Source organism: Methylocystis parvus, assembly GCF_049675845.1.
In the GTDB taxonomy this organism is placed as follows: domain Bacteria; phylum Pseudomonadota; class Alphaproteobacteria; order Rhizobiales; family Beijerinckiaceae; genus Methylocystis; species Methylocystis parvus_A.
This window is the reverse complement of the sequence record NZ_CP187161.1, coordinates 1-438,638: the sequence shown is the minus strand read 5'-3', so window position 1 is coordinate 438,638 and position 438,638 is coordinate 1. Positions and strand designations below refer to the sequence as shown.

432 protein-coding genes, 4 tRNA genes, 1 other RNA gene, 45 pseudogenes and 1 riboswitch (1 of these 483 running past the window's edge) are annotated in these 438,638 nt (G+C 64.3%); of the genes and pseudogenes, 250 read left to right on the top strand and 232 right to left on the bottom strand.

Translation table 11 applies throughout. The features are described from left to right. On the top strand, positions 1–294 hold the 3' portion of the coding sequence (locus ACPFMJ_RS02410; protein ID WP_424362284.1) for an SH3 domain-containing protein. The gene continues 192 nt to the left of window position 1, outside the view; 294 of the gene's 486 nt are visible here — the last part of the coding sequence; its start codon lies beyond the left edge, outside the window; the stop codon is at positions 292–294. A 1-nt stretch (position 295) separates the two neighbouring features. Here the strand turns inward: ACPFMJ_RS02410 and ACPFMJ_RS02405 are convergent, their stop codons facing one another. Beyond that, positions 296–787 (bottom strand): DUF1648 domain-containing protein, encoded by a 492-nt coding sequence (locus tag ACPFMJ_RS02405; RefSeq protein WP_424362283.1) that lies wholly within the window; start codon positions 785–787, stop codon positions 296–298. Positions 788–878: 91 nt separating this feature from the next. Between ACPFMJ_RS02405 and ACPFMJ_RS02400 the strand changes: the two genes are divergently transcribed. Further along, the gene (locus ACPFMJ_RS02400; protein ID WP_424362282.1) at positions 879–1,760 is read left to right on the top strand and encodes an MBL fold metallo-hydrolase; all 882 of its coding nucleotides are present in this window, start codon (positions 879–881) and stop codon (positions 1,758–1,760) included. A gap of 2 nt (positions 1,761–1,762) precedes the next feature. Here ACPFMJ_RS02400 and ACPFMJ_RS02395 read toward each other — a convergent pair whose 3' ends face one another. From ACPFMJ_RS02395 to ACPFMJ_RS02375, 5 genes are all read right to left on the bottom strand, one after another. Then, positions 1,763–2,095, bottom strand: coding sequence for an FtsB family cell division protein (locus ACPFMJ_RS02395; protein WP_424362281.1), 333 nt, complete (start codon positions 2,093–2,095; stop codon positions 1,763–1,765). Positions 2,096–2,218: 123 nt separating this feature from the next. Further along, positions 2,219–2,872 carry a PopZ family protein gene (locus tag ACPFMJ_RS02390; RefSeq protein WP_424362280.1) on the bottom strand — a complete coding sequence of 218 codons (654 nt, stop codon included), beginning with the start codon at positions 2,870–2,872 and terminating at the stop codon, positions 2,219–2,221. Positions 2,873–3,012: 140 nt separating this feature from the next. After that, complete coding sequence (locus tag ACPFMJ_RS02385; protein ID WP_424362279.1) at positions 3,013–4,464, bottom strand: TolC family outer membrane protein; 1,452 nt, start codon at positions 4,462–4,464, stop codon at positions 3,013–3,015. Positions 4,465–4,592: 128 nt separating this feature from the next. Next, entirely contained in the window at positions 4,593–5,303 is a 711-nt protein-coding gene (locus ACPFMJ_RS02380; protein WP_424362278.1) for a protein-L-isoaspartate O-methyltransferase family protein, read from the bottom strand. 79 nt (positions 5,304–5,382) lie between these two features. Continuing rightward, positions 5,383–5,874 carry an RrF2 family transcriptional regulator gene (locus ACPFMJ_RS02375; protein WP_424362277.1) on the bottom strand — a complete coding sequence of 164 codons (492 nt, stop codon included), beginning with the start codon at positions 5,872–5,874 and terminating at the stop codon, positions 5,383–5,385. A gap of 269 nt (positions 5,875–6,143) precedes the next feature. Here ACPFMJ_RS02375 and ACPFMJ_RS02370 point away from each other — a divergent pair, with 269 nt between their 5' ends. Together ACPFMJ_RS02370 and cysK are read left to right on the top strand one after the other, a co-directional pair. Next, positions 6,144–6,947 carry a sulfite exporter TauE/SafE family protein gene (locus tag ACPFMJ_RS02370; RefSeq protein ID WP_424362276.1) on the top strand — a complete coding sequence of 268 codons (804 nt, stop codon included), beginning with the start codon at positions 6,144–6,146 and terminating at the stop codon, positions 6,945–6,947. A gap of 19 nt (positions 6,948–6,966) precedes the next feature. Further along, positions 6,967–7,944 carry a cysteine synthase A gene (gene cysK / locus ACPFMJ_RS02365; protein ID WP_424362275.1) on the top strand — a complete coding sequence of 326 codons (978 nt, stop codon included), beginning with the start codon at positions 6,967–6,969 and terminating at the stop codon, positions 7,942–7,944. A 60-nt stretch (positions 7,945–8,004) separates the two neighbouring features. On the opposite strand, the gene ACPFMJ_RS02360 is transcribed toward cysK, so the two are convergent. The 3 genes from ACPFMJ_RS02360 to ACPFMJ_RS02350 are packed head-to-tail and all read right to left on the bottom strand — an operon-like array spanning position 8,005 to position 11,322. Continuing rightward, on the bottom strand, positions 8,005–8,349 hold the full coding sequence (locus ACPFMJ_RS02360; RefSeq protein WP_424362274.1) for a hypothetical protein: 345 nt from the start codon (positions 8,347–8,349) through the stop codon (positions 8,005–8,007). A gap of 46 nt (positions 8,350–8,395) precedes the next feature. Continuing rightward, positions 8,396–9,343: an aspartate carbamoyltransferase catalytic subunit gene (locus tag ACPFMJ_RS02355; protein WP_424362273.1), complete on the bottom strand. Its 948-nt coding sequence runs from the start codon at positions 9,341–9,343 to the stop codon at positions 8,396–8,398. Positions 9,344–9,390: 47 nt separating this feature from the next. Then, on the bottom strand, positions 9,391–11,322 hold the full coding sequence (locus ACPFMJ_RS02350) for a putative bifunctional diguanylate cyclase/phosphodiesterase (RefSeq protein WP_424362272.1): 1,932 nt from the start codon (positions 11,320–11,322) through the stop codon (positions 9,391–9,393). 460 nt (positions 11,323–11,782) lie between these two features. Here ACPFMJ_RS02350 and nadA point away from each other — a divergent pair, with 460 nt between their 5' ends. The 4 genes from nadA to nadC all read left to right on the top strand — a co-directional run bounded on the left by nadA (position 11,783) and on the right by nadC (position 16,021). Beyond that, positions 11,783–12,868 (top strand): quinolinate synthase NadA, encoded by a 1,086-nt coding sequence (nadA, locus tag ACPFMJ_RS02345; RefSeq protein ID WP_424362271.1) that lies wholly within the window; start codon positions 11,783–11,785, stop codon positions 12,866–12,868. Positions 12,869–13,004: 136 nt separating this feature from the next. Then, positions 13,005–13,625, top strand: coding sequence for a DUF4202 domain-containing protein (locus tag ACPFMJ_RS02340; RefSeq protein WP_424362270.1), 621 nt, complete (start codon positions 13,005–13,007; stop codon positions 13,623–13,625). 3 nt (positions 13,626–13,628) lie between these two features. After that, a complete protein-coding gene (locus tag ACPFMJ_RS02335) occupies positions 13,629–15,173 on the top strand; it encodes an L-aspartate oxidase (RefSeq protein WP_424362269.1) in 1,545 nt (514 codons plus the stop codon). Then, positions 15,170–16,021, top strand: a complete 852-nt coding sequence (gene nadC, locus ACPFMJ_RS02330; protein ID WP_424362268.1) for a carboxylating nicotinate-nucleotide diphosphorylase — start codon at positions 15,170–15,172, stop codon at positions 16,019–16,021. Before ACPFMJ_RS02335 ends, nadC begins: the two co-directional genes overlap by 4 nt. 2 nt (positions 16,022–16,023) lie before the next feature. On the opposite strand, the gene ACPFMJ_RS02325 is transcribed toward nadC, so the two are convergent. Both ACPFMJ_RS02325 and ACPFMJ_RS02320 read right to left on the bottom strand, forming a co-directional pair. After that, positions 16,024–16,356: a hypothetical protein gene (locus tag ACPFMJ_RS02325; RefSeq protein ID WP_424362267.1), complete on the bottom strand. Its 333-nt coding sequence runs from the start codon at positions 16,354–16,356 to the stop codon at positions 16,024–16,026. Continuing rightward, the gene (locus tag ACPFMJ_RS02320; protein ID WP_424362266.1) at positions 16,353–17,219 is read right to left on the bottom strand and encodes a ChbG/HpnK family deacetylase; all 867 of its coding nucleotides are present in this window, start codon (positions 17,217–17,219) and stop codon (positions 16,353–16,355) included. The genes ACPFMJ_RS02325 and ACPFMJ_RS02320 overlap by 4 nt, the downstream gene beginning before the upstream one ends. A gap of 57 nt (positions 17,220–17,276) precedes the next feature. Between ACPFMJ_RS02320 and ACPFMJ_RS02315 the strand changes: the two genes are divergently transcribed. After that, positions 17,277–18,239 carry a glycosyltransferase family 2 protein gene (locus ACPFMJ_RS02315; RefSeq protein WP_424362265.1) on the top strand — a complete coding sequence of 321 codons (963 nt, stop codon included), beginning with the start codon at positions 17,277–17,279 and terminating at the stop codon, positions 18,237–18,239. Between the two features lie 48 nt (positions 18,240–18,287). On the opposite strand, the gene ACPFMJ_RS02310 is transcribed toward ACPFMJ_RS02315, so the two are convergent. Next, complete coding sequence (locus tag ACPFMJ_RS02310; protein ID WP_424362264.1) at positions 18,288–19,190, bottom strand: hypothetical protein; 903 nt, start codon at positions 19,188–19,190, stop codon at positions 18,288–18,290. Positions 19,191–19,480: 290 nt separating this feature from the next. Beyond that, on the bottom strand, positions 19,481–19,834 hold the full coding sequence (locus ACPFMJ_RS02305) for a DUF2845 domain-containing protein (RefSeq protein WP_424362263.1): 354 nt from the start codon (positions 19,832–19,834) through the stop codon (positions 19,481–19,483). Positions 19,835–19,966: 132 nt separating this feature from the next. On the opposite strand from ACPFMJ_RS02305, the gene murJ reads away from it, so the two are divergent. Further along, positions 19,967–21,502: a murein biosynthesis integral membrane protein MurJ gene (gene murJ, locus ACPFMJ_RS02300; protein WP_424362262.1), complete on the top strand. Its 1,536-nt coding sequence runs from the start codon at positions 19,967–19,969 to the stop codon at positions 21,500–21,502. 136 nt (positions 21,503–21,638) lie between these two features. Here murJ and ACPFMJ_RS02295 read toward each other — a convergent pair whose 3' ends face one another. After that, complete coding sequence (locus tag ACPFMJ_RS02295) at positions 21,639–22,022, bottom strand: DUF2267 domain-containing protein (protein WP_424362261.1); 384 nt, start codon at positions 22,020–22,022, stop codon at positions 21,639–21,641. Positions 22,023–22,223: 201 nt separating this feature from the next. Between ACPFMJ_RS02295 and ACPFMJ_RS02290 the strand changes: the two genes are divergently transcribed. Further along, on the top strand, positions 22,224–23,192 hold the full coding sequence (locus ACPFMJ_RS02290) for a DUF4424 family protein (RefSeq protein ID WP_424362260.1): 969 nt from the start codon (positions 22,224–22,226) through the stop codon (positions 23,190–23,192). A 57-nt stretch (positions 23,193–23,249) separates the two neighbouring features. Here ACPFMJ_RS02290 and ACPFMJ_RS02285 read toward each other — a convergent pair whose 3' ends face one another. Both ACPFMJ_RS02285 and ACPFMJ_RS02280 read right to left on the bottom strand, forming a co-directional pair. Next, positions 23,250–23,699: a hypothetical protein gene (locus ACPFMJ_RS02285; RefSeq protein WP_424362259.1), complete on the bottom strand. Its 450-nt coding sequence runs from the start codon at positions 23,697–23,699 to the stop codon at positions 23,250–23,252. An 85-nt stretch (positions 23,700–23,784) separates the two neighbouring features. Then, complete coding sequence (locus ACPFMJ_RS02280) at positions 23,785–25,023, bottom strand: aspartate kinase (protein WP_424362258.1); 1,239 nt, start codon at positions 25,021–25,023, stop codon at positions 23,785–23,787. 149 nt (positions 25,024–25,172) lie between these two features. Here ACPFMJ_RS02280 and ubiG point away from each other — a divergent pair, with 149 nt between their 5' ends. The 11 genes from ubiG to ACPFMJ_RS02225 all read left to right on the top strand — a co-directional run bounded on the left by ubiG (position 25,173) and on the right by ACPFMJ_RS02225 (position 33,897). Beyond that, entirely contained in the window at positions 25,173–25,946 is a 774-nt protein-coding gene (gene ubiG / locus ACPFMJ_RS02275) for a bifunctional 2-polyprenyl-6-hydroxyphenol methylase/3-demethylubiquinol 3-O-methyltransferase UbiG (protein WP_424362257.1), read from the top strand. A 179-nt stretch (positions 25,947–26,125) separates the two neighbouring features. Continuing rightward, positions 26,126–26,815 carry an invasion associated locus B family protein gene (locus ACPFMJ_RS02270; protein WP_424362256.1) on the top strand — a complete coding sequence of 230 codons (690 nt, stop codon included), beginning with the start codon at positions 26,126–26,128 and terminating at the stop codon, positions 26,813–26,815. A 974-nt stretch (positions 26,816–27,789) separates the two neighbouring features. After that, positions 27,790–27,957, top strand: a complete 168-nt coding sequence (locus ACPFMJ_RS02265; protein WP_424362255.1) for a hypothetical protein — start codon at positions 27,790–27,792, stop codon at positions 27,955–27,957. Between the two features lie 167 nt (positions 27,958–28,124). Continuing rightward, positions 28,125–28,199, top strand: a tRNA-Gly gene (locus ACPFMJ_RS02260). A gap of 42 nt (positions 28,200–28,241) precedes the next feature. Then, a complete protein-coding gene (locus ACPFMJ_RS02255; protein ID WP_424362254.1) occupies positions 28,242–29,108 on the top strand; it encodes a 4-(cytidine 5'-diphospho)-2-C-methyl-D-erythritol kinase in 867 nt (288 codons plus the stop codon). After that, on the top strand, positions 29,105–29,962 hold the full coding sequence (rlmB, locus tag ACPFMJ_RS02250) for a 23S rRNA (guanosine(2251)-2'-O)-methyltransferase RlmB (RefSeq protein ID WP_424362253.1): 858 nt from the start codon (positions 29,105–29,107) through the stop codon (positions 29,960–29,962). Before ACPFMJ_RS02255 ends, rlmB begins: the two co-directional genes overlap by 4 nt. Before the next feature lie 41 nt (positions 29,963–30,003). Then, positions 30,004–30,079, top strand: a tRNA-Thr gene (locus tag ACPFMJ_RS02245). Positions 30,080–30,194: 115 nt separating this feature from the next. After that, the gene (locus ACPFMJ_RS02240; RefSeq protein ID WP_424362252.1) at positions 30,195–30,440 is read left to right on the top strand and encodes a FeoA family protein; all 246 of its coding nucleotides are present in this window, start codon (positions 30,195–30,197) and stop codon (positions 30,438–30,440) included. Then, entirely contained in the window at positions 30,437–32,431 is a 1,995-nt protein-coding gene (feoB, locus tag ACPFMJ_RS02235; RefSeq protein WP_424362251.1) for a ferrous iron transport protein B, read from the top strand. The genes ACPFMJ_RS02240 and feoB overlap by 4 nt, the downstream gene beginning before the upstream one ends. Positions 32,432–32,439: 8 nt before the next feature. Then, positions 32,440–32,697, top strand: a complete 258-nt coding sequence (locus tag ACPFMJ_RS02230) for a hypothetical protein (RefSeq protein ID WP_424362250.1) — start codon at positions 32,440–32,442, stop codon at positions 32,695–32,697. A gap of 204 nt (positions 32,698–32,901) precedes the next feature. Beyond that, positions 32,902–33,897: a guanylate cyclase gene (locus ACPFMJ_RS02225; RefSeq protein WP_424362249.1), complete on the top strand. Its 996-nt coding sequence runs from the start codon at positions 32,902–32,904 to the stop codon at positions 33,895–33,897. A gap of 36 nt (positions 33,898–33,933) precedes the next feature. Here the strand turns inward: ACPFMJ_RS02225 and ACPFMJ_RS02220 are convergent, their stop codons facing one another. From ACPFMJ_RS02220 to ACPFMJ_RS02210, 3 genes are all read right to left on the bottom strand, one after another. Then, complete coding sequence (locus tag ACPFMJ_RS02220; RefSeq protein ID WP_424362248.1) at positions 33,934–34,182, bottom strand: hypothetical protein; 249 nt, start codon at positions 34,180–34,182, stop codon at positions 33,934–33,936. Between the two features lie 209 nt (positions 34,183–34,391). Then, positions 34,392–34,763 carry a hypothetical protein gene (locus ACPFMJ_RS02215; RefSeq protein WP_424362247.1) on the bottom strand — a complete coding sequence of 124 codons (372 nt, stop codon included), beginning with the start codon at positions 34,761–34,763 and terminating at the stop codon, positions 34,392–34,394. A gap of 81 nt (positions 34,764–34,844) precedes the next feature. Further along, positions 34,845–35,018: a hypothetical protein gene (locus tag ACPFMJ_RS02210; protein WP_424362246.1), complete on the bottom strand. Its 174-nt coding sequence runs from the start codon at positions 35,016–35,018 to the stop codon at positions 34,845–34,847. A 285-nt stretch (positions 35,019–35,303) separates the two neighbouring features. On the opposite strand from ACPFMJ_RS02210, the gene ACPFMJ_RS02205 reads away from it, so the two are divergent. Further along, on the top strand, positions 35,304–35,546 hold the full coding sequence (locus tag ACPFMJ_RS02205) for a hypothetical protein (protein ID WP_424362245.1): 243 nt from the start codon (positions 35,304–35,306) through the stop codon (positions 35,544–35,546). Positions 35,547–35,550: 4 nt separating this feature from the next. Beyond that, entirely contained in the window at positions 35,551–35,853 is a 303-nt protein-coding gene (locus ACPFMJ_RS02200) for a hypothetical protein (RefSeq protein WP_424362244.1), read from the top strand. On the opposite strand, the gene ACPFMJ_RS02195 is transcribed toward ACPFMJ_RS02200, so the two are convergent. Next, on the bottom strand, positions 35,841–36,011 hold the full coding sequence (locus tag ACPFMJ_RS02195; RefSeq protein ID WP_424362243.1) for a hypothetical protein: 171 nt from the start codon (positions 36,009–36,011) through the stop codon (positions 35,841–35,843). The two genes, ACPFMJ_RS02200 and ACPFMJ_RS02195, sit on opposite strands and share 13 nt — an antisense overlap. 195 nt (positions 36,012–36,206) lie before the next feature. Between ACPFMJ_RS02195 and ACPFMJ_RS02190 the strand changes: the two genes are divergently transcribed. Then, positions 36,207–36,872 carry a hypothetical protein gene (locus ACPFMJ_RS02190; protein ID WP_424362242.1) on the top strand — a complete coding sequence of 222 codons (666 nt, stop codon included), beginning with the start codon at positions 36,207–36,209 and terminating at the stop codon, positions 36,870–36,872. 80 nt (positions 36,873–36,952) lie between these two features. Here ACPFMJ_RS02190 and ACPFMJ_RS02185 read toward each other — a convergent pair whose 3' ends face one another. The 6 genes and pseudogenes from ACPFMJ_RS02185 to ACPFMJ_RS02160 all read right to left on the bottom strand — a co-directional run. Beyond that, positions 36,953–37,447, bottom strand: coding sequence for a DUF1269 domain-containing protein (locus ACPFMJ_RS02185; RefSeq protein ID WP_424362241.1), 495 nt, complete (start codon positions 37,445–37,447; stop codon positions 36,953–36,955). A gap of 417 nt (positions 37,448–37,864) precedes the next feature. After that, on the bottom strand, positions 37,865–38,635 hold the full coding sequence (gene amoC / locus ACPFMJ_RS02180; RefSeq protein WP_424362240.1) for a bacterial ammonia monooxygenase, subunit AmoC: 771 nt from the start codon (positions 38,633–38,635) through the stop codon (positions 37,865–37,867). A 398-nt stretch (positions 38,636–39,033) separates the two neighbouring features. Then, entirely contained in the window at positions 39,034–39,936 is a 903-nt protein-coding gene (locus tag ACPFMJ_RS02175) for a hypothetical protein (RefSeq protein ID WP_424363775.1), read from the bottom strand. Next, positions 39,933–40,082: pseudogene (locus ACPFMJ_RS02170) on the bottom strand (AAA family ATPase); the annotation flags it as partial. The pseudogene ACPFMJ_RS02170 and the gene ACPFMJ_RS02175, both read right to left, overlap by 4 nt. 49 nt (positions 40,083–40,131) lie before the next feature. Beyond that, on the bottom strand, positions 40,132–40,233 hold the full coding sequence (locus ACPFMJ_RS02165; RefSeq protein ID WP_424363774.1) for an AAA family ATPase: 102 nt from the start codon (positions 40,231–40,233) through the stop codon (positions 40,132–40,134). A 92-nt stretch (positions 40,234–40,325) separates the two neighbouring features. Continuing rightward, a pseudogene (locus tag ACPFMJ_RS02160) lies at positions 40,326–40,886 on the bottom strand (ATP-dependent metallopeptidase FtsH/Yme1/Tma family protein); the annotation flags it as partial. Positions 40,887–41,138: 252 nt separating this feature from the next. On the opposite strand from ACPFMJ_RS02160, the gene ACPFMJ_RS02155 reads away from it, so the two are divergent. Further along, positions 41,139–42,602, top strand: a complete 1,464-nt coding sequence (locus tag ACPFMJ_RS02155) for a helix-turn-helix domain-containing protein (protein WP_424362239.1) — start codon at positions 41,139–41,141, stop codon at positions 42,600–42,602. A gap of 525 nt (positions 42,603–43,127) precedes the next feature. Then, a complete protein-coding gene (locus ACPFMJ_RS02150; RefSeq protein WP_424362238.1) occupies positions 43,128–43,319 on the top strand; it encodes a hypothetical protein in 192 nt (63 codons plus the stop codon). Between the two features lie 68 nt (positions 43,320–43,387). On the opposite strand, the gene ACPFMJ_RS02145 is transcribed toward ACPFMJ_RS02150, so the two are convergent. From ACPFMJ_RS02145 to ACPFMJ_RS02125, 5 genes are all read right to left on the bottom strand, one after another. Next, a complete protein-coding gene (locus tag ACPFMJ_RS02145) occupies positions 43,388–44,032 on the bottom strand; it encodes an acyl-homoserine-lactone synthase (protein WP_424362237.1) in 645 nt (214 codons plus the stop codon). 83 nt (positions 44,033–44,115) lie between these two features. Further along, positions 44,116–44,880, bottom strand: coding sequence for a helix-turn-helix transcriptional regulator (locus tag ACPFMJ_RS02140; protein WP_424362236.1), 765 nt, complete (start codon positions 44,878–44,880; stop codon positions 44,116–44,118). A gap of 142 nt (positions 44,881–45,022) precedes the next feature. Continuing rightward, positions 45,023–45,985 carry an outer membrane protein gene (locus ACPFMJ_RS02135; protein ID WP_424362235.1) on the bottom strand — a complete coding sequence of 321 codons (963 nt, stop codon included), beginning with the start codon at positions 45,983–45,985 and terminating at the stop codon, positions 45,023–45,025. A gap of 243 nt (positions 45,986–46,228) precedes the next feature. Beyond that, the gene (locus tag ACPFMJ_RS02130; protein ID WP_424362234.1) at positions 46,229–47,161 is read right to left on the bottom strand and encodes an outer membrane protein; all 933 of its coding nucleotides are present in this window, start codon (positions 47,159–47,161) and stop codon (positions 46,229–46,231) included. Between the two features lie 232 nt (positions 47,162–47,393). After that, complete coding sequence (locus ACPFMJ_RS02125; RefSeq protein WP_424362233.1) at positions 47,394–48,332, bottom strand: outer membrane protein; 939 nt, start codon at positions 48,330–48,332, stop codon at positions 47,394–47,396. A gap of 331 nt (positions 48,333–48,663) precedes the next feature. Between ACPFMJ_RS02125 and ACPFMJ_RS02120 the strand changes: the two genes are divergently transcribed. Continuing rightward, positions 48,664–48,753 (top strand) — tRNA-Ser (locus ACPFMJ_RS02120). 120 nt (positions 48,754–48,873) lie between these two features. Here the strand turns inward: ACPFMJ_RS02120 and ACPFMJ_RS02115 are convergent. Next, on the bottom strand, positions 48,874–49,257 hold the full coding sequence (locus tag ACPFMJ_RS02115; protein WP_424362232.1) for a YidH family protein: 384 nt from the start codon (positions 49,255–49,257) through the stop codon (positions 48,874–48,876). A 127-nt stretch (positions 49,258–49,384) separates the two neighbouring features. On the opposite strand from ACPFMJ_RS02115, the gene hflK reads away from it, so the two are divergent. From hflK to ACPFMJ_RS02095, 4 genes are all read left to right on the top strand, one after another. Beyond that, positions 49,385–50,527, top strand: coding sequence for an FtsH protease activity modulator HflK (gene hflK / locus ACPFMJ_RS02110; RefSeq protein ID WP_424362231.1), 1,143 nt, complete (start codon positions 49,385–49,387; stop codon positions 50,525–50,527). Then, positions 50,524–51,456 carry a protease modulator HflC gene (hflC, locus tag ACPFMJ_RS02105; RefSeq protein ID WP_424362230.1) on the top strand — a complete coding sequence of 311 codons (933 nt, stop codon included), beginning with the start codon at positions 50,524–50,526 and terminating at the stop codon, positions 51,454–51,456. Before hflK ends, hflC begins: the two co-directional genes overlap by 4 nt. 134 nt (positions 51,457–51,590) lie before the next feature. Beyond that, positions 51,591–53,081, top strand: a complete 1,491-nt coding sequence (locus ACPFMJ_RS02100; RefSeq protein WP_424362229.1) for a DegQ family serine endoprotease — start codon at positions 51,591–51,593, stop codon at positions 53,079–53,081. Positions 53,082–53,114: 33 nt separating this feature from the next. Beyond that, the gene (locus ACPFMJ_RS02095) at positions 53,115–53,594 is read left to right on the top strand and encodes a VOC family protein (protein ID WP_424362228.1); all 480 of its coding nucleotides are present in this window, start codon (positions 53,115–53,117) and stop codon (positions 53,592–53,594) included. Positions 53,595–53,598: 4 nt separating this feature from the next. On the opposite strand, the gene serB is transcribed toward ACPFMJ_RS02095, so the two are convergent. Beyond that, positions 53,599–54,483: a phosphoserine phosphatase SerB gene (serB, locus tag ACPFMJ_RS02090; protein WP_424362227.1), complete on the bottom strand. Its 885-nt coding sequence runs from the start codon at positions 54,481–54,483 to the stop codon at positions 53,599–53,601. A gap of 206 nt (positions 54,484–54,689) precedes the next feature. On the opposite strand from serB, the gene miaA reads away from it, so the two are divergent. Then, entirely contained in the window at positions 54,690–55,610 is a 921-nt protein-coding gene (miaA, locus tag ACPFMJ_RS02085; RefSeq protein WP_424362226.1) for a tRNA (adenosine(37)-N6)-dimethylallyltransferase MiaA, read from the top strand. Here the strand turns inward: miaA and ACPFMJ_RS02080 are convergent. Next, positions 55,538–56,416, bottom strand: coding sequence for an RMD1 family protein (locus ACPFMJ_RS02080; protein ID WP_424362225.1), 879 nt, complete (start codon positions 56,414–56,416; stop codon positions 55,538–55,540). The genes miaA and ACPFMJ_RS02080 overlap by 73 nt on opposite strands. 133 nt (positions 56,417–56,549) lie before the next feature. Between ACPFMJ_RS02080 and fdxA the strand changes: the two genes are divergently transcribed. Beyond that, positions 56,550–56,888, top strand: coding sequence for a ferredoxin FdxA (gene fdxA / locus ACPFMJ_RS02075; protein ID WP_424362224.1), 339 nt, complete (start codon positions 56,550–56,552; stop codon positions 56,886–56,888). Between the two features lie 321 nt (positions 56,889–57,209). Here fdxA and ACPFMJ_RS02070 read toward each other — a convergent pair whose 3' ends face one another. Beyond that, on the bottom strand, positions 57,210–57,872 hold the full coding sequence (locus ACPFMJ_RS02070; protein WP_424362223.1) for a hypothetical protein: 663 nt from the start codon (positions 57,870–57,872) through the stop codon (positions 57,210–57,212). Between ACPFMJ_RS02070 and ACPFMJ_RS02065 the strand changes: the two genes are divergently transcribed. Beyond that, complete coding sequence (locus ACPFMJ_RS02065) at positions 57,853–58,935, top strand: CarD family transcriptional regulator (RefSeq protein WP_424362222.1); 1,083 nt, start codon at positions 57,853–57,855, stop codon at positions 58,933–58,935. The two genes, ACPFMJ_RS02070 and ACPFMJ_RS02065, sit on opposite strands and share 20 nt — an antisense overlap. An 80-nt stretch (positions 58,936–59,015) precedes the next feature. On the opposite strand, the gene ACPFMJ_RS02060 is transcribed toward ACPFMJ_RS02065, so the two are convergent. The 3 genes from ACPFMJ_RS02060 to ACPFMJ_RS02050 all read right to left on the bottom strand — a co-directional run bounded on the left by ACPFMJ_RS02060 (position 59,016) and on the right by ACPFMJ_RS02050 (position 62,359). Then, positions 59,016–59,903 (bottom strand): RNA polymerase factor sigma-32, encoded by an 888-nt coding sequence (locus ACPFMJ_RS02060; RefSeq protein ID WP_424362221.1) that lies wholly within the window; start codon positions 59,901–59,903, stop codon positions 59,016–59,018. A 118-nt stretch (positions 59,904–60,021) separates the two neighbouring features. Next, entirely contained in the window at positions 60,022–61,503 is a 1,482-nt protein-coding gene (locus ACPFMJ_RS02055) for a M48 family metalloprotease (RefSeq protein WP_424362220.1), read from the bottom strand. Further along, positions 61,487–62,359, bottom strand: a complete 873-nt coding sequence (locus tag ACPFMJ_RS02050; protein ID WP_424362219.1) for a thermonuclease family protein — start codon at positions 62,357–62,359, stop codon at positions 61,487–61,489. The genes ACPFMJ_RS02055 and ACPFMJ_RS02050 overlap by 17 nt, the downstream gene beginning before the upstream one ends. Positions 62,360–62,508: 149 nt before the next feature. Between ACPFMJ_RS02050 and ybgF the strand changes: the two genes are divergently transcribed. The 3 genes from ybgF (at position 62,509) to ftsH (ending at position 66,578) form a co-directional block, all read left to right on the top strand. Beyond that, the gene (gene ybgF / locus ACPFMJ_RS02045) at positions 62,509–63,528 is read left to right on the top strand and encodes a tol-pal system protein YbgF (protein ID WP_424362218.1); all 1,020 of its coding nucleotides are present in this window, start codon (positions 62,509–62,511) and stop codon (positions 63,526–63,528) included. Between the two features lie 22 nt (positions 63,529–63,550). Then, positions 63,551–64,555, top strand: a complete 1,005-nt coding sequence (gene tilS / locus ACPFMJ_RS02040) for a tRNA lysidine(34) synthetase TilS (protein ID WP_424362217.1) — start codon at positions 63,551–63,553, stop codon at positions 64,553–64,555. Positions 64,556–64,658: 103 nt separating this feature from the next. Continuing rightward, positions 64,659–66,578, top strand: coding sequence for an ATP-dependent zinc metalloprotease FtsH (gene ftsH, locus ACPFMJ_RS02035; RefSeq protein ID WP_424362216.1), 1,920 nt, complete (start codon positions 64,659–64,661; stop codon positions 66,576–66,578). Positions 66,579–66,626: 48 nt separating this feature from the next. Here ftsH and ACPFMJ_RS02030 read toward each other — a convergent pair whose 3' ends face one another. Continuing rightward, positions 66,627–66,926 carry a PilZ domain-containing protein gene (locus tag ACPFMJ_RS02030; protein WP_424362215.1) on the bottom strand — a complete coding sequence of 100 codons (300 nt, stop codon included), beginning with the start codon at positions 66,924–66,926 and terminating at the stop codon, positions 66,627–66,629. A 71-nt stretch (positions 66,927–66,997) separates the two neighbouring features. Continuing rightward, on the bottom strand, positions 66,998–67,363 hold the full coding sequence (arsC, locus tag ACPFMJ_RS02025; RefSeq protein WP_424362214.1) for an arsenate reductase (glutaredoxin): 366 nt from the start codon (positions 67,361–67,363) through the stop codon (positions 66,998–67,000). A gap of 153 nt (positions 67,364–67,516) precedes the next feature. Between arsC and glmM the strand changes: the two genes are divergently transcribed. The 4 genes from glmM (at position 67,517) to xseA (ending at position 72,612) form a co-directional block, all read left to right on the top strand. Then, positions 67,517–68,863: a phosphoglucosamine mutase gene (glmM, locus tag ACPFMJ_RS02020; RefSeq protein WP_424362213.1), complete on the top strand. Its 1,347-nt coding sequence runs from the start codon at positions 67,517–67,519 to the stop codon at positions 68,861–68,863. 217 nt (positions 68,864–69,080) lie between these two features. Beyond that, positions 69,081–69,944, top strand: a complete 864-nt coding sequence (locus ACPFMJ_RS02015) for an outer membrane protein (RefSeq protein ID WP_424362212.1) — start codon at positions 69,081–69,083, stop codon at positions 69,942–69,944. 309 nt (positions 69,945–70,253) lie between these two features. Next, on the top strand, positions 70,254–70,871 hold the full coding sequence (locus ACPFMJ_RS02010; protein ID WP_424362211.1) for a hypothetical protein: 618 nt from the start codon (positions 70,254–70,256) through the stop codon (positions 70,869–70,871). A gap of 202 nt (positions 70,872–71,073) precedes the next feature. Then, positions 71,074–72,612, top strand: a complete 1,539-nt coding sequence (gene xseA, locus ACPFMJ_RS02005) for an exodeoxyribonuclease VII large subunit (protein WP_424362210.1) — start codon at positions 71,074–71,076, stop codon at positions 72,610–72,612. Here xseA and ACPFMJ_RS02000 read toward each other — a convergent pair whose 3' ends face one another. Then, positions 72,613–73,062 (bottom strand): hypothetical protein, encoded by a 450-nt coding sequence (locus tag ACPFMJ_RS02000; protein WP_424362209.1) that lies wholly within the window; start codon positions 73,060–73,062, stop codon positions 72,613–72,615. It abuts the gene before it with no gap. A 146-nt stretch (positions 73,063–73,208) separates the two neighbouring features. Here ACPFMJ_RS02000 and ACPFMJ_RS01995 point away from each other — a divergent pair, with 146 nt between their 5' ends. The 4 genes from ACPFMJ_RS01995 to ACPFMJ_RS01980 all read left to right on the top strand — a co-directional run bounded on the left by ACPFMJ_RS01995 (position 73,209) and on the right by ACPFMJ_RS01980 (position 75,004). Further along, positions 73,209–73,676 (top strand): hypothetical protein, encoded by a 468-nt coding sequence (locus tag ACPFMJ_RS01995; protein ID WP_424362208.1) that lies wholly within the window; start codon positions 73,209–73,211, stop codon positions 73,674–73,676. 168 nt (positions 73,677–73,844) lie between these two features. Beyond that, positions 73,845–74,387, top strand: a complete 543-nt coding sequence (gene pal, locus ACPFMJ_RS01990) for a peptidoglycan-associated lipoprotein Pal (RefSeq protein WP_424362207.1) — start codon at positions 73,845–73,847, stop codon at positions 74,385–74,387. 6 nt (positions 74,388–74,393) lie between these two features. Further along, the gene (locus ACPFMJ_RS01985; RefSeq protein WP_424362206.1) at positions 74,394–74,834 is read left to right on the top strand and encodes a hypothetical protein; all 441 of its coding nucleotides are present in this window, start codon (positions 74,394–74,396) and stop codon (positions 74,832–74,834) included. A gap of 94 nt (positions 74,835–74,928) precedes the next feature. Further along, positions 74,929–75,004, top strand: a tRNA-Trp gene (locus tag ACPFMJ_RS01980). 448 nt (positions 75,005–75,452) lie between these two features. Here ACPFMJ_RS01980 and ACPFMJ_RS01975 read toward each other — a convergent pair. The 9 genes from ACPFMJ_RS01975 to ACPFMJ_RS01935 all read right to left on the bottom strand — a co-directional run bounded on the left by ACPFMJ_RS01975 (position 75,453) and on the right by ACPFMJ_RS01935 (position 83,894). After that, positions 75,453–75,974, bottom strand: coding sequence for a tetratricopeptide repeat protein (locus tag ACPFMJ_RS01975; RefSeq protein WP_424362205.1), 522 nt, complete (start codon positions 75,972–75,974; stop codon positions 75,453–75,455). 2 nt (positions 75,975–75,976) lie between these two features. Next, positions 75,977–76,918, bottom strand: a complete 942-nt coding sequence (locus ACPFMJ_RS01970) for a type II secretion system F family protein (protein WP_424362204.1) — start codon at positions 76,916–76,918, stop codon at positions 75,977–75,979. Between the two features lie 10 nt (positions 76,919–76,928). After that, a complete protein-coding gene (locus ACPFMJ_RS01965; protein ID WP_424362203.1) occupies positions 76,929–77,879 on the bottom strand; it encodes a type II secretion system F family protein in 951 nt (316 codons plus the stop codon). 15 nt (positions 77,880–77,894) lie between these two features. Next, positions 77,895–79,283, bottom strand: a complete 1,389-nt coding sequence (locus ACPFMJ_RS01960) for a CpaF family protein (protein WP_424362202.1) — start codon at positions 79,281–79,283, stop codon at positions 77,895–77,897. A 15-nt stretch (positions 79,284–79,298) separates the two neighbouring features. Then, positions 79,299–80,468, bottom strand: coding sequence for an AAA family ATPase (locus ACPFMJ_RS01955; RefSeq protein WP_424362201.1), 1,170 nt, complete (start codon positions 80,466–80,468; stop codon positions 79,299–79,301). A gap of 158 nt (positions 80,469–80,626) precedes the next feature. Further along, a complete protein-coding gene (locus ACPFMJ_RS01950; RefSeq protein WP_424362200.1) occupies positions 80,627–80,950 on the bottom strand; it encodes a hypothetical protein in 324 nt (107 codons plus the stop codon). After that, the gene (locus ACPFMJ_RS01945) at positions 80,947–82,470 is read right to left on the bottom strand and encodes a type II and III secretion system protein family protein (RefSeq protein WP_424362199.1); all 1,524 of its coding nucleotides are present in this window, start codon (positions 82,468–82,470) and stop codon (positions 80,947–80,949) included. Before ACPFMJ_RS01945 ends, ACPFMJ_RS01950 begins: the two co-directional genes overlap by 4 nt. Positions 82,471–82,775: 305 nt before the next feature. Next, positions 82,776–83,618, bottom strand: a complete 843-nt coding sequence (gene cpaB / locus ACPFMJ_RS01940; protein ID WP_424362198.1) for a Flp pilus assembly protein CpaB — start codon at positions 83,616–83,618, stop codon at positions 82,776–82,778. A gap of 90 nt (positions 83,619–83,708) precedes the next feature. Further along, positions 83,709–83,894, bottom strand: coding sequence for a Flp family type IVb pilin (locus tag ACPFMJ_RS01935; protein WP_424362197.1), 186 nt, complete (start codon positions 83,892–83,894; stop codon positions 83,709–83,711). Between the two features lie 598 nt (positions 83,895–84,492). Here ACPFMJ_RS01935 and ACPFMJ_RS01930 point away from each other — a divergent pair. Further along, a complete protein-coding gene (locus ACPFMJ_RS01930) occupies positions 84,493–84,951 on the top strand; it encodes an A24 family peptidase (RefSeq protein ID WP_424362196.1) in 459 nt (152 codons plus the stop codon). A 4-nt stretch (positions 84,952–84,955) separates the two neighbouring features. Here ACPFMJ_RS01930 and ACPFMJ_RS01925 read toward each other — a convergent pair whose 3' ends face one another. From ACPFMJ_RS01925 to ACPFMJ_RS01910, 4 genes are all read right to left on the bottom strand, one after another. After that, positions 84,956–85,501 (bottom strand): J domain-containing protein, encoded by a 546-nt coding sequence (locus tag ACPFMJ_RS01925; protein WP_424362195.1) that lies wholly within the window; start codon positions 85,499–85,501, stop codon positions 84,956–84,958. Between the two features lie 133 nt (positions 85,502–85,634). After that, the gene (locus ACPFMJ_RS01920) at positions 85,635–86,246 is read right to left on the bottom strand and encodes a methyltransferase family protein (RefSeq protein WP_424362194.1); all 612 of its coding nucleotides are present in this window, start codon (positions 86,244–86,246) and stop codon (positions 85,635–85,637) included. A gap of 55 nt (positions 86,247–86,301) precedes the next feature. Next, positions 86,302–86,544, bottom strand: coding sequence for a hypothetical protein (locus tag ACPFMJ_RS01915; protein ID WP_424362193.1), 243 nt, complete (start codon positions 86,542–86,544; stop codon positions 86,302–86,304). Between the two features lie 85 nt (positions 86,545–86,629). Beyond that, positions 86,630–87,778: a hypothetical protein gene (locus tag ACPFMJ_RS01910; protein WP_424362192.1), complete on the bottom strand. Its 1,149-nt coding sequence runs from the start codon at positions 87,776–87,778 to the stop codon at positions 86,630–86,632. A 146-nt stretch (positions 87,779–87,924) separates the two neighbouring features. On the opposite strand from ACPFMJ_RS01910, the gene ACPFMJ_RS01905 reads away from it, so the two are divergent. The 3 genes from ACPFMJ_RS01905 to ACPFMJ_RS01895 are packed head-to-tail and all read left to right on the top strand — an operon-like array spanning position 87,925 to position 90,180. Then, entirely contained in the window at positions 87,925–89,205 is a 1,281-nt protein-coding gene (locus ACPFMJ_RS01905; protein WP_424362191.1) for a TadE/TadG family type IV pilus assembly protein, read from the top strand. Between the two features lie 20 nt (positions 89,206–89,225). Then, positions 89,226–89,771, top strand: coding sequence for a TadE/TadG family type IV pilus assembly protein (locus ACPFMJ_RS01900; protein WP_424362190.1), 546 nt, complete (start codon positions 89,226–89,228; stop codon positions 89,769–89,771). 1 nt (position 89,772) lies between these two features. Next, the gene (locus ACPFMJ_RS01895; RefSeq protein WP_424362189.1) at positions 89,773–90,180 is read left to right on the top strand and encodes a TadE/TadG family type IV pilus assembly protein; all 408 of its coding nucleotides are present in this window, start codon (positions 89,773–89,775) and stop codon (positions 90,178–90,180) included. 13 nt (positions 90,181–90,193) lie between these two features. Here ACPFMJ_RS01895 and ACPFMJ_RS01890 read toward each other — a convergent pair whose 3' ends face one another. Together ACPFMJ_RS01890 and ACPFMJ_RS01885 are read right to left on the bottom strand one after the other, a co-directional pair. Next, positions 90,194–91,780 carry an ATP-binding protein gene (locus ACPFMJ_RS01890; protein WP_424362188.1) on the bottom strand — a complete coding sequence of 529 codons (1,587 nt, stop codon included), beginning with the start codon at positions 91,778–91,780 and terminating at the stop codon, positions 90,194–90,196. 256 nt (positions 91,781–92,036) lie between these two features. After that, positions 92,037–92,918 (bottom strand): phytanoyl-CoA dioxygenase family protein, encoded by an 882-nt coding sequence (locus ACPFMJ_RS01885; RefSeq protein ID WP_424362187.1) that lies wholly within the window; start codon positions 92,916–92,918, stop codon positions 92,037–92,039. A 99-nt stretch (positions 92,919–93,017) separates the two neighbouring features. On the opposite strand from ACPFMJ_RS01885, the gene ACPFMJ_RS01880 reads away from it, so the two are divergent. Beyond that, positions 93,018–93,341, top strand: coding sequence for a hypothetical protein (locus ACPFMJ_RS01880; RefSeq protein WP_424362186.1), 324 nt, complete (start codon positions 93,018–93,020; stop codon positions 93,339–93,341). Between the two features lie 57 nt (positions 93,342–93,398). Here the strand turns inward: ACPFMJ_RS01880 and ACPFMJ_RS01875 are convergent, their stop codons facing one another. Continuing rightward, complete coding sequence (locus tag ACPFMJ_RS01875) at positions 93,399–93,779, bottom strand: DUF2147 domain-containing protein (RefSeq protein ID WP_424362185.1); 381 nt, start codon at positions 93,777–93,779, stop codon at positions 93,399–93,401. Positions 93,780–93,890: 111 nt separating this feature from the next. Between ACPFMJ_RS01875 and ACPFMJ_RS01870 the strand changes: the two genes are divergently transcribed. The 6 genes from ACPFMJ_RS01870 (at position 93,891) to ACPFMJ_RS01845 (ending at position 100,674) form a co-directional block, all read left to right on the top strand. Then, on the top strand, positions 93,891–94,457 hold the full coding sequence (locus tag ACPFMJ_RS01870; protein ID WP_424362184.1) for a DUF2585 family protein: 567 nt from the start codon (positions 93,891–93,893) through the stop codon (positions 94,455–94,457). 75 nt (positions 94,458–94,532) lie between these two features. Further along, positions 94,533–95,663, top strand: a complete 1,131-nt coding sequence (gene proB / locus ACPFMJ_RS01865; protein WP_424362183.1) for a glutamate 5-kinase — start codon at positions 94,533–94,535, stop codon at positions 95,661–95,663. A gap of 64 nt (positions 95,664–95,727) precedes the next feature. After that, a complete protein-coding gene (locus ACPFMJ_RS01860) occupies positions 95,728–96,159 on the top strand; it encodes an Rrf2 family transcriptional regulator (protein ID WP_424362182.1) in 432 nt (143 codons plus the stop codon). A gap of 108 nt (positions 96,160–96,267) precedes the next feature. Beyond that, positions 96,268–97,932 (top strand): hydroxylamine reductase, encoded by a 1,665-nt coding sequence (hcp, locus tag ACPFMJ_RS01855; RefSeq protein ID WP_424362181.1) that lies wholly within the window; start codon positions 96,268–96,270, stop codon positions 97,930–97,932. Between the two features lie 237 nt (positions 97,933–98,169). Next, positions 98,170–99,195 carry a 2Fe-2S iron-sulfur cluster-binding protein gene (locus ACPFMJ_RS01850; RefSeq protein WP_424362180.1) on the top strand — a complete coding sequence of 342 codons (1,026 nt, stop codon included), beginning with the start codon at positions 98,170–98,172 and terminating at the stop codon, positions 99,193–99,195. A gap of 741 nt (positions 99,196–99,936) precedes the next feature. Next, the gene (locus tag ACPFMJ_RS01845) at positions 99,937–100,674 is read left to right on the top strand and encodes a DUF2076 domain-containing protein (protein WP_424362179.1); all 738 of its coding nucleotides are present in this window, start codon (positions 99,937–99,939) and stop codon (positions 100,672–100,674) included. A 71-nt stretch (positions 100,675–100,745) separates the two neighbouring features. Here ACPFMJ_RS01845 and ACPFMJ_RS01840 read toward each other — a convergent pair whose 3' ends face one another. Next, entirely contained in the window at positions 100,746–101,666 is a 921-nt protein-coding gene (locus tag ACPFMJ_RS01840; RefSeq protein WP_424362178.1) for an outer membrane protein, read from the bottom strand. Between the two features lie 362 nt (positions 101,667–102,028). Between ACPFMJ_RS01840 and ACPFMJ_RS01835 the strand changes: the two genes are divergently transcribed. Beyond that, complete coding sequence (locus tag ACPFMJ_RS01835; protein ID WP_424362177.1) at positions 102,029–102,388, top strand: hypothetical protein; 360 nt, start codon at positions 102,029–102,031, stop codon at positions 102,386–102,388. Positions 102,389–102,407: 19 nt separating this feature from the next. Here the strand turns inward: ACPFMJ_RS01835 and ACPFMJ_RS01830 are convergent, their stop codons facing one another. After that, positions 102,408–103,856, bottom strand: coding sequence for an NAD-dependent succinate-semialdehyde dehydrogenase (locus tag ACPFMJ_RS01830; RefSeq protein ID WP_424362176.1), 1,449 nt, complete (start codon positions 103,854–103,856; stop codon positions 102,408–102,410). Between the two features lie 204 nt (positions 103,857–104,060). Between ACPFMJ_RS01830 and ACPFMJ_RS01825 the strand changes: the two genes are divergently transcribed. Together ACPFMJ_RS01825 and ACPFMJ_RS01820 are read left to right on the top strand one after the other, a co-directional pair. Beyond that, a complete protein-coding gene (locus tag ACPFMJ_RS01825) occupies positions 104,061–105,176 on the top strand; it encodes a glycosyltransferase family 4 protein (protein ID WP_424362175.1) in 1,116 nt (371 codons plus the stop codon). Next, positions 105,173–106,696, top strand: a complete 1,524-nt coding sequence (locus ACPFMJ_RS01820; protein WP_424362174.1) for a glucosamine inositolphosphorylceramide transferase family protein — start codon at positions 105,173–105,175, stop codon at positions 106,694–106,696. Before ACPFMJ_RS01825 ends, ACPFMJ_RS01820 begins: the two co-directional genes overlap by 4 nt. Positions 106,697–106,705: 9 nt before the next feature. On the opposite strand, the gene ACPFMJ_RS01815 is transcribed toward ACPFMJ_RS01820, so the two are convergent. Then, complete coding sequence (locus ACPFMJ_RS01815) at positions 106,706–108,169, bottom strand: lipopolysaccharide biosynthesis protein (protein WP_424362173.1); 1,464 nt, start codon at positions 108,167–108,169, stop codon at positions 106,706–106,708. After that, positions 108,166–109,137, bottom strand: coding sequence for a glycosyltransferase family 2 protein (locus tag ACPFMJ_RS01810; protein WP_424362172.1), 972 nt, complete (start codon positions 109,135–109,137; stop codon positions 108,166–108,168). The genes ACPFMJ_RS01815 and ACPFMJ_RS01810 overlap by 4 nt, the downstream gene beginning before the upstream one ends. A gap of 252 nt (positions 109,138–109,389) precedes the next feature. Between ACPFMJ_RS01810 and ACPFMJ_RS01805 the strand changes: the two genes are divergently transcribed. From ACPFMJ_RS01805 to ACPFMJ_RS01770, 8 genes and pseudogenes are all read left to right on the top strand, one after another. Next, a complete protein-coding gene (locus ACPFMJ_RS01805) occupies positions 109,390–110,748 on the top strand; it encodes an O-antigen ligase family protein (RefSeq protein WP_424362171.1) in 1,359 nt (452 codons plus the stop codon). Then, the gene (locus tag ACPFMJ_RS01800) at positions 110,745–111,749 is read left to right on the top strand and encodes a glycoside hydrolase family 5 protein (protein ID WP_424362170.1); all 1,005 of its coding nucleotides are present in this window, start codon (positions 110,745–110,747) and stop codon (positions 111,747–111,749) included. The genes ACPFMJ_RS01805 and ACPFMJ_RS01800 overlap by 4 nt, the downstream gene beginning before the upstream one ends. 94 nt (positions 111,750–111,843) lie before the next feature. Further along, positions 111,844–113,949 carry a GumC family protein gene (locus ACPFMJ_RS01795; RefSeq protein ID WP_424362169.1) on the top strand — a complete coding sequence of 702 codons (2,106 nt, stop codon included), beginning with the start codon at positions 111,844–111,846 and terminating at the stop codon, positions 113,947–113,949. 160 nt (positions 113,950–114,109) lie between these two features. Then, on the top strand, positions 114,110–116,011 hold the full coding sequence (locus ACPFMJ_RS01790; protein WP_424362168.1) for an extracellular solute-binding protein: 1,902 nt from the start codon (positions 114,110–114,112) through the stop codon (positions 116,009–116,011). A gap of 3 nt (positions 116,012–116,014) precedes the next feature. Then, positions 116,015–117,130: pseudogene (locus tag ACPFMJ_RS01785) on the top strand (microcin C ABC transporter permease YejB). 2 nt (positions 117,131–117,132) lie between these two features. After that, positions 117,133–118,349: pseudogene (locus tag ACPFMJ_RS01780) on the top strand (ABC transporter permease). A gap of 6 nt (positions 118,350–118,355) precedes the next feature. Continuing rightward, positions 118,356–119,796, top strand: a pseudogene (locus tag ACPFMJ_RS01775) (ABC transporter ATP-binding protein); the annotation flags it as partial. A gap of 56 nt (positions 119,797–119,852) precedes the next feature. Continuing rightward, entirely contained in the window at positions 119,853–120,215 is a 363-nt protein-coding gene (locus tag ACPFMJ_RS01770; RefSeq protein ID WP_424362167.1) for a hypothetical protein, read from the top strand. Here the strand turns inward: ACPFMJ_RS01770 and ACPFMJ_RS01765 are convergent, their stop codons facing one another. Genes ACPFMJ_RS01765 through ACPFMJ_RS01755 form a run of 3 tightly spaced genes read right to left on the bottom strand, consistent with a single transcriptional unit; the run spans position 120,216 to position 122,924 of the window. Continuing rightward, positions 120,216–120,677 carry a MaoC family dehydratase gene (locus ACPFMJ_RS01765; protein WP_424362166.1) on the bottom strand — a complete coding sequence of 154 codons (462 nt, stop codon included), beginning with the start codon at positions 120,675–120,677 and terminating at the stop codon, positions 120,216–120,218. It lies immediately after the preceding gene. 8 nt (positions 120,678–120,685) lie between these two features. After that, positions 120,686–121,537: a C40 family peptidase gene (locus tag ACPFMJ_RS01760; RefSeq protein ID WP_424362165.1), complete on the bottom strand. Its 852-nt coding sequence runs from the start codon at positions 121,535–121,537 to the stop codon at positions 120,686–120,688. 4 nt (positions 121,538–121,541) lie between these two features. Next, the gene (locus ACPFMJ_RS01755) at positions 121,542–122,924 is read right to left on the bottom strand and encodes a leucyl aminopeptidase family protein (protein WP_424363773.1); all 1,383 of its coding nucleotides are present in this window, start codon (positions 122,922–122,924) and stop codon (positions 121,542–121,544) included. 97 nt (positions 122,925–123,021) lie between these two features. Here ACPFMJ_RS01755 and ACPFMJ_RS01750 point away from each other — a divergent pair, with 97 nt between their 5' ends. Further along, positions 123,022–123,834, top strand: a complete 813-nt coding sequence (locus ACPFMJ_RS01750) for a tetratricopeptide repeat protein (protein ID WP_424362164.1) — start codon at positions 123,022–123,024, stop codon at positions 123,832–123,834. Between the two features lie 47 nt (positions 123,835–123,881). Here ACPFMJ_RS01750 and ACPFMJ_RS01745 read toward each other — a convergent pair whose 3' ends face one another. Beyond that, positions 123,882–126,824: a caspase family protein gene (locus ACPFMJ_RS01745; protein WP_424362163.1), complete on the bottom strand. Its 2,943-nt coding sequence runs from the start codon at positions 126,822–126,824 to the stop codon at positions 123,882–123,884. A gap of 286 nt (positions 126,825–127,110) precedes the next feature. On the opposite strand from ACPFMJ_RS01745, the gene ACPFMJ_RS01740 reads away from it, so the two are divergent. Further along, entirely contained in the window at positions 127,111–127,449 is a 339-nt protein-coding gene (locus ACPFMJ_RS01740) for a P-II family nitrogen regulator (protein WP_424362162.1), read from the top strand. Between the two features lie 141 nt (positions 127,450–127,590). Next, positions 127,591–128,892, top strand: a complete 1,302-nt coding sequence (locus tag ACPFMJ_RS01735; RefSeq protein WP_424362161.1) for an ammonium transporter — start codon at positions 127,591–127,593, stop codon at positions 128,890–128,892. Between the two features lie 51 nt (positions 128,893–128,943). Here the strand turns inward: ACPFMJ_RS01735 and ACPFMJ_RS01730 are convergent, their stop codons facing one another. Continuing rightward, entirely contained in the window at positions 128,944–129,246 is a 303-nt protein-coding gene (locus ACPFMJ_RS01730; protein WP_424363772.1) for a type II toxin-antitoxin system VapC family toxin, read from the bottom strand. Positions 129,247–129,344: 98 nt separating this feature from the next. Between ACPFMJ_RS01730 and rplM the strand changes: the two genes are divergently transcribed. The 3 genes and pseudogenes from rplM (at position 129,345) to ACPFMJ_RS01715 (ending at position 130,454) form a co-directional block, all read left to right on the top strand. Further along, positions 129,345–129,755, top strand: coding sequence for a 50S ribosomal protein L13 (gene rplM, locus ACPFMJ_RS01725; RefSeq protein WP_424362160.1), 411 nt, complete (start codon positions 129,345–129,347; stop codon positions 129,753–129,755). A 29-nt stretch (positions 129,756–129,784) separates the two neighbouring features. Further along, positions 129,785–130,242 (top strand): annotated as a pseudogene (rpsI, locus tag ACPFMJ_RS01720) (30S ribosomal protein S9). An 83-nt stretch (positions 130,243–130,325) separates the two neighbouring features. Next, the gene (locus ACPFMJ_RS01715) at positions 130,326–130,454 is read left to right on the top strand and encodes a hypothetical protein (RefSeq protein WP_424362159.1); all 129 of its coding nucleotides are present in this window, start codon (positions 130,326–130,328) and stop codon (positions 130,452–130,454) included. 79 nt (positions 130,455–130,533) lie between these two features. Here the strand turns inward: ACPFMJ_RS01715 and ACPFMJ_RS01710 are convergent, their stop codons facing one another. Further along, positions 130,534–130,791, bottom strand: coding sequence for a hypothetical protein (locus ACPFMJ_RS01710; protein ID WP_424362158.1), 258 nt, complete (start codon positions 130,789–130,791; stop codon positions 130,534–130,536). A gap of 154 nt (positions 130,792–130,945) precedes the next feature. Here ACPFMJ_RS01710 and ACPFMJ_RS01705 point away from each other — a divergent pair, with 154 nt between their 5' ends. Continuing rightward, on the top strand, positions 130,946–131,419 hold the full coding sequence (locus ACPFMJ_RS01705; protein ID WP_424362157.1) for a cupin domain-containing protein: 474 nt from the start codon (positions 130,946–130,948) through the stop codon (positions 131,417–131,419). A gap of 5 nt (positions 131,420–131,424) precedes the next feature. Here ACPFMJ_RS01705 and ACPFMJ_RS01700 read toward each other — a convergent pair whose 3' ends face one another. Continuing rightward, positions 131,425–132,759 (bottom strand): peptide MFS transporter, encoded by a 1,335-nt coding sequence (locus ACPFMJ_RS01700; protein ID WP_424363771.1) that lies wholly within the window; start codon positions 132,757–132,759, stop codon positions 131,425–131,427. Positions 132,760–133,096: 337 nt separating this feature from the next. Between ACPFMJ_RS01700 and ACPFMJ_RS01695 the strand changes: the two genes are divergently transcribed. After that, entirely contained in the window at positions 133,097–133,894 is a 798-nt protein-coding gene (locus tag ACPFMJ_RS01695; RefSeq protein ID WP_424362156.1) for an outer membrane protein, read from the top strand. A 95-nt stretch (positions 133,895–133,989) separates the two neighbouring features. Here the strand turns inward: ACPFMJ_RS01695 and ACPFMJ_RS01690 are convergent, their stop codons facing one another. Beyond that, complete coding sequence (locus ACPFMJ_RS01690; protein ID WP_424362155.1) at positions 133,990–134,457, bottom strand: flavodoxin family protein; 468 nt, start codon at positions 134,455–134,457, stop codon at positions 133,990–133,992. Then, the gene (locus ACPFMJ_RS01685; RefSeq protein WP_424362154.1) at positions 134,454–134,633 is read right to left on the bottom strand and encodes a hypothetical protein; all 180 of its coding nucleotides are present in this window, start codon (positions 134,631–134,633) and stop codon (positions 134,454–134,456) included. The genes ACPFMJ_RS01690 and ACPFMJ_RS01685 overlap by 4 nt, the downstream gene beginning before the upstream one ends. A 163-nt stretch (positions 134,634–134,796) precedes the next feature. On the opposite strand from ACPFMJ_RS01685, the gene ACPFMJ_RS01680 reads away from it, so the two are divergent. Further along, a complete protein-coding gene (locus tag ACPFMJ_RS01680) occupies positions 134,797–136,572 on the top strand; it encodes a glycosyltransferase family 61 protein (RefSeq protein WP_424362153.1) in 1,776 nt (591 codons plus the stop codon). Positions 136,573–136,651: 79 nt separating this feature from the next. After that, positions 136,652–137,566 (top strand): N-acetyl-gamma-glutamyl-phosphate reductase, encoded by a 915-nt coding sequence (argC, locus tag ACPFMJ_RS01675; RefSeq protein ID WP_424362152.1) that lies wholly within the window; start codon positions 136,652–136,654, stop codon positions 137,564–137,566. 98 nt (positions 137,567–137,664) lie between these two features. Here argC and ACPFMJ_RS01670 read toward each other — a convergent pair whose 3' ends face one another. Together ACPFMJ_RS01670 and ACPFMJ_RS01665 are read right to left on the bottom strand one after the other, a co-directional pair. Further along, complete coding sequence (locus ACPFMJ_RS01670) at positions 137,665–138,708, bottom strand: transglycosylase SLT domain-containing protein (RefSeq protein WP_424362151.1); 1,044 nt, start codon at positions 138,706–138,708, stop codon at positions 137,665–137,667. 217 nt (positions 138,709–138,925) lie between these two features. Further along, complete coding sequence (locus ACPFMJ_RS01665) at positions 138,926–139,342, bottom strand: outer membrane protein assembly factor BamE (RefSeq protein ID WP_424362150.1); 417 nt, start codon at positions 139,340–139,342, stop codon at positions 138,926–138,928. A gap of 266 nt (positions 139,343–139,608) precedes the next feature. Here ACPFMJ_RS01665 and ACPFMJ_RS01660 point away from each other — a divergent pair, with 266 nt between their 5' ends. The 6 genes from ACPFMJ_RS01660 (at position 139,609) to ACPFMJ_RS01635 (ending at position 145,471) form a co-directional block, all read left to right on the top strand. Then, positions 139,609–140,193, top strand: a complete 585-nt coding sequence (locus tag ACPFMJ_RS01660) for a YceD family protein (RefSeq protein ID WP_424362149.1) — start codon at positions 139,609–139,611, stop codon at positions 140,191–140,193. 203 nt (positions 140,194–140,396) lie between these two features. After that, complete coding sequence (plsX, locus tag ACPFMJ_RS01655) at positions 140,397–141,470, top strand: phosphate acyltransferase PlsX (protein WP_424362148.1); 1,074 nt, start codon at positions 140,397–140,399, stop codon at positions 141,468–141,470. Then, positions 141,467–142,456 carry a beta-ketoacyl-ACP synthase III gene (locus ACPFMJ_RS01650; protein WP_424362147.1) on the top strand — a complete coding sequence of 330 codons (990 nt, stop codon included), beginning with the start codon at positions 141,467–141,469 and terminating at the stop codon, positions 142,454–142,456. The genes plsX and ACPFMJ_RS01650 overlap by 4 nt, the downstream gene beginning before the upstream one ends. 330 nt (positions 142,457–142,786) lie before the next feature. Continuing rightward, the gene (locus tag ACPFMJ_RS01645; protein WP_424362146.1) at positions 142,787–143,212 is read left to right on the top strand and encodes an integration host factor subunit alpha; all 426 of its coding nucleotides are present in this window, start codon (positions 142,787–142,789) and stop codon (positions 143,210–143,212) included. 57 nt (positions 143,213–143,269) lie between these two features. Further along, entirely contained in the window at positions 143,270–144,658 is a 1,389-nt protein-coding gene (radA, locus tag ACPFMJ_RS01640; protein WP_424362145.1) for a DNA repair protein RadA, read from the top strand. Between the two features lie 216 nt (positions 144,659–144,874). Continuing rightward, on the top strand, positions 144,875–145,471 hold the full coding sequence (locus ACPFMJ_RS01635; protein WP_424362144.1) for a CvpA family protein: 597 nt from the start codon (positions 144,875–144,877) through the stop codon (positions 145,469–145,471). A gap of 66 nt (positions 145,472–145,537) precedes the next feature. Here ACPFMJ_RS01635 and ACPFMJ_RS01630 read toward each other — a convergent pair whose 3' ends face one another. Further along, the gene (locus ACPFMJ_RS01630; RefSeq protein WP_424363946.1) at positions 145,538–145,828 is read right to left on the bottom strand and encodes a hypothetical protein; all 291 of its coding nucleotides are present in this window, start codon (positions 145,826–145,828) and stop codon (positions 145,538–145,540) included. Between ACPFMJ_RS01630 and purF the strand changes: the two are divergent. Then, a pseudogene (purF, locus tag ACPFMJ_RS01625) lies at positions 145,712–147,072 on the top strand (amidophosphoribosyltransferase). The gene ACPFMJ_RS01630 and the pseudogene purF sit on opposite strands and share 117 nt — an antisense overlap. Before the next feature lie 2 nt (positions 147,073–147,074). Here purF and ACPFMJ_RS01620 read toward each other — a convergent pair. Next, the gene (locus tag ACPFMJ_RS01620) at positions 147,075–147,359 is read right to left on the bottom strand and encodes a hypothetical protein (RefSeq protein ID WP_424362143.1); all 285 of its coding nucleotides are present in this window, start codon (positions 147,357–147,359) and stop codon (positions 147,075–147,077) included. Between the two features lie 115 nt (positions 147,360–147,474). Here ACPFMJ_RS01620 and ACPFMJ_RS01615 point away from each other — a divergent pair, with 115 nt between their 5' ends. Then, on the top strand, positions 147,475–148,209 hold the full coding sequence (locus tag ACPFMJ_RS01615) for an SDR family NAD(P)-dependent oxidoreductase (RefSeq protein WP_424362142.1): 735 nt from the start codon (positions 147,475–147,477) through the stop codon (positions 148,207–148,209). A gap of 30 nt (positions 148,210–148,239) precedes the next feature. Here ACPFMJ_RS01615 and ACPFMJ_RS01610 read toward each other — a convergent pair whose 3' ends face one another. After that, entirely contained in the window at positions 148,240–148,782 is a 543-nt protein-coding gene (locus ACPFMJ_RS01610) for a DUF992 domain-containing protein (RefSeq protein WP_424362141.1), read from the bottom strand. Between the two features lie 297 nt (positions 148,783–149,079). Between ACPFMJ_RS01610 and ACPFMJ_RS01605 the strand changes: the two genes are divergently transcribed. Then, positions 149,080–149,922 carry an EcsC family protein gene (locus tag ACPFMJ_RS01605; RefSeq protein WP_424362140.1) on the top strand — a complete coding sequence of 281 codons (843 nt, stop codon included), beginning with the start codon at positions 149,080–149,082 and terminating at the stop codon, positions 149,920–149,922. Here the strand turns inward: ACPFMJ_RS01605 and ACPFMJ_RS01600 are convergent, their stop codons facing one another. After that, on the bottom strand, positions 149,923–151,131 hold the full coding sequence (locus ACPFMJ_RS01600; RefSeq protein WP_424362139.1) for an alginate O-acetyltransferase AlgX-related protein: 1,209 nt from the start codon (positions 151,129–151,131) through the stop codon (positions 149,923–149,925). A gap of 109 nt (positions 151,132–151,240) precedes the next feature. After that, positions 151,241–152,737, bottom strand: coding sequence for an MBOAT family O-acyltransferase (locus ACPFMJ_RS01595; protein ID WP_424362138.1), 1,497 nt, complete (start codon positions 152,735–152,737; stop codon positions 151,241–151,243). Between the two features lie 147 nt (positions 152,738–152,884). Here ACPFMJ_RS01595 and tyrS point away from each other — a divergent pair. After that, positions 152,885–154,148, top strand: a pseudogene (gene tyrS / locus ACPFMJ_RS01590) (tyrosine--tRNA ligase). Between the two features lie 28 nt (positions 154,149–154,176). On the opposite strand, the gene ACPFMJ_RS01585 reads toward tyrS, so the two are convergent. Together ACPFMJ_RS01585 and ACPFMJ_RS01580 are read right to left on the bottom strand one after the other, a co-directional pair. After that, positions 154,177–155,814, bottom strand: a complete 1,638-nt coding sequence (locus ACPFMJ_RS01585; RefSeq protein ID WP_424362137.1) for a pyridoxamine 5'-phosphate oxidase family protein — start codon at positions 155,812–155,814, stop codon at positions 154,177–154,179. Positions 155,815–155,899: 85 nt separating this feature from the next. Then, the gene (locus ACPFMJ_RS01580) at positions 155,900–159,406 is read right to left on the bottom strand and encodes an AsmA-like C-terminal region-containing protein (RefSeq protein ID WP_424362136.1); all 3,507 of its coding nucleotides are present in this window, start codon (positions 159,404–159,406) and stop codon (positions 155,900–155,902) included. Between the two features lie 267 nt (positions 159,407–159,673). Here ACPFMJ_RS01580 and ACPFMJ_RS01575 point away from each other — a divergent pair, with 267 nt between their 5' ends. Beyond that, positions 159,674–160,132 (top strand): peroxiredoxin, encoded by a 459-nt coding sequence (locus tag ACPFMJ_RS01575; protein WP_424363770.1) that lies wholly within the window; start codon positions 159,674–159,676, stop codon positions 160,130–160,132. A gap of 52 nt (positions 160,133–160,184) precedes the next feature. Here ACPFMJ_RS01575 and ACPFMJ_RS01570 read toward each other — a convergent pair whose 3' ends face one another. Continuing rightward, positions 160,185–161,108, bottom strand: a complete 924-nt coding sequence (locus tag ACPFMJ_RS01570; RefSeq protein ID WP_424362135.1) for a tetratricopeptide repeat protein — start codon at positions 161,106–161,108, stop codon at positions 160,185–160,187. Between the two features lie 152 nt (positions 161,109–161,260). Here ACPFMJ_RS01570 and ACPFMJ_RS01565 point away from each other — a divergent pair, with 152 nt between their 5' ends. From ACPFMJ_RS01565 to ACPFMJ_RS01545, 5 genes are all read left to right on the top strand, one after another. Continuing rightward, positions 161,261–161,581 (top strand): YbjQ family protein, encoded by a 321-nt coding sequence (locus ACPFMJ_RS01565; RefSeq protein ID WP_424362134.1) that lies wholly within the window; start codon positions 161,261–161,263, stop codon positions 161,579–161,581. Between the two features lie 48 nt (positions 161,582–161,629). Then, positions 161,630–162,856, top strand: a complete 1,227-nt coding sequence (gene rnd, locus ACPFMJ_RS01560) for a ribonuclease D (protein ID WP_424362133.1) — start codon at positions 161,630–161,632, stop codon at positions 162,854–162,856. Positions 162,857–163,329: 473 nt separating this feature from the next. Next, positions 163,330–163,695: a hypothetical protein gene (locus ACPFMJ_RS01555; RefSeq protein WP_424362132.1), complete on the top strand. Its 366-nt coding sequence runs from the start codon at positions 163,330–163,332 to the stop codon at positions 163,693–163,695. A gap of 374 nt (positions 163,696–164,069) precedes the next feature. After that, positions 164,070–164,435, top strand: coding sequence for a group I truncated hemoglobin (locus ACPFMJ_RS01550; RefSeq protein WP_424362131.1), 366 nt, complete (start codon positions 164,070–164,072; stop codon positions 164,433–164,435). After that, a complete protein-coding gene (locus tag ACPFMJ_RS01545; RefSeq protein ID WP_424362130.1) occupies positions 164,432–165,379 on the top strand; it encodes a 2Fe-2S iron-sulfur cluster-binding protein in 948 nt (315 codons plus the stop codon). Before ACPFMJ_RS01550 ends, ACPFMJ_RS01545 begins: the two co-directional genes overlap by 4 nt. Positions 165,380–167,093: 1,714 nt before the next feature. On the opposite strand, the pseudogene ACPFMJ_RS01540 reads toward ACPFMJ_RS01545, so the two are convergent. After that, positions 167,094–169,100 (bottom strand): annotated as a pseudogene (locus ACPFMJ_RS01540) (ABCB family ABC transporter ATP-binding protein/permease). 104 nt (positions 169,101–169,204) lie between these two features. Here ACPFMJ_RS01540 and ACPFMJ_RS01535 point away from each other — a divergent pair. Continuing rightward, positions 169,205–169,822, top strand: coding sequence for a TIGR00730 family Rossman fold protein (locus ACPFMJ_RS01535; protein WP_424362129.1), 618 nt, complete (start codon positions 169,205–169,207; stop codon positions 169,820–169,822). A gap of 57 nt (positions 169,823–169,879) precedes the next feature. On the opposite strand, the gene ACPFMJ_RS01530 is transcribed toward ACPFMJ_RS01535, so the two are convergent. Next, positions 169,880–170,164: an alpha-isopropylmalate synthase regulatory domain-containing protein gene (locus tag ACPFMJ_RS01530; protein ID WP_424363769.1), complete on the bottom strand. Its 285-nt coding sequence runs from the start codon at positions 170,162–170,164 to the stop codon at positions 169,880–169,882. Between the two features lie 13 nt (positions 170,165–170,177). On the opposite strand from ACPFMJ_RS01530, the gene ACPFMJ_RS01525 reads away from it, so the two are divergent. Further along, positions 170,178–170,558: a hypothetical protein gene (locus ACPFMJ_RS01525; RefSeq protein WP_424363945.1), complete on the top strand. Its 381-nt coding sequence runs from the start codon at positions 170,178–170,180 to the stop codon at positions 170,556–170,558. Here the strand turns inward: ACPFMJ_RS01525 and ACPFMJ_RS01520 are convergent. The 9 genes and pseudogenes from ACPFMJ_RS01520 to ACPFMJ_RS01480 form a co-directional block, all read right to left on the bottom strand. Continuing rightward, entirely contained in the window at positions 170,529–170,858 is a 330-nt protein-coding gene (locus ACPFMJ_RS01520) for a hypothetical protein (RefSeq protein WP_424362128.1), read from the bottom strand. The genes ACPFMJ_RS01525 and ACPFMJ_RS01520 overlap by 30 nt on opposite strands. 22 nt (positions 170,859–170,880) lie before the next feature. Beyond that, positions 170,881–171,375, bottom strand: a pseudogene (locus tag ACPFMJ_RS01515) (citramalate synthase); the annotation flags it as partial. Positions 171,376–171,471: 96 nt separating this feature from the next. Next, positions 171,472–172,002 (bottom strand): N-acetyltransferase family protein, encoded by a 531-nt coding sequence (locus tag ACPFMJ_RS01510; RefSeq protein ID WP_424363768.1) that lies wholly within the window; start codon positions 172,000–172,002, stop codon positions 171,472–171,474. Positions 172,003–172,290: 288 nt separating this feature from the next. Next, positions 172,291–172,362 (bottom strand): annotated as a pseudogene (locus ACPFMJ_RS01505) (hypothetical protein); the annotation flags it as partial. A gap of 357 nt (positions 172,363–172,719) precedes the next feature. Then, positions 172,720–172,836 (bottom strand): annotated as a pseudogene (locus tag ACPFMJ_RS01500) (CysS/YqeB C-terminal domain-containing protein); the annotation flags it as partial. A gap of 118 nt (positions 172,837–172,954) precedes the next feature. Next, positions 172,955–173,017: pseudogene (locus ACPFMJ_RS01495) on the bottom strand (hypothetical protein); the annotation flags it as partial. Between the two features lie 190 nt (positions 173,018–173,207). After that, positions 173,208–173,384: a hypothetical protein gene (locus ACPFMJ_RS01490; protein ID WP_424362127.1), complete on the bottom strand. Its 177-nt coding sequence runs from the start codon at positions 173,382–173,384 to the stop codon at positions 173,208–173,210. Positions 173,385–173,398: 14 nt separating this feature from the next. After that, positions 173,399–173,955 (bottom strand): annotated as a pseudogene (locus ACPFMJ_RS01485) (hypothetical protein). Further along, positions 173,880–174,077, bottom strand: coding sequence for a hypothetical protein (locus ACPFMJ_RS01480; protein WP_424362126.1), 198 nt, complete (start codon positions 174,075–174,077; stop codon positions 173,880–173,882). Before ACPFMJ_RS01480 ends, ACPFMJ_RS01485 begins: the two are co-directional and overlap by 76 nt. Here ACPFMJ_RS01480 and ACPFMJ_RS01475 point away from each other — a divergent pair. Then, positions 173,982–174,410 carry a hypothetical protein gene (locus tag ACPFMJ_RS01475; protein WP_424362125.1) on the top strand — a complete coding sequence of 143 codons (429 nt, stop codon included), beginning with the start codon at positions 173,982–173,984 and terminating at the stop codon, positions 174,408–174,410. The two genes, ACPFMJ_RS01480 and ACPFMJ_RS01475, sit on opposite strands and share 96 nt — an antisense overlap. Positions 174,411–174,414: 4 nt before the next feature. On the opposite strand, the gene ACPFMJ_RS01470 is transcribed toward ACPFMJ_RS01475, so the two are convergent. After that, positions 174,415–174,942, bottom strand: a complete 528-nt coding sequence (locus tag ACPFMJ_RS01470) for a CreA family protein (protein WP_424362124.1) — start codon at positions 174,940–174,942, stop codon at positions 174,415–174,417. A gap of 292 nt (positions 174,943–175,234) precedes the next feature. Between ACPFMJ_RS01470 and ACPFMJ_RS01465 the strand changes: the two genes are divergently transcribed. Next, entirely contained in the window at positions 175,235–176,368 is a 1,134-nt protein-coding gene (locus tag ACPFMJ_RS01465; RefSeq protein ID WP_424362123.1) for a DUF2865 domain-containing protein, read from the top strand. 98 nt (positions 176,369–176,466) lie between these two features. Next, entirely contained in the window at positions 176,467–177,372 is a 906-nt protein-coding gene (gene cysD / locus ACPFMJ_RS01460; RefSeq protein WP_424362122.1) for a sulfate adenylyltransferase subunit CysD, read from the top strand. Here the strand turns inward: cysD and cckA are convergent. Continuing rightward, complete coding sequence (gene cckA, locus ACPFMJ_RS01455) at positions 177,369–179,891, bottom strand: cell cycle histidine kinase CckA (RefSeq protein WP_424362121.1); 2,523 nt, start codon at positions 179,889–179,891, stop codon at positions 177,369–177,371. The genes cysD and cckA overlap by 4 nt on opposite strands. Before the next feature lie 305 nt (positions 179,892–180,196). Here cckA and ACPFMJ_RS01450 point away from each other — a divergent pair, with 305 nt between their 5' ends. After that, entirely contained in the window at positions 180,197–181,150 is a 954-nt protein-coding gene (locus ACPFMJ_RS01450) for a hypothetical protein (protein ID WP_424362120.1), read from the top strand. A 61-nt stretch (positions 181,151–181,211) separates the two neighbouring features. On the opposite strand, the gene dksA is transcribed toward ACPFMJ_RS01450, so the two are convergent. Further along, positions 181,212–181,628 carry an RNA polymerase-binding protein DksA gene (gene dksA / locus ACPFMJ_RS01445; protein WP_424362119.1) on the bottom strand — a complete coding sequence of 139 codons (417 nt, stop codon included), beginning with the start codon at positions 181,626–181,628 and terminating at the stop codon, positions 181,212–181,214. A 287-nt stretch (positions 181,629–181,915) separates the two neighbouring features. Beyond that, positions 181,916–183,127 carry an NADP-dependent isocitrate dehydrogenase gene (locus ACPFMJ_RS01440; RefSeq protein WP_424362118.1) on the bottom strand — a complete coding sequence of 404 codons (1,212 nt, stop codon included), beginning with the start codon at positions 183,125–183,127 and terminating at the stop codon, positions 181,916–181,918. Positions 183,128–183,396: 269 nt separating this feature from the next. Here ACPFMJ_RS01440 and ACPFMJ_RS01435 point away from each other — a divergent pair, with 269 nt between their 5' ends. Then, the gene (locus tag ACPFMJ_RS01435; protein WP_424362117.1) at positions 183,397–184,725 is read left to right on the top strand and encodes a TadE/TadG family type IV pilus assembly protein; all 1,329 of its coding nucleotides are present in this window, start codon (positions 183,397–183,399) and stop codon (positions 184,723–184,725) included. A gap of 27 nt (positions 184,726–184,752) precedes the next feature. Here ACPFMJ_RS01435 and ACPFMJ_RS01430 read toward each other — a convergent pair whose 3' ends face one another. Beyond that, the gene (locus ACPFMJ_RS01430) at positions 184,753–185,289 is read right to left on the bottom strand and encodes a TetR/AcrR family transcriptional regulator (RefSeq protein ID WP_424362116.1); all 537 of its coding nucleotides are present in this window, start codon (positions 185,287–185,289) and stop codon (positions 184,753–184,755) included. A 130-nt stretch (positions 185,290–185,419) separates the two neighbouring features. Between ACPFMJ_RS01430 and ACPFMJ_RS01425 the strand changes: the two genes are divergently transcribed. The 5 genes from ACPFMJ_RS01425 to ACPFMJ_RS01405 all read left to right on the top strand — a co-directional run bounded on the left by ACPFMJ_RS01425 (position 185,420) and on the right by ACPFMJ_RS01405 (position 191,322). Beyond that, positions 185,420–185,884, top strand: a complete 465-nt coding sequence (locus ACPFMJ_RS01425) for a copper uptake system-associated protein (protein ID WP_424362115.1) — start codon at positions 185,420–185,422, stop codon at positions 185,882–185,884. A 15-nt stretch (positions 185,885–185,899) separates the two neighbouring features. Then, positions 185,900–186,463: a hypothetical protein gene (locus tag ACPFMJ_RS01420; RefSeq protein ID WP_424362114.1), complete on the top strand. Its 564-nt coding sequence runs from the start codon at positions 185,900–185,902 to the stop codon at positions 186,461–186,463. Positions 186,464–186,545: 82 nt separating this feature from the next. Continuing rightward, positions 186,546–188,924 carry a TonB-dependent receptor family protein gene (locus ACPFMJ_RS01415; RefSeq protein ID WP_424362113.1) on the top strand — a complete coding sequence of 793 codons (2,379 nt, stop codon included), beginning with the start codon at positions 186,546–186,548 and terminating at the stop codon, positions 188,922–188,924. Between the two features lie 111 nt (positions 188,925–189,035). Beyond that, positions 189,036–190,427, top strand: a complete 1,392-nt coding sequence (locus ACPFMJ_RS01410; protein WP_424362112.1) for a hypothetical protein — start codon at positions 189,036–189,038, stop codon at positions 190,425–190,427. A gap of 61 nt (positions 190,428–190,488) precedes the next feature. After that, positions 190,489–191,322 (top strand): RNA methyltransferase, encoded by an 834-nt coding sequence (locus tag ACPFMJ_RS01405; protein WP_424362111.1) that lies wholly within the window; start codon positions 190,489–190,491, stop codon positions 191,320–191,322. Between the two features lie 65 nt (positions 191,323–191,387). Here the strand turns inward: ACPFMJ_RS01405 and ACPFMJ_RS01400 are convergent, their stop codons facing one another. The 3 genes from ACPFMJ_RS01400 to ACPFMJ_RS01390 form a co-directional block, all read right to left on the bottom strand. Further along, positions 191,388–192,317: a hypothetical protein gene (locus tag ACPFMJ_RS01400; protein ID WP_424362110.1), complete on the bottom strand. Its 930-nt coding sequence runs from the start codon at positions 192,315–192,317 to the stop codon at positions 191,388–191,390. A 47-nt stretch (positions 192,318–192,364) separates the two neighbouring features. Continuing rightward, on the bottom strand, positions 192,365–193,294 hold the full coding sequence (locus tag ACPFMJ_RS01395; RefSeq protein ID WP_424362109.1) for a hypothetical protein: 930 nt from the start codon (positions 193,292–193,294) through the stop codon (positions 192,365–192,367). Between the two features lie 168 nt (positions 193,295–193,462). Next, positions 193,463–193,873: a nuclear transport factor 2 family protein gene (locus tag ACPFMJ_RS01390; RefSeq protein ID WP_424362108.1), complete on the bottom strand. Its 411-nt coding sequence runs from the start codon at positions 193,871–193,873 to the stop codon at positions 193,463–193,465. A gap of 67 nt (positions 193,874–193,940) precedes the next feature. Between ACPFMJ_RS01390 and ACPFMJ_RS01385 the strand changes: the two genes are divergently transcribed. After that, positions 193,941–194,186, top strand: a complete 246-nt coding sequence (locus tag ACPFMJ_RS01385; protein ID WP_424362107.1) for a hypothetical protein — start codon at positions 193,941–193,943, stop codon at positions 194,184–194,186. A gap of 85 nt (positions 194,187–194,271) precedes the next feature. Then, complete coding sequence (locus ACPFMJ_RS01380; RefSeq protein ID WP_424363767.1) at positions 194,272–194,832, top strand: NifU family protein; 561 nt, start codon at positions 194,272–194,274, stop codon at positions 194,830–194,832. A gap of 39 nt (positions 194,833–194,871) precedes the next feature. Here the strand turns inward: ACPFMJ_RS01380 and ACPFMJ_RS01375 are convergent, their stop codons facing one another. Then, positions 194,872–195,303 carry a hypothetical protein gene (locus tag ACPFMJ_RS01375; protein ID WP_424362106.1) on the bottom strand — a complete coding sequence of 144 codons (432 nt, stop codon included), beginning with the start codon at positions 195,301–195,303 and terminating at the stop codon, positions 194,872–194,874. 160 nt (positions 195,304–195,463) lie between these two features. Between ACPFMJ_RS01375 and tsaB the strand changes: the two genes are divergently transcribed. From tsaB to ACPFMJ_RS01260, 23 genes and pseudogenes are all read left to right on the top strand, one after another. Beyond that, positions 195,464–196,261, top strand: coding sequence for a tRNA (adenosine(37)-N6)-threonylcarbamoyltransferase complex dimerization subunit type 1 TsaB (gene tsaB, locus ACPFMJ_RS01370; protein WP_424362105.1), 798 nt, complete (start codon positions 195,464–195,466; stop codon positions 196,259–196,261). Between the two features lie 9 nt (positions 196,262–196,270). Continuing rightward, on the top strand, positions 196,271–196,759 hold the full coding sequence (locus ACPFMJ_RS01365; RefSeq protein ID WP_424362104.1) for a GNAT family N-acetyltransferase: 489 nt from the start codon (positions 196,271–196,273) through the stop codon (positions 196,757–196,759). 100 nt (positions 196,760–196,859) lie between these two features. After that, entirely contained in the window at positions 196,860–197,000 is a 141-nt protein-coding gene (locus ACPFMJ_RS01360; RefSeq protein WP_424362103.1) for a hypothetical protein, read from the top strand. A 165-nt stretch (positions 197,001–197,165) separates the two neighbouring features. Beyond that, a pseudogene (gene miaB, locus ACPFMJ_RS01355) lies at positions 197,166–198,412 on the top strand (tRNA (N6-isopentenyl adenosine(37)-C2)-methylthiotransferase MiaB). Positions 198,413–198,820: 408 nt separating this feature from the next. Continuing rightward, positions 198,821–199,336, top strand: a pseudogene (locus ACPFMJ_RS01350) (PhoH family protein); the annotation flags it as partial. A gap of 273 nt (positions 199,337–199,609) precedes the next feature. Beyond that, on the top strand, positions 199,610–199,954 hold the full coding sequence (ybeY, locus tag ACPFMJ_RS01345) for an rRNA maturation RNase YbeY (RefSeq protein ID WP_424363766.1): 345 nt from the start codon (positions 199,610–199,612) through the stop codon (positions 199,952–199,954). After that, positions 199,938–200,162: a hypothetical protein gene (locus ACPFMJ_RS01340; RefSeq protein ID WP_424362102.1), complete on the top strand. Its 225-nt coding sequence runs from the start codon at positions 199,938–199,940 to the stop codon at positions 200,160–200,162. The genes ybeY and ACPFMJ_RS01340 overlap by 17 nt, the downstream gene beginning before the upstream one ends. Further along, the gene (locus tag ACPFMJ_RS01335; RefSeq protein ID WP_424362101.1) at positions 200,123–200,419 is read left to right on the top strand and encodes a CBS domain-containing protein; all 297 of its coding nucleotides are present in this window, start codon (positions 200,123–200,125) and stop codon (positions 200,417–200,419) included. The genes ACPFMJ_RS01340 and ACPFMJ_RS01335 overlap by 40 nt, the downstream gene beginning before the upstream one ends. Further along, entirely contained in the window at positions 200,335–200,877 is a 543-nt protein-coding gene (locus tag ACPFMJ_RS01330; RefSeq protein ID WP_424362100.1) for a transporter associated domain-containing protein, read from the top strand. The genes ACPFMJ_RS01335 and ACPFMJ_RS01330 overlap by 85 nt, the downstream gene beginning before the upstream one ends. Before the next feature lie 62 nt (positions 200,878–200,939). After that, positions 200,940–202,574, top strand: a complete 1,635-nt coding sequence (lnt, locus tag ACPFMJ_RS01325) for an apolipoprotein N-acyltransferase (RefSeq protein ID WP_424362099.1) — start codon at positions 200,940–200,942, stop codon at positions 202,572–202,574. 229 nt (positions 202,575–202,803) lie between these two features. Continuing rightward, positions 202,804–203,211: a helix-turn-helix domain-containing protein gene (locus ACPFMJ_RS01320; protein ID WP_424362098.1), complete on the top strand. Its 408-nt coding sequence runs from the start codon at positions 202,804–202,806 to the stop codon at positions 203,209–203,211. Between the two features lie 134 nt (positions 203,212–203,345). After that, positions 203,346–204,536: a methionine adenosyltransferase gene (gene metK, locus ACPFMJ_RS01315; protein WP_424362097.1), complete on the top strand. Its 1,191-nt coding sequence runs from the start codon at positions 203,346–203,348 to the stop codon at positions 204,534–204,536. A 75-nt stretch (positions 204,537–204,611) separates the two neighbouring features. Then, the gene (gene trmB / locus ACPFMJ_RS01310) at positions 204,612–205,289 is read left to right on the top strand and encodes a tRNA (guanosine(46)-N7)-methyltransferase TrmB (protein ID WP_424362096.1); all 678 of its coding nucleotides are present in this window, start codon (positions 204,612–204,614) and stop codon (positions 205,287–205,289) included. A 32-nt stretch (positions 205,290–205,321) separates the two neighbouring features. Then, complete coding sequence (gene trxA, locus ACPFMJ_RS01305) at positions 205,322–206,209, top strand: thioredoxin (protein WP_424363765.1); 888 nt, start codon at positions 205,322–205,324, stop codon at positions 206,207–206,209. 26 nt (positions 206,210–206,235) lie between these two features. Further along, positions 206,236–206,901 carry an LON peptidase substrate-binding domain-containing protein gene (locus ACPFMJ_RS01300; RefSeq protein WP_424362095.1) on the top strand — a complete coding sequence of 222 codons (666 nt, stop codon included), beginning with the start codon at positions 206,236–206,238 and terminating at the stop codon, positions 206,899–206,901. A gap of 28 nt (positions 206,902–206,929) precedes the next feature. Beyond that, the gene (locus ACPFMJ_RS01295) at positions 206,930–207,157 is read left to right on the top strand and encodes a Trm112 family protein (protein ID WP_424362094.1); all 228 of its coding nucleotides are present in this window, start codon (positions 206,930–206,932) and stop codon (positions 207,155–207,157) included. Between the two features lie 15 nt (positions 207,158–207,172). Beyond that, entirely contained in the window at positions 207,173–207,904 is a 732-nt protein-coding gene (locus ACPFMJ_RS01290; RefSeq protein WP_424362093.1) for an acyl-CoA thioesterase, read from the top strand. Then, positions 207,901–208,240 (top strand): annotated as a pseudogene (locus tag ACPFMJ_RS01285) (P-II family nitrogen regulator). The gene ACPFMJ_RS01290 and the pseudogene ACPFMJ_RS01285 overlap by 4 nt, the downstream one beginning before the upstream one ends. Positions 208,241–208,274: 34 nt before the next feature. Next, positions 208,275–208,775 carry a hypothetical protein gene (locus ACPFMJ_RS01280; RefSeq protein ID WP_424362092.1) on the top strand — a complete coding sequence of 167 codons (501 nt, stop codon included), beginning with the start codon at positions 208,275–208,277 and terminating at the stop codon, positions 208,773–208,775. Between the two features lie 13 nt (positions 208,776–208,788). Next, positions 208,789–208,998, top strand: a pseudogene (locus ACPFMJ_RS01275) (ammonium transporter); the annotation flags it as partial. Then, a pseudogene (locus tag ACPFMJ_RS01270) lies at positions 208,946–209,350 on the top strand (hypothetical protein); the annotation flags it as partial. The pseudogenes ACPFMJ_RS01275 and ACPFMJ_RS01270, both read left to right, overlap by 53 nt. A gap of 86 nt (positions 209,351–209,436) precedes the next feature. Continuing rightward, entirely contained in the window at positions 209,437–209,610 is a 174-nt protein-coding gene (locus ACPFMJ_RS01265; protein WP_424363764.1) for a hypothetical protein, read from the top strand. Further along, positions 209,595–210,047 carry a hypothetical protein gene (locus tag ACPFMJ_RS01260; RefSeq protein WP_424362091.1) on the top strand — a complete coding sequence of 151 codons (453 nt, stop codon included), beginning with the start codon at positions 209,595–209,597 and terminating at the stop codon, positions 210,045–210,047. Before ACPFMJ_RS01265 ends, ACPFMJ_RS01260 begins: the two co-directional genes overlap by 16 nt. Before the next feature lie 166 nt (positions 210,048–210,213). Here ACPFMJ_RS01260 and ACPFMJ_RS01255 read toward each other — a convergent pair whose 3' ends face one another. From ACPFMJ_RS01255 to ACPFMJ_RS01240, 4 genes are all read right to left on the bottom strand, one after another. Further along, positions 210,214–210,894: a hypothetical protein gene (locus tag ACPFMJ_RS01255; RefSeq protein WP_424362090.1), complete on the bottom strand. Its 681-nt coding sequence runs from the start codon at positions 210,892–210,894 to the stop codon at positions 210,214–210,216. 60 nt (positions 210,895–210,954) lie between these two features. Next, positions 210,955–213,171: a CHASE2 domain-containing protein gene (locus ACPFMJ_RS01250; protein WP_424362089.1), complete on the bottom strand. Its 2,217-nt coding sequence runs from the start codon at positions 213,169–213,171 to the stop codon at positions 210,955–210,957. A gap of 65 nt (positions 213,172–213,236) precedes the next feature. Beyond that, positions 213,237–214,076 (bottom strand): FecR family protein, encoded by an 840-nt coding sequence (locus ACPFMJ_RS01245; protein WP_424362088.1) that lies wholly within the window; start codon positions 214,074–214,076, stop codon positions 213,237–213,239. Positions 214,077–214,091: 15 nt separating this feature from the next. After that, positions 214,092–215,417, bottom strand: a complete 1,326-nt coding sequence (locus tag ACPFMJ_RS01240; RefSeq protein WP_424362087.1) for a hypothetical protein — start codon at positions 215,415–215,417, stop codon at positions 214,092–214,094. 419 nt (positions 215,418–215,836) lie between these two features. On the opposite strand from ACPFMJ_RS01240, the gene ACPFMJ_RS01235 reads away from it, so the two are divergent. Continuing rightward, complete coding sequence (locus ACPFMJ_RS01235; protein ID WP_424362086.1) at positions 215,837–216,097, top strand: hypothetical protein; 261 nt, start codon at positions 215,837–215,839, stop codon at positions 216,095–216,097. Between the two features lie 64 nt (positions 216,098–216,161). On the opposite strand, the gene ACPFMJ_RS01230 is transcribed toward ACPFMJ_RS01235, so the two are convergent. Beyond that, positions 216,162–216,851: a Crp/Fnr family transcriptional regulator gene (locus ACPFMJ_RS01230; protein ID WP_424362085.1), complete on the bottom strand. Its 690-nt coding sequence runs from the start codon at positions 216,849–216,851 to the stop codon at positions 216,162–216,164. A gap of 170 nt (positions 216,852–217,021) precedes the next feature. Between ACPFMJ_RS01230 and ACPFMJ_RS01225 the strand changes: the two genes are divergently transcribed. Beyond that, entirely contained in the window at positions 217,022–217,972 is a 951-nt protein-coding gene (locus ACPFMJ_RS01225; RefSeq protein ID WP_424362084.1) for an endonuclease/exonuclease/phosphatase family protein, read from the top strand. A 4-nt stretch (positions 217,973–217,976) separates the two neighbouring features. Here ACPFMJ_RS01225 and ACPFMJ_RS01220 read toward each other — a convergent pair whose 3' ends face one another. Both ACPFMJ_RS01220 and ACPFMJ_RS01215 read right to left on the bottom strand, forming a co-directional pair. After that, entirely contained in the window at positions 217,977–219,008 is a 1,032-nt protein-coding gene (locus ACPFMJ_RS01220; protein WP_424362083.1) for a M14 family metallopeptidase, read from the bottom strand. Between the two features lie 2 nt (positions 219,009–219,010). Beyond that, positions 219,011–220,414 (bottom strand): hypothetical protein, encoded by a 1,404-nt coding sequence (locus ACPFMJ_RS01215; protein ID WP_424362082.1) that lies wholly within the window; start codon positions 220,412–220,414, stop codon positions 219,011–219,013. A 304-nt stretch (positions 220,415–220,718) separates the two neighbouring features. On the opposite strand from ACPFMJ_RS01215, the gene ACPFMJ_RS01210 reads away from it, so the two are divergent. Together ACPFMJ_RS01210 and ACPFMJ_RS01205 are read left to right on the top strand one after the other, a co-directional pair. Beyond that, a complete protein-coding gene (locus ACPFMJ_RS01210) occupies positions 220,719–221,576 on the top strand; it encodes a D-amino-acid transaminase (protein WP_424362081.1) in 858 nt (285 codons plus the stop codon). Between the two features lie 112 nt (positions 221,577–221,688). Further along, the gene (locus ACPFMJ_RS01205) at positions 221,689–221,862 is read left to right on the top strand and encodes a DUF1328 domain-containing protein (RefSeq protein WP_424362080.1); all 174 of its coding nucleotides are present in this window, start codon (positions 221,689–221,691) and stop codon (positions 221,860–221,862) included. Positions 221,863–221,937: 75 nt separating this feature from the next. Here the strand turns inward: ACPFMJ_RS01205 and ACPFMJ_RS01200 are convergent, their stop codons facing one another. Next, positions 221,938–223,971: an NAD(+) synthase gene (locus ACPFMJ_RS01200; protein WP_424362079.1), complete on the bottom strand. Its 2,034-nt coding sequence runs from the start codon at positions 223,969–223,971 to the stop codon at positions 221,938–221,940. Positions 223,972–224,073: 102 nt separating this feature from the next. After that, on the bottom strand, positions 224,074–224,367 hold the full coding sequence (locus tag ACPFMJ_RS01195) for a hypothetical protein (protein ID WP_424362078.1): 294 nt from the start codon (positions 224,365–224,367) through the stop codon (positions 224,074–224,076). A 262-nt stretch (positions 224,368–224,629) separates the two neighbouring features. Between ACPFMJ_RS01195 and fdhF the strand changes: the two are divergent. Both fdhF and ACPFMJ_RS01185 read left to right on the top strand, forming a co-directional pair. Next, positions 224,630–227,489: pseudogene (gene fdhF, locus ACPFMJ_RS01190) on the top strand (formate dehydrogenase subunit alpha). Next, positions 227,486–227,779: a formate dehydrogenase subunit delta gene (locus ACPFMJ_RS01185; RefSeq protein WP_424362077.1), complete on the top strand. Its 294-nt coding sequence runs from the start codon at positions 227,486–227,488 to the stop codon at positions 227,777–227,779. Before fdhF ends, ACPFMJ_RS01185 begins: the two are co-directional and overlap by 4 nt. Here ACPFMJ_RS01185 and ACPFMJ_RS01180 read toward each other — a convergent pair. From ACPFMJ_RS01180 to ACPFMJ_RS01135, 10 genes and pseudogenes are all read right to left on the bottom strand, one after another. Further along, a pseudogene (locus ACPFMJ_RS01180) lies at positions 227,758–229,818 on the bottom strand (sodium-translocating pyrophosphatase). The gene ACPFMJ_RS01185 and the pseudogene ACPFMJ_RS01180 sit on opposite strands and share 22 nt — an antisense overlap. A gap of 263 nt (positions 229,819–230,081) precedes the next feature. After that, positions 230,082–231,032, bottom strand: a complete 951-nt coding sequence (gene thiL, locus ACPFMJ_RS01175) for a thiamine-phosphate kinase (protein WP_424362076.1) — start codon at positions 231,030–231,032, stop codon at positions 230,082–230,084. A gap of 116 nt (positions 231,033–231,148) precedes the next feature. Then, positions 231,149–231,601, bottom strand: a complete 453-nt coding sequence (gene nusB, locus ACPFMJ_RS01170) for a transcription antitermination factor NusB (protein WP_424362075.1) — start codon at positions 231,599–231,601, stop codon at positions 231,149–231,151. Continuing rightward, positions 231,598–232,080, bottom strand: a complete 483-nt coding sequence (gene ribH, locus ACPFMJ_RS01165; protein WP_424362074.1) for a 6,7-dimethyl-8-ribityllumazine synthase — start codon at positions 232,078–232,080, stop codon at positions 231,598–231,600. The genes nusB and ribH overlap by 4 nt, the downstream gene beginning before the upstream one ends. 212 nt (positions 232,081–232,292) lie before the next feature. After that, positions 232,293–232,892, bottom strand: a complete 600-nt coding sequence (locus tag ACPFMJ_RS01160; protein ID WP_424362073.1) for a riboflavin synthase — start codon at positions 232,890–232,892, stop codon at positions 232,293–232,295. A gap of 184 nt (positions 232,893–233,076) precedes the next feature. Next, a complete protein-coding gene (gene ribD / locus ACPFMJ_RS01155; protein ID WP_424362072.1) occupies positions 233,077–234,207 on the bottom strand; it encodes a bifunctional diaminohydroxyphosphoribosylaminopyrimidine deaminase/5-amino-6-(5-phosphoribosylamino)uracil reductase RibD in 1,131 nt (376 codons plus the stop codon). After that, a pseudogene (locus ACPFMJ_RS01150) lies at positions 234,208–234,339 on the bottom strand (transcriptional regulator NrdR); the annotation flags it as partial. Further along, a pseudogene (locus ACPFMJ_RS01145) lies at positions 234,321–234,853 on the bottom strand (hypothetical protein). The pseudogenes ACPFMJ_RS01150 and ACPFMJ_RS01145, both read right to left, overlap by 19 nt. Beyond that, a pseudogene (locus ACPFMJ_RS01140) lies at positions 234,789–235,593 on the bottom strand (hypothetical protein). Before ACPFMJ_RS01140 ends, ACPFMJ_RS01145 begins: the two co-directional pseudogenes overlap by 65 nt. Beyond that, positions 235,590–235,955, bottom strand: a complete 366-nt coding sequence (locus ACPFMJ_RS01135) for a DJ-1/PfpI family protein (RefSeq protein ID WP_424362071.1) — start codon at positions 235,953–235,955, stop codon at positions 235,590–235,592. The pseudogene ACPFMJ_RS01140 and the gene ACPFMJ_RS01135 overlap by 4 nt, the downstream one beginning before the upstream one ends. A gap of 220 nt (positions 235,956–236,175) precedes the next feature. Here ACPFMJ_RS01135 and ACPFMJ_RS01130 point away from each other — a divergent pair, with 220 nt between their 5' ends. Continuing rightward, entirely contained in the window at positions 236,176–236,457 is a 282-nt protein-coding gene (locus ACPFMJ_RS01130) for a hypothetical protein (protein ID WP_424362070.1), read from the top strand. A 28-nt stretch (positions 236,458–236,485) separates the two neighbouring features. Here the strand turns inward: ACPFMJ_RS01130 and ACPFMJ_RS01125 are convergent, their stop codons facing one another. The 6 genes from ACPFMJ_RS01125 to ACPFMJ_RS01100 form a co-directional block, all read right to left on the bottom strand. Further along, positions 236,486–238,069, bottom strand: a complete 1,584-nt coding sequence (locus ACPFMJ_RS01125) for a peptide chain release factor 3 (RefSeq protein ID WP_424362069.1) — start codon at positions 238,067–238,069, stop codon at positions 236,486–236,488. Positions 238,070–238,518: 449 nt separating this feature from the next. Further along, positions 238,519–239,646: a GNAT family N-acetyltransferase gene (locus tag ACPFMJ_RS01120; protein ID WP_424362068.1), complete on the bottom strand. Its 1,128-nt coding sequence runs from the start codon at positions 239,644–239,646 to the stop codon at positions 238,519–238,521. Between the two features lie 41 nt (positions 239,647–239,687). After that, a complete protein-coding gene (locus ACPFMJ_RS01115; RefSeq protein ID WP_424363763.1) occupies positions 239,688–240,662 on the bottom strand; it encodes a sterol desaturase family protein in 975 nt (324 codons plus the stop codon). Positions 240,663–240,856: 194 nt separating this feature from the next. Beyond that, positions 240,857–241,447 carry a DUF3501 family protein gene (locus ACPFMJ_RS01110; RefSeq protein WP_424362067.1) on the bottom strand — a complete coding sequence of 197 codons (591 nt, stop codon included), beginning with the start codon at positions 241,445–241,447 and terminating at the stop codon, positions 240,857–240,859. Positions 241,448–241,608: 161 nt separating this feature from the next. Beyond that, a complete protein-coding gene (locus ACPFMJ_RS01105) occupies positions 241,609–242,952 on the bottom strand; it encodes a heterodisulfide reductase-related iron-sulfur binding cluster (RefSeq protein WP_424362066.1) in 1,344 nt (447 codons plus the stop codon). 207 nt (positions 242,953–243,159) lie between these two features. Further along, positions 243,160–243,579: a rubrerythrin family protein gene (locus tag ACPFMJ_RS01100; protein ID WP_424362065.1), complete on the bottom strand. Its 420-nt coding sequence runs from the start codon at positions 243,577–243,579 to the stop codon at positions 243,160–243,162. 506 nt (positions 243,580–244,085) lie between these two features. Here ACPFMJ_RS01100 and ACPFMJ_RS01095 point away from each other — a divergent pair. Beyond that, positions 244,086–245,342, top strand: a complete 1,257-nt coding sequence (locus tag ACPFMJ_RS01095) for a hypothetical protein (RefSeq protein WP_424362064.1) — start codon at positions 244,086–244,088, stop codon at positions 245,340–245,342. Positions 245,343–245,372: 30 nt separating this feature from the next. On the opposite strand, the gene ACPFMJ_RS01090 is transcribed toward ACPFMJ_RS01095, so the two are convergent. The 3 genes from ACPFMJ_RS01090 to ACPFMJ_RS01080 form a co-directional block, all read right to left on the bottom strand. Then, positions 245,373–246,836, bottom strand: coding sequence for a glycosyl transferase family protein (locus ACPFMJ_RS01090; protein ID WP_424362063.1), 1,464 nt, complete (start codon positions 246,834–246,836; stop codon positions 245,373–245,375). Between the two features lie 90 nt (positions 246,837–246,926). Next, the gene (gene wecB, locus ACPFMJ_RS01085) at positions 246,927–248,003 is read right to left on the bottom strand and encodes a non-hydrolyzing UDP-N-acetylglucosamine 2-epimerase (RefSeq protein WP_424362062.1); all 1,077 of its coding nucleotides are present in this window, start codon (positions 248,001–248,003) and stop codon (positions 246,927–246,929) included. 160 nt (positions 248,004–248,163) lie between these two features. Continuing rightward, positions 248,164–248,319: a hypothetical protein gene (locus ACPFMJ_RS01080; RefSeq protein WP_424362061.1), complete on the bottom strand. Its 156-nt coding sequence runs from the start codon at positions 248,317–248,319 to the stop codon at positions 248,164–248,166. Positions 248,320–248,530: 211 nt separating this feature from the next. On the opposite strand from ACPFMJ_RS01080, the gene ACPFMJ_RS01075 reads away from it, so the two are divergent. From ACPFMJ_RS01075 to ACPFMJ_RS01065, 3 genes are all read left to right on the top strand, one after another. Beyond that, the gene (locus ACPFMJ_RS01075; RefSeq protein WP_424362060.1) at positions 248,531–251,521 is read left to right on the top strand and encodes a bacteriophage N4 adsorption protein A; all 2,991 of its coding nucleotides are present in this window, start codon (positions 248,531–248,533) and stop codon (positions 251,519–251,521) included. Between the two features lie 45 nt (positions 251,522–251,566). After that, positions 251,567–252,358, top strand: a complete 792-nt coding sequence (locus ACPFMJ_RS01070; RefSeq protein WP_424362059.1) for a hypothetical protein — start codon at positions 251,567–251,569, stop codon at positions 252,356–252,358. A gap of 69 nt (positions 252,359–252,427) precedes the next feature. Beyond that, positions 252,428–252,685 carry a hypothetical protein gene (locus ACPFMJ_RS01065; protein ID WP_424362058.1) on the top strand — a complete coding sequence of 86 codons (258 nt, stop codon included), beginning with the start codon at positions 252,428–252,430 and terminating at the stop codon, positions 252,683–252,685. A gap of 48 nt (positions 252,686–252,733) precedes the next feature. Here the strand turns inward: ACPFMJ_RS01065 and ACPFMJ_RS01060 are convergent, their stop codons facing one another. Beyond that, positions 252,734–253,744 carry a methyltransferase gene (locus tag ACPFMJ_RS01060; RefSeq protein ID WP_424362057.1) on the bottom strand — a complete coding sequence of 337 codons (1,011 nt, stop codon included), beginning with the start codon at positions 253,742–253,744 and terminating at the stop codon, positions 252,734–252,736. A 53-nt stretch (positions 253,745–253,797) separates the two neighbouring features. On the opposite strand from ACPFMJ_RS01060, the gene ACPFMJ_RS01055 reads away from it, so the two are divergent. Continuing rightward, positions 253,798–254,391: a poly-gamma-glutamate hydrolase family protein gene (locus ACPFMJ_RS01055; protein WP_424362056.1), complete on the top strand. Its 594-nt coding sequence runs from the start codon at positions 253,798–253,800 to the stop codon at positions 254,389–254,391. A gap of 93 nt (positions 254,392–254,484) precedes the next feature. Here ACPFMJ_RS01055 and ACPFMJ_RS01050 read toward each other — a convergent pair whose 3' ends face one another. From ACPFMJ_RS01050 to ACPFMJ_RS01040, 3 genes are all read right to left on the bottom strand, one after another. After that, positions 254,485–254,775, bottom strand: a complete 291-nt coding sequence (locus tag ACPFMJ_RS01050) for a PepSY domain-containing protein (RefSeq protein WP_424362055.1) — start codon at positions 254,773–254,775, stop codon at positions 254,485–254,487. 17 nt (positions 254,776–254,792) lie between these two features. Continuing rightward, the gene (gene der, locus ACPFMJ_RS01045; RefSeq protein ID WP_424362054.1) at positions 254,793–256,193 is read right to left on the bottom strand and encodes a ribosome biogenesis GTPase Der; all 1,401 of its coding nucleotides are present in this window, start codon (positions 256,191–256,193) and stop codon (positions 254,793–254,795) included. 116 nt (positions 256,194–256,309) lie between these two features. Beyond that, entirely contained in the window at positions 256,310–257,092 is a 783-nt protein-coding gene (locus tag ACPFMJ_RS01040) for a tetratricopeptide repeat protein (RefSeq protein ID WP_424362053.1), read from the bottom strand. 146 nt (positions 257,093–257,238) lie between these two features. Here ACPFMJ_RS01040 and ACPFMJ_RS01035 point away from each other — a divergent pair, with 146 nt between their 5' ends. Then, entirely contained in the window at positions 257,239–257,589 is a 351-nt protein-coding gene (locus ACPFMJ_RS01035; RefSeq protein ID WP_424362052.1) for a DUF3147 family protein, read from the top strand. Here the strand turns inward: ACPFMJ_RS01035 and ACPFMJ_RS01030 are convergent. Both ACPFMJ_RS01030 and ACPFMJ_RS01025 read right to left on the bottom strand, forming a co-directional pair. Next, positions 257,579–258,637 carry a hypothetical protein gene (locus ACPFMJ_RS01030; RefSeq protein ID WP_424362051.1) on the bottom strand — a complete coding sequence of 353 codons (1,059 nt, stop codon included), beginning with the start codon at positions 258,635–258,637 and terminating at the stop codon, positions 257,579–257,581. The genes ACPFMJ_RS01035 and ACPFMJ_RS01030 overlap by 11 nt on opposite strands. Before the next feature lie 67 nt (positions 258,638–258,704). After that, complete coding sequence (locus ACPFMJ_RS01025; RefSeq protein ID WP_424362050.1) at positions 258,705–259,163, bottom strand: YbhB/YbcL family Raf kinase inhibitor-like protein; 459 nt, start codon at positions 259,161–259,163, stop codon at positions 258,705–258,707. Between the two features lie 144 nt (positions 259,164–259,307). Between ACPFMJ_RS01025 and ACPFMJ_RS01020 the strand changes: the two genes are divergently transcribed. Beyond that, on the top strand, positions 259,308–260,009 hold the full coding sequence (locus ACPFMJ_RS01020) for a hypothetical protein (RefSeq protein ID WP_424362049.1): 702 nt from the start codon (positions 259,308–259,310) through the stop codon (positions 260,007–260,009). A 5-nt stretch (positions 260,010–260,014) separates the two neighbouring features. Here ACPFMJ_RS01020 and ACPFMJ_RS01015 read toward each other — a convergent pair whose 3' ends face one another. The 4 genes from ACPFMJ_RS01015 to ACPFMJ_RS01000 all read right to left on the bottom strand — a co-directional run bounded on the left by ACPFMJ_RS01015 (position 260,015) and on the right by ACPFMJ_RS01000 (position 263,433). Further along, positions 260,015–261,172 carry a glutathionylspermidine synthase family protein gene (locus tag ACPFMJ_RS01015; RefSeq protein ID WP_424362048.1) on the bottom strand — a complete coding sequence of 386 codons (1,158 nt, stop codon included), beginning with the start codon at positions 261,170–261,172 and terminating at the stop codon, positions 260,015–260,017. Then, positions 261,172–261,543, bottom strand: a complete 372-nt coding sequence (locus ACPFMJ_RS01010; RefSeq protein ID WP_424362047.1) for a hypothetical protein — start codon at positions 261,541–261,543, stop codon at positions 261,172–261,174. The genes ACPFMJ_RS01015 and ACPFMJ_RS01010 overlap by 1 nt, the downstream gene beginning before the upstream one ends. Positions 261,544–261,547: 4 nt before the next feature. Next, positions 261,548–261,952: a DUF350 domain-containing protein gene (locus tag ACPFMJ_RS01005; protein WP_424362046.1), complete on the bottom strand. Its 405-nt coding sequence runs from the start codon at positions 261,950–261,952 to the stop codon at positions 261,548–261,550. Between the two features lie 107 nt (positions 261,953–262,059). Further along, positions 262,060–263,433 carry a PQQ-dependent sugar dehydrogenase gene (locus ACPFMJ_RS01000; protein WP_424362045.1) on the bottom strand — a complete coding sequence of 458 codons (1,374 nt, stop codon included), beginning with the start codon at positions 263,431–263,433 and terminating at the stop codon, positions 262,060–262,062. Between the two features lie 142 nt (positions 263,434–263,575). Between ACPFMJ_RS01000 and ACPFMJ_RS00995 the strand changes: the two genes are divergently transcribed. Continuing rightward, on the top strand, positions 263,576–264,376 hold the full coding sequence (locus ACPFMJ_RS00995) for a DUF72 domain-containing protein (RefSeq protein ID WP_424362044.1): 801 nt from the start codon (positions 263,576–263,578) through the stop codon (positions 264,374–264,376). Here the strand turns inward: ACPFMJ_RS00995 and ACPFMJ_RS00990 are convergent. Continuing rightward, positions 264,367–264,966: a J domain-containing protein gene (locus ACPFMJ_RS00990; protein WP_424362043.1), complete on the bottom strand. Its 600-nt coding sequence runs from the start codon at positions 264,964–264,966 to the stop codon at positions 264,367–264,369. The genes ACPFMJ_RS00995 and ACPFMJ_RS00990 overlap by 10 nt on opposite strands. A 283-nt stretch (positions 264,967–265,249) precedes the next feature. Between ACPFMJ_RS00990 and ACPFMJ_RS00985 the strand changes: the two genes are divergently transcribed. From ACPFMJ_RS00985 to ACPFMJ_RS00975, 3 genes are all read left to right on the top strand, one after another. Further along, positions 265,250–265,795 carry a hypothetical protein gene (locus ACPFMJ_RS00985; RefSeq protein ID WP_424362042.1) on the top strand — a complete coding sequence of 182 codons (546 nt, stop codon included), beginning with the start codon at positions 265,250–265,252 and terminating at the stop codon, positions 265,793–265,795. A 131-nt stretch (positions 265,796–265,926) separates the two neighbouring features. Further along, entirely contained in the window at positions 265,927–267,135 is a 1,209-nt protein-coding gene (locus ACPFMJ_RS00980; RefSeq protein ID WP_424362041.1) for an NnrS family protein, read from the top strand. A 193-nt stretch (positions 267,136–267,328) separates the two neighbouring features. Then, entirely contained in the window at positions 267,329–268,651 is a 1,323-nt protein-coding gene (locus tag ACPFMJ_RS00975) for a ferredoxin reductase family protein (protein ID WP_424362040.1), read from the top strand. Here ACPFMJ_RS00975 and guaA read toward each other — a convergent pair. Continuing rightward, positions 268,620–270,210 (bottom strand): annotated as a pseudogene (gene guaA, locus ACPFMJ_RS00970) (glutamine-hydrolyzing GMP synthase). The gene ACPFMJ_RS00975 and the pseudogene guaA overlap by 32 nt on opposite strands. Positions 270,211–270,361: 151 nt before the next feature. Next, positions 270,362–271,279, bottom strand: a pseudogene (locus ACPFMJ_RS00965) (RsmB/NOP family class I SAM-dependent RNA methyltransferase); the annotation flags it as partial. 145 nt (positions 271,280–271,424) lie between these two features. Between ACPFMJ_RS00965 and ACPFMJ_RS00960 the strand changes: the two are divergent. After that, positions 271,425–271,925, top strand: coding sequence for a hypothetical protein (locus ACPFMJ_RS00960; RefSeq protein WP_424362039.1), 501 nt, complete (start codon positions 271,425–271,427; stop codon positions 271,923–271,925). A gap of 191 nt (positions 271,926–272,116) precedes the next feature. Beyond that, the gene (locus ACPFMJ_RS00955; RefSeq protein WP_424362038.1) at positions 272,117–272,473 is read left to right on the top strand and encodes a hypothetical protein; all 357 of its coding nucleotides are present in this window, start codon (positions 272,117–272,119) and stop codon (positions 272,471–272,473) included. Positions 272,474–272,664: 191 nt separating this feature from the next. Here ACPFMJ_RS00955 and glpX read toward each other — a convergent pair whose 3' ends face one another. Together glpX and ACPFMJ_RS00945 are read right to left on the bottom strand one after the other, a co-directional pair. Continuing rightward, positions 272,665–273,642 (bottom strand): class II fructose-bisphosphatase, encoded by a 978-nt coding sequence (gene glpX, locus ACPFMJ_RS00950; RefSeq protein WP_424362037.1) that lies wholly within the window; start codon positions 273,640–273,642, stop codon positions 272,665–272,667. Positions 273,643–273,658: 16 nt separating this feature from the next. Then, complete coding sequence (locus ACPFMJ_RS00945; protein ID WP_424363762.1) at positions 273,659–274,957, bottom strand: homoserine dehydrogenase; 1,299 nt, start codon at positions 274,955–274,957, stop codon at positions 273,659–273,661. A gap of 472 nt (positions 274,958–275,429) precedes the next feature. On the opposite strand from ACPFMJ_RS00945, the gene smbP reads away from it, so the two are divergent. Then, entirely contained in the window at positions 275,430–275,786 is a 357-nt protein-coding gene (gene smbP, locus ACPFMJ_RS00940; RefSeq protein ID WP_424362036.1) for a small metal-binding protein SmbP, read from the top strand. Positions 275,787–275,851: 65 nt separating this feature from the next. Continuing rightward, complete coding sequence (locus ACPFMJ_RS00935; RefSeq protein WP_424362035.1) at positions 275,852–276,487, top strand: MarC family protein; 636 nt, start codon at positions 275,852–275,854, stop codon at positions 276,485–276,487. 81 nt (positions 276,488–276,568) lie between these two features. Here the strand turns inward: ACPFMJ_RS00935 and ACPFMJ_RS00930 are convergent, their stop codons facing one another. The 3 genes and pseudogenes from ACPFMJ_RS00930 to petA all read right to left on the bottom strand — a co-directional run bounded on the left by ACPFMJ_RS00930 (position 276,569) and on the right by petA (position 279,291). Beyond that, positions 276,569–277,423: a cytochrome c1 gene (locus ACPFMJ_RS00930; protein ID WP_424362034.1), complete on the bottom strand. Its 855-nt coding sequence runs from the start codon at positions 277,421–277,423 to the stop codon at positions 276,569–276,571. A 34-nt stretch (positions 277,424–277,457) separates the two neighbouring features. Further along, positions 277,458–278,695, bottom strand: a pseudogene (locus ACPFMJ_RS00925) (cytochrome b). A gap of 62 nt (positions 278,696–278,757) precedes the next feature. Beyond that, a complete protein-coding gene (petA, locus tag ACPFMJ_RS00920; protein ID WP_424362033.1) occupies positions 278,758–279,291 on the bottom strand; it encodes a ubiquinol-cytochrome c reductase iron-sulfur subunit in 534 nt (177 codons plus the stop codon). Positions 279,292–279,581: 290 nt separating this feature from the next. Here petA and ACPFMJ_RS00915 point away from each other — a divergent pair, with 290 nt between their 5' ends. The 3 genes from ACPFMJ_RS00915 to hemF all read left to right on the top strand — a co-directional run bounded on the left by ACPFMJ_RS00915 (position 279,582) and on the right by hemF (position 281,806). Beyond that, positions 279,582–280,058, top strand: coding sequence for a tRNA (cytidine(34)-2'-O)-methyltransferase (locus tag ACPFMJ_RS00915; RefSeq protein ID WP_424362032.1), 477 nt, complete (start codon positions 279,582–279,584; stop codon positions 280,056–280,058). Positions 280,059–280,167: 109 nt separating this feature from the next. Next, a complete protein-coding gene (locus tag ACPFMJ_RS00910) occupies positions 280,168–280,839 on the top strand; it encodes an rRNA methylase (RefSeq protein WP_424362031.1) in 672 nt (223 codons plus the stop codon). Between the two features lie 55 nt (positions 280,840–280,894). Beyond that, positions 280,895–281,806 carry an oxygen-dependent coproporphyrinogen oxidase gene (gene hemF / locus ACPFMJ_RS00905; protein WP_424362030.1) on the top strand — a complete coding sequence of 304 codons (912 nt, stop codon included), beginning with the start codon at positions 280,895–280,897 and terminating at the stop codon, positions 281,804–281,806. A gap of 7 nt (positions 281,807–281,813) precedes the next feature. On the opposite strand, the gene ACPFMJ_RS00900 is transcribed toward hemF, so the two are convergent. Further along, positions 281,814–282,182 (bottom strand): GtrA family protein, encoded by a 369-nt coding sequence (locus ACPFMJ_RS00900; RefSeq protein ID WP_424362029.1) that lies wholly within the window; start codon positions 282,180–282,182, stop codon positions 281,814–281,816. After that, a complete protein-coding gene (locus tag ACPFMJ_RS00895) occupies positions 282,182–282,490 on the bottom strand; it encodes a c-type cytochrome (RefSeq protein WP_424362028.1) in 309 nt (102 codons plus the stop codon). Before ACPFMJ_RS00895 ends, ACPFMJ_RS00900 begins: the two co-directional genes overlap by 1 nt. Before the next feature lie 148 nt (positions 282,491–282,638). On the opposite strand from ACPFMJ_RS00895, the gene ACPFMJ_RS00890 reads away from it, so the two are divergent. Continuing rightward, on the top strand, positions 282,639–283,481 hold the full coding sequence (locus tag ACPFMJ_RS00890) for a class I SAM-dependent methyltransferase (protein WP_424362027.1): 843 nt from the start codon (positions 282,639–282,641) through the stop codon (positions 283,479–283,481). A 64-nt stretch (positions 283,482–283,545) separates the two neighbouring features. Here the strand turns inward: ACPFMJ_RS00890 and ACPFMJ_RS00885 are convergent, their stop codons facing one another. Then, complete coding sequence (locus ACPFMJ_RS00885) at positions 283,546–283,914, bottom strand: hypothetical protein (protein ID WP_424362026.1); 369 nt, start codon at positions 283,912–283,914, stop codon at positions 283,546–283,548. A 274-nt stretch (positions 283,915–284,188) separates the two neighbouring features. Continuing rightward, on the bottom strand, positions 284,189–284,350 hold the full coding sequence (locus tag ACPFMJ_RS00880) for a hypothetical protein (protein WP_424362025.1): 162 nt from the start codon (positions 284,348–284,350) through the stop codon (positions 284,189–284,191). A 73-nt stretch (positions 284,351–284,423) separates the two neighbouring features. Between ACPFMJ_RS00880 and carB the strand changes: the two are divergent. The 8 genes and pseudogenes from carB to glyS all read left to right on the top strand — a co-directional run bounded on the left by carB (position 284,424) and on the right by glyS (position 294,153). Beyond that, positions 284,424–287,706 (top strand): annotated as a pseudogene (gene carB, locus ACPFMJ_RS00875) (carbamoyl-phosphate synthase large subunit). A gap of 190 nt (positions 287,707–287,896) precedes the next feature. Continuing rightward, positions 287,897–288,370, top strand: a complete 474-nt coding sequence (greA, locus tag ACPFMJ_RS00870; protein WP_424363761.1) for a transcription elongation factor GreA — start codon at positions 287,897–287,899, stop codon at positions 288,368–288,370. 40 nt (positions 288,371–288,410) lie between these two features. After that, positions 288,411–288,797: an endonuclease domain-containing protein gene (locus ACPFMJ_RS00865; RefSeq protein ID WP_424362024.1), complete on the top strand. Its 387-nt coding sequence runs from the start codon at positions 288,411–288,413 to the stop codon at positions 288,795–288,797. 62 nt (positions 288,798–288,859) lie between these two features. Next, entirely contained in the window at positions 288,860–289,855 is a 996-nt protein-coding gene (locus ACPFMJ_RS00860; protein ID WP_424362023.1) for a mitochondrial fission ELM1 family protein, read from the top strand. A gap of 216 nt (positions 289,856–290,071) precedes the next feature. Further along, on the top strand, positions 290,072–291,031 hold the full coding sequence (trxB, locus tag ACPFMJ_RS00855; protein WP_424362022.1) for a thioredoxin-disulfide reductase: 960 nt from the start codon (positions 290,072–290,074) through the stop codon (positions 291,029–291,031). A gap of 9 nt (positions 291,032–291,040) precedes the next feature. After that, complete coding sequence (locus ACPFMJ_RS00850; protein WP_424362021.1) at positions 291,041–291,280, top strand: CDGSH iron-sulfur domain-containing protein; 240 nt, start codon at positions 291,041–291,043, stop codon at positions 291,278–291,280. Positions 291,281–291,476: 196 nt separating this feature from the next. Beyond that, entirely contained in the window at positions 291,477–291,923 is a 447-nt protein-coding gene (locus ACPFMJ_RS00845; RefSeq protein ID WP_424362020.1) for an endonuclease domain-containing protein, read from the top strand. A gap of 49 nt (positions 291,924–291,972) precedes the next feature. Beyond that, positions 291,973–294,153 carry a glycine--tRNA ligase subunit beta gene (gene glyS / locus ACPFMJ_RS00840; protein ID WP_424362019.1) on the top strand — a complete coding sequence of 727 codons (2,181 nt, stop codon included), beginning with the start codon at positions 291,973–291,975 and terminating at the stop codon, positions 294,151–294,153. Positions 294,154–294,497: 344 nt separating this feature from the next. Here glyS and ACPFMJ_RS00835 read toward each other — a convergent pair whose 3' ends face one another. Next, positions 294,498–295,730, bottom strand: coding sequence for a penicillin-binding protein activator (locus ACPFMJ_RS00835; RefSeq protein WP_424362018.1), 1,233 nt, complete (start codon positions 295,728–295,730; stop codon positions 294,498–294,500). Between the two features lie 190 nt (positions 295,731–295,920). Here ACPFMJ_RS00835 and rsmI point away from each other — a divergent pair, with 190 nt between their 5' ends. The 4 genes from rsmI to ACPFMJ_RS00815 all read left to right on the top strand — a co-directional run bounded on the left by rsmI (position 295,921) and on the right by ACPFMJ_RS00815 (position 299,383). Then, complete coding sequence (rsmI, locus tag ACPFMJ_RS00830) at positions 295,921–296,835, top strand: 16S rRNA (cytidine(1402)-2'-O)-methyltransferase (RefSeq protein WP_424362017.1); 915 nt, start codon at positions 295,921–295,923, stop codon at positions 296,833–296,835. Between the two features lie 130 nt (positions 296,836–296,965). Continuing rightward, a complete protein-coding gene (locus tag ACPFMJ_RS00825) occupies positions 296,966–297,346 on the top strand; it encodes a YraN family protein (protein WP_424362016.1) in 381 nt (126 codons plus the stop codon). 257 nt (positions 297,347–297,603) lie between these two features. Further along, the gene (locus ACPFMJ_RS00820) at positions 297,604–298,434 is read left to right on the top strand and encodes a transketolase (protein ID WP_424362015.1); all 831 of its coding nucleotides are present in this window, start codon (positions 297,604–297,606) and stop codon (positions 298,432–298,434) included. Then, entirely contained in the window at positions 298,427–299,383 is a 957-nt protein-coding gene (locus ACPFMJ_RS00815) for a transketolase family protein (RefSeq protein ID WP_424362014.1), read from the top strand. Before ACPFMJ_RS00820 ends, ACPFMJ_RS00815 begins: the two co-directional genes overlap by 8 nt. Positions 299,384–299,541: 158 nt before the next feature. Here ACPFMJ_RS00815 and ACPFMJ_RS00810 read toward each other — a convergent pair whose 3' ends face one another. Next, the gene (locus ACPFMJ_RS00810) at positions 299,542–300,924 is read right to left on the bottom strand and encodes a DEAD/DEAH box helicase (RefSeq protein WP_424362013.1); all 1,383 of its coding nucleotides are present in this window, start codon (positions 300,922–300,924) and stop codon (positions 299,542–299,544) included. A 495-nt stretch (positions 300,925–301,419) separates the two neighbouring features. Between ACPFMJ_RS00810 and ACPFMJ_RS00805 the strand changes: the two genes are divergently transcribed. Continuing rightward, on the top strand, positions 301,420–302,070 hold the full coding sequence (locus tag ACPFMJ_RS00805; protein ID WP_424362012.1) for a Fe2+-dependent dioxygenase: 651 nt from the start codon (positions 301,420–301,422) through the stop codon (positions 302,068–302,070). Between the two features lie 66 nt (positions 302,071–302,136). On the opposite strand, the gene ACPFMJ_RS00800 is transcribed toward ACPFMJ_RS00805, so the two are convergent. The 3 genes from ACPFMJ_RS00800 to ACPFMJ_RS00790 all read right to left on the bottom strand — a co-directional run bounded on the left by ACPFMJ_RS00800 (position 302,137) and on the right by ACPFMJ_RS00790 (position 306,977). Further along, a complete protein-coding gene (locus tag ACPFMJ_RS00800; protein ID WP_424362011.1) occupies positions 302,137–303,909 on the bottom strand; it encodes an OprO/OprP family phosphate-selective porin in 1,773 nt (590 codons plus the stop codon). A gap of 699 nt (positions 303,910–304,608) precedes the next feature. Beyond that, the gene (locus tag ACPFMJ_RS00795; protein ID WP_424362010.1) at positions 304,609–305,316 is read right to left on the bottom strand and encodes a tetratricopeptide repeat protein; all 708 of its coding nucleotides are present in this window, start codon (positions 305,314–305,316) and stop codon (positions 304,609–304,611) included. Positions 305,317–305,390: 74 nt separating this feature from the next. Further along, positions 305,391–306,977, bottom strand: a complete 1,587-nt coding sequence (locus ACPFMJ_RS00790; protein ID WP_424362009.1) for a porin — start codon at positions 306,975–306,977, stop codon at positions 305,391–305,393. Between the two features lie 376 nt (positions 306,978–307,353). On the opposite strand from ACPFMJ_RS00790, the gene ACPFMJ_RS00785 reads away from it, so the two are divergent. Then, positions 307,354–309,141: an OprO/OprP family phosphate-selective porin gene (locus ACPFMJ_RS00785; protein ID WP_424362008.1), complete on the top strand. Its 1,788-nt coding sequence runs from the start codon at positions 307,354–307,356 to the stop codon at positions 309,139–309,141. A 121-nt stretch (positions 309,142–309,262) separates the two neighbouring features. Next, positions 309,263–310,483, top strand: a complete 1,221-nt coding sequence (locus ACPFMJ_RS00780) for a TCR/Tet family MFS transporter (protein ID WP_424362007.1) — start codon at positions 309,263–309,265, stop codon at positions 310,481–310,483. 391 nt (positions 310,484–310,874) lie between these two features. On the opposite strand, the gene ACPFMJ_RS00775 is transcribed toward ACPFMJ_RS00780, so the two are convergent. The 3 genes from ACPFMJ_RS00775 to ACPFMJ_RS00765 form a co-directional block, all read right to left on the bottom strand. Continuing rightward, entirely contained in the window at positions 310,875–314,627 is a 3,753-nt protein-coding gene (locus tag ACPFMJ_RS00775; RefSeq protein WP_424362006.1) for an AAA family ATPase, read from the bottom strand. Continuing rightward, positions 314,628–315,848, bottom strand: a complete 1,221-nt coding sequence (locus tag ACPFMJ_RS00770) for an exonuclease SbcCD subunit D (protein ID WP_424362005.1) — start codon at positions 315,846–315,848, stop codon at positions 314,628–314,630. It abuts the gene before it with no gap. 87 nt (positions 315,849–315,935) lie between these two features. Then, entirely contained in the window at positions 315,936–317,438 is a 1,503-nt protein-coding gene (locus tag ACPFMJ_RS00765) for an undecaprenyl-phosphate glucose phosphotransferase (RefSeq protein ID WP_424362004.1), read from the bottom strand. Between the two features lie 338 nt (positions 317,439–317,776). Here ACPFMJ_RS00765 and ACPFMJ_RS00760 point away from each other — a divergent pair, with 338 nt between their 5' ends. Both ACPFMJ_RS00760 and ACPFMJ_RS00755 read left to right on the top strand, forming a co-directional pair. Beyond that, positions 317,777–318,349 (top strand): HNH endonuclease, encoded by a 573-nt coding sequence (locus ACPFMJ_RS00760; RefSeq protein ID WP_424362003.1) that lies wholly within the window; start codon positions 317,777–317,779, stop codon positions 318,347–318,349. A gap of 21 nt (positions 318,350–318,370) precedes the next feature. After that, entirely contained in the window at positions 318,371–318,880 is a 510-nt protein-coding gene (locus ACPFMJ_RS00755) for a hypothetical protein (RefSeq protein ID WP_424362002.1), read from the top strand. Positions 318,881–318,905: 25 nt separating this feature from the next. On the opposite strand, the gene ACPFMJ_RS00750 is transcribed toward ACPFMJ_RS00755, so the two are convergent. Further along, positions 318,906–319,505, bottom strand: coding sequence for a hypothetical protein (locus ACPFMJ_RS00750; protein WP_424362001.1), 600 nt, complete (start codon positions 319,503–319,505; stop codon positions 318,906–318,908). Between the two features lie 132 nt (positions 319,506–319,637). Between ACPFMJ_RS00750 and ACPFMJ_RS00745 the strand changes: the two genes are divergently transcribed. Then, complete coding sequence (locus ACPFMJ_RS00745) at positions 319,638–320,849, top strand: hypothetical protein (RefSeq protein ID WP_424362000.1); 1,212 nt, start codon at positions 319,638–319,640, stop codon at positions 320,847–320,849. Between the two features lie 3 nt (positions 320,850–320,852). On the opposite strand, the gene ACPFMJ_RS00740 is transcribed toward ACPFMJ_RS00745, so the two are convergent. From ACPFMJ_RS00740 to ACPFMJ_RS00730, 3 genes are all read right to left on the bottom strand, one after another. Continuing rightward, on the bottom strand, positions 320,853–321,140 hold the full coding sequence (locus ACPFMJ_RS00740; RefSeq protein WP_424361999.1) for a hypothetical protein: 288 nt from the start codon (positions 321,138–321,140) through the stop codon (positions 320,853–320,855). Positions 321,141–321,360: 220 nt separating this feature from the next. Further along, positions 321,361–322,461: an ATP-dependent DNA helicase gene (locus tag ACPFMJ_RS00735; RefSeq protein WP_424361998.1), complete on the bottom strand. Its 1,101-nt coding sequence runs from the start codon at positions 322,459–322,461 to the stop codon at positions 321,361–321,363. A 78-nt stretch (positions 322,462–322,539) separates the two neighbouring features. After that, complete coding sequence (locus ACPFMJ_RS00730; protein WP_424361997.1) at positions 322,540–322,668, bottom strand: hypothetical protein; 129 nt, start codon at positions 322,666–322,668, stop codon at positions 322,540–322,542. A 136-nt stretch (positions 322,669–322,804) separates the two neighbouring features. Here ACPFMJ_RS00730 and ACPFMJ_RS00725 point away from each other — a divergent pair, with 136 nt between their 5' ends. Then, on the top strand, positions 322,805–323,818 hold the full coding sequence (locus tag ACPFMJ_RS00725; RefSeq protein WP_424361996.1) for a sterol desaturase family protein: 1,014 nt from the start codon (positions 322,805–322,807) through the stop codon (positions 323,816–323,818). Here the strand turns inward: ACPFMJ_RS00725 and ACPFMJ_RS00720 are convergent. Both ACPFMJ_RS00720 and hemN read right to left on the bottom strand, forming a co-directional pair. Next, on the bottom strand, positions 323,808–324,197 hold the full coding sequence (locus tag ACPFMJ_RS00720; protein ID WP_424361995.1) for a hypothetical protein: 390 nt from the start codon (positions 324,195–324,197) through the stop codon (positions 323,808–323,810). The two genes, ACPFMJ_RS00725 and ACPFMJ_RS00720, sit on opposite strands and share 11 nt — an antisense overlap. A 29-nt stretch (positions 324,198–324,226) precedes the next feature. After that, positions 324,227–325,573 (bottom strand): oxygen-independent coproporphyrinogen III oxidase, encoded by a 1,347-nt coding sequence (gene hemN / locus ACPFMJ_RS00715; protein ID WP_424361994.1) that lies wholly within the window; start codon positions 325,571–325,573, stop codon positions 324,227–324,229. Positions 325,574–325,768: 195 nt separating this feature from the next. Between hemN and ACPFMJ_RS00710 the strand changes: the two genes are divergently transcribed. Beyond that, positions 325,769–326,140, top strand: coding sequence for a hypothetical protein (locus ACPFMJ_RS00710; protein WP_424361993.1), 372 nt, complete (start codon positions 325,769–325,771; stop codon positions 326,138–326,140). Between the two features lie 166 nt (positions 326,141–326,306). On the opposite strand, the gene ACPFMJ_RS00705 is transcribed toward ACPFMJ_RS00710, so the two are convergent. Further along, positions 326,307–326,615, bottom strand: coding sequence for a hypothetical protein (locus ACPFMJ_RS00705; protein ID WP_424361992.1), 309 nt, complete (start codon positions 326,613–326,615; stop codon positions 326,307–326,309). A gap of 169 nt (positions 326,616–326,784) precedes the next feature. On the opposite strand from ACPFMJ_RS00705, the gene ACPFMJ_RS00700 reads away from it, so the two are divergent. Continuing rightward, on the top strand, positions 326,785–327,450 hold the full coding sequence (locus ACPFMJ_RS00700) for a response regulator (RefSeq protein ID WP_424361991.1): 666 nt from the start codon (positions 326,785–326,787) through the stop codon (positions 327,448–327,450). Here the strand turns inward: ACPFMJ_RS00700 and ACPFMJ_RS00695 are convergent, their stop codons facing one another. The 3 genes from ACPFMJ_RS00695 to ACPFMJ_RS00685 are packed head-to-tail and all read right to left on the bottom strand — an operon-like array spanning position 327,451 to position 329,943. Further along, positions 327,451–327,948, bottom strand: coding sequence for a Rab family GTPase (locus tag ACPFMJ_RS00695; protein WP_424361990.1), 498 nt, complete (start codon positions 327,946–327,948; stop codon positions 327,451–327,453). Continuing rightward, positions 327,945–329,630, bottom strand: coding sequence for an OmpA family protein (locus ACPFMJ_RS00690; protein ID WP_424361989.1), 1,686 nt, complete (start codon positions 329,628–329,630; stop codon positions 327,945–327,947). The genes ACPFMJ_RS00695 and ACPFMJ_RS00690 overlap by 4 nt, the downstream gene beginning before the upstream one ends. Beyond that, positions 329,623–329,943, bottom strand: coding sequence for a hypothetical protein (locus tag ACPFMJ_RS00685; RefSeq protein ID WP_424361988.1), 321 nt, complete (start codon positions 329,941–329,943; stop codon positions 329,623–329,625). The genes ACPFMJ_RS00690 and ACPFMJ_RS00685 overlap by 8 nt, the downstream gene beginning before the upstream one ends. Before the next feature lie 240 nt (positions 329,944–330,183). Here ACPFMJ_RS00685 and ACPFMJ_RS00680 point away from each other — a divergent pair. After that, a pseudogene (locus ACPFMJ_RS00680) lies at positions 330,184–330,525 on the top strand (integration host factor subunit alpha); the annotation flags it as partial. Between the two features lie 192 nt (positions 330,526–330,717). Here the strand turns inward: ACPFMJ_RS00680 and ACPFMJ_RS00675 are convergent. Continuing rightward, entirely contained in the window at positions 330,718–332,241 is a 1,524-nt protein-coding gene (locus ACPFMJ_RS00675; RefSeq protein WP_424361987.1) for a class I adenylate-forming enzyme family protein, read from the bottom strand. Between the two features lie 181 nt (positions 332,242–332,422). Between ACPFMJ_RS00675 and ACPFMJ_RS00670 the strand changes: the two genes are divergently transcribed. Next, positions 332,423–333,574 (top strand): acyltransferase family protein, encoded by a 1,152-nt coding sequence (locus ACPFMJ_RS00670; RefSeq protein ID WP_424361986.1) that lies wholly within the window; start codon positions 332,423–332,425, stop codon positions 333,572–333,574. Between the two features lie 50 nt (positions 333,575–333,624). Beyond that, positions 333,625–334,506 carry a hypothetical protein gene (locus ACPFMJ_RS00665; RefSeq protein ID WP_424361985.1) on the top strand — a complete coding sequence of 294 codons (882 nt, stop codon included), beginning with the start codon at positions 333,625–333,627 and terminating at the stop codon, positions 334,504–334,506. A 6-nt stretch (positions 334,507–334,512) separates the two neighbouring features. Here ACPFMJ_RS00665 and ACPFMJ_RS00660 read toward each other — a convergent pair whose 3' ends face one another. Both ACPFMJ_RS00660 and ACPFMJ_RS00655 read right to left on the bottom strand, forming a co-directional pair. Further along, positions 334,513–335,811 (bottom strand): hypothetical protein, encoded by a 1,299-nt coding sequence (locus tag ACPFMJ_RS00660; protein WP_424361984.1) that lies wholly within the window; start codon positions 335,809–335,811, stop codon positions 334,513–334,515. Continuing rightward, positions 335,811–336,743, bottom strand: coding sequence for a ribose-phosphate pyrophosphokinase (locus tag ACPFMJ_RS00655; protein WP_424363760.1), 933 nt, complete (start codon positions 336,741–336,743; stop codon positions 335,811–335,813). The genes ACPFMJ_RS00660 and ACPFMJ_RS00655 overlap by 1 nt, the downstream gene beginning before the upstream one ends. 226 nt (positions 336,744–336,969) lie before the next feature. On the opposite strand from ACPFMJ_RS00655, the gene mnmA reads away from it, so the two are divergent. From mnmA to ACPFMJ_RS00635, 4 genes are all read left to right on the top strand, one after another. Beyond that, entirely contained in the window at positions 336,970–338,211 is a 1,242-nt protein-coding gene (gene mnmA / locus ACPFMJ_RS00650) for a tRNA 2-thiouridine(34) synthase MnmA (RefSeq protein ID WP_424361983.1), read from the top strand. Next, positions 338,208–338,930 (top strand): class I SAM-dependent methyltransferase, encoded by a 723-nt coding sequence (locus ACPFMJ_RS00645; RefSeq protein ID WP_424361982.1) that lies wholly within the window; start codon positions 338,208–338,210, stop codon positions 338,928–338,930. Before mnmA ends, ACPFMJ_RS00645 begins: the two co-directional genes overlap by 4 nt. A 41-nt stretch (positions 338,931–338,971) precedes the next feature. Next, positions 338,972–339,125, top strand: a non-coding RNA gene (gene ssrS, locus ACPFMJ_RS00640) — 6S RNA. A 39-nt stretch (positions 339,126–339,164) separates the two neighbouring features. Further along, entirely contained in the window at positions 339,165–339,752 is a 588-nt protein-coding gene (locus tag ACPFMJ_RS00635; RefSeq protein WP_424361981.1) for a 5-formyltetrahydrofolate cyclo-ligase, read from the top strand. A gap of 4 nt (positions 339,753–339,756) precedes the next feature. On the opposite strand, the gene ACPFMJ_RS00630 is transcribed toward ACPFMJ_RS00635, so the two are convergent. From ACPFMJ_RS00630 to rplS, 3 genes are all read right to left on the bottom strand, one after another. Continuing rightward, on the bottom strand, positions 339,757–340,626 hold the full coding sequence (locus tag ACPFMJ_RS00630; RefSeq protein WP_424361980.1) for a LysM peptidoglycan-binding domain-containing protein: 870 nt from the start codon (positions 340,624–340,626) through the stop codon (positions 339,757–339,759). A gap of 69 nt (positions 340,627–340,695) precedes the next feature. After that, positions 340,696–341,715: a nicotinate-nucleotide--dimethylbenzimidazole phosphoribosyltransferase gene (cobT, locus tag ACPFMJ_RS00625; RefSeq protein ID WP_424361979.1), complete on the bottom strand. Its 1,020-nt coding sequence runs from the start codon at positions 341,713–341,715 to the stop codon at positions 340,696–340,698. An 81-nt stretch (positions 341,716–341,796) separates the two neighbouring features. Beyond that, the gene (gene rplS / locus ACPFMJ_RS00620) at positions 341,797–342,183 is read right to left on the bottom strand and encodes a 50S ribosomal protein L19 (protein ID WP_424361978.1); all 387 of its coding nucleotides are present in this window, start codon (positions 342,181–342,183) and stop codon (positions 341,797–341,799) included. A 234-nt stretch (positions 342,184–342,417) separates the two neighbouring features. On the opposite strand from rplS, the gene ACPFMJ_RS00615 reads away from it, so the two are divergent. Continuing rightward, positions 342,418–342,789: a hypothetical protein gene (locus ACPFMJ_RS00615; protein ID WP_424361977.1), complete on the top strand. Its 372-nt coding sequence runs from the start codon at positions 342,418–342,420 to the stop codon at positions 342,787–342,789. Positions 342,790–342,831: 42 nt separating this feature from the next. On the opposite strand, the gene ACPFMJ_RS00610 is transcribed toward ACPFMJ_RS00615, so the two are convergent. Both ACPFMJ_RS00610 and nifA read right to left on the bottom strand, forming a co-directional pair. After that, positions 342,832–343,050: a dodecin gene (locus ACPFMJ_RS00610; RefSeq protein ID WP_424361976.1), complete on the bottom strand. Its 219-nt coding sequence runs from the start codon at positions 343,048–343,050 to the stop codon at positions 342,832–342,834. A gap of 94 nt (positions 343,051–343,144) precedes the next feature. Then, a complete protein-coding gene (gene nifA / locus ACPFMJ_RS00605; protein WP_424361975.1) occupies positions 343,145–344,869 on the bottom strand; it encodes a nif-specific transcriptional activator NifA in 1,725 nt (574 codons plus the stop codon). A 435-nt stretch (positions 344,870–345,304) separates the two neighbouring features. Between nifA and nifB the strand changes: the two genes are divergently transcribed. From nifB to ACPFMJ_RS00535, 14 genes are all read left to right on the top strand, one after another. Then, positions 345,305–346,873, top strand: a complete 1,569-nt coding sequence (nifB, locus tag ACPFMJ_RS00600; RefSeq protein ID WP_424361974.1) for a nitrogenase cofactor biosynthesis protein NifB — start codon at positions 345,305–345,307, stop codon at positions 346,871–346,873. 109 nt (positions 346,874–346,982) lie between these two features. Continuing rightward, on the top strand, positions 346,983–347,207 hold the full coding sequence (locus tag ACPFMJ_RS00595) for a 4Fe-4S dicluster domain-containing protein (protein WP_424361973.1): 225 nt from the start codon (positions 346,983–346,985) through the stop codon (positions 347,205–347,207). Continuing rightward, entirely contained in the window at positions 347,208–347,552 is a 345-nt protein-coding gene (locus ACPFMJ_RS00590) for a HesB/IscA family protein (RefSeq protein ID WP_424361972.1), read from the top strand. A gap of 9 nt (positions 347,553–347,561) precedes the next feature. Then, entirely contained in the window at positions 347,562–348,101 is a 540-nt protein-coding gene (locus ACPFMJ_RS00585) for a hypothetical protein (RefSeq protein WP_424361971.1), read from the top strand. Then, positions 348,091–348,891, top strand: a complete 801-nt coding sequence (locus tag ACPFMJ_RS00580) for a 4Fe4S-binding leucine-rich repeat protein (protein ID WP_424361970.1) — start codon at positions 348,091–348,093, stop codon at positions 348,889–348,891. Before ACPFMJ_RS00585 ends, ACPFMJ_RS00580 begins: the two co-directional genes overlap by 11 nt. Continuing rightward, positions 348,888–349,181 carry a nitrogen fixation protein NifZ gene (locus ACPFMJ_RS00575; RefSeq protein WP_424361969.1) on the top strand — a complete coding sequence of 98 codons (294 nt, stop codon included), beginning with the start codon at positions 348,888–348,890 and terminating at the stop codon, positions 349,179–349,181. The genes ACPFMJ_RS00580 and ACPFMJ_RS00575 overlap by 4 nt, the downstream gene beginning before the upstream one ends. Further along, positions 349,181–349,414, top strand: coding sequence for a nitrogen fixation protein NifZ (locus ACPFMJ_RS00570; RefSeq protein ID WP_424361968.1), 234 nt, complete (start codon positions 349,181–349,183; stop codon positions 349,412–349,414). The genes ACPFMJ_RS00575 and ACPFMJ_RS00570 overlap by 1 nt, the downstream gene beginning before the upstream one ends. A gap of 48 nt (positions 349,415–349,462) precedes the next feature. Further along, positions 349,463–349,666, top strand: a complete 204-nt coding sequence (nifT, locus tag ACPFMJ_RS00565; RefSeq protein WP_424363936.1) for a putative nitrogen fixation protein NifT — start codon at positions 349,463–349,465, stop codon at positions 349,664–349,666. A 1-nt stretch (position 349,667) separates the two neighbouring features. Further along, positions 349,668–349,940 carry a hypothetical protein gene (locus ACPFMJ_RS00560; protein WP_424361967.1) on the top strand — a complete coding sequence of 91 codons (273 nt, stop codon included), beginning with the start codon at positions 349,668–349,670 and terminating at the stop codon, positions 349,938–349,940. Beyond that, the gene (locus tag ACPFMJ_RS00555) at positions 349,937–351,088 is read left to right on the top strand and encodes a DegT/DnrJ/EryC1/StrS family aminotransferase (RefSeq protein ID WP_424361966.1); all 1,152 of its coding nucleotides are present in this window, start codon (positions 349,937–349,939) and stop codon (positions 351,086–351,088) included. The genes ACPFMJ_RS00560 and ACPFMJ_RS00555 overlap by 4 nt, the downstream gene beginning before the upstream one ends. Before the next feature lie 36 nt (positions 351,089–351,124). After that, positions 351,125–351,430: a 2Fe-2S iron-sulfur cluster-binding protein gene (locus ACPFMJ_RS00550; RefSeq protein ID WP_424361965.1), complete on the top strand. Its 306-nt coding sequence runs from the start codon at positions 351,125–351,127 to the stop codon at positions 351,428–351,430. Between the two features lie 19 nt (positions 351,431–351,449). Then, positions 351,450–351,662 (top strand): hypothetical protein, encoded by a 213-nt coding sequence (locus ACPFMJ_RS00545; RefSeq protein WP_424361964.1) that lies wholly within the window; start codon positions 351,450–351,452, stop codon positions 351,660–351,662. 36 nt (positions 351,663–351,698) lie between these two features. Next, positions 351,699–352,583, top strand: a complete 885-nt coding sequence (locus ACPFMJ_RS00540) for an SIR2 family NAD-dependent protein deacylase (protein WP_424361963.1) — start codon at positions 351,699–351,701, stop codon at positions 352,581–352,583. A gap of 20 nt (positions 352,584–352,603) precedes the next feature. Then, entirely contained in the window at positions 352,604–352,936 is a 333-nt protein-coding gene (locus ACPFMJ_RS00535; protein WP_424361962.1) for a (2Fe-2S) ferredoxin domain-containing protein, read from the top strand. A gap of 67 nt (positions 352,937–353,003) precedes the next feature. Here the strand turns inward: ACPFMJ_RS00535 and ACPFMJ_RS00530 are convergent, their stop codons facing one another. After that, positions 353,004–353,423, bottom strand: coding sequence for a group III truncated hemoglobin (locus tag ACPFMJ_RS00530; protein WP_424361961.1), 420 nt, complete (start codon positions 353,421–353,423; stop codon positions 353,004–353,006). Positions 353,424–353,711: 288 nt separating this feature from the next. Here ACPFMJ_RS00530 and nifH point away from each other — a divergent pair. The 23 genes and pseudogenes from nifH (at position 353,712) to ACPFMJ_RS00415 (ending at position 372,319) form a co-directional block, all read left to right on the top strand. After that, positions 353,712–354,503 (top strand): annotated as a pseudogene (nifH, locus tag ACPFMJ_RS00525) (nitrogenase reductase). Positions 354,504–354,566: 63 nt separating this feature from the next. Then, complete coding sequence (gene nifD, locus ACPFMJ_RS00520; RefSeq protein WP_424361960.1) at positions 354,567–356,033, top strand: nitrogenase molybdenum-iron protein alpha chain; 1,467 nt, start codon at positions 354,567–354,569, stop codon at positions 356,031–356,033. Between the two features lie 68 nt (positions 356,034–356,101). Next, positions 356,102–356,851, top strand: a complete 750-nt coding sequence (locus ACPFMJ_RS00515; protein WP_424361959.1) for a DUF3364 domain-containing protein — start codon at positions 356,102–356,104, stop codon at positions 356,849–356,851. After that, positions 356,779–357,660, top strand: a complete 882-nt coding sequence (nifK, locus tag ACPFMJ_RS00510; protein ID WP_424363935.1) for a nitrogenase molybdenum-iron protein subunit beta — start codon at positions 356,779–356,781, stop codon at positions 357,658–357,660. The genes ACPFMJ_RS00515 and nifK overlap by 73 nt, the downstream gene beginning before the upstream one ends. A 93-nt stretch (positions 357,661–357,753) precedes the next feature. Further along, positions 357,754–359,420: pseudogene (gene nifE, locus ACPFMJ_RS00505) on the top strand (nitrogenase iron-molybdenum cofactor biosynthesis protein NifE). 8 nt (positions 359,421–359,428) lie between these two features. Beyond that, positions 359,429–360,818 (top strand): annotated as a pseudogene (gene nifN / locus ACPFMJ_RS00500) (nitrogenase iron-molybdenum cofactor biosynthesis protein NifN). A gap of 16 nt (positions 360,819–360,834) precedes the next feature. Then, a complete protein-coding gene (gene nifX, locus ACPFMJ_RS00495) occupies positions 360,835–361,245 on the top strand; it encodes a nitrogen fixation protein NifX (protein WP_424361958.1) in 411 nt (136 codons plus the stop codon). Further along, positions 361,238–361,705: a NifX-associated nitrogen fixation protein gene (locus ACPFMJ_RS00490; protein ID WP_424361957.1), complete on the top strand. Its 468-nt coding sequence runs from the start codon at positions 361,238–361,240 to the stop codon at positions 361,703–361,705. Before nifX ends, ACPFMJ_RS00490 begins: the two co-directional genes overlap by 8 nt. Before the next feature lie 13 nt (positions 361,706–361,718). Continuing rightward, positions 361,719–361,919, top strand: coding sequence for a CCE_0567 family metalloprotein (locus ACPFMJ_RS00485; protein ID WP_424361956.1), 201 nt, complete (start codon positions 361,719–361,721; stop codon positions 361,917–361,919). Beyond that, on the top strand, positions 361,920–362,237 hold the full coding sequence (gene fdxB / locus ACPFMJ_RS00480; RefSeq protein WP_424361955.1) for a ferredoxin III, nif-specific: 318 nt from the start codon (positions 361,920–361,922) through the stop codon (positions 362,235–362,237). 6 nt (positions 362,238–362,243) lie between these two features. Beyond that, positions 362,244–362,903, top strand: coding sequence for a nitrogen fixation protein NifQ (locus ACPFMJ_RS00475; RefSeq protein WP_424361954.1), 660 nt, complete (start codon positions 362,244–362,246; stop codon positions 362,901–362,903). Positions 362,904–363,078: 175 nt separating this feature from the next. Then, complete coding sequence (locus ACPFMJ_RS00470; RefSeq protein ID WP_016918483.1) at positions 363,079–363,399, top strand: HesB/IscA family protein; 321 nt, start codon at positions 363,079–363,081, stop codon at positions 363,397–363,399. A 16-nt stretch (positions 363,400–363,415) separates the two neighbouring features. Next, positions 363,416–364,399: a Fe-S cluster assembly protein NifU gene (nifU, locus tag ACPFMJ_RS00465; protein ID WP_424361953.1), complete on the top strand. Its 984-nt coding sequence runs from the start codon at positions 363,416–363,418 to the stop codon at positions 364,397–364,399. Between the two features lie 10 nt (positions 364,400–364,409). Continuing rightward, on the top strand, positions 364,410–365,612 hold the full coding sequence (nifS, locus tag ACPFMJ_RS00460) for a cysteine desulfurase NifS (protein WP_424361952.1): 1,203 nt from the start codon (positions 364,410–364,412) through the stop codon (positions 365,610–365,612). Positions 365,613–365,620: 8 nt separating this feature from the next. After that, positions 365,621–366,760, top strand: a complete 1,140-nt coding sequence (gene nifV / locus ACPFMJ_RS00455) for a homocitrate synthase (RefSeq protein ID WP_424361951.1) — start codon at positions 365,621–365,623, stop codon at positions 366,758–366,760. Next, positions 366,757–367,500, top strand: coding sequence for a serine O-acetyltransferase (cysE, locus tag ACPFMJ_RS00450; protein ID WP_424361950.1), 744 nt, complete (start codon positions 366,757–366,759; stop codon positions 367,498–367,500). Before nifV ends, cysE begins: the two co-directional genes overlap by 4 nt. After that, the gene (gene nifW / locus ACPFMJ_RS00445) at positions 367,497–367,832 is read left to right on the top strand and encodes a nitrogenase stabilizing/protective protein NifW (RefSeq protein ID WP_424361949.1); all 336 of its coding nucleotides are present in this window, start codon (positions 367,497–367,499) and stop codon (positions 367,830–367,832) included. The genes cysE and nifW overlap by 4 nt, the downstream gene beginning before the upstream one ends. Positions 367,833–367,847: 15 nt before the next feature. Next, positions 367,848–368,699, top strand: coding sequence for an electron transfer flavoprotein subunit beta/FixA family protein (locus ACPFMJ_RS00440; RefSeq protein ID WP_424361948.1), 852 nt, complete (start codon positions 367,848–367,850; stop codon positions 368,697–368,699). Positions 368,700–368,711: 12 nt separating this feature from the next. After that, positions 368,712–369,806, top strand: coding sequence for an electron transfer flavoprotein subunit alpha/FixB family protein (locus ACPFMJ_RS00435; protein ID WP_424361947.1), 1,095 nt, complete (start codon positions 368,712–368,714; stop codon positions 369,804–369,806). 55 nt (positions 369,807–369,861) lie between these two features. After that, positions 369,862–371,169 carry an FAD-dependent oxidoreductase gene (locus ACPFMJ_RS00430; RefSeq protein WP_424361946.1) on the top strand — a complete coding sequence of 436 codons (1,308 nt, stop codon included), beginning with the start codon at positions 369,862–369,864 and terminating at the stop codon, positions 371,167–371,169. Positions 371,170–371,223: 54 nt separating this feature from the next. Next, on the top strand, positions 371,224–371,514 hold the full coding sequence (locus ACPFMJ_RS00425; RefSeq protein ID WP_424361945.1) for a ferredoxin family protein: 291 nt from the start codon (positions 371,224–371,226) through the stop codon (positions 371,512–371,514). A gap of 8 nt (positions 371,515–371,522) precedes the next feature. Further along, positions 371,523–371,888, top strand: a complete 366-nt coding sequence (locus ACPFMJ_RS00420) for a 2Fe-2S iron-sulfur cluster-binding protein (protein ID WP_424361944.1) — start codon at positions 371,523–371,525, stop codon at positions 371,886–371,888. A gap of 65 nt (positions 371,889–371,953) precedes the next feature. Next, the gene (locus tag ACPFMJ_RS00415; protein WP_424361943.1) at positions 371,954–372,319 is read left to right on the top strand and encodes a 2Fe-2S iron-sulfur cluster-binding protein; all 366 of its coding nucleotides are present in this window, start codon (positions 371,954–371,956) and stop codon (positions 372,317–372,319) included. A 3-nt stretch (positions 372,320–372,322) separates the two neighbouring features. Here ACPFMJ_RS00415 and ACPFMJ_RS00410 read toward each other — a convergent pair whose 3' ends face one another. The 7 genes and pseudogenes from ACPFMJ_RS00410 to ACPFMJ_RS00380 all read right to left on the bottom strand — a co-directional run bounded on the left by ACPFMJ_RS00410 (position 372,323) and on the right by ACPFMJ_RS00380 (position 379,386). After that, positions 372,323–372,763, bottom strand: coding sequence for a YcjX family protein (locus ACPFMJ_RS00410; protein ID WP_424363934.1), 441 nt, complete (start codon positions 372,761–372,763; stop codon positions 372,323–372,325). Continuing rightward, positions 372,760–373,074, bottom strand: a pseudogene (locus ACPFMJ_RS00405) (citrate/2-methylcitrate synthase). The gene ACPFMJ_RS00410 and the pseudogene ACPFMJ_RS00405 overlap by 4 nt, the downstream one beginning before the upstream one ends. A gap of 85 nt (positions 373,075–373,159) precedes the next feature. Then, entirely contained in the window at positions 373,160–373,378 is a 219-nt protein-coding gene (locus ACPFMJ_RS00400; protein ID WP_424361942.1) for a citrate/2-methylcitrate synthase, read from the bottom strand. A 140-nt stretch (positions 373,379–373,518) separates the two neighbouring features. Next, positions 373,519–373,980, bottom strand: coding sequence for a citrate/2-methylcitrate synthase (locus ACPFMJ_RS00395; RefSeq protein ID WP_424361941.1), 462 nt, complete (start codon positions 373,978–373,980; stop codon positions 373,519–373,521). 251 nt (positions 373,981–374,231) lie between these two features. Continuing rightward, on the bottom strand, positions 374,232–375,647 hold the full coding sequence (gene gltX, locus ACPFMJ_RS00390; protein WP_424363933.1) for a glutamate--tRNA ligase: 1,416 nt from the start codon (positions 375,645–375,647) through the stop codon (positions 374,232–374,234). After that, positions 375,536–378,223 carry a DUF3772 domain-containing protein gene (locus ACPFMJ_RS00385; RefSeq protein ID WP_424361940.1) on the bottom strand — a complete coding sequence of 896 codons (2,688 nt, stop codon included), beginning with the start codon at positions 378,221–378,223 and terminating at the stop codon, positions 375,536–375,538. Before ACPFMJ_RS00385 ends, gltX begins: the two co-directional genes overlap by 112 nt. A gap of 62 nt (positions 378,224–378,285) precedes the next feature. Beyond that, positions 378,286–379,386, bottom strand: coding sequence for a lysine-2,3-aminomutase-like protein (locus ACPFMJ_RS00380; protein WP_424361939.1), 1,101 nt, complete (start codon positions 379,384–379,386; stop codon positions 378,286–378,288). Positions 379,387–379,577: 191 nt separating this feature from the next. Between ACPFMJ_RS00380 and ACPFMJ_RS00375 the strand changes: the two genes are divergently transcribed. Beyond that, the gene (locus ACPFMJ_RS00375) at positions 379,578–379,796 is read left to right on the top strand and encodes a hypothetical protein (RefSeq protein ID WP_424361938.1); all 219 of its coding nucleotides are present in this window, start codon (positions 379,578–379,580) and stop codon (positions 379,794–379,796) included. A gap of 4 nt (positions 379,797–379,800) precedes the next feature. Here the strand turns inward: ACPFMJ_RS00375 and epmA are convergent, their stop codons facing one another. Next, a complete protein-coding gene (gene epmA, locus ACPFMJ_RS00370) occupies positions 379,801–380,841 on the bottom strand; it encodes an EF-P lysine aminoacylase EpmA (RefSeq protein WP_424361937.1) in 1,041 nt (346 codons plus the stop codon). Positions 380,842–380,980: 139 nt separating this feature from the next. Between epmA and efp the strand changes: the two genes are divergently transcribed. Next, positions 380,981–381,592 (top strand): elongation factor P, encoded by a 612-nt coding sequence (gene efp, locus ACPFMJ_RS00365; protein WP_424361936.1) that lies wholly within the window; start codon positions 380,981–380,983, stop codon positions 381,590–381,592. A gap of 36 nt (positions 381,593–381,628) precedes the next feature. Here efp and ACPFMJ_RS00360 read toward each other — a convergent pair whose 3' ends face one another. The 31 genes and pseudogenes from ACPFMJ_RS00360 to ACPFMJ_RS00210 all read right to left on the bottom strand — a co-directional run bounded on the left by ACPFMJ_RS00360 (position 381,629) and on the right by ACPFMJ_RS00210 (position 403,066). Then, positions 381,629–381,973, bottom strand: a complete 345-nt coding sequence (locus tag ACPFMJ_RS00360; RefSeq protein WP_424361935.1) for a hypothetical protein — start codon at positions 381,971–381,973, stop codon at positions 381,629–381,631. A gap of 84 nt (positions 381,974–382,057) precedes the next feature. Next, on the bottom strand, positions 382,058–382,429 hold the full coding sequence (locus ACPFMJ_RS00355) for a very short patch repair endonuclease (RefSeq protein WP_424363932.1): 372 nt from the start codon (positions 382,427–382,429) through the stop codon (positions 382,058–382,060). Between the two features lie 160 nt (positions 382,430–382,589). Continuing rightward, complete coding sequence (locus ACPFMJ_RS00350; RefSeq protein ID WP_424361934.1) at positions 382,590–383,816, bottom strand: DNA cytosine methyltransferase; 1,227 nt, start codon at positions 383,814–383,816, stop codon at positions 382,590–382,592. A 58-nt stretch (positions 383,817–383,874) separates the two neighbouring features. Continuing rightward, positions 383,875–385,551 carry a ribonuclease J gene (locus tag ACPFMJ_RS00345; RefSeq protein ID WP_424361933.1) on the bottom strand — a complete coding sequence of 559 codons (1,677 nt, stop codon included), beginning with the start codon at positions 385,549–385,551 and terminating at the stop codon, positions 383,875–383,877. Beyond that, on the bottom strand, positions 385,548–386,324 hold the full coding sequence (locus tag ACPFMJ_RS00340) for a biotin--[acetyl-CoA-carboxylase] ligase (protein ID WP_424361932.1): 777 nt from the start codon (positions 386,322–386,324) through the stop codon (positions 385,548–385,550). Before ACPFMJ_RS00340 ends, ACPFMJ_RS00345 begins: the two co-directional genes overlap by 4 nt. Before the next feature lie 10 nt (positions 386,325–386,334). Further along, positions 386,335–386,583 carry a hypothetical protein gene (locus ACPFMJ_RS00335; protein ID WP_424361931.1) on the bottom strand — a complete coding sequence of 83 codons (249 nt, stop codon included), beginning with the start codon at positions 386,581–386,583 and terminating at the stop codon, positions 386,335–386,337. Positions 386,584–386,637: 54 nt separating this feature from the next. Beyond that, positions 386,638–387,273: an NADH-quinone oxidoreductase subunit N gene (locus tag ACPFMJ_RS00330; RefSeq protein WP_424361930.1), complete on the bottom strand. Its 636-nt coding sequence runs from the start codon at positions 387,271–387,273 to the stop codon at positions 386,638–386,640. Beyond that, positions 387,246–387,530: a hypothetical protein gene (locus ACPFMJ_RS00325; RefSeq protein ID WP_424361929.1), complete on the bottom strand. Its 285-nt coding sequence runs from the start codon at positions 387,528–387,530 to the stop codon at positions 387,246–387,248. Before ACPFMJ_RS00325 ends, ACPFMJ_RS00330 begins: the two co-directional genes overlap by 28 nt. Before the next feature lie 34 nt (positions 387,531–387,564). Then, positions 387,565–389,250 (bottom strand): annotated as a pseudogene (locus ACPFMJ_RS00320) (NADH-quinone oxidoreductase subunit M). 15 nt (positions 389,251–389,265) lie between these two features. After that, positions 389,266–391,304, bottom strand: a pseudogene (gene nuoL / locus ACPFMJ_RS00315) (NADH-quinone oxidoreductase subunit L). A 6-nt stretch (positions 391,305–391,310) separates the two neighbouring features. Then, positions 391,311–391,618, bottom strand: a pseudogene (gene nuoK / locus ACPFMJ_RS00310) (NADH-quinone oxidoreductase subunit NuoK). Then, positions 391,615–392,121 carry an NADH-quinone oxidoreductase subunit J gene (locus ACPFMJ_RS00305; RefSeq protein ID WP_424361928.1) on the bottom strand — a complete coding sequence of 169 codons (507 nt, stop codon included), beginning with the start codon at positions 392,119–392,121 and terminating at the stop codon, positions 391,615–391,617. The pseudogene nuoK and the gene ACPFMJ_RS00305 overlap by 4 nt, the downstream one beginning before the upstream one ends. A gap of 82 nt (positions 392,122–392,203) precedes the next feature. Next, entirely contained in the window at positions 392,204–392,656 is a 453-nt protein-coding gene (gene nuoI, locus ACPFMJ_RS00300; RefSeq protein WP_424363931.1) for an NADH-quinone oxidoreductase subunit NuoI, read from the bottom strand. A 163-nt stretch (positions 392,657–392,819) separates the two neighbouring features. Then, positions 392,820–393,819, bottom strand: a pseudogene (gene nuoH, locus ACPFMJ_RS00295) (NADH-quinone oxidoreductase subunit NuoH); the annotation flags it as partial. Further along, complete coding sequence (locus ACPFMJ_RS00290; protein WP_424361927.1) at positions 393,816–393,980, bottom strand: hypothetical protein; 165 nt, start codon at positions 393,978–393,980, stop codon at positions 393,816–393,818. The gene ACPFMJ_RS00290 and the pseudogene nuoH, both read right to left, overlap by 4 nt. A 214-nt stretch (positions 393,981–394,194) precedes the next feature. After that, positions 394,195–394,705, bottom strand: a pseudogene (locus tag ACPFMJ_RS00285) (molybdopterin-dependent oxidoreductase); the annotation flags it as partial. A gap of 129 nt (positions 394,706–394,834) precedes the next feature. Next, positions 394,835–395,092, bottom strand: coding sequence for a molybdopterin-dependent oxidoreductase (locus ACPFMJ_RS00280; protein ID WP_424361926.1), 258 nt, complete (start codon positions 395,090–395,092; stop codon positions 394,835–394,837). A gap of 100 nt (positions 395,093–395,192) precedes the next feature. Continuing rightward, positions 395,193–395,480 (bottom strand): annotated as a pseudogene (locus tag ACPFMJ_RS00275) (NADH-quinone oxidoreductase subunit NuoG); the annotation flags it as partial. Then, on the bottom strand, positions 395,368–395,688 hold the full coding sequence (locus tag ACPFMJ_RS00270; RefSeq protein WP_424361925.1) for a hypothetical protein: 321 nt from the start codon (positions 395,686–395,688) through the stop codon (positions 395,368–395,370). The pseudogene ACPFMJ_RS00275 and the gene ACPFMJ_RS00270, both read right to left, overlap by 113 nt. Then, positions 395,682–395,885: a 2Fe-2S iron-sulfur cluster-binding protein gene (locus ACPFMJ_RS00265; protein ID WP_424361924.1), complete on the bottom strand. Its 204-nt coding sequence runs from the start codon at positions 395,883–395,885 to the stop codon at positions 395,682–395,684. The genes ACPFMJ_RS00270 and ACPFMJ_RS00265 overlap by 7 nt, the downstream gene beginning before the upstream one ends. A gap of 85 nt (positions 395,886–395,970) precedes the next feature. After that, positions 395,971–396,308 (bottom strand): annotated as a pseudogene (locus tag ACPFMJ_RS00260) (NADH-ubiquinone oxidoreductase-F iron-sulfur binding region domain-containing protein). Between the two features lie 76 nt (positions 396,309–396,384). Further along, the gene (gene nuoF, locus ACPFMJ_RS00255) at positions 396,385–397,029 is read right to left on the bottom strand and encodes an NADH-quinone oxidoreductase subunit NuoF (RefSeq protein WP_424363930.1); all 645 of its coding nucleotides are present in this window, start codon (positions 397,027–397,029) and stop codon (positions 396,385–396,387) included. 268 nt (positions 397,030–397,297) lie between these two features. Beyond that, positions 397,298–398,728: an NAD(P)H-dependent oxidoreductase subunit E gene (locus tag ACPFMJ_RS00250; protein WP_424361923.1), complete on the bottom strand. Its 1,431-nt coding sequence runs from the start codon at positions 398,726–398,728 to the stop codon at positions 397,298–397,300. Continuing rightward, positions 398,679–398,795: pseudogene (locus ACPFMJ_RS00245) on the bottom strand (hypothetical protein); the annotation flags it as partial. The pseudogene ACPFMJ_RS00245 and the gene ACPFMJ_RS00250, both read right to left, overlap by 50 nt. Positions 398,796–398,932: 137 nt before the next feature. Further along, complete coding sequence (locus ACPFMJ_RS00240; RefSeq protein WP_424361922.1) at positions 398,933–399,196, bottom strand: hypothetical protein; 264 nt, start codon at positions 399,194–399,196, stop codon at positions 398,933–398,935. A gap of 11 nt (positions 399,197–399,207) precedes the next feature. Further along, positions 399,208–399,810 (bottom strand): NADH-quinone oxidoreductase subunit C, encoded by a 603-nt coding sequence (locus ACPFMJ_RS00235; protein ID WP_424361921.1) that lies wholly within the window; start codon positions 399,808–399,810, stop codon positions 399,208–399,210. 88 nt (positions 399,811–399,898) lie between these two features. Then, a pseudogene (locus ACPFMJ_RS00230) lies at positions 399,899–400,469 on the bottom strand (NuoB/complex I 20 kDa subunit family protein). Beyond that, positions 400,460–400,758, bottom strand: a pseudogene (ndhC, locus tag ACPFMJ_RS00225) (NADH-quinone oxidoreductase subunit A); the annotation flags it as partial. The pseudogenes ACPFMJ_RS00230 and ndhC, both read right to left, overlap by 10 nt. A 65-nt stretch (positions 400,759–400,823) precedes the next feature. Then, the gene (locus tag ACPFMJ_RS00220) at positions 400,824–401,297 is read right to left on the bottom strand and encodes an ATP12 family protein (protein ID WP_424361920.1); all 474 of its coding nucleotides are present in this window, start codon (positions 401,295–401,297) and stop codon (positions 400,824–400,826) included. A 138-nt stretch (positions 401,298–401,435) separates the two neighbouring features. Next, positions 401,436–402,494: an RluA family pseudouridine synthase gene (locus tag ACPFMJ_RS00215; RefSeq protein WP_424361919.1), complete on the bottom strand. Its 1,059-nt coding sequence runs from the start codon at positions 402,492–402,494 to the stop codon at positions 401,436–401,438. Between the two features lie 104 nt (positions 402,495–402,598). Next, positions 402,599–403,066: a hypothetical protein gene (locus tag ACPFMJ_RS00210; RefSeq protein WP_424361918.1), complete on the bottom strand. Its 468-nt coding sequence runs from the start codon at positions 403,064–403,066 to the stop codon at positions 402,599–402,601. Positions 403,067–403,477: 411 nt separating this feature from the next. On the opposite strand from ACPFMJ_RS00210, the gene ACPFMJ_RS00205 reads away from it, so the two are divergent. The 3 genes from ACPFMJ_RS00205 (at position 403,478) to ACPFMJ_RS00195 (ending at position 407,724) form a co-directional block, all read left to right on the top strand. Continuing rightward, positions 403,478–404,134: a pyridoxamine 5'-phosphate oxidase family protein gene (locus ACPFMJ_RS00205; RefSeq protein WP_424361917.1), complete on the top strand. Its 657-nt coding sequence runs from the start codon at positions 403,478–403,480 to the stop codon at positions 404,132–404,134. A 79-nt stretch (positions 404,135–404,213) separates the two neighbouring features. Further along, the gene (locus ACPFMJ_RS00200; RefSeq protein WP_424361916.1) at positions 404,214–405,845 is read left to right on the top strand and encodes an adenylate/guanylate cyclase domain-containing protein; all 1,632 of its coding nucleotides are present in this window, start codon (positions 404,214–404,216) and stop codon (positions 405,843–405,845) included. A gap of 106 nt (positions 405,846–405,951) precedes the next feature. After that, complete coding sequence (locus ACPFMJ_RS00195; protein ID WP_424361915.1) at positions 405,952–407,724, top strand: sodium:solute symporter; 1,773 nt, start codon at positions 405,952–405,954, stop codon at positions 407,722–407,724. Here the strand turns inward: ACPFMJ_RS00195 and ACPFMJ_RS00190 are convergent, their stop codons facing one another. Together ACPFMJ_RS00190 and ACPFMJ_RS00185 are read right to left on the bottom strand one after the other, a co-directional pair. Beyond that, positions 407,725–408,291 carry a hypothetical protein gene (locus ACPFMJ_RS00190; protein ID WP_424361914.1) on the bottom strand — a complete coding sequence of 189 codons (567 nt, stop codon included), beginning with the start codon at positions 408,289–408,291 and terminating at the stop codon, positions 407,725–407,727. A 58-nt stretch (positions 408,292–408,349) separates the two neighbouring features. Beyond that, positions 408,350–409,174, bottom strand: coding sequence for a sterol desaturase family protein (locus tag ACPFMJ_RS00185; protein WP_424361913.1), 825 nt, complete (start codon positions 409,172–409,174; stop codon positions 408,350–408,352). 215 nt (positions 409,175–409,389) lie between these two features. Here ACPFMJ_RS00185 and ACPFMJ_RS00180 point away from each other — a divergent pair, with 215 nt between their 5' ends. The 11 genes and pseudogenes from ACPFMJ_RS00180 (at position 409,390) to ACPFMJ_RS00130 (ending at position 415,796) form a co-directional block, all read left to right on the top strand. Continuing rightward, positions 409,390–409,890, top strand: coding sequence for an SRPBCC family protein (locus ACPFMJ_RS00180; protein WP_424361912.1), 501 nt, complete (start codon positions 409,390–409,392; stop codon positions 409,888–409,890). 24 nt (positions 409,891–409,914) lie between these two features. After that, the gene (locus tag ACPFMJ_RS00175; RefSeq protein WP_424361911.1) at positions 409,915–410,367 is read left to right on the top strand and encodes a PAS domain-containing protein; all 453 of its coding nucleotides are present in this window, start codon (positions 409,915–409,917) and stop codon (positions 410,365–410,367) included. A gap of 153 nt (positions 410,368–410,520) precedes the next feature. Beyond that, positions 410,521–410,790 carry a 30S ribosomal protein S15 gene (gene rpsO / locus ACPFMJ_RS00170; protein WP_424361910.1) on the top strand — a complete coding sequence of 90 codons (270 nt, stop codon included), beginning with the start codon at positions 410,521–410,523 and terminating at the stop codon, positions 410,788–410,790. A 453-nt stretch (positions 410,791–411,243) separates the two neighbouring features. Then, positions 411,244–411,414, top strand: a pseudogene (locus ACPFMJ_RS00165) (hypothetical protein); the annotation flags it as partial. Positions 411,415–411,466: 52 nt separating this feature from the next. Continuing rightward, entirely contained in the window at positions 411,467–411,604 is a 138-nt protein-coding gene (locus ACPFMJ_RS00160) for a hypothetical protein (protein WP_424361909.1), read from the top strand. Further along, on the top strand, positions 411,604–411,858 hold the full coding sequence (locus tag ACPFMJ_RS00155; RefSeq protein ID WP_424361908.1) for a hypothetical protein: 255 nt from the start codon (positions 411,604–411,606) through the stop codon (positions 411,856–411,858). The genes ACPFMJ_RS00160 and ACPFMJ_RS00155 overlap by 1 nt, the downstream gene beginning before the upstream one ends. Then, positions 411,783–412,454, top strand: coding sequence for a hypothetical protein (locus ACPFMJ_RS00150; protein WP_424363929.1), 672 nt, complete (start codon positions 411,783–411,785; stop codon positions 412,452–412,454). The genes ACPFMJ_RS00155 and ACPFMJ_RS00150 overlap by 76 nt, the downstream gene beginning before the upstream one ends. A 57-nt stretch (positions 412,455–412,511) precedes the next feature. Continuing rightward, positions 412,512–413,204, top strand: a complete 693-nt coding sequence (locus tag ACPFMJ_RS00145) for a KH domain-containing protein (protein WP_424361907.1) — start codon at positions 412,512–412,514, stop codon at positions 413,202–413,204. Position 413,205: 1 nt separating this feature from the next. Further along, positions 413,206–413,388, top strand: a complete 183-nt coding sequence (locus ACPFMJ_RS00140; RefSeq protein WP_424361906.1) for a hypothetical protein — start codon at positions 413,206–413,208, stop codon at positions 413,386–413,388. An 89-nt stretch (positions 413,389–413,477) separates the two neighbouring features. Continuing rightward, positions 413,478–414,548 (top strand): AI-2E family transporter, encoded by a 1,071-nt coding sequence (locus ACPFMJ_RS00135; RefSeq protein ID WP_424361905.1) that lies wholly within the window; start codon positions 413,478–413,480, stop codon positions 414,546–414,548. Between the two features lie 42 nt (positions 414,549–414,590). Then, entirely contained in the window at positions 414,591–415,796 is a 1,206-nt protein-coding gene (locus tag ACPFMJ_RS00130) for a pyridoxal phosphate-dependent aminotransferase (RefSeq protein WP_424361904.1), read from the top strand. On the opposite strand, the gene ACPFMJ_RS00125 is transcribed toward ACPFMJ_RS00130, so the two are convergent. The 4 genes from ACPFMJ_RS00125 to ACPFMJ_RS00110 all read right to left on the bottom strand — a co-directional run bounded on the left by ACPFMJ_RS00125 (position 415,789) and on the right by ACPFMJ_RS00110 (position 419,699). Then, a complete protein-coding gene (locus ACPFMJ_RS00125; protein ID WP_424361903.1) occupies positions 415,789–416,382 on the bottom strand; it encodes a hypothetical protein in 594 nt (197 codons plus the stop codon). The two genes, ACPFMJ_RS00130 and ACPFMJ_RS00125, sit on opposite strands and share 8 nt — an antisense overlap. A gap of 13 nt (positions 416,383–416,395) precedes the next feature. Further along, complete coding sequence (locus ACPFMJ_RS00120) at positions 416,396–416,869, bottom strand: hypothetical protein (RefSeq protein WP_424361902.1); 474 nt, start codon at positions 416,867–416,869, stop codon at positions 416,396–416,398. A gap of 76 nt (positions 416,870–416,945) precedes the next feature. Further along, positions 416,946–418,067, bottom strand: coding sequence for a 2'-deoxycytidine 5'-triphosphate deaminase (locus ACPFMJ_RS00115; protein WP_424361901.1), 1,122 nt, complete (start codon positions 418,065–418,067; stop codon positions 416,946–416,948). A gap of 54 nt (positions 418,068–418,121) precedes the next feature. Beyond that, a complete protein-coding gene (locus ACPFMJ_RS00110) occupies positions 418,122–419,699 on the bottom strand; it encodes a cryptochrome/photolyase family protein (protein ID WP_424361900.1) in 1,578 nt (525 codons plus the stop codon). A gap of 69 nt (positions 419,700–419,768) precedes the next feature. Then, positions 419,769–419,847, top strand: a riboswitch (SAM riboswitch). A gap of 69 nt (positions 419,848–419,916) precedes the next feature. Here ACPFMJ_RS00110 and ACPFMJ_RS00105 point away from each other — a divergent pair. Then, positions 419,917–421,110 carry an O-succinylhomoserine sulfhydrylase gene (locus ACPFMJ_RS00105; RefSeq protein WP_424361899.1) on the top strand — a complete coding sequence of 398 codons (1,194 nt, stop codon included), beginning with the start codon at positions 419,917–419,919 and terminating at the stop codon, positions 421,108–421,110. A gap of 16 nt (positions 421,111–421,126) precedes the next feature. Here ACPFMJ_RS00105 and ACPFMJ_RS00100 read toward each other — a convergent pair whose 3' ends face one another. The 6 genes from ACPFMJ_RS00100 to ACPFMJ_RS00075 all read right to left on the bottom strand — a co-directional run bounded on the left by ACPFMJ_RS00100 (position 421,127) and on the right by ACPFMJ_RS00075 (position 425,848). Further along, a complete protein-coding gene (locus ACPFMJ_RS00100; protein ID WP_424361898.1) occupies positions 421,127–421,264 on the bottom strand; it encodes a hypothetical protein in 138 nt (45 codons plus the stop codon). A 114-nt stretch (positions 421,265–421,378) separates the two neighbouring features. Continuing rightward, positions 421,379–421,795 carry a hypothetical protein gene (locus ACPFMJ_RS00095; RefSeq protein WP_424361897.1) on the bottom strand — a complete coding sequence of 139 codons (417 nt, stop codon included), beginning with the start codon at positions 421,793–421,795 and terminating at the stop codon, positions 421,379–421,381. Positions 421,796–421,812: 17 nt separating this feature from the next. Then, entirely contained in the window at positions 421,813–422,061 is a 249-nt protein-coding gene (locus ACPFMJ_RS00090; RefSeq protein WP_424361896.1) for a hypothetical protein, read from the bottom strand. A 72-nt stretch (positions 422,062–422,133) separates the two neighbouring features. Next, entirely contained in the window at positions 422,134–422,508 is a 375-nt protein-coding gene (locus ACPFMJ_RS00085) for a DUF2946 family protein (protein ID WP_424361895.1), read from the bottom strand. 152 nt (positions 422,509–422,660) lie between these two features. Continuing rightward, the gene (locus tag ACPFMJ_RS00080; RefSeq protein ID WP_424361894.1) at positions 422,661–425,318 is read right to left on the bottom strand and encodes a TonB-dependent receptor; all 2,658 of its coding nucleotides are present in this window, start codon (positions 425,316–425,318) and stop codon (positions 422,661–422,663) included. Positions 425,319–425,479: 161 nt separating this feature from the next. Continuing rightward, entirely contained in the window at positions 425,480–425,848 is a 369-nt protein-coding gene (locus tag ACPFMJ_RS00075; RefSeq protein ID WP_424361893.1) for a DUF2946 family protein, read from the bottom strand. Between the two features lie 201 nt (positions 425,849–426,049). On the opposite strand from ACPFMJ_RS00075, the gene apaG reads away from it, so the two are divergent. Next, a complete protein-coding gene (gene apaG, locus ACPFMJ_RS00070; RefSeq protein WP_424361892.1) occupies positions 426,050–426,442 on the top strand; it encodes a Co2+/Mg2+ efflux protein ApaG in 393 nt (130 codons plus the stop codon). Then, on the top strand, positions 426,442–427,599 hold the full coding sequence (gene argE / locus ACPFMJ_RS00065) for an acetylornithine deacetylase (RefSeq protein ID WP_424361891.1): 1,158 nt from the start codon (positions 426,442–426,444) through the stop codon (positions 427,597–427,599). The genes apaG and argE overlap by 1 nt, the downstream gene beginning before the upstream one ends. A 20-nt stretch (positions 427,600–427,619) precedes the next feature. On the opposite strand, the gene ACPFMJ_RS00060 is transcribed toward argE, so the two are convergent. Next, positions 427,620–428,096 carry a hypothetical protein gene (locus ACPFMJ_RS00060; RefSeq protein WP_424361890.1) on the bottom strand — a complete coding sequence of 159 codons (477 nt, stop codon included), beginning with the start codon at positions 428,094–428,096 and terminating at the stop codon, positions 427,620–427,622. Positions 428,097–428,233: 137 nt separating this feature from the next. After that, a complete protein-coding gene (locus ACPFMJ_RS00055; RefSeq protein WP_424361889.1) occupies positions 428,234–428,551 on the bottom strand; it encodes a hypothetical protein in 318 nt (105 codons plus the stop codon). 310 nt (positions 428,552–428,861) lie between these two features. Between ACPFMJ_RS00055 and yajC the strand changes: the two genes are divergently transcribed. From yajC to ACPFMJ_RS00020, 7 genes and pseudogenes are all read left to right on the top strand, one after another. Beyond that, on the top strand, positions 428,862–429,395 hold the full coding sequence (yajC, locus tag ACPFMJ_RS00050; RefSeq protein WP_424361888.1) for a preprotein translocase subunit YajC: 534 nt from the start codon (positions 428,862–428,864) through the stop codon (positions 429,393–429,395). Between the two features lie 50 nt (positions 429,396–429,445). Beyond that, a pseudogene (secD, locus tag ACPFMJ_RS00045) lies at positions 429,446–431,033 on the top strand (protein translocase subunit SecD). A 14-nt stretch (positions 431,034–431,047) separates the two neighbouring features. Next, the gene (gene secF, locus ACPFMJ_RS00040) at positions 431,048–432,124 is read left to right on the top strand and encodes a protein translocase subunit SecF (protein ID WP_424361887.1); all 1,077 of its coding nucleotides are present in this window, start codon (positions 431,048–431,050) and stop codon (positions 432,122–432,124) included. Between the two features lie 25 nt (positions 432,125–432,149). After that, the gene (locus tag ACPFMJ_RS00035; protein WP_424361886.1) at positions 432,150–432,524 is read left to right on the top strand and encodes an Mth938-like domain-containing protein; all 375 of its coding nucleotides are present in this window, start codon (positions 432,150–432,152) and stop codon (positions 432,522–432,524) included. Continuing rightward, the gene (locus ACPFMJ_RS00030) at positions 432,524–433,333 is read left to right on the top strand and encodes a phytoene/squalene synthase family protein (protein ID WP_424361885.1); all 810 of its coding nucleotides are present in this window, start codon (positions 432,524–432,526) and stop codon (positions 433,331–433,333) included. Before ACPFMJ_RS00035 ends, ACPFMJ_RS00030 begins: the two co-directional genes overlap by 1 nt. Positions 433,334–433,376: 43 nt before the next feature. Further along, positions 433,377–434,711, top strand: a complete 1,335-nt coding sequence (locus tag ACPFMJ_RS00025; protein WP_424361884.1) for an ActS/PrrB/RegB family redox-sensitive histidine kinase — start codon at positions 433,377–433,379, stop codon at positions 434,709–434,711. A 72-nt stretch (positions 434,712–434,783) separates the two neighbouring features. Then, positions 434,784–435,386, top strand: coding sequence for an ActR/PrrA/RegA family redox response regulator transcription factor (locus ACPFMJ_RS00020; RefSeq protein ID WP_424361883.1), 603 nt, complete (start codon positions 434,784–434,786; stop codon positions 435,384–435,386). Here ACPFMJ_RS00020 and ACPFMJ_RS00015 read toward each other — a convergent pair. Then, positions 435,383–435,856, bottom strand: coding sequence for an MmcB family DNA repair protein (locus ACPFMJ_RS00015; RefSeq protein WP_424361882.1), 474 nt, complete (start codon positions 435,854–435,856; stop codon positions 435,383–435,385). The two genes, ACPFMJ_RS00020 and ACPFMJ_RS00015, sit on opposite strands and share 4 nt — an antisense overlap. 94 nt (positions 435,857–435,950) lie before the next feature. On the opposite strand from ACPFMJ_RS00015, the gene ACPFMJ_RS00010 reads away from it, so the two are divergent. Further along, a complete protein-coding gene (locus tag ACPFMJ_RS00010; RefSeq protein WP_424361881.1) occupies positions 435,951–437,030 on the top strand; it encodes a polyamine ABC transporter substrate-binding protein in 1,080 nt (359 codons plus the stop codon). Between the two features lie 99 nt (positions 437,031–437,129). On the opposite strand, the gene dnaA is transcribed toward ACPFMJ_RS00010, so the two are convergent. Further along, positions 437,130–438,638 carry a chromosomal replication initiator protein DnaA gene (gene dnaA, locus ACPFMJ_RS00005; protein WP_424361880.1) on the bottom strand — a complete coding sequence of 503 codons (1,509 nt, stop codon included), beginning with the start codon at positions 438,636–438,638 and terminating at the stop codon, positions 437,130–437,132.

The window sequence follows — 438,638 nt, the reverse complement described above, 5'->3', positions numbered from 1 at the left end:
TGTCACATCAGGGCCGGCGCTATCGACGGCTACGTGGCTGCCGGTGTGCTCGCAGGGGACGGGAACAATGTCGAAGTCGCCCCGGTCGTGACCAATAACGACGTCAACATGTACAAAGGCCCGGGACCGAGCTATCGCGTGGTGGGCACGATCCCCGAAAACACGATCGTCAATCAGGGCGCCTGCATCTATGGCTGGGGCGAAACCCGCTGGTGCAAGGTCAACCACGCCGGAAAGATCGGCTATGTGCTGGAATCGCAGTTGAGCCGCCAGAACGCGCTCTTCCCGATGTAAGCTACGCTCGAAAACGGCGGATGAGGGCGAGGAGCATCGCCCCATCCGCCACGAGATATGCGCCGAGCAAAACCCACATCTCATTTCCCAGCCGAGGCTCGGGCGCCAGATTGGCCGCCAGCACCCTGCCGATCACGAGCGCGAAAAGCGTCACCGTCAGGACGACGAACCAGCGGATCCAGTCGCGAAGATAGGCCTTCGCCGCTTTTTCCTGAGCCGCATCGAGCTCCCGGCGGCCGCCCGGCAGGTTGATCATGCGCATGGGGACATGATCCAGAAGCCCCGCGCCTAGAAAGATCGCCGCGAAAATCGCTGTCAGCAACGCGATGTCCTGCGAAAGAACGCTCGGGCTCGCCCAACCATTCGGCGCGCCGGATGCGTCGAAATGCGTCGCGATCCGAGCCGGGAGGCGCGGCAGGTAGAAAGCCGCCTCCGCAGCCAGGACAGCGGCGAGAGCGAGAAAAGCGACCATCGGCGCGAGACGCGAAGGCATGGAAGTCTCCTCGCTCCAATCTACCCTTTCGACTCGCGCTTTGAAACGCACGGCCGAAACGCCTATTTTCGGCGAGTCGCGGAGGAGCAGCATGGACGCGCAAAGCGAGCGGATTGTCGAACGCGTCTCGCCGCGTGTGCGGCGCGTCATCGCGCCCAATCCCGGCCCGTTCACCCATACGGGAACCTGCACCTATGTCCTCGGCGCCGGCGACGTCGCAATCGTCGATCCAGGTCCGGACAGGCCCGCACATATCGACGCGCTGCTAAAGGCGATCGACGGCGAGAAGCTCTCCTGCGTCCTCGTCACCCATACGCATCGCGATCACTCGCCCGCCGCGCGGGCGCTGAAGGAAGCGAGCGGCGCGAGGATCATGGGCTGTGCGCCCTACGCGCCGCGCGCCGATATTCGCGTCGAGGGACCGGGTCTCGACGCCGCGCATGATACGGCCCACGCGCCGGACGTCGTGATGAAAGACGGCGACCGCGTCGAACTCGGCGGCGCGACGATCGAAGCGCTGGAGACGCCGGGCCATACGCAGAACCATCTCTGCTTCTCGCTCGTCGAGGAGAAGGCGCTCTTCACTGGCGATCACATTATGGGTTGGTCCACGACGGTCGTGGCGCCGCCGGACGGCTCCATGACCGACTACATGGCGTCGATCGAGCGGCTGCGACGGCGCGACGATGAAATCTACTGGCCCGGCCATGGCGATCCGGTGCGCGATCCGGCCCGCTACCTGCGCGCCCTGGCGCATCATCGCCGCGCGCGAGAGGCGGCGATTCTCCAGCGCCTGGAGGCCGGCGACGATACGATCGCCGCCATGGTGGCGCGCATCTATGAGAGCGTCGACAAAAGGCTGCATGGCGCGGCGGCGCTGAACGTGCTCGCCCATCTCGAAGACCTCGTCGCGCGCGAGCTGGTGGCCAGCGACGGGCCGCTCAGTCTGACGGGCCGCTTTTCATTGAAGTGACTTTAGCGCCCGTCTTCCTTCTTCGGCAGAAGGATCACGACGTCGTTCTTGTGAACGCGGCCAAGGCTCTTGCGCGTCTGCTCGTCGAGAATGTCGGCGTCGACCTTCTCGCCCTTGATCAGCGCGATACGGCTTTCCCACTGCATCCGCTGGAATTTCAGCATGTCGCGCTCCAGACGGAGCTGAGCGAGCTTCTGCTCATATTCCTCGCCGGTCTTCAGGCCGCGCTGGCCGTTGACGCCGTGCCAGACGAAATAGGCGGCGACAGTCCCGGCGACGCAATAGAGCGTGACGGGGAGGATCAGCGAACGAAGGAATACGCCGAGTCTGTGCATGCCCGGACGATAGCGCCGACTTCTATAGGTAGCGTTAACGAGCCGTCAAAGCTCCCTGCATATGACGCAAAAAAGCGCCGGACACAGCCGGCGCTCTCAAACGACGCTTCTGGCGAAATGCACTCAGCGACGCCCGCCGCGCGCCACCCGCTCGATCTCCGCGCGCACGAGGCGCTCCACGATCACCGGGAGATTGTCGTCGAGCCACTGCTTGAGCATCGGCCGCAGCATCTCCTGCGCATATTTCTGCAGAAGGCCGCTGTCATTGATGAACATGCTCGTCGCAAGGGCCTCGAAATGCGAGGCGACGGACGAAGCCGCTTCGGCTGAAACCAGCGGCGCGCTCTCGAACGAATCGTAGGCGTCGAGCGGCTCTTTCGCCGTCGCGACGAGCGCCTCGGAAAGCTCCGGTTCGTCGTCATACTCGTCTTCTTCGACCGCCTCCGGCTCTTCGATGACGGGCTCGGGCGCCGCGCGACTCAAGCGAAGCTGGCGGATGTCGGCGACGGGCGCGGGTTGCGGGCGCTCTTCCGCGACCGGTCCGGGCTGCGGCGCGGGAGCGGGCTCGAGGACCGGCGCAGGATAAGCGTTCTGAACGACAGGCGCGGGCTCGGGAGCGGCCGCCTCTTCCTCGCGCCGGCGGCGCGCGCCCGGCAGCGAATCGTCGTCCGCGATGATGCGTCGGATCGAGGCGAGAATTTCCTCCATAGAGGGCTCGTGCGCGCGCATCTCATCCTGGATGGAAGGCGACGGGGCGGACGCGTTGGCTGCGCTCATGGAGTGCTTTCTTCAAATGGTTAGCGACGTATTGCAGTGCGTTTGGTCAAGTATCTGTGACGGCCCCGCGCACGCGAATCAACACGACGTACCTTGAATTCCACACCTTTCCGAGCCCGCTGTCACCCGCTCCTTGCAGTTCATCTACCGTCGGGCGTCTCCGTCCCGAACCATTTCAGCTTCACCTGCTCATAGTGAATCGACGGGTCGTAGAGGGCGACGTTGAGGTCCAACTCCTCGGCCGACAGGCGGCCAACCGCGCCGAGCGCCGCGTAGGAGGCCACCACGCGATCGCGCTGGGAAACCACCAGATTTACGCGCGCATTGAGCAATGCCTGCTGCGCGTTGAGAACGTCGAGCGTCGTTCGCTGACCGACCTTGGCTTCCTCCCGCACGCCGGCGAGAGCCGTCTCCGCGGCTTTCACGGCCGCCTGGCCCGAAATGATCGACGCCTTCGCGGTCTCCAGCAGGCCGTAACTCGACACGACGCTGGCGCGCACGCTGTCGCGCTGCAGATCGGCGTTGAGGCGCGCCTGCGCCAACTGCTCCTTCGCCTGCCGGATCGAGGCGTATTCCGCGCCGCCCTGATAGAGCGGCACGTTGAGCTGCCCGCTCGCGGCGGCGGAGAACTGGCGCGTGCCCGGAATGCCGAGGAAGGAGTCGTATTGGTTCGACACCTGCGCATTGACGGAGAGCGTCGGCGACAGCGCGCTTTCCGCGACTTTCACGGCCATCTCGGCCGCGTCCACCTGATGCAGCGCCGTCACGACGCCGGGGTGCTCGGCGATTGCGGTCGAAATGGCGTCGTTCAGGGATTTGGGCAAATGCGTTTCGAGCGAGCGCCCGGGCTCCAGATGGCCCGGATCAACCCCGATGATCTGCCGGTAGCTGGCGACGCTGTTCTTGAGGATCGCCTGCGCGGCGTAAAGATCGGACTTGGCCTGAGCGAGCGACGCCTCGGCCTGCGCGACGTCGGTGCGCGTCACCTCGCCGACCTGAAAGCGGTCGCGCGTCTGCTTGAGCTGCTGCTCGAGCACGGAGATGTTGTTCTTGCGCAGATTCATCACCGCCGTGTCGCGCAACACGTTCATGTAGGCGGTGGCGCCGTTCTGCAGAATCGCCTGCTCGGTCAGGCGCATGTTCGCGCGAGCGGCGAACACGTTCGACTCGGCCTGCTTGACCGAATTCTCGGTGCGGCCGCCGTCGAAGATGCTTTGCGACATGTTGAGGGTCGCGCCTCTCGGGTAGCCTGTATATTCTTCCAGCGAATAGTTGCGCTTGCCTGTCACCGGGTCGCGACCGGCCGGAAAGCGCAGATTGGCGTATTGGGGCCCGGCCGACGCCTGAATGTTTGCCTTCGGCCGCATGCCGGCGAGCGCCTTCGGCGTCTCCTCGTCCCGAACGCGCACCGCGGCGCGGCTTTGATTGAGATCCGGGTTGCCCGCATAGGCCCGCGCCAGCGCGGTCATCAGCGATTCGGCCCGCGCCTCTCCGCCCAAAGCGGATAGCAGGCCCGCCGCGGCGATAAAGCTCCGCGCAAAGGTCGACAGACCAGCCGCCGCATGCGGCCGCTCAGACGCCGCCCAATCCATCCACACGATCCTCTCACCGACCGGCCGAGCCGGAAGCACAACATTGAGAGCCACGCCATTCGACGCGCGACTCTCCACGATAAGCTGCACAGGAACGCTAGGAACGCGAATGGGGCGAAACAGAGGCGTCAGAACGTAAACGCCGGCGCCTTCGCAAACCCTTCGAGAACCGGCGCATTGGCGCTGAGAAGCGAGATGCGTCCCGCCGGCTGGCCGCCCTGGCGTTCGTATCGCACGACATGCTGGCCCGCGCCTTGCTCCGGCGTGACGATCGCAAGGAGACGACCATTCGGCGTCAGCTGCGCGAAAAGGTCGTCGAGCCCGGCTTCCACCGCGCCGTGGACATAGATGACGTCGAAAGGCCCAGCGGCGGGACAGCCCTTCTCCATCGGGCCGACTTCGACGCGCACATTGCCGGCGCCGATCGCAGAGAGACCTTCCCTGGCGCGGGCCGCGAGCTCCGGATCGCTATCAAGCGCCACGACTTCGCCGACGAGGCCGGCGAGAACGGCCGCCGAGTAGCCGGCGCCGCCAATATCCAGCGCCCTCTCGCCCGGGCGCGGGGAGCCGCCCTGCAGCAGGCGGGCGAGCACGAGCGGCGGCAGCAGCGTGCGCTTGCCGGCGCCCTTTACGGTCACAGCGAGATCGGAATAGGCGAGCGCCTCCTGACTGGAGGGCAGGAACAATTCGCGCGGCACTTCCAGGAAGCGTTCGAGCAACGGAACGTCCGTCACGTCGAAGGGACGCAGCTGGCGGTCGACCATGGTGCGCCGCAACTCGGCCACCGCCTGCCCCTGCTCCGAATCCCGACGAACCGTCGCCACCGCTGCTTCCGACATTCGTTTCCCGGCGTCTCGCCGCCCTCTATCTCGTAGTCTTGTCCGACCTCGGGTCGGCGGCGCTTTTATAGGTTCCGGCTCACGCCATGTCCATGGCGGCGGAGCCTTTCGACTTGGACTTCACGGCCGCGCCCTCGACCAGCGCCATTCCCGTCTCGCCGAGGGCGCGCATCTGATCGAGCATCGTGTTGTCCAGCACGCGGGCGATCGCGTCGCGCGCCTCCATCATCACCAGACGGACCGCGCAATGCGACTCGTCCACGCAGTCTTCGCATCTGCGATAAAGCCTGCGGCTCGCGCATTGAATCGGGGCGAGCGGGCCATCGAGCGTGCGCACCAGATTGCCCACGCTGATCTCGTTGGGGAGGCGCGCGAGCATGTAGCCGCCACCCTTCCCTTTCTTCGAATGCACATACCCCGCGTTGCGCAATTCGCTGAGAATGGCGTCGAGAAATTTCTTGGGGATTTGATTTGCCGCGGCGATGTCGGCGACCAGGGCGGTCTGCCCCGGTTCGACTCCGGCGAGATGAACCATCGCCTTCAGGCCGTATTTGGCTTTTTTGGTGAGCATTTGAAAATTTTACCACAGGTCCTGCGCGGGCGACGCCGTTCGTCCAACTTATTTCGGCGCAGCGGGCTGATCCCGTGACTAAATCACATATTTGAAAATTTTCATATGACCCATCTCCCCTTGACCTATTCCGTTTATTTAGTCTAGTAATTGACTGGATAAATAGACGTTTGACTGCCTTCCGGATTTGGTTCAGATAAATGCCGCTCTCAGCTTGTGCGTTATGATAAACCACATGGCAGCTGCGTGAATTAAGAAGGGCCATGCCAATGTCTACGGTCGTCGAGGCGCTCCACGCATTCAACCCATTGTATTCGCTGTCGGGATTTATCGTCGGCGCTCTAGTCGGCTTCACCGGCGTGGGCGGCGGATCGCTCATGACGCCGATCCTCGTCCTTCTCTTCGGCGTCGCGCCCGGCACGGCCGTCGGCACCGACCTGCTCTATGCGGCGATCACCAAGAGCAACGGCACGCTCGTCCATTCGCTCAACGGGACGGTGGATTGGCGCATCACGCGCCGTCTCGCCTGCGGCTCGGTCCCGGCGACGATCTTCACCTTGCTGACGCTTTCCTGGCTTGGCAAAACGGCCGGCCACGCCGCCAACGGGCTCATCACCTCGGCGCTCGGCTTCGCCCTGATCCTTACCGCGGTCTCCATCCTGTTTCGCCGCTGGATTCTCGACTACATCGCCCATCATCTCGACGACATGAGCGACCGCCACATCTGCGCCCTCACCGTCACGCTGGGCGTCTTCCTCGGCGTGCTCGTCTCGATTTCGTCGGTCGGCGCCGGCGCGGTGGGCATGACGGTCCTGCTCGCGCTATACCCCCGTACGCAGACCGTGCGACTCGTCGGGTCGGATATCGCGCACGCCGTTCCGCTGACCTTCGTTGCGGGCTTTGGTCATTGGCTCATGGGCGGCGTGGATTGGCTCTTGCTATTCTCTCTCCTGATCGGCTCTCTGCCGGGCATCGCCATCGGCAGCCATCTCGCCGCGCGCGTTCCGGACCACTATTTGAGGCCGGCGCTTGCGACGATGATGGCGGCGGTGGGAGTCAAACTGTCTATTTAAGGACAAGGGGAGGACGGAAATGTCGGATACGAGCTTCACGCCGCCCGCAAAACCGGGACGCGGCCGCATTTATAATTCGATCACGCAGACCATCGGCGACACGCCGATCGTGCGCCTGGACCGTCTGGCGAAGGAAAAGGGCGCCAAGGCGAACCTTCTCGCCAAGCTCGAATTCTTCAACCCTATCGCCAGCGTCAAGGACCGCATCGGCGTCGCCATGATCGAGTCGCTGGAGAAGAGCGGCAAGATCTCGCCCGGCCAGACCGTGCTGATCGAGCCGACCTCCGGCAACACCGGCATCGCCCTCGCCTTCGTCGCCGCCGCGCGCGGCTATCGCCTGATTCTGGTCATGCCGGAATCGATGTCCATCGAGCGCCGCAAGATGCTGGCCCTGCTCGGGGCCGAGCTCGTGCTCACCCCCGCCTCCCAGGGCATGAAGGGCGCGCTGGCCAAGGCCTCGGAGCTCGCCGCCGAAACGCCCGGCGCGATCATCCCGCAGCAGTTCGAGAACCCCGCCAATCCCGAAATCCACCGCGCCACCACGGCGGAGGAGATCTGGAACGACACAGAGGGCAAGGTCGATTATTTCGTCTCCGGCGTCGGCACGGGCGGCACGATCACCGGCGTCGGCCAGGTTCTCAAGAGCCGCAACCCCGCTTTGCGCGTCGTCGCCGTCGAGCCTGAGGATTCGGCCGTTCTCTCCGGCCGTCCGCCGGGGCCGCACAAGATTCAGGGCATCGGCGCAGGCTTCGTGCCCCCGATCCTGCATCGCGGCGTGATCGACGAGATCGTCACCATCGGCAATCAGACCGCCTTCGACACCGCCCGTCTGCTGGCCCGCCTCGAGGGCATTCCGGTCGGCATCTCGTCAGGCGCGGCCGTCGCGGCGGCGCTGGAAATCGCCAGCCGGCCGGAGGCCGAGGGCAAGAATATCGTTCTGATCATCCCCTCCTTCGCCGAGCGCTACCTCTCCACGGCGCTGTTCGAGGGGCTGTAAAAAAAGAAAAGGGCCGGGACGGCTGAAAAGCCCCCGGCCCTCTTGTTTTATTCGCCTTGCTTATTTCTTCAGGGCGATGGGAAGCCCCTTGCTGCGCGCGTAATGGCGGCCATAGGCGCCGACGACATAACCGACTGCGCAGATCACGAAATAGACCACGATCAGGAAGCCGCCGCGCTGATTGGCGTTGTGCGCCTTCTCCAGAATCGAGGCCACGTCGGACTCGTCGATGAACTTATCCGCGACGACGCCGCAGATGACCGCGAGGATCGGCACCAGCCACGACGGCAGGCGCATCCAGCCTATCGCAGCCGCGGCGCCGAAGGCGACCAGGCCGAAGAGATGCACGAACTGAATGAAGATCGACTGCGACACCAATCCGATGAAGCGGATCAATTTGATCATTTCTCACCCCTTGCTGGGTCTCTATGACCCTGTTTTGGGGCCGATCTTACACATTCGGCAGGTGCTGCGCGAGTGCCTCCAGCACCGCCATGCGGACGGCGACGCCCATCTCCACCTGCTCCCGGATCAGGGAGCGTGAACTGTCCGCGACCGCGGAGTCGATCTCGACGCCGCGATTCATGGGGCCCGGATGCATCACGAGCGCGTCCGGCGCCGCAAGAGCCAGCTTTTCCTCATCCAGCCCGAAGAAGTGAAAATATTCCCGCGCGCTCGGGGCCAGGGCGCCGGCCATGCGCTCCTTTTGGAGGCGCAGCATCATGACGATGTCGGCGCCGGCGAGACCGCGCGTCATGTCGTGATGCACCTCGACGCCGAGCCGCGAGAGGCTGTCCGGCGCGAGCGTCGACGGCCCCACCACCCGCACCCGCGCCCCGAGCGCCGACAACAGGATGATGTTGGACCGCGCCACGCGGGAATGGAGAATGTCGCCGCAAATGGCGACGGTCAGTCCCTCGATGCGCCCCTTGTTGCGGCGGATCGTCAGCGCGTCGAGCAGCGCCTGGGTCGGATGCTCATGGGCGCCGTCGCCGGCGTTGACCACGGAACAATCGACCTTGCGCGCAAGGAGATGCGCTGCGCCCGCCTGCGCGTGGCGGACGACGATGATGTCCGGGCGCATGGCGTTGAGCGTCATGGCCGTGTCGAGGAGCGTCTCGCCCTTCGATTCCGAGGAGCGCGCGACGGACATGTTCATCACGTCCGCGCCGAGGCGCTTCCCCGCGATCTCAAACGAAGCCTGCGTGCGGGTCGAGGGTTCGTAGAACAGATTGATCTGGGTGCGCCCGCGCAGAACGGCGCGCTTCTTCTCGACCTGCCGCGACACTTCGACGGCCTGCTCGGCCATGTCGAGCAGCGTCTCGATATGGGGGCGCTTCAGGCCCTCTATGCCGAGGAGGTGGCGGTTCGGAAAGATCGCTTTGACGTCTGCCTGCATGGCCCGTCTATAGCAGTTTTGCCGTGCGCCGCGACCCTCGATTTCCATCAACCGGCGGCGGCGAGAGGCGGCTCCTCGGTCAGGTCGCGCGTCGGCTTGGGGGGCTCGATCATCGGGCACGCGCCGAACAGGCCCGAGATCTGATTCGACGTACGCGGATGGCTGAACAGGTAGCCCTGCACCTCCCGGCAGCCTAGCCGGTGCAGCATCTGGAACTGCCGTTCGGTCTCGACACCCTCGGCGGTGACCTGGAGCGAGAGCGACCGCGCAAGCTCGATCGTCAGCTTCACGACCGAGGCGCACATGGGATTGGTCTCGATATTGGCGACGAAGGAGCGGTCGATCTTCAGCCGGTCCAGCGGCAGGCCCACGAGATTGGCGAGGGAGGAATAGCCGGTTCCCAGATCGTCGAGCGCCGTCTGGATGCCGAGCCGGCGCAGATTGGCGAGCATCTCGAAGGCTCTTTCGCCGTCGAGGATCATCGCCGTCTCGGTCAGCTCGAGTTCGAGGCGATGGGGCTCCAATCCGCTGGTCGCGAGCGCGTCGAGCACCATCTGCTCAAAATTCGGCTTGCGAAGCTGAAGCGCCGAGACGTTGACCGCCACCCTCAAATGGGGCGGCCAGTTCTTTGCCGCGTTCATGGCCTCCTGCAAGGCCCAGGAGCCGACGCGGTCGATCTGTCCCGCACGCTCGAAGAGCGGGACGATCTCGCCGGCGCTCAGCACGCCGCGAACAGGGTGACGCCAGCGCAGCAGCGCTTCGAATCCGGTGGCCTCCTGCGTCTGCGTGTCGACGAACGGCTGATAGACCATGAACAGTTCGCGCTGCGCGAAGGCGCGGTCGAGTTCCGCGTCCAGCGTATTGCGCTCGGCGATGAAGCCGAAACGGTCGCGAAACAGCGTGTAGCCGGCGCGCCCCGACTGTTTCGTCGCATACATGGCGCTGTCGGCGTTGCGCATGAGGCTTTCAGGATCGACGCCGTCGCTCGGCGCGATGACGATGCCGATGGAAACCGACATGGGGATCGAGCGCCCGTCGATTTCGAAGGGCGCCTTGAAATTCGCGAGGATGCGGTGCCCGATCGTCACCGCGTCCTCCACGTTGCGGATGTCGACGGCGACCAGCGCGAACTCGTCTCCGCCGAGGCGCGCCACCAGGTCGTTCTCACGCGTCGACGCCTTTAGGCGCCGGGCGGCCTCGATGAGCACTGCGTCCCCGGTGTCGTGCCCCATCGTGTCGTTGACGCCCTTAAAGCCGTCGAGATCGAAGCACATGAGCGCGAAGCGTTCGTTGCGACGCGCGAGACGGGCGAAGGAACGCGCAAGCTCCTCCCGGAAGGCGACGCGGTTCGGCAGTTGCGTGAGCTCGTCGCGCATCGCGCCCTCCTGCGCAGCGACTTCGGCGGCGCAGCGCCGCGCAGCCGCCCCGGCGCGTTTGAGGGCGCCGCTGACGATCACGACCGTATAGATAGCGGCGGCGCCGGCCACGACATCGACGACACGGTCGTGCTGGGGCAGGACGGCCAGGATGAAGCCCGCGCAGATTGGAACGACGTGAGCCAGCAGGGCGCTCGGAATCATGCTGAGCGAGAAGGCGCCGCCGAACAGCGTCGCGAAAACGAGCCCCACGATCACGAATTGCTGGCGCGTCGTCGCGTCGTCGAAGAAGAAGACGGGCAACGCCCCCCAAAGCGAGCCATGCAGCAACGCATTGGCCGCCGCCCGCCAGACGCCGTTTGGCGACGCGTTTCGGGCCTGGCGCGCCGGGGCGGTGATGCGACGCGCATAGATGACGCCCGCGAGCGTGAAGATCAAAGTCGCCCAGATTTTCGCCTGATCGGCGAAGGTCGTCTCCCACACGGAAATGCAAAATGCCAGCGCGCTGAAGCAGGAAACGAGCATCACCGCCGGCGTGCAACGCTCGAGGTCGCTGAGCTGTTCGGCCCGAAAGCGCGCGCGCACCGCAGGCGACAGAGGCATTTCATCGAACGCGAGAGGGTCCCCTTCCAGAAAATGACGGAGGCGCGCAAGCCGGCCGTCTCCCCCGCCCGGGAAGCCCCCCAACCGCGACAGGACGTCAGAAATAGCAGCGGAAATATGCATGATCCCGTCGAACCTTTTTTCCTCCACCCGCGCCTGCGCGCGGCAAAAGGAATTCGATCCTGCAAGTTTCCACCGAAGCCGTTGCTATTTGTTAAAGTATGGGGGAGAAATCGCGCAGAGGTTAATTGTTTCGAGCCGCCTCCCCGCGTACGACGCCTTGACTTATACTCCAGTCGAGCACATCTCCTTCACAGTCGGGGTTGCGGGTGCAGCGTTGCGCCTTTAAACTTAACCGAATGAGCGCTCCGGGCGGGGTCCGCCTCGGGGTTTTTGTATGGATCCCTTATACTCATTCAGAGTATAAGTGGTCGCTATCGAAAAAGGGGGCAAGCGACAGATGACGTCCCAAACCGCCGAGCTGCTGAGAGAGCGCGCGCCCACGCCGTCGCTCGGGGTTGGCCCCAATGCGCGCTTCCCCATGCTGCCGCGTCCCAATCTGGAATGGACGCCGGAGGTCGAGGCCGCGACCGCCCATCTTTATGAGCGCGTCTCGAAGGTGATTCCGGCGATCGAGTGGCCGTTTCACGCGCCTTACGTAAAGGCGATCAATGACATCAAGAAGACGCGCAACGCGGTGATCCTGGCGCATAATTATCAGACGCCGGAGATCTACCACTGCGTCTCCGACTATATCGGCGACAGCCTCCAGCTCGCCAAGCTCGCGGCCCAGTCCGACGCCGACGTGATCGTCCAGGGCGGCGTCTACTTCATGGCCGAGACGTCGAAGATTCTGAACCCGAACAAGACGGTTCTGATCCCGGACGCCGAGGCCGGCTGCTCGCTCGCGGCATCCATCACCGGCGCCGATATTCGCGCGCTGCGCAAGAAATATCCGGGCGTGCCGGTCGTCGCCTATGTGAACACCTCCGCCGAGGTGAAGGCGGAGGTCGACATCTGCTGCACCTCCTCCAACGCCGTGAAGGTCGTGGAGAGCCTTGGCGTCGATACCGTCATCATGGTCCCCGACCGCTATCTCGCCCAGAACGTCGCCGCGCAGACCAAGGTGAAGATCATCGCCTGGGAAGGCGCCTGCGAAGTGCATGAGCTTTTCACGGCCGAGGAGATTGAAGGCTTCAAGGCCGACCATCCGGGCCTGAAGGTCATCGCCCATCCCGAATGCCCGCGCGAGGTCGTGGAAGTCTCGGACTTCTCCGGCTCGACCGCCGCGATGATCGACTACGTGCGCAACAAAAAGCCCGCCCGCGTCCTGCTCGTGACCGAATGCTCGATGGCCGACAATATCGCGGCGGAGACGACGGGCACCGAGTTCGTGCGCCCCTGCAATTTCTGCCCGCACATGAAGCGCATCACGTTGCCGAAAATCCTCGACAGCCTTCTCCATATCCGCGAGGAAGTGATCGTGGATCCGGCCATCGCCGCCCGCGCCCGCCTGAGCGTTCAGCGGATGATCGATCTGGGGTAAGCCCCTCCCCAACCCTCCCCCGCTGGCGCGGGAGAGGGAGCACATCGTCGCCTTCATCGACAATGCCGCTCGCGAGCGTCCCCTCTCCCGCGAAGCGGGGGAGGGACAGGGAGGGGGCAAGGCGTCTGGAGTTCCAATGCCCTCTCTCGAAGCCGCCCTCGCCGCCATCGACGCCGCCAACGCCGAAGATCCCCGCAAGGTCGACGGCCGCGCCTTCGAGACCGTTTACGCCGAGCGGATGTCCACACGCCTCGCCGCGCTCTATCCCGACGCCTCCGACCTCCTCAAGATCGCCGCCCGCGCCCAGCATCTCAAACGCTGGGAGATCCCGCGCGGCGACTACCCCGAAGGGCGCAAAGGCTACAACGAATGGCGGCGCGCCTGCCGGGTCCACCACGCCAATCTCGCGGGAGAGTTCATGCGCGCCAGCGGCTACGACGAGGCGGCGATCGCGCATGTCGGCGCGCTGGTCCGCAAGGAGCAGCTCAAGAAAGACCCGGAATCGCAGGCGCTGGAGAATGTCGCGGCCGTTGTCTTCCTCGAGCATTATTTCGATGACTTCCTCGCCAAATACGCCGGCTATGAGGACGAAAAGATCATCGACATTCTCGGCAAGACGCTCTGCAAAATGTCGCCCAAGGGTCACGCCGCGGCGCTCGCTCTCCCCCTGCCCGACCGCGCCCGCGCGCTCGTCGCCGCCGCCGTTGAACGCGAGGCCGGCGCGCTCGAACGGCTCGCCGCCGTCTCACTCGATTGATACATGCCCCATAAGCTCCCCCCTATCCTGATCGTCGGCGGCGGCCTAGCCGGGGTCTTCTGCGCGCTCAAGCTCGCTCCTCGGCCCGTCGCCATTCTCGCGCCGACGCCCGTCGGATCGAGCGGCTCCTCCTATTGGGCGCAGGGCGGCATCGCCGCGGCGGTTGAGGAAGGCGACACGCCGGAGCGGCACGCCGACGACACCGTGGCCGCCGGCGCGGGCATCGTCGACCGCGAGGTCGCGCTCGGCATGGCCGAAGAAGCCCGCGCCCGCGTCGAGGACCTCGCCGCCTGGGGCGCGCCCTTCGACCGCAAGAGTGGCGGCGACTTCGCGCCCTCGCAGGAGGCCGCCCATTCGCATCGCCGCATCGTGCGCGTCATGGGCGACACGGCCGGCCGCGCCATCATGGAGACGCTTGAAAAGCGGGTGAAGGAGACGCCCTCCATCACGGTAGTGGACGGCTATTCCGCGCAGCAGATTCTCACCCGCGACCGCCGCGTCGTCGGCGTGCGTGCGCGCCACGCTTCCGGCCGCATCTGCGACATTCCCTGCTCGGCGCTGGTGCTCGCCACAGGCGGCGTCGGTCATCTCTACCGCCTGACGACGAACCCGGTCGAGGCGCGCGGCGTCGGCGTCGCCATGGCGGCGCGGGCGGGGGCCATCGTGGCGGACGCGGAATTCGTGCAGTTCCACCCGACCGCTATAGACATCAATGTCGACCCCGCGCCGCTCGCGACCGAGGCCCTGCGCGGCGAAGGGGCCGTCATCATCGACCGCGCCGGCAAGCGTTTTCTGCTCGACGTAAATCCCGCCGGCGAGCTCGGCCCCCGCGATATCGTCGCGCGCGGGGTCTTTGCGAGCATCAAGGCTGGACGGGGCGCCTTTCTCGACGCGCGCGCCGCCGTCGGCGCGGAATTCCCGCACCGCTTTCCCACCGTTTACGCGAGTTGTAAGGGCGCCGGCATCGATCCGGTGACGCAGCCCATCCCGATCGCTCCGGCCGCGCATTACCATATGGGCGGCGTCTGGACCGACGTGCGCGGGCGCACGAGCCTCTCGGGTCTTTGGGCCATCGGCGAAGTCGCCTCGACAGGAGTCCATGGCGCGAACCGCCTCGCCTCCAATTCGCTGCTGGAGGCGGTCGTCTTTGGCGCGCGCGTCGCGGCCGACGTTTCGTCCGCGCCGCTGGAAGACGTCGACTTACGCATCGCGGCGGAGCGCGCCGAGCCGGTCGCACATGACCGCGACTTCGCCGTCGTCGAAGAATTGCGCGACCTCATGTCCGCCAATGTCGGCGTCATCCGCGACGCCGCCGGTCTTACGGGCGCCCTAAAAGCTGTCCGCCGTCTCTCTGCGCGGACGAGCGACATCGAGGTTTCCAATATGCTCTCCGCGGCGCTGCTCATTACGGCTTCGGCGCTCGGGCGGCGCGAGAGTCGCGGCGCGCATTTCCGCTCGGATTTCCCGCAGGAGAACCCCGCCCTGGCCCAGCGCTCGCAAATCACGCTTGCGGACGCCTTACGTATCGCGGACGAGGCGAGCGCGTGACGTTCGATCTCTCCCCCCTCCTCATCGAAGACGCCGTCCGCGCCGCACTCGCCGAAGACCTCGGCCGCGCCGGCGACGTCACCACGCAGGCCACGATCCCCGCGAGCGCCAACGCCCGCGCCGTCATCGCCGCGCGAGAAGCCGGGGTCGTCGCCGGCCTGCCCCTCGCCCGCGCCGCATTCCTGCAGATGGATGTGCGCGTCGGCTTTGAACCCTGGATCGAAGACGGCGCCAAAGTTGGGCCCGGGGAAATCGTCGCGCGCATCGAAGGCCCGGCCCGCGCCATTCTGTCAGCCGAGCGCGTGGCCTTAAATTACATGGGCCGTTTGTCCGGCGTCGCGTCGCTTGCCGCGACTTACGCGGCGCGTATCGCCCATACGAAGGCGAAAGTCTGCGACACGCGCAAGACCACGCCGCTCCTGCGCGCCTTCGAGAAATACGCCGTGCGCTGCGGCGGCGGCGCCAATCACCGCTTCGGCCTCGACGACGCGGTGCTCATCAAGGACAACCACATCGCCGTCGCCGGCGGGGTCGCCCCTGCCCTCAAGGCGGCCAAAGCCTTCGTCGGCCATCTCACCAAGATCGAGATCGAGGTCGATACGCTCGATCAGCTCGCGGAAGTCCTCGCCGAGGGCGCGGACGCCGTGCTTCTCGACAACATGGCTCCTGACGATCTGCGTAAAGCGGTCGAGATGGTCGCCGGCCGCATGGTCTGCGAAGCCTCGGGCGGCGTCACGCTGGAGACCATCGCGGCGATCGCCGAGACGGGCGTCGACCTCATCTCGGTCGGCGCGCTGACGCATTCGGCGCGCGTGCTGGATCTGGGGCTGGATATCGAAATCGCATGAAGCTATCGCGTCGCGCAGACCTTCGCCTTATCGTTCACCCAGCAGGCGCCCTGCCGCTTCAACACGCCGAGCGGCGAATGGGCGTGGGTGGATTTGGGGTCACGGTTCCATGAACCATCGGCGACGCCCGGGCTCGTGACGACGACATAGGCGAAGTAATCCGATGGAGCCGTGTCCGAGGCGCCGACCGTGAAGCTGCCGTCCTTGTCCAGCGTCTCAACTTCGCAAGGGCCTTTCAGATAATCCTTGCCGCCGACCTGAATGAGACATTTGCCCTGGAAAGCGAGCGCGGGCGCCGAAATGAGGCAAGCGAGAATCGCCAGTATCGCCTTCATGCCGACTTTCCGTTGATCACGGCGCCGAGCCGCCCGAGCTTCAGCCCGCGCTTTTCCAGCATCTCCGGCAGGCGCGGCGACAGCAGGAAGGCGAGTTCCTGCTCGCGCGTGATCGTCACCGGGTCCTGCGCCTTCAGCTCCTCGTCGACATGACCGGGATGGCACATGACGAGATGCGCCTTGCCCGGCGCGCGCAGATAAGACTCGAAGGACTTCGCGTAGTCTTTGCCGGGGTCGAAATCCGAAAAGCCTGCAAAGCCGTCATTGGTCGCGAAGCCCCGCCAGTTCGCCGCGCGATGGAAGCCCGACGAGACCGCGCGCACGGCGAGCGCCTTGCGCGCATGTGCCCCGCGCAGGGCGATGCGATGGAGGCTGTCCGCAGAGTCGCGCAGCCAGGCGCGGCCGGCGAGGCGGCGCGCCAGCATGGCGTCGAGCAAAGCCTCGCGAATGCCCGGCAAGCCATGTACATGCTGATGGCCGTCCACGAAATCGGGCCGCCGCTCAATCACCGCCTCGAAGCGGTCCAATTGCCGGTCGATCTCGGCGCGGATTTCCTCCATGGGGAGCTTTCCGCGCATGGCCATGCGGATGACCTTCGCGATGGGCGGAAAAGTCCCTGTCGGCGCGAATGTCGGCATGTAGCCGAGCGGGCGACCCAGGGTGAGATTGAAATGCAGGCCGACATCGGCGTTCCGGCAATGGCGCAGCAATTCGCGGCCCATGGCGGGCCAGCGCGGGCCGTTGACGAGCGCGGACACCGCCGTCAGCCTCCCGGCGTCGAGGGCTTCGAGAATGCCGACGCTCACGGCGTAAGAGATGCCATAATCGTCGGCGCAGATCGCAATGACGCGGTCCTTCGACATCGCCGCCCGTCTCCTCATATCTTTGCCGCGCGCGCTTTTTCTGGTTGAAGCAGACCCATGAGCGACAGCATCGAGACTCCCGATATATCGGTCGTGATCCCCGTGTTCAACGAGCGCGCCAATCTGCGCCCGCTTAGCGCGCGGCTGACGCCAGCGCTCGAGGGGGCCGGCGTCACTTTCGAGGCGATCTTCATCGATGACGGCTCGCATGACGACAGCTTCGAGGAACTGCGCGCGATCTGCGCCGCTGAGCCGCGCTTTCGCGCCCTCTCCTTCTCCCGCAATTTCGGCAAGGAAGTCGCCATCGCCGCCGGGCTCGACGAGGCGCGCGGCCGCGCCGTCGTCATCATGGACGCAGACCTTCAGCACCCGCCCGAAGTCATCGCGCAATTCGTCGAGAAGTGGCGCGAGGGCTACAAAAACGTCTTCGGCCAGCGCACCGACCGCGCAACCGACCCCAGGATGCGGACTTTCTTCACGGAGCTGTTCTACCGCCTGCTCGAAAAATTCGGCGACGTGTCGTTGCCGCCCGGCGCCGGAGATTTTCGCCTTCTCGACCGGCAGGCGGTCGACGCCCTGCTCTCGATGCGCGAGCGCGCGCGCTTCAACAAGGGCCTTTATGCCTGGATCGGCTTCAAATCCATCGGCGTGCCGTTCGTCGTCGACGAACGCGCGAGCGGCGACTCCAAGTTCAATTTCGCACGCCTCGTGCGCTTTGCGCTGGATGGGCTGATGTCCTTCTCGTCCCTGCCGCTCAAGGTCTGGACCTGGGTGGGCCTTGCGATCTCGTGTTTCGGGCTGGGCATGGCGGCCTATTACTGGGCGCGCACCATGCTCTTTGGCGTCGACACGCCGGGCTTCCCGACGCTCGTCGTCTCGATCGCGTTCTTTTCCGGGGTGCAGCTCATTTCGCTCGGCGTGCTCGGCGAATATATCGCCCGCATCTTCAACGAGGTGAAAGGCCGGCCGCTCTATCTCGTGGCGGAGCGGGTGGAAACGAAGAAGGCGGACAAAAAATAAGAAAAAGGTCCGCCGCACCCTCTCGGATGCGACGGATTTGCGCGTCGATTACTCGACCGGGGACAGGCCGCCGGCGGCCGTCTTGGTGTTGGGATCGATCGGCGGGTTGTTGAGGCACGTCGGATGGCCGAAGCCGCTGGCGCTCAGGCCGTTATTGCCGACGAGCGAGGTGGCGTTGGCCGGAATGTCGAAGATGATGTTGTCCGGATGCCCGTTGTCGCCCGCAAACAGGGCGGCGGGGCCGCTCACGCCGGCGCTCGCCAGATAGTCGAGGCCGGACTTGCGGCGCAGGCGCCACGCGACCATGTGGTCGGTGCAGGACGTGTCGCCGGAAACGCCGATGCCGCCGACCTTGGCGGCGTTGTCAGCAAACGCCGCGAGGCCGCCGCCGAACACATTGATGCCGCCGATCGGACGGCCGATCATCGGATCCGAACCCGTGCCGAAGGTCGTCGGGTCGGGCTGCGATCCATTGGAGTCGAGATAGGCGCTGGCCGGATCGACCGGATTGCTGAACTGCAGGCCGAAGAGGCTGCCGCCGTCGCGCGTCGCGGAATAGAGATTGGCCGATGACAGCGCGAGCTTGCCGGGATTCGGCGAGCCAGTGGTCGCGCCGAGGCTCAGGCTGTTGGCGGTGGCGGCCTTCTGGGCCGAAATGACGCGGCTGGCGAGCCACTGCTGCTTGTAGTTCGCGCCGGTGAAGGCGACCGCGCAGACCGTGCCGTCATTGGCGACGACCGTGGCCCACATGTTGAAGCCGAGACCGCCATTCTGGCCGCCATTCGGCGGATTGACCGCTGCGGTCAAGGCCGTCTTCAGCGCAGTGTTCAGGTTGTTGGCCTGCGGGCTTCCAGGAGAGACATTCGCGCAGCTCGGAGGAATCTGGATCGTCGTGGGATTTCCCGCCAAAGCTCCGGTCGCGGTCAGGCAAAGCACAGAGCTGGCGAACATGAGTCGTTTCAACATTAGACCTTACCTCTCTTCACAATAATATCAGGCGCTTAGTTTATTTTATTCTGCCCAGGCGCCACTGGAGGTTTAAGGCAAAAGCGCGACTTATGCTATACATAATAAAGGCGCGACTTCAGTCGCAGAAACCTTCCAGAAACAATTCTGGCCTTGAAATCTTGAGCGTAGCCGTTTTTTATTTGACCTATGTTTGCTGAAGCGAGCCAAGATTAAACGTTCTCGGCTCGCGAACATGACCCGACCGGTGCCTCTAAGTGCTTGCCACGCATGCGCTATCGCCCGTAGCCCAGCGTCCTGATCTTGAGGAGCCGGCCGTTTTCAAAGACCAGAGACGACATCAATTGCGTCGGCCCAAAATTATATACCCACTCCTCCACCGTCACTTCGCGCACGGCCGGATAGGGAAAACCAGGCTCGAGCGAGTCGAGGGGGCGCGGCTCCAGCGGATTGGACATGCCCGAGCGATATTCGACATGGCTGTCCGTATAGGCGGGCTCGCCACAACGCTGCAGCACGTCGAATTTCGATTGCCCTTCGATGACGAGGCTCGTCCCGCAACGCAGGGCGAAAGCGGGCCCCGCGCTCGCCGCGCAGATCAGCAGGCCCAACAACACCCTGTATTTCATCGCTTTCGCCCGGTTGACGCGCCGCTCGTCCCGCCACGCTTCCTTCCGCTGAAGTTAGGCCAGCCCCTCAAGCCGCGCCAGAGGGACCGCGAATAAGCGGAATTTGGGAATTTAGCTGCTAGAAGCCATGAAATGATTCGCAGTCTTCTCTCGGTCGGCGGCTTCACCCTGCTCTCGCGCATCACGGGCTTTCTGTCGCTCGCGATGCAGTCCGCGATCATGGGAGCCGGGGCGATCTCCGACGCCTTCTTCATCGCGCAGCGCCTGCCCAACAGTTTCCGGTCGATCTTCGGCGAGGGCGCTTTCAACGCCGCCTTCATCCCCTGCTACGCGAAATCGCTGACGCAGGAGGGCGATGAACCGGCGGAAGAATTCGCGGGGGAAGTCTATACGCTCCTGCTCGCCTCGCAGATCGTGCTGCTGTTGCTCGTCTGGCTGCTCACGCCGCAATTCGTGTCGCTGCTGGCGCCGGGGCTCGGCGACCGGCCGGAGAAGTTCGCCCTGGCGGTGAACCTCACGCGCATCACTTTTCCCTACCTCCTGTTCATGACGCTCTTCGCGCTGCATATGGGCGCGCTCAACGCGCATGGCAGATTCGCGCTGCCCGCCTTCGCGCCGAACCTCATGAACCTCACCGTCATGGCGGCGCTGGCCGTGTCGTTCCTCTTCCCCAATGCCGGATATGCGGCGAGTTGGGGCGTGACCATCTCGGGCGCGCTGGAGTTGGGGCTGCTCATGTGGGGCGCGCGCCAGATCGGCGTGTTGCGTGGCTTGCGCAAACCGCACTGGCCGCGCGTGCGCGAGTTCTTCATCATGCTCGGCCCCGCCGTTATCGGCTCGGCGAGCCCGCAGATCGCCGTCTTCGCCGACACGATCCTGTCGTCCATGCTGGCCGATGGCGGGGTGTCCGCGATCTCCTACGCCGAGCGTCTCTATCAGCTTCCCGTCGGCGTCATCGGCATTGCAGCGGGCACCGTGCTGCTGCCCGAGATGAGCCGCCGCGTCTCCGCCGGCGACGTCGCCGGCGCGCATCGGGCGCAGAGCAACACCATGGCGCTCACCATCGCGCTCGCGGCGCCTTTCTTCGTCGCCTTCGACACGATCCCGGAGTTGATAGTCGCGGGCCTCTTCATGCGCGGCAAATTCACCGCCGCCGACGCCATCGCGGCGGGCGACGTGCTCGCGGCCTATGGCGCGGGGCTGATGGCGCTCGTGCTCATCGCCTCTGCGCGCGCGAGCTTCCAGTCGCGCGGCGACACCTCGACGCCAATGAAAATCGCGCTGTCGGCGCTCGCTGTGAACGTGGCGATGAAAGTGATCCTCTTCCGCCCGCTCGGCGCGGTGGGCCTTGCGACGGCGACGTCCATCGGCCTCTGGATCAATCTCGGCGCGCTCGTCGCGATCGCCATTGAGCGGGAGCTGATCGACTTCGACGGCGTCTTCGCGAAAAGCGTCGGCGCCACCCTCCTGGCCTGCATGCTGCTGACGCTTGTCGCCATGTTCGGCCGCGCGCCGGCGCTCGCTCTGGGCCTGCATTTCGGTTCGCAGGCGAATCTTGTCGCACTGATTGCGTTGGGGGCGGCGGGAGCGGTCGTTTATGGCGCGACGCTCGTCGGCGTGCTGCATTTGGCGGGTGTGAGGCTGGGCGGCTTGCGGCGGGGGCGTTGACCCCCTCCCCAACCCTCCCCCGCTCCGCGGGAGAGGGAGCACATCGTCGTCACAGCGAGAATGCTGATCGCAAGCGTCCCCTCTCCCGCGGAGCGGGGGAGGGACAGGGAGGGGGCGTTGAGCGCCGCGCGCTCACTTACATAAACTGCGACAACCCCGGAATAGAATTGGCGATCTGCTTCACCTTCTCCTCGCCGACGATCTCCTTCGCGTAGCCGAAGACCTCGTGGCCGAGTTTCTGGATCTGGCCCATGTCGAGGCCAAGGGCGTTGAGCTTGGTCGCGACGCCCATCAGTCCGGAATTGAGGAGCCCGCCGAGCAGGCTGCCGCCGCCGGCGTCCTCGCCCGCCGAAACTTCGTTCGCGGCGTCGCGCGCGCCGGCGACCTTGTCGAAAAATTCCGCCACCGGGCCGTCGGGCAGCTCTTTCTGCAGGAAGGCGAGCACATGGCCGATCGCTGTCTTGGCGACGCCCGCATCGACGCCGATCGCAGCCGAAACGCGCCCAATCAATTCATCCATCTGCATCCTCCCTAGCTTATATGCGCGACTGTCGCTGCGCTTCGCGGCAATTGCAAGCGACGAGGCGCGCCGATTGAGGCCCCTCGAAAGCCGTAATAGGGTCGGAGCCCGTCATTGCGAGCGGAGCGAAGCGATCCGGAGCCCAACTTCGGCTCTGGACGGCGTCGCAATGACCGCGAGGCAAGATCACAGGAGTAACGCTTGTACAAACAATCCGCCGCGTTCTCGGCTTTGATCGCCGTCGCCCTCGCCTCCTCCGCCCGCGCCAACGACACCGAAGCCGAGACGGCCCTCGGCGGTTTGACGCTCAAGCGCTCCGACGCCATCTCGATGGACAGCGAGGATCTCTACATCTCGCGCGACCTCGTGCGCGTGAAATATCGCTTCACCAATACGAGCGACGCGCCGGTCGAAACGCTCGTCGCCTTTCCCCTGCCCGACATTCCGCCCGATTCAGAGGAAAACAAAAGCTACTGGAGCAACCCCTCGGACCTGAAATTCAAAACGACGATCGACGGCAAGCCGATCGTCTTCGACGTGGTGCAGCAGGCGATTTTCAAGGAAAAGGACGTCACCGCGCGTCTCGAGGCGCTCAAGATTCCCGTAAACTATCGCGACGAGAAATTCGACTCAGCGCTGAAAAAGGCGCCCCAGGCGGAGCGCGACAAGCTCGTCGCGGACGGGCTGCTGCGCGACGACGGAACGGGCGGCGAGCATTATTATTCGGCGCAGTGGTCCGTACGCACCAGCGTCACCCGCAAGCAGACTTTCCCCGCGAAGCAAACCGTCTCGGTCGAGCACCAATACGCCCCGCTGGCGGGCGGCAGCGTCGGCGGCGGACTTTCCAAGTCGCAGCGCAAGACGGACTGGTTCAAGGACGAGCAGCGCAAATATTGCATCGACAGGGACTGGCTCGCGAGTTTCGATAAGAAGGGCACCGAGCTATATGGCGAAATCTGGCTCGGTTACGTGCTCAAGACCGGCGCGAATTGGAAAGGCCCCATCGGCGATTTTCGGCTCGTCGTCGACAAGGGAAAACCGGACGCGCTCGTCAGCTTCTGCGCCGATGGCGTGAAGAAGATTTCGCCGACGCAATTCGAGGTTCGTTACCCGAACTTCACGCCGACGAAGGACCTCGACATATTGATCGTCGAATGGGGGAAGGAGTGACGCGGCCGGCGCTCGCTTTTTCGCGCGCCCCGATCCGCGTCACTCCGGCCAGAGCGCTTACAGGCCCGGCCGCATCTCACCGGTGGATTCCGACTTCGGCGCAACGCCGGAACGCTCCGCGAGAGCCGGCAGCATTGCGCGAATCTTCGCGACGCCCTCTTCGCCGATGAGCGATTCCGCGCGCAGCAGCGTCTCCTCGATGAGGCGTTCGCTCTGCGCCTGCGTGAGGCCGAGATTGGCGAGCTTGCCGACAAGGATGTTCAAATCCGCGCGGCCATGGCCCATGAAGCTCGTAAACCCCTCGATGGCCTGCGTCACCCCGCCATCGCTTGTGGCGCCCGCCGCGGCGACCGCTTCGCGCGCGCCCGGCATCTTGTCGATGAATTCGCCGACATGTCCTTGCGGAACCGCATCGCGCAGGAAGCGCAGCACATGGCCGATCGCGGCCTTGGCGATCGACGGCTCGAGCGACGTCGCCTCGACGACGCGTCTTGACAGTTCTTCCATGTGACATCCCTCCTTCAGGGACTGTGACCTGAAGGCGAAATGTCGCTTGGGCTTTTGGCGTCAAGCCAAGTTTGTGAAATTTAACTTAAGCCGCGTCGAGCCCGTAGAGCGAATGCAGCGTGCGCACCGCAAGCTCGGTATAGGCTTCGTCGATCAGCACCGAGAACTTGATCTCGGAAGTCGTGATCGCGCGGATGTTCACGCCCTTTTCCGAGAGCGCCCGGAAGCCGCGCGCGGCGACGCCGGCGTGGCTGCGCATGCCGATGCCGATGGCCGAGACCTTGGCCACGTCCTTGGCGCCTTCCATGCTGGTGAAGCCGATGTCGCCCTTCACCTTCTCGATGATCGCGGTTGCGCGGTCGTAATCCGCCTTGCCGACCGTGAAGGTCATGTCGGTCATGCCTTCCTGCGAGACGACCTGCACGATCATGTCGACATTGATGCCCGCCTCGGCGAGCGGCATGAAGACGGCGGCGGCGACGCCGGGCTTGTCCGCGACATGGCGCAACGTGATCTGCGCTTCGTCGCGCGAGAAGGCGATGCCTGTGACGACCTGGGCTTCCACAATGTCCTCCTCGTTGCAGATCAGCGTGCCTTCGCCCGGATTGGCGGGATCGTCGAAGGACGAGCGCACATAGGTCGGCACCCCGTGCACCATCGCGACTTCCACCGAACGGACCTGCAAAACCTTGGCGCCGAGCGACGCCATCTCCAGCATTTCCTCGAAGGCGATGCGGTCCATGCGCCGCGCCTTGCCCTCGCTCAGAATGCGCGGGTCGGTCGTGTAGACGCCGTCGACGTCCGTATAGATATCGCAGCGATCCGCCTTGACCGCCGCCGCCAGCGCCACCGCGCTCGTGTCCGAGCCGCCGCGCCCAAGCGTCGTGATGCGGCCCGTCTCGGCGTGAACGCCCTGAAAGCCCGCGACCACGGCGACCTCGCCGCGCTTGAAGCCCTCGACGACGCCGGCGCCGTCGATCGACTCGATGCGGGCCGAGCCATGGGTGTCGTTGGTGCGGATCGGGATCTGCCAGCCTAGCCAGGAGCGCGCCGGAATGCCGATCTGCTGGAGGGCGATGGCCAGAAGGCCCGCCGTCACCTGCTCGCCGGAGGCGACCACCGCGTCATATTCGACCTGGCTGTAGAGCGGAGCGGCCTCCTTGCACCAGGCGACGAGCTCGTTCGTCTTGCCGGCCATGGCGGAAACGACCACCGCGACCTCGCGGCCGGCGTCGACCTCGCGCTTCACATGGCGCGCCACGTTGCGGATGCGCTCGACATTGGCGACGGACGTGCCGCCGAATTTCATGACCAGGCGTGACATGATAACCGGTGTTGGGCGGTAGGCGGCGGTCCGCCCACTCGCGTCTCGCCAAAAGCGCGCGTATATGTGACCGCGCCCTGCCCCCTGTCAACGGCGCAGGTCGCCCTTATGTACTCGGGCGAAGACCCGACGCAAAAAGAGGTTCTTAAGTGTCCCACGAGGCGACTCCCCCCCATTCCGCCAGCGTCAATCCCGAGGACGTCGCGCGTTTCAACCGCCTCGGCGACCTGTGGTGGGACAAGAAGGGCAAGATGGGGATCCTGCACGAGATCAACCCCATCCGCGTCACCTATATTAGGGACCATGTCCGCCGCTTTCTCACGGGCGACATGAGCCCCTTGAACGAATCCCCCGAGCGGCCGCTCCAGGGCGTGCGCATCGCCGATATTGGCTGCGGCGGCGGCATTCTGAGCGAATCTCTCGCGGAGCTCGGCGCGACGGTCACGGGCATCGACCCCGCGCCCAACAATATCGCCGTCGCCAGCCGCCACGCCGAGAAGATGGGCCTTTCCATCGACTACCGGAACATCACCGCCGAGGCGCTGGCCGAGACGGGCGAGCAGTTCGACGCCGTCGCGGCGCTCGAAGTCATCGAGCATGTCGAGGGGCCGAGCGACTTCGTGAAGATGCTCTCGCGCCTCGTGCGCCCCGGCGGCCTGCTCTTCCTGGCCACGATCGACCGCACCATGAAGAGCTACGTCTTCGCGATCGTCGGGGCCGAATATGTGCTGGGCTGGGTGCCCAAGGGCACGCACGACCACAATAAATTCATCCGTCCGGACGAGCTCTCCGGTTGGCTGCGCAAGGCCGGGATGCGCGAGATCGACCGCGCCGGCATGAGCTTCCAGCCCCTGACGCGGACATGGCGCAAGAGCCACGACACCGACGTGAACTACCTCATGGCCGCGAAGAAAGAGGGCTGAGGCGGCCCCGCGTCATTGCGGGGGGCGTTAGCGACGAGCATCCAGAGCCGCATTGTTCCCTGGATTGCTTCGCTGCGCTCGCAATGACCCGCGCTGGAACGGCTCCCCAGAATGGCCGGCGCATACTCAGGCCACCAAGCTCTTGTTCGCGTCATGAGCCCTCATTAGACTTTCGCCCGATGATGAACGAATCGACGCCCCCGTCCGCCCTCGCTCGCGCCTTCGCGCTTCTCGGCCTGTCGCTCGCGCTCGCCCTGCCCGTCGCAACCGCCGGCGCGCCGACGCCCGCCTTCGCCAAGGACAAGCCTGCGGCGAAGGACAAGAAGGACGCCAAGGAAAAGCCCGCCACCGACGAAAGCGCGGCCGACGACGCCGCCGACAAGAAGGGCAAGAAGGGCGGCAAGAACGACAAGAGCGCCGGCGGCGGCAAGCCCGAGCAGCTTGGGACCTACGGGGAATGGGGCGCCTATCTGGCGCAGGGCGGCAAGGACAAGACCTGCTACGCGCTCGGCCAGCCCAAGAGCCGCGAGCCCAAGGCGAAGCTGAAGGACACCTCCGCCTATGTCTTCATCTCGTCGCGCCCCGGCGACGGCGTGCGCAATGAGGTGGCCATCAACCTCGGCTACGGGACCAAGGACGGCTCCGCCGCTTCGGCCGACATCGACGGCGACGGCTGGGAGCTCGTCACCAAGGGCCAGAACGCCTGGGTGAAGGACCAGTCCAAGGAAAAGGAATTCGTCGGCGCCCTGCGCGGCGGCTCGAAGCTCGTGGTGAAGGCGTCCTCGTCCAAGGGCACCTCGACGACCGACACCTATGTGCTGAAGGGTTTGTCCGACGCCCTCGCGCGCGTCGCGCAGGAATGCAAATAGGCGACGCCCGGCGCGCCGACGAATTCGGCGAACCCTGCCCGTTTGACGGGACATCACGACCGGAATCGCAATCAGCCCGCCTGCCTTCTCCCCGAGAGATGCGGTGTGCTGATTCGCGCAGCCTCGTCATTTGACGCATGGTCTAAAGCGTGGGCGCGCATTTGGGCCTGGCATACAACAATGATGCGTCGGCGCACCGGAATAGCGTGACCCGCTTTTCTCTTCGCAGCATAGAGGCGGCGTCGCTTGGAGTTTCGACGCGGCGCCGCCATCAGATGGTTGAACGCGGAGGCCCTCAGCATTCCGCCCTATGTGATCAGCCCCCCCCCTTTTTCGGGCCATTGTTCCCAGTCTGAAATTGTCTCCCAGATAGCCCCGCCTCGTTCCCCGCGAATAAGACTGGGGAACATTTCATCCCCGCGCGCATTTGATTTTCAGCACTGGGCCAAACGGGGCCGGGGCGTCTCAGCTTCCTCGATCAAATCGGCGGCGGGCAAAGCAGCGCGTCTGCAAGGCACTTAGACGGCGCAGTCACCCTCGCCTTGGAGCCAGTCAGTATAAATCTGATAGAACCAAGTAAAAAACCACAATCTCGCGCCTGAGTGGTCCTTTCGAATCGGGCGTTTCGGCGGCAGTTTCTCATCGTCAACTACGGCTTCCCCCTGTTGCCTTGTTGGCGAGCGATGGCCTGAGCCTGAGAGGCCAAAACAGGCTTCCGGCCGTCGCTCTCATCTCTTGTCGACGCAATCAACTCGGCCGCCCCAGGTGGCCGAGCCCTCTCCGTTACGCATAATATAATTATAGCTTATGCTAAGTTATTGTTGGACCACATCGCCATAAAAACCTGTAGCTTCTGGTCCCATTTCATTTTGTACGCGCAAAATCAGCCTGAGTGGCGCTTTTATATTTGCGTTGTCTGGCTCAATAGGCTAATTAAAAGGCCTCGTCTCAACTAAAACAAATGGGAGGGAAACATGGCTGTTAACGTTCATGGCGGCGGCGAGCTTGGCAAAATCCTGCTCTACATTGCGGGCTTCGTCGGCTTCGTGATTATCGCGCTGACCTGGGTTCCGGAATGGATTTCGCCGGACAGCGCCAACATCACCGGCAATACCGGCTCGACCGCGCGCATGATTCAGTAAGGCTTAAAAGCCGCGGCGTTCCGGGTCCCGATCCACCCGGAACGCCGAAATTCACAGGGTTCAAAAATTCTTTGATCGCCTGTTGCAAAGCCAGATCGATTGTTGCATAAGGCTGCAGCGACGGCGGCGCGAGCCAAACGGTGAAAGCCAAGCCGAAGCAAACGGATGCGGGTGTAGCTCAGGGGTAGAGCACAACCTTGCCAAGGTTGGGGTCGAGGGTTCGAATCCCTTCGCCCGCTCCAAATGAAGCTCCGCGATAACCCTAAAGCGGAGGTCGGGGTTCGATGCTGGTTACGCGCGCCCCCGCGAAAATCAATCTCACTCTCCACATCTTAGGCCGCCGGGCAGACGGCTATCACGAACTCGAAAGCCTCGTCGCCTTCAGCGGCGCTGGCGATACGCTGTCGCTGATTCCCGGCCCCGCCCTCTCGCTGCACGTCTCCGGCCCCACGGCCCCGGCGGCCGGACCCGGCGACGACAATCTCGTTCTACGCGCCGCCCGCCATCTGGCGGAGCGAGTCGATGGACTGACGCTCGGCGCGTTCCGCCTCGAGAAGCGATTGCCCGTGGCGGCGGGAATCGGCGGCGGTTCGTCCGACGCCGCCGCCGCCCTGCGTCTCCTTGCCCAGGCCAACGGGATCGACACGGACGACTCGCGCCTCTTCGACGCCGCGCGCGTCACCGGCTCCGACGTTCCCGTCTGCCTCTTGGGCCGCGCCCGCGTGATGCGCGGCGCCGGCGAATCGCTCGGGCCCCTTCTGCGCCTGCCGCTGCTGCCCGCCGTGCTCATCAATCCCGGCGTGCCAGTCGAGACGCGGCCTGTTTTCCAGCGCCTGGGCCTGCAGCCCGGCGAGCGCGTGGAGGCCGAAGAACACCCCGAGATCGGCAGCGGCGCGCCCTCGGTCGAGTTGCTCGCCATGCTGGCCCGGGGCCGCAACGATCTCGAGGACCCGGCCTGCCTTCAGGCCCCCGTCATCGTGGACGTGCTTTCGGTGCTGCGCGCTGCGCGGGGCTGCAAGATCGCGCGCATGTCGGGGTCCGGCGCCACCTGTTTCGCAATCTTCTCGACGACCGGCGCCGCCGCGAAGGCGGCGCGCGCGATTCGCATGCAACACCCCGAATGGTGGGTGAAGACGGCGGCGCTTCGATGAGCCGCCGCCCGCCGCCAAAGGACCAGCCCCACCGCCGCAACGAACGTCCCAACGACAGACCCAGGGGCGCGCGCCCGCATGAGCCGCGCGGGCGAGGCGACGCGCCGAAGGGCCCGTTCCGCGCGCCCTCGCCCGAGGTCGTCACGCTTTATGGCGCGCATGCCGTGCGGGCGGCGCTCAAGGGCGGGCGCCGCAAGCTGCTCGCGCTTTACGCCACCGAAAACGCCCTGCCCCGCATCGCCGACCTCGCCCATGCCGCCGGCGTCGAACCGCGCCTCGTCGACGCCCGCGACCTCGCGCGCCATCTCGGCGAGGAGGCGGTGCATCAAGGCCTGCTGCTCGAAGCGCGGCCGCTGCCCGAGGCCGATATCGGCGACATCGAGTCGAAGAACGGCGTTGTGCTGGCGCTCGATCAGGTCACGGACCCGCACAATGTCGGCGCGATCCTGCGCACGGCCTGCGCCTTCGGCGTCGACGCGCTGATCGTGACGGAGCGCCATAGCCCGGAATTCACCGGCGTTCTGGCGAAAGCAGCCTCCGGCGCGCTGGAGCATGTGACCATCGTCTCGGTCGTCAATCTGGCCCGCGCTTTGGATGAATTGCGCGAGCGCGGCTACAGCGTGCTCGGCCTCGATTCGGAAGGCTCCGAACCAATAGAGACCATCCCGCTGTCGAAGCCGCTGGCGCTCGTGCTCGGCGCGGAGGGCAAGGGCCTGCGCCGCCTCACGCGCGAGCGCTGCGACCTCGTCGCCCGCCTCGACCTCCCCGGCCCGATCAAGAGCCTCAATGTCTCCAACGCCTGCGCCGCCACGCTCAGCGTCGTCCATATGCGCCTGCGCGCGCCAAAGGATTGACCTCGCCCGCGCCTTGGACGATTAGTTGAGTCGCTGGGAACGCCGGTTTAGCTCAGCTGGTAGAGCAACTGATTTGTAATCAGTAGGTCGGGGGTTCGAATCCCTCAACCGGCACCATAACCCACGAAGCCCCCGCGACAGCTTGCCCGCTTGGTTAGGCCCAGCCGGTGGACGATAATTTCGCGAAGGCCACCGCGCGCCGCGCTCAGCTTATCGACGAGCAATAATCAACATGAAACCCGCAACTCCGATCCGTTCGCTCGACCAGATCGGCCCTGGCGAAAACGTCGTCCTGCAATCCCTGCGCGCCGATCGCGAGCTTCAGGGCCGCCTCATGCAACTCGGGCTCTTCGTCGGCGCCGCGGTCGATATCGTGCAGAGCCGCGCGGGAGGGCCCATGCTGCTGCGCGTTCGCAACACGCTCGTCGCCATCGGGCATGAAGAAGCGAAAGCGATCCTCGTGGATATTCCCAAATGACGCGCAACGAAGCGGTTCTGCGTATCGCGCTCGCGGGCCAGCCCAATGTCGGCAAGTCGACAGTGTTCAATAATCTGACGGGCCTCAGTCAGCACGTCGGAAATTGGCCTGGCAAAACCGTCGAGCGGAAGGAAGGATCGGTTTTGTTCGAGGGGCGGCGCATTCAGGTCGTCGACCTTCCGGGAACCTACGGCCTCACCGCGAGCTCGGAAGAAGAGAGGATCGCCCGCGACTACATCATCAGGGAAAAGCCGGACGTCGTCATCCTGATCGCAAACGCCGCCGCGATCGACCGCAATCTTTATCTCCTCGCAGAGCTGCTCGCTTTGTCCGTTCCCGTCGTTCTCGGCCTCAACATGATGGACGTCGCGGCGTCCGAGGGCGTGGAAATCATGCCTGTCGTTCTCGAGGCCAGACTCGGCGTGCCGGTCGTGCCGATCACCGCCGTCAAGAATGCAGGCGTATCGGATCTGGTGTCCGCCGCGCTCGCCCTGGCGGATGGCCGCGCCGAGTTCCGCCCGACACGCCCCGAGTTCGACTCCGCGCTAGGCGGGGTTCTCAAGAAGCTTAAAGGCGCGATTCAGAAGCTTGTCCCTGCCCCGTACGAAGCCGGCTGGGTCGCTCTCAAGCTGCTCGAGGGGGATGCCGAAATCGTCACGCTGGCGAGACAATGGGCTCCCGAGCGCGACTGGCCGCAAATCGAGGCGCTTTTGGCCAAAAGGCAGAGCGCGGGCGTCGAGATCATTTGCGGGCGTTATCTCTGGGCCGACCGCATGGTGAAATCCGCGGTGCTGCGTGCGCCGCGCGCCGGCCAGAGTCTGACGGACAGGATCGATCGCGTCGCATTGCATCCCATCGCCGGAACGGCGATCCTTTTCCTCGTTCTCGGCCTGACCTTCGCCCTGACCTTCGCCATCGCCTGGCCGCTCCAGCGCCTGCTGGAGACGGGCGTCGTCCAGCCGCTGCGAGAAATGGCGGCGAGCGCGCTATCCGAGGCGCCGCCCGCCCTTTCCCACTTCATTGCAGACGGCGTTCTCGGCGGCGCCGGTCTCGTGATGACCTTCCTGCCGCTGCTTCTCGTCTTCTATGCGATCTTCGGCTTTCTGGAAGACACCGGCTATCTCGCGCGCGTCGCCTTTCTGACCGACCGTTTCATGCAGCGTATCGGATTGCACGGCAAAAGCTTCCTGCCGTTCTGCCTCGGCTTCGGCTGCAACGTGCCGGCGATCATGGGCGCGCGTGTGATCGAGTCGCCCGCCGGCCGCCTGCTCACCATTCTTCTGGCGCCGCTCGTGCCGTGCAGCGCGCGCTTCGCAGTGCTGGCCTTTCTCGCGCCGGTCTTTTTCGGGAGCTACGCCCTGTGGGCCTCTCTCGGGCTGGTGATGCTGAACATCGCCGTGCTGGCGGCTCTCGGGGCGGTTCTCAATCACACCCTGTTTCGCGACGAGCGGGTCTCCTTCGTCATGGAGCTCCCGCTTTATCACGCGCCAAATCCACGTACGATCGGTCTGTTCATGTGGGCGCACACATGGTCGTTCCTGCGGCGGGCGAGCACCATGATCCTCGCCGTTTCGACGGCCGTCTGGTTGCTCGCCTATTTCCCGGACGGGTCCATTGGCGCGAGCTATCTCGCCCAGATCGGCCAGGGGCTGGAGCCCATTGGCCGCCTTCTCGGCTTCGACTGGCGCCTCACCGTCGCGCTGTTCACGAGTTTCGTCGCCAAGGAGAACGCGATTGCGACGCTGGGCGTGATTTACGGCGCGGAGGGTGGTTCGCTCGCGGAAGCCCTTTCCCATTCGGTGTCGATCGCCGCGGGGCTATCCTTCCTCGTCACCACGATGCTGTTCATCCCCTGCGCCGCCACCGTCGCCGCCATGCGCCAGGAGACCGGCAGTTGGGCCTGGACCTTCTTTTCCGGAGGATTGTTGCTGGTCATCGCCATCGCCGCGGGCGCAATCTCCTATCAGGCGGCTAACTGGCTCCTCGCCTGAGAGATCGCATGTTCGACGCAATCCTGAAACTCGCAGCCCAAGGGCGCCTCCTGAGCGTCACGGAAGTCGAGCGCGAACTCGCGATCAGCCCGGAGGCGGCGGAAAGCCTGTTCCTGGAGCTGGAGCGCCGAGGTTATCTCAAGCGGATCAATTCGACATGCAGCACCCCCTGCGGCGACTGTCCTGCGAAGGAGGGGTGCCGATTCCTGCGGTCCCCGCGCCTGTGGATTTTTACCGAGAAAGGCCAGCAGGCGGCTCGCTTTTAGAGCGGGAGTCGCGACCAATCGACGGCGGCTTGCCCCCTGCCGCCGATGACGCTCTCAAGGCGGCGTGAATATCATCTTGGTTCGCGTGGAAAGTTCTTCTTCATTGCCTTGCCTTCGCTCGCGATAAAAGCAAAATGCGGATCAGAATTGATCAGGCGACTGTTGATCCGGTCCCTCAACGGCGGCTTCCACTGAAAGCTACTCATGGCGAAAAATCAGGGCGTTCCTCTCCATCTCGGACTCGCGAAACTTGTCCTCTCTTTGCTTCGCTACGCGATTCTCATCGCGATGGCGCTCGTCTTGCTGCCGCTCGCCATCCCTTATCTGAAGTCGGGCGTTTCACATGTCTGGCTGGATAAAGTTCAGGCCCAGGACGCCTTCGTGATCAAATGGCTTCAGGCCGCGTCGCCCGTTACCCTGGGCAGTTTCGAGGTCACGCGGTGGATCCTCATCGGCTTGCTTTACATCCTGCGCTCGATCGTCGTCGGCATGCAGCGAAAGCTCGGTCACGCCATTTACCGGGCGACGGTGCAGCGCGACGTCGCGGCGATGCAGGCGGCGGCGCAGGGCGGCGCCGGCGCCCGGCTCATCGCGCCCATCAAGGAAAAGATCAAGAAGCTGGACGCGGGCAATGACGAAAGCCGCGCCGAGCTGCTTCAGGTCATGGCGGAAGCGAAGCGCAAGCTCGAATCGATGAGCCGAGATCTGGCGTTCCTGTCCATCGACGTCGCGGACTCGACGAAGATGAAGATTGGCGAAGAGAAGACCGACATCGAACACGACTTCCGCGAATATAAGAACCTCGTCGACGGCAAGCTGCGCGCCAACGGCTCTCTCAAGGCCGCGTGGACGCCGGACGGCGTCATGGCCTGCTTCCCGACATCCGACGCCGCCGTGAAAGCCGCCCAGGAAGTGATCGCCGGCCTCGACGCCTTCAACGCCAATGTGAAGCTCATCAGGTCCGATTTCACGGTCCGCTGCGGCATCAATGCGGGACGCGTCTATTACGACGAGGCGACGCCGATGGAGGAGATGAGCGACCGGGTCATCGATATTGCCGGGCATATGCAGAAATATGCTCAGCCCGGCACGATCGCCTGCCCCAAGCAGCTCATCAAGCCAGTGCAACAGCGCGAAGGCTTCAAGGACGCCGGCAGAGTGGTGGACGGCTACGAAACCTATCAGTGGACCCGCGAATAGAAACCGCCGGGCGGCGCGCGGACTCGTGCGCCGCGGTCAGTAGGTTTTATAGATGCGCCGGCCTTCGATCGTCTCGGCGGTGCCGACGAGCTTCCCGTCGGGGCCGTTGAAATAGGTGACGCCGCCGATCTTGGTGACGCTCCCGAGCGAGTGTCCCCTGGCGTCGAAGAATTCCTGCGTGCCGCTGGCGGCGGTCGCCTTCGGCGCCATCGTCTCCTCGGCCGGCTCCGCATTCGAGGCGACGACACTCGCCAAAAGCAGGGCCAAGGTCAGGATCGTCCTCATTGTTTGCAACCTCCCGGCGGAATGTCTGTTTTTGAACAGCAATCCGCGGGCCAGGTTTTTTACGTTCAATTAACCGTTTTTTGGCGGTTTCAGCGTAACCAGGCGCCCGGCTGCGGGGCAGACGCTCAAAGAATAGGCAGCAGCCGGCTGATTTCTTTTGTCGAGGCGCATGACGCATTTGCGCCAGGCGACCGCCCGTGCAGGCCCGCTCAGCGCAGGCATTCCCCGCGCTGCGCCCACTCCGCCATTTGGGCGTCGGCCGCGGCCGCGCTCTCCGTATCGCAGGCCCTGAAGACGTTTCCCCGGCCCATCGAGGCGCCCGCCGGGAACTGTTCCACCGAGAGATAGGAACCGGCGTCCAGCGAGCCGGCGATCTGCGCCTTGGCCGCCTTGACGGCTGGGGCGCTGGTCGAGGCTTGCGGGGACGGCAGGTGATACCAGTGGCTTGCCGTCGTCAGACGGCATTCGCTCTGCGCGAGGCTTTTCGGACAGACGAGAATCCATGTCTGCATGCCGCCCTTGGCTGCGGCGGAGCCAATCCCTGCAACAAGGAAAAACCCGACGATAAAAAGCTTCTTCATGGTCCGAGCGCCTCTCGCTGCGACGATTCGCAAGCGCGATCTTAGTGCGGAAAAACGGGCCGGAAGATGGAATCCCGGAACCTAGAAATGCTGATCCTTCTTGCCCGCGGCCACGCTCGCCCGCGCCCGGTCGACAGCCTCCGGATGGACCTTTTCTAGAGCGGCGACGATCGCCTCGAGCGTTTCGATATGGTCGATCGCTTCTTCCAGCGCGTCGGCGAGCGCCTGCAGGCGCGCGGGTAAATCCTGTTGCAAAACAGCCTCCCTGGGGCCCAGCGCGCGCGGGACGCGTCGCGAGTCGCCGCGACTGATGGCCGCGCGCCCAATTGGCGAATTGAATATGGCCGGGTCGAGCGCCACCCTACCCCGGCATGATCAGAGCGCCAATCGCCAACGCCGTCGTTTACTCCGTGCTTTTCGCGACAATCGCGAGCGCGGCGTTAATGCTAGTACGATAACGGAGCCTTCGCAGGGTTGCAGAAGCTAGGCTTCCGCCCCACTCTCTCGACTGAGATCAGTTTGCAGTTGAGAGGGTGCGCCATGCGTAAAATCATTTTGGCTACCGCGATGTTCTGCTCCGTCCCTGCTTTCGCCCAAGGGACCGCTCAGGAACGCTCCGACTGCATGGGAGACGCGCTACGCTTCTGCAGCTCCGATATTCCCTTCGTTTCCGCGATCGAAAGCTGCCTTGAGCAGAATATGTCTCGCCTCAGCGGCGCCTGCCGTCGCGAATTCGCGCCCGCGCATACGACCAAGCTTCAGGAAGAGCATTTTTACCGCTGATCCGATGGAGCTCCCGCCCATCGACCCTTTCGTCGCCGCGGGCGTGTTCCTGTCCACCGCCGCGACGGACGCAGTCTATGTGTTCTTCAACGCGGCCGTCTCGGCCCGCCGGCGGGTCGCCGCGGCAAGCTGGAGCAGCGCCTGGTACATGCTCTCGGCTTTCGCGGTCATCAGCTACACGTCGAACTGGGCCTATGTGCTCTTCGCCGCGGCCGGCGCATGGATCGGCGGGTTCGTCTCGGTCACGGCGCTCGATCACGTGATGCCGCTCAAACGCGACGAACCCCAAAAGGCTCAGCGCCCCTGAAGCTCCTGCGCCCGCTCGTCACAATGTTTGAGCTCCGCGGCCGTCGCGGACCAGTAAGAAAGTTCGCATAGCGTCTGGTAACGGCTACCCACGAAAAGCGACCAGACGCCAAATCCGGCCATCAGCACGCCGACGGCGAGAATGAGGATTTTCTTCATCGGAACCTGCCAGTAAGAAGCGTCGCAACCTAGCTAAAACAGCGCGCTGAAATCGCCAACGTGCAAAACTGGACAGATTGCGGCGGTTGCCGAGCTTTGGGGCGCGCTCTATCCTCCCGGTGCATTATGCCGCGCCGGACATAGGCGCGGGATTGAGCGCGTTTATCTCCAGCGCTTCTCAAAAAGGATCTTGAAATGTCCAACAATCCGGAAACGCCTGCCGGCGGCGACGCCGAACCGCACAAGGAGGCCGGAACGCCGCATCAGGACGCGTCCGAGGGGTCGTGGGTGTCCGCGATCGAGGAAGGCATAGAGGAGATCAAGACGCAGTCGGCCGAAGTGCTGTTCGTCGACGTGCTCAAGATCGACCTGCCCTACATCATCATGCTCTCCATGGCGGTGGTCGGCATCGGCCTCGTCACCTTCACCGGCGAGCCGATCGGCTTCTATTGGGAACTGCTGACAATCATCTATTGCGGCCTTTGCATCTTCGTCGGCTGGCGTCATGCAGGCACCAAGCCGGAGCGAATCAAGCTCGTCTGGACGCAGGTGCTGCACTGGGCGGCCTTCCTCGCGGCCATGTGGCTGATCTACACGCCGACCATGCGGGCGCTGATCGACGTCAACGCCACGGGCCTCAACCTGATGGTGCTGCTGGCGCTGGGCACCTTCGTCGCGGGCGTCCATGCGGAGGCCTGGCAGATCTGCGTGGTCGGCCTCATCCTGGCGCTTTTCGTCCCGGCGATGGCGATCGTCCAGCGCTCCTCGCTGTTCATCATGGTCGCGCTGCTGGGGCTGATCTTCATCGCCGTCAGCCTGTGGATGACGTTCCACGCAGAGCGGAAAGAGAAGCAGGCCTAACGGCGCAAGCTGGGACTTCCCTCCAAAACGAATAAAGCGGCGCGTGAGCGCCGCTTTTCTTTTGCCGGCTCGAAAACCGCTCAGCTCGCCGAATGCGCCGAGAGCGCCGCGCGAATCGCCTGATCCATCGTCCTGTCGAAGGAAGTGCGCAGCACCGTGCCGCCGGCGCCCTGGAGACCTTCGAGAACCTTATCGGCCGTCATCTTGCGCACGAGCACGAAGAGCGCCGCACCGCCGGGAGGAACCACTTCCGCCACTTCCTTCATGAACTTGTCGTCGATGCCGAAATCGGTGAGCGCGCCCGAGACGGCGCCGGAGGCGGCGCCGAGAGCCGCGCCCGCGAGAGGCATCATGAAGATCATGCCGATGAGCGCACCCCAGAACATGCCAGAGACGCCGCCGATCGCCGTCGTGTTGAAAAGCTGGTTGAGCTTGACGTGGCCTTCCGCATCTTTGACGGCGACGACCGCGTCGCCCATCTCGATCAAATATTCCTTCTGCATCTGAAACAGCTTCTGTCTCACGCCCTCGGCCTTGGCTTCCGAGGGAAAGGCGATGACGAGCAAATCGTTCATGAGGGCTCTCCGATATCGGCGGCGCGCGAAACCGCCGCTCTTTCGATCTAGTCGAGCCGGGTGAAATTACAATTGCGAGCGAGAGATTGCGAGAAATGGCCGGGCGAACGCCGCTGGCGCCCAAGCGCCTCCTCTAAACAAGGGCCTCCTCTAAAAAAGCTTACCCGCGCGGCGCCGCTCGTCTTGCGGCATCGGCGGGTAAAGAACGCCAAGCTGGGAGACATGACGTATCTTAGAAGCTTCTGTTTTTCACCCCGCAGCGGCTCCTCGCGGGCGCCGGGATGCGGCGCGGCGCAGCGAACCAGAAAGCCAGGGGCGAAAGCAGTGACGCCGCGATGAGAAGATTGGCGAGCATTGGCTTTCCCTCCACTTGGTGAGCGCCGCCCGCGCCCGAAGGCGCGAGCGGCTTGTCCGTTATTACTCGGTCAGGAGGGCGACGCCTTCCTTGCCGGACAGCGCATGGATGCGCGCCAGGATCTGCAGGACGACGCCGAACACGCCGAGCGCCATCCAGCCGAAGAACACGAAGCCCCAGTGCAGCGGAGCAACGAACAGCTCTTCCATGAACCAGAAGGTGTGGCCCCACTCATTGAGACCAACGTTCGGGATGATCATGAACGGGCCGATGGCGACGATCAGGAACGCCAGCGAGTAGCCATGAGCAAAATACGGAATGCGGGTCTTCGCATAGAAGAACGCGCCAACCGCGATCACCGAATAGATCGGGTAGCTCATGTAGAACTCGATGATGTGCGACGGCGTGAAGTCCGTGTCACGGATAACCGTCATGTGCCAGGTGCCGTCCTGCTCCGTGAAGAACGAGGCGCCCCAGTAAATGGCGATGCCGTAAACGACGAGCCACTGCACCAGAACGACCAGGCGGCGCATCTCTTCGCGCGGCGAAACCGCGTCGACGTTGCGGTCGCGGGTCTTCCACAGATAGCCGGCGAGGCCCAGGCCCGAAACCAGCTCGAGCGGGATTTCGGTCCAAAGGATCGACATCCAGTACGTCTGGAACTCCGGAGCGAACGAATCAAGGCCAGCGCGCCAGCCATAGATCTGCTCGTAAATGCGGACGATCAGATAAAACGTGTTCAGCAGAACCAGGCCGATCCACATGCCACGCAGATCGACTACGGCTTCCGAGCCGGCGGAAACGCCAGCAGCCGAGCTAGTCGTCGAGCTCATTAGTCAACTCCTCCATATTGAGAGCACTCGAGGGGGTTCCCTCGAAGCTGTTGCATCATGCTTTCTGTACCGGAACGTAACAGTGACTTTGTCGCCAATATAGAGACAAAAACTGCCACCCGGCGAGAACGACAATCTATTGATTTTGCACCGCAACATTGCTCTGCCGAGCAAAGAACAGAACTTTGTTTCGACAAAGAAAAAGCCCGGCCGGCGACGGGCTTTCCCGGGGCCTTTTCAGGGCGCGCGGCAGTGTGGCGAAATTTCGCCGCATCCTCTGCAAAGCGTTCCTCGGATGCGGGACCCTCGGGCCGCCGTCGGCCCCTTTGGCAGCCACCTTTCCCAAGCGAAAAAGGCCCGGCGAAAGCCGGGCCTTTTCGTCTTGATGCAGCCGAAACTCAGATCGGCTGGGGCGCCACGCCGTCATCCACATCCGGCTCGGGCTTTTGCCCGGTGGTGGGGACGGCGGAGCCGCGCGGGGGCTGCGGGGCGGAGGAGCTGGTGTCCTCGCGCACCGGGCGCTTGCCCACAAGCAGCCCCTTCATCTCCTCGCCCGTCAGCGTCTCGAACTCCAGCAGGCCGTTCGCCAGCGTGTCGAGCTGCGCCTTCTTATCGGTGAGGATCTGCTTGGCCTTGTCATAGCCCTCCTGAACAAGACGCCGAACCTCCGCGTCGATCGTCTGCTGCGTCGCCTCCGAGAGGCTCTGCTGCCGGCCGAGCGAATAGCCGAGGAACTGCTCCTGCTGCGGCTCCGCATAGGCGACCGTCCCCAGCTTGTCCGAGAAGCCCAGCTGCGTGATCATCGCCCGCGCCACCCGCGTGCACTGCTGGATGTCCGACGCCGCGCCAGACGTCACCTTGTCATGGCCGAAGATCAGCTCCTCCGCCACGCGGCCGCCCATCGCAATCGCCAGCATCGCCGTCAGCTGCTCATAGGTCTGGGAGTCTGTCGCGCTCCGGCAACTGCACCATGCCCAGCGCGCGGCCGCGCGGAATGATCGTCGCCTTGTGGATCGGCATCGCCCGGACGACGTCAGCTGCACCAGCGCATGCCCGCCTTCGTGATAGGCGGTGAGGCTTTTCTCCTCATCCGTCATCATCAGCGTGCGCCGCTCCGCGCCCATCATGATCTTGTCGCGCGAGTCCTCGAACTCGGCCTGCGTCACGATCCGCTTCGAACGACGCGCCGCGAGCAGCGCCGCCTCGTTGACGAGGTTCATCAGATCGGCGCCCGAAAAGCCCGGCGTGCCGCGCGCGACCACTTTCGGATCGACGTCCGGCGCCAATGGCACCTTCTTCATGTGCACGCGCAGGATCTTCTCGCGGCCGATGAAGTCGGGTTCGGCACGTTGATCTGCCGGTCGAAGCGGCCCGGACGCATCAGCGCCGGATCGAGCACGTCCGGACGGTTCGTGGCGGCGATGAGGATGATGCCTTCGTTGGCCTCGAAGCCGTCCATCTCGACGAGCAGCTGGTTGAGCGTCTGCTCGCGCTCGTCATTGCCGCCGCCAAGACCGGCGCCGCGATGGCGGCCCGACCGCGTCGATTTCGTCGACGAAGATGATGCAGGGCGCGTTCTTCTTGGCCTGCTCGAACATGTCGCGCACGCGGCTCGCGCCGACGCCGACGAACATTTCGACGAAGTCGAGCCCGAGATCGTGAAGAAGGGCACGTTCGCTTCGCCCGCGATGGCGCGCGCGAGCAGCGTCTTGCCCGTGCCGGGAGGACCGACGAGCAGCACGCCGCGCGGAATGCGGCCGCCAAGCCGCTGGAACTTCTGCGGATCGCGCAGGAACTCGACGATCTCCTGCAAATCCTCCTTGGCCTCGTCGACGCCCGCGACGTCCTCGAACGTCACGCGCCCATGCCACTCGGTCAGAAGCTTCGCCTTCGACTTGCCAAAGCCCATGGCGCGGCTGCCGGAGCCGCCCTGCATCTGGCGCGCCATGAAAAAGATCCACACGCCGATGAACAGCAGCAACGGCAGGCCGTTCACGAGGAGAGTCGAAAGCCAGCCGGGATTGTCGCCCGCGGGCTTCGCGCTGATCTGAACCTTCTTGGCTTCCAGCTTCTGCACCAGCGTCGGATCGTTCGGCGCATAGGTCGTGAAGGTGCGGTTGTCGTTGAAGTGTCCAGAGATCTCGCTGCCGGCGATCGTCACGTCGTGCACGCGGCCTTCGTCGATCTGCACGAGCAGTTCGCTGAAGGTAATTTCGCGCGCGGGCGTGCGGGACTGCTGCTGCTGGAACATGGCAAACAGGATTCCCGCGACGGCGACGAAGACGACCCAAGGCAAATATTTCTTCCAATTCGCCTTCATTTGCACCTCCTAGGCGTGACCTCGCAGAAATTCTGGGAACGTCATCGCTCGAATTACATCATTGGGCGGAGGGACGGAGGCCCTCGCCTTTTCCCAAGATGAGGTTGGGGTCATCCTAGGTCAGGATGGCGAAATAGCCAAATCGAGTCCATAATTCGCCAAAAAGAACAAATGGTGGGGGGCATGATCAAGATCGTCATCGCCGGATTGGACGGGTGTCTGGGATCTGCGTTCCTCGGCCTCTCCGATCTTTTCGCGCTCGCCCACAAGGCGATCATCGCCGCCATTCCGCCGTCGGAAGCGGGGAGCGCAGCCGATTTTTGCCTGGTCACGGCGAGCGCCGACGGGCGCCCGATCCGCGACGGCTCCGGAGCGACTCTGGAGGTTGAGACCTCCTTCGAGGAGATAGGCGTCTGCGACGCCGTCATCGTCCCGAGCTTCGCGCCCGGCCCCGACGGCAAGGCCCCGGATATGTCGGCTTTCGCCGCGGCCGCCGCCTGGCTGCGGCGCCATCATTCCCGCGGCGCGCTCATCGGCGGCTGCGGCTCCGGCGTCTTTTTGCTCGGCGAAGCGGGCCTGTTGGAGGGCCGGCGCTGCACCACGAGCTGGTGGCATCATGAAGATCTGAAGAAGCGCTACCCGCGCGCGGACACTGCCTGGGGCGCGCGACTGATCGACGATCGCCGCGTGGTCACGGCGGCCGGCCCCCTCTCCTGGATCGATGTGGGCCTCCACGTCATCCGCACATTATGTGGGCAGGAAGCGGGACGAATCGCCGCCGATTTCACCCTCGGCGAGACGGCTCCGGCGAAGGGAGCGGCCAAGGGCGCCGCCTATACGCCCAACGTCTTGAGCGGCGGCGTCGACGCCTTCCTCGCCGAGGCGGAGCGAATCGTCCGCCAATCGGACGCCGCCTTCAATGCGCAGGACCTCGCCAGGGCGCTCTCGACCTCCGAACGCACCCTGCATCGCAAATTGAAGCAGGCCTGCGACGAGTCGCCCAAGACGTTCATCGACCGCATCCGCGTCGAGACCGCGCGCACCCTCCTCGAAACCAGCGCAAAGCCGGTGAAGGAACTGGCGGCGAGCGCCGGCTTCATTGACGAGGCGAGCTTTCGCCGCGCGTTCCGCCGCTACGCCGGCATGGCGCCTTCCGCCTATCGCGTATGGGCGAAGGCCAAGAGCCAGGACAAGGCTCAGATGTTCTCGGTGCGCAAGGACTCCGAGATCATTCCCGAGATCCTCACGACGATTCTCGACACCTGCGTGAACGGCGTGACGCTCGCGGACCCCGACATCGAAGATGCGCCGATCGTCTACGCCAACAAGCGATTCGAGGACATCACCGGCTATCAGCCGGAGGAGATCATCGGCCGAAACTGCCGATTCCTGCAGGGCGACGACCGCGATCAGGAGAGCCTGCGCCGCCTGCGGGAAGCGATCAAGAATCGCCAACCCATCGAGGTGACGTTGCGCAATTACCGCAAGGACGGCGAGCTCTTTTACAACAAGCTGAACATAACGCCGCTTTTCGACGCCCAGGGGAAGCTCATTTACTTCCTTGGCGTTCAATACGATGTCAGCAATCAGGTGCGGGCGGAAACGGAAATCGGGGACCTGAAGGCGAAGCTTCAGGCGATTGCTTGATTTTGGTCAGCCTCACCGCTGGCTTGTCAAAAGATCGTCACTGCATTGCGGCGGCGCGCCGGTAACCTATTTTTATTGATTTTTGAGTTCGCCGCGGCGCGGACGCGGCCGCTATTCCGGCCACCTATGCGTGCATTGCAATAACTTTTTCTGCTTGCGCCTTTGCGCAACAGGGTGCGTTATTTAGTCGCGCCGTCGGTCAAGAACTCCAAAACGGAGCCCCGCCGGGAAACGCTAAGGCAGAGGGAAGCGCAATGAACTCGTTCACCGCCATCGTCTCGATTCTCGCCGCCGCCGCCGCTGTCACCTTCGCGATCACCGCTTACGTGAACTGACCCGGCCGACGTCCGACTGAATCTCACGACGCGCGTCACGCAGAGCGGCGCGCGTCGTCATGTTGAAACCCTACCCTGCGCGCGCCTTCCGTTGGGCGCTTTTCGCCCCGCGCGGCTTACGCGGGCTTTTCGCGTTTGCCGAGATCGTCCGCGAGTCGCGACCGCGTCTGGGCGGCGCGAGCTCCGCCGCTTGCGCCAGCGCCTCAATATCGACTGCGAGCTGCCTGAGCCAGTCCGTGCGATCGCGGAAGCGCTCTTTGATGTCGCACAGCGCGAGGTCGACCCGCAACGCTCGACGACATCCGCACGTCGGCGCCAGATGCCGACGGCGATAGGCGTCTTCGATCCTGGGATCCAGCAGGTGGAAATTACCGCAGGTTAAAATGTGAATCATTAATCGTCCCCAGCCCTGTGCTGTCTCGTTTGATCACGCCCCGCCCCCGCGGGGCCTCACGCATGTCGGGCGCGCATCGTCTCGACGACCGAGTGCTCGAGCGCGAGGCCCGAAATCCCGGCCAGATGACGCACCCGCGCATCCCAATCCTCCCCGACCTCATAGAGAACGGCGTAAGTTTCGACGCCGCCGATCATTTGCGGAGGTCCCAACGGCTCGCCAGCGCAGCCGCAGCGCGTCAGCATCCGGTGCATGGCGCGATCGTAAACAGTGACGATGTGGGAGAGCGCCGCCGCCTTGCCGATTTCATTCAGCGCAAGTCCCAGCTCCGCAGTGGCCCGGCTGATCGTTGGCGCATCGACTCGGCTGTCTCCCGTCATTCTGACGGTGAAGCGACTCGATTCCCAGATGAGCGGGCTCTGTATGCGCGCTCCATCGGGAAGCAATTGCGGGAAAGTGTCGTTGAGCATGTTGAAGCCGGTGGTCGGCAGGAGCCGCAGCCCGCCGATGACCCGTTCGTCTTCGTCCAACGCCATCACGTAGAGCGGATCAAGCGCGTCGTAGCCGTCGATTTCCCAGCGATTGATGACGGTGACCTGCCATTTCAGCCGCTCGTGAAACACGTTGCGGCGCAGCTTGTGCATCTCGTCAATGAGCCGGGGATAGCGCGCGCGCCATTCGCCCGGAACGATCTTGATCATCCCTCAAGCCCTCTCGTCAGCATGGTTTGACGATGAAAACTTGATGCAGTCACAGTAGGTTATCACCTCCCGAAAATGGGGGGTCAGCTGCGTTTTTTCGGAATGAGGTGACTCGGCTCGTAGGACATGTTGATCAGCCCGAGCGCCAGCGCCTTTGCGACCGTATGGGTCGTGTTGGTGGTGTTGAGCCTGGCGCGCGCGGATTCGAGATGGAACCGGACAGTGTGGGAGCTGATCCCGAGGATTCTTCCGATTTCCTCGTCCGTCTTGCCGAGCGCCTTCCATCGCAGGCAACTCGCCTCCCGCAACGGGATATGCACGGTTGCTTCCTCGATGACGCCACAAGACCGTAGAGCCGCCGCGTGGAAATTGAAGGCGACCACCATCAGGTCGCGCAACAGCTCGCGCTTCATGGCGCGCCATCCGTCGGGCGATTCGTTCGAGGTGATCGTAAAGAGCGCGAATTCGCCCATGCGCCCCCGAATCGGAATGGAGAGGCCATTGGCCCCCACGTCGAGTTCCTGCGCCTCCCCGAAGAACTTTCGGATGATAGGATCGCTTCGGTCGATCTCCACCCAGTCGATGGGGAGAATGCCGCCCAGACCGGAGCGCACGATGGGGTCGAGATCGACATATCCGCTTTGCGCATAATGCTTCTGCCACTCGGGCGAATAGGTCACCGACAGAAGCGGTCGGGACGCGCCCGGCGTCGGCATGTTCAGGGCTGCATAGGCGACGTTATGAAGGCCCCAGGCCTTCATGAACGCTTCAATGATTTCGGAAGCCGATTCGACGCGGTCCGCGGCCGCAAGGCGATCAATCAAATCGAAAAAGTCGTCAGGGTGCACGAAATGAGCCGCCGTTTGAAATGCCTAAGGTCAAGTTAGGGCGTATGGTCGTCCTCGACAACCTGCCGGGAAGGATCTCGCGGCGAGAAATGCAAAAAGCCCGGCCTTGCGGCCGGGCTTTCGTTCGAAGCGGCGGTTTCGATTAGTATTTCGCGACGACGGGAGCCGGAGCGCCCCAGTTGAAGTGATAGTTCACGCCCGCGCGAACGATGTTGCCGCTGAAATGCGTCTGCACGCGAGTCGCGAGCGTATAGAGCGGCGTGCCAGCGGGAATGACGCCGGGGGCCTGCGCGATGGGCGTCGCGCCGCTCGCCGAATAGCTGACATTGCCGAGATCGTAATACAGATACTCAGCCTTGGCCGACCAGTTCGGCATGAACATCCACTCGACGCCGCCGCCGGCCGTCCAACCGGTGAGCGTGTCGGAGAACGCGCCGCCCGAAGCGAAAGCCGGGTTGCCGCAGCACAGGCCGAGATTGACGCCGGCATTCACGCCGAAAATTGACGTGTTGCTGGTCGCGCCGCCATAGGCGAAACCGCCCGTGCCATACACGAGCAGCGTCGGGGTGGCGAGCCAGCCCAGGCGACCGCGAACCGTACCGATATAGTCGAGGTTCTTGCTGACGCTGATCGTGCTCTGCACGAAGTTGCCCGGGAAGCCCACAACGGAGAGAGCGTCAACCGCCGCGACGCTGTTCGCGCGGCTGCTCGAGCCGGCAACCCCCTGGATATCGGCTTCGATGCCCACAACGAAGTTGTTGTAGAATTGATAGTTGTAGCCAATCTGGCCGCCGCCGATGAAGCCGCCCTGGCTGGAGGAGAGGACTCCGCTCGTCGCGGCGCCCGCCGCGACCGAAGCTGGCAGCGGGAAAAGGTTGATCGCGTTCGCAGTCGGGTCCACGAAGCCCACGCTGGCGACGTTGATGGCGTTGCTGTTGGACCAGGCGCCGCCGGCGTTCAAACCGACATAGAAGCCAGTCCAAAGCGGCGGCGGCGGGGGCGGCGGCGGAAGGACCGGCGGTCCCTTTTGGTATGGGAGATCGGCGGCGAGCGCAGCGGTCGCCGATACGGCGAGGGCGGCGATGGACAGAACAAGTTTTTTCATTTCAGGTTTCAACCTCGGAAATCGTGATCGGCGGGGAACTAGCTTGGCGACTTTGCAAATCATTTGATCCGCAGGACCAAACGTCCTGAAGCGGCAATGCACAGTCAAACCGCAAATAATCCTTGAATGGTATAGGCTTAGGTGAAGGCTTGAAGTTGTTGCGCGAACGCAACGGCATCGGCCGCATGGAACGCAAAAAGCCCGGCCTTACGGCCGGGCTTTCGTTCGAAGCGGCGGTTTCGATTAGTATTTCGCGACGACCGGAGCCGGAGCGCCCCAGTTGAAGTGATAGTTCAGGCCAGCGCGGACGAGGTTGCCGTTGAAGCGGGTCGTCGTCTGCGTGCCGACGGCGCCCCAAACGACCGGCGGGGCCGCGACGGCGTTGATCTGCGTCAGCGCGCCGTTGGTCGTGACGTTGCCGAGATCGTAATACAGATACTCGACCTTCGCCGACCAGTTCGGCCAGAACATCCACTCGACGCCGCCGCCGGCCGTCCAGCCAACGCGCGTGTCGGAGAAGTTCGTGCCGCCGAAGACCGCCGGATAGGTCGCCGGGCCAAGCGATTCCTGCGCCATGAACGCGGTGTTCACGTTCACGCCGCCATAGGCGAGACCGCCCGTGCCGTAGATGAGCAGGGTCGGCGTGGCGAGCCAGCCGAGACGGCCGCGAACCGTGCCGAAATAGTCGATGCTCTGACGAGCCGAGGCGACCGAGGCGTAGCTCTCATTCGGGAAGCCCCACGGAGCCAGCGACACGACGCCGGCGGTCGTCGCCGTCGAGCTCGAACCCGCGACGCCCTGGATGTCGGCTTCGATGCCCACAACGAAGTTGTTGTAGAACTGATAGTTGTAGCCGATCTGGCCACCGCCGATGAAGCCGCCGTTGTTGCCGCCGGTCAGGCTGTTGCTGGCCGAGAAGGCGAGCGCATTGGCGACCGCGCCGGCGCCGGCCGGGAACGCGGGGTTGATGAAGAACGGACCGCCAACAGTGTTGATGTTGTTGTTGTTGGCCCAGCCGCCGCCAGCGTTCAGACCGACGTAGAAGCCCGTCCACATGGGCGGCGGCGGGGGCGGCGGGGGAAGGACCGGCGGGCCCTTGCGCGAGGGAAGGTCGGCCGCGAGGGCGGCGCCAGCGGACACCGCAAGCGCGGCAATGGAAAGAGCAATCTTCTTCATATCTGCCTCATCTTCAGCTCAAGGGCGCGACAACCGCGCTTGAGCCTCGTTCAGCTCCGTCTCGCGCCTGGCGCGCCTTGGGCTTGCACCTTTTTGCGGAGAGGCGCGCGCACAGTCAAAGCAAATCCGGCCGGACGGAGCCCTCATGCTTCGCTTTGTCGGACACTGTGGCGCCCAAGACACAAAAAGCCCGGCCTTGCGGCCGGGCTTTCGTTCGAAACGTAATTTTCGATTAGTACTTCGCGACGACCGGAGCCGGAGCGCCCCAGTTGAAGTGGTAGTTCACGCCCGCGCGGACGATGTTGCCGTTGAAGCGGGTCGAAACCTGATGGGCGTTCACGAAATTGAGCGTGTTCGTGCCCGTCAGGACCGTCACCGACGGCGCGGCGTTATAGGTCACCGTGCCGAGGTCGTAATACAGATATTCGACCTTGGCCGACCAGTTCGGCATGAACATCCACTCGAGGCCGCCGCCGGCCGTCCAGCCAACGCGCGTGTCGGAGAAGGCGCCGCCCGTGGCGAAGTCCGTCGAACCGGTGTTCGGAACCTGGCCGCCGACGATCGCGACGTTGCTGCTCACGCCGCCATAGGCGAGACCGCCCGTGCCGTAGAGCAGCAGGGTCGGGGTGAACAGCCAGCCGAGACGGCCGCGAACCGTGCCGATGTAGTCGAGGTTGCGCGAAACCGCCGTCGCGCCGGACACGAAGTTGACGCCGAGAGCGCCGCCCGTGAACAGAGCGCGGTCGACGAGGCCAGCCGAGCGAGCCGTCTGCGAGCTGCTGGCGATGCCCTGGATGTCGGCCTCGATGCCGGCAACGAAGTTGTTATAGAACTGATAGTTGTAGCCGATCTGGCCGCCGCCGATGAAGCCGCCGCCATTGCCGCTGCTGAGAACGCCCGACGTCGCGAGCGCCGCAGCCGGGCCATAGCTCTGGCCGAGCACGGACAGCGCAGGCGCGTTGATGAAGGCCGGGGCCGAAGCGATCGTGGTGGTGTTGCTGTTGGCCCAGGTGCCGCCGGCGTTCAGACCGACGTAGAAGCCGGTCCACATGGGCGGCGGCGGGGGCGGCGGGGGAAGGACCGGCGGGCCCTTGCGAGAGGGGAGGTCCGCCGCGAGGGCGGCGCCAGCGGACACCGCAAGCGCGGCGACCGAAAGAGCGATCTTCTTCATTCCAGCCTCATGAATATTTTGAAAACACGCCCAAGCTTGCGTGTCCAATGCTGTTGCCAAGCCCACCCGGAGACGATTCCCTCTCCTAGAGCCCAGCGAGACTGCAGCAGTTCTGGGCGCGCACAGTCAACGTCTTCCATCCCGTCTGCGCACGCCAGACGGGAGTTTCAGCCAAGCTGTTGCAAAGAAGACACTATTTGGCCGCCCGAGATGCACAAAAACCGGGCTGAGCGGGCAATAATGGGGCAAATCGTCTGGTGGGTTCGCTTGCCAAGTCACGGCGGCTTTGGCATATGTCGCGCATCCGCACGGTCCGACGGGCCGCGCGAACGGAGACGTGGCCGAGAGGCTGAAGGCGACGGTTTGCTAAATCGTTATAGGGGAAACCCTATCGTGGGTTCGAATCCCACCGTCTCCGCCAGCCCCGCGTGGAGCGCTCGCCATGGACGATTTGGGCAATAACAACTTCCTCATGAACGCTTTGATCGGCTTCGCCCTCGCGTTGCTCGTTTCCTTCGCCTATGTCTGGTTCGGCGGCTGATCAGCCGATCGCCAGATAGGCGCTGAAGGCCGCTACGCTCAGCACGATGGATGACAGCAGGATGAGGGTCGCGTGGGTCCTTTGCGGCCGATGCGCAGCCTCGTCTTCCAGAAGCCGGGCCGTATGCAGGAAGCGAATCGTCGCGACGACGATGAGAAAGACCCCCGCGCCGACGAGGGCCATCCCCCCATAGCGCCCGGTCGGGCTCGACAACCGGTGAAACCCAGGAAGAGACGCCGCCACGCCCGCCTCGGTCGCCATGGCGAGCAGAAAAAGATTGAAGCGCTCAATGACGAATCCGAGCGCGATGACTGCGACGCCCGTGCGAATCCAGGCCAAAAACGTGCGTTCGTTGGCGGCGATATTCGTATAATCCCTGATCATCGGCGTAACTCCTCCGCCAATGCATTTAGGCCGCCCGTCATTGCCGCCACGCCGGCGAATGCCTATAACATGGGAGGCGCGGCGAAGCCGCAGCGCCAGAGGCCACAACCAATCTCCGCGAGAAAAAATGCCCTGGAGCGATCAAGGCGGCCCGCGCAATCAGAACAATAATCCGTGGGGCCAGCCGGGAGGCCCGTGGGGCCAGGGACCGGGCGGCGGCGCGCAGCCGCCGGACCTCGAAGAGCTGCTGCGCCGCAGCCAGGAGGGGTTGAAACAGTTCCTGCCATCCGGCTTTGGCGGCGGGGGTCTGGCGATCCTCGTTCTCCTCACCCTGCTCGCCTGGCTGTTGTCGGGCTTCTATACGGTCGGGCCGAACGAGATCGGCCTCAACCTGATCTTCGGCAAATATCGCGGCAAGACGCAGGCCGGCCTCAATTATAACCTCCCCGCCCCTGTCGGCTCGGTCGTCAAGCTCGCTGTGACCGATCGCAACGTCACCGATGTCGGCTTCCGGGAAGAAGCGGCGCCGGTCGAGGGACGCCGCCGCAACGCGCAGGCCGTCCGTCTCGGCCCGGACGCGCCCGAAGAAAGCCTGATGCTGACCGGCGATGAAAATATCGCCGACGTGAAGTTCCGCGTCATCTGGCAGATCGATCCATCGAAGCCGGAGGAATACGCCTTCAACGTCGCCAATCCCCAGACGACCGTGAAGGCGGTCGCCGAAAGCGCCATGCGGGAGATCGTCGGACAGTCGCAGATCCAGAAAATTCTCACCGCCGACCGCAAGGTGATCGAACCCGCCTGTCAGGCGCTGATGCAGAAGGTTCTGGACGAATACAAGAGCGGCGTCCTTGTGCTGCAGGTGCTTCTCTTGTCCGTGGATCCGCCGCAGCAGGTCATCGCGGCCTTCCGCGACGTGACGGCCGCACAGCAGGATTTGCAGCGACTCGGCAATGAGGCCGAGGCCTATGCGAATCGCGTGGTGCCCGAGGCGCGCGGCGCGGCGGCCGAAATTCTCCAGAAGGCCGAGGCCTATCGCGAGCAGATGGTCGCCGAGGCGCGTGGCCAGGCGGGGCGCTTCGACAAGATTTACGAGCAATACAAGAACGCGCCCGCCCTCACCCGCCAGCGTCTCTACATCGAGACGATGGAGCGTGTGCTGGGAGGCGCCGAGAAGGTGATTCTCGACGATCCTTCGAAGGGGGGCGCCTCCGTCGCGCCCTTCGTGCCCCTGCCCTCCTTCGCGCCCTTTCACGGAGGACAGAAGTGAAAAACGGCCTCCTCTTCGCGCTCGCCCTCCTCGCGATGATCGCCGTCGCCGTCGCGGGCGGCGCGCTCTTCACAGTCGAGCAGACCGAGCAGGCGCTCGTTCTGCGATTTGGCGAACCCGTCGCGGGCCGCGGCCTCATCACCGAGCCAGGCCTGCATTTCAAGATTCCGGTGATCGAGAACGTTGTCACTTTCGATAATCGAATCCTCGACGTGGAGAGTCCGAATCTCGAAGTGCTCGCCGCCGACAATCAGCGCCTCGAGGTCGACAGCTTCATCCGATACCGCATCATCGACGCGCTGAAATTCTACCAGTCGGTCAACAGCGTGCAGGGCGCCAACAACCAGCTCGGCTCTGTGCTGAACTCGGCCGTTCGCCGTGTGCTGTCGGAGGCCAATCAGCAGCAGATCGTGCGCGACGAGCGCTCGGCCCTGATGGCGAAGATCAAGAAGCAGGCCGATACGGAAGCGCGCCGCTTTGGCGTCGAGGTCGTCGACGCGCGCATCCGCCGGGTCGACCTGCCCCAGCAGATTTCCGAAAAGGTCTATGGCCGCATGCAGACCGAGCGTCCGCGCGAGGCGGCCGAATATCGAGCCCAGGGCGCGGAGCAGGCGCAGAAGATCACCGCCAAGGCCGACCGCGACGTGATCGTCCTGAAGGCCGAGGCGCAGCAGAAGGCCGATCAGATCAAGGGCGAAGGCGACGCCGAGCGCAACCGCATTTTCGCCGAAGCCTTCGGCAAGGATCCCGACTTCTTCGCCTTTTATCGCTCGATGCAGGCCTATGAGGCGGCGTTCAAGCCGGGAGAAACGCGGTTTCTCGTCAGTCCGCGTTCCGATTTTTTCCGTTTTTTCTCAGCGCCCGAGGGCGTGGCGGCGCAGCAAAGCGCGGCCGGACTCCCGACGACGCCGGCCCAGAAGCGTCAGTAGCCAAAGCGCGACGGCGACGCGGCGCAGACTGCGGGTCGTCGGCCTTGAAATCATAATGGAATCAAAAAACTGGCGCAGGTTCTCCTTTTCTGCGAAGTTGCGCCCCAATACTTGTCCCGCAGGAGACAGCACGCATGATATCCGCATTTCGCCGCGCCGCGCTGGCGCTCGCGACGGCCTCTTCTCTGTGGCTCGCTGGCCCCGCCTGGGCCAAGGGGCCCGACTCTCTCGCCGATCTCGCGGCGCAAGTTTCCGACGCGGTCGTCAATATTTCCGCGACGCAGACGGTCGAGGCGAAGCGCGGCAAGGGCGGCGGCGAGATGCCCGGCATGCCGCCGGGAATGGGCGGCCCCGGCGCGCCCTTCGACGACCTTTTCGAGGAATTCTTCAAGCGCCGTCAGGGCCAGGGCATGCCGGACATGCCCCGCCAGCGCAAATCCTCGTCGCTGGGCTCCGGCTTCGTGATCGACGCCTCGGGCATCGTCATCACCAACAATCACGTCATCGCCGACGCGAATGAAGTGACTGTGATCTTCAACGACGGCCAGAAGCTCAAGGCGGAGGTCCTCGGCAAGGACCAGAAGGTCGACGTCGCGGTGCTTCGCGTGAAGCCCGAGAAGCCGCTCAAGGCGGTGAAGTTCGGCGACAGCGACAAGGCGCGCGTTGGCGACTGGGTGCTCGCGGTCGGCAATCCCTTCGGCCTCGGCGGTTCAGTGACGGCGGGCATCGTCTCGGCGCGCAACCGCAATATCGATAGCGGCCCCTACGACAATTACATCCAGACGGACGCCTCCATCAACAAGGGCAATTCCGGCGGCCCGCTGTTCAACATGGATGGCGACGTCATCGGCATCAACACCGCGATCCTCTCGCCTTCGGGCGGCTCGGTCGGCATCGGCTTCGCGACGCCCGCCAACACCGTCATGCCGGTGATCGAGCAGCTCCAGCAATATGGCGAGACGCGACGCGGCTGGCTTGGCGTGCGCATCCAGAATGTCGACGACGCCATCGCCGAGACGCTCAATCTCGGCTCCGTGCGCGGCGCGCTCGTCGCGGGTGTGGACGACAAGGGCCCGTCGAAGCCGGCCGGCATCAAGGCCGGCGACGTGATCGTGAAGTTCGACGGCAAGCCGATCAAGGAATCGCGCGATCTGCCCAAGCTCGTCGCCGCGACCCCGGTCGGCCGCGACGTCGAGCTCGTGATCATGCGCGGCGGCAAGGAAGAGACCAAGAAGGTGAAGCTCGGCCGCCTCGAAGACGGCGAGAAGGTCGCCTCGAAGGAGTCGGGCGAGAAGGACAAGCCCGAATCGTCCAGCCCGTCGTCGCAGAGCGCGCTGGGCATGGAGCTTTCGCGCCTCACCGACGATCTGCGCGCGCGCTTCCAGATCAAGGACACTGTGAAGAACGGCGTGCTGATCACCTCGGTCGATCCGTCCTCCAGCGCCGCCGAGAAGCGGCTGCAACCGGGCGAGATCCTGCTGGAGGTGAATCAGGAGCCGGTCAGCGATCCCGCCGACGCGGTGAAGAAGATCAAGGCGCTGAAGGAAGCGGGCAAGAAGACCGCCCTACTTATCGTCGCGAACGGCGCCGGCGACGCGCATTTCGTGGCGCTGCCGGTCGAGTAAAAACGCCCGGCGCCGTCGATTGGAGGACAAACGATGGCGCCGCGCTTGATCCCCACCCTTTGGTATTCGGAGAAGGCGGAGGAAGCCGCCGCCTTCTACGTATCGCTGCTTCCGGAATCGCGCGTGGACTGCGTCAGGGCGCTCCCCGCCGACAGCCCGAGCGGGCCCGCCGGCTCGGTCAAGATCGTCGAGTTCACCCTGCTCGGCCGGCCTTTCATGGCCTTCAGCGCCGGACGGTTCGAGGACTTCAATCACGCGATCTCCTTCTCGATCGAGTGCGACGACCAGGCGGAAATCGACCGCCTGTGGGAGGCGCTCGGAGATGGCGGAACTTATGAGCCCTGCGGCTGGCTGAAGGACCGCTACGGCGTTTCCTGGCAGATCGCGCCCAAAGCGCTCGGCGAGTTGATGAAGGACGCGGATCCTGCCCGCGCGCGGCGCGTAGCCGAAGCGATGCTGACGATGACGAAGCTCGATCTCGCAGCGCTGCAACGCGCTTACGACGGCGCGTGAGTCGTCAGGCAATAAAATCCGCCTTCCGGTAGCCCTGCGCGTAAAGCAGCGCGCTCAAATCCGCATGATCCACGCGCGCATGCGCCGCCTCCGCCACCTTCGGCTTGGCGTGATAGGCGACGCCGAGGCCCGCTTCGCGCAGCATGTCGAGATCGTTGGCGCCGTCGCCGATGGCGAGCGTCGCTTCGTGCGGCAGTCCGAGACGCTCGCGCAAACCCGCGAGCGCGGCGCGCTTGCCTGCCCTGCCCTGCACGGGATCCTTCACGACGCCGGTCAACGCGCGATCGACGATCTCCAGCCGATTCGCGAAAGTCTCATGGAAGCCGATGCGCGCCGCGACCGGTTCTGTGAAAGGCGTGAAGCCGCCAGTGACGAGCGCCGTATGCGCCCCATGGGCGCGCATCGTTTGAACCAGGGCGCGGGCGCCGGGCGTCAGCGTGATGCGCGTCACCAGCGTCTCGATCTGATCGAGCGTCACGCCCGCAAGCAGCGCGACGCGCTCGCGCAGCGCCGTCTCGAAATTCAGCTCGCCCGCCATGGCGCGCTCGGTGATGATCGAGATCCGGTCGCGAATGCCGATGAGCCCCGCAAGCTCGTCGATGCATTCCTGCTCGATCATGGTCGAGTCCATGTCCGCGACGAGAAGCTTCTTGCGTCGTCCATCCACAGGCTGAACGATGACGTCGATGGGCGCGGCGGCAAGCGCCAACTGAAGACCAGCCCTCGACGCATCGAGATCATCGCTATCGAAAAAAGCGTCGCAGGCCAGCTCGGGCGCAAGCCAATCCAGCGCGAACGCGGCAATGCTGGCGCCCTGCAAAGCGCGACGGACGGCCGCCTCGCCCAGCGACGCGCCCTGCCCCGCGACAAAAGTCGCGACGCTTTTCATATCGCAACCCTGTCCAGAGCGACCTCATCCTGAGGAGCGGCCGCAGGCCGCGTCTCGAAGGACGAGGGCGCGACACCCCGTGTCGACGCCTTTCCTCGCCCTTCGAGACGCACGCCAGCCGGCGTGCTCCTCAGGGTGAGGAAACGCTTTTGGACCCTTGCAAGGATCGCCTTTGACATCTCGCTCATTTACGCCGCAATAGCGCCATGCCCCGCGCCATTCTCATTGCAGGTCCGACAGCCTCGGGCAAGTCCGCCCTCGCGATGCAGCTCGCCAGGCGCCTGGGCGGCGCGGTCGTGAACGCCGACTCGATGCAGGTCTATCGCGACCTGCGCGTCATCACGGCGCGGCCGACGCCGGAAGAAGAAGCGGAAGTTCCGCACCTCCTCTTCGGCCATGTCGACGCGAGCGTGAATTACTCCGTCGGCCGCTATCTCGCGGATTTGGCGCAGACGCTCAAAGACCTCGATGCGCGCGGCGTCACGCCGGTACTGGCCGGCGGAACGGGTATGTATTTCAAGGCGGCGCTTTATGGACTCTCCGACATCCCCGCCGTGCCGGAAGACGTGCGCCTGCAGATACGCGAAGCGGCGCAAGGAAAGAGCCCCCAACAGCTCCACGAAGAGCTCGCGGCGAGGGACCCCGAAACCGCCGCACGGCTGCGCCCGACCGATCCGCAGCGCATCATGCGCGCGCTGGAAGTCTTCGCCGCAACGGGAAAGCCCCTCGCCTCATTCCAGGGACCGCGCAGCGCGCCTCTGCTCGACGCCGCGCAATGCCCGGCGTTCTTTTTGGCGCCGGAACGCGAGACGCTCTATGCGCGCATCGACGCGCGCTTCGACAGGATGATGGAGATGGGCGCCCTCGGCGAAGTCGCCCGATTACGAGAGCGCCAACTCGATCCCGCGCTCCCCGCCATGCGCGCCCATGGCGTGCCGGGACTGATCGCTTATCTCGACGGACGCGCGACGCTCGACGAAGCGATCGTGAGGGGCAAGCTCGACACGCGCCATTACGCCAAGCGTCAATTCACCTTCGCAAGGCACCAACTGCCTCACTTCGCATGGCTCTCCGGCGCCGAGACATGCGGGGACGTCGAAGCCGCGTGCGTGGCGTGGGGGCGCTGATCGACGAAAATCTGAAACAGCGACAAGCCGAACTCCATCGCGATGAGCACGATGATGATCCATTCGAGCCGTACCGACCGATCGGCGTCGATGAGATCGGTGAGGGCGCGCGCCGTTTCGCCAATAACGTCGATCTTGGCGTTGAGCGTCCGCCCGCGCGCCTCCAGCTCATATTCGTCTTCGAGACGCGCATAGAGACGCTCGAGATCGGGCCGGTCCCAAAGCACGTCGGGCTTGTCCTCGACGGCGACGCGGCCCGAGACGCGATGGCGCACGAGCAGCGTCTGCCCAATGAGCTCCAGCATCGACTTGCGCTTCCACGGCGGGCGGCCCTTGCTCGCGAGTTCCGCCGCGAAGGGCTCGATCGTGTCGAAGACGGCGTTCACGCGACGCTCGTCGCGGGCGAGCGCCACGCTCTTGGCCAGCGCGTCGGCGATCACGAGCAGCCGCGCCTCGGAAAGATCCTTCACGGCGAGGCGGCCATTGAGCAGCGCCTTTTCCTCGCCGTCATGCGCCGTCTCGATGACGAGCGTCTCGTCGTCGCCGCGCGACGCGCCGGCGACCCGCGCGCCGATCTTCGTGACGATCTCGTCCTCTTCCAGCGGCGACAGGCCGAAGAGTACCGCGACCCCGAAGCGGTAGAGAACCGCGAACCCCGCCTGCCCCACGTGAAAGGCGAGCGGCGACGTCGATACGAGGTCGGCGCGCTCCAGACCCACAGTGTCGATCCGCTCGCCGAGCAACAGAGCGCGCGCCGTGGTGGTCTGCGTGACCGCGGATGTCGGTCTGAATTCGGTCTCTGTCATTTCAGCCTACTGTAAACCCCATTGTGGACCGCAAGGCGGCGGCGCCAAAATGGCTTTCATGCATGCCTTGCATGACGGCGGCAAAAACGCTAGCTAGCGCACCAATCCGCGCGAAGCGCTCAAGAGAACCCACATGACTTACGTCGTCACGGAAAACTGCATCAAGTGCAAGTATATGGACTGCGTGGAAGTTTGTCCGGTGGACTGCTTCTACGAAGGCGAGAACATGCTCGTCATCCATCCGGACGAATGTATCGACTGCGGCGTCTGCGAACCGGAATGCCCCGCCGAGGCGATCAAGCCCGACACCGAGGAAGGGCTGGAGAAGTGGTTGCAGCTCAACGCCGAAATGGCCCAGAACTGGCCGAACATCACCATCAAGCGCGAGCCGCCGGCGGACGCCAAGGAGTGGGACGGCAAGCCCGGCAAGTTCGAGGCGCACTTCTCTGCCGAGCCCGGCGAGGGAGATTGACGGCTGCCGGCGCCCGCCTTGCGGGCGCCGAATCGAATCGGCTCGGAAAGCGGCGCCAACCCGGCGGCCGTAAATAGTTTCCACATTATTAATAACGCCGAATACATATTATTTTCCTGAACTTGGCTATCGGCTCGCAATCCTTCGGCTTGATCGCGGCCGAGGGTTATCTTTGATTTTTGCCCCGCGGCATGATATAGAGTCCGACAGAGGATCGCCGCCCCTTGGCGACCGGATGAATCCGATAGTTTGCCTCCAAGCAAGAGAAAGCGCGCGCTTGACCGTTGTGTCCAAAGCCCGACTCCGTCGCCGCCGCTCTAGCTAAGGTGCCAGATCGAAAGACTTGCCGGCCCTGCGGTTGCACCGTGGGACGGTAGGGGATCTGCAATTTCGCCCCGTCTCCACAGCGGGGCGCAGAAGGAGTGTCCCGCGTATGCCGTCCGCCACGAAGAACGAGAAGAAGAAGGGGGCCGGCGTCACAACAGCGTCTTCGCGCTCCCGGGGGTCGGCGACGAAGAACGCGTCGCAATCCGCCCGGTCTCGCGCGACGGCCTCCGCCTCGACCCAGTCAAGCAAATCCAGCGCCAGCAAGGCCGCCAAGGCGGCGACCAAAGGCAAGACTTCGTCGAGCGCCAAGACGGCGTCGAAGGCCGCTGCCGCCCCCGCCAAGGCTCCTGCCAAGGCGGCGGCGAAATCTGCGAAGACCGCGGCGAAGACCAGCAGCGCCAAATCCGTGACGAGCGCGAAGACCGCAACGACCGCGAAGTCTGCCGCGAGCGCAAAGGCGGCCGCACGCGCCACCGCGCCGGTCAAGAATTCCGCTGCTCGCGGGGGCGTGTCCGGCAAGACGAGCGCCAAGTCGGCCTCTTCCAAGTCGGCCGCTTCCACGATCGCGTCAACGTCTGTCGCGCCGGCAGCCAAGACCGCGGCGGCGAAGACGCCCGTCAAGGCGGCGGCCAAGGCGGTGAAGAACGCCGTCGTCACCGCGAAGGCCCCTGTGCCGGAGGCGAAGACGCCCGCAGCGACGGCTCCCACGCCCAAGGTCGTGAAGCCCGCCGCCGCCAAGGCGCCCCAGCTCGCGCAAGCCGTGAAGCCCGCGGAAGTCACAAAGCTTACGGTCGTCCCCAAGCCGGCGGAGCCCGCGAAGGCCCCGGCTCCCGCCAAGGCTCCGGAGCCTGCGAAGGCTGCGGCCTCGACCGTTTCCAAGATCGTCCCGGCGACTGCGCCGGCGGCGACCGTCGCCGCGCCGAAACCGGCGCGCGACATTACTCCTGCTTCCCCCGCTTCGGGAGCCGCGCAGGCGGCCTCCGCGGCGGCTGGTAAGACCTCCTCAACCACGACAGCCGGCGAAGACAAAAAATTGGCAAAACGAAACGAGCCCCCCGTTACGACGGCGACGCCCGTCGCCGCCGAAAAGACTGCGATCGACACCCGGGTTGCTGCGAAGCCCGCCCCCGCGCCGGCGAAGGCGAAGCCGGCAACCCCGAAACACGGCTTCAAGCTCAATGAGTTCATCGTGTATCCGGCGCATGGCGTCGGCCAGATCGTCGGCGTGGAGACTCAGGAGGTCGCGGGATTCAGCCTCGAACTCTTCGTGGTGAGCTTCATCAAGGATAAGATGATTCTCAAGGTCCCGACGAGCAAGGTCGGCAATGTCGGCATGCGCAAGCTCGCCGAGGGCAATGTGGTCGACAAGGCGCTCAACACGCTCAGCGGCCGCGCGCGCATCAAGCGCACCATGTGGTCGCGCCGGGCGCAGGAATACGAGGCGAAGATCAACTCTGGCGACCTCGTAACGATCGCCGAAGTCGTGCGTGACCTCTACCGTTCCGACACGCAGCCCGAGCAGTCCTACTCCGAGCGCCAGCTCTACGAGGCGGCGCTCGACCGTATGGCCCGCGAAGTCGCCGCCGTCCGCAAGCTGATCGATTCGGAGGCGCTCAAGCTCATCGAATCCTTCCTGCAGAAGGGACCACGTCGCGGCCAGAAGACCGACGCCGATGTGGCTGACGAGGCCGACGAAGAGGATGTCGATCGCGCCGCGTAAAGAGACCTGGCTCGCATAGAGTGCACAAAAAAGAGCCCTCCGTTCATTGAGCGGAGGGCTTTTCGATTCCTGGCGTCCTCTCAGGCCATCGGTGACGCGGCCTCGTCGGGCGCATCGTCGTCCTTCAGTTTCGACAGCGCGCGACGCAGCTTCGTCAATGCGCGGCTCTCGATCTGGCGGACGCGTTCCTTGGAAATGCCGAGCTTGTCGCCGAGCGTTTCGAGCGTCACGAGATTTTCCGTCAATCGCCGCTCCTGCACGATGCGCAATTCCCGCTCCGACAGGATGGCCAGCGCGTCCTTTAGCCAGCGCGCGCGGCGGTCGGTATCGAGATTTTGCTCGACCACCTCGTCGGGAAGCGGGGCGTCGTCGACCAGAAAATCCATGCGCTGCGCGGAGCCCGCCGACTCATCGTCGACAAGCTGGGCGTTGAGCGAGACGTCGGAGCCCGAAAGTCGCGAATCCATCATTTCGACATCGGCGCGGGACACGCCGAGCGTCTGCGCGATCCGGTCATAGGCGTCGCCCGTGCTGAAAGCCTCGGGTTCGCGCGCCAGACGGGCCCGAAGGCGACGCAGGTTGAAGAAGAGCGCCTTTTGCGTCGAGCTTGTGCCGCCGCGAACGATCGACCAGTTGCGCAGCACGTAATCCTGTATCGAGGCGCGGATCCACCAGGTGGCGTAGGTCGAGAAGCGAACGTCGCGCTCCGGGGCGAACCGCGCCGCGGCCTCCAGCAGACCAACATGGCCTTCCTGAACGAGGTCGGCGATGGGAAGCCCATAGTGGCGGAACTTGGCGGATATGGCGATGACCAGCCGCATATGGGCGGCCGTCAGCTTATGCAGAGCCCGCCTGTCGCCATTGTCGCGCCACGCGATGGCGAGCTGCTTTTCCTCATCTCTTTCGAGAAAAGGGGCGTCCGCCGCCGCCTTCATCAATTCTCTGCCGAGACCGGGAAGATACGCCATGGCCGAATCTCCATAGCGCGCTATCTCTTTGTTATGACGAAGCGAGATATCCGCGCGATTTGAACAACTCTAAGCGTTCAACCCGCGGGCAGCCGTCATGTTCCCGGATGCGCCTCCCCTACTCCGTTACGATTTTGTAACGCTCGCCCGCCACGACCTGTTCGCTCTCATCCAACCCATTGAGAAGACGGAAGTATTCGAGCGGACGGTTAGGCGTCGTCATATGCGTGGCGAGGCTCTCCGTCGTGTCTCCAGGAGCGGATGAGATTACAGAAATTTTAAGTCCGTGCGCCTCTTTGGCCTCCTCCGGCGTGAGGCGACGGAAAGTCATGATGGATTCCATGAATTCCTTCTCGGCCTGGTCCGTAAGCGCCTTGGCCGCGTAAATCAGTCGATAGAGATAGTCCCCCGACTGGATCACGGCGAGGCGGAAGTTCCATTCTCCAGCGCGCGCCACCGCCGTCACCGCCGGCAGGCCGTTAATGTCGAGCCTCCTCACCGACGACGACAGCAGGCCGTCGACCCAGCCAGAATTGACATACGCCTCCAGGCTCTCGAGTTGCGGATTGCGCACCGTATCGAGCCGGAGCGCCTCATTGTCCGCCTGACGAACGCCGAAAACCGCCTCGCTGGAATTTTCCAGCAGGAAACCTTCCGGCGCGGTGAATGTGAACTTGAGGCGCGGATGGGTGAACTTGCGGTCGCGGACGTAGCCTTCCATCGGGTCGTCGCCAAAAGCGACGCCGTTGATCGCCGCAAGATAGCCGGCGCGGTCGCGTTGGCCGATGCCCGGCGCGCTGATCTGGCGCGCGACCCCGACAGCGCGCGCAACGCGCTCGGGCGTCGACGGGTGCGTCGACATGATGTCGAAGCCCATGGAGTCCTTGCGCTTGCCGTAGAGCGCGGCGCGCAGCTCTGAGGACCGGCCCAGCGCCGTCAGAAAACGCGAGGCGCCATAGGGGTCGTATCCGGCCCGCGCGATGACCTTCACGCCCGTCTCGTCGGCGTCCAGCTCCTGCTGGCGGGAGAAGCTCGCCACAGAGAGGCGCTGCTTGGAGCGCTCCTCTTCGCCCTTCTGGCGGCTCTGAATTACAGTCGCGGCCTGGGAGATCACCGCCGCCTCGCGCTCCTTCTCGGCGCGCAGGGCGCTGTGGCGCAGCGTGACGTGGGCGATTTCATGCGCCATCACCGCGGCGGCCTCGGAGGCGTCGCCGGCCAGCGCCAGAAGGCCGCGCGTGACGTAAAGATTGCCCGAGGGCAGCGCGAAAGCGTTGACCACCGGCGTATTGAGGATCGTGACCTTGTAGGCGGTCTGGCCGGGCGTGTCGCTCGACTGGGCGAGCTTGGCGAGAATGGCGTCGAGATAGCGCTCCGCCGCCGGCGCCTGATATTCGCCGCCGAACTGGTTGAGCAATTCCTTGTGCTGAACGGAGCCGCGGTTTTCGGTCTTCGGCGGCGCAGGCTTGGCGGGCGTCGTCGTGGGAGGGGGCGGCGCGGGGCCAAAAAGCTGGCCCTGACGCTCGAGCTCGGCGCAATCGGCCAGGAAAAAGGCGGAGGCGAGCGCAAGCGCGCGGCCGGCGCTTCTAAGGCCGGCCTTCAAGAATCTCGATCTCGGCTGGCGCGGAAATTTCCATGCGCGGTCCCAAACCTGTCTCAATCAACCCTCGCACGCGCGCCCGCCGCCCGATCAGCGTTCGGGGTTCGATTCCCGACGCCTGAAACATAGCCAAATTGCGACGCGAAATCACGACGGCGAAATCTTCGGCTCGCTTTTGGCCAAAATTCAGGTAGATGGCCCCGCGACTCTCGCCAAGGCTCGAAATCCGGCCTTCCACAACCACGATTCCCTTGCGCTGCAACAAGCCTGCGCCCTTGGCGGCGTCGAGGGGCCGCAAGCCCGTATCGGCCCAAAGCCCTCGCCCGGCTTCCCGCGCTGGCGACTCGGCCGCGAGATAGTCGCGCGCGCAGGGGGCGGCGGGCGCATCCGGCCGAAAACGCGCGAGCCCCTCCTCTAACAGGACGCCGCCCACAGAGACGAGCGACGCGTCCGGCCTCTCCCCCTGCGACGCGAAAACGCGCGCCGGGATGCGGCCCCAACGGTCGGCAGCGGCGGCGAAAGCGCCCAGAAAAACATCCCTCCCCGCGAGCCAGTCCGAGAGCCGCTTGCGGGCCGCAGCCCGGATGTCGCGGGCTCCAGCTGCGGTCGTCTGCGGAAATTCGAGCCCGGAGAGTACGGCGCGCCGGCCGTCGTCGAGAAGCAGGTCGAAATCGTCATCTATCGCCGCGACCGTCGCTGGGATCGCGTTTTCCAGCGAACAGGCGCCGGTTTCCGGCGCGGGAGCGAGGGCGGCGGCGCGGGATGCGAAGCACGAGAGGACGGCGATAACCCCGACCGGCCACGCGAGGGGCGGCTGAGCCCGCGCAAAGATTCGTCTGAAAAGATAACGGCTGCTCAAAATTCCGCTCCAAAACGAAGCCGATGCTAGACTTGACCTTGTCAATTCGCAACGCCCCGCCGCAATTACGCCCAACCCGCGCCTATGATGAGGCGGCAGCCAATTCGGCAAGGCTTACAGCGCGGCCGTTTCATCCCCACATCACGCCCATGATCTCTCGCATCGCTCTCACCGCCGCCCTCCTCCTCAGCGCGGGCGCCGCGCAGGCTTATGATCCTTATGGCCCCTCGCGGCCGGACTCCGACGTCGAACTGACGCAGGGGTACAACCGCCCGCCGGCGGATTTCGACGGCCCGCCCGGCGAGATCGACAACGCCGGCCCGGATACGGCCGCGATGATGACCCGCATCGACAGGCTCGAGCGCGACATCCGGCGCCTGACAGGCCAGAACGAAGAGCTGCAGCACAAGGTGCAGGTGCTGGAAGAGCAGCTTCGCGTCGCCAGGGAAGCCGCGCCGCATCCGGCGGACCCGGCCGCCGCGCCCCGTCCTGCGCCCGCCGCCGCCGTCCCTGGGCCAGCCGCGACGCCGGCATCCGGCATGAAGCGCGGCGACGCCTTCGATCCCGCAAGCGATCCTACCGCCCCCGGCGCGCCCAAGCCGCTCGGTTCGGCGGCTCCCTCCGCGCCCCTCTCCAATCCGCCCAAGACCGCCGCCGGCTCGGTGACCACGGCCCCGCCGCCGGTGCGGGAGGTCGGACAGCCTCTGGACATCGCCCATGGCCGCCTCGTCGGCGATCAGCCGAGCGCGTCGCCGGAAATCGCGCCGGCGCCGGTCGCCGTCCCGCCGGGTCCGAAGGAAGAATATGAAGACGCCGTCGCCACGCTGAAGGCCGGCAAATTCGAAGCCGCCGAGAGAGAGCTTCAGGCATTTCTCGCCAAGAACCCGAAGAGCAAATACGCTCCCGCGGCGACCTTCAATCTCGGCGAGAGCTTCTTCCTGCGCGGGCGCCACCGCGAGGCGGCGGAGAAGTATCTCGAAATCTCCCAGAAATTCGGCCAGTCGGCCCAGGCGCCGGACGCGCTGCTGCGCCTCGGCCAATCGCTCGGCGCCATGGGGGCGAAGGATCAGGCCTGCGCATCGTTCAATGAGATCGGGATGAAATATCCGGGCTCATCTGCGCGCATACGCGACGCGGCGGCGCGCGAGAGCAAGAAACTTTCGTGTTGATGTCGCGCGCCGGGCGCTGATTTTGGACGAGACGAGGGCCCTCGACCTACTGCGCCCGCATCACGGCCTTCTGCTCGCCGTGTCCGGCGGGCCTGATTCTGTCGCCCTGATGCTGCTTTGCGCGCAATGGGCCGAGCGCGCCGCCCATGAAATGGCGGTCGCGACGGTCGACCACGGCCTGCGCGCCGGCGCCCGGGCCGAGGCCGAGCAGGTCGGCGAATGGGCGCGGGCGTTGGGCTTCGCGCATCATCTACTGACCTGGGAGGGCGACAAACCCTCGACGCGGATCCAGGAGCGCGCGCGGGAGGCGCGCTACGGCCTGCTCGAACGATGCGCCAATCAAATCGGCGCAGGCGCGATCGTCACCGCCCATCACGCGGACGATCAGGCGGAAACCATCCTCTTTCGACTGATGCGCGGCTCTGGCGTCTCGGGCCTCGCAGGCATGGCCGCCGAGTCCCGCTGCGGGACGGTGGCGCTTTTGCGGCCCCTGCTCGGCTTTCCGAAAAGCGTGCTTGTCGGCATCTGTGAAAAGACGCGCCATCCTTTCTTTTCCGACCCCTCCAATGCGGACGAGACCTATGCCCGCGCCCGACTGCGCCAGCTCATGCCGACGCTCGCGCAACAGGGCCTCGATCCGCAGGCGCTGCTGAGGCTCGGAGCCCGCGCCGCCCGCGCCGACGCCGCGCTAACGTCGTGCGCGGCGGCGGCCCGAGCCAAGGCGCTTCTCGACAGCGACGAAAGGCGCGCGCGCTTTGACCCAGTGGGCTTGCGCGAACTCCCATTGGAGCTTCTCCAGCGCGTCCTCGCCATCGAGATCGAGCGCCTCGCCCCGGCGGCGCAACTTCGCCTCGACCGGCTGGAACGGGCGGCGCTGCGCCTATCGCAAGCTCTGAAATCCGGCGCGCCGCTGCGCTTGACGCTGGCCGACATCCTCCTTGAATTTCAATCAGACGGCGTCACCCTCCTCCCGGCGCCGCCCCGCCGCGGCCGTGCGCCCAAATCCGGCGATAATCCCTTGACCTGAGCCAAGCCTCTCTTGGCAAGGAACAAGGGCGCGCCTAGATTATTTGCAACTAGTAGCGCTCCGGGGGAATGGTCCCGCGTGGGCCCTCCATTTGGAATAGGCAATGAACGCAAACTTCAGGAACCTCGCCTTGTGGGCCATCATCGGCCTGCTGGTGGTGGCGCTTGTCATGCTGTTCCAGCAGCCCGGCCAGCGTACGCCGATCCGGGACATTTCGTTCAGCGAACTGCTCACGCAGATTGATCAGGGCCGCGTCCACGACGTGACCATCGCCGGGAACGAGGTCGTCGGCCACTTCAACGACAACCGGCCCTTCACGACCTACATTCCGAACGAAGCGAACCTTATCCCGCGCCTTCAGCAGCACAACGTCTCGATCAGCGCCAAACCTCTGAGCGACGGCTCGAGCTGGATCATGACGCTGCTGCTCAACGCGCTGCCGCTCGTCGCCTTCCTCGGCGTGTGGATCTTCCTTTCCCGCCAGATGCAGGGAGGGGCCGGCCGCGCGATGGGATTTGGCAAGTCGAAGGCGAAGTTGCTCACCGAGATGGCGGGCAAGGTGACGTTTGAGGACGTCGCGGGCGTTGACGAGGCGAAGGAGGATTTGCAGGAGATCGTGGAGTTCCTTCGCGATCCGGGCAAGTTCCAGCGCCTTGGCGGCCGCATTCCGCGCGGCGTGCTGCTCGTCGGCCCGCCCGGCACGGGCAAGACGCTGCTGGCGCGCGCCATCGCGGGCGAAGCGGGCGTGCCCTTCTTCTCGATCTCGGGCTCCGACTTCGTCGAAATGTTCGTGGGCGTCGGCGCGAGCCGCGTGCGCGACATGTTCGAGCAGGCCAAGAAGAACGCGCCCTGCATCATCTTCGTCGACGAAATCGATGCGGTGGGCCGTCATCGCGGCGCCGGCCTCGGCGGCGGCAATGACGAGCGCGAGCAGACGCTGAACCAGCTGCTCGTCGAGATGGACGGCTTCGAGGCGAATGAAGGCATCATCCTCATCGCCGCGACGAACCGTCCGGACGTGCTCGACCCGGCCCTGATGCGTCCCGGCCGCTTCGACCGCCAGATCACCGTGCCGAACCCGGACTTCATCGGCCGCGAGAAGATCCTCAAGGTTCACGCCCGCAAGGTGCCGCTGGCGCCGGACGTCGACCTCAAGGTGGTGGCGCGCGGCACGCCGGGCTTCTCGGGCGCCGATCTGATGAACCTCGTCAACGAGGCGGCGCTGCTCGCGGCGCGTCGTTCGAAGCGGATCGTCACGAATCAGGAGTTCGAGGACGCGCGCGACAAGATCATGATGGGCGCGGAGCGTCGCACCCTCTCCATGACGGAGGAGGAGAAGAAGCTCACGGCCTATCATGAGGGCGGCCATGCGCTGGTTCAGCTGACGGTTCCGGGGGCGATGCCGATCCACAAGGCGACGATCATCCCGCGCGGCCGCGCGCTGGGCATGGTGCAGGGCCTGCCGGAGCGGGATCAGGTGTCCCAGACCTATGAGCAGCTGACGGCGATGCTGGCGATTGCGATGGGCGGCCGCGTGGCGGAGGAGATCATCTTCGGCCACGACAAGGTGACGTCCGGCGCGGCGTCGGACATCCAGCAATGCACCCGCGTCGCCCGTGCGATGATCACGCAGCTGGGCTTCTCGGACAAGCTGGGGACGGTCGCCTATGCGGAGCCGCAGCAGGAGCAGTTCCTCGGCTATTCGCTCGGCCGGCAGCAGACCCTCTCGGAGGCGACGCAGCAGACGATCGACGCCGAGGTCCGCCGCCTGGTTCAGGAGGGCTATGACAAGGCCAAGCAGATCCTCACCGATAAGAAGGCGCAGCTCGACACGCTGGCCAATGGCCTGCTGGAGTTCGAGACCTTGACGGGCGAGGAGATGAAGGGCCTGCTTATGGGCAAGCGCCCGGTGCGCGAGGACACCAGCTCCTCCGCCCCGCAGCCCCCGCGCGGCTCCGCCGTCCCCACCACCGGGCAAAAGCCCGAGCCGGATGTCGGCGGCCTCTCGCCGAACCCGGTGTAAAAAAAACAAAAGCCCGGCGAATTCGCCGGGCTTTTTTTTGCGTTGGTTTCAAGCCGACGGTCCGTCGCCTGTTGGGGGACGTCGCGCGTCGAGGCGCAAGACGTTTGGTGCGAATGCGAGCCCAATCTCGCTCTCCTGGCGCCACACCACCTGGGCGCAGCGCCGTTCGCTGGTTTTTTCGATGACGAGATCCAGAATATCCGGCAGCGCGATGTGCTGGTCGCAGCGCAGCCGCGCGCCCGCCTCGCTCAAATCTCGCACGACGCATTCGAAGGTCGAGCGTCCGAAAAATTCGATCTTCCCGCTCAGGAGAGTCCTGCGCCGGTAATGCCTGCGTCTTTCGACCATAATCAACGCTCCGCAATAAATACAGCCACGTTATAGTTAGATCAGAAACACGCAGAAATCTCAACTCATTGTTAAGGTTTACGCGCCTGCTCCATCAAGGCGGCGACCTCTTCCGCTGGCCGGCAAAGCGCCGCCTTCTCCCCCATGACGACGATGGGCCGCTCGATGAGAATCGGGTGCTTCTCGATCGCGTCGAAGATCTGCTCGTCCGTAAGGGCGGGATTGTCGAGGCCAAGCTCCTCATAGGGCGTGCCGCGCTTGCGCAGGATATCTCGCACATTTTTACCCATGCGCGCCAAAATCCCCTGCAAGGTCTTACGATCCGGGGGATTCTTCAAATATTCGACAACTTCGGGCTCATATCCCGCCTCGCCGAGCGCGGCGAGAACCTTACGGGATGTTCCACAGGCGGGGTTATGATAGATGACGGGGCGCATTTTCTCTCCGGTTGCGTTCAAGTTGGGCTCTTCCAGTTAACTCATGATTCAGATTCTGGCATACGCTTGGCTATAAATCCGGCAAATTGTATCCATCTGAGAAGACGTATCACTCCGCGTAAGATTGCGCTTGTCGTGTGAAAAGGAATGGAAATGTCGCGTAACTATTTCGGGACGGACGGCATTCGCGGCCTCGCCAACGTCAAGATCACGCCTGAGCTCGCCCTCAAGGTGGGACAGGCCGCCGGCCTCATCTTCCAACGTGGCGAAGGACGCCACCGCGTTGTGATCGGCAAGGACACGCGTCTGTCCGGCTATATGATCGAATACGCGCTCGTCGCGGGCTTTACCTCGGTCGGCATGGACCCGCTGCTGCTGGGTCCAATGCCGACGCCGGCCGTCGCCATGCTCACGCGCTCGATGCGCGCGGATGTGGGCGTGATGATCTCGGCCTCGCACAACTCCTTCGAGGACAACGGCATCAAGCTCTTCGGGCCTGATGGACACAAGCTCTCGGACGAAATCGAAACAGAGATCGAGCAACTGCTCGACAGCGACCTCAGCCGTCGCCTCGCCTCGGCGAACAGTCTCGGCCGCGCCCGCCGCATCGACGACGTTCGGGCGCGCTACATCGAATTCGCGAAGCACACCCTGCCCCGCAACATGAGCTTCGAGGGCCTGCGCGTGGTCATCGACTGCGCGAACGGCGCCGCCTACAAGGTCGCGCCGGAAGCGCTGTGGGAGCTTGGCGCGGAAGTCATCGCGATCGGCGTGGAGCCCGACGGCTTCAACATCAACCGCGATGTCGGCTCGACCTCGCCGCAGGCGCTGCGCGCCAAGGTGCGTGAGCTGCGCGCCGATGTCGGGATCGCGCTCGACGGCGACGCCGACCGCGTCATCATGGTCGACGAGACCGGCGCCGTCATCGACGGTGATCAGGTGATGGCGGTCGTCGCGCAGAGCTGGCGCGAGCAGGGACTTCTCGCCAAGCCCGGCGTCGTCGCGACGATCATGTCCAATCTCGGCCTGGAGCGGCATCTCAACGATATGGGACTGACGCTGGAGCGCACCGCCGTGGGCGACCGCTACGTCATCGAGCGCATGCGCCAGGAAGGCTACAATGTCGGCGGCGAGCAATCGGGCCATGTGATCCTGTCCGATTATTCGACGACGGGCGACGGTCTCGTCACCGCCATGCAGGTTCTGGCGGAAGCCAAGCGCAAGGGCCGGCGGATCAGCGAGCTCTGCCACTGCTTCGAGCCCCTCCCCCAGGTGCTCCAGAACGTGCGCGTCCACGGGCGCCTGCTGGAAAAGGATTCCGTCGTCGTCGCGATCGATTCCGCCCGCGCCCGGCTGGGGAATTCGGGCCGCATCATCGTTCGGCCTTCGGGAACCGAACCTGTGGTGCGCGTGATGGCGGAGGGCGACGACCGCGACCTCGTCGAGACGCTCGTCGCGCAAGTCTGCAACGCCCTTCGGGAATCCGCCGAAGCGGCGTGACGCTTGCGCTGAAAAAAGGCGCGGCGGGCCGGCAAATCCCCGGCCCGCCGCGCCTTTTTCGATGCCAGAAGTCTTAACGAATATAGTTAGTTGCAGGAACTTCTGGTTAAGCGGTAAGGTTAACTTCGCTTTAAGTCTTCTCGGTCATGTTTACCCCCGATGGCAAAGCGCCACGGGACCGCTCCGCGGCCCACTTTACGCAAAAGGGGAAGTAAACATGGGCCGTTCATTCGCCCTCCTTTTAGCGGCCGCAATCGTCGCCGGAGCCGGCGGCGCAAAGGCGGCCGATCTTCTGCCGCCGCCTCCGCCGATGGAGCCGCCCCCGCCTGTCGAGTTCGGCGGCTGGTATCTGCGCGGCGACGTGGGCGTCGGCGCCTACGAGCTGAGCGGCCTGCGCTCGACTTTCAACGATCCGACTGTCGTCGTCCCCGCCCCGCTGTTCAACGGCTACTCGATCGGCGACGCCGCCTTCGCGGGCGCCGGCGTCGGCTATCAGTTCAACAACTGGTTCCGCTTCGACGTCACCGGCGAGTATCGCACCGCCGCGCAATACAGCGCCATTCAGAGCTACACCGACATCTGGAGCGCGCCGGGCTTCTCCCCCTGCGGCATCGCCGCCCGCTGCCACGACGTCTATCACGGCCAGCACAGCGCCGCGGTCTTCCTGGCGAACGCCTATTTCGACCTCGGCACCTGGTACGGCATCACGCCCTTCGTCGGCGGCGGCATCGGCTTCGCCACCAACTTCCTGAACAACTGGTACGACATTTCGGCCCAGCCGGCCGGCGGCTTCGGCTATGCGTCGGACAGAACGCAGACGAACTTCGCGTGGCAGGTCGGCGCCGGTCTCGCGTACAACGTCACGCCGAACCTGAAGCTCGAAGTGGCCTACCGCTATCTCGACATGGGCAAGATGTCGACGGGCCAGATCGTCTGCCAGGGCGTCGTCGTCTGCGCTCGCGAGGTCCAGAGCTTCAATCTCGCCTCGAACGACATTCGCCTGGGCTTCCGCTACGTGATCCCGTCGCTGGTCCCGCTTCCCCCGCCGCCGCCTCCGGGCCCACTGGTGCGGAAGTATTGATCGGAAGACGTCGGTCTGAATTCGAACGGCGCGGGCCGATCCCGCGCCGTTTTTTTTGGAAAGGCGCGAAGAGCCGCTTGGACGTTGTCCTGGACGTACGACGCCACCGACAATCGGGCTTCCGAAACGCGCAACGGCGTCACTTCCGCCTATGCCTACGCCGCGACACGGCCCCTTCGGCGACGTGGCGGGCGTGTGGGCCGACCCCGGCGTAACGCAGTACATGCGCTTTCCGGGGCAGTGGTTCCAGACGGAAAGCGGGCTGGCTTATAACTGCATCGCCATTACGACGCGACGCTTGGGCGGTATGTGCAGCCGGATCCGATCGGGTATGCAGGTGGGAGGAGTTATTTTTCCTATGCGGGGGCGAGTTCCCTTGCGAAGGTCGATCCCCGAGGGCTTAATCCGGCGCTAGGATGTGTAGTAGGTGCTTGGGCTGGTCCCCTTGGCTGTGGCGTTGGTGCGGGAATCGGCGCTGCCATTTTGGGTGGGACTGCACTCGCTGCGACTTCCGTATTAGCCATGAAATCAAAAGAAATCCTCGATGTGATAAGCGCAGTGACGGCGTCGGCAGACGACATCGAATCATTCGTGCGGCGTCTGGATATGAATATCGAGAGATCCGCAATTCGGAAGGATAAATTATTCTACGGAACTGCTGATATAATTGGCGTTCGCTTGCATTTCGTAAGCTCAAAGAGCAACGGGTTTATCAACCTTGATTTTATACCAATCGATACTTTGGTGCTGTCAAACCACGAAATGGAATTATTATCAGAAAAAGATTTTAAGGTTGAGAGGTCAAATCGTACCAACGGATCCTGGTATTCAAAGGACATCGGGAATTTTCGTGTCGGCCTGAGTTTTTCGAACGGGACAAACTCAGTTGTCGGCTTTTTTTGTCGCCAAAAACAAATAGACGCATAGCGCCCGCACGGGGCGCGCTGCGATTAGCTACAGCGCAGATACGACCGCCCGCAACTCACGGGCCAGATGATTATGCATGGCTTCGCGCGCTGGCGCGGTGACGAGTGAGAATTGGAAGGCCGGCCTTCCAGGGCTTCCAGACCAATGCCCCCGCTTCGATCCTCCCTCGTCCGAATAGCCCCTCCCCCGCTATACTCCCCCGATGTCCGACCTCGACCCGCCCGATTCCGGCTCTCTCACCAACGCCCCCGAGATCAGCGTCACCGAACTCGCCAATGCGCTGAAGCGCACGGTGGAGGATCGTTTCGGGCGCGTGCGGGTGCGCGGGGAGATTTCGAATTATCGCGGGCCGCACGCCTCGGGGCACGCCTATTTCTGCTTGAAGGATCAGGGCGCGCGACTCGACGCCGTGATCTGGAAAGGGACGTTCCTTCGCATCCGCACGCGGCCGCAGGAGGGGCTGGAGGTCGTCGCCACGGGGCGCATCACCACATTCCCCGGCAAGTCGTCCTATCAGATCGTCATCGAGGCGATGGAGCCCGCGGGCGTCGGCGCGCTGATGGCGCTGCTCGACGAGCGGCGCAAGAAGCTCGCAGCCGAGGGGCTTTTCGACGAAGGACGCAAGCGCCCCCTGCCCTTCCTCCCGCAAGTCGTCGGCGTCGTGACCTCGCCCACCGGAGCGGTCATTCGCGACATTCTGCATCGCCTCAACGACCGCTTCCCGCGCCGCGTCATCGTCTGGCCCGTGCGCGTGCAGGGCGAGACGTCGGCGGCGGAAGTCGCCGCGGCGATCGAGGGCTTCAACGCGCTACCTGCCGGCGGCCCCATCCCCCGCCCGGACGTGCTGATCGTCGCGCGCGGCGGCGGCTCGCTCGAGGATTTGTGGAGCTTCAACGAAGAGATCGTCGTGCGCGCGGCGGCGGCGAGCGACATTCCGCTCATCTCCGCCATCGGCCACGAGACGGACACGACGCTGATCGACTTCGTCGCGGATCTACGCGCGCCGACGCCCACTGGCGCGGCCGAGAAGGCTGTCCCCGTGCGGGCGGAACTGGCCGAGCATCTCGCGGCCCGCGCGCGCCGCCTCGCCGTCGCCAAGTCGCGGGCGATGGAGCAACGCCGCACGGCGCTTGCGACCTATGCGCGCCTGCTGCCGACGCCCGAGCAACTCCTGCAAATGCCCCGGCAGCGTCTGGACCGCGCCTCCGAGCGCCTGCGTGCGACGCTGCGCGCCGGGCAGGACGGCCGCCGCCTGCGGCTGGCCGATCTCGCGCGCCTCCTGTCGCGCCACTCGCCGCAAGCGGAGCTGGCGGGACAGCGCGAGAAGCTGAAAGGCCTGGGCGCGCGGCTCAAGGCCGGCTTCGACGCCAATATCGCCCTCGCCCGCCATCAGAACGCCGGCGCGCGGCAGCGGGTCGAGGGGCTCTCGGCGCGCATCAGCCTGGCGCTGACGACGCAACTGGCGCAGAAGAACGATCGGGTCCAACGGCTCGGCCGTCTTCTCGACTCCTTGAGCCACAAAGCGGTGCTGGCGCGCGGCTTCGCGCTGGTGCGCGACGAGAATGACGGATTGGTGCGCAGCGTCGCGCAGGCGCCGGCGGGCGCGGCTCTTACGATCGAATTCGCGGACGGCCGCATCTCCGCGCGCACTGGCCTTTCGGAACCTCCAGACCCGCAACCCGCCGCCGCCAGGCGCAAACCGCGCAAGGCGCCGGGCGAGGATCAGGGCTCGCTGTTCTGATTATTCGAACCGCATCTGCCAGGCGACGATGCTCCGCTGCATGGGCGCACGGGGCATGTAGCAGAAGACATTGGTGGAGAGCCGCGCCTCCTGGCAATGCTCGTGCTCCTCGGACCAGTCGTAACCGAGCGTGTCCATGCAGGTCCTGATCTTCTGCTCGATCAGCTTCGGATTGTCCTTGCGCTCCATCGGGAAGTCGCGCTCGACCTGAAATTCGCAATCCGTCACGTCGATCTTCTGGCCCTCGAAATAGCGGCCGCTGGCGCCGCTCGTGACGAACATGGCCTCGGTCGCGAGGATCAGCGCGAGGCCCGCTATCAGCGCGAACTTCTCCTGCGTCTTCGATTTAAGGAAGTGGAGATCGAACAGGGAGAGAAGGCCGATGACGAGGAGGCCGCCGCCAAGAATCAACGTAAGCGGCGACAAAAACGGCGCGATCCCCTCATTCATTTCATCTCTCCCGGTCCGACGCCGCAGGCTAATGATAGTCTGACCCGCGCGCCCGGCAAGCGGGTTGCGGCGATTTGCGGACTTGACTACGATTTTTTGACAAAAGTCACAGCGACTTTGTCGCAGTCATTTTCGAGGACGCAATCATGGCCGCCACCAACGCCATTACGCTCGCCGCCCTGTTTACGCTCGCCGCCACGGCGGCTTCCGCCTGCTTTATCGCCTGTCGCCCGACCGACGAACACGCACGCGCGGTTGTGGACAATCTGCTCGCCCGCAAGTTCCGCGCGCCCTTCACCGTGGTCTCCTACGAAACCACCCGCACGGCCGATTTCGACATGATTGTCGGCGAGGTGCGCGGCTATGAGATTTTCTACAAGGCGACCGTGCTTTTCCCCGACGGGGCGAATCTGGACTGCGCCCCCGCCTCGGCGCAGCGGCCCGCCGACTGCACGGATGACGACTATTTCTCGCTGATCCGCCCCACCCGACCGATCCCGGACCAGCGTCAATTCGTCGAGCCCGGCGGCGCGCGGAAGTTCGACGAGGACCTGCGCTTTGCGGAGCTGAAGGGGGGCTGGAAAGGCCCCGACGGCGTGCTCTACAAGCCCTGAGCCACGCCGTTCATACTTTATTAACCAATTAACCTTTTATTAATGAAGGAAATAAATCGCTCAAATGTGATCGGTTCCACACACGTCCCATCAAGGTTGATGGAACCTTCGCTTAACCCTGCGAGACTAGGACTGTCCGCAGTCGGTCCCCGTAACAGGAGTTCTTCCATGCTGGTTTCCGCTGCCGCCCGCTGCGCCAAGTTCGCCGTCGCCCTTTCGGCGGCGATGGCCATGGCGGCCTGTGCGAAGAATGCGGCGGAAGAAGCCGGGGCGGATCTCGCGGGCGGCGCAGGCGGCCCCGGGGGGCGCGGCGGCATCGCCCGCAACGGCCTGCCCGCGACCCCCGGCAGCGCTCAGGACTTCGCGCAGAATGTCGGAGACCGGATCTTCTTCGAAACGGATTCGACGGAACTGACTGCGACGGCCCAGCAGACGCTCGACCGCCAGGCGCAATGGCTGAACCGCTACGGCCGTTACAGCTTCACGATCGAGGGCCATGCCGACGAACGCGGCACGCGCGAATATAACTTCGCGCTCGGCGCGCAGCGCGCCGAAGCGGCCAAGAACTACCTCGCCTCCCACGGCGTCTCCGCCTCGCGCATTCGCACGGTGAGCTACGGCAAGGAGCGGCCCGTCGCCACCTGCGACGACATCTCCTGCTGGTCCCAGAACCGCCGCGCCGTCACGCTGCTCGCCGGCGGCAATTCCTAAAATTTCATGCGGGCCTTCGACCCGCTGCGCGACATTGTCGGCGCCGGCCTGATCGCCGACGCCGGCCTCTGGCCGGGCTTCCACGACGCTCGCGTCAACGCCCTGCGCTTCTGGCGCGGCGATATCAGGCCCGACGACGATGTCTGGATCGGCCCCACCATCGAAGCGGAGATCGAGACCTCCGCGCTCGAGGTCAATTTTCTTTGCCGCATGAAATTCCACGACTGCGACGCGGTGAAGCTCGAAGGCTTCGCGCATGGCAACGACGTGCTCGACCTGACCTTCAATTACGAGGCGCGCGGATTCTATCTCGACGGCGTGACGCCCCTGCCGCCCTTCATCCGCGTCGAATTCATCGGCTGCGGAGGCCCGGAGCCGATGTTCACACTGGCCTTTCGCTGTTTCAAGGTCGAAATCCTCGACCGCCTGCCCCTCACCGACGGCTGACGGCGGGCCACTGCAAAACTTTTCCGCTGCTTGCGTCAGAACCCCTTGCGTCTGCGACGCCGTTGCGGCAATAAGGCGCGCGCTTCGGCGCTGCAGGAGTGTAGCTCAACTGGTAGAGCACCGGTCTCCAAAACCGGGGGTTGGGGGTTCGAGCCCCTCCACTCCTGCCATTCATGCAAGCCGCTCACGTCTGCTTATTTCGGCTCGCCGTTGCATGGCTGGCGCTTTATTCGCCCGTGCGGTCGAGCTCCCTCCTGAAATGATCAACGCCGCCGGACGGCCCTCCTCTGGTTTGAAATGGGCTCGGCAGCGTCCGATTGCGGCGGCGGCGTAGCGGCAACGCCCAACGGCTCAGAAAGCGCCGCTACGTCTTGCGCATTTTGATGCGCCCTCAAACAAGCCGCCTCGTCGACAATTTATAGATTTCATAAACGGCATAAGCGTCTGGCGTCGGCGGCAAGATCAGAGCCTTAGCCCAATATCCTGGTGGCGTAAGCGCCGAACTGTGACTCGGCGCCCCAATCCATCTGCGCGACCGCGAGGCCTTAGCAGCGCGACCTTTTCACATCGCCGCGCGCCTCAGCGCTCTGGCGAGCCACCCGGACGGGTCTGCACTCACTATGGCCAGAAGAGAATGTGCGGATTGCCGACGAAGTAATACTGGCCGCTATCGAGAATCAGCAGATTGTTTTCGATCGTCGGATTGCCGGGCGCCATCGCCGCGGCTTGCTGCAAAAGCCTTCTCGCCTCTCCATAACGGCCTCGCAGCATGTAGGAATAGCCGTGGTTATTGAGCAGCACGTAGTTTCTACCTACTAACCTGGCGGCTTTCCTATAAGCCTCTTCGGCGAGGTCGAAGCGACCCAAGCGGTCATAGGACGCCGCCAATCCAATCCAGGCCTGCCCATTTTGCGGCGTGACGTCTGTGCTACGGCGGAAGTAGTTTTCCGCAAGACCATAGTCGCCGTGGACGAAATGCGCGCGGCCAAGACGAAGATCCTCGTCTCCCAAATAAATGTTTGGCCCAAACTCCGGATCCACGAAAGGCCAGGACTCAGCCAACCCTGAATTTGTCGTAGCAAGCAACAACAAAGCGGAACAACAGTTCAGCAAGGTCCATTTTTTGATGTGCAGAGACATGATCATTTCCTCACTAAACTAGAGAAAATAGCACTAAGCGACATCATAGCAGGCGTCAACACAACAATGAGCAGTGCTGGGAAGATAAATAGGCCCAGCGGAAGCAACATTTTGATCGGCAACGCATTCGCCATCAGTTCAGCGCGTAATAGTCGCTTGACGCGCATCTCATCCGCATAGACTCGAAGCGCCGAGCTAACGTCGGACCCAAGTTCCAGTGACTGTTTTACGAGCGTCACGAAAGATTTAGCTTCATCGATGCCTAACCTGACGCTCAAATTCTCGAGTGCATCGGGAAAAGCGCGACCGGATCTGACTTCACTGAGCATCAGCGAAAGATTGGTGGCGAAAGGCTTACAGCTGAATTCGAACTCTCTTGCGACGCGATCGACCGCAGCATTCATACTGAGACCTGCATCGATGCAGACGAGAAGAAGGTCCAGAAAATCGGGGAACACCGAGCGGTAAGTCGCACCAAGGCTCTCCTTTCTGCGACTGACAAACGCCTCCGGTCCTTTGTAGCCTGCGAACGCCATGCAAGCGACGACTGCGATCATGCCGCTGGAATCGATATTGCGGTTGAAGGCCCTGAGTCCAAGATAAGACGCGATGACGACCAGGAGCGGAATGAAGATTTGAGCGGCTGCGTATACGATCGGCGCGTCAGGAGAAAAGAAACCCGCCTGAATGAGATCCATCCGAACTGTCGCATTCGCAGCGGCGCCCTTACGGTAAGGGAACGCGGCCTCGAGACGATCCGTCAAAGTCGATGTCAGCGAACTAACGGCATTATCGAAAGGCTGCGCCGGCGCTTTAGCGTCCTCCTGCAGGCGCATCACAATCTGGCGTCGTCTATCCAGCGCCAAACCGAGAGCGACGACGGCGAGAGATACGGAGACGAATGTCGCCGCAACAACAAACCACGCATACACGTCGCTCTGCATTTGATGTGCCTCAATACTTAAACTTAACCATTCGCCGCAGGATGATGTTCCCGACGACGAGCAACCCTAGGGTGAGATACATCATCGTTTTGAAGCCGGACTCATTCCAGACGGCAGTGTAGTATTTAGGATTGAGGAGGTAGATCATGACGCCGACCGCAGGCGGCATAAAGGTCAGCATAACGGCGGTCAGCCTACCTTCCTTCGTCATCGCTGCAACCTTCAGCCGAAGCTTCGTTCGTTCGCGCATCGTGTTCGACAATCGGCCTAAGAGTTCCGCGAGATTACCGCCTGACTGCGTTTGCACAACGACAGCGGTAACAAGAAAGACAAGGTCGCTCGAACCGACCCGCCGCGACAAATTCTTCATAGCGCTTTCAACGTCCAGGCCGAACGCAATTTCATGCACGACGGTCTTGAACTCCATCCCAACCGGGTCGCCCATTTCCCGTGCGACAAGGGAAATAGCTGTCTGTAACGGATATCCCGCCTTCAGACCTCGCCCCACAATGTCGATCGAGTCCGGTAATTGTTCTTCGAACTTCGAGATTCGGCGCTGACGCGCCATGCTCAGAAGCGCGAAGATGAGCGCGAGCCAGACGACTAGTCCAACAACATACGCTATGGGCGCAAATCCCAGTAAGAAAAGCGAAAGAAGCTCGGTCGCGACAAGACCTGCGATTGCGCCACTGATGTATCCCCAGTCCCTCAGGGGCGCCCCTGTTTGAAGCAACCAGTCCTGAAGCGTCTCGAAATTCTCGCCAAGCGCACCAGGCAAAGCGGCCCGTCCTCGCCGCAGAAGCATCATGGCTTCCGTCCGCTCTGTCGGCTCCCATGCCGTCGCTCGTCGATCAATCCTTTGCTTGATCTCGCGTTCGCGCGTGAAATAGCTGTATGCCCCGAAAGTCAACAGGGCGGCGGAAAGGAATGTAAGGAGGTAGACAATCGAGCCTGGAGACATGCGCTTTGCTCCCGACTAAAGGGGCGTATTGGGATCAAACGCGGAAGCGGGAAAATCCACCCCCATATATTTCAGCGATTCAAGGAAGAGAGGCCTGATGCCCGTCGCGCGAAAGGAGCCAACAACAGCGCCGTTCGCGTCAATTCCCTCTCGCACGAAGCGATAAATTTCCTGAAGCTGGATGATGTCGCTTTCCATTCCCGTCACTTCGGAAATGCTCACAACACGGCGCGAGCCATCGCTCAGGCGTTGGAGTTGCACGATCACCTGGATGGCTGATGCAATCTGCTGTCGAATGCTCTGTTGCGCCATCGCGACGCTGGCCATTCCAACCATCTGTTCCAGACGCCTCAAAGCATCACGCGGCGTATTGGCGTGGATCGTCGTCATCGAGCCTTCGTGACCCGTATTCATCGCCTGCAGCATGTCGAAAGCTTCCTCGCCGCGACATTCCCCAATGATGATCCGGTCGGGCCTCATGCGCAACGCGTTCTTCACCAATTCGCGCTGGCGGATTTCGCCCTTCCCTTCAGCGTTCGCTGGCCGGCATTCCAATCTTGCGACATGGGGTTGCTGCAACTGCAGCTCCGCCGCGTCCTCGATCGTCAGAATGCGTTCCGTCGGAGGGATAGAGGCGGACAGAGCGTTCAGCATCGTTGTCTTGCCAGACCCCGTGCCGCCGGAGATGACCATTGAAATGCGTCCACGCACGGCGCCCTGGAGCAGCAGGCTCATAGGATGCTTCAGTGCGCCGACGCCCTCCAGGCGGTCGATCGAATAAGGGCGCTTGGAAAACTTTCTGATGGAAACAAGCGGTCCGTCGACGGCAATTGGCTTGACTGCAACGTTTACGCGCGAGCCGTCTAGCAAACGAGCGTCCACCATAGGAGACGACTCGTCGACACGCCGCCCCACTCTGGAGACGATTTTGTTGATAACACGCAGCAAGTGCGCTTCGTCCTTGAAACGCACTTCTGTCTTCTGGAGAAGGCCCTGCCGCTCCACAAAAACACAGTTTTCCGTGTTTATGAGAATATCATTGATCGTCGGATCGTCGAGCAAAGACTGCAATGGCCCCAAACCGACCATCTCGTCTATAATTTCCTCTAGAAACGCTTCCGTCTCACTCTGATTTAGAAGGATCTGTTTGCTTTTGATGTAATCAAAAACGAATTCGGAAATCGACCTCCGCAGATCGTCTCGCGACATCTGGTCCAGGAAAGCGAGATTGAACTCATCAATGATTTTTCCATGCAAGATCACCTTCTCTTCGAGAAGGCGACGCTTCCGCGGATCGCCGAAGAGCTCACCCGCCATCTCCGCTGGCACGGGAAGGTTCGTTGGCGTCTCCTCAGCGGGAAGCGGCTTCGGAGCCGAAGTGAAGAACTTGAAGCGTTCCGACATCGTAGCACCGCCCCTTTAGGCTTTGACCATTGCGGCCGCGACGGGAGCGACCGTGAGGACGCGCTCCGCAATCTTGGCGATATCCGTACAAATGCCACGCTTCGGCTGGCTCGCGACCATCGATAGACCAGCGTTCGCACACTCAATTGCAAACGCACGATCGCGACGCACAAACAATGGCGGGGTGGGACCAATCAGTTTCGAAATATCGAAAGTCTCCGCCACTCGGCCGAACAGGTTTACCTCTGCATCCGTTATTACGGTTGCAACACGGTTGGGGGGAATTTGCATCTGTGCAAATTTCTTCAGCATCACGCCGACGTTTTTTGCAGCGGGTATTGAATAGAGCCCCGTCACCACAACGAGGTCCGAGTTTCTCAGGATCTCGTCGACATCGCGCCTCTTTGACGAGGGCACGTCCAATATGACCACGTCGTAGAGCTCGATCAGGCGGTTGAGCATCGTTAACACGGCTATGCCGCCGATATCGATTTCCGTTTGCGGCGGAGCGATCGACGCAAAGACATCAAGACCCGATTCATGTCTCGACGCCAGAATCCCAAGCATATGGCCGTCAATTCGCTCGGGATTATGCGAAAGTTCGTCCCAATCCAGATGGGGCTTAATATCGAGATAGGAGCAGACGACGCTATCCGCGAGTTCAAGATCAAACAGCGCGACATTGCCGGCAGCGCCTCCCTTCATCGAGGCCAGGGATACGGCTGTCTCCATCGCGATGGTGGTGTTGCCGCCGCCCGCGCCCGTTCCGACGAAAGTGATCAGGCGATGCCCGAAGCTATCGGACTTGACGCCCGCGTCCTTCTGCAAGCTTGGGATAAGTTGCGCGATCTCCTTTATCGCAGCATCCCAATCGGTGCTTTCCGCTGACCCCAGACGCGTTAGCGTCTTGTAATCTTCCGGGCTCAGCGTGCTGGCGACATACATGATGAAAGCGCGCCGGGTCATGCTCGCAGCCGCATGCGCGATGCGCGCGACGTCGGCCTTGCTGTCGCCAGATTCCGGAACAACGATCAGCGCATTGGAACGGCCTGCGATCCTGCCGTCATTAATGGCGGCCTCGATCGAATCTACATGGTGAACCTCACAACCTTGCCGCACGAGCGCCTGCCCGATGACGGCGAGTCGAGCTTCATATAGAGTCGAACGTACCAGGTAAGCGAGCATGTGAAAGCTTTGTTTTGATCCTTCTGAAACCGCCGCGCTTCATCAGGAAAACCCAGTTTCAATGTGCGGCTCGAACGCGACGACGCGTTGACGATCGTTTCTGCCGAAAGACTCCGACATATCGTCATTCGCGAACAGCATTCGGACGCAGCGTTAGATCAGTGGCCGGCGTTGATCGACGACTGGAACGGGCTGCCGTTCGAACCGTTGTCCGGGACCAACGGGATCGCCAGCCCCCCGCCCTGCTTCTGATCGCCGTTCCGATACTTCTCGATGGCTTTCTGCGCCTTCACGCCGTCCATCGGGATGTTCGTGTCATTCGAGCGCGGCGGGTTCGGATGGGGGATTTGCACCGCCATGTTCGTCGCGACGGCGTCTCCCGCTTCGAAGCGGATTCTATCGCCCCGGACATAGTATTCGTTGCTGCAGGCGCCGGCGCCTATTCCGACCGACGCTATCAGGATCATTTTAATCGGGCTCATTGGGGAATACCCTGCGGCGCGCTCGGCTGAGGATCGGGAACATAGCTCTGCTGGGGCGTCAGCGCCCCGAAGAACCGCGTCAGCGGGTCGGGCGACGCCACGGGCGTCGGCGCGGACTCGGGCGCGCCGGGCGCGATGCCGCCAGCCAAAGGCTGCTCGACTCCGGTTTCCGTCAGATAGGTCGACGGCGTCTTGGAAAGTTCCGCCTTGCCGCGCAGGAACGTGTCGAAGTCGTTGCCGGCCATGGTCGTCTCGAGCGGCGTCTTGAGACGCGGATCCTTGTTGCCGGCCGGCACGGGCTTCACGAGGTAAGGCGTGACCAGTGCGACAAGCTCCGTCTCACGCTTCTGGAATTCCGTGCTGCGGAATAGAGCGCCGAGCACAGGCACCGAACCGAGCCAGGGAACCTGCTCGATATCGCGCTGGCTCTTTTCCTGAATGAGGCCCGCAATCGCGAAGCTTTGTCCGTCGCGCAATTCGACAGTGGTCCTTGCGCGCCGCAGCGTGATCGCAGGGACTGCGATGCCGTTAATCACCGTCGCATTGGTGTAGTCGAGATCGCTGACCTCGGGCTCGAGCTTCAGGCTGATGACTTTGTCCGCAAGGACGGTCGGCGTGAAATTCAGCCTGACGCCGAACTCCTTCCACTGGATGGTCACGAAAGCGGCGGTTCCGAAGCTTCCGGCTTGCGGAACCGGAACAGGAATTTGTCCGCCAGCGACGAAGTCCGCTGTTTCACCCGAAAGCGCGACAAGGTTCGGTTCCGCCAAGGAGCGGATGACATTCTGCTCCTCGAGCGCGCTGATCACGGCATCGAGACTGCCCGCGCCGGTATTGACGAGTTGCGCGATGATGGTCGCGGTCGGGCTCGTTCGCGTCAGCGCGTTGGAAACAACGTCAAAGACAACCGGCCCAGCCGCGGCGCCGGGCACCAGCGCCCCTCCAGATTGACCGGCCCCCGTGAGTCCCGGCTGGAGACCGTTGACAAACATGGTTGAGCGCGGGACAGCCCGGCCCACGACGCCCGCGACGCGGTTGTTAATGATTCCCTGCCAGCGCACACCCAAAGCGCGAATGCCAGCGCGATTTGCCTCCACGAAGCGAACTTTCAGCAGGACCTGCTGCGAACCTGTCACCTTCGTCGCATTGACGACGGGGCCCTTCCCTAGACCCTGCGAGGCGTTCACGGCGTTGGCGATGCTCGGCGCATCTCTGCCGCGGCCGCGCAACACGAGATTCTCATCGACATCCTGAATTTGGACCCCCGGCGCGCCTGTCGCCGCCTGGAGATCGTTGCTCATGGCGCGATCATCGAGTTTCACGTCGACATCGACCGACCCAATCAGCCTCTTCTCATTGTCGAAGAGCAAGATATTGGTTCGGCCGACATCCTTGCCGACGACGTAAAGCTGCCTGTCGCTGATCGGATAGATGTCCGCGATGTTCGGCGCGCCGACGGTCGCGTCGGCAAAAGGAAAATTGAGCCGTATATTTTTTGCCTTGTTCTTGAACAAGGTCATTTTGACAGTTGAATGCCCAGCCTCGGACCGCACATCGATCGCATAAGCAGGCAGGCTGCTGATAGGAGCGAAGACGCAGGAACTGATAGCCAGACGAGCGAATATGTCTCTTACGCGACGCATGACAGAGTACTTAGTAAGCATCGTTCTACCCAAATGCTGTCGCAAAGCCGCCCCCAACTAAGCTTCAGGCGTTTTGCACGCCTCAGTCAAACCCCAAGTCGTTAATTGAATCGGTTTTCAGGGAGATTCATCAGATTCAAGTTGAGCGTGTGTTCGCGAAGACACACTCTTATAGCAAGGCCTCAGTTTGCCTCGCCGGCGACGCGGTCGTGATAGACCTCGACCTCTTCGTCCTTCGCCCCACGAAGGATGCGTACTTTCGATCTTGCAGGCTCTGAGTTCTCAGCGGGCGCGTTAGGTGTCTCGGAAGCCTTCGGAGCATCAAATCCAAGGTCGCTCATTGTCACGCGACGAGCAGCGTCGGCGCCCTTGCCTCCACCGGCCTCACGCAGGACCAGTGATAACGTGCCGGCGCCACTTGCGAGAATGAGCTTTTGCCCCTGCTCCGCCGTCACTTCCAGGGTGACAGCTTTCACGACCTGCGCCTTCTCTTGCCGCTCGGCCGCCTGCTGGTCGATCGCCAGAACCTTGACGTTATGCAGGAGGACGTCGCTGTAGCTCTCGTCCTTGTCGAATTTGGCGCTGTGTTCGACGCGCGTGAGCACGACATCCACGCGATCGCCCGGTTGAATGAAGCCGGCGACGCCGCGCACGTCGTCGACGCGAACCGCTACGGCGCGCATCCCTGGTTCGATCAAAGCCGAAAGAGACGCTTTTTCGCCAGGCCCTGAGACACGCGAAGACAGCACCGGCTCGTTCTTCGCAATTGGTGCCATCGACACACGCTGCCCATCCTTCAACAATTCGTCTATGGATTTGAACGCGCCTTCTGGGATCGACGACGAGGGCCAAGCCACTTCGGATAAGGCGTCGCGAGCGACTTGAGCTCCGAAAGGAAGCGGCTTTGTCGCAACGACAATTTTCGTCGACTCCGCCGGACGATTGACGATGCTTCTCGCCATCTGAGCGGCAACAGCGCCAATCAATATCGCAATGACCAGGATAATAGAGGTGCTTGTTTTCATTTCCTGGCCTCAAACCCTACAATCGAGGTGAACCGACCTGGCGTGTCGGTCGCAAGACATGCGACCGACAGCAGGATTAGGCAGGCGCGATCAAGCGGGAATGTTGTTCGTGAGAATATCGGCGACGGCCTGGACCACATTGCTAATAGAAGTACCAAGATTCTGAAGCGCGAGGATGGAAACGCCGATCACGACAGCCAGCGCAACAGCATATTCGGCCAGAGCCGCGCCGTCCTGATCCTTGATGAACTTCTTGAGAGCGACAAACTTCGACATTTGATTCTCCTACTCAAACTGCCCTTCTTGCTAGCCGGACCCCCCGACCGCCTTTGGGTAGGTTGACGATATGTTAAGGGGGTCTTGAGAGCAAGTGTAGAAAGTAACGCTTTGTTAGCAATTGAAATTTCGGTTAATTTTAGTGAATTTATCCAGCCTAAATGACTGATATGCATCAATTTATTTATTGATCTTTGCAATATCCACCAATAGTCACGCTACAGCTTATCCTGTGGATATTTGCGGATGGGGAATAAATCGGCCGATTTGTTGCAGATCCATCCGCTCGCGATAGGGTTCAGATAGACATGAAGCAGCCAACCAACTGAATCGCATGATTGATTTTCCCAGACAGAGACTTATGCTCTCGCTTCGAAGCGATATAGGCTTCGCATTGAGCAAACCTCGATTCGTAAAGCATCGAGTTTCGCAAACCGCGCCCGATTAAAACTTAATGTATTGAAATAGCTTATGTTTTTATAGACGTAAGAACTGCTACGTTAACGCTTTACTCGATTGAAGCGCTTCCATAGACAATAATTCGGTTTGCAAGACGCGAGGCGAGGCGGCCGCAGGCCTACGAGTTTCGGAGCCCAAATTGACCCAGATAGTGATTCTCATCGCGCTGGTTGCGACACTCGTTTTCACGATCGTGGACGACTGGCGCAATTACACGATCCGCAACGAGGCGATTCTCATCCTGCTCGCGCTGTTCGCGGCGAGAATGATCGCGCTCGGCGATTATGCGCATATCGGCGGGCAGCTCATGCTCGCCGCCTTCATGTTCGTCACGCTTCTCATTATTTATTCGCGGGGATGGATGGGCGGCGGCGACGTCAAGCTGCTGGCCGTTGCGTTTCTCTGGATCGGCGTCGCGGAGCTATCGACCTTCACGCTGCTGATGTGCGCTCTGGTGATCGTCTATTACGTCGCCGCCAAGCTGAAGTTCGCGCCTTCCCGCGGCCAAGCGAGAGTCTATATCCCCTTCGCTCCCTGCATTTCGGGGGCATGGCTGCTGACGCTCGCCCTGAATTTCGCGAAGAACGTACCTCCCTGACGCCTCACTTGGCGCGCAATTGCTTGCGCGCTTTCGCGTAAGCCATGTTGATCTCGCGCGCCTTCCAGGCGGCGATCTCGCGCAAGGTCTCGCTCTTATTGGAGGTGAGATCGGGATGATAGATGCGCATCTGCTTGATGTAGGCGCTGTGGATTTCCTCGAACGTCGCGTCGGGCCGCACGCCGAGGACGCCACTCCACATCTCGACGTCCTCTGGGTCGGGCTCTTTTTGGTGATTGCCCTTGCGGCCGAGACGAAAGCGCTCCTGAACCGCGGTCTTTGCGATAAGCTGAAGTTCGGGAGTCGGTTGGAAAAAGCGCGTGACCCTGCAGATGAAATAAACTTCGTCATGGTCGTCGATGACGACGTCGACGCCGCAGGATTGATCCTTGCCAATCGTCGCCTCGATGAAATGCGCGCCCGCAGAGAGAGATGTCACTGCGCGGTCGCCGCTCCCGAGCTTGAGGCGGAACTCCCCATCGATCCGAATGACGACATCTCGCGTCATGCCGGCATAACCGAATTTTCGATGAAAAATCAGGCGCGCCATCAGTTCCGATTCTATCCAGTAATAAGATCTCGAAAACTAGCATCGGGGAATGGAAAAGCCACTCCCGATTTCTTCACAATGACGAGCTCGACAGTTAGGCTCCAGAGGAGACTCGGCGGTAATTCGCCGCCGTCTAATACACTCCGGGCAACAAACGATACCGCGTTCGGGTCATGAAATCCCTGTATCCGGGATCTTCACTCAGAATTCGCTCCTCCGCATTAATCCGAAGGATAAACAGACCCCACGTAGCGGCGATGATGGCGAGATTAACGAGATTTGGACCTGAAAGCAGGAGACCGCTTTGGACGATCATGTAGCCGAGATACATCGGGTGGCGCACAAGGCTGTAAATACCCTTATGCACGACGCCGCGGTTGGCCGCGACAATGCCAAAGCTCCGGAAAAGTCTGACTTTCGCCATGAGATGTAGAGTGGTTCCGGCAACCATCAGAACAAGGATCGGGATAGGAGACAGGATGGCAGACGCACGGTCCGGCGGCGCAACTATCAAGGGAAGAAAGGTTGCGCCAAATCCGGACAGCCAATCCATCGGCCGCAGGGAAATGTTTTCGGTTGAGCGTCTGATCAGCAAAAAAAACAGCAATATCGAGCCGTCAATCACATAGAAGAGGACTGCGGGATTACCGTCGTTCCGATAGGCCGCTACCATACGAAAAGCAAGAAGCGCAAAGGCCGTCGCATAGGCAACCTTTTCGACTCGATCCAATAATTTGGGATCCATAATCACTCACACACGCTGTGGAGCCGCCAGTCTGCCGGATTTGGAGACCCCTTGGCTATGCCGCTTTCGGCTCCGGTGCAACAAGCATGATCATCGCCGCCGTAAGCGCGGCGGCGAGAGAAGCGGGAAGCAGAAGAAATTCGAACGCTATGAAGAGCCCGACCGTCGCGAAGCCCCCGCACACGGACATGCCGACAAGGACGTAGTTCATCGACTCCATGCCGTCGCGGATATTCCGCCACGCAAAGAGCAGGCCCCACATAGAGATCGGGAAAAAATAGCGCCAGATCGGAAGCATGAGCGGCCCTCGGGATACAACTCGCTTTACGGTGAGCGTGATATTCGACGAGAGTCGTGAAAGAAGACTTACCGATTTCCACCGTTCAAGGCGTATCTCGCAAGGTAATTTCCGCATCGCGGCCTGGCGGAACAAAGCAATAGGCTTGACTGTCTACTGCTTCTCCCAATCGGTAGTCGAGCGTCATATAATAGGCCGAGCGCTCCCTGAAACTTCTAATCGCGCCGGCGTTCACCTCGGGAACGGGACCTCCTTTGACGGCCCCCATGCCTGCGAGCATCTTCTGCAGCTTCTTGCGGCAAAGCTCCATGGCGACGCTCTCGTCGACGGGTTCGGGGGTGGCGAAATCTTTCGCGGATGACGCCGCCGAGAGCCAATAATGGTAGGGCTGCCCACCGTCCGAGGGGTAGCAGGTGAGATAAAAACGCTGGCTCTCGCCCATCATTCCGCCGTCCCCGATCAACCGGCATCGCTTGTCCTGGCTGAGGATCCGCAGGGCGGTTTCCCGGATCTTGTCCTGAAGCGCGGGCGTAACGCCGCGCCAGCCTGCCGGATCGACAAAGAGACAGGCTTTCTCGTCGTCGGTCATGGTCTCCGCGCTTCGGTGGGCGGGACGCACCACGCCTTCCGGGGCCCATCCCTCCCATCCCGTCTGCCCCGGGGGCCACCGGGACGGCGAGCGCCGCAACCGCACCCATCCAGGCTGGGCTTCCAACACCTCGAGGTCGGACCCCGGATCAAAAATTCGGTCCGCTCCCCCATTGTCGCGGACGATTCTCGATGTGACCGACGGCGCGACGCGCGCGATGACTTCCTCGCTGACGGTCGCCAGGCGGCGGGCGGGGTCAGCAAAGGGACAACGCGAGGTCTCAAAAGACGGCGGCCTGATCACAGCGCTCCCCGGCACCATCGGGCGCGGCGGCACGATCGTGGCGCTGCTCTGCCACGTGGTCGACAATTCGCCGGCCGCGCTGCTCCGCGGCGTCGTGGGAGAGATGGTTTCGCGCGGCTCCTTTTCCTTGTTTTCCTTCGCAGCCGCGGCTTCGGGGAGAGGCCTTGCATCGCTCGTCTCCGCCGACCGCCCGGGAGACGGCGCCGCGCCTCTTCTGGAGCCAGCGTCTCGATTGCTCAAGGTCACAGTCAAAATAATAACTGAAGACAATAAGATAAACAGGATCGATCCCTGTCCGAAAAGGCCAAGCTGCCGCCAAGTTTTAGTGAGGAAATTGCGCATGAGCGACCTCAATACCCGATCAGTTCTTATAAATTTTGTTCTAAACTTCTCAAGCCCATGCTAACGTGTTCTTAAATTCCGCTTTCATGCGGTTTGCTTATCCGCGAAGCGATTTGCGCTAGAAGACTTAAGGCGGGAGTAAGGTGATGTTTGCTCGTTTGGCGAGTCACTTTCACAAGTTCAGACGGGCGGAGGACGGCGTAGCTCTCGCCTACTTTGCCGCTATGCTTTTCGCGTTGCTGGGAATGGCGGCGCTCGCCATTGATGTCAGTCATGCCTACGCCAACCGACAGCGCATGCAGTCGGCGGCGGACGCCGCCGCGATGAGCGGCGCAATCGCTGTCGCCTATGCCCAGAACGAGGTCACGGACGGCCGGGCCGCCTCGGCATCTTCGGGCTGGGCTGACGGGGCCAACAGCATTTCCGTCGCGATCAACCGACCGCCGACTTCCGGTACGTTCGCAGGGGACAATCAGGCTGTGGAAGCCATCGTACAGCAGCCGATGTCCACGTCGTTTTCGAACCTGTTTGGTCTAGCCCAAATGAATGTGGGCGCTCGCGGAGTCGGGCGCATTCCAACCACCAGCTACTGCATGATTGCCTTGTCGACAACCGGAACCAAAGCGTTCGATATCGCTGGCAATACAACGATTGGCACGCCCAGTTGCGGTATGGCTTCAAATTCCACGCAGACCGGTCATACCAATGGCGGGTTCAATGTACAAGGCAACTCAACTGTCAACGCGCCCATACGCTCGTCCGGCTCCATCAGCGAGCCCGGCAATCCTGTCGTTTATAGCGCGCCGCCGTTCCCCATGGAGAACGCGCCGGCGGTGACCGACCCCTACATCGCCAATGGGCAGAAGGCGTGGCTGGCCGGATTGTCAACTAGCGCCCCGTCGCCCTGCAACCTTGCAAATCGCTGCGTCAATTCCGCCACGGACGGTACGATCTATGACGCGACGAATATGGCCCTACCCATCCACTTTAAACAGAACACGTCACTGAATGGCGGCACGACAATCTTCCAAAACGGGATCTTCTACTTTTATGGCAAGCTGACCGTCGCTGGAACCGCGACACTGCGGACTCAAAACGCAACGCTTGTGCTCTTCAACCAGCTCGACGCCAGGGGAATCTTGCAACTCTCCGCGCCGACAAGCGGCTCCAGCAGCGGCTGGGCCATTGCAAGCCCCAGCAACACCAATCCGAATGTGGTTGATATTTCCGGCGGTAATACTCACTCGCTCGTTGGCGCGATCTACGTGCCAAACGGTACGGTGAAGATAAGAGGCAATATCAGTTCAGCCTGTGCGCAGGTCATCGCCAACACGGTGGATGTCGGCGGGACGGTAGCGCTTGCCTACAACGGCACATGTGGCGGACAGAACGCGACCAGCACCGGCGTCGTCTCCCTCGTCGAATAAGTTATCTGGGGTATGTGTCTATGCGGTCTGTTTCCCGTTGTGTCAGGGTCTTCATTTACGGCCGGCGCGGTCAATCCGGCGGCGTCCTCGCAGAATTCGCCATTGTCACGCCAGTCCTCGCAATGCTTCTCGTCGGCATTGCAGGCTTGAGCAGCTACCTCATCCAGGTGGAGTTGCTGAACAGCGCCGTGGAAGCTGGCTTACTGCATGTGACGAAGAATGGTTGGAGCTGGTCGAACCCCAACAATCAGTCGGTTGTCGTTGCGGCTGTGAACTCAGCCGGCGACAACGCCGTGAGCTCCGCCTCGGCTACTTGCTACTACGGATGCCCCACGGACAGCGGCGTCGTCTCCACCGGAACGAGCTGCAACTATTCGAACACCGCTCCATCGCCGCCCGCGACGTGCAGCGGCGTAACGCCAGGCTTGACTGCGGCGCCCGGGCAGTATGTGCAGGTCACTGCTTCCGCGCCGATCTCAAATCCAGTCGCCGGCGCTTTAGCCGCGCTCTTCAACGTCACCCTGCCCACGACGATCACGCTGACCGCGACGACTCGGGCGAAATAGCATGGCGGAGAAGATATTGTTCAAATTCATCAGCGACACTCGCGGCGCGGTTCTCGCAGAGTTTGCCGTGGCGGTCCTCACCTTGATCATCGCGACCTTCGGCGTGATCGATATGGGTCTGTTCCTTTGGACCGACGTAACGCTCAACCGCGCGACGCACGCCGCTGCGCGCTGCCGCACGCTCGACCAGACCAATTGTGGATCTGACGGCGCGGCGCAGACCTACGCCGTGACGCAGTCCTGGGGCGCCGGCATGCTCACGGCGGCTAATTTCACTGTGGGGACCTGCACCTCCGGCGGGCTGCCTGGCGTGCAGGTGGTTGGAAGCTACAGCTACTCCTTCATTACCCCTGGCGTCGGACCGACTGCCAATTTGAGCCACACTGCCTGCTATCCGCGCCAATACTGAGGGGCGCTCGCTCTCACGTCGACGCGGGGCTCTTCATCATCGACTGCACCTTCGCGCACAATTCCTCCAGCGTGAAGGGCTTGAGCAAGACGTCCATATGCGAGGCGAGCTTCAGCCCCTCGGAGGCCCTGCCCGCATAGCCCGTGATGAGAAGGATTGGCAGATCCGGTCGCGCGACGCGCGCCGCCTCGGCCACCTGGGTTCCGCTCATGTCCGGCAGACCGATATCCGTGATGAGCAGGTCGAGCGGCTCGCCGGAACGCAACACTCTCAGCCCCTCGGTCCCGTCGGCTGCTTCACCAACGGCGCATCCCAACTGTTGGAGCGTTGCGGCGATTTGGTCGCGCACGTCGCCCTGGTCCTCGACGATCAGCACCCTGCCCGTTTGCACTGAAGAATTCGGCTCGCGCTTGTCGGAACTCGCGACTCCCTCTTCCGCGGCGACGGCCGTTGGCGGCTCTTGTCCGGGCAGGAAGAGGCGCACGCTCGTGCCTTCGCCGGGCGCGCTGTCGATGCGGACGAAGCCACCCGATTGCTTCACGAAACCGTAGATTTGAGAAAGGCCGAGGCCCGTTCCCTGCCCAACCGATTTCGTCGTGTAGAAGGGCTCGAAGACGTGGTTCAGCACGTCGGGGCTCATCCCGACGCCGCTGTCGGCGACTTCGATTTCGACATAGTCGCCCGGCGTGAGGTCGGGATCGCGCGGATCGGGCGCGATCGTCCTGTCCGCCGTCGCAATCGTGAGCGCGCCGCCGTTCGGCATCGCGTCTCGCGCGTTGATCGCGAGATTGAGCAGCGCGCTTTCCAGTTGCGACGGATCGCAATTCACGACCCAGCGACCGTCACCGACTCGCATGTTCAGCGTGACGCCCGGACCCAAAGTCCTACGGAGCATCTCCTCCATTCCGCAGACGAGTTTGTCGGGATCGATCACGCGGGGCAGCAATGTCTGGCGACGGGAAAAGGCCAGCATTCTGTTGATGAGGCTCGAGGCGTTGTTCGCCGCCTTTTTGATGGCGGCGACCGCCGGCGTAATCTCGTTGCCGCGCCCCTGAGCGATCTGATGTTCGATCACGCTCAGCGCGCCGACGACGACCTGAAGCAGGTTATTGAAGTCGTGCGCGATGCCGCCGGTCAGCTGTCCGATCGACTCCATCTTCTGCGCATGCGCCAGCCGCTCCTCGCTTTCGAGCAGCGCGGCGTTGGCTTTCCGCAACTGGGCTTCCGAAGGCAAGGCGAGAACCTTGGGAAGCGTCCACCACAAGGCGATCGCTGTCAAAACCGAAGCAACCGCCGTCGCAGCCTTTACGAGCCCCTGCAGGCCATAAAGCGGCTGCCACAAGGTCAGCAAATCCATCCAATGCGTTGTGCCGCAAAGGAGGATGAAAGCGGCGAAGAGCCACAGCATCGGCCGGTAGACGAGGTCGCCGCGACGCCGACCGACCACAACGAGCGTGAGGGGAATAGAAAAATAGGCGAGCGCGGTGGCGGCGTCCGAAACGGCGTAAAGCCCGATCAGACCGGGCTCCCACAACAGGCAATATCCGTGCGGCGCGAGATCCGCCGAGCCGAAGATCCACTCGCTGAGGGCTGACAACATAGAGAAGACTCCTGCGAGCTCTTTCCGGCGCCCCGCATTACATTCGCGCCGCAACCAAGAGTGCAGGCGCAACGACGTCCATCCGCGTGAACGTGTACATAATCGAGCCGCTCAAAATAAACATTAACAAATTTCGATAGATAAGATTGCGCCAAATTTGGGCGCCTTCGATATACTCTTGCTTCCGGTAGAACTTTTCCGCGGCTATAATATTAATGCGACGCCAGAGCTGACTTTGCAACAGAGATAGAAGCGATCATCCCGGCCTGTTCCTCGAAAACAAGGCGCGCCCGGCGTCGACGAGCGCAGCCAGACCGGCGCCTTTGCGCGCATCCTTCACCCGCCGCTGGATGATCTTTCCGGCGAGTTCGTCGTTATGTAGCGGCGTCGTATATCGGCAGCCTTCGAAGAAGTAGTGCGTCACCTGACTCCAGCGCGAGCGCGTCGGGTCGCTCTGGGCGCTGCCGCCGTGCAGAAGGTTGGAGGCCCAGATCAGGGCCTGTCCTTTTCGGGCGATGAACGTCTCCCGCTCGACGCCGAGTCTCGCCGGCATCTCCTGCTGCAGGCGTATGAACTTCATCACCGCATCGGCGCCGGGAGTCGCGCCGACCTGCGCATTGCCGTAGCTCGGCCAGACATGAGAGCCGGGATAGTAGAACAAGGGGCCTGCGTCCGCGTGGACGTCCTCCATCGCGACCCAGACGCCGCACATGAAGCGCTCCGGGATCGAGCAGAAATGAATATGGTCGCTATGCACGGGCTGCTGCGTGCCGATCGGAAAGTTCAGCGTCTGAAACGGAAAGGCCTGACGCCCGTAAAGGGCCGAAAGAAGCGCGAGGATCGACGCGTTGCATGCGATGTCGCGCACGTCGGCGTCGAAAGCCCAGGCGTCCTGAACGCGCGCGCTCGGCGGACAGCTCGCAGGATCGCCCCAATTGAAACGCGCGGTCAGCCGATTGCGGATCGCGTCCGCCTTTGCGTGAAAATCGGGGTCTGGAAAATCGAGGACAGCGTATCCTCGCGCATGCAATTGACGCGCGACGTCCCGATGCTCGGGCGCAAGCGCCGATACGTCCACTTCGAAGAAAGGGCTTTCGACGAGCGGCACGCCGGGCAAAAGATCAGCCGTCAGCGTCATTCGCCCCAACTCCGCTCCCATACTTGCCGGCACGTTCAACCCTACCTATGCTCCTTGAACGCTGATCGGCGTTCAAGGCGGATTATACGGGAGACTGACGTGAAGAAGATCGCACTTTTTGTCGCCCTCGGACTCGGCTTTTGCGCCTCGTCCCTCGCTCGTGCGGAGGACGCGGCTCCCGCGCCGGCCCCTGTAGCGGCGACGCCCGCCGTCGCTCCCGCGGCGCCCGATTGCGCGGCTCAGGCCACCGACAAGAAGCTCGCCGGCGCGGCGCTCAACAGCTTTCTGAAGAAATGCGAGCGCGACGCCGCCACGACCTCCTGCGATGCTGCGGCGGCGGAGAAGAAACTCAAGGGCGCCGCGAAGGCGAGCTTCGCCAAGAAGTGCGTGAAGGACGCCACCGCCGCCCCAAAGCCGCAGTAAGCGGGCTGCATTGTCTCCTGGAGAGATTGCTCGGCCAGTCCAATGGGGCCGAGCGGTCTATTTGACGCGCGACCAGCCCACAGTCTTGCAGATCAGCCCGCCGAGGACGCAGCCTGCCGTCGTGAGATGATTCCCGGAGAGAGTCATCGTGCCGTTATAGGTTTTGCCGTCCTCCGGATTGAAGGCGTGGCCGGTCCAGCTGTTCTCGCCCGAAGGGACCATTCCGTAGAAAACGCGCTGGCCGACCTTGGCCGCGCTGTCGGGATCCCTCACCGAGGCGACCGTGCCGCAAAGCGCGGCGCCACAGGCGGCGATGCGCACCGTGCCCTTGCCGTTCTCGCGCAGCCAGACGCCGCTCGGATCGCCCGCCAGGGCCGTTGAAGCCGCCGCCAGCGCGGCGAGGAGCGTCAGGGAAACGCCGAGCGTAAACTTTCTCATGCCATCCTCTCCCGAAACACGCGCCGATGCGCGCCCCGCCAAATATGCGCGCGTCAGCTTCTGCGAGACTGTATGATGAAGCGCGCGGCGCGCCCATTACTCTGGGAAACGATGACGAACAGCTCGTTAAAGACCTTCTCCCTGATCGCCGGGCCGATGGTCGTTCTCCATGTCCTCGTGCTTCGTTCGCTCGGTCAGCCGCTCTTTTGCCGCTGCGGACAGATCAAGCTTTGGGAGGGCGATATCCTGTCGTCTGGAACCTCCCAGCACCTCGCCGACTGGTACAGCTTCACCCATATCGAGCACGGATTTCTGTTCTATCTGCTCCTCTGGATCGCAGCGCCCCGCCTCCGGCCGGCGCAGCGGCTGCTGATCGCCATCGGGCTCGAAGCCCTCTGGGAGATCTTGGAAAACAGCCCTTTCGTCATCCAGGCCTATCGGAAACAGGCGCTCGCGCAGGGCTATGTCGGCGACAGCATCGTCAATTCGCTCTCCGACCTCGTTATGATGGCGCTGGGCTTCGCGCTCGCCGGTCTCCTGCCCGTCCCCGCGATCGTGGCGCTTGTCATCGCCATAGAGCTGGGACTGGCGCTGACGATCCGCGACAATCTCACGCTCAACATCATGAATTTCCTCCTTCCGCTGGAGGAGGTTCATCACTGGCAGGCGGGGCTGTGAAGCGCATTTGCCCTGCCCCGCCCCATGGGCTAACTCTCGCCCTCCTCTCTGAATCGCCGGTTTCCCCAAGCTCGCATGACCCATCGCGTTCCCGATATCGCCGCCTTCCGCCGCATCGTCGTCAAGGTCGGCTCGAGCCTCCTCGTCGACCCCAAGGCCGCAGCCGTGAAGCAAAGCTGGCTGACGCGGCTCGCGGACGACATCGCGACGCTCCATCGCGGCGGCGCGGACGTGCTGGTCGTGTCATCGGGGTCGGTGGCGCTGGGGCGCAGCGTCCTGGGCTTCCCGCATGGCGCGCTGCCGCTGGAGGACAGCCAGGCCGCCGCCGCCGTGGGCCAGATCGCCCTCGCCCGCCTGTGGTCGGAGGCGCTGCATGAACGCGGGGTGGTCGCCGGCCAGGTGCTCGTCACCTTCGGCGATACGGAAGAGCGCCGCCGCTACCTCTACGCCCGCGAATGCCTCAACCGCCTGCTCTCGCTGCGAGCCGTCCCCGTGATCAACGAGAACGACACGGTGGCGACCGCCGAGATCCGCTATGGCGACAATGACCGGCTTGCCGCCCGCGTCGCCACCATGGCGAGCGCCGACCTCCTGGTGCTGCTCTCCGACGTCGACGGCCTCTACACGGCGCCGCCCGCCACGGACCCGCGGGCGAAGCATCTGCGCATCGTACCGCGCGTCACGGCCGAGATCGAGGCAATGGCGGGCGGCGCCGCCTCGCAATATTCGCGCGGCGGCATGCGCACGAAGATCGAGGCGGCGAAGATCGCCACGACCGGCGGCGCGCATATGGTCATCGCCGACGGCCGCGCCGAGGCGCCGATCGAGCGCATCCGCAACGGCGAGCGCTGCACCTGGTTCCTCACGCCCTCGAATCCTGTGACGGCGCGAAAGAAATGGATCGCGGGCTCGCTCGAGCCCAAGGGCGCCGTGCATATCGACGAAGGCGCCGCCCGGGCGCTGCTCTCCGGCAAAAGCCTGCTGCCCGCCGGCGTCACGCGCATCGAAGGCGCCTTCGCCCGCGGCGACTGCATCGTCATCCGCAACCATCAGGGCGGCGAAATCGGACGCGGCCTCGTCACCTATGACGCGCTCGACGCCGCCAAAATCGCGGGCCGCTCGACTAAGGACATCGAGGCGGTCCTCGGCTTCCGGGGACCGGACGAAATCATCCACCGCGACGATATGGCGCTGGCCGGAGAGTGACCCCGGCCGGTTCTCCGTATTACTGCATATTTCCGAATTATGGATACCGTGTTACGGTCTCGCCATGCGATTGACGACCTTCACCGACTTCGGCCTGCGGGCGCTGGTCCTTCTCGCCGACCATAACCCCGAAATCATGAGCGCGGCGGCGATCGCCGATCATTTCGGCGTGTCGCGCCACCACATGGCGAAAGTTCTTCAGGAACTCACCGCGGCCGGATATCTCGAAGGCATTCGCGGCGCGCAGGGCGGCGTGCGCCTCGCGCGCGATCCGCGCGACATCCGCATTGGCGACGTGATCCGCCGTCTCGACGATCAGCCGCTCGTAGAGTGCTTCAGTACGCAAGGCAGCAACTGCGCGCTTTTGCCGCGCTGCCGGCTCAAGGGGATGCTGGCCCGCGCGGAACAGGGTTTCTTGAGGGAGCTCGACCGCTTCACCCTCGCGGATTGCCTGGAAAAATCGTCCGCTTTCCCGCCCCTCGACATCCCAGCCTAAAAAGACGCCGCCGCGCGACATTCGCGCAGGTTGACTTTTGTCGTTCTTAATACGCATTTTGAATACCGATTTAAGCGCCACGTCGGGCGCTGTCGGGAGGAGAAGCGGATGTTCTGTTATCAATGCGAGCAGACCTATCGGTCGGATGATGGCGCCGGCTGCGCAAGCGCGAAAGGCATGTGCGGCAAGGACGCGGCGACCGCCGATCTGCAGGACGTCCTGCTTTATGTCTGCGAGGGCGCCGGCCAATATCTGCATCGCGCGCGCCGCTTTGGCGCCACGGACATCGAAGCCGACCGCTTCATCCTCTTCGCCTTCTTCACCACGCTCACCAACGTCAATTTCAACGCGGTCAAGTTCGTCGACCTGATCCAGCAGGCCGCGCAAGTCCGTGACCGCGCCAGGGCGCTTTATGAAAACGCCGCCCGCGCCGCGGCCTCAACGCCCGAAACCTTGTCGGGCCCCGCCGCTTTCATCCCGGCCAAGGACATGGCTGGTCTACTCGCCCAGGCTTCGGAAGCGGCGGTCCGCAAGGACGCCGAGATCCTCGGCGAGGACGCGGTCGGCCTGCGCTCGCTCATCCTCTACGGCCTGAAGGGCGTCTGCGCCTATGCGCATCACGCCGAGGTCCTCGGACAGGAGCGCGACGCCATTTACGAGGCCGTCGAACATGCGCTCGACACCCTCGCCCGCGAAGAGAAGGACATTGGCGCGCTCCTCGAAGAGTCGCTCGCGCTCGGCCGCGCCAATTTCGTGGCGATGGAAGCGCTCGACGCCGCGAATACCGGCACGTTCGGGTCGCCGGTCCCGACGAATGTTCGCGTGACGCCGATCAAGGGCAAGGCCATCCTTGTTTCGGGCCACGACATGAAGGATCTTCACGCCATCCTCGAAGCCACGAAGGACAAAGGCATCAACGTCTACACGCATGGCGAAATGCTGCCGGCGCATTCCTATCCGAAGCTCAAGGCCTATCCGCATCTCGCCGGCAATTACGGCGGCGCCTGGCAGGATCAGCAGAAGGAATTCGCGGACTTCCCCGGCGCCATCGTCATGACGTCCAACTGCCTCATCGAGCCGCAGCCGCGTTATCGGGGCCGCATCTTCACCGCCGGGCCGGTCGGCTGGGCGGGCGTGCGCCACATCGGCGACGGGAATTTCTCGGTCGTCGCGCAGGCCGCGCAGGCGCTTCCGGGCTTTACCGAGGACGCTCCCGAGCAGACGATTACTATCGGCTTTGGCCGCGACACGGTGCTCGGCGTCGCCGACACGGTGATCGACGCGGTGAAGAGCGGCGCCATCCGCCACTTCTTCCTCGTTGGCGGCTGCGACGGCGCCGCGCCGGGCCGCAACTACTACACCGACTTCGCGGAGGACGCGCCGGACGACACGGTGATCCTCACCATCGGTTGCGGCAAGTATCGCTTCAACAAGCACGACTTCGGCACGATTGGCGGCCTGCCGCGCCTGCTCGACATGGGCCAGTGCAACGACGCCTACTCCGCGCTCGTCGTCGCCACGAAGCTGGCGGAAGCCTTCGGTGTCGGCGTCAACGAACTGCCGCTGTCGCTCATCGTGTCCTGGTTCGAGCAGAAGGCGGCCGCCGTCCTTCTCACGCTGCTGGCGCTCGGCGTCCGCAATGTGCGGCTGGGGCCGACCCTGCCGGCTTTCCTCACGCCGGCGCTGGTCGACGTGTTGGTGGAAAAGTTCGGCATCCAGCCGATCGGCGACGCCAAGGCGGATATCGCGGCCTCCCTCGCCCGCGCGGCGTGATCTCACAGGGCGGACGCCTTTGGCGTTCGCCCGGACTGAACGATTGACGCCCCCCGAGCTTCGAGACGCCCGCTTCGCAGGCTACTCAGCATGAGGGGCTTCTTCCCTTTCGGGGAACACCAAGCCTTATCGTGACGAGCGAGCGAAGCTCGCGTCTCGAAGGACGAGGCCGCCCTCGGAGGTTTGTCAACGAATGAGCGGAAAGCCGTAAGCCGCCGTTCTCAGCGAGAACCCGACATGTTCAAGGTCAATCTTCTCACGCGCGACGGCGCGACCATCGCGTTCGACGCCGAACCATCCGAGACGCTTCTCGACGCGGCGGAGCGCGCCAGCATTTATCTCCCCTCCTCTTGTCGCGAGGGCGGCTGCGGCGCCTGCCGCGTCGGGCGGACGAGCGGAGAGGTCGAGCTCATGTCCCACAGCAGTTCGGCGCTGAGCGACGCCGAGCGCGCCGCCGGCGACATCCTGCTTTGTCGCACACAGGCGCGCAGCGATCTCGCTTTGCATGCGCCTTTCGATCAGGCGGCGGTCAGCTACGCCTCGATTCCAGAGCGCCGCGCGACTCTCGTCGAGTTGGCGCCGGCAGGGTCGGGCGCCATGCGTCTCATGCTGCAATATGAAGACGATCCGGCCTTTGGAAGCGCGGCGCAGTTCACCGCCGGCCAGTTCGTCAAGGTGACGACACCGGACGGCTCGATCACCCGCTCCTATTCGCTCGCCAACGCGCCCAATTGGGACGGCAGACTGGAGCTTTACGTCCGCCTGCAGCCAAACGGAGCCTTTTCGACCTATCTCGCGCGCGCCGCCATTGGCGACACTTTGCTCATCACAGGCCCGCAAGGCCAGTTCACCCTCGACGAGGCGAGCGCGGCGCCGCGCTGGTTCGTCGCCGGCGGCACCGGCCTCGCCCCGTCGCTCTCCATGCTCCGGCAAATGGCGGAATTCGCCGATCAGCGCCCGTGCCGCCTGTTTTTCGGGGTCAATCGCGAAGAGGAGCTTTTCGCGATTGACGCCATCGACGAACTCAAGACCCTGCTGCCGCAGCTTGAGGTCATGATTTGCGTGTGGAAGCCGGCGACGGAATGGCAGGGCTTTACCGGCACGCCCGCCGAGGCGCTCGCCAGGGCGCTCGCGACGGCGGAGGCGCTGCCGGACATCTATGTCTGTGGCCCGCCTGCATTGGTCGCAGCGACCGAGGAAGCCGGCAGCGCCGGAGGCGTCGCTCAAGACCGCATCTTCAGCGAGAAGTTTACACCCGCCTGAGGAGGATCAAGCGCTCAAGGGCGCCTCGCAAACGGCGGGGCGCCACTCGTGGAGGCCGCCCCGGAGAAAATTTTATCCGCGCCCCCTAAAACCTCCCTATTCTGCCCCCGCCCCGCCAACCAGACAGGGGCGTCGTCGGGTCGGCGGCGCCGGCGGGGTCGGTTAAGCGCGGGGCGGCGACCCTCGTTCCGCGCGGGAGTTACGGCGCCGCCTGCCGGGCCTCTCCTTGGTGGGGAGAAGCGCGGAGCAATCTGCGCAAAGGCTGGGCGTAGTTTCCGTGTCCGCGACACCCGGCGCGATTACCGAAAGGGAAAGCGCCGGCGCGCAGGAGGCGGCGCATGTGAACCCTTGCGACGCGCTCGGGCGGGAACCTTCTCGCCCGGGAAAGAAGCGGCTCGCCGTCTGGCGACCGCGCCGGATGGGTCATCCATCCGGAAAGGTGCGCGCGGATAAAGACCGCAGCCGGGACGCTTGAGGCCCCGACGCGCTTTTCACTCACGCACTCGGCCGAACGGGGCCGGGGCGTCCCGGCTTCCTGCATCGGCCCGCGTCGAGTCTCGGCGGCGGGTGATTTTGTGTTGGCGGATTTGATTGTGAGCGCCCGATACAGCCCCCAACCTTACCGCCAGCTTGCAAAACTTTAACGCAGCGGCGCTCGCGCCCGGCCTTGGCGCCCTCCAGACCTTCCCCCATATTTCCAGACGCCGGGCCTTCGTGGCCGGTTCCTATGGGGAGAGACTGATGTCACCGGAAGAACGTCAACTGCTCGTCGGGCTGTTCGAGCGCACGAAGAGCGCCGCCGCCGGTCCGCGCGACCAGGAGGCGGAAACTTTCATCGCCGAGCAGGTCAAGCAGCAGCCGGCCGCGCCTTATCTGCTGGCGCAGACGGTCATCGTGCAGGAGCAGGCCTTGCAGGGCGCCAACGCCCGCATTCAGGAGCTCGAGGCGCAGGTGAAGGATTTGCAGTCGAAGCCCGCGGGCGGTTTCCTCGGGGGGCTCTTCGGCGGCGGCCAGCGCCAGGCCCCTCCCCCGCCGCGTCCGGCCCCGCCGACCGGCCCCTGGGGCGCGCCGCAGGGCCGCAACCCGGTCGCGGGCGGCTACGCCCCGCAGGGCTGGGGCCAGCAGCAGCAGCCGTCTGACGGCGGCGGCTTCCTGAAGGGCGCGCTCGGCACGGCTGCGGGCGTCGCGGGCGGCGTGCTGCTCGCGGACGGCATCCGTAGCCTCTTCAGCCATGGCTCGGGCTATGGCGGGATGGCCAATCTCGGCATCGGCTCCGGCTTCACGCCGACCAGCGAGACGACGGTCGTCAACAACTACTACGGCGACGATCCGGGCGGCCAATTCGGCGGTCAGGATGCAGGCTACGATCAGGGCTATGACGATTCGGGCGACATGCGCGACGCCGGCTATAGCGACGACCCCGGCTTCGACGACGGAGGCGGTTTCGACGATGGCGGCGACGGCGGTTTCGACGTCTAACCGTTCGACAGTCCAGAAAAAGAAGAAGCCGGCGCGAGCCGGCTTCTTGCATTGCCCCAGTGTTGGCTGCGTCAGTATTTGGCCAGGATCGGCGCAGCGGCGCCCCAATTGAAGTGATAGTTCAGGCCAGCGCGAACGATGTTGCCGCTGAAGCGGGCCGACGAGGTCGCGAAAGACGTTCCGAAAATATCGAAGGGCGGCAGGAAGACCGTCCGAGCCACCATCGGGCTCAAGCCATAGGAGACGCTTCCGAGATCGTAATAGAGATACTCGACCTTGGCGCTCCAGTTGGGCCAGAACATCCATTCGACGCCGCCGCCGGCGGCCCAGCCCACGCGCGTGTCGGACAGCGCGCCCGCGCCGGCGCTCTGAAGGATGGTGCCGGCGAGGCCCGGAGGCGCGATGACGGCCTGGCCGATCGTCGTGCTGGCGTTCACGCCGCCATAGGCGAGACCGCCCGTGCCGTAGATCAGCAAAGTCGGCGTGGCGAGCCATCCCAGCCGGCCGCGCACCGTGCCGAGATAGTCGAGCGAGCGGGCGGTGTTCACGATGCTCCCGTAGGTGGCTCCAGTTGCGGAGTCGACCGCCGACACCGCGTAGGAACCATTCGCCTGGGAGGACGCCACGCCCTGGATGTCCGCCTCCACGCCCACGACGAACTGATTATAGACCTGCCAATTGTAGCCGATCTGGCCGCCGCCGATGAAGGCGGACGTTCCGGCAGGCGTCGCGCCGGTGGCGAGCCCGGCATAAGCGAAGGAGTTGGCCGGACATCCGAAGACGCCGGCGCTACAGGCGCCCGGATAGCCGACCGTGTTCACGGCGCTGCTGCCGGACCACGTGCCGCCCGCGTTCAGACCCACATAAAAGCCGGTCCACATCGGAGGCGGCGGCGGCGGGGGAAGCAGGGGAGCCTTCTGGGAGGGCAGATCCGCGGCGAATGCGGGTGCGGCGGCCAGCGCCAAAAAAGCAATGGTGGAGAGTTTTCTCATGTTCGCCTCATTTACCCGAACAGCGCGGACTAAGTATTTCTAGAACCTTATTTGGCCGCCCCCCTCACCAGTCAATGAAGTTTGTTTCGGAACAGGGCTTTCGCGCCCAGTTTATGGGCACGTGTTGCATTCCGATCACGGTTCAACTGTAGGGCCCAAGCATTCCAAGGCCAAGTTCACGCCATTAGCGTGAGCTTATTCTTTCCATGATTCCCGAAAGGGACTGGCCCGAACAGCCTTCCGGCCGTCTCAGGCGAGCATTCCGCTCCCATCATGTGCGCCAGCGCACCAACTTCCACGCTCCCAGGTTCTAAACCTCGTCTCGTTCGCAAGACGAACGCACCGACGAAGGGACCTGGACCATGAAACGCTTTGAAACCGCCCGCGCGACCGTCGCCCGCAAATTCGCCTCGCGCCCCGTGCGCGCCGCTCTCGCCGTGAAGATCGCCTTCGCGATCATGGCCGCCAATGTGAGCTTCGCCGCCGCCAAGGCCGTCTTCCACAAGACCGACGCCGCCGCCCCGATCGCCGCCACGACCGGCTCCAGCGTGAAGCCCTTCATCATCCCCGTGGAAGACAAGACCGAGATCGTTCCGGAAGCCGCCACGCAGACGACCGAAGTCGCGAGCCTCTCGGGCTGCCACGACGTCGTCACCCAGACGGACGATGGCTACGGCGTGCGCGGCACGGTGACCCGCACGGTCTGCCGCAAGGCCCTGTGAGGGCGAAAGCCCTCATTTCTCACATGCCGCCCAGACAGACGTATTTCAGCTCCAGATAATCGTCGATCCCATAGCGAGACCCCTCGCGCCCGAGGCCGGATTGTTTCACGCCGCCAAAGGGCGCGGCCTCCGAGGTGATAATGCTCTCATTGACCCCCACCATGCCGAATTCGAGCCGCTCCGCGACGCGGAAAATGCGCGCCACGTCGCCCGCATAGAAATAAGCCGCGAGTCCAAAAGGCGTCGCATTGGCGAGGCGAATGGCCTCCTCTTCCGTCTCGAAGGCGATGACGGGCGCCACAGGGCCGAATGTCTCCTCACGGAAGATCAGCGCGTCCGCCGGCACATTGGCGAGCACGGTCGGCTCGAAGAACAGCCCGCCCAGCGCGTGGCGCGCGCCGCCGGTGAGCACCCGGGCGCCATGTGCGACGGCGTCCGAGATATGGCGCTCGACTTTCTCGATCGCCGCCTCCTCGATCATGGGACCGACGGCGACGCTCTCATCGAGGCCCACGCCAACCTTCAAAGCGCCCGCCGCCTCCGCGAGCCTCTGCGAAAAAGCGTCCGCGATACTCTTCTGCACGAGAAAGCGGTTAGCGGAGATGCAGGTTTGACCGCAATTTCTGTATTTGGTGGCGATCGCCCCCTTCACCGCGCGGTCGAGATCAGCGTCGTCGAAGACGATGAGCGGCGCATTGCCGCCGAGCTCCATCGAACATTTCTGAACGTTCTCGGCCGCTTGCCGTAGAAGGATTTTCCCGACCTCCGTCGAGCCGGTGAAAGTCAGCTTGCGCACGATCCGATTGCTGGTGAGTTCCTGCCCGACCGGCGCGGGATCGAGCGCCGTCACGACATTGACGACGCCATCCGGCACGCCCGCGCGCTGGGCGAGCTCTGCGAGCGCCAGCGCCGAGAAGGGCGTGAGCTCCGCCGGCTTCACCACCATGGTGCAGCCCGCGCCGAGCGCCGCGGCGAGCTTGCGCGCCAGCATGGCCGAAGGAAAGTTCCACGGCGTGATCGCCGCCGTTACCCCGACCGCTTGCTTCATCACCAAAATGCGCCGGTCCATGAGACCCGGCACAATGTCGCCATAGACGCGGCGGCCCTCCTCCGCGAACCAGTCGATATAAGAGGCGCCATAGGCGATCTCGCCACGCGCCTCGAAGAGCGGCTTGCCCTGCTCCGCGGTGATGATGCGCGCGAGCCGCTCCTGCTCCGCCATGATGAGATCGAACCAGCGCCGCATGATCTGCGCGCGTTCCTTGGCGGGCCGGTCCCGCCAGAGCGGCAGCGCCTTCTCCGCCGCCTCGATGGCGCGGCGCGTCTCGGCGGCCCCCATATCGGGCGCGCTGCCGAGCGTCTCGCCGGTGGCCGGATTGGTGACGGCGAATGTCCCACCGTTGTCCGCCCCGACCCATGCGCCGCCGATAAAAGCGCGTTCGACGAGTGAGAGGTCTTTCACATCCATGGGCTGTAGCCTTGGCTATATCTCGGGCTCATGCCGAGAGATACAGGAAACTCGCGGCGGCTTTTCAAGCGAACTTACATCTTCGTGAACGATCAATGTTGCTTAACCCTGCCGCGCTTTGGCGCAGAACCCGCCATTGGCTTAGCCCTCGTTTAATCCTGGGACCTTATAAAACTCCAACCCAAATCACTCCCGAGCGCCCCCTTGAGCTCCACTCGTCAGAAAACCGTCGCCATCGTTCAAACTCAGGCGGAAAACGCCGGCGCGCAGGAGATTGCGCGCCAGCTCGCGCACGGCTTCGAAAAACGAGGCTGGCGCGTGCGGCAGATTTTTTTCTTCCGCCGCACTGAAAGCTTCGACAACGATCCCAACGTCTTTTTCTGCGCCAGGCAGCGGCCCTCCGTTCCGTTCGGCGTGATGAAAATGTTGCGCGCGCTTTATGTAGAGTTTCGGCGCGAAAAGCCCGACGCCGTGGTGATGCTTCAGCATTACGGAAATGTCATCGCGGCCCCGGTTGCGCGCGCCGCAGGGCGCTCCATCCTCGTCGCCAACCAGCTCACGTCATCGAAATTGATCCCCCGCCCGGTGGCGCTTCTCGACAAGATCATGGGAACGATCGGCTTCTACGACCACATCGTCGTCAATTCCACCCAAACGGAGGCGGAGTACGGCGATTATCCGCCGTCCTACGCAAGGCGCATCACCCGCATCGCTCACGGCTTCTTCGACAAGTCCGCGCCGCTCGGCAAGACGGAGGCGCGCCAGAGATTGGGCTTGCCCCAGGACGTCACGCTCCTCGGCTGCGCCGCGCGCTTGCATGCGATGAAGCAGGTCGATCTCGCAATCCGGATTCTCTCGGAGAACCGCGACCAGCATCTCGCGCTCGCCGGACAAGGAAAGGAGCGCGACGCGCTCGAAGCGCTGGCGATGGAGCTTGGCGTTAAAGACCGCGTCCATTTCCTCGGCGAGCTGGACACGGAAGGCGTCGGCGTCTTTCTTGCGGCGCTGGACTGCTTCGTCTTTCCAAGCGCGATGGAGACATTCGGCCTCGCCCCGGTCGAGGCCGCGCAAGCGGGCGCGCCCGTCGTCGCCAATGACATCGAGGTGCTGCGTGAGGTCCTCTCGGTCGCTGACGAGCCTTGCGCCCTCTTTGTCGATGCGCACGACACGGCGGCTTTCGCCAGCGCCGTCCGCCGCGTGCTTGGCGATCCGGAACTCAGCGCGAAGCTGACGGGCGTCGGGCGGCGTCTTGCCGAGCGATATCCTTTGGACGCGATGGTCGAAGATTATGTCCGCCTCATGGAAAGGCGGACGGCATGACATATCAGCGCATCGCCATCGCGGTATCTTCCACGCGCTTCATGCGCTGGCAGGATCGCCTTCGCGAGCGGCTCGCAACGCGCTGGCCCGACGCGATGATCGCCTTCCGTTTCGATCCGCGAGACGATGCGCAGCCGGGAGCGGTTAGCCAGCTACTGACGCTCGAGCGCATGCTGCTCCGGCGTGGCAAGCCCACCCTCTGCGACCGCGTCGACACCTCCGCTGCGAACGCCACGCTCGAGTCGGACGCCGACGTCGTCATCGACCTTATTGGCGATGTCTCCCCGGCGAGCGGCGCCCTGGTCCTTCGACCGCTTTACGACGGACACGAAACCGACCAAGCGGCTGTCGCCGCGATCCTCTCCGGCGCGACGCCCCTAGTGGCGGTCGAAAACGCCGCCACGGGCGCCTGCATCGTAGAGGGCGTTCCTTCATTCGAGGCCGCAGACGGACTGACCGGCGGTCTCGAAGCCGTCTATTCCCGAATCTGCGTCTTGATCGAGAAGGCGCTCGCCGCTCCCGAGACCACGCTCGTCGCGCCTTTTCCGATACAGCGGCAGCCACGCCATCCCGCTGCCTTTTTCGCGCGCAATTTCGCCTTTCAATGTGCGCGATGGCTTTATCATCTCTCCTGTCGTTCGCCGCATTGGCGCATTGGCTGGCGGTATGTGGACGGACCGGGCGTCATTGAAAGCGGCTCGCTATCGGGGCCGGAATGGCGCGTGATGCCCGACCAGGGCGGCGCCTTCTCAGCCGACCCCTTCCCGATCGAGTGGCGTGGACAAACGGGCGTCTTCTATGAACTGCTGGATTACCGCACGAATATCGGCGAGATTTTCTACCAGCCCTTCGATGCTTCCGGCCCGGTCGGCGCGCCGGTTTGCGCCCTCAAGGAACGCTGGCATCTCTCCTACCCGTTTCTGATCGAGGAAGCTGGCGAGCTTTACATGGTTCCGGAGGCGTCGAACTCCGGCGCGATCACGCTCTATCGCTGCGTCGCTTTTCCCGACAAATGGGAACCCGTCGCCAATCTCGTCGAGGGCGTCGAAGCGGCGGACGCGACGATCTTCCGCCATGGGGGCCGCTACTGGATGACATCGGTCGTTCGCGACGGCTATGGCGGCTATTCCGATACGCTCGCCATCCATCATGCGCCGAGTCTCTTCGGACCGTGGGAGCCGCATAGAAAATCGCCCGTCATCGTGGACGCGCGCCTGGCGCGACCGGCGGGAGCTGTGATGTCGCATAACGGCGCCCTGCTGCGTCCGGTGCAGGATTGTTCCCGCGGCTACGGCAAGGACCTCGCGATCATGCGCATCGATGCGCTCGACGCAGAAAACTTCGAACAGTCGCCAGTGAGCCACCTCTCACCCGGCGGACGCTGGCCGGGCGGCCGCCTGCATACGCTGAACCGCGCCGGGCGACTCGAATGCATCGACGGCGCGGTCTTCACGCCGAAATTCATGCCGATCCGCCGCGCGCTGCATGACCGGATCGACAGGCGGCTCGCGAGCGGGTAGTCGCGCGCGTTACGCTGCGCGGCCGCGCAGCATCTCCCGCGCCTCCTGCCAACGCTGAGCGACTTCCCGCGGGAAGCCGAGCAGCAGCGCCGCCGCGTAGATCACGCCGCCCAGCGCAATGAGCGCCGTCAGCAGCGGCCAGCCGGTCAAGGGCGCGAGCGCGTTGGATTGCAGGAACCATGCGACGGCCACGCCCATAGCGCCAGCGGCGAGAAGCGCCGGACGCATGGCGCGCCAGGTCGTCTCGTAGGAAATGCCGACGCTCTCGCGCATCATCCAGAGGCTCACGCCGGTCATCGCCGTGGCGCGCACCACCTGCGCCCAGGCGACCGCCATGACGCCCAGCGGGCTCATCGTGGCGGTGAGCAGAATGCTGATCACGACATGGATCATGCTCTGCAAGGTCAGCCGCCGCGTATTGTTCGTCGCGGTCATCATGGGCACGAAGAACGGATTGGGCGTGCCCGCAATGGCGATCAGGCTCAGCGCCTGAACCAGCGGCGCCGACGGCGCCCATTGCTCGCCGAAGACGAGCGGGATCGCCAAAGGCGCGATGGCCGAAAGGCCGAAGAACACCGGGAAGATGGTGATCGCCGCGATCTCGACCATGCGAGCATAGGCCGAAACGAGACGCCCATGATCGTCGCGCACGCGGCTGAAGGTCACGAGCGAGACATTGGCGAGCGGATCGACGCAGACATGCAGCACGAGTTCGAAGCAGCGCCATGCCGTGCGCAGATAGCCGAGCATGGTCGGTCCGAGGAACAGGCCCACCAGCAGATCCATCAGTTTGGAATTCAGCATGAGCACCAGATTGGCGCTCGTCACTTCGAGCCCCATGCGCAGGAGCTGCCGAAGCTCGCGCGCGAAGGTCAAGGACGGCGCTCCGGGCCGCCAACTCTCCTGGCGCCACATCAGCGCGCACTGCACGACGACCGAGGCGAGCTTCTGGAACACGAGCGCGAGGACGCCGTAACCCTGGAAGGCGGCGATGACGCCGACGACGCCGCCTGTCGTCACCCCCCAAAGGGTGCTGCGAGCGATGGCGTCATGGCCAAATTCGCGCTGGAGGCGTGCTTCCGGCACGGCCGATGCGTTCAACAGAAGGCATACGGGCGACAGCCAGCGTAGTGCGTCCGCGAGTTCAGGATGCCCGAAAGCGTTGGCGAGGCCGAAAGCGCCGACGTAAAGCGCGAGAGACGCAGACAGGCCGACGAGTTGCAGGAACCAGAAGATCTGGTTTTGCAACTCGTCAGATACGCGCTCGCGCTGCACGCTCGCCTCGACCAGCCCTCCGCGTCCCAGCACGGCGAAAGTGTCGACGAAAACCAGCGCCAGCGCCATCAGGCCAAAGGCCGACGGCTCCAGAAGGCGCGCCGTATAGACGAAGAAAAGGAAATTGAGGATCTGCTGCCCGAGATTGGAGGCGAGATTCCACAGGCTGCTCTTGGCGGTAAGACGCGCGACGCTCACGTTGGGACGAACCTTTGATCTGGAAGCATGGCGCGCAGGCGCCAGCGTATGCCGCGGAGGATCATGACCACGATGAAAGGATGCTGCAGCAATGTCGCGAGCATCCGAAGATATTGCTTCCGCCGCCGCTGGTCCTTGAAGACCGTCGCCGACTTGTACTCCTCGATGAAGAAGGCGCGAGTGCGGATCGCCGCCTTCTCGGTCTCCGACAACCGGGCTTCATACCGGTCCATGATCGAATTGCTGCCGATGAGAAGCAAATCGTAATTCGTCAGAGTGCGCGACGACGCGGATTTGTTTCCGTCAACCTCGCTCACCGTCAGCGTATAGACGTAGTAGGGCTCGGGAATGCGCCAGGCTTGCGCGCCGAGCGCCAGAAGCTCGGCGAAGAATACGAAATCCTCGCCATAGCGAAACGACCGATATTGGATCCCCGCCTGCGCAAGAAAGGATTTGCGGAAGATCGGCTTCAGCGTCCCGAGGTCAAAGCCGCTCGCCGAGAGGCTCTTGAGATAGAATTCCGTGAGGGAGATCTTTTTCGGCCCGCCGCTCCTCGGCAGTCCCGAACGCACGATCGCGCCGAGAGACGGGTCTCTCAGCCATTGATTATCCGCCAACATGTCGGCGCCAAGCCGCTCGGCGGCGGCGATCATGCTGCTCAGCCGCTCGGGGAGATAAACGTCGTCGGCGTCGAGCAGCGCGATCCAATCCCCGCGCGCCACCGCAAATCCAGCGTTTCGCGCGGCGCTTGGGCCGCCATTCTGCGCCTGCTTAAGGACTCGGACGCGAGTGTCGACCTCAGCGAAACGTTCAGCGACCGCGACGGTGTCATCGGTCGAGGCGTCGTCGACGATGATCGCCTCCCAGGCCGTCAGCGTCTGCGCCTGCAAGGAAGCGACCGCATTCGCGAGAAAACCCGCCGCGTTGTAGGCGGGGATCACCACGCTGACGATAACCTTGTCGGACATCGAAGCTCCTCAGAACGCCCGATAGACGGCATTTTCCGAAAATACGGAGATACTCGACCTCAACCGTCCCCGCCACGAAGATACGGCATGATGGTTATCGCTTCGGTAGCCGGAAAAAGCGGGTCGGAGCCGCGCGTCTCTCCGGCGGCGCGGCGACCGGAGATTTTTACCGAAAATTAGCTTAAGCGACCGAAAATGCGCCTCTGCGCTACCCCCTCGGCGAGCACGCCCAGCGCAGACACGGCCAAGTGAATGCAACGCAGTATGAAAGCGCTCGCGCTCGAGGAGCCGCCTTCGAGACGCGCCCTTCTGGCCGAGGAGTCGCGCGCCTTCGCGTCCTATTGGGCGATGCTCGCGATCAGAGCGTCGCTCTTCGCCATCGCAGTTCTTCTCAACGGGGATTTTCATCCCCAGCTGGTGCCGGGTGGCGAAGGATCCGCCGTCCAGCAATATCTCGGCCTGCTCGCCTGGCTCGTCATCATTGGGGCAAGCTATTTCGCGCCGCAGCGGCTGGTGGTCGAATGGACCGTCGGCCTCTATGTCAACCTTGCTTTCTACGGGCTTGCTCTTCTCTCCTTTCTCTGGTCGCAGAACGTCGCGGCCAGCGCGCCGAAATGCGTTGCGCTGCTCATTGTGTTGTGGGGCTCATGGCGTCTGACGCTGATGCTCGACTGGGAAGAGATCGTCGCCCGCACCCATGACGGGCTGTTCCTGGTCGGCGTCGCCTCTTGCATCGTTTCGCTCGCCTTTCCCAGCATCGGCCTACAGGACACATGGCAACATGCCGGGCAATGGAACGGCGTCTTCATCTCCAAGCAAACGCTCGGCGTCGTCGGCGCGGTGCAATTGTTTCAGGCGAGCTACCTTATGATGAATGGCGCGCGCAGCCCCTATTACTGGCTGTCTGCGCTCGTCGCCGTCATTTGCGTGGTCGCGTCAGGCTCGCGCGGCGGCGGCGCGCTCGCTGTTGCGGCCCTCGTTTCGCTTTACATCATGCGGCTCTCGCCCGGCTTCGCGCGAATGATGGCCTATGTCCCATTTTTGATGGGGCTCGTCGCGGCGGCGCTGATCGCCGATCTTCTTTACACCCAGAACCGCTATCTCGTTATATATGGGGTCGCTTTGGACTTCACGGAGCGCACTTTCATCTGGCAACACGCCCTGCGCTACATATGGATGCATCCATGGCTGGGTTACGGGCTGAACGGTTTCTGGACGCTCGATTGGGTGAAAGCGCTGTATCTTGAGCGCTATTCCTGGTTTCTCGACAATTACCACAGCGGCTATATCAACATTCTCGTCGAGACGGGCTTCGTCGGCTACGGTCTCTTCCTGCTCAGCTATCTGTTCTTCGGCCTTCGGGCGAACGACATCGCGCGAGCGCGCTACTATCCCGAGCGTTACACATCCTTCGGGCTGGCCTTCACCTTCCTGCTGTTCCTCATCGATTTCACGGAAACCTTCTTTCTGCGGTCGACGAATTTCAGGACAACGATGCTCACCATGATCCTGGCGATGACCTTCGCAAGACCCGCCTCCCCCGTGCATGACGCGCAAGAAAGCGCGCCGCCTGCTTCCAGTTCGCGTCGCCTGCGCAGGAGCGCGAGGTGAGGATACGCCCGTCGCGCGCGCTCATCCCGGCCGCTCTCTTCGCCGCCAGCCTGGCGAGCGCAGCCTGCGCGGAAGAGGCCGGCGAAAGCCTGATCCGCCATCTGCGCCGTGGCGTGAACATTTTGGGCTATGACGGCCTCTGGAAGGGTGAAGTCGACAATCCCTTCCGGCTGGGCGTGGACATGAAACGGATACGCGACGCCGGCTTCGACCATGTGCGCGTCAATTTCTTCGGCCTGCAACATGCCGGTCGCAACGGAAAACTCGACGAAAAGGTTCTGCGCCGGCTCGACGGCGTGCTCGACCAGGCGGCGGCGGAGGGGCTATGGGTCGTTCTCGACCAGCATGACAGCGACAGTTGTGACAGCGAGCCGGAAAGCTGCAAGGGCAGGCTCGCCTCCTTCTGGCGGCAGATCGCGCAGAGATATGCGGGATCGAAGCATTCGGTTGCGTTCGAAATCCTCAACGAGCCCGGCTGGCGGATGGAATATGGAGGATGGAACGCGGTCGTTTCCGCCGCGCTCTCCGAAATAAGGAGAGTCGATCCAACGCGAATTGTCGTTGTCGCCGCTCTCAATAATGGCGCGCCCGAAGCGGTCACGAAGCTGCAATTGCCTGACAACGACAGGAGGCTCGTCGTCACCGTCCACTATTACAACCCCATGCGGTTCACGCATCAGGGCGCGCCATGGAGCGCGGATTATCGGGACGTTCACGGCGTCGCCTGGGGCGCTCCAGCGTCGCGCGAGAAGGTCGTGAACGATCTTCGCCCGGTCGCCGACTGGGCCCGACAGACCGGCCGGCCGATCTATCTCGGCGAATTCGGCGTCATCGACTCGGCCCCGCCCCTCTCCCGCGCGGCCTGGACGCGGCATCTGGCGCGGACCGCCGAGTCCTTCGGCTGGGGATGGGCCTATTGGCAGTTCGACCATGATTTCGCCTTGACCGACGAGATCACGCGCGAATGGAAACAGCCCCTGCTCGACGCGCTCATGAAGTGAGGCGGTAAGAGAGGGTTAAGGTTAAACAATTACGTTGCGGCTCGGGCGTGAGAGTTCAGCGGGCCGGCCCGCCCCAGTGACCGTGAGATTCCGCTTGTATCCCACCGCGCGATACGATCAGCCGGCGCAGAACCCGCTTTTTGGCGCGCCGCCCTCGCCATTGAGCCTGCTGAAGCGCTTTGCGCTGTTCTTGCGGCGCAATGCGCTGCTAATCTCGGCTGTGGGCGCCGGTGTCGCCGGAGCGGCCTTCCTCGTCGGCAATTTCACCCTGCGCCAGTATCATGCGACCGCCGTGCTGATGGTCGATCCGCGCGCCGCACGCGTGACTCAGAATTCGGGCGTGCTGGCGAATATCGGCTCCGACTTCAACGCCATCGAGAGCATCGTTCAGATCGCCAAATCCGAGACTTTTCTCGGTTCGGTGGTCGATCAGCTCGAACTCACCCACGACCCTGTCTTCGCCGGCAAAGGCGCGACCGAGGATCAGGTGAGGCAGTCGACCATCGATAACCTCTCTAGCCGGCTGAGCATCGCCCGGCGCGGGACGACCTATGTCATCGACGTCACCGTGAAGGCGCCGTCCGCCGAAGAGGCCGCGAAAGTGGCGAATGGAACGGCTAGAAAAATTCTGGAAGATCAGTCGAACCTGCGCTCTGGCCTCAGCGCGAAGACCGCCGCGACGATCGAGGGCCGCCTGTCGGAACTTCGAGAGCGTGTCAGCAAGGCTGAAGAAGCGGCGGCCGACCTCAAGGCGAAAATGAAAGTCACCGACGCGGGACAGGGAAGCACGCTGCTCGAACGCCGCGTTTACGAGCTCAACCAACAACTCGTGCTCGCCGGCGCCCGGACCGCCGAGGCCCGCGCCCGTTACGAGCTGCTGCGCAAGGCCGGCCCGAGCGCGGGAAACAACCTGCCGCAGGCGGCGCAGTCCCCCATCTTCAGTTCGCTGCGCGCCGAATATGCGCGCCTGTCGCGCCAATCGGCCGATCAGTCGACGGTGCTCGGCCCCAAGCATCCGGAAGTGGTCAGCCTCAACGCACAGATCAGCGACATCCGCCGCCAACTCACCGCCGAGATCGGCCGCATGACGTCCACCGCGCGCGCCGAATATCAGGAGGCAGAAGGACGCGAAGCCGATCTCGCGCGTCAGCTCAAGGAGGCCCAGACCGAGAGCGGCGAGCTTGGTCCGCAGATGGTGAAGCTCGCGGAACTCGAACGCGAAGCCAAGGCGGAGCGCGCCGTCTATGAGCAGTTGCTGAACCGCCAGCGCGAGCTTCGCCAGGTAAAAGACCTCGAGCCGAGCGACATCCGCATCGTCTCGCCGGCCGCGACGCCTCCCAAGCCCCTGCCCGGCCGTATCGTCATTCTCGCGGTGAGCGCTCTTATCGGTCTGCTCGCGGGAACGGCAGCCGCAGCCATTCGCGAATGGCGCGGCAAGACCTTGAAGACCGCGCTGCAGGCGGAACGGCTCGGCGGCGTTCAGGTTTTTGGCTTCCTGCCGACCATGCCCCGTCAAGGAGAAGATACGGATGCCGCCCAGGTGGTCCCGGACCTCACGCCCTGGCTCGCGGAACTCTGCGCCGAAATCACGCCCGAGGCGAATGACGCCGAAAGCGTCGTCATCCTCGTTTCCTCGTCGCATCGCGGCGAAGGCCGCTCGACTATCGCCGTGAATCTCGCGGCCTATCTGTCGGAAGGCGGCGACCGCGTGCTGCTGATCGAAGCCGATCGCGCCGCCCATGTGACGAAGCCGCCCTACGGCCTGCTCGACGTTCTCGAGTCCGGCGAAGACCTCAAGCGCGCGCTTGTGGAGCAGGCGGCTGACGGCTACACGCTCCTGCCCTATGGCGGCCGCACCCTGACGCGCCAAAGCTCGATCGGCGGGCTGATGAGCGGCATGACGCTCCGCGCGACGCTCAAACTGGCGCGCAAATGGTTCGACGTCATCGTGATCGACGGCCCGCCGGCGCTCGAGGCGCCGCACGCGCGCTTCCTTGCCGCGCAAGCGGATTACACGGTCTTCCTCGTGGAGTGGGACAAGACCAGCGCCGACGACGCCGACGCGGCGCTCGACCGCCTCGACGTGGGCGCAACGGCGGTGCTCTACAACAAGACCGACGCGGCGCGCCTTAGTCTCTACGACCCCGAACAGTCGCGGCAAATGACGCTCTACGCCGAGGACATGGCCGAGGCGGCGTGAGCGTAACCATTCATGCAGGCGCTCGCCAGCATGCCCCTGGCGGCGCGCCTGCCCCTCAGGCAGCATGGATAGACACTGGCGAGCCCGCCAAAAACCGACATAATCTGGGTAGAATCAGAGCGCGCGCGATGCGCCGTCCCCCTCCCTCCCCGAGGTCGTTTTGGCTGACTTTCCCTTCGCCTACCCGTTCTCCCGCCGCCGCCTGATCCGAGCCGGCGCCCTAGGGGCGGCTGCAGCTTTCGCGCCACGGGCCTTCGCCAAAGGCGGCGTGAAGACCGCTGAAGCGACGCCGGCGCCCGCCCCCGGCGAGGTCGAGAGCCATGGTCTATCGACCTTCGGCGACCTCGCCGAGCCCGCCGATTTCAAGCAATTCGGCTATGTGAACGCCAACGCGCCCAAGGGCGGAACGCTCGCGCTCTCCCCGCCGAGCCCGACCTACGACACTTTCAACGCCTACGTCCTGCGCGGCAATCCGGCGACGGGCATGTCGCTCGTCTTCGACAGCCTGATGACCCAGAGCCTCGACGAGCGCGACGCCTATTACGGGCTCGTCGCCAAGAAGGTGCGGATCTCGCCGGACAAGCTCACCTACACCTTCCTGCTGCGCAAGGAAGCGCGCTTCCAAGACGGCTCGCCGCTCACGGCGCATGACGCCGCCTTCTCGCTCAACATCCTCAAGGAAAAGGGGCATCCGGTCATCAGCCAAATGCTGCGCGACGTCGAAAGCGCGACGGCGCAAGCCGACGACATTCTGGTGGTGAATTTCGCGCCCGGCCGCACGCGCGACCTGCCGCTCAACGTCGCGAACCAGCCCATCTTCTCGAAGGCCTATTACAAGGACAAGGACTTCGAGGCGACGACGCTGGAGCCGCCGCTCGGTTCCGGCGCCTACAAGGTCGGCCAGTTCGACCAAGGGCGTTTCATCGCCTTCAACCGCGTGCCGGACTATTGGGCGAAGGATCTGCCCATCGCCGTCGGCCAGAACAATTTCGACACGATCCGCTTCGAATATTTTGGCGACAGTCAGGTGGCGTTCGAGGCCTTCAAGGCCGGCGCTTTCACCGAGCGCGAAGAGAACATCGCGCGCGTCTGGGCGACGGGCTACGACTTCCCCGCCTTCAAGGACGGGCGCGTGAAGCGCACGACCATGCCCAGCAACAACATTCCGAACATTCAGGGTTGGATGTTCAACACGCGCCGCAAGAAATTCGCGGACCCGCGCGTGCGCGAGGCGATCGGCTACGCCTTCGATTACGAATGGACGAGCCGCAACCTGATGTACGACGCCTATAAGCGCATCTCGTCCTACTTCGAGAATTCGGAGCTTGCCGCGAAGGGCCTGCCGAGCGAAGCCGAGAAGGTCTTGCTGGAACCCTATCGCGATCAGTTGCCAGCCGAAGTCTTCGGCGAACCCTTCATGTCGCCGGTCTCGGACGGGTCAGGGCAGGACCGCGCCTTGCTGAAAAAGGCGGCCGATCTCTTCGCCGCCGCCGGCTGCACGCGCAAGGACGGCGTCCTGCTCCTGCCCGACGGGGCGCCGCTCGAATTCGAGTTCCTCGACAATTCGAACGTCTTCGAACGTCACACGCAGCCCTTCATCAAGAACCTCAAGCTCCTTGGCGTGACCGCGAAAATCCGCATCGTCGACGCCGCTCAGTACAAAAAGAGGCTTGAGGATTTCGACTTCGACATCGTTCACGACGTGATGCTGATGTCCTGGAATCCGGGTGAGGAGTTGCGCGCCTATTTCAGCTCCAAGACGGCGAATGTGAACGGCGCGCGCAATCTCGCGGGGGTTTCCAACCCCGCCGTGGACGCGCTGGTCGACAAGGCCTTGCAGGCCCAAACGCGCGAAGACCTCGTCGCCTGCTGCCGCGCGCTCGACCGCGCGCTGCGCTCGCAGCGCTACTGGATCCCGCACTGGTATAATCCGGTCCATCGCCTCGCCTATTGGGACCTCTTCGGCAAGCCCGAGCGCGCGCCGAAATTCGACACGGGCGTCATCTCGACCTGGTGGTGGGACGACGAGAAGGCGAAAAAGATCAACTTCAACGGACGCTGACCGATGGGCGCCTATATCGCACGCCGCGTGCTGCTGATGATCCCGACGATCCTCGGCATCATGCTCATCTCCTTCGCCATCGTGCAGTTCGCGCCGGGCGGCCCGGTCGAGCGCATCATCGCGCAGCTTCAGGGCTTCGACGTCGGCGCGACCTCGCGCTTCTCCGGCGGCGGCGGCGACGTCGGCCAGGGCAAGGCACGCAGGCGGGCCGATGGCCGCTGAAAGCGCCTCCAAATATCGCGGCGCGCAGGGCCTCGATCCGAAATTCATTGCAGAGCTCGAGAAGCAGTTCGGCTTCGACAAGCCGGCATGGAGCGCTTCCTGCTGATGGTGAAGAACTACGCCATGTTCGATTTCGGCCGGAGCTATTTCCGCGACGAAAGCGTCATCAAGCTCATCGGCGAGAAGCTCCCCGTCTCCATCTCGCTCGGCATCTGGATGACGCTGCTCTCCTATTGATCTCCATTCCGCTCGGCATCCGCAAGGCGGTGCGCGACGGAACGCGGTTCGACATGTGGACGTCGAACCTCATGGTCGTCGGCTATGCGATCCCGAGCTTCCTGTTCGCCATGCTGCTGATCGTGCTGTTTGCGGGCTCGTCGTTCTTACAGTGGTTCCCGTCGCGCGGCCTCTTCTCCGATAACTGGGATCAGCTGTCGCTGTTCGGAAAGATCACGGACTACCTCTGGCATCTCGTGCTGCCGATGATCGCGATGGCCGTCGGCTCGTTCACGGCGATGACGTTCCTGACCAAGAACTCGTTCCTCGACGAGATCCGCAAGCAATACGTCGTCGCCGCGCGCGCGGATGAAGGGCCTGACCGAAAACCGCGTGCTCTATGGCCATGTCTTCCGCAATGCCATGCTGCATCGTCATCGCCGGCTTTCCGTCGGCCTTCATCAGCGCCTTCTTCTCCGGCGGCTCCGTGCTGATCGAGACGATCTTCTCTCTCGACGGCTGGGACTTCTCTCCTTCGAGAGCATCGTGAACCGCGACTATCCGGTGGTCTTCGCGTCGCTCTACATCTTCGCGCTCGTGGGACTGTTCGTCGGCATCCTTTCCGACTTCGTCTACACCCTCGTCGATCCGCGCATCGACTTTGAATCGCGCGAGGTATGACGATGGATCAACGCGCCGACAACACGCCCGGGACGGTGGCATCACCGCCAGAACAGGCCAAGACATACTGGTGGCGGCGCCTTTTTCGCCTGTCGCCGCTCGACCAGCGCCGCTGGGAGCGAATTTCAAGGCGAACAAGCGCGGCTATCGGTCGTTCGTGGTCTTCTCGATCCTGTTCGTCGTCTCGCTCTTCGCCGAGTTCGTCGCCAACGATCGGCCGCTGATCGTCAGCTACAAGGGCGAAATCCTGTTCCCCGTCCTCGTCGATTATCCCGAGGACAAATTCGGCGGCTTCCTCGCCATTACCGATTATCGCACGCCCGACATTCAGAACGAGATCAACGCGCACGGCTGGATGCTGTGGCCGCCATCCGCTATTCCTACGACACCCATAACCTCGAACTGCCGACGCCCGCGCCCTCGCCGCCGACCTGGATGCTGACGCAGAAGCAATGCGAAATCGCCGCCGCCATGGGCCTCGTCGCTGGCTCGGCGATGCCCAATCGCGGCTGCGCGCGCTATAACGAATTCGGCAACACAAACTGGCTCGGCACTCGACGATCAGGGCCGCGACGTCGTCGCGCGCACTGCATCTACGGCTTCCGCATCTCCGTGCTCTTCGGCCTCATCCTGACGATCGTGTCGTCAGCGGTCGGCATCGTCGCCGGCGCGGTGCAGGGCTATTTCGGCGGCCGCGTCGACTTGATCTTCCAGCGCCTGCTCGAAATCTGGAACTCGATCCCCGAGCTGTTCGTGTTGCTGATCCTGTCGTCGCTCTTCGTGCCAGGCTTCTGGACCCTGCTCGGCATCTTGATGATCTTCTCGTGGACGTCCCTCGTTGGCCTCGTCCGCGCCGAATTCCTGCGCGGCCGCAACCTCGAATATGTCCGCGCGGCGCGGGCACTCGGCCTTTCCGACTGGCAGATCATGTTCAAGCACCTGCTGCCGAACGCCATGGTCGCGACCCTGACGTTCTTGCCGTTCATCCTCTCCGTCGATCGCGACGCTGACTGCTCTCGACTTCCTCGGGTTAGGCATGCCGCCGGGATCGCCATCGCTCGGAGAGCTTTTGCTTCAGGGCAAGAAGCATCTCGAAGCGCCATGGCTCGGCATCTCGGGCTTTATCGCCGTGTCGATCATCCTCTCGCTCGCCATCTTCATCGGCGAAGCCGTGCGCGACGCCCTCGATCCGCGCAAATCGTTCAGGGCCAAAAGCTGATGTCACATCCGCCCCCTCATCGACGTGCGCAACCTGTCCGTCGCATTCGGCGACGGCGCCGACCTGACGCGCGTCGTCAACGGCGTTTCGTTCCACATCGACAGAGGCGAGACGGTCGCGCTGGTTGGCGAGTCGGGCTCCGGCAAAACCGTCTCGGCGATGTCGATCCTGCGCCTGCTTCCGCACTCGGCATCTCATCCCTCGGGTGAGATTTTATTCGGCGGCAGCAACATCCTGAAAATGTCCGGCACGGAGCTGCGAGAAATTCGCGGCCGCCGCATCTCGATCATTTTTCAGGAGCCGATGACGTCGCTCAATCCGCTCCACACCATCGAGAAGCAGGTCGGCGAAATCATCAAGCTGCACCAGTTGCTCCCGGAAGCCAAAACCCGCGAGCGCGTCATCGAGCTGCTGACCAAAGTCGGCATTCGCGATCCGGAGAAGCGTCTCAACGCCTACCCGCATCAATTATCGGGCGGCCAGCGCCAGCGCGTGATGATCGCCATGGCGCTCGCCAACAAGCCCGACCTGCTGATCGCCGACGAGCCGACCACCGCGCTCGACGTCACCGTGCAGGCGCAGATCTGGAGCTTCTGAAATCGCTTCAGAAAGAGATGGGCATGGCCATGCTGCTCATCACCCACGACCTCGGCATCGTGCGGCGCATGGCCGAGCGCGTCTACGTCATGCGCAACGGCGACATCGTCGAAACCGGCGATACGGAACAAATTTTCACGGCGCCTCAGCACGCGTATACCCGCCATCTGCTCGAAGCCGAGCCGAAAGGCATGCCGCCTCCGGCCGATCCGTCGCGCCCTGTCGTCGTCGAGACGGACGATCTCAAAGTCTGGTTTCCAATCAAAAAAGGCCTGTTGCAGCGTACCGTCGATTACGTGAAGGCCGTCGACGGGCTGTCGATGAAACTGCGTGCCGGCGAGACCCTGGGCGTCGTCGGCGAATCGGGTTCCGGCAAAACGACGCTCGGTCTCGCCATCCTTCGGCTGATCTCGTCGCAAGGCCCGATTGCCTATGTCGGCAAGCGCATCGATGCGTTGACGAACAAGCAGATGCGCCCGTTGCGCAAGGAAATGCAGATCGTCTTCCAGGACCCTTATGGCTCGCTCTCACCGCGCATGTCGGTCGCGGAGATCGTCGCCGAAGGCCTGCTGATCGACGAGCGGCGGGAAATCGTCGCCCGCGCCGAACTCAACGCTATCCGACCAGCGAGCGCCGCGCGCGTCGTCCGCGCCATGGTGCGAATTGCTCGAGGACAGTCGGCCTCGATCCGGCATCGCAAGACCGCTACCCGCATGAGTTTTCCGGTGGGCAACGCCAACGCATCGCCATTGCCCGCGCCATGGTCCTGCAGCCGAAATTCGTCATGCTCGATGAGCCGACGAGCGCTCTCGACATGAGCGTGCAGGCCCAGATCGTCGAGCTGCTGCGCTGGGCAACTTCACGGGGCTCAATCCACTGATCGGCGCGCCGGCCGGCGGCAAGTCCATGGTCAATATGAACGAGGCCTACGACAAGCGCCTCGCGCGGCGCGTCAAGACCTCCGCTGCGACAGCGGGCGTCGCCGTGCATGACGGCGTCATGATGTGGTTCTCCGGCCCGAGTTTCGAGACGCCCGCAGAGGCGAAAATCGCGCGTCAGCTCGGGGCCGACATCTTCGGCTGGACGATCGTGCCGGAGGCGATCCTCGCTCGGCGTTTCGGCCTGAACTTCTCCGGCATTTCCGTCGTGACGGATTTTGGCGCCGGCTTCTCGAACGGCAATCCCAACGCCGATATTACGCGCGGCCCCGCCGTCGCGGGCGTCGTCGCGACGAAGCGGCTGATGCGCTCTTTCGTCAGAATGCGCTGATCAACCGCGCCGAGCGGGATCGCGAAAGGCGAGCATCGTCGCCTCGATCGTCTGCACAGCCTCTTCGTCGCCATTCAGCGTCGTTGCGCGGAACGTGACGAAGCCTCTATCCGGCTGGGAGCGCGACGTTCGCAATTTTGTGATTTCGCCCTCGATATGCAGGCAATCGCCCGGCCGCACCGGACGCTTCCATGAAATATGCGCGTCCATGCCCACGACGCCGCCCGCGAAGGACAGCCCGCATCCCTCCAGCAAGAGGCGCAACGTGAGCGCGCCGGTCTGCCAGCCGCTGCCGATCAGACCGCCGAACATGCTCTCCTTCGCCGCCTCGGGATCGACGTGAAAAAACTGCGGATCGTTCTCGCGCGAAAAGCGGATCAGGCTTTCCTCGGTCATCTCGACCGACGACGACTCGAAACGCTGGCCGACGACGAGATCGTCGAAATAGACAAGCTTCGACATCCGGCGCCCTAGCCTTCCAGGCGCTTCACAGCCGTAATGTCTCCCGCCCCCGCGTTCAGATTGCGCGCGCGAACCAGTTCGAGCGGTTCGCTCGAGACGAGCATATGCGTGCCGTTGGCGTGAAGCAGCGTCGTCGCGTCGCGCATGACGCCGACATGGCCCTTCCAGAAAATAAGGTCGCCACGCTGCAACGGGGCGCCGATCTCGACCGGCTTTCCGAGCCGCGCCTCCTGCATGTCGCTGTCGCGCGGCGCCTTCTTGCCGGCGGCGGCGAGCGAAATCTGGACGAGGCCGGAACAATCGACGCCAATCGACGACTTGCCGCCCCAAAGATAGGGCGCGCCCATCAGGGTCTCGGCCACGGAGACGAAATCAGCCGCCAGCAGCCCCAGCGGCGCGAGATGCGGGCGCCAGATGAAGCCAAGATCTCGCATTACATAGAAGTTCTCGCGCTCGTCGACGATCTCGACTTCGGCGCTCAGCGGCAGCGCAAGCAAGGGCGGCTGCTTGATGCTCGCCGCCGGATAGACGAAGGTGCGCGGCACGCAGACGCGATGGGTCGGCGTGCGCAAGGCGCTCCAGAGCGCGTTCGCCGCGATCCAGCCGACATACCCATCTCGATCGAGCTGCGCCCAGGCCCAGCCCTCCTCTTCGTCATAGACGGTGACGCGCTCGCCATAGAGCGCCTGCGTGTCGATGGGACAGTCGGGGCGCGGTTCGCGACGCAGATCGACGACGCCCTCCTTCACTTCCATCACGGCGCCTTCGACGTAACGATCCGCCGTGACGCGGCCCTTCAGATAGGCGGCCGCAAGGTCGGGCCGCGCCGGCGTGAGCCGCCGGTCGAATGTCTCGCTCAAAATCTCAAGCCTTTCCACGCGTCGCGCGATCTTCGATCAGTTGATAAAGCAGCCGCGCGCTCTGCACCTCGCCGCCTTCGGGGCGGCCAGGCTTGGTCGAGGGATTCCAGCAATAGACGTCGAAATGCGCCCAGCGCGCGGGATCGGCGACGAAGCGGCGCAGGAACAGCGCCGCGACGATGGAGCCCGAAAATCCGCCGCTCGTGACGCTGACGAGATCGGAAATCTTGCCGTCGAGGCCGCTATCGTAATTGTCCCAAAGCGGCAGGCGCCAGACGGGGTCGTTCACGGCGCGGCCATGGGCGGCGATCTCTTCGGCAAGCGCGTCGTCGCCCGTATAGAAAGGCGGCAACTCCGGCCCCAGCGCCACGCGCGCGGCGCCGGTCAGCGTCGCAAAGTTGAAAAGTAGATCCGGCTCATCTTCACTGGCGTAAGCGAGCGAATCGGCAAGGATCAGACGGCCCTCAGCATCCGTATTGCCGATCTCGACCGTGAGGCCCTTGCGGCTGCGATAGATGTCGCCCGTGCGGAAGGCGTTCGCAGAGATCGAGTTCTCGACGATCGGCAGGAGCACGCGCAGCCGAACGGGAATGTTGGCGTCCATGAGCATCGAGGCGAGCGCCAGCGTCGTCGCCGCGCCGCCCATATCCTTCTTCATGAGCGCCATGGCGGAGGACGGTTTGATGTCGAGCCCGCCCGTGTCGTAGCAGACGCCCTTGCCGACGAGAGTCACTTTCAGCCCGTCTTCGGGTCCATGCGTGAACTCCACGAGCCGCGGCGCCTGCGCCGAGGCGCGGCCGACCGCGTGGATCAGGGGGAAATTCTCGGCGAGAAGCGCGTCGCCGACGATGGCCCGGGACTGGGCGCCATGCTTCGCGGCGAGCGCCAGAGCGGCTTCGGCCAGAGCCTCGGGCCCCATGTCGTTCGCGGGTGTGTTGACGAGATCGCGTCCCAGAGCGACGGCGCTGGCGATGCGCTCGACGCGCGCGCGGTCGATTCCCTCGGGCGCGCAGAGGCGGGCCTTCTCGCCTTTCGCCGCGGAGTAGCGCGTGAAGGAATAGCTGGCGAGCAAAAAGGCGAGCGCGGCCTGCTGCGGATCGGCGACGCCGTCACCGAAGCGATAGAGTCCAGCGGGCAAGGAAGCGAGCTTGCCGGCGAGGAAAGGATCGCGCTTCCTTGCGTCCGCCTCCTCGACGCCGAACAGGACCCGCGCCGGAGCGCCGTCCAGCGCCGGAACGATGAGCTGGCTCCCGGGCTTTCCCTCGAACCCGGTCGCGGATGCGAGCGCGGCGACGACCGCCGGCAGGCCGTCCTTGACCTGCGGCCAGCGGCCCTTGTCCACGAAATCAATCGCAGTCGCCTCGGCGGACCAGTCTTCCAGCTTCATCGTCATCGGCGCTTTTAGCCTTTGTTAAGCATCCATTAGGGTTAACGCTTTATTGCTCTGCCCAGTCGCTCTTCATTCAGATCGGAACAGATTCGCCGTGACCAAGGCGCTCCTTCCCTCCGCAAGACACTTCTCCTTCGGCGCCGTCGCGCTGGCCGCGCTTGTCGGACTTTCCGGCTGCAACAGCAAACCCTCCATGACCGACTTCACCGCCTCGTTCGGCCGCTCCACGACGCTGCCGACCGACGAAGGCGAGTTGCGCCGCTTCGCCGAGGATTGGGGTCAGCGCTACGATCGCAATCCGAAGGACAAGACCACCGCGCTGACCTACGCCAAGGCCTTGCAAGCGCTCGACCAGAATTCGCAAGCCATCGCCGTGCTGCAAGCACTGGCGATCGCTTATCCCGAGGATATGAAGGTCTTGGGCGCCTATGGCAAGGCGCTCGCCGACGGCGGCAATGTCCAGCAGGCGGCGGAAGTTCTCCGCAAGGCGCACACGCCGGAACGGCCGGACTGGTCGATTCTTTCGGCGCAGGGTTCGCTTGCGGACCGTCTTGGAGATCACAACGCCGCGCGCGGCTATTACGAAGAGGCGCTGAAGATCCGTCCCAACGAGCCGGGCGTACTGTCGAATCTCGGCCTTTCCTACGCGCTCGCGAAAAACCTTCCGCGCGCCGAGGAAACGCTGCGCCTTGCCGCCAGCCAGCCATCCGCCGACATGCGCGTGCGCCAGAACCTCGCGCTGGTGCTGGCGCTGCAGGGCAAGTTCCCCGAGGCCGAAGAGTGGTCGCGCCGCGACCTCTCCCCCGTCGACGCAGCGCAGAACGTCGCCTCGATCCGCGAGATGATCTCGCAATCGGACACCTGGCGCGACATTCAGACGACGCCCAAACGCAGCGCCGCAAGATAAGCTGATCAAAAAATGGCCGCGTCTTCCGCGGCCATTTCTTTTTGCCTCTATCGCATCCCGCCGAAGCCCGAGGGCGGACCGCCCGGCCCCCCGCCATGACCGCCACCATGCGGGAAGCCGTCATTGCCTTGCGGCGAAGGACGCGGTCCCGGCGCCGGCGGCGGCCGCGTCATGACCGGCGCGGCCTGCGGCGGCGGCGCCGATTGCCGCATCATCCCGGCCGGAGGGCCGCGATCGGGCTGGGGCGCATGCATGGAGGGCGGCGCCATCTCGCGCATCTGGGGCGGCATGCCGGGAGGCGGCCCGGCGCGCATATGCGAAGGCTGCATTTGCTCATGCCCGCCCGGCGTCGCCTCGCGGGAATAGCCGCGCGGCGGACCCATGCCCTGCGGGGCCTCCCGCATGCGCGGCGGAACGCGGTCGAGACCAGGTTCGCGCATGCCGGGCATGGGCATGCCCATCGGTTCGCGCATCTGGGATGGACCCGGCCGGCCCATGGGCGCGCCGCCAAAGCCCGTGTCGCGCGGACGCTCGATCGCCCGATGCGGTCGCTGCGATCCGCCGCCATTTAACCCCTGCGGCGGCGAGGCGCCTTGAAGGGAGTCCCGCATGCGCGGCGGAGAGCGGTTGAAATCGGAATCCCGCATTCCGGGCGCTTGCGCTCCCATCGGCTCGCGCGTCGGAGACGAACCGGGACGGCCCATCGGCTCGCCGCCAAAGCCCGTGTCGCGCGGGCGCTCGATCCCCCGATGCGGTCGCTGCGACGCGCCGCCGTCCAACCCTTGCGGCGGCGTGGGGCGCGGTTGCAACGCCCCATTCCGCTCGGCCGGGCCACTACGCGGCATGGATGCCGGCCCGCCAGCCGGCGCCATCCCGCCATCCCGAGGCGCATTGGCGAGCGGTTGCGTTTCGTGCGCCGGAGGCAAGCTCCGCTCGCGAGGCCCCGCCCCGACCGGCAAGGCGCCGCCGGGGGCCGACGGCGCCGGCAGCGCATGCGCGTCCCCGGGGGTCGCGGCGCGCCCTCCGGGCCCTTGGGCGCCACGCAGCGAGTCCGGCGCGGCGCCTCCGGGCCTGCCCGGACGCGCCTCTTGTCCAACAGGCGACGGCGGCGCCCCTTCCCCGGCGCCGGGCGTCGGAAGGGCGTGTCCATTCGGCGCTCCAGCAGGTTGCAATCCGGCAGGCTGGGGCTGATGCGGCCCAGCGCCGGCGGGTCCAGGGCCTCCCGCCGGGCCGGCGCCTGGCGTCAGGCCCGGCCGCGCCGTCCCCGCCGCCGGAAGCGGCTGGGCGTTCTGGAAGCCCCCCGACGAAGCCGGGGGCAAGGGCGGTTGGCCGCCGGGCGCAGGACCGATGGCCCCGGCAGACGAAGGCGCCGCTGATGCGGGCGCCGGCATGGCCCCGGGAACTGCGCCGACGCCCCCCGCGCCCATAGGCGGCGCAATGGCTGCGGGCGCCACAGCGTTACGTTTGGCGATGAAATTCGGCAGCGCCGCGCCCACGGCGACGGCCGCCGCCCCCGCCCCCACGGCGGTCAGCGCGCCGGTGGAGATCACCCCGCCCGTCGGGTCGCGCACGACGACATTGTTGGCGCGCGGATCGACGACGATGGCGTTATGCGCGTTGGAGTAAATGAAATTATCCGGCGGCGGCGCGATGTAGTCGGGCGCCCGCTGCCAGGCGGGGATCGGCACATATTGCGGGGCCGGCAGCACATAGGGCTGCGCGATCACGACCGGCGGCGGCAGGACGATGAAATCCGGCGGCGGTGGCGGCAGGAGATAGACGGGCGGCGGCGGGGGCGGCGCGAAGCCCCAACCCGGATCGTCGAAATAGACGACCGGCTGCTCGACGAAAACGATCTCCTCCGGCGGCGGCGGGGGATAATCATAGGCGATCATTTCAAAGCTCTGCGGCGGCTCCAGCTCGTAGCGCAACTCAGCGAGGCGACGGCGCGCGTCCCAGGCGTGCGGGCCCTTGGGGTAGCGGCGCAGATAGGTCCAATAGGCATTGGGCGAGTCGACAACGCGCGAGCGTCGCCAGATCAGCGCCTCGCGCCGCGCCGCGAGAATGGCGCGCGCCCGCTTGGCGTAGGGCGCAGCCGGATAGGTTGCGACATAGTCCTGATAGCCCTGCAGGGTGTCGCGGCGGATGGCGGCCGAGAAACCCTCCTCCGGCCCGAGCGCCTTGATCGGCTGAGCCAGACGCGCCGCGTCGGCGACGCGCGCCGGGGCGTTGGCGTCTCGTTGGAAGAACAGGAAATCCGTTTGGACAGCCCGCGAATTCCACGGAATTTGCCCGCCCTTGGTCATGTCCGAGACGCGCAGGCGCGTATTCTCGAAGACGTCCATCAGCGGCGCGCCGCCGTCGCGGATCATTTCTGCGAGCGCATGGGCGTAAGGGCCGTAGTCGCCGGTCGCCTCCGGCGCGATCGTGCCCGGCGCGGCGTTGTAGGCGAGAAGCATCTTTCCGCCCGGTTCGTACAAGGCGAGGCCGCCGGCCAGCGGCTCTCCGGCGAGCTTGAAGGGATTGGCGCGGGCGGCGTCGAGGGCGACGACGCTGAGCTTGGCCCCCGACGCGGCGAGCGGCTTCAGATAATCCGAGACGCGCAGGGCGCGCATGGGAATGTCGGCGTCGCGCGTCAGCCGCACATCGACGGGGAGCAGATAGTTCTCTCCTTCGAGCTGCACGCCATAGCCCGAAAAATAGACGAAGACGATCGCGTCCGGCCCGGCCTCGGCGGCCTTGTCCAGAAAGTCGCGGAAGGTCTGCTTGAGCGCGGCTTCCTCCAGGTCGCGCGCGCCGGTGACGTCGAAACCCGCCGCCTGCAAGGTCTGCGCGACGAGGCCGGCGTCATTGGCCGCCGTCGGCAGCGACTTGGCCCCATAGGCCGACTCGCCGACGACAAGCGCCAGGCGTCGCTCGGCGGCCTCGGCGCCCGCTGCAAAGGCGATCATGACCGCCGCGGCGGCCAGGAACGTCCGAATTAGATGCATCCACTTGTCTCCCCGTGGACGCCAACCCCCAAAGCGTCTCCAATTCAGCAGCTTCGCCACTGAATGCAAGCTGAACCATGCGTGGGCGCGCGTGGCGGGAGGACGGACACTCCGCGCCGTTTCTTTGGACAGTTTGTGAATTTTTTGGGCGATTGGCGCCTGAATGACGGCCAACCGGGCAGAGGCGCCCGGATAAACGCCGTTTGGTATGGATAATGCGCAGCCTTGGCACGACCATTGCTGACAAATCGCCCACCCTGCCGTCCTCGAAAGCAGCACTGCTCACATGAAAATCATCACCGCCATCATCAAGCCATTCAAACTCGACGAGGTGCGCGACTCGCTCATGGCGATCGACGTGCACGGCATGACCGCGACTGAGGTGAAAGGCTACGGCCGCCAGAAGGGTCACACCGAGATTTACCGCGGGGCCGAATACATCGTCTCCTTCCTGCCCAAGGTGAAGATCGAGATCGCCGTGTCCGACGATGTGGCCGACCGCGCCGTAGAGTCGATCCGCAAGGCCGCCCACACCGGTCACATCGGCGACGGAAAGATTTTCGTCACGCCGCTGGAGCGGGCCGTCCGCATCCGCACGGGCGAGACCGACAACGACGCGTTGTAGCCAACTCCCGTCATTGTGCGCGAAGCGAAGCAATCCCGAGCCTCTACCGGCCGTTGGATCGCTTCGCCGCCGCTCCTGGCAATGACGGCCGGCGCGACGCCAAAAGCAAACCAAATCTCCCAAGAACCTGGACGCCCATTCATGCGAAAAATAATCGCGTCGCTCGCCTGCGCCCTAATCGCCACCCCTGCCCTCGCGCAGGATGCGCCGAAGATCGACGGGGCCGACACGGCCTTCATGATCGTCGCGACGGCCCTCGTGCTGATGATGACGCTGCCGGGCCTCGCGCTCTTCTACAGCGGGATGGTGCGCAAGAAGAACGTGCTCGCCACAATGGCGCAGAGCGTCATCGCGACCGCCGTCGTGTCGCTGCTCTGGATCGGGATCGCCTACAGCCTCACCTTCTCCGGCGACGGCGCCTATATCGGCGACACAGCCCGCATGATGCTGAAGGATGTCGGGATCGACACGGTGAGTCCGCTCGCCAAGACCATCCCCGAAATCCTCTTCATGACCTATCAGATGACCTTCGCGGTCATCACCTGCGCGCTGGTCGGCGGCTCGGTCGCCGAGCGCATGAAATTTTCGGCCTTCATCCTCTTCTGCGTCGTCTGGCTCTTCATCGTCTACGTGCCTTCCGCGCATTGGGTGTGGGGCGGCGGCTTCCTGCAGAAGATGGGCCTCCTCGATTTCGCCGGCGGCACGGTGGTTCATATCAACGCGGGCGTCGCGGGCCTGATCTGCGCGCTCGTCATGGGCAATCGAGTCGGCTTCGGCCGCGAGAACCTCTCTCCCTTCGACCTCTCGCTCGCCGTCGTCGGCACCGGCCTCCTGTGGGTCGGCTGGTTCGGCTTCAATGGCGGCTCGGCGCTCGGCGCCAATTCGCGCGCGGTCTTCGCGATCGTCGCGACGCATCTCGCCGCCTGCTCGGGCGCGATCGTGTGGAGCGGGCTGGAATGGCTGGAGCGCGGCAAGCCCTCGGTGCTCGGCGTCGTCTCCGGCGCGGTCGCGGGCCTTGGCACCATCACGCCGGCCTCGGGCTATATCCTTCCCTGGCACGGCGTCGTCATCGGCCTGATCGCCGGCGCCGTCTGCTACTGGATGTGCACCGTGGCGAAGCACAAATTCCACTATGACGACACGCTCGACGTTTTCGGCGTCCACGGCGTCGGCGGCATCATGGGCACGCTGCTCGCTGGCGTCTTCGCGACGCGTGCGATTACCGCGTCGGACAGCGATCCCGGCGTGGCGGGTTTGCTCGAGGGCGACACGCATCAATTCGTCGTGCAGGCCATCGGGGTCGGCGTGACAATCGTGTGGTGTGTGATCGGCACGTTGATCTCGCTAAAAGTCGTGTCGATCTTCACGAGCCTGCGGGTCAACAGCGACGACGAGCGCGAGGGTCTGGACATCGCGCTGCATGGCGAAGCGCTGCACCAGTAAAATTAAGAACGACGGGTCATGGTCGGGCTTGTCCCGGTCATCGCCCCCGGTCTATTGGGCGTCAGGCTCCCAAATTTCCGCGGCCTCGACCTGTTTCGCGATCTTCATCAACCGCACGTCGAACGTTGCGAATGCGTCGCTCGCGCCCATCTGCGCGAGATGCAGTGCGTCCGCGAAATCCATCCCCGCGCCCATCCATTCGAGCGCCCTGGCGAGAGCCCCCGGGTCCTGCACGGCGATGTTCGGAAGGCCCGCGAAAGCGCGGAACGCGGTAACGAGCGCCGCCGGGGAGAACCCATAGGCGCTGCGCAAAACCCACTCGGCTTCGAGCAACACGGTCAGCGCGACGAAGATCCTGTTCTGCTCGATGAGAGCGCGCGCCGCGTCCGCTTGTTTGTGATCGTCATTACCCGCAGAACAGTTCGTTCAGGGTCCTCATCGACGCCGAATGGGTGCTGATCGACGTCGGCCGTCGTCTCGCCGCCTCGATCATCGCGACGCGCCTGCGCGGCAAGCACAAGGCGACCTTCACGCCGCATATGGACGATGGCGACAACATCATCGTCATCAACGCCGACAAGGTGGTCTTCACCGGCCGCAAGCGCGACCAGAAGGTCTATCACTATCACACCGGCTATCCGGGCGGCATCAAAGAACGGTTCGGCGAAGTTCAGATCCTCGACAGCAAGCATCCCGAGCGGATCATCGAGAAGGCCGTCGAGCGTATGCTCGCACGTGGCCCCCTCCACCGCCAGATCATGCGGCAATCTGCGCGTCTACAAGGGCGCGCGCATCCGCATGAAGCGCAGAACCCGGTGACGCTGAACGTCGCCGCCATGAACCGCAAGAACGTGAGCGCCTGATCCATGACCGAAACGAAGACCGCTCTCCGATCTCAACCGGCGGTCGCCGCCGCGGTCGAGCCCGAAGCGGCGCCGGTGCGAGCAGAAGCTCGACAAGCTATGGCCGCGCCTACGCGACCGGCAAGCGCAAGAACGCCGTCGCCCGCGTTTGGATCTGAAGCCCGGCAAGGGCACCATCACCGTCAACGGCCGCGACATCAAGGTCTACTTCGCCCGTCCGGTGCTGCGCATGATCCTGCAGCAGCCCTTCGGCGTCGCGAACCGCGCCACGCAGTATGACATTCGCATTTCGGTCGCTGGCGGCGGTCTTTCGGGCCAGGCTGGCGCGGTGCGCCACGGCCTCGCCAAGGCTCTCACCTATTATGAGCCGGAGTTGCGCGGCGTACTGAAGAAGCAGGGCTTCCTGACGCGTGACAGCCGCGTCGTCGAGCGTAAGAAGTACGGCAAGGTGAAAGCTCGTAAGTCGTTCCAGTTCTCGAAGCGCTAATCGCGAAACAGATCGGGACGATCCTTTATTGGGTCGGCATTCTCATCGCGCTCCCCTTCATCCTGCTGATCGGCGCGTCGATCATGCGGATGTTCTCGGAAGGCATGGAAGCGAAATATGTGAGTTCTACCTTCCTCGGCATTTTCGGCGCGGCGTTTTCCTATGCGGTCGGATATTTACTCCGCCATATGGTGACGCAGGAAAACTCCTAGCGGCAACTGTCCCAACCAAAAGACGGCGAGCTTTGAGGCTCACCGTTTTTCTTGGTCGACTACGAAGCTGTTTTGGCGCTCAGTGGCTGCCTTCGAGATGCACGCCATGATAGTGGTGCTTGCCCCAGTGCGGGCCGTGATGCGGCTTGACGGGACGGTGGTCGTAGCCGCCTTCACGCACGATATGGCTCTTCATCTTCTGGCGCTGCGGGTGGCTACGGTGGCCGCCCTCGCGAACAACGCCGCCCGTCTCCCCCGTATGATGGGCGATTGCCGGAACGCAGGTCATCGCGCCCCAAAACGTGACGGCGGCCAGAATTGCCATTACATATTTCATTCGATGCCCTCCACTTGCGGGAGCGACGCGCCGCGTCGCACGACCCCGAGCTTGTGTATTGGGGATAAGACGACTGTTTGATGACATCCGGTTGCGGCCTGTCCTCGTGCCTAAAATCGCTTGGCGCCTGGTACGTTTTTAAAGGGAGCCCGACATGCGTACCGCTTTCCTGTCCGCCCTTGCAGCGCTTTTGCTTCCTTTCCCCGCCTTCGCGGCCGATCCGCAGATCATTGGCGAGAAGAACGGCAAGGACGTCGTGACCGTGCGCGTCGGCGACGCGTCGACCTCCAAGCAGTCCCTGCCCTTCTTCCCCGGCATTTCCAACAAGAACGCGGGAGCGAAGAATCTCTCGCTGTTGAAGGTCGTCATCCCGCCCGGCGCCTCGGCGCAGGCGCATGTGCACAAGGGCTACGAGTCGGCGATCTATCTTCTGCAAGGCACGGTCGAGACGAAATATGGCGAGCATCTCGAAAAGAGCGTCGTGAATGTCGCCGGCGACTTCATCTACATCCCCGCGGACGTGCCGCATCAGCCGACCAATCTGAGCAAGACCGAGCCTGCCATCGGCATCGTCGCGCGCAATGACGGCGACGAGCAGGAGCACGTGATTTTGCTGCCGAAGAAGTGACCGCCTCATTCCCTCGGCGAAGGTAGATCGCCAAGCGGGCGCCGCGCGGCTTCGACGAAGACCGCGCCCGCGACGCCGAGCCCCGCCATCAGCAGGAAAAAATTCACGCGCGTGATGCCCGACCAGAAGCCGCCGAGCCATCCCGCGAGCAGGTTGCCGAGAAACATGGAGGTGAACCACGCCCCCATCAGCGCCGAGCGCGATCCTTCCGGCGCGAGACGGGAGACAAGCGACAAGGCGATGGGCGAGAAATGCAGCTCGGAGAGCGTGATCACGACAAAATAGGCAAGGAGCCAGAGCCAGCTCGCCTTTTCGACGCCCTGCGAAGCCGCGAGCGCCATCACGCCGTAGCTCAATGCGAGCCCGAGGCAGCCGAAGGCCATTTTGCGCAAGGTCGAGGGCTCCCGTCCCTGCCGCGCGAGCCTGCCCCAGAAGGCGACGAGCGGCGGCGTGAAGAGGAAGATCATCAGCGGATTGAACGCCTGAAACCAGGTCACCGGAATATCGGCGCGCCAGCCGAAGAAATCGACGCTGCGATCCGTGAATTGCGACGCCCAAAGCGCGATCGTATTGCCTTGCTGTTCGAAGGCGGCCCAGAAGAGCGTTGAAGATGGGAAGAGCAGCAATATGCTGAGCAGCGCCCGGCGAAACGGCGCGCTTTCTCGGGGCGCGGCTGGCCGGCTCTGCGTCGGCAAATAGGCGCGTCCCGAAAGGTACGCCCCAAGGCCAATCGCCATGCCGACGCCCGCGGCGGCGAAGCCGTAATGCCAGCCCACCGTCTCGCCCAGCGTGCCGCAGACGAGCGGCGCGAAAAACGCGCCGATATTGATGCCCACATAGAAGATCGAATAGGCGCGGTCGCGACGCGCGTCCCCCGGCGCGTAGAGTTCGCCCACCTGCGTCGAGATGTTGGGCTTGAAGGCTCCGCAGCCGAAGGCGATGAGCAGCAAGGCGATCAAAAAGAGCCGCTCGTCCGCCATCATGAAATGGCCCGAGACCATCATCGCGGCGCCCAGCGCGATGGTCCGCGTGCGACCGAGAAACCGATCGGCAAGGAGGCCGCCGAGAATTGGCGTCAGATAAACGAGCCCCGTATAGAGCCCGTAGATCTGCGAGGCGAGGGGCTGCGGCGCCAGCGGGCCGAGGACAGCCTCCAGCCCCTGCTTCAATCCCGCAAGGCCGAGCGCCGCGTCGAGCCGTTCCGGCTTAAGGAGATACTCGACCATGTAGAGCACGAGCAGCGCGCGCATGCCGTAATAGGAGAAGCGCTCCCAAAGCTCGGAACCGAAGAGAAAGGCGAGCCCGCGCGGATGACCGAGAAAGCCGGTGGGCTTGAGCAGGGTGGACGTGAATTCCCGTGAAGGCGCCGGAGGCGGATCCGACGGTAGAGAGGTCCTATACCGTCGGCAAGGCTGGCGGCGGCAGAAGGCGCCGTCAAATCATCCGTTCATCGACAGCGTTCGAACACACTCAGCCAATATTATTTTGGAATGCTGGCCAGAGCCTCACCGTATATATATAATATATTTTGGCATAGGCCGAACATTTGGGCGCCAAATTCATGAAGAAATTTTGAATTGTCACGATAAACACGCTTTGATCACATTGCGCGGCAAGAAAACGCTGCACCCGTGAGCTCGGCTCCCAGCACGAGACCTCAACGAAAGGACAGCAAACATGAAGAGAGCTTCTCTCCTCGTCGCGGCCTCGCTCGCCGCGGTCGGATCGGCCTTCGCCGCCGACCTCCCTTCCCGCAAGGCGGCGCCGCCGCCCTACATGCCCCCGCCCCCGCCTCCCCCGCCGATGTGGACGGGCTTGTATGGCGGTCTCAACGTAGGCGGCGGCTGGACCGCCAATCGCATCAACGATACGGCGCTCTATGTCAGCCCGGTCACAGGCGATCTCTACGCCTTTCCGGGCGCGAACCGCGGAACAGCCGCGGGCGTCGTGGGCGGCGGCCAGCTTGGCTACAACTATCAGTTCGGATCGAGCTTCCTTTTCGGCGTCGAAACCGACTTTCAGGGCACGAGCATCCATGCCGGCCGCAACAACAACCTGGCGCTCTATCCCGATCCGCTGGTCGCGGGCGGTTTCCTGACGCCGCTCTCGCCCGCCGGCCGCGGCTTCTCGCTGGACTGGTTCGGAACGGTGCGCGGCCGCGCCGGCTGGCTCGTGGCGCCAACGCTCCTCGCTTACGGCACGGGCGGCTTCGCCTATGGCGGCGTTTCCGGCCCGTGGAACGGCGGGCGCACGCGCGTCGGCTGGACGGCCGGCGGCGGCCTTGAATGGCTGTTTGCGCCGAGTTGGTCGGTGAAGGGCGAATATCTCTTCACCGATCTCAGCAGCGGCGGCGCGCAGGGGCCGCTGGGCTGGAACTGGGGCTCCCGCATTCACCCGCAATTCCACACCGTGCGCGCGGGCGTGAACTATCACCTTAACTTCGGCGGCGCGGCGCCGGTGCTCGCGAATTACTGAGCCTGACGCTTAGGCTCTAAAGGCGCCCCTCGTGCTTCGAACGGCTGCTTTGCAGGCGTCCCGGCGCGAGTGGCTCCTCGCATGACCGCCCGAAATCAAAACACCCCTGCGTCCAGCCCGGCCGCCATCAGCATCCCAAGCTCCCGGCATTGGCCGATGAAATCCTCGCGCCAGTCGCCCCGGCAGATTAGCGGCTCCTGTATCGGCCGCCATCGGAGCCCCGTAACGATCCGCTCGACGCCGAGCCGCGTCCCCGTGCCGTCGCTGCCGGCGCGGATGCAGAGCGCATAGGGCAAACCTTCCGTGCGCTCGAGGCAGGGATAGTAGCAGCGGTCGAAGAAGTCCTTCATCGCGCCGCTCATATAGCCGAGGTTCTCCGGCGTCAGCAGGATGACGCCTCTCGCGCCCGTCACGTCTTCGGGCTGCGTCTCGAAAGCGCCGAGCGCCCGCGTCTTCACGCCCTCGATCTCGGGCGAACGCGCCCCCTCCAGCAGGGCGTCGCGCATGCGCTGGATATTGGCCGAGGGCGCATGCGCGACGACGAGAAGGCGCTTCAAAGTCACTTCGGATGAAACTCCGGCACGTCGACGGCCCCCATCGCCACAGCGGCGCCCACAGCCATGAGCATGAGCAGCGACCCGCTGAAGGCGAGGACCGCGACCACCGAGGCCTCGTAAAGCGAATCCGTCAGTCTGACGCCATAATATTTCACCGTGTCCTTGAATGCAGGTGTGGTCATTGACGACCTCCCGGGTTCGCGGATGCGCGACGCGCGCGCGTCCATCAAGAGGTATCGCGTTGCAGGTACGGCGCCAGTGCCGGTTTGGCTGCTTGTGTGACTTTCGACCTTTCAGGATTTCCCGCGCCTGACCTATGTTCGCGCCCGAGCTAGCGGAGTGGTCATGCGCGTTTCGGTCTTTCGGGGTTTATTCAGGCGGCCGCAGGCGGCGGCGACTGTCGACGCGGAAAAGCTCGCCTTGCGCATCCACGAACGCGTCTGCGCTGTGGCGTCCGCCTTCTCGCCGGAGGAGGAGGCCGTCGGCGCGGCGGAAACTGTTTCGGCTTCCCGCGCCTGTCTGGCGCTCAACCTGCTGCGCCTGCGCGCAATGGGCGATCCTGCCGCTTTGGCGGCGCTTGGCGCCTATATGCGGATTGCTTTCGGGGCAGAGGACTACGCCCATCTCGCCGCCGCGCTCGACAGCGAGCTCTGGCGAAGGAACGCGGCGGTCTCCGGCTCGGGCGGCGCTGAACTCGTGCGAAAGGTCGATGCTGCGATCGACGCCGACGCCCTCTTCCATGCGATCGAGGCCGTCCTGGACGAGGCGCTCGGCGTGACCGAGACGCCGACGCAAGCGACCTTCGACGAAGACGCCTATCTCGCCGCCAATCCCGACGTCGCCGCCGCCGTCGCGCGAGGCGAAGCCGCGTCGGGACGCGCGCATTGGCGCAAGCACGGCGCCGCGGAGGGTCGCGTTCAGCGACGCCTCCGCCCGCGGGACCACGCCTCGCGGTCGGTGATCTTTCCGCTGCGCTTCGTCCGCGACGCGGCGTCCAACGCCCCTGTCGGCGATGTCGGCGCCGAACCGTCGGCGTCCTATATTCTCGCGCCTCTCTCGCAGGAGGAGACGCATGACGCAACGCCCTCGCTTGCGGAAGAACGCTCCATCGGACGCCAATCCGCCGCCTTCGCCGAGCTTCAGGAAAAGCGCATCTGGACGGCGCCCCCGCTTTACGTCGCCGCCTTTGACGACGCCTGCGCCGATCTTCGCAACGGCGCGCTGATCTTCGATCGCGACAAGGCGTGGGGCGATTCCTTTTACGCCACCATCCTCTCGCCGGGCGGCAATGCTCGCGCGCCCGAATTCTTCTCCCTCGGCGGCAGGTACGCTTGGCTGCGCGACGACGCCGCCATCGAAACGATCTCGTACGATGCGCCGTTGATGCTCTGCACCACATGGGCGAGCCGCATCAATTACGGCCATTGGCTGATGAACACGCTATTCTCCGTCTATCTTGCGCTCGACGATCTGCGCGCCGGACGGCTGATGCTGCTGTGCCCGAGCCTTGAAGGGAGGCAGCGCGAAGAGATTCTCGCGCTCGGCGCGCCGCCCGGCGCGATCGCCGAAACGAACGCGCGTTTTGTGCGTGCGGAACGGCTGCTCTATCCCTCGCCCTTGAGCACTTACGCCAATATGCGGCCGCCCGCCCGCGCCGTGGAGTTCCTCGACTTCGTCAGGCAACGCTTCGCGCGCCCGGCGACGCATGCGCCCAGATACGTCTTTCTGAGCCGTATCGGCTTTCCATCCGCGCGCCGCATGACGAATGAAGCCGCGCTGTGCGACGCGCTGGCGCGCATCGGCTTCCACGTCGCGCGCACGCATGAGATGTCGCTGGGGGAACAGATCGCGCTCATGTCGAACGCCAAGGTCGCCATCGGGCAATTCGGCGCCGCGCTGTGGAACACGCCCTTCATGCCTCAGGGGGCGCAGGTCGTCGAAATCGCGACGAGCAATTATGTCTCCAACGAGTATCTCTACATCTCGCATCTCACGGGCCATCGGCTGAGCCGCGTGATGGTCGAAGCGTCAACTTCGCAAGGCCGCGCCTATGACGGCGATCATTTTGATTTCGAGGCGCCTATCGGCGAGATCGTGGCGCTGGCGCGCGCGCTGATGTGACGTCGATCTGTTGACAAGGCGTCATGCAGCCATCATCCAAACCGCTCAGAAAGCGCCACTCCTTCAGGATCCTCTCCCCATGGCCAGCAAAATCTTCATCGACGGCGACGCCGGCACGACGGGCCTCGAAATCCGCGATCGCCTCGCGGGCCGCGCCGACATCGAGATCGTCGCCATCCCGGCGGAGAAGCGCAAGGACGTGGAGACGAAGCGCGACATTCTCGCCTCGGTCGACGTCGCCATTCTCTGTCTGCCGGACGACGCCGCCAGGGAGACGGTGGCCCTCTGCGACGCGCTCGGCGACAAGGCCCCGCGCCTGCTGGACGCCTCGACGGCGCATCGCGTCGCGCCGGGCTGGGTCTATGGCTTTCCCGAGCTTTGCGCCGGCCAGGCGGAGGCCATCGCCAAAGCCGCGCGCGTCGCCAATGTCGGCTGCTACGCGACGGGGTCCATCGCCCTGCTGCGCCCGCTCGTCGACGCCGGCCTCATTCGACCCGACCAGACGCTGACGATCAACGCCGTCTCCGGCTATTCGGGCGGCGGGCGGCAGATGATCGAAGCCTACGAGAAGGGCGAGGCGCCGGCTTTCGAGCTTTACGCGCTCGGGCTCGAGCACAAGCATCTCCCCGAGATCATGGCCTATTCGAAGCTGACGGCGCGGCCGCTCTTCGTGCCGTCAGTGGGCAATTTCAGGCAAGGCATGCTGGTCTCGATCCCGCTGGCGCTCGACGCCCTGCCCGGCAAGCCCAATACGCAAGATTTCGAGGCCGCCTATCAGCGTCATTACGCCGGCGCGCACCATGTGCGTCTGACGCAGGCGCCCAAAAGCGGCCGCCTCGACGCGCTCGCGCTCAACGGCACGGACGACATGGAGATCTTCGTCTTCGCGAATGAGACCCGCCGTCACGCGGTGCTTGTCGCGCGGCTCGACAATCTCGGCAAGGGCGCGTCCGGCGCGGCGGTGCAGAATCTGGATTTGATGATCGGGGCCTAACCGGCTCCGTCATTGCGAGGAGCGAAAGCGACGAAGCAATCAAGAGCCATAGCGCTCCGTATTGCTTCGCTTCGCTCGCAGCACGTGAAGCCGCGCTCTTATTCCGTATAAGCCATCGCCCCCGCAGGCAGCTTCTGCGCCACGTCCTCGTAGCGCGTCGTGCGCTTCTCCATCATCGACTCGAAAGCCTCGTGGACCTGAGCGACGGTCTTCTCGCGCATCTTGCGGCCGGCCGCCTCGTAGAAGATCGGGCGATTGGCGCGGGCGGGCTTCGGCAGCAGCGCGGCGGCCGACATATTGGGATTGGAAACCAGCGCGGTCATGAAGCGCTCGGTGTCGTCCGGCCCGAGGAAGTGGATGAGATAGGTCTCGCCCGGCGTCAGCGGACGGCCGATCTTCTCGGAAATCTTGTTGCCGTCCTTCTTGAGCATCTCGGCGGCGAGCGCGGCGGAGAGATAGGGATCGTTGCGCAGGCTGAGAATCTTCGCCTTCTGCTGCGGGGCGACGGCGCCGATGGCGCTGGAGGCGTCGGAGATGGCGTTCGCCTCGTCCTTGCGGCCGTAGAGATGGCCGAAATCCCGCACCGCCTTGAACCAGGTCTTCTCGACGAACTGGAAGAGGCCGCTCGCCGAAGAGGTGCGCGCCTTCGCGGTGGTGGAGAAATTCGATTCCTTGTCGGCGATCGCCATGAGCAGCGCCGGGTCCATCTCCGTCTTGTTCGCGGCCTGAACGACGCGCTCGACGATGGACTGGCGAACCTTGACGGGACCGAAGCGCATCACGCCCGGCGCGTCGGCGACTTCCTCGGTCTTGTCGGCTTCCTTGCCGAGGCGGTGAGACCAGGTCAGCGCCGCCTGCTCCAGCGAGAAGTCGCTGTCGAGCGCGGACTCGTCCTCGGCGCGTGTCAGTTGCATGAAGGGCGTCGCGGGTGCGCGGACCTTGGAAATCCGCGAGAGCCTTTCGTGCGGGATCTCTTCCCGCTTGACGGTGAAGCTCAGGGCCGCGAGCGCCGAGAGCACCGCGCCAACGCCGAAGGTCCGGAGCAGAATGTAGAAGGAGCGGTCCGCGCGGATCAGCGCGAAGCGGTCGCCCATACTCAGTCGATGCGCGGACTCGGTGTTGGACAGCGTGAGATCCGTCATTACCTCGCCTTGAACTCCCTTGCTCCGCGCATTGCGGCGTGATCGGAGACTAGCGGGAATGAAGGGCGAAAGAGCGACCGGCGCGGTCACGCACGCGCCACATTCGAAAGCGCGGCTGATTTTGGAAAACGGTTAAAAAATCAGCAACTCAGAGAAGCAGGCGACCGGGCGGCGCGCGCCCGGCCACAATTAAGCCATAAGCCTCGCCGGGCGCGCCTTAGAAGGAAACCTTGGCGAGAAGGCTTTGAATGAGGTGGTAATCCGGACCGGCGACGGGCGTCGTGCGCGACAGGAAGTCGATCGGCTTGCCGTCCTCCATGCCGTAATCGGCAACGCGCGTGACTTTCCGAGACTTGTCGAAATAGACCGCGAGGACGCGCTGGTCCGTGACGCTCTGGGGCATGAAGGCGGCCGAGCGCTCGAGGCGCTGGCTGACATAGTACCAGGCGTCGCCGCCGATGGTGGAGGTCGTGGACGGCGTGCCGAGCGTCTGCATGACCTGAGGCGCCGCCATGCCCGGCTTCACTTGCGCGGTCTTGCGCGCGTCCAGCACCGCGCCGCGATTGATGACGCCGTCATAGCCGAGACATCCGGAGAGGGACAAGGCGACGCCGGCAGCCGCGGCTAATTTCAAGGTCGTCGCCCCGAAGAAACCTTTGGAAACACCGCGCAAGCCCAGCCCCGCCATATTGATCTCCAACCCCGATCCCCGCCAAACGCGCCGCAAGCGACCGCCTGCCCGGCTTTTCGCATAGCAATACGGCTTCGCTATCCTTCAATTGTAGCGAAAGCAAGCCAATCGTCGAAGAACGAGCTCCAATGGTGGCGCGAACGGCTCGGGCTGCGTATCTAGAGAAAAAAGGCGGCAAGCGCGGGAAGAGCGCGGAAAGAGAGGGAGAGATGACCGACGAGAGGCTTGGCCGCAATGCGGCGCATTCAGGCGTTCCGCCGCTGTCCCGCCCGCTTGCCGCGACCGAGGTGCCGGCGGAGGGGCTGGAGATCCAGGTCGTCGCGACCGACGCAGAGCGGGCCGCGCTCGCCGAAATAAACGACATTCCCGCCGTCCTGTCGCTGACGGCGGAGCTGCGCGCGCGGCGCTGGCGCGGCGACGGGCTGGAGGTGACGGGCGAGCTGCGCGCCCGAGTGCGCCAGACCTGCGTCATCACGCTCGAGGATTTCGAGTCGGACATTGTGGAGCCGGTCGAGTTGCGCTTCGTGCCGCCCCAGGAGGCGCCCCGCCCCCGCTCGCGGCGCCGCGACGCCGAGCCGGAGCCGGTCGAGCACGACGCGCTGGGCGACGACCCGCCCGACGAGCTGGTGGGCGGCGCGGTCGATCTCGGCGAGATCGCCTCCGAATTCCTCACGCTGGCGCTGGACCCCTATCCCCGCAAGCCCGGCGCCGAATTCGTCGAGCCCGCGCCCGAAAAAGCGGAGGACTCCGTCTCGCCCTTCGCCCGGCTGCGCCCGGCCCGCGACAAGGCTTGAGGTCGCCGCGCGCATGCGCCGACGTGGCACTTGCGCGCTCGCGCGGCAAATGGCAATCAGCCGCAAAAGAACGCGGCGTTTTGGCGGAAGGGCCCACGGAAATGCGGGGCCGCGGTCATAATCCCGCATCCGCTTGCTGTTAGCAGGGTTGACCGCCTTGTCGGGAACGGGGCGCGGTCGGCATTCGGGGGAAACAGAGAGACATGGCGCAGTTTGTTCGGATCGCGGTCGACGCGATGGGCGGCGATTTCGGCCCGTCCGTGACGATCCCCGGCTGCGCACTCACGCTCGAGCGCCAGCCCAATACACGCTTTCTGCTCGTCGGCGACGAAAAGGCGATTCGCGCCGAGCTCGAGAAACTCCCCCGCCTTGCGGAATGCAGCGAGGTGCGGCACTCGGACGTCGCCATCCGCATGGACGACAAGCCCAGCCAGGCGATTCGCTACGGCCGCCGCGTCTCCTCCATGTGGATGGCGATCGAGGCCGTGAAGAAAGGCGAAGCGGACGCCGCCGTCTCCGCCGGCAATACGGGCGCCCTCATGGCCATGGCGAAGGTCTGCCTGCGCACCATGGCCCGCGTCGACCGCCCCGCCCTCGCCTGTCTGTGGCCGACGTTGCGCGGCCAGTCCGTCGTGCTGGACGTCGGCGCCTCCATCGGCGCCAACGCCAGCCATCTCGTCGATCTCGCCGTGATGGGCTCGGCGATGGCGCGGATCATTCTCGGGCTGGATCGCCCCACCGTCGGCCTCCTCAATGTCGGCACGGAAGAGATCAAGGGAGTCGAGGAAGTGAAGGCCGCCGCCGCCATCCTTCGCGAGTCCAACCTGCCCGGGCTGGAATATTCCGGCTTCGTCGAAGGAGACGGCATCGGCATGGGCGCCGTGGACGTCGTGGTGACGGAAGGCTTCACCGGCAACATCACGCTGAAGACCGCCGAAGGCACGGCCAAGCAGATCGGCGCCTATCTGAAAGCCGCGATGAGCGGCTCGCTTCTCGCCAAGCTCGGCTATCTTCTCGCCCGCGGCGCATTTGCGGAGCTGAAGTCCAAGATGGACACGCGCTCGATCAATGGCGGCGTGTTCCTCGGCCTCGAAGGCGTCGTCATCAAGAGCCATGGCGGCACGGACTCCGTCGGCTTCGCGCGCGCCGTAGAGATCGGCTACGAGATGGCCAAAAGCGACCTTCTCAATCGTATCCGCGACACCGTCGCCCTCGCCCATCAGTTCGAAAGCGGCTCCGCCGACCCGACAAAACCGCCGCAGGAAGCCGCGCAGTGACGATCCAGAACCCCCTTTTGCGCTCCGTCGTTCTCGGCGTGGGCTCCTATCTCCCTGCCAGGACGCTGACGAATAACGACCTCGCGAAGATGGTCGACACCAGCGACGACTGGATTTTCCAGCGCACGGGCATCCGCGAGCGCCATATCGCCGCCGAGGGCGAAACCACGTCGATGCTCGGAGAGAAAGCCGCGCGCGCCGCGCTCGCGGCGGCGGGCCTCGTTCCAGACGACATCGACCTGATCATCGTCGGCACCTCGACGCCGGACTGGACCTTCCCCTCCACCGCCACGCAAATTCAGGCGGCGCTCGGCATCGCCCACGGCGCGGCCTTCGATCTTCAGGCGGTCTGCTCGGGCTTCGTTTTCGCCGTCGCGACGGCCGAGAAGTTTCTACGCTCGGGCTCGCACAAACGGGCGCTCGTCATCGGCGCGGAGACCTTCTCCCGCATCATCGACTGGGAAGATCGCACCACCTGCGTCCTTTTCGGCGACGGCGCCGGCGCCATGGTGCTGGAAGCCCGTCCCTCCACGGGCGCGATGGACGAGCGCGGGATCCTGACGACGCATTTGCGCTCGGACGGCCGCCACCGCGCGAAGCTGCATGTCGACGGCGGACCTTCCGCGACCCAGACCGTCGGCCATCTGCGCATGGAAGGCAAAGAGGTCTTCAAATTCGCCGTCGGCAAAGTGACGGACGTGGTAGACGACGCCTTCAAAGCCACGGGCATTACGCCGGAGGAGTTGAACTGGTTCGTGCCGCATCAGGCGAACCGCCGCATCATCGACATGTCGGCGCAAAAGCTCGGCATCGCGCCCGAAAAGGTTGTGGCGACCGTGCATCTGCACGGCAACACCTCGGCGGCGAGCGTCCCTCTTGCCCTTTCCGCGGCCGTGGCCGACGGGCGGATCAAGGAAGGCGATCTCGTCATGCTGGAGGCGGTTGGAGGCGGATTTACCTGGGGCTCAGCTTTAATACGCTGGTAAATCGAAGAAAATACCCGACTATACTACCTTAAGCTGCGCCTTAAAGACGCAGCTAAGTCACCGCAATAGTTCAGTTTTTAGATTTTTTGCAATAAGCGTCTCAGACTAATCGCGTTTTTTACAACTACCGCTTGATTTTCCGATCTAATTCTGAAAAATTCCGACAATGGTTAGGCTAAGGCGCACCGGGGCTGGCGGAGCGACAATAGCCAAAATGTGGCTGCTCGACACCGACAGGTGGGTCATTCGAGAAGGTGGCCAGATGGCTCCTGATCGACCTCGACTCATCGGGTAGTACGTCGGTTTTGTCGATAATTACGCAGGGCAGAAATGGCTCAGGGGCAAGTCCTTTCCTCAGTCGGCGGCGTTGCGGACGCAGACGACGAGAACCAGAAAACAACCACGCGCGCTGATCTCGCGGAGGCCGTTCACTTGAAAACGGGCCTTGGGCGAACCGAATCGGCGAAATATGTCGAGATGGTTCTTGACGAAATCTTCGATTGCATCGTCTCCCGCGAGGAGGTGAAGCTTTCGTCCTTCGGCGCGTTCGTCATACGCGCGAAGAAGGAGCGTCTTGGTCGAAATCCCAAGACTGGCGAGGGCGCCAAGATCACGGCCCGTCTCGTCGTCAGCTTCAAGCCCTCCAATATTCTCCGCGCCAAAATCAACGAGGAAGACCTCGAGGGCCTCGCGGCGGAGGGGAGCGAATTCGACGACCCCAATGAGCGCCGCAAGGGGAATGGCAAGAGCCGGTGACGCAACCGGTTCTCCTGGCCTCTTGACAACGCTTCCCGCCGCATGCGCCAACCGCGCATGGCCAAATCCCGTTCCAACTTCGTCTGCCAGAACTGCGGCGCCGTAGCGTCCCGATGGCAAGGGCGCTGCGAAGCCTGCGGCGAATGGAACACGATCGTCGAAGAGAGCGATCCCGGCCCAACGGCGGTGCGCGCGACGCGCGGTCGCGCTTTCGAGCTGGAGGGGTTGGCGGGCTCCGACAAGCCCGCCTCCCGTATCGTCACCGGCATCAATGAATTCGACCGCGTCACCGGCGGCGGCTTTGTTCCGGGCTCCGTGCTGCTGCTCGGCGGCGAGCCGGGCATCGGCAAATCGACCCTTCTGATCCAGGCTTGCGCCGCCCTCGCGCGTCAAGGCGCGCGCGTCATATACATCTCGGGCGAAGAAGCAGTGGCGCAGGTGCGGCTTCGCGCCGCCCGACTCAACCTCGCCGACGCGCCGGTCGAACTGGCCTCGGCCACGCAGGTGGAGGACATCCTCGCAACCTGCGCGACGGGCAAGCGCGCCTCGCTGATCGTGATCGACTCGATCCAGACGATGCACACCGAGATCGCACCCTCCGCGCCCGGCACGGTGACGCAGGTGCGGGCGAGCGCGCAGGCGCTGCTGCGCCACGCCAAGACGACGGGATCCGCCATCATCCTCGTCGGCCACGTCACCAAGGACGGTCAGGTCGCCGGCCCGCGCGTGGTCGAGCATATGGTGGACGCCGTTCTCTCCTTCGAGGGCGATGCGGCGCATCACTTCCGAATGTTGCGCGCCTCCAAGAACAGATTCGGCGCGACGGGCGAGATCGGCGTCTTCGAGATGACGGGGCTCGGCCTGACCGAAGTCGCCAACCCTTCCGCCATCTTCCTCGCCGGCCGCGACGCCTCGGCCCCCGGCGCCGCGGTCTTCGCCGGCATGGAGGGGCAGCGGCCGATGCTGATCGAGATTCAGGCGCTCGTCGCGCCAACGTCTCTCGGCACGCCGCGTCGTGCGGTGGTGGGCTTCGACCAGAATCGGCTTTCAATGATTCTCGCCGTGCTGGAAGCCCATGGCGGCCTCAAGCTCGGCATGCACGACGTATATCTCAACGTCGCGGGCGGCATGCGCGCGGACGAGCCGGCCGGCGATCTCGCGGCCGCGGCGGCGCTCGTCTCGTCGCTGACCGGCGCGGTGCTTCCTGCGGATCAGGCCTTCTTCGGCGAGATCGGCCTTTCGGGCGCGATCCGCCCGGTCATCCACGCCGGCATGCGCCTGCGCGAGGCGGGGAAGCTTGGATTTCATCAGGCCGTTCTCGCGCAAGCCCAGCAGATCAACGCCGACGAAAGGCGGGCCGGACTGGCGCTGCGGCCCTGTGGAGACGTTGCGCAACTGGTCGCAACCATCGCGCAAAGCGCGCCGCGCGCGAGAGGAAACGACTGATTTTAACCTTTGTACTTTCCGCGGGCCGCTCATTTGCGCTAGAAGCAAGGCCGTCACAAATCGCCGGGGCGACGGCCCTGCCGCATTCCAGGTCCGGAAGCGACGACGCATTCGAGCAGACCGATGCGACTGGCGCGCCGATTGGGATGCTTTTGGCGCCGGCTGTAAAGCGTTCTTCGAGATTCCAAGCGTCAGGGCGAAACGAAGAGGACTGCAATGCCGTCATATCTTGATCTGGCAGTGATTACGATTGTTCTGGTCTCCGGCATGCTCGCTCTTCTGCGCGGCTTTACGCGCGAAGTGCTGGCGATCCTCTCCTGGGTGGCGGCCGCGCTTGCGGCGTACTACCTCCACCCGATGGCGCTGCCCTATGTGAAGCCCTATATCGCGAAGGACGAAATAGCCTTGGCGGCGTCCGTCGCGGCCGTCTTCTTCATCGCGCTGGTGCTGGTGTCGCTGATCACCGTGAAGCTCTCGGACATCATCCTCGATTCGAAGATCGGAGCCCTGGATCGTTCGCTCGGCTTCGTCTTCGGCGCAATTCGCGGGGCGTTGCTCGCCGTGGTCGCCTTCGTGTTCTACACTTGGCTCGTGCCGGATCCGAACCAGCCGGAATGGGTCCGCAACGCCCGCGCCAAGCCGCTTCTGCAGGCGGGCGGCGACAAGCTTCGCGAACTGCTGCCGGACGACATCGACGCCATCGTCGCGAAGATCAAGGCCAAGAAGAACGGCGCGCCCGTCGAAGAGACGCCCCCCGCCGAAGCCGTGCCGGAGAAGGCCGAAGCGCCTGCGGAAGGCGGCGAGAAACAGTAACCGCGCCCGAGCGCGGCGGGGCGGGAGCGCTTGCCGGCGCCCCCGCCGGCTGGCAAAGTTGATGCTTCAGGCGCAAATGTGGCGCACGCTTTCGGTTTGGGAGACGATGGAATGACCGAGTCGACGTTCAACGACCAATCCATTGCCAACCCGATCGAGACAACGGACGATCTCGATGGCGACCGTCTGCGCGAATATTGCGGCGTCTTCGGCGTCTTCGATCTTCCCGACGCGGCGGCGATCACCGCGCTCGGCCTTCACGCCCTCCAGCATCGCGGCCAGGAAGCGGCCGGCATCGTCTCCTACGACGCGGGGCGTTTCCACGCCGAGCGCCGCCTCGGCCTCGTCGGCGACCATTTTTCGAAAGCACCATCAAGCGCCTGCCCGCCTGCGCCGCGGTCGGCCATGTGCGTTACGCGACGACCGGCGAAACGATGCTGCGCAACGTGCAGCCGCTCTTCGCCGAGCTCAACACCGGCGGCTTCGCGGTCGCGCACAACGGCAATCTGACCAACGCCCAGACGCTGCGCCGCGAGCTGATCATGGAAGGCTCGATCTTCCAGTCGACCTCGGACACGGAAACGATCCTGCATCTCGTCGCCCGCAGCCGCCGCGCCCGCGTCGTCGATCGCTTCATCGAGGCGCTGCGCCGGATCGAGGGCGCCTATTCGCTCGTCGTCCTGTCGGACGAACTGCTCATTGGGGCGCGCGACCCGCTCGGCATTCGCCCGCTCGTCCTCGGCGAGCTCGACGGCAAATACATCATCGCCTCCGAGACCTGCGCGCTCGACATCATCGGCGCGCGCTTCGTGCGCGACATCGAGAATGGCGAGATCGTCGTCATCTCGAAGGAAGGGCTCGAGAGCATCATGCCATTTCCGATGCGCCCGGCACGTCCCTGCATCTTCGAATACATCTATTTCGCGCGTCCCGACTCCATCGTGCATGGCCGGCCCGTCTATCAGGTCCGCAAGGCCATGGGCCGCGAACTCGCGCGCGAGCAAAACCTCGTCGCCGACGTCGTCGTGCCGGTGCCGGATTCTGGCGTCCCCGCCGCGCTCGGCTTTTCCCAGCAATCCGGGATCCCGTTCGAGCTCGGCATCATCCGCAACCATTATGTTGGCCGCACCTTCATCCAGCCCACGCAGTCCGTCCGCGAGATCGGCGTGCGCATGAAGCACAGCGCCAATCGCTGCGTCGTGGAAGGCAAGCGCGTCATCCTGATCGACGATAGCGTTGTGCGCGGCACGACCTCGAAGAAGATCGTGCAGATGATGCGCGACGCGGGCGCGACGGAAGTGCACTTCCTGATTTCGTCGCCGCCGATCACGCACCCCGACTATTACGGCATCGATACGCCGCAGAAGGACAAGCTCCTCGCCGCGACGCATTCGCTCGAAGAGATGCGCGCCTATGTCGGCGCGGACTCCCTCGCCTTCCTCTCGGTCGACGGCATTTATCGCGCGATGGGCTATGCGGGCCGGGACAACGCCCGCCCGCAATTCACCGACCACTGCTTCACCGGCGACTACCCGACATCGCTCACGGACCTCGTGGAGGAAAACCGCGCGCAGTTGTCGCTGCTGGCCGAAGCGAGCTGAGGCTACCGGGTCAGAACGGCGTTCGGTCTCGCGCGGACCGCGCCCCGAGGCAGCCGCACGCTGGCGGCCTTGCAGTAGTCATGGGGCTCGGAGCCCTTCGAGAAAACCGTCTTGTCCTTGCACACGCTCGGACATTTCCCGGTCACGTCGCTTTTATTGGGGCCGCAGCCCTTGCAGGTGCAGGTGACGCCGGGGAAACTCTGCCCGGGCGCTGAATGCGCTGCTTTGGGGGACATGAAGGCGATCGAGGCCAACCCTGCGGCGGCGATAATGATAATAGGTTTCACCTTCCAACTCCCCTGCTGAAACGAACTGAAAAAGGCCCACCTACTCGGCGAGGCGAAAAACAAACGCCTGGCTTACAGTTAGGTTCCATCAGCTGAACGCGCGAAAACTCGAACGATGAACGACACCCCCCGCATCGCCCTCGTCACCGGAGCCTCGCGCGGCATTGGCCGCGCCCTTGCCCTCGAACTCGCGCGAGACGGCGCGCATGTCGTCGCGATGGCGCGCACGCAGGGGGCGCTGGAAGAACTCGACGACGAGATTCGCGCCCTCGGCGGACAGGTGACGCTGGTCCCCTGCGACGTCACCGACTTCGACGCCCTCGACCGGCTCGGCGCCGCGCTTTTCCAGCGCTGGGGGAAGCTTGACGTCTTTGTCGGCAATGCCGGCGTCCTCGGAGTCCTGTCGCCGCTCGCCCATGTCGACGTCAAGGATTGGAACCGCGTGATGGCGGTCAACGTCACCGCCAACTGGCGGCTGATTCGGTCCCTCGATCCGCTTTTACGCGCCTCGGGCGCCGGCCGCGTCGCCTTCGTCACATCGAGCGCGGCCTATAAGGCGTCGCCCTATTGGGGCCCCTACGCCGTCTCGAAAGCGGCGCTCGAGACGCTGGCGCGGACCTATGCGGCGGAAGTGAAGAACGAGGGCGTCACGGTGATGATCGCCAATCCGGGCCGGATGCGCACGCGGATGCGCGCGCAGGCGATGCCGGGCGAAGACCCGATGACGCTGCCGACGCCCGAAGAGTTCGCAAAAAAATGCCTCCCGCTGCTCGGGCCCGAATGGCGCGAGAGCGGAAGGCTCTATGATTTTCCCACCGACCGGCTGATGGATTTTCATCCGCCGTCGTGAGCGGCGCGGGGTCGGCCCCGCGCCCCGGCATCAGTGATGATGGTGGTGGCGGTGATGCTTATGCGCGACCGGCGCCGGCGGGGGCGGCGGGGGAACATAGGTGAGCGCCAGGCTCTCGACGCCCGCGTTCCAGCCGATGCCCGAACCGGCCTCGATCTGGAAGGGCTGCAGCGAGAAGGTGTTGTCGGAGCCGCCGACGAGGACCGCGCCGCCGCCGCCAACGCCAATCTTCGCCGAAACGTTCGGGCCGACATAGTTGCCGGCGAGCGCGCCCGGGCCAACCTTGCCGGTCGCCGCGACGACGCCCCAGGCGAGTTCGCCCTTGCCATTGATGGTGACGTTCGGGCCGACCTTGGTCAGCGTGCCGGTGTAATGCGCGGGAAGCGCGCCTTCGGCGTCGTCGTTATACATGCAGTCGATCTGCTGGTTCTCGACGATGACGCTGAGATCGTTGCCGAGCAGCTTGCACTGCAGCGTGCCAACGCGGTCGCCGGCGAAAGCCGCGGCCGGGGACATGAGCGCGAGAATCGCCGCGCCGCCCAGCATGCGTCCCATATTGAAACGGATGGACATCAGGAAACTCCTCCTCTTTTTCTCTTCGGGCCTTCCAAGCCCTTATTCGCGATCGCAAACCATCAGTTGCTACGCATAAGGCGCACTATATGACATCCGACGAGATCGCTACAGTAGCTACACAAACCGCGCCAACAGACGCGTGCGTCGCCGCACATAGCACGACCTCATCCATGTCCGCGTTCCTTCCCCTACTCGCAAACCCTTGCAAACAGGGGATAACCGAACGATCTTGAGGTAAGCTCTCGCGGCGCCGCAACCTATGCGACGCAAGGACGCGGCGGCCGGGACCAAGCTATGAGCAGCCATCTCCCTGTTTTGTATGAACCTCAACTTTCGCGCTCGGACCTCGAAGCGCTGCGGGAAGCGGTTGCGGCGCTCGAGCGCCAAAGCTTTGCAGGACGCGTCGCGCGACTCGCCGGCCGGAAAGTGCGCGTGGTCAGTAGCCCCCTGCCCCCGCAGGTGAAGGAAATGGCCGCGGCGGCTGCGCAGAAGGCGTTGGGGACCGCCCTGACCGTCGCCTTGTCGAGTCTGGAGGGCCCGCCGCAGGGCGACACCACGCGGCTGCACCGGCGCCTCGCGGCTTTTGCCGGCGGGATTGGCGGCGCCGTAGGGCTCGCGAGCCTGCCGATCGAGCTGCCGCTCTCCACGACGATCATGCTGCGCTCGATTGCGGATATCGCGCGCAATGAAGGCGAGAATCTTCGCGAGCCGGAAACCGGCCTCGCCTGTCTCGAAGTTTTCGCGCTCGGCGGCCACACCGACGACAATGTGCTCGAAGGCGGCTATCTCGCGGTTCGCGGTCTATTGGCGAAATCCGTGAGCGACGCCGCGCGTCATGTCGCCGCCCGAGGCATGGCAAGCGAAAGCGCGCCGGCGCTGGTGCGCCTCGTCAGCCAGCTCTCGTCCCGGTTCGGGGTCGTCGTGTCCCAGAAGATCGCGGCGCAAGCCGTGCCGATCATCGGCGCGGTCAGCGGCGCGGCGATCAATCTCGCCTTCACCGAGCACTTCCAGACGCTGGCGCGCGGACATTTCGCGATGCGGCGGCTGGAGCGCGTCTATGATCCCGTGATGGTGCGCGCGCATTATGCGCGGATCGCGCGCGAGGAAGGCTATTGGGACGCGCCCGCCGGCGCCTGACTATTTCGCCGCGGCGGCGAGAAGGTCGGGAACCTGCGCCATGTCCGCGATCACGGACTCGTTCTCCTCCAGCAGAACGATCTGCGCATTTTCGTACGCCTTGGCGAAGTCCGCCGACGTCTTGGACGGCTGCTCGCGGAACTGCGAGACGCCCCCTTCCTTCGCGACGACGAAGCGGCCGAGAGGCTCCGTCGCATTGTGGACGTAGTGCCAGTAATCGACGGCCGCGCCGCAGGGCGCCTCGGTCAAGTTGGTGACGATCTCGACGAGGAAACTGCCGCCCACGGCGAAGAGTTTGGGCGGCGCCCCGCAATCGCCCGCGCTTTTGCCCGTAACGGCGGCGGTCGGATAGTTGGCGTCCGGCCAGATGAGGTTGAGCAGGTTCACAAGGTCGCGGTCCGTGCCCAGCGCCTCGCCGCGCGGAGACCAGTTGAAATCATAAAGCGGCAAGGGCGGCGTCTTGCCATCTTTATTCAGGGCGCGAGTCAATTCTCGCGTGGCGATCGCCGAGCCGAGATAGTTCCAATGCGTGCCGCCGCGGGGAAAAAGGTCGATCGGATATTGCGGCGCGACCGCCGATATCAACGACGCGCCGTCCACATAATTGACCCCGCGCGCACTTAGAGCAGCGAGGTGCGGCGCGAGCTTCTCCGTCGTCCCCGTCGAGACCGAGGCGCAGGAGAGGCGCGCCGGAAAATAGCGGCTGTAGCGGGCGGCCTTGGACGGCGAGACGAGATAGACGAAGTTTTTGCCGCCGGCCTCGACGGACGTTTGAATATTACGAATACGATCCGCCCAGACGTCGATCTTCTTCGCGTCGGGCGCGGCGCTACGGCCGCAAAACTCCCGCACGTAAAAATCCTCGAAGAGCTGCCTGTCCTTGCCGACGACGATATTGGGCGCGCCCGACGCGCCGAAGACGGAATAAAGGAACTGGTTCTTCGCCCGCACGGCTAAGGGGAAGACCGGCATGGTCTGTCCGATGGCGTTGGAAAAGGCCTTCTGCGTCTCGCCGTCGAGAAAAGCGTCGAGCGTCCAGGGAACGGGCTTGGGGCCCGGCACGCCCCAAAGCGGCTGCGCGCTGCGAATGCGCAGCTTCGGCCAGTCGCGGCCGACGGCGTCGTTCCAGAGATTGACGACGAAGAGCGAGAGGATAAGGCCAGCGCAGGCGAAGATCGGTAGGCGGGCGAGAGCGAGATTGCGTTTCACGTACGTCCTCCGCCGTTATTGCGAGGAGCGCAAGCGACGAAGCAATCCAGCGGCATCGTGACTTCGGATTGCTTCGCTTCGATCGCAATGACGATTGCTGCGCGCATGTTCAGAACCGGAAATAGATGAAGGGCTTGAAGGGGTCGGCGAGGCCCTTGGCCATCGCCGCGACGAAGAGAAGCGCAAGAACGCTGTTAGCTGCGAAAGCGTAACGCCGCGCGAGCGCCATCCAGTCGACGCCATAGCTCGCGCCGATCCGCTGCGCGACGCAAACCGCCGATGCGACCAGCCCCACGACGATGAATTCGGTCGGCGCGACGACGGGCGCGCTCGCCTGCGCCCATGGCGACGCCATCAGCGAAATCAGAGCGCCGGCCTGATCGAGCGAGGTCGCGCGAAACAACGTCCAGCCCACCATCACGATGAGCATGGTGACGACATTCGCGCCCCAGACGGGAAGGCGATTCAATCGCTCGACGAGGAAGAGCCTGTCGAGCACGAGGAAGACGCCGTTATAGGCGCCCCAGAAGATGTAGGTCCAGGCGGCGCCGTGCCAGACGCCCGAGGCGAGGAAGCAGATCCAGAGATTGAAATAGGTGCGCGCCTCGCCGACGCGATTTCCGCCGAGCGGGAAATAGAGATATTCGCGAATCCAGCTCGTCAGCGACATGTGCCAGCGCCGCCAGAAGTCGCTGATGCTGGTGGCGATGTAGGGCATGTTGAAATTCTCGAGCAGGCGGAAGCCGAACATGCGGGCGAGCCCGATCGCCATGTCCGAATAGCCCGAGAAATCGAAATAGATTTGCAGCGTGAAGAAAATCGCGCCCGCCCAGGCGTCGGCGAAGCCGAGCGTCACCGCATCGCGCGCGAAGACCATGTCGGCGCCGCTCGCCATCACGTCGGCGACGAGGAGCTTCTTCACGACGCCGAGCATAAAGCGCGAGAAGCCATTCACGAAGTCGTCGATATGGGCGTGCGGGCAGGTTTCGAACTGGCCGGCGATATCGTGATATTTGATGATCGGCCCGGCGAGCAGCTTGGGGAAGAAGAAGACGTAGAGCGCATAAAGCAGCGGCCCGCGCGCCGGCGCCGTCACGCCGCGATAGACGTCGACAAGATAGGTGATCTTCTCGAAGACGACGAAGCTCACGCCGATGGGCAGCGCGATGTCAGGAATATGAATTCCCGGCAGCGTGAAGGCGCGCAGCAACGCGTCGAGATTGAGCGCGAGGAAGCCCGTATATTTGTAATAGATGAGGATCGCGATATTGGCCGCGACGCCGAGGGCGAGCCAGCGCCGCGCGTCCGAGGCGCCGGCCTGCACGACGCGTGCGCGCAGGAGCGTCTCGCCTTCCGCGCTCTCCGCATGCGCGACTGACACGCCGCCGCCGCTCGCCAGCGCGGCGATCCGTTTCGCGACATGGAGATCGAGCGCGACGGAAGCGAAGACCACGAAGATGAAGGCCGGCTCGCTCCAGCCGTAGAAAACGACGCTGGCGAGAAGCAGGATGAGAGCGCGCCGGCCGCGATCCGCGCCGAAGAAAAGATAAAGCAGATAGACCGCAGGCGCGAAAAGGAACAGGAACAGCGGCTCGTAGAAAAGCATTCCAGCCCTTGAGCTCGTGGTGAAGGACGCCGCCTCGCCGGCAATGGGCTTCTAGCAGGCCGGGGGCCCGAGAGAAACCCTGCGCCCCAGTTGGCTCCCGCCGCCATGTCTTGCGCGCCGGCTTGCTTGCCCCTATCACCCTGCCCCATGGCCGACAATTTCTCCCCCAAGTCAGACTTCCTCCGCGTGCTCATGGATCGCGGATTCGTGCATCAGTGCTCGGATTTCGCCGGGCTTGACGAGAAGGCGCTGGCCGGGGGGCTTCCGGCCTATATCGGCTTCGACTGCACCGCGCCCTCGCTGCATGTCGGCTCGCTGCTGCCGATCATGATGCTCGCCTGGCTCCAGCGCACGGGCGGCAAGCCCCTGCCCCTGATGGGCGGCGGCACGACCCGCGTCGGCGATCCTTCCGGCAAGGACGAGAGCCGCAAGCTCCTGACCGTCGAGCAGATCGACTCGAACAAGGCCTCGATCAGGCGCGTCTTCGAGCGCTTCTTGACCTTCGGGACCGGCCCGACCGACGCGCTGATGCTCGACAATGCGGACTGGCTCGCGGGGCTGAATTACATCGAGTTCCTGCGCGACGTCGGCCGGCATTTTTCGGTCAACCGCATGCTGACCATGGACAGCGGTGAAGCTCAGGCTCGAGCGCGAGCACGAGCTCTCCTTCATCGAATTCAACTACATGTGCCTTCAGGCCTATGACTTCGTGGAGATCAACCGCCGCCACGGCGCGCTGCTGCAGATGGGCGGCTCGGACCAGTGGGGCAATATCGTCACCGGCCTCGATCTCGGCCGCCGCATGGGCACGCCGCAGCTCTACGCGCTGACCTCGCCGCTGCTGACGACGGCCTCCGGCGCCAAGATGGGCAAGACCGCCGCCGGCGCCGTCTGGCTCAACGCCGAGATGCTGTCGCCCTACGATTACTGGCAATACTGGCGCAACACGGAAGACGCCGACGTGGCGCGCTTCCTCAAGCTCTTCACCTTCCTGCCGATGGACGAGATCGCCCGTCTCGCAGCGCTCGAAGGTGCGGAAATCAACGAGGCGAAGAAGACGCTCGCCACCGAGGCGACGGCGCTCGTCCATGGCCGCGAGGCGGCGGCGCAAGCCGCCGAGACGGCCCGCCGGACCTTCGAGGAAGGCGCGCTGGCGCTGTCCCTGCCGAAAGTGTCCGTCTCGGCCGAGGAAATCGCTGCGGGGCTGGGCGTCCTGTCGGCCTTCGTCAAAGCCGGCCTCGTCGCCTCGACCGGCGAAGCGCGCCGTCAGGTAAAGGGCGGCGGCCTGAAGGTGAACGACGTCGCCGTGACCGACGAACGCGGGACGCTCACCGAGAAGGACTTCGAGAAGGACGGCGTCGCCAAGCTGTCGCTCGGCAAGAAGAAGCACGTGCTGCTGGAAAAGGCATGACGGCAGGCGGCCCCTCGCCGCCTATGCATCAGTCGCCTTTCGAGTGAGAACCGACATCGAGTTCAGCAAGATGCGCGCGCCGGGCGGCGAAAGCGCCTGCCGAATCCCATTCCCAGTAGCGACGCGCCACGCCGCTTGGGTCAGTCGGGCGCCCCTGCGACTCGCGTTCATGCTGCAAAGCCATGTCATAAGGCGGCAAGCTCTCGGCGAGGAAATAAGCGGGCTTCTTGCCGTGGTGCGCGAAGCCTCCTGCATTGAGACTGCAAGGCGGACGCGCAAGATCGAGCCAGTTCGCCGCGACGGCCTCGGCCTGGATCACGATTTCCGCGACCTCCTGCTCGAACCAGTATTCCGGCTCGCTGGCCGGCCCGCCATTGCGAGCGCGCCGCGTCGCCAGCATTTCCGCGACATGCCCGAAACGCGCGCAGACATAACTATGCTCGACGATGCGCGTTGGACCGGAAAGCGTCACGGCTGAAAGCCAGTGATGATCGTCCCAGATCAGAAGCGACGACCAAGGATTGGACAAGAGCTTGGCCGCATGGCCATGGACCGCGTTGCCCACGAAGTAAGGAACCAACGTCACGGTCTTGCCGCCACGCCGCACGGCGAATCCCGCAAGGCCGTATTCGCCATTGCGAGGCGACACGCCCGGCAAGCCTGAGGCTGACACGGTCGCTTGCAGGATCTCGAACTGCTCGCCGAGCAGCCGATCCAGGGTCATGAGCGGCGTCCATCGCGGTCTGCTGGCGGAATTTTCCCCGCCGTCACGCGGGCGCTTTACGAACAGGTTCTGCGAGCACTGAGTGAAGGCTTCTTCGACTCCCCCGACGAGAAAAAACAAGCTGGCGCCGGTTCGTTTGGCGGCGAAGCGCCACGCGTCGAGGGCGCCGGCGCCAAGCGCATAGTCCTGCTCGACCTGACCCGGCGTAAGGATCTCCACGCCAAAGAGCGTAATATGCAGGCCCATGGCGTCGGGGTCGTAAGGGTGAAGCGCAAGAATTGCGAGCTTGCCGCTGTCGCGCGCGGCCTGCACCAATTCGACCATTGCACCCATTGCGGTGCGGCGCGTCGCTCGAATGCCCGGCTCGGCGCAATTCATCCGTGCACCTTCGGCATGGCGACGATAAGCTTCATGCATCGTCCGCGCCGGAACGAGCCAATCGCGCGCCTCCTCCCGGTTCTCCATGCGAGGCAGGAAGGCGGCGACGGCCACGCTCTCATGATCGAGGAGGACTATTGGAGACGCGCCCTCGTGCGTCTCCGCCATGGCCAATGAGACAGGCCGGCGCCTGCGCCAGAGCCCTCCTTGAGCCCGGCCGCCCGCAGCGAGCGCCGCCATGGTCGCGGTTGCGGCGAAGGCGCCCATCGTCGCGTTGAGATATTGACGGTATTGGCGCAGATAGAAGCTATCGGCGCCCTTGGCCGTCTTTGCGACGCTTTGCCCCGCGTCGCGTAGATATTGGAGGACATGCTCGGCCGCCGGCCCGGGGGAGCCGGCCCGTCGCAGCCACTTCTCCGCGAAGGGCTCGCGCAAACGATAAGGTAAAGCCAGCGCCGCTCGATGCAGGAGCGTGGCGCGTCGCGTCCGGCGATAGGAGATGGATGCCTGTTGCGACTCGGTGGCGAACAAGTTGGGAAAAACGCGCGGGCCGAAGTTCTGCATGAAACGGCGCCCTGAAAAGAAATTAACGCGAAAAAGCTACGAGCGCTTGCCGAGGTGAGCAAGCTGAGCAATCAAAAACTATGGGCTACCGCCCCTCCGGCATCCGAGCCGTTCCGTCCAGCACGCCCATGATCTTGCGCATGAGCCCCGGCGCGATCGCCGAGAGCGGGTTTACGTTCACGACCGGCGACGAGAGCGAGCCGATTACGCGATAATTGAGCGCGAAGATGCCCTCGTGCCGGCCGCCGGTGATGACGACCCCAACGACGGGAATGTTCGATAGCAGGCTGTTCAGCGCATAGGCCGGCACGTATGAGCCGGAAAGGTCCAGCCGGTCGCGCGCGAAATCGATGAAGCCATCGAAGGTGAGGCCGATCTCGGGTCCGGACATCACGCCCTCGCGCACGGCGAGACGCCCGCCCGACCATGTGAAATTGGACAGCAGCCGGCCCACGCGCACCGAGTCGGGATCGAAGCGCATGACGCCGTGATCGTCGGCGCGCGCGGCTCCGCCCTGCGCCATGAGCTGCCGCATGGTCGGCTCGCCCTTCACGTAGAAATCGCGGATGTTGATGTTCCCGTCGGCGCGTCCTTGCCCCAGCGTTACATTGGCGTTCAGGATCCCGTTCTCCATCTTTCGATAGAGATCTAGGAAGGCGAGGAAGGAGCCGGCGTCGTTCGTCGACACGTCGAGCTGCTGCCCGCCATTCTGCCCGCGCGTCATCGCCACTGCGAGTTGCTCGCGGCCGAAATTGCCCGTCAGCGAGACGGCGCGCGCCCGGCCGCCCCTGCTCTCGAATTTGAAGTCGGCGTTCGAAAGGATCTGCTTGCCGTGACCGGTGACGATCGGCGCCTTGAAGTCGACGTCGAGATCGTCGCTCGCGCTCTTTCCGCCTCCCCCGCCTCCACCACCGCCGCTGGCTTTCTCGCCATTCGAGCGGATGAGCGAGCCGAGCATCGGGCGCGCGTCGAAATTCGAGCCGCGGACGACGACCTTCAGCGCCTCGCCCACGCGGGAAATATCCGCCTTCATGTCGTCGCCGGGCGAGAGCCGCAGCGGCGCCAGCTTCGCGCCGCGGAAGGCGCCGTCCTTGCCGAGTTCGATGACGCCCTGGGCTTGCGCCGGGCCCGCGTCGAAATTGAACTGCTCCAGCGCCATCCCCTCGCCCCGCTTGGCGATCATGAAGGAAGCCTTGGCGGGCTTCCCGGCGGATTTGGACAGGCCCGGCACCGGATTGTCGAAGCCCGTCCGGGTCAGGTCGAGCTCGATATGCGTATTGAGATCCTCGACCGGCAGCGGCGTCCGCACGATGGCCGCGACCGGCCCCGTGACTCCGGCGACGCCGTAGCCGGCGCGCTGGCGCGCCGCCTCGTCGAAGGTGAAGGTGAGTTGCGCCTGCGCCGGTCCCTTCTCGCCAAAGCCCCTGCGCACATCGAGCGTCGCGGGGGCCCCATAAAGGCGGCCCGCGCCATTGACGCGCAGTCCCGTCCGGTCGGCGATCACTCGCAGGGTCGCGCCCTCCAGCCGCTCCTTGCCAATGAGCTTTTCGATGACGAGGTTGCTCGCGGTCGCGTCGATGGCGAAGGTGGTATTCTCATCGCGGGCGTTATCGCCGATCTCGAAGTCGATCCTGAGCTTGCCATCGACCTGCCCCTTGATCGCCCCGGGCTCGACCGGGATCGTCGCGTGGGACGCGACGCCCGGCAGCGCAAGGAGATCCGCGACCGCCTCGACATTGCCGGCGGCGCGGAGATCGAGGACCGCGGGCGTCGGTCGCAAGGCGAAGTCGGGCACGAAGAAGCGGCCCTCGGAAACCGCGAGACGCCTCCCCGGCGCCGTCTCCAGCACGCCGGAAGCCGACTCGAAGGTCGCGGTTCGACCCGTAATGTGCAGCTTGCCCGAAACGCCTGTCAGAGGCCCCATGCCCTCGAGCACGTTGACGACCGTGCCATTGACGACCTCGCCGACAGCTTCGAGCGCTTCGTCGGCCGGCGGGCGTCCATAACGCATCGCCGTAAGCGCCGCGTCGTCGAAAGATCCGGTAAAATGGGCGTGTTTCACGAATCCGTTGGGAACGTGATCGACAAACCAGGCGCGCACCGGCGCCACGACATGGGTGGGCCAAAGCCGGGCGATGGCCCGGATCTGCGTGTCGTCGACATCAAGCGCATAGGAGACGCTGGTCGCGCCGCGATAATTCAGCGCGCCGGTCACGCCGATACGCCCTTCCGGCCCGGAGAAACCGAAGCGATCGATGAGGATGCGCCCCTGTCCATGCATCAGACGCGCTTCCAGCCCGCCGTCGTTGATCGCGACGACCTTCTCGCTGGCGCGCTCCGGCGCCACCTGCGTGGGCTTTACGAGCCGAAGCGCGATCGTCCAGGCGTCGGCGCCGAGATCGGCGCCGGGGGGAAGTTCGGCAGGAGCCGCCGCCTCGCCGGCGATGGCCATGTCGAAGCCGCCGGCTTTGAACTGGATGGGCGCCAAGAGAAGCTTGCGGCCGCGCCGGTCCCATACCGCCTGCGCGGCGATGCGGTCGACCATTACTGGCTCGTGATCGGGATCCTCGAGCCGGAAGAATCCCTTCCCGATCTCGAACCCGCCCTTGGCGGCAGTGACATTGCCATCGGGCGAGAGAGAGAAGTCCAGATCGAAGCCGAGCGGCGAGTCCGTATCGAATTGCTTGGTTCTGAACCCGCCGATGAGCGAGATTTCGTCGATCGAGAGATCGCGCACGCGCGCGACGAACTGCCTTTGCTGGCCCGGTGCGCCTCTCGCCGCCGCCGTCGCTTTCCAGCGCCGCGACGGGCCGGCGGCCGAAATGCTGAAACGCATGGCGCCGTCGCTCTTCGTCAGGCTCAGCGCCACATCTTTGTAACGAATTGTCCGGTCGATGGTGCGGTCGTCGATCGTCAGGCGACCGTGCTGCAAGCCAAGCTTGTCGAGCGCGCCGACAGGGCTGTCCGGGTTCGTCGCGAAATCCATCAAGGCGCGAAGCGCCCCCGCGGCGGTTTTCATGAGCGCGGTGCGCTCAATGGGCGCGGTCGGCGGCGCTGCGGGGTCCACCTCGGGCGGCGCGATCTTCCGGGAGGCCAATGGGGCGGCGCCGGCGGAGATGGCGATCGTTCCATCCGCCTGCAAGGATAGTCTGAGATCGAGGTCGAGCACCTCGAGCCGGCGCGGCTTCACATGCCCGATGAAAAGGGAAGGCAGATCGAGGGACACTTCCGCGCGCGGCGCGGCGAGAACGGCGCGCCCGCCCGTTTTGACGACAAGATGGTCGACGGTGAGCGTTGGTCCATGGTCGGAGTTCGCCAGCGAGGCGCCGCCCAGATCGAAGGCGAACTGACCCGAAAACCGTTCGTTCAGCGCGGCGACGATGCGCGGCGTAAGCGAGGCGAGATTGATCGGCCCCTGAGAAAGCAGGAAGAAGAAGCCGCCGACGAGGACACAAACGAGCGCCACGGTTCCGAGGCCGAAAAAAATCAGCCCGCGAAGCATGCGCCATGAGCGCGCGCGGCTGCGCCGCGGCGGCCGCACGGAAGCGGCCGGCCGGTCGTCGCGATGGTCGCGCACACTCTGGTCGGTCAAATATCCTCGCTCAGGGCCCTTCGACGTTGGCGCCGAAAATTAGCGCAGCCTGTCACTCGGCGCACTTGCCCCACGGCGCCGACTCTGCATTCTTTCGGAGGATTCTAAATGCGGTTGCGACGAAAGGAAGGCGCAATGGCGACGAAAGCGGCGACAAAAAAGCCCACGACCAGCAAATCGACTGACAAACAACCGGTTGAGGCCACACCCGCGCTCAAGGCGAAGGCCGAAAAACCGGCTGAATCCGGCCCCGAACCCGCCGTCAGTCTGAATGTGGGCGATCCGGCCCCCGATTTCTCGCTTCCCGGCGCAGGCGGCGAAGCGGTCTCCCTCGCGACGCTGAAAGGCAAAAAGGTCGTTCTTTATTTCTATCCGAAGGACGACACGTCGGGATGCACCAAAGAAGCGATCGAATTCAACGCCCTGCGCGACAAATTCGCGAAGGCGAAGACGGCCGTTGTCGGAATGTCGCCCGACTCGGCGAAGAGCCACGACAAATTCCGCGCAAAATACGAGCTCGCCTTCCCGCTCGCCTCGGACGAGACGAAGGAAACATTGTCCGCCTACGGCGTCTGGGTCGAGAAGAGCATGTATGGCCGCAAATATATGGGCGTCGAACGCTCGACCTTCCTCATCGACGCGACGGGCAAGATCGCGAAGATCTGGCGAAAGGTGAAAGTGCCAGGCCACGCCGAGGAAGTCCTTGAGGCGGCGAAGGCGATCTGACGCACTGAGAAATCGCTCTCTCCCCGGGCGTGGGGAGAGAGCGTTCCCTGCGTCAATTGTGCTGGTGCTCGATGCTCGCCGGCGCGGCATCCGCCGGAGCGGAGCCGCCTGCGGCCTTCTTGGCGATGATTTTAGTCACGTCGTCGACGCCTTTTTTCGCCGCGGCGAGGTCCGGCTTCAGGGCGAGCGCCGCCTCGTAATCCGCCTTCGCCTTTTCATATTCCTTCTTGCCGCGCCAGGCGTTGGCGCGATCGAGAAGGGCCGTGGCGTTCTCGGGATCGACCTTGGCGGCGGCGTCGAAATCGGCGAGCGCCTTGTCGAAATCGCCCCTGGCGTAGAAGCAGCCGCCCCGCCCGATGAGCGCCGGGAAAAGTTTCGGATCGCGCTTGAGCGCCTCGGAATAATCGGCGATGGCGCGGTCGTGGTCGCCTTTGGCGTGGTAGTAATTGGCGCGGGCCGCATAGGGCGCGGGCGAATTCTTGTCGAGCTTGAGCGCCTCCTCGACATCGGCCAGCGCTTTCTCCGCCTCGCCCTTTACCCGCCATGCGGAGGCGCGCGCCATGAAGGCGGCGGCGTTTTTCTTGTCTTTTTCAATGGCCTTGTCGTAGTCGGCGATCGCCGCGTCGAGGTCGCCCTTGGCGTGCTGCGCCGCGCCGCGCGCGAGCAGAACGACCGCCGAAGACGGATCGACCTCGAGCGCCTTGCCGTAATCCTCGATGGCGTGCGCGTAATCGCCCTCGGCCTGATAGGCGCTGGCGCGATTCACATAGGCGGCGAGCTGATTTTTTTTCGGCTCCTTGGCGATATCCGCGATAATTTGGCCGCAACCGGCGATCCGCTCGTCGGGATTGGAAGACCGGCATTGCTTCCAGGCCGGATTGAGGGGCGCCGCAAGAGCTTGAGAGGCCGTCGGCAAACCAGCGAAAAAGGCGAACGCCGCCGCCGCGCGGATCGCGCCAGAAAGATAAGCAGCCATGTTGGGGATCGGCTCCGTGGTCGAGATGATAGAGTGGCGCGTTAATCCTACCCGTTCAGTGGCCTTCCGCAACGCCGATTTCGGGCTGTTTGCGCCGGCCCCTTCGGCGGGGCTACGCTAGAGGCTATTCACGATTCGCTTTGGAGAAAGAGATGATCGTTTCGACGACGAATGAAATCGCGGGCTACCGCGTCGTCCGGCATCTCGGCCTGGTGCGCGGCATTACGGTCCGGTCCCGCTCCGTCGTCGGCAATTTTTTCGGAGGCATCCAGACCATTTTCGGCGGCAAGCTGTCGGTCTATGTAAACCTCGCGGAGGCGACCCGGCAGGAGGCCTTCGAGCATATGTGCGAGCACGCCTCGGACGCCGGCGCGAACGCCATCATCGGCATGCGCTACGACGCCAATGAAATCATGGACGGGGTCACCGAGGTGCTCGCTTATGGCACGGCTGTGGTTGTCGAGCGCGCATAAAGCGAAAATGCTTCTGCCCGCGGGAGAAACTGAGTAAACTGGCGCTCGATGACCCTTTTGACCACCACCGACGACCTGGCCGCCATCTGCGACCGCTTCTCGCGTCACCCCTTTGTGACCGTAGACACCGAATTTCTTCGCGAGACGACCTTCTGGCCGAAGGTCTGCGTGATCCAGATCGCCTCGCCCGAGGAGGCAGTCGCGATCGACGCGCTTGCGGAAGAGATTGATCTGTCGCCATTTTTTGAGTTGATGGCGAACCCGGACGTGGTCAAGGTTTTCCACGCCGCTCGGCAGGATCTCGAAATCATCTGGCGCCTCGCGCGACTGATCCCGGCCCCGCTCTTCGACACCCAGGTCGCGGCCATGGTCTGCGGCTTTGGCGAGCAGGCGTCCTATTTGGAACTGGTCAAGGCGATTACGCGGGCGAATCTCGACAAGTCGTCTCGCTTCACGGACTGGTCGCGCCGGCCGCTGTCGACCGCCCAGATCGACTACGCCATCGCCGACGTGACGCATCTGCGCGACATCTACACCACGCTGCGGGCCCGGCTCGAGCGCTCGAACCGGCTGGACTGGCTGACGGACGAGATGGAGACGCTCACTTCGCCAGCCACCTATGAGCAGCATCCGGAAAACGCCTGGGAGCGCCTGCGCCACCGCGCCCGCAAGCCGCGCGACCTCGCCGTCCTGATGGAGTTGGCAGCCTGGCGCGAGGCCGAGGCCCAGAGCCGCGACGTGCCGCGTTCGCGCGTCCTCAAGGACGACGTCCTGATCGAAATCGCCCAGTCGGCGCCGCGCACCCCCGAGGCGCTGGCGAATCTGCGCTCTTTCCCCAAGGGGATGGAGCGTTCTCGCGCCGGAGCGGACATTATCGCGGCGGTCGAGCGCGGCGTCGGCCGCGATCCGGCGAGCGTTCCACGAATTGAGCGCGAACGGCGCGGCTCCAACGGCGCAACCGTCGAGCTTCTGAAGGTCTTGCTGCGCCAGGTGACGGAGCAGACCGGCGTCGCCGCAAAGATGATCGCCACGGTCGAGGATCTAGAAGCCATCGCCAATGACGATCGGGCCGACGTGCCGGCGCTCAAGGGCTGGCGCCGGACCATCTTCGGGGAAAAGGCGCTGGAGCTGAAGCGCGGGCGCCTCGCGCTCGCGGTGGAGAACGGCCGGGTCGTCACCTTCGACTGGCAGGAAGCTTCGCCGCCAGAAGAGCCGGAACCCGTGCGGGCGGATGGGTCCGGTCATTCAGCCGCGGAAGCCTCCGCCTCCGGCTAATCCGGCCTCGAGACCTAAACAGGCTTTTTAAGCCCGCCGTTTCTGACGGCGGGCCTTTTTGCGCGCGGCTGCATCCCTGCGACAATGGAGCGCAACATCGAAGCGACAGCAGGGCGGCGCGGTTTCGGGCGTAGTTCTACGGACCAATTCATAGGCAGATTAATAGAACATTTCTATAATGTTTTTCTCATACCGCTTTGTTCGCGCGCGACTTTCCACTTTCCCGGGCATGCTCCCGACTGTCTACGAGACAGGCGCCGCAGCCACGCGCCGACCCACCGGCAAACCTAACTATAGCGTTATAGATCAAGGCAATACAAATTTTTTGTCGCATCGCATCATTGAATTGCTGCGACGCGATGCTACCTTTGCCGCAAGGAGGGAGAACACCAGCCAACCTGAAGGAAGGCCGTCGGCCCGGCGGTTCTCAGTGAAGGCGGCACGCTCTCGTTTATAGAAGAAAGGAATAGATCATGAAAACACGGCTTATCGCGACGGCGCTCCTCGGCGCTCTGGCGGCTGCGACGCCCGTGTCAGCCGCGGACGTCTGGTCGGAGACGACGATGAAGCCGCTCGCGGCGGCGAGTCTCGACGCCGGGGGCGCGCATGTTGTGAGCTACTTCCAGCCCGTCGGCGGCGCCTGCCGCCTGACGATGATGATCGCCGATCAGGAGATGGAGGCCAAAGGCGGCTCGCCGACCCGCGTTCAGATGACGGTCGAGCCAGGCCGCGCGGCCTTCGTCGACGACGCCGACGGCAAGTCGTCCCGCTTCACATGCCTCTACGGCGCCGAAGCGATGAACGTCGTGCGCGTCGACCGCGTGGCGCTCGCCCGATAGATATTAATGCGACGGCCCGACCAACGGCCGTCCTCCTACCGGCGGCGGCGCGGCCCTAATCTCGATTCGGCCGCGGCGCCAGAGCTCCGATGACCTGCCGGCTCATCGGCGAGCGCCAACTCTTCGACGCATCGCGCGACGAATTAAGCGACGCAAATTCCGCTAACGACATCGGATAAACGGTCCTCCGAGGCCGCGACAACTGGCGCGTTTCCGCCGTCTGTGGCGCCATCTCCTTAAGGAATGCCTTTAATTTCAACGCACTGACAGAACCGTTCGTGCGAGTCTCCAGCGCGTCTGTGGCTCTATGCAACGGCTCAGGAAGCTGCCTATAAAGAGGTATCCAGAATACTTCTTTAGGGAGCAAGAACGCCATGGCCAGCCTGTATGAACGCGTCGGAGGCGAAGCCGCCGTCAATGCCGCCGTCGATCTCTTTTATCGCTACGTCCTCTCGGACGGGCGCATCGCGCGCTTCTTCGACGGCGTCGACATGGACGATCAGATCGCCAAGCAGAAATCGTTTCTGACGATGGCTTTCGGCGGTCCGAATAAATATACCGGCCTCGACATGCGCCACGCGCATCAGAAGCTCGTCGCCAAGGGTCTGAACGACTCCCATGTCGACGCGGTGCTGGAGAATCTCGGCCGCACCCTGCGTCAGCTCGGCGTCGGCGAGCCGGAGGTCAAGGAAGTGCTCGCGCTCGCCGATTCGGTGCGCGGCGACGTGCTGAACCGTTGAGCCTGCTCACCTACAAGGATCGCCCGGTCGACATCGCGCCGGGCGAAACCGTCCTCGACGCCCTGCTGCGCGCAGGCGTCGAGGCGCCCTATTCCTGCCGCTCGGGCAATTGCCAGACCTGTATGCACCGCGCGGTGGAAGGCAAGCCGCCGGAGCAGTCCCAAAAAGGTCTGACCGACGCGCAGAAAGCGCTCGGCTTTTTTCTGCCCTGCATTTGCGAGCCGACGGCGCCCCTTGTCATCGCGCCCCCGGACGACGCCGGCGCGGCGATGGAGGCGACAGTGCGCGAAATCACGCCACTCTCTCACGACGTCGTGCGCCTGCGCATCGAGACGGCGAACTTCGCCTATCGGCCCGGACAGTTCCTGGAGCTGATCGCGGGCGACGACCTCAAGCGCCATTACTCGCTGGCGAGCCATCCGGAGGAAGATCCCTTCCTCGAAATGCATATTCGCCTGCATCCCAACGGCCGGATGAGCCGGCATGTCCAGGAGACGCTCTCGACCGGCCACAAGGTCCATGTCGCCGGGCCGCGCGGCACTTGCTTTTACGAAGGGGTCGACGCGGATCAGCCGCTCATTCTCATCGGGGCCGGAACCGGGCTCGCGCCGCTTTATGGCGTCTTGCGCGACGCGCTGCGCAAGGAGCATCGCGGGCCGATCCGGCTCTATCACGGCGCGCGCGAACGCAAGGGGCTCTATCTCACCGAGGAATTGCAGGCCCTCGCCAAATCCCGCGCCAATGTCGAATACATCCCTGCGACGCTCGACGCTGGCGGCGATGTCGCCGCGCTGGCGCTGGAAGCCGAAAAGTCGCGCGCGGCGCATTCTGCTATTTTCCTCTGCGGCGGCGAAGCGCTCGTGAAGCGCCTCAAGCGTGACTTCTTCATGAGCGGCGCGAGCCTGAAGGCCATCCGCTCGGACGCGTTTACGCCGGCGGGGTAAGCCCCGCGGATCGGCGCCGATCGCTCGACTTCCAAAGCCTCATCGTAATTGGGGTTCTTCGACCTGAAACTGAGTTGGGTCTTTCCGAGTAAGACCCGGCTCAGCTTTTTCTTTTGCAAGCGTGTTCGTCCTAACGCCCTCCTGCGATTGGTCGCAAACTTCGTCGGCCCTACGGCGCCTCTCACGCTTCTCGATCAGCGTCGCACAAGCTTACGCTGAACACTTTTCTTGGACGCGACAACAAATCGCTTGCGATTCGATGATTAATTTACAATTAATAGTTGAGCGCGCTCTCAGCCATTCGGCTAGACGTGATGTATTGCTTTAGCTTTGCTATAATTGTGGGAGAGCGCCATGCAACGTACTTCCTTTTTCGCCTCACTCGCCAAGGTTTTAGGAGCGGTGTCGTTGCTGACAGCGCCCATCTACTCAACGGCATCCGCAGCGACGATCAAGTTCCAGGTTTTCAATGGAAACGGAGTGCAACTGACATACGACACGGTCATTGATCGAATGTCTGGCCGGGCTGGCGCAGCCTTCATGAGCTCCGGCACGATTGAATTGGCGACGCTCAAGGCTGTCGCTCTGAACGGGCATTATAATTCCGGTGGACTGTTTGCGATAGACGTGCCTTCGACCTCCAAACAAGGGATCATGGTGCATTGGAATACGCCGAACACCGGTTACTCGTCGTTCCTTCTGGATAATGGCGGTCAAGGCTTCACCCAGGATCAGACGCTCATTTTCAACGAGCAGCTCGCCAAGGATGCGTACCGTCAATTCATCGACGCGTACAACCGACGGATGAACGCTACGCCCGCGTACATCACAGTCGCGCAGTTTGATGGACTGAAGAAAAGCAGCGACGACTGCATGGCCAGACTGGCCCAACCGGCGGCGGCGTCGATCAAGGGGGCGATTGGCCAGGAGTGCCTTGATTATATCGACCAGGCCATGGCCCTCTTGCTCAAGAGATATGGCAAGCAGACTGCGCGCACGCTGGAGACCGCTCAGACTTACGGCGTGTGGGGCGTTTCGACCTACCCGACAAGCGCGGCCTACAAGACGAACATAGACGAACTCGTTCCCCTCTTCGAAGCGCGACATCGGTGGGCGCGGCTCGTCATGGACGATACGTCGGACAGCTATTTTTCGACCGTCGACACCGTGCTTAGTTACGCCGCCGCCAACCAGGTGCAGACGCTCGGCCAGCTGTTCGACAGTTCGATCCAGTCCAGTCTCTCCCTCACGGCATTCAAATCTGCCGTTGATAGAGCTCTTGCCCGTCCCGGGTTCTCGAAGTTCACGGCTTGGGAGGTGGGCAACGAAGTCAATGGCGGCTGGCTTGGTTCAGGCATGTCCGCCAAGATCGATTATGCGGCGGCGCAGGTGAAAGCGAAGACCGGAAAGAAGGTCTTCCTTACGTTCTATTGGTACGGGATCGAAGATACGCTGACGACCAGCCTGTTCAACTGGATCGACGCCAATATCACGCCGTCTATCAGGAACAATATCGATGTCGTGGCGCTAAGCATCTACGTTGATCAGCAACCTCTCGGCTTTTCGAGGGAGCTCGTCATGACCAAGCTGGCGGACCTGTTCCCCGGCAAGATGATCATGGTGGGTGAGCTCGGTTTTATCGATCCGTCGGTGAAGATGGTTTTTCGCGAAAGTCCGATGACCGCATCGGATGATGCCGGCGCCCAGCTTTATATCAACACCAACTATCCGGCGTCGTTCGGGACAAAAGCGGCGATGGGCGGCAATTTCTGGTGGTATTACGACACCCAGATGGTCGGTAAGACGTCTCTCTGGAATGCGCTGCACACCATATATTGCAATACATATATCGGTTTTGCAGACGTTTCGAACGCTTGCAAGGCGCCTCGGCCGCCTCGCGCTGGCGGTTCCACATGCCGGCGTAGTGGCCGTTCAACGCCAGCAATTCCGAATGCCGGCCGCGCTCGATGATGCGGCCATGGTCGAGGAACAGGATTTCATCCGCGTCCACGATCGTCGACAGCGATGCGCGATGACGAGCGTCGTGCGCCCCTTGGCGACGCGCGCAGCGCTTCCTGAATTTCGTGCTCCGTGAAGCTGTCGAGCGCCGACGTCGCCTCGTCGAGCACCAGGATCGGCGGCCCTTGAGGATCGTGCGCGCGATGGCGACGCGCTGCTTCTCGCCGCCCGAGCTTCAGCCCGCGCTCGCCGACCTGCGCGTCATAGCCGCCCGGCACGCTCTGGATGAAGCCGTCGATCTGCGCGAGACGCGCGGCCTCGCGCACCTCGTCGTCGGACGCGTCCCAGCGGCCGTAGCGGATGTTGTAGCCGATCGTGTCGTTGAACAGCACCGTGTCCTGCGGCACCATGCCGATCGCCGCGCGCAGGCTCGTTTGCGTGACGTCGAGGATGTCCTGTCCGTCGATCGTGATGCGTCCGCCTGCGGCTCGTAGAAGCGAAACATCAGGCGCGAGATCGTCGACTTCCCGCTCCGGATGGGCCCACGATCGCAAGCGTCTTGCCGGGCTGCACGCGGTAAAGCTCACGCCCTTGAGGATCGGCCGCGTCGCTTCGTAATGGAATTGCACATCGTCGAACACGATACGGCCCTCGCTCACGGCGAGCGGCTTCGCGTCCGGCTTGTCGGAGATTTCCGGATTCTGCGAGAGGATGCCGAACATCGTCTCGATGTCGATGATCGCCTGACGGACCTCGCGATAGAAGGTGCCCATGAAGTTCAAGGGTTGATAAAGCTGGATCATTGTCGCGTTGATCAGCACGAAATCGCCGACGCTCGCCTCAGAGTCCTTCAGATCGCTCACACACATCAGCATCATGAGCGCCAGACCAAGGGTAAATATCGCCGCCTGGCCGGCGTTCAGCACGGCGAGCGAGGTATAGGACTCGACGCTCGCGCGCCGGTAGCGCTCCATGGATTTGTCATAGCGCGCCGACTCGCGTTCCTCGGCGCAGAAATATTTGACGGTCTCGTAGTTGAGAAGACTGTCGATCGCCTTTGACGTTGGCGTCGATGTCGCTATCGTTCATCTTGCGACGGATGTCGATGCGCCAATTGGTGGCGAGCGTCGTGTAGGCGAGGTAAACGGCAATCGTGAGAATGAGCACGACGCCGTAACGCCAGTCGAACTGGTAGAGAAAGACGCCGAGCACGAGCAGGAATTCGACGATGGTCGGGAGGCCTGTCGACATCACGAGCCGCGCCAGCGTCTCGATCGCGTCACGTCCGCGCTCCAATATGCGCGTCAGACCGCCTGTCTTGCGGCTCACGTGATAGCGCATCGATAGTCGATGCATGTGGTCGAAGACGTCGATTGCGAGCTTTTTCACGGCGTGCATCGCGACGGCGGCGAAGATCGCGTCGCGCGCCTGCGTCAGGATGACGGAGAGAGCGCGCGCAACATTCCATAGAGGACAGTGAAGCCGGCCGCTCCGACGAGAAATTGGTCGCAGAGGCGTCGAGATGGCTTTGAAGCGCGTCGGTCGCCCATTTGAACGTGTAGGGCACGAGCGCATTGACGAGCTTGCCGATGATGAGCAGCGCGAAGCAATAGAGCACGCGTCTCTCGAGCTCAGGCTGGCCTTTCGGCCATATATAGGGCCATAGATGCAAGATGGTCGTGACGAGGCTGAATTTGCCGAACGGCGCGCCCTCATCAATAGCGGTTCTGTTTCCTCTCGCGCTTGTCGCTCCCCTCAGCATCGGCCCTTCCGTATTGTCACCTGCTTGACGTCTGTCATCGCGCTTTCATATAGCTCTTTATGCTTACGGGACACCACTGTTGATCTCCTCAGCGGCTTGGGTGTATGCCGCGCATAAGCGCGAGTCATGACCAGCATCGAAACATCTGTGTGTATTGCGGCTCGTCTCCGGGCCACGATCCCCGCCATGAAGCTGCCGCGAAAGCGCTCGGCGCTGCGATCGCCCGAGCGGGCATCGGTCTCGTGTTCGGGGGCGGGTCCTGCGGACTCATGGGCGTCGTCGCACGCGCGGCGCTCGACGCAGGCGGCGAGGTCTGCGGGATCATCCCCGATTTTCTAGGCAAGCGCGAGATCGCGCTCGCTGGGCTGACGGAGCTTTGCGTTGTCGCCGACATGCACCAGCGCAAGCGCCTCATGTTCGAGAAGTCCGACGCGTTTGTCGCATTACCCGGCGGTATCGGCACGCTGGAGGAGCTCGCGGAGCAACTGACCTGGATCCAGCTCGGCCGTCATGAGAAGCCGCTCGTCATCGCTGACATTGGCGGATTTTGGCGCCCCTTGCTGCGGCTCTTCGCCCATATGCGCGAGGAGGGCTTCATCCGGGCGAACTATGAGATACGCTACCTCGTGGCCGAACGCGTCGAGGACATCGTTCCGATGATCTTCGGCGCCGGATGCCATCGGCGCTCGGCTGCTGAAGCCGAGATGGTCGAACGATTTTAGGACGCGGTTCCGCAAGTCTCGTGGTTCTGAAGCTGCTTGACGCTTTTGCAGACAGCACTACCTCGCCCCGTCGCGCAGCAGCTTGTAGTTGATCGCGTCGATCAGCGCCTCGAAGGACGCGTCGATCACGTTCGCGGAGACGCCCACCGTCGACCAGCGATCGCCCTTGGCGTCCGCGCATTCGACCAGCACGCGCGTCACCGCGTCGGTGCCGCCCTGGAACACGCGCACGCGATAATCGACCAGCCGCACGTCGTCGATATAGCGCTGATAGTCGCCAAGGTCTTTTCGTAGCGCGAGGTCCAATGCGTTGATCGGTCCATTGCCTTCGGCTGCGGAAATCTTCGATTGGCCGTTGACATGGATCTTGACGATCGCCTCGGCCCCGGCGTCCTCGAAGCCGTTGCGCGCGAAGCGTCGATCGACCGGCGACGCTGTAGCGCTCGACGTCGAAGAAATGCGGCGCCTCGCCCAGCAAGCGCTTGGCCAGGAGATAGAAGGAGGCGTCGGCGCCTTCGTAGGCGTAGCCCTGCGACTCTTTTTCCTTGACCTCGTCCAACAAGCGCCCGAGGCGCGGATCGTCCCTGTCGAGCGCGACGCCGAGGCGCGTGAGCTCGGCGACGATATTCGATTTCCCCGCCTGGTCGGAGACGAGCACGCGACGCCGATTGCCGACGCTTTCTGGCGGCACATGCTCATAGGTGTTTCAGGCGCTTTGAGCAGCGCGGAGGCGTGAATTCCGGCCTTGGTCGCAAAGGCGCTGCTCGCCGACATAGGGCGCATGGCGGTTCGGCGCGCGGTTGAGCAGTTCGTCCAGCGCGTGGCTGACGCGCGTCAGATGCGTGAGCTTGTCTCGCGTGACGCCGATCTCGAAGTATTCCGCGAATTCGTCCTTCAGCAGCAGCGTCGGGATGATCGTCGTGAGATTGGCGTTGCCGCAACGCTCGCCGAGACCATTGAGCGTGCCTTGAATTTGCCGCGCGCCGGCGCGCACCGCCGGCGAGGGAATTGGCGACCGCCTGGCCCGTATCGTCATGAGCATGGACGCCGAGCCGATCGCCGGGGATATGTTTCGTCACCGCGCGCAACGATGCGCTCGACCTCATGTGGGAGCGTGCCGCCATTGGTGTCGCAAAGCACGACCCAGCGCGCGCCGGCATCGTAATTGCGCCTTGGCGCGGCGATAGCGCATAGTCGCGATTGCCCTTGAAGCCGTCGAAGAAGTGCTCGCAATCGATCATCGCCTCGCGCTGCGTTTCGACGACGGCGCGCACCGATTGTTCAACGGCCTCGAGATTGTCCTCTTCCGTCGAGCGTAAGCGCGACCGACCTGATAGTCCCAAGCTCTTGGCGACAAGGACACGGCGTCCGCCGCACAATCGAGCAGCGCCGCGACGCCCGGATCGTTCTCGACCGAGCGCCCTTGCCGGCGCGTCATGCCGAAGGCGCGAAACGCGCTTTGATCTTCGGGCGCGCGGCGAAGAATTCCGTGTCGTGGCGTTGGCGCCGGGATAGCCGCCCTCGATATAGTCGATGCCGAGCTCGTCGAGCATCGCGCGATCTGGCGCTTGTCGTCGAGCGAGAAATCGACGCCGGTCGTCTGCGCGCCGTCGCGCAGCGTCGTGTCGAAAGCGTGACGCGTTCCTTCGTCATTGCGGGCGGCCCGTCGGGGCTGCGAGCCGTGGGTCGACTTCTGGCTTGACGAGCTCCTTGGTCATGCGCGTGCGCCCGAGCCATTCGCCGTCGAGCTCGACTGTGTTGCGGCTTTGCGCCGTATAGCCGCGCCGCGCAAAAAATTGCGCGCGGCGTCGGAGGCCTCGACGGTAAGTTTTTTCGTTCCGCGCGCGGCGAGCTTTTCCGATGGCGTCGAGCAGCGCCGAGCCGACGCCTCGGCGCGCGAAATCGGGGTGAACATAGAGCATGTCGAAAAGCGTATTGTCCTTGAGCGACGCGAACCCGGCAATCTCACCGCCGACAAGGGCGACGATGGTGAGCGCTTTCGCGAGCTTGGCCGTGAAGGCCGCCTCGTCGTCGGCGCGCGCGGCCCAGGCGGCGCGCTGACCCTCATCGTAAAAATCCTCGGTGAGCGCCTCGATGCTCTCACGAAAGAGCACGGCGAGACGCGGCGCGTCGGCGAGTAGGAAGGGTCGCAGCGTAGGCGCGGCGTGGAAGCTTCCCATCTTTAAAAGACGCCCAGGAGATGGAGGGCGATTGCGGATGCGAAGACCGCCCAATGGCGTTTGAACGGCAGCGTTCTTTTCCAGTCTTCGTTGGACAGATAGCTCAGCCAGTCGCGCGCCGGAAAGGGGAGGGATTTCTTCGCACGAAATCGTCAGCCAATGGGGGGCTCCAATCCCTCCCCCTTGCGGGGGGTGCGCGCGCGCGTCTGGGGGACCGCATGTGTCGTGAGCGCGAGCCATAATGGTTTCGACGACGCCGTCGAGGTTTTCGTCTATCTCAGGGTTCCAGAAGCGCAGGGTTAGAAAACCAAGCTCAGCGAAATGCGCGTCGCGGCCCGCATCATGGGCGATCGTCCGCATGCGCAGCCGTCGATCTCGACGATCATCCTGTGCTTGAAATCGAGGATCCATCGCCGAGACGATGAGGCGTGCTGTGAGAATTCGCGCGAACGTCTTGCGACTTCACTAAGAACCTGTCCGCGCGCGTCATGGTCTTGCGCAAGGCGCGGGCGCGTTTGATTGCCAATGATTCGGAACCCCGCCGTCGCGCGCGCGACCCTCCCCGGACAAGGGGGGGATGACGGGTTCATCGAGATTCCGATCGCGCCGAACGCTCGAAACTGCGCAGGCGTATCGGGCTGAGCTACGCTCGCGGGGCTCAAATCCCTCCCCTTTACGGGGGGGTTCTCGCGAACCGGGTGGGGGACTGCAACGCGATCATCGCTTCACCTCCCACGTCGTCGTGCCGTCCTTGTTGTCCTTGAGCGCGACGCCCATCGCGGCCAGCTCGTCGCGGATGCGGTCGGACTCGGCCCAGTTCTTGGCGGCGCGCGCGGCGAGGCGGGCTGCGATCAGAGACGTCGATACTTGCTTTTTGTTCTTCCGAAAGCTTCTCGCTCGACCCAAGCGATCGTCAAAAGTCTTAAATCTATGCCGAGCGCTTCAGGAGAATTCAGCGGCCTCTCTGGCGTCCATCGTCAATCGCGTGGATGACCGTGAGGGCAAACGGCGTGTTTAGGTCGTCAGAGAGCGCTTCGCGGCACGCGCCGCGAGGCTAGACATAATACTCAACGCTAAATGAGTGTTCAGATCGTCCGAGAGTGCGTCTAGAAGTTCTCGCGGCACCGAACCGGATATCGTTGCTCCCGCACGCCGGATTATTCCATTCCAGCGCTTCAATGTCGCATAGGCCTCCTCCAGCGCCTTCACGGTAAAATCAATTGGCTGGCGGTAATGCGTGCGCAGCATGGCGAGGCGCAGCACTCGCCCGGCCATTTCCGCCCGCCGAACTTCTCCGTATGCAGCAGCTCATGGATCGTGATGAAATTCCCCAGGCTCTTGGACATCTTCTCGCCCTCGACCTGCAGAAATCCGTTGTGCATCCAGACATTCGCCATCACGTCGGAATGAACGCGCAGCGCGACTGCGCGATTTCGTTCTCGTGATGCGGGAACACCAGATCGATGCCGCCGCCGTGAATGTCGAAGGTCTCGCCGAGATGCGCCCAGCTCATCGCCGAGCACTCGATATGCCAGCCCGGACGCCCATGCCCCATGGCGAGTCCCAGCCCGGCTCGCTCTCCTTCGACGGCTTCCACAAAACGAAGTCCATGTCGCCGCGCTTATAGGGCGCGACCTCGACGCGCGCGCCGGCGAGCATTTCGTCGAGCGAACGGCGCGACAGGCGGCCATAATCCGACATCGACGGCACGTCGAACAGCACGTGTCCGTCCGCCGCATAGGCGTGGCCCGAGCCGCGATCAATTCTCGATGATCGCGATCATCTGCGCGATATGCTCTGTCGCGCGCGGCTGCACGTCGGCGGCAGGCAGCCCAGCGCCTTCACGTCTTCCTGGAAGATCTTGTTCGTCTCTTCCGTCAGCGCGCGGATCGAGATGCCGCGATCGGCGGCGCGGGCGTTGATCTTGTCGTCGACGTCGGTGATGTTGCGCACGTAGCGCACATGCTCCGGCCATAGAGATGTCGCAGCAGACGATACAGCAGGTCGAAGACGATGAGCGGCCGCGCATTGCCGATATGGGCGTAGTCGTAGACCGTCGGCCCGCAGACATACATGCGCACGTTGGCGGGATCGAGGGGGCGAAACTCCTCCTTCGTCCGCGTCAGCGTGTTGTAGATCTTCTCGTCTCCGCCGCCTATCACTCCAATGTGCAGGCCGCGTCTCTGACGACCTATGTCGTCTCCGATCAGGACGGCTATGGCGTGATGGAATGCCTCACGACGAAGTCGGACTGCGGCAAGATCGTCGCGGACGCCTGGTGCGAGTCGCACGGCCATGGCCCCGCCAGAGCCTATGGCCGCGCCGAGGACATCACCGCCTCGATCGCAACGGACGCGCCGCGCCAGCCTTTGAAGCCCGACGCGGCGGTCGTTTCCTGCACCGACTAAGGACCTATCTCAGCCAATCGGCGCATTTGGGCGGCGTCGTCCCGCCCCAGGGCTGGATCGCCACGGTCGCCGTCGAGTTCTCCGGCGAACCCTCCACCAGCCTGTCGGAATAGACCATGTAAACCAGCATGTTGCGCTTGGTGTCGCAGCCGCGCGCAATGTGCATCTGCTTGAAGAGCAGCGACCGGCGCTCGCTGATCATCAGATCGCCCTGCGCGAATTTGTCCTTCTCGTTGCGCAGCTTGATCGGCCCGTACTGGCTGCACGAGATCGAGATTTCCGAGGTCTGCTCCGCGACGCCGAACATGCCGGCGACGCCGCCCTTCTCATGGGCGGTGTAGGCGCAGGCCACGCCCTCGATCAGCGGATCGTCGACATCGTAGGTCGCGAGCTTGTCGTTGGGCGTCAGCAGCTTGAAGTCGGTCGACTTGCGGAAGATGAGGTCCGGCCCCTCCTGCGCCGAGGCGGCGCCGACGGTTAGCAGCGCGGCGAAGGCGACCGGAACAATCGCGAGAAATCTGCAAGTCTTCATATGGCGACCCTCCAATGGCGTCCGGGCGGATATGGGCGAAGACCGCGCTCATGGGAAGGGGTTATGACTGCGCCGCAGCAAAAAATGCGTCGGTCGAGTTAAAGCAGCCGGCGCAGGCGCGGCGGCGCGCCTTGCTGCCGACATGATGCGGAGCAGAATCCCCCCTGGATTTGATCGGCGGCGCAATTAAGCGAATATGGCCAAGAAAGCGCGCCGCGATTCCAGGATTCGGACCCGCCGCGCGGAGAGGCTCACAGATAGCCCCGCGCCGGGCCGGCAGCCGGAGCACAAAATGAGGCCGACCTTGGGGCCCACGAATTTCCAGAAACGACTGGCCTCTGCGCTCGGCGCAGCGCTTTTCCTCATGCTGCCCGCGTCTCAGCCGGCGCAGGCGGAGAGCGCCTATTGCACGGATCTGCGCGCGCAGATCGCCAAGGCCGGAGCCGAGGGCATGCAGGCCCGCTACCGCGCCGCCGCCGCCAAGCAGCGCGCCGAATATGGCAAGCTCGCCGCCCGCGCGCGTGGGATGGGCTGCGACCGCGAGCAGTTCCTGTTCTTCGGCGACCCGCCGCCGCCCCAATGCGGCGCGATCAATGCGCGGCTCAGCTCCCTGCAAGGCAGCATCGCGGCCTATGACCAGGGCGCGACGGACGACAGCCAGCGTCAGGCGCTCATGGCCCGCTATGAGGTCGACTGCCGCAATCAGCGCGCCGCCCCGCGCGAGGCGCAGCCCCACAGCTTCTTCGAGGAGCTGTTCGGCGTCGGCGCGCCGGACCCGACAACCGGATTGCGCGAAGTCCCCGTCGGCCCGCCGCAGGACGAGACGCTCGATCCCAATTACGAAGAGGAGCAGGCGGACCAGCGCCCGCGCGGCGGCCCCATGGCCATCTGCGTGCGCGAATGCGACGGCGGCTTCTTCCCCATCACCTATTCGGCGAGGGGCGCGCAGCTCGACGATCTCAACACGCTCTGCAAGGCCATGTGCCCGGGCGTGGAGGCGAAGCTCTACACCCAGTCGCAATGGAAGGGCCTCGACTCCGCCATCTCGGTAGATGGCGAGCCCTATGCCGACCATCCCAATGCGCGGAAATTCGAGAAGGTTTTCGACCCGACCTGCGGCTGCAAGCCGCAGGGCCAGAGCTGGACGGAGGCCCTGGCCGAAGCCGAACGCATTCTCGCCGAGCGCAACAAGAAGGACCAGATGATCACGGCCGAGCAGGCGGAGCAGATGTCGCGTCCGATCCTGCCGGGCGATCCCCGCGCGAAAAAAGTGGACGGTCCCGCGACCGCGACCGCCCCCGTTGCGAGCGACGGCCTGCGCGGCACGCAAGGCAGCGTAACGACGGGCGGGCCGGAAGTGTTTCGGGACGTGGTCGGGCCGGATGGCGTGAAGCGCCGGGTGCGCGTGGTGGCGCCGACGCTTTAATTTCGGGAGCAGCGCGACGAAAAATTCAGTTCCCCGCCGCTGGCCGTGAGCTTGGCGGGCCCTACATTTTGCAATGCAGCAAGCTGAAGGGAGCGACTGTGGGAAGAAGCCTGTCACATCTGGCCTGGCTGGAAGCCGAGGCCATTCACATCCTGCGCGAGACTACGGCCGAAGCCGAAAATCCGGTCATGCTGTTCTCGGCCGGCAAGGACTCTACCGTTCTGGCCCATTTGGCGCTGCGGGCCTTTTATCCAAGCAAGCCGCCCTTCCCGCTTCTCCACATCGACTCAACCTGGGAGTTCCAGTCGCTTCTCGATTTTCGCGATCGCTTTGCGCGCGAAAATGGCTTTCGCCTCATCGCCTATGCGAATGAGGAAGGCCGCGCGGCCGGGATGAACCCCTTCGACTATGGCGACCGCTACACGCTCGTCATGCGCACCGAGCCGTTGAAGGCGGCGCTGAACGCCGGAAAATATGACGTGGTCTTCGGCGGAGCCCGGCGCGACGAGGAACGCGCCCGCGCCAAGGAGCGCATCGTCTCCATCCGCGACGACAAGCATGTCTGGGACCCGCGCCAGCAACGCCCGGAATTCGGGCGGATGTTCAATCTACGACTTGGCCGGGGCCAGTCGGCGCGGGTGTTCCCGCTCTCGAACTGGACCGAGCAGGATATTTGGAACTATGCGCTCGAAAACGAGATCGAGCTCGCGCCGCTCTATTTCACCGAGGAGCGGCCCGTCGTGCAGCGCAAGGGCGCCTTCGTCGTCGTGGACGACGAGGCGCGCATGCGCTTCGAGCCCGGCGACAGGGTCGAAATGCGGCGCGTGCGCTTTCGGACGCTTGGCTGCTGGCCGGTAACCGGCGCGATCGAGTCCGAGGCGACCGACATTGCCGCCGTTCTCGATGAGACGCTCAACGCCCGCTTTTCGGAGCGTCAGGGCCGCATCAGCGACGGTGAGGACGGCGGGTCGCTGGAGCAGAAGAAACGCGAGGGCTATTTTTAGCCCTCGGCGCCCATATGCGACTTCACCGTCTCGATGAGTTGCTTGATCGAGAAGGGCTTTGGCAGGAAGCCGAAGTCGCCTTCCGGCAGGTTCTTCGCGAAGGCCTCTTCCGCGTAGCCCGAGACGAAAATCACCTTCGCCTTCACGCCGCGCTTGCGCAGCTCCGCAAACATTGCGGGGCCGTCCATCTCGGGCATGACGACGTCCGATACGATGAGGTCGATCTTGCCGCCGACTTCCTCCACGACCTCCAGCGCCTCGAGGCCGGTTGTCGCCTCGAGCACCGTGAAGCCGCGCGACTTCAGCGAGCGCGCGCCGATGGAGCGTACCGCGTCCTCGTCCTCGACCAGAAGAATGACGCCCTGCCCAGTGTAATCGGCGGCGGCCTTCGGCGCCTCGGTCTCCTTCTGGGGCGTCTCCTTGGCGTCGGGGATATAGCGCGGCAGGAAGATGCGGAAGACGGTGCCCTGGCCGACGTCGCTCGACGCGAAGATGAAGCCGCCCGACTGCTTCACGATTCCATAGACGGTCGAAAGGCCGAGGCCCGTTCCCTTGCCCACTTCCTTGGTTGTGAAGAAGGGCTCGAAAATCTTCTCGATGACTTCCGCCGGAATGCCCGAACCGTTGTCCTCGACTTCGACAAGGACGTAATCGGCCGCAACCAGATGAATGAGCCCAAAGCTCGCGCATTCGTCCCTGGTGACGTTCTTCGTGCGGATCTGCACCCGGCCGCCCGAGTCCGGCATGGCGTCGCGGGCGTTGACCACGAGATTGATGATAACCTGCTCGAACTGCGTGATGTCGGCCTTCACATACCAAAGGTCGCGGCCGTGACGCAGATCGAGTTCGTTCTTCTCGCCGACCACGCGGCGCAGCAGGATCTGTAGTTCCGAGAGCGCATCGCCGAGCTGAAGCACCTGCGGGCGCAGCGTCTGGCGGCGGGAGAAGGCGAGGAGCTGGCGCGTGAGGCCGGCCGCGCGGTTCGCGGTCTCCTTGATCTGGCGAATGTCGCGGAACGCCGGATCCGTCGGACGGTGGCTCGAGAGCAGCAGATCGGAATAGCCGATGATCGCCGTGAGCATATTGTTGAAGTCGTGGGCGATGCCGCCCGCGAGCTGGCCCACGGCGTTCATCTTCTGCGACTGGGCGAACTCCTCCTGCAGCTTGCGCTGCTCGGACGTGTCGAGCGCATAGATGGTCGCGCCCTTCTGACCGGAGTCCTCGGCCGGCGAGACGAAGAAGCGGGCCGAGCGCGGTCCCGCGCCCTCTTCGAACGACACGTTGACCGGCTTGACGTCGCTCTTGCCCTCGACCGCGTCCTGGATCGCCTTGCGCAGCGCCTCGGCGTCGCGCTCCGAAAGGCCGGCGAGGAGCGACCAGTCCTCCTTCGAGTGACCCGCCTTGAAGGCCTTGGGCAGCAATTTTGCGAACGCCGCGTTGGAGTCGCGAAGCCGGCCTTCGGCGTCGAGCGTCGCGATCGCCATGGGCGTCGAATTGAAGAAGCGCGCGAAGCGCACCTCGGCCGCGCGCAAATCCTCGCCCGGCTTTTCACCGGCGGCGCGGTTGAGCACGAGCGTGCGCGACGCGCCGGAGGCGCCGTCCTGGCCGAAGGCGACCTGATGCAGCAGGCGCACCGGCAGCGAGCGGCCATTGCGGCAGCGCAGATCGAGATCGATCTGCTCGGTGCGCACCTCGCCCGGCGAGCCGGACACCGCCGCGAGCAGGGCCGCGCCGTTATTGGCGACGATGGAGGCGAGCGTCGCGCCGCCGGACCCGACCTGCGTGAGGTCGTAGCCGAGCCAACCCGCCAGCGTCTTGTTCATGTAAGAGACGGAGCCGTCGGGATCGGCCGAGAAGAAGCCCGCCGGCGCATGATCCAGAAAGTCGATCGCGTGCTGGAGCTCCTGGAAGACGCCCTCCTGCCGCTGGCGCTCGCCGGTGACGTCCGCCACGCGCCAGAGCGACGCGCGCGGCCCGGCATGGGGCAACGGCCGCACCTTGATGCGATACCAGCCGACGGCGCCCGCGCCGGTCAGCGGCGGCGACAGGCGCAAATCCTCGACATGGACGGTTCCGGCCCGCGCGGCCTGCGCAAGTCTGTAAATCGCCTCGGAGACTTCCGGCGGCCCCGAAAACAGCCGCTCCACGACCTGCAGGCCGGAGACGTCGCGCGCGCCGCAGAGCTCCATATAGGCGTCGTTGGCGTAGGCGATCTGCATGTCGCCTTTGGTGACGAGCAGCCCCTCGGTCGTCGAATCCGCGATCAGCTTCGTGATGTCGTTGCGCGGAGCGCGTGAGGAGAATTGTATGAGGCCCACGGCGTAGGCGAAGAGGAAAAACACGCCCGCGACGCCGAACAAGGCGAGCGCGAGCATGATGAAGCGCGGCGCCATGGCGGCCGGGGCCAGGAAAAAGACGCCGAGCACGGCGACGACCGCGACCGCGAGCGTCAGCACGAGGCCGGCGTTGCCCGGCCGGTCGTTTCGGTCAAATGCAGACGACGCCGCCCTATCGGTCATCCTGAACGCCCCGCGTGTCGCGCTGGGGACGCGGCGCGCGCCCCGAGCGATTCGCTCTGCATGCCAGAATATGGTTAATGAAGGCGCGCGTCGAACAAGCGCCGCCTTCGGGACTCGCCAAACCGCGAAGTTCGCCAGAATCACTGGGAAGAATGGCGGTCCGCGGCCCCGATGGCAACGGCGCCGGGCGGGTTTTGCGTAAGTCCAGCGTCGCGTTAACCATTGATTAACCTTTTGGGGCCTCTTGCCTTGAAAGCTGTTAGTTTGGCAAGGTTCAGGCGCGTTCGAAGAGAGACCTGCGGTTCATGTCAGAAAAATTCTCGCAAATGCTCCCGATTCTCGGAGCAATCGTGGCGTTCCTCATCGCCGCGCTCCTTGTCCTCTATATCTTCCGACTTCTGTTCGGCCGGAGAATACGCACGGCTGGCGCAAAGAAGGGCGGGCGCCGTCTCGACGTGGTCGATGTATTCGACCTCGATCGCGAGCGGCAGCTGGTAATCGTGCGGCGAGATAACACCGAGCATCTTCTGTTGATCGGCGGCCCCAACGATCTTCTTGTCGAAGGCGCGATCGCGCGGCCCGAGGGGGCGATGCCGCGCCCAGCGACCGAAACGCGCGCAGCGTCGGCCGGCCCCGGCGCCTGGCCGCCCGGCCCCGCGGAAGCGCCGCTCCCGCCGCCGGCGGCCGGCCCTGTCCCGAAGCCGGCGGCGCCTGCGCCCCTCAACCTGCCGCCGGACCTCTTCGCGCCCGCGCCCACAAAGCCGACGCCCGCGGAGCCTGCTCCGGCCGCGCCGCCGGCGCCGCCTGCGCCCCCGCCCGCCGCGGCGGCTCCTCCTGCGCGTCCGGCTCCGCCCGCGCCCCCGCCGCGTCCGGCCGCGCCGCGTCCCGCGACGCCGCCTTTCCTGGCGCGCACGCAGCGGCTGATCCAGCCCAAGGGAGAAACCGGCCCCGGCGCGCCCCCGCCGCCGGCGCCGCCCAAGCCTGCTGCGCCGCCGCCGCCCCCTGCGCCGGTCGCCGCTCCCCCGGCTCCCCCGGCTCCGCCGCCGGAGCCCGTCGAGCTCCCGGCCCCGCCGCCGGCCCCCGCAGCGCCGCCTGCGCCGCCGCCCCCGCCGCCGCCGGCCCAGATGCGTCCTCCGGCTCCGCCGCCCGCGCCGCCGCCTGCCCCGCCCGCGCCGCCGCCGGCCGCGCCAGAGGTCGACCCGCTGGAGTCGCTGGAAGCGGAAATGGCCCGCCTGCTCGGCCGGCCGGAGAAGGAATAAAAAAGAAGGGCGTCGCCAAACGGCGACGCCCTTTCCTTATGTCCGACCGTGACGTTTCGAATTAGTCGTCGCGATAGACCTTCTCGCGCCGCTCATGACGCTCCTGCGCCTCGATCGAGAGCGTCGCAATCGGCCGCGCGTCGAGACGCTTCAGCGAAATCGGCTCGCCCGTCTCCTCGCAATAGCCGTAGCTGCCATCCTCGAGGCGGCCCAAAGCGGCGTCTATCTTCGCGATGAGCTTTCTCTGCCGGTCGCGCGCGCGCAGCTCGATCGCGCGATCCGTCTCGGAAGACGCGCGATCCGCAAGGTCGGGATGGTTCTCGTTCTCATTCTGGAGCGCCGCGAGCGTCTCGCGGCTTTCGTGAAGAATATCTTCTTTCCATGCCAAGAGCTTCCGGCGAAAATATTCTCGCTGCCGGTCGCACATGAAAGGCTCGTCTTCCGACGGCTTGTAGGCTTCGTCCAGATCCACCGTCATTGCCGCGAATCCCGTGTTGGACCATAGGCGCGGCCTATATAGACGGGCGCAGAAGCTGACACAATCACATTTCACCGCGCGGTAGAGAATGATTCCGTCTGCAAGCGACCGTAGGTACGTCGCTCCGCAACCGCTTTTTCCCATTGAATAATTCTGCTTAAGAGCCGCGCCCCGCACACGGGAGGCGCGAATGGCTCGGCTGGAGCCGAGAATTGTCCACCGGACAAAAAAAAACCCGCGGCGAGGATCGCCGCGGGTTTGCATTCTCCAGAAGCGCCAAAGCGGCCCTATCCCATCGCCTTGCGCAGATTCTCATCGACCTTGTCGAGGAATCCCGTCGTCGACAGCCACTTCTGGTGATGGCCGACGAGCAGCGCGAGATCTTTGGTCATGTAGCCGGCCTCGACCGTCTTCACGCAGACATCTTCAAGCGTCTTCGAGAAGCGCGCCAGTTCCTCATTGCCGTCGAGCTTGGCGCGATGGGCGAGGCCGCGCGTCCAGGCGAAAATCGAGGCGATGGAGTTGGTCGAGGTTTCGTGGCCCTTCTGATGCTCGCGATAATGGCGCGTCACAGTGCCATGGGCGGCTTCGGCTTCGACCGTTTTGCCGTCCGGGGTCATCAGCACGCTCGTCATGAGGCCGAGAGAACCGAAGCCCTGCGCGACGATGTCGGACTGAACGTCGCCGTCATAGTTTTTGCAGGCCCAGATGTAGCCGCCCGACCATTTCAGCGCGGAGGCGACCATGTCGTCGATGAGACGATGCTCATACCAAAGGCCGAGCGCCTCGAACTGCGACTTGAACTCCTTCTCGTAGACATCGGCGAAGATGTCCTTGAAGCGACCGTCATAGGCCTTGAGGATCGTGTTCTTGGTCGAGAGATAGACCGGGAATTTGCGCTGCACGCCGTAATTGAAGGAGGCGCGGGCGAATTCATAGATCGAGTCGTCGAGATTGTACATCGCCAGCGCCACGCCGGCGCCGGGGAACTTGAAGACTTCCTTCTCGATCACCTGCCCATCTTCGCCCTCGAACTTGATCGTCAGGCGGCCCTTTCCGGGCGCCTTGAAGTCGGTCGCCTTGTACTGATCGCCGAAGGCGTGGCGGCCGACGACGATGGGCTGCGTCCAGTGCGGCACGAGGCGCGGCACATTGGAGCAGATGATGGGCTCGCGGAAAATCACGCCGCCAAGGATGTTGCGGATCGTGCCGTTCGGCGATTTCCACATTTCCTTGAGGTTGAATTCCTGAACGCGCGCTTCATCGGGCGTGATCGTGGCGCATTTTACGCCGACGCCATGTTGCTTGATGGCGTTCGCCGCGTCGACCGTCACCTGATCGTTGGTGGCGTCGCGATTCTGGATGGAGAGGTCGTAATAGAGCAGATCGATATCGAGATAGGGCCGGATCAGCTTGTCCTTGATGAAGGCCCAGATGATGCGGGTCATTTCGTCGCCGTCGAGTTCGACGACAGGATTGGCCACCTTGATCTTCTGCATGTTTTAACGATCCTCAAGCTGCGCGCGCCTTATAGCCCCGCCCCAGCGCCAGGGAAAGCGCCGCCAGGGACCATGTTTCGGCGTCGAAAACGCAACGAAAAAAACCCGCGGCTGTTCTCCCCGATTTTGGGCCTCACGGAGAAGCGGCCTCGAAGGCCTGCCGGCCAAGCATCAACGGCGCCATTCCCTGAAAGCGGCAATAAAAACGAAAGGAACGCAAGCTTAGAAGTAGGCTGTTTTGGAAATCGCTACAGAGGGTTGACCGTCCAATGGGCAAAGGCCCCGTCTTCCGCGGCTCGGACTTCGCCGACAATGAAAGCGGCTCCATCGCCCTCATTTTCGGCCTCGTGATGATCCCGGTTTTCGTGATCATGGGGACGGCGCTGGACTATACGCGCGCCGCGACGATGCGCACCCGTCTCGACCGCCTTTCGGACCGCGCCGCGCTCGCGGCGGTGAAGGCCGCGGCGCAAAAAGAGGCGGACTGCATCCTCGCAAAGTCCGTCACCGGCGCCTGCGCGCAGGCCCAGATCCAGAAGCTCGGCGAAGCCGCGGGAACGCAATACATCCTCGCAGACGCCGCCTTTCAAACCTATGGCAAGGCCAAGAGCCTGACGCTCGTCAAAAACGACGCCTCCTGGTCGGCCACGGTGACCTATAAGGGCGAGATGCCGGCCGCCATGAGCAAGCTCATGGGCTTTACGTCGATCCCCGTGAAAGGGTCCGTGACCTCGAACATTTCAATGGGGAGCCAACTTTACCTGAACGTTCGCATGCTCCTCGACAATTCCATGTCGATGGGCATCGGCGCGACGACCAGCGATATTGCGCGCATGACATCGCTGACGGGCTGCGCCTTCGGCTGCCACACGACCGCCGACGCCGCGACCTATTATGACGGCCCCAAGGCTCAGGGCATCCGCTTCCGCATCGACGATCTGCGCGACGCGACCACCGCGCTTGTCGCCACGGCGAAATCCGTGACCGCCGCCAATGCCCGCAATCACATCAAGATGGCGGCCTACGCCTTCGACCACACATTCAACCCGCTCATCGCCCTGACCAGCGATCTCAACGCGGTCGGCGCCGCTGTCCAGTCGCTGGATCTGCCGACCGCCGACGACGGAACGCAGGCCGCTGACGCCATCGCCCGGCTCAGCGACCAAACGCCCGCAAGCGGAGACGGACTCGCGCCCGACCGGCCGCAGGAAGTCGTCTTCATCGTCACGGACGGGGTGGAGAACGGCATCTATACGGGCTGGGAAGGCATGAGCCTGCCGACGGGCCTGCCGCTTTCCTGGTGGTCTCCGTCCATCACCAAGGCCAATACCGGCGCCTTTCCCGTCGGCCCCTGCGCCGCGCTCAAGCAGAAGGACACGATCGTCGCCGTCGTCTACACGACCTATGTGCCCTTCGTCGGCACGGAGCAATATGACAGGCTCATCGGCCCCTTCGCGGACAATATCGAGCCAAATCTGAAAGCCTGCGCGACCGATGGCTATTTTTACGTCGCCTCCAATCCGGGCGATATTCAGAAAGGGATGCAGCAGCTCTTCAGCAAGGCTATGGCGGCGACGGCGCTACGGCTGACGCAGTAGGAGGAGCGCACGGCGGGTCGGCTTGGCTCATCGGCATGTCGGCCGCTCCAGACCGAAAGTCTTTGCGATTTTTTCCGCATTTGCGTCCTTGGCTGCGCCAGAATCGAGAAGCATGCGCAGCCCCATCCCCCGCAAAGCGTCGATGAAAGCCGTAATCGCCGGATCGTCGCTGGAGCGCCCGAATTGAAGGGCGACTCTGTCCGAGAGTCCTTTCGCATGCTGCGCGAGGATCGGACGCAGATCCTCCTCCTCGCTCGCTTCGAGGACGATGCCCAAAAAGAAGCGCATTCGTTCGCGGTCGAACATGAGCGCCTCGAGCGCGCGCATGGCGTCGTCGAACGTCTCGACGCCGCCCTTGCGTCGGGTCTTCTTCGCCCGAACATGCGAGGCCTGTAGCAGCGCGACGAAGAGGTCGGCTTTGCGCGGAAAATAATATGTCAGATGCGACTGGCGAACGCCCGCCGCCGCCGCGACGCGCGGCTGGGTCAGCGCCTTGACCCCCTGCTCTTCGACAATCCGAAGCGCCGCCTCCAGAATACGGTCTTTTACGGTCGCCGAATTCAAAGCCGGGCCCCCACTATCCCCGGCCAAGGTCGTAGCAAAATCGCCCGCGAACGCAAATGCCCGGACGCTTGCAGGCGTGATGTTGGTAGGCTACCAATACGCCCTCGATTTTCGATCCTGCCGAGGGCGCATGAAACCGTCGATCCGTCTGTCTTTCTTCCTGAGCGCAGTTCAGCTTTGGGTTTCCACGCCGGCTTTTGCGGCGAATGACCAGGAAGCCGTGCGCGACCTTCTCCTGAAAACGTTCGACAAGCCCGAAGCGCGGCTGACCGTCGACCCCATTGTCGTCGACGGCGACGTGGCCATCGCGGGATGGGTTCAGGGCGATCTGGGCGGCCGCGCGTTTCTGCGACGCAAGGGCGATGCCTGGTCGATCGACCTCTGCGCCGGCGACGCGCTTAAAGAAAGCCAGTCACTGGAAAAACTTGGACTTCAGAAACCCCGTGCGGACTCGCTCGCCGCCGCCGTGCGGACCGCCGAGAAAAGCCTCAACCCCGCTGTCCTGGCGAAATTCTCCCGCTTCGACGGGATCTTCGCCGTCGATGAGAATGGCGGCCATACCGCCGCCGACCCACACCACCGCCCTATTCGCTGACGCAGCGGCTCGCAATTGTTGCGCTTTGACAACAGCGCCGGCGAAACCTCGGTCTGGCCGGGTCTTGGCGCACAACGCCGCTTGCCGGCCACATCTTGGTCAGTTACCAATAAACAACGATTGGATTCGCGCGGTCGCCTGACGTGCAACCGCACAGAAAGACAGAAGATGCGTTTCGGAGATTTCCTTCCCGACCGCTGCACGGCCGCCGTCAAGCGGATGGCCGTGATTGTCTTCGTCGTTCTGCTGCAATGGAATGTCGTCGCCGCCGCGAGCGAAGGCGGCCAATTCAGCGGCGAAGCGTGGATGTCGGCCCAAGGATCGCCTCTGGATAAATGCAGCGGCGCCGGCGCTCACGACGCGCCTGCCGGGCGCCATTGCCGGCATGTTCAATGCTGCGTTCTCGGCCCTGCAGACGACGAGTGGCTCGGACGCGCGATCGTCAGCGTGCTTGTCGTCGCGGATGCGCTGTACCCGAGCGACCGGGTAGCACGACCTTTCCGCAGGACAGAGCAGCCGATAAAGGCGATCAGCGCCTTTAGGGTTGGCTCCCCAAGATCGCCGCCAGCCGCCGCCTGACCCGTTTCGGCCTCGCGCCGCCAACCCCCTTCTGTTTCACTCCTAGAACGGACGACGCCACGCGTCTCCGCGGGAGACCGTCATGTCTCGCCTTTACGTTCACAAGGGCGCCAGCGCGCTCACGCTTGCACTCGCGCTCGCCGCTTCCGGTGCGCTGGCGCAGCAGAATTTGCCCACCATCGAAATCGGACAGGCTCAGCGGTCGCAGCCGGCAGGCGCCCGCACAGGCGGCGGCGGCAGGGCGACCGCCCCGACCGGCGCCGCGTCGGCGACCGCGCCCGCGCGCCCGATAGAGGCAGGATCGCTCACCGTTCCTTCCGTCGCGCAGCTGCGCCGCGAACTGAACCAGAATGTGGGCTCCGTCGCCTTCGTCGACGCCAACACGCCCGAGATCAAGACGCGCTATGTGCATGACCTGCGCGATGCGCTCAAGGACGTGCCCGGCGTCTATGTCGAGACCCGCTACGGTCAGGAGCTGCGTCTGTCGATCCGCGGCTCGAACCTCACCCGCGACTATCACTTGCGCGGGCTGGAGCTGCTACAGGATGGCATCCCGATGAATTTCGCCGACGGCAGCGGCGACATGTATCAGATCGACCCGAGCTATTTCCGAGCCATCGAGGTTTTCAGGGGCGGAAACGGGCTCGCCTACGGCTCGTCGACGCTCGGCGGCGCCGTCAATTTCATCTCGCCGACGGCCTATACGGCGCTCAGCCCCAATCTGTTTGCGCTCGATGTCGGCGCCTTCGGAACGATCCGCGGTCAGGCGCAGGCGTCCCGCGTCTTCGGGGATTTCGACGCCCTGATCAACGGCACGTTCACGCATTCGGACGGCTATCGCGGCCATTCGACGACGGACTACACGCAGATCAACGGCAATGTCGGCTACCGCTTCTCGAAAGATCTGGAGACGCGCTTCTATTTCGGCGCCTACGATACCTGGCAGCAATTGCCGGGGACTCTGGAGCTCGGCGTCGCGCGCCAATATCCGACGATCGCCATGGCGCCCTATCCGGCGCAGTTCGGCATAGACGGCTTCGGCGCCAATCAGGCCCGCAACGTTCAGAACTTCCGCATTTCGAACAAGACGACCATCGACACCGGTTTCGGCAAGCTCGACCTGAACGCCTGGTATATCCACAACTACCTCTATCACCCCATCTTCGTGGTCATCGAGCAAAGCCAGGACAATTGGGGCTTTGCGCCGCGCTTCACCTCGACCTTCGACGTCGCCGGCCACCGTAACGATCTGATCGCCGGCGGCCGCGCCTGGGGCGGCGACGGCAGCGACAGGTGGTTCACGAACTACAACGGGATGAAGCTCAATCCTTTCGGCTTGAGCCCCTTGAGCTTCATCTCCCAGTTCGGCCCGCTCTATGCCTTCTTCCTGAATCCGGGCGGCCTTTACATTCCCGTCGGAGCGGATCCCAATATCCGCAACAACCGAATGAATGCGCTGAACCTCGAGGCCTATTTCGAGAACCGCTTCTACGTCGTCCCCAGCCTCGCCTTCATGTTCGGCGCGAAATATATCAGCGACCAGCGCAACTATTCGATCCTCGGCGGCATCCCCTTCGAGCCCATCCCTGGCTACGACTCGAAGACCTATCACGGGATCAACCCCAAGGTCGGCGTCATGTTCGAGCCGTCGCCCGACATGCAGTTCTTCGCGGACATGACCGGAAGCCGCGACGTGCCGGACTTTATCGATCTCACCCAAGGCGCCTTCCCCCCGCCCTTCGGCGGGATCAACTCCAACGGGACGATCGGCACGCAATTCATCCCCCTCGCAGCTCAGAAGGCGTGGACGGGCGAAATCGGCTCGCGCGGCAAATGGGACCGCTATTCCTGGGACATCACCTACTACTTTTCTTCGCTTTCGGACGAGTTGCTGAAATTCAATCCGGCCCCGGGAACCGGCATCCCTTCGACGACTTTCAACGCCAGGCACACCATCCATCAGGGCGTCGAGTTCGGGGCCGGCGTCGACCTGCTACGCGACCTGACGGGTCCGGGCGCGGGCGACGTTCTGAAGCTGACGCAGATCTGGAACTGGAACGACTTCCGCTTCGATGGCGACGCGCTTTACGGCAACAATCCGCTTCCGGGCATACCGCGCCACGTCCTGCGCACGACTCTCGGCTACAGCCGGCCGGACGGCGTCTATTTCGCGCCGTCGGTGGATTGGGTTCCCGAAGGAACCTATGTCGACTACGCTCATACGCTGCAAAGTCCGGGCTACGTCCTGATCGGGCTGCAGGCGGGCATGAAGATGCCTTATGGCCTCAGCTTCTATCTGGACGCGCGAAACCTGACCGACCGTCACTACATCAGCGACGTCACCACGGTCGCGAACGCCTACAACCCGCCGGCAAATGGCGGATGGCCCGTCGGCAATCCGCGCGCCTTCTATCCCGGCAATGGACGGGCGATCTATACAGGGTTGAAGTGGGCCTTCTGACACTTTGCGGCATGAGTAATCGGCCGGGCGGCGCGCCCGGCCGATTTCGTTTACGGGACGTTATCGGCGCGTCACTACCGTCGCGCCGGTACCGCGCACGGAACGCCCCGGATGCTCGCTTCGCTGCTTCTATTCCTTCTCTATTCGATCCCGCCGCTCGGCGGTTGGCTGCTCTGCTTTCGCGCGCCGCTGGGGCGGCGGCGCTTCCAGCGCAGCCTGCATATTCCGGCCCCCGTAAACGCTGTCTGGGCCGCGCTCGATCCGCGCGGTCCGTATGGCGGGTGGAGTTTTCTTTACGAGGTGCGTCGGGCGGAGCCGATCTCGCAATCGCCGCTTGTTCTTCGCCTCGACCGGCGCCCGCGCCATAGCAGCGCCGCGTTCGAGCGCATCGAGGAAGAATGCTCGGTGGACGAAGCCAATCGCCGCATCCTCCGCAAGACGCGCATAGCGGGCGGGTCGAGTTGCGAGGTTACGCTTGCCGATCATGGCGCAGGCGCGACCGTCTCCGTCCATTACGAGACGGGCATCACCGGCTTGCTCGCCTATGAACTGACGCGCCTTGCGCTCGCGCGCGACCTCGGCGCGTTTGAAGACGCCGTGCTGGGCCGCGACGCGAAGGAGGCGCCGCGCTTCCGCTTTTCCGGCTGGCGTCTCGCGCTGTTCGGCGTCGTCAGCGGCGTCGTCATGATCCTGCTGATCCTCGCCCCGGCTTTCTATGTCGCGCTCAGGTCGGTGGATGTTTCAATCGGCGGCCTGCTCGCCGACCCGCCGGCTCTCGCTTTCGTGCTGGCGCTCGCTCTGGGGGCCGCCCTTTTCCTGGCGACGCTGCTGATCGCCGCGACGCTCGTCCACGAAATGGGCCATGCGCTGGCGCTCGCCGCCTTCGGCCATCGCGGCGTGACGGTGAGCCTCATTCCCTTCGGGGGCGGGGTCGCCTTCGGCTCGCGCGCTTATGAAAGCGCGTTCGAGGCGGGCGCCGTCAGCTTGGCCGGGCCGGCGCTCTCGGCGCTCGTCGCCCTGGCGCTGATGCCGGATTCCGAAAGGCTCTCGGCGCTGATGCAGGGCCTCCTCGGCCAGCAGCCGCAATTCATCCCGGCGCTGATCGCCGTCTCGGGCGCGACCTTTGTCTTGCTGACGCTTCTCGTCAACATTCCCAACATCCTGCCATGGACGGGCTCGGACGGGTCACTCGCGCTCGGCGCCGTCTTCCGCTGCGGCCGCACGCGACAGATCGCGGCTGGCCTGTTCGCGGCGGTGCTGGCCTTCGTCTTCGCCGGCGTCGACGACCTCCTGCCCTTCGGCCTCATGTTTCTCGCGTTGAGCTGGCACAACCGCAAACGGCCCGAGGCCCCCGCCGCCGACGCGCCCGCTCCCTGGCGCAGCCTCGCCGTCGCTGGGGCGCTGGCGCTGGTCGTCGGGCTCTACGCGCATGAGGCGGCGGCGCTGCGGCGGGTCGAATGGCTTCCGCCGGGACAGGCTCCTTCGGCGCCGGATCGCGCCTGACCCCTTTCCCCGCGCGCCGCTTTTCGCCTATTTAGCGACTTCTTTGCCAGAGGACGCGCAATTGGTCGGAGCGGGAACGGATCACACGAAGGAGGCGCTCACGGGCGGGCCGGCCATCATTCTGGTGCGCCCGCAGCTCGCCGTGAATATCGGCATGTGCGCCCGCGCCATGGCGAATTTCGGCCTCTCGGACCTTCGCCTCGTCTCGCCGCGCGAGGGCTGGCCGCGCACGGGCGCCTATCGCAAGGGCGCCTATGCCGCCGCCGCCGGCGCGACGCATCTTCTGGAGCAGGCCAAGCTCTATGACAGCGTGCGCGAGGCGATTGCGGATCTCAATTTCGTCTACGCCGCCACCGCGCGCGGACGCGGCCAGATGAAGGACGTCGTCCCGCCCGCCAAGGCGCTCACCGACACCGCCGCGCGCCACAAGGCGGGCGAGACGCATGGCTTCCTCTTCGGCCCCGAGCGCACCGGCCTCGACAATGACGATGTGGCGCTCGCCGATGCGATCCTCACCTTCCCGGTCAATCCCGCCTACGCCTCGCTCAATCTCGCGCAGTCGGTGCTGCTCGTCGGCTATGAGTGGTTCCGCGCCGCCCATGGCGACGCCCTGCCCTATGAGCTGGAGGAGCGCTCGCCGCCAGCGACGCGCGAAATGACCATGGCCTTTTTCGATTTCCTCGATGAGGAGCTCGACAAGCGCGGCTTCTTCCGCCCGCTCGACAAGAAGCCTGTCATGTCGCGCAATCTGCGCAACATGTTCCACCGCATGAGCCTCACCCAGCAGGACGTGCGCACCCTCTGGGGCATGGTGGTGCGGCTGGTGGAAGGACCGCGCCGCGATCCGAAGAAAGTGTGGCGGCGCAAGACGGCGCCGGAAGAAACGGAAGGCTGACGCCGACGCCTCATTCGCCAGCGTCAAATCGCGCTTTCATTTGCAGCCGCAGTTCTGCCCCCGCGTCACTTTAGAGAAGCCGGCGTGAGCGTGCTCGAGTTCCTGATATCGTTGTTTCCGTAACTCTTGATGACGGCCGCGCCGTTGGAGAAGGCGTCGACGGTCTTGTTGTTCGTCAGCGCCGAGAAGGAAAGATCGATTTCGGCTTGACTGGTGGCGGCGGCTCCATAGTCATTCTGGCTCGCATTGATGCGCGCCGCTGCGACGACAGCGAGGTTCCCGAACGTGAAGAGTCCGAAATCGTTGTGCGTCAGCACGCTGTCCGCGATGGAGATTTTGATCGGGCCGTTGTTCGCGGACTGAGCGAAGAGGCCGTTTGGATTCTTTGTGATCGTCACATTGCTGATGAGGCCCGAGACGGCAGCGAACGGGTTTGGTTGGACATTGACGCCCGCGTAGGAATTTCCCGTGATCAGCGAGTCGGTCAGCGAGAAATCGACGGCTCCGCTGATAGGCTGCACATCGACGCCGGCGGACGTCGAGCTATGGCGGAAGCTCTTGATGTTGCAATTGGCGATCACAAGCTTGCCGACGGACCTCGCTCTAATTCCCGTCTCGCCGGTTCCCGAGCCCTCCAGCGTCAGTCCTTTGATGAGCACGACATCCGAAGCTCCAGCCTGAATGAGGATCGCCGCATCTGGCGGACCGAAAATCCCGCCAATGCCTGCGCTTTGATTGATGATCGCGATCGACTTGCTGATCGTGAGCGGTCCATATCCCCCCGCGTCACGCACGGCGATCGTGCCGCCCGCGACGACAACATTGTCAAGCGCATATTGAAACGTCCTGCAGGGATTCGTGACCGCGCCGCAGCCTGCAGCGTCGTTTCCAAATTGTTTGGAGACCCACGCCACCGGCGATGTTGGGACAGCAAGGGAAGCGGATGGCGCGAGGGCGAGCAGCATTGCGCCGAAGAGTTGAGATTTGCGGGTCATGGGGATGCCTCTTTGTTCGATTGATCGCATTACGACGAGAATGAAAATTATTTGTAGGAAATCGAGCCGAGCGCCTGGTTGGTCGTTCCGACCTCATTGTCTCCAAAGCTCTTGACCGAAGCGCCGGCGAACCCAATTGAGATGTCCGTTAACGTGTTCTGGATCACGCGTGAGCGCGACAGGGTTGCCGATATGCCGTCGGTGATGAAGACTCCAGTTTTATTGCCCTTGGACTCCAGCCTGACGGCGCTGATCGATCCTGCGGACCCGCCTCCAAAAACGCCATAATCGTTTCGCGTTGTGACGGTGTCCTCGATGGAGAGTTGCGGCGTTGCCGGTCCGGAGTTCAGACCGATTCCCTCCGATGAGCCGCTGACAAATACATTCTTGATCACGCCTTTGATGGATACTGGTGAGCCGGCGTTAATTCCAATGCCGACCGTGCCGTCGTCCACGATGAAAGAGTCCGTCACCGTGAAAGCGGTTGCGTTCGTTGGCGAAATCAGGATGCCGGCGCCACCGACAACGCTAAATCCTTTCACCGTGCAGTTGGCGACGGTTAATTCGCCCACCGAGGTGGCAAGAATCCCAGCGGTTCCGGTTCCGGCGCCCTCTAACGTCATCCCTTTGATGACAACGACATCCGTCGAGCCTGCTTGTATGTCGATCGCCACGCCAGGGGGGCCAAAAATGCCGGCGACCACGCCGCTCTCATTGATGATCGAGATCGAGTGGTTGATGACGAGCGGCCCATATCCCCCCGCGTCGCGCACAGCGATCGTTCCGCCGGTCGCCACAGCGTTGTCAAAAGCAAATTGGAGCGTCTTGCAGGGATTCGTCACCGCGCCGCAGCCGGGAACGTCTTGGCCAAATTGCTTGGAGACCCAGCCCACCGGCGAAGTTCCCGCGGCGGAGGTCGCGGATGGCGCGAGGCCGAGCAGGAATACGGCGCTGAAGATTTTCGTTCGGACAAACATAGTTAAAACCCCGTTAAAAACTTCCCGCGGCCAAGCTGCCATGATTTAGACAAAATTACCACACGCTTAAGTTGCCGCCAGCTATGGATTTCGGCCGCGCGAAAGGAAACGCGGCGGGCGGGAGCCCGAGCGGGACAAGCGGCAAGGTTCCGAGGCTTGCAGCGCAGCCTAATGGAAGGACGGCTTCGCTTCCTTGGGCGGCTCTTTCTTCCGAGGCGGGGGCGCGGCGATCGGGCTGGCCTGATGATGCAAGAGCCGCCAATCGCCGTCGACGAAGCGGAACCAGTTCGTCGCCAGCAGCAACCCGCCGCCAACCGTTTCCACGCAGAAGACGCGCCCGTCCAAGCCGTCGATCAGGACCAGCTCCTCCTCGGCGCTGATCGCCTCCTGCGACGGATTACGGAAAATATCGCGATAGGAGCCGAGCACTGGCGTCCGGCCGATGAGCGCGACGGGCCAGCCGGGATGCAGGCAGGAAACGCCGTCCTCCGCCCAGATCTTCTCCATCGCGCCAAGATCGCGCGCGGAAAAGGCGCGGTAATAGGCTGCGTTGGCGGCGAGCAGACTCTCTTCGTCCATGCGCCGAGAGTGGTGCATTCGCCACAGCAAGGCAATAGGCTGGCGCCTTATCTGCACACCGAGCGCCATGGATTTACTGACCCTATTCGGACTCTTCGCCGTGAGCGCGATGCTGCTCACCTACGCCTACGAGGACAAGAGCCACTGGTTCGTCCTCGGCTTCGCCGTCTCCTGCGCGCTCGGGTCTCTTTACGGCTTCCTGCAAGGGGCCTGGCCCTTCGGGCTCGTCGAGGCCGTGTGGTCGGTCGTGGCGCTGCGGCGCTGGCGCGCTCGGATGGCGGACTTTCGCAAAAGCTCCTCAATCCCCAAATGAAATCCGATCCATATCGCGGCCAGCCGAAACTGTGCTAAGCACGCGCCAATTCCCCGGCCTTGAACCGGGCGCAGGAGGCATGAACATGTTCATCCAGACCGAAGCCACCCCCAATCCCGCCACGCTGAAATTCCTCCCCGGCCAGAACGTTCTGGGCCAGGGCGCGATGGAGTTCCGCTCATCCGAGGCCGCCGCCAACGCCCCGCTCGCGCAGGCGCTGCTCGCCATCGAGGGCGTCGAGGCGGTGATGTATGGCGGCGACTTCGTTTCCGTAACGAAGAACGAGAAGGACTGGGCGCATCTCAAGCCCGCCATTCTCGGCACGATCATGGAGCATTTCGCCTCCGGCGCGCCGCTGCTCACCGACGGCGCCGCCCCCGTGAGCGACCATGACGGCGAGTTCTACGACGAAGCCGACGCCGAGACGGTGGCGACGATCAAGGAACTGATCGAAACCCGCGTGCGGCCGGCCGTGGCGGGCGACGGCGGCGACATCGTCTTCAAGGGCTTTCGCGACGGCGTCGTTTATCTTGTCATGAAAGGCGCCTGCTCGGGCTGCCCCTCCTCCACCGCCACGCTGCGTAACGGCATCGAAAACCTGCTTCGTCATTTCGTGCCGCAGGTGAAAACGGTGCAATCGGCTTGATTCAACGCCGCGGGCGCCTTCGCGCGCCCGCGCGTTTTCTCAAGGGTTCGCCGGCGGCGAGAAATCTTCATAGGAGATTGAAAGCTCCGTCTTCCCTGTCACCTTCACGTCCACAACGATGGACGATGAGGGATCGACGAAGGAATAGGAGTGATGCCCGTTGGCCGCCGCCATCTTCGCGAAAAGCCGATGGTAATAAGCGTCGTTCGGGCCTTGCGGATCGTATCTGAAAGCGACTGTGAAGATCGGATAGACGTCGTTATTGCACAATTCGAACTTGCTGATCGCGATCTTCTCCCGCTCCAGAACCCGCCTCGTCGGATGCGACCATTGTTTCAGGTCGAGCGCCCTGCACCCATGCGCGATGTCCCTGTAGAGCGACGTCGCCTCCAGAAGCGGCGCGGACAGCGCCGGTTGGGCCGCGAAGGAGAGGGCCAGGGCTGCCCCTGCGAGCCAAGAAATCTTCTTCATCCATAGCTCCCGGCGGCGCCTGCTTGCACGTTCAACAAGACCCCTGCCGATAGAAAAACGCAATGACGCGCGGGTTGCTGTGCGCTCGCGCATCGGGCGTTTATGGTTCTTTTCGCGGCCTTTGTTGATTGGGGCCCCAAAAGGGTCATATGCTCCGCCTATGCGAATCCTTGCGATTGACACCGCCCTGCCCGCCGTCTCGGCCTGCGTGCTCGACCACGACGCGGAGCAGCCCATCGCTTCCGAGACCGTCGCCATGGAGCGCGGCCATGCGGAGGCGATCATGCCGCTCATCGAGCGGGTCATGAGCAAGGTCGAGGGCGGTTTCCCTTCCATCGATCGCGTCGCCGTCGCGGTCGGCCCCGGCTCTTTCACCGGCATCCGCATCGGCCTCGCGGCCGGACAGGCGATCGCGCTCGCCTGCAAGGCCGAGGTCGTCGGCGTCTCGACGCTGGCCGCGCTCGCCGCGCCGCTGATCCTGGAGGAGTTCGACGGCGTCGTCGCCGCCGCCATCGACGCAAGGCATGGCAAGGTCTATGTCGCCGCCTTCGGCCCCGACGGGCGCGCGCTCCTGACGCCTCGCCGCGCCGGCGCCCATGAGGCGCTGCGGGCGCTGGGCGACGGACCGCTGATGCTCATCGGCTCTGGCGCGGAACTGCTGGCGAAGGAAGCCCGTGCGGGAGGCATGACGGTGACCATCGTCAGCGAGCAGGCCTCGCCCGACATCGAATATGTCGCCCGCCTCGGCCTCGCCGCGCGGCCCGAGACCGCGCCGGCCAAGCCGCTCTATCTGAAGGAGCCGGACGTCACCCTGCCGGGCAAGCCGCCGGAGGCGGCCGCCGCGCCCACCGCGCCCGAGAACGAGACTCCGCCTGAAGCCGAGGCCCCGGCCGCCGAGCCGGCCCCCGACAGCGTCCCGTCGCAAGAGGCCCTCGCCTCCGCGCCCGCTCAGGCATAGATTAACCTCATGAGCCTGCTAACCAGCTTTTTCGCCAAGCCGACCTTCGTCGTCCGGCCGATCGGGGCCGAGCGCGCGGAAGAATGCGAGACGCTTCACGGCGCCTCCTTCGCCTTCGGCTGGTCCAAGATCGACTTCGAGAGCTACCTCACCGATCCCCACGTCATCGCCGACGGCGCGGTGACGGAAGGCGCCCGGGGCAAGCTCGGCGGATTCATCCTCTCCCGCCTCCTGCCGCCCGACGCCGAGGTGCTGACCTTCGCCGTCGACCCGGCCCGCCGCGGCGCGGGACTCGGCCGCAAGATCCTCGACAAGCATATCGAAAATCTCGAACGTGGCGGCGCGCGCCTTGTGTTTCTTGAGGTCGCCGACGACAACGAGGCGGCGCTGAAGCTCTATTATCGCTTCGGATTCAAGGAGATCGGCCGCCGGGAGAATTACTACCAGCGCGCCGACGGGACGAAGCGCGCGGCGGTGAATTTGCGGCTGGAGATGTAGGCGGCAGTCGGAGCCGTAGCTTGCCGGCATGAACCAAGTCGACTAAGGGCCGCAGCGATTTCGTCGTCGACGCAGCCGAATGGCTGCCAGATGAACGTCTATGAACATGCGCTCGCGCTGGACGCTGCACGAGGATCCATTCGACCGGCTCCTCCTTGCGCAAGCGATCGTCGAGGGGCTGGTTTTGCTGACCTCGGACAAGACACTGGCGCGCTATCCGGGGCCGGTCAGGGCGATCTGAGTTTGCATGGCCGCTGGCTCGAATGGTCGGTCGGCTCCTCGCCAACACCTGAAAAGCCACCGATCCGCGAGAAGGATTACCACCCCGGTTTCGCGCGAGAAAGGAGGCCCCCTATCGTCGCCCCGCAGGGCTGACGCCGGCGGCGTTCTCGCCTATGGCTGCCAGATGAACGTCTATGACGCGACGCGCATGGCGGATTTGCTCGGCCGCGAGGGCTATTCCGAGACCGCCGACGAAGCCGAGGCCGATCTCGTCATCCTCAAAGCACATCGATCGTCGTCGCCGGCTGCGTCGCGCACGCTGGCCGAGGGGCGACATGAGATCGTCGTCATGCGCCGCCAGCGCGCAGTCGATCTCGTCGTCGGGCCGCAGAGCTATCATCGTCTGCCCGGCCTGCTGAAACAGGCCCGCGGCGGCGCGCGCGTCGCCGACACGGAATTCGCCGTCGAAGACAAATTCGACGCCCTGCCCCAGCCGAGCCGCGCCCAGATTCGCGCCCGCGGCGTCTCGGCCTTCGTCACCGTGCAGGAAGGCTGCGACAAGTTCTGCTCGTTCTGCGTCGTTCCCTACACGCGCGGCGCCGAGGTCTCGCGGCCCGTCGCCGACATCCTCGCCGAGACGCGGCGGCTCGTGGACGCCGGGGTGCGCGAGATCACGCTCATCGGCCAGAACGTCAACGCCTATCGTGGCGAGGACGAAGCCGGGCGCTCGACGAATGGAGCTCTTCGCGCGGCTGCTCGGCGCATCTGGACGGATCTGACGCGCGGCTGCGCTACACCACCAGTCATCCTGTCGACATGGCGCAGGATTTGATTGAGGCGCATGGGTCGATCCCGAAGCTCATGCCCTATGTCCATCTCCCGGTTCAGTCGGGATCGGACAGCATCCTGAAAGCCATGAACCGCAAGCACAAAGCGGAAGATTATCTCGACATCATCGCCAAGCTGCGCAAGGCGCGGCCGGATGTGGCGATGTCGTCGGATTTCATCGTGGGCTTTCCCGGCGAGACGGACGAAGATTTCGAAGCCACGATGCAGCTCGTGCGAGACGTCGGCTTCGCGGCGAGCTTCTCCTTTAAATATTCGCCACGCCCCGGCACGCCCGGCGCCGAGCGGGACGACCAGATCGACGAAGAGATCATGCGCGCGCGCCTCGCCGCGCTACAGGCGCTGCTGGAAGAGCAGCGCCAGGCCTTCAACAGCGCGACTGTCGGCAAGACGATCGACGTGCTGTTTGAAAAACCCGGCCGCCACGAGGGTCAAATCGCTGGCAAGAGTCCCTATATGCAGCCTGTGCATGTCAGCGGTCCCGCTGAGATGATCGGCAGCGTGGCCCGCGTCGCAATTGTCGCCGCCGGCTCCAATTCGCTGGCGGGCCGCCTGTTGGGCGAGGGCGAGGAGGCGAAGGCTTGACGACGATTGACGACTTGAGGGTCGGGCGCCGGGACGAGGCGGCCGAGCCCGACGCGGAGGTCACGCTCGCTTTCGACGATAATCGCCGCGCTTCCTTGCTTTTTGGCCATTATGACCAGAATCTCGCCAAGATCGAGCGCCGGCTGAAAATCGCCTCTTTCGCCAATGGCAACCACGTCACGCTGAAGGGCGACGCCGAGGCTTGCGAGCACGCGCGCCGCGTGCGTTGGAGACGCTCTATGCGCGGGCGCAGCTGGGGCTCGAGATTTCGCCCGGCGACGTCGAAGGCGCGATCGAGGAAACGACGCGGCAGAGGAGCCTCTTCCCCGACTCGGCGGTTGGCTTCGATCAGATCATCACCCGCAAGCGCGGGCTGGTGCGCGCGCGCAACGCGCGCAGGATCTCTATCTGCGCGCGCTCAAGCGCTATGAGCTGGTCTTCGCGGAAGGACCCGCCGGCACCGGCAAGACCTGGCTCGCGGTCGGCCATGCCGTCTCGCTGCTCGAGAAGGGCGTCGTCGAGCGCCTGATCCTCTCGCGGCCGGCCGTCGAGGCCGGCGAGCGGCTGGGCTTCCTGCCCGGCGACATGCGCGAGAAGGTCGATCCGTATCTGCGGCCGATATACGACGCCCTGCACGATTTCATGGACGCGCGCATGGTCGAGCGCGGATGCAGACCGGCATGATCGAAGTTGCGCCGCTCGCCTTCATGCGCGGCCGCACGCTGACCCGCGCCTGCATTCTGCTCGACGAGGCGCAGAACGCGACAACGATGCAGATGAAGATGTTCCTGACGCGCCTCGGCGAAGGCTCGCGCATGATCGTGACGGGCGATCCTCGCAGACGATCTGCCTTCCGGTCAGAAATCGGGCCTGTCGGAGGCCATCTCGCTTCTCTCCGAGATCGACAGCGTCGGCAAAGTCACCTTCTCCGAAGGCGACGTCGTGCGTCACGATCTCGTTCGCGCCATCGTCTCCGCTTATGAGCGCGCCGCCCGCGCCCGGAACAAGCCGCGCGGCCATGAGCGTCGAAATCGACATCATCCTCTCCGCCGAGGCCTGCGGACGATCGACGGATCTCGAGCTCACCCGCGACGCGCGTCGAGGCGAGCCGCCGCGAGAGCGCGGCGAAGCTCGCGAGCGGCTGCGAGATCAGCGTCACCTTCTGCGACGACGCGGCGATCCGCGCGCTCAACGCGAGTGGCGCGGCGCGACAAGCCGACCAACGTCCTGTCTTTCCCGACGCCCGGTCCACTGTCGGCCCGCCCGCTTCTGGGCGACATTGTGATCGCCTACGAGACCGTGGCCAGAGAGGCTGTCGAGCAGGAAAAAACTCTCCGCGACCATACGGCCCACATGGTCATCCATGGATTTCTGCACCTGATCGGCTATGATCACGAGACCCCCGACGAGGCGGAAGTCATGGAGGCGCTCGAAAGACGGATCGCGTCCCGGTTGGGCTTGCGCGACCCCTACGCCGGCGAGGCGGCCGGCGAAGAGGAAGAAGCGGGCGAACTGAACGAAGGTCATGTCGATACGATCTGAAAACGCCGAGGAGCCATTAAGACGCGGCCACGAGCCGCGCGTGACGCTCATCGACCGTCTGCGCGGCCTGCTCGGGCTCGCGCCGGCCTCCGTCCGCGAGGACATTGAGGACGCGCTCGACGACGCGGCGGCGGACGTGACGCGCATGAGCGCGCGCTGCTCAAAAACGTGCTCGGCCTGCATGATCTGCGCGTCGCCGACGCCATGATCCCGCGCGCCGACATCATCGCCGCGCCGCTCGACGCCCCTCTGCGCGAGGCGCTCGCCGTGTTCAGGGACGCCGGTCATTCCCGCCTGCCCGTCTATCTGGAGACGCTCGACGATCCGCGCGGCATGGTGCACATCCGCGATTTCGTCGATCATCTCGCCGTCTGCGCGACATGTGCGACGCGCCGACGACCAGCGCCGAAGCCGAGGGACGGCGCATCGACTTCGACACGCCGATCTCGGACGCCAATCTTTTAAAGCCCGTGCTCTTCGTGCCGCGCTCGATGCCGGCGCTCGACCTTCTCATTCGCATGCAGACGACGCGCACGCATCTGGCGCTGGTGATCGACGAATATGGCGGCACGGACGGGCTCGTCTCGATCGAGGACATCGTCGAGATGATCGTCGGCGATATCGAGGACGAGCACGATGTCGAGGGGCCGCCCGAGATCGAAGAACTCGACAATGGAGACTTCCTCGTCGACGCCCGCGCGGACCTCGACGAGGTGACGGCGCGGCTCGGGGTCGATTTCCGGCTCGAGGACACGCCGGCCGAAGTCACGACCCTCGGCGGCCTCGTCGCCTGGCTCGTGGGCCGGGTGCCGATGCGCGGCGAGATCATCGGCACGCCGGTCGACGCCTATGAGTTCGAGATTGTCGAGGCGGATCCCCGCCGCGTCGGCAAGCTGCGCGTGCGGGCGCGCCGCCATCCCTGATCTTGGGCTTTGCGTCGCTTGGAAAGTAACTAGAGTCGAACCGCCGATTCGCGGGGGACTCCATGGCGCAGACTGCCGAAATTGCCGGCGTGCGGGCGGGACTGTCGTCCCTGCCTCAGCGCGTCATTCTGGCCGACGGATGGGCGCGGCGCGCCATCGCCTTCGCGGCCGGCGCCTTGGGGGCGCTCGCCCTCCCCCCATTCGATTTCGCGCCCGCCATGGCCGCGCCGCTGACGGCCGCGGTCTGGCTGATCGACGGCGCTGCGGTGCAAGGCGCGCGCTTCAGCTTCGCGCCGATCCGCGCGGCCGCCGCCGCCGGCTGGTGGCTCGGCTTCGGCTATTTTCTGGCCAGTCTCTGGTGGCTCGGGGCGGCCATGCTGGTCGAGGCGGATCAATTCGCCTGGGCGATCCCGCTCGCCGTCATCGGACTTCCCGCAGCGCTGGCGCTTTTCCCGGCGCTTGGCTTCGCGCTGTCGCGCCTCCTCTGGTCCTCGGGCAGCCTGCGCATCTTCGCGCTCGCGGCGGGCCTCGGCGCCTCGGAATGGCTGCGCGGCCATGTGTTGACGGGCTTTCCCTGGAACGATTTCGGCATGGCGCTGGCGCAAGCGGGGCCGCTCGGACAGGCCGCCTCGCTCATTGGCCTTCCCGGCCTTGATTTGCTGGCGATTGTCATCTTCGCGGCCCCGGCGACGATCGTCGACCGCCGCGCTGGCGAGCGCTTCCTTTCCAACGCCGCCGCCTGGGCGGCCGCTTTTCTTCTGCTGACGCTCTCGGCCTATGGCGCGCTCAGGCTTGCAACGACCGCGACGGAATATGTCGACGACGTCAAGCTGCGCCTGATGCAGCCGAACCTGCCCCAGGACGCGAAGTTCAGGCCCGAGAACGGACAGGAAATCCTGCGCCGCTATCTCGCTCTGTCCGACCGCGCCTCGGGCCCCGGGCGCACGGGCGTTTCCGACGTCACGCATCTCATTTGGCCGGAGTCCGCCTTTCCCTACGTCCTCTCCCGCGAACCGCAGGCGCTCGCGTCGATCGCCCGCGCGCTGCAGGGGAAGATCCTCATCACCGGCGCCGCGCGCGTCGAGGCCGACGGCGGCGGCAAGCGCGGCAAGATTTTCAATTCCATCGAAGTCTTGCAGGGCGACCGCATCATCGCCTTCTATGACAAGATGCATCTCGTCCCCTTCGGCGAATATCTTCCGCTCGAAGGGCTTTTGCGCCCGCTCGGCGTCTCGCATCTCGTCCCCGGGACCTGGGATCAGGGACAGGGCCCCCGGACGCTCGCCGCGCCGGGCCTGCCGCCCATCTCGCCGCTCATCTGCTACGAGGCGATTTTTCCAGGCGAAGCGGCGCCGAAGGACAAGGCCGGCAAGCGCCCGCAGCTTCTTCTCAACCTCACCAATGACGGCTGGTTCGGCAAAACGACTGGCCCTTATCAGCATTTCGCCCAGGCGCGGCTGCGGGCCATCGAGGAGGGACTGCCGCTGGTCCGAGTCGCAAACACCGGCATTTCCGCCATAGTCGATGCTTATGGTCGGACAATGGAGTCGCTTCCGCTTGGTGAAGAAGGGATCATCGACGCCCGCCTGCCCAAGGCTGCGCCGGAGACAATATTCTCACATTGGGGAAGCGCGGGCTTCGCCACAATATGGGTCTTGCTCCTCGCGGCGGCGTTGGCGGGGAGATGGCGAGGTTGAGATAGCGTCGGCAAGTCTTGCGCTTAGGAGAAGTCGACTTTTTCGGTCGACTTCTTGTTCATCTGCAAGTTGTCGATCCTGGTCAATGGCTCCCTTTGGTCGAATGACCAATCGAATGCCGAAGTTGACGAACGTCATAACTTTATATGTTCAAAATCAGGCAGCTAAACATTAATCCTGTTTGCATTTGATCAGCGTTCGGCTAAAACGCGGCAGGAGGTCGTTGAACGTGAAGAAGACGCCAGATCCGATCGACCGGCACGTCGGAAGCCGCGTGAGGATGCAACGCATCCTCATGAAGATGAGTCAGGAAAAGCTTGGCGAAGCGCTCGGCCTCACCTTTCAGCAGGTTCAGAAGTACGAAAAGGGTCTGAACAGGATCGGCGCAAGCCGCCTGCAGCAGATCTCCAAGACCCTGAACGTGCCGCCCTCCTTCTTCTTCGAGGGCGCGCCTAGCCTCGGCGTGGCCGAGGGCAACGGCTTTGCGGAGGAGTCCTCGTCCCAATATGTCGTCGACTTCCTCTCGACGGCCGAGGGCCTGCACCTCAACCGCGCTTTCGCGCGCATCAAGGACGCCAAGGTGCGCAAGCGCGTGCTCGACCTGGTGACCACGCTGGCCGACCAGGACGACGCCTGACACAGGCAGAGTTCTCTATAACGAACGATTTGGCCCGTAACGGCTTGACGTATCGAACGCAGGCTGGCACATGACGACTCGCTAGCGCGGCAGAGTCGCGCTCTATCGCCGGACGGCCATTGGGAGATTCCGAAGTGACCCGAAAGAACTATCTTTTCACCAGCGAGTCTGTTTCCGAAGGCCATCCTGACAAGGTCAGCGACCGTATTTCCGACGAGATCGTCGACGAGTTCTTCCGCGAAGGCCCGAAGGCCGGCATCGACCCCTACGCCATCCGCGTCGCCGCGGAAACGCTCTGCACGACGAACCGCGTCGTCATCGCCGGCGAAGTGCGCGGCCCGCACATCCCCTTCACGCGCATCGAAGAGCTCGCGCGCGACGCCATTCGCAAGATCGGCTACGAGCAGCACGGTTTCCACTGGAACACCGCCAAGATCGAAGTCCTCCTGCATGAGCAGTCGGTCGACATCGCCCAGGGCGTCGACGCCGCCGGCAACAAGGACGAAGGCGCGGGCGACCAGGGCATCATGTTCGGCTACGCGACGAACGAGACCCCGGCCCTCATGCCGGCCCCACTCTATTATTCGCACAAGATCCTCGAGCTGCTGGCTCACGCCCGCCACACGGGCAAGGAGAAGGGCCTCGGCCCGGACGCCAAGAGCCAGGTGACGGTCCGTTATGCCGACGGCAAGCCGGTCGAAGCCACGCAGATCGTGCTTTCCCACCAGCATATCGACGAGCGCCTGACGCCCGCCGACATCCGCCGCATCGCGGAGCCCTACATCCGTGAGGCGCTGCCGCAGGGCTGGATCACCGACGCGACCGTCTGGCACGTCAATCCGACCGGCAAGTTCTTCATCGGCGGGCCGGATGGCGACACCGGCCTCACCGGCCGCAAGATCATCGTCGACACTTACGGCGGCGCGGCTCCGCATGGCGGCGGCGCCTTCTCGGGCAAGGACCCCACCAAGGTCGATCGCTCGGCCGCCTACGCCGCGCGCTATCTGGCGAAGAACATCGTCGCCGCCGGCCTCGCCGATCGCGTCACGATCCAGCTCTCCTACGCCATCGGCGTCGCCGAGCCGCTGTCGATCTATGTCGACACGCATGGCACCGGCAAAGTCGCCGAGGACAAGATCGAAGCGGTGCTGCCGCAGCTCGTGCGCCTCACGCCGCGCGGCATTCGCGAGCATCTCCAGCTCAACCGTCCGATCTACGCCCGCACCTCGGCCTACGGCCATTTCGGCCGCGCGCCGGAGACGGACGGCGGCTTCTCCTGGGAGAAGACGGATCTCGTCGATCAGCTGAAGTCGGCCCTGGCCTGATCGCCTCAAACGACTTGAATGTTTCTCGATGGCCGGGCATGTCCCGGCCATTGGTTTTTCTGAAGACACAGGAAAATGACCGAAGCGTCTCACCCGACCCGTCGCCTTTATGGCCGCTCCAAGGGCAAGGCGCTGCGCCCGCATCACAGCGAGCTGATGGCGGAATTCCTGCCGACGCTCGCGCTCGACCTTTCGAAGCCCCTGCCCTTGCGGCCCGACCGCGAGACCCGCCTCGAAATCGGCTTTGGCGGCGGCGAGCATCTCGTCGAGGCGGCGGCGCGGGAGCCAAATGTCGATTTCTTCGGCTGCGAGCCCTTCGTCAACGGCATGGCCAAGCTGCTCGCCGGCATTGAGGAGCGGGGCCTTTCCAATATTCGCCTCCACCGGGGCGACGCCGGGCTAGTTCTCGACCGCTTGCCCGACGCCAGCCTGTCGCGCGTCTATCTCTTCTATCCCGACCCCTGGCCGAAGCGGCGCCACCGCAAGCGGCGATTCGTGTCGCCCGAAAACCTCGAGAAGCTCGCCCGCGTCCTGCGCCCCGGAGCCGAGCTGCGCTTCGCGACCGACATCGACGATTACGCCGCCTGGACGCTCGCCCGGCTGCGAGCCTGCAAGTCCTTTCGCTGGCGCGCCAAAACCGCGCAGGACTGGCTCCCCCCCTGGGAGGGCTGGACGCAGACCAAATATGAGGCCAAGGCGATGGCGGCGGGACGCCGTCCGGTCTATCTGACCTTCGTCAGACAGAGCGACTGAGCAAGCGAGAGGGGAGCGGCGGGATGGTCGATATGACGAATACGGCGGCCGGAGCTGCGGCGCCGATCGAGACGACGGTGGCGCGTTTCCGCGCGGACGTGCTCGAAGCGTCGATGCGCAAGCTGGTTCTGGTGGATTTCTGGGCGCCCTGGTGCGGCCCCTGCAAGCAGCTCGCCCCTGTCATTGAACGACTCGTCGCCGCGACCGGGGGCAAGGCCGCCCTCGTCAAGATGAACATCGACGCCGAGCCCGAGGTGGCGGACCAGCTCGGCATCAAGTCCATCCCCGCCGTCGTCGCCTTCCAGCGCGGGCGCCCGGTGGACGGCTTCGTCGGCGCCCTGCCCGAGAGCCAGATCAAGGGTTTCCTGGAGCGCCTCGTCGGCCCGATCGAGGATGCGGGCGGCGACGCGGTCGAAATCGCGCAGGCCATGATCGCTGAGGGCGACGTCGCCGGCGCCCACGCGCTGCTCTCGGATCTGACCAGCGAGGAGCCGATCAACCCCAAGGCTTTCGCCTTGCTGGCCCGCCTCTATATCGGCGCCGAGCAGCTCGACGCGGCGCGCGCGCTCCTGGAGCGCTTGCCCGAATCCGCCAAAAAGGACACCGACGTCGCGGCCGCCTGGGCGGCGATCGAGAACGCCGCCGCCGCGCAGGACCTCGGCGAGATCGAGGACCTCAAAGCCCGCATCAATTTCGATCCCAACGACCTCAAAGCCTATTTCGACCTCGCTCTCGCGCTCAACGCCAAGGACCGACGTGAAGAAGCGGCGAATGCGCTTCTTGAAATCATCCGGCGCGACCGTAGTTGGGACGATGATGGGGCGAGGAAGCAGCTCGTCCAGTTTTTCGAAGCGTGGGGACCGATGGACAAAGCGGCCGTCGCGGCGCGTCGGCGCCTCTCCACGCTGCTCTTCTCGTAAAGGGAGAGGCGCCTCCGCCCGACGCCATGAGCCTGAACAGTTCTTACGCAGACATTCACGCGCTGCCGGACGTGATTCCGCTCTTTCCGCTGACCGGCGCCGTGCTGCTGCCGCGCGGCGAGCTGCCCCTCAACATCTTCGAGCCGCGTTACATCGAGATGGTGGACCACGCCATGAGGGGGGCGCGGCTGATCGGGATGATACAGCCGCTGCCGAGCGGCAATGGCGCCGCGGCGCCGCCGCTTTTCCAGGTGGGTTGCGCCGGGCGCCTGACGCGATTTTCCGAGACCGGAGACGGGCGCTATCTCATCACGCTGACTGGGATCGCGCGTTTCCGCACCGTCGAGGAGCTCGACGCGGGAACGCCATATCGACAGTTTCGCGTGAGCTATGACGCCTTTCAGGCCGACCTTCTTCCGGGAGCCGGGGAGAACGCCGTGGACCGCGAGGCTGTCGTGTCGATGTTGCGTAGCTTCGCCGAATGTTCCAAACTTGAAATTGATTGGGCGAGCATCGACGCCGCGCCAACCGAAACTCTGGTCAACGCGCTTGCAATGATGTCGCCTTTCGGGGCGAATGAGAAGCAGGCGCTGGTCGAGGCGATCGACCTCAAGGCGCGCGCGGAGACCCTTATCGCCCTCACCAGGCTGGATATGGCCCAGCGAGACGGCGAGCGGCAGCAATGGCACTGACGGCCCTCCTCTGAACAGGAAAGACAAGATGAGCGACAATATCGACGCCGCCGGCGACACCAACGAAGCCGGCGCGCCGGAGGGAACGAAGGTCGATCCGCGCCTTCTCGAAATCCTCGTCTGCCCGCTCACCAAGACGACGCTGGAATATGACCGCGCGCGGCAGGAGCTGATCTCGCGCTCGGCGCGGCTCGCCTATCCGATCCGCGACGGCATCCCGATCATGCTCCCGGAAGAGGCGCGGCAGATCGACTGAGGCGTCGCATCCGCTATGGATGACGCCCCCGCCAGCAATCTCATCGCCCTTTTCGACCTGGAAAATCTGGGCGAGGACCGCTTTCGCGGCCACAGTCCGGCGTCGTCGGGCCGTCATCTCTATGGCGGACAGGTCGTGGCGCAGGCCCTTGTGGCCGCGACGCGCACCGTGCCGGCCGACAGGCCGGCGCATTCGCTGCACGCCTATTTCGTCCTCGCGGGCGATCCGCAAATCCCCATAGATTTCGCGGTGGAGCGCATTCGCGACGGGCGCAGCTTCACGACGCGTCGCTGCGTGGCGACGCAACAGGGTCGCACGATCTTCTCGCTCGAAGCCTCCTATCAATTGCGGGAGGAAGGTTTCGAGCACGCCGCCGCGATGCCGCAAGCGCCCGATCCCGAAAGCCTCGAACCCATCAACGATCTCGTCGAACGGTTTCGCGGCTTCCTGCCCACCCCGGCCGAACACTGGATGCAGCGCGCCTGCGCGCTGGACATGCGCATCGTCGCGCCGGAAACGCTGGTGGCGCCGAACCGCCTCGGGCAGTTCATCTGGTTTCGGGTGCAGGGCCCCCTGCCCAATGACGAGGCGCTTCACGCGGCGCTGCTCGCCTATCTGTCCGACATGACGCTGCTGAATACGGCGCTCATCGTCCACGGCCGAAACATTTTCGATCCGAAGATAAAGGTCGCCAGCCTGGACCACGCCTTGTGGCTCGGGTCGATAACAAACAGGATTGGCAGATGAAAATCGTGACAGCGATCATCAAGCCGTTCAAGCTCGACGAGGTCCGCGACGCGCTGACCGATATCGGCGTTCACGGCTGACCGTGACGGAAGTCAAGGGCTACGGCCGTCAGAAGGGCCACACCGAAATCTATCGCGGCGCTGAATACGCCGTGAGTTTCCTGCCAAGATCAAGATCGAAGTCGCGGTCGCCTCGAACGCTCAGGTGGACAAGGTCATCGACGCGATCCAGCGCGCCGCGAAAACCGGCCAGATCGGCGACGGCAAGATCTTCGTCGGCCCGCTCGAGCGCGCCATCCGCATCCGCACCGGCGAATCCGACGCCGACGCGCTCTGATCGCCCCTCCCCGACAATTTTGGAGCTCTCCTACATGAAACTTCCTTCGTATCGAAGCGCGGCCGCTTCGACCCTCGCGGGAGCGGCGCTCGTCGCGGTGGCGGTCCTGGCGCTGGCGGGCCCGGCGCTTGCCGGCAACGACCCCACTCCGAACCCCGGCGACGTCGCGTGGATGCTCACCTCGGCGCTGCTTGTGCTGATGATGTCGATCCCTGGCCTCGCGCTGTTCTACGGCGGCCTCGTTCGCACCAAGAACATGCTGTCGATCCTCACGCAGACCTTCGCGATCGTCTCGCTCGTGGGCGTCATCTGGGCCGTCTACGGCTATTCGATCGCCTTCGGAGACGGCGGCAATCGCTCAACGATTTCGTCGGCGGCTTCTCAACAAGCCTTCCTGAAGGGCGTGACCGCGGCCAGTAACGCGCCGACCTTCACGCCGGGCCATGTCATTCCGGAATACGTCTTCTTCGTCTTCCAGATGACCTTCGCGATGATCACGCCCGCGCTCATCGTCGTGCTGTTGCCGAGCGCATGAAGTTCTCGGCGTCATGCTGGTGTTCACGACGCTGTGGGTGACCTTCATCTACTTCCCGATCGCGCACATGGTATGGTACTGGGCCGATCCGAACGCGATCGTCGACGCCGCCACGCAGCTCGCCGCCGCCTCCACGGAGGAGGCGAAGGCCGCCGCGCAGGCGAAGATGGATGAGATCGTCGGCAATGTGGGCTGGCTCCTTCAAGTGGGCGCGCTCGACTTCGCGGGCGGCACCGTCGTTCACATCAACGCCGGCATCGCCGGCCTCGTCGGCGCGCATCATGGTCGGCAAGCGCATCGGTTACGGCAAGGAAGTGCTGGCTCCGCACTCTCTGACCATGTCGATGATCGGCGCCTCGCTCCTGTGGGTCGGCTGGTTCGGCTTCAACGCCGGCTCCAACCTCGAAGCCAACAGCACGACGGCCCTCGCCTTCGTCAACACCATGGTCGCGACCGCCGCGGCGGCTCTGTCCTGGATGATCGTGGAATGGATCGATCAAGGGCAAGCCCTCGGCTGCTCGGCCTCATCGTCGGGCGTCGTCGCTGGCCTCGTTGCCGTCACGCCGGCCGCGGCTTCGCGGGTGTCGATGGGCTCGATCGTGCTCGGCCTCGTCGTCAGCCCGATCTGCTTCTTCTTCGCTCGACGTGATCAAGAAGCGCGATCGGCTACGACGACGCGCTCGACGTCTTCGGCGTCCACTGCATCGGCGGCATCATCGGCGCGCTCGCGACCGGCCTGCTGGTCAACCCGGCTGGGGCGGCGCTGGCATCACCGACTATACGTCGAAGCCGGGTGAGCTCGTTGCAGGCACCTACGATATGGCCGCGCAGTTGATCTCACAGGCCAAGGCTGTCGGCATGACGCTCGTCTGGAGCGGCATCGGCTCTGCAATCCTCTTCAAGCTGGTGGACATCGTCATCGGTCTCCGTCCGTCGGAAGAGAAAGAGCGCGAAGGCCTCGACATCACCGATCACGGCGAGAGCGCCGGTTTACCACTGAAGGATGGCGGCAAGCTCGGCTCGCATGTCTTCGTTCTCAACGGCGCCAACGCCGCCGCGCAAGGCATGCATTGGAGCGCCATCACCCATCAGCAGGCGGCGACGCCGCTGACGCGCGACGACGTGGTGATGCAGCGCATCTCCGCGGAGCCCGCCTTCGTCAATGAGATGAAGGCGCGCATGCATCCCGGCATGACGATGGTGCTCACCGACGCGCCGCTCTCGCCCGACAAGCGCAGCAGCAAGGATTTCGTGATCGTCACGACGGGGTGAGGCCGGAAGGCCCAACGCGGCCTCGTCCTTCGAGACGCGAGCTTCGCTCGCTCCCCAGGATGAGGCCTATGTGCTTGAACGCAGAGCAAAGAAGCCCCTCATGCTGGAGGAGCTTGCGAAAGCAAGCGTCTCGAAGCACAGGGGCGTTAACACAAAAAATCTCGGGCTATGCCGGTCGCGCCGCGAGACGTTCGCGCAGATCGGCGTCCGCGCGCTGGAGATTGGCGCGCGCATGCGACAGCCACAGGGCGCGCGACTCTGGCAGGCGGTAGAGCCTGTCGCCGGCATCGAGGAAGCTTTCGAGCATCTGCACGCGGCCCTGATAAAAGGCGCGCTCGGGCGCCCAGCCGAATTCGAAGTGAATGTCGTCGAGATTCTTCTCGAAGACGCTCCACGGCGCGGCGAGCGACGAGAGATCGAGATCGAGGAAGAAATCGAGATCGCGCGAAAAGCCGGGATAAAGCTCGACGAGCGCCCGCGCCTTCATGTGGCTCGCGGTCGCCATGATGAGGTCGTGAACGACCTGCGCCTCGAGCGCGTCAAACCTCGAATGACGCTCGAAAAGTTCGGCGCTGGCGCGAACGTTTTCGGGGTCCGTGCGCGGTCGGCCGTCCGGATCGCGGGTGAGATAGACGGAGTCGTGCCAGAAGATCGCCGCTGCGACGAGATCGGCCCGCGTCGGCAAGTGCGCCAGCGCATCGAGTTTCGTCAGGAGATCGACGATATGTCCCCATGCGTGATAGGCGCGCTGAGGCTCGCGATAGGCGGCGTCGAGCGTGGCGAATGCCTGCGCGTCGTGCCGGGAGGCGAGGAGGGTCCAGTACTTTACGACAATCGTGTCGGTCACAGCGGCTAACTTTCTAGAGCCAATAGGTCGCGCTGAGCGCTGGACGGCGGTGCAAGCAGATCATTTGCTTTGAAGATTCCATATCGAAGACCAACCTTCTTGCAAGCCCTCGCGAGCGAGTTTGGAATATCGTTGGCCCATGGCCAGATAGAGCGCAGGCCACGCGCCGGGTAGCATCTGGCCGAGCCTCTCGGCGCGCATGGCTGCGCCGTCGAATCGGCCCGATTCATAGTCCGTTAGCATCTCCTGATGCGCTGTGCGCCAGCGCACATACGTGTCGGTCCCGGCGAAATCGGGGTCTCCCGCGAGCGCGAAGACATGCGTCGGCTCGGTTCGGCCGACGACGACGATGCGCCCGAGGTCGAGCCAGGCCATGTCCGGGACGGCGTCGCGGATGGCGCGCGAAACGATGATGTCGGTCCCGAAAGCCTTGCTCGCGCCCTCGAGACGCGAGGCGAGATTCACATTGTCGCCGAGGATCGAGTAATCGAAGCGGCGGATCGAGCCCATATTGCCGACGCTTGCGGGCCCGAGATGGAGGCCGAGCCCCATCGCCGCCTCCGTATGCGGCCGCCCCGCGGCCTGCGCCTGCTTCGAGCGCTCGGCGTTGAAGGTCTGCATCGCCGTGCGCATGCCGAGCGCCGCGTGGACCGCCTTTCGCGGATGGTCGGCGATGTCGAGCGGCGCGTTCCAGAAGGCGAGAATCGCGTCGCCCATATATTTGTCGACCGTGCCCTCGCGTTCGAGAATGGCGTCGGTCATGGGCGTCAGATAGTCATTCATGAACTGCGTCAGCTCGCGCGCGCTCAAACCCTCCGACAGACCGGAGAAATTCCGAAGGTCGGAAAAGAGCACGGTCAGCTCGCGCGTCTCGCCGCCCAGGACGAGGCGCTCGGGGTGCTCGGCGATGCGGTCCACGACCGCCGGCGCGACGAATTTGCCGAAGGCGCGCCGCACCTGCCGGCGCGCCATGATCTCCGAGCGCCACAGCGTGACGGCCCCGACAATATAGGCCCCGACGATGACGAGGCTTGGATAAGCGGGGTCGAGCAGCAGCCCGCGCTTCTCGAACAGGTAGAACGAGCCCGCGAAAAGTCCGGCGACGGCAAGCGGCACGAAGGCGGCCGAGACGAGCTGCGGCGCAAGGAAGAGCAGCGGCATGGTCAGCGCAAAGGCGATGATGGCGACGACATATTCGAGCCCCGGCGCCCAATCCGGGCGCGACAGCAAGGCGCCGGTCGTCAGCGACTCCACAATTTGCGCATGAACCTCGACGCCGGGGACGACCGGCTCCAGCGGCGTCGCGCGCACATCGCCGAGTCCGACCGCGAGGGCGCCGATGAAAACGATCCGCCCCTCGACCTCGCTGCGCGGGATGCGTTTCTCCAGAATCGCTTTGGCCGATATGTTTCGCGCCGGCGCCGCGAAGGTGTAACGCGGGCGCACGTCGGCGTTCGGGCCGGTGGCGATCTGAAAGGCGCCGACCTTCACGGCGTTGACGCCGGTCTGCGCGCCATAGGCGGTTTCGCCGCTGGCGTTGGACGAGCGAATGACGACGCTCTGCTCACCCTGCGCGACGCGCAACGCCTCCAGCGCAAGGGACGGCGCAATCGAGGCGCCGACGCGGGTCAGCAGTGGCACGCGCCGCACGACCATGTCGCGGTCCGGCAACCAGTTCGTCGCCCCCAAACCCTGCGCGGTCTCGATGAGCGCCGGCAGCGGAAGAAGCGCCGCCGGGAATGAATAAAGGAAGGGCGCGGGCTCGTCGCCGGCCGAAGCGATCCCCGCCTTGGCGGGGTAGGCTTTCGCGCCCTGGGCCGCGAGCGTGGCGCCGAGCACGACGGGAGCGTCGCGCAGCACGCCGGCGAAGACCGCGTCGCTGTCGGGCGCCTTGGCGACGAGCTTCGACACGTCCGCGCGAAGCTTGGGGTCGGGCAGCGACTCGACGAGCATGCGCGCGCTGGCGCGGTCGGGCTCGGCGAAGATGAAATCGAAGGCGATAACCGCCGGGCCAAGCTCGCGTAGCCGCTCGACCAGCTCGGCGATGCGCGTCCTCGGCCATGGCCATTGGCCGTAGGCCTTCAGGCTCTCCTCATCAATGCCGACGACGCGGGCGGGCGTCTCCGGATCGTAGCGGCGCGGCGACAGGCGCTGGAACTCGTCGAAGACGAGATTGCGCAAGTCGTCCAGCCTGCGCGGCTGCAACGCGCCCCAAGGCAGGACGAGCGCAGCCGCGAGCAAGGTCGCGAAAAGGAAAACCCACTTACGTTTGAACATTCAGCTCCTCGCCGGCGCGCGGCGCATCGAGGCCTCGCGCGACGGCGATAAGTCGACGAGCCTAATTATCGGGGGTTGTACGGGTAATCCCCATAAGGCTCCTCGACGACCGGCGGCGGCGGCGCGGGCTGATTCTCGACGTTGGCGCGGCTTTGGACAAGCGCATTGCCCGCCCAGACGGGTCCGAGCGAATCGAGGCCGGGCGGCGGCTCGACGCTCGCCGGGCGGTCGTCGCCGAGAGCCAGATTGGCGTCCGAGTTTCGTGGCTTGGCCTTCGCGCCGCCCGACTGGCCGATCTGGCTCGCCATCTGCGCGTTGAGCGAGGCGATCATTTCCGGCGGAACGCGGAAGGGCTCCGAAACGCCGGAGCTGCGCGCGCAGACGCCGAAGCCCGGACGATTCAGGGTCTGCGAATCCCCGGCGGCGCCGGTGATCTCGGCGACCCCGTTCTGATGCACGACGAGCGCCTCGCATTCGCCGCCGATGCGCACGAGCACCGAGCCGCCGCGCAGGCCAATCGAGGCCGTCGGCGTCTTGAGCGTCGCGCCCGAGCCGTGGCTGACGCCGCCGCCGACGAAGCGCATGACGCCCTTGGCGACGGTGACGCCCTGGCTGCCGGCGGCGCCGTTATAGACGAAGTCGTCGATGACGACCGAGCTGTTGCGGCCCACAGTCATCGTCGATGAGTCGTTGAAGACGATCTGCGCGCTGCCATCGGCTGTCGTCTCGATGCGCTCGCGCTTCTCGACGCCAAGGCCGACGGCGAGCGGGCGCTTCGAGGCGCCCGGAGGCGTGCCATGGGCTGAAACATTCACCGCGCCGACATTGCCGACCTTTTCGGCCATAGCAGGAACGGCGGCGAGAGCGAGCGCGGAAGCCAGCGCGACAAGGGAGATGTTCTTCATGTCCGGTCTCCCGCCTTAGAATTTCGCCGTCGGGCCGAAGGACACGGCCACATTGTGCATCTTGAAATTGGGAATGTTCGAGTCGTTGCGCATGAACTCGATATTGCCCGCGAAGCCGAAAACATCGGTCACGGGCGCGTCGAGCATGACACCGTAATTCCAGGCCGTGTCGTGGCGCGCGACGAAGGGATTGACCAGAATGTTGGCCGTGTCGAAAGCGAGATTGGTGAAGCGCGCATAGGGCGCGATCGTCCAGCGCCGCGCGATCATCGGGTGCGGCGGATCGACCTCGAAGCGGACCATCGTCTGCACGTCCACCTGATCCGAACTCTGCGCCGCGTAGCCGGCGTTCGCCCGCGAATAGGCGACGCGCCCGTCGAGACGCACGCCGTCCAGCACGCGATAGGAGCCGCTCACATAGCCCGTGACGACGTCGCCCGTGGCAAGCGTCGAGAGAGTCGCATAGGGCGGCACGCCGAAGACATTGCGGCCCGGATCGACCCAGAGGCCGCGCCACTCTGCGCCTGGCTCGAGCCAGGCGTCGGGGCCGAAACCGGCGCGCACGCTCGCGCCCGCGCCGCCCGTGTTGAGATAGTTGTTGGAGCCGAGCATGGAGACGGCGCCGGTGATGTACGGCCGCACGGACAGATTGCTGAAGACCGTCTGCGGCACGAAGAAGCGCGGGCCGGTCGTGGCGGAGAACAGCATCACGCTGTATTGCGGCAGGTTGAACTGCTGCGTGGCGTAGCCGGTGATACGCGTCTCCAGCCGGTCGCCGCGCTGGCCGCCAAATTCATATTCGTGCGCGGCCTGGATGAGCTGGAACGAATTGAGGTCCGCCTTGGCCGGCGCGTTTGAGGCGAGGCCGATGCCGCCGACCTGGAAGAGGTTGCCGACCGGGAAATAGTTGGCGTTCGACTGTCCGCGCAGGCCGACATGCATACGGACAGACAGACGGCTCGTCTGCGTGCGCTTTTCGATATCGGGGAGCTGCGCGTCGATCTGCGCCGTCTGGAGCGGATCGAGATCGCCGGCGGCCTTGGCCGCCTTGAGATGCTCGGCCGCAACTTCCCAGGCGCCGAGGCGCGCATAGAGGAAGCCCAGCTCCTTGCGGGCGCGCGAAAGCTGCGGGTTGAACATGAGCAGGCGCTCGAGCGCGCCGATGCCCGCTTCGTAATCTCTAAGTTCCGTCGTCACCCGCACAAAGCGATAGGTGGCGTCGTAATCTTCCGGATGCGCCTGGATGCGCGCGGCGAGCTGGTCGCGCTCCGCGCGGATGTCCTGCGCCAGAGCCGGCGCCAAAAACGATGCCGCGAGCCAAAGGCCGCCCAAAAGCTTCAAAGAGTTCTTCTTGATGGCAAACAAACCACGCCCCCACTTGAACAATACCGCAGCACGGCCAAGCTGACTCAAAGGTGAGAGCGCGGCAAGGCGAACGGGTCAGACGGCGGATTGCGATCGGCGCACGCAACCATCTGTAATTAAACAATTTACGTGAAGAACAAGCTAAATTCGGCCTTGTGTAAAACCAGAAACAATCCGGCTACTGTTGCATCTAAACAACAGGTTTTGAAGGAACTTTTGGCCTCAGAGGCAACTGGAGCACGATCGCCTGGGAAGACTCGGGCTCAGGCGCCAATGCGTGGCGCGCGCCCAAGCGCCCCCTAAAGGGGCCCCCAGCCACACCACGGCGCCGGGAGAAGGAAGTCGCAACCGGGCGCGGGCCCCCATTGTCGAGCGCCATAAGGCGCCGCAGGACAATGAGCAGATCCGCCGCCTCCCGCGCCGCGCCGGACGAGACGGCCGCGCGGATATCCGCAACGATCCTCGCGCGGGCCATGGCGCGAGAGCTGCGGGCGCGGCGGTATTTCGCCAGCAGGCGTTCGTGCTTTTCGCTCGGGCTCACGCCGAGGACGATTTCATGCGGCGCAAGGCCCGCGACTTCCGAGCAGCGCCCGATCGGCGTCAATACGGCTTTCATCGCCTCCCCCTCTGCAAGAGACGAACATCGTCTCGTTTAGATGGGTCGAAGCTAGAAAACGGCGAGGATTTCGTTTGTGCGAGCGCGCACGCCTCGCGGCGCCGTCACTCGGCGGCGTTCATCGCGTCCTTCACGCGCTTTTCGAGCACGCTCGGACGCAGGAGGACGAGGCCGCCGCGGACCTTTTCCGCAAGCCCCTCTTCCGTCATTGCGCCCAGTTCACGGCTGACCTGCTCGCGGCGGCAGCCGATGCGCGCGGCGAGATCGTGCTGGAAGGGCGGCGGCGAGACGATGGCCTGCCCGTCATGCCCCTTGCGCGGCGCCGACATCCGCAGCAACTCCGAATAGAGCCGGTGGCGCAGATCGAGCACCGAGCGCTCGAAAAGGCGAATGTTCAGCTCGCGCACGCGCGCGGTGAGCAGGCGCATCAGCCGTTCGGAAATCTCCGACGAGTGCAGCACGATCTCCTTGAAGACCGTCGGCGGCACAAGCAAAAGCTCGGCATTGGTCAAAGCCGTGACATTGGCGGAGCGCTTGGCGCCGTCGATCGCGGCCATCTCGCCGAAGAACTTGCCGGCGCTGAAGTCGCCCAGGATCATCTCCTTGCCCGCGGCCGTGCGGACCAGAACGCGGACGTCGCCGGAAACGATGAAATAAACGTCGGTCGAGGGATCGTCGAAGTCGAGGACGAGTTCTCCCTCGGAATAGCGCTTGCGGACGCATTGGCGTCCAAAAGAGTCGGCCCGGGCGGGATCGAGCCCGGCGAAAAACGGTATGCCGTCGAAAACGGACACGGCGAGGAACTCCGCTGGAGGAAAGAAAAATCACGGGGATAGTGACGCCAAACGCCGCCGTCGTCGAGGGGGAAGCGACGCATCCGCGCGGCGGCTTAGGAGAATTTTGAGGCTGGCGTAGAGCCGGCGCCGCTCTGGCGCAGGCGAACGAACCGGGCGACAATCGGACGATGACCCTGCGGCTCGCTTCCTTCAATCTCGAAAATCTCGACTGGTCGCCGACCCATCGGAGCGATTTCGAAGCGCGCCGCGCCGCCCTGCTCCCGCTTTTCGCCGCCCTCGACGCGGATGTCATCTGCCTGCAGGAAGTCGGCGCGCAGAAGCCGCACAAGCATGGCGCCCGCGAATTTCTCGCGCTCGACCGCCTGCTCGACGGGACGCCCTATGCAGGCTTCTACCGCGCGGCCAGCAGGCGGCCGGGAACGCACGCGCCCGCCGACGTCCATAATCTCGTGATGCTGAGCCGCTGGCCGATCAAGGCGGCGCGGCAGATTCATCACGACATTGTCGAGAGATGGTCCTGGCCCCCGCCCCGCGACGGCGGCGCAGCGCCGCCGCCCATCCTGATCGAATGGGATCGGCCGCTGCTCTACGCGGCGGTCGAGACGCCGTCCGGCGCCCTGCTCCATCTCCTCGACCTGCATCTGCGCGCCCCCCGCCCCGCGCCCGTCGCGACCGCGCGTGGCGAAGGCTCCAGCAAGTCGCAGATCGAGGGGCAGTTCATCGCGGCGCAGAAACGCGAGGGTCAGGCGCTGGAGGCGCGGCTTTTCGTGGAGACCCTCTTCGACGCCGAACCGGAAGCGCTGATCGCCGTCTGCGGCGACTTCAACGCGGACGAACATGACGCGCCGACCCGCCTCCTGCGCGGCGGCGACAACGAATTGCAGCAGGGCGCGCGCGCGCTGGCGCCGATGGAGGAGCGCGTGGACGCCGCGCGCCGATACACGGTGATCCATGCGGGGCGGCCGAAGATGCTGGACCATATTCTGGCGTCGCCGGCGTTGGCTGCGGCGTGGCGGGAGACGCGTATTCTCAATGACGGGCTGTTAGATGAGGTCTATGCCTCCGACCCGATACTGGGGTCGCTGCATGCGCCGATCGTGGCCTGTTTTGAGATCTGAGGGCTCACAGCCGCTCGCCGTCCATCCCGATCCGATGCATCAGATAACACAGGCAATCGAGTTGCACGGCGCGCGGATCGACTGTCAGCATCGCGGGAATTGCGCTGCGCGTCAGCGTGATCTCGCCCCCAGCGTAATCGAAATACTCGCCCGGCGACCCGTCCCCGTCCCCCGGCAGAATGTCGAGCGCCACCCCCGCCCGCGCGACGCCGAAGGACGCGCCGGGCGCGAGCTCGCTGAAATTCAGATGGTCGATATCCGGGCGGAACATGAAATCCGCGAGCGACCCGTCGAACGAGAAGGTCGACCCCGCCGGCGGCTTCACGATGGCGTAGGTGCGCAGCAGATCGACATCGTGCGGCGCGGGCGCATGGTCGGGGAGTTGCGCGATCGAGAGCGCCGCCTCCACCAGCTCGATCGCGTGCTGGGTCGCCGAGCCCGCGCCCGCCTTGCCGCATTCGACCGTGATCGCCGGGCAGAGATTGGCGAAAGCCGCCGCCTGTGTGCCGACCGGTCGCTGGAAATGCACGACGATGCGCGAGAAGAGCTGCGCGAGCGCGATGAATTTCGGCTCCAGCTTCCGCACGCAGGCATAGTGCGGATTGAAGCCGGTGTTGTTGTGAATGTCGATGCTCGCGAAAAGCCCGCGCCGCGCCGCGTAATCATAGACCCACTGCGCCATCTCGGACTGCTGCTCGCCGGGATAAAGCGTGCCGGGCCAAACGCGGTTATAGTCGCGCTCGCCGTCGAGCGTTCGCAGATTGACAGAAGCCGCGCGGATATTCCCGACGAAGAAGAGCAGAGAACGCGGCAGGCCGCGCGCCGCGTGACGGCGCAGCACCTGCTGCATGGCTTCGAGCCCGCTATATTCGTTGCCATGCAGCAGCGTCGAGACGAAAAGCGGATGCGGGTCGCGCCCCGGAAGATCGAAAAGCGTCGGACCGGGCAGAATGTCGCTCAGCTTGTCGGCGGGGCAGTCCAGAAAACCTTCCGGCAGTCGATCCATCACGGCGCAGGGCGCGTCGGTCACATCCATTCTCACACTTCCCATTCATGCACGGGCGCGCCGCTGCGCTGCCCTTCGCAATAGGCGGCCATCATCGCGTAAAGATCGCCGCCGCAAGATTCGAGCGCGCGTCGTTGCCAGACGGCGCCGGTCTGCCCTGTTCGGATGCGCGCTTCGATGACATCGAGAAAGCCGCGCGAATCCGTCACGCCGAAATCCGAGAGCCCCGCGCGGGCGGCGGGAAGCAGATGGTCGAGCAGCAATTTGTCCGCGCCGATGTCGCCGAGGCCCGGCCATGTCATCACGGCGTCGAGCCCAAGCCGCGCGGCGGTGTAGAAGTTGCGCGACGCGTCCTCGAAGGAGAGCCCCGCCGTTCCATTGTCGCCCGCGAGCGCCAGCGTGCGCGTGAGGCCGAGATAGAGCGCGGCGTTCGCCATCATGTCCACGAAGCTCGGCCCGGCGGGCAGGATACGGTGCTCGACGCGCAGATGCGGGGCGCCGTCGTCGTCGAAGCCGATGAGCGGCCGGTTCCAACGCCAGATGACGCCGTTGTGCAAACGCAGGTGGCGCATCGCCTCGGCGTCGTCGTCAAAGGCGATGGGGAGCAGAGGATCGTAGTCGCGGGCGTTCTCCTCGAAGATCTCGAGGAGCGATTGCGACGCGAAGCCCGACCCCATGCAGACGCGCGACGGACCCGGCACATCCACCGCCTGCTCGAAAAGCGGGATGCGCGTCTCCTCCCACAGCGACTTGCCGAAGAGGAAGGGCGCGTTGCCGCAAGCGGCGATGATCGGGCCGGAGGCGACGATAGACGCGTTGTAATAGAGATGCGCGAGATCGACGGGCGATTTCAGATGCACCTGAAAGGAGGTCGTCGCCGCCTCCAGCATCACGTCGCGATGCTCGGAGACGAGATGTTCGCGGCCGAGAATGTCGACGCGCAAGGGCCGTCCGCCGCGCATTCGCAGCACCTCGCTGTTGAGCGCATAGTACCGGTTGAGCGGCGACATGTTGGCGAGGGTAAGGTCCTCGTCGCGGATCGTCGGCAGCGTGCCGATCAGCACGAGATTGGCGTCGAGCCGATGCGCCGTCTCGTTGCAGGCCGCCCAGACCTTGATGAACGCGTCATAGGCGCTGCCAAGCGCATCGCCTTCGAGCGGCAGCGGGTCGCAGTTGAGCTCCAGATTGAAGCGCGACAGCTCGGGCACGACCAGCGGATTGTCGAGCGCTTCGAGCAGTTGCTGGTTGATCGAGGCCGGGAAGTAATTGTGATCGACGATCCAGGTCTCGATCTCGAAGCCGATCGTGTGGCCGGCGCGGGAGAATTTGTCGGCGGCGAAAAGCCCCCTCGCGATCTCCGTCTCGGCCGCCAGCCGCCCGGCGAACCGCGCCTTGTCGGCCCGTGAAAAGCCCGTCGCCTTGATTTCCTCGCCCACGGCCGCTTCCCTTTTTGATCCTTCTATTACGTAGGCGCGGCGCGGGAAAGTGACGAAGGGTCGCGCGACGGACGAGGGCGGGAACACCCTCTCCCCGCCTGCGGGGAGAGGGTTGGGGTGAGGGGCGGGCAAGGTCAGCGAGGCTCCGAGCGGGCCAAAAGGCCTCTCCCGCCGAGGCGCGCAGCGGTCGCTCCGCCCCTCACCCTGGCCCTCTCCCCGTTGCACGGGGAGAGGGAAATGAGCAGCGCGACATAAGGCGCGCATCTGCGCTAAACAACACAGCAAAACCAGGAGGCCCCTCCCCTTGTCCGACATCGCCTATGTCAACGGCGCCTATCTGCCGCTCGCCGACGCCCAGATCTCCATCCTCGACCGCGGCTTTCTCTTCGCCGACGGCGTCTACGAAGTCGCCGCCGTCATCGACGGCAGGCTGATCGACAACGACGCCCATATCGCGCGGCTGGAGCGCTCGCTCGGAGAGTTGCGGCTCGAAAGCCCGGTCCCCATGGCGGAGATCGTCGAGATCGAGAAAGCGCTGGTCGCCCGCAACGGCGTCGCGGAGGGCATGGTTTATCTGCAGGTGACGCGCGGCGCGGCGGAGCGGGATTTCTCCTTTCCGAAAGGCGTAAAACCGACGCTCATCGGCTTCGCGCAGAAGAAGAACATCCTCGCCTCCCCCTATGCCGAGAAAGGCATCAAGGTCGTGACCGTCCCCGACCTGCGCTGGGCGCGGCGCGACATCAAGAGCGTCGCCCTGCTCGCTCAGGTGCTCGCCAAGCAGGCGGCGACGGAAGCCGGCTGCCACGAAGCGTGGATGGTGGACGCGGGCGGCTTCGTTACCGAAGGCTCTTCCTCGACCGCCTTCATCGTCACCAGAGCGGGCGCCATCGTCACACGGCCGAACTCCGAAGCGATCCTCCCCGGCTGCACGCGCCGCTCGGTGCTGGCGCTCGCGCAGGAGCATGGGCTGAAGATCGAGGAGCGCGCTTTCACCGTCGCGGAAGCCTATGACGCGGGCGAGGCCTTTCTGACCTCGGCCTCCAATCTCGTCCTTCCTATCGTCGCCATTGACGGGCGGCAGCTCGGCGACGGGGCGCCTGGCCCGCACGCAAGGCGACTTCGCTCACTCTATCTCGATTTCGCGCGCGCGACTGCTCTCTGATCAGCTTACGATGCGCTCGGCGCCGCTCCAGGCTGCGCCGCGCCGCTCGCGCCGGAACAGTAGCGGCGAGCGCGCGTTCTGCCTCCGAATGAACGTCTCCAAGGAGGTCAACATGGGCAGCCTGCTGCACTATGCGATCCTGTTCCTGATCGTCGCAATCATTGCCGCTTTCTTCGGATTCGGCGGCGTCGCCGGCACGGCGATGGAAGGCGCGCGGATTCTCTTCTGGGTCGCGCTGGTTCTCTTCGTCATCTCCGCTGTCGCAGGTTTCCTCCGCAGGGCCTGACGACGAAGTTTTTCTCTTCGGTGCTCCCGACTGGCCGGCGTTAGCCGGCCTCTTTTTTGCGACGCCGGCGCTCTTTTACGGAATGTCCTTCAACGCGGCGAGCCACGCCTCGGGCGACGAGTCGCTCGGCGCGCGCCAATCGCCGCGCGGCGAGAGCGAACCGCCGGAGCTCACCTTTGGCCCATTCGGCAGGGCGGAGCGCTTGAACTGACTCGTCGCGAAGAAGCGGCGCAGGAAGACGGCGAGCCAGTGCTTGATCTCCGCGAGATCATAGGCGCCCCGATCCTTCTCGGCGATCACAGACGGCCACGCGCCCTCCTTGGCGTCGCGCCAGGCATGCCAGGAAAGGAAGGCGACTTTTGTCGGAGAAAAGCCGTAACGCGTCGTGTAATAAAGGTTGAAGTCCTGCAGCGCATAGGGACCGACAAAGGCTTCGGTGCGCTGCGCCGTGTCGCCGGGAACGAGTTCCGGCGAAATTTCCGTCGAGAGAATGTCTTTCAGCACCGAGACTGTCTGCGCCCCGAACCGCGCGTCGCGCGCGCACCAGCGGATGAGATGCTGGATGAGCGTCTTCGGCACGGAGGCGTTGACATTGTAATGCGCCATCTGATCGCCGACGCCATAGGTGCACCAGCCGAGCGCAAGCTCCGAAAGATCGCCGGTGCCGATGACGATGGCGTTGTGCAGATTGGCGAGGCGGAAAAGCAGCGACGTGCGCGCGCCGGCCTGCACATTTTCGTATGTCGTATCGTAGAACGCTTCGCCGCGTGCGGCCGGATGGTCGATGTCTTCGAGCATCTGCTTGCAGGCGGCGGAGACGTCGATCTCCTGCGCCGAGACGCCGAGCGCGCGCATCAGCGCCCAGGCGTTGCTCTTGGTGCGATCGGTCGTTGCGAAAGCAGGAAGCGTATAAGCGAGGATGTTGGTGCGCGGCAGGCCAAGCGCGTCCATCGCCGTGACCGCCACGAGAAGCGCCTGCGTCGAGTCGAGGCCGCCCGACACGCCGATGACGACCTTCTCCATGCCGGAGGCGCGCAGCCGTTGTTCGAGTCCGTGCGACTGAATGTTGAAGGCCTCGAAGCAAAGCTCCGCCAGCCGGGCCTCGTCATTGGGGACGAAGGGGAAGCGCGGGACGCCGCGCATCAGTCCAAGATCAATGTCGCGCGGCGCATTGAGCTCGAATTCCACGCGGCGATAATGCGTCGCGCCCGCCTCCACATCGGCGCAATCGCCGAAGGTCGCTTGCCGCGCACGCTCGGCCGCGAGGCGCCCGAGGTCGATATCCGCCATGACGAGTTGCGGTTCGTCCGAGAATCGCGGCGCCTTGGCGAGCAGATCGCCTTTCTCATGGATCATCGCCTCGCCGTCCCAGGCGAGATCGGTCGTCGACTCGCCCTGCCCCGCCGCCGAATAGACATAGGCGGCCAGACAGCGCGCCGAATGCGTGGAACACAAAGTCTGCCGATAATCGGATTTCCCAACGATGGCGTTGGAGGCCGAGAGATTGAGCAGCACCGTCGCGCCCGCAAGCGCCGCGCGCGAGGAAGGCGGAATGGGAACCCAAACGTCCTCGCAAACTTCCAAATGGATCACGAGGTCGGCAAAGTCCGAGGCTTCCAGCAGCACATCCGAACCGAAGGGCGCGATCTGGCCCGCGACGGCAATCTCCTCGCCCGCGATGAAGGCGCCCGACGCGAAGTGACGCTTTTCGTAAAACTCGCGATAGTTCGGCAGATAGGTTTTCGGCGTCACCGCAAGGACGCGCCCGCGCAGAATGGCGACGGCGCAATTATAGAGCCGCCCGCGATGGCGCAGCGGCGCGCCAACGACGATGAGCGGATGAAGCTTGCGCGACGCTTCAATCAGTTCCATCAGCGCGGCCTCGACAGCGACGAGCAGCGCGTCCTGCTGCAGCAGATCGTCGATGGCGTAAGCTGAAATTCCCATTTCCGGAAAAAGGACGAGCGACGCCCCTTTCTCATGCGCCCGCCCGGCGAGTTCGATCGTGCGCGCGACATTGAAGGCAGGATCGGCGACGCGCACGCGCGGGCAGGCGACCGCGGCGCGGATGAAGCCATGTGTGTGCAGCGAAAAGAAAGGATGGGTCATCTGAACTCGCGCGAGCGCGCCGAAGCGCGCTGGTAGGTGTGTGTAATAATGCCTCAAAGGCGCTCTGACCGCCATCGGCGCGCGCCGCCGCGATACGGCTGCCTATCCCAGCAAGCCGAGCCCAAAGCCGAGCAGCGCCGTCAGCGCCCCAACGGCCAGAAAAGCGAGGCCAGAGGCGCGCCGCCCCAGGCTGAACGCCAGCCAGACGCCGATCAAAGCGAGGGCCACGCCGATTTCACCCGCGCCGAGCCACCGCGCCTTGTCGCCCACATAATGAACAGGCGGGCTCACCTTGCTCGCGAGCCAATAGCTGTCGAACCAGATCGCGGAGGCGCCGCGTGTGGCGGTAATCAGCGCAAGGGACCAGCAGATAAGAAACTCGGCTCTCTTCTTCATTCGACCAAACGTCTCCCAACCGGCGCAAAACCAACGATTGGACAAAAGTCTTAACGGACAGGCGAAAGGTTCCGTCTCTGGCTCGCTGGCTCCAAAGCTTGAGACTGCGAGGCTGTAAGCGAGATCCATTTGTTTAACCTATGAGTCAAATTCAGTTTTTCTATGCAATCCCTGAAATTTCAACGCTTAAGATCATATTTCGAAGAGTTCTAAACCGAAGGCGCTGCGCCCGCGCGGCCGCCGAGGGGAAAGGAAATTCGACATGTGGTCCGAAATACGCGGCCTGAAGGACGACATTGATTACGGCACCCCGCCCCGCGACGGGACGCCCGTCACCCTTGAGATCGACGGCGTCACCGTCACCGTCCCCGCCGGAAGCTCGGTGATGCTGGCCGCCGCGGCGGCGGGCCGACCGGTTCCCAAGCTCTGTGCGACGGACATGCTGGAGGCCTTCGGCAGTTGCCGGGTCTGTCTCGTGGAGATCGAGGGGCGCGGCGGCTTTCCGGCGAGCTGCACCACGCTTGTCGCGGAAGGGATGAAGGTCAAGACGCAGAGCGAAAATCTCGCGCGGCTGCGCAAGGGCGTACTGGAGCTCTACCTCTCGGACTTCCCCGAAAGCGAAGTCGCCGACGGCTGGAGCGAGTTCCACGAGACATTGACGGCGGAAGGGATTGTTTCGCATCCCTATGGCGAGGGCGCGAACCATTTCGACGCGCCGATCGATGAGTCGAACCCTTACTTCCTGTTCGATCCGACGAAATGCATCGTCTGCTCGCGCTGCGTGCGCGCCTGCGCCGAGGTTCAGGGCACGTTCGCGCTGACCATTACGGGCCGCAGCTTCGAGTCCAAAGTCGCGGCCGGGCAGGACCAATCGTTCTTCGAATCCGAATGCGTGAGCTGCGGCGCCTGCGTGCAGGCCTGCCCGAGCCATGCTTTGGTCGAAAAAAGCCTCTTCGAGGGAGAGTACAAAAATGCCGAACCCGTTGAAGCCTGAGAAATCGGTCGTCACCACCTGCGCCTATTGCGGCGTCGGCTGCGGCTTCAAGGCCGAGACGCGCGGCGACAAGATCGTGCGCATGACTCCGTGGAAGGAAGGCAAGGCCAATCACGGCCATAGCTGCATCAAGGGCCGCTTCGCCTACGACTATTACAACTCGCCCGATCGCGTGAAGACGCCGCTGATACGCGCCTCGATCGACGATCCCTGGAAGGCGGTGAGCTGGGACGAAGCCTTCGCTTACGCCGCCAGCGAGTTCAAGCGCATCCAGGCGAAATACGGCGTGAAGTCCGTCGGAGCCGTCTCGAGCTCGCGCTGCACGAATGAGGAAATCTTCCTCACGCAGAAATTCGCGCGCGCGGTGTTCGGGAACAACAATATCGACAACTGCGCCCGCATCTGTCACTCGCCCACGCAGTTCGGTCTGACCAACACCGTCGGCGCAGGCGCGGCGAGCCAGCATTTCGACTCCATCCTTCAGGCCGATGTCATCATGGTCGTCGGCGCCAATCCGACGGAAGGCCATCCGGTCTTCGGCTCGCTGATGAAGCGGCGCATCCGGCAGGGCGCGAAGCTCATCGTGATCGATCCGCGCAAGACGGAGACGGTGGAATCCGCGCATGTCAAAGCGGATGTGCATCTCGCCATCCGCCCCGGCACGAATGTCGCGATCCTCGACAGTCTCGCCCATGTGATCGTGCGCGAGAAGCTCTACAATGAAGAGTTCGTGCGCGCACGCTGCGAAATAAACGAGTTCGAGAACTGGAAGGCGCTTGTCGGCTCCGACAAATACGCGCCGGAAGTCATCGGCCCGCTCGCCGGCGTCGATCCGGAAGACATTCGCAAGGCGGCGCGCCTTTATGCAGGCGGCCCAAACAGCGCGATCTATTACGGCCTCGGCGTCACCGAACATTCGCAGGGCTCGACGGGCGTGATGTGCCTCGGCAATCTCGGCCTTTCCTGCGGCATGCTGGGACGCGAAGGCGTCGGCGTTAACCCGCTGCGCGGCCAGGGCAATGTGCAGGGCGGAAGCTGTCTCGGCAGCTGGCCGCATGTGTTCAGCGGCTATCGCTTCGTGACGGATTACGCCACAAGGTCCAGCTTCGAGGCCGAATGGGGCGTGCCGCTCGACGCGGAGCCTGGCCTGCGCCTCCCCAACATGCTCGACGCCGCCGTCGCCGGCTCGTTCAAGGGCATGTACATCATGGGCGAAGACCCGGTGCAGAGCGACCCGAACCAGCACCACGTCATCGCCGCGATGAAGAACATGGAGTGCGTCATTCTCCATGACCTCTTCCTCAACGAGACGTCGAAATACGCCCATATCTTCCTTCCCGGCTCCTCGTCGCTGGAGAAGGACGGCACCTTCACCAACGCCGAGCGGCGCGTCTCGCGCGTGCGCAAGGTGATCGAGCCGCTCGCCGGCCTGCAGGACTGGGAGATCACGGTGAAGCTCATGAACGCCATGGGCTACGGCGTGACCTATTCCAACCCCGGCGAAGTGCTGGACGAGATCGCGCGGCTGTCGCCCAATTATCGCGGCATGAGCTTCGACCTGATCGACCGCATCGGCTCGGCTCAGTGGCCCTGCAACGAGGAGGCGCCCGAGGGCACGGAAGTGCTGCACATAGAGAAGTTCCCCCGCGCCAACGGGCTCGGGACGTTCATGCTCACGGAGTATGTGCCGACGGCGGAACGCACCAACGACAAATATCCCTTGCTGCTCACGACGGGCCGCATCCTCACGCAATACAATGTCGGCACGCAAACGCGGCGCACGCCGAACTCGCTGTGGCATCCCGAGGACGTGCTCGAAATCAACGAGCAGGACGCGATCTCTCGCGGCGTGAAGGAGGGCGACTGGGTGAAGATGTCCAGCCGCTTCGGCCAGATCGAACTGCGCGCGCGGATTTCCGAGCGCGTCAATCCGGGGGTGGTTTACACGACGTTCCATCATGCCAAGTCGAAGGCCAACGCCGTCACGTCGGATCTCTCCGACTGGGCGACGAACTGCCCGGAATATAAGGTTACGGCGGTGGACGTCGTGCGCACCAACGGCCCCGCGGCCGAAGCCGGGCGCGACGCGGCGACGCGGCGCATCGAGGAATTGGAGCCGGCCGAATGAGCACGACGCAGCAAAACGCCGGCGCCGACATCCCGGTGATGGCGCTCGACCGTATCGTCCTGATGGCCAATCAGATCGGCGACTTCTTCGCGCCCTATCCGCCGGAGCGGCGCGCCGAGGGCATCCGCAACCATCTGCGCACCTATTGGGATCCGCGCATGCGCGACGAGTTGCTGACGCTGATCGAACAGGGCGGGGCCGGTCTGGCGCCGCATGTGATCGAGGGCGCGAGGCTGCTTCGCGAAGAGGCGCACGCCAAGCCCGGCTATTACGGGCCGCCCAAGGCGTAAAAGCGAGCAGCGAAAGAGAGTAACGCGACGATATTGGTGATCTTGATAGCGGGGTTGACCGCAGGACCGGCGGTGTCCTTGTAGGGATCGCCGACCGTGTCGCCGGTGACGGATGCCTTGTGGGCTTCCGAGCCCTTCATGTGCTTGACGCCATCTTTGTCGACGAAGCCGTCTTCGAAGGACTTCTTGGCGTTGTCCCAAGCGCCGCCGCCCGACGTCATCGAGATCGCGACGAAGATGCCGGTGACGATCACGCCGAGAAGCAGCGCGCCTACGGCAGAAAAGGCAGCGCCTTTACCGGCGATGGCATTGACGACGAAGAAGAGCACGATCGGCGACAGGACCGGCAGCAGCGACGGCACGATCATTTCCTTGATCGCGGCGCGCGTCAGCAGATCGACGGCACGGGCATAATCGGGCTTCTCGGTACCCTTCATGATGCCGGGCTTGGCTTTGAATTGCCGCCTCACCTCTTCGACGATGGAACCGGCCGCGCGGCCGACGGCCGTCATCGCGAGGCCGCCGAAGAGATAGGGATGAGGCCGCCGAAGATCAGGCCCGCGACGACGTAGGGATTTTCGAGACCGAAGTTGACCTCAACGCCCTTGAAGAACTGATAGCCCGTGGCGCCGGCCTTGTTCGCTTCTTCAATGAAGTGATGAAGATCATAGTTGTAGGCGGCGAAGAGCACCAGCGCGCCGAGACCGGCCGAGCCGATGGCATAGCCCTTGGTCACCGCCTTGGTGGTGTTGCCGACGGCATCGAGCGCGTCGGTGGACTGACGGACGTCTTTCGGCAGGCCCGGCCATTTCGGCGATGCCACCAGCGTTATCGGTGACAGGACCGAAGGCATCGAGCGCGACGATCATGCCGGCAAGGCCCAGCATCGTCGTCGTGGCGATGGCCGTGCCGAACAGGCCGCCGAGTTGATAGGTGGCGATGATGGCCGCAACGATGGCGATGGTCGGCAATGCGCAGGCCTCAAGCGAAACAGCCAAGCCCTGAATGACATTGGTGCCATGGCCGGTCACCGACGCCTGCGCGATCGAACGGACCGGGCGCTTGCCGTGCCGGTGTAGTATTCGGTGATCCAGACGATGAGGCCGGTCAGAACCAGACCGACGATTCCGCACAGGAACAGATTGCTGCCGGTGATGGTCTGGCCCGCAGCCGTCCCGACCTCGCCGAAGCCGCCGAGAACATACTGCGTCGCAACGTAGAGACCGAGGATCGACAGCACGCCGGAAGCGATCACGCCGCGATAGAGCGCGCCCATGATCGAACCGTTGGTGCCGAGCTTCACAAAGTAAGTGCCGACGATCGATGTCACGATGCAAGCGGCGCAGATCGCGAGCGGATAGAGGGTGAGCGCTGAAAGGTTCGGCTGGCCGGCGAAGAAGATCGCGGCGAGAACCATGGTCGCGACGACGGTCACGGCATAGGTTTCGAACAGGTCGGCCGCCATGCCGGCGCAATCGCCGACGTTGTCGCCGACGTTATCGGCGATGGTCGCCGGGTTGCGCGGATCGTCCTCGGGAATGCCCGCCTCGACCTTGCCGACGAGATCGCCGCCGACGTCTGCACCCTTGGTGAAGATGCCGCCGCCGAGACGCGCGAAGATCGAGATCAGCGAGGCGCCGAAGCCGAGCGCCACGAGGCGTCGACGAGCGCGCGATCGGCAGGCGTGTAGCCGACGAACCAGGTGAGGATCGCGTAATAGATCGCGACGCCGAGCAGCGCGAAGCCTGCGACCAAAAGGCCGGTGACCGCGCCGGCCTTGAAGGCGATGTCGAGGCCTTTGCTCAGCGATGCGTCGCGGCCTGCGCCGTGCGGACGTTCGCCCGGACGGAGACGTTCATGCCGATGAATCCGGCGGCTCCCGAAAGAACCGCGCCGATCAGGAAGCCGATGGCCTGCAGGGGCCCGAGCAGCAGCCAGGCGAGGATGAAGATGACGACGCCGACGATGCCGATGGTGCGGTATTGCCTGCTGAGATACGCCTGTGCGCCTTCTCGAACGGCGGCGGCGATCTCCTGCATGCGCGACTCGACGGCGTCCCCTATGACATCTCTGAGGCGCGACGCATCCGCACCCAGAGCTGCTTCAACATTTTCGCCCGCGTCCCGACCGGGGCCGCGCCTCACAACGCCTACCCCTCCGCTTCGGACGGATTCTGGCTGATGCTTCGGCCCCTCGAGCCCGGGAAGCACACGCTGAAATTCGGGGGGCGCTACAATAATCGGCTTTCGGAATATGGCCGGATGATCCAGGATATCGAATACGAGCTTGTCGTGCGCTGACCCTAGAAGTGGCTGAAGGAAGGCCTCTCGAAAACGATCGGCGTTCCGTCGGCGGCTCGAAACACCGGCGCGGCCCCGCCCTCGATGATCGAACCGATGCGGACCGCGCCCTCGGGCGGCGGAGCGAGGGGGGACGCGCTGAAAAGAATTTCGTAGTCGTCGCCGCCCGTCAGCGCACGGCTCAAAAGCCCGGGCTCCAGCGCGATCGCCTCCATCGCGGCGGCTGAGAGCGGCACACGCGCCGCCTCGACCGCGGCGCCCACGCCCGACGCCTTGCACAGCTTGCCGAGGTCGCCGGCAAGGCCGTCCGAGACATCCATCGCCGCCGTCGCATGGGCGCGCAGCAGCGGAACGAGATCGAGCCGCGGCCGCGGCAAGAGATAACGGTCGAGGAGATCCGCGCGCGCCTGCGGGGAGAGACGCGCCGAGAGGCTCTCGTCGTGGCGCAAGGCGAGGCCGAGCGCGGCGTCTCCGATTGTCCCGGACACATAGATAGCGTCGCCGGGCTTCGCCCCTGTGCGGGGCACGAAGCGCGGGGTGCGGCCGAGCGCCGTGATGGAGATCGTCAACGGCCCCGGCGTCGCCGTCGTGTCGCCGCCGATCAGCGGGGCGGCGTAGGCGCGCGCGTCTTCAGCAAGGCCAGTTGCGAAGGCGGCGAGCCAGTCATTCGTCCAGTCGGCGGGCAGCGCGAGCGCGAGGAGGAAGCCGACCGGCTCGGCGCCCTTGGCGGCGAGGTCGGAGAGATTGACCCGCAGCGCCTTCTTCGCAATCAGTCCGGGCGGGTCGCCGGGGAAGAAATGCACGCCGCCGACAAGCATGTCGACCGTGGCGACCGTCGGCTCGGAGGACGCCTCGATCAGCGCCGCGTCGTCTTTCAGACCCAGCGCGGCAGGACCTGCGATCGGCGCGAAGATGCGGGCGATGAGTTGGTCTTCAGTGTAGCGGTTCGGCATCTCCTCGCCCTCGTGCTTCGAGACGCTCGCGCCGCTCGCTCCTCAGCATGAGGGCGAGGAGGCTTCCTCATCCTGAGGAGCCGCCGCAGGCGGCGTCTCGAAGGACGAGGAAGACTCTACCCCATCTCCCCCGCCCGCTCCTCGCGCGCGATCTTGTCGAGCACGGCGTTGACCATGCCCGACTCCGTCGGCCCGAAAAAGGCGCCGGCGACGTCGACATACTCCTTGATGGCCGCGCGGGCGGGCACGTCCTTGCGGGCGCGCAGCTCATAGGCGCCGGCGCGCATCGCGGCGCGCATCACGGCCTCGACGCGGGCGAGCGGCCAGCCGCCGGACAGCACGCGGTCGATCTGCCGGTCGATCGCCACCTGATCGGTGAGCACGCCCTGCAGCACGTCGCGGAAGAACGTCAGCTCCGCGGGCTTGTATTGCACGCCCTCGATCTCGCGGCCGATCCAGTGCGACTCGAACTCGGCGAAGATCTCGTTGAGGCCCTTGCCGGCGACTTCCATTTGATAGAGCGCCTGCACGATGGCGAGACGCGCGGCGGAGCGCTGGTCGAGGCTCATGCGAGGCTCCGCTTCAGGCGGATGAGCGAGAGCGCCGCGAGCGCCGCGTCGGCGCCCTTGTCGCCCTGCTTCGGGTCGGCGCGCACGATCGCCTGTTCGTCATTTTCCACGGTCAGAATTCCATTGCCCAGAGGGAGGCGGCGTGTAACCGAGAGGTCCGTCAGCGCGCGCGAGCTTTCATTTGCGACGATCTCAAAATGATAGGTCTCGCCGCGAATGACGCAGCCAAGCGCGACGAGCCCGTCATAGGGTTGCGCCGCTTTTTCGGCCGCGTCCAGCGCTATCGCCGCGGCGGTCGCGATCTCCAGCGCGCCAGGGACTTCGATCGTCGTCGCGCTCGCGCCGAGCCGCTCGATCGCCGCCAGCGCCCCTTCCTTCAATTTGCCGACAATGTCGGCGTTGAACTTCGCCGCGACGACGAGGATGCGCGCGCCCGGCACGGGCGTCGCGTCCATATCGTCGGGTGCAAAACCTGCCATGGGCCGTCACTCCGAAGGCCCCCTCCCTGTCCCTCCCCCGCAAGCGGGAGAGGGGACGCTCGCAATCGGCGCTCTCGACGAAGGCCGCGCTCTGGCTCCCTCTCCCGGGATACGGGGGAGGGTTGGGGTGGGGGCAACGCTGCTGCGGATATCTTTGATTTCGAGCCGCGACTTATGTCACAGCGAACGCCGCTTGTCAGCCTGCCCGGCGCTTAGTTTCCGCTCAACCGCGCCGCGTAACGCGCCATCATATCGACCTCGATATTCAGCGCATCCCCTGCCCCGCGCGCGCCAAAGGTGGTCACGGCGAGCGTATGCGGAATGAGCAGGATCGAGAAGCGGTCGCCCTCGACCTCGTTCACCGTCAGCGACGCGCCGTCCAGCGCCACCGAGCCCTTTTGCGCGATGAAGCGCGAAAGTTCGTGCGGCGCCTCTATCCAGAAGCGCGCCATGCCGTCGAAATCGTCGCGCGACAGGATGCGCGCCACGCCGTCGACATGGCCGGTGACGATATGGCCGCCGAGTTCGTCGCCGATTTTCAGCGCGCGTTCGAGATTGACGGGCGTTCCCGGAGCCCATGCTCCCACGGTTGTCTTCGCCAGCGTCTCGGCTGCGGCGTCGACGTCGAAGACCGTCCGACCGCCTTCGCGAGCGGCGCCGACGACGGTTAGGCAGACGCCTGCATGGGCGATGGAGGCGCCGAGCGCGATGGTGTCGGCGTCGTAGGCGCAGGCGATGCGCAGGCGTTTCAGGTCGCCGCGCGGCTCGACTGATAGCACTTCTCCAATATCGGTGACGATGCCGGTGAACATACTTCCCTCCCCGCGTCGCATTCCCTCTCCCCGCCTGCGGGGAGAGGGTTAGGGTGAGGGGCGGGGCCACAGTGACGCGCGGTCGCCGCGTCGCCAGACAAACCTTTGTCGGTTACGGTCGCCTTGCCCCTCACCCCAGCCCTCTCCCCGTTCCACGGGGAGAGAGAGCGCACTCGCCCCTCAGTCAATCCATCCTTGCGTAGCGCGTCATTTGATCTGCGCCGAGCATGCGGCTTTCGATCATGCGATAGCGCGAAACATTGTCCAGAGCGGCGCGCGCGACGGGGGTGAGGGCCGGACGGCCGGGACGGCCGAGCGGCTTCACGCCCTTGTGAATGATCACCTCGTCGGCGAGGCCGGCGGCGAGCAGGCTTTCCGCCACGCGCGGCCCGCCTTCGCTGAAGACGCGCGTTATCCCGCGATCCGCCAGCACGCGCAGCGCGGCGAGCAGGTCGAGGCGGCCGTCGATCGTCGGAATGCGCGCGACCCCGGCGCCCGTCAGTTCGGCGAAAGCGCGCGCATTTTCCTCGCTCACCTGCTCCGCTGCGAGGACGAGCAGCGGAATCTCCCTCGCCGTGAAAGCGAGGCGCGAGCGCGGCGAGAGGGTCAGATTGCGGTCGAGCACGACGCGCAGGCGCTTCGCGCTGTCGATTCCCGGCAAGCGGACGGTCATCAGCGGATCGTCTTCGCGCGCCGTGCCGGAGCCGACCATGATCGCGTCGTGCAGCGACCGCTGCACATGGGTGTAGGCGTCGGCGATGGGGCCGGTGATGCGCAGTCGGGGATCGTGGACGTCCCCCGCTGCATAGCCGTCCGCCGTCTGGGCGAGTTTCAGCGTCACCATCGGCCGGTGCTTGGTGACGCGCAGAATATGGCCGAGATGGTCGCAGCGCGCGGCGGCCGCTTCGGAGCCGACGACGACCTCTATCCCCGCCTCGCGGAGAATATCGTGGCCCCTGCCTGCGACGCGCGGGTCAGGGTCTTCCATGGCCGTGACGACCCGCGCCACGCCGGCGGCGATGATGGCGTCGACGCAGGGAGGCGTCGCGCCGTGATGGGAACAGGGCTCGAGCGTGACATAGAGCGTCGCGCCCCGCGCCTTCTCTCCGGCCGCCGCAAGCGCGATGGCCTCGGCGTGCGGGCGGCCGCCCTCGGCGGTGTAGCCGCGCGCGACGATCACGCCCTCCTTCACGACGAGCGCGCCGACGGCGGGATTGGGAGCGGTACGGCCCATATTGCGCCGACCGAGCGCCAGCGCCGCAGCCATATAGGCGTCGTCGGTCGCGGCGAGGGGGATCGTTTCGTGGAGGCTCATTCAGTCGTCGGCGTCTTCGGGGAATTCGCCGCCGCTTTCCAATTCGTCGATGAGGGCGTTGAAGTCGCGCGCTTCACGGAAGTCGCGATAGACGGAGGCGAAACGCACATAAGCTAGATCGGGAACTTCGCGGTCAGCGCGTGAACCTTTTCCTTCACGCCCGCTTCCGTCGCCGCATTGCCCTCTTCGCCCTTCGAGGACAGGCCGTCCAGCACCTCGACGATCAGCTGGCCGACCTCGGTGAACTCCGCCGTGCCGAAGCCGCGCGAGGTCGCCGCCGGCGTGCCGAGACGGATGCCGGAGGTCACGAAGGGCTTCTCCGGGTCGAAGGGGATGCCGTTCTTGTTGCAGGTGATGTGGCGCGGCCGAGCGCGGCTTCCGCCGCCTTGCCGGTGATCTTCTTGGGACGCAGATCCACCAGCATCAGGTGGTTCTCGGTGCCGCCGGAGACGATCGCGAGACCGGCGTCGACGAGCGTCTGCGCCAGCGTCTGGGCGTTGTCCTTGACGCGCTGCTGATAGGCCTTGAACTCCGGCGCAGCGCCTCGCCGAAGGCGACGGCCTTCGCGGCGATGACGTGCATCAGCGGGCCGCCCTGCAGGCCGGGAAGATCGCCGAGTTGATCTTCTTGGCGATGTCTTCGTCATTGGTCAGCACCATGCCGCCGCGCGGGCCGCGCAGGGTCTTGTGCGTCGTCGTCGTGACGACATGGGCGTGCGGGAACGGGCGACGGATGCAGGCCCGCCGCGACGAGGCCGGCGAAGTGGGCCATGTCGACCATGAAGTTGGCGCCGACTCTCGTCGGCGATCTTGCGGAACGCCCGCGAAGTCCCAGATGCGCGAATAGCCCGAGCCGCCGGCGATGATGATGCTTCGGCTTATGCTCGCGGGCGAGCGCGGCGACCTGATCCATGTCGATGCGCTGATCGTATCCGGCTTCACCATATAGTGGACGGCATTGAACCACTTGCCGGACTGGTTCACCGGCGCCGTGCGTCAAGATGGCCGCCGGCCGCGAGGTCGAGGCCCATGAACGTGTCGCCCGGCTTCGCAGCGCGAGGAAGACCGACTGGTTGGCCTGCGAGCCGGAGTTCGGCTGGACGTTGGCGAAGCCGCAGCCGAAGAGCTTCTTGGCGCGGTCGATCGCCAGATTTTCGGCGATGTCGACGTACTGGCAGCCGCCGTAATAGCGCTTGCCCGGATAGCCTTCGGCGTACTTGTTGGTCAGAACCGAACCCTGAGCCTCCATCACCGCCTGCGAAACGATGTTTTCCGACGCGATCAGCTCGATCTCGTGCTGCTGGCGGCCGAGTTCGAGTTCGATCGCCTTGGCGAGTTCCGGATCGGACTGCGCAAGGGAGGAGGTGAAGAAACCGGACTGGCTCATGGAATTTCCTCTAAGCCCTTCAGCAGCCCCGCCGCGCCGAGCAGCAGCGAGCCCGTGCAGACACTCGTGACATATCGCGCGCGCGAGCCGCGGTCCGCGAGGAAGTCGAGCACGGCGCGGTCCTGCATCGCGGGGATCGTGCCCTTGAGGCCGCCGGGGACGAAAAGAATGTCCAAATCCGTTGGGCAGGAATCGAAATCATGATCCGCGACATAGGAGACGCCGAGATCGCTGACGACCGGGTCGCGGTCCTTCCAGACAAGAACGACGTTCGCGTCGCCGAGACGCCGCATGAAGGTCAGCGGCCCGACGAGATCGACGTCGAACATCTGGGGATAGATCAACATTGCGATCTGCAGCATGGCTTGCTCCGCGCGAGGCCGACGGCCAAGGCGCCGCTTTTCGCTCTCGCGCGCCTCGGTTAGTGAAAGGGTTCAAGTTACCGCGATGTTCACGCCAAGGAGTTCTTCGAGCATGTTCTCCCAACGCGCAACGCCTGCAATCTTCGCACTATGCCTTTCAGCAGGATCAGCCGCGGGGGAAGAAGGCGCCATCACCTGCGGTTTCGGCCGGGTCGAAAGAATGCTCGATTCCTTCCGCGGCATAGAGTGCCAGGTCAACACGAAAGTGACCGTGAAAACCGCCCGGCTAAACGATGGCGCGTGCGAATCGCCGGCGAGCTACATGCACCGGGTCAACGAATCTGGCAGGAGCTCGGGCCTCCCGGATTTCGCCGCCTTCAAGGACTTTCGCAGAACCTATATCGCCGGCGAGAAATTCGTGCTCGCGGTCCCCGTCGATTGCGACGTCTACAGCTACACGATCTCGCTGGAAGGCGCGGATCTCACCTGGCGGGTGAAATAATCGCCGCCAGACGGGGGCGAGCGGCCAATCAGGCCGCGCTTTTCTGGTAATCCTTCACATCGGAGAACTTGATCGCCGGATTGCGCTCGGCGTCGTAGTTCAACTGAAACGCCGACGTGCTCATGAAGACCGGCGCGCCGTCGAGATCGTCCGCGATGCTGGAGCCGTTGGAGTCGACGAAGTTTTTCAGCTTCAAGGGCTCGTCGGACGTGATCCAGCGGCAGACGGTGAAGCGCGAGGTTTCGTAGCGCGTCTGCAAGCCGTACTCGGCCTCTAACCGCGTCGCGAGCACGTCGAGCTGCAGCGCGCCGACGACGCCGACGATGGAGCCGGAGCCGTCATGCGGCGTGAAGACCTGCACGACGCCCTCCTCCGCGAGCTGCTGCAGCGCCTCGCGGAGTTTCTTCGCCTTCATCGCGTCGCTGATGAGAATGCGGCGCAGGATTTCCGGCGCAAAGCTCGGCACGCCGCGAAAGCGGATGTCCTCGCCCTCGGTGAGCGTGTCGCCGATGCGCAGTTGCCCATGGTTCGGCAGGCCCACCACATCGCCGGCGAAAGCCTCGTCTGCAATCGAACGGTCGCGCGCGAAGAAGAATTGCGGCGCGTTGATCGGGATGTTCTTGCCCGTGCGGATCAGCTTCGCCTTCATGCCGCGCGTGAGCTTGCCCGAGCAGACGCGCATGAAGGCGATGCGGTCGCGATGGTTGGGGTCCATATTCGCCTGGATCTTGAAGACGAAGCCGGTCATTTTCGGCTCGCCTGCTTCAACCATCCGCTTGTCGGCCTCCTGTGCGCGCGGGCTCGGCGCATATTCGGCCATCGCGTCGATGAGGTCGCGCACGCCGAAATTGCGCAGCGCCGAACCGAAGAAGACGGGCGTGAGATGGCCCTCGCGGAAGGCGGCGAGATCGAAAGGCTTCGAGCCCTCCTCCGCCAGCATCGCCTCCTCGCGCCAATGATCGGCGCCGCCGGGCAGAAGCTTGTCGAAGAGCGGATCGAAAATGCCTTCCGTCTTCAGCTCGTCGCCGTCCTTGTCGATCTGGCGCACGCTGTGCGTGGCGAAGCGATAGGTGCCGGCGAAATTCTTGCCGCCGCCGATCGGCCAGGTGATCGGCGTCGTGTCGAGGGCGAGCGTCTTCTCGATTTCGTCGAGCAGCTCGAAGGGGTCGCGGCCCTCGCGGTCGAGCTTGTTGACGAAGGTGACGATCGGAATGTCGCGCAGGCGGCAGACTTCGAAGAGCTTGCGCGTGCGCGCCTCGATGCCCTTCGCGGCGTCGATCACCATCACCGCCGCGTCGACGGCGGAGAGCGTGCGATAGGTATCTTCCGAGAAGTCCTCGTGGCCCGGCGTGTCGAGCAGGTTGAAGACACAATCAGCGTATTCGAAGGTCATCACCGAGGTGACGACCGAAATGCCGCGCTCGCGCTCGATGCTCATCCAGTCGGAGCGCGTCTGCTGGGCGTTGCGCTTGGCCTTCACCGCGCCGGCGAGTTGGATGGCGCCGCCGAAGAGCAGGAGCTTTTCGGTGAGCGTCGTTTTGCCGGCGTCAGGGTGCGAGATGATCGCGAAGGTGCGGCGGCGGGAGACGGGGTCGTTGGCGGGGGCGGTCAAGTCAGGCTCGTTTCCAGCGGAATGGTCGCGCCCGGCTTAATGGCAAGCGCGCGCCTTCGCAATCCCGCCGGCGGCGCCCTCCCGCTTCTGAGGAAGGGCCGCCGCGCTATCTATCGTGGCAGGAGATGGAGATGACCAAGAGCGCCCTGGCGGCCGCCGCCCTTTTTTTCGCCCTTTTCGCGCCCGCCCAGCCCGCCGCGGCCTGGCATCTTGGAAGCGGGCGCGCGTGTCTCAGACACGCCTTCGTTCCGAACTGCGGCCCCGCGCATGTCGCCGTCTGCTTGTCGCGGCGGCCCTGCTTGGTGGAGCCCCACAAGACGCGGCAGGTCTGCGCGGGCTGGCGATGCGTACCCCGGAGCAATCCTTAGGCGCTCAACGGCCCACTTCTCTCGATGAACGTCGCTGCGCCGGGAAGAGCGGGCCGCCGCGCATGGTCCTTTGCAGGCGAGCTACTCTCCACGCGATGAGTGAGCTTCCGGGCGTGACTGCAATCCTTCGTGAGGCGCTGGCGCGGCGCTACCACCCCTCACGCGGGAACGGAGGCGGTTGTACATCGCGGCGCCCGCGAGCAGAAGGCGCCCCGGCGCCGTGCGGCCGTAACAAAGGGAGCCGAGCGTGATCGAATGAGTGGCGAAACGGCGCTTGAACGGCTCATCGCCTCGCAGGAAATCAATTGATTTCACCCCGTTGTCGAGCGCCCATTTTATGTAGTCGATCATGAGCGCCATGCCGGGAGACCCGCGCGCGAAGGCCTGATCGAAGGCCGTCAGATAGGCGAGCAACTCGCCGCCATATTCGAAGTTGACCGAAATCGCGATGATCTGCTTTTCGCGTTCGATTACGAATATGCGTAACGCGCCTTCCCGCGCCATCGCGCCGATGAGCGCCTCGAGCATCGGGTAGCCCTTCTCCGAGAAGAGCGGCGAATGCGCCGCGGCTTCGCCCAGTCGCAGGCGCTTGAGTTCGCAAAGGCGCGCAAGCGCCGGGCCCAATGGTTCCTCGTCGGGCGCGAGCAGGCGAAACGTCAGACTGGCGTTCCCTTCCAGAGCGGCGAGGCCGCGCCGATAGTTCTGCCGGAACTTCTTTGGATGATCGTCGAACCACGCGGCGCCCGACGGCGCGTCGCTGACGACCCGGCTGCATGTCACTTCGCGATGATAGGCCCGGAGAACGCCGCCCTCCCGCTCGCTCATGTCATGAATGCAGGCGCCGGGGCGGATGTCGGTCAACAGCGCGAAATCGAATGCGCAAGACCCTTCCAGCGCGCGCCACATCTGCGCGAGCAAGGATTGCGCGGCGCCGGGCCGAAGCACGGCGTCGCAATAATCGGAATAGCCCTGCGCCGCCCATTGGAGAACGCGCAGTCCGTATCTGTGCCCGATCGCAAAAGGCGCGACAGCGTCGATCCTTTCGCCGCGCCAGGCGACGACGATCCAAAGATCGCGGGCGTCACGATCGGTCGTGGCGCCGGCCCATGCGCTGATCCAGGCATGGCTTTGAAAAAGCGACGCGCCGGCCTCCTCACAAAGATCACGCCACTGCGGGCCAATCTCCATGAGCCGTTCGTGCGTCCGCACGATCTCGATCCTGCAATTCGCTGACGTGACGCAAGCAGAACTCATCGGTCACTACCGTCAGACATGATGGGGCTCGCCCATCCATTGAGGCGCCGTCTCGCAACCGCCCACATCCGTTCCAGAGGCGCGACATAAAGCCCCCATAACGACTGATTATCGCGCGCGCCCTCGCAGCCGAACACAAAGGTTTCGCCGGGATCGGGGATGCAAAGCGTGCCGAACAGACGATCCCAGAAGGAGAACATCAAACCGAAATTCTTGTCGGCGTGCTTTTCGGCGACGCTGTGATGCAGTTGATGCCAATACGGGGGCAGGATCACCGCGTTCATGCGCCCGTAAGAAATGGGCAGATGCGTGTGACGGACAAAATCCATCATCAGAATATCCCGCATCACGTACACATTGACGCCGAGCACCATGACTTCGACCGGGTCGAGCACGAACAGCGACCAGAGACCGTAGCAAATGCCCGGAATGACGCCGTCCCAGACGCGATTCATGAACTCGTCCAACGGATGCACCCGGTCCTTGGTGACGCCGACCATCACCTCGGCGGAATGATGCACCTTGTGCAGCTCCCATAGTATGGGAATGCGATGTTGCGCGTTATGATAGAGATAGTAGGAGAAATCGTAGGCGATCAGCATCGACGCCGTGAACAGGAGCATGACGAACGGCCCGCCTGCCCCTGCCGCCGACGGGTCGACATGAAATATGCGGCCCACAACTTCTCGGGTCGCATAAGCCACGCCGAAAACGAACGTCGAGCCCGCTATCATCAACGGCATGATTGCGCGGCGCGTGAGCCAGAACGCAAAGTCCGCACGCGCCGAGGGATGGGTCAAGACATCGACCGGCGCCGCAAAGGCGATGAAGTCGCGCAGCGACTTCGTCTCCCGGCTGCGCCAGTATACAAACAGCGCCGAGCCCAGCGCTGTCGCGAGCAACAACGCCATCCCGACCAGATTTTCACTGGTCAACTTCGCCGACAGCCGATCAGCAATCCATCCAAACATCTCGCCCCCCGCCAGTAAGAGCGAGGGCATTATATCGAAAGCGCAAACTGAATATACAATTTGAGCCGCTTATGGTTGATCCTGGACGATGCAGTTGCGAATTTGTATTTACGGACTACCATCAAGATCGTTAACGGCAGCCCTGCACGGATCAGCTTGATCCACGCGCCGCATTGGACACGCGACTGCTATCGTCACGCGAAATCACCCGCCAGCGCCTCGCGAGTCGCCTCGGCCATCACGGCCATATGGCTGTAGTTCGGATGCGAAAAACCGAGGATCACACGCGCATCGGGCTGCCTGAAGGCCGCAATCTGCGCCGCGGTAAAGGGGAAATGCACGAACTGCACGCTGCTCGCCTTGCCGTCGGCGGTGGTGCGGTCCTGGTCGGCCTCGGCTTTGCCGACGACGCGCTCGCCGCCGACCTCGATGAAGGCCGTCTCTTCAATGCCCCCGAGCCCCGCGAGCACGCGGGCGCGGCGCAGCGGATCGTCGATTTCGATCATGAAGGTCGCGACGAGTTCGCTCCCCTTGGGGATCAGCGGGTTGTAGGCCGCGAGCTCCTCCGGCACCTGCACGTCGCCGCCGCGCTCGATATGCAGCATTTCCTGCACCTGCAGCCACATCGTGTCGAAGCTCTCGAAATAGAAGGTCACGAAGGGACCCACTTCGACGCGGCGGTTGCGCTTGATCGCGCTGATGCGCTTGCGATGTTCGGCGCGACCCTTGGCGTATTCCGCCCAAGGGAGGATGTCAGCTCGGGTGATTTCGAGACGGTTCGTCATCTTCTTGGTGCTCCTTAACCTGAGCCCTCATGCCGAGGAGCGGCGGAAGGCCGCGTCTCGAAGCACGGGGGCGAGGCCAGATTGGCGATCAGTTTTTCCTCGTCCTTCGAGACGGCCGCAAGCGGCCTCCTCAGGATGAGGAAAAACCTCTGCCGCCCGGATTACTCGCTCGCGACACCGTAAGCCCGCGCCATGAGCACGATCGGATGGCCGACCCGCTCGGGCTTGGGCGCATCGCCGCCCAGCTGCTCGATCCCCTGCTCCAGATGTATGCCCGCGAGCGGGCATTCCGACACGACATGCTTCTTGCCGGCGGTGTTGAGCTGGCGCATGGCCGGCTTGCCGACCTTCATCGCGGTTTCGAAATTGCCCTTCTTGTAGCCCCAGGCGCCGCCATGGCCCGAGCAGCGCTCAACCACCGCGACGTCGGCTTCGGGGATGAGCTTCAAGAGCTCCGCGCCCTTCTGGCCGAAATTCTGCGCCCGCGAATGGCAAGCCATATGGAAGGCGACGCCGCCCTCGACGGGCTTCATGCCGTCGGCCAGGCCCTCTTTCTTGGCGATGTCGACAATGTATTCGGAGAGATCGAAGGTCGCCGCCGCAAGCTTCTTCACGCTCTCGTCGTCCGGCAGGATGAGCGGCCATTCGAACTTCAGCATGAGCGCGCAGGACGGCACCGGCGCCACGATGTCATAGCCCTGCTCGATATAGGGCGCGAAGGCGGCGGCGACTTTGCGGGCGGCGTCGGCGACTTCGTTGATAAGCCCCTGCTCCAGCTTCGGCATGCCGCAGCAGTGAGGATTCAGGACCTTCGTCTCGACGCCGTTCTTCGCGAGTACGCCCAGCGCCGCCATGCCGATCGAGGTGTCATTATAGTCGCCATAGCAGGTGGCGTAGAGCACGACCTTGCGGGCCTTGGCCGGGCCGGCGTCGTTGCGGGCTGGCGGGTTCGCCCTGGCCTTCGCTTCCAGCGACTGACTGGCGTATTCCGGCAGCTCGGCGTTCTTGTCGATGCCCGCGAATTTCTCTTCGAGGCCGCGAAGTGGGCTGCCGCGCCGCGTCGCCCAATTGACCGCGCCGGAGATCAGCGTCGCCCATTTGCCGTTGCGGTCCGTCTCCGTCAGCGCGTGATCGACGGCGCCGACGCCGTTCTTCTTCGCCTCGACCGCGCGGTAGCGCAGGATCAGATGCGGAAAGTCGAGATTGAACTCGTGCGGCGGGACATATGGGCACTTGGTCAGGAAGCACATGTCGCACAGCGTGCAGGCGTCCACGACTGGCTTGAAATCCTTGCTGTCGACGGAATCAAGCTCGCCCGTCTTCGACTCGTCCACGATGTCGAAGAGACGCGGGAAGGAGTCGCACAGATTGAAACAGCGACGGCAGCCGTGACAGATGTCGAAGACGCGGCGCATCTCGGCGTCGAGCTTCGCCTCGTCGTAGAAGTCGGGATTTTCCCAATCCAGCGGATGCCGGGTGGGCGCCTCGAGACTGCCTTCTCTCATGATTCAGGTTCCACGAGCGCCCGCGAGGCCGTCTTGCACTCAACCCGACACATGCCGGGAAGCCGCGCTGGGCGACGAATATCGTTGAATAAGATCGCCGCCAATCCCCCGACGGCGGCGAAGCTGTTTGCGGGGCGAACCCCGGGCCAGTCGCGGAGACGGGAAACGGCGCGCCATGCCAGGACGCCGCTCCCATCATCCCGCTTCTTACTTCAGCTCGTCGAGAGCCTTCTGGAAGCGGCCGGCATGCGAACGCTCAGCCTTGGCGAGCGTCTCGAACCAGTCGGCGATCTCGTCGAAGCCCTCTTCGCGGGCCGAGCGCGCCATGCCGGGATACATGTCGGTGTATTCGTGGGTCTCGCCGGCGACGGCGGCCTTCAGATTGTCCGAGGTCTTGCCGATCGGCAGGCCGGTGGCCGGATCGCCGACGCCCTCGAGGAACTCGAGATGGCCGTGGGCATGGCCGGTCTCGCCTTCCGCGGTGGAGCGGAACACGGCGGCGACGTCGTTATAGCCTTCAACGTCGGCCTTCTGAGCGAAATAGAGATAGCGGCGATTCGCCTGCGATTCGCCGGCGAAAGCGGCCTTCAGGTTCTCTTCGGTCTTGCTGCCCTTGAGCGTAGCCATTATTGCCTCCAAGGAGAAATTTGACGGCGTCCAGAACCCAGCAAGGCTCCGGCGACGCCTGATTAGAATAATTCAAAACTGGGCCGCGTCCAACTGAAATCGGTCATTCTCCGGCGACTTTCAGCCTGATCGATCCCTAGCCCCCATTCGCGAAGATCCGACAGCCGATCTCCCCTCCCGGGCGCAAGGCGCCGCGCCCGCCCCTGCGTTCGTCCCTAACGACCGGTAAAAAGCTCCGTCTCCGAACGCCTCGCTCGACCAGCCCATACTCCTGATCGAAAAGCCAAAAATTCGAGCCGGCCTCGACCGGCGTCTCTCCGGGAGGGCCCAAAGGCCCTCTGGATCGATAAAATTTGAAATGTGGCTTTAGCTTAATCTTCGATTCATACGAGTATTCATTTGTTTTAGCGACACGTTATTCAAGCATCGCAGCAATGCAGGAAGCTTATTGCTACGTATACACGAATAAACTAGCGCTTAACTCTCTTTAAGAGCGAACGTTCATCATGATCCAGACTGTCTCCGCACGCCTCGGCCTGGTCTTTACTGTCGTGGGCTCCTTCGCGGGTTCCGGGGCGCTGGCGCAAACCGCGCCGGCTGTCACGATGAGCGCCTCTCCAACGACGATCGCGCCCGGCAGTCAGACGAAAGTCTCATACGCCTCGGTCAACACGACCTCATGCACGGGGTCGAGCAGCCCGAGCGACCCGGCCTTTTCGATCAGCGGAACCTCCGGCTCCGTCGTCCTGTCGCCAAAGGCGACGACGACCTATGCGGTCAGCTGCAAAGGGAAGAAGGGAACCGCGTCCGCCAGCGCCCAGGTTTCGGTCCTGACGCCCGTCGTGGGACTGACGACGAAACCGACGATGGTCAATCCGGGGCAACCCACGACGATCGCCTATACGTCCGGCAACGCGACGTCGTGCAAGGGCTCCAGCAGTCCGAACGATCCCAATTTCGTCGTCAACGCGCTGTCCGGCTCCTTCGTGATCTATCCGTCACAGACGACAACCTACACCGTGACCTGCACGAACGGCTCTACGTCCGTCTCATCGCGCGCGGTTGCTACGGTCACATCGGACAAGATCGTCCTTTCGGAGAGTTTCAGCAACGTGGTCGCGAACAATCCCGCCGCCTGCGTGCCCGACGGACAAATGGCGACTCCAAGCTGGCTGTCCGTCTTCAACGGCTATGGATGCAACGGCGTCATCAAATTGTGGGACGGCAACGCAGCAATGGTCCAACCCGTCGCCTCCGTGAAGTCCACCGAAACGCATGCGGGGTTGATTTCAGGCCCAATTCTGGCGCAGCCAATCGACACGCAAGGCAACTTCACGTTGGAAGCCGCGCTCAAGACTCAAAAGCAGCTCAGGCAGGGAACCACGCCCAACGCCTGGGAAGTGGGATGGGTGCTCTGGGATTACGCCGACAACACGCATTTTTATTACTTCATCGCGAAGCCGAATGGATGGGAGCTCGGCAAAGGCGACCCGGCCTATCCCGGCGCCCAGCGGTTTCTCGCGACCGGCAGCTCGCCCCAATATCCAGTCGGCAGGCGTTATGTGGTGAAGGTCACGCACGCTTTCTCGGCGGCCAACGGCACGACGATGTCCGTCTATGTCGACAATGTCTTCCTGACGACCTTCACCGATAAGGAAAGACCCTATTCTGGCGGCTCGATCGGGTTCTATACCGAAGACGCGATGGTCTACTTCCCCTCTCTCGTCGTGACGACGCCGCTGCTCAACGTCGCCGTCAAATGACGAGGCGGCGCGTCTGACGCGCCGCGGCCCTCACTGCGTCAAAACAGGCTGCGCCTCGTTCTGCACCGGAATGGAATGGGCCGTCTTGTCCCAGCCAAGCGGCTCTTTCTGCACCTTGTGTCGCCAAATGAAAATGTACAACGCCCGCAAGGCCGCGGAGAAGTTGACGAAGTTCGAGAAAATGACGCGCGGCCCGGCCATCAGCCCCTGGGCGAGTCCATACACTTTGGTGGCGAAGATCATCCGCTGAATAAGCCGGTTGACGAGCAGCGCGACGTTTATGAAGAAGACGATCTTGAGCGCGGGATCGAGAAGCGCATAGGCCGCGATCCGCCAGTCTTCGCTGTATTTCGCGAGCACCGCGATGAGAACGGCGTTGAAGGTAAGAAAATAGGCGATCACCGCGATGATGCCCGAGAAGATGCCCTTGCGGTCGCGCACGAAAAAAATCTTCTCCGCCACCGTATCGCCCCAACCCAGCTTCGAGGCTCCCTGAAAGCCGATTCCCAGGATCCAGCGCGAACGCTGTCTATAGGCCGCGCGATAATCGTCGGGGAAATATTCTCTAACCGCGATGGCCAGCTTATGTTCGATACGCTGCAGCTCGCTCGTGCCCTCGGGAATGTCCATCGTGTAGGATGCCGGATTGTGCACGAAAGCGGGCTTGAGACCGAGTTGCTTGATGAGGAATGCGATGTCGTAATCCTCGGTCAATGCGGTGGAGTCGAACACCTCGCCGCCTCGGGCCTGCTTGATGGCGTCCATCGCGCGCCGGCTGAAGCAGGCGGCCACGCCTGCGCAGGGTACGATGCCGGTGAGCTGCTCGCGGATGACCAGATCCTTGTTATGGAATTCGGCGAATTCGTCCATGTAGGTGCCCGCAACGGCTTGCAGCAAGGAGCGGCTGAACGAGTAGACGGGGATCTGAATGAAATCGAGTTCGTTGATCAGCGCGTTGAAAAGCGGCGACTCCAGCGGATGGATGACGTCCTCGCTGTCGTGCAGAACGTAGCCGGCGAATTTAACGCCCGTTTCCTGCTCATACTCCTCGATGCCCCTGAGGAGCGCATTGAGGCAGTCCGCCTTTGTCGTCGGACCGGGATTGGGCCCGACCACGAGCTGAATGTTCGACGGATGCTCCTCAGCCGCTTTCAGCACTTCCTTCTGCGTTCCGTAATCATTCGGGTAGGTTCCGACGAAGAAGACCGTCATGGGGCTATGCACGACGTTCGTCTTCAACATGTCGTAGATGACATCCTCTTCGTGCCACGCCGGCACCATCACCGCCAGGTAGCGCTGAGGACGCGCAAGAAGCGATTCCTCCGAGATATCGGGATGTTTGGTCTTTTCCATACCGAAGAGCTTCGTCACCCAATAGGCGATGTCCACGAACACGTCGTCGAGACTGTAGAAGATGATGATTATGCCGACGACGAGGAACATGCCCGCGATGGCGTTCACATAGGCGACGATGGCGTCGGTTACATCAAACATACTCGTACTCCGTCACAGCGGCGCCGCTCTTTAGGCGCGCTGACTGAGGTTTGTTGCGCTTCAACCAGCCCGGGGACCAGAAGGCTCGGACTAAGCCGCCACCTCTTCCGCGGACCGCTGGCCCAGCTTCTCCGCCAGCGCAGAAACGATTCGCTCGGCCGCATGGCCGTCTCCGTAAGGAAACACGGGCGTTGACATGCTGGCGTAGAGACCGGCGTCGCCATGAAGTTCGGCGATCGAAGAGACAACCGCCGATGTATCGGTGCCGATCACCCGCACGGCCCCCGCCTCCACCGCCTCCGGGCGCTCCGTTACCTCTCTGAGGACAAGAACGGGCTTTCCAAGCGCCGGCGCTTCCTCCTGAAGCCCCCCGCTATCGGTCACGACGATCCAGCACCTCTTCATCGCGGATACGATGTCGGCGTAGCCGATGGCGTCCCTCACGACGATCCGCGGGTGGCCGCCCAGAATCCGGCGCGCGGGCTCATGCGCCCGGGGATTGGGGTGCGCCAGGAAATAGAGACCGACATCGTCATGCGCCTCCACTGCCGCGCGCAGCCCTGTGAGCGCGCTTTCGAGGGGTTCGCCGAAGCTTTCACGCCTGTGCGCTGTCGAAAGAATCACCCGCCGGACGTTCGGAAAACCTTCCGGCGGGGGCAGATCTCGCTCTGCGACCATGAGCAGCGCGTCGATCACCGTATTGCCCGTGACGAGACCGTCGAGGTCGCTTACGCCCTCGCGAAGGAGATTCTCGAAAGACGACCGGGTGGGCGCGCAATGCAGGGAGGCGGTCAGCCCGGCAAGCCGCCGATTGAATTCCTCCGGAAAGGGATCGTCCATTTTCCCGGTGCGAAGACCCGCTTCCACATGGACGAAGAGCAGGCGCCGATGAAAGGCGGCGAGAGAAGCCGCCGCGACGGAAGTCGTATCGCCCTGCGCGATGATGCAGCTGGGGCGAACTTCGTCGATCAGCGCGTCGATCGCCTTGATCGCCTTGCTCATCAACTCGTTCAGGGACCCGCTTTGGCGCTCGATCGTCAACTTCCGATCCGGAACGACGCCGAACAATCTTAACGGTTCTTCAACGATATCCGCATGTTGCCCCGTCGTAACGACATAGGGAACGGCCCAATCGCTCGACTTGAGCGCGGCAATAACAGGACCCATTTTTATTGCCTCGGGGCGCGTGCCAACAATACATAGACAGCATGCCCTTGAATCTCCTTGGAGAATTTTACTGGAGCCCATGACGTCAGAACTGCCTACGGCTACGCTTTTCACGCTTCAACCCCCCTAAAATCATACATTTACAGTTTACCTGTCTCGATTATCGTCCGATCGAGACGGATATTTGAACCAATGCAACAAACAAGCCGATGACGAGAATAATCGCAGCGCCCCAAGGCCCAAACAGCGCGCCGCCAACAAATGCGACGACAGATGCGAGGAAGAACAAAATGATGAGCATAATCAAATGTTTCATCCTGTTGCTCTCCCCTAAATTGTATTTTTGCCTCAATTGCATTATCACCTAAAGCAAATCACATGTCACGCTCCAGACCCGAAAGGGGACAGAGCGCCTGTCCTCTGGTGCCTGCAAGTGTATCTTTTTAGGAACGCCGTGGAGCGTCAGAATGTTATCTAAGATCAGGGGCACGTGCTTTGCGGCGCTTTTGGCGTCGGGATCGGTTGCCTTGCCGCCATTTGATTCGGCTTGGGCGATCGAGGCTGCGGGGGTGAAGGAATCTCCGGAGCCCGGCACGCCTGGTTATGAGGAGCTTGCCTTCGCCTTCGCGCGACTCGCGAAAGGGGACTATGAGGGCGCCCTCAGATTCGCCCGCGAAGCGCGCAAACTGGCCCCCGACTACGAAATGCCGACGCGCGTATTGGCGGACGTGCTGAGCAGAACGAACAGGCCGGCCGAGGCGCTCGAAGCCATCAACGCCTATGCGGCGGCTCACAAGCCGTCCCCGGTTCTGATCGCCCAGCGCGGCTATCTGCGTAAAAAGCTTGCCGATTCGCCCGGCGCCGAGGCGGATCTCCGCCAAGCCCGCGAAAGCGGCGCGCTCACCAAGGATCAGACGGCAGCCGCGGATTCTGCGCTCTTCGACCTCGCGATGGACAAAGCGTATAAGGATCTGGCGGCCGGGCGTACAGCCGAGGCCATCAAGCAGGCGCAGGTTGCGCGGCGCATGAATCCTCGGGCCGATGCGCCGGTGAACGTCCTGATGGAAGGCTACGCCAGAGAGGGACGGCGCGAGGCGGCGTTATCCGAAGCGGACCTTTATCTGTCCCAAAACAAGCCAACGGGCCGCATTCTCGCCCAGCGCGGCTATCTGCGTCGCGCCATGAAGGACCTCAAGGGCGCAGAGGCCGATTTCGAGGCGGCGCTCGCTGCGCCCGACATCGAGCCCGATCAGGCATTGAAGCTCAAAGACGCGCTGGCGGAGGCCAGAGGCGCGGACCGCGACATCGCGGCGTCGAAGGAGCTCGAGCAAGTATACAAGGCGATGGATTCGGGCGACTACGCTCGAGCCATACAAGCCGCGCGCGACGCGCGGGCCAAAGACCCGAAGGCCGAAGGGCCGCTATTCGCCCTCATGACGGCGCTCAATCGCTCAGGCAAGCCGGCCGCCGCGGTGGAGGAAGCCGACGCCTACCTCAAGGATAATCCGCCGAGCGCCGTTCTCCTCGCGCAGCGCGGCTACAGCCGCCGCGCCGCCGGCGACACGAAGGGGGCGGCTGCGGATTTTCAGGCGGCCCTCGCGCAGCCCGGTCTGGCGCCCGCTCAGGCGAGACAAGCCAAGCTCGCGCTCGCGGAAGCGGAACGCGCCGGCAAGCCGGGCGCCAGCGCCGACGCCGCCCCGAGCGGCCCGACCGCCACGCCCCTCGAGCAGGCGCTCAACCGGGCCTATGATGCGATTCGCGCGGGTCGCCTCGAAGCGGCGGCGCAGGCGGCGAAAGAAGCGCGCGACCTCGATCCCAAGGCCGAAGAGCCGACGCTTGTGCTCATGAATGTCTTCACGCGCCAGGGCCGCAAGGCGGCGGCGATGTCGGAGGCCGACAGATATCTCGCCAAGGCGCCCCATAGCGCATCGGTGCTGGCCCAGAGGGGCTACCTTCGCCGCGAGGCGAAGAACATGAACGGCGCCATCTCGGATTTCAGCCAGGCTTTGAAATTCGGGGGCCTTTCGGGCGCTCAACGGGCGAACGTCTCCAAGGCGCTGGAAGAGGCGCGCTACACGCTTGTCGCCGAAAGCGCCTTCAAGGCCTCGGCCGCGCATGACTGGGCGGCCGCCTTGCGGTACAGCCGGGCCGCACAGGCCTTCTCGCGCGCCGACGAAGCGATGTACCGGATCACGATCGAGGCGCTTGCGGGCCTTGGCCGCAAGGGCGAGGCGCTGAAAGCGTCGGATGCGCTGATCGCGCGCGGCAAGGCGAGCGGACAGGCCTACGCACAGCGCGGCTATCTTCGCGCCGGCGAAGGCGATCCGGCTGGCGCCGCCTCGGACTTCCAGACGGCTCTCCTTAAAGGCGGCCTGCCCGCCTCCCAGCGCGTCTCGGTTCAGCGCGGCCTCGCGATCTCCAAGGCGACTGTCTTCGAAGGCGAAGGCAAGATGGACGCGGCGCGCGCCGAGCTGGCGAATTTCGCGCAGTCGCATCCGGGCGATTCCGACGGTTGGCTCGCTTTCGGCGGCTTCCTCTCGCGCCAGCGTGATTATCCGCAGGCTCTTTGGGCTTACGAGAACAGCCTCGCAATCGAGCGTCGCGGAGAGACGCTTCTGAACGCAGGCTATGCGAGCGTCTATGTCGACCGCTCGAAGGAGTCGCAATTCTTCCGCGAGGCGATCGACCGCTGGTCGAGCGACCCGGGTCTCAGCGCGCGCCCGGCGCGCGATCGGGACGTCGTCCGGAACCAGATCGTCGAGGCGGATGCGAGCATTCGCACCAACATCTTCGGCAGCAGCTTTGTGGATCGTCCTTACCGTTGGGGCGGGCATCAATATGCGCCGAGCTTCGAAACCGCGATGCGGTTTGACGGCCGCTACCTGCCCTATCTCTTCGGGCTCGAAGCCTTCATCGGCGGCTTCTACTCGCAGGATCAGACGCGTTTCGCGGAAGGCTATTCGCGCCTCGGCCTGCGCGTGCGCCCCTTTGACGGCGTCAATTTCAGCGTCAGCGGCGAGTGGCAGCATTATTTCGTCGGGGGCATCTATGCGCCCTACAACCAGTTCGCCCTGTCCTGGGGCTATGGCTATGGCGGCTTCGCCTATTCGAGCGCGCCCAGCGCCGGCGCGGCGAGTGCGGTGCAACCGCAGGATATCGCCTACCCGCTCGAAACAGGCTGGCAGCCGCTGACGAGCTTCGCGACATTCGGCCAGTACAGAAGCGGCGAACAACGTTACCTGCAGAATGCGACGGGCCTGCTCGGCTACAGCTACTGGGACGCCGACAGTCGTTTCGTCCTGGGTCCGGCAGGGATGGCGCAGGCCAGTTACGACAACAGGGATCTGAAGCCATTCGCCTTTGGCGTCGGACCCTCGGTCGTCGCGCGTCTGTGGGTCGGCGGCGATTACTATCGCGCCTATGACGGCATCATCACGCTGCAGATGGGCTACCTCTTCCCCTTCGGGGAGAGCCATCGCCTCAGCGGCCTCAACACCACGCTCGGCGTCACCTTCTGATGCGTTTCGGCGTCGCATAGACCGAAGCATCTGAAGGAAACGCCCTTGTTCGAGACGGTCCGATCCAGATTGCGCGCGGCGCTAGGGCTAAAGCGCGTCTGGCTCGCCGTTCTAGTGCTTGCCGCTGCTGCCGCCGCGCTTCTGGAAATCTTGACCGCCGATCACGAGAAAATGCTCGTCCTCTCCACGATGGCGCCAGGCCAGACGGGGGAGACGCATGCGGCGCTCGCGCTGTTTTCGCAGGCCTATTCTTCGGATCCCATCGTCTTTTCCGGCCGCGTCGCAACGCTTCGGCGATTGCGCCAGGGCGGCAAGCCCAACTCCTGGGAATGCGCCTGGATCGTATGGAACTACCAGGACAACGACCATTTCTACTATCTGGCGCTGAAGCCCGATGGATGGGAGCTCGGCAAGCGCGACCCGGCGTACCCTGGCGGCCAGCGTTTCATGGCGACGGGAAGCCAACCCTTTCCGGTTGGCGCGTGGACGACCTTCAAAGTGTCGCAGCTGGAAAACCTTATTGTCGTCACGGCTGATAACCGCAAACTCGCCAGCGTGATCGACACGCAGCCCCCGATCTACACTTCGGGCCAGATCGGCCTCTACACGGAAGACGCCGTCGCCGCCCTCGCCCGCGTGACGTCGCCGATCGTGGAGGATTTTCGCACTTATCAACAACAAAACACAAAAGTGGACGGCTCGGCATTCGGCGGCTGGACGCTGCCTTTTCTGGGGTACGGCTCCGCCGCGATCGAGCCCGTGTCTTTCCCCGACGAAGATGAAAGCGCGCGCCAGCCGTCTGCTTTCAGCGTCTCTTTGCCAAGACGAAATCAATAAAATCCAACTGTTTGGCGAAGGAAAATCTTGAAGTCGAGCGGTTATCTCCTTTGATCGAGGAGAACGCGCATGACGACGCTTCATACGATCCAGCACCGGCTCTTCCAGCTCCTGATCATCTTTGGAGCGTGGTATCTCTTCTACGTCGTATGGGCGCACCCCGAATTGCAGCTTGCGGGTCCCGTCATCCTTTGGCTGATCTCCTACGGCGCCGAGCGCCTCCACGATTTCCGGCAATGGCTGAAGGTGCGTCAGCGCCTCGCGAAGCACGCTCAGGCGGCGCAGACCATGCACGCAAAGGCCGGCGCCCACCCTGTCTTCGGCTGACCGAATCTTCCACCGCTTCATGGGCCAGGAGCTAGCTCCTGGCCCTTTTCATTTGATCCCGATCACCATCGAGTCCGGGCCTAGGAGATGTTCGACGCGCGTGTGTGAAAAGCCCGCCTCCGTCATCCATCCCTGGCAATCCGCGCCCGTATAATCGAAGCCGCCCGACGTCTCGATGAGCATGTTGAGGCTCATCAGCAGGCCGAAGGCGTTTTCACGGCGCGCGTCGTCGATCAACGCCTCATAGACGATGAGAGCGCCGCCGGATGGCAAGGCGTCATGGGCCTTCTTCAGCAACAGACGCTTCTGGTCCAGGTCCCAGTCGTGCAGGATGTGACCCATGACGATGACGTCGGCGCATGGGAGCGCGCCGGCGAAAAAGTCGCCGGGATAAAAGCGCAGACGGTCGGACAAACCATTCGCGGCGACGAACTCATCGAAGATCGGCTGCACTTGCGGCAGGTCGAACCCGCCACCCGTCAGATGCGGATGCGCCTGCGCGAGAGTCACGGGAACCATGCCCTGCGCCGCGCCGACATCGACGAAACTCTTATAGCCGGCCCATGGAAACTTGGCCGCAATGGCGTTTGCGGCGCCGGCGCTGACGCCGCTCATCGCGGCGAGAAAGCCGCGAAGCCTCTCGGGGTCGGCATAGAGCGCCGCGAAGAGATCGCCCTCCTCCTTGTTTTCGCTCTGACGCCGGCCGGTCTTCAACGCCTCGGTGAGATGGCCCCAGCTTTCGTAAAGGCGCGCGTTCGCCATCTCGAGCAAGCCGCCGACATAACTGGGCCTGGCGCGCACGAGGAAGAAGTCGGTCTCGGCCGTGTTGCGGTAAACGCCGTCTTCCCGCTCCAACAGGTTGAGCGCGACCAGCGCGTCCAGAAAATCGCGCGCCGAGCGCTCGTGCAGGCCCAGCTTGTCTCTCAGCATCGCGAGACCGGCGGGCGCCTCCGCGAGCGCGTCGAACACGCCAAGCTCGACGGCTGAAAGAAGCGCCTTGGCGTTCCAGAAGGACATGCCGAGAGAGAGAATGTTTTCGGGCGAAGGTTTCAGGGTCATGCTTCAAATATCCTCTTGCTGACGCCTAACGCCGCCTACGCTACTTTCACCCCATGCCCGATCAATATGAAAGCTTCGCAGCGCTCGCGGCGCGGGAGATAGAAGGCGTGCACTATCGCATCCATGTCGTTCAGCGCCCCTCGCCCATCGCTATCGTGGCGCCCCATGGCGGCTGGATCGAGCCGGGCACGTCTCATCTCGCGACGGCCATCGCCGGCGCAGATCACTCACTGTACCGCTTCGACAGCCTCTCCCGCCGCACGCGCGACGACACGATGCACATCACGTCCACCCGCTTCGACGAACCGCGCGCGCTGGCGCTCATCGCGGTGAGCGACGTCGTGCTGACGGTTCACGGCCGCAAAAATGGCGACGATGGAGCGTCCATCTGGATTGGCGGCCTGCACGAGGCGTTGCGCGACGAGATCGGCGCCGTGCTGACCGGAAACGGCTTTGCAACCAAGGTCGTAGGCGAAGGACACCCGCTCTCGGGGCGCCACCCCGAAAATATCTGCAACCGGGGGAAAACTGGCGCGGGCGTGCAGATCGAGTTGCCCAAGGCCTTGAGGCTCGAATTGCTCTTCGCCCGCGCAAAGCTGGCGGTGCTGGCGAGAGCCGTGCGCGCCGCGCTGGCGGCGAGGCTCTAGAGGCTTTGCCGATCCGATTGCATCGGATCGGCTCCAGCCTTTTTTGACGCGCTTTGTCGCGCCGAACCGGTTTCCCCTTCCGCGGAAAGCGGTTTAATCGCGCTTGCGGGACAGCAGCGCGCCGCTGTGCGCGTCGTAGACGAGTTCGACCTTTTCCTTGTCGCGCGCGACCTCGACCTCGTAAATCCAGCGGCCTTTCTTGCGCTCCAGCTCGATCTCTGTGACGACGCCATCTACGTCCTGGCGCGCCGCCGCGAGGATATGCTCCATGGCGACGACGCCGTCGGTCGCCGTCGGCGCGAAAATGTCTTCGAGGCTTTGCGCCGACGCCACGCCGGCGGGCGCGAGGAGAAGCGCGGTAGCAAAGGCGAACCTTTTGAACATTTCCTACTCCCTGAAATTCAGCCCTTCTTTTTCCCAGCAAACGGATTGTCGCCCGCTTTCCTGGAAATGCGAATAGGAACGCCCGGCAAATCGAACGTCTTGCGCATGCCGTTGATCAGAAAGCGCTCATAGCTCGCCGGCAACTCCTCGAGCTGATTGCCGAAGAGCACGAAATGCGGCGGGCGCGACTTCGCCTGCGTCATATAGCGAATCTTGATGCGACGGCCGGAAATGGCGGGCGGCGGCGATTGCTCGACGGCCGAGAGCAGCCAGCGATTGAGCCGCGCCGTGGCGATGCGCTTGTTCCACACGACATGCGTCGCGACGATCGCCTCCATGAGCCTGTCGAGCCCCTGCCCCGTCGCGCCCGAGACCGGCACGACCGGGCAGCCGCGCACCTGTGGCAACAGGCGCTCGGCGTCCTCGCGCAGCTTCGTCAGCGTCGCGCCCTTGTCCTCGATCAGATCCCATTTGCCGAGCCCGATGACGAAGGCGCGGCCCTCGCGCGCGGCGAGATCGGCGATGGTGAGATCCTGCTTCTCGAAGGGAATGGTCGAGTCGACGAGCAGCACGACGACCTCCGAGAAGCGCACGGCGCGCAGCGCGTCTGCGGCGGAGAGCTTTTCGAGCTTGTCGACGACCTTGGCGCGCTTGCGCAGGCCGGCCGTGTCGAACAGCTTCATCTTGCGGTCGCGCCACACGAAATCGACGCCGATGGAGTCGCGCGTAATGCCCGCCTCGGGCCCCGTCAGGAGACGGTCCTCGCCAAGGATGCGGTTGATAAGCGTCGATTTGCCGGCGTTGGGGCGCCCCACGACCGTGATGCGCAGCGGCTTGGTGACGTCGAGGTCGCTGCCGTCCTCTTCGTCGTCATAGAGGTTTTCTTCCTGCTGCTCTTCGTCCTCGACGGGCTCGGCGGTCTGCTCCGGCAGCGCCTCGCGCAGCGCTTCGTAAAGCGCGCCGATCCCCTCGCCATGCTCGGCCGAGAACGGCACCGGGTCGCCCAACCCCAGCGAAAAGGCCTCATAGGCGCCCGCCTCGCCCGCCTTGCCCTCCGCCTTGTTGGCGATGAGGATCACGGGCTTGCCGGCACGGCGCACGAGGTCGGCGAAATATTTGTCGTCCGGCGTCACGCCCACGCGCGCGTCGATGACGAAGAGAATCCCGTCGGCCGAGAGAATGGCGCTCTCGGTCTGGGCGCGCATGCGCCCTTCCAGGGTCTCGCTGGCGCCTTCCTCCAGCCCCGCCGTGTCGATGATGGTGAAGCGCAGGTCGGCGAGCTTCCCCTCGCCCTCGCGGCGGTCGCGCGTCACGCCCGGACGGTCGTCGACCAGCGCCAGCTTCTTGCCGGTGAGCCGGTTGAAGAGCGTCGACTTGCCGACATTGGGACGGCCGATGATGGCGAGGGAGAAGGACATATTCCGAGACCTTGGGGCGCTGCGGCCCTTCAATAACGCGAAACCCTCTCCCGGTGGGAGAGGGTCGATGGATTTCCGCGATTTGCCCTCTGTCGCTGCGGCGAGAGAGGGTTCGCTTATTTCTTCGAGGGCGACGCCTCGAACGGCGCGGAGCCAGCCGGCATGGCGCCGCCGGATTCCGGCTCGATCACGGGCACGACTTCGACCTTTCCGCCGCTCGCCCCGCCGCCCGTGGCGGCCGCCGGAGCCGGCTTCGGGCCGCGCTTGGCGTGCAGCAGGCCCTTATAGGCCGAGGCGCGCTGGCGCATGGACTGCGGCGCGTCGCCATTGTTGAGCACCTGCTCGAAGACGCGCTCCGCCTCGTCGAAATCGTCGTTGAAGAGCGAGTCCAGCCCGTTCCATTCCTGCGCGGAAAAGCGGAAGGGGCCATCCGACAGCATCAGCGGGCCGAGCGCGGTCTCGAGCTTCTGGCGGTCGTCGCCCTCGAGCACGATCAGCGCGGCGCGCAGCAGCGCGATCTGCTGGGTGAGCTTGTCGACATTCGGATCCTCGCCGATGGCGTTCAGCTCGGCCAGCGCCTTCTCCCGGTCGGGATTGACCTCGGCGGCGCGGATGCGGGCCAGCGACGCATAGCCCGTGGGGCCGTCCTTGGCGATCGCCTGGAAAGCGGCGGCGGCCTCGGCGTTCTTGCCCTCTTCGGCCAGCTTCACCGCCGCGACATAGCGGTCGTTCGCGGCTTCGGCGGCCTTCAGACGCTTGTCCTGGTAATAGCTCCAGGCGCCGGTCGCGGCGACGATCAGGAAAGCGACGACGAAGATCGGCGTCTGATAGCGGCGCCAGAACTCCTCGGCCTTGTCCCTGCGGACGTCTTCGTCGACCTCATGGAAAATATCGGACATGACTCGCGCGACCCTTGGTTTCCCGACCAGTTTTTCTTGTCCCCTCAAGGGGAGGCGTTGGGGTTAGCACAGGCGGACGCGAAAGGCGAGCGAGGCGGGCGACGCCCGTTGCCCCACCGCCCCGCCCCGGCTAAAGTCGCCCCGCCATGCTCTATTACGCCGTCAAGGTCATCGTCTCCGCCCTCGTCATCGTCGCCGTCTCGGAGATCGCCAAGCGGTCGACGGGCTTCGCGGCCTTCGTCGCGTCGCTCCCGCTCACGTCGCTTCTCGCCTTCGTCTGGCTGCGGCTGGAGGGGACCGAGGCTGAGAAGATCGGAGAGCTTTCCGGCCAGATCTTCTGGCTCATCATCCCCTCCCTGCTGCTCTTCCCCCTGCTGCCTTTTCTAATCCGCTACGGCCTCGGCTTCTGGACGGCCCTTGCGGCCTCTGTCGCCGGCACGGCGGGAGCCTATCTGCTGATGCTGCCCCTGCTGCGGCGCATGGGCGTCAATCTTTGAGCGTCGCGTAGGCCGCGTCCACAGCCTCGCGAAGCTCGCGCCATATCGGATTGATGCGCACATCCGGTCCCCAATTGTAGAGGGCCTTGGCGACCTCGGCGATGGTCTCGTTGATCGGCTCGCTGCCGCCTTCCGCGAGTTCGTCCGAGAAGAGCCGCGGCGGCGCGGCGCCTTTCCAGGCGTCCCAATGCTCGTTCGAATAGTTCGAAACGCCGCGCTGCGCGGCCAGCAATTCCGGCGTGAACGCCTCGAAGGCGAGATGCAGCGGGCCGCCCGCAGGCTCGGCGTTATAGGCGTCCCGCACAGTGAAATAGCGTAGATGCTGGAGTTCATGGGCGAGGCAGCAGCCGAGCCGCGCGTCGCTCATTTGAGAATCGTAATAGATCGTCACCCGTCCATCCGGGGTCGCTTCGCCCTCGGAAGCGAAGCTCTGGCCGAGAAAATCGAAGACTCTCTTTTCGGGGCTCAGCGTCACCCGCGACGGATCGCAGCCGAATTCGCGCGCCAGCTCGTCGAGCTTCTTCTGCTTATGCAGGAAGTCGGGCGTCCGCGTGACGTCGTCCGCCATGCGCGCCGGCGCGGGCCAGTGCGTGTCGTCCGGGTCATGGGTGATGCGCCAGTCGATGTCGGCGTGGCGCGCGGCCATGTGTTCCCACCAGCGTCGCCCGTCCCTCTGGATCGGCGACAGGTCGTTGACCTTCACCTGCCTCAACACGCCCGGCCCCGCGCGCAACCCGTCCATCACGGCGCCGACCATCCGGCCGCCCAGCCCTGGCGCAACGGAGTTGATCTGCTCGAAGACGAGAGCGGGCGGATCGTATTTTCCGGCAAGCAGCAACGCGACGCCTGACGCCTCTGCGTCGCCCGGCGTTGTGACGAGCTTTTGCGAAGTTGACGCCCTGATTTCGACGAAGGCCGCCCCGTGCGGTCGGCTTTCGACGAAAAGGCCGAGGGCGCGCAGATTGCGCTCGATCGCCGCAGCCAGTTCGGCGATCGCAGGGTCGGTCTTCGCGCGCCGCTTTCCTCTCAGAAAATCCAGGATCCCCATCGGCCCCGCCTGCTCCCTCGGGGCGATGCTTACCGCAGCTCGGCCCGACCGTCACCGATCGATGAGATCAGCGCTGATAGAGCCCGACAAGCCGCGCCTCCGCGACGAGATGCTTGCGCGCCGCCTCCTCCACCTCGACGCATGTGGGGTGCGTGCGGATCGGCAACTCCGCGCAGTTCAGCGCCAGAAGCCGAAAACGGTAGCGGTGGCGTCCATGTCCGTGCGGCGGACAGGGCCCTTTATAGCCTAGCTCCCGGAAGTCGTTCACGCCGTGCCGGAAGTCCTCGAATCCCTCGGGGCGGCCCGCGCCTTCGACAAGCTCGGTATGATAGGCGGGGATGTCGTAGCAGGCCCAGTGATGAAAGGTTCCGTTCGGGGCGTCCGGGTCGTCCACGAGCAGGACAAAGCTTTTCGTCTCGCCGGGGGCCCCGGTCCATGTCAGGGGCGGAGAGCGGTTTTCGCCGTCGCAGCTATGCTCGCGCGGGATCGGGCCGCCGTCAAAGAAAGCTTCGGACGTCAGTCGCATGATGGTCGCCTCCTTCGCTGCTTCGCCTAATTAATCCTCCTAGTTAGCGCCGGACTGGAGTCGCGGGACGCCGGGGCGCTTCACCAGGCGGCCTCTTTTGCTTAATCTTCGCCGAACGGCTTGGGCGATGAGGCGCAGAGAACGATGACGCGAGGCCAACTTATCTGGAACATCCTGCTCGGCGTAATTTCCGGGCCGACTTTGGCGGCGCTGATTTTGCTGGTTCCGTTCGGCGTGCTGACGGGCGTTTCGGCGGCGCTGGACCCATCCCTCGCCATGTATGAGTTCACGCCCGAGCAGGAGCTGCTCGTTCCCTTCATTCTCATCGCGGGTCTGATCTCGGCGGCGAATGTCAGGCTCGCCGTCGTGATGTCGCGGGACAAGCGGGCCGGACGCATATTCGAGATCGCCACCGACGCTTACGCCGGCGATCCCAGCGGCGAGGAGAACATGCATGGCCATCCCGGCAAGCAGCTCGCCGAGGAGTTCGCCCGCTATCTTGGGGAGCGCGAAGGCGACGCGCTGCAGATCGGAGACGCGGAAGGCGAGGATTATGGCTGGGGGTTCTGGATCGGCGAGAAGGGCTTCTCGCCGCTGTGGGTGGCCGTGGCCCACTTCGGGCCGTCGGAGCAAGACGAGACGAAGGACGATTACGTCCTCGCCGTTACGCTGGAGCCGCCGGTCACGCCGTGGCGGCGCCTCGTCTACAAGCCCGACTTCGCCTTGCGCGACCGGGTCGAGGATCACTTGGCGGAATTTCTTGCATGGAGCGGCCTTCGTTACGCGACCGAGGCTGAAGACTGGGTCGATCCGGAGCCAAAAACCCATCCGGCGGCGCGGTTCTGAGAACGCTAACCGATGATGGCGTGCGGCACGAAGCGCGAGCGGTTTGACGTGACCGGCGACGAATCCTCGCGGATTCCCACGCCGGCCGGCTCGCCGCCGACGACCCATGAGCCGATGACGGGGTAGCGCCCGTCGAAGCTCGGCAACATGTGCAGCGCCTGCCGCACATGGCCCTCGGCGCCGTATCCGCCCGGCGCGCTGGCGACGGCGCGGCCGCCCTCAACCAGCACGACATTGGCGCCCTCGCGGGAATAGATAGGCTTTTTGGCGTAGCTCTCGCCCAGATCCGCCGCAGCCGGATCGTCGGCGAAATGGCATTCGAGCAGATTGGGATGTCCCGGCGCGAGCTCCCACAGAAGCGCGAGCATGCCCTTGTTCGAGAGAACAGCCTTCCACGGCGGCTCGACAAAACGCGTATAGCGCATCGCAGGCGCGTGCGAGAATTCGTCCGCAAACATCCATTCCCACGGATACAGCTTGAAAAGCGTCTCGATCCGACGGCCGTCGCGGTCGATGAATTGCGAGCCCTTCAGCCCGATGTCCTTGACGTCGAGAAGCGCGGCGGCGCATCCCGCCTGCGTCGCGCAATCGGCGAGATAGGCCGCCGTGCCAAAATCCTCGACGCTCTCGCTCATCGCCGCGAAATGCACGAAGCTCTTCGGCGCAATGGCCTCCCAGCGCGCAATGAGCTTGTCGTGTAGCGCGTTGAACTGATCCGCGCCTCGAGGCAGTTCGCCGCTCTCGATCAGCTGCTCGAGCCAGTGCCACTGAACCACGGCGGATTCGAACAGACTCGTCGGCGTGTCGGCGTTATATTCGAGAAGCTTCGGCGCGCTCTCCCCGTCATAGGCGAAGTCGAAGCGACCGTAGAGCGACAAATCGCATTTTCGGAAGCTCTCGGCGACAAGGTCGCGCACATGTTTGGGAACATGCAGGCGATCCATCATCTCCTCGCTGGCGACGATGCGCCAGACGAGTTCATGACAAAGCGCCTCGACGTCGCTCGTCGCCTTCTCGATATCGTCCTCGATCTGGCGCAGCGTGAAGACGTAGCGGACGCTTTCATCCCAATAAGGCTCGCCATCCATATGCGCATAGGCGAAGCCGATCTCGTCGAAATGCTTCCTGACGTTGGCGCGAGGTGTGGAGGCTTCCCTTCTCATCAGCCGCCGCCAAAAAAGCCGCCCGAGTGGCCGAAGCCGCCGAACGACGCGCCATGCGACGATCCCGCTGCCCCGACGCCCCCCCAATGCCAGGCGCTGCTTGAGCGGCGATAGGAGGAGCCCCCCGAGCTGCTGTGATGTTTGCAGATCAGCTCGTCTGGATTAGCCGGATCGGGTTCGCAATTGAGCTTGCGGTCGATCCAGTCGAAGGTTTCATAAGCGCCGAGCGTCAGCGCGCCCATGAGCGCGAGCGATACGGCGAGCGAACGCTTCTGCCCGGAAAAGAGGATCTCGCCCGGCGCCTTCGGCTTGTGGATGACGACCGGCGGCGGGCCGCGCTTGCCGAAGTCCTTCGGTTTCTCTTCCGTCATGGCGTTACGGGCTCATGCAGGCGGCGCTGAGAAGGCCGGCCGAAATCGACACCGCTGCGACCCAAATGGCCGCGGCGAGGACATTCTCCTCTATCGCACGCGAGAGGCCGGGATAGGCGAGCCGCGCAAGGCCGTAGGCGACGATCTGCGTCACCAGCGCGACGAGCCCCCACATCACGAATTCCGGGATCGAGCCCGTGTGATGAATGGCGCCCGCGAGCGCGATGGCGAAACCCAACAGGCTGCCGCCGAAAGCGATGGAGGCGGACGCGCTCTGCTGATTGACGATGAGGGAAAATTCGTCGTGGCGCGTCACGCGCGTATAGACCATGCAGTACACGGCGCAGAAACCGACCGCGCCGGCGAAATAGACCACGAAGGCCAGAAGGCCGGATAAGAAGTCTGGCACGAGGGCGTGTCTCCCTGCTGAGTCGGCAGGGATGATAACACAGCCGCGGCCGCGGGGCGTGCGCGGCCACACGGACGCCGCCGCAAGCGCTCCTTCTTGAAGGGCTTTTACTGGACGGGCGTAGCGGACTGCCCGGTCGCCTGCTTCTGTTCGCTTTTGCCGCTCACGCGCCACACGGCGCCCCCGGCGTCGTCCGCCACGAGCAAGCCGCCGCGCTTGTCGATGATGACGCCCACGGGCCGCCCCCGCGCTTCGCCTTTCTCATTGAGAAAGCCGGTCAGCACTTCCTGCGGCATCCCCACAGGCGCGCCATTCTCGAAGGTCACGAAGATCACCCGATAGCCGGCGCGCGGCGTTCGGTTCCAAGAGCCATGCTGCGCGACGATGGCCCCGTTCTGGAACGGCCCGAGATTCGCCTGCTGCACAAATGTGAACCCCAGACAGGCCGTGTGCGAACCAAGCCCGTAATCCGGCCTGACCGCCTTCTGCACGAGTTCGGGGTTCTGCGGAGTCACGCGCGCGTCGATATGCTGACCCCAATAGCTGTAGGGCCAGCCGTAAAAGCCGCCTTCCTTCACCGACGTCATGTAATCCGGCACGAGATTGTCGCCGATCTCGTCGCGTTCATTGACAGAGGCCCACAAGGCGCCGGTGACGGGGCTCCATCCCATTGCCACGGGATTGCGCAGCCCGCTCGCAAAGACGCGCGTCGCGCCATTCGCCGGGTCGATTTCAAGGATCGCCGCGCGATCCTTCTCCTCGTCGAGACCGTTCTCGCCCACATTGGAATTCGAGCCAACTCCGACATAAAGCCGCGAACCGTCTTTCGACGCGAGCAGGCTTTTCGTCCAATGATGGTTGCGGCCCGCCGGCAGCTCGGCGACTTTCTCGGGCGTCGCGTCGATATGCGTATCGCCGTCCTTATAGGGAAGGCGCACAAGCGCATCCGCGTTGGCGATGTAGAGTCTATCTCCGATAAGCGCCATGCCGAAGGGCGAATGCAGCTTTTCGATCAGAACCGTGCGCGTCTCGGCGACGCCGTCGCCATCAGCGTCGCGCAAGAGCGATATGCGATCAGCGCTACCCTTATGAGAGCCCGCCTCGCGCATCACCATCCCTTCAACAATGCCGCGCAGGCTGAAACCGGCGTTTTCGGGCTTCTCGGGCGCGTCGGTTTCGGCGGCGAGGATGTCGCCATTCGGCAGCTCGTAGAGCCAGCGCGGATGTTCGAGCTTCGTCGCGAAGGCCGTGACAATCAGGCCCTGCGCGGGCTTCGGCTTCTCCCCCTGCCCCCAACCTATCGCTGGCGCGACGTCGACATGCGGGGCGAAGCTCGGCGTCGGACGCGGATCGGGCAGAGTCGGGTTTGGACCGTAACCCACGCTTTCAGGCAGAACGGGGCCGCGGTCGCAGGAGGCGAGCGCAAGAGCGATGGAAGCGACAGCCGAGGCGAGCGGCGGCGAATAATTCTTCTTGGCCATAATGCTTCCTTTCTTGCCCATGACATTGCCCGTTAGCCACTCAGACTCTCCGCACATGGCGCGACGACGCGGGAGCGCAAGCTTTCGCTCGCCTGCATCGACGCGCGCGCTAGCTCCGGAACCTGACGAAAGGAGTGCGCGGATGACGGGGGGCCGCATATATGTCGGCGTCGGCGGCTGGAGCTTCGCGCCGTGGCGCGGCGTGTTCTATCCGAAGGATCTCTCTCATACGCATGAACTCGACTATGCGAGCCGCCATCTCACTTCCATCGAGATCAACGCCACCTTCTACCGAACGCAGACGCGCGAGACCTTTCTCAAATGGCGGGACGAGACGCCCGACGGCTTTGTCTTCAGCATCAAGGCCCCGCGCTATGCGGTGACGCGCAAAGGCGTGCACGAGGCGCAGGACTCCATTGCACATTTCTTCGACAGCGGCGTCGCGGCGCTGGGAAAGAAGCTGGGAGCTGTGTTGTGGCAGTTTCCGCAGACGCGCAAATTCGACGCGGATTTCTTCGAGGCGTTCCTTTCCGCCTTGCCGAAGCAGAGCGAGGGTCTTGCGCTGCGTCACGCAATCGAGGTGCGCAACGACAGCTTTCGAACGACGGAGTTCGTCGCGCTGGCCCGCGCGCATCACGTCGCCATCGTGGTGGAGGGCGACTCGGATTTTCCGTTGATCGCCGATCTCACCGCGCCCTTCGTCTATGCGCGCATCATGGGCACGGCGGCGGCGCGGCGTCAGGGCTATGACGCCGCGCGGCTCGACCAATGGGCCGAACGCGCAAGAAAATGGGCGCAGGGCGGCGCGCCGGGCGATCTCCCGCGTCTATGCGCCAACACCCCCAAGCGCAGCGCGCGCGACGTCTTCCTCTACGTCATTCGCGGCGCAAAGGTGCGCAACCCCGCGGCCGCCATGGCGCTGATCGAGCTGCTTCAGAAATGATGCGGCAGAAGATGCAGATAGTTCTTCTTGAGCCAGTTCAGCAGCGCGAGCAGCGCGACGACCGAAAAGGCGACGACGAGGATCAGATAGACCCGCATCACGACGTCGAAGAGGAAAAGCAGAATGGAGAAGATCGCGCGCGTCACCGCTTCGCCGAGGCCCTCATAGACCCGCTGACGATTGGCGTAAAAGCCGACGCTCAACAGGATCGAGGCGCAACCCGCCGCGAGCAGAAAGGGGTTGAAATCCTCATGTATCCCGTCACCCCAGTCGAGCAGGAAGATCCCGAACAGGAAGGCGACGACCGTCAGAAAGGCGAAGGCGTGACGACGCAGAAAATCGACGAATCGCTGGCGCAGCGTGCGCCTGTTCGTCTTGTCGAGGAAATCCTCGAATTTGTGCTCGAAATCATAGGCCTCGCGCGCCGGCTTGCTCTTGAGGACTTTATAGGCCTCGGTGACGCGCTGGAACGTCGCGGGATCGCCGCCCTTGTCCGGGTGGTGCTTCTTGGCGAGACGACGATAGGCCGCGTTGACCTCCCGCGCGCTCGCATCCTCCTTGACCCCCAAAACGTCGTAGTGAGACCGCATCGCCCTGCCCGGCATAGGTGAATGCGCCCATCTAGGGCCGCGAGCGTGGCGGGATCAAGGAAGCGCCGGGACAGGCCCGGCAAGCGAGCTGGCGCGGCCCGCAAGAGTTGGCCGAGCGCGGCATGGTGGCTGCGCGGGGCCGGCCAAGGCCAAGGCGCCATTCGCCAGCCCAATTTGGACGGCATAAACCCCCATCGGGATGAGTTTTTTTGGCGGGAGAACTTGGCAACCGCCAGAAAAAGCTGCAATGTAAGTTTACTCCACAACGAATTCGAGCGGATCAATGATGACCGACGCACGTAAACTGAATTTTATTCAGAATATTTCCGAACATATAATAGATTTTGATACTTTTGCCCATCAAAAACTTGAATCTTTTTTTGACATCCTGCCGGGCGAAGACAAAAAAGTATCAGGGTTCTTGTTTCTTTGTATTGTGGACATCCTGCTCGCCTGGGCCGACATACAGCTCGGTTGGACCGTTACCCTGCGACCGCTTTTCGTGCTCCCGATCATCCTGGCCGCAGTTTATCTGTCCAGAAAATACGCTTACGCTCTCGCTTTACTCTCCGCTGTGCTCCGAGTCGAGAGCTTCAGAGTGTCCAACGTCCCCCCAAGCGAGCCCTTTTCGTTTCTGATTAATTTGCTGCCAGCGCTTTTTGCCCTGATCGTCGTAGCCGAGTTCGCATCGCTCGCGACCGATACGATCCGAGAGCTCCTCGGTTACATCGACGCCTTGCATGAAGAACTTGCGCTGGAGCGGATCGCATCGATGGATCTGCCGGGGGCCGCCGATGACGAGAGCGACGGTGACGGCGGGGGCGTGTAAGGGCCACATTTAATTGGAGCGCTCGTGGAGCCGGCGTTTGTCGCCGTCGAATTGCTCCCTACAGCCTCGTTTGCCGCTCGGGCGGTTGCAGGTCATCCTGTGTCACGTCGCAACCGGACGAGAGGCCCCCCGTGCCACCAATTCCGCGCTACCGCGCTCCCGAGAGCAGCGGCTTTTTCACGAGCTTCCTCTCGGCGGGCTTCCGCCCCTTCTTTCTCTGCGCTGCGCTATGGGCCGCGGTGGGGTTGCCTCTCTCGGTGGCTTATTTCGAAATGGCCACGGACCTGCCAACGCGCTTTTCGCCGCATATCTGGCACGCGCATGAGATGGCCTTTGGCTTCGGCGGCGCGGTGGTCGCCGGCTTCCTGCTCACCGCGATTCCCAACTGGACGGGGCGCATGCCCCTGCAGGGCGCCCCGCTTGGAGGCCTCGTCGCGTTGTGGCTAATCGGACGCGTCGCCGTCCTCCTGTCAGCAAGCGCGCCGGCCGCTGTCGCGGCGGCTCTCGACCTCGCCTTTCCGGCCATATTCTTCGTCGTCGTCGCAAGAGAGATCGCGACCGGGCGAAACTGGCGCAATCTTCCAATGGTCGCGGCCCTCGCCCTTCTCTTCATCGGGAACCTGCTCACGCATCTCGACGCCATGGGCGTCGCCGCGACCGGCGCCCTCGGGGCGCGGATGGGCGTCGCGACGCTCGCCATGCTGGTCGCGCTCGTCGGCGGGCGCATCACGCCGAGCTTCACCCGCAACTGGCTGGTGAAAACCTTGCCCGGCGTCGGCGAACCCGCCCCCTTCGGCGCGCTCGATCGTATCGCGCTCGCAACGACGCTGGCGGCGCTGGCGGCCTGGGTCGCATTTCCCGAGACGACTCCGACCGCCGTTCTTCAGATCGTCGCCGGATGCGCGCTTCTATTGAGGCTGACGCGCTGGCGCGGCGCCAGCACCGGAGCGGAGCCGCTCCTTTTCGTGCTGCATCTGGGCTATGGCTGGCTTGCGCTCGGCCTGTTGCTCATGGGCGCAAACCAGTTTGTCGACGTCACGGATCCGACCGCGCCCCTGCATGCGCTCACCGCCGGCGCCATCGGCACAATGACGCTGGCCGTGATGACGCGCGCGACGCGCGGCCATACGGGGCGCGAACTCGCCGCGGATCGGGGAACGGTGGCGATCTACGTCGCGATCACGCTCGCAGCGATCCTTCGCGTCACCGCGCCTTTGACCGGCGATTATTATTTCGTCGCCCTGTCGGTCGCGGCCGGCCTGTGGAGTCTCGCTTACGGGCTCTTCGTGCTGCTGTATTTTGGGATGCTGACGGGGCCACGCGTGCAGGCCAACGCATAGGCGCCGGCGTCATGTCCGTCTCGGCGTGGAGGCGCTCAAAACGCCCGATGCCGCCGTTCAGCGCAGCCGCCAAGGACAAACGCGTCAGAATCATCGGCGGAACCTGTCGATCGAGAGAGCATTCCCAGCTCTTTCCAACAACCGCTTTGCCCAAATCGCCGCAAGCCGCCCCGACCCGCTGAGGTAGTACAAGATGGTCCCTTCCGACCGCGCCGCTGCCGCCCGACGCTCCGGGATTCCCGGCAAGGCGCTCGCGATCCTCTATCTCATTGCCGCCGCGGCGCCGCTTCTCGCCGCCTGGGCGACCGGCATCGAGCCGGAGAGCCGTTGGTCCGAACTCGGCGCCGGACTCGCCATGGTCTCGGGCGCCATGTTCTTTCTCCAATTCTGGAGTTCGGGCCGGTTCGAAACGCTTTCCGGACGCGTCGGGATAGATCGGACCATGGGCTTCCATCGCATCGCCGCCGTCGTGGCGCTGCTGGTCGCATTTGCGCATCCGCTCGCGCCGCTGGTCCCCGCATTCATCGATGACCCGCAAGGCGCCTTCGTTCTGCTCAGCCAAATGCTGGTTCGGCCCCGCCTGCTATCCGGCGCCTTCGCGCTTACAGGGCTTGTGGTTCTCGTCGGTTTCGCGTTGCTGCGGACGCGCCGCGGCGTGCGCTACGAATTCTGGCGCGCGACGCATGGGCCGCTCGCCATCGTCGTCGCGGGACTCATTCTCCACCACGCACTGGCGGTCGGAGATTACAGCAGCGCGCCTCTGCCCGAGGCGGTCTGGCTGCTGCTCGGCGGCGGGGCGCTGCTGACGCTTTTTTCCACCTATGCCGTGCGGCCCTGGCGCATGTGGCGACAGGGATGGGTCGTCGAGTCGGTCGAACCGATGGCGGACCATGTCTGGCAGATCATCCTGCGCGCGCCGCAGCGACGCGCCTTTCGGTTTCGCGCCGGTCAATTTCTATGGCTGACCATCGCGCCGAACAGCCCACCCTTCCACGACCATCCATTTTCAATCGCCTCGTCGCCGCAGATGCTGCCGAAATTGCGCCTGATCATTCGCGAAGCAGGCGATTGCACCAACGCCTTCGGCGCGATCGAGCCCGGTCGCCGCGTGGCCATCGACGGGCCGCATGGCGGATTCATTCTGCCATCGGGCGGCGCGCATGTCGTCATGATCGCTGGCGGCGTCGGCGTCGCGCCCCTCGTCGGCATGCTTGAGGAGGCCGCCGACCGCGGCGACGCGCGCGCCTTCCGCCTTCTCTACGCCGGTCGCACTCCCGGCGCGCTCGCAGGGCTGCGGCTCATCGAGAGTCTCTCCCCGCGGGTTGATCTGCACGTCGTCAAAATGGTCGACGCCTTGGCTGAGCCGCCGGCCTTTGAACAGGGGCCGATTGATCGCCGCCACATAGAGGAGATCCTTTTAGGCTTTCCGCCGAAAGAGACCTATTGCCTCGTCTGCGGCCCGGCCGGGATGATGGAGATCGCGTCTAATCAAGGCCGCGTGAGGCCGACGAGATAGTCCACGAGCTTTGCGCGGACGATCGAGCTTTTGTGTCTCCCGGCCGGGGCTTCGAGGTGACATCGTAGACGACGCGGTTGACGCCGCGCACCTCGTTGATGATGCGGGTCGCGACGCGGCCGAGGAAAGCCATATCGAAGTGGAAGAAATCGGCCGTCATGCCGTCGACAGACGTGACGGCACGCAGGCCGAGCACGTGGTCGTAGGTGCGGCCGTCGCCCATGACGCCGACGGTGCGGACGGCGCGCAGGAAGCAGAACCGCGAACGCCTGCCAGATGGCGTCATAAAGCCCGGCGCGGATTTCGTCGAGATAGACGGCGTCGGCCTTGCGGAGGATGTCGAGCTTCTCGCGCGTGATCTCGCCGGGGCAGCGGATCGCGAGGCCGGACCCGGAAACGGATGGCGGCCGACGAAAGGCTTCCGGCAGGCCAAGCTCGCGGCCGAGCGCGCGCACCTCGTCCTTGAAGAGTTCGCGCAGGGCTCGACCAGCTTCATGTTCATGCGCTCCGGCAGGCCGCCGACATTGTGATGCGACTTGATCGTGACGGAAGGTCCGCCGGTGAAGGAGACGCTCTCGATCACGTCGGGATAGAGCGTGCCCTGCGCCAAAACTTTGGCGCGGCGCCGCCGATCTTCTTGGCCTCGGCCTCGAAGACGTCGATGAAGTGCTTGCCGATGGTCTTGCGCTTGGTCTCGGGATCGTCGACGCCTTCCAGCGCGCCGAGGAACTGCTCCGCATCACACGTGCACGCAGCGGGATGTTGTAGTGATCGCGGAAAGGCTCGACGACCTCCTCCGCCTCGCCGAGCCGCATCAGGCCGTGATCGACGAAGACGCAGGTGAGCTGGTCGCCGATGGCCTCGTGGATCAGCACGGCCGCCACGCGCTGTCGACGCCGCCCGACAGGCCGCAGATCACGCGCCCGTTGCCGACCTGCTTGCGGATCTTCGCGATGGCCTCGCCGCGGAAGGCCGACATGGTCCAGTCGGACTTCAGGCCTGCGATGTTGTGCACGAAATTGGCGATAATCCTGGCGCCGTCGGGCGTGTGCACGACCTCCGGGTGGAACTGCACGCCGTAGAACCGGCGCGTCTCGTCTGCGACGGCGGCAAACGGCGCGTTATCGCTGGTGCCTATAACCTCGAAGCCTTCCGGCAAGCTGGTTACGCGGTCGCCATGGCTCATCCAGACCTGATAGCGTTCGCCTTTAGACCAGACGCCTTCGAACAGCGCGCTGTGTTCCGCGCGAGGATCTCGGCGCGGCCGAATTCACGGTCGTGACCGCCTTCGACCACGCCGCCGAGCTGCTCTGCCATGGTCTGCTGGCCGTAGCAGATGCCGAGCACCGGCACGCCCGCTTCGAACATCGCCTGCGGCGCGCGGGGCGAGCCTTCCTCCGTCACCGAGCCGGTCCGCCCGACAAAATCACCGCCTTGCGCGATCTTTCGCGCACGCGCCGCGCAATGAGCTGCGTGACCTGCGAGCCGAAGTCGACGATGAGCACCTTGTCGTGGCGGTCGGCGATGTCGTGGTGGAAGGTTTCGGTGGCGGTGGTCATGTCGTTCCTTATCGGCGCCCTCCCCCTCTCCCCGCCTGCGGGGAGAGGGAGTGAGACCCAAAATCCGATTTCCTCTCGCACACGTCGCGCGATGAGCTCACCCCCGCGTCACGCACACATAAAACCCGTCCGGCTGCCAAAGTCGATGATGGATCAGAACGAGATCGCAGCGGGCTTCGAGATCGGCGAGCACGTCGGCCTTGCCCTTGGGCTGCCGCACCTGAATGTTGCGGGCGCCGGCGCGCTCCAGCCGCTCGTGGATCGGCATGAGGCGGCGGCCGTCCGCGTCATAGGCGTAGAGCTGCCCTTTGTTGTGCATCTGCCCCGCGAGGGCGAGCGCCTTGCCGCCGCCGCCCGCGCAAAGATCGAGAACCTGATCGCCGGGCCCGGCGGCGCAAAGCAGCGAGGCGAGTTGCGAGGCTTCGTCCTGCGGTTCGACGAAGCCCTTCACATAGGCCGTCTCGGCGGCGAGCGCCGGCCCCCTGCCCTGCCCGGCGTCGATTCTGAGCCCGATGGGAGAGAGCGGCGTCGGAACTGGATTTAGATGGGCGAGCTTGGCGAGCGCCTGCTCGCGCGACCCTTTCAGAATGTTCGCGCGCAGATCGACCGGCGCGCGCTGGCTGAGCGCCGCGCCCTCCTCCGCTGCGCGCTCGCCAAAGGCCGCCGCGAAGCGCTCCGCGAGCCATTCGGGATAGTCGCCCTTCACGTGGTCCGGCGCGCCGTCGAGCGTCGCCATCTCGAGCCGCTCGCGCTCATCGTCGGACAAGGGCGCCGGCGCGTGGCGCTCGCCAGAACAGAGCGCGGCGATCGCCGCGACGTCGAGGACCCGCGCCTCGCGCAGCGCCCCGAGCATGACGGCGCGGGGCGTTTCGTCGCCCATGACAAAAGCGGCCGAGGCCTTCTTGCGCAGCGCATCGAAGACGAGGCTCGATATGGCGGCGCGGTCCTTGGACCCCGCGAAGCGGTGGGAGGCGCCCCAATCCTTCAGCGACTCGGCGACGGGGCGGCGGCGCTCGGAGAGGTCCGCGAGGATTTCGATCGCGGCGGAAACTTGGGCGGCGGGCGTCATGGGGTATGATCAGCTTTCGGGAGGCGAATCGGCCGGCGCGGGCGGCAAACCCGATCCTTGGCCATTCATATGGGGTTCACCCTGAATGGGCGACTGTCTCCCATAGCACGGCTGTGTGGACTGCAACGGAGCGACGCGGGGGAAGATGAAACATTTGCGCTGGACAATATTGCTCGCGGCGGCGGGCCTCGCCGGCTGCGGCCCCACAGCAGGTTATTACAGCGGCGGCTACGGCTATGATTACGGACCGTCCTACGGCCCCGGCTATGGCTATGGCTACGGATATCGCCACGGCGGCTATTGGGGTCGCCCCTATGCGGGGCGCCCGCCTTACGGTCCTCCGCCCGGCTACGGACCGCGTCCCCCTTATGGCCCGCCCGGCGGCGTCGGACCCGGCCGCCCGCCTGGACCGCCCGGCGGCGGCTATCCCGGCATCCCCTCCGCCGGCGGCCCGCCTCCCGGACGTCCCGGCGGCTTTCCCCCGGCGGGGCCCGGCGCGCCAATGGGGTCGACTTCGGCCGGTCCCGGGCCGATGGCGGGCCCGGCGCCCGGCGGCGGCTTCGCTCCAGGCGGCCGCGCGCCGAGTTCCGCCGCCGTCCCGCGCTCGCTCTATCCGAACGGCGACGGCTCAAGCGCGGGGCAATGACCCGCACATAGCGACGGACGCCAGATCACCGCACGCTCCCGACCGCATCGCAGGCGGGCGGGGGCGGCTTACTGTCAAGCCTCACATACTTTAGTGCAGGGCCGAAGCGCCAGCTTCTCTAAGGTGGAGGGTGGCGTATCCTTCTCCTCAACTTGGCCGCTTGCGGCCGACGTAACGAGGGGGACACCGCCATGCTCAATTCATCTTGGCGATTGCCGAGGCCGACGGATGTGATGGTCCTGGGCGGCGTGATCATCGCCGCGATCGCATCCATCGCCGCGGTTCCGGCGGCGACGCCGAATCCGGCTTGCTCGCCCTCCGTCGTCCATTTCATCGCGGAGCCGAAGCCCCTGTCGGCCAAGCCGATGCCGGCGGACTGGCCCATTCTCGAGCGGCTGGCCACGCCCTATGTGGCGGAGGAGGCGAAGGCGGAGGCGCCGCAACCGGCCGTGATTCAGGAGGCGATGAACGCTGCGCCGGCGCCCGAGCCGGAAGAGGACACGCCCAGCAGGCGCCCTCGCGGTCATCATCGCCACCACAGAAGATGAGGGCCTGAGAAGCCGACCCGCCTCTAGGGGTTGGAGCGCTCGGGAGAATGCGCGGGCGAAATCGCCCATATCGCCATCAGGGCGATGGCGCTGGCGAGAAAGGCCGGAAAGCGGATCGGCACGCGGTTGCTCGTGACGTGGAAATAGCGTGAGCGCCGCGCGCCCCTCGTCGACGCCGCGCCCGCCAGCGATCAGCGCGCCCGGCGCCAGGCTCCGATGCGGCGGATCGTGCCGGTCGCGGAGCGGAAGACCAGCGTCTCGGTCTCGACGCCGCCACGGTTGAAGACGACGCCATCGACAAGCGGACCGTCCGTGACTCCCGTGACGCAAACCACGACGTCGCCCGTCACCATGTCCGCCACCCCAAATTTCTTGCGCGGATCGGCAAGGCCGTGACGCGCGGCGCGCGCGCGCTGCTCGGCGCTCTCCAGAACGAGCCGCCCCTGCATCTGCCCCCCGGCGCAGCGCAGCACCGCCGCGGCAAGCACGCCCTCCGGCGCCCCGCCCCGGCCGAGATACATGTCGACGCCCGTTTCGGCCGAGTCCGTTACGAAAATGATTCCCGCGACGTCGCCGTCCGAGATCAGCCGCACGCAGGCGCCCGCCTTGCGGCATTTGGAAATGATTTCGGCGTGACGCGGGCGGTCCAGCACGCAGACCGTGATTTCGCCCGTCGAGACGCCTTTCGCCTCGGCGAGCGCACGCACATTGTCGGCCGGATCGCGGTCCAGATCGACGACGCCGTCGGGATAGCCGTGGCCGATCGCGATCTTGTCCATGTAGATGTCGGGCGCGTGCAGCAGCGTGCCGGAGGACGCCGCCGCGGCGATGGCGATGGCGCCGGACTGATCCTTCGCGCAGAGCGTCGCGCCTTCGAGCGGCGCCACCGCGAGCTCGACATGCAAGCCGCCGGGACACCCGATCTCCTCGCCGACGAAGAGCTTCTGCGTCTCGCCGTCGTCGCCCTCGCCAATGACGATGCGACCGCGAACGGGGAGCCGCGCCAGCTCCTCATGCATGGCTTCGACGGCCGCGCGGTCGGCGGCCATCTCGTCGCCGCGTCCCCGCAGCCCCGCGGCGGCGACGGCCGCGCGCTCGGTGGCGCGGGCGAGCTCGATGGTGAGCAGTCTTTCGATCGACGCGGCGTCGAGCTTCGGCTGTTGGGGCATGAGCCTCTCCCGCGCGCTATTCGCGCTCGATGCGGATGACCTGCGCGCGCGACACGATCGTGCCGTCCTGGAAGATCAGATCCAGCGCCTCGCGCACGAGATGCTCGCTCGTCGCGTGGGTGATGAGGATCACGTCGACGCAGGCGCCGGGCGCGCCCCGCTGGCCGCGTTGCACGATGCTCTCCAGCGAAATCTTGCGCTCCGCCATGCGCGTCGCGATCTTGGCGAAGGCGCCGGCGACGTCCTTGACCGACATGCGGATGTAATAGCCGCCCTCGTGCCGGCGCATCGGCGTGCGCTTCAGCTCGGCGAGCTGCGCCGACGGCAGGCCGAAGGGCGCCGAGCGCACGCCCTTGGCGATGTCGGCGATGTCGGCCACGACCGCCGAGGCCGTGGCGTCGCCGCCGGCGCCGGGGCCAACCAGCGTCAGTTCGTGCACCGCGTCGGCGTCGATGGTGACGGCGTTGAGCACGCCCATCGCCTGCGCGATCGTCGAATTCTTGCTGACCATCGTCGGATGGACGCGCTGCTCGATGCCGTCCGCCGTGCGTTGCGCAACGCCGAGCAGCTTGATGCGGAAGCCGAGTTCGTCCGCCGCCTCGATGTCGGCGAGCGTCACGCGCTCGATGCCCTCGATGTCGATCGCCTCGGCCGAGATGCGCGTGCCGAATGCCAGCGAAGTGAGAATGGCGAGCTTGTGCGCCGTGTCGAAACCACCAATGTCGAAGGTCGGATCAGCCTCGGCGTAGCCGAGGCGCTGCGCCTCCTTCAGGCACTCCTCGAAGGAAAGCTGTTCGCGCTCCATTCGCGAGAGGATGTAATTGCAGGTGCCGTTGAGAATGCCATAGACGCGCTCGATCGAATTGCCGGCGAGGCCCTCGCGCAGCGTCTTGACGATCGGAATGCCGCCCGCGACCGAGGCCTCGAAGGCGAGCGCGGCATGCTTTTCCTCCGCAAGGTGCGACAGATGCAGCCCATGCGCGGCGAGCAGCGCCTTATTGGCGGTGACGACAGACTTCCCATGCGCCAGCGCCGTCTCGACGCCCGCCCGCGCGGCCCCTTCGGAGCCGCCGATCAACTCGACGAATAGGTCGATCTTTTCCGAGGCCGCGAGCTTCACCGGGTCGGAGAAAAACTCCGCGCCCGAGAAATCCGCGTCCCGCTTCTTGGCCTGGTCTCGCGCGGAGACGCCCGTGACGACGATGCGGCGGCCGGTGCGCGCCGTGAGCGCCTCCGCCTGCCGATGGAGAAGCCGCGCAACCGCCGCGCCGACGGTGCCGAGCCCCGCGATGCCGACGCGCAAAATCTCCGACATTTCAGCCCTTCCGGGAAAAGCGAGAAGCCCCGAGGATTCCGGGGTCATGAACGCGCCTTGTGCACGATTCCGCGAAAGCGATCAAGGAAGCGGGCGACCCGACGGCAGGAGACGGAAGTCGCGCGCGCCTACCTTGCGACGGGGCTTTAGCGCCGGGCGCAACTATTGACGGCTATCAAAGGCTGATCACGACGCCAGACTGCATCTGCGAGGCCAGGCATCCAGAGATGCAGAAATCACAGAAATTTTATTGTTTTTCATATATTTAAGTCAAAGACAGCCCCGGCCTCGGCCCGAAGCGGGTCAACGGCGCGGATTGGCGTCCTTATCAGGCTGCGACCGTCATCACCCCGCCCTTCCCGGGTTCCATTCATGTGCGTGACGCGACCTGCCGGCTCGGCCCGAGCCCTTGCCTGCCCGCTTCTTCCTCCCCACTCTCTAGGCGAAGTCGTCATGTGGTCAGGATCGAAACATGAAGAAATTCACAGTCGCTGCATTCGTCGGATTGACGCTCGCCCTCGCGCCTGTCGCGGCGCAGGCGGGGATAGGAGCGCATCTCGCCGCCGCTATCGAGCATACGGAGGAAGCCGTTTCGGACGAGGTGAGGTCCGATACGAAGGAGATCGTCGTGCATCTGCGCAGCGCCCTCGGCCATGCGCGCGAAGCGTTGCACGAAAAGGCGCTCGCCGCCAATCGCGCGGCGAACAAGCTCATTCACAGCGCCATCAAACACCTCAAGAAGGCCGAGGCGCGCGCCCGATTCGGCGACGCCGACGGGGCGGTGAAACATTCGAACGCCGCGCTAGCTGACATGAAGAAGGTCCAGTAGCGGCGGACCTGAGCGCCGGGGTCTCTCCCGTCGCCAACTGCACGACGTCGCCGCCGGGAGAAATCATGGCGGCGACGAATTTCGGCGAGCTTGCAACGGCTTTCGCGACGCTTCTCGTCGTCGTGGAGCCGCTGGGGCTCGCCCCTATTTTTCTGGCGGCGACCGTCGGGCAGAGCCGCGCGGCCCGCTCTGGGATAGCCTCGCGCGCCTGCCTCTACGCCTTCTGCATCCTGACCGGCGCCGCGCTGGGCGGCGAGGCGCTGTTGCGCGCCATCGGCATCACCATCCCCGCCTTCCGCATCGCCGGTGGACTGCTGCTTTTCGCGATCGCCTCGGAGATGGTTCTCGGCGTGCGGATCGGCCGCGACTCCGATACGGCCGCAAAGGCCGTGGGAGAAAATGGCGGACAGCACATCGCAGCCTTTCCGCTGGCCATTCCGCTCATGGCCGGCCCCGGCGCCATTACAGCCACGCTGCTGATCGCCGGCGAAGCGCATGGGGATCCAGCGCGACTCGTCGGTCTCATCGGCGCGATCCTCGCGGTGATCCTGATCTGCTGGGCCGTCTGCCGGCTTGCGACGCGCGTGGAGCAGCTCGTCGGCGCCTCGGCCAGCATCGTGATGGAGAAGTTGATCGGCGTCCTCTTGGCCTCGCTCGCCGTCCAATATGTGATGGACGGGGCGAGAAGCATCTTTGTCTGACGAGATTGGTCGCTTGAAACAAAAAAGCAATCCAGAGGGACACTCTGGATTGCTTCGCTTGGCTCTCGAATTCGGCGGCCGCTAATGCGCGACGTTCGACCAGATCTTGCGCTTGGTGAAATATAGCAGCAGCGCGAATATGACGAGGAAGGCGAGGACGCCCTGCCCGATATGCTTGCGCGCCTCGAGATGCGGCTCGGCGACCCACATCAGGAAGGCCGTCACATCCTTCGAATACTGGTCGACCGTCTGCGGAGCCCCGTCATCGTAAGTCACCGCGCCGTCGGAAAGCGGCGGCGGCATGCCGATGCGATTGCCCGGCATATAGGCGTTGTAATACTGGCCATCCGGCACGGTCACGCCATGCGGCGGCTCGCCATAGCCCTTGAGAAGCGAGGCGACATAATCGGAGCCGTGCTCCTGATAAGCGAGGCCCGGCAGCGCATCGAGCAGGAAGGTCGGGAAGCCACGGCCATAGCCGCGCGCCTTCACGAGCACGGACATGTCCGGCGGATAGGCGCCCGACATCGCCGCGCGCGCCGCCTGCTCATTGGCGAAGGGCGGCGGGAAACGGTCGCTCGGCCGCGCGGGACGGTCGTAATATTCGCCGGAATCGTTCGGGCCGTCCTTGACCTTGTAGGTCGCCGCGAGATCCGCGACTTCCTTTTCGGTGAACTCCGGCCCGCCCGGCTGGCCCAAATTGCGGAAGGCCAGCATCTTGATCGAGTGGCAGGTCGAGCAGACTTCCTTGTAGACCTTGAAGCCGCGCCGCAGCTGCGCCTTGTCATAGCTGCCGAAGACGCCTGCGAAGCTCCAGGCGTGGAGCTCCGGCTTCTTCTCGTGATGCCCCGACTCGGCGAAAGCCGGCGCGCCCGCGAGGGCGGCGGCCATGAGGGCCGCGCCCGAAAGGAAAGACAGAAACGGTCTGCGCTTCATCGAAGAGTCCTGATGGGCCTGAAAGGGTCGCGCCTTATGCATGGGAGGCTTCCTTCGTCGCGACCGCGGCGTCGATCGACTCAGGCAGCGGCTCCGCCTTCTCGTGCTTTGCGATGAGCGGCAGAATGATCACGAAATGCAGGAAGTAATAGAAGGAGAAGATGCGGGCGAGCCAGAGATAGACGCCTTCCGCCGGCTGTGCGCCAAGATAGCCGAGCCCGATGCAGACCGCGACGAAGGCCCAATAGGCCTTGCGGAATATCGGGCGATAGCTGCCCGACTTGATGGGCGAATTGTCGAGCCAGGGCAGCGCCGCCGTGATCAGGATCGACAGGAAGAGCGCGATGACGCCGAGCAGCTTGTTCGGGATGGCGCGCAGGATCGCGTAGAAGGGCAGGAAATACCACTCCGGCACGATATGCGGCGGCGTCACCAGCGGGTTCGCCTCGATGTAATTGTCCGGATGGCCGAGATAGTTCGGCACGAAGAAGGTCATCCAGGCGTAGAGGACGAGGAAGACGCCGATCGCGAAGCCGTCCTTCATCGTGGCGTAGGGCGTGAAGGGGACGGTGTCCTTCTTGATGTCCTTCACCTCGACGCCGGTCGGATTGTTCTGGCCCGTGACATGCAGCGCCCAGACATGCAGCGCGACGATGGCGACGATGATGAAGGGCAGGAGGTAATGCAGCGCGAAGAAGCGGTTCAGCGTCGGATTGTCGACCGAATAGCCGCCGAGCAGCCAGATGGTGATCGACGTGCCGACCACCGGGATCGCCGAGAAGAGATTGGTGATGACCGTCGCGGCCCAGAAAGACATCTGGCCCCAGGGCAGGACATAGCCGAGGAAGCCCGTCGCCATCATGACCATGAAGATGATCACGCCCAGATCCACAGCACTTCGCGCGGCTCCTTGTAGGAGCCGTAATACATGCCGCGAAAGATGTGGATGTAGACGGCCAGGAAGAACATCGACGCGCCGTTGGCGTGCGCGTAACGTAGCGCCCAGCCCCAATTGACGTCGCGCATGATCTTTTCGACGGAGTCGAAGGCGAGCGTCGTCTCCGGCGTGTAGTGCATGGCGAGCACGACGCCGGTAATGATCTGCGCCACGAGCATGAAGGACAGAATGGCGCCGAAGGTCCACATGTAGTTCAGATTCTTCGGCGTCGGATAGGCGACGAAGGAATCGTACATGAAGCTTATGAGCGGCAGCCGGCGTTCCAGCCACCGGGCGAAACCGCTCTTGGGCGTGTATTGGGAATGTCCGTCCATGGAACTTTCTCGGAATGCGTCGGGGGCGACGGGAAAGGCGGAAAAATCGGACAGGCCGGGGCCTATCCGATCTTGATCTTGGTGTCGCTGACGAAGGCGTATTTCGGCACTTCCAGATTGGACGGAGCCGGGCCGCTGCGGATGCGGCCGGAAACATCGTAGGTCGAGCCGTGGCAGGGGCAGAACCACCCGTCATATTCGCCCGACTTGCCGGTGGGAATGCAGCCGAGATGGGTGCAGACGCCGATCACGACGAGCCATTCCGGCTTCTGGACGCGTTTGGAGTCGGCCTCGGGGTCGGGAAGCTCGGCGAGCGGCACGTCTTCCGCCGCCTTGATCTCCGAGGCGGTGCGATGGCGCACGAAAACCGGCTTGCCGCGCCATTTGACCGTGACGATCTGGCCGAGGGGGATGGTCGACAGATCGACTTCGGTGGAGGCGAGCGCCAGGGTGGAGGCGTCGGGATTCATCTGCGAGATCAGCGGCCAGACCATCCCGCCCGCGGCGACCGTGGCGGCCGCGCCTGTCGCGATGTAGAGAATGTCTCGACGGCTGGTTTCCGCCGGCGTATTTTCTGTGACGTTCTTGGTGCTCACGCCTGGACCTCTCCCAATCGCTTCGAATAAAGAGCGCCCGAAAGACAAGCGCAAGCTCCACTCGGAGCAATGGTTCCACTTTTTCGCGCCGCACGCCAGTCTTGTGCCCGGCGGCGAGCGGACGGGGCGACGGCTAAGCCTTCTCCCGGCAGCGGCTTATGTGGCGCCAATCCGCCATCATGTCCACAAGCCCACCCCGGGATTCTTCGCCCTTTTATGCGACTTTTTCGCCGCGGCGCGCCTTCGCGGCGATTTGCCGCAAAATCTGGAACTTCAGCCGGTTTCCCATCATGACGCCCCTCACCCTGGCCCTTTATCAGCCCGACATCCCCCAAAACGCCGGCACGATGCTGCGCATGTGCGCCTGCTTCGGCATCGAGGCGGCGATCATCGGCCCGGCGGGTTTTCCCGTGACCGACGCCGCCTTCCGGCGGGCCGGCATGGACTATCTCGATCAGGTGACGATACGCCGTCACGCCTCCTTCGACGCCTTCCAGGCCTGGCGGTCCGCCCGCGCGGCGGAAGGCGCCGGCGGAAGGCTCGTTCTGCTCTCGACGCGAGCTGCCCTCTCCTACGCATCGTGCAAATTCGAGTCCGGGGACGTCCTCATGGTCGGTCGCGAATCGGCCGGCGTTCCGGACGCGGTCTTCGCCGCCGCTGACGTCGCGGTGAAAATCCCGATGCAACCGCAGGCGCGCTCGCTCAATGTCGCGGTCTCGGCCGCCATGGTCGCGGGCGAAGCGCTGCGCCAACTCGGGCGGCTGTAACGCCCCACGACCAACGTGCGGGCGCGCACAGCGCGAACGCAGATCGCCTCCTAGCGTGCGATGGGCCGCCGAATTTCAAGGCGGCGCTCACAATTCACGGGAGGCGAAGATGACCTTTCAGGCGACACGCGTCTCGCTGTTCATCGCCGAGCGCTTTTTCACCTTCCTGCGCGGCGCGATCTTCACGCTCGCCATGGGCTTCGGGCTCTACGCCCTCGTCGCCAATTTCAGCGATATGCGCGAGGTCGCGGGCCACGTCGTCGCGCGATTGGCGCAATTCGAGGTGAGCGCGACCTCGGTGAAGGTCGGACTCACGCCGGAAAACATTGCGGCCGCAGGTCAGGAGAGCAAGGAAATCCCGGACAAGATGAAAGGGCTTCTCCTGAAGAACGACATTCTTTCGCTCAAGGAAAGCTGGGTGATCCGCCTGCTCTATACCGACGGCGCGGGCCTCAAATGCGACTATCCCAATCCGACGCCCGAGATGAAGGCGAATGTCGCCGCCGACCGGCATCTCGCGGCCGATGGGCTCATAGAGATGACGGAAGATCCGCAGCTCAAGGCGGAGGCGCTCGAGGCCATGCGCAAGGCGAAAGCCGAAGGGAACGGCTGGACGATCGGCGAGCCGCGCTCCTGCTACCGGACCAGGCTCACCTGGCGCGGCGGGAACGTGAAAACCGCGCTCGCCGAATTCCTGGGCGCCGCCTTCACGGCCGTGGCCGCCTCCACCGAGGCCCGCGCGCCGCATCCGATGAAGGTCGCCGCGGCGAGTGATCGCTGAAGATTTGACAAGGCGCTGCCGACGGCGTTGATGGGCGTCAAAAAAGGAGACCCCGATGACCGCCGCGCAGGATCAGCTCGAAGCTCGCAAACAGGCCGCGCGCGACTGGTTCGAGGCGCTTCAGCTGCGAATCTGCGCCGCTTTCGAGGCGCTGGAGGACGAGGCCACGGGCCCCTTCGCCGAAGCGACCGCTCCGGGGCGTTTCGAGCTCTCGCGCTGGGAGCGCCAGAACCATGACGGGGCGCCGGGCGGCGGCGGGCGCATGGGCATGATCCATGGCCGCGTCTTCGAGAAGGCCGGCGTGCATTGCTCGACGGTCTTCGGAACCTTCCAGCCGGAATTCGCCAAGCAGATCCCCGGCGCCGCCGAAGACCCGCGCTTCTTCGCGACGGGCATCTCGCTCATCGCGCATCCGTGGAACCCGAACGTTCCCGCCGTGCACATGAACACGCGCTTCGTCGTGACGAGCAAGGCCTGGTTCGGCGGCGGCGCCGATCTCACCCCCGTGCTCGACGCGCGCCGCACGCAGCAGGATGCGGACACGATCGATTTTCACGCCGCCATGCGCGGCGCCTGCGAGCGCCATCCGGTCGCGGACTACAAGCGCTTCAAGGAATGGTGCGACGAGTATTTCTTCCTTCCGCACCGCAAGGAGCCGCGCGGCATTGGCGGCATTTTCTACGATTATTTCAACAGCGCGGGCGATCCGGAGAACAGCAACTGGGACAAGGATTTCGCCTTCACGCGCGATGTCGGCGAAAGTTTCCTCGCCATCTATCCCGAGCTGGTGCGCCGCAACTTTACGAAGCCGTGGACGCCGCAGCAGCGCGAGGAGCAGCTCGTGCGGCGCGGGCGCTACGTGGAATACAACCTGCTCTATGACCGCGGCACGATCTTTGGGCTCAAGACAGGGGGGAATGTCGACTCGATCCTCTCATCCATGCCGCCTTCGGTGAAGTGGCCGTAACGACGGATCATCCGAACGTCCACACCCTGTTCAAACCAAACGTCACAAACATCGCCAGCACCGTCGTCACGACCTGCGCCGGCAGATAAGGCGCCCCTAACCTATTCACGAACAGACTCATCAGCACATAGGTCACGCAAAAGCCGACAAAGGCCACGAGCCCGAAGCGCCAGCCCGCTTCCGCGTGCGGCCGGTCGCTCGCGAATGTATGACGACGGTTAAGAACATAGGCGACGACTCCGCCCGCCACATAGCCGCACAAAGTCGCGGGAACGGGCGCCCATCCGCCTGCCTCCACCAGCGCGATCAAGATCGCGTAATGCACGGCCGTCGCCCCGGCGCCGACCGAGGCGTAGGTCGCGAGCTGGCGCAGCATCAGCGCGCGGCGGGAAGCTGGGAATAATAGCGCGCGAGGTCGCGCATCTCCTCGTCGGAGAGATGGCGGCTCTCATAGGCCATCTCCTTGTGCGGGCGACGCCCATTCTTGAAGTGCTGGAGCTGCGTGTAGAGATACTGGTCGTGCTGGCCGGCGAGGTTCGGGATCTCGACGTCATTGCCGATCCCGTCCGGCCCATGGCAGGCCGCGCATTCGGCGACGACCTTGGCGAGATCGTATTTCTGCTCCGCGTGGGCGGCGACGGAAGCGATTGTCAAAAACGCGGCGCAGGCGGCGAGCGATTTCATCAGGCTGTCTCCAGAGCGATGATTCCGCTTATCGGTCAGGCGTGAGCACCAGCGCAAGTACGCCTGCGCGAAAATTGGAGGGGCGAACCAAACTCGCTAAAACGAAACGCCGCGCCTTTGGCGCGAGCCGCGATCAGGAGGACTCGATTTGTCGATCGTCGAAAAGTTCGGCCACGTCTCCAACGAGGAATGGCTCGAACTGCTGCAGCGCAGCGCCCACGAGCCTTTCATCGACGGCGTGGAGTTTCCGCGCTTTCCGCACTCGTCCATCCAACTGAAATTCAACGGGGCTTCCGATGCGGAGGCGATGGCGGCCGCTCACGCCCTCTGGCTCTACGCGGAAGGATATAGCCGCGCCTACGGCAATCCGCTTTGCTCCCATTCGAAGGCGCTCGACATTGGCTGCGGCTGGGGTCGCGTGACCAGAACTTTCGCCCGCGATATCGCCGCCGAAAACATTCACGGCGTCGACATCGACCCGTTCGCGATCGCGCTTTGCAAATTTCTCGGGGTGCCCGGTAGTTTCACGGTGACTCAGGCGGGAGCGCCTTTGCCGTTCAATGACAATATGTTCGACGTCGTCACGGCCAATTCCGTATTCACTCACCTGCCCGAGCGCATCGCCGCCTCTTTGCTCACTGAAATGAACCGCGTGACCAAGGCCGGAGGCGTCGTCGTCTTCACGCTGGAGGACGAACTGTTCTTGGACGCGATCGGGAGGCCCGGCATCGACTCATATGGCAAGCGTTGGCGCCGCCTGTTGCGTTATGCAGACAAGGCCGCTGAATTGAAGGCGCGCTTCGCCGACGGGGAATACATCTTTCTTTCGACCCAGGACGGGAGCATTCGCACAGCCGAGGTCTATGGCGACGCGGCCATTCCCTTGTCCTGGTTGCAGCACAACTGCGGACGCCTTTTCAACTTCGTTCGATACGACGCCGCGAGGCCTCCGCTTCATCAGGCGGTCGTCGTCGGGCGGAAAGAACAGTGAACGGGCCACTGTCCCCATCCTTCCCGATGGCGCGCCGGCGACCTGTCCGACGCCGTCGCCCGCTTTAGCGGTTCTCATCCTCGCTCACCGCTGCAAGCTTCGCGGCGAGCAGCGCGAAGAGAAGCAGCGCCAGGTTGAAGATCAGCGCGAGAATTGCGGCCCGGTTCGGGCGCATCTGCGTCGCCGACAGGATCTCGGACAGGATGACGAGCCAGAAGCCCGCCGCGCTATCCTTGAAGAGGCCGACCGCCAACCAGAGCAGCAGCAAATTGGCGCCCAGAATGATAACGGTTATCTCGCTCTCCCGCATGATCAACGCCGTCAGAAACACCGACGCGACAACCAGATAGACGGCGACGTGGTAGCGACGCGCGAAGGCTCCGGCGGTAGCCTTGGGATTTTTGAGGAACGCCGCGAAATTCGACGTTTCCATATGACGAGACACTCCCTATGCGGGGACCGCCCGCGCGGTCTGCCAGCGTCATATAAAATGCCGCCGGAGCAGCGAGGAAGAATCTATCGCATCTCTATTTTTTCGCAAGTGCGAAAGGAAAATACTGGTCAATCTCGGCTAAATATGCGTTTCGATTGATTTCTTGGCAAGGAAAGGAATATCTGGTCGGAAACTTTATGTGTGCTTCCACACAACGCGAGATCGCCCGCACAGCCTGGAAACATGCGTAGGGGAGCGCTCTACCCGTCCTGCGTCAGGTCGCCCCGGCTTCAATCGGAACGCCCCACTCCGCCAAAAGATCGCGCAGATCAAAGAGGAAGGGCAGGATTTCCTGATTCCAGTCCGCGCCCTGCGCGTCATGCGCCGCCTGCTCCAGTTCCACCGCGAAACGATCCTCGGCGAAGATCGTCTCCATAAATTTCCGATGCCCAAAAAGAGACATGACATCACGCTGATCCAGATTTCATCTGATCATCGGCGCCGGCCCCATCGTCATCGGGCAGGCCTGCGAGTTCGACTATTCCGGCACACAGGCCTGCAAGGCGCTGAAGGCCGAGGGCTACCGGATCGTCTCGTCAACTCCAATCCGGCGACGATCATGACCGATCCGGATCTCGCCGATCGCACCTATGTCGAGCCGATCACGCCCGAGATCGTGGCCAAGATCATCGAGAAGGAACGCTACGCCGTTCCCGGCGGCTTCGCGCTGCTCCCGACCATGGGCGGCCAGACGGCGCTGAACTGCGCGCTCTCGCTCGAGAAGATGGGCGTCTTGAAGAAATTCGACGTCGAGATGATCGGCGCGACGGCGGAGGCGATCGACAAGGCGGAGGATCGCGAACTCTTCCGCGAGGCGATGAAAGATCGGCCTCGAGACGCCGCGCTCGCATCACGTCAAGACGCTGCACCGCGGCGCTCGTCGCGCTGGACGACATCGGCCTGCCGGCCATCATCCGCCCTCGTTCACGCTCGGCGGCACGGCGGCGGCATCGCCTACAACAAGGCGGAGTTCATCGAGATCGTCGAGCGCGGCATCGACGCCTCGCCGACCAGCGAGGTGCTGATCGAAGAGAGCGTCCTCGGCTGGAAGGAGTATGAGATGGAGGTCGTCCGCGACAAGGCGGACAACTGCATCATCGTCTGCTCGATCGAGAACATCGACCCGATGGGCGTGCATACCGGCGACAGCATCACCGTCGCGCCGGCGCTGACGCTGACGGACAAAGAATATCAGATCATGCGCGACGCCTCGATGGCCGTTCTGCGCGAGATCGGCGTCGAGACGGGCGGCTCCAACGTGCAGTTCGCGGTCGATCCGCGCACGGGCCGCATGATCGTCATCGAGATGAATCCGCGCGTGTCGCGTTCGTCGGCGCTGGCCTCGAAGGCGACGGGCTTTCCGATCGCGAAGGTCGCGGCGCGCTCGCCGTCGGCTACACGCTCGACGAGATCGCAGAACGACATCACGGCGGCGCGACGCCGGCCTCCTTCGAGCCGACGATCGATTACATCGTCACCAAGATCCCGCGCTTCGCCTTCGAGAAATTCCCCGGCGCCGAGCCGACGCTGACCACGCGATGAAGTCTGTCGGCGAAGCGATGGCCATCGGCCGCAAGCTTCGCCGAATCGCTGCAGAAGGCGCTGCGCTCGCTGGAGACGGGTCTCTCCGGCCTCGACGAGATCGAGATCGAGGGGCTCGGCAAGGGCGACGACATGAACGTGCTGCGCGGCGCGCTCGGCACGCCGACGCCCGATCGCCTGCTCGTCGTCGGCCAGGCGCTGCGTCTCGGCATGAGCGTCGGTCGAAGATCCACGAGGCCTGCAAGATCGATCCCTGGTTCATCGCGCGCATCGCGGAGATCGTCGCGCTCGAAGACAAGGTGAAGACATACGGCCTGCCGAAGGACGCTGAAAATCTGCGCAAGCTGAAATTCGCCGGCTTCTCCGACACGCGCCTCGCAACGCTCGCAGGCGTCGAGGAGGCGGATGTGCGCAAGGCGCGTCACGCGCTGAATGTGCGGCCGGTTTACAAGCGCATCGACACATGCGCCGCCGAATTCGCTTCGCCCACGGCCTATATGTATTCGACTTACGAGTCGCCCTTCATGGACGCGCCGGCGAGCGAGGCCGCTCCATCCGATCGCAAGAAAGTCGTCATCCTCGGCGGCGGTCCGAACCGCATCGGCCAGGGCATCGAATTCGACTATTGCTGCTGTCACGCCTGTTTCGCGCTGACGACGCCGGCTTCGAAACGATCATGATCAACTGCAATCCGGAAACGGTCTCGACCGACTACGACACGTCGGACCGTCTCTATTTCGAGCCGCTGACGACCGAAGACGTCGCCGAAATTCTCCACGTCGAGAAGTCCCGCGGCACGCTCGTTGGGCGTCATCGTGCAGTATGGCGGCCAGACGCCGCTGAAGCTCGCCCATGGGCTCGAGGCGAGACCGGCGCGCCCATTCTCGGCACGCCGGTCGACTCGATCGACCTCGCCGAGGACCGCGATCGCTTCAAGCGCCTGCTCGACAAGCTCGGCCTCAAGCAGCCCAAGAACGGCATCGCCTATTCCGTCGAAGCAATCGCGCATCGTCGCGGGCGAACTCGGCCTGCCGCTCGTGGTGCGCCCATCCTACGTGCTCGGCGGCCGCGCCATGGCGATCATCCGCGAGCGAGAGCGCTCGACGACTATCTGCTCGGCGTGCTGCCGAGCCTCGTGCCTCGGAAATCAAGGCGCGCTATCCGAACGACAAGACCGGGCAGATCAATATGGTGCTCGGCAAGAACCCGCTGCTCTTCGACCGCTATCTGACGGACGCGATCGAAATCGACGTGGACTGCATCGCGGACGGCGAGGAAGGCCGCCATTGCGGGCGTGATGGAGCACATCGAGGAGGCGGGCATTCACTCCGGCGACTCGGCCTGCTCGTTGCCGCCGCGCTCGCTCGCGCCCGACACCATCGCGGCGCTGGAAGAGCAGACGAAGAGCCTCGCCATGGCGCTCGGCGTCGTCGGCCTGATGAACGTGCAATCGCGCTCAAAGACGGCGAAATCTACGTCCTCGAAGTGAACCCGCGCGCCTCGCGCACGGTGCCTTTCGTCGCCAAGGTCGTCGGCGCGCCCTTCGCCAAGATCGCCGCGCGCATCATGGCGGGCGAGAAGCTGTCCAGCTTCAAGCTGCCGACGACGAAGCTCGAGCATATCGGCGTGAAGGAAGCCGTCTTCCCCTTCGCGCGCTTCCCCGGCGTCGACACGGTGCTGGGCCCGGAGATGCGCTCGACCGGCGAGGTGATCGGCCTCGACACCTCTTTCGATGCGGCCTTCGTGAAGAGCCAGCTCGGCGGCGGCACCAAGGCGCCGCGCGAGGGCGTGGTCTTCGTCTCGGTCCGCGACGCGGACAAGCCCCGGATCATCCCCGCCATCCGCTTGCTGAAGGAGATCGGCTTCAGCGTCGTCGCAACCGGCGGCACCGCGCGCTTCCTGCAAGAGCAGGGCATTTCCGCGCAGAAGATCAACAAGGTGTCGGAAGGCCGCCCGCACATCGTCGACGCGATCAAGAACGGCGCGATCCAGCTCGTCTTCAACACAACCGAGGGAGCCCAGGCTCTGGCGGATTCCCGTTCCTTGCGCCGCGCCGCGCTTCTGCATAAGGTTCCCTATTATACGACTCTCGCCGGCGCGGTCGCGGCGGCGCAGGGCGTTAGGGCTTATGTGTCGGGAGACCTCGAGGCGCGGGCGCTGCAGGATTATTTCCAGCCCGCAACCGACTGAGAACAGGGAAGTTTAGAGGGCGGACGCCGAAGCGCGCCCCATCGGAGCAATCCGGGGTCGAGCGCCGGCGTCGCTTTTGCGGCAAACTGACGGACAAACGATTCGGGAGCAAACCCGCGCCGGCTTTTCAGTCCGCGGGCGCGGCGGATATTCCCGGCAACCGAAAAGGCGAAGAGCGAAACCAATGGCAATCGACAAGGTGCCGATGACAGCCCCCGGCTACGCCGCGCTCGCAGAGGAACTGCGCCGCCGGCAGCAGGAAGACCGCCCGCGCATCATCCAGCAGATCGCCGAAGCGCGCGCTCACGGCGACCTGTCCGAGAACGCGGAGTATCACGCGGCGAAAGAAGCGCAGTCGCTCAACGAGGGCCGCATCGCCGAGCTCGAGGACAAGCTCTCCCGCGCGGAAGTGATCGACGTCTCGAAACTCTCCGGTTCGACGGTGAAATTCGGCGCGACCGTGACGGTCGTCGATGAGGACACCGAAGAGGAGAAAGCCTATCAGATCGTGGGCGAGACCGAAGCCGACGTGAAGAGCGGCCGCGTATCGCTGACGAGCCCCATCGCCCGCGCGCTGATCGGCAAGAAGGTCGGCGACACGGTGGAGGTGAAGACCCCGGGCGGCGGCAAGAGCTACGAGATCTTGAAGGTCGCGTTTGTCTAGTCTCTTCTCCCCGTAAACGGGAAGAGGGGTAAAGAACCTGATGCGCGACCCCGATCATTTTGAGCGCACCCGCAGCCGTGACCTGCGCGCCGCGCAGACCTCTGCGGAGGCGCTCCTCTGGGGAAAGCTGCGGGGGCGTCGGCTTGGCGGATACAAGTTCGTGCGTCAGGAGCCCATTCAGGGCTTCTATGCCGACTTCGTTTGTCGCGAACATAAGCTGATCATCGAGGTGGACGGGGCCACGCACTCGACCGCCGAAGAGCTCGCACATGACTCGCGGCGAGAACAAGCGCTTCGAGAGGCCGGCTTCCGCATCCTGCGCTTCCAAAACAACGAAATCTTCCACAACATCGACGGCGTCTGTGACACGATCCTCGACGCGCTGGTCCCCTCATCCCCTCTCCCCGTAAAACGGGGAGAGGGTTAGGGTGAGGGGCGAGGCCGCATCGGCGCGCCTGGAATTTCTCGAGTCTGCCCGGCAAACCTTTCGTGACTTGGCCCGCCCCTCACCCTGGCCCTCTCCCCGCAAGCGGGGAGAGGGAATCAAACCGCCTCCCCGCCGGAACAACTCTCCGCATCCTCTCCGACGGCCGCGCGGGCCACGAAGCCCAGACCCTCGGCCTCGCCGAAGCCCTGGGCCTGACCCCCGACATCCGCCGCGTCTCCCCGCGCCATCCTTACGACTGGCTCGCCCCCTTCGCCCCGCCCGACCCGCGTGACGCCGACGCCTTCGCCCCGCCCTACCCCGACATCGCGCTCGCCGCTGGCCGGCGGACTATCCCCGCGCTCAGGCGCCTCAAGCGCGCGTCCGGCGGCCGGACCTTCACTGTCTATGTGAACCGCCCCGCCACGGGCCTCGACACGGCCGACCTCATCGTCGCGCCGCGTCATGACGGCCTCAAGGGCCCAAACGTCGTCACGCCCCTCACGCCCCCAAATCGCGTCACCCCTGAACGCCTCGCCGCCGCCCGCGACGCGCCGGACCCGCGCATCGCCGACCTGCCCCGCCCGCGCGTCGCCATGCTCATCGGCGACGCCAGCGGGATCGTTCAGGACCTCGATTACATCGCTTCCGTTCTCATCGCCTCCGGCGCCAGCGTCATGGCGACCCCTTCGCGGCGCACCTCCGAGGAAACCCGCGCGGCGATGCGCGCCGCGCTCGATCAGCCATTCGGCTGGTTCTGGGACGGCGAGGGCGAAAACCCCTATTTCTCCATGCTCGCCAACGCCGACCGCCTCATCGTCACCGGCGACAGCGTCAATATGGTGGGAGAGGCGGTCGCCACCGGCGTCCCGGTCCATGTCATCGAACCCTATGTGACGCGGCGAAAGCTGACGACTTACCTGAAGGCGCTGGAGAGCGCTGGCGCCATCCGGATCTGGCCCTGCCGCTTCGACGACTGGACATATCCACCGATCAATTCGACGCATGTCGTGGCGCGGAAGATCGCGAAAGCCTACGCCGCCTTCGACGCTCTGCCGTAACGGCTTTTCCTTGCGGCGCGGCGCATAATGACTAGATTGCGGCTCTCTCTCCCTCTCCCCGCCTGCGGGGAGAGGGTTGGGGTGAGGGGCCGGGCCGCGATCCGCATCTGAATGAAGGCGTGGATCAACGATTCCAGGTCGTCGTCGCTTTGCCCCTCACCCTGACCCTCTCCCCGTCTCACGGGGAGAGGGAACGTCCAACCCCGCGAGTTCCCCATGTCCGCCCCCAAACATGCGCGCGTCATCATCATCGGCTCCGGCCCGGCCGGTTATACGGCGGCGATCTACACCGCGCGCGCCATGCTGGAGCCGATGCTCATCGCCGGCTTCGACCAGGGCGGCCAGCTCATGATCACCACCGACGTCGAGAACTATCCCGGCTTCGCGGAGCCCATTCAGGGCCCGTGGCTCATGGAGCAGATGCGCCTTCAGGCCGAGCATGTCGGCACGAAGCTCGTCTCCGACCACATTGTCGAAGCCAAACTCGACAAGCGCCCCTTCACCCTCGTCGGCGACAGCGGGACGATCTACACCTGCGACGCGCTGATCATCGCGACGGGCGCCAAGGCGAAGTGGCTCGGCCTGCCGAGCGAGGAGAAATTCAAGGGCTTCGGCGTCTCCGCCTGCGCCACCTGCGACGGCTTCTTCTTCCGCGGCAAGAAGGTCATCGTCGTCGGCGGCGGCAATACGGCGGTGGAGGAAGCGCTTTACCTTTCCAACCTCGCGTCGCATGTCACCATCGTGCATCGTCGCGACGAGTTCCGCTCCGAGCGCGTTTTGCAAGAACGCCTGAAGCAGCGCGAGAACGTGTCGATCCTGTTCAACCACGTGATCGACGAGATCGTCGGCACGGAAGGCCCGCTCTCCGTCACCGGCGCGCGGCTGAAGAACGTCGCCACCGGCTCGACGCAACTCCTCGACGCCGACGGCGTCTTCATCGCCATTGGCCACGCGCCGGCTTCGGAGCTGTTCAAGGGCCAGGTGAACGTCAAGCCCAGCGGCTATATCGCCGTCGAGCCCGGCTCGACGCGCACGAACATTCCCGGCGTCTATGCGGCGGGCGACGTCGCTGACGAAGTCTATCGCCAGGCCGTGACCGCCGCCGGGCTCGGCTGCATGGCCGCGCTGGAAGTGGAGAAATTCCTGCTCGACGCACCCGCGCTCGAAACGGTCTGAGGAGAAAAAATGTCGGAACGCGTCGTCTTTCAAAAGAAAGCCATGCCCGTCGAGGTCGAAGAGGGCAAAACCTATTACTGGTGCGCCTGCGGCCGCAGCGCCAAGCAGCCCTTCTGCGACGGCGCCCATAAGGGCACCGGGATCGAGCCCGTCGCCTACAAGGCCGAAGCGACCGGCAAGGCTTTCTTCTGCGGCTGCAAGGCGTCGAAGAAGGAGCCGCTTTGCGACGGCACGCATAAGGAGTTGTGAGAGGGCCTCACCCCGCCCCTGCTTTGTGAAAGTCGCAGGGTCACCCCACCCCGGACGGCTTCGCCGCCCGACCCTCCCCCTCAAGGGGAGGGTGATTAGCCCGGCCACAACACCCCCACCCTCCCCTGGAGGGGGAGGGTCGCGCCGCAGGCGCGGGGTGGGGTGACGCGCGCCGAAGGCGCCAGCGGAGAAACGCTTGAAAGACGACAAGCTCCGCCGCTTCCGCCTCGCCACCGCAAAGCGCCTCCGCGCAAACCAGACAAGCGTCGAACAGCGCTTATGGAACGCAATCGACCGCATCCCTCTGTTGCAGACGCATTTCCGTCGTCAAGCGCCGATCGGCCCCTATGTCGTCGATTTCGTCGCGCTGAGAGCGAAGCTCGTTATCGAACTCGACGGCGAGTCGCATACGCATCCCGGCGCGAGCGAAAAAGACGCCCGTCGCACGGCTTGGCTGGAGCAGGAAGGCTACCGCGTCCTTCGCTTCTGGAATGCCGAAGTCTACGAAAACATCGATGGCGTTCTCGACACGATTCATGCGGCGTTGTACGGGTCTAAGGACATAGACGCGGGGCTCACCCCACCCCGGACGGCTCCGCCGTCCGACCCTCCCCCTCCAGGGGAGGGTCGCCGCGAAGCGTAGGGATGGAGTGACGCCGCGCCGCAGGCGCGCACAAACGATTGAAAGATAGATGCCCGACCTTCTCCTCGAACTCTTTTCCGAAGAAATTCCCGCGCGCATGCAGCGGCAGGCGGCCGAGGATCTGCGGAAGCTCGTCACCAATGCGCTTGTCGAGCGCGGCCTGACCTATGAGGGCGCGTCCGCCTACGCGACGCCGCGCCGGCTTGCGCTTCAGGTCGTGGGCCTCCCCGCCAAGCAGCCCGACATGCGCGAGGAGCGCAAGGGACCGCGCGTCGGCGCGCCGGAGGCGGCGATCGCGGGCTTTCTGAAAAGCGCCGGCCTCGCCTCGCTCGACGACGCGAAGATCGAGAAGGACAAGAAGGGCGCGGAATTCTACCTCGCCGTCATCGAGCGCCCGGGCGCCGAGACCATCGCCGTTCTGGCCGAGATTCTGCCGGGGATCGTGAAATCCTTCCCCTGGCCGAAATCCATGCGCTGGGGCGCCGCGTCGGAGCGCACGGATTCGCTGCGCTGGGTGCGTCCGCTCCATTCGATCGTCGCCACCTTTGGCCCGGAGACCGAGACGCCAGACATCGTGAATTTCGAGGTCGACGGCATTGCCGCGGGCGACATCACGCGCGGCCATCGCTTCCTCGCGCCCTTCGAGATGCGCGTGAGGCGCTTCGCGGACTATGCGATGACGCTGCAAAAGGCCAAGGTCGTGATCGACCCCGAGCGCCGCCGCGACATCATCCTGCATGACGCCAAGGACCTCGCCTTCGCGCAGGGGCTGGAGCTGGTCGAGGACGCGGGGCTTTTGGAGGAAGTCGCGGGCCTCGTGGAATGGCCCGTGACGTTAATGGGCTCCTTCGACGAACGCTTTCTTTCCATCCCGCCGGAAGTCATTCGCGCGACGATCCGCGTGAACCAGAAATGCTTCGTGCTGCGCAACGAGGACGGCAAGCTCGCCAACCGCTTCATTCTCGTCTCCAATATCGAGGCCACGGACGGCGGCAAGACGGTCGTCGCGGGCAATGAGCGCGTCATCGCCGCGCGCCTGTCGGACGCGAAATTCTTCTACGAGACGGACCTGAAGACAAAGCTCGAAGACCGCCTTCCGAAGCTCGATCAGATCGTCTTCCACGAGAAGCTCGGCACGCAGGGCGAGCGCGTGAAGCGCATCGCGGCGCTGGCGAAGGAACTCGCGCCGATCGTCGGCGCCGATCCCGAAAAAGCCGCGCGCGCCGCGACGCTCTGCAAGGCCGATCTCGTGACCGAGATGGTCGGCGAATTTCCCGAATTGCAGGGCCTGATGGGCAGCTATTACGCCGCCGCGCAGGGCGAGGACGCGTCCGTCGCCAACGCCTGTTACGAGCATTACAAGCCGCAGGGCCAGGGCGATTACGCGCCGAAAGACCCGGTCTCCATCGCCGTCGCGCTGGCCGACAAGCTCGATACGCTCGTCGGCTTTTGGGCGATCGACGAGAAGCCGACCGGCAGCAAGGACCCCTATGCGCTGCGCCGCGCGGCGCTGGGCGTCATTCGCATCATTCTGGAAAATGAGCTGCGTCTGCGGCTCGTTCCGGAGTTCGACCGCCATTACAACGCGTTCTCGTTCCACTCGAAATCGGTCAAGAAACTCGACGGGGAAATGGCTGGAACGAGCGCGCTCGACCTCCTCGAATTTTTCGTCGATCGCCTGAAGGTCTACTTGCGCGACAAGGGCGCCCGCTACGATCTTATCGATGCGGCGCTGGGCGCCGTGGCCTTCGCCGACTCCGAGGAGGAGACCGTCGCGGGCGCGCCGTTACAGGACGACCTGCTCATGATCACGAAGAAAGTCGAGGCGCTCGACAAGTTCCTGGCCACCGACGACGGCAAGAACCTGCTCGCCGGCTTCAAGCGGGCGGTGAACATTTTGAAGGCCGAGGAAAAGAAGGACGGGCCGAACGCCTATTCCCACCGCCATGCGCCGAACCTGCGCATCGAGCACGAAGAGCACAAGCTCGCCGCCGCTATCGCCCGCGCGCGGGAGGAGACCGCCGAGAAGCTGGAGAAGGAAGACTTCGCCGACGCGATGCGCGCGCTCTCCAAGCTGCGCGAACCGGTCGACGCCTTCTTCGACAAGGTGACGGTCAACGCCGAGAACGCCGATCTGCGCCTCAACCGCCTGCGCCTCCTCGCGGAGTTGCGCCGTGTGATGATGGGCGTCGCCGATTTCGGCAAAGTGGCCGGAGAGGCGGGGGCCTGACCCCCACCCTCCCCTTGATGGGGAGGGTCGCGCCGAAGGCGCGGCGTGGGGTGACGCGCGTAGCAGGCGCAAAGAAAGCCCGCTGTCGGCCCTCCGTGGAATCCCTTGGACATGTTGTCGTGGTGGCTCACCCCACCCCGAACGGCTCCGCCGTTCGACCCTCCCCCTCAAGGGGAGGGTGCAAGCGCGGCTCAATGCTGTTCGTGAGCCGCCTCCCTCCCCCTTGCGGGGAGGGGTTAGGGGTGGGGATCGACAACCAAGGTCGTTACCGCGGCTTTCCCCCGCCCTGCCCTCCCCGCAAGGGGGAGGGATAGATTGTCGGCCTTCATCAAGGCCGAAGATCGTTACGCCCCGTTCCCCGTAAACGTCCGAGGCGCGGGCGAGATGATCTTCGCAGCCCCGCCGCCGATTTCGAGCACCGAGAGACCGCGCTCATTGGTGCCGTCCGGCTTGAAGCGGAAGACGCCGTCGGCGCCGTTGAAGCCCGACGGATTGGTCAGCACGCCTTCCGAATAACGCTGCGAGCCCTGCGAGCGCGACAGCGCGATGGCGAGCGACACGGCGTCATAGGCCAGCGTGGCGATGCGCGCCGGGTCCGAGCCGAACTTCGCCTTGTAGCGGGTCGCGAAGGCGTTGAAGCCGGCGTTCTCCGGCGCCGTGAACCAGGCGCCCTGCAGCGCCGGCAGATTCAGCGTGCGCGCGTCGTTCCACAGGCCGGTGCCGATGATCTGCACCTTCTTGGAGTCGAGGCCCGCGGCGACGAGCTCCTTCGAGACCGTCGGCATGGCGTCCGCCTGCTCGGGAATGAAGATCGCGTCGAACTGGTCGCGCGCGGCGGCGAGACGCTGGATCGACTCGGCGGAGGCGCCGGGCTTGTAGCGCTCGATCAGCGGCACGCGCAGACCGTAGTTTGCGGCGCTTTGCTGGAACTGACCCAGCGCCAGCGTGCCGTAATCATTCTCGGGCGCGAGAACCGCGACGGATTTCTTGCCCTTCTGCGACGCGTAATTCAGCCCGCGATCGACATGGCCTTCGACGAGGAAGGACAGGAGATACTGACCATGGCCCGCCGCCGACGTGTCGGTCGAGAAGGCGATGACCGGCTTGCCGGCGGAGCGCGCCACGCGGCCGGCCTCCTTCACGTCGCCGGCGAAGACCGGGCCAAGAATGATCTCGGCGCCTTCGTTGACCGCCGTCTGCGTCGCGGCGGCGGCGCCAGCGGGCGACGACTTGTCGTCCCGAACGAGAATGGTGACGTCGTTGGAGCCGCTGTCAGCGTAAGCGAGCTTCGCGGCGTTGCGCAGCGAGGCGCCGACCGCCGACGGCCCGTTCGGCCCGGTGAGCGGCACAATCAGCGCGACCTTCACGGCGCCCTCGCCGATATTTTCTCCGGCCTCGGCCACGGCCACCTGGCCGCCCGGCGTCGCCGGCGCGCCGACGCGAAGATCCTTGGCGCCGGGAATGCCCGGGCCAGCGCCCGGATTACATGCGGCGAGCGCCAGCGCCGCCACGCCCGCGAAAAGTCCGAGCATGGGGCGGCGCGACAAAGCGCCACGAAAGCCCGTCGAAAAATCCATCCTCATAGAACCCCCTGCGCCGGATCCAGCCTCCGCGCGCGCATTTTCCCGCGCATAGGGTCCGCCTCCCCGCCCGAAAGTCAATAGATGACAGAATGCGCATAAAATGAGGCCTTGCCGAGACCGCACCACTCGTTCCATATTCCGAACGATTGGACGACATATCGAACGACCGCCGGAGATTTTGCCAATGGCCAGCGACGACGCCCCCTCCCCCGCCGCGGGCTACACGGCTTTCGGCCTGCGCGCCGAGGCGGAGAAAATCGAGCCTGGTCTTCACGTTGTCGCGACGCCGATCGGCAATCTCAAGGACATCTCCTTTCGCGCCCTCTCGACGCTGGCCGCCGCCGACGCGGTGATCGCGGAGGATACGCGCGTCACCAAGAATCTTCTCGCGCATTACGGAATTTCGACGCCCCTCATCGCCTATCACGAGCACAACGCCAAGGTGATTCGCCCGCACCTTCTGGCGCGGCTCGAAGGCGGCGCGAAATTGGCCCTCGTCTCGGACGCCGGCACGCCGCTCGTCTCCGATCCCGGCTTCAAGCTGGTGCAGGAAGCGCTGGAAAAGGGCCTCCATGTCACTTCCGTCCCCGGCCCTTCCGCCGTGCTGGCGGCGCTGGTCGTCGCGGGTCTGCCGACCGACCGCTTCTTCTTCGAGGGCTTTTTGCCGCACAAGAGCGGCCCCCGCCGCGCGCGTCTGGCGGAGCTGGCGCAGGTGCCCGGGACGCTGGTGTTTTTCGAGAGCCCGCGACGGTTGGCGGAGACGCTCGCCGACTGCGTCGCCGTGCTCGGCCCCCGCGCCGCGGCGATCGCGCGCGAACTGACCAAGATGTACGAGTCCGTCCGGCGCGGGACGCTCGCCGAACTCTCGGACGCGCTGGCCTCGGAAGAGCCGCCGAGGGGCGAGATCGTGCTGCTGGTGGCGCCGCCGGAAGCCGGCGCGGCTGAAGTCGCGGAAGCCGATCTCGACGCGCGGCTCGCCGAGGCGCTGGGCTCCTATTCCGTAAAGGACGCGGCGAGCGTGGTCTCGGCGGCGACGGGCCAGCCGCGCCGGCAGGTTTACGCGCGGGCGCTGCAATTGGCGGCTGAGCGGGGGAAATAGCCCCCTCCCCAACCCTCCCCCGCTTTCGCGGGAGAGGGCGTTAGACTGCCAATCCTGCTTAGGTTACGCTAGCGCTGATCGTGAGCGTCCCCTCTCCCGCTTGCGGGGGAGGGACAGGGAGGGGGCCTTCGTGACCGACTCTGACGACAACGCCCGCCGCGCCGCCCGCGCCTATGGCCTTCAGGCCGAAACCATCGCGACCCTCTGGCTGCGCGCGCGGCTCTACACGATCCTCGACCGCAATTACCGCATCAAGGACGGCGAGATCGACATTGTCGCGCGACGAGGGCGGACCATCGCCTTCGTGGAAGTGAAGGCGCGCGGCGATCTGGAAGACGCCTTCATCGCCATCACCCCGCAAAAGCAGCGCCGCATCACGCGCGCCGCCAATCGCTGGGTCGCCACGCATCCCTGGGCGATGAATTACACGCTGCGCGCCGACGCGATCTTCGTCGCGCCGGGGAAGTTGCCGCGGCATTTGGAGAATGCGTTCGAGCTGGGGGTCGCGTAACCCACCCTCCCCTCGAGGGGGAGGGTCGAAGCGCAAAGCGCTTCGGGGTGGGGTGACGCTGCGATGATGTCGGCCGACGAGGCTATGCCGAAAAACCTCCCGGCTTTCGGGGCGTTGCTCACCCCACCCCGGCGCTTCGCGCCGCCCCTCCCCCTCGAGCGGAGGGTCAAGGGCGTCCTTAACGATTCATTATCCAAACTGTTTATCAACTCTTACCGCCTACCCTGCTCGCAAACGATTCCCATTCGCGAGAACCCATGGCCGTCACCCCAAAACTAGACACGGTCGCGCTGGCCAAGCGCATCCGGCTCGACGTCGTTCGCATGACGAACCGCGGAAAAAGCTCGCATGTCGGCTCCGCGCTCTCCATCGCCGACATTGTCGCGACGCTTTACGGCGCCGTGCTGAATGTCGATCCATTCCAACCGCAAAAGCCCGACCGCGACCGCTTCTTGCTCTCCAAGGGCCATGCCGGAACGGCCGTCTATGCGGCGCTGGCGGAGACGGGTTTTTTCGATCCGTCGCTGCTCGATCAGCACTACCAGAACGGCTCGATCTTCTCGGGCCATGTCTCGCATAAGGGCGTGCCTGGCGTGGAGCTCTCGACCGGCGCGCTGGGCCATGGGCTCAACGTCGCGACCGGCATGGCGCTGGCGGCGAAGCGCGCAAACGAGCAATGGCGGGCCTTCGCCATGCTCTCCGACGGCGAATGCGACGAGGGTTCGACCTGGGAAGCGGCAATGTTCGCCGCGCATCACAAGCTCGATAATCTCGTCGCCATCGTCGACTACAACAAGCTGCAAAGCCTCGCGCCCGTTTCGGAGACGCTGGGTCTCGAACCCTTCACCGACAAATGGCGCGCTTTCGGCTGGTCGATCGAGGAGGTTGACGGCCACAATCACGCGCAGCTTCTCGCCGCCTTCGCGCGCCTGCCCTTCACCGAAGGTCGGCCTAGCGTGATCATCGCGCACACCACCAAGGGCAAGGGCGTTTCCTACATGGAGAACCAGGTGGCCTGGCATTACCGCACGCCGCTCGGCGCGGATTTCGATCAGGCGATCGCCGAGCTGGAGAGCGCCGATGCGTGACGCCTTCATCGAGACGCTCACCGAGCTCGCGGCGCAAGACCCGCGCGTCGTCCTCATCACCGGTGATCTCGGCTATGGCGTCATCACCAAATTCGCCGAGCGCTTTCCCAATCAGTTCGTGAACGCCGGCGTCGCGGAGCAGAACATGACGTCGATCGCGGCGGGCATGGCGCTGTCCGGCTGGCGCGTCTACACCTACTCCATCGCCAACTTCCCGACGCTGCGTTGCCTCGAGCAGGTGCGCAACGACATCTGCTATCACGATTGCGACGTGACCATCGTCGCGGTCGGCGGCGGCTTCTCCTACGGCCAGCTCGGCATGTCGCATTTCGCGACGGAAGACCTCGCCATCATGCGCGCTTTGCCGAACATGCGCGTCGTGGCGCCGACCGAGAAATGGGAAGCGCAGGATCTCACGCGCGACCTCGCGAAAAAGAAGGGCCCCGCCTATCTGCGCATCGACAAGGACGCAGGCGGCATGGCGCGGCGCGAGGGTGAGCGCGCGACGCTCGGCAAAGCGCGCCGCGTGCGCGAGGGCGCGGACGCGACGATCATCGCAACAGGCGCGATTCTGCGCGAGGCTCTGATTGCGGCCGAAAGGCTCGCGGCGCAGGGCGTTCAGTGCCGCATCGAGGCGATGCACACGATCAAGCCGCTCGACGAACCGGCGATCATCTCAGCCGCAAATGAGACGGGCGGCGTTGTGACGGTGGAAGAGCACAGCCGCATTGGCGGGCTGAAAGGCGCCGTCGCGGAGACGTTGCTATCGCACGGCGCGCGCGTGGGCTTCTTCAAGAGCATCGCCCTGGACGATCAATATCCGACGATCGTCGGCGATCAATCCTATCTGCGCGGGCGCTACGGGATGGACGCCACGGCAATCGAGACGGCGGTGGCTTCGGCGCTGTCGCTTGGTGCGCCTCTAAGCAAGTTGGCGGAGTCGGCGTAGGCCCCACCCCTCGGGTTGACGCCCCTCGTGCTTCGAGACAGCGGCTTCGCCGCTTCTTCAGCATGAGAGGCTTCTTTTTCTGCACAGAACTCTTAGGCCTCACCCTCAAGAGCGAGCGAAGCTCGCGTCTCGAAGGACGAGGCCGCCTTGGGAGTTTGTCAGCCCTGCGGCGCGCTCGGGCGCGGACGGTTGCCGCCCTGCGCGCGGCGCTGGCCGCCGTTTCCGCCGGGGCGCTGCGCATTCTGGCGCTGCCCCTGGGGACGCTGACCATCGCGGTGCTGGCCCTGACGCTGGCCTTCGCGATGCTGGCTCTCGCGTCTCGGATCCTTCGGCGCATGACGGCCGGCGCCATTTCCGCCGCCATTGCCGCGACGGACGCGACGCGCCGGCTCGGCGTCGTCATTGCGGGCGTGCTCGCTGCGACGGTCGGTCGAAGGAATCGACTGGCGCGTCAGCTTCTCGATCTGGCGCAGCAACGGCCGCTCAGCATTGTCGCAAAGCGAAATCGCGCGGCCAGAGGCGCCGCCGCGCGCCGTGCGGCCGATGCGATGGACGTAAGCCTCCGGCACTTCCGGCAGCTCGAAATTCACGACATGCGTCACGCCGTCGACGTCGATGCCGCGCGCGGCGATGTCGGTCGCGACGAGCACGCGCGTGCGGCCCTTGCGGAAGGAGTCGAGGGCGCGAATGCGCTGGCTCTGGCTCTTGTTGCCGTGGATCGCTTCGGCGCCGACGCCCGCCGCGTCGAGATGCTGCGCCACGCGATCGGCCCCGCGCTTGGTGCGCGTGAAGACGATGGCGCGGGAGATGTCGACGTCCTTCATGAGCTCGAGAAGAATGTCGCGCTTGGCGCCGCCGTCGACGAGAAACACATGCTGGTCGACGCGCTCGGCCGTGGTCGCCACCGGCGTCACGGAAACCTGTGCGGGATCCTTGAGCATGTCCTGCGCAAGGCCCGCGATCTCCTTCGGCATGGTGGCCGAGAAGAGCAGCGTTTGGCGGTTCTTCGGCAGCTTCGCGACGATCTGGCGGATCGGCACGATGAAGCCAAGATCAAGCATATGGTCGGCTTCGTCGAGCACGAGCACTTCGCTGAACGCCGGCTTGAAGCGGCCCGAGGCGATATGGTCGAGCAGGCGTCCCGGCGTCGCGACGAGCACGTCGAGGCCGCGCGCCAGCATCTCGATCTGCGGACGATGCGACACGCCGCCGACGATCACGCCGACGCTCGGCCGCATGAACTGGCCGTAGGCGCGGAAGCTGTCGGCGATCTGCGCCGCGAGCTCGCGCGTCGGGGCGAGCACCAGCGCGCGCGCCGTGTACGGAGCGGGGCGGCGGCGATCGGCGGCGAAGCGCTCCAGGATCGGCAGCGCAAAAGCCGCCGTCTTGCCGGTGCCGGTCTGGGCGATGCCGAGAAGGTCGCGGCCCTGCAACAGATAGGGAATGGCCTGGGACTGGATGGAGGTGGGGTTTTCATAGCCTTCGCGATCGAGGGCGCGAAGGAGAATCTCGGACAGGCCGAGATCGGTAAATTTGGTCACTTAGCGTCTTTCATAAGGGAATCGCGCGCCGCAGGCCTCGCAAGGCGCGCGGGTGGTTCGATCCGGTTGCAATGGGAGACTTGCCCTGCGTAGCGGGCCGTCATTGGGACGTGGAGAAGGCTCGACAGCTGGTCGGAGAGGCCCGGAAAGGGAAAGGTCCGATCTACGCGGCTGGAGCGCCCCTGCTGCGGCGCAGCACCACGTTCGTAGAGGAAGCGGCCGCTCCGGTCAATGCGGCGATTTGCACCCAAGACATGATCGGAGTCTATCAGCAACGATCCAGACATAAAGGTCGGCCCGCCCGCGCCTATACTTGCACACATTCGACCGGTCTCCATCCGCGGTCGAAATTAGCGCCCGGCGCGGCTCCGCCAGTTTGCGCCGGGCGCGATCCCCTTCAAAACCTTCACGCAAAACTCTGGTATAAGCCGCCCGTGCGATGAGCGGGCTCGCCTGTCCGTCGGCGGGCCATTCTGGCATGGAAGGGGTGGCGTATTGCTGCTTATCGACAATTTCCTCGATCCGGACACAGCCGCGCGTTTGCGCAAGAAAATCCTGGATACGCCCTTCAATTCTGGCGGCGCAACGGCGACTGGTCGAGCGGCCAAGGTCAAGAATAACCTGCAGATGGATCGGGAGCGGGGGTGGAAGATCCTCGACGACATCGCGTTGCGGCTGATGACGCATGAACAGGTGGAGCTCTACGCCATCCCCAAGCGGATCGCGGCCATGAGCGTCAATCGCTACGACGTCGGCATGGAATATGGGAGCCACACCGACGCGCCAATCATGAACGACTGCCGCTGCGATCTGTCCTTCACCCTGTTTCTCGAGGACCACACGAATTACGACGGCGGCGAACTGGCGCTGGAGCAGGAGCATGGGCTCCTGAAGGTCAAACCGGCGATTGGCAGCCTCTTCCTTTACTCGACCGGACTGACTCACCGCGTCACGCCGGTGACGCGCGGCAGCCGCCTCGCCTGCATCGGCTGGATTCAGAGCCGCGTTCGCGACGAGCAGCAGCGCGCCGTTCTGCGCGAGCTGAACATCGTGCATCGCTCCTATGTGGAGCGGCACGGCCATGACGAACTTGTCGACATGCTCCTGAAGAACTCGGCCAATTTGATGCGCATGTGGTGCGAGTAACAAAAGCCGCCCCGCGATTGCAGGGCGGCTCCCTTCTGGAGCGGGCTACGACGGCTCGTTCAGGTCTTACCAGTAGACCTGCGCGCGGGCCTCGAAGAGGTCCGGATGGGCGCCGTTGAAGTAGAACCCCTGACGGCCCGGCATCGGCGCGCCGATGATGTTGTAGTCGTTGAGCGGCGCCGAGACGTGGAGGACGTGCGTCCAGTTGAACTGGAGATGGACGCCCTTGTCCGGATACCAGTTGAGGCCCGCCGTCACGTTCTCCTGCCGGCCGCCGGCGATGCCGGCGTTCATGATCGCCTGCGAAGCAAAGGTGCCGCCGGGCGCATAGGTCGGATTGGAGAACGCCATCATGTTGGCGAGGCCCGTTCCCGAATAGGGGCCGCTGTTCAGATTGACCGAGCTGTAACGGCCGATCAGGCTGATGGCGCCGAATCCGCCTGAGCTGAGCGGATTCTTGATTTTCGGCTCGAAGAAATTGGCGCCCGCCTTGTCGGAGGTGCTGTAGGCCTGAGCGCGCTCTTCGCCCGTCAGCCAATACTGGCCGTAGATATAGTAGCCGCCGAAGTGAGCGCTCGATCCGCCCGGCGCGAAGACGCCGGCGGCGCGCGCCTGCAGGATCTTGGTCATGTTACGCTGGTAGTCGCTGGCGATGTATTCCGCCTGCATGTCGAACGGGCCGTAAGCGCCGGCGAGTTCGAAGCCGTAGCTCGTGACGTAGCGCGTGCAGTGGCCGGCGGCCGCGCTGAACGGAACGGCGCCGAACATGAAGGCGTTGCCGTAGGAGCCGCAGGACAAATCCGGCGTGCCGAGCAGGCCCTGACCGAGAACCGTCGCCTCCGAGCGAAGACGATTGCCGAGACGCAGGACGCGGTCGTCGGAAAGGCCCGTCGCGTCGTTCGGGCTGTGATAGCGGCCCGACACGCCGACATGCAGAAGGTTATGCTCGTCCCTGATCGGCGCGTAAGTCATGCGGCCAGCGACGTCGACATATTGCGCGCCGCCCGTCGAAACCCAGCCGGCGCCCCTCGGCACGCCCCAGGTCGACGGCGTGTTCTGGCCGGGGCTGATCGAGGCGTCTTCCATCGAGGTGGAGAAAACGCCGATGCGTCCGGTCCAGTTGTCTCCATAGGCGCCGAGCGAGATGCCGATGTGACGGTTCGGAGCAATGCCCTCGACGGCCATGGCGCGTTCGATGAGCGGACGGAATTTCGACGAAGACGTCGATTCAAGGCTGAAGGGCTCGAACTGGCTGCCCACCATGATGAACATGGGGTCCTTCGCCCACGGGATCGACATCGCCGGATGCTGGATGCCGAAGAAGAAGTCGCGAATGCCGCCGAGCGTCTGGTTGTTGCCAGTGACCTGTCCGGTGCCGGCGAAGTCATACTGAAGCTTGTAGAACCAGACCTTCGCCGCCTTGCCTTCCACCTCGAGGCGGATCTGGCGGAAGGCGACCTGGTTGGAGAAGCCGTTGAGCGGCTCGGTGATGCCGCCGCCGTCGACCATGATTCGTCCGCCGACCTTGAAGCTGTACGCCTTGTCTTCCGTCTCGACGAAGATGCCGTTCTTGAAGCTGACGAACACCGGCGGTGGCGGCGGCGGCGCGTCTTTGCTCACGACATGAGCCGCGTTGGCGACGTTCGTCGCCTTCGTCGATGCGGCCGCGGCCTGCGCCTTGGCCTCGCGGGCCTCCTTGCGAAGCTTGGCGATCTCGGCCTCCAGCGCCCGCAGGCGGGCGTCAATCGAGGATGCGTCGCTGGCGGCGAAAGCCAAACCCGAGGCCGAGAACAGCGCGCCAAGCGCCACGCCGCCAATAGCCCATTTCTTCTTCAACATATTTCTCTCCAGCCCTCGTGGGGAAGCGTCTGCGTTTAAGGCTGCGGGATACTCGCCAGCGTTCTACGACAAGTGCGTGACAAACCCAGTATTGATGACAATTTCAATTTCAACACAAAAGTAAAGTTGCCGTTTTGCAACACTGCCACCGGCACTGCTGCGCTTGTGATCATATTTCTGGTGTATTTCCAAGTCACCAATCTCATTTCTGCAGAGGCTATTTTATTGCCGAACAGAAATATAATTCGCAAACCTATGAATGTCTATACATATACGCGCCAGTATCAGACACCTTCGGCAACGTTATGGAAACATATCCGACACACCCCGCCTGCAAGGTGCCAGCGCGTCTTGAGCGTCTTGCGTTCGAGTCGACGTCGGATTGGTTCGTTCCGCCCGCCAGGGTGCAGGACCATGGTCCGCCGGCCTTGGAATCGGCCCCCGTCCAATGGCTTGATAACGCGGGCGCAAAGCCTATCGCCGCAGGGGCGTGGTGGCGGACTTGGCTGAACGGGGCTGAAACAACCCCCGTCGATCAGCCCCTCGCAAGATATGAGCGCTTGCGAGCGCTCCCGTGAGCGAAAGAACGGGACGGCTAATGTAACTAAAAAAAAGCCCCCGGAGGTTCTCCGGGGGCGTTTCTTGCGCCGGAAGGTCCGCCCGATGGAGCAACAGCCCATCGCCGGCGCCGCTACGGAATCAGTCGCAGTCCTTGAGCTTCGATTCCTTGCACTTTTTGGCCAGCTCCGTGGCCTTGGCGATATCCGCCGCCGGGAGCGCCTGTGCGGACAAGTCGAGCATTTCCTTCTTCTGCTCCGGCGGCATGGAGAGGCTCTCGAGACCAATGGAAGCCCACATGTAGGCGCGCAGCGGATCGCGCTCCAAACCCTGGCCCAGAAGATACATGGTTCCGAGATTGACCTGCGATTCCGGGTCGCCCTGCTTGGCCGCGAGACGCATCCATTTCGCAGCCTCCTTGTAATCCTGCGCGACGCCGGCGCCGTCATAATACATGCTGGCGATGTTCGACTGTGCTTCCGCAACGCCCTTATCGGCGGCAAGAAGGCTCCACTTCATCGCCTCCTTGTAGTCCTGCGGCGTGAACTGCCCCTCCAGATACATCGTGCCTAGATTGGCTTGCGCCGGCGCGAAGCCGTTTTCCGCCGAGAGCTTGATCCACTTGATCCCTTCTTTCCGGTCGAGCGGGACGCCCTTGCCGACCATGTAGACGAGACCGAGTTCGGATTGCGCCCGCGCCTCGCCTTTTTCGGCCAGCGGCTTGAGAATTTTGAAGGCGGTCGCAAAGTCGCTTTTCTTGGTCGCGGCGGCGACATCCTCGTAAGGGTCGGCCATCGCCGGGCCTGCCGCAGCGACGGCGAGTAGGAACAGGCAGATGCGCTTTCGCATGAGCACTCCATAAAAGACATGAACGCCCCCGGCGAGGCCGGGGGCGTTCGCTCAGGTGATGTAGCGAGCTAGGCTCAGTAGTTCCACTGCAGCTGCATGCGCAGCAGGTCCGCCTGGAATTGGCGGTACGGGGCCGCGCCGGTATTGGTGCGGTTCATCCTGCTGTAGATCGCCGTCACCTCGACTTCCGGAAGCGGCTGCCACTCCACGCCCACATCAAGTTCGTAAGTGCGCGCCGAGGGGGCGTTGGTCTCGGTCTTCCAGCCGCCGTTGAAGTATTGCCACTTCACGAAGGGGAAGAATGTGCCAAGGCCGAACATCATGTCGTCGTATTTATACGTCGCCTCGATGTAACCGCCGTTGAGGCCCGCCGAGCGGATATAGGTCTGGGTTGGGTCAAGAGCAGGACCACGGCCCCAGTTCCATTCTGCCTTGAGTCCGAAGGGCTGCGGATAGATCACGCCGGTGACGGCCACGCGGTCGTCCTTCACGCCCTGACAGCCATTAAGACAGCCATAGCTGTAAGCGCCGACGCCCGGATAGTTGCCGAGAACCAGGTTGTTCAGGTTGTTGTAGCCGGGCGCGTTGATGAACGGCACGCCGGCCCCGAACCATCCGGGAGGACGGTAACCCGCCCAATTTGTCGTCATGCCCACCGACGGCGTGATCGAGGACGTGGCCGGCATGTAGCGGCCGGTATAACCCTGGATCGAGGCTTCGACGATCTGACCGTTCTCGAAGACGTAGGGATAGGTGAAGCGGCTGACGATATGGACGCCGTTGTTCAACTCGATGCGGTTCGCGCCCTGGCCGTTATAGACGCCGAGAGCGAACATGCCGTAGTCGCCTGAACCCTTGAGGTTGTTCTTCACGAGATCGCGGAGCAGGTGACGGACATGCTCGGGCGTGTAGTAGAAGAAGACGCCAAGGTCGCGTTCGTCCTTACAGCAGCTGTTGATCGCGTCGGCGCGGTCCAGCGCCAGACGGTTTTGCGAGGACTGCATGTTTTCGAAGCCGTACGGGATCTTCGACTGGCCGACGCGGAAGCGAAATTCCTTCTTCTCGTCGATTGAGATGTCGGCATAGGCGTCGCGCATCTGAGCGAAGTTGCCAGCCGAGTTTCCATAAGTGCCGATCTGCACGTAAGGCTGGTTGTAAAAGGCGTAGGTTGGGTTGACGCCAGCAGTCGCAGCATTGCTGAAGGTGCCTGACGGCGCGGAAGCCATATCCATCTGCAGGTAGAGATAGAGGTGGCTGGAAACGTCGCCCGAGAAGATGAGGCGCGTGCGGCGCAGAAGGAAATTACGACGTGGGCCAACCGAGCGGTCGTGAGGGCTGTAGACGTCGTTCCAACCACTGGCGTCGATCGTGTCGTTGTACCGCATCTGCGTATAGCCGCGGATGCTGAGCTTTTCGTACCAATGCTTCGGCGCGTCGGGCGCGGCGTGGCCGGCGGCCGCCGGAGCCGCATGAGCAGTCTGCTGCGCAGCCGCCTTGGCGGCGCGCCTGGCGGCGGCTTCTTCGGCTTCGAGCTTATTCAGGCGCGCCTTCAGCGCGCGGATTTCAGCCGCCGTGTCGGCGGATGCCGGAGCGGCGGCGAAAGCCGCCGACAGGCCGAGCGCCGCCATCGCGAGCGCGCGGTATCCAGATCGGAATTTCATTGGTCGTTCCCCAAGCGTTAACTTCCGGGAGCGACTGAAACCGCCGCTGGATGACAGCTACGTGACAAATCCGGTTCCGGGGAAATTGTGACAGACGGCTCGGCTCGGGCTGTGGCGCCTGAGACACAGTTTCTCCATCGCAAGTCGCTCAAAACGCGACTTTTTCGTCACAGCGCCCGAACTTTGCCGGCGCGTTTCCGGCCTCCGTCCCGAATTCGGCGAGCCGCGGAGAGAATCCGCGAGAGACGGCTGATCATCACCAGGCGATTGCGCTGGAAATCGCGCTTTTTCGCCACATTCCGCCTCATTATGACGCTCATGTGACAGGCGAGATTCGCTTCTTTGATCCGCCGTCCTTTCAATCGCGTGAGGGGCCATGGCGATTCTCGTGAAGAAGCATGTCATGGCGTCGAGCGCCCTGGTCATGCTGCTGTGCGCGACCGGCGCTCAGGCTGCAGCCGACGCAAACGCCATCGAAGCGCGGCTGCGCGCCCTCGAAGCCGAGATCGCCAAACTGCGCAAGGAAGCGCGCGCAGCCAAGGCTCAGGCCGCCGCGGCGTCCAACGCCGCGAACAAGGCGACCAACGTCGTCAACGCCGCCCACGCCAAGGTCGATCCCAACGCGCCGCCCCCGCCTCCGCCGGTCTTCGTCTCCTTCAGAAACGGCATCTTCGTCGAGACGGAAGACAAGGCTTACAGCTTCAAGGTCGGCGGCCGCATCATCGTCGACGGCGGCGGCATTACCGAGCCGCTCAACGGCTTCTCCAATCAGGTTGGCTTCCGCCAGATTCGTCTCGAGGTCGAGGGCAAGGCCGCGAAGGTCTGGTTCTACAAGCTGCAATACGACTTCGCCGGCACGAGCCAGATCACCGGCAACAACCAGGTCCTCGGCGGCATTCGCGACTTCTTCTTCGGCATCCAGCACCCGGCGATGACGCTGCCATGGTCGAAGGACCCGATGTTCATCATCGTCGGCAACCAGTTCGAGCCCTTCACGCTGGAGATGACCTCGTCGACCAAATACCGCTCCTTCCTGGAGCGCGCGATGGCGGTGGACGGTTTTGGCGCCGCGCGTCACATCGGCGCGGCCGTGGGCGCCTATGGCGACAACTGGTCCGCGAAATTGGGCGTCTTCTCGACGAGCCCGGAGGACGCCTCGCTCAATCCCGGCCAGAACACGCCCTCAACTTGGGGCGTGCCGAAGGGCGCCGGCTGGGTCTCAACCGGCGGCGCGCAATATGTGGACGTCGCCGGCCGCATGACCTACGCGCCGATCAAGGACGAGCACGATCTGCTGCATATCGGCGTCTCGGGCCGCTATCACAGCCCGAACGACGCGACAGGCCTCTCAGACGATCGCGTTCTGCGCCTCGGCAACCGCCTGCGCTCGGAGGCGAACATCCTCGGCCAGGGCCTGCTCGGCACGCCGGACCTCTCCTGCGGCTCCTACGGAAGCGGCGGCCTTTTCGGGGGCGTTCCCTTCAGCCCCGCCGCCGGCAACTGCACGAGAGACGTGACGAGCTACGCATTCGAGCTTGCCGCCGCGCACGGCCCCTTCGACATGCAGGCCGAATATGTCGCCACCGACTACCACCGCAACATGGACAAGGTTCTGCAGGCGCGCGCCAGCGGCGTCTTCGCGCCTGGCGGGTCGAGCGCTCACTTCAGCGGCTATTACGTCTACGGCCATTACTGGCTGACTGGCGACGAACGCGCGACCGCCTATTCCACCTCCGACAAGGCGGGCGCCAACTTCTTCGAGCCGAAGATCAAGAACCCGGTCAGCGCGGGCGGCTTCGGCGCCTTCAGCCTCGTTGGCCGCTACAGCGCCATCAATCTGAACAGCGGCCCCTATTCGGGCTCGGGCCTCGCCAATATGCTGGCCGTCACCAACCCGACCTATTCGCCCGCGGGCAATTTCGCCTATCAGTCCGTCCTGAACGCGGGCGTCGCCGGCGGCCGGCAGGAGAACGTCACGGCCGGCTTCGACTGGTATCCTGACAAGGGCATCCATCTCCAGTTCAACTGGACCCATGTGTTGCACGTTTCGGCGCCGCTCAACGATTACAACATCGTCGGCTCCTTCCTGCCGCAGCGTCAGGGGGCCTACATGAATGGCGCGCATCCGGACCTCTTCGAGGCCCGCGCGCAGGTTTACTGGTAAGGAAAGGCCGCTCCTGCGCCGCCCCGCCTGCCGCTGGGCGTCGTTCACGGCAGGGGTTCTTGCCCGACACGGGCTTTGCGGCTATCCGAACCGGAAACCCTTCCAAGCCTCAAGGCGGCCCATGACTTCCGCGCCCGCGCCTCGTAGAGAGGCGGCGTTCATCTTCATCCTCATCACCGTCGCGCTCGACATGCTGGCGCTCGGCGTCGTCATCCCCGTGCTGCCGAAGCTGATCGCGCAGTTCGAGGGCGGCGACCTCAAATCAGCGGCGCGGATCGTCGGCCTGTTCGGCTTCGCCTGGGCGGCGATGCAGTTCTTCTTCCAGCCGGTGCTCGGCGCCCTCTCGGATCATTACGGCCGCCGCCCCGTCGTGCTGGCGTCCAATCTCGGCCTCGGGCTCGACTACGTCTTCATGGCGCTGGCGCCGTCCCTGCCCTTCCTTTTCGTGGGGCGGCTGATTTCCGGCGCGACGGCGGCGAGCGTCGCCACGGCGAACGCCTATATCAGCGACATCACGCCGCCCGAAAAGCGCGCCGGCCGCTTCGGACTCATCGGGGCGGCTTTCGGCCTCGGCTTCATCCTCGGCCCGGCCATCGGCGGCGCGCTCGGCGAATACGACCTGCGCTTTCCCTTCTGGGCGGCGGCCTTTTTCAGCCTCGCCAATTTCGCCTATGGCTGGTTCATCCTTCCCGAGTCCCTCGCGCCGGAGAAGCGGACGGAAAAGGTGGTCTGGCGCAGCGCAAATGTGCTCGGCTCCTTTGAATTCCTGCGCAGCCAGAAGACGCTCTCGCTCTTCGCGGCCGCGCTTTTCCTCTCTTATCTTGCGCATGAGTCGCTGCCGGCGCTCTTCGTGCTCTACACGCAGAGCCGCTACAATTGGGACCCGAGCACCACCGGCTGGGCGCTCGCCATTGTCGGCATTTCCCAGACGGTCGTCTCGGGCGGCCTCGTCCGCCCCGCGGTCGCGCGGCTCGGCGAGAAGACGACGCTGACCATCGCGCTCGTCAGCGGCGCGCTGGGGCTCATCGCCTACGCCTTCGCGCCGACGGGCGCGATCTTCATGGCGGCGCCGCCGCTCATCGCACTGTGGGGCATGGCGAACCCGTCTTTTCAGGGCCTCGCGACGCGCCTTGCGGGACAGTCGGAACAGGGTCGCCTGCAGGGCGCGCTGGGAAGCCTGCGCGGCGTCTCCGGCATGATCGGCCCGCTCTTCTTCTCGCAGATCTTCGCGGCGTCGCTGTCTTTCGACCTCTTCATCGGCGCGGGCTATTTCGTCGCCGGACTGCTGCTTGCGACGAGCCTCTTTATCGGCCTCAAGGCGATCAGCCGGGGAGCGAACTAACCGTTACAAGCTGGCGCCGAGCGACGCTATCTTTCGCCCGGCTTCGCCGGCCTTTCGTGGCGACGGGTCGATTTCTTTTTGTGCGTCCCACAACACACGCACTCATAGTCGATGGTTTGCGTGCGCCGCGCAGGCCCCGCGACCGCATCGGCCGCCGAGGGCTCGCCCTCCGCCGACGCAAGCGCAGTCGGAGCCTTCGCCCCGACGGGCCCGGCTGTCAGAAAAAACAGCAGCAGGGCGAGAGCACCGGCTCCACGCATGAACGCCTCCACGCCTTCGTCATCGTCGGCAAACAGCAAACGAGGCTGGAGACGACACTTCTCGTGGAAGGCTACGCTAACCAGCTGCGCGGACGCCAGCAATAAAGCGCGCGACCCTCCTGGAAAAGCTGCTAACCGCCAAATCCCGGCGCGGTGAGCCGCACGCGGCTGATCCCGCCGCCGCGCCGCTCGACGCAGATCTTCGTCGCGATGCGCGCCTGCATCGACTCGACATGGCTGATGACGCCGACCTTGCGCCCCTGCCCTTGCAAATTCTCCAGCGCGTCGATCGCGACGTCGAGCGTCGCGGAATCGAGCGCGCCGAATCCTTCGTCGATGAAGAGCGTATCGACGAAGGAGTCGCGCCCTTCTAGCCCCGCCAGCGCCAGCGCCAGAGCGAGCGACGCGAGAAAACGCTCGCCGCCCGATAGCGAGCGCGTCGAGCGCCGCTCGTCGCCAAGGTCGCGATCGACGATCTGAAGCCCGAGCGAGCCCATCTCGCCAGCGCGCTCGAGCCGGTAACGCGGCGACAGCAGCGCGAGACGCTGATTGGCGAGCGCGACGAGTTGCTCGAGCGTCACGCTCTGCGCGAAGCGGCGGAACTTGTCGCCCTCCCTCGAGCCGATCGCGGCATTGATCTCGTCCCAGACTTTGCGCGTCGCGCGGGCGGCCTCGATTTCCGCCGACAGGCTTTCCGCGCGCCCGCGCGCCGCGTCGTCGCGATCGAGCCTTTCCTGCAAGGCGCCGAGCCGCCCCGCGAGTCCGTCGAGCGCCTGCGCCAGTTCCGCCGCCCGCGCGTCGAGCGCCTCGCGCGGCGCCTCGGGCGCCCCCCTGGCCTCCGCCTCGGAAAGATCAGCGCGGCGTTGTTCGGCGGCGGCCTGCGCGGCGCGCAGCGCCGACTGCGCGGTCTCGACGGCGCGGCGCATCGCCTCCGCCTCGTCGCGAGAAATCGCAAGCAGCGCCTTGGCCTGTTCTTCATCAAAGCCCGAGGCCGACAGAAGGTCGCCGAATGCGATCCGCGCCGCCTCAAGGTCGCGCAGGGCTCCTTCGACCTCGCGGCGCGCTACGGCGCAGGCCTCATCCGCGGCGGCGCGCGCCTTGTCGGCCTCGGCGGCGCGCGCCTGCGCCGCCTCATGCGCATTGCGGGCCTGAGAGCGGTTCTCCTCATGTCGCGCGCGATGCGCCGCCGCCGCCTCGCCGCCGAGCATTGCCGCGCGACGCTGCTGCAACGAGGCGAGGTCGGCGGCGCGCGTCCTATGGTCTTCGGCGGCCGCCCCCGCCTGCTCCGCAGCGGCGTCGGCTTCCGCGGCGAGCGCCGCGATCCTTGGGGCGAGTTCGGCGAGACGCGCCTCGGCGCCTTCTGCCGCAGCCAGCGCCGCCCGGTAGAGCGCGCCTGCCTCTTCCAGACGACGGCGCGCCCCCGCACCGTCGCGATCCAGATCGCCTTGCGTGAGATCGCAGAGCGGCAGGAAGGGAGACAGCGAGCGATCAAGCGACGCGATGCGCTCACTCGCGCTCGCGAGCTTTTCCTCATAACGCGCGCGCGCTTCTCCGGCGATCCGCATGAGGTTTTCAGCTTCGGCCCGTACAGCGCCCCGCGCCTCCATCGCCGCGCGCGTCTCGTCGACGCGCTTGCGCAGGCGTTCGATTTCGCGCCGCAAATCCTGCGCCGTCGCCGCGATCGACTGGATCGCGCCGCGCTCCTCCGCAGCATTCTGCAAGAGCGATGCGAGCGGCGCGGCCGCACCGGCAATGTCGGCGGGAGCCCCCGCATTCGGCGCCTGCGCAAGATAAGCGATATAATCCCGGGCGGCGGCTGCAAGAGTCGCGCTCGCCTCATCCAGACGTCGAGCGGCGTCGTCCTTCAAGGCGCGCGCCGTCGCCTCGCGCGCCCCGATGTCGGCTATGTCCTTGTCCGTCTGCGTCAGTGCGCGGCGAGCGGCGTCGCGCTTTGCGCGCAGCGTCTCGACCAATTGCTGCGCCGCGCCCCCGGATTGCGCGAACGGATGCTCCGTCGCGCCGCAAACAGGACATTGCTCGCCCTCCACCAGCGCCGCGCGCAGCTTCAACGCATGCGGATCGGCCGCCGCCTCGGCGAGTTCGGCGAGCCTCTCGGCCTCCTCTCGTTGCGCCTCCAGCGCGTCGCGCGTCGCGCGTCGCATCTCGACGTCGGCTGCGAGCGTGTTCGCCTCGGCCGCGAAGCGCGCGAAATCGCCCCCCGCGCTCTCGGCCCTTTCCCGGGCGGCGTCATGACTCGCGGCGAAGGCGGCCATCGCCTTGAGCGCCTCATGGATTTGCGACAATTCTTCGAGCCTGCTGGCGGCGACGTCACCGTCGAGCGCTGCGTATGCGGCCTCACGCTCGCCCATCTGCGCCGAGATTTGCGCGACCGCCGCGCGATCCGCCTGGTCTTCGGCGTCGAAGGCGGCGCGCGCATCCTCGGCCCGCTTCAGGTCTTGCAACGCCCCCTGTAACGCCGTCGCGGCTTCGCCCTTTTCTTTCAGGAATTGGGCGCGCTTTGCGAGCCAATCCTCGATTTCGCGCCAGCGCTCGCTCAAAGGCTGCGCTTTCGCAAGCCTGTCGAGCGCAGCGCGCGCAGCGTCGCGGGACGCCGCCGCCGCGTCCCGGTCGGCGATAGCCGATGCAAGCGCCCGGCTTTTTTCGTCGTGATGCTTGCGCGCCGAAGCCTCATTGACGCGAGCGCGCTCGGTCTCCTGCGCCTGCGTCACGATGCGCGCGTCGAGCGCGGCCACCTCGTCCCAAAGCGGCGCGAGACGCGCAATGTCGGCCTCGGCGACGGAGAGAGCTTCGGCGGCGACTTGCGCGCGCTCATTGGCGTCATTCGACGCCTGACGCGACGCCTCCGCCTTTTCTTCGGCCTGCGCCGCCGCGCCCCTGCGGTCGAAACACGCGCGCACGGCTTTGCTCATCTCGTCTCGCGACGCGCGCAATGGTTCGGCGCTGGCCAGCTCCGCGAGACGCCGCCTTTGGTCCGCGAGCGCGCTCCACCCCTGCTCAGCGGCCTCGCGCGCCGCTTCGGCCTGACCGAGCCGGTCGCGCGCCTGCGCGATGGCCGCAATACGCGCCAGCGAGGAGCGGACCTCTTCCTGCTCAGCCGAAAGCGCCGCTCTTTGCGCCCCGATTGCGTTGATCTCCGCGTCGATCGCAGCGCGCTCCTCCTCCGCCATCACGCCAATGTCGGAAAGCCGCGACTCCAGCGCCGCAAGCGCATTCTTCGCTTCGCCCCAGCGCTCGAAAGCGCGCCGCGACAGGATGCCGTAAATCTCCGCGCCGGTGATCTTCTCCAGAAGATCGGCGCGCTCCTTGGCGTCGGCGCGCAGGAACGCGTCGAAATCGCCCTGCGCCAGCAGCGCCGTGCGACGGAACTGGTCGAAGGTGAGATCCGTGAGTTCGACGATGCGCCGGTTGACCGGCTCTACCCCCGACTCCACGGCCTCGACCTTTTCGCCGCTTTCGTGGATGCGCCACAGCGCGCGCGCCCGCTGTTGCAGTCTGCCGACGCCCTTGCCTCTGGCGCGCGCAAGATCGCAGCGCGCGCGATAGCGATTCCCGTCGCGCGCGACAAAATCCACTTCGGCGAAGCCTTTTCCCGCGCCGCGCCGCAGAATGGTCCGTGGGTCGTTCTCCTTGATGCTGGCGCCCGAGGGATCGGGCATCTCGTCGCGCGCGCCGGGCGCGACGACGCGCGGAAATTCGTCGTAAAGCGCGAGACACAGCGCGTCGAGGATCGTCGACTTGCCTGCGCCCGTCTCACCGGTGATCGCAAAGAGCCCTGTCGAGCGCAGAGGCTCCTGCTCGAATTCGATAAAGAAACGCTCGGCGAGGCTCGCGAGATTCTCGCCCCTGATTGCGAGAATGCGCACCTACTCTTCCTCCGCGAGGCGGTCGAAGCAACGCAGATGTTCTTCCGCCGGCGCGACGCCATGGGTCGCCTCGAAGGCTTCGCGGAAGAGATCGAGCGGCTTGCGTTCAGCGAGGCGCATGGGCGCCACCTGCGGAGCGTCGGCGCGCTGCGGGCGCTCGACGGCGAGCGACACGAGGCGAATGGGGAATTTCTCGCAAATGGCGTCGATTTCGCTTTTCAGCCCCGGCGCCGGGCCATCGATTTTCACGGCGAGATGCACGAAGGGTCGGGCGGAGTCGGGCATCTGGGGATCGATGGCGAGGGCTGCAAGCCCCTTCTCGATGTCCGCCACGTCTATCGCGCCCTGAGCGGGAACACGAAGATGCGCCACGCTGCGTTCGAAGGCGACATGCTCGGCGGATGCGAAGCCGCGCTCGCCGAGCTCGACGATGGTCGCGCCATGTGAATAGCCGATCTCCGTCTTCGACATGGGAATGAGGGCGCCCGAATAGCGGATCGACTCCCGCCCGACTTTCTGCGGCCTGTGCAAATGGCCGAGCGCCACATAGGCGGCGTCTTCCGGGAAAATATCGGGCGGCGCGGCGTGCTCGCCGCCGACGAGAATGCGCCGTTCGGCGCCCTCCGACTCCAGCCCGCCTGCGACATGGAGATGCCCCGTGAGCACGAGCGGCGCGCTTCCAATACGCGCGCGCGCGGCCTCCACCGCCTCGCGATAGAGCGCGCGCACGCCCCACACCACCGTCGAGCCGGCGACTTCCGCTCCCGCGACCGGCAAGTCTGCGGCGCGCGGATAGGGCAATGCGAGGAGATAGGCCCCGACCGCGCCCGAGGAGTCGCGGATCGGCAGCAGATGCGCGTCGAGATCGAGCGCGCCGCCCTGCCGCGCGATGACGCCCACCGAATGCACGCCGGCGAGTTCGAACAAGGCGCGCGGCGCCTCGAGGCGGCCTGCCGGATCGTGATTGCCGGCGAGCAGCGCGAGGGTCGCGCGGGGACAGGCGGCGCGCAGGTCGCGCAGCGTGTCGTAGAGAAGGCGCTGCGCCTCGGCGGAGGGATTGAGACTGTCGAAAATGTCGCCCGCGACGATGACCGCATCCACGTCGCGATCTTTCGCCAGGGCGATGAGCTGCGCGAGCGCGGCGCGATGCTCCGCCTCGCGCGACCAGCCTTGCAGCGCGGCGCCCAGATGCCAATCGGCGGTGTGGAGAAGTCGAATCACGGCTCCTCCTATAAGCAGCAAGCGGCAGGCTCGAAGCAAGCGATACGCAACGCGCCCGCCCCTCGCCTGCCGCCGGCCCCTCAGCCGTCAAATCGCGTTACGATACGCCTTACGCGAGAAGACGGTGAGGAACATGATCCAGATGTCGAAAAGCAGCGACCAGTTATCGATGTAGTAGAGGTCGTGCTCGACCCTCTGGCGAATTTTCTCGGGCGTATCGATCTCCCCCCGCAGGCCGTTGACTTGCGCCCAGCCGGTAATGCCGGGCTTGACGTTGTGGCGGCGGGCGTAGAGCGCGACGCGGCGCTCGAAAAGCTGGTCATGCGCGAGCGCGTGCGGGCGCGGCCCGACAAGCGACATGTCGCCATGCAGCACATTAAAGAGCTGCGGCAGCTCGTCGATATTGTATCGGCGAAGGAAGCGTCCGATGCGCGTCACGCGCGGATCGTCGGCGGTCGCCTGCCTGACATGCCGGTCGTCCTCCATCGTCCGCATAGTGCGGAACTTCACGATGCGGAAGGTCTCACGATTGAAGCCGTAGCGGCGCTGGTAGAACAGCGCCGGCCCCTCGCTTTCGAGGCGGATGAGCAAGGCGCAAAGCAGGAGCATCGGCGAGAGCGCGATAAGCGCAGCGGCGGACACGACGAGGTCGAAGGCGCGTTTCGCCGCCACCTCGACGAGATTGAGCGGATGACCCGAGAGGCTGAGGCTCGAGATAGCGCCGACCTTGTCGATATGCGCGTCGACGAAGCGGTCGAGCACGCGCTCGGGCCCAAGATGGATGCGGGCGGGAACGTGCAGAAAGGCTGTGACGCAATCGTCGATCACGTCGGTGCGCGACCACGGCGCGAGGATGAAGATGTCGTCGGGCCGCAGCATGCGCGCCGAGGCGACGGCGAGGGCGAGGTCGTCGCCGAGCGTGTGTTCGCTGTCGCGCAGCACGACCGAGGCCACGACATTCATGCCGCAGGCCCAGGGCCGATACCGATAGGTGAAGGTTTCGACGTCCTTCTCGAGCCCCACGAGAAAGACCCGGCGCGCCGAAACGCCGCCGGTTTCGGCGCTGGCGCGCACGAGATGGCAAAGGGTCGCGCGCTGCGCCAGCAGCGCCGCGAAGCCCGAGATATAGGCCAGAACAAAGGCGCCGCGCGAGGTTTCCTCGGTCGTCTTGGTCAGGAAGCCGATTGCGACCGCAAAGAGGGTGACGAGCGTCCACAGGGCGAAGGAACGCCAGGCGTGGCCGCGAAGCTGCAGGTATTTCGCGAAGGAATATTCGTGGCGCACGGCATTGGCGAGCAGAAAGGCGCCGGCGGCGATAAGGCAGGGCTGCAGATTCGCGGCCGTGAGCCCGCTCTCGCCATAGGCGGCCATGTGGTACGTGATCTGCGCGGCGACGCCCGCCGCGGCGATTGTCAGGAAATCGAGCGATGCGGCGAGTATTGAAAAGCACAGCCGAACGATCGCCGTGTTCCCGTGGGGGGCCCAGCCTTGGGTCTTTCTTTCAGTTTTCTTCTGAGACCGTCGTCCAGCCGTCCTGAACGATATTTCAGCACGCGCCTGCTCTTCACGAAATTCGACCTGATGGGACAAGACCTGTCTCCCAGTCGGACGCACCTGTCTCAATTTGCGACAAAGTGCATCCGCGACGGAACGTTTTGCTTATCCGCTGCAATTCGCGAACCTTTTAACCTCCATACGGACCCGGATAATCCAATTCTATTGCATTTTCTCGCGAATAGCTTAGCTTAAAAATTTCCTCAAACGGCGATCAATACTTTCCGGCCTGCGCCGAAAAACCCGCCCGCATCTGCTCCGGGCGCCCTTCACAAGCGCGTCATCCTCCCTGTAAAATATCGATAATCGCAAAAGGCCTAGTTGGACCTTGGCGCGGTCCATCGGGCCCTTCTTGAAACCGAGAGGCTGGCAGGGTGACCGCTCACTTTCGAAACCAAAATGTCTCGCCGCAGGCCTGTCCCGCGCTTGTGCTCAACGCGGACTACAGGCCGCTGAGTTACTATCCCCTTTCGCTGTGGGGATGGCAGGACGCGATCAAGGCCGTCTTCCTCGACCGCGTCAATATCGTCTCGGAATATGAGAAGACGGTCAAAAGTCCGAGCTTCGAGATCCGTCTTCCCTCGGTGGTTTCGCTGAAGGAATATGTAAGGCCGGCCCGTCAGCCGGCCTTTACTCGTTTTAACGTCTTCCTTCGCGATCGATTCACCTGCCAGTATTGCGGCGCTCATGACGAACTGACCTTCGATCACGTCATTCCGCGCTCCAAGGGCGGCGCCACGACATGGGAGAACGTCGTCGCGGCCTGCTCGCCCTGCAATCTGCGCAAGGGCGACCGCCTGCCGCGCGAAGCGCATATGTTGCCGGCTCAAACGCCGTATCAACCGACGATCGTCGACCTGCATCGCAATGGCCGCCTGTTTCCGCCGAATTATCTGCATGAAAGCTGGATGGATTATCTATACTGGGATTCAGTGCTCGAGCCGTAAGCCGGGCGCAAAAGAGGTTTCATGCTGCGCCGGCTGATCGTCATGACATTCGGCTTCGTCATCGCCGCGGGCGTTGGCGCGGTCTTTATGGTCGTCTCCGCCCTGTTCGATCCTGCGACCCGGGAAGCAGGACTGACGCCGCTCATCGCCGGGCTTTTCGCCATTGTCGACGAAGCCATCAATGAAGGCGACCCCGAACAGGCTTTCGCCGCGCTGAGTTTCGTCGTCTGGGCCGTGATCATCGCGACATGCGCCGCGCCGCTCGCCGTGGCGGCGCTCGTTGGAGAAGCTGCGGGCGCGCGATCCTTCGTCTGGTATTCGGGCGTCTCCGGTCTGCTCGCGGGCGCCTCGCCCTGGATCGCGCGCGCCGCGAAGGGGTTGGAGCGCGTGCAGCATGTGAACGAGGCGGAAAGCCGCCTCGCCTTGTTGTTTTTCCTTACCGGCGCGCTGACGGGCGCGATCTATTGGCTGATCGCTGTCCCGGCGAAAAGGCCGGCGCCTGAAGAAGGGCGCGCGCAATCTTTCAAGTGAGGGAGCCCCGCGAGGAAAGGCGCGATTAATACCGCTTGCGCCGCATGCCTTTCACGCCGGTGTTGCTGTATTGCCAGTAGGCCAGGACCGCGCCGATGAGGAAAACGCCCGCGAGCATCGCCGTTGCGTAGAATTGCAGCCATCCGCCGATCGTAAAGCCGAACCGCGTGGTGCGCTTCGTCCCTGACGATTCGGTGACGGAAATGAAAGCCGCATAATTGCCGGTCTCCTCGAAGTCGTGCTCGACGGGAACGGCGCCGCCGGGATAAAGGCGCGGCGCGAAATATGCGACGGTGAAGGGCGCGAGATCGTCCTCTTCGGAGAGCGGCTTGCCAGGCTCCTTCACGATGCGCACCTCGATGGGCAGCGCGCGCAGGCGCTCGGCGATGAGGTCGACGGTGAGGATGATTCGACCCGGCGCCGGAAACTCCGCGCAGAAGCGGTCGCGCGAACGGTCGGGCATATAGGCGACGACGCCAATGAGGTCGGGGCCGATCGAGATTTCGCATTGGTCGCGAATCGTCGAGGACTTGTCCATGCTGATGGCGCGCGCGGTCGAAGGCGCGAGAAACGCAGCGAGAAAGGCCGCGCAAAGGACACGCGCCAGCGAGCGAAGCGATGACATGCTTTTTCTCCAACCTGTGCTCGGCCGCCGCCCGTGACGGATAGCGGACTAGACCGGTGAAATCCCCGGTTTTTCGCGGTTTTGCAAGGGGTCAGGATTGACGCGACTCAAGGGAAGTGCTCTTAACCGAACATGGCTGATTATTATTCCTTGATCTCCCGCGCCATTGCCGCTCTCCCCCAGCAATCGCCCGAGGCGAGGCAGGCGGTTTACGAGCGCGCGCGCAAGGCGCTGTTCAGCCAGTTGCGGGGCATCCAGCCGCCGGTCGCGGAGGCCGACATCGCCGCCGAGGGACGCGCGCTCGACGAGGCCGTCGCCCGCGTCGAACGCGAACTCACGGCGCCGCCGCAAAGGCCCGCGCCCGCCAAAGCGGATACTTCTTTCGCGGCCGCACTCGCGCGTCATGGCGCGACGCCGGCCGCAAAGCCAACCCCTCCCGCCGAGCCGCGTCCATCGGAGCGCACCGCGGAGGACGCCTGGCGCGAGACGCTCGCCGACACGGAGAACGAGGCTCAGGCCCCGCGCGAGCCGCAGCGTCCTGCCGCCCCGCTGCCCTTACCCCCGAAATCCCGCCGGCCGCCCACGCGCATCATCGCGCTCGCTGGCGTGCTCGTCGCGCTGATCGCCGTCGTCGGCGCGCTCGCCTGGTATCTGCGCGAGCGACCGGAAGACCTCGCCAAGCTGAAACCGGAAGAGACCGGCTCCTCGGACACGGCGGACGCTGGAAAGTTCGGCGACCGCGTCGAGGGCGGCAATTCCGCGCCCGCCCCGAGTTCCGGCAAGCGCGCGACCGCCGTGCCTGTGGCGCAGAAGGCGGAGATGTGGGTCGCCTCGCTGCAGGAGCCGGACAAGGTCGACCGCATCCTGAACGGGACGGTCGTGTGGCGCCTGGAGAATGTCGGCGGCGGCCCCGGCCAGCCGATGAGTTCCGCCATCCGCGGCGACGTGGACATTCCGGACGGCAAGATGAAACTGACCTTGCTGTTTCAGAAGAACAACGACTCGACCCTTTCCGCGTCTCACACGATCAACGTTTCTTTCAAGCCGCAGCCCGGCAGCACGCTTGGCGGCGTGAAGGCGATCGGCCCGATCCAGATGCGCCGCGCCGATGCGCAATCGGGCGAGAAAGTCGCAGGCATTCCGGTCCCGATCACGGAAAACAACTTCCTCATCGGCCTGATGCGCGGCGACCGCGAAGCGCGCAACATTCAGCTCTTGCGCTCCATGGCGGTCCTCGATCTTCCGCTGCAACTCGCGGACGGCCGCGCGGCGACGATCAATATGGAAAAAGGCCCGGCTGGCGAGCGCGTCTTCGCGGACGCGATCGATAGCTGGAGCAAGTAACCGTCAGACGGTGACGAGCCGGTAGACGAAGGAATTTTCGCCCTTCCGGCTCACCCAGTCGCATTCAGGCGGCGCGTCGCCCTGATCCTTCATCGCCACATCCCAGGGGCAGCTCATGAGCGAGCCATCCGTCTCGTCCCAGACGATCCAGCCGAAATCGGGATGGCGCAGCATCCAGACATCCTTGTCCGCGCGCTTGAACCGCGGAAGGCCGTCCTCGCCCGCCGGCGCGGCGAGGAAGCGATAGACCGCGCCGTCGGAATAGCGGCGCATTTCGATGGCGTTGGTCATTTGGACATCTCCGTCGCGGCGCTTGCTCCAATACCCTCCCCTGGAGGGGGAGGGTCGCGCGTTGCGAAGCAAGGCGGGGTGGGGTGAAACCGCGCGCTTCTGCGCGCGCAAAATGAGAGCCGTTGTGCGGTTTCCATGAGCATTAGCAAACATTGGCGCCGACACCCCACCCCGAAGCGCTTCGCGCTTCGACCCTCCCCCTCAAGGGGAGGGTGAGAGGCTACATCACCAATGTCAGCTTCTGCGCCGCGCGCGTGACGCCCGTATAGAGCCAACGCGCGCGGTGCTCTCGGAAGGCGAAGGACTCGTCGAAGAGAGTCACATTGTCCCATTGCGAGCCCTGCGCCTTGTGCACCGTGAGCGCGTAGCCATAATCGAACTCGTCCGAATCCTTGCGCAACGCATAAGGAATTTCGCCCTCGCCGCCTTCGAAGAATTGCGGGATCACCGAGACGCGCTGGAACTTCCCGGCCTCGCCCTCCTCCGGCATGACCAGCATTCTGATCTTGCCGCGCCGTAGGGCGCCTGCGCTCTTGACGGTGAAGAGCGCGCCGTTGAGCAGGCCCTTCTTGCGGTTGTTGCGCAGGCAGACGAGCTTCTCGCCCGAGTGGGGAAACGGGCCAGCAGTGAATCCCCGCAGTTCGCGCAGCCGGTTGTTGTATGCCCGGCGCGTCTTGTTCATGCCGACAAGCACCTGATCGGCGCCGGTGACGAGCGCCGGATCGAGCCCATCGCGCCCCACGATACGCGTCTCGCCATAGACGCCGCGCTGCAACGTGCCGCCTTCGCGAATCGTCATGGAGAGGCGAACGATCGGGTTGTCCGCGGCCTGGCGATGCACCTCGGTCAGCATCACATCGGGTTCTGACTCGGTGAAAAAGCCTCCACCCTTCACCGGCGGCAATTGCGCCGGATCGCCCAGCACCAGCACCTTCTTGCCGAAGGAGAGAAGATCGCGGCCCAGCTCCTCGTCCACCATCGAGCATTCGTCGATGACAATGAGCTTGGCGTGCGCGGCTTCGCTATCGTCGTTGAGGACGAAGGAAGGCTCCTCCGTCTCGGAGTCCGTGGCGCGATAAATCAGGCTATGGATCGTGCGCGCGTCCTTGCAGCCCTTTGAGCGCATGACGAGCGCGGCCTTGCCCGTGAAGGCCGCAAAGGCGACGTCGCCGTCGACATGCTCGGCAAGATGAAGGGCGAGCGTCGATTTTCCGGTTCCGGCATAGCCGAAAAGCCGAAAGACCTGCGGCCCGCGCGGCGTCGCGAGCCATTTCGCGACGGCGTTCAGCGCATTATCCTGCTCAGGCGTCCAGACGGGCATGTGTCCCTATAGATCGAATCGGGAACATGCACGATGGCGAAACGCGCCCTTCGCCACAAGCGCGTTGCGTCGCCCCTGTTAAGAACCCATCTGCGAAAGCAGGCTTATCTTTTCGTAAACATTGACGATCGCCAGCAGCATCGCCCCCCAGATGCCGACCCAGAGCGCGACGAAACGCGGATTGTTCAACAGTTCCTTGGCTTCCATGGTCAAGCTCCCCGGCCGCTTCCTCGCGTCAATTTGACGCCGAAAGCCCGGCCGCCTCTGCCGTTTGCATTGAGGAAAGCTTTACCCCCCGCCTTTAGCGTCGAGACAGTCAGAATTCCGACAAAGAGCGGGCAAAATGAGCTTCCTGGCCAGCATCACCGACAAGCTCCACCCCGTTCTTCTCTCCCCCGGCTCGCATTTCTCGATTTACTCGCTCGCCGCTGGTTTTGTCGTCGGCTTCGGCTTCCTCGCCTGGCGCCAGCATAATCGCCGCGGCCATGTGCGCATGAAGGCGCTGGCGCGCGCCTTCTTCACCCGCAGGATCCTCTTCAACCGCTCGACCAAGGCGGACGCGTTCTATTTCTTCCTGAACGTGTTCGTGGCCGGCCTCTTCATCGGCTGGTTCTGCCTCTCCACGAGCCAGGTCGCCGAATTCACGCAGGGCGCGCTCGTGGATCGCTTCGGCTTCCGCCCCGAGACCGGTCTGCCCGGCTGGCTGCTGCGCGGCGGCATGACGGTCGTCGCCTTTCTCGCCTTCGAGTTCGGCTACTGGTTCGACCATTATCTGAAGCATCGCATCCCCTTCATGTGGGAGATGCACAAGACGCATCACACGGCCGAGCGGCTCACGCCCATGACGGTCTGGCGCGTGCATCCGCTCGATTCCCTGATGTTCACCAATGTCGTCGCGATCTGCGTCGGCCTCGCCTGCGGCGTCGCGTCCTTTGCGCTCGGCGAGCATGTCCCCGCTTTTTCGCTCGCCGGCGCCAACGCCTTCCTGGTGCTGTTCTTCTTCACCTTCGTGCATCTGCAACATTCGGAAGTCTGGCTGCCGCTGCGCGGCTGGGCCGGCAAGCTGCTGATGAGTCCCGCCCATCACCAGATCCATCATTCGATCGATCCGGCGCATTACAACAGCAATATGGGCAACGCCCTCGCCATCTATGACTGGATGTTCGGCACGCTCGTCATGCCGTCCGAGAAATCGCCGCGCCTCGCCTTCGGCGTCGAGGAGCCCGGCGTCGATCCGCACAGCGTGACGGAGCTGGTGCTGTCGCCCTTCCGCAATGTGGCGCTCGCGCTCATCCCGACGGTTCCCGCGCCGGAAGCGCCGGTCGCGATCGAGAAATCCATCGAGATCACGCGGTAAGGCCGCCAAACAGCAGCACCGCGCCGAGACCCGCGGACACCGCGGAGTAAGTCGGAAGGTTCTCCTTGAGGCGCATCCATTCGATCAAGCGCCCAAGAAAGCCCGCGGGCAGGAACAGGGCGGCGAGCCCGCTGAAAAGGCCGATCCAGCCCACAGAAGAGACGAGCGCCTCAAGCCATCCGTCCCAGCGGTTGTGAGCCGAGATCACGACAAGGCCGAACGCGACGCGGAGCACGCCGATCACCGACTCGAAGACGGGATCGCTCGAGATGCGGTCGAGAAGCCCCAACGCCGCCTCTCGCCGCCAGTAAAGCCAAGCGCCGGCGAAAAGCGCATAGGCGCCGATGAACTTCGCGAAGAAAGCCGTCAACGGCGACATGCGCCTCTCCGAGCAGCCCCCTGCCCGATTCAAACCGCGGCGGAATGGCGCGCCGCGGAAGCCTCCAGATAGGCGTCGAAGGCCGCGGCGGCAAGGCGGACGAAGGGCCGGCCGCGCTCGGTCACCGTCACCCGCCGCTCCGTGATTTCCACCACCCCGTCGCGCTCCAGGCCCGAAAGCGGAACGCGCGCGGCGTCGAAGGCGTCGATGGCGAAGCCGTGCTCCTGCGCGATCTCGCCAAAGTCGACCGTGAAGTCGCACATGAGCCGCTCGATGACGTCGGCCCGCGCCAGATCCTCGATGGAGAAGGCGAGGCCGCGCGTCACCGGAAAGCGGTCGTCCTCGACCGCGCGGCGCCAGCCGGCGACATCCGTGGCGTTGCCGACAAAACCCTGCGGCAGGCGGCCGATGGAAGAGACGCCGAAAGGCAGCAGCGCGGCGGCGCTGTCGATCGTATAACCCTGGAAATTACGGCGCATCCGCCCCTCGCGCGCGGCGACCGCGAGCGGATCCTGCGGACGCGCAAAGTGGTCGAGGCCGATCGCCTCATAGCCCGCGCGCTCCAAAGCCGCGCGAACGGCGGCGGCCTGGGCGAGGCGCTCCGCGGCGCCGGGAAGCGCGGCGGCGTCGATCATCTTCTGGTTGGCCTTGAACCAGGGCACATGGGCGTAGCCGAAGACGGCAAGACGCTGCGGGTCGAGCGACGCAGCCATGGCGGCGGTGCGCTCGACATCGGCGACGCTCTGAAGCGGCAGCCCATACATGAGATCGAGATTGATCGCGGTGATGCCGACGGCGCGCAGCGTCGCGACGGCGCGCGCGACGATCTCGAAAGGCTGAACGCGGCCGGCCGCCTCCTGCACATGCTCGTTGAGATCCTGCACGCCGAAGGAGGCGCGGGTGATGCCTGCGCGCGCCAGCGCCTCCGCCATTTCGGCGTCGAGGAGCCGGGGATCGAGCTCGATGGCGTGCTCGGTCTCGTGCGTGACGTCAAAAAGCTCGCGCACCCGTCCGGCGATTTCAGCAAAGCGCGCCGGCCCCAGAATGCTCGGCGTGCCGCCGCCCCAATGGATACTGACCACCCCGCGGGCGCGGGTGGCCTGTGCCGTCATCTCGATCTCGCGCAGCAGCGTTTCCTTGTAGGAGGTGAGCGGAGCCTCCTGGCGCGTGGCCTTGGTGTGGCAACCGCAATAGGCGCAGATTTCCCGGCAGAAGGGCACGTGGAAGTAAAGGGACAAGGAGGCGTGGGGATCGAGCGCCGCCAGCCATTCGCGCATTTGCGCGTCGCCGATCGCCCTCGAGAAATGCGGGGCGGTGGGGTAGCTCGTGTAGCGCGGCGCGGAACGTTCGGCGAGCGCGAGTGCGGCCGGGTCCATAGCGCGGACTCCCTGTTAAGTTTTGTTGACACAAATCTAATCCAGGCCGCCGCAGAGCGCAAAAGGTCGCGCTGCTACACATTACCGCGCCTCAGGCGCAGAAAAACCAGACGAATCCTTCAAACGCCCTTGGCCCCCGCCTGTGAAAAGGGCAAACTGAAGGCGATTCTCCGCTTTTCTCTGGAGCCAGCGTCGATGTCGACCCCTACCCCGCGCCCGGACCGCTTCCGGCGCCTGGGCTTCTTTGCAGCCGCCTTCGCCTTCGTCATCCCGGCAGCCGCCCTCGCCGCCGCCGACGGCGTATCCGGCCGCTACGGCGTTCTTCGCGACGACAAGGACACGGGCTGCATGCTCACTTTGATGGGGGGCGGCCGCGCTCAACTTGCGCCCGCCTGCCGCGACAACGGCATCGTCGTCTTCGACCCGGTGCGCTGGTCGATCGACCACGGCAAGCTCGTGCTGGTCGCCCGCAAGGGCCACAAGGCGCATTTCGAGAAGGATTCGAACGGCGTCTGGCGCCGCGACGCGGCCGAGGCGAAGTCCGTGCTGGCCTTCAGGCCGATCTGACGAAAAAAGCCTCCCGGATCGCTCCGGGAGGCTCGTTATCCGCCGCCACGCGAGAGGGGCGGGAGGCGACGGCGGAAACGCCTATCTACGCAGCACGCTACGAAACCCTGGGAGGAGTCGGGGAGGACGTTTTCTCGGGCGTTACGCGACGGCGTTGTTCGCAGAGCTACTCACAGACCTGCGCCCTGCGATAGGCGACGACATTGCCCCAGCCGTCGGTGACGGGGCGATCGACGTAATAGCAATCTCCATAGCCGCCATATCCGTAGCCATAGTCCGGCTGCGACGCTGCGCCGGCCATCGCGCCCAGCGCAAAGCCGCCGATCGCGGCGGCCGCGGCGGCGCCGCCATTGTTCCAGCCGCCTCGATAGCCCCAGCCATGATGGCCCCAGCCGTCCGCCGCGGCCGGCGACGCCGCGCTCAGGGCGCTCACGAGCGCCGCGGCGCAGATGGTCCTTTTGAAATTCTGGCGCATCGGACGCTCCCTTCGTTCGAGGCTTCCGCCGTTTTCGGCGTCATGGGAGAGATCATCGCGCCGCTTCCCTGAACCGGACGTGTCCGCGCCGTTCATCTTACAGTCAGCTTTTGCGCGGCCCAGCTTCACGGCCTATTGTGCCGGAATCCACAAAACGGAGGAGAACCCGTTGAGCGCCGAGGCTAAAATCCGCCTGATGATCGCCGAGGATCAGACCGTGATCCGCAAGGCGCTCTCGGCCCTCCTGGCGCTGGAAGCGGATATCGACGTCGTCGCGACTGCTGCGGACGGCGAGCAGGCGATCAGCGCCGCGCTCGCCTATGCGCCCGACGTCATCCTCATGGACCTCAAAATGCCCCGCATGGACGGGATCGCAGCGACGCGGGCGATCCTCGCCAAGGCGCCGCAAACGCGGGTCGTCATGCTGACAACCTTCGACACGGACGACCTCGTCTTCGAGGCGATTTCAGCGGGCGCACAGGGCTATCTGCTGAAAGACGCGGAGGAGAGCGAGATCCTGGCGGCGATCCGCGGCGTCGCTCAGGGCGAGCCGCGCCTGTCGCCAATGATCGCCGCGAAAATCATCGCGGAATTCCGCCGGGTGAAAACTCACGCCAAACCGGCGCCGGCGACGGCCCCGGAGGACGAGGAGCCGCTGACCGAACGCGAGAAGGATGTTCTCGCCCATGTCGCCGCCGGCAAGGGCAATCGCGAGATCGCGCGGCAGATGGGGCTCGCCGAGGGAACGGTGAAGAACCATGTCTCCACCATTCTCGCCAAGCTGCATTTGCGCAGCCGGACGGAACTCGCGATCAGGGCGCTGTCGGAGCGCTGATCAGGCGCGCCGCCAGATCGCGCGTCCAATCGAGAGGAACATCTCCTCGACGCCCTGCCCCGTCTTGGCGCTCGTATAAAGAACCTCCGCCTGCGAGGCGGCCTCCTCCGATAGGCGAAAATCGGGCGTAAGATCGATCTTGTTGACGATCGCGGAGACCGGGCGGCCGGGGAAGCATTCTTCGAATTTGGCGACAAGGCCCGACATCTTCACCACCGTCGCCGGCCGCGTGGCGTCCGCGACGACGATCGCCGCCGAGGCGCCGGCGAGATAAACCGTCTCGAAGATGCGCATGCCGAAATCACCGTCCGTGTCCCACAGGACGAAGCGCAGCGTCGCATTGTCGCCTTCGAGGCCCAGCGCCACGTCATGCGTGAGCACGTCCACGCCGATCGTCGTCTTGTAGTCGCTCTCGAAACGGTCGAAGACAAAACGGCGCGCCAGCGACGACTTGCCGACGCCAATATCGCCGAGCAGCATGACTTTCGCCGACATCATCTCACGTCGAACTCCCCTGCATAGGGCAATTCGAAGGAGACGCGGCGGCTGCGGATCGTGTCGAGCGTCGAGTCGGCGATGGGATTGAGCGTGGACCGCGAGACGAGCGCCAGTCGGTTGCGCGGCACGCCGCGCTCGACCAGCATCGCCACGATCTTGTCCGCGCGCTTGCGCGAGGCGGATCGGCTCGAAACGGTTGCGCCCACATCGTCCGCATAGCCCACAACGCGCAAGCCGCTGTCGCTCGCCTTCAGCAACGACGCCAGTTCATCGAGCCGCGCCGCCGTCGCCGCCGGGTCGAGCAGCGTATCGGATTCTGAAAAGAACACCGCGAAATTCTCGACGAAGCGCTGCAGCTTTGCGCGCGGCGCGTCGTGCTCGCCGGCGAGACGGTCGAGCGCGGCGCGCGTTTCTTTCAATTCGCCGCGAAGCGCCTCGATCTGCGCCTGCGCCTCTTGCAGAGTCGCGGCGGCGCGGGTTTCGCCCGCGCGCAAATCCTGCTGCGTCTGCGAGGCGAGCGCCACGATCTGAACCTCGCGCTCGACGCGGTAAGGTTCGGCGAACCGCGTTACCGACTCCAGGATGGCCTGCGGCTCCGCGTCATTGGCGGCAAGCCCGCGCAACACGACCCGGCCATCCTTGTGTTCGATGTCGAGGCGCAGCGGATATTGCGCCAGCGCCGGATGCGACGCCATCGCTTCCTCATAAGCACCGCGAATGCGCCATTCGCGATAGGCGTGCAGAACCGGCTCCCAACTGAACCAGACGACGAGCCCGGCCAGCGCGGCGCCGAAGATCAACACCGGCGTCTTGCTTTTCGGCTTCGCGGGCCCCTCGGCGAGCGCGTCGCTCAACAGGCCGCCAATGGCCGCCGGCGTGCAGGCGTCCTCCTCCTTCTCGTGCAATTCGACGATGGAGAGGAAAGCCTCGTCGAGGCGCTTGCCGCGCTGCCCCGACAATTCGCCGCCGAACTCGCCCGCGACGATGACGCGCGGCGAGGCGCGCAAAAACACCTTGCCCGAGCCGATGTCGAGCATGCGCAATTCGCCGCCCTTGTCGGCGTAGACATTCGTCGCGAATTCGGTGATCGCGGCGATCATGCCGCTTTCCAGATCTGCGTTGCCGCCCTCGACTCCCTCTTCAGCCTCCGGCCAGATGGCGAGGAGCCGCCCGCTTCCGCGTTCAAGCAGCAAGGCGCGTTTGAGGCGGCCCGACTCGGCTTCCGCCAGCGCGACTTCCGCCATGCTGCGGCCGGTCGCCATGGCGCGCAGACGCAACCGCCAGGAATTGGCGGAAACCAGCGCGTCGATGCGGGCATTGAGGCTCTCGACGAGATCGCGAAAGGCGCCCGCCACCGCCGACGTCACGAGGCGGCCCATGATGGGGTAAAGCGCCTCCACCATCATGTCCTTCGAGTTCTTGATCTCGGAACGGATGATCGACACGACGGACGGCGCCATCGCGTTGCTGAGGTCGCGCGGATGCTTTTCTTCGGCGCGCCTGAAGGCGTCGATCAGCGCGTCGCCGGTCGAAACCGACATTTTCTTTTCGTCGCCGACGCGGTCGTCGAGCTTCTCGACGCGCTGGGCGGTTTCTTCCAAACGCCGGCTGACGTCGCCGAGAAGAAGAGATTTGATCTTCTCGAACGCCTCCGCTCCACCGGGCGTCGACATGTCAGACATTGGTCTTCTCGCTCATCGCCTTGATGCGCTCGCCGAGTTCGGTAAGCGCGCCGCCAATCGCCGCAAGCGATTCCGCCTGCCCTTTCTGCGCGTCGCGCACGTATTCAGCGAGGCGTGCGTCGAGCGCGTCGCAACGGGCTGCGAATTCGTTACGCATGGCTTCCAGTTTCTGCTCGAGTTTGGCGAGTTCTTTATCGGTCTCGCGCTTCGTCGCGCCGAACAGGAGCTCCCGCATCTGCTCCATTGGATCGAACATCATGCCAATCGGCGTAAGGTCTATTTTATGTTGTTCTTCTTTGCCGTCGCCGTTCATTACGCTTTCCCTTAAAACACTGCGCATTCGAGACTAGGGGAACTTAATTTTCCATCGTCTATCAACTTTCTAACACGCTCCCCGTCGAAACACGACAGTCAATGACAAAAGTCACCCCGAGGAAGTGACCATCAGCACTGTTGCTATCGACGGAGAGCGCGCAGTTTCACGCAAGGTCGCGTCGTCTAATGAATTTAAGGCTCATGGACGCATGCGCGATTGATATCGGGCGCTTGGACAATGTCGGATAAAAATACACGGATTCAGCCAAAAGCCCCCGCGCCGGCCCAGCGCGGCACGCTGACGCGTCAGGACATCGCACTCGCCATCTTCGAGCGAGTCGGCGGCATCTCGCGCCGCGAGGCCAAGCGCCTGACCGATTGCGTCATCGACGAAATGGTGTCCACGCTGATTTCCGGCGAGACGCTAAAGCTGCATGACTTCGGCTCTTTTGTCGTTCGCGACAAGCAGGAACGCTCTGGCCGCAATCCGCGCACGGGCGCGCCTGTGCCGATCGACGCGCGCCGCGTCGTCATCTTCAAGGCGTCGCCCAATATGAAAGCGGCGGTCAACGGCGACGCCGTTACGGAGTGCGCGAGGCCAAAGCGCCCCGCTGCTGGCGGCCGGGAGGGCGCCCACGCCGGCGGGGCCGCGCCGGTTCTGGAGAGCGCCCTGGACAAAGCGTAACATACCCGTTCGCTCTGCCCCGCGAATGGATATGCGGGCTCGACTGCGCAATCTCTGCCCCGATGCGCGCAGTCGAGCCCAATTCTTTCAGGGCAATTCCGAGCGCTTCAGCTTGCCATTGGCGTTGCGCGGCAAGGCGTCGAGAAAGACGATTGCGCGCGGGCGCTTGTAGGCTGCGAGATGCGCATGGCAATGCGCCAGGATCGCTTCCTCGTCATGCGGCGCATTGTCGCGCATCACGACATAAGCCTTGATGATCGTCGTGTCCGCGTCGCGCCCCGGACGCTCCGCCGCCGCCGCCTCCGCGACATGGTCGAAGGCGAGCAGGCATTTTTCCACTTCAGCGGGAGACACGCGAAAGCCCCCCGCATTCATCACCTCGTCCGCGCGACCGTGATGATGCATGTAGCCCTCGGCGTCGAAGGCGACGAGATCGCCCGAGACGAACCAGTCGCCGCGAAAAGCCTCGCGTTCTTCATCCGGCCGATTCCAGTAGCCGAGCATCAGACCCGGATCCTCGCGCCGCACGGCGAGCACGCCGGTCTCCCCGGGCGGCAACGGCGTCTCGCCGCCCTCCGCCGGAAGGGCCGCGACCACCCTGCCCGGCTGCGGACGGCCGGGAGAACCGGGATGCACCGGCGTCGTGGGGCCGCTGGAAATGAAGGTCGAGCACTCGCTCATCCCGAAGGCTTCGTAGATTTCCTTGCCCGTGCGCGCCTTCCATTCCGCGAGCAAAGCTGGCGGCAGCGCGGCGCCGGCGGAGAGGCCGTGACGCAGGCTCGAAAGATCGGCCTTTTCCGGCGCGGCGTATTTCAGCAGTTGTCGGTAGACGCCCGGCACGGCGGCGAAGACGGTCGCACGATGTTCGGCGATCAGGCGCGGCCAGACGTTTGGATCGGGATGGCCGTTATAGAGCACGGCGGAGCCGCCCGCCGATAAAGGATCGACGATGCCGACGCCGAGCGTATAGGTCCAATTGATCGCGCCTGCATGCAGCATTACATCGCCGGGGCCGAGCCCGGTCCAATGCGCGCGCATGGGCCGGCGGCCCCAGGCCGCGCGATGGGCGTGCAGCACGCCCTTGGGGCGGCTCGTCGTGCCGGAGGTGTAGACGAGATAGGCGGGATCATCGGCGGCCGTGTCCGCGTAATCGTCTAGCGGCGCGGTTTCGGCGAGGCGCTCCAGATCGGCGCCGCGCAGGACCGCCGCGCCGCCTTCATGCGCCTCCTTCTCGAAGGCGGCCCCCAGCGCCAGAACCGAAGCGCCGCAATCCTTCAGAAGAAAATCCGCCTCTTCGAAAGTGAGCTGGGAGGAAGCGAGCAGCGGCACATAGCCGCCCGCGATCGCCGCGAAATAAGCAAGAGCCGCGTTCGCCTCGTTACCCATGCGGATCATGACCCGCGCGCCCTGCGGCAGGCCGAGCGAGCGCAGCCCCGCGGCCAGCCGCCGCACTTTCAGATCGAGCTCCGCATGCGTCCAGCGCTGGACGCCCCCGTCGCCGACGACGGTGATCGCCGTCACATTGGGCCGCAGCCGCGCGTTTTCCGCGAGGCAGTAGCGCGCGAGATTGAAGCGGGCGGGGACAGGTTCGCGGAGGATCGAGGCGGTCATGCCCGCGCTTTTGGCGCCCACGCGCCGCTTTCGCAAGCCTGTCCCGCCAGACCGACAAAGGCTGCGCTCAAGCAAAACCTCAAGATTTAACAGCCAAGCTCATGTATACTGGCGCTTAATAAGAATAATATCATATTTGTTCGATTTTTGAGATACGAATAGTCAGGATTAGAGGCAACTAATGACTGGCTTACTTCGCTTTTTTCTTGCCGCCATCGTCGTCGCGTCTCACCTGATTAACACGCACTTTTACCTTCACCTCGGCTATTACGCCGTGAGAGCGTTCTTCATATTGTCTAGCTTTGCGATGACGGCGGCGCTCCATGAGCATTACCGCTTCGACGGCGCAAGATTTTGGTCCAACCGCTTCCTGAAGCTGGCGCCGACCTATTTCGTGGTCTGCGCGCTCACCTCGCTCGCCATCGGGCTCTTCCCCCAGCAGGCGGCCTATTTCATGCCGCGCTGGGCGCATCAGGCGTCGTTGAGCGACCTGATCGGAAACATCGCGATCGTTCCCATCGTCTTCCTCGGCGCCGACCGCCTCATCTTCATCGAGCCAGCCTGGTCGCTCGCCGTGGAAATCGTGATGTATGCGGCGCTTTTCCTGTTCGTCGCCCGTAACGCCGCTTTCGCTTTTTACGGCTTCGCGCTGGGTTTCTGCTTCCACCTCGTCGCGACCCTGTCCGACGCGCCCTTCGAGCAGATCTATTTTTCCATCGAGGGGGCCATTCTGAGCTTCTCGATCGGAGCGCTGGCCTATTTCTGGAGCCGTCAGAATTCCCGCGAGATAAGGCCCGCGGCAGCCTTTTTCGTGTTGACCGCCTGGCTTGTGAACCTCTTCGCCGAAGGCGCGCTGGCGCCGATCGACTATCCGCGGCAAGCCGGCTTCTATGTGAACATCCTCCTGTCGACGCTCCTCTGCATCGCTCTGACGTCGTTGAAGGCGCCGCCAAAACTGCGGCGGATCGACGGCTTCCTCGGCGATCTGAGCTACCCGGTCTTTCTGGTGCAATGGCTCGGCGGCTTCGTCGGATTCATGCTGCTTTCCGGCGCCGCATTACGCGGCTGGACCCTCCTCGCGGCAGCCGTGACTCCGATCCTGCTGATTGCGGCGGCGCTCGCCTCGCTTCAGAGGCGCTACGTCGAACCGCTGCGCGGCCGGATTCGCCGCGACGACATGGATGGCTTCATCATCCGGGCGAGCGAGGGGTCGCCCTTCCCGTCGGAGACGGCGATCGCGGCGTTGCAGCTGGCGGAGGCCGGAGAGCCACAGATTGCGCGGCGCGTTAACCCTTCACAAACCACGAGTGCAGGGCAAGCTTTTGTAATTTAAAATCTGCGTCAAATTTCTCTCCAATTGAGTCGATGGATTCGGAGAGCGGCGTGGCGAAGAAGAAGTCCCAATCCTCACGGGGTGCCTCGCGCCCGGCCAGAAGCGCAAAGAGCGCGCCGTCCAAACTCCCCTCCACCGCCCTCCTTCTCGCTGTCGGCGTCGCCTGCGCGGGCGGCGCGGGCTTTTTTCTCGGCAAGAAGGGCGACGCGCCTCACCTGAACCTTGCCTCGTTGATCGGCTCCGACAACAAGGCGCCGGCGACCAAGCAGGCCGCCGAGCCGAAGAGCGCCGACGCCCCGCGCGTGAAGACCGCCGACAAGGCCGGGCTCGCGCGGTTGCTCAAGGGCGAGGCGACCTCGAAGCCGGCGGAATCAAGGGCGGTCGAGGCGAAGGATTCGGACTTGAGACCGCCCGCCGATATCCCGATGCCGCCGGCCAAGCCGGAACTCGCGAAAGCCGACGCGCCGAAGCCAGAAGCGCGGCCGGACTCTTTGAAAGCCGACGCTACGGAAAAGCCCACCGTCGCCGCGAAAGCCGAAATCCCCGAGCAACCGGCGCCGCTCGCCTTCGCCCTGCTCGATCGCGAAGTCAGCCAGAGTCCCGACGACGGCGAGCGCGTGACGCTGTCCCTGAATTTCGAAAACCTCGCCGGCAAGCCCATCCGCGCCTTCGAGGGCGTGGTGAAGCTCACCGACCCTCAGGACAACGGCATTTACAGTTCGACGATCTCGGTGAGCGCGCTCATCTCGGAAGGCGGCGCGCTGCATTGGGATCAGCATGTCGACGCGCGCAAGCTCGACGGCAGAAGCAAGCGCCTGGTCTCGGAGGACAAGGCGAATTTGCGCGCCGTCTTCCTGCTCAAGAAAGTCTTCTTCGTGGACGGCAGCGTGCAGAAATACGCCATGCCGCCGCGCGCCGCGCAGGCGGGTTGACGCCTCTCAGGCCCGCGCGCCCCAGGTCATGATCTCGATGCGCTTCCAACGCTGCGTGTCGGGGTCTCCCCAGAACTCCACGCTGGCGTTGGCGAATTTGTAGAGCAGTTCCGAGCCAAGGCGATAAGGCTCGGCGACGTCGTCGAAGGACAGATCATGCGGCTCCAAAGCGCCGCGCCGTTCAGGCGAAACGAGTCTGTCGACGAGCGCCCAGGAATCTTTTTCCGAGAGTCCGTCCGCATCCTTCGCATAGAGCACGTATGAAGCGCCCGTGTGCGCGCCCACGACCATGTCGATTCGGAAGAGAGCGACTCGCGAGTCCCAGTCTGGCTCCGACGCGACGCCGAATTCGCCCGCGCGCGGATGCAGAACGGCGTAATAGAAAGCGAGATGCAGGACCGCGTACTTGGCGATCTCCGGTTCCGGATCGTCGCCAAGCCGGCGCAGGATCGTCTCCATGCCGGGAACGACGCCCCTGCGCTCCGTCGCGGTTTGCGCGGCCAGCGCCTTGTGGCCGAGGCGCAGCATCATCTCGACGGATTCGGGCGAGCCGTCGCAAATCTCATGCAAGTGAAAATCGACGCCGTTGAAGGGCAGATGCTCGGGCTCAGGACCGTTGCGGTTTGCCAGGATGTTCAACATCCATTCCGCCGCGTCCGGCCCCTCGCCTTCCATGAACTTGCAGGCCGACCAGAAAGGCCCGGCGACGCCCGGCCGCTCGATATCCTTCGCGCCGATAAAGGCGAAGAGTTCATCGTTGCATTCGCCGATGCGCTCACCGAGCCGATGCGCCGCGCAGGCGCGGACATAATCCGACGTATCGTCCAGCAAGGCGATCAGATGCGCAATATCCGCCTCCGCGTCGCCTTCCGGCTCATGGAGCACGATGGCGCCGCGCAGCTTCTCCTGCAGGTCCGGATCGCTTTCGACTTTCAGCCATGCGCGAAAGCGTTCAGTGACCGGCCCCGCGAAAGGTTCGCCGTCGCCGTGATAGCGCATATGGTCGAGGAAGGCGTCCTTCACATCGACATGCTTGGCCGCCGCCGCTTCGATCTCGCCCAGCAGCCAATCGAGGCGCGCGAGCGACGCGCCTTCGGTCGCCGAAGATCCGCCGCCGCTCATCCGCTCCGCCCAGAATACAGCCATGCACAGCCGCTCGATCGCGCCGTCGCGGATCGAGGCGTCGACGTCGGTCAGGAAGCCCGCCATGCGCGGGTAATAGGCTTCCCATTCGGCGGGCGACAGGCTTTGGAGCTGGAGGCCGTGAAGGTCCCAGAAAGACGGCGCGTTGTCGCTTGCGCTCATCAATCGAACAGACTCGACACGCTCTCCTCGCGCGCGGTGCGGGCGATCGCTTCGCCGATAAGCGGGCCGATGGGAATCACGCGAATATTGTGAGCCGCCGTCACGCCGTCCGTCTCGCGGATCGTGTCGGTGATGACGAGCTCCTTGAGCTTCGAGGCCGCGATGCGCTCGCAGGCCGCGCCCGAGAGCACGCCATGGGTGATGTAGGCGTGAACCGATTCCGCGCCGGCGGCGAGCAGCGCCTCCGCCGCATTGCAGAGCGTGCCGCCCGAATCGACGATGTCGTCGACGAGGATGCAGTTATGGCCGCGCACGTCGCCGATGATGTTCATCACCTCGGATTCGCCGGCGCGCTCGCGACGCTTGTCGACGATGGCGAGCGGGGCGTCGATGCGCTTGGCGAGCGCGCGGGCGCGCACCACGCCGCCGACGTCCGGCGAGACGACCATGACGTTCTTCAACAGCCGGTGGGCCTTGATGTCGGCGACCATGACCGGCGCGGCGAAGAGATTGTCGGTCGGAATATCGAAGAAGCCCTGAACCTGGCCGGCGTGCAGATCGACCGTCAGCACGCGGTCGGCGCCGGCGCGGGTGATGAGATTGGAGACGAGCTTGGCCGAGATCGGCGTGCGCGGCCCCTGCTTGCGGTCCTGCCGGGCGTAGCCGAAATAGGGAATCACCGCCGTGATGCGGCGGGCCGACGCGCGGCGCAGCGCGTCGATCATGATCAGCAGCTCCATCAGATGGTCGTTCGCCGGGAAGGAGGTCGACTGGATCACGAAAGCGTCCTGCCCGCGGACGTTTTCGAGCACCTCGACCCAGATTTCCTGATCGGCGAAGCGCCGGACATGCGCCCGGCACAGCGGAATGTTCAGATGCGCCGCTATGGCCTCCGCGAGCGCCCGGTTCGAGTTGCCCGCCAGAAGTTTCATCGCCGCCATGGACTGGTCCCCACACCCCGCTACTGCTCGCGGGCGTCTTAGCAGCCATGGGGCCTGGGAACAATATGACGCGGTTATGGCGGGCGATCTCGCAGATGCGATTGCCTCACGGATAGGTAATGCTCTAAATGTCAGTGGCCGGCAGTTCCCGCCCCGCGCGCGGGGGCCGGCCCGCGTCACCGCGGCCCGTGTCACTCGAAGGCGTATCCTCCCTGAAATGACGCATTGCACCATCCCTGTGGATGAACTGCCGAACCTGCCGGCGTCCCCGGGGGAAACGCGCGTGGTCGTCGCCATGTCCGGCGGGGTGGATTCGAGCGTCGTGGCCGCCCTGCTGAAGGAGCAGGGCTACGACGTCGTCGGCGTCACGCTCCAGCTTTACGACCATGGCGAGGCGACCCATCGCAAGGGCGCCTGCTGCGCCGGCCAGGACATTCAGGACGCCCGCGCCGTGGCGGCGCGTCTCGGCATCCCGCATTTCGTGCTCGATTATGAACGCCGCTTCCAGGAGAAGGTGATCGACGAATTCGCCGCCTCCTACGCCAGCGGCGAGACGCCGGTCCCCTGCATCGCCTGCAACCAGTTCATCAAATTCGCCGACCTGTTCGAGACGGCGAAGGACCTCGGCGCGCATATTCTCGCGACCGGCCACTATATTTCCTCGCGCGACGACGGCCAGGGCGGCCGCGCCCTCTACCGGGCCAAGGACGCCTCGCGCGACCAGAGCTATTTCCTGTTCGCGACGACCCGCGAGCAGCTCAAGATGCTGCGCTTCCCGCTCGGCGACTACACCAAGGCCGAAGTGCGCGAGATGGCCCGCCGCTTCTCGCTCGAGGTCGCGGACAAGCCGGACAGCCAGGACATCTGCTTCGTCCCCAGCGGCAAATATACCGACGTGGTCCAGCGCCTCGCGCCGGAGGCCGTGGTGCCTGGCGACATCGTCCATGTCGATGGGCGCGTGCTCGGTCGCCATGCGGGTGTCGTGCATTATACAATCGGCCAGCGCCGCGGTCTGGGCCTCGGCGCCGCAGTCGCGGGCCGCGACGCGCAGCCGCTTTTCGTCGTGCGGCTCGACGCTGCCAAAGCGCAGGTCGTGGTCGGCCCACGCGAGGCTCTTGAAACGCGCGCCCTCGCGCTGCGCGATGTGAACTGGATCGGCCCTGGCGCGTTCAGTGAACTGCCGCCGCAGGGGATCGATATTATGGCCCGCGTCCGTTCGACCCGCCCGCCCGTGCCCGCCCGCCTCATCGCCCTCGATGGCAAGGAGGCGAACGTCGTGTTCGCGGCTGGAGAGTTCGGCGTGTCGCCGGGCCAGGCCTGTGTGTTCTACGACCGCGCCGACGATACGGCGCGGGTGCTCGGCGGGGGTTTCATTTCCGCCGTCGAGCCGGTGAGAAAAAACATTTCAGTCATGGCGCCGACGCCGCGCGCCGCAACCGCGCGAGGGGCGCCGAAATGAGCGAAGCGACAGATTACAGCCGCGAAACCGAGTCGCTGGATAACTGCGACGTCGAGGCGGCCTATGCGCGCTGGGCCCCGATTTACGACCTGACCTTCACGGCGGTCTTCAAGCCGGGCCGGCGGGCGCTGACGGCGGCCGCCTCCAAGGCCGACGGCCCGATTCTCGACGTCGGCGTCGGCACGGGCCTTGAACTCCCCATGTTCGAGCCGAACACACAGGTTTACGGAGTCGACCTCTCGGAACCCATGCTGCGCCGCGCCGCCCAGCGCGTCGAGCGCGAAAACCTGCGCCATGTCGCCGGCCTCTACAAGATGGACGCAACGCGAATGGCCTTTGCGGACGCTTCCTTCGCCTGTGTCTGCGCCCCCTTCGTGCTGACCGTCGTGCCGGAGCCGGAGGCCATGCTGGACGAACTGGCCCGCGTCGTGCGCCCGGGCGGCGAGATCGTTCTCGTCAACCATGTGAGCCGCAAGGACGACCCGCTCGCGGTCCTTGACACCTGGCTAGATCGCCATGTCGCGCCGCGGCTCGGCTGGCGCCCGCAATTCCCCTGGTCGATCATCGGCGACTGGATCGACCAGCGCGCCGACATGCAGCTCGTCGAGCGTCGCCTGCTGGCGCCTTTCGGTCTTTTCACAATGAGCCGCATCAAGCGCCTGCCGGTCATGCAGGACGTCGAGGCCCCGGCGGAAGAGACCACGCTGGAATACGCCTGACCGGGCTGGCGCGGGCGACCGCGCCACGCTAGATTAGAAATGCGGCGCTGCGGGGTGCGTGCAGGACTTTATTCCCCGGGGCCTTATCGATCTCTAAGGGAGCTGTCCCTGGCCTTGCCCGTGGGCTCGGTCACACGGCGCCCACCTACGTTGTAGGTTCCCGGGATCGATGTCCCACGGCTCACGTGGCCCGCGCTTTCACTCATCCGCTTCTACATCCCGGCCCGCTTCTCGATGACCGATGTGAAAACCGAACTGCGCCGGCATTCGCTGGCGCGCCGCGATCTCGTGAGCCATGACGAAGCGCACGCCGCCGCCGAGGCCATCGCGCGAGGCGGGGTCGCATTGGTCGCGGAGCTCGCGGAGAAAGCCGGCCTCGAAGCGCCTGTCGTTTCGGTCTATTGGCCCATCCGCAGCGAACTCAATACGCGCCCGCTGATCGACGCGCTTGCGGCCAGGGGCTATCGCGTCGTGCTGCCCGTGATGCACAAGATCAAGCACCCCCTCGTCTTTCGGGACTTTACGCCCGGCGACGATCTGGTGAAGGGGCCCTACGGCCTCTCCGAACCGGCCGACGACAAGACGGCGCGCGACCCGGACATCATCTTTTCCCCGCTCGCCGCCTTCGACCGCAAGGGCTATCGCCTCGGCTATGGCGGCGGCATATACGACGCAACGCTCGCCGAGCTGCGCCCGAAGAAACGCGTCACCGCGATCGGCGTCGCCTATTCCTGCCAGGAAGCGGACCACGTCCCGACCGAGCCGCACGATCAGCGACTGGATTTTTTGCTGACCGAGCGGGAGACCATCATCCCTGCTTGAGCCTTTATTTCTGAGGCTTGGCCGGCAGCTTGACGACCTGCCCCGCCTTTAGTTTCAACCCTGGCTTGATCCCGGGATTGGCGGCCGCGAGCGTGGCCAGCATCTTCGCCTGGCCGTAGACCTTCCGGGCGATCGACTTCAGCGTCTCGCCGCTCTTAGCCACGTATGTGTCGTCCGCCGCGCCGGCGTTCGCGTCCTGGACAGGCTCCGTGGACTTGCTCTCTTCCGTCTCCGCAGGCGCTTCGGCGCTCTCGCTTCCGGTCGCGGCAGGCTCCGCCTGCTCGGCGCTCGCCTGCTCCTCGACCGCTGGGGCAACCGGCGTGCGGCCCACGCCCATCGCGAACACATAGACCAGCGCCGCAGCGGCGGCGGCGGCGGCGAATTCTCTCAAGCCGCGTATGCGCTTGGGCGGAAAGAGCGGCGGGCGGTGATCCTTCGGCCCAGGCGACTCTGCGACTTCCTCCCGACCCTTGAGCCAGCCGAAGAGATCGAAAAGGAAATAAACGGTGAGAACCAGGGACAGGGCCGGTCGCCAGACGCTGGCGGGCGCGAAGATATAGGCCAACGCAGCGGGTTGAACGAGAAGCGCCTTCCAGGGAAAGCCCTCTTCTTCCTTGTCGCCACGCCGCCGGTAAGCGAGAGCGACCGCGATGAAGAGCAGCAAATAGGCGCCGCATAACGCCCAGCCCGGCGCGAAGCGCCAACCCAAAATCCTCTCGCCGAAAAGATAGACGAGACCCGTGGCGGTCGCCGCGAAGATTCCGTGCAGAAAGCGATGCGGACCGGCGATCTGCGTCAAATGGGCGAGCAGCGCGCCGCCCGACAGCGCCATGAGGACCGTCGAAACATTGGCCGACAACAGGTCCGGATTCATACAGATTGGCTCCCATGCGACTTACGGAGCGTTGACAGGCGGGTGTGACGGGGTGTTTAGCGGCCCCTCTCAGGATTTGCCGCTGACCCCGGCGCTCTCGAATGTCGCCATATCGCGGTGGCAGGCAAGAGCGGTCTTGATGATGGCGATCGCCAGTCCAGCGCCCGAGCCTTCGCCCAATCGCATCCCAAGATCGAGCAGCGGCTTTTTGCTCAAGCGCGCCAGAACCTCCCCATGCGCCCCTTCGGCCGAGACATGGCCGGCGATGCAATGTGCGACGGCGTCCGGCGTGATCGCGTGAAGCAGCGCCGCCGCGGCGCAGACCACGAAGCCGTCGAGCACCACCGGCACGCGGTTAAGCCGCGCCGCCGTGATCGCGCCCATCATGGCCGCGATCTCGCGTCCGCCGAGGCGCCGCATGATTTCCAGCGGATCGGAAAGATGCGGGCCGTGCAACGCCAACGCCGCGTCGATCGCGGCGTTCTTGCGGGCGAGCCCGGCGTCGTCGACCCCCGTCCCCCGCCCCGTCCAGCGGGCGGCGGGGCCGCCATAAAGCGCCGCATAGATGACGGCGGCGCTCGTCGTGTTGCCGATGCCCATCTCGCCCGGCGCCAGCAGGTCGATCCCGCCCTCGATCGCCTCGAATCCATAGGCGAAAGTCGCGGCAGCCTCGCGCTCGTCCATGGCCGGGCCTTGCGTGAAGTCCTGCGTGGGGCGCTCCAGCGCCAGCTCATAGACCTTGAGGCCGATATTGTGCGTCTTGCAGATCTGGTTGATGGCGGCGCCGCCGCTCATGAAGTTCTGCACCATCTGCTCGGTCACGCTTGCGGGAAAGGCGGAAACCCCCTGCGCCACGACACCGTGATTGCCGGCATAGACCGCGACGAGCGGCCGCGCGACGGCTGGCTGCGGAACGCCCTGCCAGGCCGCGAGCCATTCGACGATCTCCTCGAGACGCCCCAGCGCCCCCGGCGGCTTGGTGAGCTGCGCATCGCGAGCCCGCACGGCGGCGACGGCCGCCTCGCTCGGCCCCGGCAGGCTCGCGAAAAGCATGCGGATTTCTTCGAAAGGGCGAATCTCGGACGCCATGTCAGCCTCGCGGATGGGCCAAAACAAAACCGCCCGGACCTTTCGGAGCCGGGCGGTCGAAACACGCGGTTGAGCCGGCGATTATTCGCCCGACGCCGCCTTGGGCTTGTTGTCCACGCGCTCGGCGATACGGGCCGACTTGCCGCGGCGATCGCGCAGATAATAGAGCTTGGCGCGGCGGACCTTGCCGCGGCGGACCAGCTTGATCGAGTCGATCAGCGGGCCATGGATCGGGAAGACGCGCTCGACGCCCTCGCCGTAGGAAATCTTGCGGACGGTGAAGCTCTCATTGAGGCCGCCGCCATTGCGCGCGATCACGACGCCTTCATAGGCCTGGACGCGCGAGCGGTCGCCTTCCTTCACCTTGACGTTCACGATGACGGTGTCACCGGGACGGAAGTCGGGGATCTTCTTGCCCTCGACGAGCCTGGCGGCCTGCTCGGCCTCGAGCTGCTCGATAATGTTCATTGTAAACTCCTGCCGTTTCGTCTTTAGCCTTTCGGCCGACGAGCGTTTCGGAACGCTGTTTTAGTTGAGGCCGCTTCCCATACAGGAGTCCTGGACCCTTGTCGAGTGCGCAGGCGCCGGAAAACCTCCCGCAAGCCGAAAGAAACCCGTCCCTTCGGGGCGGCCCGCGGAAGAGATGCGACCTATATGGCACTGCCGGGGCGGCTGGCCATCAACTCAGCAAGGGAAAATAGAATGACCCAGCAAGAGGAGCGCCAAGGAGCAGGACAGCGGACGTCGGAGTTCATGGCGGAGGGACGCCAGCGGCTCGAGGATTTCGCCGGCGCACAGGCCCAGTTCTGGGATCGCGTGCAGGACTCCAACCGCAAATGGCTCGACCGCATCCAGACCGAGGCGAACATGGCGGCGGATTTCGCCAACAAGCTGACCTCTGCCAAGTCCCTGACGGACACCGCCCATATCTTCCAGAACTGGACCGTAAAACACATGGAGATGGCGACGGAGGACGCGCGCCGGATGCTTTCCGACACTCAGGAAATCATCGCCGCGGGAGCCCGCTTCTGGACGAATATCGGACCGGGCGACGGCAAGAGCCGGGGGCACTGAGTTCATCAGGACGGAGGCTCGGCCAGCGAGCCTCCAACCGCCCTACTCTTCCTCGCGATCGTGCGTGAAGCCCACCTTTATCGTCACCTGATATTTTTCGACATTGCCCTTGTCGATGCGCCCCCGGATCTGGACCACCTCGAACCATTGAAGATTGCGCAGGGTCAGTCCCGCCCGCTGTATCGCAGTTGCAATCGCGTCCTCGATGGTGTCAGGCGACGTGCCGACGAGCTCCACGACCTTGTAAACCGAACTTTCCATGAAGCGCTCCTTTCAGGCAATCCATCACAGGAATGTAGAGCGGCGCGCTTTGCGGTCATCCTGGGCTGAGCGGGCGGAAGCCTTGCGCCGGCCGCTAGAACTTCTTCACCTCGATGCCGTGCTTCTGGAGCGCGTAACCGATCTGCCTCGGAGTCAGTCCCAAAAGCCGCGCGGCCTTGGCCTTGACCCATCCCGCGCGCTCCATGGCGTCGACCAGCTTTTCATAGTCGGTGCGCGGGTCCTTCTCGATGACCGTGCAGTTCTCCGCGCCTGGACAGGCTTCGCCAACGTTTGGCGGCGGGGCCGTCGAGACGGGCTCGACCGGCGCCGGCGCGCGCGGCGCTTGCGGCGCGACGATCGGAAGGGGCGTCGTGCCCGCCGGCCATTTCGAGGAGGAGCCGCTCCAGAGAATTGACGAGAGGCAGCCATCCTTGCGGCAGGAGAAGTCCTTGTCGACGATGACGTCGCCATGAGCGAGCGTCGCCGTGCGATAGATGCAGTTCTCCAGTTCGCGTATGTTGCCGGGGAAGCCGCATTCGTTCAGCACGACCATGGCGGATTCGGAAAGCCTGAGCTTGCCGCCCTGCTCCGAATTGAAGCGGCGCAGGAATTCATTGGCGAGCATTTCGAGGTCGCCCTTGCGATCGCGCAGCGGCGGCAGGAAAATCGGCACGACGCTGATGCGGTAATAGAGATCCGCGCGAAACTCGCCCCGCTGCACAGCCTCCTCGAGATTGCGGTTCGTCGCGCAGACGAGGCGCACGTCAACTTTCAATGTGCGCGTACCGCCAACGCGTTCGAATTCGCCCTCCTGCAGGACGCGGAGAAGTTTCGCCTGAAAGGCCGGCGTGATCTCGCCGATCTCGTCGAGAAACAGCGTGCCGCCATCGGCAAGCTCGAAGCGTCCCTTGCGCAGATTGGCCGCGCCGGTGAAGGCGCCGCGCTCGTGGCCGAAGAGCTCGGACTCCAGCACGCTCTCGGGGAGCGCCGCACAGTTCAGCTTCACAAAGGGTTTGTTGCGGCGGGGCGACTGATCGTGAATGGCCGCGGCGAAGAGTTCCTTGCCGGTGCCCGACTCGCCGCGCAGGAGAACGGTCGATTTCGCCTTGGCGACGATGCGGATCTTTTCGACCACCGCGCGGACGGCGGGACTGTCGCCGACAATGCCTTTCAGACCATCCGCCTTCACTTCGGGCGGAACAGCCGCCTTCTCTCGCCAGGCGCTTTCCTGCATCAGCCGTTCACGATCTCGCGCGATGAGCTTGTGCAGACGAAGCGTCTGACCGACAAGATTGGCGATCATCGTCAGGAAGCGCACGTCGTGATCGAACAGCATCGACGAGCGATGATTGAGCGCGCGATCGACGGTCAACGTCCCTACGACATTGTCGCCATCCTTGATCGGCACGCCAATCATGGAGAAAGACTGACCGTCCTGCGTTCCCCAGCCGGAGAGATCGACGCCTTCAAACAAGGGAGACGCGGCGACGTCCTCGATGACGACCGGCATTTTCGTCGCGACGATTTGACCAACCGCGCGCTCGGGCAGGCGATCGAAGAACGCCTTCGCGGCGCCTTCGCTCCACCCGGAGCCGACGACCACTTCAGGCGCCCCTTTTGCGTCGAGCAGCGCGATGAGTCCGTGGCGCATGTCGAGGAAACTCGACAGCAGCGTCAGCACGCCCGCGAGGACATTTTCAAGCCGATTGGCCGACGCGAGAAGTTTCGAGATTTCGTAGATACCGACAAGCGCGGTTTCGCCGGAAACCACCGCGCGAGGTGGCGGGGCGCTAACGGAGCCGCCGAGTTCAAGACCCATTTGGGAGCCTCATGCAGGCGTTACTTTGCAAGGAAGAATGCAAGTGACGCGCCAGACGCGGAAAATCGCCGGAAACTCACGGGAGTTCAGGCGATTGCGCAAGCCCTCGGGCACCTTGGAATTCTTATAAGAACAAAGGAAATGCCGCGATTTTAGATTTGGCGCCGCATCGCTCGGCGCCGCTCGAAAGCGCCGAAAATCAACTTCGGCGAATGTCGCCTTGCGGACATATCTCCGACGGCTTTGCGACAACGGGCCAGGCGTCTCTCCGCTGAAAACCAAGCGTCATTTCGTCCATATAATCCGTCGGTTACGCAACTTTCTTGTCCATGGCACGCTTGTTGCGGTCCAACCGCCAACGTCGGCGGCCGACATTGGAATTGTTCCAGACACCCTTCTCGCGGGGTCCAACAATAAGCCTGAGAGGTTGATGCAATGGACGACTCTCGCTCCTTCGATGCTTATGAGGCTGAACCGGCGTCGCCGCAGCTCGACGACATCATGCAGAAGATCGCCGAGCACAAGGGATGCGGCACGACCGGCGGCAGCGGCAAAGCGAGTTGCGGATCAGGCGCAGGCGAAGGCGACATGCCCGCGGAGATCTGGGAGAAGGTCAAGAACCATCCCTGCTACAGCGAGGAAGCGCATCATCACTATGCGCGCATGCATGTCGCCGTCGCGCCGGCCTGCAACATCCAGTGCAATTATTGTAACCGCAAATATGATTGCGCCAATGAATCGCGGCCCGGCGTCGTTTCCGAGAAACTGACGCCTGAGCAAGCCGCGAAGAAAGTTCTCGCCGTCGCTTCCGCCATTCCGCAGATGACGGTTCTCGGCATCGCCGGGCCGGGCGACCCGCTCGCCAATCCGGCCAAGACATTCAAGACATTCGAGCTGATCTCCGAGGCCGCGCCCGACATCAAGCTCTGCCTCTCGACCAACGGCCTCGCGCTGCCCGACCATGTCGAGACGATCAAGAAATTCAACGTCGATCACGTCACGATCACCATCAACATGACGGACCCGGACATCGGCGCGGAAATCTATCCGTGGGTGTTCTGGAAGCACAAGCGCGTCACAGGCAAGGAGGCCGCGAAGATCCTCACCGATCGTCAGTTGCAGGGTCTCGAGATGCTGACGGCGAACGGCATCCTCTGCAAGGTGAACTCGGTCATGATCCCCGGGATCAACGACGATCATCTCGTGAAGGTGAACCGCGAAGTGAAATCGCGGGGCGCGTTCCTGCACAACATCATGCCGCTCATCTCGTCGCCAGAGCACGGCACGGTCTTCGGCCTCAACGGCCAGCGCGGCCCCTCCGCGCAGGAGTTGAAGGCGCTGCAGGACAGCTGCGAAGGCGAGATGAACATGATGCGCCATTGCCGCCAATGTCGCGCCGACGCGGTGGGCCTGCTTGGCGAGGACCGCAGCGCGGAGTTCACGACCGACAAGATCATGGAGATGGAGGTCAATTACGACCTCTCCTCGCGACAGGCCTATCAGGAGAAGGTCGAGGAAGAGCGTCTGGCGAAAGTCGCCGCCCGTAACGCCGAGATCGAGACGCTCGCCGGCGAGAACGCCGATCTCAAGATCCTCGTCGCCGTCGCGACCAAGGGCTCGGGTCGCATCAACGAGCATTTCGGCCATGCGACGGAGTTCCAGATCTACGAGCTTTCCAGCGAAGGCGCGAAATTCGTCGGCCACCGCCGCGTCGATCTCTACTGCCAGGGCGGCTATGGCGAAGATGACGCGCTCGAGACGGTCATCCGCGCGATCAACGACTGCACCGCGGTCTTCGTCGCGAAGATCGGTCATTGTCCGAAGGACGATCTGATCAAGGCGGGCATCGATCCCGTCGATCAATATGCCTACGAGTTCATCGAACAGTCGGCGATCGCCTACTTCAAGGACTATCTCGCCAAGGTGAAGAACGGCGAGATTGCGCATGTCACGCGCGGCGACGCCGACATCCGTCAGGGCGCCTTCGTCGCCGTGGACGCTTAGCGCGCGAGCGACCGGGCGCGTCACCCAGCCGCACGCTTCCAGAATATCGGCGCGAGCGCTCGTCGGAGGGCGCCTGCGTCGAAAACAAGCCAAGCAAAGGAGCTGAACCATGGCTTACAAGATTGTCGCCTCCCAATGCACGTCCTGCTCCGCCTGCGAGGCGGAATGCCCGAACGTCGCCATCTCGGAGAAGAATGGCACCTTCGTGATCAATCCGAAGAAGTGCACCGAGTGCATCGGCCACTTCGACATCCCGCAATGCGTCGCGGTGTGCCCGGTCGACAACACCTGCATCATCGACACGTCCTATCCTCGCTATCAGGCGGGCGCCTAAATGAAAATCGACTTCACCCCCGCCGCCGAAAAGTTCATCCGCCGCATCGTCACTTTCGACGGCGGGCCGGGCTACGGCCTCAGCCTTTACGTCTCGCCGGGCGGCTGCTCGGGCATGTCGGCGGAGTTCTCCGTCCAGCCCGCGCCGAAGGAAGGCGAGCAAGTCTACACGCATCCGCAGTTCAAGCTGTTCCTGCCCGCGCAGAGCCGCCTGCTGCTCGACGGCGTGACGATCGATTTCAAGGAGACGGCGACGTCCACCGGCTTCGTCTTCATCGACCCCAAGGCGACCGGCTGCGGTTGCAAATCGACGACCGAAGCGCCCGCCTTCGAGGAAACAGCGTGAGAATGTGACATGGCGCGTGACGCGGCAGTGCAGAATGGCGTGGCGGCGGAGCAGGATTTCCTTGCCTCCGTCATCCTCGGAGAGGGCCTCCCCGAGGAGGCCGAGCGCCTTCTGCACGCCGCGGCCTTGTCATACGAACATGAAGAAGTGGCGCTGCGCTATCTGATGGAGGCGCGGCTACTGGCGCCGACCCATCCCGCCACGCTCATCGGTCTTTACCGCTTCTTTTTTTACAAGGGCCGGCTCGAAGAGTGCCTCAGCGTCGCCGAGACATGCCTCACGCGCGCGGCCATCGACAATGCGCTGCCGCTCGACTGGCGCGACGTGGCTCCTGACGACGCCGCCTTCGGCGATTTCGACGCCGTGCTACCGCGCTTCTTCATGTTCTCGCTGAAGGGCTACGCCTATCTGAACATGCGCCTAGGCGATTACGACGCAAGCGCACAGGCGATCGACAAGCTCCTCCAGCTCGATCCCGCCGACAAGATCGGCGCGAAGGTCCTGCTCGGCGTTCTCGAACGCAGGGGGCAAGACGAAGATGTCGACTGAGGATATTGACGAAGCCATCGACTGGCAGGGCAATGCGGTCGACTGTGCGGCCTGCGCGCATCGGGATCGCTTGGCCGAAGAGAAATGCAAGCCCCTGCGCGCCTGCGTGCATGATCGCTACGCCCGCCGCATCGACCGCTTCTTCGACTGGAACCCGGACCTCGCCCGCGACTATGTCGCGCATGACTATTTCGAGGTGCGCGCCTGCGCCGCCAAGGCCGCCGAAATCTTCCTGCTCCCTGCAATGCTGGACGATCCAGAAGAAGCGGTTCGCTGGAGCGCCGCGCGCCGGCTTCCAAGGCGTTACATTCTGCGTCTTCGCGCCGATGCGCATCGTGAAGTCCGCATCCGCATCGCTGGAAGACTGGAAGGCGCCGACCTCCTGCCGATGATGCAGGACGAGGACTACGCGGTGAGGCAGGCCGTCGCCAGGAAGCTGTCGCCAGACCTTCTCGTCCTGATGATCAACGACCCTGATCCCGGCGTGCGCCGCATTGTCGCGAGCCGGATCGAACACGCGGCGCTGATGCGTCTCGCCAAGGACAGCGATCCGATTGTACGCCTCGAAGCGGCAAAGCGTCTCGATTCTGTCGATCTCAAAGCGCTCATAAAGGACGCGGATTGGCGCATTCGCTACGAAATCGCCCAACGAGCAAATGTCGAAATTATCGGCCCGCTCGTCGCTGACGAAGATCCGCTCGTACGGGAATGCGCGCGCGACCGTTTCAGGGATGCGGGCAAAGAGCCGCCTACCAACGTCATTGTCGCACAGACGCGGAGCGATCCATGACCAATATCAGCCGAGACAGCGATCACGTCGAACTCGATGGGCCGCCCTATTTCGATTACGGCGACAGGGTGCGCGCGAAGCGGACCGTCCGCAATGACGGAACGTTCCCGGGCAAGGACATTGGCGAGATCCTCGTGAAAAAGGGCGAGGAAGGATACGTCGTCAACATCGGCACCTTTCTCCAGCAATTCTACATTTACGGCGTCGAATTCGACTCGACCGGTAACCGCGTCGGCATGAAGCGGAGAGAGCTGGAGATGGTCAATCTCGCCGACGAGGAGGACGAATAATGAGCGGACCGGCGAAATTCGACTGGGGCATGCGTGTACGCGCGACGACAGATCTCGTCAATGACGGCTCCTATCCCGATCGCGCCGACGACGAATTGCTCGTGAAGAGCGGCGACACCGGCGAGATCGTCAATGTTGGCATGCATGTTGAAACGGAGACCGCCGTCTATCTCGTCGAGTTCTCGCCTCAACTCGTCATCGGCTGTCTCGAAGACGAGATCGAGCCCGCGTGAATATTCCCTACCGAAACCGGACAACAAAAGAGGCGCAACGTGAAAGTCATGATCCGCAGAGACTCTGAAGGAATCCTTTCGGCCTATGTTCCCAAGAAGGATCTCGAAGAACCGATCGTGTCGGTTCAAAACCCCGACATGTGGGGCGGTTCGGTGACTCTCGCCAATGGCTGGGTGCTGCAACTTCCCGAAATGGCGGCCGGAACGTCTTTGCCGATCACGGTCGAAGCCAAGAAGATCGCCGGAGAGTGACATGACCCTCGCCCCCGCGCAGGTTTCGCAAATCGACACGGCGCTGGCGACGGCCGACGCCAATTCGCAGACGCTTGTGGCCCTTCGCCAACTTGCGCCGGGGCTGATGGTGACGCGTTGCGACGCGATCGACATGCGGGACGAAACGCCGTTCCGCATTTACGAGAAGTGCTCGCTCTATCTCGTCGACGGACGCGACCACTGCTGGAAGATCACCCAGGATCCGACATGCGCGACGGGCGTCGCGCTCGCTCCAAATGGAGGCGCAGCATGAAGACAACCCTCCTGCCGCTGAACGATCCGGACCTGGTGCAGACCGATCTTGAATCAGTGATCGAGATTCTTCAGGGCCAGCGCCTCTCTCAGGGCGAGGCGGTTGAAGCCTTCGAGGAGGAATTTGCGCGCTATCTTGGACGCAAGCACGCCATCGCGACGTCGAGCGGCACAATCGCCATGTTGCTCGTCCTGCGCGCGCTGGGGATTGCCCCGGGCGACGAAGTCGTGACCTCCGCCTATTCCTTCCGCGAGACCGCGCACGCAATCGCGCTCGCCGGCGCAAAGCCGGTCTTTGCGGATATCGACTACTGGGCCGGCACGCTGGACCCGGAAAAAGCGCGCAAGGCCGTCACCGAGAAGTGCCGGGCCATCATCTCAGCCAACACCAATGGGCATCCGGCCCCGTGGGAAGCGTTTCGCGCGCTCGCGAGCGAACATAATGTCGCGCTGATCGAAGATTCCACCGAGGCGATCGGGTCCGTTTACAAGGGCAAGCTTGTCGGCAGCTTCGGGGATTGTTCGATTTTCGACTTCTCGCAGCCGGGCGCGCTCGTCTGCGGCGAGGGCGGCATGATCGTCACCGACAATGACGACACCGCCTCGATGCTGCGGCGATTGCGCAGCCGCAAGGTCGAGGAGCGCTCCTCCGTCGTGCTCGGCGCCTGGACGCCGCTGCAGGCAACCTTGAGCGACATCGCCGCAGCGCTGGGTCTCGCGCAATTGCGCAGGCTGGAACTTCTCCTCGCCCGCCGCAAGCGCGTCGAAAGATGGTTCCTCGAATATGTTCGATCCTTCGAGGGCATCAAGGACCCCTATATCGCGCCCGACGTCGATCAGGTTCACTGGTTCCTTTACGTCGTTCATCTCGGCACGCGCTTCTCCCGTTCGAGCCGCGACGCGATCGTTGACGACCTTCGCCAGGAGAAGATCGAAGCGACAGGTTATTCGACGCCGCTGCACTTGCAGCGGCACTATTTCGATCTCGGCTACCGCCGCGGCGATCTGTTCGTGACAGAGAAAGTCGCCGATCGCGCGGTCGCCCTGCCCTTCCACGCGCATCTGACAGAAGAGCAGATCGCCTTCGTCGTCGGTACGATGAAGGACGCTTCGATCAATGTCGGCGCCGGAACCGCGATTTACCTCTGACGGCCGCTCGGCCAATCCAGCCAAAGGAGAATGAAAATGCCGACAGTCACCATCATGCCTTCCGGAAAGACGGTTGAGGCGACGACGGGCAGCCGCCTGCTCGACGCCATTCTCGCCGCCGGCGAGGCGATCGTGAGCAAATGCGGTGGCGAGGCGAAATGCGGCCAATGCCATGTCTTCGTCACCGAAGGCAAAAAAAGCCTTTCCAAGACGACGCGCGCCGAAAACGAGAAACTCGACACGATTGTCGGGGTCGGTTCGAAATCGCGTCTCGCCTGTCAAGCCATGCTCGGCGCCGAAAATGTAACAGTTGAATTGCTGGGCTTCAATTCCGGCTTCTGACCCGACAAAGGAGACAAAAATGACCGACACAGTTCTCATCCATGTCCGATTCAACAATGACGGTTCGGTTCTGGAGATTCAGGAGCGTCCGACGAGCCTCACGCCGCAGCAATGGTTCACCAAGCTTTCGGACAAGGCCGGCAACGCCTTTCAGGCGCTCACCGGGGGCCGCGGCGTGTTCCGTATCACGCCAGATGAAATCGCGTCGCTGAAGGCGTCTGTTCTTCAGTGAGCAGCCGCGTTTGCCCTTGGCGAAAGGAATGAGAAAATGATTGGTGAAATCGCATCGGCCTTTCGTCAAGGCGACGTCGTTCCCTATCTCGGGCCGGGAGTCACCGGCCTTCCGGGCGAGGCTGCGCCGCCGTCGCTTCCAGAAAAGCTCGTTCAGGAACTTGTCGCGGGCGCAACCGTGCCGCACAAGATCCGGAACAACCTGACGGCGGCGTCTCAGTATATCGAGAACTTCAAGCATCGTAAGACGCTGACCTGCTTGATGGCGAAAGCGTATGCAATCGATTGCCCCCCCAGCTCCTTCCACGAGTGGCTCGCTACGCAGTCGCAGCTGCCGCTCGTCGTCCACGCCTGGTATGACAATCTCGTCGTCAAGGCTTTCGCCTCGCGCAAGGACTGGGGCCTTGTTCAAGGCGTGACGCAAAGCGAACATTTCGGGGATTGGGTGAACTGGTTCCGGCCGGACGGCTCCGTCGTGCCGACGAAGGAATTCATTCGGGATGGTTCCGGCGCCAAAGCACCGGCCGAAGCGCCGGAAGAGAGCCTTGGGTGGAAAACGCTCGTCTATGAGCCGCTCGGCGCCGTCTGGCCGGCGTCGAACTTCATCGTCTCCGATTCCGACTATGTCGAAGTGCTGACAGAGATCGACATTCAGACGCCCATTCCGGACTGCGTCCAGTCAATCCGCAAGGGGCGTAGCTTCCTCTTCCTCGGCTGCCGCTTCGCCAACCAGCTGGAACGCAGCTTCGCGCGGCAGATCATGAAGCGCTCCTCCGACAAGCATTGGGCTGTGATCGAGGGCGCCCTGACAAAAAATGAAGAGAAATTCCTCCGCGAGCAAAACATCGAACGCATCGATGCGAGCCTTGCCGAGTTCACGGCGGCGCTCAGCGAGTGGAATCTCGCCGCCGCCGCCGAGTGAACTCACGGAAAGATGAGAGAATGATCGAGGATCTTCCGCAAGTCTTCAAATATCACGTCTTCACCTGCTTCCAGCAACGCCCGCCGGGACATCCGCGCGGGAGCTGCATGACCTCGGGCGCGAAGCCGCTTTGGGATCGGCTGCAGGCGAAAATCAACGCCCAACCCATGCCGGAAGTGTCCGTCACGGCGACAGGCTGTCTCGGCTTCTGCCGCGCCGGACCGCTGATGGTCGTCTATCCCCAGGGCGTCTGGTACACGCCGCGCACGGAAGCGGACATTGACGAAATCATCCAATCTCATTTCGTCGAAGGCAATCCGGTCGAGCGGCTGATCATCGTACCGCAGCTCTGACCGCATCCCGTTACAAAGCACAATAGCCGCCGGGCGGATGGCCGGCGGCTTTTTCGCGCCCTTGCGCTTATAAGGGGATTTTCGAAGGCCGCCCCTCCGAGTCCTTGAATGGAAAGAGCCCGGACTGGAAGCATTGCGTCATGTGTTCGGCGCGGGCAATGGCCGCCTTCGCCAGCGGCTCGGGCATCGTCTCCCTGGCCGCCTCGACGAACAATGACAGCCAGCGCCCGAAATGTTCGACTTCGATCGGAAGGCTGACATGCACGCCAAAGGGCGTCCCTTGATAGCGGGTGGTCCCGAGCAACGCGTGCGACCAGAAATTCGAAACGACTTCCAGATGCGGCTCAAGCTCGGTGATCGTCTTCGCGAAGATCGGACCGAGCATCGGGTCCGCATCCCCCTTCTCGTAGAAGCGCTTCACACATGCGCGGATCGCCGCTTCCGACGCAGCATTGTCCAACGGGGCCTGATTAACTAACGCTTCCATCTACCTCTCCGCTCATTACCTTACATTGAGCACGGTGAGCGGAATTGTCACGCCGCCCGTACTGCGACCAAGCATCGCGTCGACCTTCTGACGGACGAACTCAATCTTGAGAGGCTTCGCAAGAAAGCCATTCGCGCCCGCGACGACGCATTCCTTTCCGTAAGCCGTGTTCGCAGGTTCGACGACGACAAGGATTTTCCTACGGCAGATCGCCTCGTTTTACGGCAAGGAGAATGCAATCGGCGAAGTCGACGCACGTCTCCAGAACACCTGGCGGCGCTCGCCGAGATGGGACAGAAAATCCTGATCGTCGGCTGCGATCCGAAGGCGGATTCGACCGCCTGATCCTTCACGCCAAGGCGCAGGACACCATCCTGTCGCTCGCCGCTTCGGCGGTTCGCGTCGAGGACCTCGAATCGAAGACGTGATGAAGGTCGGCTTCTCGACATCCGCTGCGTCGAGTCGGGCGGTCCGGAGCCGGGCGTCGGCTGCGCCGGCCGCGGCGTCATCACCTCGATCAACTTCCTCGAGGAGAACGGCGCTTATGAGGACGTCGACTACGTCTCCTATGACGTTCTCGGCGACGTGGTCTGCGGCGGCTTCGCGATGCCGATCCGCGAGAACAAGGCGCAGGAGATTTACATCGTCATGTCCGGCGAGATGATGGCCATGTATGCGGCCAACAACATCTCCAAGGGCATTCTGAAATACGCCAACTCCGGCGGCGTGCGCCTGGGCGGGCTCGTCTGCAACGAGCGCAAGACCGACAAGGAGCTGGAGCTTGCTGAGTCGCTTGCGAAGAAGCTCGGCTGCGAGCTGATCCACTTCGTGCCGCGCGACAATATCGTTCAGCACGCCGAGCTGCGCCGCATGACGGTCATCGAATATGCGCCGGACTCCAAGCAGGCGGGCGACTATCGCACGCTCGCGAACAAGGTCCACGCCAACCAGGGCAAGGGCATCATCCCGACCCCGATCACCATGGACGAGCTCGAAGACCTGCTCATGGAGCATGGCATCATGAAGGCCGTCGACGAGAGCCAGGTCGGCAAGACCGCCTCGGAACTCAACGTCGCCTAATTCGACAACCGCCCGGCCCTCATCAGGGCCGGGCCTACCATCTGATCACGAAAGGCCTCCGTCATGAGTGTGGCGCAAGCTGAATCCATCGAAGACATCAAGGCCCGCAACAAGGAACTCATTCAGGAGGTCCTGAAGGCCTACCCCGAAAAGACCGCCAAGCGTCGCGCCAAGCACCTCGGCAATTACGAGGACGGCAAGCCGGATTGCGGCGTCAAATCGAACATCAAATCGATCCCCGGCGTGATGACCATTCGCGGCTGCGCCTACGCCGGTTCGAAGGGCGTCGTCTGGGGTCCGATCAAGGACATGATCCACATCTCCCACGGCCCTGTCGGCTGCGGGCAATATTCCTGGGCGGCGCGTCGCAACTACTACATCGGCACGACCGGCATCGACACCTTCGGCACGATGCAGTTCACCTCCGACTTCCAGGAAAAGGACATCGTGTTCGGCGGCGACAAGAAGCTCGCCAAGATCATCGATGAGATCCAGGACCTGTTCCCGCTGAACAAGGGCATCTCGGTTCAGTCGGAATGCCCGATCGGCCTGATTGGCGACGATATCGAAGCGGTGTCCAAGGCCAAGTCGAAGGAATATGAAGGCAAGACGATCGTTCCGGTCCGCTGCGAAGGCTTCCGCGGCGTGTCGCAGTCGCTCGGCCATCATATCGCCAACGACGCGATCCGCGACTGGGTCTTCGACAAGTCGGAAGGCAAGCCGGTTCGCTTCGAGCCGTCGCCTTATGACGTCGCGATCATCGGTGACTACAACATCGGCGGCGACGCCTGGTCTTCGCGCATCCTGCTCGAGGAAATGGGCCTGCGCGTCGTGGCGCAATGGTCCGGCGACGGCACCATCGCGGAACTCGAGGCGACGCCGAAGGCGAAGCTCAACGTTCTGCACTGCTATCGCTCGATGAACTACATCTCCCGCCACATGGAAGAGAAATACGGTATTCCGTGGTGCGAGTACAACTTCTTCGGCCCGTCCAAGATTGAGGAGTCGCTGCGCAAGATCGCTTCGCACTTCGACGACAAGATCAAGGAAGGCGCCGAGCGCGTCATCGCCAAGTATCGTCCGCTGATGGACGCGGTCATCGCGAAATACCGCCCGCGCCTCGAAGGCAAGAAGGTCATGCTCTATGTCGGCGGCCTGCGTCCGCGCCACGTCATCGGCGCTTACGAAGACCTCGGCATGGAAGTCGTCGGCACGGGCTACGAGTTCGCGCATAACGACGACTATCAGCGCACCAGCCACTACGTGAAGGACGGCACGCTGATCTACGACGACGTCACGGGCTACGAGTTCGAGAAGTTCGTCGAGAAGATCCAGCCGGATCTGGTCGGCTCGGGCATCAAGGAAAAGTACGTCTTCCAGAAGATGGGCGTTCCCTTCCGTCAGATGCACAGCTGGGACTATTCGGGCCCCTATCACGGCTATGACGGCTTCGCGATCTTCGCGCGCGACATGGACATGGCGATCAACGCGCCGGTCTGGAAAATGGCCAAGGCCCCCTGGGCGGCCTGATCCTAAAACGAAATGGTCTCGCCCATCCCCCGGGGCGAGACCGGCTCGCGGAAACATGAGGAATAGCCATGCCACAGAATGCTGACAACGTTCTCGACCACTTCAATCTCTTCCGCCAGCCGGAATACAAGGAGATGTTCGAGAACAAACAAAAGAATTTCGAAGCCAAGCATCCCGCGGACAAGATCGAAGAAATCCGCGAATGGACGAAGACAAAGGAATATCAGGAAAAGAACTTCGCCCGCGAAGCTCTGACCGTCAATCCGGCCAAGGCCTGCCAGCCGCTCGGCGCCGTCTTCGCCGCCGTGGGCTTCGAGAGCACGATCCCTTTCGTGCACGGATCGCAAGGCTGCGTCGCCTATTACCGCGCGCATCTGTCGCGTCACTTCAAGGAGCCGACTTCTTGCGTCTCCTCATCGATGACCGAAGACGCGGCGGTGTTCGGCGGCCTGAACAACATGATCGACGGCCTGGCGAATACCTATAATATGTATAAGCCGAAGATGATCGCCGTCTCCACGACCTGCATGGCGGAAGTCATCGGTGACGATCTCAACGCCTTCATCAAGACTTCGAAGGAAAAGGGCTCGGTTCCGCAGAATACGACGTTCCCTTCGCCCACACCCCGGCCTTTCGTCGGCAGCCATATCACCGGCTACGACAATGTCATCAAGGGCGTGCTGGAACACTTCTGGGACGGCAAGGCCGGCACCGTGGATAAGCTGGAGCGCACGCCCAACAACAGATCAACTTCATCGGCGGTTTCGATGGCTACACGGTCGGCAACCTTCGCGAGATCAAGCGCATCTTCAGCCTGATGGGCGTCGAATACACGATCATCGGCGACAACAGCGAGGTCCTCGACACGCCGACCGACGGCGAATTCCGCATGTATGACGGCGGCACCAAGCTTGAAGACGTCGCCAATGCGCTGAACGCCAAGGCGACTATCTCGATGCAGGAATACTGCACAGAGAAGACCCTGCCCTACATCGCGACCAAGGGCCAGGAGGTCGTCGCCTTCAATCACCCTGTTGGCGTGGCTGCGACCGACAAGTTCCTGATGGAGATCTCCCGCCTCACCGGCAAGCCGATCTCCGCGGAGCTGACCAAGGAAAGGGGCCGTCTCGTCGACGCGATCGCCGACTCCTCCGCGCATATCCATGGCAAGAAGTTCGCAATCTATGGCGATCCGGACCTCTGCTATGGTCTGGCGGCCTTCCTGCTCGAACTCGGCGCCGAGCCGGTTCATGTCCTCGCGACCAATGGCGGCAAGGGCTGGGCGGAGAAGATGCAGGCGCTGTTCGACAGCTCGCCTTTCGGCAAAGGCTGCAAGGCCTATGCCGGCAAGGATTTGTGGCACATGCGCTCGCTGCTGTTCACGGAGCCGGTCGATTATCTCATCGGCAACACCTACGGCAAGTATCTCGAGCGCGATACGGGCACGCCGCTCATCCGCATCGGCTTCCCGATCTTCGATCGCCACCACAACCACCGCTATCCGGTATGGGGCTATCAGGGCTCGATGAACGTCCTGGTGTGGATCCTCGACGCGATCTTCGATGACATTGACCGCAACACCAATGTCGTGGCGAAGTCGGACTACTCCTTCGACATCATTCGCTGATGGACAAAGCTTCGCCGGGCCGCTTCCGCCTCGGCGGAAGCGGCATCTTGTGCGCGACGAACGGACGACGATCCCAGAGAGGAGAGGCTTTGAATGGCGACTCTGTCGGAAAAAGTACAGGACGTTTTCAACGAGCCGGGCTGCGATAAAAACAAACAAATCCGAGGAAAGAGCGCAAGAAGGGTTGCACCAAGCAATTGCAGCCCGGCGGCGCGGCCGGCGGATGCGCCTTCGACGGGGCGAAGATCGCGCTGCAACCCATCACCGACGTCGCCCATCTCGTCCATGGTCCCATCGCCTGCGAAGGCAATAGCTGGGACAATCGCGGCGCCAAGACCTCCGGTTCATCGCTCTATCGCACGGGATTCACGACCGACATCTCAGAGAACGACGTCGTCTTCGGCGGAGAGAAACGCCTCTTCAAGTCGATCAAGAGAGATCATCGAGAAATACGATCCGCCGGCGGTCTTCGTTTATCAGACCTGCGTGCCGGCGATGATCGGCGACGACATCGACGCCGTGTGCAAGGCCGCGCGCGAAAAATTCGGCAAGCCCGTCATTCCCGTCATCTCTCCCGGCTTCGTCGGCCCCAAAAACCTTGGCAACAAGCTTGCCGGCGAAGCGATCCTCGACCACGTGATCGGCACGCAGGAGCCGGAATTCACCACTCCTTACGATCTCAACATCATCGGCGAATATAATCTCTCCGGCGAGTTGTGGCAGGTGAAGCCGCTGCTCGACGAACTCGGCATCCGCATCCTCGCCTGCATTTCAGGCGACGCGAAATATCACGAGGTCGCGTCCTCGCATCGCGCCCGCGCGGCGATGATGGTCTGCTCCAAGGCGATGATCAATGTCGCCCGCAAGATGGAGGAGCGATACGGCATTCCTTCTTCGAAGGGATCCTTCTACGGCATCGGCGATATGAGCGACAGCTTGCGCGAAATCGCGCGCTTCTCATCGAGCGCGGCGCGCCGTCGGATCTGATGGAACGCACGGAAGCCGTTATTGCGCGTGAAGAAGCGCGCGCCTGGGCTGCGATCGCGCGCTTCAAGCCGCGCTTCGAAGGCAAGCGCGTTCTGCTGATCACCGGCGGCGTGAAGAGCTGGTCCGTGGTCGCCGCGCTGCAGGAGGCTGGTCTCGAAATCGTCGGCACCAGCGTCAAGAAGTCGACGAAGGAAGATAAGGAAAAAATCAAGGAGCTGATGGGCCAGGACGCCCACATGATCGACGACATGACGCCGCGCGAAATGTACAAAATGCTGAAGGAAGCGCGCGCCGACATCATGCTCTCGGGCGGCCGCTCGCAGTTCATCGCGCTCAAGGCGAAGATGCCCTGGCTCGACATCAACCAGGAGCGTCATCACGCTTATGCCGGCTATGAAGGCATGGTCGATCTCGTTCGCGAAATCGACAAGGCCCTTTTCAATCCTGTGTGGGAGCAGGTGCGTCGCGCTGCGCCGTGGGAAGAGAAGACCTGGGAAGAGCGGGCCAACGAGGCGATCGCCGCCGAAGCCGCCGCGCTTGCCGCCGATCCTGTGGCCGCTGAAGTGGCGCGGCGCGACAAGCAGGTCTGCGCCTGCAATCTCGTGAGCGTCGGCGCGATCGAAGACGTAATCCATGACGGCGCCGACAGCATCGAAGCTGTCGGAAAGGCGACAAGCGCAGGAACAGGCTGCGGAGGCTGTCAGGAACGCATCGCCGCCATTCTCGAAGCGTCGTCAAAAGCGAGCGCGGTCGCCGCGCCGCAGGCTGCGTGAGGCTGACCATGGCGCGCGTCACTGTTTCCAAAAAGGCCTGCACGGTCAATCCGCTCAAGATGAGCCAGCCGATCGGCGCCGCCCTCGCCTTCATGGGCGTATCGGGCTGCATGCCGGTATTGCACGGTTCGCAGGGCTGCACCTCCTTTGGCCTCGTGCTCTTCGTCCGTCACTTCAAGGAAGCCATCCCGCTGCAGACGACGGCGATGAACGAGGTCGCGACCATTCTTGGCGGCCTCGACAATATCGAGCAAGCCATCCTCAACATCGTCAAGCGCGCCAAGCCTTCGGTCATCGGCATCTGTTCGACCGGAGTCACCGAAACCAAGGGCGACGACGTCGACGGCTATTTGCAGCTTTTCCGCAAGCGCCATCCGGAACTGGATGATCTCGGCATCGTCTATGTCTCGACGCCCGACTTCAAGGACGCCTTCCAGGACGGCTTCGGGAAGACGGTCAAGAAGTTGGTTGAGACTTTCGTCCCCGCCGAAATCCCTAGCCGCCGCGCGCCGCAGCGCATTAACGTTCTCGCTGGTTGCCATCTCACGCCCGGCGATATCGACGAGCTGCGCACGATCATCGAAGATTTTGGCCTTGAACCCACCTTCCTGCCGACATCGGCGGCTCGCTCGATGGACATATTCCGACGACTTCACGCCGACCACCCTCGGCGGCGTGACGATCGAAGAGATCGCCGCCATGGGAAACGCCGGCTGGACGATTGCGATCGGCGAGCAGATGCGCGACGCGGCGGCGACGCTCGAAGCCCGCGCCGGGGTTCCTTTCGAACTGTTTGAACGCCTGACGGGCCTGGCGCCGAACGACGAGTTCATTGGCTTCCTGTCCCGCATCAGCGGTCGTCCGGTCCCGCTGAAGTACCGCCGCCTGCGGGGCCAACTCGTCGACGCCATGCTCGACGGGCACTTCCATTTCGGGGGCAAAAAAATCGCCCTTGGCGCCGAGCCGGACCTTTTGTTCGCGATCGGCCAATGGCTGACAGAAATGGGCGCGGAAGTGACGGCGGCCGTCACGACGACGCAATCGCCCCTGCTCGAGAAACTCATGACCGAGGAGGTTGTCATCGGAGATCTCGAGGATCTGGAAAGCCGCGCCGCAGGATGCGACCTGCTGATCACCCATTCTCACGGACGTCAGGCGGCCGAACGTCTCGGCGTTCAACTCTATCGCATGGGTCTCCCCATGTTCGACCGCATCGGCGCCGCGCATGAGACTTCCGTCGGCTATCGCGGCACACGAGACCTCATTTTCAAGATCGGCAATCTCTTCATCGACCAGATCCACGAGCCGACGCCCGACACCTGGCGCGGCGAGCACGCAGAGGAAGACGGCACGGCGCTTGCGACGGCGATGGATATTCCGCTCACGAGCGCACACTGAAGGCAAAGGAGGCGTCATGAAAGTCGCATTCGCCACCCAGGACCTCGAAAGGGTCGACGCCCATTTCGGCTGGGCGAAGAACATCGCAATCTACGATCTCACCCCGGACTCCTACTCCTTTGTCGAGTCTGTCGCCTTCTCTGGTGATCTCCAGGAAGACGGCAATGAGGACAAACTTCAGCCCAAGCTGGAAGCGCTCAAGGATTGTTCGATTCTTTACGTCGCCGCGATTGGCGGCTCGGGCGCCGCACGCGTCGTAGCGCAAAACATCCATCCGATGAAGGTTCCGCAGCCGGAGAAGATCACCGATCTTCTCGAAAAGCTGCAAGTCGTGCTGCGTGGCAACCCGCCACCGTGGCTGCGCAAGGTCATGTCGAAGGCGGGGGAACGCTCCTTCGATTTCGAAGAGGAGACCGAAAATGCCTGAAGCCGTCGCGGAAGTCGAACAGAAGCCGGAAGACAGCATCTTTATAAAGGAGCTGATCAAAGTCTGGCGCGCGCAGGACACGCACGGAACCTGGGAAAAGAAGAGCGACGTCAGCCTTCTCGCCCCCTACATCGTGACCAAGGAACAGCGCCGCGAAATCCCGATCATCGGCGATCCCGACCCTGAGATCCTTTGGCGTCTCGAGCTCTTCTATAACGCAGTCGGTCTCGCGATCGAGCGGAAGACGGGCTGCATGGTCCAGCCGATGATGAAGATGAGCCATGAAGGCTTCGGACGCATGATCCTAACGGCCGGCCGCCTCATCGTCGTCAACAAGCATCTTCGCGACGTTCACCGCTTCGGCTTCGAGTCACTTGAGAAGCTCGCGTCGGAAGGCGCAAAGTTTGTCGACGCCGGCGTCGATATGATCGAAAAATTCCCGGAAGTCGCTCGCTTCTGACGGAGGCCTGATAATGAGCAGCATCGATGAATTGAAGGCCGAAATCAAAAAGCTGTCGGCCAAGGCGATGAACATGAAGATGAACCTGCACGACCTTTCGGAGGAGCTGCCGGTCAACTGGACGACAATCATGAGCGTCGCGCAGGAGACTCATGACGCCTATGCGGCGTTGGAGGCGGCGCGCAAGAAGCTCAAGGAACTTGAGGCGGCTTAGATGGCTGAGTTCAAGACGCGAGACGGCTCGCCCTACACGCCGCTCTATCTCACCGACATCAATGCCGAAACCTGTATCGGCTGCGGTCGCTGCTTCAAGGTCTGCCCGCAGGGCGTCATGGCGCTTTATGGCGTGAATGACGAGGGCGAGATCCTCGGCATCGTGACGGACGACGACGAAGACGATTTTGACGGCGATCTCAACCGCAAGATCATGAAGGTCGAGCACGCCGGAGCGTGCATCGGCTGCAACGCCTGCGCCAGGGTCTGTCCAAAAAATTGCCAGACCCACGTGCCGGCCGACGACCTCGCGGCCTGACCCGCCATGAACATGCTCGCGCCTCCGCACGAGCTGATCGCGGGCGCAGACTCGGCGCCCCCCGCTGAAACGGTTTATCTCGCCATTCAGGTGGAAAGCACGCCGCGCGGGCGCGCCGAGCCCTTTACCGCCCACGTCATCGCATGCACGCTTACGATTGCGATCGTCGAAGCGTATGAAACTGGCGGCACGTTATCGACGGGGCTTGGCCTGAACCGAACTGAGATTGAGTCCCTTACCGCTCAGTGGGCCCCTGCCGCGCGCCGCTTCTTCGACCTCGCAGCCGAACCCGAGCACGTCCTCCTGGACGAAGAGGAGACGCAACTCCATGAGCTTCTGACGCGCTTCGCCTCTGATAGCGCGCCGCTGACCGGCTGGATCGCATCCATTGTTACACGGCGCGCCATGGCGCCGCGTCATCTCTGGCAGGACCTCGGGCTACTCGAGCGGGCTGAACTCACGCGACTGATGAAAGATTGGTTTCCGACGCTCGCGGAAGCCAATGTCGCAAATATGAAATGGAAGAAATTCTTCTACCGCCAGCTTTGTGAACTCGAAGGCTTTTCACTCTGCGCCGCGCCGACCTGCCGCGATTGTGACGATTTCGACAATTGCTTCGGCGCAGAGGACGGCGCGAGCGCGCTTGCGCGCCTCTCCCATCGCTGACCGTCTCACATCCTCCCGACATTACAAAGGTCCTGAATCAGCTTTGTCGGTTCTCTGACAATGACGCCTTGCGGACAGCCGCGATCTCCTCAATCCCCTGCATTTCCTTAGAGTTCAGCGCTGGCACATCGGTTGCTAATTCCTCTTCAGACATCTTAACCAGGGAGCTGTCGAGATGATCCAGCTGACGGATAGCGCGGTGACGGCGGTGCGCACGGCGATGGCGGGCGCAGGCCAGGAGGTCGAGGGCCTTCGCATCATGGTGGAAGCCGGCGGCTGCGCGGGCCTGAAATACATGATGGGCCTGGTCAACGAAGCCGATCCCAATGACCACGTCTTCACCACCGATGGCGTGAAAGTTTTCGTCGAAGAGGGATCGCTCTCCTATCTCGACGGCACGAAGATCGACTTCGTCATCGGCCTTGAAGGCTCCGGTTTCACTTTCGACAACCCACAAGCCAAATCGAGCTGCTCCTGCGGCAAATCTTTCGGCTGAGCGCAAGGAGGCGGCGATGTGGGATTACTCTGACAAGGTCAAGGACTACTTCTTCAATCCGAAGAACGCCGGCGTGCTCGGCGAAGCGAACGCCGTCGGCGAAGTCGGCGCGATTTCCTGCGGCGACGCGCTCAAACTGATGATGAAAGTCGACCCCACGACCGAAATCATCACGGAGGCGAAGTTCCAGACTTTCGGCTGTGGTTCCGCCATCGCCTCTTCCTCAGCGCTGACCGAACTGATCATCGGCAAGACGCTGCAGGAAGCGATCACGATCACCAATCAGGACATTGCGGACTTCCTTGGCGGCCTTCCGCCCGAGAAGATGCACTGCTCCGTGATGGGCTATGAGGCGCTTCAGGCCGCCATCGCGAACTTCCGCGGCGAGGAATGGCACGACGATCACGAGGAAGGCGCGCTGCTGTGCAAGTGCTTCGGGGTCGACGAAGGCATGATCGAGCGCGCCATCCGCATGAACAAGCTGACGACGATCGAGCAGATCACCGACTACACCAAGGCCGGCGGCGGATGCCTTACCTGCTTCGATAAACTAGAAGAAGTGCTCGCCAAGGTGAACGCCGACCTCGTCGCAGAAGGCATTCTCGCGGCGCACGAAGCCTATTCTATCGGCGCCGCCGACGCGGCTGAGATCAAGGCGAAAGCCAAGGCGAAAAAGGAAGCCGAACGCGAAGCTGCGCCGCCCACGTCACCGCTCGCGCCCGCCTCGCCGCTGCCGCCGCCTTCGGCCGGCATGACCAATCTGAAAAAGATGCGCCTCATCGAGGAAGCCATCGAAGAGCTACGTCCGTATCTCAAGAAGGACGGCGGCGACTGCGAGCTGATCGACGTCGATGGGAACAATGTGATGGTCAGCCTGACCGGCGCCTGCATGGGTTGCCAAATGGCGAGCGTCACCGTCTCCGGCATTCAGGAGCGCCTGATCGCCAAGCTTGGCGTGCCGATCCGCGTCATCCCCGTCAAAGCAGCCCACGCGCACTGAGGGAACGGCCATGCGTCCAGTCTATCTCGACAATAATGCGACGACGCGAGTCGATCCTGCGGTCGTCGAAGCCATGCTCCCCTTCTTCACGGAGCAGTTTGGCAACCCCTCCTCGATCCACTCTTTCGGCGCGAGCGTCGGTCAGAACGTCAAGAAGGCGCGCCAGCAGCTTCAGCAATTGCTCGGCGCCGAGCATGATCACGAGATCATCTACACGGCGAGCGGCACGGAAGCCGACAATACGGCAATCCTCTCGGCTCTCGAATCCATGCCCGGCCGCGACGAGATCATCACCAGCGCGGTCGAGCATCCCGCGGTCCTGGCGCTCTGCCAGCATCTCGAAAAGATCGGCCGCGCCAAGGTCCATTACATCGGCGTCGACTCTCTCGGGCGCCTCGACCTCGAAGCCTACCGCGCCGCGCTGACTGACAAGGTCGCGCTCGTGACCTTCATGTGGGCGAATAACGAGACCGGCACGATCTTCCCCGTCGAGGCGCTGGCCGAACTCGCCAAGGAAGTCGGCGCCCTGTTTCATACGGACGCCGTGCAGGCTGTCGGCAAGGCGCCAATCGTGCTCAAGGGCAGCGCTATCGACATGCTGTCGCTCTCCGGCCACAAGCTGCATGCGCCCAAAGGCATCGGCGCGCTTTATGTAAAGCGCGGATCGCGCTTCAAGCCGCTGCTGCGCGGCGGGCATCAGGAGCGCGGGCGCCGCGCCGGCACCGAGAATACGCCCGGCATTATCGGCCTCGGCAAGGCGGCCGAACTCGCCATTGCGCATATGGCTGAGGAACAGACCCGCGTGAAGGAGCTGCGCGACCGTCTCGAAAGCGCCATCCTGCAACGCGTACCAAATTGCTTCGTCAATGGCGATCCGCGCGAGCGCCTGCCGAACACCACGAACATCGCCTTCGAATATGTCGAGGGCGAAGCGATCCTGCTGCATCTCACGCGCCAAGGCATCGCGGCGTCGTCCGGCTCCGCTTGCACCTCCGGCTCACTCGAACCCTCGCATGTGATGCGCGCCATGAACGTGCCCTTCACCGCAGCGCATGGCTCGATCCGCTTCTCGCTATCGCGCGACAATGTGCCGGAGGATATCGACCAGGTGATCGACGCGCTTCCGAAGATCCTGGAAAACCTGCGGGAGCTGTCGCCCTTCTGGGCCGGCGCCAATAAAGGTCCGACCGAGTTCAAGCCCGTTTACGCGTGAGAAGAGCCGTGAACCTCGACCACCCTCGCATTTCGATTAACGACACGACCCTTCGCGATGGCGAACAGGCCCCGCGCGTCGCCTTCACGGCCCGCGACAAGGTCGCCATCGCACGGGCGCTGGTCGAGGCGGGGGTGGACGAAATCGAAGTCGGCACGCCGGCGATGGGCCGGGACGAGATCGAGGCCATCCGCGCGATCGTCGCCGAACGCCTGCCCTGCCGCGTGATGGCCTGGTGCCGCCTGAATATCGCCGACGTCGACGCCGCATTGGCGGCGGGCGTTTCACATGTAAATATTTCTACGCCAATGTCTCGCCTGCAGATCGGCGTGAAACTCGGCGTCGATGTCGCCACGCTGGCTGAGCGCGTTCGCGCCGTCGTGTCCTACGCCTGCGAGCGCGGACTGATTGTCGCCATGGGCGGCGAAGATTCCTCTCGCGCCGATCCTCGGGACATTGGCGTCATTCTCCGCGCCGCCGCGCAAGCCGGCGCGTGGCGTTATCGTTTCGCGGATACGCTCGGCGTGCTCGATCCGTTCTCCGCTTATGAAGCCGTCTCCCATGTGCGAAATGAAACCGATCTGCCGATAGAGTTTCACGGTCACGACGATGTCGGCCTTGCGACGGCCAACACCCTGGCCGCCATTCGCGCGGGGGCGACCCATGCCTCGGTCACCGTTCTCGGCCTCGGCGAGCGCGCAGGCAATGCGCCTCTCGAAGAAGTCGCCGTCGCGCTCGGACATGTCGCACGCGGCCGTTCAGACATTCGCATCGACAGGTTGCACGCTTTGTCGAAGCTCGTCGCCAAGGCCGCACGCCGGCGCATCGGGCGCGCGAAGGCGATCGTCGGCGCCGACGTCTTCACCCATGAATCCGGGATCCATGTCGCGGCCCTGCTCAAGGATGCGCGCACCTATCAGGGCATCGACCCGGCGCGGCTCGGCAGACGCAACACGGTTGTCCTCGCCAAGCATTCCGGCGTCGCCGCCTTGAAGCGTAAGGGCGAGGAGCTCGGCTTCGATATCGACCGCGATCTTGCGACGGCTCTGCTCGCGCAAATCCGCCAACGCGCCAATGAGAAGGCGGCGCCGATGACCAGACGCGAGCTGAAAAGCTTCTTCCGCAACGCATGTGGAGGCGCGCTATGACTCTCGTGGCTTCCGCCGCCATCGCGCGCACTCCGGCGCCCGCCGGACTCTTCGCGAAATTGCGCGGCGACGTGACCTGCGTTCTGCAACGCGATCCGGCGGCGCGCAACTCGCTCGAAGTCGCTCTGCTCTATCCGGGCGTCCATGCCCTCGTTCTTTATCGCCTCTCCAACGGGCTTTGGCGTCGCGGTTTCAAATTCCCAGCGCGCTTGCTCTCCTGGTTTGCGCGCCTCGTCACCAATATCGACATTCACCCGGGCGCGACAATCGGCGAACGTCTTTTCATCGATCACGGGGCGGGCGTCGTCATCGGCGAGACGGCCGTGATTCAAAATGACGTGACGCTATATCACGGCGTGACGCTCGGCGGCACGTCCTGGGCCCCCGGCAAGCGTCACCCAACGATTGAGAGCGGCGTGCTAGTGGGCGCCGGCGCCAAAATACTTGGCCCGATCACGGTTGGAGCCCGCGCGCGCATCGGCGCGAATTCCGTAGTGATTGAAGACGTCGCGCCCGAAATGACCGTCGTAGGCATCCCCGGCCGGATCGTGAAGGTCGAACGCCGGCGCTCTGGCCCCGATGGTCGGATCGACCTCGAACATCATCTCATCCCCGACCCGGTCGGCGACGCAATCTCGGTGCTGATCGACCGCATCGACTTTCTGGAAGCGCGTCTCGCGCATCTCCAGGCGCGCAAGAACGACCTTTCGAAGCACAGCGAAAAGGAGACGAAGCCATGAGCGTTTTCGACGAATTGCGCAAACTCCATTCCGCCGAAGATTTCTTCGAAGCGCTCGGCGTCGAATACGATCCGGCCGTGGTGCGCGTCGCGCGGCTCCATATCCTGCGCCGCATGGGCGAATATCTCGCAAAGAACGACCTCGACGGCGCGACCGACGAGGAAGCGCGCATCGCCTGCAAGGAGACGCTGACGAAAGCCTATGAGGACTTCGTTTCGTCCTCTCCGATCGCAGAGCGCGTCTTCAAGGTCCACAAGGACGCGGTCAAGCCGAAGGCCGAACCCGCCAAGCCCTTCGTTCCCCTGACCACGCTGACCGGCAATCCCGGCTGACCGAGGAAGAGACACATGAAGATCCTCGTCTGCATCAAGCAGGTTCCGGACAGCGCGCAGATCCGCGTCCATCCCGTCACGAACACGATCATGCGGCAGGGCGTGCCGACAATCATCAATCCCTACGATCTCTTCTCGCTCGAAGAGGCGCTGCGGCTGCGCGACAAATTCGGCGGCGAAGTCACTGTGCTGACGATGGGCCCGCCAATGGCGTCGGAGTCGCTGCGCAAGGCGCTCGCCATCGGCGCGGATCGCGCCGTGTTGCTGACGGACCGCTTCTTCGCCGGTTCGGATACGCTGGCGACGACCTATGCGCTGGCGCAGGCCATTCGCAAGATCGAGCAGACATTCGGCAAACAGGACATCGTCTTCACAGGCAAGCAGACGATTGATGGCGACACTGCGCAGGTTGGTCCCGGCATCGCCAAGCGTCTCGGTCTGCTTCAGCTCACTTACATCTCGAAGCTCGTCGAATGCGATCCCGAAAAGGGAGAGCTCACGGTCGAGCGTCGCGCGGAAGGCGGCGTGCAGGTTCTCAAGACCGCAATGCCCTGCCTCATCACCATGATCGAAGGTTCGAACGAAGTGCGTCGCGGCGCCTTCGAGGACTCGCTGCGCGCGGCGCGCGCCGAGATTGTCACCTGGAGCGCCAAGGACGCGGAGATCGAGGATCTCACCAAATGCGGACTGAAAGGCTCGCCGACCATCGTGAAGAAGGTCTTCGCGCCGTCGCCACGCTCCGAAAAGGCCGCCTTTGTCGAGCCGCAAAAGGTCGCGGCGGACTCCGCCGATGCTTTGATCGAGGCGATCTTCGCGCGCCATCCTGCGCTCGAGGCCGACATGACCAAGCTTGCTTCCGGGATTTAAGAGGAGTCGCAAATGTCCCCGACGCCGCCGCCCGCCACCCGCGCCGCCGCAAAGAAAGAACTCCCGGAACATTTCCGCGACTACAAGCATGTCTGGGTCTTCATCGAGCAGGAGCGCGGCGACGTTCATCCCGTGTCGTGGGAACTGCTCGGCGAAGGCCGCAAGCTCGCCGACAAACTCGGCGTCGAACTCGCGGCGGTGGTGCTCGGCGGCCCCGGCGAGGCCACGAAAGCAGCGGCGGCTGAGTCATTCCAATATGGCGCGGACCTCGCTTATCTCGTCGAACACCCGGTGCTGACGGACTATCGCAACGAGTCCTACGCCAAGGCGATGACGCAGCTCGTCAATACGCACAAGCCGGAAATTCTCCTGCTCGGCGCGACCAATCTCGGTCGCGATCTTGCCGGCTCCGTCGCGACGACGCTTCTGACCGGTCTTACCGCCGACTGCACGGAACTCGCGGTCGACGCCGACGGCTCTCTCGCCGCGACGCGTCCGACTTTTGGCGGCTCGCTGCTCTGCACGATCTACACGCTCAACTACCGCCCGCAAATGGCGACAATCCGCCCACGCGTGATGGCGATGCCCGCGCGCGTCGCCGATCGCGTCGGCCGCGTCGTGCCCTTCACGCCGGATCTCGCGGAGGACGAGATCATCACCAAGCTCCTTCGCTTCGTGCCCGACCGCGACTCCAACAAGAGCAACCTCGCCTTCGCGGATATTGTCGTCGCGGGGGGCATGGGGCTGGGAAGCGCCGAGAATTTCCAGCTCGTCAAGAACCTCGCATCGGTTCTCGGCGCCGAGTTCGGATGCTCGCGTCCCGTCGTGCAGAAGGGCTGGCTCTCTTCCGACCGACAGATCGGACAGACCGGCAAGACGATCCGGCCCAAGCTCTATATCGCCGCAGGCATCTCCGGCGCGATCCAGCATCGCGTCGGCGTCGAAGGCGCAGATTGCATCGTCGCCATCAACACCGACAAGAACGCGCCGATCTTCGACTTCGCGCATATCGGCATTGCGACGGACGCGATCCGTCTCCTGCCCGCGCTCACGGAAGCCTTCCGCGCGCGTCTGTCGCCGCATCAGCGTGATCGACTTGCAGGCTAATGGACAACGTCAATTCGCCAGGCGTCGCGCCGGCGGCATGTGAATGGAGACAGCCATGATCGAAGAACGGTTCGACGCGATCGTGATCGGCGCCGGGATGGCGGGCAACGCCGCCGCGCACACCATGGCGTCTCGCGGCCTCAAAGTGTTGCAGCTCGAGCGCGGCGAATATCCGGGCTCGAAGAACGTGCAGGGCGCGATCCTCTACGCCGACATGGTGGAGAAGATCGTCCCGAACTTCCGCGAAGAGGCGCCGCTGGAGCGTCATCTCGTCGAACAACGCTTCTGGATGATGGGCGATCGCTCGCATACTGGCCTTCAATACCGAAACGACGACTTCAACGAAGACAAGCCAAATCGCTACACGATCATCCGCTCGCAATTCGACCGGTGGTTCTCGAAGGAGGTCCAGTCGCAAGGCGCCATCGTCATTTGCGAGACGACGGTGACGGAGCTTGTGAGCGACGCCTATGGCAAGGTGATCGGCGTGCGCACGGATCGTCGCGGCGGCACGATCTTCGCGGATGTTGTCGTGCTTTGCGAAGGCGTCAACGGCCTGCTCGGAACGCGGGCCGGGCTGCGCGCATCGCCCAAGCCGGAGCATGTCGCGCTGGCGGTGAAGGAAATGCACTTCCTGCCGCGCGAGACGATCGAGGCGCGCTTCAACCTGCATGGCGACGAAGGCGTCGTGATCGAAGCGGCGGGCGTCATCTCCAAAGGCATGACGGGCATGGGCTTCGTTTACACAAACAAGGAGAGCGTCTCTGTCGGCATGGGTTGTCTCGTTTCGGACTTCGCGGCGAACAACGACACGCCTTACGGTCTGCTCGAAACATTCAAGAACCATCCCTCGATCAAGCCGCTGCTCGAAGGCTCGGAAGTGAAGGAATACGCCGCGCATCTCATTCCCGAGGGCGGATATAAGACAATTCCGGAGCTTTTCGGCGATGGTTGGGTGGTTTGCGGCGACGCGGCGCAACTCAACAACGCCATCCATCGCGAGGGCTCGAACCTTGCGCTCACGTCGGGCCGCCTCGCCGGCGAAGCGATCTTCCAATTGAAGTCGCGGCGCGAAGCGATGACGAAGCAGAATCTGGCGCTCTACAAGAAGATGCTGGACGAGAGCTTCGTGATGAAGGACCTCAAGAAATACAAGGATATGCCGGCACTCCTGCACGCCAATTCGCAGAACTATTTCCTTGCCTATCCGCAGCTCGTCTCGAAGGCCATGGAAAGCTTCCTGCGCGTCGACGGCACGCCGAAGATCGACAAGGAGAAAGCCACCATCGCTTCCTTCGTCAAGGAGCGCAAATGGACGGGACTCTTTGGCGACGCGTGGAAACTCGCGCGCGCATGGCGGTGAGTTGGCGCTGTTCTTGCGTAATCAAGGAAAGAATGACGCTACAGGAGAATTCCCATGTCCCTGGCTTCACGTGTCGAAGAGAAACTCTATCAGAACCGCTACCTCGTGGACGCCGGCAAGCCGCATATCGCCATTCGTCCGCATGAAAAGCCCTCCGAGAATCTGCTGGCGATGACGCGCATCTGCCCCGCCGGCTGCTACTCGGAGACGAGTTCGGGACAGGTTGAAATCACGCCGGACGGCTGTCTCGAATGCGGCACCTGCCGGGTGCTTTGCGAAGCGTCCGGCGACATCACCTGGAACTACCCGCGCGGCGGTTTCGGCGTGCTGTTCAAATTCGGATAGGAAACGCCATGCCGAACGTTACTTTTCAGTCGCCCCTGCTGCACAAGAACGTTACCGTCTATGCGGTCGCGGGCGACACGTCGAGCATTCTCGCCGTCGCCGACGCGCACAAGATTCCGATTCCGCGCGACTGTCGCGACGGCGAATGCGGCTCCTGTCTGATCGAAGTCGTCACGTTGTCGGGCAAGTCGATGGGCTCGGCTCTGACCGAGAAGGAAAAGGCGCAACTCAAATCTTTGGGCAAAATCACCGCTGAGGAAATCCGCCTCGCGGAAGTCGACGACATCGGGCCCAAATATCGCCTCGCCTGTCAGTACATCGTCCGTGACCAGGACATTCTGGTGAAGTTCACCGGCGAGCCAGGCGGCGCGTAACCGCGTCGCTTCGCCAAGACGGCCGGCGGGGTCGCTCCGCCGGCTTCGCCATTTGAGGCCGCGCGATGCCGAACGTCACATTCTCGTCGCCCTTGCTACGACACGCCGTGACGGTTTTCGCGGAAGACGAACAATCCTCCAGCGTTCTTGCGCTCGCCGAAGCGCATCGCATTCCCCTCCCTCACGCCTGCGGCGAAGGCGACTGCGGCGTCTGCGCCATCGATGTTCTGACGCTTTCGGGAAAGATGCTCGGCTCTCGTCTGACCGAGAAGGAGAAGCGCCGCCTTTCCCTCATCGGCAAGATCACCCCTGCTGAAATCCATCAAGCCGAGGCGCGAGACGTTGCGCCGCGCTATCGCCTCGCCTGTCAATTCATCCCGCGTTACGAAGACGTGCTCGTGAAGTTTTCGGGCGCCGCGCGCCGCGTCTGACGATCACGCGAGCTTGTCGCCGATGAGAAACTCCATCGCGCGATCGAGCCGTATGTGCGGCAGCGGCAAGGCTTCCTTGTCCTTCCCGATCTTCGCGACAGGCGGCCGGAATTTGAGGAAGCGGAACTCCGCCTCTTCTTCATCGAGCGCCAATGCGTCGCCGCGAAAGGCGAGCTTCGGGTCTTCCGGCAGTTCGCCGGGAAAGATGGCGCCTTCGGCAATCCCATCGAAGACGTCGTCGCCGATGCGCTCCCCTTCGATCGGCGTGCCGACAATCGCCGAGAGTCTCTCGCCTTCATGACGCACGGTCGCTTCGCGCGTCGCGCGCACCGCCGCGAGCGCAATGACATCGATCGTCGCGCCGACGCCTTCGGCCTTTGAGATGGCCTTGAAGAGCTGGCGCGACGGACGGCCGACCTTCTTGCGGCGGGGATCCTCGATCATCTCGCCCGTATTCCATCTTGCGCGATCCACTGGGCGATCCAGACGGTGCGCGCCACGGCGAAGAGCACCGTGAACATGTCGACGGGGAAGCCCATCGCCTTGAGCGTGATGCCCGAATAGAAGTCGATGTTCGGATAGAGCTTCTTCTCGATGAAGTACTCGTCCTGCAGAGCGCGATGCGCTCGAGCTCGAGCGCAACTTCAAGAGCGGATCGTCCTTGAGGCCGAGTTCGTTGAGAACCTCGCGCGTCGTCGCTGCATCATCTTCGCGCGCGGATCGTAGTTCTTGTAGACGCGATGGCCGAAGCCCATCAGGCGGAACGGATCGTTCTTGTCCTTGGCGCGGGCGATGAACTGCGGGAATGCGATCGACGGTGCCGATCTCCTTCGAGCATCTTCAGCACCGCTTCGTTGGCGCCGCCATGCGCCGGGCCCCAGAGGAGGCGATGCCGGCCGCGATGCACGCGAAGGGATTGGCGCCCGAGGAGCCGGAGAGGCGCACCGTCGAGGTCGAGGCGTTCTGCTCGTGGTCGGCGTGCAGGATAAAGATGCGGTCGAGCGCACGCGAGAGATCGGATTGACTTGTAGGGTCCTCGCAGGGCACGGCGAAGCACATGCGCAGGAAATTCGACGTGTAGTCGAGGTCGTTCTTGCGGATAAACGAAGGGCTGGCCGATCGAATATTTGTAGGCCATCGCCGCGATCGTCGGGATCTTGGCGATCATGCGCGTCGAGGCGACCATGCGCTGGGCCGGATCAACGATATTCGGTCGAGTCGTGATAGAAGGCCGAGAGCGCGCCGACCGAGGCCACCATGACCGCCATGGGATGCGCGTCGCGGCGGAAGCCTTGGAAGAAGCGCGCCATCTGCTCATGCACCATCGTATGGCGCGTGATGCGGTAGTCGAAATCCGCCTTTTCCGCCGCCGTCGGCAACTCGCCGTAGAGCAGCAGATAGCAGTCTCCGAGGAAGTCGCCATGCTCGGCGAGCTGCTCGATCGGATAGCCGCGATAGAGCAGAACGCCTTCGTCGCCGTCGATGAAGGTGATCTTCGACTCGCAGGATGCGGTGGAGGTGAAGCCGGGATCGAAGGTGAACATCTCGGTCTCTCCGTAGAGATTGCGGATGTCCACGACGGCGGGACCCATCGTGCCTTCCTTGATGGGGAGGTCGATGGACCTGTCGCCGACGGAAAAAGTAGCCTTGTTCTCGGCCATTGCGCACCTCGTTTATCGGCCCGGGCGCCGCGAACGCCGCACCCAACGCGCCCCACTGCTCTCATAGGATTGCGACGCGACGCTGGCAGGCCTTGAAAATTGCACCGCTCGACCATGGGTCGTCTTGTGCGATGCAAAAAAGCTATAGCAACGGGGAAGCCTGTCAAGCTTCAAAGCGTTGCGAAACGCTCAGCCACAAGGCCATGATCACGAAGGCCAAGATCAATTTTGCGGCGCCGTCTTCGCCAAATTCAGGCGCTTTGATCCGCGATCCGCCCAAGGCTCTCCTCCCGCCCCAAAATCTCCAGCACGTCGAAAATGCCGGGAGAGGTCGAGCGACCGGTGAGCGCGGCGCGCAAGGGCTGGGCGAGATCGCCGAGCTTCACGCCGAGCTCGACGGAGAGATCCCGCACGACGCCTTCCGTCGCGGCCGCCGTCCATTCCGGGAGCGCTGCGAGTTTTGGGCCGAGAGCCGCAAGGCGCGCCTTGGCGTCGGTCGACAAAAGCTTCTGCGCCTTTTCGTCCATCGCCAGCGGGCGCTGCGCGAAGAGGAAAGCGGCGCCGTCGACAAGCTCGTTCAGCGTCTTCGCGCGCGCCTTGAGGCCCGGCAGCGCCGCGCGCAACTGCGCGCGCTTCCTGTCGTCCAGCGCGTCCGAGACCGCCGTGCCGCCTTCGAGATAAGGCAAAGTGTCGATGAGGATGCCGAATAGCTCGTCGTCCGCCGTATCGCGCAGATAATGCCCGTTCATGTTTTCGAGCTTCACGAAGTCGAAGCGCGCGGGCGAGCGATGCACCTGGGCGAGATCGAAAGCCTCGATCATTTCGGGCAGCGAGAAGAATTCCTTGTCGCCCTGGCTCCAGCCGAGACGCACGAGATAATTGCGCAGCGCCTGCGGCAGATAGCCCATGGCGCGATAGGCGTCGACGCCGAGCGCGCCGTGGCGCTTGGAGAGCTTCGCGCCGTCCGGCCCGTGGATCAGCGGAATATGCGCGAAGGCCGGAATGTCCCAGCCCATCGCCTGGTAGATATGCGTCTGGCGCGCCGCATTGGTGAGATGGTCGTCGCCGCGGATGATCTGCGTGACGCCCATGTCGTGATCGTCGACGACGACCGCGAGCATATAGGTCGGCGTGCCGTCCGAGCGCAGCAGAATGAAATCGTCGAGATCCTTGTTGGGGAAAACCACGCGGCCCTGCACGGCGTCCTCGATGACCGTCTCGCCCGCTTCCGGCGCCTTGATGCGCACGACATAGGGCGCGCCGGCGGGCGCCTCGGAAGGATCGCGGTCGCGCCAGCGGCCGTCATAGCGCGGCGGGCGCTTCTCGGCGCGCGCCTTCTCGCGCATCTCTTCCAGCTCCTGCGGCGTGGCGTAGCAGCGATAGGCCATGCCCTTGGCGAGAAGCTCATGCGCCACCTCGGCGTGACGGCCGGCGCGCGAGAACTGGTAGATGACGTCGCCGTCCCAATCGAGGCCGAGCCATTTCATGCCGTCGATGATGGCGTCGATCGCGGCCTGAGTGGAGCGCTCGCGGTCGGTGTCCTCGATGCGCAGCATCATCCGGCCGCCATGGCGCCTGGCGTAGAGCCAATTGAACAGCGCGGTGCGCGCCCCGCCGATGTGAAGAAAACCAGTGGGCGAGGGACGCGGACATGGGAGCGGCGTGATTCGGGACGTCTAGCACGCGCGCCGCGCCGGGGAAACTGCGGCGCGTCAGGCCTCCGCCTTCTCCGGCTCCGTCTCCTTGGCCTCAGGTCGAAATGCAGATCGCTTCGCACGCGCGAGGATTTCTCGACGTCCTCGACATAGCACCAAAGTTCGAATTTGAAGCCCGAGGCCTCCATGCCGAGGAACATCACCTGCGGCGCCGGGATGCGCAGCACGCCTTCCTGCGCCTTGGCGGCGACGAGCATGATGTCGCGAATCTGCTCGGGATCGACGCCGGGATGCGGCGCGATCGCCACCTTGATGCGACCCACGCGGTCGCCGCGCAGCCAGTTCTTGACGACGCCGCTGACAAGGTTGGAGTTCGGCACGATCATGGTCGCGCGGTCGAAGGTCTCGATCTCGGTCGAACGCACATTGATCCGCCGCACATAGCCTTGCTCGTCGCCGATCACGACCCAGTCGCCGACGCGGATCGCGCGCTCCCAGAGCAGGATGAGCCCGGAGACGAAATTGCCGACGATCGACTGCAGGCCGAAGCCGATGCCGACCGACAGGGCGCCTGCGACGATGGCGAGCTTTTCGACGCCGATGCCGACGCTCGACGCCGCTGTCAGGGCCGCCGCGAAGAAGCCGACATAGCCCAGCGTCGAGTTGATCGAACTGCGCAGGCCGACGTCGAGTCGGGTGAGCGGCAGCAGGCGTGTGTCCAGCCAGCGCCGAAAGCCCTGCACAGCCGCGAGGATGACGAGGAAAAGCCCGATCGCCGTGATCGCCGCCGAGGGCGAAATGGTGACGTCGCCGATCCTGAAGGAGACGAAGGCGCTGCGGATGTTGGCGAGAAGGTCGTTCGATTCGTAACCAAAAGGCGCAAGCGCCACGAGGCCGGCGGCGACCCAGATGAGGATGGTGACGACGCCCGACAGCAGCACGCCGATCGGCGCAAGCTGTTCGCGCTTCACGCCGAGCCCGTTGATCAGGCTGCGGCCGAGGAGACCCTCGGCGGAGAAGGCGTGCTCGACGCCGCCGGCGCTAAGGACGACGGACACGTAAAGCAGGAAGGCGACCGCGCCCGTCCAGGCCGCTTGCATGATCACGAAATTGGCGAAGGTGACGTATCCCGCCACGCAGGCGCCAAGGATAACGATCAGACAGAGCCCGCCGATAAGGCGCGCGACCATGAGCCAGTCCCGGCCCGTTCCGGTCGCCACGGCCTCGCCCTCCGCCGCCGCTTTTTGCGGGGCGAGCGACAGGATGGCCCAGAGCAGCAGCCCGGCCACGACCAGGGCGCCGACGCCGCGCGTCACGATGACGACCGGCAGGCCCGCCTGCACCGTCTCTTCAAGCTGTTCGACGAGCCGCGTGACCGAAAGGATGATCGCAGCCGTCGTCAGCAGGCGAACGAATAGCTTCGCCAGCCGGTCGCCGGGATCGACCACGCGCCAGTCGGGATGGGTCGGCGCGAAGACCGCTCGAGCGGCGCCGTAGACGAAGGAAACACGCGCGACCGCCTCGAAAATACGTCGCCAGAGCGGCTCCAGCGACGCGTCCAGAACGTTGAAACCGTCAAAGACCGCCCCCAGGGCGGCTGCGCCGGCGATGGGGACGACGCCTGCGACGAGCGCCGTCCAGCCGGCCGCCGCCGCCCGACGAATGGGGGTCGGCTTCTTGCCGCCATGATCGCGGGCGAGCACCCGCCGCGACAGAATGAAGGCGGGCGGCAAAGCCAGCAGGATCAGGGCGACGATCAACAGGAATTCGACGCGGCGGCTCTCGACCCGGCTGGCGAAATTGGCCCCGCGATCGGACAGGAAAGACGTCGCCGCGCCGATGACGGCGGGCGCGTCCGCCATGGCGGATCGCCAGAGGTCGACCGAGAAAAGGCCGTTCGTGCGAAGGAAAAGCGTCTTGGCGAAAAGGTCGCGCTGCCGGGCGACGATCGCCACCGACAATTGCCGCGTCTCCAGCAGCATGGCGCGCGCCCGCTTGAGCGTCGCGTCGATGGCGTCGAAAAGTTTGCGCTGCTCCACCAGTTCAGCGCTCGCGGCGGCTTCGGCGGTGGGCGCGGCCTCAGCCGGCGCCGGAACCGGCGCGGGTTGGGCGGCCTTCGCCGCGTCCGGCTTTGCGGCGTCCGGCTTTCCGCTTGGCGCCGGAAGGGCGGGACGGGACGGGGGCAAGGGAGCCGTCTTGGTCTGGGCGGCGGGAGGCGATGGCGCCGGCGCGGGTTGCGGCGCGGGCGTCGCCGGTTGCTCCGCAGGCTTCGCCTCGGCAGGTTTCGGCGCCAGTTCCTTCAGCCGCGCGTCCACGGCCGCTAGGCGCGGCGTCAAGGCGTCGATCGTCTCTTCCAGATCCCGCCTCAGCGGCTCCATACGCTCGCGCAATTGACGCAGGGCGCCGTCATGGAGGTTGGGATCCTCCAGCATCTTATGCGCTTCGTCGAGCGTTGCGCGGGTCCGGTCGAGCCGGGCGTTCACCTGTTCGAGCGTCGTAGGCGCGTCGTCAGCGCGCGCCACAAAGGCGGCAAGCGCGATGAAGAGCGTCGCCAAAAGCAGCGAGAGGGATAGCGAGGATCTCCGCAACGAGAATCTCCTGAAGGGGCTGACGCGAGTAAGCCGCGAATCGCGTCATTCTTTTGGCGATTCTAAAGGGCGTCGACATAATGGTGCACGCGCCCGGTCCTGTCCGTCACGCGCCAGGCCCCGTCCCCGTCGGGCTCCATCGCGGAAACGGGAACCTTTCCGTAGCCGCCGGGAATGTCGAGCACATAAGCCGGCAGGCCGATCCCGGTCACGCGGCGCGCCAGCTCGGCGTGGATGCGCTTCCCGCGTTCGATGGTCAGGCGAAAATGGCTCGTCCCCGGCGCAAGATCGGGATGGTGCAGGTAATAGGGCTTGACGTTCAGAGAGAGCAGCTCGCGCATCAGCCGCTCAAGCGCGTCAGGGTCGTCATTGACGCCCGCGAGCAGCACCGTCTGCGACAGCAGCGTCAAACCCGCCTCACGCAGGCTTGAAATGGCTTCGCGCGCCGCAGGCGACAATTCACGCGCATGATTGACGTGCAGGGCGACGTATAGCGCCTTGCCGCTTTCGCGCAGCGCGGCGAGCCGTTCCGGCGTCACGAGGTCCGGCGCCGCAGTCGGCGCGCGCGTATGGACGCGGAGGACGGAAACATGGGGGATCGCCGCGAGCCGCCGCGAGACCGCCGAGAGGCGCCGCGGGGAAAGCATCAGCGGATCCCCGCCGGTCAGAATGACTTCGAAAATCTGTGGCGTCCGGGCGATGTAATCGAGCGCGGCGTTGGTTTCCGCCTCGCCCAGAAGATCGCCCTTCCCGCGCCCGACCGTCTCGCGACGGAAGCAGAAGCGGCAATAAACCGGGCAGACCGTAAGGAGTTTCAACAGGACGCGGTCGGGATAACGATGCACGACGCCGGGAACGGGACTATGCGCCTCGTCGCCAATGGGATCGGCAAGTTCAGCCGGCAACGTCTCCAACTCGCGAGCATCCGGCAGGAACTGTCGCGCGATAGGATCGGCGGGATTAGAAGCGTCGATGAGGCTGGCGGTCTCCGGCGTCACGGCGACGCTGTAGCGCGCCTCCACCGCCGCAAGCGCCGCGCCTTCTTCGGCCGTCAGAGCGCCGATCTCGACGAGGTCGGCGACCGAGATCGCCGTCCGCTCCGAGGCCTTGCGCCCCGGTGAATTGGTAGCCGGCGCCAGCGCGGCGCCTCGCGTAAGTGCCATTTGTCTTTTCGGTAAATTACGCCGCGGAACCGCACGGGGGAGCAGTTCCCGATCTTTCCCCAGCCCTTATCGCTGCGCGCGCCGCGGATCGCAATGCGGCTCAATCCACACCATTTGAGTGTGAGAAATGCAAATCCACATTGACAGGCTCGTTAGATCACATAGATTATAGACTAATAGGAGATAGTCAGATGAACATCGACACTTTCGAACCCTCGGACGTCAGACCCATATCGACACATCGCGCGGCTGGCATGCGCAACCCCGCAAATACGAGGATGGGCATGCATCGGCCGCGCGCCGTCGCTGTCGCCATGCCGGCCGCCGCGCATCTGGAGTCCCTGGGCCTCGCCCTTCTCATCACCGCCGTCGCGAGCGCGCTCCCGCTGGTGATGATGCTGCACCAGTAAAGCGTCAGGGCGCTCCGCTCTCCGCGACTGGTGTCCACAGCACCTGCTCGATCCGCTCGGCGCCGGTCGCGAGCATCACGAGTCGGTCAAAGCCGAGCGCCACGCCGGAGGCCGGCGGCATTTGCGCCAACGCCGACAGAAAATCGTCGTCGATCGGGTAGCGTTCGCCGTAAATCCGCGCCTTTTCATTCATTTGCGCCTCGAAACGACGGCGCTGCTCCTGCGCGTCGGTGAGCTCCGCGAAGCCGTTGGCGACCTCAACCCCACAGACGTAAAGCTCGAAACGATCGGCGAAACGCGGATCCTCTTCCCGCGCCCGCGCCAGGGCCGCCTCGCTTGCGGGGTAATCTGTAAGGATTGTCGCCCGCTCGCTCCCCAGCCGGCCCTCGACCTTTTCCGACAATATCTTGCTGAAGAGGTCGGACCATGTGTCGTCCTCGGCGACGCGAACGCCATCGCGCGCCGCCGCCCTGGCGAGGCCGTCCCGATCACCCAGAAGCGCTTCGAGATCGACGCTGGCGTAGCGCGCGAAGGCCTCGCAGACCGAAAGGATTTCCGGCTCCGCAAAGGGATCGCAGGTCCGCCCGCGCCAGGAGAAATCGCTGGCGCCCGCCGCCGTCGCGGCGGCCGCCATGAGCCCCGCGCAGTCCTCGTAAATCCGAAGCGTCGGCTCGCCAGCGCGATACCATTCGAGCATGGTGAATTCGGGATGGTGCAGCGCCGAGCGTTCGCGGTTTCGAAAGACCCGCGCCAGCGTGAAAATCCGCTCCTCCCCCGCCGCCAGCAGTTTCTTGCAGGCGAATTCTGGAGAGGTGTGGAGATAGAGGCGGCTATGCGCGCCGTCGCCGCCGATCAACTCTGTGGAAAAGGCCGAAAGATGCGTTTCGTTCCCTCCAGAGACCTGAAGCGCGGCGGTTTCGACCTCCGTAAATCCTTCGGCCGCGAAAAAACGCCGCGCCGCGGCCGTTATCGCGCCGCGCGCCTTGAGAAACGGCTTGCGATCGGCGTAAACATCCCGAGCCCACCAGGGCGAAGCGCGCGTCATGTGCCCTCTCAAATCCTTGAGCGTGCCGCATCGGAAAAGGATTTGCCTTTTTCCGGGACATGCTCGGCGAGCGCCGATTGCTCGCGCGCGCGAAATATGGTCTTACCCCGTTCATAGACCAGCCGGGTCGAAGCCGGCAATGAACGCGAGCCGGCGCGCCGGCAATGAAGGAACCGAACCTGTGAAAGTCATCGCCAGCTCGATTCGCAAGGGCAATATCATTGAGCGTGAAGACGGCCAGCTCTACGTCGTGCTGACGGCCGAAAGCTTCTTTCCCGGCAAGGGCACGCCGACGACGCAGATCGACATGCGCCGCCTCTCCGACGGCGTGAAGGTCTCCGACCGCTACAAGACGACCGAGCAGGTCGAACGCGCCTTCGTCGAGGATCAGGATTTCAGCTTCCTGTACAATGACGATGACGGCTATCACTTCATGAACCAGGCGAGCTACGAGCAGATCGCCGTCCCGGCCGATACCGTCGGCGACCAGGCGCAGTGGCTGCAGGAGGGCATGCAGTGCATCCTCTCCATCTTCAACGGCGTCGCCGTCGGCATTCAGCTCCCCGCGCGCGTGACGCTCGAGATCGTCGAGACCGAGCCGGTCGTGAAGGGCCAGACGGCCTCGTCGTCCTACAAGCCCGCCAAGCTCTCCAACGGCGCGCGCGTGATGGTGCCGCCGCACATCCAGACCGGCACCCGCGTCGTCATCCAGACGGAAGACGGCGCCTATGTCGAGCGCGCGAAGGACTGACGCGTCATCGCCGCCGGGGTTTGCTTCCCGGCGGCTTTATTCCGCCGCCGCCCGTTCGATCAGGCTCGGCGTGATCGCCGCGAGAAGCTGCATTTTCGCATTGTCGCTCACCCGCTCTTCGGCGATGGGCTCGAAGCTCGTTTGAGCGACGGCGTCGACAAAGACGCCTTTGCCGAGCCCCACAGCCGAGACGGCGGCGCGCGTATCGTCGGCGCCGCCGACGCGATAGATCTGCGATTTATCGGTTTCCGTCGCCCGCGCCACGGCGGCGCGGAGCAAGGCGTCGGAAATGCGCGCATAGGCCAACAGCCTCTGGCTGATGCCATATGCCGTCGAAGATACAACAAACATCACGCTCACCCGCACATTGACTGACTGCATTATAGCAAGCGCCGGCCGCGCTTTCCCGCACCATCGCGAAGCGTCGTGAAACCGCGCCTTTTGTCGATATTCAAAGTTGAATGTTCACGCGCACAGGAAGCCGCGCAGCTTCGTTTCGAGCGCTTCCCCGTCTTTGATCTCGCACTCCCAAATGACGAGCGCCCGCCAGCCGAGTTCCGACAGACGCGCAAGATTTGCTTCGTCGCGCGCGCGATTGCGCGCGATCTTCGCGCGCCAGTAATCGGCGTTGACCTTCGGCATCCGCGCGCCGCGCGCGCAATCATGCCCGTGCCAGAAACAGCCATGCACGAAGATCGCCTGCTTGCGCCCGACATAGGCGATGTCGGGATGGCCGGGAACATCCTTGCGATGCAGGCGATATCCCGGCGCGAAGGACCGTAGTAGCGCGCGGACCGCAAGTTCCGGCGAGGTGTTGCGCGATTTTACGGCGCGCATGATGGCGGAGCGTTGCAGAGGGCTTTCTTTGCGCGTCACAGAGCCGCCTCCCCCGCCCTCCCCCGCTGACGCGGGAGAGGGAGCAGATTGCCGCCCTCATCACGATGGCCGATCGCGAGCGTCCCCTCTCCCGCAAAGCGCGGGAGGGACAGGGAGGGGGTCAAGCCGCCGCCCGAACGAACCCGCTAGATAAGAGCGGCTCGATCAGATGCGCCGCAATGTGCGCCACCGCCGGAACGACGACACCGTCACCCGTCAGGTGATAGGCCTCATTATAACGCTCGGGCAGCACGTAATCGTCGGGCAGCCCCATCAGCCGCGCCGTTTCGCGCGCCGAGATCAGCCGCGAGCGCACCCTGCCCTTTTCGACAACCAGCACAAATTGCCGGCTCGAACCGCCGGCCGGAGTGCGCAGGCAACCGGCGATGTCGTCGAAACGCGCCTCGGCGCGCTGGATTTTTTCGCCGTTCTCGTAACGCGTGCGACGATAGAGCGTGCCGACCATCCTCCGGCCCGCCCGTTTCGCTTCCTCGACCTTCGCCAGATTCACGTCGCTCATCATGCAGAGCAGCCGCTGCGTCTTCGCGGCATCATGCCAGCACACGCCTTTGGGCGTGCCTTCGATGACGTCCGCTAAGCTGGCGTTGCGCGGAAGCGGCTGCGGCAGACGCCACCACAGCCAGTTGGCTTTGAGATGATCGGGCAGGCGCTCGAAGGCGGCGGTCAGAGCGCGAGTGAAAAACGGGCTTCGCTCCGTCAGGGCGAGCGAAGCGACGCCATCCAGAACCGCATCCCGGCTCCTGGATCGCGTCGTCGGCTGCTCCATGCAATGACCGGCAGGAGCCGCGAGCGATTTCGGAACTAAACCATCGCCCCTCACCGCGACGATGAACAAACGCGGCCGGGACTGCGGCAGGAACAGCGCCGCATCGATGACGAGCGCGCCGAACTTGTAGCCCTCTCCCGCCAGCGCCTCGCAGATCGACTCGAAGTCCTTCCCGCCATGCGAGGTCAGCGCACCGCAGACATTTTCCAGCACGATTGTCGCCGGCGCGCGGCCTTCCGCGCGCAGCCCCTTCATCAATTCCCAAAACGGCCAGAACGTCCCCGAACGCGCGCCTTTCAGCCCTGCCCCATTGCCCGCGAGCGACAGGTCCTGACAAGGGAACGAAGCCCAGACGAGGTCGGCGCATCCGGGCAACTGGTCGGTCGTGATCTTGGCGACATCGCCGACATGAAGCGCCTCGCCCCCCCAGTTGCGACGATAGCTTTCGGCTTTCCTGGCGTCGAAATCATTGGCGAAGAGGCAGGTCCACCCCTGCCCCAGCCCCGCGCGCGCCATGCCGCCGCCGGCGAAGAATTCGTAGAAAGTGGGTTTGGCGGCCATTTTAGCGACTCGGGTTTGACGACCGAGTTTAGCGGCTTTGCTGTGGAATCGCGAACGGTCAGCCCGCCGACACCACCATCACATGGACGATGGGCTTCTTGCCCCAGACCGAATTGACCGCGCCGCGCACGGAGCGCTCGATGGCGGTCGAGATCGTGTCGGCGTCGCGGCGACGCGCGCGCGGCAGGCCCTCGAAGGTCGCGAACAGCGCCTCGTCGATGACCTCGCCCATATCCTCGCCGAACTTGCCCTTCTTCGGCACGCCGGCCGTGACGACGTCCGGATCGCCGACAAGCTCGCCCTTCTTGTCCACGGCGAGGGCGATGGAGATGACGCCCGCGAAGGAAAGCTTGCTGCGCTCTCGCACGGCGCCGTCGTCTTCGCTGATGACCACGTCGCCATCCTTGAGCAGACGGCCGTGCGGCAACTGATTGACGATCGCTGGGGGCCCGGGAAGAAGCTGAACCATGTCGCCGTCGCGCGCGGAGATCACATGCTCGACGCCGCGCGATTTTGCGAAGGCGACATGTTGCGTCAGATGATGCGCCTCGCCATGCACCGGCACGGCGAATTTCGGACGCACCCAGTCATACATCTGCGCGACCTCGCCCCGGCGCGGATGGCCGGAGCAATGGACGAGATGATCGTGATCCGTGATCACCTCGACGCCGAGATTGCACAGATTATTGATGACGCGATGCACCTCGCGCTGATTGCCGGGGATCGTGCGCGAGGAGAAAATCACGCGGTCGCCGGCGACGAGCTTGATCGAGGGATGGTCGTTCTGCGAGGCGCGCATCATAGCCGCGCGCGGCTCACCCTGGCTGCCGGTCGCAAGAACGAGAACTTTGTCGCGCGGCAGGTTCGGCAACATGTCTGGCGAGTGAAAGCCGGGCAAACCATCGAGATAGCCGCATTCGCGCGCAACCTGCACGACGCGATCCATGGCGCGGCCCGCGATCACGACGGTGCGGCCGCACGCCATTGCCGCTTCCGCGATGGCGCGAAGGCGCGCGACGTTGGAGGCGAAGGTCGTGATGATGACGCGGCCGGTCGCCTCGGCGATCAGCGGCTTGAGCACGCGCGCGACATCGCTTTCGGAGAAACTGTCGCCCTCGCGCAGAATATTCGTCGAGTCGCAGATCAGTACGTCGACGCCCTCGTCGCCAAGCGCGCGCAGGCGCGCTTCGTCGATGCGATTTCCGACGCCCGGCTGCGGATCGATCTTCCAGTCGCCCGTATGCAGTGCAGTTCCGAGCGGCGTTTTGATCGCGAGCGCGTTGGCCTCGGGAATGGAATGCGCAACAGCGACATATTCGACCGTGAAAGGATCAAGGTCGAGCACTGTGCCGGCATTGACCGTCTGAATGCCGATATTGGGCGCGCCGGGCTCGTTGAGCCGGCGCACTTCGAGAAGCCCCGCCGCGAAAGGCGTCGCATAGACCTTGCATTTGAGCTTTGGCCACAACGTCGCGAGCGCGCCGATATGATCTTCATGAGCATGGGTGATGCAGATCGCGACGAGGTCCCTCGCGATCTTCTCGACAAAGGCGATATCGGGAAAGACGACGTCAATGCCCGGCAGGTCCGCCCCCGGGAAGCCCAGGCCACAATCGACCATCAGCCATTTGCGCGCCTTTGGCGGGCCGTAACCATAAAGGGCGAGATTCATCCCGATCTCGCCGACGCCGCCGAAGGGAACGAAGACGAAGTCCGCGTCCGAAGCCGCCGTCATGCGCGGGCTCCTTCCGTCTTGCGGGGCCCGAGGAGAACGTCCCCGGCCTCGATGGCGCGTCTGCCGGAAGCCGTCTCGAGCACGAGACGCCCGGTCGCGTCGATCGTCTCAAAGCGGCCTTCAAGCGTTTCGGACGACAGGGCCACGCGGATATCCTCGCCGAGCGCGGAGGCGGACGCCAGCCACTCGGTTCGGATCGCAGCAAAGCCTTCGCCGCCTTTCCAAAGATCGAGCGTATCCGCGAGCGCGTCGGAGAAGTGCAAAAACAAGACTTCCGCTGTCGGCGCGATGGCGCCGAGTTCGGACAGGGCGCGCGCGGGATATGGGAGCCCCTCGGGCGCTCGCGCGACGTTCACCCCAACGCCGATTATCGCGGTTGGGAGGGTCGAGGCGTTCACGCATTCGAGCAGAATGCCGCCGAGCTTTGCGCCGTCAAACAACAAGTCGTTGGGCCACTTCAGTTTGAAAGCGTCCCTTCCGATCACGGCGCGCAACGCCCTGATCGCAGCGACGCCGGCGACGAAACCAAGCTCCGGGGCGACACGCGCCTCGGAGAAGCCACTGTAGACAAAACTTGTGTAGAGATTGCCGGCGGGAGAAATCCATTCCCGCCCCAAACGTCCGCGCCCATTTTTTTGTGCCGAGGCGACGATCCAGAGCGGGCCGCGCTTGCCGGACTCGATCAGGCGGCGCGCTTCCTCATTGGTGGAGTCGATCTCGCCGAGATGGAGTACGCGAACGCCGCGAGCGCGCGCAAGACTGCCGAGTTGCACGCGCTCGCGATCAAAAGAGCGATTTCGCTGCGGCGCTCGCCGCGGTCATCAGCGGTGCGGGATAGATCCAGAAGACCAGGAGGAAAATCGCCGTGATCGCCAGGATCGCGCGCGGCGCGAGCGGCGCGGGATCGAAGGCCGGCGCCGGCTCGTCGAAATACATCGTCTTGACGATGCGCAGATAGTAATAGGCCGCCACCGCCGAAACGCCGACGACGGCGAGCGGATAGAGACCCGCATCCACGGCCGCGAGCAGCACGTAGTATTTCGCGAAGAAGCCCGCGAGCGGCGGAATGCCGGCGCAGCGAGAACATCAGCATGGCGAGGAAGAAAGCCAAACGTCAGGCTGTTCGTCGCGCGAGCCCGGCGAGATCGAGATATTTCTCGACATTGCCGCCGATCCGCGCATGGCGAGGATCGCGGCGAAGGCGCCGAGCGTCATCGCGACGTAGATCGCAAGATAGATCAGAACGCCGCGAACGGCGGCTTCGGTGCCGGCGGCGAGGCCAATCAGCGCGAAGCCCATGTGGCCGATCGAGGAGTAGGCCATCAGTCGCTTGATGTTTTTCTGGCCGATCGCCGCGAAGGAGCCGAGCAGCGTCGAGGCGATCGCGAGGAAGATAACGATCTGCCGCCATTGCGACGCGGCGCCGGGAAGGCGGCGGTGGTGAACGCGCGCGAGGATCGCCACGGCTGCGAGTTTCGCCGCTGAGGCGAAGAAGGCCGTCACGGGCGTCGGCGCGCCTTCATAGACGTCGGGCGTCCACATGTGGAACGGCACGGCAGACATTTTGAACGCCAGACCCGCGAGCACGAAGACGAGGCCGAAGTCACGCCGAGCGCGGATGTTTCCGGCAGCTGAGCGATCGCCGGCGAAGTCGACGTGCCGGTCGAAGCCGTAAGGAGCGACGCCGTAAAGCATCATGCCCGAGGAGAGCGCGCCAAGCACGAAATATTTGAGGCCGGATTCGCTCGAGCGTACGTCGTCGCGCGTTGAAGGCGGCGACGACGTAGAGCGCCAGCGACATCAGCTCGAGTCCGAGATAGAGCGCGATGAGGTTGTCCGCCGAGATCCATCAGCATCATGCCGAGCGTCGCGAGCAAGATCAGCACCGGATATTCGAACAGCAAAAGTTTCGTGCGGCGGAAATTGTCGAACGTCATCAGCAGCGTCAGTGCTGCGCCAACGAGGATGACCGCCTTCACGAAGCGCGAGAAGGCGTCGTATATGAACGCGCCGTTAAAAACGGTCGAAGAACCGCTTTGCTCGACGCTGAACGATCGCCGGCTGCGCGAGGCCCAGCACGCCGAAGAGACGAGTTACGGCCAGCAGCTTCGCCTTCTCGCCGCGCGAAACGCGCCCATCAGCAGAACGATAGCACCGAGCGCAAGAATGAGCTCGGGCAGGAAGTGATGCAGGAGTTCTGCTATCGACATTGATACCGTCCGTCGTGGCCGAGGCGGCGAGCGTCACCGCGCCGAGTAGCGCCGATAATTTTCGACAAGTTTTGGTCGTCGAGGCCGCCGTCACGTCCAGCACCGGCGACGGATACACGCCATAGAAGATCGTCAGCAAGATGAGCGGCGCGAAGATCGCGACCTCGCGCGGCGATAGATCGATGATGCCCTTGAGGCTCGCCTTCTCCAGCGCGCCGAAGATAACGCGACGGTAGAGATAGAGAGCGTACGATGCCGAAAGGATGACGCCGGTCGCGGCGATGATCGCGACCCAGCTATTGGCCTTGAAGGCGGCGAGCGAGCGTCAGGAACTCGCCGATGAAGCCCGACGTGCCCGGCAGGCCGACATTGGCCATGGTGAAGAGCATGAAGACGAAGGCGTAGAGGCATGCGGTTCACGAGCCCGCCATAGGCCGCAATCTCGCGCGTATGCATGCGGTCGTAAATGACGCCGACACACAGGAAGAGCGCGCCGACGACGACGATGCCGTGCGAGATCATCTGGAACATCGCGCCCTGCACGCCCTGCTGCGTCAGGGTGAAGAGGCCCATCGTCACATAGCCCATATGCGCGATGGACGAATAGGCGATGAGCTTCTTGATGTCCTCCTGCACCAGCGCGACGAGCGAGGTGTAGACGATCGCCACGATCGACAGCGCATAGACGAGCGGCGCGAAATCTGCCGAAGCGTCGGGAACATCGGCAGCGAGAAGCGCATGAAGCCGTAACCGCCCATCTTCAGAAGGATCGCTGCGAGGATGACAGAGCCCGCTGTGGCGCTTCGACATGCGCGTCGGGCAGCCAAGTGTGCACCGGCCACATCGGCATCTTCACCGCGAAGGAGGCGAAGAAGGCGAGCCACAGCCAGGTCTGCATTTCGCGGGAACTTCGGTCTTCAGCAGCGTCGGGATGTCGGTCGTGCCGGCGTGCCAGTACATCGCCATCATGGCGAGCAGCATCAAGACCGAGCCGAGCGAGCGTATAGAGAAAGAACTTGAAGCTCGCGTAGACGCGGCGCTTGCCGCCCCAGATGCCGATGATCAGGAACATCGGAATGAGGCCGCCCTCGAAGAACAGATAGAAGAGCACGATATCGAGCGCGCAGAACACGCCGATCATCAGCGTCTCGAGCACGAGGAAGGCGATCATATATTCCTTGACGCGCTTCTCGACCGATTGGAAGGAAGCGAGGATCGCGAAAGGCATCAGGAACGTGGTCAGGAGCACGAACGGCATCGAGAAGCCGTCGACGCCCATCTTGTACTTCAGCGGACCGAGCCAGGGGTATTCCTCGACGAACTGGAAGCCCGCCGACGAGCTGTCGAAGTTGATCCAGATGAGGAGCGAAACCACGAAGGTAACGAGCGTCGTCCAAAGTGCAATCCAACGCGCATTGCCCTTGGCTTCAGGTTCGCCGCGCTGCGTGAGGATGAAGGCCGCGCCGACGAGCGGGAGGAAGGTCGTGATCCGGAAGGATGTTGCTCATGCCGAAGATCCCGCCGAACAGAGCGTTATAACTCCGGCCACGAGCCAGGTGACGATGGCCGCGACGCCGATGAGCATCGCGAAGGCGTAGTGGTAGAGATATCCCGTCTGCAGCTTGATCACGCGATCGCGCGTAACGTCGTCGACGCGCGCGGCCACGCCGTCCGGACCGATTGCCCCGTCGATGATGGCGCCGTCGCCGCCCTTCCAGAAAGGCGGCCGATCGCGAAGGCAGGCTTCACGAAGATAAAGTTGTAGAGCTCGTCGAAATACCACTTGTTCAGCAGGAACTGGTAGAGCCGCGGGAAAGCGCCCGCGCTTCGGCAACCACGCCGCTCCGCAGCAGTAGACGTATGCAACGCCAGGAAGCCCGAGAAGCATCATGCCACGAACGGCGAGAGCGACCCAGGCCGGGATGTCGTGCATCTCGTGCAGGATGTGATTGTGCTCGCCAACGAAGAGCGCGCCCTTCCAGAATTCGTCGAACGCATGTCCGGCAAACTCGGGCTCGAAGACGAAGCCGGCCACGACCGCGCCCACCGCCAGCACAGCGAGCGGGACAAGCATCACGAGCGGCGACTCATGCGGCTTGTGATCGCCCATGGTGGCCGTGATCGTCATGGGCGTGATCGTCATGGCCATGCGCGTGATCATCGTGGCCATGCGCTCGCGCGCGTCTTGCCGTAGAACGTCATGAAGACGAGGCGCCAGGAATAGAAGGAGGTCAATCCAGCAGCGATGACGTGCTGATGAAGCCGTAGAGCGCAGCCGGATGATGGCCGCTCGCGGCGTAAGCCGCCTCGATGATGGCGTCCTTCGAGAAGAAGCCGGCAAAGCCGATGCGGAACGCCGACGCCGGTCAAGCGCCAGCGTGCCGATCATCATCATGGCGAAGGTGAAGGGAATGTCCTTTCGCAAGCCCGCCCATCGCGCGCATGTCCTGCTCGTGATGCATCGCATGGATGACCGAGCCTGCGCCGAGGAAGAGCAGCGCCTTGAAGAAGGCGTGGGTAAAGAGGTGGAACATGCCGGCGAATAGCGCCGATGCCTTCAGGCCACGAACATGTAGCCGAGCTGCGAGCAGGTCGAATAGGCGATGACGCGCTTGATGTCGTTCTGCACGAGGCCGACGTCGCGGCGAAGAAGGCCGTAATCGCGCCGATGAACGTCACGAAGGCCAAGGCGTCCGGCGCATGCTCGAAGATCGGCGACAGGCGCGCGACCATGAAGACGCCTGCCGTCACCATCGTCGCGGCGTGGATAAGGGCCGAGACACGGGCGTCGGGCCTTCCATCGCGTCGGCAGCCAGGTGTGCAGCAAGAACTGCGCCGACTTGCCCATCGCGCCCATGAACAGAAGAAGCGAAATCGTCGTCAGGATGTCGACGTCATGTCCCGCGAAGTTGAAGGTCTTGCCAACAGCACCCGGAACAGCGGTGAAGAGCGCGTCCAAATTGACCGTGTGGAAGACGAAGAACAGGGCGAAAGATGCCGAGCGCGAAACCGAAATCGCCAACGCGGTTGACGACGAAGGCCTTGATGGCGGCGCGCGTTGGCGGAGGGCTTCTGTACCAGAAGCCGATGAGCAGATAGGAGGCGAGGCCGACGCCTTCCCAGCCGAAGAACATCTGCACGAGATTGTCGGCCGTCACCAGCATCAGCATCGCGAAGGTGAAGAGCGACAGATAGGCGAAGAAGCGCGGGCGCGGTCGGATCATCGTGCATGTAGCCGATGGAATAGAGATGCACGAGTGAAGAGACCGTCGTTACGACGACGAGCATGACCGCGGTCAGCGTGTCGACGCGCAGCGACCACGAAATGTCGAGTTCGCCGGAGGTTATCCAGCGCAACAGCGTGACCTCGTGGGTCTCGTGACCGAGCGCCACTTGAAAAAAGACGATCCACGAAAGCACGGCAGCGAGCATCAGGAACGAGGTCGTGATGATTTCGCACGGCCGCGCTCCAATGACGCGACCGAAAAACCCTGCGATGAGCGCGCCTGCAAGCGGCAGAAAAACGATGGCGGCGTAAATCATCCCGCCTCACCCCTTCATCATGTTGATGTCTTCGACCGCGATGGTGCCGCGGTTGCGGAAATAGACGACCAGGATGGCGAGACCGATCGCCGCTTCGGCGGCGGCGACGGTCAGCACGAAGAGCGCGAAGACTTGCCCGACGAGATCACCAGCGAAGTCGAGAAGGCGACGAAGTTGATGTTCACGCGACAAGAAGCATCAGCTCGACCGACATGAGGATGACGATGATGTTCTTGCGGTTGAGAAAGATGCCGCGACGCCGAGCGTGAAAAGATCGCGGCGACGACGAGGTAATGACCAAGACCGATTGTCATTCGGCAGCCTCCGGATGCTTGACGGTCGGCGGGATGACGGAGCCGCCGCTCGGAACCTTCTTGATCTCGACGACGGTTTGCGCGTCCGCGCGCGTTCTGGGCTTGATGTTCTGGCGCTTCACATTCGGACGGTGATGCAGCGTCAGCACGATCGCGCCGATCATCGCGGTGAGCAGCACCAGCGCCGCCGCCTGAAAGAAGATGACGTATTTCGTGTAGAGCACGCGCCGAGAGCGGCGGTGTTGGTGACGTTGGCGGCGATCCGGCGGAACCGGGGCCGCGACATTCAAGGTCGATGCGGCGGTCAAGCCTCGATACCCGACTAATGCGAGGATTTCAGCGAGAACGACGCCGCCCACGAGCGCACCGACGCCAGCATTCTTGATGAAGCCTGCTTTCAGCTCTGCGAAGTCGACGTCGAGCATCATGACGACGAAGAGGAACAGCACCGAAACCGCGCCGACATAGACGACGACGAGCAGCATCGCCAGGAACTCGCGCATTCAAAAGCAGGAAGAGGCCCGCGCCGTTGCAGAAGGCGAGGATCAGGAACAGCACCGAATGCACGGGATTGCGCGCGGACGATCACCCCGAGGCGACCGATCGAGGATTCGCGAAGATAGAAGAAGAGAGCCCACGGTCTCGATGCCTGCTCGCTTCTTCACCGGTAGGGCGCGTCGAGCGCGATGTTGCGGCGATCTCGCGTTCCCAGCGCGCGCCGTTCTCGAGCAGGCGCTCCTTGTGTAGTAGAGCTCCTCGCGCGTTTCGGTCGCGAATTCGTTCGGGCCTTCGACGATGGCGTCGACCGGGCAGGCCTCCTGGCAGAGAGCCGCAATAGATGCACTTCACCATGTCGATGTCGTAGCGCGTCGTGCGGCGCGTGCCGTCGTTGCGGCGCGGACCGGCTTCGATCGTGATCGCCTGCGCCGGGCAGATCGCCTCGCACAGCTTGCAGGCGATGCAGCGTTCTTCGCCGTTCGGATAGCGGCGCAGCGCATGCTCGCCGCGGAAGCGCGGCGACTGCGGGCCTTTTCTCATGCGGATAGTTGATCGTCTTCTTCGGCTTGAAGAAGTAGCGCATCGTCAGAAAGAAAGCCGAGACGAATTCGGTCAGGAAGAAGGACTTTACGCCCTGATCCAGTCTCATGACATAAACCTCAACCAGCAGCCAGCGCGGGCCCGAACTGCACCGCCGCTGCGTGAGGATGACCATGACGAGCGAGATCGGCAGGAAGATTTTCCAGCCGAGTCGCATCAGCTGATCATAGCGATAGCGCGGCACGATCGCCTTCACCATGGCGAACATGAAGAAGACCATCACGACTTTGATCAGGAACCAGAATATTCCGGGTACGACATTGAGCGGCCAGATATCAAGCGGCGGCAACCAGCCACCGAGAAAGAGAATGGTCGTCAGCGCGCACATAGTGGTGATCGCGACGTACTCGCCGAGCATATAGAGAAGAAGGCGTCGCCGAATATTCGATCATGAAGCCCGCGACGAGCTCCGATTCGGCTTCGACGAGGTCGAAGGGCGGTCGGTTCGTCTCGCCAGGCCGAGACGAAGAAGACGACGAACATCGGGAAGAGCGGCAGCCAATGCCAATCGAGGAACGAATTCGTCAGACCGAGGCGCGTGCCGATGCCGGCCTCCTGCGCGTTGACGATGTCGGTGACGTTCAGCGAGCCGGCGCAAAGCAGCACGCAGACGATCACGAAGCCGATCGAAACTTCGTAGGACACCATCTGCGCGGCCGAACGCAAGCGCCCATAAAGGGGATATTTCGAGTTCGACGCCCAGCCACCCATGATGATGCCGTAGACGCCGAGCGACGAGATTGCGCGAAGATATAGAGAATGCCGACATTGATGTCGCCGACGACCCAGCCGCCGTCGTTCACCGGAATCACCGCCCAGGCTGCGATGGAGAGCGTCGCCATGATGAAGGGCGCGAACAGGAATATGCCCTTGTTCGCCGTGTCCGGGATCACCGGCTCCTTCAGCGCGAACTTGATGAAGTCCGCGAAGCTCTGCAGCAGACCCCAGGGGCCGACGACGTTCGGGCCGCGCCGCATCTGCACCGCCGCCCAGATCTTGCGGTCGGCGAGAATCAGTAGGAATGCGATGATGACCAGCAGAACAACGAGCATGAGCAGCGAGAAGCCGATCAGCGCTAAAATGTTCCAGCCGTAGTCGGTCATAAATGTCTGCAGCGATTCGAGCATACGTCCCTACTCCGCCGCTTTGAGTTGCTGGCTTTTCGAAGCCTTGAGCGCGAGCATTCCGCCATGACCGCCGAGGCGCGCGCGACCGGATTGGTGAGGTAAAAATCGGCGATCGCTGGAGACGAACGGCTCTTCATCGCGACCGCCGGATGATTGGCGAGTCGTTTCGATCGTCCCGAAACGACGCGCGTCTCTATCGTATCGAGAGCCGCGAGCTGATGCGGGTAGCCTCGAAACAGCGCCGGCGCAGCGCCGCGCAGCGTTGTCGAAGGGAAGCGGATCGCCGAGAGCTCCGGAGAGCGCGCGCAAAATCGCCCAGTCCTCGCGGGCGCTCGCCGGGCGGGAAGACGCGCGCGACCGCTGCTGCGTACGGCCCTCGGTATTGACGTAGGTCGCGCTCTTCTCGTGTATAGGCGGCGCCCGGCAGGATCACGTCAGCGCGATGCGCGCCGCGGTCGCCATGCGTGCCGATATAGACGACGAAGCGCCGTCGCGACTGAGTTTCGTCGATCATTCGTCGGCGCCGAGCAGGAAGAGGAGGTCCGTGGGCCCGGGCGCGGCCATCCACGCGGACATCTTGCCGCCCTTCCCCGGAACGAAGCCCAGTCCAGGCCGCCGACCCGCGCCGCCGCCGTATGCAGCACGCCGAAGCCGTTCCAGCCGTCGCGATCCGCCGCCGCGCGGCGCCGCCTGAATGCGGGCAGCGCAGCACGGCGTCGCCGTCGGGCGCGCGAGCGCCCTGCCCGACGAGCACCATCGGCTTTGCCGCAGCCTTCAAAACCTCTGCGAAGGGATGCTTGCCGCTGGCGATATCCGCAAGGGTATCCGGACCAGCGCCGAGATAGTCGTAATCATAGGTCAGATCGGCCTTCTCGCCGACGAGCGAGATCTTCGTGGAAACCGCCCTTCAGCCAGCGCTTGCGGATGCGCGCGTTGAGAACCGGCTTCCTTGCGCGGATTGGCGCCGACGATGAGCAGCGCGTCCGCCTGCTCAATGCCGGCGATCGTCGGAATTGAAGAGGTAGGAGGCGCGACCGAGCTTGGGATCGAGCGCGCGCCGTCCTGCCGGCAGTCGAGCGACGACGCGCCGAGGCGAGCAGAGCAGCTTCAGCGCGAAAATCTCTTCGGCGGCGGCGAGATCTCCCACGATGGCGCCGGTGCGGGCCGGCGCGGTCGCCTTGCGCTTGGCGGCGATCAGGTCGAAGGCCTCTTTCCAGGACGCCGGGCGCAGACGGCCATTCTCGCGCACATAGGGGCGATCGAGGCGCTGACGCGCGAGGCCGTCCGACGACCTGGCGCGTCTTGTCGGAGATCCATTCCTCGTTCACCGCGTCGTTGACGCGCGGGAGAATGCGCATGACCTCGCGACCGCGCGTGTCGACGCGGATATTGGAGCCGAGGGCGTCCATAACGTCGACCGTCTCGGTCTTCTGATATTCCCAGGGACGCGCGCGGAAGTTCTGCGGCTTGGGCAGCAGCGCGCCGACGGGGCAGAGATCCGCGACGCATTGCCCTGCAGCTCGGTCATGCCGTCTGGAGATAGGTGGTGATCTCCATGTCCTCGCCGCGGCCGATCGCGCCCATGTCGGACGTGCCGGCGACCTCGGCGTGAAGCGGACGCAGCGCGTGCAATGGATGCAGCGCGTCATCTCGGTCTTGACCAGCGGGCCGATATACTTGTCCTCGACCGCGCGCTTGTTCTCGGCGATAGCGCGAGGACTCGCCGCCGAAGGCGAGCGCCTGATCCTGCAGATCGCATTCGCCGCCCTGATCGCAGATCGGGCAGTCGAGCGGATGGTTGATGAGCAGGAATTCCATCACGCCTTCGCGCGCCTTCTTCACCATCGGGACTTGGTGAGACTTCCGGCGGCGCGCCGTTCGGGCCGGACGCAAATCCTTGACCGCCATCGCGCAGGAGGCGTCGGCTTGGGCGGGCCGCCCTTCACCTCGACGAGGCACATGCGGCAATTGCCGGCAATGGACAGGCGCTCGTGATAGCAAAAGCGCGGCACCTCGGCGCCCGCTTCCTCGCACGCCTGCAACAGCGTGAATTCGGCTGGAACGTCAACCTCGACGCCATCGACGAATCTTGGTCACCGTCTCTCCAGCTCGCGGCTTGTTCATGTTCTATCCGCCGCTTATTCCGCCGCCACGCTCGGCGTGCGGATTGGCGGTGTATTGGTCGATGCGCTGCTCGATCACGTCGCGGAAATGGGTGATGAGGCCCTGGATCGGCCAGGCCGCCGCGTCGCCCAGCGCGCAGATCGTGTGGCCCTCGATCTGCTTCGACACGTCGAAGAGCATGTCGATCTCTTTTTTTTGGCGCGGCCTTCGACCATGCGCTGCACGACGCGCCACATCCAGCCCGTGCCCTCGCGGCAGGGCGTGCACTGGCCGCAGCTCTCGTGCTTGTAGAAATATGCGAGACGCGCGATGGCGCGAATGATGTCGGTGGACTTGTCCATCACGATCACCGCCGCCGTGCCCAGGCCCGAGCCGAGCTTGACGAGGCTGTCGAAATCCATCGGGCAGTCGATGATCTCATGCGCCGGACGCAGCGGACCGAGAACCGCCGGGAATGACGGCGAGCAGATTGTCCCAGCCGCCGCGAATGCCGCCGCAATGCGTGTCGATGAGTTCGCGGAAGGAGATCGACATCGCCTCCTCGACGTTGCACGGCCGTTCGACGTGGCCCGAGATCTGGAAGAGCTTCGTGCCGGTGTTGTTCGGCTTGCCGATGCCGGCGAACCAGGACGCGCCACGACGCAGGATCGTCGGCGCGACCGCGATCGACTCGACATTGTTGACCGTCGTCGGGCAGCCATAGAGACCGACATTCGCCGGAAACGGCGGCTTCAGGCGCGGCATGCCCTTCTTGCCTTCGAGGCTCTCGAGCAGCGCCGTCTCTTCGCCGCAGATATAGGCGCCGGCACCGTGATGGACGTAGAGATCGAAGGGATAGCCGTGGACATTGTTCTTGCCGATGAGCTTCGCCTCATAGGCTTCGTCGACCGCGCGCTGCAGCGCCTCGCGCTCGGCGATGAACTCGCCGCGCACATAGATGTAGCAGGCATGCGCGCCCATCGCGAAAGACGCGATCATCGCGCCCTCGACCAGCGTATGCGGGTCGTTGCGCATGATCTCGCGATCCTTGCAGGTGCCAGGCTCCGACTCGTCGGCGTTGATGACGAGGATAGTGCGGCCGTTGCGGATCGACTTCCTTCGGCATGAAGGACCATTTCAGCCCGGTGGAGAAGCCCGCGCCGCCGCGGCCGCGCAGGCCCGAGGCCTTCACCTCGTCGATGATCTTGTCGCGGCCCTTGGCGAGCAGGGCCTTGGTGTTGTCCCATGGCCGCGCGCGCGCGCCCGCCAGCGAGCGATCGCCGAGACCGTAGAGGTTCGTGAAGATGCGGTCTGCGTCGGAGAGCATGGTTTTCAGTCCGTTTCGCTTCGATCAGCCTATTTCGCGCTTTCGCCGTAGAGCGAGGTGAGGCTGGTGAGCTTGCCCAGCGGCTCGGACGACGCGTCCCTTCTGCGAGCCGGTCTTGACCGGACGGCCGGCCGCGAGATCGTCGAGCAGCTTCTCGAAATTCTCGGGCGTGAGGTCCTCGTAGTAGTCGTCGTTGATCTGCACCATCGGCGCGTTGCAGCAGGCGCCGAGGCATTCGACTTCGAGCCAGGAGAACAAGCCGTCGGCCGTCACCTTGCGCTGCGGACCGACCTTGCGCTCGAGCACCTTGATGAGGATCGTCGGAGCCGCACAGCATGCAGGGCGTCGTGCCGCAGAGCTGGATATAAACTTGCCGACCGGCTCGAGATTGAACATGGTGTAGAAGGTCGCGACCTCGAGCACGCGGATCTTCGGCATGCCCAGCAACTCCGCGACCTTTTCGATCGCGGCCTGCGGGAGCCAGTAATCATTCTGCTCTCTGCCACAGCGCCTGCCACGAGGCCTGGCGTCCGTCGGGGTATTTCTCGATTTGCTTCGCGAGCCACGCCTCGTTTTGCGGCGTGAAGGCGAAGCTCTCAGGCTGGTTTTCGGCAAGGCGACGGTTGGACATCTTGCGTGATTTCTGAACCGAAGCTCTGGCGTCGGCTGCTCGGCGAGACGACGGACGGACATTAGCGATCGACCTCCCCGAAGACGATATCGAGCGAACCAAGGATCGCCGAGACGTCGGCGAGCATGTGGACGGCAGATGAAATCCATGGCCGAAGATGCGCGAAGCCCGGCGCGCGGATCTTGCAGCGATACGGCTTGTCGCCGCCGTCCGGAGACGAGATAGACGCCGAATTCGCCCTTGGGCGCCTCGACCGCGGCATAGACTTCGCCGGCCGGCACGTGGAAGCCCTCGGTGAAGAGCTTGAAGTGCTGGATGAGCGCTTCCATCGAGCGCTTCATCTCGTCGCGCGAGGGCTGCGTGATCTTGTGGTTCGGCGTCAGCACCGGGCCGCGGCCGTCGGCGCGCAGCAGCTTCTCGACGCACTGCTTCATGATGTAGGTCGACTGCCGCATCTCCTCCATGCGGATCACGGCGCGGTCGTAGCAGTCGCCATTCTTGCCGACCGGGATGTCGAACTCCATCTCCTCGTAGCACTCGTAGGGCTGCGCCTTGCGCAGATCCCAGGCCGCGCCCGAGCCGCGCACCATCACGCCCGAGAAACCCCACGCCCACGCGTCCTCGAGCGAGATGACGCCGATGTCGACGTTGCGCTGCTTGAAGATGCGGTTCTCGATGAGCAGGCCTTCGAGATCGTCGCAAACCTTCAGGAACGGGATCGCAGAAAGCGCCGATGTCCTCGACGAGTTGATCCGGCAGATCGCGCGCGACGCCGCCCGGACGGAAATAATTGGCGTGCATGCGCGCGCCGCAGGCGCGCTCATAGAACACCATGAGCTTTTCGCGCTCTTCGTAGCCCCAGAGCGGCGGCGTGAGCGCGCCGACGTCCATCGCCTGCGAGGTGACGTTCAGCAGATGCGAGAGCAAACGGCCGATCTCGGCGTAGAGCACGCGGATGAGCTGGCGCGCGGCGCGGAACCTCGACGCCGAGCAGCGCTCGATCGCGAGGCAGAAGGCGTGCTCCTGGTTCATCGGCGCGCATAATCGAGCCGATCGAAATAAGGCACGTTCTGCAGATAGGTGCGCGCCTCCATCAGCTTCTCGGTGCCGCGATGCAGAAAGCCGACATGCGGATCGACGCGCTCGACGACCTCGCCGTCGAGCTCGAGAATGAGGCGCAGCACGCCGTGCGCCGCCGGATGCTGCGGGCCGAAATTGATGTTGAAGTTGCGTAGGCCCTGATCGGGCTTTGCGGCTTCGGAGTTGGCGGGGGCGATGGCTTGATCGTTCATCTGCGACGCGCTCACTTGCTCGCCTTCTCATCGCCCGGAAGGTCGTATTGCACGCCCTCCCACGGCGAGAGGAAATCGAAATTGCGGTATTCCTGCTGGAGGCGCACCGGCTCGTAGACGACGCGCTTGCGCTCGTCGTCGTAGCGGACCTCGACGAAGCCCGTCATCGGGAAGTCCTTGCGCAGCGGATGGCCGTCGAAGCCGTAGTCGGTCATGATGCGGCGCAGGTCCGGGTGACCCGCGAAGATCACGCCGAAGAGATCGTAGGTCTCGCGCTCGTACCAGTCGGCGCCGGGGAACAGCGAAACGATGGAATCGACCGGCGTGTCTTCGGCGGCCGGAGTCTTGATGCGGATGCGGCGATTATGCTTGGGCGACTGCAGATGCAGGACGACCTCGAAACGCTCGTCGCGCTCCGGATAGTCCGCCGCCGTCACGTCGACGAAATTGACGAAGAGGCATTCCGGATCGTCGCGCAGATAGGTCGCCGTCTCGAGCCAGCGGTCGCGCGCGACGGTGAGCGTGAGTTCGCCATAGGCGACCTTCACATCCGTCACCGCGCCGGGAAGAGCGCCGCTGATCCGCGCGCCCAGCGCCTCCAGTTCCCCAACCATCGCCAATCCCTTGTAAGCCCGAAGCGTGCTTTAGCTTCGCGTTGTTCGTTTTCCCGCCCGCGCCTGAGGCGCGAACGGCATGGCGCAATCAGCGTTCGATCGTGCCGGTGCGGCGAATCTTCTTTTGCAGCAGCAGCATGCCGTAGACAGCGCCTCGGCCGACGGCGGGCAGCCCGGCACATAGACGTCGACCGGAATGATGCGGTCGCAGCCGCGCACCACCGAATAGGAATAGTGGTAGTAGCCGCCGCCATTGGCGCAGGAGCCCATGGAGATGACGTAGCGCGGCTCCGGCATCTGGTCATAGACCTTGCGCAGCGCCGGCGCCATCTTGTTGGTCAGCGTGCCGGCGATGATGATGCAGTCGGACTGGCGCGGCGAGGCGCGCGGCGCGAAGCCGAAGCGCTCGAGTCGTAGCGCGGCATCGCCGCCTGAATCATCTCGACCGCGCAGCAGGCGAGGCCGAAGGTCATCCACATGAGCGAGCCGGTGCGCGCCCAGTTGATGAGATCGTCCGTCGCCGTGACGAAGAAGCCCTTGTCGGCCAGTTCTTCGTTTATCTGCAGGAAGAAGGGGTCGTCCGAGCCGACCGGCTTGCCGGTGCGCGGATCGATGAGACCTTTGGGTTCGGGAGCGATCAGCGTCGTCATCAATCCCATTCCAGCGCGCCCTTGCGCCATTCATAGACAAAGCCGACGGTCAGCACGCCGAGGAACACCATCATCGACCAGAAGCCGAAGGCGCCGGCTTCCTTGAAGGCGACGCCCACGGAAAGAGGAAGGCCACCTCGAGGTCGAAGACGATGAAGAGCAGCGACACGAGATAGAAGCGCACGTCGAATTTCATGCGCGCGTCGTTGAAGGCGAGCAGGAAGGGCGCGACGAACGGCGATTGAAGCGCCCGCAGCGGCATATATTGTTCATAGGCCGAGAGCTTTTCCAAAGTTGGAAAATCGCGGGTTCCGTAACAAAGCCCCTTGTGCAAAGCAAGAGACAAGCGCGGCCGGTCCGGAGTTATGAGCGGATTCGTCGCGGAAATGGCGAATTATCAGGCGCCTTCCCGCTCGGCCGGCACGCAGTCGGCGACGAAGCCAGCGCGCCGGCGATCGACGTCTTCGCCCCAGGCCCGCATCTGAAAGTCCTCGTCGATAGCGCCATGCGGCCGAAGATGATCGCGAGCGAATCAGCGAGCCGGTGATTGTGAAGCGCCGCGATGGCGGGGTCGATCTTCTCCCCCTGCCCCGCCCATTCCGCCGCGAGCGCTTCGGCGAGGTCGCGCGACGGCACGATGATCCGCCGTTTGGCGGGGGTGTTTACTGGCCGGCCGTCGAGCAGGATCGAATAACCGCCCTCGGCCTCGCCGATGGCCGCCTCTTTATAGAAGCGCTTGGGCAGCGGACGGGCCGGGTCGCGCGCGGCCTTGACGGGATCGCGCTCGCTTTCGGGGACGAAGAAGTCTGCGTCGAAGCCGGTGGGGTGGTTGGCCATGGCGTATTGCTCCGAATTAGCGGAGGGGCCTTACCCCCTCCCTGTCCCTCCCCCGCAAGCGGGAGAGGGGACGCTCACGATCAGCGCCCTTGATGAAGGCCCGCTTCCGTCCCCTCACCCGCTAAGCGGGGGAAGGGGTCATGCGTCCGGCGCGTCCTCGATCGGGTCATACTGCTTGGCGTCGAAGCCGAACATCTCCCAGCTCCTCTGCATATGGTCGGGCAGCGGCGCGGTGACGTCCAGCACGCCGCCTTTCGGATGGGGCAGCACGAGGCGGCGGGCCAGAAGGTGGAGCTTGTAATCCAGCCCGTCCGGCATGGCGCGCAGCGGGTCGCGGCGGCGCACTTCGTCCTCTGGGCGATGGCCGTATTTGGGGTCGCCGAAGATCGGGTGACCGATGGCCTCCGCATGGGCGCGGAGCTGGTGGGTGCGGCCGGTTAGCGGCTTCATCGACAGCCAGGCGCATTTCGGCGCGACCTTGTCGACGATGGCGTAATAGGTCAGCGAATGCTGGGCGTCCTCATCGCCATGCCGCGCGACGCGCATCTTCTCGAGGTCCCTGCCCCCGCCGCGGGTTTTCTCCATCCCGGCGCCCTTGGCGAGATAGAGCGAAATCCGTCCCTGCGCGGGCTTCGGCACGCCTTCGACGAGCGACCAGTAGATCTTCTTGGCCTGCCGGGAGCGGAAGATTTCACCCAGATCGGCCGCCATGCGGCGCGACTTGGCGATCAGCAGCACGCCCGAGGTGTCGCGGTCGAGGCGGTGGACTAGCACAGGGCGCGAGTCGCCCTTGGCCAACGCCTCCAGCATGCCGTCGATATGGCGCTTCTGGCCGGATCCGCCCTGCGTCGCGAGGCCATAAGGCTTGTTGAGGACCATCAAATCCTTGTCCTCGAACAGCGTCATGTTGGCGAGCGCCTGCGCATCCTCCGGGCTGGCGCGCCTGACCGCAGGCGCCGCCGGCGCCTCGATCTTCAAGGGCGGGACTCGGACCTTCTGGCCCTCCTCGAGCCGGGTCGACGTCTCGACTCGCTTGCCGTCCACCCGCACCTCGCCCTTGCGGCAGATCTTGGCGAGATGGGAAAGCGCGAGCGTGGGGTAGCGCCGCTTGAACCAGCGGTCGACGCGCATCCCCACCTCGTCCTCGGTGACGGTCGTCGTGGTCACGCCTGCGCCTTTGGCTTCGGGCGCGCTCATGCGGCGCCTCGTGGGCGCGGAAGGGTGCGGAAAATCGGCATGCCGGCCTTATGAACCATCGGCCGCCCGCTTGTCGATGGCCCCGCTTCGCGACGCCCTGCGGCCTATTGCATCGAAATCACGACGCCGGAAGCCCCGCTGGCGAGTTGCAGCCCCTCGCGGGCGCCCTTGAGGCTGATCAGAACGCCATTGGCGTTGCGCAGCCAGACCCGGCCCCTGCCCTTGTCGCCTAGCGCCCAGCCGGTGCGCAGCTCGGCATAGGCGCCCGGGAACTGGGAGACGTCCGTGAGGCCATAGACCTCCCCCTTGGCGTTGAAGGACGAGGCGCCGAAACCGCCAACGCCCAGCCCGCCGATCTTGAAGCGGTAATTGCGTCCCTTGTAGCTCAGCTTCCCGCCGCCGAAGGACCCGGAAGCGATGAAGGCGACTTGCGTTTGCTGGATCGTGATGCGTGCGGAGGGCTTGTCCGTCGGCCGGTCTTCCGCCGAGGCCGGGACCGCAGCGAGCGGTTGGGCCGATATGAGGGTCGGAAAGAGGAGCAGGAAAAATCGCCGAGAAATCCTGTTTGTCACAAGCCGCTCCCAACTGTCCGCCTTTTGCGGAAGCCACAACTTCCGAGAGCTTATCAAGAGAATCACACTTTCTGCAAAGGCCGCCCTTGACGCGGGGGGCGCTTTCTTTGGCGGGAGATTTGCCGGCGGGCCGCCCATGAGGCATGCTGAAACGCGCCAATTGGATGAAACGGATCAGCACTTCGAATGTGGAGAGCTCTGCTCGCCATTGCCGGGCTCGTCGCGGGCTATGCAGCAGGCGGTCTCATAGGGGCCGTCCTGATCGAGCTCTTTTCCACAAACCGGCACGATAAAAGTCTCGAAGCCGCGATGACGGGCGCTTTTGTCACCGGCCCCTTGGGCGCCCTTGTCGGGCTGATCATTGCGCTATGGTGGCCCCGCTCCCCCTGACGCCCAGACCAGAGGAACTTAATGTCCGAATATTACGGCCCCGCCCATCGCGACCTTCAAGACGCCTTCGATTCGCGCCGCCTCGCCGACCTGATGGAGGGTGGGATCATGCATGGGGAGTTCGCGCCCCATGAGATCGACTTTATCCAGTCGCGGGACATGTTCTTCCTGGCGAGCATCGACCCCGCGGGGCGGCCCACTGTGTCCTACAAGGGCGGCGCGCCGGGCTTCGTTCGGGTGACGGGGACGCGGTCCCTCGTCTTTCCCTGGTTCGACGGCAACGGCATGTTCTATTCGGCGGGCAATATCGCGCAAAACGGCAAGGTCGGCCTGCTCTTCATTGATTTCGTGACGCCCAACCGCCTGCGCGTGCAGGGCGAAGGGAAGCTCTTGCGCGATGCGGAGGCGGCGTCCGCTTTTCCCGGCGCGCAGTTCGTCGTGGACGTCGCGGTCGAGTCCATCTGGGTCAACTGCCCCCGTTACATCCATCCGCATCAAAAGATCGCCGACTCGAAATATGTGCCGAACGCAGATGGAGCCGCGCCGATGCCTGGTTGGAAGCGCCTCGACGTCGCCCAGGACGCCATCCGCCCCGAGGAGCGGGAGAAGGTGGCGGCGGCCGGCGGCGTGATCGACATGGAAACCTATGCGGGGATGGTCGAGCGTGGCGAGGCCTGACGGGCCGCTTCGCGGCCTCACTGTCGAGTAACTCTTTGCGACTACTGAATGGTCGCCCCTCGAAGACGGCTCGCGATCCATGAAGCTGCGCACATTCTTTTCGGCCTTTTTCCTCGTCCTGGTCTGGTTCGCCGGCGCCAATATGGCCCTGGGCTTTCTTTTGGCCGACGCGCAGAGAAAGACCGCGCAGCTGCACAGGCAGATGGACGACCTCACCTCCCTCTCGGAGGATCTGGTGATTTCCTCGCAGTGGCAGACGCGCTTCGCCCGCGGCTACATCGCGACGCGGGATCCCGCGAGGCTGAGATTCTACAACGAGATCGACGACATTCTGAAAGGCAAAATCGCGCGGCCGGAAACCTATAGCTTCGAATATTGGGACGCGGTCGGCGGCGGCGTCGTCCCCGAGCCGGCGGCCCAAAAGGAGGGCGCGACGCCTCTGGAGGAGCGCTTCCTGAAGCTGAACATCACGGTCGAAGAGTTCAACCAGCTCAAAAAGGCGATCGAACTTCTCGGAAAGGTGAACGCCACCGAAAACCTCGCCATGCACGCCGTCAACGGCGAGTTCGACGACGGGACCGGCGCTTTCTTGAAAAAGGGCAAGCCCGATCCGGCCATGGCGAACAAGCTGCTCTATGGCGAAAAATACAGCAAGGAGAATGGCGAGCTCAGCTACGCCATCTTCCAGTTCAACGAGGGCGTGAAGGCGCGCTTCAAGCGCCTCCTGGACGAACAGGCGCGCCACGAGGACGAGCTCTTCACCTACAACAAGGTCGTGTCGTCGGGCCTTTTCGCGCTCGTGCTGATTTCGGTTGTCTTCCTCCAGACGCATTTCATCGCGAGGAGCGCGCGCCTGATGAAAGCCGTCCACCGGATAAGCGGCGGCGATCTTGGCGCGGAGATTGCCGTCTCCGGCAATGACGAGATCGGCGAACTCGCCGACGCCCTTCGCTCGATGGCGGGAAATCTGAAAAACGCCTTCGAGAAACTCGAGGAGAAGGTCGAGCTCACCGAGCGCACCATGGTCGAACTCGACAGCGAGCGGCAGCGCTCGGAAAAGCTTCTGCACAACATCCTGCCCGCCGCCATCGCTGAGCGGCTGCGCGGCGGCGAGGAGATGATCGCGGAAGTCTTTCCCGAGGTGACGGTGTTCTTCTCGGACATTGTCGGCTTCACGGACCTCTCGGCGCGGATCGGCCCGCACGCGACCGTCAACATGCTCAACGAGCTGTTCGGCAAGTTCGACGAGCTGGCGGAAAAGCACAGCGTCGAGAAGATCAAGACGATCGGCGACAGCTACATGGTCGTCGGCGGCGTCCCGAACCGCGATCCGCTGCATTGCCAGCACATCGCGGAATTCGCCATGGAGGCGCTCGACTTCGTGCGCGGTTTCTCGAAGACGCACCCCTTCAATATCTCGATGCGCATGGGCGTCCACACGGGCACCGTCGCCGCCGGCGTGCTCGGCAAGAAGAAATTCTCCTACGACCTGTGGGGCGACGTGGTGAATGTCGCCAGCCGCTTCGAGTCGAGCTCGTCTCCCGACCGCATCCACGTCTCCGAGTCCGTGCGGGTCCGGCTGGCGGATGATTTTACGTTCGAGGACGCAGGCACGGTGGAGCTCAAGGGGAAAGGAACGGTGGCGTCGTTCTATCTGCTGGGGCGGAAGGACGAGAGCGCGACGGTCCTCGCCTTCGCAAAAAAGGGGTGATGAGCCGAAACGCCAGCAGGTTTACGCTGGCTTGGCAGGCCCCGCCCTTCCCCGCATCGCGGCGCTCCGTTAATCTCTCGCGCAACCCTTCCGCGAGAGCCCCCAAATGCGAGAGCGTTCCGGCGAAGCCTTCCTCTACGACCGCGCCATTCTCGATTCGCGGATCGCCTTCGTCACCGCGAGCTTCCTGCTCGCCTATGGCTTCACGGCGCTGCTCGACCGCGTCGGGGCGCCGGAGCGCTTCGTGGCGGCGGCCCCGCCCTGGTTCACGCTGCTGGCGCTCGCCGCAATCGGGTTCCTCCTGCATTCCATGCGGGTCTCTTTCTACTATGCCGGCGCCCGCGCCGTGCCGGCGGCCTATTCCGGCTTCGCCAACGCGGCCGTCGCCGTCGCGCTCCTGCTGCCTTTCGCGACGCGCCTCGCCGGGCGCTCCTGGGGGATCGGCGTCGTCGGCGGGGCATTCCTTGGCCTCGCGGTCGCGACGCTCTTTCTCGCCCCGCTCCTGCGCAAGACCGGCGCCTTTTCGCTCTCGGCGCTTCTCGCCGTGCGCTTTCCGGGCGAGGCCCCGCGCTTCGGGCTCATCGCCGCCGTCGGCCTGTCATCCGCCCTTCTCGCCGTCGCGGGCGCGCAGATCGCCGTCGACGCGCTGGTCGACCTCACCGGGGCGGGCCGTGTCTTCGCGGCCTTCGCCGTGGCGGCGGCAGGGATCGTCGTTTCCGGCCCCGGCGGGCTCGGCGGCGCCGTCTGGGCGGCGTCGGCAGCCGCGGGCGTCGCGCTGCTGGGTTTGGGCTGGCCGATCGCCGCGCTTGGCTTTCAGGGTGAGTTGCCCGTCGGCCTGCTCGGCGGGCCGGGCTGGTCCGAGGCGGGCGCGCTCCTTGCCGATTGGCGCCTGATGCCGGCTCCCATGGGGCTCGCGGTCGAAATCGGCGCGGCGCTGGCCATGGCCATGGGCGTCTGCGCGCTGGCGCCGGTGCTGGCGCCGGCCGTGACGACGGAAAGCCCGGCCGACGCGCGCGCCTCGGGAATTGCGACGCTGGGCTGGAGCGTCATCTTCGCATTGCTGATCGCCGCCGCCGTCGCCGCATCCGCTTTGAGCGTCGCGGACTCCGTCGCCGGCCAGACCGCCGAGCGCCTGCCCGAGCCGATCTACGCCGCGAGCGCGCGCGGCCTCGTCGCCGTCTGCGACGCCAGCGTCCGCACCCCATCGCAGGCCCAGCGCGCCTGCGCTGCTCGCAAGATCGCGCCCGGAACGCCCCTGCGGCCCGTCGACGTCCGCCCCTCCAGCGACTACCTCCTCGGCGCGCTCCCCGGCGCGACCGATCTCGGCGCGGCCGCCTCCGGCCTTCTCGCCTCGGGCATTGTCGCCTTCGGCCTCGCCCTCGCCGCCATGGGTCTGCAGGCCTGCGGCGCGGCGGTCGGGCATGACGCCCTCTACCGCCTGCGCGGCGAGGTCGACCTCACGAGCCGGCGCCTCGCCATCACCCGCTTCGCCCTCGTCGCCATCGCGACCGCGAGCTATGTCGTGAGCGTGACCCAGATCGTCACGCCAGGCGCGCTCGTCGCCCTGGCGCTCGCCATCTCCGCCGCCTGCGTCGCGCCATCCGTCGCGCTCGCCTTCTGGAACCGTGCGGGCGACCGGGAGGCGCTGGCGGCGCTCGCCGCCGGCGCGGCCGGACTCGCCGCCGCGCTGATCATCGCGGGGCCGGCCCGCAAGATCGAAGCCTATGCGCTCTCGGCGCTGGCCGGCGCGACGCTCGCCCTGGCGGCGGGCGTCCTTTCCGGCCTCGCCTCGCGGGACGAGAAGCCGGAAGCGGACGCCTTCGTGCGCCGGCTTCTCCACGGCGACGGCGAAATCATCGCCCCCGACAAGGGGGCGTAATCACTTCAACTCCGGCCCGGCCTTGCCGAGGACGACGGGCTTGTCCTTGCCGCAGACGAAATTGCGCGCATGTTTGTCGGCGATCTCGCGGGCGAGCTCGTTGGCGTCCGAATTGGCCCGCGCGTCGACATAACCGACATGGCAGACTGCGCCGGGCGGCAGGCGCGTCACGACCAGCGCACGGCCGTTCACCGTGTTCTTGTCGATCTCGGCCGGGGTCTTGTAGTTCCAGCGCATGATCGTCGCGAAGGGCTTGCCGCCGTCGAGCCGCCACTCGATCGTGCCCTTGTAGAAATCGTTGAAGGGGCCAAGCGTCTGACCGGCCGCCGGCTCGTCGGCCGCCTTCTTCCCAAAGCTCACATACATGCGCTGATCGCCGGCGCCGAACCAGACGGGCACGCCCGCATAACCCTTGCAGCGCCAGTCGCCGTAATCTTCCTCCACCGCGCCTTCGCGATGCCGGCACTCCTTGCGCACGTCGATTTCCGTGTAAGCGGAAGTGACGCTCTGCGCATGCGCGGCCGAAGCGCCGAGACAAAGAGATAGAGCGAGCAAACTGCGTTTCATGGTCTTCTCCCCGCGGTCCAAGGACCGCGAGGAGAGAATGCCAAAACCCGCGCCGGCGCTAGATGCGCTGGCTCACATGGCGGGACTTGCGGGGCAGAAGATGCAGCACGCGGGCGAGCCGCCGCTCCGTGAGGAAGGCGAGGCTGAAGAGCTGGAGGAGATTTTGCGCCTCGATCAGTTCCAGCCCGATCGATTTCGGCTCGACCTCCTTGCGGGTGCGGAAAAGAATGTCCCAGATCGCCAGCACGATGCCGTAATTGCTGTCATGCTCGCTGCGCCGCGTCGAGTGATGCGTGCGATGCAGGGACGGGGTGATGATCACGTAAGAAAGATAGCGCTCTCCCGGGATGGCGATGTTCGCGTGGTGGAAGAGCACGAACAGCATCCGCGCGATTTCGCACAAAACGACGACATGGGCGTCCGCGCCGATGACGACCGTCGCGACGCATTTGACGATCACTTCCAGAAGCTGGTCGAAAACGTGGAACCGCAGGCCGGTCGTGACATGGAAGCTCTTGTCGCTGTGATGGATCTTGTGAAACCGCCAGAGCGCCTCGTAACGGTGCCCGCAATAGTGCCAGGCGTAGACCACGAAATCGAAGAGCACGAAGCTGATCGCCCATTTCCAGGGTCCGTCGGCGACGCCGCCCAGAAGACCGTGACGCGAATAGGCGCCGGCGACGACCAGCAGGCTCGACACCGACAACAGGTTCATGATCACATTGTTGACGAGAAACGCCGAGGCGTTCGTCGAGAAGGAGGCCATCAGCCCATTGCCTGAAAAGCGGCGCAAGGGTCTGCGCTTCTCCAAGAAGAGGAGCGTCGCGAAAAGGCCGAAGGCGGCAAGCAGCAGAAAACTGTCAGCGTGTAGCGGAGCGCTCATGTCGAGTACCTCTCGCCTCTCGCCGCGAAAGCGCGGCGTGAACGTTTTTCCTAAATTGATTTGGGCTCCGTCACGTCCCCTTCAACGCCCGCGAAACCATTAAATTCTGCCAAAATGCCTGCATTTTCGGCTCCTGCCCGGGCGCGTGCTTGTCGCTATCCGGGATCGGATTAACTATTCGATTAGAAGCCAGCGTCTCGTCGAGAGGGCAGCTCATGTTCGGACTAGGAACGGGCTTGGCGCCATCGGTCAAAGGATCGGCGTCCGTCGCCGTCTCGCAAACGGTCGACAAGGTCTACGCGTTCGTCGTGAGCGACTTTTTCTCGAACTACCAGAAATGGGCGCCGCAAGTCGTGGAGCTGGAGCCGAAGGGACCGACGCCGGTCAGGCCCGGCATTCGCGCCCGCCAGGTGACGCTCGATCGCGGCATGCGCAGCGAATCGACCTTCGAGGTCTCGGCGGTGGAGCCGCCGAAGCGGCTCGTCATCGAGGGCCTGTCGGAGAGCTTCCGATCGACCTACCACTTCGAAGAAGTGTCAGCGGAAGAGACCGAGGTCACTTTCGAATTCGAGATGCGCGAACTCGACCTTTCCATGCGCCCCTTCGCCAAGCTCATTGGCATGGCGCTGCAGGAAGGCGCGGAGCAGACCATCGAGAACCTGAAGACATTGCTGGAAAAGAGCCCCGCTTGCGCCAGGCGGGCGCGCGCGTCGTAAAGACTCTGACCTTGGGAGGACGGCATGTTCGTCGTGCAGAAAGACAACGGTATCGTCCCGACGATCCTCACGCAGATCCTCGACCGCTGCGTCAATGGCGTCACCCTCTCCGATCCCGACCTGCCGGATGAGCCGATCGTCTACGCCAACAAGGCCTTCGAGCAGATGACCGGCTACGCGCAGGACGAGATCGTCGGCAGGAATTGCCGCTTCCTCCAGAAAGAGGACCGCGACCAGCCCGCGAGGCAGATCCTGCGCGCGGCGCTGGAGAAGCACGAACCTGTCGAGGTGACGCTGCGCAACTACCGGAAAAACGGGGAGCTTTTCTACAACAGGCTTACGGTTTCGCCGTTGCGCTGCCCCAAGGGCAATGTGATGTATTATCTCGGCGTCCAATATGACGTGACCCAGATGGTCAAAGCCGAAGAGGAAATCGGCCGGCTCGGCGAGCGCCTGAAGCTTCTGGAAGGCGCGTGACAGGGCCCGCCCCCTATCCTTCCGCGCGATTTCTGCTATAAGGCCCCGCACGCCCGGCCTCGCCGGGCGGCGCCGCTTTGGGGCGACCTCGCTGGACGACATCCCGGCCTTGGCCGCGCCTCGCGGAGAACTTCCAACATAAAGGATAGACGGATGTCGATCACGGCCGAGCGCAAGCAGGCGCTTATCAAGGAATACGCCACCGCGACGGACGACACGGGCTCGCCCGAGGTTCAGGTCGCGATCCTCACGGAACGCATCGTCAACCTCACCGAGCACTTCAAGACGCATGTGAAGGACAATCACTCGCGTCGCGGCCTGCTGAAGCTCGTTTCCCAGCGCCGCCAGCTCCTCGATTACGTCAAGAAGCGGGACGAAGCCCGCTACAAGACCCTGATCGAGCGGCTCGGCATTCGCCGCTGACAACGCCTCGCGAAGGCGGCGCTATTTTGCGCCGCTTTCGCTTTTTTGGACCTCGCGCCTTTGGCGCGGCTTTGCGAGCCTGAACGGCTCGGGGTCCGGCCGGCCGGCGGCATAGGGCCGCCCGCCCGAATACCGGCGCACAAACGTCATGGCAGGATCGCCGGACGCTGCGTGGTTGTAGAGTTAAGTCGCCCGCAGCCTCTCGCCGTCTTGCTCATGACGAACCGCCGGTTCATCAGAGAAAGACAACGCATGTTCGAAATCCACCGCGAAGAACTCGACTGGGCCGGCAGCAAGCTCGTCCTCGAGACCGGCAAGATCGCCCGCCAGGCGATGGCGCCGTGATGGCGAGCTGGGGCGAGACGACCGTGCTCGCGACCGTCGTTTCCGCCAAGGCTCCGCCAAGCCGGGCCAGGACTTCTTCCCGCTCACCGTCAACTATCAGGAAAAGGCATTCGCGGCCGGCCGCATCCCGGCGGCTATTTCAAGCGCGAAGGCCGTCCCGTCGAGCGCGAGACGCTGGTCTCGCGCCTGATCGACCGTCCGATCCGCCCTCTCTTCCCGGACGGCTATCGAAGCGACACGCAGGTCATCGTCACCGTTCTGTCGCATGATCTCGAGAACGATCCCGACATTCTCGCCATGGTCGCCGCCTCCGCCGCGCTGACGCTCTCGGGTGTGCCCTTCATGGGCCCCGATCGGCGGCGCGCGCGTCGGCTATATCAACGGCGCGCTCAAGCTCAATCCGACGATCGAGGAAATGAAGCTCTCCGAGCTCGACCTCGTCGTCGCCGGCACGCCGACGCGGTGCTGATGGTCGAGTCGGAGGCCAAGGAGCTTTCCGAAGCGACCATGCTCGAAGCGGTGATGACCGGCCATCGCGGCTTCCAGCCCGTGATCGACGCGATCATCCGCCTCGCCGAGCGCGCCGCGAAGGACCCGCGCGACCTCGTCGCCGATCAAGGAGGAAGTCGGCGGCGCTCGTTTCCAACATCGCGGAAGCCGAGCTGCGCGAGGCTTACAAGATCACCGTCAAGCAGGACCGCTACGCCGCCGTCGACGCGGTGAAGGCGAAGGTCATGGCGGCGATCTTCCCTGAAGGCGAGACCGCGGATTTCACCAAGGAAGAAGTCACCGAGGTCTTCAAGGAGCTTCAGGCCAAGGTCGTGCGCTGGAACATCCTCGACGACGGCATGCGCATCGACGGCCGCGACGTGAAGACCGTTCGTCCGATCGTCGCCGAAGTCGGCGTTCTGCCGCGCACCCACGGCTCGGCGCTCTTCACGCGCGGCGAGACGCAGGCGCTGGTCGTCGCCACGCTCGGCACGGGCGAGGACGAGCAGTTCGTCGACTCGCTCGAGGGCACCTATAAGGAGCGCTTCCTGCTCCATTACAACTTCCCGCCCTACTCGGTCGGCGAAGACGGGCCGCATGGGCTCGCCCGGCCGCCGCGAAATCGGCCACGGCAAGCTCGCTTGGCGCGCCATCCGTCCAATGCTGCCGCCGCCGGCCGAGTTCCCCTACACGCTGCGCGTCGTCTCCGAGATCACCGAGTCGAACGGCTCGTCGTCGATGGCGACAGTCTGCGGCTCTCGCTCGCGCTGATGGACGCCGGCGTGCCGCTGAAGCGCCGACGGCCGGCATCGCGATGGGCCTCATCCTGAAGGCGAGCGCTTCGCGTTCTCTCCGACATTCTCGGCGACGAGGATCATCTCGGCGACATGGACTTCAAGGTGGCAGGCACGTCGAACGGCGTCACCTCGCTGCAGATGGACATCAAGATCGCCGGCATCACCGAGGAGATCATGAAGGTCGCGCTCGCGCAGGCGAAGGACGGCCGTTTGCACATCCTCGGCGAGATGTCGAAGGCCCTCACCACGTCGCGCGCCGAACTCGGCGAATTCGCGCCGCGCATCGAGACGCTGAAGATCCCGACTGACAAGATCCGCGACGTGATCGGCTCGGGCGGCAAGGTCATCCGCGAGATCGTCGAGAAGACCGGCGCCAAGATCAACATCGAAGACGACGGCACGGTGAAGGTCGCGTCCTCCGACGGCAACTCGATCAAGGCGGCGATCAACTGGATCAAGTCCATCGCCTCCGATCCGGAAGTCGGCATGATCTATGAAGGCACGGTCGTCAAGACCGGAGTTCGGCGCCTTCGTGAACTTCTTCGGCTCAAGGACGGCCTCGTCCACATCTCGCAGCTCTCGAAGCAGCGCGTGAACAAGACGACCGACGTCGTGAAGGAAGGCGACAAGGTGAAGGTGAAGCTGCTCGGCTTCGACGATCGCGGCAAGGTGCGCCTCTCCATGCGCGTCGTCGACCAGGAAACCGGTCGAGGCCAAGGAAAAGGCCGAGAAGGAAGCCGCCGCCGCCGGCGAGCCGACATCGGCAGGCCATTGGGAAAGTGAAATGCCCGGTCTCACGCGCGAATCCTACGACGCGGTGGAGCCCAACGGCGCGCATAGTTGCGATCTCAATTTCCTCACCGCCAAGGGCAAGCGCGATGGCAAGCCGGTCGAGGTGAAAACGCCGCTGAAGAAGCTGGCGGACTGGGACGAGGACAAGGCGCCGCCGAAGGAATGCGTCTTTTAGCGCGCTTCTCTTTCGCGCGAAGCGCGCCGGGTCGTTTGCCCGGCCCGCCGTCGCTCTATCTGAACCTTTCAAAACAGCGTCGGGGCCACATGACTGATCCAAAGAAAGGCGACGATGCCGCCGGCGAATTGTTCGCGCCGCCCCAGCCGGTCGATATTTTCCTGCTGGCGCGGCTCGGCTTCACCTTCATCTTCGTCGTCATCACGGCGCTCATCGCGGAGCCATATCTTGAGAGCCTCACCTGGGCGCTCGTGCTGGCCGTAGTCTTCGTCGGCCCGCATCGCTGGCTCGAAGAGCGCATCGGTCCAAGCGCAGCAGCGGGCGTGTCGGTTTTTCTCATCGCCGTTATCATTGTCGGCCCGCTCCTCTTTGTCTCGGAGCGCCTGATCAACGAAGCGCTGACCGGCGTCGACTATATCCAGAACAGCGTCGCCGACGGAAAATGGAGCGCTTTTCTCGAACTTCATCCCTGGCTGAAATGGATCGGCGACCAGGTGGACGTGCGAGCGCTCGCGGGCCGAATCGGGGAGTTCGTCACGAATATCGGCGGCGCGCTTCTGAAACAGTCCACGGGTCAGGCGATCACCCTGCTTCTCGCCTTCTACATGCTGTTCTTCTTCCTCCGCGACCGGCGGGCGGGCATCGACGCCATTGTGCGCCTCTCGCCTTTTTCGTCGATGGAGACGGGAAAGCTCATCGTGCGCGCGCGCGACACGATTCACGCCATGATCTACGGCACGCTCACCGTCGCCGCCATGCAGGGCATGCTCGGCGGGTTCATGTTCTGGTGGCTCAATTTCCCCTCGCCGATTTTCTGGGCCATCGTCATGGGCGTGCTGTCGATCGTCCCGGTTCTGGGATCCTTCGTCATCTGGATTCCGGCCACGATTTTCCTTGCAATCGAAGACCGATGGGCGGACGCGCTCACGCTCGGCCTATGGGGAAGCGTCGTCATCTCGACCGCCGACAATCTCGTGCGCCCGCTGCTCGTCGGCGAGACGCTGCGCCTGCACACGGCGCCAGCCTTCGTCGCCATGCTGGGCGGCCTGCAGCTCTTCGGCGCGGCAGGCCTCATCCTGGGCCCGCTCGCCTTCACCATGACCACGCTGATGCTGGAATTCTGGCGGCGCCGCGCCGATCCCGATCTGCAATCGAAGTAGCGACCGACGCCGCCGCATAATAATGTGCCGCCGAAGCCATATGTGAAAGAACGTTACGCCCACATGCGTGAATCGAACCGGCTCACGGCCGTCCAGACCCCGATCATCCCCGCCATCGCCGATCTCATCCGCGCCACGCCGGGCGTGATTTCGCTGGGCCAGGGCGTCGTGAATTACACGCCGCCGCCGATCGTCGCGGCGGAGATCGAGCGCTTCTTCGCCGATCCGAACAATCACAAATATCAGGGCACGTCCGGCATACCGGCGCTGAACGAGGCGATCACGGCCAAGCTGGCCAGCGAGAACAATGTGCGCGTCGGCGCCGCGCATGGAAACGGCGTGATGGTGACGGCCGGCGGCAATCAGGCGTTTCTCAATGTCGCGCTCGCCATTCTCGATCCGGGCGACGAGGTCATCCTGCCCGTTCCCTATTATTTCAATCACGAGATGGCCATTACGATGGCCAACGCCCGGCCCGTTCTCGTGGCGACCGATAGCAACTATCAGCTCGACCTCGACGCGCTCGCCGCCGCGATCACGCCGCGAACGCGCGCCATCGTGACGATCTCTCCGAACAATCCATCGGGCGTCGTCTATCCGGAAGAATCGCTACGCGCCGTCAATGCCCTCTGCGCGCGGCACGGCCTCTTCCACGTCAGCGACGAGGCGTATGAGTATTTCACCTATGACGGCGCGAAGCATTTCTCGCCGGCCTCCATCCCCGGCGCCGAAGCGCATACGATCTCGCTCTATTCCATGTCGAAGGCCTATGGCTTCGCGAGCTGGCGCATTGGCTGGATGGTTTTCCCCACAGCCCTCGAGCCGGCGCTCCGCAAGATTCAGGACACGCTGATCATCTGCCCGCCCGTCATCGCGCAATTCGCCGCCGCCGGCGCCATGTCGCTCGGGCGCGGCTTCGTGCAGGAGAAGGTCGAGGCGCTCGCGCGGACGCGCGCCATGGTGCGCCGTGAATTGTCGACGCTGGAGGCGGAGGGGCTCGCGGAAGTCCCGCAGGCCGAAGGCGCCTTCTATTACCTGCTGCGCATCAATTCGCCGCTCGCGCCGCTTCCTTACGTCACGCGTCTCATCCGCGAGCACAAGGTCGCGGTCATTCCGGGCGACGCTTTCGGGTTAGAAGGCGGGTGCAGCCTGCGCCTCGCCTATGGCGCCTTGCGGCCCGAGACGGCGGTGGAAGGCGTCGGGCGCTTCGTCGCGGGCGTCAGAGCGTTGCGAAGGGAGATCACGTAAGGCCGAGGACGCCGCGCAATCGCGCAAGTTGCTTTTCAGCCACCTGGCGCGTTGCGAAACCGCGTGTCTCGAACGCTTCGCCGCTCTTGAGACGAAGCGCCACGCTGTAGGTATCAGGACCATCGTCCTGCTCGCGCACACAAACGAGCGATTCCGCGAGATCAGCGGCGCGGATGATCGTCTTTCCTTCACCCAGAAGGTTGCGCCGGTCGATCTCGATGGCGCCTTCACGCAACGCCCAGCTTTGCGCTTCGCCCTCTATCGCCACGCGGATGAGCTCGAATCCCCCGCTCCAGACGCCAAGGGTGAAGAAAGCGAAGAAACAGGCGATGGCCCCGTCGATCCGTGCGCCAAACAACGCAATGCTGACGCCGACCACCCCGAGCGCCGTCAGGACTTCGACAAGCCACCTGCGGCGCAGGCGCCTGCGAAGCCGCCACTTTGCCAAGGCGACGAGGGCCAGCAGCGACGCGAAGCCGGGGCTGAGATGGAACGCGAAAAGCGGGGCAGCCACGAAGAACAGGCCCAGAGCAGCCGGGAAGGCTCGCGCCCAGGCCGGCGCCGGAAAACCGTTGTTGAGGGTCATCCATCCGCCCTGGTCATTCCACCGCCAAACCCAGCGCCTGACGCAGCCGCCGCTCGATCGCCTCGGCCGTTGCTCGCTTTTCCGCTCCGGCCGTCTCGAATGTGGCGCCGTCGCGCGTCGTCAGGGCGACGCCGAACGTATTGGCGCGCGAATCCCACTCGGTTTCCTTGATGGCGGTCTCGACGACGTCGCCGGGGCGAAGGCGGGTCGTCCAGCGCCGGAAGAGGTTGCGGCGCTCGATCTCGATTTCCGCTTCGCCGACGCGCCAGCGTTGATCCTCTCCGACAACCGCGATCAGGAGGAAGGAGCCGCCAACCGCCCATGCGCCAAGGGTGATGACGCCGAAGAAGAGTGAAAACCAGCCGGGATGCAGGAAGGCGTGGCGGAATTCCCATGCCGGAGCGAGGATAGCCAGAAGGCCGACCGCGCCCAGAACTGCCCGCAACACATGCGGCAAGGGGCGGTCCAGATAAAAATCATCTTCCATTCAGCGCGAGACTATCGCGCCTGCATTGAAACTTTATGACGGTTCCTGGTTAAGCTGACGTCGCCGCGGCTCGACCCTATTCCACGCAAAAATGCTTCGAAAGCTTGAGCCCCTGCCCCTGATAATTCGAGACGCCCTCCTCGCCATAGAGCGCCTGCGGCGTCTCCGCCATCCGCTCATAGACGAGGCGGCCGATGTACTGGCCGTCTTCCAGGATGAACGGCACTTCGCGCGAGCGCACCTCCAGCACGGCGCGGGCGGCGGGCGCCCCGCCCTCCCCCGCGCCGAAGCCGGGATCGAAAAAGCCGGCGTAATGCACGCGGAACTCGCCGATCGCGGCGTCCATCGGCGCCATTTCGGCCGCGAGGTCTGGCGGGATGGCGAGGCGCTCGCGGGAGGCGAGGATGTAGAAATCGCCCGGATCGAGAATGAGGCGACCGTCGCGGGCCGGCAGACGGTCCCAGTAATCGTCGATGCGATAGGCGCCGATGCGGTCGACGTCGATGACATCCGTATGTTTCTGCGCGCGATAGCCTATGACGCCGCCAAAGGCCGCCGAACCCAGCGCCACGCGCAGCACGACGCCGTCGCGCAAATTAAGCGCACCGTCGACCAGCGGCGTTCGCTGATGCAGCTCGGCCAGCGCCGCGTCGGAGAGCGCGAAACCGCCCTGCCCCGCCTCGGGCCGCGTACGAAAACGAAGTTGATTGAGGCGCGACCCCTTGCGCACCCGCACAGAGAAGCTGCGCGGCGACACCTCAGCGTAGAGCGGGCCGCCGTAACCGGGCTCCACCTCGTCGAAGCGCTCGCCCCGGTCGGTGATGAGGCGGGTAAAGATGTCGAGGCGGCCGGTGGAGCTTTTGGGATTGGCGGCGCCGGAAACATCCGGCGACAGCGCCAGACTCTCCATCAGCGGCACGACATAGACGCAGCCGCGTTCGAGGATCGCGCCCTCGCCTTCGAGCGACATCTCGTCATAGGCGAGCGCCGAGAGAATATCCCCGACCCCGCGCCCGTTGCCAGGCAGGAAGCTCGCGCGGACGCGATAGGCTTTGGGCCCGAGCCGCAGATCGAGGCTCGCGGGCTGGATCTGCCCATGGGCGAGCGGCGCGGCGGCGCGGATCGCGCCCCCCTCGGCCATCGCCTGAATTTGCCGGCTGGAGAGCACGCCGCCCTGCGTTTTTTCCAAAGGCGTCATGTCGCGCCGACCCCTGACTCGAAAACAAACCGCCCGCATTAATGCAGCGCCGCCCTATAAAGGCAGACGCCCCTGCGCTTGGGAATAGCCTTTGCCGGGCCGCTGGTCCATCTCGGGACCGTCCAAAAACGCCGCCGCGTCCCGGGCGATCTCCGCCCGCCGTTCGTCGGTCATCGCGTCGAGCGTGCGCAACGGCATGGAGAGGCGCGGATTGGCGGGCAGCCGGCTCCGGTTCGCCAGAAAGAAATTCCAGTAGAGGTAGTTGAACGGGCAGGCCTTCGGACCGCTCTTCGCCTTCACGTCGAACGCGCAGCCTTCGCAGTAATCCGACATGCGGTCGATATAGGCGCCCGACGCCGCATAGGGCTTCGACGCCAGCACGCCGCCATCGGCGAAGATCGCCATGCCGTGGGTGTTGGGCAATTCCACCCAGTCATAGGCGTCCGCATAGACGGCGAGATACCACTCCTCGATCTCGCGCGGCGAAATGCCCGCGAGCAGCGCGAAATTCCCCGTCACCATCAACCGCTGGATGTGATGCGCATAAGCGTTGCGCTTCGTCTCGGCGACGACATTGCGGATGCAGTTCATCCGCGTCTCGCCGGACCAGTAGAACCAGGGCAGCGGGCGCGTCGCGTTCAGAGCATTGGTCTCGGCGTATTCCGGCATTTTTAGCCAGTAAACGCCGCGCACATATTCCCGCCAGCCGAGGATCTGGCGGATGAAGCCCTCCACGGCGTTGATCGGCGCCGCGCCTGTGCGAAAGGCGCGCTCGGCCGCGACGCAGACCTCATGCGGCGTCAGGAGGCCGAGATTGAGATAAGGCGAGAGCGTCGCGTGATAGAGGAAAGGCGCGCCGCTCTTCATCGCGTCCTGATAGTCGCCGAATGTCGGCAGGCAGTTCTCGATGAAGTCGCCCAGCGCCTTCAGCGCCTCTCGCCGCGTGACGGCCCAGCCGAATGTGTCGAGATCGCCGAAGTGACCGCCGAAACGCCTCGCGATCAGCGCCATGACCTCGCGCGTGATCTTGTCGGGCGCAAAGCGCAGGCGCTCGGGCGGACGGAATTTCGCCGGCAGGGATTTGCGGTTTTCGGGATCGAAATTCCACTTGCCCCCGACCGGGGCGTCCTCCTCCATCAGGAAGCCCGTCCGGCGGCGCATCTCGCGATAGAAGAACTCCATCCGCAGCCCCTCGCGCCCCTTGGCCCAGCGGGCGAATTCGGCGTTCGAGCAGAAGAAGCGGTCGTCATCCCTGACGTCGACGATCAGACGCAGCGCCTCGGACCAGCCGAGCGCCATCTCCCGAACCCGCCATTCTCCGGGCTCGGTCACGACCACGCGCGACGGCCGGTGGCGCGCGACGGCGCGGGCTAGTTCGCCCGTGAAGGAGCCCGTATTCTCTGGATCGTCCAGACGCACATAATCGACAGCGATCCCCTCCTCCCGCAGCTCCGCCGCGAAATGGCGCATGGTGGAGAGGACGAGCGCGATCTTCTGCTTGTGGTGGCGGACGTAGCGCGTCTCGTCGGCGACCTCGGCCATCAACACGACGTCGCCACTGGCGAGGCCGTCGAGCGCGGAAATCGAGCGGGTGAGCTGGTCGCCGAGGATGAAACGAAGGGTCTTGGGCATCCGACCGAAATATGGCCCCAAACGGCGAAGTCAAAGTGGCGATTGACAGTCCGGCCGCCATCTAGGATTAGTGAAACACGTGGTTATTTGAGCCGGCCGGCTTGCCGCCACGAAAAACAAGGCGCTAAAAGGCCGGGTCTTCCGAAGGAAACCCGTTTTTAGTTCGCGCGCGGCCGCGCGCTCACGATTTGGCGCGTGCGCGCCGAGGGAGAGAAGAATGAACGACGCCCCGCGCAAGCTGAAGCCGGCGACGCTGCTCGTCCATGGCGGGACGACGCGTTCCTCTTTCGGCGAAATCTCCGAAGCCATGTATCTCACGCAGAGCTTCGCCTATCCGACGATGGAAGCGGCCGAGGCGCGCTTCAAGGGCGACGATCCGGGCTTCATCTATTCGCGCTTCTCCAACCCCACCGTCGCCATGTTCGAGCAGCGCATGTGCCTGCTCGAAGGCGCTCAGGCCGCCCGCGCCACGGCGAGCGGCATGGCCGCCGTCACCGCCGCCATGATGGCGCAAGTAAAGGCGGGCGATCATGTCGTGGCGGCCCGGGCGCTTTTCGGATCCTGTCTCTATGTGGTCGAAGACCTGCTGCCCCGCTTCGGCGTGACCTCGACCCTCGTCGACGGCGCGGATCTCGAGCAATGGAAGGCGGCGGTTCGGCCGGAGACCAAGCTCTTCTTCCTTGAAAGCCCGACCAATCCGGGCCTTGAAGTCTACGACCTCAAGGCCATCGCCGACATCGCCCACAATGCCGGCGCCCGCCTCGTGGTCGACAACGTATTTGCCACGCCGCTCCTCCAAAAGCCCTTCGAGTTCGGCGCGGACGTCGTCGTCTATTCGGCGACGAAGCACATTGACGGACAGGGCCGGTGCCTTGGCGGCGTCATCCTCTCCTCGCAGGCCATCATCGAGGAGAGCATCCACAATTTCCTGCGCCAGACCGGCCCGGCCATGTCGCCCTTCAACGCCTGGGTGATGCTGAAAGGTCTGGAGACCTTGCCGCTGCGCGTCGGCCAGCAGGCCGCGAGCGCCGCGAAGATCGCCGAGTTCCTCGCCGAGCAGAAGGGCGTGACGAAGGTGCTCTATCCCTTCCGCAAGGATCATCCGCAGGCGGAATTGGCGCGCCGGCAGATGCTCGGCGGCGGCACGCTGGTGAGCTTTTTCCTCGCGAGCAAGGCGGAAGCCTTCAAGCTCGCCAACGCCTTGCAGGTCATCAAGATTTCCAACAATCTCGGCGACGCGAAGAGCCTCGTCACCCATCCGGCGACGACCACGCATCAGCGCCTGACGCCCGAAGCCCGCGCCACGCTCGGCATCACCGACGGCATGCTGCGCCTCTCGGTGGGGCTGGAAGACGCCGACGATCTGATCGAGGATCTGGCGGCGGGGCTGGCGGCGGCTGGACGCGGCTGAGAACGCCCCTCCGGCATCAGCGCGACGACTTTCGCGCCGGGACACGAACGGTCGCGGCGGCGGCTTCGTGCCGCAAACACGCGATGACGAAGACGCTCAAAGCCATGACCGCGGTGGTGATCTCCAGACCGACCGACAAGACTGTTTCCTGCATGCGTTCCTCCCGCGCCGCGCGGAGCGACGTCTCATGAGCCAAGATTCGCGTGAGCCAAGATTCGCGTCGGCGCCCCAAGGAGGTAGCAAGCGCCGACGCAAATCCGCTTGGGGCTTACGTCAGGGAGGAAGGCGGCGCCCGCGCCCGGTTCGACAATCGGGGCCTGGGCGTCGGCGCGACGCGGTCCGCCACCATTCCCAGGCGGAGGGGGTCTCCTGGGATGGGCGCCGCGCCGACAAGACCGGGCCGCGCCGCCAAGGGCGCGACGCCGCAGCAGAGCGTCTGGCACACGACGCAATCAATGCCGCGGTCGCTGGGGGGGCCCGGCCGCCCCGATTGCGCGTCGGGCATGGGCGCGCCCGACGCGAAACACACGAACGCCGTTGCAATCTTTTCCGGCCCCGCGCGCCAGCCGAGCGCGAGCGACGCCGCGAAGGGCGCGCTCGTCAGCACGGCGGCGACCAGCAGCAGCGCGCGCGCAAGGCGGCTCGCTGCGCCGACGCGCAGAATGGCGGAGAAAGACGGCGTCATCTTTTGATCGATCGCCCTTACGAGGCCAGGCGGGCGAATTGCGCCCGCCGCTCGAGATCGATCAGACGGATTGCGCCCTTCCGGGCGTCTCGCCACATCGCGATCACCGGCGCAATGGCCGGAGACGCAGAAACCACGAGATCCCGTTCACGCTGCTCGCGTTCTTGCATAATTTCGAGCATCGACTGCGCCAGCGCGCAATCGCGACTGCTCGGCCGCTTCTTGACCATCCAAATTCTCCCGCATCGCCGCTCGAACGGCGGCATCGTTTCTCGGTCACGAGGATGCGCGCGCCTTACGCGCTGATCACACCATCCCTGTGACGCGAATCGACGAGATCAGGAGAGTGTCGGAGGCGCTCGCGCCTGCCTGTCATAATCGCGCGGGGGGTCCGACAAGGCGCGGTCCGCCACCGTCCAACGGAAGTCTTTCCACTGAACGGGCGCCATGCCGAGAACAACCGGAGGGGCGGCGACGGGCGATACCCCGTCGCAAAAGGCCTGGCAAAGCGCGCAGTCATGATGACTGTGGCTATGCGCAGGCCCCGGTCCCTGGTGGTTGTCATGCCCCGGGCTTCCTGCTTTGAGGCAGATATCGCTCAGGCCGTGAACGTCGATCCCGCGCGCGGCTGCAACGCCGTTCGCGACCGGCAGGAAGGCCTGAACGGCCAACGCCAGCACGAACAAGATTGTCGGCAACCACCTGCGAGACATGGAGACGAATACCTGAGTCGAAATTTGCGCGGAATTCTCGCGCCGATTCATAGAAGCAAAAAGACGCCGCCCCGGCAAGCTGGCGCTTTCGGCGCCGCAGCGATTGCGGCAAGAGGCCGCACGCATGGGATGCGCGCGGCGTCTTTCCCCATTTAACGCACGCCAGGCGCCGCTCCCACGCCGCCGCCAAGGCCGGCGACCGTCGTGGAGCCGCCATCGGACCCGCCGAGGTCGTATTTGAGACCGAAGAAGAAGGTGCGCTGGTTGTAAGGATTCGGATTCACGTAGTATTTCCAACGGCCAATATTGTCGACGCCGACGGTTGCGGTCCAGTTTGGCGCGATCTTGTAATTCACCTTCGCGTCGAAGACGAGATATTCGCTATCCACGCTGCCGTAGTTATTGTGATTGAAGTCGACATTGTTGAGCGTCACGAAGGCGGCCGACGCATAGCGCGCGCCAAAGGACATCGACCAGTCCTTGGTCGGGCTGTAACTCAGAACCGAACGGATGCGGATGCGCGGAACGCGCGGATATTGCATGCCGTTCAGCAGAATGCCGCCCGCCGTCGGGAAGGGCGAACCGGACGCGCCGCCGGTGAAGGTGAGCGCGTTGCCGTTCGACAGGATTTTGGCGTCGACGAAGGTCACGCTGCCCGAATAATCGAGACCCGGCGTCAGAATGTCCTTCATAACCACCGCCGCCTCGACGCCCCGGAAGCGCGCCTTGTCGAGATTGGTGTTCTGCGACACGATCTGACCCGTCGGGCCAATCGACGACTGGTTGACGATGGCGTTCCAGCGATCGTCCAGGAAGAGGCTGACGCGCGGATTGAACAGGCCGACCTTGCCGTCGAAGGCGTCGACTTTCCGGTATTCGCCCGTCAGATCCCAGGACGTCGAAATCTCCGGCTGAAGATTGGGATTGTTGAGCGTGATCGAGTTCGTCGTCGTGATCGACTGGAAGAGTTCGTTGACCGTCGGGAAGCGATAGGCGCGTCCCATTGAGGCGCGCGCCTGGAACTCAGGCGTCACCTGATATTCGATGGCGGCCTTTGGCGAGAACGCGTTCTTGAAAGTGTCGGGGAAATAGCCGCCCGCCGCCGCCGCTCGCGCGACGGGCACAAGACCCGGAGCGAACTGGCTGCCCGTCGTCAAGCCGCCGGTGAAGTTCGAGCCGTTGTAAGCGTGCCAGAACTCACCACGGGCGCCGCCGATGAATTTCCAGTCGGGAAGAAACTTCCAGGCGTCCTGGATGTAAACGGCGCGCGTTTCCGTCTTGCCGTAGTTGACGGCCGTGATGGCCATCGAATGGTTGTTGCCGGCGAAGGGCGTCAGGTTCTGCACCGTGTTCAAGGAATACTGGTCGGCGTGCCCGCCGAACGAGACCTCGTGCTTGCCCTGCACATTCTGCTCGGGCCGCCAGATGAAGCGCATGTCGCCCGTGCGCCAATAGGTGCCGGTGTTGACGGTGTTCTGGCCGGTCGTGTTGATGTTGTAGGCCGTCGCCCCGTCATTCGGGCGCAGACCGTAGGACGTCGCATTCTGCGAGAAGTCACGCAAGAAATTGTACGATGTCGCCGAGAAATCAAAATCGAAGACCCCGCCCGTATCGCGCTTGAGCGACGCCGCCTGCATGAGATGGGTCGAGCCGCCCCAGCCCGGATTGACGCCGCCCGGCGTCACGGCGAAGGCGCCGATCGCGACGCGGCCGCTTTGCGTGTTGTAGATCGGAACGCCGTTGCGGTCCCAGATGAAGCTCTGGACGGTGGTGTTGTTCTCGAGATTCCAGACGCCCAGCGTGTAGGTCGCGCGCACGAGCGGCGCGATGTCGTACGAGACCTTCAGCTTGCCCATGTCGGTCGTCACGCGGTCGGCGCCGGCTGAGCCGGTGATGATGCGCGGGTTGCCGTTCTGGTTGTTGTCCTGGAAGCCGCCGAAGAAGCGCGTTCCGTTGGTCGGCGCGAAGGGCGTCATGAAGTTGCCGGGGAAGGTCTGCGCCTGCCCCTGCGAGTCGAGATGGTCGTAAGCGAAGAAGTAGCGGAAGTCGCCGATCCGATCGCCGATGAGGAGATTGGCGTTGCCTGCGAGATTGGTTTCGTCGCGCGCATAGAGGCTGAAGGGCTGGACCGAGCCCGTCGCCTTGGCGTGAAGCTCGAATTTATCCGGCATGCGCGTCGTGATGGCGAGCACGCCGCCGATCGAGTTACCGGGATAGAGCGCCGAGAAGGGACCGTAGATGACGTCGACGCGGTCGATCTCTTCAGGCGAGACCATGCCCCAGCGCGGCGGGAAGGCGAAGCTGTTGCCGAGCAGGTTCGAGAGCAGGATGTTATCGGCGTAGACCAGCGTCTTGGCGCTTTCGATCGTGCCCGTGGTGCGGCCGGAGACGATGGCGTTGCGGTCGCCGATATAGCGCTCGCGGATAAGGAGCGACGGCATGTATTTGAACGCCTGCGCCGAGGTCTGCATATTGACCGACTTCTCGATATCCTCGCGCGTGCGCGACTCGACGACAGCAGGGACGTTCGCGGGAATCGTCCGGCTGAAAGGCGCCGGCTTCGGCGGCGCATAGCGATCCGGGCCTGCGGCGACGACCGCGGGCGCCGCGACGGGAGCGGTCGTTGGAGGGGCCAGTCGCACGGGTCCCGTGCTGCGAGTGGGAGCCGGCCCCGGCCGCGCCGGGCCGCGCTGCCCGCCGATGTTGATCGTCGGGAGGGATTGTTGCGCGAGGGCGGCGGTCGCGAGGACAAGGCAGACCGCGTTAATGGATGCGGCGCCGAGAAGATGTGCGCGGCGAATCGTTTTCATTTTAGTAGTTCCGAATGGGTCGGCAGTGTCCTTGCGGCCTGCGACCTCGAAAGAGGGCCCAGGCGCAGGCGAGCGCTATCGACTAAATTTTCAGAGGAGCGGCCGGGCCGCGCTTGCAACTCGAGGCGAGCGAAAGCGTCGGCGGGTCAAGTCGCCGAAACTTACGCGCAAAGGGAAGTTGCAGGCGGACCGCGCGCGAAGTGGGCCTGGAGGATGCGCGCCGCAGCGCCGGACGTATCGAAAAAGATGAAGTCCGCCGGCGCAGAGGCCAGAGGCCTCAGAAGTTGCAGCGTGAAATCGTCGAGGGCGACAGATGGCGGTCCGGCGCAAAGCAGGCAGGACTCGCACATGTGATGCCGGGCGTCGCGGCCGGCGCCTCCCGCGCGGTCGACGCCGGCCTGCTTCGCGCAGTGAGCGGATATTCCAGCGTCAGGCCCGGTCCCGGCGCGCGCGACTCCCCAGCCCCCGGCGACGGTCTGCACGACCATCGCAAGGACAAGGAACAACGCGCGCAACGAGGACAACCGCATCTTCGTCTCTGGAACAGAGTTCGCAGAGTCATCGCTCAGGCGACGCGAGAATCCAAGGATGCAAACTTGACCGGAAGGAGAAACCGAATGGATGTGTCCAATTTGTCACAAAATGCCCGCGCGCGCGAAACATCCGCCGCCGCCGGCCGATCGAGAAAAGCCGTTCCCCTTTGCGGCAAGCCGTTCTAAATTCGAGTCGTCATGTACATCGCGATCACCAGAGATATTCAGGTCACGGCGCTGCCGGACTTTCTGCCCGATCGATCCGACCCCGATCAGGGCCGGTTCTTCTGGTCCTACACGATCGAGATCGCGAATCTCGGCCGCGCGCGGGTGCAACTTCTCTCCCGCCACTGGGTCATCATCGACGCCAATGGGCGGCGCGAGGAAGTGCGCGGGCCGGGCGTCATCGGCGAACAGCCGGTGCTGGAGCCCGGCGAAACCTTCCGCTACGCCTCCGGCTGCCCGCTGACGACCCCGTCGGGCCTCATGCAGGGCAGCTATCGAATGGTCACGGATTCGGGCGAAACCTTCGACGTGGAAATTCCAGCCTTTTCGCTGGACAGCCCCATGTCCCACCCGACGTTGAACTGATGGACGCCCTCGAACTCGCAATCGACATGACCGCCCGGCTCGTGGCTTTCGACACGGAAAGCTCGAAGTCGAACCTAGGCCTGATTGACTTTGTCGAGGGCTATTTGCGCGAACAGGGCGTCCCCTTCGCGCGGGCGCCCAACGCCGCCGGCGACAAGGCGGCGATCTTCGCCACCATCGGCCCCATGGAAGCGGGCGGCGTCGTGCTGTCCGGCCATACCGACGTCGTGCCGGTCGAAGGACAGGAATGGAGCTCCGACCCTTTCACGCTCCGACGCGACGGGGGACGACTCTATGGCCGGGGCGCCGTGGACATGAAGGGCTTCGGCGCCGTCGCTCTGGCGATGATCCCGGAATTCAAGAAGGCGGCGCTGACGCGCCCCATTCACATTCTGCTGAGCTATGACGAGGAGACCACCTGCCTCGGCCCGCTCGACATGATCGCGCGGCTCGGCGTCGATCTCCCCCGTCCGAACGCCGTCATTGTCGGCGAGCCGACCTCCATGCAGGTCGCCGACGCTCATAAGAGCGTGACGACGCATCTCACGCGCGTACGGGGCTTCGAGATTCACTCGGCCAATCTTCATCGCGGCGTCAGCGCCGTGCATGTCGCCTGCCGGCTGGTGACGGAGCTGGAACGGATCGGCGACGAGATTCGCGCGGAAGGCGATCCTTCCGGCCGTTTCGATCCGCCCTACTCCACCATCCATGTGGGCGTCATAAAGGGCGGCACGGCGCGCAACATCGTCGCGAAGGATTGCGAGTTCGAGTGGGAGTTTCGCGGCCTGCCCAGCGCCGAGCCCATGCTCGCGCAGAACCGGATCGCGCCTTACGTCGAGACGCTGCGCAAGACCGTCTTCGCGAATTTCCCGCAATGCGGGATAGATCTCGACACACTGGTGAAAGTGCCAGGCCTCGCGCCGCAGCCAGGATCTAGCGCGGAGACGCTGGCGCTGCGCCTCGCCCGCCGCAACAACACTATCGCCGTGCCCTACGCCACGGAAGCCGGGCATTTCCAGCGCGCCGGCGTGCCGACGGTGGTGTGCGGACCTGGCCGGATCGACCAGGCGCACCAGCCCGATGAATATGTCGACGTTTCCGAGATCGCCGCCTGCGTTGATTTCATGCGCGCGCTGGCGAAGGAGCTGGAGGCCTGACGGCCTCCAGCGATCGTTCCTTAGTCGCAGATCCATTTCCAGTTCTGGCGCCAGGGGCTCCAGCGCCAGCACGCGCCTGCGCCGGGCGCCCACCAGCGGCCGCGCCACCAACGCTGCCCGCCGCCGGGGCCGCCGCCCCAACCGGGACGCGGACCCTGCCGATAGGGATCGCCGTAGCGCCGGCCGTCGCGGTCGCCATAGCCGCGGTCTCCGTAACCGCGGTCTCCGTAGCCGCGATCGCGGTCGCCATAGCCCCGGCCGCCGTCATATCCTCGTCCCTGGCCGCCATATCCCTGACCGCCCTGACTGCGCCCGTCACGATCGTAACCGCCGCTCGATCGGCGTTGCTGCGCGCCGCCGTAACCGCTGCGTCCGTCATCATAACCGCCCCGGCCGGCCGCACTGTCGTAACCGCCGCCGCCGTACTGCGCCTGCGCCGTCGCCGTCATCGCGCCCGCCATTGCGGCGGCCAGCGCCAAACTTCTCAAAGCCCGCATTCCGTTGCCTCTCCAGCCCTCATGACGCTCCTGCGTCGATTCCGCCCTGCCTGAGACGTAGCGGAAAAGACGCTTGCGCGCCCGTCAAAAAAGCGGGTCCGCCACAAGGCGAACCCGCCCAAAATCCCCCATCGTCGTCAGCAGGCCCAGACCCAGCGACCGTACCACCAGCGCCAGCAGGCGCCGCCATGGCCGCCGTGCCAGCCATAGGGCCGCGCGTAGTAACCGCCGCCACGCCAGCCATAGCCGCCGTGCCAGGCTCCGCGGCCGCCCCAGCCGCCGCCACGCCAGCCATGGCCTCCCCAACCGCCGCCATGCCAGCCATGTCCCCAGCCGCCGCCATGGCCCCAACCGCCGCCATGGCCCCAGCCGCCGCCATGTCCCCAGGCGAGCGCCGAGGGAGGCGAGAAGAGAAGGCCGGCCGCAAAGGCCGCGCAGGCAATCTTTTTAATCATGGACATTTCTCCCAGGTTGTGACGCGAAGCTTGTCGCCGTCGGGACTTGTCCGAAGCATCCGCCGCCGCGCCTGAACCATGGGTGAACGCCCTCTGCGGCCTGGCCGTTCCGTAGCTGCTTGATCTCCCCTTGGATTTCCCGACGGCTCTCTCGCAGGGCGCGGTCCCTGCCCGCAAAGGCGGGGAAGCGCCCGAAACTGCGCCATCCGCCATTGCTTTCGTAAGTCGAGCGGCTATAGTCCGCGCCCATTCCGACGCCAGCCCGACGCTCTCAAGACGCGCGTCGCGCCGCTACACTAGAGACGCTGCGATGAAACTGATCCCGGACGCCATGGCGCAGACCGAACAGCCGGCGGCGCCAGCCGCTCCCACGCCGCCCACGCCCGCTCCCGCCGCGCCGGTCCCGCAGGCCCCCCCGCCTCAGACGCAGACGAGCGTCGGCGCCGGCAACCCTGCCGACCCGAACCAGCAGCCGCCGTCGCTGCCCGATCTCTTCGCCCAGCTCGTCCCGATCTTCGTGGTGATGGGCATTGTCTACATTCTCGTGATCCGCCCGCGCGCCCGCAAGGAAAAGGCGGCGCTGGAGGCGCTGCGCAATGCGCGCCGCGGCGACGTCATCGTCACCACCGGCGGCCTTGTCGGCAAGGTCACGAAGGCGATCGACGACAACGAGATCGAGCTCGAGATCGCGCAGAACACCCGCATCCGCCTGGTGCGCTCCGCCATCGCGGAAGTCCGCAGCAAGGGCGAGCCGGTGAAGGATACGCCCGCGCCGGCCCCGGCGGCCGAGAAGGCTCCCGCCAAGCCCGCATCCAAGCCGACCCAGACCAAGGCCAAATCCTAAAGGACGGCTTTCGAGCGAGCGCCCGACCTCTCTGACGAAATAGCGACACGATGCTGCGATTCTCGACCTGGAAATTCCTTGCAATCGTGGCGATGACGCTCGCCGCCATCCTCGTGGTGGCGCCGAGCACGTTGTCGCCGTCGACCTATCAGGCGCTCGCTTCGCGGCTGCCGTCCTGGCTCATGCCGCCAACCATCGTGCTCGGTCTCGATCTGCAGGGCGGCTCGCACGTCATGCTGGAAGTCGATCAGGCGGATCTGATCTCGACGCAGGTCAAGAACCTGCGCGACGACGTGCGCCGCATTCTCCGCGAGGAGAAGGTGGCGATCACGGGCGGCATCGGCGCGACGGCGCGCGGCGTGCAGGTCCGCGTCGCCGACGCGGCGGACCGTGAAAAGGTGCTCCCGAAATTCCGGCTGCTGCGCAACAGCTTCAGCTCGAATATCGGCGGCCAGACGCCGCTCGAAGTCGACACGACGCCCGAGGGCCTGATCCGCATCACGGTCACGGACGTCGGCCTGCGCGACAAGTCCCGCAAGGCGGTCGAGCAGTCGATCGAAGTCATCCGCCGCCGCGTCGACGCGCTGGGCACGCGCGAACCCTCGATCCAGCGCCAGGGCGACGACCGCGTGCTGGTGCAGGTGCCCGGCCTTCAGGACCCGCAGACGCTCAAGGAAATTCTCGGCCAGACCGCGAAGCTCGAATTCCGCCTTGTCGCCGAGCCGGGCCAGAACCCGTCGGAAATCGAAGAGCTCGAGCAGGTCGACGACCAGCAGAAGCTGCCGATCGAGAAGCAGGTCATGGTGCAGGGCGAAGATCTTACCGACGCCCAGCCCGGCTTCGACCAGCAGCGCAGCGGCGAGCCGGTCGTGAATTTCCGCTTCAACATTCGCGGCGCGCAAAAATTCGGCGACGTGACGTCGAAGAACGTCGGCCGCCTCTTCGCCATCGTGCTCGACAACAAGGTGATCTCGGCGCCGCGCATCCTGACGCCCATCACCGGCGGCTCGGGCCAGATCACCGGCCACTTCACCGTCGAGCAGGCCAACAATCTCGCGATCCTGCTGCGCGCCGGCGCGCTGCCCGCCAAGCTCAACATCGTCGAGGAGCGCACGGTCGGCCCCGGCCTCGGCCAGGACTCGATCGACGCCGGCAAGCGCGCCGCCTATGTCGGCGCGGCCTCGTCGTCGCCTACATGCTGATCACCTACGGCGTGTTCGGCGTCTTCGCGAATCTTGCGCTCTTCGTCCATATCGCGATGATCTTCGCCGGCCTCGTGCTGCTCGGCTCGACGCTGACGCTGCCCGGCATCGCCGGCATCGTGCTGACGATCGGCATGGCGGTCGATTCGAACGTGCTGATCTACGAGCGCATTCGCGAAGAGAACCATGCCGGACGCTCGATCCTCGCGTCGCTGGACGCGGGCTTCAACCGCGCCTTCGCGACGATCGTCGACTCGAACGTCACGATGTTCGTCGCCGCCGCGATCCTCTACTTCCTGGGCACCGGCCCGGTGCGCGGCTTCGCCGTGTCGCTGGCGCTCGGCATTCTCACGACCATCGTCACCGCCGTGACCATGACGCGCATGATGATCGCGGTCTGGTATCGCGCGCGCGTCCGACGAAGCTGCCGATATAGGGCGAAACGAACAGATGAAACTCCTGCGTCTCGCTCCGGAGAACACCCATTTCCCCTTCATGCGCTTCCGGCGCGTGAGCTATCCGATGTCGGCCGTGCTGTCGCTCATCGCCGTCGCGCTCTTCATCTTCAAGGGCATGAACTTCGGCATCGACTTCGCCGGCGGAACGGTCATCGAGCTGCGCGCCAAGTCCGGCGCGGCGGAAGTCGGCACGCTGCGCGCCCTGGGCGAGAAGCTGAAGCTCGGCGACATCGAGGTGCAAGCCTTCGGCAACGCCGCCGATGCGACGCTGCGTTTTGGATTGCAGCCGGGCGGCGACGTCGCCCAGCAGGCGGCGGTCGAGAAGGTTCGCGGCGCCGTGGGCGACCAGTATGAACTGCGCCGCGTCGAAGTCGTCGGCCCGCGCGTCTCGAACGAGCTCGTCCAGTCCGGCACGCTCGGCGTCGTGCTCTCCATCGTCGCGGTGCTGACCTATCTGTGGTTCCGCTTCGAATGGCAGTTCGCCGTCGGCGCCGTCATCGCGACGATGCACGACCTTTTGCTGACTGTCGGCTTCTTCTCGATCACGCAGCTCGAATTCAACACGACCTCGATCGCCGCGATTTTGACCATCGTCGGCTATTCGCTCAACGAGACGGTCGTCGTGCTCGACCGTATCCGCGAGAACATGCGCAAATATAAGAAGATGGCGACCGCGCAGATGATCGACATGTCGATCAACGCCGTGCTGCCGCGCACCATCATGACGGCGACGACCGTCATGCTCGCCCTCTTCGCGCTCGTCGCCTTCGGCGGCCAGGTCATCCGCTCCTTCTCGCTGGCGATGATCTGGGGCATTTTCGTCGCGACCTATTCGTCGATCTTCATCTGCTCGCCCATGCTGATCTATCTGGGCCTGCGAAACGAGGACGTGGACCGCAAGGTCGAACAGAAGGAAGAGGACGCGGACGAAATCGAATATGGCGGCCCGACCGAAGCCTATGCGGCATCGATGTCGGACGATATCGGCGATACGCCGGTTCCCGCCGCGCCGGCGCCCAAGCGCCCCGCGACCAAGCCCAAATCCGCACGCCGCAATCGCCCCAGATAAGGCGCAGGACAGAGGCGCGCGCGTCATGACCGTCCCGCAGGGCTACGTCCCGGGCCGCTATAAGATAGACGATTACGGCAATGGCGGATTCCGCTTCGCCGACATGTCGCATCGCGGCTCGATCCTCGCGCTGCCGACTGGCGTGCGCGCCGTCGCGCCGACGAGCTGGAAAGAAATCGACGCGGCGACGATCGACCTCGCGCTCGCGGAGGGCGGCGGGATCGATCTCCTGATCGTGGGGATGGGCAAGGACCTCATGCCCCTCGCCGGGCCCTTGCGGGCGAGGCTGCGCGACGCGGGCGTCGGCTGCGAGCCCATGGCGACAGGCGCCGCCGTGCGCACCTACAACATGCTGCTCGACGAAGGCCGCCAGGTCGGCGCGCTTCTGATCGCCGTCTGATGATCGAGGCCGCGCCCGCTCATTACGCCCATTGCGAGGCGCTGCTGCGCGAGCGCGACCGGGATCTCTGGCTCGCCTGTCTCTTCGCGCCGCCCTCCGCGCGTCCGCACATCCACGCCGTCTACGCCTATGCGCTGGAATGCGCCGATGTGCGCGCCAAGGTCTCCCAACCCCTGCTCGGCGAAATGCGCCTGCGCTGGTGGACGGACGCCCTGACAAACGACATTTCCGAAGGGACCCGCGCCCATCCGGTCGCAGACGCGCTTCTCGATACGGTGGCGCGCTTCGCCCTGCCTGTCGGGGAACTGACCGAACTCGCCGACGCCCATGTCGCCGATCTCTATGACGACCAGATGCCCGATACGGAGACGCTGGAGCGCTATTGTCGCGCAACCGTCGCCGGTCCGATGCGCTGGGCCGGCCTCATTCTGGGCGCGTCCGAGATGGCGGCGTTCGACGACGCCGGCCTCGCCCTGGGCGTCACCCGCGTGCTGCGCCGCCCCGCCGGCGCCCACATCCCCGCCGACCTTCTCGCAAAACACGGCGCCGACATCCATGTGAACGCGGCGCCCCTGCGGGCGGCTCTCGGCGAATTGAGGAACATGGCGGAAAGCCGCTACGCGTCGGCGCGCCGCTCGGCGGGCGCCCTAGTCAAAGGGCGCGAGGCCTTGTTGCCCGCCGCGACGGTTCCCGTTTATCTGGAGCGCATGGCGCGGAAGGACTACGATCCTTTGCGCGGCCTGACGGAACCATCGCCGCTGCGCCGGCAGTGGCGGCTGTGGCGCGCCGCGCGCGGCGCCGGTCTCTGACACGCCGCGACAAAAAAGGGTCCGTTGCCGACAGGGGAGTGTGATGAGACCCGACGTCTATGACGAAGACAGCCGCCGCCTGCGCGTCGGCACCCTGATTTTCCTGCGCTGGATCGCCATCATCGGGCAAAGCATCGCCTGCCTCTTCGTCTATTTCTTCCTGGATTTCGATTTTCCCGTCGGCCTCTGCTTCGTCTTCATCGTCGCCTCCGGCACGCTGAATTTCGGGCTTCGCTTCGGCACGTCGGGCACCTTCCGGCTGAGCGATCTCGAGGCGGTGGTGCTGCTCTCCTACGACCTCGTGCAGCTCAGCTTCCTGCTTTACCTGACTGGCGGCGTCACGAACCCCTTCGTCATGCTGCTGCTTGCGCCGGTGACGATCTCCGCCGTGTCGCTGCCGCGCAATCTGACCCTGTTCCTCGGCATCGTCATGCTGGCCGCCGCGACCTTCCTCTGCGTGGAATTCGAGCCGCTGCCCTGGTACTGGAACGACGCGCTGAAGTTCCCCCTCCTCTATCGCGCCAGCATCTGGGCCTCGCTCGCTCTCTCCGCCGCCTTCATCGCGCTTTATGCCGCGCGGGTTTCCGACGAGAGCCGCCTGCTCGCGACGGCGCTCGCGGCGACGGAACTCGTCCTCGAACGCGAGCAGCATCTCTCGCAGCTCGACGGCCTCGCCGCCGCGGCCGCGCATGAACTCGGGACGCCGCTCGCGACGATCACGCTCATCATTCGAGAACTGCAGAAATCATTGGCGAAATCCTCGGCGGAGGGCCTGAAGGAGGATCTCGACCTCCTTGCGCAGGAGGCCGCGCGCTGCCGCGAGATTCTCGGCAAGCTCGCATCGCTTGGCGCCGATCAGGGAACGATGATGAACGTTCTCTCGATCGATACGCTGATCGAGGAAGTGGTGGGACCGCAGCGCGAATACGGCGTGAAGCTCGAGATCAACAAACGCGGCAACGGATCGGCGCCCCCGCCGGCCCTCGCGCGCAATCCGGGAATTCTTTACGGCCTCGGAAACCTGGTCGAGAACGCGATCGACTTCGCCGAGTCGCGCGTGCGGATCGACGCCTGGTGGACGCGCGACCTCGTGACCATCGCCATAGAGGACGACGGCCCCGGCTTCTCCGCCGCCATTCTGGACAAACTCGGCGATCCCTATCTGCGCGGCCGGCCGACCGAGCGGCGGACCAAGAACGACAGCCAATCCGGCCTTGGTCTCGGCCTTTTCATCGCAAAGACGCTGCTGGAGCGCTCCGGAGCGACCGTGGAGACCTTCAACGTGTCGCCTCCGCGAACCGGCGCCGTGGTGAAGGTGACGTGGGCGCGGTCGGCGCTGGAGATCCCCGCCGCCAAGCTTGCGCCATTCGAAGCCTGAGCCTCTCGGATTCGACGGCAAGGAATCCTTGGGGTAGTCTTTGATTAAAATCACGCTGGGAGAGCTTGAGGCATGAACCGCGAAGATATTGGCGACACGGAAAACGCCGACCTGGATTCCCAGGAGGGCTTCGCCGCCTCCGCGCTGCCCGAAGAACGCTCCCTTCTCATCCTCGACGACGACAAGCCCTTCCTGCATCGACTGGCCCGCGCCATGGAGCAGCGGGGTTTTCTCGTGACGCAATGCGAGACGGTCGCCGAGGGCCTCGCGGCGCTGGAGTCGGCGCCGCCTGCTTTCGCAATCATCGACATGCGGCTGAATGACGGGAACGGCCTCGATGTCATCCAGCGCCTCAAGGAAACGCGTCCCGACGCGCGCGGCATCATCCTCACGGGCTACGGCAATATCGCGACCGCCGTCACCGCCGTGAAGCTCGGCGCCTTCGACTATCTCGCCAAGCCCGCCGACGCCGACGAAATCTACCATGCGCTGATGGCGACGACGATCGACAAGCCGGACGCGCAGGAAAACCCGATGTCCGCCGACCGCGTGCGCTGGGAGCATATTCAGCGCGTCTTCGAGTCCTGCGACCGCAATGTCTCTGAGACGGCGCGGCGGCTGAACATGCATCGCCGCACGCTCCAGCGCATCCTCGCCAAGCGCGCGCCACGCTAAATATCGGGCCGCTCCTCGCCGAAGGCCAGCGCGCAGTAACGCTCGGCCGCCAGCGCGCCGAAGCGCACCAGCATCGCCTTGCGGCTCGCGGCCGCCAGGCGCAGGATCGGAGCCTCGCGGGCGAGCATTGCGCCATGCGCGTCGGCGACAATGAGGCCGGCGTCCATCGGAAATAGCGCTGCGTCGAGATCGACCGGGATAGCGAAATAGAAGCGGTCGCAATAATCGCGATAGGCCGCCCATTTCTGATCGGCGCGAAAATCCGCGAGCGAGGATTTCACCTCGACGATCCTCAAGCCCCCATCCGGCGCGAGCGCCACGAGATCGGCGCGACGGTCGTTGGGAAGCGGCATTTCGCCGATGACGGCGAAGCCGCAGGCGCGCAGATAGCGGCGCGCCCCGCGCGTCACATGGCGCGTCGCCTGCGGCCGGCCGCCCGCGGCTTCAGCGTCGACCAAATCGGATTGCATGCCGTCCCCTCCGCGTCGCCAACCGGCCGGCAGGCATGATAATCTGCCGCCTTCTCCTTGCGGCGCAAGCCGCGCGCCCGCATCGGCTCGGTATATGAAAAAAATTCTCGCCGCTTTCGTGATCGCCCTCGCCTGCGCGCCAGCAATCGCCGCCGAGCGGGTCGTGAATATTTTCAATTGGAGCGACTATATCGACCCGGGCGTGCTCGAGGACTTCACGCGGGAGACCGGCGTCAAGGTCGTCTATGACACGTATGACTCCAATGAAATGCTGGAGTCGCGGCTCCTCGCCGGCGCGACCGGCTACGACATCGTCGTCCCCTCGGCGACTTTCCTTCAGCGCCAGATCAAGGCGGGCGTGCTTCAGCCCATCGACCGCAAGCGCCTCGCCAACGCCGGCAATATCTGGGCGGAGATCGACGGGCGGCTGTCGCGCTACGACCCCGGCAGCGCGCACGCGATCAACTACATGTGGTACACGACCGGCGTCGCTTACAACGTCGCGAAGATCACCGAGCGCATCGGCCGGCCGATCACGAGCTGGGATCAGGTGCTCAGGCCGGAAAACCTGAAGAAGCTCGCGGATTGCGGCGTCTATGTGCTCGACAGCCCCGAAGACATTTTCGCGATCACGCTCAATTATCTCAAGCTCGATCCGAACTCGAAGAACGAGGCGGACTTGAAGCGCGCGGCCGACCATCTCGCAGGCCTGCGCCGCTACATCAAGAAATTCCACTCTTCGGAATATATCAATGCGCTCGCCAATGGCGACATCTGCCTTGCGATCGGCTGGGCGGGCGACAGCCTGCAGGCGCGCAACCGCGCGAGAGAGGCCGGCTCAGATGTCGAGATCGCCTACGCCATCCCGACCGAAGGCACGCTTATGTCGATGGACAATCTCGCCATCCCGATCGACGCGCCGCACGTTCCGGAGGCCTATCTCTTCATCGATTATCTGCTGCGCCCCGACGTCGCCGCGCGCAACACGAAGGCGACCAATTTCGCCAATGGCGTCGGCCCCTCTCGCGCGCTGATCGACAAGTCGATCGCGAACGATCCCTCGGTCTATCCAAGCGAGACGACGATGCGGCGCCTCTTCACGGTGATGACGCCGAACCAGCCGGAGCAGAAATTCATCACCCGACTTTGGACAATGGTGAAGACGGGACGCTAAGCCGACCATAACGGCTCAATAGGCAAGAGACGAAACGACCCAGAGTCCCGCAGGCGCCTCTGGGTCGTTTCATTTCCAACGGCGAAGATGGTTTACGGCTTACTGTTCGCTCAAAATCCGCCGCAGCAGCTCGATGACTTCCGCGAGGCCCTTGTCCTTGGAGACGAGCTCCTCGATCTTGCGCACCGCATGCAGCACGGTGGTGTGATCTCGACCGCCGAAGCGGCGTCCGATCTCCGGCAGCGACCGCAGGGTCAGTTGCTTCGACAGATACATGGCGATCTGACGCGGGCGCACGACATTGGCGGTGCGGCGCGACGACAGAATGTCGGCGCGCGAAATGTTGTAATGCGACGCGACGAGCTTCTGAATGTCGTCGATCTTGACGCGCTTGGGCTCCTGCGTGCGCACGAGATCGCGAATCGCCGTCTCTGCGGTCTCAACGGTGAGCGGCGCGCCATTGAGCGTGACATGCGCCAGCAGGCGGTTCACCGCGCCTTCAAGATCGCGGCCATTGGTCACGATCGTGCGCGCGACATAATTGACGACCTCGGGCGGCACATGGAAGCCCGGTTGCGTCTCCTGCGCGGCGGCGATGCGCGCCTGCAGGATCTTCACGCGAAGCTGTTCGTCGAGCGGTCCGATGTCGACGCAAAGGCCCCCCTTGAAACGGGAGAGAACGCGCTCGTCCAGCGTCTCGAGGTCCGACGGCGGCCGGTCGGCGGCGACGACCACCTGACGGCCCGCGTCAATCAGCGCGTTGAGCGTGTGGCAGAACTCCTGCTGGATCGACTTGCCCTGCAGGAACTGCACATCGTCGATGATCAGCATGTCGATGGCGCGCAGGCGCTCCTTGAAGGCGATGGACGTCTGCGTGTTGAGCGACGACACGAAGCCGCTCATGAAGCGCTCCGCGGTGAGATAGACGGCGCGGCGGCGGTTGTCGTTCGTCGCATGCGCGAGCGCCTGCAGCAGATGCGTCTTGCCAAGGCCGACGGCCGCATGCGCGTAGAGCGGATTGAACATCGGCGTCTCGCCCGGACGCGCCTCGGCCACACGGCAGGCGGCTGCGTAAGCGAGCTGGTTCGAAGGCCCGACGAGGAAGGTCGAGAAGGACAGCCGGCGGTCGAGCGGCGAGCCCATGACGGAGTCGCCCTCGCCACGCGGCGTCGGCGTCCGCGGCGCGCGGCGCGTGGCCTGAACGCCGGCGCCCGCATCAAAACCGTTCTCAAAAGCCGCTTGCGGCTTCTCCGCGAGATTGCCGATCGCCGGCGCGGATTCCACCTCCCGCTCCACGCCCGTTTCTCGCTGCTTCACCTTGCGGGCTGAGCTGCGCACGTCGATCGATACGCGGTCGATTCCGTCGAACTCGCTGGATATGCGCGTCTTGATGCGCGATGCGTAATGCGACTGCACCCAGCTCTTGAGGAATTTCGTCGGCACGGTGAGATGAATCGTCGCGCCGTCGACGCGATCGAGCTCGAGCCGGGTGAACCAGGAGTTATAGACGGCGTCGCCGAGCTCCGCCCGCAGACGTTCGCGCACGCGCTCCCAGCGTTTCTGATCTTCGGCGGAGATACCGTCGTTGACGAGTTCACGATCAGACAT

What these genes read in the sequence shown, in the direction of transcription:
- rpsO (WP_424361910.1), top strand. Translation starts at nt 410,521, where the DNA reads ATGTCGATCACGGCCGAGCGCAAGCAGGCGCTTATCAAGGAATACGCC.
- ACPFMJ_RS01995 (WP_424362208.1), top strand. Translation starts at nt 73,209, where the DNA reads ATGGCCGCCACCAACGCCATTACGCTCGCCGCCCTGTTTACGCTCGCC.
- ACPFMJ_RS00055 (WP_424361889.1), bottom strand. Translation starts at nt 428,551, where the DNA reads ATGATTAAAAAGATTGCCTGCGCGGCCTTTGCGGCCGGCCTTCTCTTC.
- ACPFMJ_RS02155 (WP_424362239.1), top strand. Translation starts at nt 41,139, where the DNA reads ATGATCAAGATCGTCATCGCCGGATTGGACGGGTGTCTGGGATCTGCG.
- ACPFMJ_RS00820 (WP_424362015.1), top strand. Translation starts at nt 297,604, where the DNA reads ATGGCCGTCACCCCAAAACTAGACACGGTCGCGCTGGCCAAGCGCATC.
- ACPFMJ_RS00910 (WP_424362031.1), top strand. Translation starts at nt 280,168, where the DNA reads ATGACCTTTCAGGCGACACGCGTCTCGCTGTTCATCGCCGAGCGCTTT.
- ACPFMJ_RS02215 (WP_424362247.1), bottom strand. Translation starts at nt 34,763, where the DNA reads ATGAAGAAGCTTTTTATCGTCGGGTTTTTCCTTGTTGCAGGGATTGGC.
- ACPFMJ_RS01585 (WP_424362137.1), bottom strand. Translation starts at nt 155,814, where the DNA reads ATGCAGAACTTCGGCCCGCGCGTTTTTCCCAACTTGTTCGCCACCGAG.
- ACPFMJ_RS00355 (WP_424363932.1), bottom strand. Translation starts at nt 382,429, where the DNA reads ATGCGCGCCGTAAAATCGCGCAACACCTCGCCGGAACTTGCGGTCCGC.
- ACPFMJ_RS00395 (WP_424361941.1), bottom strand. Translation starts at nt 373,980, where the DNA reads ATGGCCGAGAACAAGGCTACTTTTTCCGTCGGCGACAGGTCCATCGAC.
- ACPFMJ_RS01935 (WP_424362197.1), bottom strand. Translation starts at nt 83,894, where the DNA reads ATGTCGAAGTTTGTCGCTCTCAAGAAGTTCATCAAGGATCAGGACGGC.
- ACPFMJ_RS00220 (WP_424361920.1), bottom strand. Translation starts at nt 401,297, where the DNA reads ATGGCCAACCACCCCACCGGCTTCGACGCAGACTTCTTCGTCCCCGAA.
- ACPFMJ_RS01805 (WP_424362171.1), top strand. Translation starts at nt 109,390, where the DNA reads ATGCAACGCAGTATGAAAGCGCTCGCGCTCGAGGAGCCGCCTTCGAGA.
- ACPFMJ_RS00515 (WP_424361959.1), top strand. Translation starts at nt 356,102, where the DNA reads ATGCCACAGAATGCTGACAACGTTCTCGACCACTTCAATCTCTTCCGC.
- ACPFMJ_RS00720 (WP_424361995.1), bottom strand. Translation starts at nt 324,197, where the DNA reads ATGTCGCCGTTGACGGCTTTCTTCGCGAAGTTCATCGGCGCCTATGCG.
- ACPFMJ_RS02315 (WP_424362265.1), top strand. Translation starts at nt 17,277, where the DNA reads ATGAGCGACAGCATCGAGACTCCCGATATATCGGTCGTGATCCCCGTG.
- ACPFMJ_RS02135 (WP_424362235.1), bottom strand. Translation starts at nt 45,985, where the DNA reads ATGAAAAAACTTGTTCTGTCCATCGCCGCCCTCGCCGTATCGGCGACC.
- ACPFMJ_RS01435 (WP_424362117.1), top strand. Translation starts at nt 183,397, where the DNA reads ATGGGCAAAGGCCCCGTCTTCCGCGGCTCGGACTTCGCCGACAATGAA.
- ACPFMJ_RS02060 (WP_424362221.1), bottom strand. Translation starts at nt 59,903, where the DNA reads ATGGCGTATCTTCCCGGTCTCGGCAGAGAATTGATGAAGGCGGCGGCG.
- ACPFMJ_RS01295 (WP_424362094.1), top strand. Translation starts at nt 206,930, where the DNA reads ATGAGCGACAATATCGACGCCGCCGGCGACACCAACGAAGCCGGCGCG.
- ACPFMJ_RS01330 (WP_424362100.1), top strand. Translation starts at nt 200,335, where the DNA reads ATGTGCGACGCGCCGACGACCAGCGCCGAAGCCGAGGGACGGCGCATC.
- ACPFMJ_RS00945 (WP_424363762.1), bottom strand. Translation starts at nt 274,957, where the DNA reads ATGTCGGAGATTTTGCGCGTCGGCATCGCGGGGCTCGGCACCGTCGGC.
- trxB (WP_424362022.1), top strand. Translation starts at nt 290,072, where the DNA reads ATGTCCGCCCCCAAACATGCGCGCGTCATCATCATCGGCTCCGGCCCG.
- ACPFMJ_RS00685 (WP_424361988.1), bottom strand. Translation starts at nt 329,943, where the DNA reads ATGAACGGCGACGGCAAAGAAGAACAACATAAAATAGACCTTACGCCG.
- ACPFMJ_RS01765 (WP_424362166.1), bottom strand. Translation starts at nt 120,677, where the DNA reads ATGTCGAAGCTTGTCTATTTCGACGATCTCGTCGTCGGCCAGCGTTTC.
- hcp (WP_424362181.1), top strand. Translation starts at nt 96,268, where the DNA reads ATGTTCTGTTATCAATGCGAGCAGACCTATCGGTCGGATGATGGCGCC.
- ACPFMJ_RS00090 (WP_424361896.1), bottom strand. Translation starts at nt 422,061, where the DNA reads ATGCCGCCGTTCGAGCGGCGATGCGGGAGAATTTGGATGGTCAAGAAG.
- ACPFMJ_RS02225 (WP_424362249.1), top strand. Translation starts at nt 32,902, where the DNA reads ATGGCGAAAAATCAGGGCGTTCCTCTCCATCTCGGACTCGCGAAACTT.
- ribH (WP_424362074.1), bottom strand. Translation starts at nt 232,080, where the DNA reads ATGGCAGGTTTTGCACCCGACGATATGGACGCGACGCCCGTGCCGGGC.
- ACPFMJ_RS01095 (WP_424362064.1), top strand. Translation starts at nt 244,086, where the DNA reads ATGATCCAGACTGTCTCCGCACGCCTCGGCCTGGTCTTTACTGTCGTG.
- ACPFMJ_RS02270 (WP_424362256.1), top strand. Translation starts at nt 26,126, where the DNA reads ATGATGAACGAATCGACGCCCCCGTCCGCCCTCGCTCGCGCCTTCGCG.
- rplS (WP_424361978.1), bottom strand. Translation starts at nt 342,183, where the DNA reads ATGAACATTATCGAGCAGCTCGAGGCCGAGCAGGCCGCCAGGCTCGTC.
- ACPFMJ_RS00415 (WP_424361943.1), top strand. Translation starts at nt 371,954, where the DNA reads ATGCCGAACGTCACATTCTCGTCGCCCTTGCTACGACACGCCGTGACG.
- ACPFMJ_RS00075 (WP_424361893.1), bottom strand. Translation starts at nt 425,848, where the DNA reads ATGCGGTTGTCCTCGTTGCGCGCGTTGTTCCTTGTCCTTGCGATGGTC.
- ACPFMJ_RS01365 (WP_424362104.1), top strand. Translation starts at nt 196,271, where the DNA reads ATGAGCCTGCTAACCAGCTTTTTCGCCAAGCCGACCTTCGTCGTCCGG.
- ACPFMJ_RS01425 (WP_424362115.1), top strand. Translation starts at nt 185,420, where the DNA reads ATGAAACCGTCGATCCGTCTGTCTTTCTTCCTGAGCGCAGTTCAGCTT.
- cobT (WP_424361979.1), bottom strand. Translation starts at nt 341,715, where the DNA reads ATGGCGTCCGAGATTCGCCCTTTCGAAGAAATCCGCATGCTTTTCGCG.
- ACPFMJ_RS01595 (WP_424362138.1), bottom strand. Translation starts at nt 152,737, where the DNA reads ATGCTTTTCTACGAGCCGCTGTTCCTGTTCCTTTTCGCGCCTGCGGTC.
- ACPFMJ_RS02405 (WP_424362283.1), bottom strand. Translation starts at nt 787, where the DNA reads ATGCCTTCGCGTCTCGCGCCGATGGTCGCTTTTCTCGCTCTCGCCGCT.
- ACPFMJ_RS01565 (WP_424362134.1), top strand. Translation starts at nt 161,261, where the DNA reads ATGATCGTTTCGACGACGAATGAAATCGCGGGCTACCGCGTCGTCCGG.
- apaG (WP_424361892.1), top strand. Translation starts at nt 426,050, where the DNA reads ATGTACATCGCGATCACCAGAGATATTCAGGTCACGGCGCTGCCGGAC.
- ACPFMJ_RS01835 (WP_424362177.1), top strand. Translation starts at nt 102,029, where the DNA reads ATGAAACGCTTTGAAACCGCCCGCGCGACCGTCGCCCGCAAATTCGCC.
- ACPFMJ_RS02080 (WP_424362225.1), bottom strand. Translation starts at nt 56,416, where the DNA reads ATGACAGAGACCGAATTCAGACCGACATCCGCGGTCACGCAGACCACC.
- ACPFMJ_RS02360 (WP_424362274.1), bottom strand. Translation starts at nt 8,349, where the DNA reads ATGATCAAATTGATCCGCTTCATCGGATTGGTGTCGCAGTCGATCTTC.
- ACPFMJ_RS01080 (WP_424362061.1), bottom strand. Translation starts at nt 248,319, where the DNA reads ATGAAACATTTGATTATGCTCATCATTTTGTTCTTCCTCGCATCTGTC.
- ACPFMJ_RS00865 (WP_424362024.1), top strand. Translation starts at nt 288,411, where the DNA reads ATGCGCGACCCCGATCATTTTGAGCGCACCCGCAGCCGTGACCTGCGC.
- ACPFMJ_RS00935 (WP_424362035.1), top strand. Translation starts at nt 275,852, where the DNA reads ATGGCGGCGACGAATTTCGGCGAGCTTGCAACGGCTTTCGCGACGCTT.
- ACPFMJ_RS01550 (WP_424362131.1), top strand. Translation starts at nt 164,070, where the DNA reads ATGGCCAGCCTGTATGAACGCGTCGGAGGCGAAGCCGCCGTCAATGCC.
- ACPFMJ_RS00435 (WP_424361947.1), top strand. Translation starts at nt 368,712, where the DNA reads ATGTCCCCGACGCCGCCGCCCGCCACCCGCGCCGCCGCAAAGAAAGAA.
- ACPFMJ_RS00660 (WP_424361984.1), bottom strand. Translation starts at nt 335,811, where the DNA reads ATGAGCGCAAGCGACAACGCGCCGTCTTTCTGGGACCTTCACGGCCTC.
- ACPFMJ_RS01115 (WP_424363763.1), bottom strand. Translation starts at nt 240,662, where the DNA reads ATGTTTGGATGGATTGCTGATCGGCTGTCGGCGAAGTTGACCAGTGAA.
- ACPFMJ_RS01385 (WP_424362107.1), top strand. Translation starts at nt 193,941, where the DNA reads ATGGATTTACTGACCCTATTCGGACTCTTCGCCGTGAGCGCGATGCTG.
- ACPFMJ_RS01695 (WP_424362156.1), top strand. Translation starts at nt 133,097, where the DNA reads ATGAAGAGAGCTTCTCTCCTCGTCGCGGCCTCGCTCGCCGCGGTCGGA.
- ACPFMJ_RS00185 (WP_424361913.1), bottom strand. Translation starts at nt 409,174, where the DNA reads ATGAGCGCTCCGCTACACGCTGACAGTTTTCTGCTGCTTGCCGCCTTC.
- ACPFMJ_RS02255 (WP_424362254.1), top strand. Translation starts at nt 28,242, where the DNA reads ATGCTGGTTACGCGCGCCCCCGCGAAAATCAATCTCACTCTCCACATC.
- ACPFMJ_RS01960 (WP_424362202.1), bottom strand. Translation starts at nt 79,283, where the DNA reads ATGTCGGAACGCTTCAAGTTCTTCACTTCGGCTCCGAAGCCGCTTCCC.
- ACPFMJ_RS00795 (WP_424362010.1), bottom strand. Translation starts at nt 305,316, where the DNA reads ATGCGAAAGCGCATCTGCCTGTTCCTACTCGCCGTCGCTGCGGCAGGC.
- ACPFMJ_RS01710 (WP_424362158.1), bottom strand. Translation starts at nt 130,791, where the DNA reads ATGAAATATGTAATGGCAATTCTGGCCGCCGTCACGTTTTGGGGCGCG.
- ACPFMJ_RS02205 (WP_424362245.1), top strand. Translation starts at nt 35,304, where the DNA reads ATGCGTAAAATCATTTTGGCTACCGCGATGTTCTGCTCCGTCCCTGCT.
- ACPFMJ_RS00555 (WP_424361966.1), top strand. Translation starts at nt 349,937, where the DNA reads ATGAAGACAACCCTCCTGCCGCTGAACGATCCGGACCTGGTGCAGACC.
- ACPFMJ_RS01985 (WP_424362206.1), top strand. Translation starts at nt 74,394, where the DNA reads ATGCGGGCCTTCGACCCGCTGCGCGACATTGTCGGCGCCGGCCTGATC.
- ACPFMJ_RS01415 (WP_424362113.1), top strand. Translation starts at nt 186,546, where the DNA reads ATGTCTCGCCTTTACGTTCACAAGGGCGCCAGCGCGCTCACGCTTGCA.
- ACPFMJ_RS01605 (WP_424362140.1), top strand. Translation starts at nt 149,080, where the DNA reads ATGAGCAGCCATCTCCCTGTTTTGTATGAACCTCAACTTTCGCGCTCG.
- nifA (WP_424361975.1), bottom strand. Translation starts at nt 344,869, where the DNA reads ATGGGTCTTGAACTCGGCGGCTCCGTTAGCGCCCCGCCACCTCGCGCG.
- ACPFMJ_RS01510 (WP_424363768.1), bottom strand. Translation starts at nt 172,002, where the DNA reads ATGGGAAGCTTCCACGCCGCGCCTACGCTGCGACCCTTCCTACTCGCC.
- amoC (WP_424362240.1), bottom strand. Translation starts at nt 38,635, where the DNA reads ATGAGCTCGACGACTAGCTCGGCTGCTGGCGTTTCCGCCGGCTCGGAA.
- ACPFMJ_RS00190 (WP_424361914.1), bottom strand. Translation starts at nt 408,291, where the DNA reads ATGAAACGCAGTTTGCTCGCTCTATCTCTTTGTCTCGGCGCTTCGGCC.
- ACPFMJ_RS00110 (WP_424361900.1), bottom strand. Translation starts at nt 419,699, where the DNA reads ATGCCCAAGACCCTTCGTTTCATCCTCGGCGACCAGCTCACCCGCTCG.
- ACPFMJ_RS00915 (WP_424362032.1), top strand. Translation starts at nt 279,582, where the DNA reads ATGACGCCCCTCACCCTGGCCCTTTATCAGCCCGACATCCCCCAAAAC.
- ACPFMJ_RS01035 (WP_424362052.1), top strand. Translation starts at nt 257,239, where the DNA reads ATGCTCTATTACGCCGTCAAGGTCATCGTCTCCGCCCTCGTCATCGTC.
- ACPFMJ_RS01610 (WP_424362141.1), bottom strand. Translation starts at nt 148,782, where the DNA reads ATGTCCATCCGTTTCAATATGGGACGCATGCTGGGCGGCGCGGCGATT.
- ftsH (WP_424362216.1), top strand. Translation starts at nt 64,659, where the DNA reads ATGAACGCAAACTTCAGGAACCTCGCCTTGTGGGCCATCATCGGCCTG.
- ACPFMJ_RS02030 (WP_424362215.1), bottom strand. Translation starts at nt 66,926, where the DNA reads ATGGTCGAAAGACGCAGGCATTACCGGCGCAGGACTCTCCTGAGCGGG.
- ACPFMJ_RS01905 (WP_424362191.1), top strand. Translation starts at nt 87,925, where the DNA reads ATGTTTGCTCGTTTGGCGAGTCACTTTCACAAGTTCAGACGGGCGGAG.
- ACPFMJ_RS00235 (WP_424361921.1), bottom strand. Translation starts at nt 399,810, where the DNA reads ATGGTTGGGGAACTGGAGGCGCTGGGCGCGCGGATCAGCGGCGCTCTT.
- ACPFMJ_RS00675 (WP_424361987.1), bottom strand. Translation starts at nt 332,241, where the DNA reads ATGACCGCCTCGATCCTCCGCGAACCTGTCCCCGCCCGCTTCAATCTC.
- ACPFMJ_RS01395 (WP_424362109.1), bottom strand. Translation starts at nt 193,294, where the DNA reads ATGTTTGTCCGAACGAAAATCTTCAGCGCCGTATTCCTGCTCGGCCTC.
- ACPFMJ_RS00735 (WP_424361998.1), bottom strand. Translation starts at nt 322,461, where the DNA reads ATGCCCGTCTGGACGCCTGAGCAGGATAATGCGCTGAACGCCGTCGCG.
- ACPFMJ_RS01025 (WP_424362050.1), bottom strand. Translation starts at nt 259,163, where the DNA reads ATGCGACTGACGTCCGAAGCTTTCTTTGACGGCGGCCCGATCCCGCGC.
- ACPFMJ_RS01615 (WP_424362142.1), top strand. Translation starts at nt 147,475, where the DNA reads ATGAACGACACCCCCCGCATCGCCCTCGTCACCGGAGCCTCGCGCGGC.
- ACPFMJ_RS02200 (WP_424362244.1), top strand. Translation starts at nt 35,551, where the DNA reads ATGGAGCTCCCGCCCATCGACCCTTTCGTCGCCGCGGGCGTGTTCCTG.
- ACPFMJ_RS01735 (WP_424362161.1), top strand. Translation starts at nt 127,591, where the DNA reads ATGCGAAAAATAATCGCGTCGCTCGCCTGCGCCCTAATCGCCACCCCT.
- ACPFMJ_RS00725 (WP_424361996.1), top strand. Translation starts at nt 322,805, where the DNA reads ATGAGCTTCCTGGCCAGCATCACCGACAAGCTCCACCCCGTTCTTCTC.
- ACPFMJ_RS01135 (WP_424362071.1), bottom strand. Translation starts at nt 235,955, where the DNA reads ATGCTGCAGATCGCAATGTTGATCTATCCCCAGATGTTCGACGTCGAT.
- ACPFMJ_RS00375 (WP_424361938.1), top strand. Translation starts at nt 379,578, where the DNA reads ATGAACATCGACACTTTCGAACCCTCGGACGTCAGACCCATATCGACA.
- ACPFMJ_RS02340 (WP_424362270.1), top strand. Translation starts at nt 13,005, where the DNA reads ATGCCCTCTCTCGAAGCCGCCCTCGCCGCCATCGACGCCGCCAACGCC.
- ACPFMJ_RS00635 (WP_424361981.1), top strand. Translation starts at nt 339,165, where the DNA reads ATGACCGATGTGAAAACCGAACTGCGCCGGCATTCGCTGGCGCGCCGC.
- der (WP_424362054.1), bottom strand. Translation starts at nt 256,193, where the DNA reads ATGTCCTTCTCCCTCGCCATCATCGGCCGTCCCAATGTCGGCAAGTCG.
- ACPFMJ_RS00140 (WP_424361906.1), top strand. Translation starts at nt 413,206, where the DNA reads ATGCCCGGTCTCACGCGCGAATCCTACGACGCGGTGGAGCCCAACGGC.
- ACPFMJ_RS00155 (WP_424361908.1), top strand. Translation starts at nt 411,604, where the DNA reads ATGGTCGAGTCGGAGGCCAAGGAGCTTTCCGAAGCGACCATGCTCGAA.
- radA (WP_424362145.1), top strand. Translation starts at nt 143,270, where the DNA reads ATGGCCAAATCCCGTTCCAACTTCGTCTGCCAGAACTGCGGCGCCGTA.
- ACPFMJ_RS00995 (WP_424362044.1), top strand. Translation starts at nt 263,576, where the DNA reads ATGACGGGGGGCCGCATATATGTCGGCGTCGGCGGCTGGAGCTTCGCG.
- nifU (WP_424361953.1), top strand. Translation starts at nt 363,416, where the DNA reads ATGTGGGATTACTCTGACAAGGTCAAGGACTACTTCTTCAATCCGAAG.
- ACPFMJ_RS00985 (WP_424362042.1), top strand. Translation starts at nt 265,250, where the DNA reads ATGATGACCGACGCACGTAAACTGAATTTTATTCAGAATATTTCCGAA.
- ACPFMJ_RS00095 (WP_424361897.1), bottom strand. Translation starts at nt 421,795, where the DNA reads ATGACGCCGTCTTTCTCCGCCATTCTGCGCGTCGGCGCAGCGAGCCGC.
- ACPFMJ_RS00135 (WP_424361905.1), top strand. Translation starts at nt 413,478, where the DNA reads ATGACTGATCCAAAGAAAGGCGACGATGCCGCCGGCGAATTGTTCGCG.
- ACPFMJ_RS00580 (WP_424361970.1), top strand. Translation starts at nt 348,091, where the DNA reads ATGTCGACTGAGGATATTGACGAAGCCATCGACTGGCAGGGCAATGCG.
- ACPFMJ_RS00215 (WP_424361919.1), bottom strand. Translation starts at nt 402,494, where the DNA reads ATGAGCGCGCCCGAAGCCAAAGGCGCAGGCGTGACCACGACGACCGTC.
- hemF (WP_424362030.1), top strand. Translation starts at nt 280,895, where the DNA reads ATGACCGCCGCGCAGGATCAGCTCGAAGCTCGCAAACAGGCCGCGCGC.
- ACPFMJ_RS01840 (WP_424362178.1), bottom strand. Translation starts at nt 101,666, where the DNA reads ATGAGAAAACTCTCCACCATTGCTTTTTTGGCGCTGGCCGCCGCACCC.
- epmA (WP_424361937.1), bottom strand. Translation starts at nt 380,841, where the DNA reads ATGACGCGCGCTTCGCCCTGGTGGGCTCGGGATGTTTACGCCGATCGC.
- ACPFMJ_RS00710 (WP_424361993.1), top strand. Translation starts at nt 325,769, where the DNA reads ATGTCGACCCCTACCCCGCGCCCGGACCGCTTCCGGCGCCTGGGCTTC.
- ACPFMJ_RS02130 (WP_424362234.1), bottom strand. Translation starts at nt 47,161, where the DNA reads ATGAAGAAGATTGCTCTTTCCATTGCCGCGCTTGCGGTGTCCGCTGGC.
- ACPFMJ_RS02380 (WP_424362278.1), bottom strand. Translation starts at nt 5,303, where the DNA reads ATGTCGGAAGCAGCGGTGGCGACGGTTCGTCGGGATTCGGAGCAGGGG.
- ACPFMJ_RS02125 (WP_424362233.1), bottom strand. Translation starts at nt 48,332, where the DNA reads ATGAAGAAGATCGCTCTTTCGGTCGCCGCGCTTGCGGTGTCCGCTGGC.
- ACPFMJ_RS00345 (WP_424361933.1), bottom strand. Translation starts at nt 385,551, where the DNA reads ATGACGGCGGCTTCGGACGCGGACTTCGTCTTCGTTCCCTTCGGCGGC.
- ACPFMJ_RS00470 (WP_016918483.1), top strand. Translation starts at nt 363,079, where the DNA reads ATGATCCAGCTGACGGATAGCGCGGTGACGGCGGTGCGCACGGCGATG.
- ACPFMJ_RS01645 (WP_424362146.1), top strand. Translation starts at nt 142,787, where the DNA reads ATGGCTCAGGGGCAAGTCCTTTCCTCAGTCGGCGGCGTTGCGGACGCA.
- ACPFMJ_RS01755 (WP_424363773.1), bottom strand. Translation starts at nt 122,924, where the DNA reads ATGAAGCTGGAAGACTGGTCCGCCGAGGCGACTGCGATTGATTTCGTG.
- ACPFMJ_RS01235 (WP_424362086.1), top strand. Translation starts at nt 215,837, where the DNA reads ATGAGCAGATCCGCCGCCTCCCGCGCCGCGCCGGACGAGACGGCCGCG.
- ACPFMJ_RS00645 (WP_424361982.1), top strand. Translation starts at nt 338,208, where the DNA reads ATGAGCGAAGCGACAGATTACAGCCGCGAAACCGAGTCGCTGGATAAC.
- ACPFMJ_RS00835 (WP_424362018.1), bottom strand. Translation starts at nt 295,730, where the DNA reads ATGGATTTTTCGACGGGCTTTCGTGGCGCTTTGTCGCGCCGCCCCATG.
- ACPFMJ_RS01160 (WP_424362073.1), bottom strand. Translation starts at nt 232,892, where the DNA reads ATGTTCACCGGCATCGTCACCGATATTGGAGAAGTGCTATCAGTCGAG.
- ACPFMJ_RS00115 (WP_424361901.1), bottom strand. Translation starts at nt 418,067, where the DNA reads ATGACGCCTTTGGAAAAAACGCAGGGCGGCGTGCTCTCCAGCCGGCAA.
- wecB (WP_424362062.1), bottom strand. Translation starts at nt 248,003, where the DNA reads ATGGGTCCTGTTATTGCCGCGCTCAAGTCGAGCGATTGGGCCGTTCCC.
- ACPFMJ_RS02375 (WP_424362277.1), bottom strand. Translation starts at nt 5,874, where the DNA reads ATGCTCACCAAAAAAGCCAAATACGGCCTGAAGGCGATGGTTCATCTC.
- ACPFMJ_RS00010 (WP_424361881.1), top strand. Translation starts at nt 435,951, where the DNA reads ATGAAAAAAATTCTCGCCGCTTTCGTGATCGCCCTCGCCTGCGCGCCA.
- feoB (WP_424362251.1), top strand. Translation starts at nt 30,437, where the DNA reads ATGACGCGCAACGAAGCGGTTCTGCGTATCGCGCTCGCGGGCCAGCCC.
- ACPFMJ_RS01410 (WP_424362112.1), top strand. Translation starts at nt 189,036, where the DNA reads ATGCTCGCTTCGCTGCTTCTATTCCTTCTCTATTCGATCCCGCCGCTC.
- ACPFMJ_RS01915 (WP_424362193.1), bottom strand. Translation starts at nt 86,544, where the DNA reads ATGCTTCCGATCTGGCGCTATTTTTTCCCGATCTCTATGTGGGGCCTG.
- ACPFMJ_RS01245 (WP_424362088.1), bottom strand. Translation starts at nt 214,076, where the DNA reads ATGAAGAACATCTCCCTTGTCGCGCTGGCTTCCGCGCTCGCTCTCGCC.
- ACPFMJ_RS01660 (WP_424362149.1), top strand. Translation starts at nt 139,609, where the DNA reads ATGACCGACGAGAGGCTTGGCCGCAATGCGGCGCATTCAGGCGTTCCG.
- hemN (WP_424361994.1), bottom strand. Translation starts at nt 325,573, where the DNA reads ATGGACCCGGCCGCACTCGCGCTCGCCGAACGTTCCGCGCCGCGCTAC.
- ACPFMJ_RS01520 (WP_424362128.1), bottom strand. Translation starts at nt 170,858, where the DNA reads ATGACGATACGGGCCAGGCGGTCGCCAATTCCCTCGCCGGCGGTGCGC.
- ACPFMJ_RS00080 (WP_424361894.1), bottom strand. Translation starts at nt 425,318, where the DNA reads ATGAAAACGATTCGCCGCGCACATCTTCTCGGCGCCGCATCCATTAAC.
- ACPFMJ_RS01260 (WP_424362091.1), top strand. Translation starts at nt 209,595, where the DNA reads ATGGCCGCGCAGTTGATCTCACAGGCCAAGGCTGTCGGCATGACGCTC.
- ACPFMJ_RS02355 (WP_424362273.1), bottom strand. Translation starts at nt 9,343, where the DNA reads ATGCAGGCAGACGTCAAAGCGATCTTTCCGAACCGCCACCTCCTCGGC.
- ACPFMJ_RS01195 (WP_424362078.1), bottom strand. Translation starts at nt 224,367, where the DNA reads ATGAAGAAGAGAGCCGAGTTTCTTATCTGCTGGTCCCTTGCGCTGATT.
- ACPFMJ_RS00540 (WP_424361963.1), top strand. Translation starts at nt 351,699, where the DNA reads ATGATTGGTGAAATCGCATCGGCCTTTCGTCAAGGCGACGTCGTTCCC.
- smbP (WP_424362036.1), top strand. Translation starts at nt 275,430, where the DNA reads ATGAAGAAATTCACAGTCGCTGCATTCGTCGGATTGACGCTCGCCCTC.
- ACPFMJ_RS02390 (WP_424362280.1), bottom strand. Translation starts at nt 2,872, where the DNA reads ATGAGCGCAGCCAACGCGTCCGCCCCGTCGCCTTCCATCCAGGATGAG.
- rlmB (WP_424362253.1), top strand. Translation starts at nt 29,105, where the DNA reads ATGAGCCGCCGCCCGCCGCCAAAGGACCAGCCCCACCGCCGCAACGAA.
- pal (WP_424362207.1), top strand. Translation starts at nt 73,845, where the DNA reads ATGCTGGTTTCCGCTGCCGCCCGCTGCGCCAAGTTCGCCGTCGCCCTT.
- ACPFMJ_RS01300 (WP_424362095.1), top strand. Translation starts at nt 206,236, where the DNA reads ATGAGCCTGAACAGTTCTTACGCAGACATTCACGCGCTGCCGGACGTG.
- ACPFMJ_RS00100 (WP_424361898.1), bottom strand. Translation starts at nt 421,264, where the DNA reads ATGCAGGAAACAGTCTTGTCGGTCGGTCTGGAGATCACCACCGCGGTC.
- ACPFMJ_RS00790 (WP_424362009.1), bottom strand. Translation starts at nt 306,977, where the DNA reads ATGAAATTCCGATCTGGATACCGCGCGCTCGCGATGGCGGCGCTCGGC.
- ACPFMJ_RS01685 (WP_424362154.1), bottom strand. Translation starts at nt 134,633, where the DNA reads ATGACCACACCTGCATTCAAGGACACGGTGAAATATTATGGCGTCAGA.
- arsC (WP_424362214.1), bottom strand. Translation starts at nt 67,363, where the DNA reads ATGCGCCCCGTCATCTATCATAACCCCGCCTGTGGAACATCCCGTAAG.
- ACPFMJ_RS00990 (WP_424362043.1), bottom strand. Translation starts at nt 264,966, where the DNA reads ATGCGGTCTCACTACGACGTTTTGGGGGTCAAGGAGGATGCGAGCGCG.
- ACPFMJ_RS02190 (WP_424362242.1), top strand. Translation starts at nt 36,207, where the DNA reads ATGTCCAACAATCCGGAAACGCCTGCCGGCGGCGACGCCGAACCGCAC.
- nifX (WP_424361958.1), top strand. Translation starts at nt 360,835, where the DNA reads ATGAAAGTCGCATTCGCCACCCAGGACCTCGAAAGGGTCGACGCCCAT.
- nuoI (WP_424363931.1), bottom strand. Translation starts at nt 392,656, where the DNA reads ATGAGAAAAGGCCCGCAGTCGCCGCGCTTCCGCGGCGAGCATGCGCTG.
- ACPFMJ_RS02095 (WP_424362228.1), top strand. Translation starts at nt 53,115, where the DNA reads ATGGCGCCGCGCTTGATCCCCACCCTTTGGTATTCGGAGAAGGCGGAG.
- argE (WP_424361891.1), top strand. Translation starts at nt 426,442, where the DNA reads ATGGACGCCCTCGAACTCGCAATCGACATGACCGCCCGGCTCGTGGCT.
- ACPFMJ_RS00570 (WP_424361968.1), top strand. Translation starts at nt 349,181, where the DNA reads ATGAGCGGACCGGCGAAATTCGACTGGGGCATGCGTGTACGCGCGACG.
- ACPFMJ_RS01185 (WP_424362077.1), top strand. Translation starts at nt 227,486, where the DNA reads ATGAGCACGACGCAGCAAAACGCCGGCGCCGACATCCCGGTGATGGCG.
- ACPFMJ_RS01955 (WP_424362201.1), bottom strand. Translation starts at nt 80,468, where the DNA reads ATGCTCGCTTACCTGGTACGTTCGACTCTATATGAAGCTCGACTCGCC.
- ACPFMJ_RS02280 (WP_424362258.1), bottom strand. Translation starts at nt 25,023, where the DNA reads ATGTCACGCCTGGTCATGAAATTCGGCGGCACGTCCGTCGCCAATGTC.
- rsmI (WP_424362017.1), top strand. Translation starts at nt 295,921, where the DNA reads ATGGCCAGCGACGACGCCCCCTCCCCCGCCGCGGGCTACACGGCTTTC.
- ACPFMJ_RS02285 (WP_424362259.1), bottom strand. Translation starts at nt 23,699, where the DNA reads ATGGAAGAACTGTCAAGACGCGTCGTCGAGGCGACGTCGCTCGAGCCG.
- ACPFMJ_RS01000 (WP_424362045.1), bottom strand. Translation starts at nt 263,433, where the DNA reads ATGGCCAAGAAGAATTATTCGCCGCCGCTCGCCTCGGCTGTCGCTTCC.
- cysE (WP_424361950.1), top strand. Translation starts at nt 366,757, where the DNA reads ATGACTCTCGTGGCTTCCGCCGCCATCGCGCGCACTCCGGCGCCCGCC.
- nadA (WP_424362271.1), top strand. Translation starts at nt 11,783, where the DNA reads ATGACGTCCCAAACCGCCGAGCTGCTGAGAGAGCGCGCGCCCACGCCG.
- ACPFMJ_RS00440 (WP_424361948.1), top strand. Translation starts at nt 367,848, where the DNA reads ATGAAGATCCTCGTCTGCATCAAGCAGGTTCCGGACAGCGCGCAGATC.
- cckA (WP_424362121.1), bottom strand. Translation starts at nt 179,891, where the DNA reads ATGACCGATAGGGCGGCGTCGTCTGCATTTGACCGAAACGACCGGCCG.
- ACPFMJ_RS00930 (WP_424362034.1), bottom strand. Translation starts at nt 277,423, where the DNA reads ATGAAGCGCAGACCGTTTCTGTCTTTCCTTTCGGGCGCGGCCCTCATG.
- ACPFMJ_RS00750 (WP_424362001.1), bottom strand. Translation starts at nt 319,505, where the DNA reads ATGTCATCGCTTCGCTCGCTGGCGCGTGTCCTTTGCGCGGCCTTTCTC.
- ACPFMJ_RS01945 (WP_424362199.1), bottom strand. Translation starts at nt 82,470, where the DNA reads ATGACCTTGTTCAAGAACAAGGCAAAAAATATACGGCTCAATTTTCCT.
- ACPFMJ_RS01380 (WP_424363767.1), top strand. Translation starts at nt 194,272, where the DNA reads ATGTTCATCCAGACCGAAGCCACCCCCAATCCCGCCACGCTGAAATTC.
- ACPFMJ_RS01860 (WP_424362182.1), top strand. Translation starts at nt 95,728, where the DNA reads ATGCGATTGACGACCTTCACCGACTTCGGCCTGCGGGCGCTGGTCCTT.
- trxA (WP_424363765.1), top strand. Translation starts at nt 205,322, where the DNA reads ATGACGAATACGGCGGCCGGAGCTGCGGCGCCGATCGAGACGACGGTG.
- ACPFMJ_RS02220 (WP_424362248.1), bottom strand. Translation starts at nt 34,182, where the DNA reads ATGAGGACGATCCTGACCTTGGCCCTGCTTTTGGCGAGTGTCGTCGCC.
- serB (WP_424362227.1), bottom strand. Translation starts at nt 54,483, where the DNA reads ATGAAAAGCGTCGCGACTTTTGTCGCGGGGCAGGGCGCGTCGCTGGGC.
- ACPFMJ_RS02115 (WP_424362232.1), bottom strand. Translation starts at nt 49,257, where the DNA reads ATGATCAGGGATTATACGAATATCGCCGCCAACGAACGCACGTTTTTG.
- ACPFMJ_RS00545 (WP_424361964.1), top strand. Translation starts at nt 351,450, where the DNA reads ATGACCGACACAGTTCTCATCCATGTCCGATTCAACAATGACGGTTCG.
- ACPFMJ_RS00575 (WP_424361969.1), top strand. Translation starts at nt 348,888, where the DNA reads ATGACCAATATCAGCCGAGACAGCGATCACGTCGAACTCGATGGGCCG.
- ACPFMJ_RS00360 (WP_424361935.1), bottom strand. Translation starts at nt 381,973, where the DNA reads ATGCAGTCAGTCAATGTGCGGGTGAGCGTGATGTTTGTTGTATCTTCG.
- ACPFMJ_RS00885 (WP_424362026.1), bottom strand. Translation starts at nt 283,914, where the DNA reads ATGGAAACGTCGAATTTCGCGGCGTTCCTCAAAAATCCCAAGGCTACC.
- ACPFMJ_RS01110 (WP_424362067.1), bottom strand. Translation starts at nt 241,447, where the DNA reads ATGACGAACCGTCTCGAAATCACCCGAGCTGACATCCTCCCTTGGGCG.
- proB (WP_424362183.1), top strand. Translation starts at nt 94,533, where the DNA reads ATGACCCATCGCGTTCCCGATATCGCCGCCTTCCGCCGCATCGTCGTC.
- ACPFMJ_RS01480 (WP_424362126.1), bottom strand. Translation starts at nt 174,077, where the DNA reads ATGTATGTCTGCGGGCCGACGGTCTACGACTACGCCCATATCGGCAAT.
- trmB (WP_424362096.1), top strand. Translation starts at nt 204,612, where the DNA reads ATGACCGAAGCGTCTCACCCGACCCGTCGCCTTTATGGCCGCTCCAAG.
- ACPFMJ_RS02370 (WP_424362276.1), top strand. Translation starts at nt 6,144, where the DNA reads ATGTCTACGGTCGTCGAGGCGCTCCACGCATTCAACCCATTGTATTCG.
- ACPFMJ_RS01340 (WP_424362102.1), top strand. Translation starts at nt 199,938, where the DNA reads ATGTCGATACGATCTGAAAACGCCGAGGAGCCATTAAGACGCGGCCAC.
- ACPFMJ_RS00305 (WP_424361928.1), bottom strand. Translation starts at nt 392,121, where the DNA reads ATGCGCGAGTTCCTGGCGATGCTGCTCGTCGTCGTCTATGTCGGCGCG.
- glmM (WP_424362213.1), top strand. Translation starts at nt 67,517, where the DNA reads ATGTCGCGTAACTATTTCGGGACGGACGGCATTCGCGGCCTCGCCAAC.
- ACPFMJ_RS02240 (WP_424362252.1), top strand. Translation starts at nt 30,195, where the DNA reads ATGAAACCCGCAACTCCGATCCGTTCGCTCGACCAGATCGGCCCTGGC.
- ACPFMJ_RS00955 (WP_424362038.1), top strand. Translation starts at nt 272,117, where the DNA reads ATGCTCAATTCATCTTGGCGATTGCCGAGGCCGACGGATGTGATGGTC.
- ACPFMJ_RS01830 (WP_424362176.1), bottom strand. Translation starts at nt 103,856, where the DNA reads ATGGATGTGAAAGACCTCTCACTCGTCGAACGCGCTTTTATCGGCGGC.
- ACPFMJ_RS01105 (WP_424362066.1), bottom strand. Translation starts at nt 242,952, where the DNA reads ATGAGAGAAGGCAGTCTCGAGGCGCCCACCCGGCATCCGCTGGATTGG.
- ACPFMJ_RS00550 (WP_424361965.1), top strand. Translation starts at nt 351,125, where the DNA reads ATGCCGACAGTCACCATCATGCCTTCCGGAAAGACGGTTGAGGCGACG.
- ACPFMJ_RS02185 (WP_424362241.1), bottom strand. Translation starts at nt 37,447, where the DNA reads ATGAACGATTTGCTCGTCATCGCCTTTCCCTCGGAAGCCAAGGCCGAG.
- ACPFMJ_RS00670 (WP_424361986.1), top strand. Translation starts at nt 332,423, where the DNA reads ATGACTGGCTTACTTCGCTTTTTTCTTGCCGCCATCGTCGTCGCGTCT.
- ACPFMJ_RS01770 (WP_424362167.1), top strand. Translation starts at nt 119,853, where the DNA reads ATGGTCAATATGAACGAGGCCTACGACAAGCGCCTCGCGCGGCGCGTC.
- ACPFMJ_RS01535 (WP_424362129.1), top strand. Translation starts at nt 169,205, where the DNA reads ATGCCGCGCATAAGCGCGAGTCATGACCAGCATCGAAACATCTGTGTG.
- murJ (WP_424362262.1), top strand. Translation starts at nt 19,967, where the DNA reads ATGATTCGCAGTCTTCTCTCGGTCGGCGGCTTCACCCTGCTCTCGCGC.
- ACPFMJ_RS01200 (WP_424362079.1), bottom strand. Translation starts at nt 223,971, where the DNA reads ATGACCCATCCTTTCTTTTCGCTGCACACACATGGCTTCATCCGCGCC.
- ACPFMJ_RS01845 (WP_424362179.1), top strand. Translation starts at nt 99,937, where the DNA reads ATGTCACCGGAAGAACGTCAACTGCTCGTCGGGCTGTTCGAGCGCACG.
- ACPFMJ_RS00900 (WP_424362029.1), bottom strand. Translation starts at nt 282,182, where the DNA reads ATGCTGCGCCAGCTCGCGACCTACGCCTCGGTCGGCGCCGGGGCGACG.
- ACPFMJ_RS02100 (WP_424362229.1), top strand. Translation starts at nt 51,591, where the DNA reads ATGATATCCGCATTTCGCCGCGCCGCGCTGGCGCTCGCGACGGCCTCT.
- ACPFMJ_RS00195 (WP_424361915.1), top strand. Translation starts at nt 405,952, where the DNA reads ATGCGAGAGCGTTCCGGCGAAGCCTTCCTCTACGACCGCGCCATTCTC.
- ACPFMJ_RS01745 (WP_424362163.1), bottom strand. Translation starts at nt 126,824, where the DNA reads ATGCATCTAATTCGGACGTTCCTGGCCGCCGCGGCGGTCATGATCGCC.
- lnt (WP_424362099.1), top strand. Translation starts at nt 200,940, where the DNA reads ATGGCGCAGACTGCCGAAATTGCCGGCGTGCGGGCGGGACTGTCGTCC.
- ACPFMJ_RS01280 (WP_424362092.1), top strand. Translation starts at nt 208,275, where the DNA reads ATGAAACTTCCTTCGTATCGAAGCGCGGCCGCTTCGACCCTCGCGGGA.
- ACPFMJ_RS00490 (WP_424361957.1), top strand. Translation starts at nt 361,238, where the DNA reads ATGCCTGAAGCCGTCGCGGAAGTCGAACAGAAGCCGGAAGACAGCATC.
- glpX (WP_424362037.1), bottom strand. Translation starts at nt 273,642, where the DNA reads ATGCCCCAACAGCCGAAGCTCGACGCCGCGTCGATCGAAAGACTGCTC.
- ACPFMJ_RS00290 (WP_424361927.1), bottom strand. Translation starts at nt 393,980, where the DNA reads ATGAAGAGCCGTTCGTCTCCAGCGATCGCCGATTTTTACCTCACCAAT.
- ACPFMJ_RS02295 (WP_424362261.1), bottom strand. Translation starts at nt 22,022, where the DNA reads ATGGATGAATTGATTGGGCGCGTTTCGGCTGCGATCGGCGTCGATGCG.
- ACPFMJ_RS01705 (WP_424362157.1), top strand. Translation starts at nt 130,946, where the DNA reads ATGCGTACCGCTTTCCTGTCCGCCCTTGCAGCGCTTTTGCTTCCTTTC.
- ACPFMJ_RS01205 (WP_424362080.1), top strand. Translation starts at nt 221,689, where the DNA reads ATGGGCAGCCTGCTGCACTATGCGATCCTGTTCCTGATCGTCGCAATC.
- ACPFMJ_RS01475 (WP_424362125.1), top strand. Translation starts at nt 173,982, where the DNA reads ATGTCGCAGCAGACGATACAGCAGGTCGAAGACGATGAGCGGCCGCGC.
- secF (WP_424361887.1), top strand. Translation starts at nt 431,048, where the DNA reads ATGAAACTCCTGCGTCTCGCTCCGGAGAACACCCATTTCCCCTTCATG.
- ACPFMJ_RS01875 (WP_424362185.1), bottom strand. Translation starts at nt 93,779, where the DNA reads ATGAGAAAGTTTACGCTCGGCGTTTCCCTGACGCTCCTCGCCGCGCTG.
- ACPFMJ_RS00815 (WP_424362014.1), top strand. Translation starts at nt 298,427, where the DNA reads ATGCGTGACGCCTTCATCGAGACGCTCACCGAGCTCGCGGCGCAAGAC.
- nusB (WP_424362075.1), bottom strand. Translation starts at nt 231,601, where the DNA reads ATGAGCCTCGACCAGCGCTCCGCCGCGCGTCTCGCCATCGTGCAGGCG.
- ACPFMJ_RS01890 (WP_424362188.1), bottom strand. Translation starts at nt 91,780, where the DNA reads ATGTTGTCAGCCCTCAGCGAGTGGATCTTCGGCTCGGCGGATCTCGCG.
- ACPFMJ_RS02335 (WP_424362269.1), top strand. Translation starts at nt 13,629, where the DNA reads ATGCCCCATAAGCTCCCCCCTATCCTGATCGTCGGCGGCGGCCTAGCC.
- ACPFMJ_RS01630 (WP_424363946.1), bottom strand. Translation starts at nt 145,828, where the DNA reads ATGGTCGCCGACGAGGCCGAGGCGGCGCTCGGCGTGGAAACGCCCCGC.
- ACPFMJ_RS01050 (WP_424362055.1), bottom strand. Translation starts at nt 254,775, where the DNA reads ATGTTCAAAAGGTTCGCCTTTGCTACCGCGCTTCTCCTCGCGCCCGCC.
- ACPFMJ_RS02320 (WP_424362266.1), bottom strand. Translation starts at nt 17,219, where the DNA reads ATGTCGAAGGACCGCGTCATTGCGATCTGCGCCGACGATTATGGCATC.
- ACPFMJ_RS00035 (WP_424361886.1), top strand. Translation starts at nt 432,150, where the DNA reads ATGACCGTCCCGCAGGGCTACGTCCCGGGCCGCTATAAGATAGACGAT.
- efp (WP_424361936.1), top strand. Translation starts at nt 380,981, where the DNA reads ATGAACGCGAGCCGGCGCGCCGGCAATGAAGGAACCGAACCTGTGAAA.
- ACPFMJ_RS01290 (WP_424362093.1), top strand. Translation starts at nt 207,173, where the DNA reads ATGGATGACGCCCCCGCCAGCAATCTCATCGCCCTTTTCGACCTGGAA.
- ACPFMJ_RS01810 (WP_424362172.1), bottom strand. Translation starts at nt 109,137, where the DNA reads ATGTCCGACAAGGTTATCGTCAGCGTGGTGATCCCCGCCTACAACGCG.
- ACPFMJ_RS01950 (WP_424362200.1), bottom strand. Translation starts at nt 80,950, where the DNA reads ATGAGCCCGATTAAAATGATCCTGATAGCGTCGGTCGGAATAGGCGCC.
- ACPFMJ_RS01925 (WP_424362195.1), bottom strand. Translation starts at nt 85,501, where the DNA reads ATGGCGCGCCTGATTTTTCATCGAAAATTCGGTTATGCCGGCATGACG.
- cpaB (WP_424362198.1), bottom strand. Translation starts at nt 83,618, where the DNA reads ATGAAAACAAGCACCTCTATTATCCTGGTCATTGCGATATTGATTGGC.
- ACPFMJ_RS01715 (WP_424362159.1), top strand. Translation starts at nt 130,326, where the DNA reads ATGCGGATGTTCTCGGAAGGCATGGAAGCGAAATATGTGAGTTCTACC.
- ACPFMJ_RS00410 (WP_424363934.1), bottom strand. Translation starts at nt 372,763, where the DNA reads ATGATCGAGGATCCCCGCCGCAAGAAGGTCGGCCGTCCGTCGCGCCAG.
- ACPFMJ_RS01920 (WP_424362194.1), bottom strand. Translation starts at nt 86,246, where the DNA reads ATGGATCCCAAATTATTGGATCGAGTCGAAAAGGTTGCCTATGCGACG.
- ACPFMJ_RS02195 (WP_424362243.1), bottom strand. Translation starts at nt 36,011, where the DNA reads ATGAAGAAAATCCTCATTCTCGCCGTCGGCGTGCTGATGGCCGGATTT.
- ACPFMJ_RS01220 (WP_424362083.1), bottom strand. Translation starts at nt 219,008, where the DNA reads ATGGATGTGACCGACGCGCCCTGCGCCGTGATGGATCGACTGCCGGAA.
- ACPFMJ_RS01020 (WP_424362049.1), top strand. Translation starts at nt 259,308, where the DNA reads ATGACGCGAGGCCAACTTATCTGGAACATCCTGCTCGGCGTAATTTCC.
- cysK (WP_424362275.1), top strand. Translation starts at nt 6,967, where the DNA reads ATGTCGGATACGAGCTTCACGCCGCCCGCAAAACCGGGACGCGGCCGC.
- ACPFMJ_RS00380 (WP_424361939.1), bottom strand. Translation starts at nt 379,386, where the DNA reads ATGGCACTTACGCGAGGCGCCGCGCTGGCGCCGGCTACCAATTCACCG.
- argC (WP_424362152.1), top strand. Translation starts at nt 136,652, where the DNA reads ATGGCCAGCAAAATCTTCATCGACGGCGACGCCGGCACGACGGGCCTC.
- ACPFMJ_RS02310 (WP_424362264.1), bottom strand. Translation starts at nt 19,190, where the DNA reads ATGTTCGCCAGCTCTGTGCTTTGCCTGACCGCGACCGGAGCTTTGGCG.
- ACPFMJ_RS01450 (WP_424362120.1), top strand. Translation starts at nt 180,197, where the DNA reads ATGTCAGAAAAATTCTCGCAAATGCTCCCGATTCTCGGAGCAATCGTG.
- ACPFMJ_RS01250 (WP_424362089.1), bottom strand. Translation starts at nt 213,171, where the DNA reads ATGTTCAAACGTAAGTGGGTTTTCCTTTTCGCGACCTTGCTCGCGGCT.
- ACPFMJ_RS00755 (WP_424362002.1), top strand. Translation starts at nt 318,371, where the DNA reads ATGCTGCGCCGGCTGATCGTCATGACATTCGGCTTCGTCATCGCCGCG.
- ACPFMJ_RS00785 (WP_424362008.1), top strand. Translation starts at nt 307,354, where the DNA reads ATGGCGATTCTCGTGAAGAAGCATGTCATGGCGTCGAGCGCCCTGGTC.
- ACPFMJ_RS00780 (WP_424362007.1), top strand. Translation starts at nt 309,263, where the DNA reads ATGACTTCCGCGCCCGCGCCTCGTAGAGAGGCGGCGTTCATCTTCATC.
- ACPFMJ_RS00120 (WP_424361902.1), bottom strand. Translation starts at nt 416,869, where the DNA reads ATGGAAGATGATTTTTATCTGGACCGCCCCTTGCCGCATGTGTTGCGG.
- ACPFMJ_RS01470 (WP_424362124.1), bottom strand. Translation starts at nt 174,942, where the DNA reads ATGAAGACTTGCAGATTTCTCGCGATTGTTCCGGTCGCCTTCGCCGCG.
- ACPFMJ_RS00880 (WP_424362025.1), bottom strand. Translation starts at nt 284,350, where the DNA reads ATGGAGACGATCTTCGCCGAGGATCGTTTCGCGGTGGAACTGGAGCAG.
- ACPFMJ_RS01015 (WP_424362048.1), bottom strand. Translation starts at nt 261,172, where the DNA reads ATGAGAAGGGAAGCCTCCACACCTCGCGCCAACGTCAGGAAGCATTTC.
- miaA (WP_424362226.1), top strand. Translation starts at nt 54,690, where the DNA reads ATGCCCCGCGCCATTCTCATTGCAGGTCCGACAGCCTCGGGCAAGTCC.
- ACPFMJ_RS01555 (WP_424362132.1), top strand. Translation starts at nt 163,330, where the DNA reads ATGAAAACACGGCTTATCGCGACGGCGCTCCTCGGCGCTCTGGCGGCT.
- ACPFMJ_RS01570 (WP_424362135.1), bottom strand. Translation starts at nt 161,108, where the DNA reads ATGGCTGCTTATCTTTCTGGCGCGATCCGCGCGGCGGCGGCGTTCGCC.
- ACPFMJ_RS02325 (WP_424362267.1), bottom strand. Translation starts at nt 16,356, where the DNA reads ATGAAGGCGATACTGGCGATTCTCGCTTGCCTCATTTCGGCGCCCGCG.
- ACPFMJ_RS02015 (WP_424362212.1), top strand. Translation starts at nt 69,081, where the DNA reads ATGGGCCGTTCATTCGCCCTCCTTTTAGCGGCCGCAATCGTCGCCGGA.
- ACPFMJ_RS00350 (WP_424361934.1), bottom strand. Translation starts at nt 383,816, where the DNA reads ATGGCCGCCAAACCCACTTTCTACGAATTCTTCGCCGGCGGCGGCATG.
- ACPFMJ_RS00655 (WP_424363760.1), bottom strand. Translation starts at nt 336,743, where the DNA reads ATGAAACTTCTGGCGGGCAACTCGAACCGGGCGCTCGCGGAGGCCATA.
- ACPFMJ_RS00585 (WP_424361971.1), top strand. Translation starts at nt 347,562, where the DNA reads ATGGCGCGTGACGCGGCAGTGCAGAATGGCGTGGCGGCGGAGCAGGAT.
- ACPFMJ_RS01820 (WP_424362174.1), top strand. Translation starts at nt 105,173, where the DNA reads ATGACATATCAGCGCATCGCCATCGCGGTATCTTCCACGCGCTTCATG.
- ACPFMJ_RS01360 (WP_424362103.1), top strand. Translation starts at nt 196,860, where the DNA reads ATGAACATGCGCTCGCGCTGGACGCTGCACGAGGATCCATTCGACCGG.
- ACPFMJ_RS00745 (WP_424362000.1), top strand. Translation starts at nt 319,638, where the DNA reads ATGGCTGATTATTATTCCTTGATCTCCCGCGCCATTGCCGCTCTCCCC.
- ACPFMJ_RS01870 (WP_424362184.1), top strand. Translation starts at nt 93,891, where the DNA reads ATGACGAACAGCTCGTTAAAGACCTTCTCCCTGATCGCCGGGCCGATG.
- ACPFMJ_RS01740 (WP_424362162.1), top strand. Translation starts at nt 127,111, where the DNA reads ATGAAAATCATCACCGCCATCATCAAGCCATTCAAACTCGACGAGGTG.
- ACPFMJ_RS01390 (WP_424362108.1), bottom strand. Translation starts at nt 193,873, where the DNA reads ATGGACGAAGAGAGTCTGCTCGCCGCCAACGCAGCCTATTACCGCGCC.
- ACPFMJ_RS00595 (WP_424361973.1), top strand. Translation starts at nt 346,983, where the DNA reads ATGGCTTACAAGATTGTCGCCTCCCAATGCACGTCCTGCTCCGCCTGC.
- ACPFMJ_RS00030 (WP_424361885.1), top strand. Translation starts at nt 432,524, where the DNA reads ATGATCGAGGCCGCGCCCGCTCATTACGCCCATTGCGAGGCGCTGCTG.
- ACPFMJ_RS01900 (WP_424362190.1), top strand. Translation starts at nt 89,226, where the DNA reads ATGCGGTCTGTTTCCCGTTGTGTCAGGGTCTTCATTTACGGCCGGCGC.
- ACPFMJ_RS01465 (WP_424362123.1), top strand. Translation starts at nt 175,235, where the DNA reads ATGAGGCCGACCTTGGGGCCCACGAATTTCCAGAAACGACTGGCCTCT.
- xseA (WP_424362210.1), top strand. Translation starts at nt 71,074, where the DNA reads ATGTCCGACCTCGACCCGCCCGATTCCGGCTCTCTCACCAACGCCCCC.
- ACPFMJ_RS01130 (WP_424362070.1), top strand. Translation starts at nt 236,176, where the DNA reads ATGCTCGATTCCTTCCGCGGCATAGAGTGCCAGGTCAACACGAAAGTG.
- ACPFMJ_RS02265 (WP_424362255.1), top strand. Translation starts at nt 27,790, where the DNA reads ATGGCTGTTAACGTTCATGGCGGCGGCGAGCTTGGCAAAATCCTGCTC.
- ACPFMJ_RS01850 (WP_424362180.1), top strand. Translation starts at nt 98,170, where the DNA reads ATGTTCAAGGTCAATCTTCTCACGCGCGACGGCGCGACCATCGCGTTC.
- ACPFMJ_RS01010 (WP_424362047.1), bottom strand. Translation starts at nt 261,543, where the DNA reads ATGACGGAAGAGAAACCGAAGGACTTCGGCAAGCGCGGCCCGCCGCCG.
- ACPFMJ_RS02000 (WP_424362209.1), bottom strand. Translation starts at nt 73,062, where the DNA reads ATGAATGAGGGGATCGCGCCGTTTTTGTCGCCGCTTACGTTGATTCTT.
- ACPFMJ_RS01670 (WP_424362151.1), bottom strand. Translation starts at nt 138,708, where the DNA reads ATGACGGATCTCACGCTGTCCAACACCGAGTCCGCGCATCGACTGAGT.
- ACPFMJ_RS00105 (WP_424361899.1), top strand. Translation starts at nt 419,917, where the DNA reads ATGAACGACGCCCCGCGCAAGCTGAAGCCGGCGACGCTGCTCGTCCAT.
- ACPFMJ_RS00060 (WP_424361890.1), bottom strand. Translation starts at nt 428,096, where the DNA reads ATGCGGGCTTTGAGAAGTTTGGCGCTGGCCGCCGCAATGGCGGGCGCG.
- ACPFMJ_RS01975 (WP_424362205.1), bottom strand. Translation starts at nt 75,974, where the DNA reads ATGTCTCTGCACATCAAAAAATGGACCTTGCTGAACTGTTGTTCCGCT.
- ACPFMJ_RS02400 (WP_424362282.1), top strand. Translation starts at nt 879, where the DNA reads ATGGACGCGCAAAGCGAGCGGATTGTCGAACGCGTCTCGCCGCGTGTG.
- ACPFMJ_RS01680 (WP_424362153.1), top strand. Translation starts at nt 134,797, where the DNA reads ATGCGCGTTTCGGTCTTTCGGGGTTTATTCAGGCGGCCGCAGGCGGCG.
- ACPFMJ_RS00250 (WP_424361923.1), bottom strand. Translation starts at nt 398,728, where the DNA reads ATGAGCGCGCCTGCGGCGCGCGCATGCACGCCAATTATTTCCGTCCGG.
- ACPFMJ_RS00895 (WP_424362028.1), bottom strand. Translation starts at nt 282,490, where the DNA reads ATGAAATCGCTCGCCGCCTGCGCCGCGTTTTTGACAATCGCTTCCGTC.
- ACPFMJ_RS00800 (WP_424362011.1), bottom strand. Translation starts at nt 303,909, where the DNA reads ATGTTGAAGAAGAAATGGGCTATTGGCGGCGTGGCGCTTGGCGCGCTG.
- rnd (WP_424362133.1), top strand. Translation starts at nt 161,630, where the DNA reads ATGACCCTTTTGACCACCACCGACGACCTGGCCGCCATCTGCGACCGC.
- ACPFMJ_RS00630 (WP_424361980.1), bottom strand. Translation starts at nt 340,626, where the DNA reads ATGAATCCGGACCTGTTGTCGGCCAATGTTTCGACGGTCCTCATGGCG.
- ACPFMJ_RS01400 (WP_424362110.1), bottom strand. Translation starts at nt 192,317, where the DNA reads ATGACCCGCAAATCTCAACTCTTCGGCGCAATGCTGCTCGCCCTCGCG.
- nifB (WP_424361974.1), top strand. Translation starts at nt 345,305, where the DNA reads ATGGACGACTCTCGCTCCTTCGATGCTTATGAGGCTGAACCGGCGTCG.
- ACPFMJ_RS01490 (WP_424362127.1), bottom strand. Translation starts at nt 173,384, where the DNA reads ATGCACAACGGATTTCTGCAGGTCGAGGGCGAGAAGATGTCCAAGAGC.
- ACPFMJ_RS00975 (WP_424362040.1), top strand. Translation starts at nt 267,329, where the DNA reads ATGGTCCCTTCCGACCGCGCCGCTGCCGCCCGACGCTCCGGGATTCCC.
- ACPFMJ_RS00530 (WP_424361961.1), bottom strand. Translation starts at nt 353,423, where the DNA reads ATGGAAGCGTTAGTTAATCAGGCCCCGTTGGACAATGCTGCGTCGGAA.
- ACPFMJ_RS00610 (WP_424361976.1), bottom strand. Translation starts at nt 343,050, where the DNA reads ATGGAAAGTTCGGTTTACAAGGTCGTGGAGCTCGTCGGCACGTCGCCT.
- thiL (WP_424362076.1), bottom strand. Translation starts at nt 231,032, where the DNA reads ATGCCGAACCGCTACACTGAAGACCAACTCATCGCCCGCATCTTCGCG.
- ACPFMJ_RS01635 (WP_424362144.1), top strand. Translation starts at nt 144,875, where the DNA reads ATGCCGTCATATCTTGATCTGGCAGTGATTACGATTGTTCTGGTCTCC.
- ACPFMJ_RS00020 (WP_424361883.1), top strand. Translation starts at nt 434,784, where the DNA reads ATGAACCGCGAAGATATTGGCGACACGGAAAACGCCGACCTGGATTCC.
- ACPFMJ_RS01055 (WP_424362056.1), top strand. Translation starts at nt 253,798, where the DNA reads ATGCCCGATCAATATGAAAGCTTCGCAGCGCTCGCGGCGCGGGAGATA.
- ACPFMJ_RS01030 (WP_424362051.1), bottom strand. Translation starts at nt 258,637, where the DNA reads ATGGGGATCCTGGATTTTCTGAGAGGAAAGCGGCGCGCGAAGACCGAC.
- ACPFMJ_RS00475 (WP_424361954.1), top strand. Translation starts at nt 362,244, where the DNA reads ATGAACATGCTCGCGCCTCCGCACGAGCTGATCGCGGGCGCAGACTCG.
- ACPFMJ_RS00705 (WP_424361992.1), bottom strand. Translation starts at nt 326,615, where the DNA reads ATGCGCCAGAATTTCAAAAGGACCATCTGCGCCGCGGCGCTCGTGAGC.
- ACPFMJ_RS02305 (WP_424362263.1), bottom strand. Translation starts at nt 19,834, where the DNA reads ATGAAATACAGGGTGTTGTTGGGCCTGCTGATCTGCGCGGCGAGCGCG.
- ACPFMJ_RS01910 (WP_424362192.1), bottom strand. Translation starts at nt 87,778, where the DNA reads ATGCGCAATTTCCTCACTAAAACTTGGCGGCAGCTTGGCCTTTTCGGA.
- mnmA (WP_424361983.1), top strand. Translation starts at nt 336,970, where the DNA reads ATGACGCATTGCACCATCCCTGTGGATGAACTGCCGAACCTGCCGGCG.
- ACPFMJ_RS00850 (WP_424362021.1), top strand. Translation starts at nt 291,041, where the DNA reads ATGTCGGAACGCGTCGTCTTTCAAAAGAAAGCCATGCCCGTCGAGGTC.
- ACPFMJ_RS00485 (WP_424361956.1), top strand. Translation starts at nt 361,719, where the DNA reads ATGAGCAGCATCGATGAATTGAAGGCCGAAATCAAAAAGCTGTCGGCC.
- ACPFMJ_RS02350 (WP_424362272.1), bottom strand. Translation starts at nt 11,322, where the DNA reads ATGCCTCTGTCGCCTGCGGTGCGCGCGCGCTTTCGGGCCGAACAGCTC.
- ybgF (WP_424362218.1), top strand. Translation starts at nt 62,509, where the DNA reads ATGATCTCTCGCATCGCTCTCACCGCCGCCCTCCTCCTCAGCGCGGGC.
- hflK (WP_424362231.1), top strand. Translation starts at nt 49,385, where the DNA reads ATGCCCTGGAGCGATCAAGGCGGCCCGCGCAATCAGAACAATAATCCG.
- tsaB (WP_424362105.1), top strand. Translation starts at nt 195,464, where the DNA reads ATGCGAATCCTTGCGATTGACACCGCCCTGCCCGCCGTCTCGGCCTGC.
- ACPFMJ_RS00270 (WP_424361925.1), bottom strand. Translation starts at nt 395,688, where the DNA reads ATGGTGAAGAAGGCGCGCGAAGGCGTGATGGAATTCCTGCTCATCAAC.
- ACPFMJ_RS00420 (WP_424361944.1), top strand. Translation starts at nt 371,523, where the DNA reads ATGCCGAACGTTACTTTTCAGTCGCCCCTGCTGCACAAGAACGTTACC.
- ACPFMJ_RS00535 (WP_424361962.1), top strand. Translation starts at nt 352,604, where the DNA reads ATGATCGAGGATCTTCCGCAAGTCTTCAAATATCACGTCTTCACCTGC.
- ACPFMJ_RS00015 (WP_424361882.1), bottom strand. Translation starts at nt 435,856, where the DNA reads ATGCAATCCGATTTGGTCGACGCTGAAGCCGCGGGCGGCCGGCCGCAG.
- ACPFMJ_RS01040 (WP_424362053.1), bottom strand. Translation starts at nt 257,092, where the DNA reads ATGTCCGATATTTTCCATGAGGTCGACGAAGACGTCCGCAGGGACAAG.
- ACPFMJ_RS00590 (WP_424361972.1), top strand. Translation starts at nt 347,208, where the DNA reads ATGAAAATCGACTTCACCCCCGCCGCCGAAAAGTTCATCCGCCGCATC.
- ACPFMJ_RS00740 (WP_424361999.1), bottom strand. Translation starts at nt 321,140, where the DNA reads ATGACCAACGCCATCGAAATGCGCCGCTATTCCGACGGCGCGGTCTAT.
- ACPFMJ_RS00180 (WP_424361912.1), top strand. Translation starts at nt 409,390, where the DNA reads ATGTTCGGACTAGGAACGGGCTTGGCGCCATCGGTCAAAGGATCGGCG.
- ACPFMJ_RS01895 (WP_424362189.1), top strand. Translation starts at nt 89,773, where the DNA reads ATGGCGGAGAAGATATTGTTCAAATTCATCAGCGACACTCGCGGCGCG.
- yajC (WP_424361888.1), top strand. Translation starts at nt 428,862, where the DNA reads ATGAAACTGATCCCGGACGCCATGGCGCAGACCGAACAGCCGGCGGCG.
- ACPFMJ_RS00695 (WP_424361990.1), bottom strand. Translation starts at nt 327,948, where the DNA reads ATGATGTCGGCGAAAGTCATGCTGCTCGGCGATATTGGCGTCGGCAAG.
- ACPFMJ_RS00560 (WP_424361967.1), top strand. Translation starts at nt 349,668, where the DNA reads ATGACCCTCGCCCCCGCGCAGGTTTCGCAAATCGACACGGCGCTGGCG.
- ACPFMJ_RS00205 (WP_424361917.1), top strand. Translation starts at nt 403,478, where the DNA reads ATGTCCGAATATTACGGCCCCGCCCATCGCGACCTTCAAGACGCCTTC.
- ACPFMJ_RS01225 (WP_424362084.1), top strand. Translation starts at nt 217,022, where the DNA reads ATGACCCTGCGGCTCGCTTCCTTCAATCTCGAAAATCTCGACTGGTCG.
- glyS (WP_424362019.1), top strand. Translation starts at nt 291,973, where the DNA reads ATGCCCGACCTTCTCCTCGAACTCTTTTCCGAAGAAATTCCCGCGCGC.
- ACPFMJ_RS01060 (WP_424362057.1), bottom strand. Translation starts at nt 253,744, where the DNA reads ATGACCCTGAAACCTTCGCCCGAAAACATTCTCTCTCTCGGCATGTCC.
- ACPFMJ_RS00145 (WP_424361907.1), top strand. Translation starts at nt 412,512, where the DNA reads ATGGACTTCAAGGTGGCAGGCACGTCGAACGGCGTCACCTCGCTGCAG.
- ACPFMJ_RS01965 (WP_424362203.1), bottom strand. Translation starts at nt 77,879, where the DNA reads ATGTCTCCAGGCTCGATTGTCTACCTCCTTACATTCCTTTCCGCCGCC.
- fdxA (WP_424362224.1), top strand. Translation starts at nt 56,550, where the DNA reads ATGACTTACGTCGTCACGGAAAACTGCATCAAGTGCAAGTATATGGAC.
- ACPFMJ_RS02175 (WP_424363775.1), bottom strand. Translation starts at nt 39,936, where the DNA reads ATGAAGAAGGTGCCATTGGCGCCGGACGTCGATCCGAAAGTGGTCGCG.
- ACPFMJ_RS00085 (WP_424361895.1), bottom strand. Translation starts at nt 422,508, where the DNA reads ATGTCTCGCAGGTGGTTGCCGACAATCTTGTTCGTGCTGGCGTTGGCC.
- ACPFMJ_RS00025 (WP_424361884.1), top strand. Translation starts at nt 433,377, where the DNA reads ATGAGACCCGACGTCTATGACGAAGACAGCCGCCGCCTGCGCGTCGGC.
- ACPFMJ_RS00240 (WP_424361922.1), bottom strand. Translation starts at nt 399,196, where the DNA reads ATGAACGATCAAGCCATCGCCCCCGCCAACTCCGAAGCCGCAAAGCCC.
- ribD (WP_424362072.1), bottom strand. Translation starts at nt 234,207, where the DNA reads ATGAGCCTCCACGAAACGATCCCCCTCGCCGCGACCGACGACGCCTAT.
- ACPFMJ_RS00125 (WP_424361903.1), bottom strand. Translation starts at nt 416,382, where the DNA reads ATGACCCTCAACAACGGTTTTCCGGCGCCGGCCTGGGCGCGAGCCTTC.
- ACPFMJ_RS01375 (WP_424362106.1), bottom strand. Translation starts at nt 195,303, where the DNA reads ATGAAGAAGATTTCTTGGCTCGCAGGGGCAGCCCTGGCCCTCTCCTTC.
- nifD (WP_424361960.1), top strand. Translation starts at nt 354,567, where the DNA reads ATGAGTGTGGCGCAAGCTGAATCCATCGAAGACATCAAGGCCCGCAAC.
- ACPFMJ_RS00615 (WP_424361977.1), top strand. Translation starts at nt 342,418, where the DNA reads ATGACCCAGCAAGAGGAGCGCCAAGGAGCAGGACAGCGGACGTCGGAG.
- ACPFMJ_RS00425 (WP_424361945.1), top strand. Translation starts at nt 371,224, where the DNA reads ATGTCCCTGGCTTCACGTGTCGAAGAGAAACTCTATCAGAACCGCTAC.
- ACPFMJ_RS02395 (WP_424362281.1), bottom strand. Translation starts at nt 2,095, where the DNA reads ATGCACAGACTCGGCGTATTCCTTCGTTCGCTGATCCTCCCCGTCACG.
- fdxB (WP_424361955.1), top strand. Translation starts at nt 361,920, where the DNA reads ATGGCTGAGTTCAAGACGCGAGACGGCTCGCCCTACACGCCGCTCTAT.
- ACPFMJ_RS01440 (WP_424362118.1), bottom strand. Translation starts at nt 183,127, where the DNA reads ATGCAGAAGATCAAGGTGGCCAATCCTGTCGTCGAACTCGACGGCGAC.
- nifW (WP_424361949.1), top strand. Translation starts at nt 367,497, where the DNA reads ATGAGCGTTTTCGACGAATTGCGCAAACTCCATTCCGCCGAAGATTTC.
- ACPFMJ_RS01100 (WP_424362065.1), bottom strand. Translation starts at nt 243,579, where the DNA reads ATGGCTACGCTCAAGGGCAGCAAGACCGAAGAGAACCTGAAGGCCGCT.
- dnaA (WP_424361880.1), bottom strand. Translation starts at nt 438,638, where the DNA reads ATGTCTGATCGTGAACTCGTCAACGACGGTATCTCCGCCGAAGATCAG.
- ACPFMJ_RS02165 (WP_424363774.1), bottom strand. Translation starts at nt 40,233, where the DNA reads ATGTTCGAGCAGGCCAAGAAGAACGCGCCCTGCATCATCTTCGTCGAC.
- ACPFMJ_RS00690 (WP_424361989.1), bottom strand. Translation starts at nt 329,630, where the DNA reads ATGTCTGACATGTCGACGCCCGGTGGAGCGGAGGCGTTCGAGAAGATC.
- dksA (WP_424362119.1), bottom strand. Translation starts at nt 181,628, where the DNA reads ATGACGGTGGATCTGGACGAAGCCTACAAGCCGTCGGAAGACGAGCCT.
- ACPFMJ_RS00400 (WP_424361942.1), bottom strand. Translation starts at nt 373,378, where the DNA reads ATGTGCTTCGCCGTGCCCTGCGAGGACCCTACAAGTCAATCCGATCTC.
- ACPFMJ_RS00960 (WP_424362039.1), top strand. Translation starts at nt 271,425, where the DNA reads ATGAAACATTTGCGCTGGACAATATTGCTCGCGGCGGCGGGCCTCGCC.
- ACPFMJ_RS00730 (WP_424361997.1), bottom strand. Translation starts at nt 322,668, where the DNA reads ATGGAAGCCAAGGAACTGTTGAACAATCCGCGTTTCGTCGCGCTCTGG.
- nifS (WP_424361952.1), top strand. Translation starts at nt 364,410, where the DNA reads ATGCGTCCAGTCTATCTCGACAATAATGCGACGACGCGAGTCGATCCT.
- ACPFMJ_RS02230 (WP_424362250.1), top strand. Translation starts at nt 32,440, where the DNA reads ATGTTCGACGCAATCCTGAAACTCGCAGCCCAAGGGCGCCTCCTGAGC.
- ACPFMJ_RS02385 (WP_424362279.1), bottom strand. Translation starts at nt 4,464, where the DNA reads ATGGATTGGGCGGCGTCTGAGCGGCCGCATGCGGCGGCTGGTCTGTCG.
- ACPFMJ_RS00200 (WP_424361916.1), top strand. Translation starts at nt 404,214, where the DNA reads ATGAAGCTGCGCACATTCTTTTCGGCCTTTTTCCTCGTCCTGGTCTGG.
- ACPFMJ_RS02145 (WP_424362237.1), bottom strand. Translation starts at nt 44,032, where the DNA reads ATGATCAAGATCGTTCCGGGCGAATGGCGCGCGCGCTATCCCCGGCTC.
- ACPFMJ_RS01885 (WP_424362187.1), bottom strand. Translation starts at nt 92,918, where the DNA reads ATGACGCTGACGGCTGATCTTTTGCCCGGCGTGCCGCTCGTCGAAAGC.
- plsX (WP_424362148.1), top strand. Translation starts at nt 140,397, where the DNA reads ATGGCGCAGTTTGTTCGGATCGCGGTCGACGCGATGGGCGGCGATTTC.
- ACPFMJ_RS00430 (WP_424361946.1), top strand. Translation starts at nt 369,862, where the DNA reads ATGATCGAAGAACGGTTCGACGCGATCGTGATCGGCGCCGGGATGGCG.
- ACPFMJ_RS00175 (WP_424361911.1), top strand. Translation starts at nt 409,915, where the DNA reads ATGTTCGTCGTGCAGAAAGACAACGGTATCGTCCCGACGATCCTCACG.
- ACPFMJ_RS01090 (WP_424362063.1), bottom strand. Translation starts at nt 246,836, where the DNA reads ATGTTTGATGTAACCGACGCCATCGTCGCCTATGTGAACGCCATCGCG.
- ACPFMJ_RS01065 (WP_424362058.1), top strand. Translation starts at nt 252,428, where the DNA reads ATGACGACGCTTCATACGATCCAGCACCGGCTCTTCCAGCTCCTGATC.
- nifT (WP_424363936.1), top strand. Translation starts at nt 349,463, where the DNA reads ATGATCCGCAGAGACTCTGAAGGAATCCTTTCGGCCTATGTTCCCAAG.
- ACPFMJ_RS01970 (WP_424362204.1), bottom strand. Translation starts at nt 76,918, where the DNA reads ATGCAGAGCGACGTGTATGCGTGGTTTGTTGTTGCGGCGACATTCGTC.